Origin of the sequence: Symbiopectobacterium purcellii (assembly GCF_052050035.1) — a bacterium.
Lineage (GTDB): Bacteria > Pseudomonadota > Gammaproteobacteria > Enterobacterales > Enterobacteriaceae > Symbiopectobacterium > Symbiopectobacterium purcellii_A.
In genome coordinates this window covers 3,878,890-4,331,194 of the sequence record NZ_CP189882.1, presented here as the reverse complement: position 1 = coordinate 4,331,194, position 452,305 = coordinate 3,878,890, and the positions used below count along the sequence as shown (strand labels likewise).

Below are 452,305 nucleotides of genomic sequence, written 5' to 3'. Positions count from 1 at the left end.
GGATTTATCGATCTTTCGCTGACGCGTGGTCGATGCTTTTGACTCTATTTGATTAATCCAACGCGATACAGAGGCAGGGCCAATCCGAAATTGCTTCGCTGTTTCTCGGATACTCAACCCTTCGTTTTTCCGTGTAGATATCACTTTACGTCTAAAATCAATTGAATAGCTCATTTAAATAATGTAATCAAAATTAAGTCGTTTAGCTATACTGTTGCGGTCGCGCGGAATATCGAGCTCGAGCGCCCCATTTTGGCTACGTACGCTCTTGGATGTCTTGCCATTGCGGGAGTTGCCTGAATTATTACCAGCCGGGTCATGCTTAGCATACCCAAGGTGTATCTCCATCTCAGCTTGAAGAACCCGTTCCGCCAGTCTTTTAGTCAGCTCCTTTAGTAGGCCTGATTCACCCAGAAGCTCCTGAGGGGAGTGGCAATCCTGAAGCAGTTGGTCAATAAGTTCGTTGCTGATAGGCATTTTTTGTCCTCTGAAGGTTTTCCTCAAAATGCCATTTACACAGATCTTTTTACACTCTCGCATAAGCTGAATTATCTGGTGCTGGCGGAGGGGATTGAAGATGAGGAAACGCTCAACTATTTAGGGCAGTACAATTGCGATCAAGGCCAGGGCTATTACTTCTCTCGCCCGTTGGTGGCCGACAATTTTGCACAGTGGTTAGCGTTACATGATGCCAGCATAAAATCGTAATCCGCCGTCGTTTTAGCACCTACGACGTGTATCTATCTCCCAGCACCCGCCGTGCTTGCCACTGCGTATCACTTACATATAGCCAAGCGACATTATTTTGATAACAGCCAGCTATGCTTCTTTGCCGCATATCAGGGCATAGGATGTAATCATTTTTAAGTCGGTTGGCTATAATCCCCTCTGTCCTCAAACAGCGGACAAAAAAAAGCGGGCGTACTGTTTCCTGTTCCGCCCACCTGCCTTTGTACTGCACGGCTTCGCTGCCTTTTACAACACAATATGTTCCATAGCTTGCAGTACCCGTTTATCCGAAATGGGATACGGTGTGCCCAAATGCTGGGCAAAATAGCTGACGCGTAGCTCTTCAATCATCCAGCGGATATTTTTCACGGCGTCATCATCGCGCTGCGCTTCAGGCACTTTGTGCCACCACTGCTGCCAGGTTTGCTGCACCTGATCCACCTTCAGCATTTGCGCCCTGTCGCGGTGAACATCCTGGGCCAATTTTTCCAACCGACGCTCAATCGCCTGTAAGTAGCGCAACACATCGGGTAAACGCTGCCAGCCGATATCCGTGACAAAATCGCGATACACTAAGCCACTCAATTGTGCTTTGATATCGCTTAACGCCAACGCCATCGCCATATCGACCCGACCCTTGAGACGTTTATTGATGGCGAAAACCATGGTCAGGATCTGCTCGACCTGCCTGGCGATATCGACAACGGTGTCACTGAGATCCGCGCGCACCTTTTCATGCAACTGCAAGAACGCGGCTTCCTCCCACACCATGCCCCCCGCTTGTGCCACCAATTTATCAACGCCACAGGCAATACAATCATCGATCAGATCCAGCACTTTGCCGTAGGGGTTGAAATAAAGCCCCAGTTTGGCTTTATTCGGCAGCTCTTCATGCAGGGATTTGATGGGGGATGGGATATTGAGCAATAACAAGCGACGCAGGCCGTGGCGCATCGCGTGCTGTTGCTGTTCCGGCGTATCAAATACCCGGATAGCGACGCTCTCTTTCTCATCCACCAATGCAGGATAAGCCTTCACCGAATAACCGCCGCGCCTCTGCTCATAGCGTTCCGGCAGGGTACCAAAGCTCCAAATATGCAGTCCCTGCTGCTCCAGCCCATCATCGGCAACGGCAGATAAGGTCTGCTGCACTTTCTCTTTAAGCTGGGTTTTCAATGCCGCCAGATCTCTGCCTTCACGCAATGTATGATTTTTCTCATCGATCACGCGAAACGTCATTTTCAGATGATCGGGCACCTGTTCCCATTGCCACTCTTCGCGCGGCACAGTCACACCGGTCATCAAACGCAATTCACGTTCCAGCGATTCCAGCAGTCCCCGCGCTAACGGCGTGGCACGTACGAGAAAGGCTTGTGCGTAGTTCGGTGCTGGCACAAAATTGCGTCGCAACGGCTTAGGCAACGATTTGATTAAGGCAATGATCAGGTCTTCACGCAGGCCGGAAATTTGCCATTCAAATCCGTCTTCATGCACCTGATTGAGAATAGGCAGCGGAATGTGTACGGTGACCCCATCCGCATCGGCACCGGGCTCAAACTGGTAGGATAAACGCAGTTTGATCGCCCCCTGATACCAGAAGTTGGGGTAATCCAACGCACTGACCTTCTCCGCGCCATCTTTAATCAACATGCTCTTTTCAAAGTTGAGCAGATCAGCATCTTCGCGGCTGGCGGCTTTCCACCAGTTATCAAAATGGCGGGCAGAGATAATCTCATGAGGGATGCGCTGATCGTAAAACGCAAACAGCGTGTCGTCATCGACCAGAATATCGCGACGTCGCGATTTGTGCTCAAGATCTTCCACTTCCGCCAGCAGTTTGAGGTTAGAGCGAAAGAAAGCATGACGCGTTTGCCAATCCCCGTCCACCAGCGCATGGCGGATAAACAGTTCACGCGCCAACACCCGATCAATCTGGCTGTAGTTGACCTTACGCGCCGCCACAATCGGCAAGCCGAACAGCGTGACTTTCTCTTGCGCCATCACCACGCCCTGCGCTTTTTCCCAGTGCGGCTGGCTGTAACTGCGCTTAATCAGGTGTTGTGCAACCGGCTCAATCCACTCCGGTTCCAGGCGGGCCGCCATGCGTCCCCACAAGCGACTGGTTTCCACCAGTTCCGCTACCATTACCCATTTAGGCGGCTTCTTAAACAGCGCAGATCCGGGGAACAGCGCAAAGCGTGCATTACGCGCACCAGTAAACTCCTGCTTTTCGACATCTTTTTGACCGATATGGGAAAGCATGCCGGTCAACAGGGCACAGTGTACGCTGAGATAGTCTGCCGGTTCGCTGTTAACCGGTATACCCAGGGTTTTCACCACCTGGCGCAGTTGGGTGTAAATATCCTGCCACTCGCGCACGCGCAGGTAGCTCAAGAAGTCACTGCGGCACTGTTTACGGAATTGGCTGGAAGAGAGCGCCTGTTGCTGCTCACGCAGGTAGTTCCACAGGTTGACCAGCGTGAGGAAATCGGAGGATTTATCGACAAAGCGCCGGTGTTTTTCATCGGACGCCTGCTTTTTGTCCAGTGGACGTTCACGTGGGTCCTGAATCGACAGTGCCGCGGTTATCACCATCACTTCACGCACGCAGCGGGTTTTACTGGCTTCCAGCACCATACGCGCCAGACGCGGATCGATGGGCAATTGCGCCAACTGCTGCCCCGATGGCGTCAACCGATAATGGCCGTTCTCAGCGGTAGCGATCGCCCCGAGCTCTTCCAGCAGACGCACACCGTCCTGAATGTTACGGTTGTCCGGTGCTTCGACAAATGGAAACGCAGCAATATCGCCCAGCCCGAGTGATGTCATCTGCAAAATGACCGAGGCCAGATTGGTACGCAAAATTTCCGGGTCGGTAAATTCAGGACGCGACAAAAAATCGGGTTCCGAATAGAGCCGAATACAAACCCCGGCGGCCACGCGACCGCAGCGACCTTTACGCTGATTGGCTGACGCCTGAGAAATAGCCTCGATCGGCAAGCGCTGCACCTTGGTACGGTAGCTGTAGCGACTGATACGCGCCGTGCCGGGATCAATCACATAACGGATACCCGGCACCGTGAGTGAAGTTTCTGCCACGTTGGTGGCCAGCACAATGCGCCGCCCGGCGTGAGATTGGAAAACACGGTTTTGTTCCTGATTGGATAAGCGCGCATATAGCGGCACCACCTCAGTGTGCGGCAAGTCCAGCTTGTTGAGCGCATCTGCGGTATCACGAATCTCCCGCTCGCCGCTCATAAATACCAGAATATCCCCCGGCCCTTCGCGGCTCAGCTCATCGACGGCATCGAAAATCGCCTGTAGCTGATCGCGATCGCTGTCATCCGCCTCCTCAACCACCGGGCGATAACGCACTTCCACCGGATAGGTACGTCCTGACACTTCCACAATCGGTGCATTGCCAAAATGGCGCGAAAAGCGCTCAGGATTAATGGTTGCTGACGTGATAATCACCTTGAGATCGGGGCGTTTTGGCAACAGTTGGCGCAGGTAGCACAGTATGAAATCGATATTCAGGCTGCGTTCGTGAGCTTCATCGATAATAATGGTGTCATACTGCATCAATAACCGATCTTGCTGAATCTCCGCCAGCAAGATACCGTCGGTCATCAGCTTGACCAGTGAAGTTTCCCCCACCTGATCGTTAAAGCGCACTTTATAGCCGACACAGCCGCCCAGCGGCGTGTCCAATTCGGCCGCGATGCGATCGGCCACGGCACGCGCAGCCAAACGACGCGGTTGGGTATGACCAATCATGCCTCTGACACCGCGTCCCAGTTCCAGACAAATCTTCGACAACTGGGTGGTTTTGCCTGAGCCGGTTTCGCCGGCAACGATCACCACCTGGTGATCGCGCACCGCGCGCAAAATCTCGTCACGCTTCTGACTTACCGGCAGCGCGGGCGGATAACTGATGGCCGGACAACTGGCCCGACGCAGCACAACGCGCGTTTGCGCCGCCGCGATCTCTACAGCGAGTTCCTGCGCAATAGCGGCTTGCGCCTGTGGGTTACGCACTTTCGCCGCCCCCTGTAAACGGCGTTGCAGACGCAACCTGTCGCGCAACATGAGCTCATCCAACTGAGATGACAATGCTGTTAGGGGTGATGTCACAATCCTGTTCCTCAAACGTATATCGCGCAAGCGCTACGCAGGCTGCCTCTGCGCCTGCGTTTTATCTTTCGGCTGGCATGTTATCACATGCCAGCGCAGCTGTTATCACCGCGCCTTTTTTCTTTTGTTCAATAAAATCGAACAATGCCCTCGAAATATTGCACTTTCAACCTGTTGGTACACTGCATAAGATGCTAGTCATCCGGGGGCAATGACAAGACGTACCCCATCCAAACGAGAAAAGGAATGACACAATGAGTAAAGTAGTGGTTCTGAAATCCAGCATTCTGGCAGGGTATTCCCAGTCAAACCAACTGGCGGATCACTTCGTCGCTGAATGGCAAGCCGCGCACCCGAACGATACTCTGACCGTGCGTGACCTTGCCGCCAACCCGATTCCGGTGCTGGATGGTGAACTGGTGGGTGCACGCTTCATTCCCACTCGAAACGCAACAAAACGGTAGAGGCTTATGCCACCAGTAAGTGCGTTAAAAATACCTCATTGGGGGAACGATAGCCCAGCGATTTTCTGCCCCTTGTATTGAGTATGTGTTCGAGTTCGGCAATCTTACGATGACTGACCTGACTGAAGTCTGTTCCCTTTGGGTAAAAACGTCGTATCAGCCCGTTGGTGTGCTCATTCAAGCCCCTCTCCCAGGAATGATAAGGATGGGCAAAGTAGACCTGCGCCCCTGTGATTTGAGTAATTTGCTCGTGCAGAGCGAATTCAGGGCCGTTATCAGCTGTTAGGGTCTTAAACTTGCAAAAGGTATTAGCTTCAATGTCCCTGAAAGCAGCAACCACAGTCTCCGCACGCTTATTAGGCAGTTTGCGAATGATGACGGTTTTCAATGCTTTATCTACGATGGTTAACAAGAATGACTTCTGGTCTTTGCCAAAAATAGTGTCAATTTCGAAGTGGCCAGGCTCCTGTTTAAGCTCGGCTTGAGCTGGGCGATACTCAATACCAACACGGTTGGGAATAGGGCCTGATTTGAGGTTTTCGGCATTGTACCTGTAACGTTTTCCCCGATGAGGAAGTTGCTGATATAGCTCCCCGCCAGCCTGTCTCTCCTGCAGGATATAGCGATATAGCCAAGCGACTTAATTTTGATTACACCATATGGACTGAGAACAAACTCTCTGTATCGCAACCCATCTCTCTTTTTTTGCTTTTTGCTTGTGCCCATTTATGCTCAATTGGGTTAAGATCTGGCGAATATGTAGGCAAATACTCCACCATATACCCTGCATCGATGATGACTTGTTGAATATTATGTTTTTTGTGAAAAGTGGCATTGTCCATCATGATTACACTGTTTTTAGGGAGTACTGGGATAAGGACTTGTGTGACCCAGGCATAGAAAACATCGCTGTTAATATTGATATCAAATAATCCGATAGCAAACAGCGTTGTGCCTAATAAAGCGCCGATAACATTTGTTCTTCCCCTAGCTCCCCAGTTCTTCAGGCCAAAACACCGTTGACCTTTTGGGGAATAGCCGTGAGTCCGTGGGGCATCGTGTGAAAAACCACTTTCATCAATAAAAACAATAGGTTTACCTTCTTTTTCATACTGTTGTTTTTTTTGTTGAAATCCCTGCCGGGCGTTTTCGTCGGCTTTCGGATGACGTAGAGTTTTTTTTATAGGTCAATCCCAGCTTTTTAAGCGCTTGCCAAATGGCCTTCTGACAAACGCCAAAACGCTCTGCACGTTCTTTTTGGTAAGCATCTGGATATTGTTCAACATCTTTTATCAACTCGGATTTATCGATCTTTCGCTGACGCGTGGTCGATGCTTTTGACTCTATTTGATTAATCCAACGCGATACAGAGGCAGGGCCAATCCGAAATTGCTTCGCTGTTTCTCGGATACTCAACCCTTCGTTTTTCCGTGTAGATATCACTTTACGTCTAAAATCAATTGAATAGCTCATTTAAATAATGTAATCAAAATTAAGTCGTTTAGCTATATAGCGTATTCTTGCTGACAGATATACCGAATTCCAGGTGCAAACGGCCACTGATAATTTCAGGTGAAGAGTGAGTGGAAAGCGCCTGCCTGATGAAGTTCTGAATGTGTGGCTCCAACGGGTAAAAAGCATTAAGCGTGTTGCTTAATAGTGAAATAAGGGTGTTTCGGTGATTGAAGTAAATTTTACGCTGTTCTGAGATGGAAATTCCAAAGACCGGCGCTAAGGAGTAAGAAGGTATCATCAATAAAGGGTCTACGATTCCGTAAAATTTGGGTCATGCAACCGAGGCGCTTGATACCCGCGATGGCGTGTTCAACGAGTCTGTAAAGAATTTTGTGTAAATGGCTCCATTGCTTAACCGGAGATTCGTTCTCCATACATCAACATGAATTGGCTCATAGCAGGTTTCCAGTCTCTGATTGGCAAGGTCCATTTAGCAGAGATATTATGCAAGGCTAGATAGAGTAATTTTATCACCGAGTCATCCGTTGGAAATATTCGTCGCGTTTTCGTTATCTTGCGCAATGAAGCATTTAACGACTCTATTGCGTTGGTGGTGTAGATAACCTTGCGGATCTCCGGCGGAAAGTCAAAAATGACGATGAGACGTTCCCAATTATTTCTCCACGACGGGCTGATCGTCGGGAACTGCTCATCCCATTTGGCCGCGAAGGCATCCAGGGCCTCTTCAGCGCCCTCTAGCGTTGCGGAACTATAGATGGTGCGCAGGTCAGCAGCAACCGCCTTACGCTCTTTCCAGCCGACGTAGCGCAGCGAGTTCCGCACCTGATGCACAATGCAGAGCTGTACCCGCGTATGCGGGTAAACAGCTTCAATGGCATCAGGAAAGCCTTTCAGGCCATCGCAGCAGGCGACGAAGATGTCCTTTAGCCCACGATTTTTCAGTTCTGTCATCACAGATAACCAGAACTTGGCCCCCTCAGTTTTGGCTATCCATAGCCCCAGCAGCTCTTTTTCGCCCTGGCCGTTGACGCCGAGGGCCAGATAAACAGACTTGTTGGCCACGGCTCCGCCGTCCTGGCTTTTGACAACAATACAGTCAAGGTAAACAATGGGATAAAGCGCATCCAGCGGCCGTTGCTGCCAGCGCTTAACGTCATCCATCACAGCATTGGTCACTTGAGAAATGAAGCCAGCGGAAACATCGACCCCGTAGACTTCTTTAAAGTGTGCCTGAATATCACGGGTTGATAACCCTCTGGAATAGAGAGAAATAATGCGGTCATCGAAGCCGTTAAGCTGTTTTTCGTTCTTACCGATCAGTGTCGGCTCGAAGGTACTGTTGCGGTCGCGCGGAATATCGAGCTCGAGCGCCCCATTTTGGCTACGTACGCTCTTGGATGTCTTGCCATTGCGGGAGTTGCCTGAATTATTACCAGCCGGGTCATGCTTAGCATACCCAAGGTGTATCTCCATCTCAGCTTCAAGAACCCGTTCCGCCAGTCTTTTAGTCAGCTCCTTGAGTAGGCCTGATTCACCCAGAAGCTCCTGAGGGGAGTGGCAATCCTGAAGCAGTTGGTCAATAAGTTCGTTGCTGATAGGCATTTTTTGTCCTCTGAAGGTTTTCCTCAAAATGCCATTTACACAGATCTTTTTACACTCTCTGTTCAACTGTAATACGGATGCCCGAGATTATTTTATTTTCTTGTTTTTGTTCAGGCGATAAAGGTCTTTTTCGAGTTCCTTTTTTTGGGATTTGTGTATTAGGATGCTGTTTATCTATACCTTGAAAACCGGTATCTGCCCAGATGGTTACCTCAGGAGGAATATGGCGAATTATATCGACTTTATCGAGTAAGCGTTTATCGTGACGGCGCCCATTTTTGCTCATGGGGATAAATCCAATTTGCCTTGTTTCGTCAGTAATAATAAGCCCTTTTCGAGTGGTCTGTCTTTTCTTTCCCGAATACATTTTTTTTCGCCGACGCAGATTCTTAGGCTTTTGGACAGGTCGCTCTGTCCCATCAATAAAGACGTCTTTAACTCCAGGAAAGGCGCGAAAAAATTCCTCAGCAGAGCGAATTTGACGAGCGGGCAAAACACATTCTCGCCCCAAGGTCATCTCTAAAACCGGCAATAATATTTTTACCCAGCGACATACCCGTGTTCTATCTAAACCAAAAAGAAGTCCTTGCAAATCATAGGTCGGATAACATTTTAAATACAATAAAATAAAAAGCAGTTTATCTAATGGGGTTGGGATAAATCCTTTCTGCCCTGCACCCATCTGCCGCTCGTGATCTTTTCGATTCTTTTTCCGATAAATCAAATAACAAGCTGAAAATTCAGCGGCTAAATTTTTCAATTCTTCGACTGATAATCCAATGATTGCTTTACATAAACGATTATCTCGTAACAACCGCTCTTTGTTGATCATTTCAAACCTTTATTCTCTAAGTTAAACCTCTTTTTATTCTCAATAGCCTGACAAAAAATGCAAGTCTCTATTCAGCAACTAGTTTATTGTTTGGCAGAGGCTTATGACGGCGTTCCCGGGCCAGAGTGTCCGCCCTTCTACAGCAGTAGACACCATTGAAAGTAGGGTCGGTATTGCGTCTGAGTTCCCTGCTGATGGTCGAGCGAGGCAGAGCAAGCTCTCTGGCGATGGTAGCTTGGTTGACACCTTCACCACGCCGCTTTTCGATGTAGAACCGTTCTTTCTGAGTCAGATGTTTTCCCTGCATGCAACAGGCTCTCCAGTATGGCCAGAACGGTGATTTTATCCGACTCTGGCAAGTGGGTCACTTTGTTGCGTTTCGAGTGGTAATGGGGCTACTGCGTCCTTCCGATGCGCCGCTGACACCGCGCCAACAAGAAGCACTGGCACTGTCTGATACCCTGATTGCCGAATTGCAGGCGCATGACGTGGTGGTACTGGCTGCACCGAGGTACAACTTCAACATACCAACCCAATTGAAGAACTATTTTGACCTAGTTGCCCGTGCCGGCGTGACGTTCCGCTACACCGAACAGGGTCCGCAAGGCCTGGTGAAAGGCAAGCGCGCTATCGTACTGACCAGCCGTGGCGGCATTCACAAAGGCACTCCGTCTGACCTGTTGGAACCGTACCTGCGTCTGTTCTTGTGCTTTATCGGTATTACCAACGTGGAATTTGTGTTCGCAGAAGGCTACGGCTACGGCCCAGACGTTGCTCAGAAAGCGACCTAAACGGCAAAAGCACAGCTCTCTTCACTGGCGGTTGCATAACCCCAGCGAGCCGCTCCCTGGTGGCGTATACGCCATCAGGACCCAGATTCATCATTACTACCCTGTCTCAATATTGTGTGTTTGGTTAGCCACTGCGCGTCTTTCGACGCGCTTTTTTTTGCTTTCAGTGCCCCTGCGCCGCTGTTGCCGCAGGCGTAGTGACAACCGTCTGCTCTCGGGTTGTGGTTTCCACCCGACTTTCGCCTTCACTCACCGCGTCCGCCGCCGTGTTATTACCGGATTCCAGCAGCCGCGTCGCGTCCTTATCGGCACGAATGGTGATGTCGTGCTCCACCCTGACGTTCATGTTGATAGTGATCGGTGTGGTAGGCGCGGCCACCTCAATGCGCGGCACACAGCCTGCCAGCAGCACCGTCAGTAGGCTTGCCGCTACGTAAGGGGCGCTGGCGGAAGGACGCCGCGGGTGCTCACTGCCTAACTTCCTGACGTTATTCTTGTTCATTGGCTCGTTGCTCTAGTGTGTCCTGCACGGTGCCGCCAAAGCGCAGGCTTTGCCAAAGCTGGCTCAGATCCTGCCAGTGGCGGTAGTTAAGTATGACCGGTTTTTGCATGCTGCGCGTCGAGTTCTTGCCTTCGATATGCGCCAAAAGCGTCATTTCACCTTGTGGCGTCATATCCACAGAGGCATAAGCACGGCTGATTTCCAGATAGCGCAGCCAGTTCACTACGGCACCTTGCGCCATGTTACGTTGCGCCAGTTCATCAGCCAATTGTTGATCAAGACGCAGCGTGAGTGACTTGTCGTTACGCAACTGCCCACGCGTGATCATCTTGTTCGGATTGGTGAAATCCAACGGCAGCACGCCGCTCATTTTTCCTGAAAGGGCAAACTGCTTTATCTTTAGCGCAGTCACCAGCTCACTCAGGTCGACCCCTTCGACGGTAAACAATACCGGATCGCGCAACGGCCAGCGCAGCGCAGATAGACTGACTCGCCCCCCCAGTCCCCCCATCTCCGCCTGGGATAAAATCAGAGGGTGATCCTCACCGAAAGGATAAGCGCCTTGCAATGCAAGATGGATATCCTGCATGGTGAAGACGCTGACCAGTTTGTCGATATGCAGTGTGACGGGGTGCCTGACACCGAATTCCCATCGGTGCTGCGCAAAACGATACGGTAAAACAAAATTGACGCCGCGCACTTCCCCATCCGGCAACCAGGCGCTGCCATTTTTCACCACCCAGTGCCCACCGGCACTGAAGCCCTGCTGGCGAGCGGCTGAAAAGGCCACCTGCGCATAAAATTCCCCCGAACGGACGTTGACGTTCAGTTTCGGTGATAACAGTGGCTGAAACACGGTTAACGGCTGCGCCGCCCACCACCCCATACCGCGCAGACGCTCACCGTCCCAGCGGCCACGCAGCGCTACCGGGCCGATCGCTTCGGCATTAAGATCGCCCTGCCATTGAAAGTTCGATGGGCTGCGGCCCTCAACGCTAAACAGCAGCTGTGAAGGAGGAAGGTATCCACCTTCCCCCAGGTCAACCCGCTGCGAGGTCAGGCGCAATGCGCCGGCAAAATGCGCCTCCCCCACTTTACGCTGCCACTGCAAGGGTGCGGTCAGGGTTAAGCGCGGTTGGTGCGCCAGCACGCGGCCATAGCGCAACTGATCCAACCCGCTGGAGAGTTGCTCAACCGTGATAAGTGAATCTTCCCAGCGTCCTTGCCCGGCAACATCCCACTGGCTTCCGAGCGGCGGCAGCCGCCCTTCTCCCCAATAGCGCCACTGCCAGCGGCCATTGTCCGGCCAGAAATCTTGCGCCTGTCCATCGAGGTGCAGTGCGATGCGCCCCCAGTAGCGATCCTGCGCGCGCACGATTGCCTGTAACCGGCCATTTACGCCGTTGGCATTCAGTCGCAGGCCAGCCAGCGGCCAGCGCGCTTCCTCCAGCACCGTCTGCGCCGAGGGCCGTCCCCAGGCACGCAGTAGCGATCCCGGTAGCAGCGCCAGGGTGGGATTGATAACAGAACCGCGGATCTCGCCGGGAGTGGTAGCACTCAACGAGATATCGGCCAGATTAGCCTGCCCGGTAAGTTGGAAGCGTAAAGCGCTGTCAATCAGTCCCAGTCGGCCAGGTCCCAGCACCAACACCGCGTTTGCCCGGCCGTTATGCCCTTGCGTCAGCATATTCAGACGCGCATCAATGCGCGTTTGCTGCCAGCCATCGCGCCAGTCATGCAGCGTCATTGAGACATTACCGGACAAGGGCTGCGCGGCGTAAGGCCAACGCCAGACGCCGTTTTCAATATCGATACGATCTGGGCTCATTTTCCACGGCAGCGACACCAGCGGCGCGCTGTCATGTTGCGCCTCTAAACGCAGAACGCCGTGCGTTCCCTGCCAGTTAAGCGCCAACGTCAGCGGATCGGGGATACTGCTGCTTTCCATTCGCCCTTGCAACGCGCCACGCAACGGCGGATGCGACACGCTCTCCGCCAGATCGGCCTCACCTCGCAGCACCAGACGAGAAGCGACATCGGGTGCAGAGAACGTCGCACTCTCCAGCGTAAAATGCGCATCTTCCACTTTTGCCGTCAGTGATAACAGTTCACTTTGGTAGCGCAGGGATTGCTGCTGGCGGTCAATCACCAGATGTACCTGCCCGGCATAGCTGTCCCACGGCAAAACCGCCAGGCGGCCGATGTTGATGTCGGCAGCGAACAGGCGCGCTTGCCACTGTGCCAGTAACGCGGGCTCGGCGTCTGCGGCGTCAGTGGAGGACGCGGGCAGGCAGGCGGTGTCTAGTGTAAAGCGGTCAATGTCCACGCGCCAGCGCTGCTGCGCGCGCATAAGCTGGATGTTATCAACATCCAGTAGCACACAGTCCCCCATCGTAATGCGTACGCCCGCCGTACTCACGCCCTGGTGCCAGACAGGGCGCGATTTCAACGTAAAGGAGGCACCTTCAGGCAATACGCTTCTCGCCGCAGCGGTCAGCCACTGAGGTGAGGTATACCAAATTACCAACGCAAGCAGCATCGCGCTCCCTGCGGCAAACAGACACTTTCTCATTACTCATCCGATCGGCAGCAGTTTGTTTCGCCTGTGCAGAACTGTGCACACTTCTTTATTACTAACATTCATTAACCTATTCAGTCATGCTTTGCACCATTCAGCTCACATATTACTTACGAATTAGTGATAAAATGTTTACTTACGCACAAAAGCTGCAATGCTTTAGCACCAAAATAATCGCAGGCTTAAGGCACCTTGATAACCCTAGAAGTGCCAAGGCCACGGGCTACGGCATGCAGGTTACGTTATGCGTTTCTTGTTTTAACCACGCTGTACCCGGAATTTGTATTTAAAGGACTACGTCATGCGCAAAAATCTTCCTATCCTCTCGCAGCGCTATCCATTGGACGCTGAGACACGGCTTATGTCTGTGACCACACCCGGCAGCTTTATTACCTGCGCTAATAAGATTTTATCCAGGTAAGCGGCTACCACGCCGAGGAACTGATGGGGGAGCCTCATAATATTATCCGACACCCGCATATGCCGCCATCCGCGTTCGCGGATATGTGGAACACCCTAAAGAAGGGCAAAATCTGGACGGGCATCGTCAAAAATCGTCGAAAAAATGGCGAATTCTACTGGGTAAAGTCGAGTACCACACCATTAAAAAAGGGCGATCGGCTTACGGGCTATATGTCTGTACGGATTGCCGCCACCCAAGAGGAAATTGCCCAGGCTGAAGCCCTCTATGACCGGGTCAACCGCGGTAAACTGACACGCCAAACCTTTTTTCAAGGTCTGCTAGTCTATCGTGGCCTGTGGGGATGGTTAAACCTGACAAAAACCTTACCCTTACGCTGGCGTATCCGTATCTGCTTTCTGCTGTGTAGCCTGTTGCCCCTATCGCTGGCCGGCGCAGCCCTTCACGCAACCCCCTCAGCGCCCTTATGGCTGGGGCTGCTTGCCGCCAGTTCCATCGCGGGCTGCGAATTACTGGTTCGTCAGGTAGCCGCGCCCCTCGCGCACATTTTGCAGCAGGCGATGCGCGCCGCCGCCCTCTGGCCAACGTTTCGGCCCTTCTGCAGGAATAGACCCCGTTGAAAGCGGCGTCGGTATTGCGTCTGAGTTCCCTGCTGATGGTAGAACGAGGAAGCTCCAGTTCCCGGGCGATGGTGGCCTGGTTAACCCCATCACCACGCCGCTTTTCGATGTAGAACCGTTCTTTGTGAGTCAGATGTTTTCCCTGCATGCAACGGGATCTCCAGTAGGGCCAGAACGGTGATTTTATCCGACTCTGGCCAGTGGGTCACTTTGTTGCGTTTCGAGTGGGAATGGGGCGGTCTAGTTATCGGCGTACTGTTCGGCTTTGCGCTGCATCTGGTGTATGGCGGCAACAATCCGGTCATCAAGACTTCCGTTGCCTGGTTTAACATCGTGGGTAACGGTTACGTTCGACTGTTACAAATGATTGTTATGCAGTTGGTTTTCGTTTCAATTTTGAATTCGGTTGCCAAGCTGCACATCATCATTAGGAAAAATCAGCGTACTAACACTGGGTACCCTGCTGTTAACCACCCTGATCGCAGCGCTGATCGGCGCTAATCCCACGTCAATTATCAGTACGGTAATCTTCGCCGCGCTGCTCGAAGCGTGTTGCTTAATAGTGAAATAAGGGTGTTTCGGTGATTGAAGTAAATTTTACGCTGTTCTGAGATGGAAATTCCAAAGACCGGCGCTAAGGAGTAAGAAGGTATCATCAATAAAGGGTCTACGATTCCGTAAAATTTGGGTCATGCAACCGAGGCGCTTGATACCCGCGATGGCGTGTTCAACTGTAATACGGATGCCCGAGATTATTTTATTTTCTTGTTTTTGTTCAGGCGATAAAGGTCTTTTTCGAGTTCCTTTTTTTGGGATTTGTGTATTAGGATGCTGTTTATCTATACCTTGAAAACCGGTATCTGCCCAGATGGTTACCTCAGGAGGAATATGGCGAATTATATCGACTTTATCGAGTAAGCGTTTATCGTGACGGCGCCCATTTTTGCTCATGGGGATAAATCCAATTTGCCTTGTTTCGTCAGTCATAATAAGCCCTTTTCGAGTGGTCTGTCTTTTCTTTCCCGAATACATTTTTTTTCGCCGACGCAGATTCTTAGGCTTTTGGACAGGTCGCTCTGTCCCATCAATAAAGACGTCTTTAACTCCAGGAAAGGCGCGAAAAAATTCCTCAGCAGAGCGAATTTGACGAGCGGGCAAAACACATTCTCGCCCCAAGGTCATCTCTAAAACCGGCAATAATATTTTTACCCAGCGACATACCCGTTTTCTATCTAAACCAAAAAGAAGTCCTTGCAAATCATAGGTCGGATAACATTTTAAATACAATAAAATAAAAAGCAGTTTATCTAATGGGGTTGGGATAAATCCTTTCTGCCCTCCACCCATCTGCCGCTCGTAATCTTTTCGATTCTTTTGCCGATAAATCAAATAACAAGCTGAAAATTCAGCGGCTAAATTTTTCAATTCTTCGACTGATAATCCAATGATTGCTTTACATAAACGATTATCTCGTAACAACCGCTCTTTGTTGATCATTTCAAACCTTTATTCTCTAAGTTAAACCTCTTTTTATTCTCAATAGCCTGACAAAAAATGCAAGTCTCTATTCAGCAACTAGTTTTCGGTATTGCGGCACTGCAACTTCATCGCGATGATGCGGCCAAGGGTGAACGCGTCTTGGCGGCGATCGATACGCTGCAATCCTGGGTGATGAAGTTGGTTCGCCTGGTGATGAAACTGACGCCCTACGGTGTGTTGGCGCTGATGACCAAGATGGTCGCAACGTCGAATTTGCAGGATATCATCAAGCTGGGTAGCTTTGTCGTCGCCTCTTACCTTGGCCTTGGCATCATGTTTGTGGTTCATGGTGTGCTGTTAGCCTCAACGGGTATCAACCCACTGCGTTTCTTTCGAAAAATTGCCCCAGTGCTGAGATTTGCTTTTACCAGTCGTTCGAGCGCAGCCACCATTCCGCTCAGCATAGAGGCGCAAACGCGCCGCATCGGCGTGCCGGAATCTATCGCCAGCTTTGCCGCGTCCTTTGGCACCACCATTGGGCAAAACGGCTGTGCCGGGCTCTATCCCGCTATGCTCGCAGTCATGGTCGCGCCTACCGTCGGTATCAATCCGCTGGACCCGGTGTGGATTGCCACGCTAGTGGGTATTGTGACCATCAGTTCTGCCGGCGTCGCAGGCGTAGGCGGCGGTGCGACGTTCGCTGCACTGTTCGTTCTGCACGCCATGGGATTGCCGGTAACGCTGGTCGCACTGCTGATCTCTATCGAGCCGTTGATTGATATGGGACGTACAGCGCTCAATGTGAGCGGTTCAATGACGGCAGGCACGGTAACCAGCCAGTTACTGCAACAAACCGACAAGGCCCGTTTTGCGGCCGACGATGAGTCCGTGTTGAACGCATCCCACACCTGATAGCCAGGTGAATGCATTGCGGCATAAAAAAACCGGCAGGTCTACCCTGCCGGTTTTTGTTTATGCAGACGGTTATATACGCAAAATACCATTACCGTTGGGGATTGGTGTCATAGGCCTCGCAGCTTTGGAAACCTTTGTTCAACACCTGTCCACGGTCGTTAAAACTCACGAAATAGTTCTGCGCCGTCCCATCACGGTTTTTCAACAGGTAGTTAAAGCAGGTGCCTCTGGCGTTTTTCAACCGTACTTCTGACGCAGGCGTGCCGGCAATTTGAAGCACTTGCTGTTTGGTCTGTCCGGCCTTGACCTCTTTAACCACCGGCTCGGTAAAGCTACTTTCTGCACGATTGTAGGCTGAACACCCAGAGAGAAGGAGAGCCCCCGCAGCATCAAGACATACCAGTAGTTGATTATTTTTCATGTTATTACCTCATTCATTAATGGGTCACTGACAAGGCTAGATGGCTCGCTGCAATTTTTCAAATCAGTATTCGACCACATTTTATCGTCTCGCTGCCCCTTATTGCGCCAATATAGCCAAGCGACATTATTTTGATAACAGCCAGCTATGCTTCTTTGCCGCATATCAGGGCATAGGATGTAATCATTTTTAAGTCGGTTGGCTATAAAACGAAAAATACGCGCGCACTGCTTGTCCTTTTTCTTCACGACGATTAGCTTTACACTCTAACCATCAAGCTAATTATTTCGCAGTATCAACAGGTTCAGGAAGGGGGCCACCATGTCATTGCAGCAAGAGATCATCCAGGCACTGGGTGTTAAGCCTACTGTCGATCCTGATGCCGAGATTCGCATCAGCGTTGATTTTTTAAAGAATTATCTTAAGGCTAATCCCTTCATTCGTTCGTTAGTACTGGGGATCAGCGGCGGACAAGATTCCACACTGACCGGTAAACTGTGCCAGACGGCCATCAATGAGTTACGCAGCGAAACCGGCGATACGCGTTATCAGTTTATCGCTGTGCGCTTGCCGTATGGCATTCAGGCGGATGAGGCCGATTGCCAGGATGCCATCGCCTTCATCCAACCGGACAACGTTTTGACGGTGAACATCAAGCCCGCCGTCGAAGCCAGTGAAGCCACCCTGGCTGCCATCGGCGTGACTCTGTCCGATTTTGTCAAAGGCAATGAAAAGGCGCGTGAACGCATGAAAGCGCAATACAGCATTGCGGGCATGAACGCGGGTCTGGTGGTCGGCACCGACCATGCGGCAGAAGCCGTCACGGGGTTCTTTACCAAATACGGCGACGGCGGCACGGATATCAATCCTATTTTTCGTTTAAATAAACGGCAAGGAAAAGCGCTACTGAAGGTACTTGGCTGTCCGCAGCACCTGTACACCAAAGCCCCGACAGCCGATCTGGAAGAGAACCGCCCTTCTTTGCCTGATGAAACCGCTCTTGGCGTCACCTATAACGAAATTGATGACTATCTGGAAGGAAAAACGCTCGACGCCGATCGCGCCGCTATTATCGAAAACTGGTATAAAAAGACCGAACATAAACGCCGTCCTCCGGTTACTGTATTTGACGATTTCTGGCACTGATAGGCGGGCAGTAGACGCTGCACGGATGCCGGAAACGGCATCCGTTTGCTTTTGGAACAATGATAATCAACATGGATATGACCCCACACGCGCCACGCTGGCAGGCCTGTTAGCCATTCTGCTCTGGAGTACTTCTCTCGGCCTGTTACGCAGTTTAACCGAAGCCCTCGGCCCTGTCGGAGGGGCGGCGATGATATACAGCACCTGTACACTCTGTCTGGTGCTGTTCTCTGGATTCCCGTCTCTGCGCGGTTTTTCCAAAGGCTATTTGTTTGGCGGCGGATTGCTTTTCGTCTGTTACGAAATCTTCCTGTCACTCTCCATCGGCTTTGCCGCGAATCGCGTTCAGGCAATGGAAATGGGCATGATCAATTACCTTTGGCCAAGCCTCACGCTCTTGTTTGCGGTTTTTATCAATCAACAAAAAAGCAGCCTTGGGCTATGGATTGGCGTCGCGCTCGCGCTGGCCGGTATCGTCTGGATGATGAAGGGCGAAAGCCACTGGTCGCCATTAGTGATGTGGCAAAACATTCTGACTAACCCGTTGGCCTACGGCCTGGCCTTTGCAGCAGCCATTTCCTGGGCGCTGTATTGCAATATCACCAAGCGGCTTGCTAGGGTGAAAAGTGGCAATACCCTGTTCTTTCTTGCGGTCAGCGTTGTGCTGTGGATTCAATACGCCGTCTCAGCCAGACCGTCGATGGCGTTTTCACTCACTACCGGACTGGAATTGCTGTTTATGGGGGCATCGACAGCGGTCGCCTACTCTGCCTGAAATACCGGCATTCAGCGCGGCAATATGACATTGCTCGCGACGGCGTCTTATTTTACGCCCGTGTTCTCAACGCTGCTCGCCGCCCTCTGGCTGCATACCGTGCCTGATTTGGCCTTTTGGCAGGGTGTCGCCATGATTACGCTGGGTTCATTGGTCTGTTGGTGGGCAACGCGCGAGACACAAAAACAGTAGGGTTTTATCGCACTCCCTTATAGTGCGTTTCACATTTATTTAACTCATTTCATCGTATTGTATGTTATAGCCAAGCGACTTAATTTTGATTACACCATATGGACTGAGAACAAACTCTCTGTATCGCAACCCATCTCTCTTTTTTTGCTTTTTGCTTGTGCCCATTTATGCTCAATTGGGTTAAGATCTGGCGAATATGTAGGCAAATACTCCACCATATACCCTGCATCGATGATGACTTGTTGAATATTATGTTTTTTGTGAAAAGTGGCATTGTCCATCATGATTACACTGTTTTTAGGGAGTACTGGGATAAGGACTTGTGTGACCCAGGCATAGAAAACATCGCTGTTAATATTGATATCAAATAATCCGATAGCAAACAGCGTTGTGCCTAATAAAGCGCCGATAACATTTGTTCTTCCCCTAGCTCCCCAGTTCTTCAGGCCAAAACACCGTTGACCTTTTGGGGAATAGCCGTGAGTCCGTGGGGCATCGTGTGAAAAACCACTTTCATCAATAAAAACAATAGGTTTACCTTCTTTTTCATACTGTTGTTTTTTTTGTTGAAATCCCTGCCGGGCGTTTTCGTCGGCTTTCGGATGACGTAGAGTTTTTTTTTATAGGTCAATCCCAGCTTTTTAAGCGCTTGCCAAATGGCCTTCTGACAAACGCCAAAACGCTCTGCACGTTCTTTTTGGTAAGCATCTGGATATTGTTCAACATCTTTTATCAACTCGGATTTATCGATCTTTCGCTGACGCGTGGTCGATGCTTTTGACTCTATTTGATTAATCCAACGCGATACAGAGGCAGGGCCAATCCGAAAGTGCTTCGCTGTTTCTCGGATACTCAACCCTTCGTTTTTCCGTGTAGATATCACTTTACGTCTAAAATCAATTGAATAGCTCATTTAAATAATGTAATCAAAATTAAGTCGTTTAGCTATAACTTTAATGCACGCATTGAAGAGAGCATTGGCGGTATCCGCGTGGTTAAGGCGTTTGCCAATGAGTTTCATGAAAAGGCGCTATTCGCGCAGGACAACGAAAACTATCGCACCATCAAACTGCAAGCCTACCGCATCATGACCGCTAGCCTGAAGCTGAGCTACCTTAGCACGCGCTTAATACAACTGATCATCATGTTGGCGGGCATATGGTATGTGATTCAAGGAGAACTCTCTTACGGTGGCTTTATTGGTTTCCTGCTGCTGATTGAAGTGTTCTTCCGTCCGGTGGCCAGAGCCTCTCGCCTTTTTCCTACCTACTCCCTTTTTTCCCCGCTTTTTTGACATTCATGGTGTCTTACCCAATAAAATGCATTTAAAATACATGAATAAAGATGACGGGATGAGAGACCAACTGTTGCACGACAACCGATGGGAAAATATCGTCTGGCCCCATTCCCAGTCGAAACGCAACAAAACGGTAGGGCATTATGCCGCCTGTAAGTGCGTTAAAAATACCTCATTTGGAGAACGATAACCCAGCGATTTTCGGCCTCGCGTATTGAGCAGGTGTTCGAGTGCTGCAACCTTGCGATGGGTGACATAATTGAAGTCCGTTCCCTTCGGGTAAAAACGCCGTATCAGCCCGTTGGTATGCTCATTCAACCCGCGTTCCCAGGAATGATATGGCCGGGCAAAGTAGACCGGTGCCCCCGTGACTTTTGTAATTTCCCCGTGCTGGGAAAATTCAGAACCGTTGTCAGCAGTCAGGGTTTTAAACTCGCAGAAGGTATTGGCAACGATGTCCCTGAAGGCCGCTACCACTGTCTCTGCTCGCTTGTTGGGCAGTTTGCGAATGATGACCAGCTTGACGGCTTTATCGACCACCGTCAGCAGGAATGATTTCTGATCTTTGCCAAAGATGGTGTCAATCTCGAAATGCCCGGGTTCCTGCTTGAGGTCAGCAACGGCCGGCCGCTGCTCAATGCCAACACGGTTGGGAATAGGACCGCGTTTGTTCTCATCGGTCTGATAGTTATACCGTTTACCCCGATGAGGGAGCTGCTGATACAGCTCACCGCCGGCCCGGCGCTCCTGCTGGATATAGCGATAGAGCGAGTTCTTGCTGACGGACAGGCCAAATTCCAGGACCAGGCGCCCACTAATGACCTCAGGTGAGGTGTGGGTAGACAGCGCCGTTCTGATAAAGTCCTGAATGTGCGGTTCAAGCTGGTTAATCACGCTGTCCGGCCGAGTTTTCTGCCGCCGCCCTCTGGCCAACGTTTCGGCCCTTCTGCAGGAATAGACCCCGTTGAAAGCGGCGTCGGTATTGCGTCTGAGTTCCCTGCTGATGGTAGAACGAGGAAGCTCCAGTTCCCGGGCGATGGTGGCCTGGTTAACCCCATCACCACGCCGTTTTTCGATGTAGAACCGCTCTTTGTGAGTCAGATGTTTTCCCTGCATGCAACGGGATCTCCAGTAGGGCCAGAACGGTGATTTTATCCGGGTCTGGCCAGTGGGTCACTTTGTTGCATTTCGACTGGGAATGGGGCCTGCGAGAACTGCGCACCATTCTGCTGATGATAGATCTGTATGAAAAGCACCATACCGCAGACGAGGGGGACGGCGAACGCTATCAGCAACTTTCTGCCTATGCCACTAATCGCCTTGAGCGCTGTCAGTTTGGCGAAGAGAAGCCAGCCTGCAAACATTGTCCGATCCACTGCTATCAACCGGCCAGACGCGAGCAGATTCGCGCCATTATGCGTTGGTCGGGACCGCGCATGTTATTGCACCACCCTATTCTGGAGATACGTCATTTAATCGATGATCATCGCACCGTACCGGCACATACGCCACGGCAGGAAACCGCGGCGCGGGTACGACAACCGCAGACCGCCTGCACCCATCACGGCATAAAAAAAGGCCGCTAACGCGGCCTTTTTGTGAATTGCATGTAAGAACTACTCTTTGGGAGAGGCGTTCTCGACTCTGCTTTTGAGCTTTTGCCCTGGACGGAAGGTGACAACCCGTCGCGCCGTAATCGGAATATCTTCACCCGTTTTAGGGTTACGTCCCGGACGTTGGTTCTTGTCGCGCAGATCGAAATTACCAAACCCCGATAACTTTACCTGCTCACCATTTTCCAGAGCGCGGCGAACTTCTTCAAAAAAAAGTTCGACGAGTTCTTTGGAATCCCGTTTACTCAGCCCAAGCTTTTCAAACAGGTATTCTGACATTTCAGCTTTAGTAAGCGCCATAGGTTCAATCCCTCAAGGATGCTTGGAATCGCTGTTTTAGTGCCTCTACGCATTGTGATACGGTAGCGGCAATATCCTCTTCTGCCAGTGTACGAGAGGTATCTTGCAATACCAGACTGATCGCCAGGCTCTTATACCCTTCTTCCACGCCCTTGCCTCGGTACACGTCAAACAAGTTTACGCCAACTAACTGATTTGCGCCAACTTTCTTACATTCTGACAAAACTTCGCCAGCCGAAACGTTTTCTGCTACCACAACCGCAATGTCACGACGGTTCGACGGGTAGCGAGAAATTTCGCTCGCATCAGGAACCACGCGGTCTGCGACCTTGTTCCAGCTCAATTCGAACACCACAGTACGGCCATTCAGATCCAGTTTACGTTCCAGCTCTGGATGGATTACACCAATGAAACCAACCGATTCCCCTGCCAGATAAATCGCTGCACTCTGGCCAGGATGCAACGCCGGGTGTGATTCTGCTTTGAACTCAATTTCCGAAAGTTTACCTGTCAGTGACAGCAGCGCTTCCAAATCGCCTTTGAGATCATAGAAGTCAACCGTCTGACGCGCCAGACCCCAATGCTCATCATAGCGATTCCCAGTAATCACGCCAGCTAACATAAGGTCCTGACGAATACCGAGTTTATCCTGACTATCAGGAACGAATCTTAAACCGCTTTCAAAGAGGCGCAGGCGACTCTGCTGGCGGTTTTGGTTATAAACCACCGCACCGAGCAAGCCGCTCCACAGTGACAGGCGCATTGCTGACATTTCAATGGAAATCGGGCTTGGCAGAATCAATGATTCTTCACCTGGGTGAATCAGCGATTGCACTTTAGGATCGACAAAGCTGTAAGTAATCGCTTCCTGATAGCCGCGGTCAACCAGCAGCGTTTTCACGCGCTTAAGCGAAAGCGCCGATTCACGGTGCGATGTCATGGTCAGCGGTGTATGGGTTGGAATATTGGGAATATTGTTGTAACCGTAAACACGGGCAACCTCTTCCACCAAGTCTTCTTCAATCTCCATGTCAAAACGCCAGCTCGGTGCTACGGCAGTCCAGCCTGCATCAGTACGTGCCACGCTGCAACCAAGGCGAGTCAGGATATCGCTCACCTGCTCATCGGGAACGACATGCCCAATCAACCGGTCCAGTTTTTCTCTGCGCAGCGTAATCGTAGCACGGGTGGGCAAATGTGTTTCAGAGGTCACATCAATCACCGGCCCGGCATCACCGCCGCAAATACTTAGCAGCAGTTTGGTCGCACGCTCCATCGCGTTGTACTGCAACGCAGGATCGACACCGCGCTCATAACGGTGCGAGGCATCGGTATGCAAGCCGTGACGGCGGGCACGGCCGGTGATCGCCAGCGGATGGAAATAGGCACATTCAAGCAGCACGTTACGGGTTTCACCGTTAACGCCAGAGTGTTCACCGCCGAAAATACCGCCCATTGCCAGTGCTTTACTGTGATCGGCAATCACCAGGGTATCAGCATTCAAGGTTGCTTCATTGCCATCCAGCAGCGTCAGGGTTTCGCCTTCCTGCGCCAGACGCACCACGATACCGCCGTCCAGACGATCTCGGTCGAAAGCGTGCATCGGCTGCCCCAACTCCAGCAGCACGTAGTTGGTCACATCCACCACGGCATCGATGGAGCGGATACCGCAACGACGCAGCTTCTCGCGCATCCACAGCGGCGTTGCCGCTTTCACATCAATCACCTTCACCACGCGTCCCAAATAGCGAGGACAAGCGTTTGACGCTTCTACACGGATCGGGAAGGTATCGGACACCGTTGCTGCGACCGGCGTAATGTCCGGTGCCGTCAACGGCAGTTGATTTAGCACTGCAACATCACGGGCCACGCCAATGATACTCAAGCAGTCGGCGCGGTTAGGCGTCACGCTGATTTCGATGGCATTATCATCCAACCCCAGATAAGCGCGGATGTCAGTACCGATCGGCGCGTCGTGCGGCAATTCGATAATGCCGCTGTGGTCTTCAGATATGCCCAGTTCGGAGAACGAGCACAGCAACCCTTCCGAGGGTTCACCACGCAGCTTGGCGGCCTTGATTTTGAAATCGCCCGGCAACACAGCACCAATAGTTGCAACAGCAACGCGCAGCCCTTGACGGCAGTTCGGGGCACCACACACGATATCCAGCAGACGTTCACCGCCCACGTTAATTTTGGTGACGCGCAGCTTATCGGCATTAGGATGCTGACCGCATTCAACGACTTCGCCTACCACCACACCATGAAACGCCCCTGCAACTGCCTCAACGCAATCCACTTCCAGGCCGGCCATGGTAATCTGTTCTGACAGTTCGTCACTGCTGATCGCCGGGTTAACCCACTCGCGCAGCCAATGTTCACTGAATTTCATAATACTGTACCCGCCTTACTTAAACTGTTTGAGGAAGCGAAGATCGTTTTCGAAGAATGCGCGCAAATCGGTTACGCCATAGCGCAACATGGTCAGACGCTCCATCCCCATACCAAACGCGAAACCGGAGTACACATCTGGATCGATACCCACGTTACGCAATACATTAGGGTGCACCATGCCGCAGCCCAGCACTTCAAGCCATTTCCCGTTTTTACCCATCACATCCACTTCTGCGGACGGTTCAGTAAACGGGAAATAGGACGGGCGGAAACGTACCTGCAAATCCTCTTCGAAGAAGTTACGCAGGAAATCATGCAGAGTGCCTTTCAGGTTGGTAAAGCTGATGTTTTTATCCACAATCAGCCCTTCCATTTGATGGAACATCGGCGTATGCGTTTGGTCGTAATCGTTACGATAGACACGGCCTGGTGCGATAATGCGAATCGGCGGCTGCTGTTTTTCCATGGTGCGAATTTGCACCCCAGAGGTTTGGGTACGCAGTAAACGCGTTGCATCAAACCAGAAAGTGTCATGATCGGCACGCGCGGGGTGGTGCCCCGGGATATTCAGCGCATCGAAGTTATAATAGGCATCTTCGATTTCCGGCCCGGTGGCTACCGAGAAACCCAATTCACCAAAAAAGGTTTCGATACGATCGATGGTGCGCGTGACCGGATGCAAACCACCGTTTTCCATGGTGCGACCCGGCAGGGAAACATCGAGGGTTTCTTCGGCTAGACGGGCGTTCAGCACCGCCGACTCCAACGTTTGTTTGCGGACGTTCAGCGCTTCTTGCACATCCTGCTTCGCCTGGTTGATGACCGCACCTGCCGCAGGGCGTTCGTCTGCGGGCAAATCGCGTAGCGTTGTCATTTGCAGGGTTAAATGCCCTTTTTTGCCCAGGTATTCGACACGCACATTATCCAGCGTCACAATATCCTGAGCCGCGCCTATGGCTGTTCTGGCATTCGCTACCAGCTCTGCGAGATGTGGCATTGCATTCCTCTTCTTCTGCCTGTATGGCCAGTTATCATGATTAGAACCAAACGCAAACAAAAAAGCCTCCCGGGGGGAGGCTTCAAGCGCTATTTTTCGTTTCTTTTCTTACGCGCAAAGCCTCCTGGGATCAGGTGCTAAAGTAAAAAAAGAAACGGAAAATAGCAGTATTCATACTTGCGTTACCTTAATGTCAATACGCTTGCGCGTCACCAGTGTCGATGTTTATCGCCAATAACCTCGCGGCGGACACGTTTACAGTAAAAAGGTTACTACCAACAGCGCGGTCTTATTGGAAATCGGTGCAGATAAAAAGTCAATCACAACAGTTATGGATATCGTTCAATGCGACATAAAGGACACACTGACCGCTCCTTAAACGAAAAGAGGGAGCAAATCTCCCTCTTTCCACTGGCTTACGCCAGGGCTGCTTTCGCTTTTTCAACCAGTGCAGTGAATGCCACTTTGTCGAATACGGCGATATCAGCCAGGATCTTACGGTCGATTTCAACAGAGGCTTTTTTCAGGCCATTGATGAATTTGCTGTAAGAGAAGCCATTTTGGCGGGCTGCTGCATTTATACGTGCAATCCACAGCTGGCGGAATTGACGTTTACGTTGACGACGGTCGCGGTAAGCGTACTGACCAGCTTTGATTACTGCCTGGAAGGCAACACGATAAACGCGCGAACGGGCACCGTAGTAACCTTTCGCTTGTTTCAGAATTTTCTTGTGACGTGCACGAGCAACCACACCACGTTTTACGCGAGCCATATGCTCTCTCCTAAAGTCTTATTCTTGATTCAAAAAGGTTACTTATGCGTACGGCAGACATGCGATCACGAGGCCCAGATCTCCTTTGGAGACCATACCTTTCGGACGCAGATGACGTTTACGTTTAGTCGCTTTTTTGGTCAGAATATGACGCAGGTTAGCATGCTTACGCTTAAAACCACCTTTGGCGGTCTTTTTAAAGCGTTTAGCGGCGCCACGTACTGTTTTGATTTTTGGCATGTTAATTTCCACTCCGCATTGTTGATATAACGAATCAGCTAAGGCGAACACCGCACGGGCTCTATTACTTGAATGCCTTACTGTTTCTTCTTCGGTGCGAGCACCATGATCATCTGGCGGCCTTCGATCTTCGTAGGGAAGGATTCGACCACTGCCAGTTCACTCAGATCGTCACGAACGCGGTTAAGCACTTCGATACCAATCTGTTGGTGCGCCATTTCACGTCCGCGAAAACGCAGGGTGATTTTGGCCTTGTCACCGTCTTCCAGAAAGCGAATCAGGTTGCGTAGTTTGACCTGATAGTCGCCATCATCGGTACCAGGACGGAATTTAATTTCCTTAACCTGGATAACTTTTTGTTTCTTCTTCTGTTCCTTGGTGGCCTTACTCTTCTCGTAGAGGAACTTGCCGTAATTCATGATTCGGCAAACCGGCGGCTCGGCGTTAGGACTGATTTCAACTAAATCAACACCTGCTTCTTCGGCTTTCTCTAACGCTTCATTCAGACTGACAATGCCAATCTGCTCGCCATCGACGCCTGTTAGACGTACCTCTTGCGCGCAAATTTCTCTATTGATGCGATTAGGACGCGCCGGTTGAACTCGTTTTCCGCCTTTTATACCTTATTCCTCCAACTGATGAAGACTACGGCTGCGAATTTCTTGTTGCAGCTGCTTGATCACTTCGTTAACGTCGATGCTTCCCAAATCTTTGCCGCGACGGGTGCGAACGGCCACTTTGCCAGCTTCCACCTCTTTATCACCGCAAACAAGCATATATGGAACACGTCGTAAAGTGTGCTCGCGGATTTTAAAGCCTATTTTCTCATTTCTCAAGTCCGCTTTTACACGAATACCTGCATCTTGCAGTTTTCGTGTCAATTCACTGACATATTCGGACTGTCCATCGGTGATATTCATAACCACAGCTTGCACCGGTGCCAACCAGGTTGGGAAGAATCCGGCGAACTCCTCGGTAAGAATACCGATGAAGCGCTCCATGGAACCCAATATGGCGCGGTGAATCATCACAGGCACCTGACGCTCGTTGCTTTCGCCCACATAAGAGGCGTTTAAACGGCCTGGCAGTGAAAAGTCGAGCTGCACCGTACCACATTGCCAGGCGCGATCCAAACAATCGTGCAAAGTAAATTCAATTTTCGGACCATAGAACGCCCCTTCACCCGGCTGATAATCAAAAGGAATCCCGTTCTCTGTCAGCGCAGCGGCCAAATCGTGCTCAGCGCGATCCCACATCTCATCGCTGCCGATGCGTTTTTCAGGGCGCGTGGAAAGCTTGACGACGATTTTTTCAAAGCCGAAGGTGCTGTACATGTCGTACACCATCTTGATACAGCTATTCACTTCTGCACGAACCTGCTCTTCGGTACAGAAGATATGGGCATCGTCCTGAGTAAACCCGCGCACACGCATCAACCCGTGCAGGGAGCCTGACGGTTCGTTGCGGTGGCAACTGCCGAATTCGGCCATACGCAGCGGCAAATCGCGATAAGATTTTAAGCCCTGATTGAATATTTGCACATGCCCCGGGCAGTTCATCGGCTTGATGCAATATTCCCGGTTCTCTGAGGAAGTGGTGAACATGGCTTCTTTGTAGTTTTCCCAGTGCCCGGTTTTTTCCCACAGCACACGGTCCATCATAAAGGGCCCTTTCACTTCCTGATACTGGTACTCTTTGAGCTTCATGCGCACAAATGCTTCCAGTTCCCGGAATACGGTCCAGCCATCGTTGTGCCAGAACACCATGCCTGGCGCTTCTTCCTGCATATGATACAGGTCGAGCTGCTTGCCGATTTTGCGGTGATCGCGCTTGGAGGCTTCTTCCAGACGTTGCAAATAGGCGCCCAACTGTTTTTTATCCGCCCAAGCCGTACCGTAGATACGCTGCAACATTTTGTTTTTGCTGTCACCGCGCCAGTAGGCACCCGAGGTTTTCTGCAATTTGAAATGATGGCAGAAACGCATATTGGGTACATGCGGGCCACGACACATGTCGATGTATTCTTCGTGATGATACAGACCAGGACGATCGTCGTGGCTGATGTTTTCATCCAGAATGGCGACCTTATAGGTCTCGCCACGCGCGGCGAAAACATCACGCGCTTCCTGCCAACTGACCTTTTTCTTGATAACGTCGTAATCTTTGTCGGCCAGTTCGTGCATGCGCTTTTCAAGCAGATCGATATCTTCCTGCGTCAGCGTACGATCTAAATCAACGTCATAGTAAAAACCATTATCGATTACCGGACCGATCGCCATTTTGGTATCAGGCCACAGTTGCTTGATGGCGTGCCCCAACAGATGCGCACAAGAGTGGCGCAAAATCTCCAGCCCCTCTTGATCCTTGGCGGTAATAATCGCCAATTGTGCATCAGAATCGATCAGATCGCTGGCATCAACCAGTTCACCGTTAACGCGGCCCGCGATACAGGCTTTCGCAAGACCCGGACCAATATCCAGTGCCACATCAAAAGGAGAAACGGCACGATCGTATTGACTCTGACTTCCATCAGGAAGCGTAATAACAGGCATTCTAGTTCCTTTATTCGCAGTGCTGACCCACACGAAAGATCACATACGAAACAATATTATTTAAGTTTACCAGCGGGTTATGAAGTAATGTTCGCTTCACTCTGCAAACTGTGTAGACCAAGATGTACAACAATCAAAATGTACCTACCCCAGCCCGCTGATAAGTCCGTATATATAGTACACGTCATCAGGTACGTGTTAAAGGAACAAGTAAAGGGCCATCCTTGGCTCGTCACAACCTGGCACAGTACGAAACGCCAGCGCCACCCTTCAACAAGCGCAATTAGGTGATGCGGACATTGGTTGATGGGATCATATAGTCATCCTTGTCATCAACTCCTAGAGTGGCAACTCATACCATGATCGTGCTTCCCAGCTTACTGGCAATGCCACCGTGGGCGTATTAGCTGAAAGATCTGTTATGTAGAAAGAAATCGTTGTTGCTGTCGCGTTAACTCGGCGCACAAAATATTCACCTGATGACCCAAAAATTGCACCACGAACGACTGGCGGCGTTCCTCCTACTAACCCATGGTTTATCGTTGCACCGCTAAGAACGTTATCAAGCCCAAATGAATATGTCTTAAAGCCCTGGATGTTACGCAGGGAGCCGTGCGCCCAATTACGGGTGATGAAGTTAGCTGTGTCTGGGCTTGCATAATCGAGTTTACCGTCATGGATATCTACGCTACAGCGGCTTTGTTGAATAATTTAAGATACTGATTTATATAAGCATTATAAAATTTCAACGACTAATTTTTCCTCTCGGAATGCTTTTTATTGTGCTAACTATTTGATTTGTCGTTCTAACAAAATACATTCTCTGTAAATGCATTCTAACTAAAGAAGATGTAAATCAAACGGTTAAATTATTCAACAAAGCCCGCTACAGCCAGAAACTAGGTTTATGTGTTTGTTAGTTACCCCCCATGTCAGGGTAGTTGTCGCCTCTGAGTGAAAAAAATCTAGGGGGCTGGAGAAGCTGTTCATGGGAAGCTATTCGCCAGAACGTAAAGCGGCTGTGATCGCCAGAATGTTGCCGCCGCATAGTCAGTCTATTTACCAGATATCCCGCCTGGAAGGCATTCCCGCCAATACGCTTTATGGCTGGCGGTCTCAGGCTGGAATTCCGACTCAGTCGGCAGCCAGTGAGAGTAAACTCCACCTGGAGTGGTCTCAGGATGCGCGCTTCGCCGTTATCGTTGAAACCGCGCCGCTTTCTGCTCATGCTGTGGCTGAATACTGTCGCCGTAAAGGCCTCTATCCTGAACAGATTCAGCAGTGGAAGGACGAGTTTATGCAGCCAGGTCAGCGTGCAGAAAGAGCCTTAATAAAGAAACAGCAAAAAGAAATTCAGCAGCTTAATCGTGAAATAGCCCGCAAGGACAAAGCCCTCGCCGAAGCGGCGGCACTGCTCATCCTGGAAAAAAAGCTCAAGGCGTTCTTCGACGAAGAACGCGAGGTCGAATGACGCGCACAGCCGACAGGTTACGGCTGATGAAGATGCTGGAGGAGGCTGCCACTGCCGGCGTCCGGCAAAGCGATGCCTGCAGGTCTGTAGGTATTAGCGAGCGGACGTTCCAGCGCTGGCGGCTAAGTCCTGACGACCGGCGACCGACGGCATCACGGCCGATGCCGAAAAACAGGCTCAGTGCTGAAGAGGAACAGCAGGTGCTGGCCATCTGCCATGAGCCACGATTCGCCAGTCTGTCGCCGGCGCAAATCGTACCGGCACTAGCCGATGAGGGGCGTTACGTTGCCAGTGAATCGACGTTTTACCGGGTGTTGCGCCGTGCCGGAGAGGTCAGTCATCGCGGGCGTCAGCAGGCCCCGCAAAGTAAGCCGCTGTCGACATGGAAGGCGATCGCGCCGAACCAGGTGTGGTCGTGGGACATCACCTGGCTGAAGTCGCTGACGGCGGGTCACTGGTTCTACCTGTATCTCATAGAAGATGTGTTCAGTCGCAAAATAGTGGGTTATGAGGTGTACCCGGTCGAAAGCGGCGAGTATGCAGCAGAACTGCTGAAGCGAACGGTGCTGAGCGAGCGCTGCTGGCAGGAGCCGCTGGTACTGCATGCGGATAACGGTGCACCGATGAAGTCACAGGTGCTGCAGGTGAAGCTTGCGGAGCTGAAGGGCTTTGTTGAATAAATCAGAATTAGCCGACAGGATGACTCCCTCTGCTACACCTGTTATCCTATCCTGACGCTGTGTGGCATACCCAACAACGTCATACGCTTCAGCGCTTTGACCATCGCTATGGCTTCACCTACTTGAGCCTCATAGTCACGCAGGCTCAGATGGCCACCCAGCAAAGTTTTTATGCGGAACATCGCTGTTTCTGCCACTGAACGCCGGTGATAACCCACTTTCTTTTTCCACATATCATTACTCCCGCTCAGACGCTGATTCGCCACCGCATGGTTACGTTCATGGTACTTGTCCGGCCAGTATTTGGCTCCGCTTCGCGGCGGGATAAGGGGCCTGATTTTCTTTCTTAGCAACGCATCGTGGCAGTAACGGGCGTCATAAGCACCGTCTGCTGACACTTCCCTGATTTTTCGGTGGGTTTGGTTAATCAGGCCCGGCAGTGCCTGCGCATCTGTCGTTCCGCTGAGCGATAAGTCGGCACAGATAATCTCATGCGTCGCACTGTCTGCTGCCAGATGAAGCTTGCGCCACACTCTTCGTCTGTCAGCCCCATGCTGCCTGACTTTCCATTCACCTTCGCCAAAGACCTTCAGACCGGTACTGTCGATGACCAGATGCGAGATTTCACCACGCGTTGGCGTTTTTATGCTGATACTGACGGTTTTTGCCCGCCTACTGACCAGAGAGTAGTCCGGGCAGCGCAGTGGCAGGCTCATCAGTGTAAAAACCGAGTCGACAAAGCCCTGTAATGCCCGGAGCGACAGGTTAAACACGCGCTTTATCATCAAAACCGTGGTAACAGCCATATCGGTGTAGTAAAGCGGCCGACCACGACCTTCAGGCGAAGAACTGTCAGTCCATGCAGCGATGGCCGACTCATCAAGCCAGACCGTCAGGGAGCCGCGTTGTCTGAGTGCTTTGTTGTAGGTGGGCCAGTTGGTGATTTTAAACTTTTGCTTTGCCATGGGGAGCTGCTATCGGGAGCGATGATAGTGCTTTGATCCGGCGATCCCCTGAAAGTTCGATTTATTCAACAAAGCCGAGCTGAAGATAACCCCGTCACACAGTCGGCCGCGGGTAAGCAACGACAACGCCCACGTGTAATCGCTGTTCAGGATGCTGAAATACGTGCCTGCATGGTCTGAAAAAGGCTTTGCAACGCTGGAAGATGCGCGAGCCTGGGTGGAAACCTTCGTCGGCTGGTATAGCCAAGCGACTTAATTTTGATTACACCATATGGACTGAGAACAAACTCTCTGTATCGCAACCCATCTCTCTTTTTTTGCTTTTTGCTTGTGCCCATTTATGCTCAATTGGGTTAAGATCTGGCGAATATGTAGGCAAATACTCCACCATATACCCTGCATCGATGATGACTTGTTGAATATTATGTTTTTTGTGAAAAGTGGCATTGTCCATCATGATTACACTGTTTTTAGGGAGTACTGGGATAAGGACTTGTGTGACCCAGGCATAGAAAACATCGCTGTTAATATTGATATCAAATAATCCGATAGCAAACAGCGTTGTGCCTAATAAAGCGCCGATAACATTTGTTCTTCCCCTAGCTCCCCAGTTCTTCAGGCCAAAACACCGTTGACCTTTTGGGGAATAGCCGTGAGTCCGTGGGGCATCGTGTGAAAAACCACTTTCATCAATAAAAACAATAGGTTTACCTTCTTTTTCATACTGTTGTTTTTTTTGTTGAAATCCCTGCCGGGCGTTTTCGTCGGCTTTCGGATGACGTAGCGTTTTTTTTATAGGTCAATCCCAGCTTTTTAAGCGCTTGCCAAATGGCCTTCTGACAAACGCCAAAACGCTCTGCACGTTCTTTTTGGTAAGCATCTGGATATTGTTCAACATCTTTTATCAACTCGGATTTATCGATCTTTCGCTGACGCGTGGTCGATGCTTTTGACTCTATTTGATTAATCCAACGCGATACAGAGGCAGGGCCAATCCGAAATTGCTTCGCTGTTTCTCGGATACTCAACCCTTCGTTTTTCCGTGTAGATATCACTTTACGTCTAAAATCAATTGAATAGCTCATTTAAATAATGTAATCAAAATTAAGTCGTTTAGCTATAGAACGAGGAAGCTCCAGTTCCCAGGCGATGGTGGCCTGGTTAACCCCATCACCACGCCGTTTTTCGATGTAGAACCGCTCTTTGTGAGTCAGATGTTTTCCCTGCATGCAACGGGATCTCCAGTAGGGCCAGAACGGTGATTTTATCCGGGTCTGGCCAGTGGGTCACTTTGTTGCATTTCGACTGGGAATGGGGCGTGTAAAAGATTTACTTTACCGCCAATAAGGTCTTTACGATCGTAAAAAACGCAATATTATGGTAAGGGTGCCATCAAGGCATCAAGCTTACTTAGCCTCAACTCCCTTTAGTAGTTGGGGCTTTTTGCTATTGACAGCGACTGATTGCTCAATAAAACTATTTCGTCGCACATCTCGCTTGTTGTTCAGTCCGTATCAGTTTTGTGCAGGTGTTAGATATGGCCCCGGTTAATTGCCGCTGCCTCTTGCGTGCTCCATTTTTTATTTCAGCATTTGATAATAATGAGGATTGTCTGAACACTGTCCATATCCACACTCTAAAAATGTAGATAGTAAATTTGCCACAATGAGAAAAGTAAACATAAATTTTAATATTTTACTATTTATTGATGTGGTATAACTACATTCATTTTTATAAATAAACAATATCATTGCTGTGGATATTATTACTATAACACTTGCAAGTATTGACCATGTATAGAAATGAAGAGAAAAGAATGCTGAACCATATCCATTATCTCCTGGTAAAATATGAAGAAGAAACTGTCTGGTAGCTATCACACCTGTGATAACGGCACTAATTAAGATGAAACTATAGTGTTTTAATTTTATTCCAAAAGATAGATTGAAAAAAAATCCACAACCAATCATGATAAAACCCATTCGCTGAAGCAAGCATAGTGGACATGGCAGCTCATGAAGATTGAACTGGTAAAAAAAAGCAATTAAAAGAATTATATTTACACCACATAAACCTAGTATATTAAATAATACTGAAATGTTTTCTACAGACTTTTCGTTAAACATATGATGTATCTCAGATTAAAATGAAAGGTTAAGTGGGTTAGTAATATGATGATTTAATAGCAAAGAAACTACGATGAGTAGCAATATCCATAAAGCATAACCTAACCTCTTTTTGCCTTTGATAGCGCTGATTGCTATCCCTAATGCGTTGATAAACAGAAAAAACATATGAACTCGACCTACATTCAATCATGATACATATGATTATAAGTTATAGATTTTAATTTGCAACCACACCAATGACGCTGCCGCTCCGGCGTGGCTTTTTTTATTTACCCTTTCAATTACACACAGCGCCGATCCCCACGAGGGAGGTAGAGGCATGAGAATGGACAAATATTCAAGCGGAACTGCCATTGGCTGGGGTTCGTTTACTGCGATGCTGGGCGCTATGTCGCTCAACGACTGGGCTTTGCTGGTTGGTATCATCTGTAGTGGCTGAATAATCAGGACACTAAACTTACATCCAAAACGTGGCTTTGTTGAATAAATCAGAATTAGCCGACAGGATGACTCCCTCTGCTACACCTGTTATCCGATCCTGACGCTGTGTGGCATACCCAACAACGTCATACGATTCAGCGCTTTGACCATCGCCATGGCTTCACCCACCTGAGCATCGTAGTCACGCAGGCTCAGGTGGCCACCCAGCAAAGTTTTTATGCGGAACATCGCTGTTTCTGCCACTGAACGCCGGTGATAACCCACTTTCTTTTTCCACATATCATTACTCCCGCTCAGACGCTGATTCGCCACCGCATGGTTACGTTCATAGTACTTGTCCGGCCAGTATTTCGCTCCGCTTCGCGGCGGGATAAGGGGCCTGATTTTCTTTCTCAGCAACGCATCGTGGCAGTAACGGGCGTCATAAGCACCGTCTGCTGACACTTCCCTGATTTTTCGGTGGGTTTGGTTAATCAGGCCCGGCAGTGCCTGCGCATCTGTCGTTCCGCTGAGCGATAAGTCGGCACAGATAATCTCATGCGTCGCACTGTCTGCTGCCAGATGAAGCTTGCGCCACACTCTTCGTCTGTCAGCCCCATGCTGCCTGACTTTCCATTCACCTTCGCCAAAGACCTTCAGACCGGTACTGTCGATGACCAGATGCGAGATTTCACCACGCGTTGGCGTTTTTATGCTGATACTGACGGTTTTTGCCCGCCGACTGACCAGAGAGTAGTCCGGGCAGCGCAGTGGCAGGCTCATCAGTGTTAAAAACCGAGTCGACAAAGCCCTGTAATGCCCGGAGCGACAGGTTAAACACGCGCTTTATCATCAAAACCGTGGTAACAGCCATATCGGTGTAGTAAAGCGGCCGACCACGACCTTCAGGCGAAGCACTGTCAGTCCATGCAGCGATGGCGGACTCATCAAGCCAGACCGTCAGGGAGCCGCGTTGTCTGAGTGCTTTGTTGTAGGTGGGCCAGTTGGTGATTTTAAACTTTTGCTTTGCCATGGGGAGCTGCTATCGGGAGCGATGATAGTGCTCTGATCCGGCGATCCCCTGAAAGTTCGATTTATTCAACAAAGCCCCAAAACGGAGGTGTTTAGTGAACCATAAACGACAATTTACCCCTGAGTTTAAAAAAGAAGCCGTTGCCCTGGTAACAGAGCAGGGCTATACGATAGCCAGGGCAACAGCATCGCTGGGCATAAGCAACAAAACCCTGCATACATGGGTCTCGCTGGCACGCGAGCAGAGCAACGGCGTACTCAGCGATGATGAACGTGCAGAGTTAAAACGGTTACAAAAGGAAAACAAAGAGTTACGTACAGAGAAGGAGATACTAAAAAAGGCGAGTGCCTTCTTCGCGAAACATATGTCGTGAGATACCGGTTCATTCTCGACAATGCCACTGACTTCAGCGTTCGTACACTCTGTCGGGTCATGCGTGTGACGGCCTCTGCCTGGTATGCATGGCGAAAAAAGCCCGCCGAACCGCTGCAAAAAGACGTGGAGGTCCGGGTCAGGTTGAAGGCGCTGTGTAGTGGTCAACTAAATTTGGCCACCCTACCTGACTGTTGATGGAACAGCCGTTCTGATTCATTTGGTGTTAACCCACCGTTATACCAGTGAGGTCTGACATCGCTATAATAATGGGTTATGTAGCGAATAATGGATGATTGAGCAGTACTAAAGCTTTGGTAGCCAGTCGTTGGCACCCATTCAGTCTTCAGACTACGGAAGAATCGCTCCATCGGACTATTATCCCAACAATTTCCTCTGCGACTCATACTTTGGGTCATCTGATAACGCCACAATGCCTGCCTATACTGACGACTGGTGTAATGGCTTCCTTGGTCACTATGAAACATGACTTGTTTGGGATGCCCACGCAGTTCCCAAGCCATTTCTAGTGCTTTGGCTGTTAATTCTGAATCTGGCGAAAACGACATTGCCCAACCCACGGGTTTTCGGGCAAATAAAGGCTTTGTTGAATAATTTAACCGTTTGATTTACATCTTCTTTAGTTAGAATGCATTTACAGAGAATGTATTTTGTTAGAACGACAAATCAAATAGTTAGCACAATAAAAAGCATTCCGAGAGGAAAAATTAGTCGTTGAAATTTTATAATGCTTATATAAATCAGTATCTTAAATTATTCAACAAAGCCGCAAATAAATCTAATACCACCGCCAGATACGCCCATCGGGCGCCTGTCCAAATATAGGTTACACCGCCGCACCAAACCTGGTCAGGCTTGGTAACAGCGAACTGCCTATTGAGCAGATTTGGAATATCAATACGTTCATTTCCACCGCGGTTGTATTGATGTTTTCTTGTTTGGCAACTAACGAGGGTTAATTCTTTCATCAACTTACCCGCTAACCACCGCCCAAGTTTCACGTCGTGTGTATTGGTAACCATCGTGGCGATAGTCCTTGCGCCCGCAGACCCGCCACTAACGTTCCACGCTTCGCTGACCAGGCTACGTTTTATCGTCCGCTCAATATCTGGCTCCTTAGGTCGACACCAATAGCGATAACTGCTTCGGTGAACATTAAAAATACGACACAACGCTTTCACTGGATAAAGCGCTCTTAGCTTTTCAACTACCGAGAATTTTTCAGTGAGTCGGACATTAAGAGCGCAGTAGCCTTTTTTAAGATGGCATTCTCCATTTCCAGTCGGTGGATTTTTTTCTTCATTTCTCTGAACTCAATTTGTTCAGGTTTTAATGGCAGACCAGGCGATGTTTTCCCTTGACGTTCTAAACGAAGGGCTCTTACCCACCGGCTAATCGCTGAAAGACTGACGTTCATGGCTTTCGCGGCTTCCTGGTCGGTATAATTTTGGTCAAGGACTAATTTGGCGGTTTCACATTTAAATTCAGCAGTAATTATTTTACTCATTTTGGCACCTATAAAAATTATGAGGTAAGCATATCACCTCTACTTAGGTGGTCAAATTCAGTATGCCACTACAAGGCCCTATTCCCAACCGTGTTGGTATTGAGTATCGCCCAGCTCAAGCCGAGCTTAAACAGGAGCCTGGCCACTTCGAAATTGACACTATTTTTGGCAAAGACCAGAAGTCACTCTTGTTAACCATCGTAGATAAAGCATTGAAAACCGTCATCATTCGCAAACTGCCTAATAAGCGTGCGGAGACTGTGGTTGCTGCTTTCAGGGACATTGAAGCTAATACCTTTTGCAAGTTTAAGACCCTAACAGCTGATAACGGCCCTGAATTCGCTCTGCACGAGCAAATTACTCAAATCACAGGGGCGCAGGTCTACTTTGCCCATCCTTATCATTCCTGGGAGAGGGGCTTGAATGAGCACACCAACGGGCTGATACGACGTTTTTACCCAAAGGGAACAGACTTCAGTCAGGTCAGTCATCGTAAGATTGCCGAACTCGAACACATACTCAATACAAGGGGCAGAAAATCGCTGGGCTATCGTTCCCCCAATGAGGTATTTTTAACGCACTTACTGGTGGCATAAGCCTCTACCGTTTTGTTGCGTTTCGAGTGGGAATGGGCGTGACTTAACTATATTTCCGCCGAACTGCACAAAACATTTACCCCCATTTTTCGCCCAGGTACACCGGAAACCTATAAGGAACTGCTACAGGAATACCTTCAGGTTCGTTTCCGCTATATCAATATTGTGCTCAGTGAACAAAACTATCTGGTGGGAAATCGTTTTTCCGTCGCGGATGCCTATCTGTTTACCGTGATGCGGTGGGCACAGTCGTTAAAGCTCGATATAGCCAACCGACTTAAAAATGATTACATCCTATGCCCTGATATGTGGCAAAGAATCATAGCTGGCTGTTATCAAAATAATGTCGTTTGGCTATATGTTCCGCTATCCGGCCCTGGCGGCTTATCTCGACCATATTGCAGAACGCCCGGCGGTATTGACGGCATTGAAAGTTGAACGATTGAAAGGGTAAGAGAGAGTGCGGCACCCAAGGGTGCCGCCTAACGCGCCATTAACCGAGGCGTTCTGCCTGAAAATGATGACGCGGGTTGGCAATGCCATCTTGTGCCGCCACCAATTGCAGTTCGTACTCGTCCATATCTTTGGTCACCAACATCACTTCATAGACCGCTGCCGTGGTATGTTCCAGCGCCTTATCTAACGCCACGCCTTTGAGCAGGTTCACCAGTAACAGGCCGCTGGTCAAATCCCCTACACCAACGGGCTGACGTTCGAATTCCACCAGCGGACGGCGGATATGCCAGGCGTCAGTAGGTGTAACCAGCAACATTTCAAAACTGTCAGCACGGCGTGCTGCGCGGCTGAGGTGTTTAACTAACACGATTTTCGGTCCGCGTTCACAGAGCTGACGCGCTGCGGCAACGACCTCATACACATTGTGCACCGTCACGCCAGCCAGCAACTCCAGTTCCGGCAGGTTCGGCGCAATCACATCGGCTGCGAGCAGCGACTGGTTACAATTGAAGCCCGAAACGCCGGGTGCAACAAAACAGCCTTTCTCGGGCGTGCCCATCACCGGATCGCAAAAATAGATCGCCTGCGGATTCGCCGCTTTGACCTGACGGACGATATCCAGAATGCTGGCACCCTGCTCGGGGGAACCGATATAGCCACTCAGCACCGCATCACAGCGCGCCAGTCTGTCAATATTGGCAATGCCCTGCACAATAAACTAGTTGCTGAATAGAGACTTGCATTTTTTGTCAGGCTATTGAGAATAAAAAGAGGTTTAACTTAGAGAATAAAGGTTTGAAATGATCAACAAAGAGCGGTTGTTACGAGATAATCGTTTATGTAAAGCAATCATTGGATTATCAGTCGAAGAATTGAAAAATTTAGCCGCTGAATTTTCAGCTTGTTATTTGATTTATCGGAAAAAGAATCGAAAAGATCACGAGCGGCAGATGGGTGGAGGGCACAAAGGATTTATCCCAACCCCATTAGATAAACTGCTTTTTATTTTATTGTATTTAAAATGTTATCCGACCTATGATTTGCAAGGACTTCTTTTTGGTTTAGATAGAACACGGGTATGTCGCTGGGTAAAAATATTATTGCCGGTTTTAGAGATGACCTTGGGGCGAGAATGTGTTTTGCCCGCTCGTCAAATTCGCTCTGCTGAGGAATTTTTTCGCGCCTTTCCTGGAGTTAAAGACGTCTTTATTGATGGGACAGAGCGACCTGTCCAAAAGCCTAAGAATCTGCGTCGGCGAAAAAAAATGTATTCGGGAAAGAAAAGACAGACCACTCGAAAAGGGCTTATTATGACTGACGAAACAAGGCAAATTGGATTTATCCCCATGAGCAAAAATGGGCGCCGTCACGATAAACGCTTACTCGATAAAGTCGATATAATTCGCCATATTCCTCCTGAGGTAACCATCTGGGCAGATACCGGTTTTCAAGGTATAGATAAACAGCATCCTAATACACAAATCCCAAAAAAAGGAACTCGAAAAAGACCTTTATCGCCTGAACAAAAACAAGAAAATAAAATAATCTCGGGCATCCGTATTACAGTTGAAGACGCCATCGCGGGTATCAAGCGCCTCGGTTGCATGACCCAAATTTTACGGAATCGTAGACCCTTTATTGATGATACCTTCTTACTCCTTAGCGCCGGTCTTTGGAATTTCCATCTCAGAACAGCGTAAAATTTACTTCAATCACCGAAACACCCTTATTTCACTATTAAGCAACACGCTTAATGTCGTTCAAATAGCTGGCGTCCATCACACTGCCGGTCCACTGACCATACTGCGTATGATTGGAGAATTGCACCGTATTAAGCGGCCAAACGTTTGCGCTCATACGCCGCATCGGAAATTCTGCGGCACTGTTCCCTGCATGTCCAAAAACCACATGGGACTGAATAGAAAGAATGTTTTTCATTTATCAACAACCTGACCTTGCTTATCACTGACCTCGGAGTATTACCAAGAATAAAGGGAGCCTTCGCTCCCTTGTGCATGCTGTTTTCTTATGCCGTCCAACAAATCAGGCAGTAGTGCTTTTTACCACGGCGTAGCAGCGTATAACGGTCAAACAGACGATCGCTATCCGCGAAAACATATTCAGGGTTAGCCTGTTTTTCGCCGTTAATGGTCACCGCATTTGAGGCGATCATGGTACGCGCCTGACCACGCGAAGGGACCAGTTCAGCCGTGACCAATGCCTGCTGCAAGTCAGCGTCGCGCCCCAGTTCAATAACCGGCATGCCGTCCTGCGCCAACTGGGCAAAGTCATTTTCTGTCAGCGCATTCAGTGCACCAGAGAACAGGCTCTGCGTAATGCGCTGCGCCGCTTTCAGGCCCTCTTCACCATGCACCATCCGCGTGACGTATTCTGCCAGCACATACTGGGCGCGCGGTGCCTTGCCGCTGTTTTTGTCCTCTTCTTCCAGCGCCGTGATCTCTTCGATACTGAGGAAGGTAAAGAACTTCAGGAAACGATAGACATCCGCATCGGCGGTATTGATCCAGAATTGGTAGAATTTGTACGGGCTGGTTTTCTTGGCATCCAACCAGACCGCGCCGCCTTCAGTTTTACCAAATTTGGTGCCATCTGATTTGGTGATCAACGGAACGGTCAGACCAAACACCGTATTCTGATGCAAGCGACGGGTTAGATCGATTCCGGAGGTAATATTGCCCCATTGGTCAGAGCCGCCGATCTGTAACGCAACGCCATATTTCTCGTTCAACGCCGCGAAATCATACCCTTGCAACAGGTTGTACGAAAACTCGGTAAAAGAGATACCGACATCATCACGGTTCAGACGCTGTTTCACCGCTTCGCGGTTAATCATCTGGTTAACGGAGAAATGCTTACCGATATCGCGCAGGAAAGTCAGCACGTTCATGCCGCCAAACCAGTCATAGTTGTTCGCCATGACAGCGCTATTTTCCCCACAGTAAAAATCCAGGAACGGCGACACCTGATTGCTGATCTTTTCTACCCACTCGCCCACGGTTTCGCTGGTATTGAGTTTACGCTCTGTGGCTTTAAAACTCGGATCGCCGATAAGGCCGGTAGCCCCACCGACCAATGCCACAGGTTTATGCCCCGCAAGCTGGAAGTGGCGCAGGCACAGCAGAGGCACCAGATGCCCCAAGTGCAAGCTGTCAGCGGTCGGATCGAAACCGCAATACAGAGCAATTGGCCCTTGCGCCAACTGCTCTGCTAACGCGTTTTCGTCCGTTAACTGAGCAACCAGGCCCCGCTCTTGCAATTGTTGAATCAGGTTACCACTCGCCATCAATAGCTCCATTTTCGTAAAAGAAACGATGTTTGAAAAACTGTATTCCAAGGGAAATAACGTAACTTCATAGAATAAAGCGCCCCCGAGGGGAGCGCCAGTATTTAAAGGGGATATTTGCTACAATTCGCAGCACTTAAGGTGCCAGACGATCAATTTGCCAGTTATCGCCATCTAGCTGATAGATAAAGCGGTCATGCAGGCGATGCGCCCCGCCCTGCCAGAATTCGACAGTATCAATGACCACGCGGTATCCGCCCCAAAAACTCGGTAACGGCACCTCACCTTTCATGAATGTTTGTTTCAGCTCTAAAAACTTGCTTTCCAGCACGCCACGGGCCGATATGCGGCTCGACTGTTGTGAAACCCAAGCGCCTATCTGACTCTCTTTTGGTCGGCTGTGGAAATATTTCAGCACCTCGATGGTGGATAAGCGTTCAGCATGCCCCGTCACAATCACCTGACGATCCAGGCTGTGCCAAGGAAACAGCAAACTGATACGCGAATTCAGCGCCAAATGCTGTGCCTTGCGACTGCCCAGGTTGGTGTAAAACACCATCCCTTGCTCATCGACGTGTTTGAGCAACACGATGCGCTGGTAGGGCTGGCCCTGTTCATCAACGGTGGCAACGCACATCGCAGTAGGATCGGACAGGCGCGCATCGCACGCCTGTTTGAGCCACTTGTCGAACAGATCTAGGGGGTTGGCGGTCAATTCATTGCGGCGTAAACCGCCGCGGGTATATTCGCGTCTGACGTCCGCAATTTCATCTTCGGTCGGAAATGCGGCGGAGGGAGGTGAAGTGTTGTCCTGTGTCATAACATCCTGCTGTGGTGTATCGGGACGAAAATCATCATTCCATTCTGCGCCCACAGCGGGAAAATCTCAACGTAACACCTTGCGTCAAGGTGCATTCTGTAGGAGGCAATCATCCGCAATGATGTGTCCGCTGCGCTCAATAAAGGCGCGATCCCCTTTGCTCCAGAACGTATACCGGTTATTGCTGTATTTAGTGCCTGAGGCAGAAACAACCTGCGGAAGTTGCAAACGTTCACCATCCAGCAAGAAATGCACTTCCGCTGGCTGGATATCTTGTTTCAGCGTTACGGTGAGCGGCAGGGTGCCACATTGATAATGCAGCGTTGTTACCGGTGTCTGCCGGTTAAAACCGCTACAACCGGACAGCATCATAAGCCCTAACAGCACGCCAACGCGGCCCGATAGCATTAATTTCATTATTATTTTCCCGTTATTACCTGTCTGAAGGTTATCGCCACGTGACCACGACGCAGCCAGTCGAGTCACAGATAACAGCAGTGTAACAACGGGGTCTACAACGACCTCTAAGCAAAATCTGATTAGTCGTTCAGAACGGGGAAAATGGCCCCCAATATCGTCGCTTTGCTGGCACCGGTCACTGACGGCAAGTTCCCGGGCAGGCCCGACAAGGTGCGCGCAGCAAGCCAGGCAAAAGCCAGCGCTTCCATATCATCGCCGTTCACGCCGCACTCATCGGTGGTGTTGACCTCAATACCGAGCATTAATGCGGACAGACGCGCCATCAGCAGGGGATTACGCGCCCCACCGCCGCACACCAGCACACGTTCACAGCCTCCCGTCAACAGCACCTGATCGGCAATGCTGACGGCGGTTAGCTCCCCCAACGTAGCCTGTACATCCTGAGGAGACAGGGAGCCATACCCCACAAGCTGCTTTTCCAGCCAGCCTAGATTAAAGTATTCGCGCCCGGTGCTTTTAGGTGCAGGTAACGCGAAATAGGGATCGGCCAGCATGCGGCGCAGCAAGGGGATATTTACGCGCCCGGTTGCCGCCCACTGCGCGTCTTTATCATAGTGTTGTCCCTGACGACGCCAGATCCAGGCATCGAGCAACATATTGCCGGGTCCGGTATCATAGCCGCGTACCGGACAGTCAGGAGCCAGCAGAGAGATGTTGGCAATCCCCCCAATATTGAGCACGACGCGGCGTTCATCAGGATGCATCAGCAACGCATAGTGAAACCCCGGCACCAGCGGCGCACCTTGCCCGCCAAGCGCAATGTCACGTCGGCGAAAATCGCCCACCGTAGTGATGCCCGTCAACGCTGCGATTTGGTTATTATCGCCGATTTGCAGCGTACAAGGCGCATCACCGAGCGGTTCGTGCCACACCGTCTGTCCATGACAGCCTATCGCCATGATGTCGCTGGCATCGAGTTCGGTCTGCTTCAACAACATTCGCACCGCTTCGGCAAACAACTTGCCGAGACGTGTATCCAACTGACCTAATGTAGACAGCGTTACCGCCTGACCCTGGCATACGTCCAGAATGGCTTGCTTCAATGCCAGTGGCATTGGATGACAATAGCTCGCCTGCTGCGCGACCGTGTGCTCATCAATCGCTGCCAGGACCACATCGACACCATCCAGACTGGTGCCCGACATCACTCCGATGTATCTGCCTGATTTCATAACGGTGAATTTCCCATCCCGCGCTGTACACGCACACAAAATCCCGGCTTTGTTGAATAATTTAACCGTTTGATTTACATCTTCTTTAGGTAGAATGGATGTACAGAGACTGTATTTTGTTAGAACGACAAATCAAGTAGTTAGCACAATAAAAAGCATTACGGCTGGAAAACTTAGTTGTTGAAGTGTTATAATAATTATGTAAATCAGCATGTTAAATTATTCAACAAAGCCCAAAATCCCCATAAACCAAGCTGCACTTGTTTACAAAATAACATGGCGAGCGGGCAAACGGCTCAGGTATTCTTCATTCTACGGCGGATTCGACGTCCTATACTTTGAATGCGCGTTTATTTTGAGGAAAAAAAGGCCGTTTTTTGCTATAAAATGAACATATGCGCCAATAGGATGAGAGAGAATAGTGGCAGCAAGGAACTTTAGCCATTTTTCATTATCAATATAATCCTATTATATCAGGGTGAGTTGTGCGCAACGGCCATTCGACGTTTCGCAGTAACCGTTTGATAAGCATTACCACGTCGGCTTTCAGTAACAGAAAGCTGACACATTGCGATTACAGGAGTCTTATATATGATGAAGCGTTTACTTGTGATTACTTTAGCCGGTATGACATTGGCGGGCTGCGCCAACACCAGTTCGCTTTCCGGTGACGTTTATCGCGCCTCTGAAGCCAAACAGGTTCGTACTGTAACTTATGGCACCATCGTTTCATTACGACCTGTACAGATTCAGGCTGGCGATGAGAATGGCACCATGGGCGCTATTGGTGGCGCAGTGCTGGGTGGGTTCTTGGGTAACACCATCGGAGGTGGATCGGGTCGCTCACTGGCAACCGCAGCAGGCGCGGTGGCGGGTGGCGTAGCGGGTCAAAGTGCACAAGGTGCGATGAACCGAGTTCAAGGCGTTGAGTTGGAAATTCGCCGCGACGATGGTACCACTATCATGGTTGTACAGCGCCAGGGCGATACCGGTTTCAGCGTTGGCCAACGTGTTGCCATGTCCAGCAACGGCCAAAACGTGACAGTTGCACCACGATAAACACCCCCTGTTTTCTGTTATCACCACCAGCACGGTGGTGATAACCTAGATTATTGCTTAGATCAATAATGTCACTTCACATGAAAAGTTCATTCTGACAACGAGCGGCCTCAATTGTACAGGCAATAATTGCACTGACTCAAAACACGTCGGGCAAAACACATTTTTAACGAAAAATAGCACATTGTCTAAGAAAGAGGCCAAAAGGTATATCCCCTGCCCAGGCTAAAACCCCATCAGTTTTTTCAGTAAAAAAAACATCCACACGACATCAATAATTCACCAGAAATAGGGTTCAGGTAAAGGATCGAAGCGTGATACCATGTTTGAATGCAGCGCAGTATTCAATTCGGCTTGATGGACATTTATTCTACCCAAGCATTATTCTGTCTGATGATGCTTCAATGACGACTTTCATGGCTCTCATGTAAGGCGAGAATATTTTTCTCCAGGCGCGCAATAAGGCCCGTCAGGGCACTGACTTCCTGCCCCGATATACCCAGCAATATCTCACCACGCGTTTGGCTTATCACATCGTCCACCGCTTGAATGATTGGCTCTGCCGCATCGGTCAACGCGATGCGCTTTGCGCGCCGATCGTGCGCACAAATACTTCGAGTAATCAACCCTTTCTCTTCTAACTGATCCAAGGTTCTTACCAGCGATGGCTGTTCGATGCCAATGGCTTTTGCCAGTTGAATCTGCGACTGTCCAGGAGGCAGTTGGTATATATTATGCAGTGTAACCCAATGGGTTTGGGTTAATTCCAGTGGTTTCAGACGAAAATCAATTAATGATCGCCACACCCGAACCAATCTGGCCAAATCAGAACCTAACGGCAATTCCATAACACCTCCTTATTATTAGTGAACTAAGTTATATCCCTGGATTGCAATCAACTCTGATTTTAAAAAAAATGAAAAAGGTGCTCTGCTTAATGATTTATCGATAAATAGCGATAGCCACGTTGCTGTTATACCAAATATATTCACCTTGAGGAAATTCTCTCAACAGGTGCAGTGGAAAAGATTGTTCTCTCTACATTATGCAACATAAGTTATTAGAGCCCACAGCACACTACTCATCGTTGAATAATGAGTGCTGCTGCCACTCGCTATTCAGTGTAGCCTTTTCCGAACGAACCATCCGTTTCTCGCGCTGCCTGCAAAGCCTTAGCACGTCCTGTTTTTGCGTATCGCTCATTTCCCCACAGGAGAAACGCTCACTGCGACTGCGAAAGCAACCCAGACAATAAACGCGCGCATCCGTTTGGCACACGCCACGACAAGGGTTGGGAACAGCAAAAATCTCAAGTTGTTCAGGCACTGCACCTCCGCTACCCATCACGTTCATTGAAGCGTTACAGGGCAACAATGGCAAGCTTTAGGTGTAGAGCGGCGCTGGTTGTAAACGATACTCAGTATTATATATTGTAGCGCCGAAGATTTCTCTAGCGACACTATTTATTTGGCTTGTTATTAATATACCGCAAAGCTATGGCATAAATGTGATTGCCGTCTACTGCGACACGGCTTTGTTGAATAATTTAAGATACTGATTTATATAAGCATTATAAAATTTCAACGACTAATTTTTCCTCTCGGAATGCTTTTTATTGTGCTAACTATTTGATTTGTCGTTCTAACAAAATACATTCTCTGTAAATGCATTCTAACTAAAGAAGATGTAAATCAAACGGTTAAATTATTCAACAAAGCCCTGCGACACCTTAAGTATGCCTTCTACATCAAGGGTTTGGACTCAACCTCGTTACAACGGTATACTTTGTAACGAGCCTTTGCGCTGTCGCTCCGGTGATGGCGGTCAACCACAGTAGTCAATCGAGGATATTATGCGCTTACTTCATACCATGTTGCGTGTTGGGGACTTACAACGCTCAATCGATTTTTACACCAAGGTACTGGGGATGCGTTTGCTGCGAACCAGTGAAAACACCGAATACAAATACACGCTCGCCTTCGTCGGTTATACCGAAGAGAGCGAAGGGGCCGTCATTGAACTGACGTACAACTGGGGCGTTGATAAATACGATTTGGGTAATGCTTACGGGCACATCGCACTGGCGGTTGAAGATGTTGCCGCAACCTGCGAGCGTATTCGTCAGGCAGGCGAAAAAGTGACGCGCGAAGCTGGCCCGGTTAAGGGCGGCACCACGATCATTGCCTTTATCGAAGATCCCGATGGTTACAAGATTGAGCTGATTGAAAAAGCGCAATCAGGAAACTGGCTCGACAACTGATTGTCAGATGCTGAGTCTGTAAAGAATTTCGTGTAAATGGCTCCATCGCTTAACCGGAAATCGGCTTTGTTGAATAAATCGAACTTTCAGGGGATCGCCGGATCAAAGCACTATCATCGCTCCCGATAGCAGCTCCCCATGGCAAAGCAAAAGTTTAAAATCACCAACTGGCCCACCTACAAAAAAGCACTCAGACAACGCGGCTCCCTGACGGTCTGGCTTGATGAGTCGGCCATCGCTGCATGGACTGACAGTTCTTCGCCTGAAGGTCGTGGTCGGCCGCTTTACTACACCGATATGGCTGTTACCACGGTTTTGATGATAAAGCGCGTGTTTAACCTGTCGCTCCGGGCATTACAGGGCTTTGTCGACTCGGTTTTTACACTGATGAGCCTGCCACTGCGCTGCCCGGACTACTCTCTGGTCAGTCGGCGGGCAAAAACCGTCAGTATCAGCATAAAAACGCCAACGCGTGGTGAAATCTCGCATCTGGTCATCGACAGTACCGGTCCGAAGGTCTTTGGCGAAGGTGAATGGAAAGTCAGGCAGCATGGGGCTGACAGACGAAGAGTGTGGCGCAAGCTTCATCTGGCAGCAGACAGTGCGACGCATGAGATTATCTGTGCCGACTTATCGCTCAGCGGAACGACAGATGCGCAGGCACTGCCGGGCCTGATTAACCAAACCCACCGAAAAATCAGGGAAGTGTCAGCAGACGGTGCTTATGACGCCCGTTACTGCCACGATGCGTTGCTAAGAAAGAAAATCAGGCCCCTTATCCCGCCGCGAAGCGGAGCCAAATACTGGCCGGACAAGTACCATGAACGTAACCATGCGGTGGCGAATCAGCGTCTGAGCGGGAGTAATGATATGTGGAAAAAGAAAGTGGGTTATCACCGGCGTTCAGTGGCAGAAACAGCGATGTTCCGCATAAAAACTTTGCTGGGTGGCCATCTGAGCCTGCGTGACTATGAGGCTCAAGTAGGTGAAGCCATAGCGATGGTCAAAGCGCTGAACCGTATGACGTTGTTGGGTATGCCACACAGCGTCAGGATAGGATAACAGGTGTAGCAGAGGGAGTCATCCTGTCGGCTAATTCTGATTTATTCAACAAAGCCCCGGAAATCCGATCTCCATGCATCAACATGAATTGGCTCATAGCCGGTTTCCAGTCTCTGATTGGTAGGGTCCATTTAGCCGAGATATTATGCAAGGCTAGATAGAATAATTTTAGCACCGAGTCATCCGTTGGAAATATTCGTCGCGTTTTCGTTATCTTGCGCAATGAAGCATTTAACGACTCTATCGCGTTGGTGGTGTAGATAACCTTGCGAATCTCCGGCGGAAAATCAAAAATGACGATGAGACGTTCCCAATTATTTCTCCACGATGGGCTGATCGTCGGGAACTGCTCATCCCATTTGTCCGCGAAGGCATCCAGGGCCTCTTCAGCGCCCTCTAGCGTTGCGGAACTATAGATAGTGCGGAGGTCAGCAGCAACGGCTTTAAGCTCTTTCCAGCCGACGTAGCGCAGCGAGTTCCGCACCTGATGCACGATGCAGAGCTGTACCCGCGTATGCGGGTAAACAGCTTCAATGGCATCAGGAAAGCCCTTCAGGCCATCGCAGCAGGCGATGAAGATGTCCTGTAGCCCACGATTTTTCAGTTCTGTCATTACAGATAACCAGAACTTGGCCCCCTCGGTTTTGGCTATCCATAGCCCCAGCAGCTCTTTTTCGCCCTGGCCGTTGATGCCTAGAGCCAAGTAAACAGACTTGTTGGTCACGGCTCCGCCGTCCTGGCTTTTGACCACAATACAGTCAAGGTAAACAATGGGATAAAGCGCATCCAGCGGCCGTTGCTGCCAGCGCTTAACGTCATCCATCATAGCATTGGTCACTTGAGAAATGAAGCCAGCGGAAACATCGACCCCGTAGACTTCTTTAAAGTGAGCCTGAATATCACGGGTTGATAGCCCTCTGGAATAGAGAGAAATAATGCGGTCATCGAAGCCGTTATAGCTAAACGACTTAATTTTGATTACATTATTTAAATGAGCTATTCAATTGATTTTAGACGTAAAGTGATATCTACACGGAAAAACGAAGGGTTGAGTATCCGAGAAACAGCGAAGCAATTTCGGATTGGCCCTGCCTCTGTATCGCGTTGGATTAATCAAATAGAGTCAAAAGCATCGACCACGCGTCAGCGAAAGATCGATAAATCCGAGTTGATAAAAGATGTTGAACAATATCCAGATGCTTACCAAAAAGAACGTGCAGAGCGTTTTGGCGTTTGTCAGAAGGCCATTTGGCAAGCGCTTAAAAAGCTGGGATTGACCTATAAAAAAAACTCTACGTCATCCGAAAGCCGACGAAAACTCCCGGCAGGGATTTCAACAAAAAAAACAACAGTATGAAAAAGAAGGTAAACCTATTGTTTTTATTGATGAAAGTGGTTTTTCACACGATACCCCACGGACTCACGGCTATTCCCCAAAAGGTCAACGGTGTTTTGGCCTGAAGAACTGGGGAGCTAGGGGAAGAACAAATGTTATCGGCGCTTTATTAGGCACAACGCTGTTTGCTATCGGATTATTTGATATCAATATTAACAGCGATGTTTTCTATGCCTGGGTCACACAAGTCCTTATCCCAGTACTCCCTAAAAACAGTGTAATCATGATGGACAATGCCACTTTTCACAAAAAACATAATATTCAACAAGTCATCATCGATGCAGGGTATATGGTGGAGTATTTGCCTACATATTCGCCAGATCTTAACCCAATTGAGCATAAATGGGCACAAGCAAAAAGCAAAAAAAGAGAGATGGGTTGCGATACAGAGAGTTTGTTCTCAGTCCATATGGTGTAATCAAAATTAAGTCGCTTGGCTATAAGCTGCTTTTCGTGCTTACCGATCAGTGTCGGCTCGAAGGTACTGTTGCGGTCGCGCGGAATATCGAGCTCGAGCGCCCCATTTTGGCTACGTACGCTCTTGGATGTCTTTGTAGTGGCATACTGAATTTGGCCACCTAAGTAGAGGTGATATGCTTACCTCATAATTTTTATAGGTGCCAAAATGAGTAAAATAATTACTGCTGAATTTAAATGTGAAACCGCCAAATTAGTCCTTGACCAAAATTATACCTACCAGGAAGCCGCGAAAGCCATGAACGTCAGTCTTTCAGCGATTAGCCGGTGGGTAAGAGCCCTTCGTTTAGAACGTCAAGGGAAAACATCGCCTTGTCTGCCATTAACACCTGAACAAATTGAGTTCAGAGAAATGAAGAAAAAAATCCACCGACTGGAAATGGAGAATGCCATCTTAAAAAAGACTACTGCGCTCTTAATGTCCGACTCACTGAAAAATTCTCGGTAGTTGAAAAGCTAAGAGCGCTTTATCCAGTGAAAGCGTTGTGTCGTATTTTTAATGTTCACCGAAGCAGTTATCGCTATTGGTGTCGACCTAAGGAGCCAGATATTGAGCGGACGATAAAACGTAGCCTGGCCAGCGAAGCGTGGAACGTTAGTGGCGGGTCTGCGGGCGCAAGGACTATCGCCACGATGGTTACCAATACACACGACGTGAAACTTGGGCGGTGGTTAGCGGGTAAGTTGATGAAAGAATTAACCCTCGTTAGTTGCCAAACAAGAAAACATCAATACAACCGCGGTGGAAATGAACGTATTGATATTACAAATCTGCTCAATAGGCAGTTCGCTGTTACCAAGCCTGACCAGGTTTGGTGCGGCGATGTAACCTATATTTGGACAGGCGACCGATGGGCGTATCTGGCGGTGGTATTAGATTTATTTGCCCGAAAACCCGTGGGTTGGGCAATGTCGTTTTCGCCAGATTCAGAATTAACAGCCAAAGCACTACAAATGGCTTGGGAACTGCGTGGGCATCCCAAACAAGTCATGTTTCATAGTGACCAAGGAAGCCATTACACCAGTCGTCAGTATAGGCAGGCATTGTGGCGTTATCAGATGACCCAAAGTATGAGTCGCAGAGGAAATTGTTGGGATAATAGTCCGATGGAGCGATTCTTCCGTAGTCTGAAGACTGAATGGGTGCCAACGACTGGCTACCAAAGCTTTAGTACTGCTCAATCATCCATTATTCGCTACATAACCCATTATTATAGCGATGTCAGACCTCACTGGTATAACGGTGGGTTAACACCAAATGAATCAGAACGGCTGTTCCATCAACAGTCAGGTAGGGTGGCCAAATTTAGTTGACCACTACACTTGCCATTGCGTGAGTTGCCTGAATGATTACCAGCCGGGTCATGCTTAGCATACCCAAGGTGCATCTCCATCTCAGCTTCAAGAACCCGTTCCGCCAGTCTTTTAGTCAGCACCTTGAGTAGGCCTGATTCACCCAGCAGATCCTGAGGGGAGTGACAATCTTGAAGCAGTTGGTCAATAAGTTCGTTGCTGATAGGCATTTTGTTATCCTTTGAAGGTTTTCCTCAAAATGCCATTTACACAGATTATTTTACAGTCTCGGGTCATGCTTAGCATACCCAAGGTGTATCTCCATCTCAGCTTGAAGAACCCGTTCCGCCAGTCTTTTAGTCAGCTCCTTGAGTAGGCCTGATTCACCCAGAAGCTCCTGAGGGGAGTGGCAATCCTGAAGCAGTTGGTCAATAAGTTCGTTGCTGATAGGCATTTTTTGTCCTCTGAAGGTTTTCCTCAAAATGCCATTTACACAGATCTTTTTACACTCTCACGATGCTCTGCGGCGGCTTCTGTCCGCCGCTTTTTTGCTTTCTCTCTTCCCCTTCTCTCTTATATGTCGTTCATTTCATTGCGCTCACATTCCTTTCAAGGCGTTCAAGACATCAGGTTTACTGCATTGGTGGCAGGAATTTGCCATAATGCGCGCTGCATTTAGTAAATGATTAAAGAGAACATGGCTGATAAAAATAACCTGAACGCACTGAGTGGCCGTTTCCGCGGGTTTTACCCGGTTGTTATTGATGTTGAAACCGCAGGGTTCAACGCGCAAACTGACGCACTGCTGGAAATTGCCGCCATCACGATGAAAATGGATGAGAACGGTTGGTTACAGCCCGATGAAACGTTGCATTTTCACGTTGCGCCATTCGAAGGCGCGCTGCTTGATCCCGCTGCGCTGGCGTTTACCGGCATTGATCCTCACAACCCGTTGCGTGGTGCCGTCTCTGAATACGAAGCTCTGCATGAAATATTCAAAATGGTGCGTAAAGGCATTAAAGACAAAGGTTGCAATCGCGGGATTATCGTCGCCCACAACGCCAACTTTGATCACGGTTTTCTGATGGCGGCGGCAGAACGCTGCGGACTCAAGCGCAACCCGTTCCACCCCTTTGCCACCTTTGACACCGCCGCACTGAGCGGATTAGTGCTGGGACAAACCGTATTGGCAAAGGCCTGCATGACCGCTGGCATCGCCTTCGACTCCGCGCAGGCACACTCAGCGCTTTATGATACCCAGCAAACCACGGCGCTATTTTGCGAACTGGTGAATCGGTGGAAGCGACTGGGCGGTTGGCCATTGCCCCTGGAAGATCAAACAGTCTGAATTCTCTGAATGGGGTCATCAACAAATTTGATACCCAAAAAAAGGGCACCACGGTGCTGGGTCCCCTCTTTTACCTCAGATACCGGCGAAGTACGCGCCAACAGGCGCAATTTACTGCGCGCTGTCTCCCTCCTGCGGTTCACGGTATTTGTCTGCGGTTTCTTTGATCAGTTGCTGCAATTCACCACGTTGATACATTTCAATGATGATGTCGCATCCGCCAACCAGCTCACCGTCAACCCACAGTTGGGGAAAGGTCGGCCAGTTAGCATATTTCGGCAGCTCAGCACGAATATCCGGGTTTTGCAAAATGTCCACATAGGCGAAGCGCTCACCGCACGCCGACAGTGCCTGTACGGCCTGGGCGGAAAAACCGCAGCTCGGCAACTTCGGTGAGCCTTTCATGTACAACAAAATCGGGTTTTCTGTAATCTGGCGCTGAATTTTTTCAATCGTTGTCGTCGTCATGCTTTTTGCTTCCTCAAACGGTGTTTCTGCGAGCCATCACGCTACCCCATTCCTGTCGGAGGGATCGCTTGGCAGCATTATGTAACGGAGTATTATCGCACCATTGTCGCGTATGCGCTTTGTAATCCAAGTGATTGCAAAGCGCATTTACCGTTGCGTCATTGTAGCGAGAGCGGTGATGACAAAAAAACGCCATTTTTTGTAGGGTTTTTCCTACCACCGTTCCCCCTCAGTCCCCTAGGTGAAATATGCCGCAATAAATGATGATATTTACAGCGGGAAAACAATTATTAACGTTTTCTCATGATTCTGTTAAGCGAAAAGGTGATTTCCTGCTTTTTTCTCATGGCGTTTTCGTGAATACTATTCGAATTGAGCGAGTTAAGTATTGTATTCGGTCTCTTTTATCATGCGCGTATTTATTACTCTGATCTTTGTTTTCTTCAGCCATCTGTTTGTTAATGTTGCCCAGGCAGCTCCGCATACCAATGCGGAGAAGCAAGCCTGCGCCAGCACGGATGACAAACACCTGAAAAAAAGCCAGACCACCAAAACCGCTAAAAAGCCACAAACCCCACCGGAACCACCGAAGAAAAAGACAACGCAGGAAAAAGCTAAAGCACAGCCTGAAAAAAAGATCGTTGAGAAAAAAACCAAAATAGCGCAAAGCACGAAACCGACCAAAACGACCACCACTAAAAAAAGTTCTGCTGACGTCGACATCAAGAGCACCGCGTCAAAAACCACGTCGTCCCGCTACCACAGTGCAACGCCCGCAAAACTGGTAAAGGGGTTAAAAAAAGGGACTGATGCCACTGACAAGAAAACGGCGGCAATAAAACCAGGCGCCAAAAAAGCGGGCAAAGAGTTAGTACTCAGTGAAGCGCATAAGCGCCGTTATCAGCATGCAAAAATGACGGCGATGAACAAGCTGATGAGTCAGATCGGTAAACCTTATCAATGGGGTGGCAACTCCCCCTACACCGGTTTCGACTGTAGCGGCCTGGTCTATTATGCCTACAAGGATGTGGTGAAAATCCCTATCCCGCGCACCGCCAATGAAATGTATCACTTGCGCGATGCAGCCCCCATCAATAAGGGTGAACTGGAGATTGGCGATCTGGTGTTCTTTCGCATCAACGGTCGCGGCACCGCCGATCATGTCGGAGTTTATCTCGGCAATGGCAAGTTTATTCAGTCACCGCGAACCGGTGCCGATATCAAGATCAGTAAGTTGAGTGAAGACTACTGGCAGGAACACTATATTGGTGCACGTCGCGTGGTAACACCACAAACGATTCGGTGATCGCCAAATCGGCATGCTAGCGATAAAAAGTGTATTAGTCGCGACTTGATCTGACACATGACCTTGAAAGGTTGAGAGTTACCGGTTTTGATATGGGTGTCTAATCCTTAAACAAAACGCGAGGTAACTCTCATGCTTCATACTAACAATCACATCATCAAACACAAAGCCGGCCTGCTCAATCTCGCCGAAGAACTTGGTAACGTATCAAAAGCCTGCAAGATCATGGGCGTGTCGCGCGACACGTTTTACCGTTATCAGGAACTGGCTGCTGAAGGTGGCATCGATGCACTGGTTAACCAGAACCGCCGGGTTCCCAACCTGAAGAACCGCGACGACGAAGCCACTGAACGCGCGGTTGTTGAATATGCCGTTGAGTTCCCGGCCCACGGGCAGCACTGGACCAGTAATGAGCTGCGTAAAAAAGGCGTATTTATCTCCGGCAGCGGCGTGCGGTCCATCTGGCAACGGCACGATCTGGAGAACTTCCGTAAACGCCTGAAGGCGCTTGAGGAAAAAGTTGCCAGAGAAGGCATCGTGCTTACCGATGTCCAAATCGCAGCGCTGGAGAAAAAGGCGCATGATGATGAGGCCAGCGGCGAAATCGAGACGGCTCATCCGGTTATCTCGGGTCGTAGGACACCTTCTACGTTGGCAATCTGAAAGCGGTGGGCCGTATCTACCAGCAGACGTTCGTGGATACGTACTCGAAAGTGGCACACTGCAAGCTTTATACGAGTAAAACGCCGATCACTGCCGCCGACCTGCTAAATGATCGCGTACTGCCGTTCTACGAGGCTCAGGGACTGCCGATGCTGAGAATACTGACCGACAGGGGAACGGAGTACTGTGGTAAGGTGGAGCAGCATGATTACCAGCTGTATAGCCAAGCGACTTAATTTTGATTACACCATATGGACTGAGAACAAACTCTCTGTATCGCAACCCATCTCTCTTTTTTTGCTTTTTGCTTGTGCCCATTTATGCTCAATTGGGTTAAGATCTGGCGAATATGTAGGCAAATACTCCACCATATACCCTGCATCGATGATGACTTGTTGAATATTATGTTTTTTGTGAAAAGTGGCATTGTCCATCATGATTACACTGTTTTTAGGGAGTACTGGGATAAGGACTTGTGTGACCCAGGCATAGAAAACATCGCTGTTAATATTGATATCAAATAATCCGATAGCAAACAGCGTTGTGCCTAATAAAGCGCCGATAACATTTGTTCTTCCCCTAGCTCCCCAGTTCTTCAGGCCAAAACACCGTTGACCTTTTGGGGAATAGCCGTGAGTCCGTGGGGCATCGTGTGAAAAACCACTTTCATCAATAAAAACAATAGGTTTACCTTCTTTTTCATACTGTTGTTTTTTTTGTTGAAATCCCTGCCGGGCGTTTTCGTCGGCTTTCGGATGACGTAGAGTTTTTTTTATAGGTCAATCCCAGCTTTTTAAGCGCTTGCCAAATGGCCTTCTGACAAACGCCAAAACGCTCTGCACGTTCTTTTTGGTAAGCATCTGGATATTGTTCAACATCTTTTATCAACTCGGATTTATCGATCTTTCGCTGACGCGTGGTCGATGCTTTTGACTCTATTTGATTAATCCAACGCGATACAGAGGCAGGGCCAATCCGAAATTGCTTCGCTGTTTCTCGGATACTCAACCCTTCGTTTTTCCGTGTGGATATCACTTTACGTCTAAAATCAATTGAATAGCTCATTTAAATAATGTAATCAAAATTAAGTCGTTTAGCTATATCTGGCCATCAACAATATCGACCATACAAAAAACGAAGGCGATGTCTCCGCAGACGAACGGCATCTGCGAGCGCTTCCATAAAACGATTTTGCAGGATTTTTATCAGGTTACGTTCCGCAAGAAGTTATATGGGGACCTGGAGAGCCTGCAGGCAGATCTGGATAACTGGTTGTGGCATTACAATAATGAGCGAACTCATCAGGGAAAAATGTGCTGCGGGCGAACGCCAATGGCCACGTTACTTGATGGAAAACGGGTCTGGGCAGAAAAGGATCTGAACCGGATGTAATCTGACAGACACCTGTATAAATAACCGGTAACTGTCAGATCAGGTCTGAGCTAGTACAAATAAAGACCAGGTGATGCCTATGCAGCCTGGCCTTTATTTTAATCGCGATCAGTTCAACACGGCAACAAAGCTAAATACCATGATCATGACTAACGCCCCAACCGTGGTCATTAATGACATTTTCAAATCAGTATTCATTCTATCTCCTTGAAACACAGAAACGCGTAAACGTTGCCGCCGCACCGGATGCTTCGTTGTTTCCTGCACACCAATACCACAGCACAATAGGGAAAATCTCCGATCCCGGCTGCACTAATTAAATCAATTAACCCTTTCACTTTCGCGGTAAATCAGCCAAAATTCGCAGTTTACCGTGCGCTGCGTCGGTGTCCGAACACGTCATCTTCGATGGGATCAACACGTCCCCTTTAGGTACAAAGTACGTCGGCAGTCTCCTTCTGATATCCTGTTTATACCATCGGAAAGAGAACATTACGCAAAAGCAAACGATTAACAAACTATATACTGCCGTAACAAGTAGGTTCAGGAGTCATGTTTAGATGGCAACGATCAAAGATGTGGCAAAGCGTGCTGGCGTTTCAACAACAACCGTCTCTCACGTCATCAACAAAACACGTTTCGTCGCCGAAGAGACCAAAACGGCCGTGCGGGAAGCCATCAAGGAATTAAACTACTCCCAGAGCGCAGTGGCTCGGAGCTTAAAGGTCAATCACACAAAATCCATCGGATTGCTCGCCACTTCGAGTGAAGCGCCCTACTTTGCGGAAATTATCGAAGCGGTTGAAAACAGTTGTTATGCCAAAGGCTACACCCTGATTCTGTGTAACTCGCATAATAACCTGGATAAACAGCGTGCTTATCTTTCCATGCTGGCGCAAAAACGGGTCGATGGCCTGTTGGTGATGTGTGCGGAATACCCGCCTGAACTGTTGAGCATGTTGTCCGATTACCGCAGCATTCCCATGGTGGTCATGGATGGGGGTCAGGCACACAGTGATTTTACGGACACCATTATAGATAACGCCTTCGAAGGGGGATATCTGGCTGGGCGTTATCTGATTGAGCGCGGGCACCGCGACATTGGTGCCATTCCCGGTATTCAGGAACGCAACACGGGCAGCGGGCGTTATCTGGGTTTTCTCAAAGCCTTGCAGGAAGCGGATATCACCGTTCGCGATGAATGGATTGTTCAGGGGGATTTCGAGCCGGAATCCGGTTACAAAGCCATGCACCAGATTTTGGCGCAAAAACAGCGCCCGACCGCTATTTTCTGCGGCGGCGACATCATGGCCATGGGTGCTATCTGCGCGGCTGATGAATTGGGGCTACGCGTACCGCAAGACATTTCCGTGATTGGCTATGATAATGTTCGCCATGCACGTTATTTCACCCCAGCATTAACCACGATCCACCAGCCAAAAGAGCGTTTGGGCCAATCGGCTTTTACCATGCTGCTCGATCGCATCACCAGCAAGCGCGAAGAGGCGCAGATGATTGAGGTTCACCCAACGCTTATCGAGCGTCGTTCAGTGGGTGAAGGCCCTTTCCGCGACTACCGCCGTTGATGCTTAAGACGGTTTTCTTATATACCCTAAATATAGCCAACCGACTTAAAAATGATTACATCCTATGCCCTGATATGCGGCAAAGAAGCATAGCTGGCTGTTATCAAAATAATGTCGCTTGGCTATAAGAATCCATCCCAATAGGATTTTATTCCAGACAATGATGCCGCAGGTAAAATGCAGCATCGCCTCATAATTTTCGACTTTCTTCTCCCAGCGAGTCAGAACCCGACGAAAGCGGTGCGTGTCAAGGTAGTTGTCGCCCCAGTTGATTCATACGGCCTGTTTTTCCCGTTCCGGATTTAGCCACACTTCGTCCTGCCGCTCCCAGTTTCTTGTTGGCCCTGACCAACGATGCGGGTTCTGCATTTTTGCTGCCTCATACACCGATTTTCGCTTTACCAGCAACTGGCTGTCTTCGCCTCTGTGCCGCTGGCCCGGCGTGACATACCGGATACCGCTATGGCGATGTTCCTCGTTGTACCAGCCGACGAAGGTTTCCACCCAGGCTCGCGCATCTTCCAGCGTTGCAAAGCCTTTTTCAGACCATGCAGGCACGTATTTCAGCATCCTGAACAGCGATTCCACGTGGGCGTTGTCGTTGCTTACCCGCGGCCGACTGTGTGACGGGGTTATCTTCAGCTCCGCAAGCTTCACCTGCAGCACCTGTGACTTCATCGGTGCACCGTTATCCGCATGCAGTACCAGCGGCTCCTGCCAGCAGCGCTCGCTCAGCACCGTTCGCTTCAGCAGTTCTGCTGCATACTCGCCGCTTTCGACCGGGTACACCTCATAACCCACTATTTTGCGACTGAACACATCTTCTATGAGATACAGGTAGAACCAGTGACCCGCCGTCAGCGACTTCAGCCAGGTGATGTCCCACGACCACACCTGGTTCGGCGCGATCGCCTTCCATGTCGACAGCGGCTTACTTTGCGGGGCCTGCTGACGCCCGCGATGACTGACCTCTCCGGCACGGCGCAACACCCGGTAAAACGTCGATTCACTGGCAACGTAACGCCCCTCATCGGCTAGTGCCGGTACGATTTGCGCCGGCGACAGACTGGCGAATCGTGGCTCATGGCAGATGGCCAGCACCTGCTGTTCCTCTTCAGCACTGAGCCTGTTTTTCGGCATCGGCCGTGATGCCGTCGGTCGCCGGTCGTCAGGACTTAGCCGCCAGCGCTGGAACGTCCGCTCGCTAATACCTACAGACCTGCAGGCATCGCTTTGCCGGACGCCGGCAGTGGCGGCCTCCTCCAGCATCTTCATCAGCCGTAACCTGTCGGCTGTGCGCGTCATTCGACCTCGCGTTCTTCGTCGAAGAACGCCTTGAGCTTTTTTTCCAGGATGAGCAGTGCCGCCGCTTCGGCGAGGGCTTTGTCCTTGCGGGCTATTTCACGATTAAGCTGCTGAATTTCTTTTTGCTGTTTCTTTATTAAGGCTCTTTCTGCACGCTGACCTGGCTGCATAAACTCGTCCTTCCACTGCTGAATCTGTTCAGGATAGAGGCCTTTACGGCGACAGTATTCAGCCACAGCATGAGCAGAAAGCGGCGCGGTTTCAACGATAACGGCGAAGCGCGCATCCTGAGACCACTCCAGGTGGAGTTTACTCTCACTGGCTGCCGACTGAGTCGGAATTCCAGCCTGAGACCGCCAGCCATAAAGCGTATTGGCGGGAATGCCTTCCAGGCGGGATATCTGGTAAATAGTCTGACTATGCGGCGGCAACATTCTGGCGATCACAGCCGCTTTACGTTCTGGCGAATAGCTTCCCATGAACAGCTTCTCCAGCCCCCTAGATTTTTTCACTCAGAGGCGACAACTACCCTGACATGGGGGGAAAGCGATTCATCCAGCTGTGCGTTCTCTCCACTACCCAGCGGTGAGCTTTAAAATCCGTGTTTTTGATGGCTTCCGACTCCTCTTTCCTTGACTGGATATGAGGTTCGTAACGACGACTTTTCAGACAGGCTTCCTGCCATCCGGCTTCATAGCCTTTGTCCAGACAGAGGCGGAGCTTTCTGCCGGGTCTGCCCGTCTGAAGGGCGTCGAGAGTATCAGCAACCAGCTTTATGTCGTGGGTATTTGCCCCTGAGACAACCAGAGAGAGGGGAAGCCCGTTCGCATCGGTCATCAGGCTACGCTTTACACCCTGTTTCCCCCGGTCTGTGGGATTCCGTCCTGTTTTTTTGAGCCTGTCAGCGGTGACTTCGTCATACAACCATCCATCGACAGCAATGACCAGTCGATAGCATCCAGCTGCTCGCAGGCCAGCAACCCGTTCTGCCAGAACCGTTCAAAAACTCCTGCATCCCGCCACTCCTGGAAGCGGCGGTGAGCGGAGATTGACGAGCATATCCCGGTGGCATTCAGGGCATTCCACTGGCAACCCGTTCTGAGCACAAAGAGAATGGCGTTCATTGCGGCACGATTATCAACCCGCCTGCGATGCGTACCCAGCGGATGGTGGGTTTTATGTTCCGGGAGCAACGGAACCATTTTCCCCCAGAGTTCATCGCTGATCTGCCACTTATTGCTTGCCATACTTCCTTCAGAAATTGCCATTACTTATTAGCTGACAATTCCTTTTGGGATAGATTCTAAAGTAAGTGATTCGGGTGAGCGAGTGCAGACAACGCACCTGCAACTTGAAGTATGACGTGTATAGCACGTTGATTTGTAAATTCTTCATGACTGCATCAATCAATTTTGACTTGTCCTCTGGTTGAAGCAGTCATACACTGTTTTTCATTCGGACAATATCCCTATTCTTATCCTTATTATAACGAACGCACGAGGCTTTGTTGAATAAATCAGAATTAGCCGACAGGATGACTCCCTCTGCTACACCTGTTATCCTATCCTGACGCTGTGTGGCATACCCAACAACGTCATACGGTTCAGCGCTTTGACCATCGCTATGGCTTCACCTACTTGAGCCTCATAGTCACGCAGGCTCAGATGGCCACCCAGCAAAGTTTTTATGCGGAACATCGCTGTTTCTGCCACTGAACGCCGGTGATAACCCACTTTCTTTTTCCACATATCATTACTCCCGCTCAGACGCTGATTCGCCACCGCATGGTTACGTTCATGGTACTTGTCCGGCCAGTATTTGGCTCCGCTTCGCGGCGGGATAAGGGGCCTGATTTTCTTTCTTAGCAACGCATCGTGGCAGTAACGGGCGTCATAAGCACCGTCTGCTGACACTTCCCTGATTTTTCGGTGGGTTTGGTTAATCAGGCCCGGCAGTGCCTGCGCATCTGTCGTTCCGCTGAGCGATAAGTCGGCACAGATAATCTCATGCGTCGCACTGTTTGCTGCCAGATGAAGCTTGCGCCACACTCTTCGTCTGTCAGCCCCATGCTGCCTGACTTTCCATTCACCTTCGCCAAAGACCTTCAGACCGGTACTGTCGATGACCAGATGCGAGATTTCACCACGCGTTGGCGTTTTTATGCTGATACTGACGGTTTTTGCCCGCCGACTGACCAGAGAGTAGTCCGGGCAGCGCAGTGGCAGGCTCATCAGTGTAAAAACCGAGTCGACAAAGCCCTGTAATGCCCGGAGCGACAGGTTAAACACGCGCTTTATCATCAAAACCGTGGTAACAGCCATATCGGTGTAGTAAAGCGGCCGACCACGACCTTCAGGCGAAGAACTGTCAGTCCATGCAGCGATGGCCGACTCATCAAGCCAGACCGTCAGGGAGCCGCGTTGTCTGAGTGCTTTGTTGTAGGTGGGCCAGTTGGTGATTTTAAACTTTTGCTTTGCCATGGGGAGCTGCTATAGCCAACCGACTTAAAAATGATTACATCCTATGCCCTGATATGCGGCAAAGAAGCATAGCTGGCTGTTATCAAAATAATGTCGCTTGGCTATATCGGGAGCGATGATAGTGCTCTGATCCGGCGATCCCCTGAAAGTTCGATTTATTCAACAAAGCCAACGCACGACTGCGTATCAGGATATGTGCCCCCTACGTGTTACCACGTACCGGCGTTGACACTTCATTCCCTCTGGATATCCCAGAGAGTAGACGATGGATGTTATGCCCGCTGCCACTGTGCAACGGGCAAGCATAAACGGCTGCGCACGAATGCAACCGCTTACAATTTGAACAACGGGTAACTTGCCCGTGATTCGAACACGCTGTGTACAAATCGCAGCGTTCGGGTTGATGAGAGACTGTCTATGCTGTTCCTTGCAGCGCTGTCTGGCAAGGTTGGGAGAAGTTATGAGTTCATCATATGTAGAGGAACTGGCAGAACATAACACGTCCTGGTTCCGGATCGTACACGCGTTATTAGCTATCGCCGATATTAAAATCAATGGCTCACGCCCGTTTGATATTCGGATAAGTAACCCCGATTTCTACAAACGCGTTCTGCGAGAAGGCTCACTGGGGCTCGGGGAAAGCTATATGGACGGTTGGTGGGAGTGCGATCGTTTAGACTGCTTTTTTCGGCGTATCTTACGTGCAGGGCTTGAGAAAAAAGCCCCCCATCACCTCAAAGACATTTTGCATATTGTCGCTGCACGCTTAATTAACCTGCAATCCCGCAAGCGGGCCTGGATCGTCGGCGAGGAGCATTACGATCTGGGCAACGATCTGTTTAGCCTGATGCTCGACACGCATATGCAATATTCCTGCGGCTACTGGAAAGAGGCCACGACCCTTGAGCAGGCGCAACAGGCCAAACTGCGCATGATTTGCGAAAAGCTTCAGCTTCAGCCAGGCATGACACTGTTGGATATTGGCTGTGGCTGGGGCGGGCTTGCCGCTTATGCGGCACGCCATCATGGCGTATCGGTTTACGGCGTGACCATCTCGCGTGAGCAGCAAAAATTGGCTCAGGCCCGCTGTAGCGATCTCAATGTCACCATTGAATTGCAGGATTATCGCGACCTTAACCGACATTTCGATCGCATCGTGTCTGTCGGCATGTTTGAGCACGTAGGGCCGAAAAATTACGATACGTACTTTCGCGTTGTCAGCAAAAATCTCAAACCCGAAGGGTTGTTTCTGCTGCATACCATTGGGGCAAATAAAACCGATTCACAGGTTGACCCCTGGATTAACAAATATATCTTCCCCAACGGCTGCCTGCCCTCCGTACGCCACATTGCCGCACGCAGTGAACCCTATCTGGTGATGGAAGATTGGCATAATTTTGGGGCCGATTACGATAAAACCTTGATGGCCTGGCACGATCGTTTTGTAGCTAATTGGCCACAGTTAGCGAACCGTTACTCACCGCGTTTTAATCGTATGTTCCGTTACTACTTGAATGCCTGCGCCGGAGCGTTTCGCGCGCGGAACATTCAACTGTGGCAGGTGTTGTTTAGCCCCCAAGGGATTGAAGGCGGCGTGCGTGTAGCGCGCTGATTTCAGTCGGCGTAACGCCGTACAGCCAAGGGTGTACGGCATTTTTTATCGCTTTTTCAACTTAGTCGTCAGGCACTCTGCGCGGCATTTGCCGTTGCGACCTCTTGTGCCTGGCGCTGTGCCATCACACGTTCAACCGTGTCGATCACCGCCTGAGTTTGTGGATCGATTTCAATATTGATCCGATTTCCCAATCGCTTCTGACCGAGTGTGGTGCGTTGCAGGGTTTCGGGAATCAAATGCACGCAGAAACGGCTGCGTGTCACTTCGCCCACCGTAAGGCTGATACCATCAATCCCGATAAACCCTTTGTGCAGCACATATTTCATCTGCGATTCATCGGCCAGTCGGAACCAAATTTGGTGGTTATTTTCCGAGGTGAGAATTTTAACCACTTCGGCCGTGCACATAATGTGCCCGGACATAACATGTCCGCCGATCTCATCGCCGTATTTTGTGGCACGCTCAATATTCACCAGATCGCCCGGCGTAATATCGCCCAGGTTGGTCAGGCGCAGCGTCTCTTTCATTAAATCAAAACTGACCCGATCGCCATCAATCGCCGTCACTGTCAGGCAACAACCGTTATTGGCAATCGAGGCACCTGTCACCAGGTCGGTCAGTAATTCGGGAGGAAGTTTTACCACATGCGTGCGGAAGTTCGTTTTTTCATCGATGGACACCACCGGCGCGGTGCCTTGAACAATACCGGTAAACATACGCTTGCCTCATAATAAATCAGTGAAATAGCTGAATGCTACGGTGCCAGCCTCTCCCCCCTACGCTACGGTGGCTCGCTGAGAGGGAATAAAGCCTGACAAATCATTTTGCAGTTTGCCTCATAACGACTGGAAATCCAAACGTATTCCCGCCTTTGACACCTGACAAATCCGATAAGGCAACAGACCCTATCTAGTGACACAATATCTTACGAAGAAGTTGGTTTACTTATGCCAAGCCGCTACACTAGGCTGTGTCCCTTAATTACGTAACCGGGCGTAAAACAAGCGGATGCAGCCCAGTTTCACCATTGCTAGATAGTTTCTTGCCGTTTTTTCATAACGTGTGGCAATCCGTCTATATTCCTTTAAACGGCCAAAACATCTTTCTACAACGTAGCGACGGCTATAAGCATCACGATAAAGTTGTGAACGTCCATCTGAAGCCAGTTTTTTATTTGATTTTCGGGGAATAACCGCTCTTATCCCTTTTCTTTTCAACTCGTTACGGAGTGCATTGCCAGAGTAAGCTTTGTCAGACAGTACCGCATGACCACGACGCTTCATGCTACCGTTCTGCCGTTGCACGCCAATGCCGTCCAGGAGTCGTAACGCGAACAGGCTTTCGTGAGCCTGCCCAGCACTCAGTACGATATTTAGCGGGATGCCGCTTCCGTCAGTCGCCATGTGGATTTTGGTGCCATAACCACCTCGTGAGCGACCCAGGCTGTTATCGTTGGTAATATCGGGATGTTTTTTTGAGCGCCAGCCGCACATTTGAGCGCACGGATATTGCTGCCATCCAGCGCAGTGGCTGACCAGTCAACAAGTCCATGAGCATCAAGAAATGAAAGTAACCTATTAAAAATAATGTTAATAACTCCAGACTTTGACCATCTATTGAAACGGTTATAAACGGTTTTCCATGGGCCGTAACGTTCAGGTAAATCACGCCATGGGGCACCTGAACACAGTATCCAGAACATGCCGTTGAGGATTTTGCGATGTTCTGCCCATGGCCGGCCTGACTGCGGAGATGTCAAAACGGTTGGTAACAAGGGCTCAATGATTGCCCATGCCCAATTCCCACTCGAAACGCAACAAAGTGACCCACTTGCCAGAGTCGGATAAAATCACCGTTCTGGCCATACTGGAGAGCCTGTTGCATGCAGGGAAAACATCTGACTCACAAAGAACGGTTCTACATCGAAAAGCGGCGTGGTGAAGGTGTCAACCAAGCTACCATCGCCAGAGAGCTTGCTCTGCCTCGCTCGACCATCAGCAGGGAACTCAGACGCAATACCGACCCTACTTTCAATGGTGTCTACTGCTGTAGAAGGGCGGACACTCTGGCCCGGGGACGCCGTCATAAGCCTTTGCCAAACAATGCTTTTTACCCGTTGGAGCCACACATTCAGAACTTCATCAGGCAGGCGCTTTCCACTCACTCTTCACCTGAAATCATCAGTGGCCGTTTGCACCTGGAATTCGGTATACCTGTCAGCAAGAATACGCTATATCGCTATATCCTGCAGGAGAGACAGGCTGGCGGGGAGCTATATCAGCAACTTCCTCATCGGGGAAAACGTTACAGGTACAATGCCGAAAACCTCAAATCAGGCCCTATTCCCAACCGTGTTGGTATTGAGTATCGCCCAGCTCAAGCCGAGCTTAAACAGGAGCCTGGCCACTTCGAAATTGACACTATTTTTGGCAAAGACCAGAAGTCATTCTTGTTAACCATCGTAGATAAAGCATTGAAAAACGTCATCATTCGCAAACTGCCTAATAAGCGTGCGGAGACTGTGGTTGCTGCTTTCAGGGACATTGAAGCTAATACCTTTTGCAAGTTTAAGACCCTAACAGCTGATAACGGCCCTGAATTCGCTCTGCACGAGCAAATTACTCAAATCACAGGGGCGCAGGTCTACTTTGCCCATCCTTATCATTCCTGGGAGAGGGGCTTGAATGAGCACACCAACGGGCTGATACGACGTTTTTACCCAAAGGGAACAGACTTCAGTCAGGTCAGTCATCGTAAGATTGCCGAACTCGAACACATACTCAATACAAGGGGCAGAAAATCGCTGGGCTATCGTTCCCCCAATGAGGTATTTTTAACGCACTTACTGGTGGCATAAGCCTCTACCGTTTTGTTGCGTTTCGAGTGGGGATGGGCATGCTTCATCAGAAAGATCGTAGCGAGCCATAATCCAAAGTGTCTTAGAAACAGATGGATACTATAGCTCAAGCAATTAAGGGACACAGCCTAGAACAACGTTCTGTCATCGATTGATTTTCCATCTCAGATGGATGGCTTCAAAAGCCATTTATGCTCGTTATAGCCAAGCGACTTAATTTTGATTACACCATATGGACTGAGAACAAACTCTCTGTATCGCAACCCATCTCTCTTTTTTTGCTTTTTGCTTGTGCCCATTTATGCTCAATTGGGTTAAGATCTGGCGAATATGTAGGCAAATACTCCACCATATACCCTGCATCGATGATGACTTGTTGAATATTATGTTTTTTGTGAAAAGTGGCATTGTCCATCATGATTACACTGTTTTTAGGGAGTACTGGGATAAGGACTTGTGTGACCCAGGCATAGAAAACATCGCTGTTAATATTGATATCAAATAATCCGATAGCAAACAGCGTTGTGCCTAATAAAGCGCCGATAACATTTGTTCTTCCCCTAGCTCCCCAGTTCTTCAGGCCAAAACACCGTTGACCTTTTGGGGAATAGCCGTGAGTCCGTGGGGCATCGTGTGAAAAACCACTTTCATCAATAAAAACAATAGGTTTACCTTCTTTTTCATACTGTTGTTTTTTTTGTTGAAATCCCTGCCGGGCGTTTTCGTCGGCTTTCGGATGACGTAGAGTTTTTTTTATAGGTCAATCCCAGCTTTTTAAGCGCTTGCCAAATGGCCTTCTGACAAACGCCAAAACGCTCTGCACGTTCTTTTTGGTAAGCATCTGGATATTGTTCAACATCTTTTATCAACTCGGATTTATCGATCTTTCGCTGACGCGTGGTCGATGCTTTTGACTCTATTTGATTAATCCAACGCGATACAGAGGCAGGGCCAATCCGAAATTGCTTCGCTGTTTCTCGGATACTCAACCCTTCGTTTTTCCGTGTAGATATCACTTTACGTCTAAAATCCATTGAATAGCTCATTTAAATAATGTAATCAAAATTAAGTCGTTTAGCTATATCTCGCTTGCGGTTGTTTACTTTCATTCATCCCAACCCCCTGCTGGAAAAGTAACGCGCTACCTCGCCGAGCTGTCGTATATAGCCAACCGACTTAAAAATGATTACAGCCGATGCCCTGATATGTGGCAAAGAAGCATAGCTGGCTGTTATCAAAATAATGTCGCTTAGCTATAACAGAACGCGAGTTTTTCGTTTTAACAATTCAAGGAAGGTGTTTGCGTGCAGAAATATTTGTCAGAGGCGCGGAGCCTGTTAACGCTCGCGGTTCCTGTCATTATTGCGCAGGTTTCCCAAACGTCCATGGGTGTCGTTGACACCATTATTGCGGGTGCCTATAGCGCCACCGATATGGCGGCGGTTGCAGTCGGTACTTCCGTGTGGTTGCCGGTCATCCTGTTTGGACATGGTTTATTGATGGCACTCACGCCAGTGGTGGCCCAGCTCAACGGTTCTGGTCGACGCCCTCGTATCGCCCATCAGGTTCAGCAGGCGTTTATTTTGGCTGCGATCGTTGCGGTTATCACCATGGTGGTGCTGTATAACGGCAAACACGTTATTGCCATGATGCACACCGACTCACCGTAACTGGCGAATGTTGCCATCGGCTATCTGCACGTGATGTTACTGGGGGTCCCGGGCTATTTGTTCTATCAGGTGCTGCGCTGTCAATGTTAAGGGCTGTCCAAAACCAAGCCAGGCATGGTGATTGGTTTTATTGGAGTGCTGATCAATATTCCCCTGAACTATATCTTTACCTACGGCAAATTTGGCATGCCAGAACTGGGTGGCGTGGAATGCGGTGTCGCGACTGCCTCTACCTACTGGATAATGATGTTGATGATGGCGTTTTACAGTATGCGTGCTCACTGGCTGCACGACATAAAATGGCAGCGCTTGCAGATTGATTTCTCCGCCATGCGGCGTCTGTTTTCACTCGGTTTACCCATTGCACTCGCCCTGCTGTTCGAAGTGTCGCTGTTTGCCATCGTCGCCCTGCTGATCCTGCCACTCGGTGTGATTGACGTTGCCGGGCACCAGATAGCACTGAATTTCAGTTCACTGATGTTTGTGCTGCCCTTGTCTATCGGCATTGCGTCGACGATCCGCGTTGGTCACCGGCTGGGAGAAGGCTCGGTGGAAGATGCGCGTGTCGCGTCCTACACCGGCGTGATGCTGGCCTGTTGTACCGCCATTTTCACGGCACTGCTGCGTGAACAGATCGCCTTGTTATATAACAAAAACCCGGAAGTGGTCGCTATGGCAGCACAGTTGATGCTTTTGGCCGCGATTTATCAGATCTCAGACGCTGTGCAGGCTATCGGCAACGGCGTATTACGTGGCTATAAAGACACGCGTTCCATTTTCTACATCACCTTCGTCTCCTACTGGATACTCGGTTTACCCAGCGGTTATCTGCTGGCAATGACCGATTATTGGGTGCCACGCATGGGTCCTGCCGGTTTCTGGTGTGGCTTTATCATCGGGCTCACTGCTGCCGCGATCATGATGGTGCTACGTATCCGTTACTTACAACGTCAACCCCCTGGCGATATTCTGGCGCGCGCGGCGCGCTAACGCTGATATCACCCAGCGCAAGGGGCTGCACGCCGCCTGCACTGGGTGAAAAAAACGCAAAGTGAACACAAGCGCAGCAGTCGTGCACTTCGACCGCATAAATGTTATATTTGCGTCTTGCCAGCACCACGTTCACTCGCTACTATGCGCCGCGCACGGCAGTACAGGGCATCGTCCGCTGCTTTAGCAACCAGCCTCAAAAAATGCGTTCTTAGCTCAGTTGGTTAGAGCACCACCTTGACATGGTGGGGGTCGATGGTTCGAGTCCATTAGAACGCACCACTTCTTGTTCCTCAGTGTTCCCTCCATGACACTGTTTTAAATTTCCCGATAACCCATTTCTAAAAAAAACACCTAACATTTATTAGCAAGAGGAAACCCAAAGAAGTGGTCTGCGCCGGAATTGTGCTTTACACTGCGCGCTGCAAAAATAAGGTGATAAACGATTAGGTAGGCGGTAATGGCGATGAACGGAACGATCACAACCTGGTTTAAAGATAAAGGTTTTGGGTTTATCAAAGATGAAAACGGTGATAACCGTTATTTTCATGTTATTAAGGTTGCCAATCCAGACCTGCTTAAAAAAGGCGCGGCCGTCAGTTTCGAAACCACCACAAATAACAAGGGTCTATCGGCTTATGCCGTGAAAGTCGAACCAGAAAGCAAATACATTTATATCGCAGGCGAACGTATCAAGCTTACCGCCATTAAATCCTTTCTGGTATTTAGCGAAGAAGTGTCGGCTGATACCCGTATTGACAAAGAAAATACCGTGCTTTCTGTGGGAGCGCTGATGGGAAATATCAGGCCGAAATCAGCTGCTAAACCCAGTGACGTTCGCACGATGAAAAAATTGGCGTTCACCACCTTTCAGGGGTCGACGTTAATTTTCACTGAAGATGAGATAGACATTGATGCCACGGTGAAACTGCTCAAGGTGTGACGTCATTTCGCTGTCGTATTCACTGCGCCCCTGATGGCGTCTTCCAAATTCAAACGCCGTAGCGTTCGGGCTTTGCGCCCGGTTACAGCCTTGGCGATTACAGGTATAATTCCACAAATTTTTCTACGGGTTTCGAAACGACGATGACAAAACTCACCTTACAAGAGCAGATGCTGAAAGCGGGATTAGTGACCAGCAAAAAAATGGCCAAAGTTGAAAGAACGGCCAAAAAATCACGCGTTCAGGCGCGTGAATCCAGAGCCGCGGTAGAGGAAAACAAAAAAAATCAGCTTGAACGCGATAAACAACTCAGCGAACAGCAGAAACAGGCTGTGTTATCTAAAGAGTATAAAGCACAGGTGAAGCAACTGATTGAAATGAACAAAATCGACATTTCAAAAGGTGATATTAGCTTTAATTTCACAGATAACAATGTAATCAAAAAAGTGGTTGTCGATAAACTTACACAAACTCAACTGATTAATGGTCGTCTCGCCATCGCACGTCTCGTTATTGATAGCAAGGGCGAGAGCCAATACGCGATTATCCCCGCGAGCGTGGCCGAAAAAATTGCTCAGCGGGATGCAGGCAGTATCGTTTTACACAGTGCGCTGAGTCAGGAAGCACTAGATGAAGAAGATCCCTATGCTGACTTTAAAGTGCCCGATGATTTAATGTGGTAATTGACGCGGTATGCGGTAGTCATTCGCAGAATTTGGTCACCAGGCCGTACTGACAAACACCTTACCACACGGGACGACGTATGAACAATGAAATACCCCTTAAATATTATGATATTGTGGATGAGTACTCGACGGAAGCCGCTGAGTTAGTGGGCGAGTCTGAGCGTGACGCGCTGGCACACTATTTCCAATTACTGCTCACTCGCTTAATGAATAATGAAGAGATCAGTGAGCAGGCCCAGCAGGAGATGGCGCGTGAAGCCCATATCAACGAGCAGCGCATTGATGAGATAGCGACGTTCTTGAATCAATGGGGCAATGAGTAGTTTTACACTCTCTGATGAACGGTATAGTGGCATAAACCAGCATATTGACGCAAGGATAACCCATGCGCTATAGTCCATCTGCACCTGCAAATTCATGTGCCCGGATTAGCCTCCTTTTAGCTTCTCCGCCTTGCTTTCCTGAAACAAAGAGTCGCTCAGCTGATTCAGAATATTGTCGTCCATCCTAGCCTACCACAGGTCATCTTTTGTCAGGTGAGCGTTGCCCAGTTCAGCTTTTCTCAGGTCAGCTTTGCTCAGATCAGCCCGAATCAGGTCAGCATTGCTCAGGTTAGCTTCACTTAAGTCAGCTCCCATCAGGTAAGCTTTACTCAGGTTAACGTTGACCAGATTAGCGTTGGCCAGGTTAGGCTGTGTCCCTTAATTACGTAACCGGGCGTAAAACAAGCGGATGCAGCCCAGTTTCACCATTGCTAGATAGTTTCTTGCCGTTTTTTCATAACGTGTGGCAATCCGTCTATATTCCTTTAAACGGCCAAAACATCTTTCTACAACGTTGCGACGGCGATAAGCATCACGATAAAGTTGTGAGCGTCCATCTGAAGCCAGTTTTTCATTTGATTTTCGGGGAATAACCGCTCTTATCCCTTTTCTTTTCAACTCGTTACGGAGTGCATTGCCAGAGTAGGCTTTGTCAGCCAGTACCGCATGACCACGCCGCTTTTCGATGTAGAACCGTTCTTTCTGAGTCAGATGTTTTCCCTGCATGCAACAGGCTCTCCAGTATGGCCAGAACGGTGATTTTATCCGACTCTGGCAAGTGGGTCACTTTGTTGCGTTTCGAGTGGGAATGGGGCTGCGGAATAGCTGGCTTCTTGGCTTGCTCTTCCAGCTCACGCCAGCGCTTGGCAACTTTATGGCGAAGCTCAATGCTGTACCCCATGACAAGCGTCATTGTTAGGTCTTGGTCAAGCAAAAACTCCTGATAGGTGCGTCCTTTGCTGTCTTTGTAATCGGCGGAAAAGTCCGCCGATTGAATATTGAGCGCCTCGAACATTTTGCGGCAATCAGCAAGAACGTCTTTATGTTGTTTTCCGGTTATAGCCAAGCGACATTATTTTGATAACAGCCAGCTATGCTTCTTTGCCGCATATCAGGGCATAGGATGTAATCATTTTTAAGTCGGTTGGCTATAGCTCTGCAATTTCACGGCTGGACATGGTTAATGTTTGTGCAATGGTTAAATTTTGCATACAGATATACCTCGTTGGTTAAAACGATAATGGAACCCCGGCGCGATCCCGGGGCGGAATGACTGGGTTAGTGGCGTTGCAGGAACTGGCTAACGTTCGCCTGTTGCCATTTTTCGAGCGCATGGGTCATGACGCCGTAATGCTGCTGTGTGCTCTCTTCTAGCATCCGCTGCATCTCGCCCAGTACGATATAGCCAAGCGACTTAATTTTGATTACACCATATGGACTGAGAACAAACTCTCTGTATCGCAACCCATCTCTCTTTTTTTGCTTTTTGCTTGTGCCCATTTATGCTCAATTGGGTTAAGATCTGGCGAATATGTAGGCAAATACTCCACCATATACCCTGCATCGATGATGACTTGTTGAATATTATGTTTTTTGTGAAAAGTGGCATTGTCCATCATGATTACACTGTTTTTAGGGAGTACTGGGATAAGGACTTGTGTGACCCAGGCATAGAAAACATCGCTGTTAATATTGATATCAAATAATCCGATAGCAAACAGCGTTGTGCCTAATAAAGCGCCGATAACATTTGTTCTTCCCCTAGCTCCCCAGTTCTTCAGGCCAAAACACCGTTGACCTTTTGGGGAATAGCCGTGAGTCCGTGGGGCATCGTGTGAAAAACCACTTTCATCAATAAAAACAATAGGTTTACCTTCTTTTTCATACTGTTGTTTTTTTTGTTGAAATCCCTGCCGGGCGTTTTCGTCGGCTTTCGGATGACGTAGAGTTTTTTTTATAGGTCAATCCCAGCTTTTTAAGCGCTTGCCAAATGGCCTTCTGACAAACGCCAAAACGCTCTGCACGTTCTTTTTGGTAAGCATCTGGATATTGTTCAACATCTTTTATCAACTCGGATTTATCGATCTTTCGCTGACGCGTGGTCGATGCTTTTGACTCTATTTGATTAATCCAACGCGATACAGAGGCAGGGCCAATCCGAAATTGCTTCGCTGTTTCTCGGATACTCAACCCTTCGTTTTTCCGTGTAGATATCACTTTACGTCTAAAATCAATTGAATAGCTCATTTAAATAATGTAATCAAAATTAAGTCGTTTAGCTATAGCTTCATCTTCACGATGACGCAGAACACGGCGTATCGTCTGCTTCTCAGCGTCGAAGATGGCACCCTTGAGCGTGTTGGTAATGCTGTAGATACGACGGTATTCTTCGGCCAGCAGGGGGAGTTGCCGGATTTCAAAGTGCTGAGGGGAGGGCACGCCCGTTACGCGGCGCAGAGCGTGCCATATGGCGTTGCTCCATTCCCGGTCGAAGTGAAAACCATTTGCCATGCTCCAGATCAAATGGGTCAGGCAACGGGTATCATCATCGTTGAACAGTTCGGCGGCTTGGGGTTTGTACTGTGGGATACTGGTTTCTTTGTCGAGGATATCCAGCACCCATTTGCGGAACTCTTTGGCTATCGGCGTGTTGGCGAACATCGCAATCAGGTGAGCGCCGCGCAGGGAGAAGATGCGAGTGTTTTGCATGTCGCCATTGGCGTCAGGCAACTTAACTACCGCACTCATCTGAGTTGTAAATTCGTCTTTGTTTCTGTTAAAAATTTTGGTTACTGCTGTTTTGGGGTTCGCGTATTTCAAGGCTAACCCAATTTGGGTTGACCTCAGCCAGGTAGATTGCTCACGGTGAATAATTTCAAGCTGAGCGTTATTGAATGAAATATGGTTCTTCATTGCTAGACTCCTTGTGTGTATTAGGAGCCGTCACGCCGGTGGTATACGGTTGGTGGGCTTTGTTGAATAATTTAACCGTTTGATTTACATCTTCTTTAGTTAGAATGCATTTACAGAGAATGTATTTTGTTAGAACGACAAATCAAATAGTTAGCACAATAAAAAGCATTCCGAGAGGAAAAATTAGTCGTTGAAATTTTATAATGCTTATATAAATCAGTATCTTAAATTATTCAACAAAGCCCTTTGCCATGGGAACCCGATGCTAAAACGACTGTAGTGATCATAGCCGCCAATCTACTAAAAGTTCGATTTATTCAACAAAGCCTGTGTACAGAGTCAATTATATTTTTATTTCTTTATTCACTGTTGTTTTCTCATTATTGATGGAAATGCCCAAAATATTCCCTGAAGCAATATCACATACAGACTCACCTTTATGGAATTTATTCGTACTCTCCAATACTACGTAAAGATTTTTCTCCGTAAGCTTGGTTGCAACTACTCTCATATGATAGTTTGGAAGTAGAAGAACTTCAGCCTGTTTAAGTTGCGTATAATCGGCAATGTTTTTACCTGTTGTAACATCGTAAATTGAATAAATCACTGTACCTTTTCCACCACGAAACGTCTTAGCAAAAGTAGAGTTGGAAGATGTAGATATGAAACCTTTATCTGTTACAAGTTGGCCTGGAGTGAGTTTTTCTGCTAAGGAGGAAAGATTATCTACCGCCAGTGAACGATAAACTTCGCCAGTGAAAGAACTCAATTTATTCAGACCAATCATGATATTTTCTCCATGCTCCTTAATAAATGAAGTCAACTGTTCACCGCTCCTTAGAGCCGCATTAATATATTGAAAGCCGATACTTGTATACCACTGAATACTTTCTATTTCATTTTTGTTCAGGCCTGCCTTATTTCTTATGGAATTTCCGTCAATCTTTGCCTTGTTCAATTCGTCTTCTATTATTTTTTCATGGGTTATTGGTTTCTGCAATTCATTTAATAATTGAAGTGCCCTTGGTTTATCAGCAAGCAGTTTAGAACCATCAGGCATTTTTTGGATGTTAAAATCTACTTTTTGTGTTGTGGTTACTCCTTCAATGATCTTGTATAATTGTAGTTTAGCTTGTGCTTCATCAGATATTGGATTCGTCTCATTAATGTGTTTAGAACAGAGTTTGTGAAGGCTTCTAATTGCTCTATTTCGGCCGGAATTGGGATGTGTCTTTATATATTCCTCTGTTTTTTGATAAAGTTTTAATTCAGCTTCCAGCGTGTTCGAATCTGAGGTTTTTTGGGTTTCTAATAGATGTGAAATAATGCTTTTATAGCTGTCACCTCTTTTTTTACAAAAAACATATGCATCTTTAGTAAATTTATTAATGAAATGCTCTGGTACATTTCTAATGTGTTTAATTTTGGAGTGTAGGTTATCATTATTGCAAGCTTTATTATCAGTTTTTGAAATATTTTCTTGCGCAAATATGTGTGAATTTATTTTAATTGGCATTACAACCTCATCTACATGTCAAAATATCTACCGATGGACGGATATCTACCGATGGGCGGTAGTATACTAGCTCAGTACCTGAGCTGATAGTTGCCAGTTATTTATACAGGTGTATACCCGATTAACTTGAAGTCGCATTTTTCAGCTTCTGGAAGTTGTCATTAATCCTTCGCGATAAGCCCCTCGCCAGTCCCGGTAATATATTGCGGAAAAAGTGGTGTATTTCCTGCCGAAACGCCTTTGCTGAAGCCAAGTAGCGGTTGTTTCTCACCTTTTTATTCATCACTTTCCACAGCCTTTCTATTCGGGTTCAGATTCGGGCTGTAAGGCGGCAGAAAGTGGAGAGCTATATTCATCACATATGCCCAATCTTTTACCGGCTCCGCACGGTTATAACCCGCTCCGTCAAGGATAATATTCACCTTCTGCCTTATCGGGGCTTTGTTGAATAAATCATAGTTAGCCGCCGGGATGGCTCCCGCTGGAACCCTTGTTATGCGCTCCGAACACTGTTCGGCATACCCAACAATGTCATCCTGTTTAGCACTTTGACCATCGCCAGCGCTTAATCCACCTGCGCGTCATAGTCCCGCTCATATGCTGATTCCCCACCGCATGATTACCTTCATGGTACTTGTCCGGCCAGTATTGCGCCCCGCTTCGCGGCGGGATAAGGGGCCTGATTTTCTTTCTCAGCAAGGCATCGTGGAATTTTCAATGGGCTTTGTTGAATAATTTAAGATACTGATTTATATAAGCATTATAAAATTTCAACGACTAATTTTTCCTCTCGGAATGCTTTTTATTGTGCTAACTATTTGATTTGTCGTTCTAACAAAATACATTCTCTGTAAATGCATTCTAACTAAAGAAGATGTAAATCAAACGGTTAAATTATTCAACAAAGCCTTTTCAATGACAACTAATTTAGACATAACCATTTATCCATAATTAAACGGATGGGGTTATCAGAGGGCTAACGGGTAAAATTTTGCAGATTGGCGGTCAGATCGCTTACACTTGGCTTAACACAGGAGGATCCGCTATGGGCCAGGTTGCCTTTGATACATTGCAGGCGTCAGAAGAGCTTCAAACCGCCGGGCTTACCAGTGAGCAAGCCAAGGCGATTTCGCTCGTCGTTCGTAAATCTCATGAGGTGGAGGATGTGGCTACCAAGCGTGACCTTGAGGACGTGCGTAAAGAGATGCAAGCCCGCTTCGAAAAGACCGACGCGCAGATAGCCGATGTCCGTAAGGATATGACTGCTGGTTTCGATAAAATTAACGATAAATTTGAGAAGCTTGGCATGCAGATGACCATCCGGCTTGGTCTAATGGTCGCCGCTGCCGTGAGCATCATTGCTGCCATTCTCAAAATGTGACGGTGCACTATATCCCTTTGGTCAGGCGGAACGTGATTGCACGGTCACCTGTTGACAGGGGGTGATGTCCCTATCTCGGATTAGTTGTATTAGTCGCGACTTGATCTGACACATGACCTTGAAAGGTTGAGAGTTACCGGTTTTGATATGGGTGTTCGATCCTTAAACAAAACGCGAGGTAACTCTCATGCTTCATACTAACAATCCCATCATCAAACACAAAGCCGGCCTGCTCAATCTCGCCGAAGAAATTGGTAACGTATCAAAAGCCTGCAAGATCATGGGCGTGTCACGCGACACGTTTTACCGTTATCAGGAACTGGCTGCTGAAGGCGGCATCGATGCGCTGGTTAACCAGAACCGCCGGGTTCCCAACCTGAAGAACCGCGCCGACGAAGCCACTGAACGCGCGGTTGTTGAATATGCCGTTGACTTCCCGGCCCACGGGCAGCACCGGACCAGTAATGAGCTGCGTAAAAAAGGCGTGTTTATCTCCGGCAGCGGCGTGCGATCCATCTGGCAACGACACAACCTGGAGAACTTCCGTAAACGCCTGAAGGCGCTTGAGGAAAAGGTCGCCAGAGAAGGCATCGTGCTTACCGATGCCCAAATCGCAGCGCTGGAGAAAAAAGCGCATGATGATGAGGCCAGCGGCGAAATCGAGACTGCTCACCCGGGTTATCTCGGGTCGCAGGACACCTTCTACGTTGGCAATCTGAAAGCGGTGGGCCGTATCTACCAGCAGACGTTCGTGGATACGTACTCGAAAGTGGCACACTGCAAGCTGTATACGATAAAACGCCGATCTGCTCAATGATCGTGTACTGCCGTTCTACGAGTCCCAGGGACTGCCAATGCTGAGAATACTGACCGACAGGGGAACGGAGTACTGTGGTAAGGTGGAGCAGCATGATTACCAGCTGTATCTGGCCATCAACGATATCGACCATACAAAAACGAAGGCAATGTCTCCGCAGACGAACGGCATCTGCGAGCGCTTCCATAAAACGATTTTGCAGGATTTTTATCAGGTTACGTTCCGCAAGAAGTTATATGGGGACCTGGAGAGCCTGCAGGCAGATCTGGACAACTGGTTGTGGCATTACAATAATGAGCGAACTCATCAGGGAAAAATGTGAGTCTGTAAAGAATTTCGTGTAAATGGCTCCATCGCTTACCCCCCATGTCAGGGTAGTTGTCGCCTCTGAGTGAAAAAAATCTAGGGGGCTGGAGAAGCTGTTCATGGGAAGCTATTCGCCAGAACGTAAAGCGGCTGTGATCGCCAGAATGTTGCCGCCGCATAGTCAGTCTATTTACCAGATATCCCGCCTGGAAGGCATTCCCGCCAATACGCTTTATGGCTGGCGGTCTCAGGCTGGAATTCCGACTCAGTCGGCAGCCAGTGAGAGTAAACTCCACCTGGAGTGGTCTCAGGATGCGCGCTTCGCCGTTATCGTTGAAACCGCGCCGCTTTCTGCTCATGCTGTGGCTGAATACTGTCGCCGTAAAGGCCTCTATCCTGAACAGATTCAGCAGTGGAAGGACGAGTTTATGCAGCCAGGTCAGCGTGCAGAAAGAGCCTTAATAAAGAAACAGCAAAAAGAAATTCAGCAGCTTAATCGTGAAATAGCCCGCAAGGACAAAGCCCTCGCCGAAGCGGCGGCACTGCTCATCCTGGAAAAAAAGCTCAAGGCGTTCTTCGACGAAGAACGCGAGGTCGAATGACGCGCACAGCCGACAGGTTACGGCTGATGAAGATGCTGGAGGAGGCTGCCACTGCCGGCGTCCGGCAAAGCGATGCCTGCAGGTCTGTAGGTATTAGCGAGCGGACGTTCCAGCGCTGGCGGCTAAGTCCTGACGACCGGCGACCGACGGCATCACGGCCGATGCCGAAAAACAGGCTCAGTGCTGAAGAGGAACAGCAGGTGCTGGCCATCTGCCATGAGCCACGATTCGCCAGTCTGTCGCCGGCGCAAATCGTACCGGCACTAGCCGATGAGGGGCGTTACGTTGCCAGTGAATCGACGTTTTACCGGGTGTTGCGCCGTGCCGGAGAGGTCAGTCATCGCGGGCGTCAGCAGGCCCCGCAAAGTAAGCCGCTGTCGACATGGAAGGCGATCGCGCCGAACCAGGTGTGGTCGTGGGACATCACCTGGCTGAAGTCGCTGACGGCGGGTCACTGGTTCTACCTGTATCTCATAGAAGATGTGTTCAGTCGCAAAATAGTGGGTTATGAGGTGTACCCGGTCGAAAGCGGCGAGTATGCAGCAGAACTGCTGAAGCGAACGGTGCTGAGCGAGCGCTGCTGGCAGGAGCCGCTGGTACTGCATGCTGATAACGGTGCACCGATGAAGTCACAGGTGCTGCAGGTGAAGCTTGCGGAGCTGAAGATAACCCCGTCACACAGTCGGCCGCGGGTAAGCAACGACAACGCCCACGTGGAATCGCTGTTCAGGATGCTGAAATACGTGCCTGCATGGTCTGAAAAAGGCTTTGCAACGCTGGAAGATGCGCGAGCCTGGGTGGAAACCTTCGTCGGCTGGTACAACGAGGAACATCGCCATAGCGGTATCCGGTATGTCACGCCGGGCCAGCGGCACAGAGGCGAAGACAGCCAGTTGCTGGTAAAGCGAAAATCGGTGTATGAGGCAGCAAAAATGCAGAACCCGCATCGTTGGTCAGGGCCAACAAGAAACTGGGAGCGGCAGGACGAAGTGTGGCTAAATCCGGAACGGGAAAAACAGGCCGTATGAATCAACTGGGGCGACAACTACCTTGACACGCACCGCTTAACCGGAAATCCGATCTCCATACATCAACATGAATTGGCTCATAGCCGGTTTCCAGTCTCTGATTGGTAGGGTCCATTTAGCCGAGATATTATGCAAGGCTAGATAGAATAATTTTAGCACCGAGTCATCCGTTGGAAATATTCGTCGCGTTTTCGTTATCTTCAGGCGTTTACAGAAGTTCTCCAGATCGTGCCGTTGCCAGATGGACCGCACGCCGCTGCCGGAGATAAATACGCCTTTTTTACGCAGCTCATTACTGGTCCGGTGCTGCCCGTGGGCCGGGAACTCAACAGCATATTCAACAACCGCGCGTTCAGTGGCTTCGTCGGCCCGGTTCTTCAGGTTGGGAACCCGGCGGTTCTGGTTAACCAGTGCATCGATGCCACCTTCAGCAGCCAGTTCCTGATAACGGTAAAACGTGTAGCGCGACACGCCCATGATCTTGCAGGCTTTTGATACGTTACCAAGTTCTTCGGCCAGATTGAGCAGGCCGGCTTTGTGTTTGATGATGTGATTGTTAGTATGAAGCATGAGAGTTACCTCGCGTTTTGTTTAAGGATTAGACACCCATATCAAAACCGGTAACTCTCAACCTTTCAAGGTCATGTGTCAGATCAAGTCGCGACTAATACACTTTAGCACTGCTCAATCATCCATTATTCGCTACATAACCCATTATTATAGCGATGTCAGACCTCACTGGTATAACGGTGGGTTAACGCCAAATGAATCAGAACGGCTGTTCCATCAACAGTCAGGTAGGGTGGCCAAATTTAGTTGACCACTACACAGCCCGTTGGTGTGCTCATTCAAGCCCCTCTCCCAGGAATGATAAGGATGGGCAAAGTAGACCTGCGCCCCTGTGATTTGAGTAATTTGCTCGTGCAGAGCGAATTCAGGGCCGTTATCAGCTGTTAGGGTCTTAAACTTGCAAAAGGTATTAGCTTCAATGTCCCTGAAAGCAGCAACCACAGTCTCCGCACGCTTATTAGGCAGTTTGCGAATGATGACGGTTTTCAATGCTTTATCTACGATGTTTAACAAGAATGACTTCTGGTCTTTGCCAAAAATAGTGTCAATTTCGAAGTGGCCAGGCTCCTGTTTAAGCTCGGCTTGAGCTGGGCGATACTCAATACCAACACGGTTGGGAATAGGGCCTGATTTGAGGTTTTCGGCATTGTACCTGTAACGTTTTCCCCGATGAGGAAGTTGCTGATATAGCTAAACGACTTAATTTTGATTACATTATTTAAATGAGCTATTCAATTGATTTTAGACGTAAAGTGATATCTACACGGAAAAACGAAGGGTTGAGTATCCGAGAAACAGCGAAGCAATTTCGGATTGGCGCTGCCTCTGTATCGCGTTGGATTAATCAAATAGAGTCAAAAGCATCGACCACGCGTCAGCGAAAGATCGATAAATCCGAGTTGATAAAAGATGTTGAACAATATCCAGATGCTTACCAAAAAGAACGTGCAGAGCGTTTTGGCGTTTGTCAGAAGGCCATTTGGCAAGCGCTTAAAAAGCTGGGATTGACCTATAAAAAAAACTCTACGTCATCCGAAAGCCGACGAAAACGCCCGGCAGGGATTTCAACAAAAAAAAACAACAGTATGAAAAAGAAGGTAAACCTATTGTTTTTATTGATGAAAGTGGTTTTTCACACGATACCCCACGGACTCACGGCTATTCCCCAAAAGGTCAACGGTGTTTTGGCCTGAAGAACTGGGGAGCTAGGGGAAGAACAAATGTTATCGGCGCTTTATTAGGCACAACGCTGTTTGCTATCGGATTATTTGATATCAATATTAACAGCGATGTTTTCTATGCCTGGGTCACACAAGTCCTTATCCCAGTACTCCCTAAAAACAGTGTAATCATGATGGACAATGCCACTTTTCACAAAAAACATAATATTCAACAAGTCATCATCGATGCAGGGTATATGGTGGAGTATTTGCCTACATATTCGCCAGATCTTAACCCAATTGAGCATAAATGGGCACAAGCAAAAAGCAAAAAAAGAGAGATGGGTTGCGATACAGAGAGTTTGTTCTCAGTCCATATGGTGTAATCAAAATTAAGTCGCTTGGCTATAGCTTGGTTGAACCTTCACCACGCCGCTTTTCGATGTAGAACCGTTCTTTCTGAGTCAGATGTTTTCCCTGCATGCAACAGGCTCTCCAGTATGGCCAGAACGGTGATTTTATCCGACTCTGGCAAGTGGGTCACTTTGTTGCGTTTCGAGTGGGAATGGGGCATGCCCCGTGTACTGCGCCCCCCTGTCCGTATGCACCACCAGGCCCGGCGGGGGAGTTCGCAGGTTATATGCCTTCATCAGGGCCCCGCAGACCAGCGACGAGGTCATCCGTCTGTCCACCTGCCAGCCCACTATCTGCCGGGAGTACAAATCCATAATAGCCGCCAGATACAGCCAGCCTTCACCGGTCTTCAGATACGTGATGTCACTCGCCCACACCTGATTTGTCCCCGGCGGGTTAAAATTCTAGTTCAGCAGGTTTGGGGCCACCTCTGCACCCGGGCGGGGTTTTGTCGTGACCTTATAAGTCCGGCGCTGTCGGCAGACCAGCCCCTCTTCCTGCATGAGTTTCCTCACGCGAGAGTGTAAAAAGATCTGTGTAAATGGCATTTTGAGGAAAACCTTCAGAGGACAAAAAATGCCTATCAGCAACGAACTTATTGACCAACTGCTTCAGGATTGCCACTCCCCTCAGGAGCTTCTGGGTGAATCAGGCCTACTCAAGGAACTGACTAAAAGACTGGCGGAACGGGTTCTTGAAGCTGAGATGGAGATACACCTTGGGTATGCTAAGCATGACCCGGCTGGTAATAATTCAGGCAACTCCCGCAATGGCAAGACATCCAAGAGCGTACGTAGCCAAAATGGGGCGCTCGAGCTCGATATTCCGCGCGACCGCAACAGTACCTTCGAGCCGACACTGATCGGTAAGCACGAAAAGCAGCTTAACGGCTTCGATGACCGCATTATTTCTCTCTATTCCAGAGGGCTATCAACCCGTGATATTCAGGCTCACTTTAAAGAAGTCTACGGGGTCGATGTTTCCGCTGGCTTCATTTCTCAAGTGACCAATGCCGTGATGGATGACGTTAAGCGCTGGCAGCAACGGCCGCTGGATGCGTTTTATCCCATTAAACTAGTTGCTGAATAGAGACTTGCATTTTTTGTCAGGCTATTGAGAATAAAAAGAGGTTTAACTTAGAGAATAAAGGTTTGAAATGATCAACAAAGAGCGGTTGTTACGAGATAATCGTTTATGTAAAGCAATCATTGGATTATCAGTCGAAGAATTGAAAAATTTAGCCGCTGAATTTTCAGCTTGTTATTTGATTTATCGGAAAAAGAATCGAAAAGATCACGAGCGGCAGATGGGTGCAGGGCAGAAAGGATTTATCCCAACCCCATTAGATAAACTGCTTTTTATTTTATTGTATTTAAAATGTTATCCGACCTATGATTTGCAAGGACTTCTTTTTGGTTTAGATAGAACACGGGTATGTCGCTGGGTAAAAATATTATTGCCGGTTTTAGAGATGACCTTGGGGCGAGAATGTGTTTTGCCCGCTCGTCAAATTCGCTCTGCTGAGGAATTTTTTCGCGCCTTTCCTGGAGTTAAAGACGTCTTTATTGATGGGACAGAGCGACCTGTCCAAAAGCCTAAGAATCTGCGTCGGCGAAAAAAAATGTATTCGGGAAAGAAAAGACAGACCACTCGAAAAGGGCTTATTATGACTGACGAAACAAGGCAAATTGGATTTATCCCCATGAGCAAAAATGGGCGCCGTCACGATAAACGCTTACTCGATAAAGTCGATATAATTCGCCATATTCCTCCTGAGGTAACCATCTGGGCAGATACCGGTTTTCAAGGTATAGATAAACAGCATCCTAATACACAAATCCCAAAAAAAGGAACTCGAAAAAGACCTTTATCGCCTGAACAAAAACAAGAAAATAAAATAATCTCGGGCATCCGTATTACAGTTGAACACGCCATCGCGGGTATCAAGCGCCTCGGTTGCATGACCCAAATTTTACGGAATCGTAGACCCTTTATTGATGATACCTTCTTACTCCTTAGCGCCGGTCTTTGGAATTTCCATCTCAGAACAGCATAAAATTTACTTCAATCACCGAAACACCCTTATTTCACTATTAAGCAACACGCTTATTGTTTACCTTGACTGTATTGTGGTCAAAAGCCAGGACGGCGGAGCCGTGGCCAACAAGTCTGTTTACTTGGCTCTAGGCATCAACGGCCAGGGCGAAAAAGAGCTGCTGGGGCTATGGATAGCCAAAACCGAGGGGGCCAAGTTCTGGTTATCTGTAATGACAGAACTGAAAAATCGTGGGCTACAGGACATCTTCATCGCCTGCTGCGATGGCCTGAAGGGCTTTCCTGATGCCATTGAAGCTGTTTACCCGCATACGCGGGTACAGCTCTGCATCGTGCATCAGGTGCGGAACTCGCTGCGCTACGTCGGCTGGAAAGAACGTAAAGCCGTTGCTGCTGACCTCCGCGCTATCTATAGTTCCGCAACGCTAGAGGGCGCTGAAGAGGCCCTGGATGCCTTCGCGGCCAAATGGGATGAGCAGTTCCCGACGATCAGCCCATCGTGGAGAAATAATTGGGAACGTCTCATCGTCATTTTTGATTTTCCGCCGGAGATTCGCAAGGTTATCTACACCACCAACGCGATAGAGTCGTTAAATGCTTCATTGCGCAAGATAACGAAAACGCGACGAATATTTCCAACGGATGACTCGGTGCTAAAATTATTCTATCTAGCCTTGCATAATATCTCGGCTAAATGGACCCTACCAATCAGAGACTGGAAACCGGCTATGAGCCAATTCATGTTGATGTATGGAGATCGGATTTCCGGTTAAGCGATGGAGCCATTTACACGAAATTCTTTACAGACTCCATTCTGGCATTAATTACTGCGTGCCCGGAATTCAATGAGCGTGCAATCCCGGCCCGCGTGAAGATCTGCCTCGGCATTGTCATTACCCTCCTGGTCGCCCCCTATTTGCCGGTGAATACCACACCGATATTTTCCGCAGGTGGCGTCTGGATCATTCTGCAACAGTTACTTATCGGTGGGCTTTGTTGAATAATTTAACCGTTTGATTTACATCTTCTTTAGTTAGAATGCATTTACAGAGAATGTATTTTGTTAGAACGACAAATCAAATAGTTAGCACAATAAAAAGCATTCCGAGAGGAAAAATTAGTCGTTGAAATTTTATAATGCTTATATAAATCAGTATCTTAAATTATTCAACAAAGCCTTATCGGTGCTGCGCTTGGGTTCAACATGCAATTGGCTTTTGCTGCCGTGCGGTTATCGGGCGAGCTCATTGGTATGCAAATGGGGCTGGCATTTGCCACCTTTTTTGACCCCACCGGTGGGCCAAACATGCAGGTGCTTGCTCGTTTTCTCAATATCATGGCTATGTTGCTTTTTATGGCCTTCAACGGCCATTTATGGATGATATCGTTGATTGCCGACAGCTTTTATACATTGCCAATTGGCACCGCGCCGCTCAATGGTGATGGTTTTTTGGGGCTAGCTCGGGCAGGAAGCATGATATTTATCAACGGTATGATGCTGGCTCTGCCGTTGATTACCTTACTGCTGGCACTCAACATCTCGCTCGGTTTGTTAAACCGCGTTGCGCCTCATCTCACCGTGTTCGTGATTGGTTTTCCACTCGCTTTGTTGAATAATTTAACCGTTTGATTTACATCTTCTTTAGTTAGAATGCATTTACAGAGAATGTATTTTGTTAGAACGACAAATCAAATAGTTAGCACAATAAAAAGCATTCCGAGAGGAAAAATTAGTCGTTGAAATTTTATAATGCTTATATAAATCAGTATCTTAAATTATAGCCAAGCGACTTAATTTTGATTACACCATATGGACTGAGAACAAACTCTCTGTATCGCAACCCATCTCTCTTTTTTTGCTTTTTGCTTGTGCCCATTTATGCTCAATTGGGTTAAGATCTGGCGAATATGTAGGCAAATACTCCACCATATACCCTGCATCGATGATGACTTGTTGAATATTATGTTTTTTGTGAAAAGTGGCATTGTCCATCATGATTACACTGTTTTTAGGGAGTACTGGGATAAGGACTTGTGTGACCCAGGCATAGAAAACATCGCTGTTAATATTGATATCAAATAATCCGATAGCAAACAGCGTTGTGCCTAATAAAGCGCCGATAACATTTGTTCTTCCCCTAGCTCCCCAGTTCTTCAGGCCAAAACACCGTTGACCTTTTGGGGAATAGCCGTGAGTCCGTGGGGTATCGTGTGAAAAACCACTTTCATCAATAAAAACAATAGGTTTACCTTCTTTTTCATACTGTTGTTTTTTTTGTTGAAATCCCTGCCGGGCGTTTTCGTCGGCTTTCGGATGACGTAGAGTTTTTTTTATAGGTCAATCCCAGCTTTTTAAGCGCTTGCCAAATGGCCTTCTGACAAACGCCAAAACGCTCTGCACGTTCTTTTTGTTAAGCATCTGGATATTGTTCAACATCTTTTATCAACTCGGATTTATCGATCTTTCGCTGACGCGTGGTCGATGCTTTTGACTCTATTTGATTAATCCAACGCGATACAGAGGCAGGGCCAATCCGAAATTGCTTCGCTGTTTCTCGGATACTCAACCCTTCGTTTTTCCGTGTAGATATCACTTTACGTCTAAAATCAATTGAATAGCTCATTTAAATAATGTAATCAAAATTAAGTCGTTTAGCTATACCAGCCGACGAAGGTTTCCACCCAGGCTCGCGCATCTTCCAGCGTTGCAAAGCCTTTTTCAGACCATGCAGGCACGTATTTCAGCATCCTGAACAGCGATTACACGTGGGCGTTGTCGTTGCTTACCCGCGGCCGACTGTGTGACGGGGTTATCTTCAGCTCCGCAAGCTTCACCTGCAGCACCTGTGACTTCATCGGTGCACCGTTATCCGCATGCAGTACCAGCGGCTCCTGCCAGCAGCGCTCGCTCAGCACCGCTCGCTTCAGCAGTTCTGCTGCATACTCGCCGCTTTCGACCGGGTACACCTCATAAGCCACTAAGCGTGTTGCTTAATAGTGAAATAAGGGTGTTTCGGTGATTGAAGTAAATTTTACGCTGTTCTGAGATGGAAATTCCAAAGACCGGCGCTAAGGAGTAAGAAGGTATAGCCAAGCGACTTAATTTTGATTACACCATATGGACTGAGAACAAACTCTCTGTATCGCAACCCATCTCTCTTTTTTTGCTTTTTGCTTGTGCCCATTTATGCTCAATTGGGTTAAGATCTGGCGAATATGTAGGCAAATACTCCACCATATACCCTGCATCGATGATGACTTGTTGAATATTATGTTTTTTGTGAAAAGTGGCATTGTCCATCATGATTACACTGTTTTTAGGGAGTACTGGGATAAGGACTTGTGTGACCCAGGCATAGAAAACATCGCTGTTAATATTGATATCAAATAATCCGATAGCAAACAGCGTTGTGCCTAATAAAGCGCCGATAACATTTGTTCTTCCCCGGCTTTGTTGAATAATTTAAGATACTGATTTATATAAGCATTATAAAATTTCAACGACTAATTTTTCCTCTCGGAATGCTTTTTATTGTGCTAACTATTTGATTTGTCGTTCTAACAAAATACATTCTCTGTAAATGCATTCTAACTAAAGAAGATGTAAATCAAACGGTTAAATTATTCAACAAAGCCATACAGAGGCAGGGCCAATCCGAAATTGCTTCGCTGTTTCTCGGATACTCAACCCTTCGTTTTTCCGTGTAGATATCACTTTACGTCTAAAATCAATTGAATAGCTCATTTAAATAATGTAATCAAAATTAAGTCGTTTAGCTATATCATCAATAAAGGGTCTACGATTCCGTAAAATTTGGGTCATGCAACCGAGGCGCTTGATACCCGCGATGGCGTGTTCAACTGTAATACGGATGCCCGAGATTATTTTATTTTCTTGTTTTTGTTCAGGCGATAAAGGTCTTTTTCGAGTTCCTTTTTTTGGGATTTGTGTGGCTTTGTTGAATAATTTAACCGTTTGATTTACATCTTCTTTAGTTAGAATGCATTTACAGAGAATGTATTTACAGAGAATGTATTTTGTTAGAACGACAAATCAAATAGTTAGCACAATAAAAGGCATTCCGAGAGGAAAAATTAGTCGTTGAAATTTTATAATGCTTATATAAATCAGTATCTTAAATTATTCAACAAAGCCAATAAAAAGCATTCCGAGAGGAAAAATCAGTCGTTGAAATTTTATAATGCTTATATAAATCAGTATCTTAAATTATTCAACAAAGCCGATTTGTGTATTAGGATGCTGTTTATCTATACCTTGAAAACCGGTATCTGCCTAGATGGTTACCTCAGGAGGAATATGGCGAATTATATCGACTTTATCGAGTAAGCGTTTATCGTGACGGCGCCCATTTTTGCTCATGGGGATAAATCCAATTTGCCTTGTTTCGTCAGTCATAATAAGCCCTTTTCGAGTGGTCTGTCTTTTCTTTCCCGAATACATTTTTTTTCGCCGACGCAGATTCTTAGGCTTTTGGACAGGTCGCTCTGTCCCATCAATAAAGACGTCTTTAACTCCAGGAAAGGCGCGAAAAAATTCCTCAGCAGAGCGAATTTGACGAGCGGGCAAAACACATTCTCGCCCCAAGGTCATCTCTAAAACCGGCAATAATATTTTTACCCAGCGACATACCCGTGTTCTATCTAAACCAAAAAGAAGTCCTTGCAAATCATAGGTCGGATAACATTTTAAATACAATAAAATAAAAAGCAGTTTATCTAATGGGGTTGGGATAAATCCTTTCTGCCCTGCACCCATCTGCCGCTCGTGATCTTTTCGATTCTTTTTCCGATAAATCAAATAACAAGCTGAAAATTCAGCGGCTAAACTTTTCAATTCTTCGACTGATAATCCAATGATTGCTTTACATAAACGATTATCTCGTAACAACCGCTCTTTGTTGATCATTTCAAACCTTTATTCTCTAAGTTAAACCTCTTTTTATTCTCAATAGCCTGACAAAAAATGCAAGTCTCTATTCAGCAACTAGTTTACTATTTTGCGACTGAACACATCTTCTATGAGATACAGGTAGAACTAGTGACCCGCCGTCAGCGACTTCAGCCAGGTGATGTCCCACGACCACACCTGGTTCGGCGCGATCGCCTTCCATGTCGACAGCGGCTTACTTTGCGGGGCCTGCTGACGCCCGCGATGACTGACCTCTCCGGCACGGCGCAACACCCGGTAAAACGTCGATTCACTGGCAACGTAGCGCCCCTCATCGGCTAGTGCCGGTACGATTTGCGCCGGCGACAGACTGGCTAATCGTGGCTCATGGCAGATGGCCAGCACCTGCTGTTCCTCTTCAGCACTGAGCCTGTTTTTCGGCATCGGCCGTGATGCCGTCGGTCGCCGGTCGTCAGGACTTAGCCGCCAGCGCTGGAACGTCCGCTCGCTAATACCTACAGACCTGCAGGCATCGCTTTGCCGGACGCCGGCAGTGGCAGCCTCCTCCAGCATCTTCATCAGCCGTAACCTGTCGGCTGTGCGCGTCATTCGACCTCGCGTTCTTCGTCGAAGAACGCCTTGAGCTTTTTTTCCAGGATGAGCAGTGCCGCCGCTTCGGCGAGGGCTTTGTCCTTGCGGGCTATTTCACGATTAAGCTGCTGAATTTCTTTTTGCTGTTTCTTTATTAAGGCTCTTTTTGCACGCTGACCTGGCTGCATAAACTCGTCCTTCCACTGCTGAATCTGTTCAGGATAGAGGCCTTTACGGCGACAGTATTCAGCCACAGCATGAGCAGAAAGCGGCGCGGTTTCAACGATAACGGCGAAGCGCGCATCCTGAGACCACTCCAGGTGGAGTTTACTCTCACTGGCTGCCGACTGAGTCGGAATTCCAGCCTGAGACCGCCAGCCATAAAGCGTATTGGCGGGAATGCCTTCCAGGCGGGATATCTGGTAAATAGACTGACTATGCGGCGGCAACATTCTGGCGATCACAGCCGCTTTACGTTCTGGCGAATAGCTTCCCATGAACAGCTTCTCCAGCCCCCTAGATTTTTTTCACTCAGAGGCGACAACTACCCTGACATGGGGGAATATTGCTGCCATCCAGCGCAGTGGCTGACCAGTCAACAAGTCCATGAGCATCAAGAAATGAAAGTAACCTATTAAAAATAATGTTAATAACTCCAGACTTTGACCATCTATTGAAACGGTTATAAACGATTTTCCATGGGCCGTAACGTTCAGGTAAATCACGCCATGGGCACCTGAACACAGTATCCAGAACATGCCGTTGACGATTTTGCGATGTTCTGCCCATGGCCGGCCTGCCTGCGGAGATGTCAAAACGGTTGGTAACAAGGGGGCTTTGTTGAATAATTTAACCGTTTGATTTACATCTTCTTTAGGTAGAATGCATGTACAGAGACTGTATTTTGTTAGAACGACAAATCAAGTAGTTAGCACAATAAAAAGCATTACGGCTGGAAAACTTAGTTGTTGAAGTGTTATAATAATTATGTAAATCAGCATGTTAAATTATTCAACAAAGCCTAACAAGGGCTCAATGATTGCCCATGCTTCATCAGAAAGATCGTAGCGAGCCATAATCCAAAGTGTCTTAGAAACAGATGGATACTATAGCTCAAGCAATTAAGGGACACAGCCTAACCCGGCAAGCTTATCTGCAAGCAGCAGGACGCTCTGTTTAGTCGATGCGGCGTAGGCTCGGACTGATGCACCAAGGCCCATTAGTCCCGTCCCGCTTCCGTATGAAAGCCTGCTGTAGAGCGTGCTCATTCGTGTCATAGCCTCACCCGCGAAGTGGGCACTGTGTGTGATTTCAGGGAATAAAAAAAGCCACGCCGGAGCGTAGCCTTGAGATGAAATATATACTTAACGTACTTCAAAATGCTCGGCAAGGCCACCAGATAGGCTTACTGCACCTGCCTTCTGCTGAATGTGCGGATGCATCTTGAAGTAAGTTGAGTATATAATCCAAATTCAAAAAAGAGGATTTAGCATGCCACGCGTATACTCATCGGCTAATTTTTATATAACAGTGTTAGACAAAAAATTCGGAAAAGATAATACGCTAAACGATCTTACAGATAAGGGTCTTCACGTAAAAGGCTACGTGAGCAACCTTTTGAAGGTAACAAATACAAGTTATAACCAAAAATTTGGAGAAAAACTCCTACCGCGATTGTTAGATAACCGTATTAGCAAGTTTGAATTTGAAGAAATGCGAAAACTGCAAAAGGATATACCAAGTTTTCAAGAAGTCAATTCGGAAGACCCCAACCGAAGTTGAGGCTTCATGTTCTGCGCGCTTTTGCCGCAGTATGGGCAAATTATATGTAGCTCAGGTGCTCACGTCAAGAATTTAACTGATCGTTTGATCAGTTATTTAACGTCAAGAGTTAATGGCGTTGTAGAAACTGCTGGATATCCGCTTGTTGCCATCGTGCTAAGGTATTCGTCAGCAACAGATTGTGCGATTGATGCCCCATTCCCACTCGAAACGCAACAAAACGGTAGAGGCTTATGCCACCAGTAAGTGCGTTAAAAATACCTCATTGGGAGAACGATAGCCCAGCGATTTTCTGCCCCTTGTATTGAGTATGTGTTCGAGTTCGGCAATCTTACGATGACTGACCTGACTGAAGTCTGTTCCCTTTGGGTAAAAACGTCGTATCAGCCCGTTGGTGTGCTCATTCAAGCCCCTCTCCCAGGAATGATAAGGATGGGCAAAGTAGACCTGCGCCCCTGTGATTTGAGTAATTTGCTCGTGCAGAGCGAATTCAGGGCCGTTATCAGCTGTTAGGGTCTTAAACTTGCAAAAGGTATTAGCTTCAATGTGCCTGAAAGCAGCAACCACAGTCTCCGCACGCTTATTAGGCAGTTTGCGAATGATGACGGTTTTCAATGCTTTATCTACGATGGTTAACAAGAATGACTTCTGGTCTTTGCCAAAAATAGTGTCAATTTCGAAGTGGCCAGGCTCCTGTTTAAGCTCGGCTTGAGCTGGGCGATACTCAATACCAACACGGTTGGGAATAGGGCCTGATTTGAGGTTTTCGGCATTGTACCTGTAACGTTTTCCCCGATGAGGAAGTTGCTGATATAGCTCCCCGCCAGCCTGTCTCTCCTGCAGGATATAGCGATATAGCGTATTCTTGCTGACAGATATACCGAATTCCAGGTGCAAACCGCCACTGATGATTTCAGGTGAAGAGTGAGTGGAAAGCGCCTGCCTGATGAAGTTCTGAATGTGTGGCTCCAACGGGTAAAAAGCATTGTTTGGCAGAGGCTTATGACGGCGTTCCCGGGCCAGAGTGTCCGCCCTTCTACAGCAGTAGACACCATTGAAAGTAGGGTCGGTATTGCGTCTGAGTTCCCTGCTGATGGTCGAGCGAGGCAGAGCACGCTCTCTGGCGATGGTAGCTTGGTTGACACCTTCACCACGCCGCTTTTCGATGTAGAACCGTTCTTTCTGAGTCAGAGGTTTTCCCTGCATGCAACAGGCTCTCCAGTATGGCCAGAACGGTGATTTTATCCGACTCTGGCAAGTGGGTCACTTTGTTGCGTTTCGAGTGGGAATGGGGCCCGGGCCGGCGGTGAGCTGTATCAGCAGCTCCCTCATCGGGGTAAACGGTATAACTATCAGACCGATGAGAACAAACGCGGTCCTATTCCCAACCGTGTTGGCATTGAGCAGCGGCCGGCCGTTGCTGACCTCAAGCAGGAACCCGGGCATTTCGAGATTGACACCATCTTTGGCAAAGATCAGAAATCATTCCTGCTGACGGTGGTCGATAAAGCCGTCAAGCTGGTCATCATTCGCAAACTGCCCAACAAGCGAGCAGAGACAGTGGTAGCGGCCTTCAGGGACATCGTTGCCAATACCTTCTGCGAGTTTAAAACCCTGACTGCTGACAACGGTTCTGAATTTTCCCAGCACGGGGAAATTACAAAAGTCACGGGGGCACCGGTCTACTTTGCCCGGCCATATCATTCCTGGGAACGCGGGTTGAATGAGCATACCAACGGCCTGATACGGCGTTTTTACCCGAAGGGAACGGACTTCAATTATGTCACCCATCGCAAGGTTGCAGCACTCGAACACCTGCTCAATACGCGAGGCCGAAAATCGCTGGGTTATCGTTCTCCAAATGAGGTATTTTTAACGCACTTACAGGCGGCATAATGCCCTACCGTTTTGTTGCGTTTCGACTGGGAATGGGGCAACAGCCTCTCGCAGAGCAATCCACCACGCGCTATATGCGTTAGCGTCTGCTCAGCAATTTGCAAACATCACCGTCGCTGGCCACGCTGGCACAGGAGCTGCACCTGCGCCGGGAAACGCTGGTACGACATTTCCGTGAAGATACCGGCATCACGCCCATGGCTTTCCTTAACAATGCGCGTATTGAATATGCCAAGATGCTGATTAAGCAAGGTGTACCGCTGGCCGACGCCGGATACCAAAGTGGCTTTAGCGATCAAAGCCATTTTCACAAAATCTTTGTGCTGCACACAGCGGCCACACCGGGGCAATATCAGCAAGCGAATGAATCGTCGTCTGCCACGATCACTATTTGACAATAATTAGCCTGACAAGCTCACTAGACTTGGCCTCGTTTATTCCGTTGAGGTCACTGTTATGGTTATTGATGCCCTATTTCCTGCTCATTTCCCCGCGCTAGCCTTAGCGCATTTTGTCGCACTGCTCAGTCCCGGCCCCGATTTCTTCTTGCTGGCGGCGGCTTTGTTGAATAAATCAGAATTAGCCGACAGGATGACTCCCTCTGCTACACCTGTTATCCGATCCTGACGCTGTGTGGCATACCCAACAACGTCATACGATTCAGCGCTTTGACCATCGCTATGGCTTCACCTACTTGAGCCTCATAGTCACGCAGGCTCAGATGGCCACCCAGCAAAGTTTTTATGCGGAACATCGCTGTTTCTGCCACTGAACGCCGGTGATAACCCACTTTCTTTTTCCACATATCATTACTCCCGCTCAGACGCTGATTCGCCACCGCATGGTTACGTTCATGGTATAGCCAAGCGACTTAATTTTGATTACACCATATGGACTGAGAACAAACTCTCTGTATCGCAACCCATCTCTCTTTTTTTGCTTTTTGCTTGTGCCCATTTATGCTCAATTGGGTTAAGATCTGGCGAATATGTAGGCAAATACTCCACCATATACCCTGCATCGATGATGACTTGTTGAATATTATGTTTTTTGTGAAAAGTGGCATTGTCCATCATGATTACACTGTTTTTAGGGAGTACTGGGATAAGGACTTGTGTGACCCAGGCATAGAAAACATCGCTGTTAATATTGATATCAAATAATCCGATAGCAAACAGCGTTGTGCCTAATAAAGCGCCGATAACATTTGTTCTTCCCCTAGCTCCCCAGTTCTTCAGGCCAAAACACCGTTGACCTTTTGGGGAATAGCCGTGAGTCCGTGGGGCATCGTGTGAAAAACCACTTTCATCAATAAAAACAATAGGTTTACCTTCTTTTTCATACTGTTGTTTTTTTTGTTGAAATCCCTGCCGGGCGTTTTCGTCGGCTTTCGGATGACGTAGAGTTTTTTTTATAGGTCAATCCCAGCTTTTTAAGCGCTTGCCAAATGGCCTTCTGACAAACGCCAAAACGCTCTGCACGTTCTTTTTGGTAAGCATCTGGATATTGTTCAACATCTTTTATCAACTCGGATTTATCGATCTTTCGCTGACGCGTGGTCGATGCTTTTGACTCTATTTGATTAATCCAACGCGATACAGAGGCAGGGCCAATCCGAAATTGCTTCGCTGTTTCTCGGATACTCAACCCTTCGTTTTTCCGTGTGGATATCACTTTACGTCTAAAATCAATTGAATAGCTCATTTAAATAATGTAATCAAAATTAAGTCGTTTAGCTATACTTGTCCGGCCAGTATTTGGCTCCGCTTCGCGGCGGGATAAGGGGCCTGATTTTCTTTCTTAGCAACGCATCGTGGCAGTAACGGGCGTCATAAGCACCGTCTGCTGACACTTCCCTGATTTTTCGGTGGGTTTGGTTAATCAGGCCCGGCAGTGCCTGCGCATCTGTCGTTCCGCTGAGCGATAAGTCGGCACAGATAATCTCATGCGTCGCACTGTCTGCTGCCAGATGAAGCTTGCGCCACACTCTTCGTCTGTCAGCCCCATGCTGCCTGACTTTCCATTCACCTTCGCCAAAGACCTTCAGACCGGTACTGTCGATGACCAGATGCGAGATTTCACCACGCGTTGGCGTTTTTATGCTGATATAGCTAAACGACTTAATTTTGATTACATTATTTAAATGAGCTATTCAATTGATTTTAGACGTAAAGTGATATCTACACGGAAAAACGAAGGGTTGAGTATCCGAGAAACAGCGAAGCAATTTCGGATTGGCCCTGCCTCTGTATCGCGTTGGATTAATCAAATAGAGTCAAAAGCATCGACCACGCGTCAGCGAAAGATCGATAAATCCGAGTTGATAAAAGATGTTGAACAATATCCAGATGCTTACCAAAAAGAACGTGCAGAGCGTTTTGGCGTTTGTCAGAAGGCCATTTGGCAAGCGCTTAAAAAGCTGGGATTGACCTATAAAAAAAACTCTACGTCATCCGAAAGCCGACGAAAACGCCCGGCAGGGATTTCAACAAAAAAAACAACAGTATGAAAAAGAAGGTAAACCTATTGTTTTTATTGATGAAAGTGGTTTTTCACACGATGCCCCACGGACTCACGGCTATTCCCCAAAAGGTCAACGGTGTTTTGGCCTGAAGAACTGGGGAGCTAGGGGAAGAACAAATGTTATCGGCGCTTTATTAGGCACAACGCTGTTTGCTATCGGATTATTTGATATCAATATTAACAGCGATGTTTTCTATGCCTGGGTCACACAAGTCCTTATCCCAGTACTCCCTAAAAACAGTGTAATCATGATGGACAATGCCACTTTTCACAAAAAACATGATATTCAACAAGTCATCATCGATGCAGGGTATATGGTGGAGTATTTGCCTACATATTCGCCAGATCTTAACCCAATTGAGGGCTTTGTTGAATAATTTAACCGTTTGATTTACATCTTCTTTAGTTAGAATGCATTTACAGAGAATGTATTTTGTTAGAACGACAAATCAAATAGTTAGCACAATAAAAAGCATTCCGAGAGGAAAAATTAGTCGTTGAAATTTTATAATGCTTATATAAATCAGTATCTTAAATTATTCAACAAAGCCCCAATTGAGCATAAATGGGCACAAGCAAAAAGCAAAAAAAGAGAGATGGGTTGCGATACAGAGAGTTTGTTCTCAGTCCATATGGTGCAATCAAAATTAAGTCGCTTGGCTATACTGACGGTTTTTGCCCGCCGACTGACCAGAGAGTAGTCCGGGCAGCGCAGTGGCAGGCTCATCAGTGTAAAAACCGAGTCGACAAAGCCCTGTAATGCCCGGAGCGACAGGTTAAACACGCGCTTTATCATCAAAACCGTGGTAACAGCCATATCGGTGTAGTAAAGCGGCCGACCACGACCTTCAGGCGAAGAACTGTCAGTCCATGCAGCGATGGCCGACTCATCAAGCCAGACCGTCAGGGAGCCGCGTTGTCTGAGTGCTTTGTTGTAGGTGGGCCAGTTGGTGATTTTAAACTTTTGCTTTGCCATGGGGAGCTGCTATAGCCAACCGACTTAAAAATGATTACATCCTATGCCCTGATATGCGGCAAAGAAGCATAGCTGGCTGTTATCAAAATAATGTCGCTTGGCTATATCGGGAGCGATGATAGTGCTCTGATCCGGCGATCCCCTGAAAGTTCGATTTATTCAACAAAGCCGCTGGCGGCCTTCGCGCTGCGCCACCGCCTGCGCGGCAGTATCGGGATTGGTGTTGGCATCGCGCTGGGCAACGACGGCTATATCCTGCTGGCCATGATGGGCGGTGCAGCTATTCAGCAAATGCCACCGCTTTTTATTCTGCTGCAACTCGCCGGGGCGCTGTATAGCCAACCGACTTAAAAATGATTACAGCCGATGCCCTGATATATGGCAAAGAAGCATAGCTGGCTGTTATCAAAATAATGTCGCTTAGCTATATCTGCTGTGGATCGGTTCACAGCTCGTGCGCAGTTCGGCACGAACCACCGCACTGACGGCCACGGATACGCAGCGCCTGCCCTCACTGTCACATCAGTTATAGCCAACCGACTTAAAAATGATTACATCCTATGCCCTGATATGCGGCAAAGAAGCATAGCTGGCTGTTATCAAAATAATGTCGCTTGGCTATACTACTCGGGCTGGGGTACTCGTTGCTTAACCCAAAAAATATGCTGTTTTATATCAGCCTGATGGCGGCTTTGTTGAATAATTTAACATGCTGATTTACATAATTATTATAACACTTCAACAACTAAGTTTTCCAGCCGTAATGCTTTTTATTGTGCTAACTACTTGATTTGTCGTTCTAACAAAATACAGTCTCTGTACATGCATTCTACCTAAAGAAGATGTAAATCAAACGGTTAAATTATTCAACAAAGCCCCTGATGGCCAGTATTCTTGGCCCATCCGTCACGCTGACACAGCAAGCCGTCAGCGGCGTATGGATGTTCAGCGTGGTATTACTGTGGGATATCGCATTAGCCGCAACGATAGGACAACAACGGATACAGCAGACGTTGCAACGCTACCTTTATCTGATTGAACGCGGCGCAAGGGCTATTTTGATGCTGTTTGGTGGTTATCTGTTGCTGGGTTTATGGCTGGGTTGACACCGTAAATCGCGCAGGCCGCTTGTTTCATAAGTGATAGGCTTTATAACTTATGGCGATTAACAAAAGGATAACTTTATGAATTTCGGCAAAATCGCCATGATCGGCGTGTTCTCATTGATGACGTTAGGCGGGATCAGCGGTCTGATGCTGGTTGGCTATATCATTCTGGTTCACGGCGGTTGAAACCGTCACGCCAATCATGCGAAGACGATCCCCGGCAAGCGCCGAGGATCGTGAGTGCACTACGGGTATCAGAGCAGCGAAAATCTCTGCTGTTTCACTCGTTGCGAATCCAGACCAATAAATACCTCAAATTTGCCCGGTTCGACAACCTGCTGCATTTGCGCATTGTAGAACTTCAGATCATCTTCCGTGATGGTAAAGCTGATAACACGGCTTTCGCCCGGTTGCAGCATCACCTTCTCGTAACCGCGCAGTTCCTTGACCGGACGGCTGATAGACGCGACGACATCGTGCAAGTAGAGCTGCACCACGGTTTCGCCTGCGCGCTTACCGGTGTTGGTGACCGTTACGCTCGCGTTCACGCTGCCGTTACGTTTCATCAGCGGACTGGACATGCTCACATCCGACACGCTGAAAGTGGTGTAACTCAAGCCGTAGCCAAACGGATAGAGCGGACCATTCGCTTCGTCGTAGTAATGCGACGTGTACTTGCCGGGATTTTCCGGCGTATACGGACGACCGGAAGGTAAATGGTTGTAATAAATCGGAATTTGCCCAACAGAACGCGGGAAGGACATCGGCAACTTACCTGACGGATTATAGTCACCGAACAGGACATCGGCGATCGCATTGCCCCCTTCCGTACCGCTAAACCAGGTTTCCAACAGCGCGTCCGCTTGCTGATCTTCACGCACCAGCGCCAGCGGTCGACCGTTCATCAGCACCAGCACCAACGGCTTGCCGGTGTCTTTGAGTGCGGCGATAAGATCGCGCTGACTCTGGGGTAAATCAATGTTGGAACGGCTGGAAGCTTCGTGCGCCATACCGGCCGCTTCACCGACGACCGCAACCACTACATCAGATTTTTTCGCCACCGCCACCGCTTCATCAATCATCGCTTGCGGTGAACGCGGGTCAACCTGCACCGCATCTTCATATTGATTCAGGAAATCGATAATGCCTTTGTGATTACTGACATTAGCGCCTTTAGCGTAGAAAACCGTCGCCTCATTACCCACTGCCGTACGAATACCGCGATACACGGTTACCGTTTGGCGCGCTAAGCCAGCCGCAGACCAACTGCCCATCGTATCGAGCTTGCTGTCCGCCAACGGCCCCACCACCGCAATCACGCCCGATTTTTTCAGCGGCAGAATGTTGAGGCGGTTTTTCAGCAATACCAGACTGCGTTTGGCAACGTCACGCGCCTCGGCGCGATGTAAACGGCTTTCCGCATTGGTATCCACCGGATCGCTGCTGGCAGCACCCAGCATACGGTAAGGATCGGCAAACAGTCCCATGTCATACTTCACGTTCAGCACCTGGCGGCAAGCTTCATCCAGCTCTTGCGCCGTGATAGCGCCGCTTTTCACCAACTCAGGCAGGTACTTGACAAAGTATTCATCGCTCATGCTCATCGCGATGCCGGATTTCATAGCAATACGCGATGCGTCAAGAGGGTCGCTCGCCACACCGTGTTTCATCAGCTCTTTAATTGCACCGTGATCGGTGATGGTAATCCCCTGGAATTTCCACTGATCGCGCAGTAAATCTTTCAACAACCAGCGATTGGCGGTTGCAGGCACGCCATTAATCGAGTTCAGGGCAACCATTACCCCGCCACTGCCTGCGTCAATTGCCGCTTTGTAGGGTGGCAAATAATCCTGAAACATACGCTGAGGACTCATGTCCACCGTGTTGTAGTCGCGTCCGCCTTCCACCGCACCATAAAGGGCAAAGTGTTTGACGCTGGTCATCAGTGAATGCCTGTCGGTCGGGGCCTCGCCCTGAAATGCTTTCACTACCACGCGGGCAATCTGGCTGGTCAGCCAGGTGTCTTCACCAAAGCCTTCCGATACCCGTCCCCAACGCGGATCGCGGGTGATATCCACCATCGGCGCCCAGGTCATGTTCAGTCCGTCTTCGGTGGCTTCATAGGCGGAGACACGAGCGCTTTTGGCGATGTTGTTCATGTCCCAGGAAGAGGCTAGCCCCAGTGCAATCGGGAAAATGGTTCGATGACCGTGCACCACATCGTAGGCAAAAAACAGAGGAATTTTCAGGCGACTCAGTTCCATCACCTGATCTTGCATCGCTCTGATGTCCTGACGCGTTACCGTGTTGAAAATCGCGCCCACCTGCCCGTCCCTGATCATCTCGCGGATCACGTGTTTCGGGTTATCGGTACCCACACTGATCAGGCGTAATTGCCCAATTTTTTCGTCAGTGGTCATTTTACGCAGCAGATCGGAGACAAAGGCATCACGCTGCGCCTGATGTGCAGCATTACTTTGTGCCGCAACAGGCGCAGTATTGTTCAGTTGCGCTCCGGCCGGCGCGCAGGCCAGGCCAATCGCAATCGTCAAAGAGGTAAGCCATTTCATTCGTTATTCTAGCCCAAGCATGCCGCACTCCACGTCATCGGGGAGCGCCTGTGAGGTTTGAAAATGACGTCGGTAACGTCGTCAAAATATCCAGCGCGTAATCATAATGTATTTGTTCTGATTGTCTTTAGTAAAAACTGAAAGAATTACGCAATCCTGCGCCATCTCTCATCTGCCGCGTGTCATTAGGCGCATTTCATGATACTCCTACTGCTATCTCCCACCGCTCAACTGCCTGGAGCATCACTAACGATGAATCAATTGCATATCGCCAATAAAAACTATTCGTCCTGGTCACTGCGCCCTTGGGTATTGATGGCAGCACTGGATATTCCTTTTACCGAACAGTTGACCCCCTTTAGCACCGGTGCGGTACAAACCGCCTTAAAAGCCTTTTCTCCGACGGCTAAAGTGCCCTGTCTGGCCGATGATCAGCACGTGGTGTGGGATTCACTGGCGATCGTTGAATACCTGGCTGAACGCCACCGCGGCGTGTGGCCCGAAGAGAGTAAAGCGCGCACCTGGGCTCGCTGTGCGTCAGCGGAAATGCATTCGGGTTTTACCGCATTGCGCAACCAGTGTTCAATGAGCTGTGGGGTACGTGTTGCGTTACCGGAGATATCAGCGGCATTGCGCGATGAGTTGGCTCGTCTCGATGTACTCTGGACGGAATGTCTTACTCGTTTTGGTGGGCCGTTTCTGGCAGGAAATACTTTCAGCGCCGTGGATGCTTTTTTCGCACCTGTGGTGTTTCGCATTCAAACCTATTGCCGGTTTCACCCGCAGTAAACAGCTATAGCCAACCGACTTAAAAATGATTACATCCTATGCCCTGATATGCGGCAAAGAAGCATAGCTGGCTGTTATCAAAATAATGTCGCTTGGCTATACTGCCAGCATCTGTTAGGGCAACCGGCCATGCAGAACTGGTACACCAGCGCGTTGGCTGAAACCTGGCGCGAGCCGGCACACGAAGATGAAGTCACCGATAACGGTAAGCGGGTTGTCGTAGCGGATTTTCGCGCCTGACGGCGAGGAGCCAACCCCCGACGGAGGGAAAGTTCGTCGGGGGTTACTACAAAGCGGCAGCGTTAAAACGCGTTATTCAATATCTGTTGTAACCCGAGCCACTTGACCCGGTGCACGTGAGGCGAGCGCTTTTTGCTTTTTATAGCTCAACGCGTCATCCGGTACTGCGGTTACCTGCCCGGTTTCCATCCAGCGACGCAGACGGTTGGCGTCCGCAAAATGGGTGTATTTACCGAATGCGTCCAGTACGACCAGCGCTACCGGTTTCTGGTTGATCACGGTACGCATGACCAGACAATGTCCCGCCTGATTCGTAAACCCGGTTTTGGTCAACTGAATGTCCCAGTCATTTTTGTAGACCAGATGATTGGTATTGCGAAACGGCAGGCTATAGCCCGGATTGGTGAAGGTGGCAGTTTTCTCCTGCGTGGTGCTCAGTTGGCTCAGCAGCGGATATTGCTTGCTGGCAATCAGTAATTTGACCAGATCGCGCGCGGTAGAGACGTTGTTAATCGACAGCCCCGTCGGTTCCACATAGCGGGTGTGCGTCATGCCCAGCGCTTTGGCCTTGGCGTTCATCGCGGCGATAAACGCCTGATAGCCTCCCGGATAGTGGTTTGCCAGACTGGCAGCAGCGCGGTTTTCGGAGGACATCAAGGCCAATAACAGCATGTCGCGGCGGCTGATCTGACTGTTCAAACGAACGCGCGAATAAACCCCATTCATTTCCGGTGTGTGGCTGATATCGACCGAGATAACTTCATCCAACGGCAAATTCGCATCCAGCACCACCAGCGCCGTCATCAGTTTGGTGACAGAGGCGATAGGCACCACAACATCCGGATTGGCGGAATAAAGCACCTTATTATCACGCAGATCGACCACCATCGCGCTACCTGATGCGATCTCCTGATGTGTACTGGCAATGGCGGGAGCAGCCGTTTTCGCCAAGACGGAGGGGGTGAATGTCATCTGTGTGGACAGCAACAGCAATGCAAGCAGAGAAAACTTATGTTTTTTAATCATTATTCAACGTCTTAAATAAATAACGGTTACGGTATTGGTAACAACCCGGGCATTATAAGTTAGCGCTCGCCGCTACGCACTGCGCAGCAGAAAAAGCTTTTGTGACAAAGTTTAACAGCGATTATTCTTCCAGCTACAGCGCTGAACGCAAGAACACACAAAAACGCCTGTGAACTCAGTCACAGGCGCTGCGTTGAGTGATGCTTAATGACCGGCTTTAATTTCTTTCACCGCTTCATCAGCACCGATACGGCCAAAGGTCACGATATCTGCCAGTGAGTTCCCCCCTAGGCGATTAGCGCCGTGCACCCCACCCGCCGCTTCACCGGCTGCAAACAAGTTCGGGATCACCTTGCCTTGGTTATCGACCACCTGCGCTTTGGTGTTGATGGCGATACCACCCATGGTGTGGTGGATACCCGGCGTCACTTCAATGGCGTAATACTTTCCGCTATCCAAGGTTTGCTTAAAGCTTTCACGGCCAAACTCGGTGTCTTTTTTCGCTTTCGCATAGCCCGTATAAGCGGCGAGCGTGGCAGACAGTTGTTTGGGATCCATCTTAATGGCAGTGGCAAGTGCCTCAACAGAATCACCTTCAAACACCAGTTTCTGTTTAAAATAGGTATCAATGGTTTTGTTCTGTTTTACCAGCGCGTCATTAAATATCACGTAAGCATGCGCATTGGGTTGTTTTAAAATATTTTGCGAAACCACATCGCGCGTTAGCAACTCATTAATAAAACGTTTCCCTTGTTCATTGACTAAAATAGCACCATCACCGCGAACCCCCTCCGTGATTAGAATGCCTTTTCCGGGGACGGTGGTTGGGTGAATCTGTATAGCCAAGCGACATTATTTTGATAACAGCCAGCTATGCTTCTTTGCCGCATATCAGGGCATAGGATGTAATCATTTTTAAGTCGGTTGGCTATATATATTCCATATCCACCAGCTTGGCGTTATAGCCAAGCGACTTAATTTTGATTACACCATATGGACTGAGAACAAACTCTCTGTATCGCAACCCATCTCTCTTTTTTTGCTTTTTGCTTGTGCCCATTTATGCTCAATTGGGTTAAGATCTGGCGAATATGTAGGCAAATACTCCACCATATACCCTGCATCGATGATGACTTGTTGAATATTATGTTTTTTGTGAAAAGTGGCATTGTCCATCATGATTACACTGTTTTTAGGGAGTACTGGGATAAGGACTTGTGTGACCCAGGCATAGAAAACATCGCTGTTAATATTGATATCAAATAATCCGATAGCAAACAGCGTTGTGCCTAATAAAGCGCCGATAACATTTGTTCTTCCCCTAGCTCCCCAGTTCTTCAGGCCAAAACACCGTTGACCTTTTGGGGAATAGCCGTGAGTCCGTGGGGCATCGTGTGAAAAACCACTTTCATCAATAAAAACAATAGGTTTACCTTCTTTTTCATACTGTTGTTTTTTTTGTTGAAATCCCTGCCGGGCGTTTTCGTCGGCTTTCGGATGACGTAGAGTTTTTTTTATAGGTCAATCCCAGCTTTTTAAGCGCTTGCCAAATGGCCTTCTGACAAACGCCAAAACGCTCTGCACGTTCTTTTTGGTAAGCATCTGGATATTGTTCAACATCTTTTATCAACTCGGATTTATCGATCTTTCGCTGACGCGTGGTCGATGCTTTTGACTCTATTTGATTAATCCAACGCGATACAGAGGCAGGGCCAATCCGAAATTGCTTCGCTGTTTCTCGGATACTCAACCCTTCGTTTTTCCGTGTAGATATCACTTTACGTCTAAAATCAATTGAATAGCTCATTTAAATAATGTAATCAAAATTAAGTCGTTTAGCTATAATACTTTCCGCCATTTTAACCCCTTCACCTAACGAGCATGGCGCATTCGTCGTTTTAAAACCGACCAGTTTGGGATCGTAGTGTTTAATCATGTCAAAGTTGGCACCAAATCCGCCAGCAGTGATCATTACCTTCTTGGCATCAATGGGGCTTTGTTGAATAATTTAACCGTTTGATTTACATCTTCTTTAGTTAGAATGCATTTACAGAGAATGTATTTTGTTAGAACGACAAATCAAATAGTTAGCACAATAAAAAGCATTCCGAGAGGAAAAATTAGTCGTTGAAATTTTATAATGCTTATATAAATCAGTATCTTAAATTATTCAACAAAGCCGTTGTGCGCTTCAATGGCAGCGGACATGCCCGCCCCACCGGCACCAATGATAACCAGATCGGTAGATTCCCGGTTTTCACTTTGCGCCATTGAAGAAAAAGCAAGTGCCAGCGCACTGAATAACAGCACCTTTCTTTTCATGATATATTCCTTTATTCAATAATATTGTCACAACATATTCACAGCGCATTACACCATCATGGCTTTTAATCATGGTATACGACGTGCAATAACGCTGATTTTTGAAATACTACGCCCTTAGCAGAGTAATTACTTTAACTCGATCATGAAATGATAATTCCCTAATACTTCCCGCAACCACCAAATTACACGCCTACATAATCAAACCAGCTTGTTATCAATATTCGAGCATGACATCAACATAATTAAAACAGTCAACGATAATATTTATTAAAATGAGAGAATAGCGACATTGAAATGAGCGATAAACCGAAGAATACCGATTGGTATATAATAAAGAGCAATAAATAGCGGGGGCAACAATAACGCCGAGAGTGTAAAAAGATCTGTGTAAATGGCATTTTGAGGAAAACCTTCAGAGGACAAAAAATGCCTATCAGCAACGAACTTATTGACCAACTGCTTCAGGATTGGGCTTTGTTGAATAATTTAAGATACTGATTTATATAAGCATTATAAAATTTCAACGACTAATTTTTCCTCTCGGAATGCTTTTTATTGTGCTAACTATTTGATTTGTCGTTCTAACAAAATACATTCTCTGTAAATGCATTCTAACTAAAGAAGATGTAAATCAAACGGTTAAATTATTCAACAAAGCCTCAGGATTGCCACTCCCCTCAGGAGCTTCTGGGTGAATCAGGCCTACTCAAGGAGCTGACTAAAAGACTGGCGGAACGGGTTCTTCAAGCTGAGATGGAGATACACCTTGGGTATGCTAAGCATGACCCGGCTGGTAATAATTCAGGCAACTCCGGCAATGGCAAGACATCCAAGAGCGTACGTAGCCAAAATGGGGCGCTCGAGCTCGATATTCCGCGCGACCGCAACAGTACCTTCGAGCCGACACTGATCGGTAAGCACGAAAAGCAGCTTAACGGCTTCGATGACCGCATTATAGCCAACCGACTTAAAAATGATTACATCCTATGCCCTGATATGCGGCAAAGAAGCATAGCTGGCTGTTATCAAAATAATGTCGCTTGGCTATATAGCTAAACGACTTAATTTTGATTACATTATTTAAATGAGCTATTCAATTGATTTTAGACGTAAAGTGATATCTACACGGAAAAACGAAGGGTTGAGTATCCGAGAAACAGCGAAGCAATTTCGGATTGGCCCTGCCTCTGTATCGCGTTGGATTAATCAAATAGAGTCAAAAGCATCGACCACGCGTCAGCGAAAGATCGATAAATCCGAGTTGATAAAAGATGTTGAACAATATCCAGATGCTTACCAAAAAGAACGTGCAGAGCGTTTTGGCGTTTGTCAGAAGGCCATTTGGCAAGCGCTTAAAAAGCTGGGATTGACCTATAAAAAAACTCTACGTCATCCGAAAGCCGACGAAAACGCCCGGCAGGGATTTCAACAAAAAAAACAACAGTATGAAAAAGAAGGTAAACCTATTGTTTTTATTGATGAAAGTGGTTTTTCACACGATACCCCACGGACTCACGGCTATTCCCCAAAAGGTCAACGGTGTTTTGGCCTGAAGAACTGGGGAGCTAGGGGAAGAACAAATGTTATCGGCGCTTTATTAGGCACAACGCTGTTTGCTATCGGATTATTTGATATCAATATTAACAGCGATGTTTTCTATGCCTGGGTCACACAAGTCCTTATCCCAGTACTCCCTAAAAACAGTGTAATCATGATGGACAATGCCACTTTTCACAAAAAACATAATATTCAACAAGTCATCATCGATGCAGGGTATATGGTGGAGTATTTGCCTACATATTCGCCAGATCTTAACCCAATTGAGCATAAATGGGCACAAGCAAAAAGCAAAAAGCAAAAAGCAAAAAAAGAGAGATGGGTTGCGATACAGAGAGTTTGTTCTCAGTCCATATGGTGTAATCAAAATTAAGTCGCTTGGCTATATTTCTCTCTATTCCAGAGGGCTATCAACCCGTGATATTCAGGCTCACTTTAAAGAAGTCTACGGGGTCGATGTTTCCGCTGGCTTCATTTCTCAAGTGACCAATGCCGTGATGGATGACGTTAAGCGCTGGCAGCAACGGCCGCTGGATGCGTTTTATCCCATTGTTTACCTTGACTGTATTGTGGTCAAAAGCCAGGACGGCGGAGCCGTGACCAACAAGTCTGTTTACTTGGCTCTAGGCATCAACGGCCAGGGCGAAAAAGAGCTGCTGGGGCTATGGATAGCCAAAACCGAGGGGGCCAAGTTCTGGTTATCTGTAATAAGCGTGTTGCTTAATAGTGAAATAAGGGTGTTTCGGTGATTGAAGTAAATTTTACGCTGTTCTGAGATGGAAATTCCAAAGACCGGCGCTAAGGAGTAAGAAGGTATCATCAATAAAGGGTCTACGATTCCGTAAAATTTGGGTCATGCAACCGAGGCGCTTGATACCCGCGATGGCGTGTTCAACTGTAATACGGATGCCCGAGATTATTTTATTTTCTTGTTTTTGTTCAGGCGATAAAGGTCTTTTTCGAGTTCCTTTTTTTGGGATTTGTGTATTAGGATGCTGTTTATCTATACCTTGAAAACCGGTATCTGCCCAAATGGTTACCTCAGGAGGAATATGGCGAATTATATCGACTTTATCGAGTAAGCGTTTATCGTGACGGCGCCCATTTTTGCTCATGGGGATAAATACAATTTGCCTTGTTTCGTCAGTCATAATAAGCCCTTTTCGAGTGGTCTGTCTTTTCTTTCCCGAATGGCTTTGTTGAATAATTTAAGATACTGATTTATATAAGCATTATAAAATTTCAACGACTAATTTTTCCTCTCGGAATGCTTTTTATTGTGCTAACTATTTGATTTGTCGTTCTAACAAAATACAGTCTCTGTAAATGCATTCTAACTAAAGAAGATGTAAATCAAACGGTTAAATTATTCAACAAGGCCTTCCCGAATACATTTTTTTCGCTGACGCAGATTCTTAGACTTTTGGACAGGTCGCTCTGTCCCATCAATAAAGACGTCTTTAACTCCAGGAAAGGCGCGAAAAAATTCCTCAGCAGAGCGAATTTGACGAGCGGGCAAAACACATTCTCGCCCCAAGGTCATCTCTAAAACCGGCAATAATATTTTTACCCAGCGACATACCCGTGTTCTATCTAAACCGGCTTTGTTGAATAATTTAACCGTTTGATTTACATCTTCTTTAGTTAGAATGCATTTACAGAGAATGTATTTTGTTAGAACGACAAATCAAATAGTTAGCACAATAAAAAGCATTCCGAGAGGAAAAATTAGTCGTTGAAATTTTATAATGCTTATATAAATCAGTATCTTAAATTATTCAACAAAGCCATCTAAACCAAAAAGAAGTCCTTGCAAATCATAGGTCGGATAACATTTTAAAGGCTTTGTTGAATAATTTAACCGTTTGATTTACATCTTCTTTAGGTAGAATGCATGTACAGAGACTGTATTTTGTTAGAACGACAAATCAAGTAGTTAGCACAATAAAAAGCATTACGTCTGGAAAACTTAGTTGTTGAAGTGTTATAATAATTATGTAAATCAGCATGTTAAATTATTCAACAAAGCCCATTTTAAATACAATAAAATAAAAAGCAGTTTATCTAATGGGGTTGGGATAAATCCTTTCTGCCCTGCACCCATCTGCCGCTCGTGATCTTTTCGATTCTTTTTCCGATAAATCAAATAACAAGCTGAAAATTCAGCGGCTAAATTTTTCAATTCTTCGACTGATAATCCAATGATTGCTTTACATAAACGATTATCTCGTAACAACCGCTCTTTGTTGATCATTTCAAACCTTTATTCTCTAAGTTAAACCTCTTTTTATTCTCAATAGCCTGACAAAAAATGCAAGTCTCTATTCAGCAACTAGTTTAATGACAGAACTGAAAAATCGTGGGCTACAGGACATCTTCATCGCCTGCTGCGATGGCCTGAAGGGCTTTCCTGATGCCATTGAAGCTGTTTACCCGCATACGCGGGTACAGCTCTGCATCGTGCATCAGGTGCTGAACTCGCTGCGCTACGTCGGCTGGAAAGAGCGTAAAGCCGTTGCTGCTGACCTCCGCACTATCTATAGTTCCGCAACGCTAGAGGGCGCTGAAGAGGCCCTGGATGCCTTCGCGGACAAATGGGATGAGCAGTTCCCGACGATCAGCCCATCGTGGAGAAATAATTGGGAACGTCTCATCGTCATTTTTGATTTTCCGCCGGAGATTCGCAAGGTTATCTACACCACCAACGCGATAGAGTCGTTAAATGCTTCATTGCGCAAGATAACGAAAACGCGACGAATATTTCCAACGGATGACTCGGTGCTAAAATTATTCTATCTAGCCTTGCATAATATCTCGGCTAAATGGACCCTACCAATCAGAGACTGGAAACCGGCTATGAGCCAATTCATGTTGATGTATGGAGATCGGATTTCCGGTTAAGCGATGGAGCCATTTACACGAAATTCTTTACAGACTCATAACGCCTGCGACATTGGCCACAGGCGTCTGACTGATTAGGATTTAGCTTGTGCCAGCGCTTGTTTCGCGGCTTCCAATACACCAGTACTGGACATGGTGGCACCCGTTACCGCATCAATACCGTCTGCCGTTTGTTTTTCCACAATTTCCGGCACGATATTATCAATAACACCGAGCATCAGCGCTTCTGTGTCCTCGTGTTTTACCACTTCCACATTGGCAATTTTGCCATCGCTGATTTTCACCGAAACTTCGATCTCCCCTTCTTTACCCTGCGCTTTGCAGGTGTAAGTACCGTCTTTATACGTTTGGGCAGCCTGAACGCCGGCTGAGGCAACAAACAACAAGGCAGCAGCAGCCACCAACGATGGAACGATTTTTTTCATAATTTTCTCGCTTTCTCTGGTTTTGTGATAATAGCAACGCCGCTGCTCACGAAGCGGCGTCCCCTGAACAATACGACTTATTTACCTGCTTTGATTTCTTTCACAGCTTCATCGGCACCGATGCGACCAAAGGTAACAATATCTGCCAGTGAGTTACCGCCCAGGCGGTTAGCACCGTGGACACACCCCCCACTTCACCCGCCGCAAACAGGTTCGGGATAACTTTCCCGTCTTTGTTCACCACTTGTGCTTTGGTGTTGATAGCAATACCCCCCATGGTGTGGTGGATGCCCGACGTTACTTCAATGGCGTAATATTTACCGGTATCCAGCGCCTGTTTAAAGCTGTCACGCCCGAATTCGCTATCTTTGTTGGCTTTTGCGTAGCCAGTGTACGTTTTCACGGTTAACGGTAACTGTTTGGCATCTACCTTGATGGCGTTAGCCAAGGCTTCCGGTGTATCACCTTCAGCCACCAGTTTTTGCTTGAAGTAGCTGTTGATGGTCTTGTTTTGTTTTACCAAATCATCGTTGAAGATCAAATACGCGTGAGCACCCGGTTGTTTCAGAATACTTTGAGAAACCACGTCGCGCGTCTGCAATTCATTGATAAAACGTTTGCCCTCTTCATTGATCAAAATCGCACCGTCACCGCGTACGGCTTCAGTGATCAGAATCCCTTTACCCGGCACGGTACTGGGGTGAATCTGGATATATTCCATATCCACCAGCTTGGCATTGATTTTCTCCGCCATATTAACCCCTTCGCCCAGTGAACCCGGTGCATTGGTGGTTTTGAAGTTGGCGAGTTTCGGGTCGTATAGCCAAGCGACATTATTTTGATAACAGCCAGCTATGCTTCTTTGCCGCATATCAGGGCATAGGATGTAATCATTTTTAAGTCGGTTGGCTATACTGCTTGATCATGTCAAAGTTGGCACCAAAGCCACCTGAGGTGATCATGACTTTTTTGGGATTGAGCGCAAATTCTTTGCCATCTTTGCCTTTCGCTTTAATGCCGGTTACTTCGCCCTTGTCATTTTGTACAATTTCAGTGGCGGACGTATTGGTGCGCAGATCGATGTTCAGAGCTTTCACTTTTTTGATCAACGCAGTCGCAATGAAGCTACCGGCCGGTTCGCCGCCAGCAGGTCTGTGGGTACGATCCACGCTGGCACCGCCAGTACGGGTTAAGTCGGCCAACTCAGCGCCGTTATCCTTCAAGAATTGTACCGAGTCTTTTGCACGTTCAGACAGGGTACGTACCAGATCCGGGTTGTTGATGTTACGGCCACCTTTCATGGTGTCTTGGAAGAACAACTCAGGGCTATCCTGAATGCCCTTGGCTTTTTGATAAGGAGTGCCCGCAGCGTTCAATCCCGCCTCGGCGCGTGCCGTGTTACCACCGGCAAACGGCATTTTTTCCAGCAGGATAACTTTTGCACCCTGGTTGTGTGCCTCAATGGCCGCAGACATGCCTGCGCCCCCCGCACCGATGATCACCAGATCGGTGGACTCGGGCGTCTCACTTTGCGCCATGGAAGAAAAAGCGAGTGCCAGCGCACTGAATAACAGCACCTTTTTTTTCATAATTCGGTTCCTTTATTCTGTTATTTTGCAGGATGAAGCAAACACGATTGTTTTTTTAATTACAAAAGCCGGTAATATAATATTTACTGCCTGCCACGTTTATCACCGATATCTCAAAAATCAATTCGCCCCAGAACATCCTTATACAAAGCGTTAAAGTTTTCACAACATAATTCACACCGCGCGGCCCCATTATGGATTTTAATCATGGTGCACGACGTGCAACGACGGTGCTTATTCAGATACCACACTGATATAGCTAAACGACTTAATTTTGATTACATTATTTAAATGAGCTATTCAATTAATTTTAGACGTAAAGTGATATCTACACGGAAAAACGAAGGGTTGAGTGGCTTTGTTGAATAATTTAACGTTTTGATTTACAACTTCTTTAGGTGGGATGCATGTACAGAAAAGCTTTGTTGAATAATTTAACATGCTGATTTACATAATTATTATAACACTTCAACAACTAAATTTTATAATACCCATTTAAATCAGTATTTTAAATTATTCAATAAAGCCGGGTTGAGTATCCGAGAAACAGCGAAGCAATTTCGGATTGGCCCTGCCTCTGTATCGCGTTGGATTAATCAAATAGAGTCAAAAGCATCGACCACGCGTCAGCGAAAGATCGATAAATCCGAGTTGATAAAAGATGTTGAACAATATCCAGATGCTTACCAAAAAGAACGTGCAGAGCGTTTTGGCGTTTGTCAGAAGGCCATTTGGCAAGCGCTTAAAAAGCTGGGATTGACCTATAAAAAAAACTCTACGTCATCCGAAAGCCGACGAAAACGCCCGGCAGGGATTTCAACAAAAAAAACAACAGTATGAAAAAGAAGGTAAACCTATTGTTTTTATTGATGAAAGTGGTTTTTCACACGATGCCCCACGGACTCACGGCTATTCCCCAAAAGGTCAACGGTGTTTTGGCCTGAAGAACTGGGGAGCTAGGGGAAGAACAAATGTTATCGGCGCTTTATTAGGCACAACGCTGTTTGCTATCGGATTATTTGATATCAATATTAACAGCGATGTTTTCTATGCCTGGGTCACACAAGTCCTTATCCCAGTACTCCCTAAAAACAGTGTAATCATGATGGACAATGCCACTTTTCACAAAAAACATAATATTCAACAAGTCATCATCGATGCAGGGTATATGGTGGAGTATTTGCCTACATATTCGCCAGATCTTAACCCAATTGAGCATAAATGGGCACAAGCAAAAAGCAAAAAAAGAGAGATGGGTTGCGATACAGAGAGTTTGTTCTCAGTCCATATGGTGTAATCAAAATTAAGTCGCTTGGCTATAATGCCCGGAGCGACAGGTTAAACACGCGCTTTATCATCAAAACCGTGGTAACAGCCATATCGGTGTAGTAAAGCGGCCGACCACGACCTTCAGGCGAAGCACTGTCAATCCATGCAGCGATGGCGGACTCATCAAGCCAGACCGTCAGGGAGCCGCGTTGTCTGAGTGCTTTGTTGTAGGTGGGCCAGTTGGTGATTTTAAACTTTTGCTTTGCCATGGGGAGCTGCTATCGGGAGCGATGATAGTGCTCTGATCCGGCGATCCCCTGAAAGTTCGATTTATTCAACAAAGCCCTTTATCGAGTAAGCGTTTATCGTGACGGCGCCCATTTTTGCTCATGGGAGAGTGTAAAAAGATCTGTGTAAATGGCATTTTGAGGAAAACCTTCAGAGGACAAAAAATGCCTATCAGCAACGAACTTATTGACCAACTGCTTCAGGATTGCCACTCCCCTCAGGAGCTTCCGGGTGAATCAGGCCTACTCAAGGAGCTGACTAAAAGACTGGCGGAACGGGTTCTTCAAGCTGAGATGGAGATACACCTTGGGTATGCTAAGCATGCCCCGGCTGGTAATCATTCAGGCAACTCCCGCAATGGCAAGACATCCAAGAGCGTACATAGCCAAAATGGGGCGCTCGAGCTCGATATTCCGCGCGACCGCAACAGTACCTTCGAGCCGACACTGATCGGTAAGCACGAAAAGCAGCTTAACGGCTTCGATGACCGCATTATTTCTCTCTATTCCAGAGGGCTATCAACCCGTGATATTCAGGCTCACTTTAAAGAAGTCTACGGGGTCGATGTTTCCGCTGGCTTCATTTGTCAAGTGACCAATGCCGTGATGGATGACGTTAAGCGCTGGCAGCAACGGCCGCTGGATGCGTTTTATCCCATTGTTTACCTTGACTGTATTGTGGTCAAAAGCCAGGACGGCGGAGCCGTGACCAACAAGTCTGTTTACTTGGCTCTAGGCATCAACGGCCAGGGCGAAAAAGAGCTGCTGGGGCTATGGATAGCTAAAACCGAGGGGGCCAAGTTCTGGTTATCTGTAATGACAGAACTGAAAAATCGTGGGCTACAGGACATCTTCATCGCCTGCTGCGATGGCCTGAAGGGCTTTCCTGATGCCATTGAAGCTGTTTACCCGCATACGCGGGTACAGCTCTGCATCGTGCATCAGGTGCGGAACTCGCTGCGCTACGTCGGCTGGAAAGAGCGTAAAGCCGTTGCTGCTGACCTCCGCACTATCTATAGTTCCGCAACGCTAGAGGGCGCTGAAGAGGCCATGGATGCCTTCGCGGCCAAATGGGATGAGCAGTTCCCGACGATCAGCCCATCGTGGAGAAATAATTGGGAACGTCTCATCGTCATTTTTGATTTTCCGCCGGAGATCCGCAAGGTTATCTACACCACCAACGCGATAGAGTCGTTATAGCCAACCGACTTAAAAATGATTACATCCTATGCCCTGATATAGCCAAGCGACATTATTTTGATAACAGCCAGCTATGCTTCTTTGCCGCATATCAGGGCATAGGATGTAATCATTTTTAAGTCGGTTGGCTATAGTGTCAATTTCGAAGTGGCCAGGCTCTTGTTTAAGCTCGGCTTGAGCTGGGCGATACTCAATACCAACACGGTTGGGAATAGGGCCTGATTTGAGGTTTTCGGCATTGTACCTGTAACGTTTTCCCTGATGAGGAAGTTGCTGATATAGCTAAACGACTTAATTTTGATTACATTATTTAAATGAGCTATTCAATTGATTTTAGACGTAAAGTGATATAGCCAACCGACTTAAAAATGATTACATCCTATGCCCTGATATGCGGCAAAGAAGCATAGCTGGCTGTTATCAAAATAATGTCGCTTGGCTATATGTGGCAAAGAAGCATAGCTGTCTGTTATCAAAATAATGTCGCTTAGCTATAAATGCTTCATTGCGCAAGATAACGAAAACGCGACGAATATTTCCAACGGATGACTCGGTGCTAAAATTATTCTATCTAGCCTTGCATAATATCTCGGCTAAATGGACCCTACCAATCAGAGACTGGAAACCGGCTATGAGCCAATTCATGTTGATGTATGGAGATCGGATTTCCGGTTAAGCGATGGAGCCATTTACACGAAATTCTTTACAGACTCTGTTTTACGCCCGGTTACGTAATTAAGGGACACAGCCTAGTCCGGTGTAGCCAGCGACCAGCTGTGTCATCAACTGGTGCATGGGCGCGATAATGCGTTCGTGCATCAGCGGATAGGCATCGGTTGGTGACAACTGTTCGCGCGACATAAAGCGGCTGAAGTGCAACGTTTCCGGGCTGGTCATCAGCCGGGTAAAGTTCAGCACCAGTTTTTGCAGATACGCCATGTAGCGCTCTGGTGTGCCAGCGGGCTGTTGCAGGTACTCGGTAATTTCTGTGCGCAAAGGGAGATAGATTTGTGCGACTTCATCGGCAATCGCGCTTGCCACCGCACGATATAACCCCTCTTTGGAGTGAAAATGGTAGGTGATGGCGGCGATGTTCTGTCCGGCACGGCGGGCAATGTCGCGCGTGGTGGCGGCTTGCAGGCCAAACTCGCCAAAAACTTCAAGGGCTGCCTGTAACAGTCGTTGCTTGGTTTGGTCGCCTCGGGTAGGCGACGATGCCTGAAATAACATGGCACACCCCCTTTTTTAATCAATCGTATGATTAAATTTAGCCTAATCTGGTTTTTTATAAGTGATTAACGTCACATCCCTGCGCGTGCGCACGGATATATTCAAGCGCCGGGAGGCGAATAATTCAGAATAGTAGCTATCAGGATGGCATATCAGGAAGGTGAAATCTCTGTTACACTAGCGGCCTTATGCACCGTAGTTTGTGCCCGTTCATTGTGGTTGTTGCTCACGTCGCTATCCCTTGGTTGATGGTGGCTCAGCAAACCCGCCTGATGTTCCCCCTGGAAACTGCACCGTCTTTGGCTCGGTCAGGGTTGATCTGGAGTTGTTTTCTCTATGTCTTTTTCATCTCTCGGCCTGAGCGCCGATATTCTCCGTGCTGTTGAAGAACAGGGCTATCGTGAACCTACGCCGGTACAACGCCAGGCGATTCCCGTGGTGCTGTCGGGTCAGGACTTGATGGCCAGCGCGCAAACCGGTACCGGTAAAACGGCTGGTTTTACCCTGCCGTTGCTGCAACTGTTGAGCGCCAAGCACAGTGAGGTCAAAGGCCGTCGCCCGTTACGCGCATTGATCCTGACACCAACCCGTGAGCTGGCCGCTCAGATTGGTGAAAACGTGCAGGCGTACAGCAAATACCTGCGTTTACGTTCGCTGATGGTGTTCGGCGGTGTCAGCATCAATCCGCAGATGATGAAACTGCGCGGTGGCGTCGACATTCTGGTGGCAACGCCGGGACGTCTGTTGGATTTGGAACACCAGAATGCGGTTGACCTTTCCCATATCGAAATACTGGTGCTGGATGAAGCGGATCGCATGCTGGACATGGGCTTTATTCACGACATTCGCCGTGTATTAGCTAAATTGCCCGCCAAACGCCAAAACCTGCTGTTTTCTGCCACCTTCTCGGATGAGATCAAAGCGCTGGCCAATACGCTGCTGACGCGCCCTGCGTCGGTCGAAGTGGTGCGCCGCAATACGCCATCGGAACTGGTGACCCAGAACGTGCACTTTGTCGATAAGAAACGCAAGCGCGAACTGCTCTCCTTGCTGATCGGCAAAGAGAACTGGCAGCAGGTGCTGGTGTTTACGCGCACCAAGCACGGTGCTAACCATCTGGCGGAGCTATTGGGCAAAGACGGTATTACCGCCGCGGCTATTCATGGTAACAAGAGCCAGGGCGCCCGTACTCGTGCGTTGGCGAATTTCAAGGAAGGATCGATTCGTGTGCTGGTGGCAACGGATATCGCTGCGCGCGGTCTGGATATCGACCAACTGCCGCACGTGGTGAACTATGAGCTTCCGAACGTGCCGGAAGACTACGTGCACCGCATCGGGCGTACCGGTCGCGCGGAATCTACCGGTGAAGCGTTGTCGCTGGTGTGTGTCGATGAACATAAGCTGCTGCGCGATATCGAACGATTGCTAAAACGTGAAATTCCGCGCATTGCCGTGCCGGGCTTTGAGCCCGATCCGAATATCAAGGCAGAGCCGATTCAAAATGGGCGCCAAAACACGCGCGGTGCGCCGCGTGGCGGCGATCGTTCCGGCAGTGAGCGCCACAGTACGGCCCCGCGCCGCCAGCGCAGTGGCGAAGGTTCGCCTTCTGGAGAGCAACGTCGTGGCGGCCAGGGGAAACCGGCCGCATCGCGCTCGCAGGGGAATGCGATGCGTCGCCCGACGCGCGCCAGAAGCGAGTAATTAAGCTGTTCGCAGGGGAGCTGTCGCTCTCCTGCGTTAGTGTGCTTCCTTTGTTTCATGCCTTTGCGCCAACCTTTTGCCCGTGTGGTCTTCTCGCTTCTCACAGTCTTCCCATTCACGTTGTGTAGTGGTCAACTAAATTTGGCCACCCTACCTGACTGTTGATGGAACAGCCGTTCTGATTCATTTGGTGTTAACCCACCGTTATACCAGTGAGGTCTGACATCGCTATAATAATGGGTTATGTAGCGAATAATAAGCGTGTTGCTTAATAGTGAAATAAGGGTGTTTCGGTGATTGAAGTAAATTTTACGCTGTTCTGAGATGGAAATTCCAAAGACCGGCGCTAAGGAGTAAGAAGGTATCATCAACAAAGCCCGTTGAAATTTTATAATGCTTATATAAATCAGTATTTTAAATTATTTAACAAAGCCCAATAAAGGGTCTACGATTCCGTAAAATTTGGGTCATGCAACCGAGGCGCTTGATACCCGCGATGGCGTGTTCAACTGTAATACGGATGCCCGAGATTATTTTATTTTCTTGTTTTTGTTCAGGCGATAAAGGTCTTTTTCGAGTTCCTTTTTTTGGGATTTGTGTATTAGGATGCTGTTTATCTATACCTTGAAAACCGGTATCTGCCCAGATGGTTACCTCAGGAGGAATATGGCGAATTATATCGACTTTATCGAGTAAGCGTTTATCGTGACGGCGCCCATTTTTGCTCATGGGGATAAATCCAATTTGCCTTGTTTCGTCAGTCATAATAAGCCCTTTTCGAGTGGTCTGTCTTTTCTTTCCCGAATACATTTTTTTTCGCCGACGCAGATTCTTAGGCTTTTGGACAGGTCGCTGGCTTTGTTGAATAAATCGAACTTTCAGGGGATCGCCGGATCAAAGCACTATCATCGCTCCCGATAGCAGCTCCCCATGGCAAAGCAAAAGTTTAAAATCACCAACTGGCCCACCTACAACAAAGCACTCAGACAACGCGACTCCCTGACGGTCTGGCTTGATGAGTCGGCCATCGCTGCATGGACTGACAGTTCTTCGCCTGAAGTTCGTGGTCGGCCGCTTTACTACACCGATATGGCTGTTACCACGGTTTTGATGATAAAGCGCGTGTTTAACCTGTCGCTCCGGGCATTACAGGGCTTTGTCGACTCGGTTTTTACACTGATGAGCCTGCCACTGCGCTGCCCGGACTACTCTCTGGTCAGTCGGCGGGCAAAAACCGTCAGTATCAGCATAAAAACGCCAACGCGTGGTGAAATCTCGCATCTGGTCATCGACAGTACCGGTCTGAAGGTCTTTGGCGAAGGTGAATGGAAAGTCAGGCAGCATGGGGCTGACAGACGAAGAGTGTGGCGCAAGCTTCATCTGGCAGCAGACAGTGCGACGCATGAGATTATCTGTGCCGACTTATCGCTCAGCGGAACGCCCCATTCCCAGTCGAAACGCAACAAAACGGTAGGGCATTATGCCGCCTGTAAGTGCGTTAAAAATACCTCATTTGGAGAACGATAACCCAGCGATTTTCTGCCTCGCGTATTGAGCAGGTGTTCGAGTGCTGCAACCTTGCGATGGGTGACATAATTGAAGTCCGTTCCCTTCGGGTAAAAACGCCGTATCAGCCCGTTGGTATGCTCATTCAACCCGCGTTCCCAGGAATGATATGGCCGGGCAAAGTAGACCGGTGCCCCCGTGACTTTTGTAATTTCCCCGTGCTGGGAAAATTCAGAACCGTTGTCAGCAGTCAGGGTTTTAAACTCGCAGAAGGTATTGGCAACGATGTCCCTGAAGGCCGCTACCACTGTCTCTGCTCGCTTGTTGGGCAGTTTGCGAATGATGACCAGCTTGACGGCTTTATCGACCACCGTCAGCAGGAATGATTTCTGATCTTTGCCAAAGATGGTGTCAATCTCGAAATGCCCGGGTTCCTGCTTGAGGTCAGCAACGGCCGGCCGCTGCTCAATGCCAACACGGTTGGGAATAGGACCGCGTTTGTTCTCATCGGTCTGATAGTTATACCGTTTACCCCGATGAGGGAGCTGCTGATACAGCTCACCGCCGGCCCGGCGCTCCTGCAGGATATAGCGATAGAGCGAGTTCTTGCTGACGGACAGGCCAAATTCCAGGACCAGGCGCCCACTGATGACCTCAGGTGAGGTGTGGGTAGACAGCGCCGTTCTGATAAAGTCCTGAATGTGCGGTTCAAGCTGGTTAATCACGCTGTCCGGCCGTGTTTTCTGCCGCCGCCCTCTGGCCAACGTTTCGGCCCTTCTGCAGGAATAGACCCCGTTGAAAGCGGCGTCGGTATTGCGTCTGAGTTCCCTGCTGATGGTAGAACGAGGAAGCTCCAGTTCCCGGGCGATGGTGGCCTGGTTAACCCCATCACCACGCCGCTTTTCGATGTAGAACCGTTCTTTGTGAGTCAGATGTTTTCCCTGCATGCAACGGGATCTCCAGTAGGGCCAGAACGGTGATTTTATCCGACTCTGGCCAGTGGGTCACTTTGTTGCGTTTCGAGTGGGAATGGGGCAACGACAGATGCGCAGGCACTGCCGGGCCTGATTAACCAAACCCACCGGAAAATCAGGGAAGTGTCAGCAGACGGTGCTTATGACGCCCGTTACTGCCACGATGCGTTGCTGAGAAAGAAAATCAGGCCCCTTATCCCGCCGCGAAGCGGAGCCAAATACTGGCCGGACAAGTACCATGAACGTAACCATACGGTGGCGAATCAGCGTCTGAGCGGGAGTAATGATATGTGGAAAAAGAAAGTGGGTTATCACCGGCGTTCAGTGGCAGAAACAGCGATGTTCCGCATAAAAACTTTGCTGGGTGGCCATCTGAGCCTGCGTGACTATGAGGCTCAAGTAGGTGAAGCCATAGCGATGGTCAAATCGCTGAACCGTATGACGTTGTTGGGTATGCCACACAGCGTCAGGATCGGATAACAGGTGTAGCAGAGGGAGTCATCCTGTCGGCTAATTCTGATTTATTCAACAAAGCCCAGGTCGCTCTGTCCCATCAATAAAGACGTCTTTAACTCCAGGAAAGGCGCGAAAAAATTCCTCAGCAGAGCGAATTTGACGAGCGGGCAAAACACATTCTCGCCCCAAGGTCATCTCTAAAACCGGCAATAATATTTTTACCCAGCGACATACCCGTGTTCTATCTAAACCAAAAAGAAGTCCTTGCAAATCATAGGTCGGATAACATTTTAAATACAATAAAATAAAAAGCAGTTTATCTAATGGGGTTGGGATAAATCCTTTCTGGAGACTGTAAAATAATCTGTGTAAATGGCATTTTGAGGAAAACCTTCAAAGGATAACAAAATGCCTATCAGCAACGAACTTATTGACCAACTGCGGCTTTGTTGAATAATTTAAGATACTGATTTATATAAGCATTATAAAATTTCAACGACTAATTTTTCCTCTCGGAATGCTTTTTATTGTGCTAACTATTTGATTTGTCGTTCTAACAAAATACATTCTCTGTAAATGCATTCTAACTAAAGAAGATGTAAATCAAACGGTTAAATTATTCAACAAAGCCACCAACTGCTTCAAGATTGTCACTCCCCTCAGGATCTGCTGGGTGAATCAGGCCTACTCAAGGTGCTGACTAAAAGACTGGCGGAACGGGTTCTTGAAGCTGAGATGGAGATGCACCTTGGGTATGCTAAGCATGACCCGGCAGGTAATCATTCAGGCAACTCCCGCAATGCCAAGACATCCAAGAGCGTACGTAGCCAAAATGGGGAGATCGAGCTCGATATTCCGCGCGACCGCAACAGTACCTTCGAGCCGACACTGATCGGTAAGAACGAAAAACAGCTTAACGGCTTCGATGACCGCATTATTTCTCTCTATTCCAGAGGGTTATCAACCCGTGATATTCAGGCACACTTTAAAGAAGTCTACGGGGTCGATGTTTCCGCTGGCTTCATTTCTCAAGTGACCAATGCTGTGATGGATGAAGTTAAGCGCTGGCAGCAACGGCCGCTGGATGCGCTTTATCCCATTGTTTACCTTGACTGTATTGTTGTCAAAAGCCAGGACGGCGGAGCCGTGGCCAACAAGTCTGTTTATCTGGCCCTCGGCGTCAACGGCCAGGGCGAAAAAGAGCTGCTGGGGCTATGGATAGCCAAAACTGAGGGGGCCAAGTTCTGGTTATCTGTGATGACAGAACTGAAAAATCGTGGGCTAAAGGACATCTTCGTCGCCTGCTGCGATGGCCTGAAAGGCTTTCCTGATGCCATTGAAGCTGTTTACCCGCATACGCGGGTACAGCTCTGCATTGTGCATCAGGTACGGAACTCGCTGCGCTACGTCGGCTGGAAAGAGCGTAAGGCCGTTGCTGCTGACCTGCGCACTATAGCCAAGCGACATTATTTTGATAACAGCCAGCTATGCTTCTTTGCCGCATATCAGGGCATAGGATGTAATCATTTTTAAGTCGGTTGGCTATATCTATAGTTCCGCAACGCTAGAGGGCGCTGAAGAGGCCCTGGATGCCTTCGCGGCCAAATGGGATGAGCAGTTCCCGACGTTCAGCCCGTCGTGGGCTTTGTTGAATAATTTAACCGTTTGATTTACATCTTCTTTAGTTAGAATGCATTTACAGAGAATGTATTTTGTTAGAACGACAAATCAAATAGTTAGCACAATAAAAAGCATTCCGAGAGGAAAAATTAGTCGTTGAAATTTTATAATGCTTATATAAATCAGTATCTTAAATCATTCAACAAAGCCCCCGTCGTGGAGAAATAATTGGGAACGTCTCATCGTCATTTTTGACTTTCCGCCGGAGATCCGCAAGGTTATCTACACCACCAACGCGATAGAGTCGTTAAATGCTTCATTGCGCAAGATAACGAAAACGCGACGAATATTTCCAACGGATGACTCGGTGATAAAATTACTCTATCTAGCCTTGCATAATATCTCTGCTAAATGGACCTTGCCAATCAGAGACTGGAAACCTGCTATGAGCCAATTCATGTTGATGTATGGAGAACGAATCTCCGGTTAAGCAATGGAGCCATTTACACAAAATTCTTTACAGACTCGTGTATGGGTATGTCGCTGGGTAAAAATATTATTGCCGGTTTTAGAGATGACCTTGGGGCGAGAATGTGTTTTGCCCGCTCGTCAAATTCGCTCTGCTGAGGAATTTTTTCGCGCCTTTCCTGGAGTTAAAGACGTCTTTATTGATGGGACAGAGCGACCTGTCCAAAAGCCTAAGAATCTGCGTCGGCGAAAAAAAATGTATTCGGGAAAGAAAAGACAGACCACTCGAAAAGGGCTTATTATGACTGACGAAACAAGGCAAATTGGATTTATCCCCATGAGCAAAAATGGGCGCCGTCACGATAAACGCTTACTCGATAAAGTCGATATAATTCGCCATATTCCTCCTGAGGTAACCATCTGGGCAGATACCGGTTTTCAAGGTATAGATAAACAGCATCCTAATACACAAATCCCAAAAAAAGGAACTCGAAAAAGACCTTTATCGCCTGAACAAAAACAAGAAAATAAAATAATCTCGGGCATCCGTATTACAGTTGAACACGCCATCGCGGGTATCAAGCGCCTCGGTTGCATGACCCAAATTTTACGGACTCGTAGACCCTTTATTGATGATACCTTCTTACTCCTTAGCGCCGGTCTTTGGAATTTCCATCTCAGAACAGCGTAAAATTTACTTCAATCACCGAAACACCCTTATTTCACTATTAAGCAACACGCTTTTTGTCCGTTACACGCAGTTCGACAGCTTCGCGCACGTTAACCAGTTGCTGGAGCAGTGGCTTGCCGAGGTCGCGGACCAGCGCGAGCTGCGCCAGTTCCGGCAAACGCCGGCGACCCGCTTCGATGAAGAAAAAGGGCACCTGCAGGCGTTGCCGGCAACGGACTTCGATACCAGCTACTTCGACATCCGTCATGTGGCCTGGGACGGCTATATCAAGGTGCGGGGTAATCGTTACTCCGTGCCGGAGGCCTGGTGTGGCCGCCCGGTCTCAATCCGGATCACGCTGGATGATGAGCTGAGGATCTACGGCAATGAGCAGCTTGTGGCCACTCATCGCCTGAACAACCGTGGTACCGGGTGGCAGACCGTTCCGGAGCACCATGCACCGCTGTGGCAACAGGTGAGCATGGTATAGCCAACCGACTTAAAAATGATTACATCCTATGCCCTGATATGCGGCAAAGAAGCATAGCTGGCTGTTATCAAAATAATGTCGCTTGGCTATAGAACACCGTCCGCTGAGTGCTTATGAGGAGCTGCTGTGATGCATGAACTGGAGACGCTGCTGGGCCGTCTGAAAATGGAGCATCTGGGGTACCAGGTAGAAAGCCTGCTGGAGCAGGCGGCGAAGGAAGAACTCAACTACCGCGAGTTCCTGTGCCGAGCGCTGCAACAGGAATGGAGCGGGCGCCATCAACGCGGTATGGAGTCCCGGCTGAAGCAAGCCCGGCTCCCCTGGGTGAAAACGCTGGAGCAGTTCGACTTCAGCTTCTAGCCGGGCATCGACCTTAAGGTGGTGAGAGAGCTTGCCGGCCTGGCGTTCGTAGAACGAAGCGAAAACGTGATCCTGCTGGGTCCACCGGGCGTGGGCAAAACGCATCTGGCGGTGGCGCTGGGCGTGAAAGCGGCGGATGCAGGGCATCGGGTGCTGTTCATGCCGCTGGACAGGCTGATAGCGACGCTGATGAAGGCGCGACAGGAAAACCGTCTGGAGCGCCAGCTGCAGCAGCTGAGTTATGCGCGCGTGCTGATCCTCGATGAAATCGGCTACCTGCCGATGAACAGTGAGGAGGCAAGCCTGTTCTTCAGGCTGCTGAATCGGCGTTACGAGAAGGCCAGCATCATCCTGACGTCGAACAAGGGGTTCGCGGACTGGGGAGAGATGTTCGGCGACAACGTGCTGGCAACGGCGATCCTGGACAGGTTGCTGCATCACTCAACGGCGCTGAATATCAAGGGGGAGAGCTACCGGCTAAGAGAGAAACGTAAGGCAGGCGTACTGAGCAAGAATCGTGCGCCAGAAAACAACGAGGCATCGCTGGAGAAAAGCGGTCAACCTGGTTGATGAATAGCGGACATTAAAAATGGTGAAAAACGGTCAAAGATCGTGGCGTTGACACCGTTGACCTTGGGGGTTTTGGCGTGGCGTCCAGCCGCGACATTACCCCCATGCGCCAGGCAATAAGGGCGTCCAGCCCGCATGAACTGGCGCATGCCGTTTTGTGCTGGGAAGTCTACTTCCCAGCTCATGGCCGCAATGCGGCCACCTCTTTTGCCTCACGAGATCGCCTCATAACGTCGACTCATGCCAGTGGGCGAAGGTATTCCCCCATGCAATGAGACGATAAAGCCGAAGGAGAGAACAGTCCAATACAATGCGAAGGAGGATGCATGCTTATTTACGATTACAGTGAACGACGGGCGCGTAATCACGAAAAGATCCGGATCCTGCTCAATTTTTTGAAACAAGACACCTACAGTAGTTTTAAAAACCTGATGCTGCTTTTTGATTTTAAAAATCACAAACCGCTTTATCTGCTGCTGGCGAAAGCCATTAGCATGGGATTGGTCCAAAAGCATGAAATAAACACCCGAATGGTGAAAATCTCTCTGTGGGGGATCACCAATGACGGATTAGCCGTTGTTATCACACCCCATGAAGATGGCTTTCCTGCACGGTTTTAGCCCTCTAAAGTCACTGGCTGGACGCTGGCGCAGCACCTTGATAATCAGCTAGCACGACTCATTCTGGAGAAGAAAGGCGCTTATGGGTGGATTAGCGGCACCTGTTCAACATTCCGTAGTCGATATCAGGCATATCATCGCCCGGCTGGGGTGATAACGTTACCATACGGGACGGTTATCGCCGTTGAGACTGAGCGCCATCTGAAAACCAAGGCCCGTTATCAGGCAATTATCACCCAGCATTTGATAACGCGTACTCAAAAACTTTGGATGTACGTCTTCTACATCGTGCCCGATCCGCAGATAAAGCGAGCTATTGAGCGGATGTTCAATAGCGTGAAATACGCCATCGTCAACCATCAGCGTATCCCGCTGGAAGCGAAGCATCGGGATGTTTTTCGGGTTTGTACGGTTGAGGAACTTAAACGGTTGGCGTTAAATTTTGACTAATTGCTGAACGACCACGCTGAGTATATACTCAAAGCATGCACACAAGAGGAGCACTATTATGAAACACCGCGTTAGCGTTACCGTAGACAAAGACAATTATCAGGTTCTGAGTGCTGCCGGAATCAATATCTCTGGACTGGTGAATGATGTCATTGGCAAAGAAGCCCGTCGCATCAAGGCAGAGAAGTGGAAGAAAGAAAACCGCGAAGGAATGGAGGAAGTCGCCCGATTTATCGCACAGAATGGCTCTTTTGCGGATGAAAACAGGAACTGGTGATCATGCAATTTATTGTTTATCAATATAAACGCGCTAGCCACTACACAATGTTTGTTGATGTACAAAGCGATATTGTCGAGACACCAAAACGGCGTATGGCTATCCCGCTTATCGAAGCGCATCACCTGTCTGAGAAAGTGAATAATACGTTGTTCCCACTGATCCGCGTCGACGGCGAAGATTATCGTCTGATGACCACTGAACTATCGAGCGTTCCCGTTGAGGTGACTGGTGAAGAGATCGCGGATCTTGGAGAGTATGCCGATAAGATTAAGGATGCTATTAATCTTATGTTTTGGGGGATTTGAGGGGTATTAAAGCATTGGGATTGAATCCCACACTAGCTGAGTCTGTAAAGAATTTCGTGTAAATGGCTCCATCGCTTAACCGGAAATCCGATCTCCATACATCAACATGAATTGGCTCATAGCCGGTTTCCAGTCTCTGATTGGTAGGGTCCATTTAGCCGAGATATTATGCAAGGCTAGATAGAATAATTTTAGCACCGAGTCATCCGTTGGAAATATTCGTCGCGTTTTCGTTATCTTGCGCAATGAAGCATTTAACGACTCTATCGCGTTGGTGGTGTAGATAACCTTGCGAATCTCCGGCGGAAAATCAAAAATGACGATGAGACGTTCCCAATTATTTCTCCACGATGGGATGATCGTCGGGAACTGCTCATCCCATTTGGCCGCGAAGGCATCCAGGGCCTCTTCAGCGCCCTCTAGCGTTGCGGAACTATAGATAGTGCGGAGGTCAGCAGCAACGGCTTTACGCTCTTTCCAGCCGACGTAGCGCAGCGAGTTCCGCACCTGATGCACGATGCAGAGCTGTACCCGCGTATGCGGGTAAACAGCTTCAATGGCATCAGGAAAGCCCTTCAGGCCATCGCAGCAGGCGATGAAGATGTCCTGTAGCCCACGATTTTTCAGTTCTGTCATTACAGATAACCAGAACTTGGCCCCCTCGGTTTTGGCTATCCATAGCCCCAGCAGCTCTTTTTCGCCCTGGCCGTTGATGCCTAGAGCCAAGTAAACAGACTTGTTGGTCACGGCTCCGCCGTCCTGGCTTTTGACCACAATACAGTCAAGGTAAACAATGGGATAAAACGCATCCAGCGGCCGTTGCTGCCAGCGCTTAACGTCATCCATCACGGCATTGGTCACTTGAGAAATGAAGCCAGCGGAAACATCGACCCCGTAGACTTCTTTAAAGTGAGCCTGAATATCACGGGTTGATAGCCCTCTGGAATAGAGAGAAATAATGCGGTCATCAAAGCCGTTAAGCTGCTTTTCGTGCTTACCGATCAGTGTCGGCTCGAAGGTACTGTTGCGGTCGCGCGGAATATCGAGCTCGAGCGCCCCATTTTGGCTACGTACGCTCTTGGATGTCTTGCCATTGCGGGAGTTGCCTGAATTATTACCAGCCGGGTCATGCTGTATTAGTCGCGACTTGATCTGACACATGACCTTGAAAGGTTGAGAGTCACCGGTTTTGATATGGGTGTCTAATCCTTAAACAAAACGCGAGGTAACTCTCATGCTTCATACTAACAATCACATCATCAAACACAAAGCCGGCCTGCTCAATCTCGCCGAAGAACTTGGTAACGTATCAAAAGCCTGCAAGATCATGGGCGTGTCGCGCGACACGTTTTACCGTTATCAGGAACTGGCTGCTGAAGGTGGCATCGATGCACTGGTTAACCAGAACCGCCGGGTTCCCAACCTGAAGAACCGCGCCGACGAAGCCACTGAACGCGCGGTTGTTGAATATGCCGTTGAGTTCCCGGCCCACGGGCAGCACCGGACCAGTAATGAGCTGCGTAAAAAAGGCGTATTTATCTCCGGCAGCGGCGTGCGGTCCATCTGGCAACGGCACGATCTGGAGAACTTCCGTAAACGCCTGAAGGCGCTTGAGAAAAAAGTTGCCAGAGAAGGCATCGTGCTTACCGATGTCCAAATCGCAGCGCTGGAGAAAAAGGCGCATGATGATGAGGCCAGCGGCGAAATCGAGACGGCTCATCCGGGTTATCTCGGGTCGCAGGACACCTTCTACGTTGGCAATCTGAAAGCGGTGGGCCGTATCTACCAGCAGACGTTTGTAGTGGTCAACTAAATTTGGCCACCCTACCTGACTGTTGATGGAACAGCCGTTCTGATTCATTTGGTGTTAACCCACCGTTATACCAGTGAGGTCTGACATCGCTATAATAATGGGTTATGTAGCGAATAATGGATGATTGAGCAGTACTAAAGCTTTGGTAGCCAGTCGTTGGCACCCATTCAGTCTTCAGACTACGGAAGAATCGCTCCATCGGACTATTATCCCAACAATTTCCTCTGCGACTCATACTTTGGGTCATCTGATAACGCCACAATGCCTGCCTATACTGACGACTGGTGTAATGGCTTCCTTGGTCACTATGAAACATGACTTGTTTGGGATGCCCACGCAGTTCCCAAGCCATTTGTAGTGCTTTGGCTGTTAATTCTGAATCTGGCGAAAACGACATTGCCCAACCCACGGGTTTTCGGGCAAATAAATCTAATACCACCGCCAGATACGCCCATCGGTCGCCTGTCCAAATATAGGTTACATCGCCGCACCAAACCTGGTCAGGCTTGGTAACAGCGAACTGCCTATTGAGCAGATTTGGAATATCAATACGTTCATTTCCACCGCGGTTGTATAGCCAAGCGACATTATTTTGATAACAGCCAGCTATGCTTCTTTGCCGCATATCAGGGCATAGGATGTAATCATTTTTAAGTCGGTTGGCTATATTGATGTTTTCTTGTTTGGCAACTAACGAGGGTTAATTCTTTCATCAACTTACCCGCTAACCACCGCCCAAGTTTCACGTCGTGTGTATTGGTATAGCCAACCGACTTAAAAATGATTACATCCTATGCCCTGATATGCGGCAAAGAAGCATAGCTGGCTGTTATCAAAATAATGTCGCTTTGCTATAACCATCGTGGCGATAGTCCTTGCGCCCGCAGACCCGCCACTAACGTTCCACGCTTCGCTGACCAGGCTACGTTTTATCGTCCGCTCAATATCTGGCTCCTTAGGTCGACACCAATAGCGATAACTGCTTCGGTGAACGGCTTTGTTGAATAATTTAAGATACTGATTTATATAAGCATTATAAAATTTCAACGAGGCTTTGTTGAATAATTTAACCGTTTGATTTACATCTTCTTTAGTTAGAATGCATTTACAGAGAATGTATTTTGTTAGAACGACAAATCAAATAGTTAGCACAATAAAAAGCATTCCGAGAGGAAAAATTAGTCGTTGAAATTTTATAATGCTTATATAAATCAGTATCTTAAATTATTCAACAAAGCCTTTCAACGACTAATTTTTCCTCTCGGAATGCTTTTTATTGTGCTAACTATTTGATTTGTCGTTCTAACAAAATACATTCTCTGTAAATGCATTCTAACTAAAGAAGATGTAAATCAAACGGTTAAATTATTCAACAAAGCCTCGGTGAACATTAAAAATACGACACAACGCTTTCACTGGATAAAGCGCTCTTAGCTTTTCAACTACCGAGAATTTTTCAGTGAGTCGGACATTAAGAGCGCAGTAGCCTTTTTTAAGATGGCATTCTCCATTTCCAGTCGGTGGATTTTTTTCTTCATTTCTCTGAACTCAATTTGTTCAGGTGTTAATGGCAGACCAGGCGATGTTTTCCCTTGACGTTCTAAACGAAGGGCTCTTACCCACCGGCTAATCGCTGAAAGACTGACGTTCATGGCTTTCGCGGCTTCCTGGTAGGTATAATTTTGGTCAAGGACTAATTTGGCGGTTTCACATTTAAATTCAGCAGTAATTATTTTACTCATTTTGGCACCTATAAAAATTATGAGGTAAGCATATCACCTCTACTTAGGTGGCCAAATTCAGTATGCCACTACAATGAGGCAGCAAAAATGCAGAACCCGCATCGTTGGTCAGGGCCAACAAGAAACTGGGAGCGGCAGGACGAAGTGTGGCTAAATCCGGAACGGGAAAAACAGGCCGTATGAATCAACTGGGGCGACAACTACCTTTACACGCACCGTTACCGCCGTCAACCAACTCTGACTTGAGTTTCGGTAGCCATCCGCTGACGAGATCAGGTTGGCGATCGCTCTCTGAGGTTATCCCGAAAAACACATTTCCACCGGTGATGTGCAGCAGTGTGCGCTGTTGATACCACCTTCCATTCCATTTCGAAAGCACCGCCAACGCGCAGCCCCATTCCCAGTCGAAACGCAACAAAACGGTAGGGCATTATTCCGCCTGTAAGTGCGTTAAAAATACCTCATTTGGAGAACGATAACCCAGCGATTTTCGGCCTCGCGTATTGAGCAGGTGTTCGAGTGCTGCAACCTTGCGATGGGTGACATAATTGAAGTCCGTTCCCTTCGGGTAAAAACGCCGTATCAGCCCGTTGGTATGCTCATTCAACCCGCGTTCCCAGGAATGATATGGCCGGGCAAAGTAGACCGGTGCCCCCGTGACTTTTGTAATTTCCCCGTGCTGGGAAAATTCAGAACCGTTGTCAGCAGTCAGGGTTTTAAACTCGCAGAAGGTATTGGCAACGATGTCCCTGAAGGCCGCTACCACTGTCTCTGCTCGCTTGTTGGGCAGTTTGCGAATGATGACCAGCTTGACGGCTTTATCGACCACCGTCAGCAGGAATGATTTCTGATCTTTGCCAAAGATGGTGTCAATCTCGAAATGCCCGGGTTCCTGCTTGAGGTCAGCAACGGCCGGCCGCTGCTCAATGCCAACACGGTTGGGAATAGGACCGCGTTTGTTCTCATCGGTCTGATAGTTATACCGTTTACCCCGATGAGGGAGCTGCTGATACAGCTCACCGCCGGCCCGGCGCTCCTGCTGGATATAGCGATAGAGCGAGTTCTTGCTGACGGACAGGCCAAATTCCAGGACCAGGCGCCCACTGATGACCTCAGGTGAGGTGTGGGTAGACAGCGCCGTTATGATAAAGTCCTGAATGTGCGGTTCAAGCTGGTGCCCCATTCCCATCGCAAAAGCACCACGGCGGTGACAGGTTTTAATGAGCAAACGGGAATAGGCATTGAGGAACGGCTTATCCATGGTGACGGATTGCCGGTCAGGCAATACGCGATCGGGATGATTTTTCAATGTCTTGATATAGCTGAAGATGTAATCCCAACGGCCGCAATTCAGCCCAACAATGTGGTCACGCAGCGCATGCAGAATCTCATCCATCTGGAACACCGCTGGCAGTGTTTCAATCAATACCGTGGCCTTGATGGTGCCGCGCGGCACATTAAAGCGATCTTCGGTATAGCTGAACACCTCACTCCACCAGGCCGCTTCGCGCCAGGATTGCAGTTTGGGCAGATAAAAATAGGGACCGCTGCCCTTTGCCAGCAAGGCTTGATAGTTATGGTAAAAATAGAGCGCAAAATCGAACAACCCACCGGGAATCGCTTCTCCTTGCCAGGTCACATGTTTTTCCGGCAGGTGCAAACCGCGCACTCGACAAATCAGCACGGCAGGATTCGGTTTAAGCTGGTAGATCTTGCCTTCATCATTGACGTACGAGATGGTGCCCCGCACCGCATCGCGCAAATTGAGCTGACCGTCGATCACCTTGTCGCATGAAGGAGACAGCGAATCTTCAAAATCCGCCATAAACACTTTCACGTTAGCGTTCAGGGCGTTGATGATCATCTTCCGTTCAACAGGCGCAGTGATCTCGACTCGGCGATCTTGTAAATCCGAAGGGATACCACGAATGGTCCAGTCAGAATTTCGAATGGAAGTTGTTTCCGAAATAAAATCAGGCAATTCACCTGCGCCAATCTTCTGCTGTTGTAGCTGTCTTTCCAGCAACAACCCATTTCTTGGTAACAAGAAACGGTTGACCAACGCTGCCAGAAAATCGGTGGCCTCTTCTGTCAGAACACTCTGCTCTGCCATCAAAACGTTCACTGAATACCAACTCTCTGCTTATTGTCCGCTGTGTCATCTCTCGGGTTCCTTTTCTCAGTGCCACGCTACCTGTTATAGCCAAGCGACTTAATTTTGATTACACCATATGGACTGAGAACAAACTCTCTGTATCGCAACCCATCTCTCTTTTTTTGCTTTTTGCTTGTGCCCATTTATGCTCAATTGGGTTAAGATCTGGCGAATATGTAGGCAAATACTCCACCATATACCCTGCATCGATGATGACTTGTTGAATATTATGTTTTTTGTGAAAAGTGGCATTGTCCATCATGATTACACTGTTTTTAGGGAGTACTGGGATAAGGACTTGTGTGACCCAGGCATAGAAAACATCGCTGTTAATATTGATATCAAATAATCCGATAGCAAACAGCGTTGTGCCTAATAAAGCGCCGATAACATTTGTTCTTCCCCTAGCTCCCCAGTTCTTCAGGCCAAAACACCGTTGACCTTTTGGGGAATAGCCGTGAGTCCGTGGGGTATCGTGTGAAAAACCACTTTCATCAATAAAAACAATAGGTTTACCTTCTTTTTCATACTGTTGTTTTTTTTGTTGAAATCCCTGCCGGGCGTTTTCGTCGGCTTTCGGATGACGTAGAGTTTTTTTTATAGGTCAATCCCAGCTTTTTAAGCGCTTGCCAAATGGCCTTCTGACAAACGCCAAAACGCTCTGCACGTTCTTTTTGGTAAGCATCTGGATATTGTTCAACATCTTTTATCAACTCGGATTTATCGATCTTTCGCTGACGCGTGGTCGATGCTTTTGACTCTATTTGATTAATCCAACGCGATACAGAGGCAGGGCCAATCCGAAATTGCTTCGCTGTTTCTCGGATACTCAACCCTTCGTTTTTCCGTGTAGATATCACTTTACGTCTAAAATCAATTGAATAGCTCATTTAAATAATGTAATCAAAATTAAGTCGTTTAGCTATAACAGAGAGGGGTTATCAAGGGGCGAAATTTTCAACCAACAGAATTAAGCGTAATCCAATTACTCAAAAAATAAAAAACGATTTCCATTTTCATAAAAAAGAATTTATCTTTATGATTTAAATGAATAAAAATATAAAAAAATCAGGGAAATTATTTTCAATAAAAGCAAGAGGACATAAAAAAGGGTACCATTAGGCACCCTGAGTAAAACGGCAGGAGGTTCTAGTCCAGAGTTGGATTCATACGACGCAGATCGAACGGCGTAATTTGATAAACACAGTAGTTAAGCCAGTTAGCAAACAACAAATGCCCGTGGCTGCGCCAACTCGCTTTTGGCGCATTCTCTGGATTGTCATCAGGGAAGTAGTTCAACGGCACGATCGGATTCAAGCCCGCATCGCGGTCACGAAAGAATTCGCTGGCAAGGGTATACGCATCATATTCAGGGTGCCCGGTGACGAACACTTGACGCTTATCTTTGCTGGCAAACAGATAGGCACCGGCCTCATCAGACTCAACCAGAATATCCAGATCGGCATACTCACGAATAATATCTGTGGGGAAATCAGCGTAGCGCGAATGGGGAGCCAGGAAGGTTTCATCAAAACCACGGGTAAGCAACGCATGCTGCTGCACCGTGTGATGCGTATATACGCCAGAAAGCTTCTTGCTGCGCGTCATCTTAGGGATGCCATACAGCAGATTTAATCCAGCCTGTACCGCCCAACAGACAAACAGCGTAGATGTTACATGATCTTTTGCCCAATCGATCACTTTTGCAATCTGTGGCCAGTAAACCACATCGAAGAAATCGACCAGCCCCAGCGGCGCACCCGTGACAATCAGACCATCGAAGTTCTCGTTCTCAATATCCTCGAAGTTACAGTAGAAGTTATTGAGATGTTCTGTAGGGGTGTTCTTGGATTCACGGCTATCGATGCGCAGCAGTTGGATATCTACCTGCAACGGCGAGTTGGAGAGTAGACGCAGGAACTGATTTTCCGTCTCAATCTTCTTTGGCATGAGGTTCAATACCAATACCTTTAACGGACGAATTTCCTGAGTACTGGCACGAGAAGTGGTCATGACGAACACATTCTCATTGCGCAAAAAACTTACCGCGGGTAACTCATCAGGGATCCGAATTGGCATGGCACTACACCTCACTGCAACCGTTTATACGTTTATACGTTTAGACATCCAGATGCATGAAGATAAACAGTTTTCCCATACTTGTACAGCGCACAGGCCGAAGTTGAATAATCTTCATCCTGCGCACTGTGCAGCGCGGTTTACATCTGTACTTCTTTCCTTTTTCGGTGCAACAGCAGAGAAACAAACATTGCCATCAGGCACATAGCAGAGACATACCAGAAGAACGTCGTTTCAACCCCGGCTGATTTCAACGACAGTGCGACATACTCAGCAGAACCGCCAAACAGCGCGTTGCCTATCGCATAGGAAAGCCCTACGCCCAGCGCCCGTATCTCAGGAGGGAACATCTCTGCTTTCAGCACACCGCTGATCGAGGTGTAAAAGCTGATGATCATTAACGCCATCACGATAATGCCAAAGGCGGCGTATGGGCTTGTCACATTTTGCAAGGCGCTAAGAATTGGAACGGTAAACAACGCCGCCATCGATCCAAAAATGATCATCATGGTGCGCCGCCCGATTTTATCTGACAACGCACCAAACATCGGTTGCAGCAGCATGAATATCACCAGAGCCGCGGTCATCACACCGCTTGCGGTTTTTGCATCCATACCCGCCGTATTCATCAGGTACTTCTGCATGTAGGTGGTGTAGGTATAAAAGCTCAACGAACCTGCGGCGGTAAAACCCAGCACAATCATAAAAGCACGCCGGTTATGCCACAAACCAGAAAGCGTTCCCGCATCTTTACGCTGACGCGTGCTGGTGCTCGAGGTTTCATGCAGTGAACGCCGCAGGTATAAGGCCACAATCGCCAGCAGGCCACCCAATGCAAAGGGAATACGCCATCCCCAGGCTTTCAGTTCTTCAGTGCTGAGCCACTGTTGCAGGATAACCAACACCAACAGCGCCAATAACTGCCCACCGATCAAGGTGACATATTGAAAGGAGGCATAGAAACCGCGCTTACCCTCAACGGCGACTTCACTCATATAGGTTGCGCTGGTGCCATACTCGCCGCCAACAGAAAGCCCCTGAAACAAACGGGCCAGCAGCAACAAAGCCGGTGCCCAATGGCCAATCACGCTATAAGTCGGCAAACAGGCGATAACGAATGAGCCACAGCACATCATACAAACAGAGATAAGCATCGAGGTGCGGCGACCGTGCTTATCAGCAATATAGCCAAACAGCCAACCACCGATCGGACGCATCAGAAACCCGACGGCAAATACGCCAGCGGTTTGCAGGAGTTGCGTCGTGGTATCACCACTGGGGAAAAACGCAGAGGCAAAATAGAGTGCGCAGAACGAATAGACATAAAAATCGAACCACTCCACCAGGTTACCGGATGAGGCTCCCACAATGGCGAAAATCCGCTTGCGTGTTGCATGGGGGTCTAGGTGTTGCTGCGCAAGCGGTGGTGTTACATCTGCCATAGTAAAAATCCCTATAAGAGTTATAAATGCGTGCAGCGGTATGCTCATGCATACGGCACAAGTAAATTGTTATAATTTGGTAAAACGCAGTGAAAACAACGTGCAAAAACGTGTGGCGGAAACGAGTTATTCTCGATGTTGTCACAAACAGAGGGTAAGAGAAAGGTTATTACATTAATAAAACGGGATATAAAGCGTGTCTGAATGCTCCTTTTTTCCGCAAAATCACGGGAAAAATGAATATTAGCTGTATTAGTCGCGACTTGATCTGACACATGACCTTGAAAGGTTGAGAGTTACCGGTTTTGATATGGGTGTCTAATCCTTAAACAAAACGCGAGGTAACTCTCATGCTTCATACTAACAATCCCATCATCGCCCCATTCCCACTCGAAACGCAACAAAGTGACCCACTTGCCAGAGTAGGATAAAATCACCGTTCTGGCCATACTGGAGAGCCTGTTGCATGCAGGGAAAACATCTGACTCACAAAGAACGGTTCTACATCGAAAAGCGGCGTGGTGAAGGTGTCAACCAAGCTACCATCGCCAGAGAGCTTGCTCTGCCTCGCTCGACCATCAGCAGGGAACTCAGACGCAATACCGACCCTACTTTCAATGGTGTCTACTGCTGTAGAAGGGCGGACACTCTGGTCCGGGAACGCCGTCATAAGCCTCTGCCAAACAATGCTTTTTACCCGTTGGAGCCACACATTCAGAACTTCATCAGGCAGGCGCTTTCCACTCACTCTTCACCTGAAATCATCAGTGGCCGTTTGCACCTGGAATTCGGTATATCTGTCAGCAAGAATACGCTATATCGCTATATCCTGCAGGAGAGACAGGCTGGCGGGGAGCTATATCAGCAACTTCCTCATCGGGGAAAACGTTACAGGTACAATGCCGAAAACCTCAAATCAGGCCCTATTCCCAACCGTGTTGGTATTGAGTATCGCCCAGCTCAAGCCGAGCTTAAACAGGAGCCTGGCCACTTCGAAATTGACACTATTTTTGGCAAAGACCAGAAGTCATTCTTGTTAAGAATCGTAGATAAAGCATTGAAAAAATTCATTATTCGCAAACTGCCTAATAAGCGTGCGGAGACTGTGGTTGCTGCTTTCAGGGACATTGAAGCTAATACCTTTTGCAAGTTTAAGACCCTAACAGCTGATAACGGCCCTGAATTCGCCCTGCACGAGCAAATTACTCAAATCACAGGGGCGCAGGTCTACTTTGCCCGCCCTTATCATTCCTGGGAGAGGGGCTTGAATGAGCACACCAACGGGCTGATACGACGTTTTTACCCAAAGGGAACAGACTTCAGTCAGGTCAGTCATCGTAAGATTGCCGAACTCGAACACATACTCAATACAAGGGGCAGAAAATCGCTGGGCTATCGTTCCCCCAATGAGGTATTTTTAACGCACTTACTGGTGGCATAAGCCTCTACCGTTTTGTTGCGTTTCGAGTGGGAATGGGGCATCAAACACAAAGCCGGCCTGCTCAATCTCGCCGAAGAACTTGGTACGTATCAAAAGCCTGCAAGATCATGGGCGTGTCGCGCGACACGTTTTACCGTTATAGCCAAGCGACTTAATTTTGATTACACCATATGGACTGAGAACAAACTCTCTGTATCGCAACCCATCTCTCTTTTTTTGCTTTTTGCTTGTGCCCATTTATGCTCAATTGGGTTAAGATCTGGCGAATATGTAGGCAAATACTCCACCATATACCCTGCATCGATGATGACTTGTTGAATATTATGTTTTTTGTGAAAAGTGGCATTGTCCATCATGATTACACTGTTTTTAGGGAGTACTGGGATAAGGACTTGTGTGACCCAGGCATAGAAAACATCGCTGTTAATATTGATATCAAATAATCCGATAGCAAACAGCGTTGTGCCTAATAAAGCGCCGATATAGCCAAGCGACTTAATTTTGATTACACCATATGGACTGAGAACAAACTCTCTGTATCGCAACCCATCTCTCTTTTTTTGCTTTTTGCTTTTTGCTTGTGCCCATTTATGCTCAATTGGGTTAAGATCTGGCGAATATGTAGGCAAATACTCCACCATATACCCTGCATCGATGATGACTTGTTGAATATTATGTTTTTTGTGAAAAGTGGCATTGTCCATCATGATTACACTGTTTTTAGGGAGTACTGGGATAAGGACTTGTGTGACCCAGGCATAGAAAACATCGCTGTTAATATTGATATCAAATAATCCGATAGCAAACAGCGTTGTGCCTAATAAAGCGCCGATAACATTTGTTCTTCCCCTAGCTCCCCAGTTCTTCAGGCCAAAACACCGTTGACCTTTTGGGGAATAGCCGTGAGTCCGTGGGGCATCGTGTGAAAAACCACTTTCATAAATAAAAACAATAGGTTTACCTTCTTTTTCATACTGTTGTTTTTTTTGTTGAAATCCCTGCCGGGCGTTTTCGTCGGCTTTCGGATGACGTATAGCCAAGCGACTTAATTTTGATTACACCATATGGACTGAGAACAAACTCTCTGTATCGCAACCCATCTCTCTTTTTTTGCTTTTTGCTTTTTGCTTGTGCCCATTTATGCTCAATTGGGTTAAGATCTGGCGAATATGTAGGCAAATATAGCCAAGCGACATTATTTTGATAACAGCCAGCTATGCTTCTTTGCCGCATATCAGGGCATAGGATGTAATCATTTTTAAGTCGGTTGGCTATAGAGTTTTTTTTATAGGTCAATCCCAGCTTTTTAAGCGCTTGCCAAATGGCCTTCTGACAAACGCCAAAACGCTCTGCACGTTCTTTTTGGTAAGCATCTGGATATTGTTCAACATCTTTTATCAACTCGGATTTATCGATCTTTCGCTGACGCGTGGTCGATGCTTTTGACTCTATTTGATTAATCCAACGCGATACAGAGGCAGGGCCAATCCGAAATTGCTTCGCTGTTTCTCGGATACTCAACCCTTCGTTTTTCCGTGTAGATATCACTTTACGTCTAAAATCAATTGAATAGCTCATTTAAATAATGTAATCAAAATTAAGTCGTTTAGCTATATCAGGAACTGGCTGCTGAAGGTGGCATCGATGCACTGGTTAACCAGAACCGCCGGGTTCCCAACCTGAAGAACCGCGCCGACGAAGCCACTGAACGCGCGGTTGTTGAATATGCCGTTGAGTTCCCGGCCCACGGGCAGCACCGGACCAGTAATGAGCTGCGTAAAAAAGGCGTATTTATCTCCGGCAGCGGCGTGCGGTCCATCTGGCAACGGCACGATCTGGAGAACTTCCGTAAACGCCTGAAGGCGCCTGAGGAAAAAGTTGCCAGAGAAGGCATCGTGCTTACCGATGTCCAAATCGCAGCGCTGGAGAAAAAGGCGCATGATGATGAGGCCAGCGGCGAAATCGAGACGGCTCATCCGGGTTATCTCGGGTCGCAGGACACCTTCTACGTTGGCAATCTGAAAGCGGTGGGCCGTATCTACCAGCAGACGTTCGTGGATACGTACTCGAAAGTGGCACACTGCAAGCTTTATACGAGTAAAACGCCGATCACTGCCGCCGACCTGCTAAATGATCGCGTACTGCCGTTCTACGAGGCTCAGGGACTGCCGATGCTGAGAATACTGACCGACAGGAGAACGGAGTACTGTGGTAAGGTGGAGCAGCATGATTACCAGCTGTATCTGGCCATCAACGATATCGACCATACAAAAACGAAGGCGATGTCTCCGCAGACGAACGGCATCTGCGAGCGCTTCCATAAAACGATTTTGCAGGATTTTTATCAGGTTACGTTCCGCAAGAAGTTATATGGGGACCTGGAGAGCCTGCAGGCAGATCTGGACAACTGGTTGTGGCATTACAATAATGAGCGAACTCATCAGGGAAAAATGTGCTGCGGGCGAACGCCAATGGCCACGTTACTTGATGGAAAACGGGTCTGGGCAGAAAAGGATCTGAACCGGATGTAATCTGACAGACACCTGTATAAATAACCGGTAACTGTCAGATCAGGTCTGAGCTAGTACATATTAGCGCACAGCAAAAAGGGCTGTCCTTTCGCTATTTCTCATCATCAGACACCGTCTGATAATCGATATAAAAACCTGGCAGTTCCCTACTCTCACATTGGGAAGCCCCACACTACCATCGGCGCTACGGCGTTTCACTTCTGAGTTCGGCATGGGGTCAGGTGGGACCACCGCGCTATCGCCGCCAGGCATATTCTGTTTCATCTCACCCGCCCTTTCGAGCCAGCAAGACCAATCTGTCAACAAGCTGAACTTCACGAGTTCTGATTCTCTACACCAACACCAAAACATCTTCGGCGTTGTAAGGTTAAGCCTCACAGGTCATTAGTACTGGTTAGCTCAATGCATCGCTGCACTTACACACCCAGCCTATCTACGTCGTCGTCTTCAACGGCCTTTCAGCGTCCTCTAGGGACAAGGGAGAACTCATCTCGGGGCAAGTTTCGTGCTTAGATGCTTTCAGCACTTATCTCTTCCGCACGTAGCTACCGGGCAATGCCATTGGCATGACAACCCGAACACCAGTGGTGCGTTCACTCCGGTCCTCTCGTACTAGGAGCAACCCCCCTCAATTCTCCAACGCCCACGGCAGATAGGGACCGAACTGTCTCACGACGTTCTAAACCCAGCTCGCGTACCACTTTAAATGGCGAACAGCCATACCCTTGGGACCTACTTCAGCCCCAGGATGTGATGAGCCGACATCGAGGTGCCAAACACCGCCGTCGATATGAACTCTTGGGCGGTATCAGCCTGTTATCCCCGGAGTACCTTTTATCCGTTGAGCGATGGCCCTTCCATTCAGAACCACCGGATCACTAAGACCTACTTTCGTACCTGCTCGAGCCGTCACTCTCGCAGTCAAGCTAGCTTATGCCTTTGCACTAACCTCCTGATGTCCGACCAGGATTAGCTAACCTTCGTGCTCCTCCGTTACTCTTTGGGAGGAGACCGCCCCAGTCAAACTACCCACCAGACACTGTCCCCAGCCCAGATTATGGGCCCAGGTTAGAACATCAAACATTAAAGGGTGGTATTTCAAGGTTGGCTCCATGCAGACTGGCGTCCACACTTCAAAGCCTCCCACCTATCCTACACATCAAGGCTCAAGGTTCAGTGTCAAGCTATAGTAAAGGTTCACGGGGTCTTTCCGTCTTGCCGCGGGTACACTGCATCTTCACAGCGAGTTCAATTTCACTGAGTCTCGGGTGGAGACAGCCTGGCCATCATTACGCCATTCGTGCAGGTCGGAACTTACCCGACAAGGAATTTCGCTACCTTAGGACCGTTATAGTTACGGCCGCCGTTTACTGGGGCTTCGATCAAGAGCTTCTCCTTACGGATAACCCCATCAATTAACCTTCCAGCACCGGGCAGGCGTCACACCGTATACGTCCACTTTCGTGTTTGCACAGTGCTGTGTTTTTATTAAACAGTTGCAGCCAGCTGGTATCTGCGACTGCGCAAAGCTCGGAGAGCAAGTCTCTTCACCTCGCACAGCGTGCCTTCTCCCGAAGTTACGGCACCATTTTGCCTAGTTCCTTCACCCGAGTTCTCTCAAGCGCCTTGGTATTCTCTACCTGACCACCTGTGTCGGTTTGGGGTACGATTCAATGTTACCTGATGCTTAGAGGCTTTTCCTGGAAGCTGGGCATCTGTCACTTCAGTACCGTAGTACCTCGTCATCACGCCTCAGTGTTAATAGCGACCCGGATTTACCAAAGTCACCCACCTACACGCTTAAACCGGGACAACCGTCGCCCGGATGACATAGCCTTCTCCGTCCCCCCTTCGCAGTAACACCAAGTACAGGAATATTAACCTGTTTCCCATCGACTACGCCTTTCGGCCTCGCCTTAGGGGTCGACTCACCCTGCCCCGATTAACGTTGGACAGGAACCCTTGGTCTTCCGGCGAGCGGGCTTTTCACCCGCTTTATCGTTACTTATGTCAGCATTCGCACTTCTGATACCTCCAGCAAACCTCACAGTTCACCTTCAACGGCTTACAGAACGCTCCCCTACCCAACAACGCCTAAGCGTCGCTGCCGCAGCTTCGGTGCATGGTTTAGCCCCGTTACATCTTCCGCGCAGGCCGACTCGACCAGTGAGCTATTACGCTTTCTTTAAATGATGGCTGCTTCTAAGCCAACATCCTGGCTGTCTATGCCTTCCCACATCGTTTCCCACTTAACCATGACTTTGGGACCTTAGCTGGCGGTCTGGGTTGTTTCCCTCTTCACGACGAACGTTAGCACCCGCCGTGTGTCTCCCGTGATAACATTCTTCGGTATTTGTAGTTTGCATCGGGTTGGTAAGTCGGGATGACCCCCTAGCCGAAACAGTGCTCTACCCCCGAAGATGAATTCACGAGGCGCTACCTAAATAGCTTTCGGGGAGAACCAGCTATCTCCCGGTTTGATTGGCCTTTCACCCCCAGCCACAAGTCATCCGCTAATTTTTCAACATTAGTCGGTTCGGTCCTCCAGTTAGTGTTACCCAACCTTCAACCTGCCCATGGCTAGATCACCGGGTTTCGGGTCTATACCCTGCAACTTAACGCCCAGTTAAGACTCGGTTTCCCTACGGCTCCCCTATACGGTTAACCTTGCTACAGAATATAAGTCGCTGACCCATTATACAAAAGGTACGCAGTCACACCCATAAAGAGTGCTCCCACTGCTTGTACGTACACGGTTTCAGGTTCTATTTCACTCCCCTCGCCGGGGTTCTTTTCGCCTTTCCCTCACGGTACTGGTTCACTATCGGTCAGTCAGGAGTATTTAGCCTTGGAGGATGGGCCCCCCATATTCAGACAGGATGTCACGTGTCCCGCCCTACTCATCGAGCTCACAACCTGTGCATCTTCGTGTACGGGACTATCACCCTTTACTGTGCGACTTTCCAGACGCTTCCACTGACACACAAGCTGATTCAGACTCTGGGCTTTTCCCCGTTCGCTCGCCGCTACTGGGGGAATCTCGGTTGATTTCTTTTCCTCGGGGTACTGAGATGTTTCAGTTCCCCCGGTTCGCCTCATGCCACTATGTATTCATGACATGATAGTGCAACGAATTGCACTGGGTTTCCCCATTCGGGTATCGTCGGTTGTAACGCTTCATATCAGCTTACCGACGCTTTTCGCAGATTAGCACGCCCTTCATCGCCTCTGACTGCCTAGACATCCACCGTGTACGCTTATTCACTTAACCTCACAACCCGAAAATGTTTCGGGTGTGAAAGCTTGAGAGAATCACAATATTGGTAGTGAGCCAATATTGCTCGTTTTAATTTTCAGCTTGTTCCAGATTGTTAAAGAGCAAAATACTTCGCAGCATACTGTCAAACAGTACACTCTGAAGTATTGGGTATCGAGACGGTAAATGGTGGAGCTATGCGGGATCGAACCGCAGACCTCCTGCGTGCAAAGCAGGCGCTCTCCCAGCTGAGCTATAGCCCCATCGAATGTTAGACCTTTGCCAAATCGTTTTTGAGCAAGGCGTGGAATGACGACGCATACACCAGTATGCAAGTTGTTTCACAACGCAGCACAAGAACGATTTTGGTAGGCCTGAGTGGACTTGAGCCACCGACCTCACCCTTATCAGGGGTGCGCTCTAACCACCTGAGCTACAAGCCTATAAGGTCTTCTAACCGCTCGATTTCTTTCATCAGACAATCTGTGTGAACACTTCACAGAATCAGTATCATTAGGTAAGGAGGTGATCCAACCGCAGGTTCCCCTACGGTTACCTTGTTACGACTTCACCCCAGTCATGAATCACAAAGTGGTAAGCGCCCTCCCGAAGGTTAAGCTACCTACTTCTTTTGCAACCCACTCCCATGGTGTGACGGGCGGTGTGTACAAGGCCCGGGAACGTATTCACCGTAGCATTCTGATCTACGATTACTAGCGATTCCGACTTCATGGAGTCGAGTTGCAGACTCCAATCCGGACTACGACGTACTTTATGAGGTCCGCTTGCTCTCGCGAGGTCGCTTCTCTTTGTATACGCCATTGTAGCACGTGTGTAGCCCTACTCGTAAGGGCCATGATGACTTGACGTCATCCCCATCTTCCTCCAGTTTATCACTGGCAGTCTCCTTTGAGTTCCCGACCGAATCGCTGGCAACAAAGGATAAGGGTTGCGCTCGTTGCGGGACTTAACCCAACATTTCACAACACGAGCTGACGACAGCCATGCAGCACCTGTCTCAGAGTTCCCGAAGGCACCAAGGCATCTCTGCCAAGTTCTCTGGATGTCAAGAGTAGGTAAGGTTCTTCGCGTTGCATCGAATTAAACCACATGCTCCACCGCTTGTGCGGGCCCCCGTCAATTCATTTGAGTTTTAACCTTGCGGCCGTACTCCCCAGGCGGTCGATTTAACGCGTTAGCTCCGGAAGCCACGCCTCAAGGGCACAACCTCCAAATCGACATCGTTTACAGCGTGGACTACCAGGGTATCTAATCCTGTTTGCTCCCCACGCTTTCGCACCTGAGCGTCAGTCTTCGTCCAGGGGGCCGCCTTCGCCACCGGTATTCCTCCAGATCTCTACGCATTTCACCGCTACACCTGGAATTCTACCCCCCTCTACGAGACTCTAGCTTGCCAGTTTTGAATGCAGTTCCCAGGTTAAGCCCGGGGATTTCACATCCAACTTAACAAACCGCCTGCGTGCGCTTTACGCCCAGTCATTCCGATTAACGCTTGCACCCTCCGTATTACCGCGGCTGCTGGCACGGAGTTAGCCGGTGCTTCTTCTGCGAGTAACGTCAATTAGCAAGGTTATTAACCTTACTGCCTTCCTCCTCGCTGAAAGTGCTTTACAACCCGAAGGCCTTCTTCACACACGCGGCATGGCTGCATCAGGCTTGCGCCCATTGTGCAATATTCCCCACTGCTGCCTCCCGTAGGAGTCTGGACCGTGTCTCAGTTCCAGTGTGGCTGGTCATCCTCTCAGACCAGCTAGGGATCGTCGCCTAGGTGAGCCATTACCCCACCTACTAGCTAATCCCATCTGGGCACATCTGATGGCGTGAGGCCCGAAGGTCCCCCACTTTGGTCTTGCGACGTTACGCGGTATTAGCTACCGTTTCCAGTAGTTATCCCCCTCCATCAGGCAGTTTCCCAGACATTACTCACCCGTCCGCCGCTCGTCACCCAAAGAGCAAGCTCTACTGTGCTACCGCTCGACTTGCATGTGTTAGGCCTGCCGCCAGCGTTCAATCTGAGCCATGATCAAACTCTTCAATTTAAAGTTTGATTTGCTTCTGCAAGAGAAGCGATGCTCAAAGAATTATTACTGTTAGTTCGTAATGAATTAACTGTTGTTCACTCTGCAAGACTTTTATTTTTTAAGCCCGTAGGCTTTACGATAAAGTCCTGTGAGTGCCCACACAGATTGTCTGATTAATTGTTAAAGAGCGTTGCCACATCTACCGTGGCGCGGGAGGCGCATATTACGCTGCACCGCTGAAAAGTCAACGTTAATTTTTCAATTTCGCGTTCGGCTTTCCTGTTTTACTTCTTACTGTTACCACAACTGCGTGTCGCTGTTGCCGTGTCAGTGGAGGCGCAGTATAGACACTTCTCGCGCCCTGACAAGGGCTAATTTCAATTTTATTTCTGAGTGTCTACTATTCAGCCAAAAAGCCATTAAAACGGCAGTTTTTCCAACGATTCAAAGCCGAAACGCTGCAAAACAGGCCACAGGGTCGCTACTTTAGGCGTGATAGTCATGCAATAAGCCAGATTCTTTTCCGAGCTCAGAACCGGTGGCTGCTCCAGGTTAGCGAGATGCCATGCAGTTCTTCTGGCGATTGCCGCCCCGGAATCCACCAGCCGCGTGCCGTTTGGTAACACCAACTGCAACTCTTCAGCCAAAAGCGGGAAGTGCGTACAGCCAAGCACCACAGTATCCGGAGGCTCAGGCAATTTCAGCCAAGGGTGCAAAATTTGCTGCAACGCCAACAACGATACGTTATCCCCTTGCAACTTAGCCTCCGCAAGTTCCACCAACTCGGCCGACCCCAGCAGTAATATCTGGCAGTCTGTGGCAAAACGGGCAATCAGTTCGTGCGTGTAGGAGCGTTGCACCGTGGCGCGCGTCGCCAGAACACCGACGATACCGTTGCGTGTCAGCTTTGCGGCAGTCTTCACCGCTGGCACAACGCCGATTACCGGGAAGGTAAAACGCTCGCGCAATGCGGGCAGTGAAATGGTGCTTGCGGTGTTGCAGGCAATAACCACGGCGGCCAGTTGGTGGCGCTGTTGTACCGCAGAAACGATTTGAACCACACGCTCAACGATAAAGTCTTGCGGCTTCTCACCGTAGGGGAACGCTTCATTATCGAAGGCGTAGATATAATGAAGATCCGGCAGCAACTGCCGAATCTCGTTATACACAGATAACCCCCCCACGCCGGAGTCAAACACCAAAACCGTGGGGCGGGCGGGCAGGTTAGAAGGTGTAGCTTCCGTTGAGATAGTACTCTCTTCCTGCCGTTTGATAGCCATATGCTGTCTCGTACTCTTTATCAAACAGGTTGGCGATTCTACCACGAACTGTAAGATGAGAGGTGACAGGATATGATACAGCGAGGTCCCAGAGACTTACGCCGCCAATTTTGATGGTTTGGTAAGTCTTGTAGTCAGTATCGTAACGCTGACCGAGATACTGGTAACTCAATGACCAATCAAGATCAGCAACAGCCCAATCCAACTGATATAGCCAACCGACTTAAAAATGATTACATCCTATGCCCTGATATGCGGCAAAGAAGCATAGCTGGCTGTTATCAAAATAATGTCGCTTGGCTATACTTAACCTGTTGTTTAGCGAGACGTAATAGCACTTTATTTGTTTGGGTATTACGTGGGTCGAGGTAATCAAATGACACTTTATGAGCCAGAGGGCTTTGTTGAATAATTTAAGATACTGATTTATATAAGCATTATAAAATTTCAACGACTAATTTTTCCTCTCGGAATGCTTTTTATTGTGCTAACTATTTGATTTGTCGTTCTAACAAAATACATTCTCTGTAAATGCATTCTAACTAAAGAAGATGTAAATCAAACGGTTAAATTATTCAACAAAGCCGAGCCAGAGGGCCCGTTTCGAAGGATGCCGTTGCTTCTACACCTTTAATTCGAGCTTCTTGGATGTTGCTATAGTGGAGCGTTGAGTCAGTGTAAATCAGGTTATCAATATCATTACGTGTATTAGTCGCGACTTGATCTGACACATGACCTTGAAAGGTTGAGAGTTACCGGTTTTGATATGGGTGTCTAATCCTTAAACAAAACGCGAGGTAACTCTCATGCTTCATACTAACAATCACATCATCAAACACAAAGCCGGCCTGCTCAATCTCGCCGAAGAACTTGGTAACGTATCAAAAGCCTGCAAGATCATGGGCGTGTCGCGCGACACGTTTTACCGTTATCAGGAACTGGCTGCTGAAGGTGGCATCGATGCACTGGTTAACCAGAACCGCCGGGTTCCCAACCTGAAGAACTGTAGTGATTGAATAATCAGGACACTAAACTTACATCCAAAACGGAGGTGTTTAGTGAACCATAAACGACAATTTACCCCTGAGTTTAAAAAGGAAGCCGTTGCCCTGGTATAGCCAACCGACTTAAAAATGATTACATCCTATGCCCTGATATGCGGCAAAGAATCATAGCTGGCTGTTATCAAAATAATGTCGTTTGGCTATAACAGAGCAGGGCTATACTATAGCCAGGGCAGCAGCATCGCTGGGCATAAGCAACAAAACCCTGTATACATGGGTCTCGCTGGCACGCGAGCAGAGCAACGGCGTACTCAGCGATGATGAACGTGCAGAGTTAAAACGGTTACAAAAGGAAAACAAAGAGTTACGTACAGAGAAGGAGATACTAAAAAAGGCGAGTGCCTTCTTCGCGAAACATATGTCGTGAGATACCGGTTCATTCTCGACAATGCCACTGACTTCAGCGTTCGTACACTCTGTCGGGTCATGCGTGTGACGGCCTCTGCCTGGTATGCATGGCGAAAAAAGCCCGCCGAACCGCTGCAAAAAGACGTGGAGGTCCGGGTCAGGTTAAAGGCGCTGTTCGCCGCCAGCAGGCAGGGAGCAGGAAGCCGGACGCTGGTCAAAAGGCTTCGTGGAAAAGGCATCATAATCAGCCGCTGGCGGGTGAGGAAAATCATGCAGGAGCCCCATTCCCACTCGAAACGCAACAAAGTGACCCACTGGCCAGAGTCGGATAAAATCACCGTTCTGGCCCTACTGGAGATCCCGTTGCATGCAGGGAAAACATCTGACTCACAAAGAACGGTTCTACATCGAAAAGCGGCGTGGTGATGGGGTTAACCAGGCCACCATCGCCCGGGAACTGGAGCTTCCTCGTTCTACCATCAGCAGGGAACTCAGACGCAATACCGACGCCGCTTTCAACGGGGTCTATTCCTGCAGAAGGGCCGAAACGTTGGCCAGAGGGCGGCGGCAGAAAACACGGCCGGACAGCGTGATTAACCAGCTTGAACCGCACATTCAGGACTTTATCAGAACGGCGCTGTCTACCCACACCTCACCTGAGGTCATCAGTGGGCGCCTGGTCCTGGAATTTGGCCTGTCCGTCAGCAAGAACTCGCTCTATCGCTATATCCAGCAGGAGCGCCGGGCCGGCGGTGAGCTGTATCAGCAGCTCCCTCATCGGGGTAAACGGTATAACTATCAGACCGATGAGAACAAACGCGGTCCTATTCCCAACCGTGTTGGCATTGAGCAGCGGCCGGCCGTTGCTGACCTCAAGCAGGAACCCGGGCATTTCGAGATTGACACCATCTTTGGCAAAGATCAGAAATCATTCCTGCTGACGGTGGTCGATAAAGCCGTCAAGCTGGTCATCATTCGCAAACTGCCCAACAAGCGAGCAGAGACAGTGGTAGCGGCCTTCAGGGACATCGTTGCCAATACCTTCTGCGAGTTTAAAACCCTGACTGCTGACAACGGTTCTGAATTTTCCCAGCACGGGGAAATTACAAAAGTCACGGGGGCACCGGTCTACTTTGCCCGGCCATATCATTCCTGGGAACGCGGGTTGAATGAGCATACCAACGGGCTGATACGGCGTTTTTACCCGAAGGGAACGGACTTCAATTATGTCACCCATCGCAAGGTTGCAGCACTCGAACACCTGCTCAATACGCGAGGCCGAAAATCGCTGGGTTATCGTTCTCCAAATTAGGTATTTTTAACGCACTTACAGGCGGCATAATGCCCTACCGTTTTGTTGCGTTTCGACTGGGAATGGGGCGGAAGAGGGGCTGGTCTGCCGACAGCGCCGGACTTATAAGGTCACGACAAAACCCCGCCCGGGTGCAGAGGTGGCCCCAAACCTGCTGAACCAGAATTTTAACCCGCCGGGGCCAAATCAGGTGTGGGCGAGTGACATCACGTATCTGAAGACCGGTGAAGGCTTGCTGTATCTGGCGGCTATTATGGATTTGTACTCCCGGCAGATAGTGGGCTGGCAGGTGGACAGACGGATGACCTCATCGCTGGTCTGCGGGGCCCTGATGAAGGCATATAACCTGCGAACTCCCCCGCCGGGCCTGGTGGTGCATACGGACAGGGGGGCGCAGTACACGGGACAACGCTTTCAGGCGCTGCTGAGCAGCTACAGGCTGAGGAGCAGCTACAGGCTGAGGAGCAGCTACAGGCTGAGGAGCAGCTACAGGCTGAGGAGCAGCTACAGGCTGAGGAGCAGCTACAGGCTGAGGAGCAGCTACAGGCTGAGGAGCAGCTACAGGCTGAGGAGCAGTATGGGAGACGTGGGTGCCTGCTGGGATAATGCGGTGATGGAGCGCTTCTGGGGCAGTCTGAAACATGAATGGTTGCTGCTGGTACCCCAGCCAACACGGGCTTACATGGAGCAGGATGTGGCGACGTATATCCGCTACTACAACCTACACAGGCATCATGCCGCTAACGGGGATCTGTCTCCGGTGCGTTATGAACAAATGGCTGAGAAAAAAGTGTCCTGATTTACTTGACCAGTGCAAACCGCGCCGACGAAGCCACTGAACGCGCGGTTGTTGAATATGCCGTTGAGTTCCCGGCCCACGGGCAGCACCGGACCAGTAATGAGCTGCGTAAAAAAGGCGTATTTATCTCCGCCAGCGGCGTGCGGTCCATCTGGCAACGGCACGATCTGGAGAACTTCCGTAAACGCCTGAAGGCGCTTGAGGAAAAAGTTGCCAGAGAAGGCATCGTGCTTACCGATGTCCAAATCGCAGCGCTGGAGAAAAAGGCGCATGATGATGAGGCCAGCGGCGAAATCGAGACGGCTCATCCGGGTTATCTCGGGTCGCAGGACACCTTCTACGTTGGCAATCTGAAAGCGGTGGGCCGTATCTACCAGCAGACGTTCGTGGATACGTACTCGAAAGTGGCACACTGCAAGCTTTATACGAGTAAAACGCCGATCACTGCCGCCGACCTGCTAAATGATCGCGTACTGCCGTTCTACGAGGCTCAGGGACTGCCGATGCTGAGAATACTGACCGACAGGGGAACGGAGTACTGTGGTAAGGTGGGGCAGCATGATTACCAGCTGTATCTGGCCATCAACGATATCGACCATACAAAAACGAAGGCGATGTCTCCGCAAACGAACGGCATCTGCGAGCGCTTCCATAAAACGATTTTGCAGGATTTTTATCAGGTTACGTTCCGCAAGAAGTTATATGGGGACCTGGAGAGCCTGCAGGCAGATCTGGACAACTGGTTGTGGCATTACAATAATGAGCGAACTCATCAGGGAAAAATGTGCTGCGGGCGAACGCCAATGGCCACGTTACTTGATGGAAAACGGGTCTGGGCAGAAAAGGATCTGAACCGGATGTAATCTGACAGACACCTGTATAAATAACCGGTAACTGTCAGATCAGGTCTGAGCTAGTACATATAGCTAAACGACTTAATTTTGATTACATTATTTAAATGAGCTATTCAATTGATTTTAGACGTAAAGTGATATCTACACGGAAAAACGAAGGGTTGAGTATCCGAGAAACAGCGAAGCAATTTCGGATTGGCCCTGCCTCTGTATCGCGTTGGATTAATCAAATAGAGTCAAAAGCATCGACCACGCGTCAGCGAAAGATCGATAAATCCGAGTTGATAAAAGATGTTGAACAATATCCAGATGCTTACCAAAAAGAACGTGCAGAGCGTTTTGGCGTTTGTCAGAAGGCCATTTGGCAAGCGCTTAAAAAGCTGGGATTGACCTATAAAAAAACTCTACGTCATCCGAAAGCCGACGAAAACGCCCGGCAGGGATTTCAACAAAAAAAACAACAGTATGAAAAAGAAGGTAAACCTATTGTTTTTATTGATGAAAGTGGTTTTTCACACGATGCCCCACGGACTCACGGCTATTCCCCAAAAGGTCAACGTTGTTTTGGCCTGAAGAACTGGGGAGCTAGGGGAAGAACAAATGTTATCGGCGCTTTATTAGGCACAACGCTGTTTGCTATCGGATTATTTGATATCAATATTAACAGCGATGTTTTCTATGCCTGGGTCACACAAGTCCTTATCCCAGTACTCCCTAAAAACAGTGTAATCATGATGGACAATGCCACTTTTCACAAAAAACATAATATTCAACAAGTCATCATCGATGCAGGGTATATGGTGGAGTATTTGCCTACATATTCGCCAGATCTTAACCCAATTGAGCATAAATGGGCACAAGCAAAAAGCAAAAAGCAAAAAAAGAGAGATGGGTTGCGATACAGAGAGTTTGTTCTCAGTCCATATGGTGTAATCAAAATTAAGTCGCTTGGCTATACCAGACTGATTCAAACGTATACCGTCGATTAAAATCAGAGCATGGTTAGAATTGGTGCCACGAATAAACATAGAACTCATTTGCCCCAACCCACCATTCTGCCCAATATCCACCCCCGGCAAACGGCGCATCACGTCAGTCAAGCTCTTCGCCTGCCAGCGGTCAATATCTTCGCGAGTCACCACTGTTGTAGGCGCCAACACCGTATTAACCGGCTGTTGAAAACGGTTAGCGGTAACCACCATGGTGTTGTTGTCAGTTTGCTGTGCCCAGCCAGAAAAAGCCGTGACAGAGAGCGCCGCCAGCAGCGATAATTTTTTATAAGACATGTAGTTAGCATCCAAATCACATTGCGGATGCCGCATTACCACAATCGATAGCTCGCGACGATCGTGAACATTGCGACGTAAACCGGCAGGTCTTCGGGCTCGAGTGACATTGCTGTTGCAATCAGAAACGACGACTTCCCACCCGCAGGCAGTGTCTGCATTTAATGCTGTCGTTTCCCTTCCCCTTACCGCTGCGCGTCAGCTCCAGATTTTCACTAAACTAGTTGCTGAATAGAGACTTGCATTTTTTGTCAGGCTATTGAGAATAAAAAGAGGTTTAACTTAGAGAATAAAGGTTTGAAATGATCAACAAAGAGCGGTTGTTACGAGATAATCGTTTATGTAAAGCAATCATTGGATTATCAGTCGAAGAATTGAAAAATTTAGCCGCTGAATTTTCAGCTTGTTATTTGATTTATCGGAAAAAGAATCGAAAAGATCACGAGCGGCAGATGGGTGCAGGGCAGAAAGGATTTATCCCAACCCCATTAGATAAACTGCTTTTTATTTTATTGTATTTAAAATGTTATCCGACCTATGATTTGCAAGGACTTCTTTTTGGTTTAGATAGAACACGGGTATGTCGCTGGGTAAAAATATTATTGCCGGTTTTAGAGATGACCTTTGGGCGAGAATGTGTTTTGCCCGCTCGTCAAATTCGCTCTGCTGAGGAATTTTTTCGCGCCTTTCCTGGAGTTAAAGACGTCTTTATTGATGGGACAGAGCGACCTGTCCAAAAGCCTAAGAATCTGCGTCGGCGAAAAAAAATGTATTCGGGAAAGAAAAGACAGACCACTCGAAAAGGGCTTATTATGACTGACGAAACAAGGCAAATTGGATTTATAGCCAACCGACTTAAAAATGATTACATCCTATGCCCTGATATGCGGCAAAGAAGCATAGCTGGCTGTTATCAAAATAATGTCGCTTGGCTATATCCCCATGAGCAAAAATGGGCGCCGTCACGATAAACGCTTACTCGATAAAGTCGATATAATTCGCCATATTCCTCCTGAGGTAACCATCTGGGCAGATACCGGTTTTCAAGGTATAGATAAACAGCATCCTAATACACAAATCCCAAAAAAAGGAACTCGAAAAAGACCTTTATCGCCTGAACAAAAACAAGAAAATAAAATAATCTCGGGCATCCGTATTACAGTTGAACACGCCATCGCGGGTATCAAGCGCCTCGGTTGCATGACCCAAATTTGAGTCTGTAAAGAATTTTGTGTAAATGGCTCCATTGCTTAACCGGAGATTCGTTCTCCATACATCAACATGAATTGGCTCATAGCAGGTTTCCAGTCTCTGATTGGCAAGGTCCATTTAGCAGAGATATTATGCAAGGCTAGATAGAGTAATTTTATCACCGAGTCATCCGTTGGAAATATTCGTCGCGTTTTCGTTATCTTGCGCAATGAAGCATTTAACGACTCTATCGCGTTGGTGGTGTAGATAACCTTGCGGATCTCCGGCGGAAAGTCAAAAATGACGATGAGACGTTCCCAATTATAGCCAACCGACTTAAAAATGATTACATCCTATGCCCTGATATGCGGCAAAGAAGCATAGCTGGCTGTTATCAAAATAATGTCGCTTGGCTATATTTCTACACGACGGGCTGATCGTCGGGAACTGCTCATCCCATTTGGCCGCGAAGGCATCCAGGGCCTCTTCAGCGCCCTCTAGCGTTGCGGAACTATAGATGGTGCGCAGGTCAGCAGCAACGGCCTTACGCTCTTTCCAGCCGACGTAGCGCAGCGAGTTCCGCACCTGATGCACAATGCAGAGCTGTACCCGCGTATGCGGGTAAACAGCTTCAATGGCATCAGGAAAGCCTTTCAGGCCATCGCAGCAGGCGACGAAGATGTCCTTTAGCCCACGATTTTTCAGTTCTGTCATCACAGATAACCAGAACTTGGCCCCCTCAGTTTTGGCTATCCATAGCCCCAGCAGCTATTTTTCGCCCTGGCCGTTGACGCCGAGGGCCAGATAAACAGACTTGTTGGCCACGGCTCCGCCGTCCTGGCTTTTGACAACAATACAGTCAAGGTAAACAATGGGATAAAGCGCATCCAGCGGCCGTTGCTGCCAGCGCTTAACGTCATCCATGGCTTTGTTGAATAATTTAAGATACTGATTTATATAAGCATTATAAAATTTCAACGACTAATTTTTCCTCTCGGAATGCTTTTTATTGTGCTAACTATTTGATTTGTCGTTCTAACAAAATACATTCTCTGTAAATGCATTCTAACTAAAGAAGATGTAAATCAAACGGTTAAATTATTCAACAAAGCCGTCATCCATCACAGCATTGGTCACTTGAGAAATGAAGCCAGCGGAAACATCGACCCCGTAGACTTCTTTAAAGTGTGCCTGAATATCACGGGTTGATAACCCTCTGGAATATAGAAAGCGTGTTGCTTAATAGTGAAATAAGGGTGTTTCGGTGATTGAAGTAAATTTTACGCTGTTCTGAGATGGAAATTCCAAAGACCGGCGCTAAGGAGTAAGAAGGTATCATCAATAAAGGGTCTACGATTCCGTAAAATTTGGGTCATGCAACCGAGGCGCTTGATACCCGCGATGGCGTGTTCAACTGTAATACGGATGCCCGAGATTATTTTATTTTCTTGTTTTTGTTCAGGCGATAAAGGTCTTTTTCGAGTTCCTTTTTTTAGGATTTGTGTATTAGGATGCTGTTTATCTATACCTTGAAAACCGGTATCTGCCCAGATGGTTATAGCTAAACGACTTAATTTTGATTACATTATTTAAATGAGCTATTCAATTGATTTTAGACGTAAAGTGATATCTACACGGAAAAACGAAGGGTTGAGTATCCGAGAAACAGCGAAGCAATTTCGGATTGGCCCTGCCTCTGTATCGCGTTGGATTAATCAAATAGAGTCAAAAGCAGGCTTTGTTGAATAATTTAACATGCTGATTTACATAATTATTATAACACTTCAACAACTAAGTTTTCCAGCCGTAATGCTTTTTATTGTGCTAACTACTTGATTTGTCGTTCTAACAAAATACAGTCTCTGTACATGCATTCTACCTAAAGAAGATGTAAATCAAACGGTTAAATTATTCAACAAAGCCTCAAAAGCATCGACCACGCGTCAGCGAAAGATCGATAAATCCGAGTTGATAAAAGATGTTGAACAATATCCAGATGCTTACCAAAAAGAACGTGCAGAGCGTTTTGGCGTTTGTCAGAAGGCCATTTGGCAAGCGCTTAAAAAGCTGGGATTGACCTATAAAAAAAAACGCTACGTCATCCGAAAGCCGACGAAAACGCCCGGCAGGGATTTCAACAAAAAAAACAACAGTATGAAAAAGAAGGTAAACCTATTGTTTTTATTGATGAAAGTGGTTTTTCACACGATACCCCACGGACTCACGGCTATTCCCCAAAAGGTCAACGGTGTTTTGGCCTGAAGAACTGGGGAGCTAGGGGAAGAACAAATGTTATCGGCGCTTTATTAGGCACAACGCTGTTTGCTATCGGATTATTTGATATCAATATTAACAGCGATGTTTTCTATGCCTGGGTCACACAAGTCCTTATCCCAGTACTCCCTAAAAACAGTGTAATCATGATGGACAATGCCACTTTTCACAAAAAACATAATATTCAACAAGTCATCATCGATGCAGGGTATATGGTGGAGTATTTGCCTACATATTCGCCAGATCTTAACCCAATTGAGCATAAATGGGCACAAGCAAAAAGCAAAAAAAGAGAGATGGGTTGCGATACAGAGAGTTTGTTCTCAGTCCATATGGTGTAATCAAAATTAAGTCGCTTGGCTATACCTCAGGAGGAATATGGCGAATTATATCGACTTTATCGAGTAAGCGTTTATCGTGACGGCGCCCATTTTTGCTCATGGGGATAAATCCAATTTGCCTTGTTTCGTCAGTCATAATAAGCCCTTTTCGAGTGGTCTGTCTTTTCTTTCCCGAATACATTTTTTTTCGCCGACGCAGATTCTTAGGCTTTTGGACAGGTCGCTCTGTCCCATCAATAAAGACGTCTTTAACTCCAGGAAAGGCGCAAAAAAATTCCTCAGCAGAGCGAATTTGACGAGCGGGCAAAACACACTCTCGCCCCAAGGTCATCTCTAAAACCGGCAATAATATTTTTACCCAGCGACATACCCGTGTTCTATCTAAACCAAAAAGAAGTCCTTGCAAATCATAGGTCGGATAACATTTTAAATACAATAAAATAAAAAGCAGTTTATCTAATGGGGTTGGGATAAATCCTTTCTGCCCTGCACCCATCTGCCGCTCGTGATCTTTTCGATTCTTTTTCCGATAAATCAAATAACAAGCTGAAAATTCAGCGGCTAAATTTTTCAATTCTTCGACTGATAATCGGCTTTGTTGAATAAATCAGAATTAGCCGACAGGATGACTCCCTCTGCTACACCTGTTATCCTATCCTGACGCTGTGTGGCATACCCAACAACGTCATACGGTTCAGCGCTTTGACCATCGCTATGGCTTCACCTACTTGAGCCTCATAGTCACGCAGGCTCAGATGGCCACCCAGCAAAGTTTTTATGCGGAACATCGCTGTTTCTGCCACTGAACGCCGGTGATAACCCACTTTCTTTTTCCACATATCATTACTCCCGCTCAGACGCTGATTCGCCACCGCATGGTTACGTTCATGGTACTTGTCCGGCCAGTATTTGGCTCCGCTTCGCGGCGGGATAAGGGGCCTGATTTTCTTTCTTAGCAACGCATCGTGGCAGTAACGGGCGTCATAAGCACCGTCTGCTGACACTTCCCTGATTTTTCGGTGGGTTTGGTTAATCAGGCACGGCAGTGCCTGCGCATCTGTCGTTCCGCTGAGCGATAAGTCGGCACAGATAATCTCATGCGTCGCACTGTCTGCTGCCAGATGAAGCTTGCGCCACACTCTTCGTCTGTCAGCCCCATGCTGCCTGACTTTCCATTCACCTTCGCCAAAGACCTTCAGACCGGTACTGTCGATGACCAGATGCGAGATTTCACCACGCGTTGGCGTTTTTATGCTGATACTGACGGTTTGTGCCCGCCGACTGACCAGAGAGTAGTCCGGGCAGCGCAGTGGCAGGTTCATCAGTGTAAAAACCGAGTCGACAAAGCCCTGTAATGCCCGGAGCGACAGGTTAAACACGCGCTTTATCATCAAAACCGTGGTAACAGCCATATCGGTGTAGTAAAGCGGCCGACCACGACCTTCAGGCGAAGAACTGTCAGTCCATGCAGCGATGGCCGACTCATCAAGCCAGACCGTCAGGGAGCCGCGTTGTCTGAGTGCTTTGTTGTAGGTGGGCCAGTTGGTGATTTTAAACTTTTGCTTTGCCATGGGGAGCTGCTATCGGGAGCGATGATAGTGCTTTGATCCGGCGATCCCCTGAAAGTTCGATTTATTCAACAAAGCCCTGATAATCCAATGATTGCTTTACATAAACGATTATCTCGTAACAACCGCTCTTTGTTGATCATTTCAAACCTTTATTCTCTAAGTTAAACCTCTTTTTATTCTCAATAGCATGACAAAAAATGCAAGTCTCTATTCAGCAACTAGTTTAGAGAAATAATGCGGTCATCGAAGCCGTTAAGCTGTTTTTCGTTCTTACCGATCAGTGTCGGCTCGAAGGTACTGTTGCGGTCGCGCGGAATATCGAGCTCGATCTCCCCATTTTGGCTACGTACGCTCTTGGATGTCTTGCCATTGCGGGAGTTGCCTGAATGATTACCTGCCGGGTCATGCTTAGCATACCCAAGGTGCATCTCCATCTCAGCTTCAAGAACCCGTTCCGCCAGTCTTTTAGTCAGCACCTTGAGTAGGCCTGATTCACCCAGCAGATCCTGAGGGGAGTGACAATCTTGAAGCAGTTGGTCAATAAGTTCGTTGCTGATAGGCATTTTGTTATCCTTTGAAGGTTTTCCTCAAAATGCAATTTACACAGATTATTTTACAGTCTCAAATTTTACGGAATCGTAGACTCTTTATTGATGATACCTTCTTACTCCTTAGCGCCGGTCTTTGGAATTTCCATCTCAGAACAGCGTAAAATTTACTTCAATCACCGAAACACCCTTATTTCACTATTAAGCAACACGCTTACTGGATTCCCTTTTAACTCACACTGCTTCAGCACACAGTGCAATACCGGCACGCTATGCTACGATAGCCGCTTACGGATATCTAGACTTCCGCGATGCGAGATTATTATCGCAGCAACAACGCTGGACATCCCTTCGATATGCCCTACAATGCCGGCCAGTAAACTTCTTTTCATCGTTTTGAAGCCGAGAACACCATGACGCCAGAGAACCTGCCCATCGAACAGTATGACGACCTGCTTGCGGAAAAGACGGAACGTCTACGGCAGATGATGGTGCCCTTTACTGCGCCAGAGCCAGAGGTGTTCCGTTCCCCTGAGAGTCATTACCGCATGCGGGCCGAATTTCGCATGTGGCACGAAGGTGACGATCTCTACCACATCATGTTCGATCAGCAGACCAAACAGCGGGTCAGGGTCGATCAATTCCCTGTGGCCAGTGCGTTGATTAATCGACTCATGCCCATTCTGATCGATGCACTACGCAACGATGTGATACTGCGTCACAAGCTGTTTCAGATTGACTATCTGTCGACGATGAGCGGTGAAGTCGTGGTGACATTTATCTACCACAAAGCGTTAGATGACGCGTGGCAACAACAGGCGCGCGCGCTGCGCGATACACTGCGCGCTCAGGGGTTCGCTCTGCAACTGATTGGCCGGGCAACAAAAACTAAAATCTGTCTCGACAGAGATTATGTGGATGAACGCCTACCCGTCGCCGGGCGTGAGATTATCTACCGTCAGGTGGCAAACAGCTTTACCCAGCCCAATGCCGCCATCAATATCCAAATGCTGGAGTGGGCGCTGAAGGCTACTGCAGGCTCAAAAGGCGATCTGCTCGAGCTTTATTGCGGTAATGGCAACTTCTCATTGGCCTTGGCACGTAATTTCAATCGTGTATTAGCCACCGAAATCGCCAAACCGTCCGTCGCCGCGGCACAATTCAACATCGCCGCGAACCAGATTGATAACGTGCAGATTATTCGCATGTCGGCAGAAGAATTCACCCAAGCGCTACAGGGTCAGCGTGAATTTACCCGTTTGCAGGGTATCGATTTGTCCGAATATCAGTGCGACACCATTTTTGTCGATCCACCCCGTAGCGGCCTGGACGACCAAACGCTGTCCATGGTGCAGGGTTACTCGCACATCCTCTACATCTCCTGCAACCCGGAAACCCTGTGCAACAACCTGACCCAACTCACGACGACGCACCGTATCACTCGTCTGGCGCTGTTCGATCAGTTTCCCTATACCCATCATATTGAATGCGGCGTGCTGTTAGAGAAGAAGGCGTAACCGTTTTCTTCATCGCGAAAACGTGACCATCAGGATGCAGGCGCGTTGTCTACCGGGAGGCGCTTTTTAAGCCGCAAGCCAATCCAGAACACCAACACGACACACAGTAACGAAGGCAGGAAGTTGGAGCCAATCTGTGGGTATTCAACGCGAACCAATGCGCTATACAGCAGCAGCCCCAGTAAAAAGCAGGCGGCGGCCAGCAGCGGTATGCCTTCAGGCATCTCAATATTGAGGTAACGCTGGTGCAGGCAGTAAACCGAAAGCACCAGCGCAACCAGCGGAAAGACGGAAAAGGGCACGATTGAACTGAACAAGGAGGCAAATGAACCATTGACCGATAAACCTGCGATCAATGCCAAAACCAGGGTGCCTTTTTATTGATGAGGGTATTTTGTCATGATGTCTCCCGTAGTTTTATAGCCAAGCGACTTAATTTTGATTACACCATATGGACTGAGAACAAACTCTCTGTATCGCAACCCATCTCTCTTTTTTTGCTTTTTGCTTGTGCCCATTTATGCTCAATTGGGTTAAGATCTGGCGAATATGTAGGCAAATACTCCACCATATACCCTGCATCGATGATGACTTGTTGAATATTATGTTTTTTGTGAAAAGTGGCATTGTCCATCATGATTACACTGTTTTTAGGGAGTACTGGGATAAGGACTTGTGTGACCCAGGCATAGAAAACATCGCTGTTAATATTGATATCAAATAATCCGATAGCAAACAGCGTTGTGCCTAATAAAGCGCCGATAACATTTGTTCTTCCCCTAGCTCCCCAGTTCTTCAGGCCAAAACACCGTTGACCTTTTGGGGAATAGCCGTGAGTCCGTGGGGTATCGTGTGAAAAACCACTTTCATCAATAAAAACAATAGGTTTACCTTCTTTTTCATACTGTTGTTTTTTTTGTTGAAATCCCTGCCGGGCGTTTTCGTCGGCTTTCGGATGACGTAGCGTTTTTTTTTATAGGTCAATCCCAGCTTTTTAAGCGCTTGCCAAATGGCCTTCTGACAAACGCCAAAACGCTCTGCACGTTCTTTTTGGTAAGCATCTGGATATTGTTCAACATCTTTTATCAACTCGGATTTATCGATCTTTCGCTGACGCGTGGTCGATGCTTTTGACTCTATTTGATTAATCCAACGCGATACAGAGGCAGGGCCAATCCGAAATTGCTTCGCTGTTTCTCGGATACTCAACCCTTCGTTTTTCCGTGTAGATATCACTTTACGTCTAAAATCAATTGAATAGCTCATTTAAATAATGTAATCAAAATTAAGTCGTTTAGCTATAAACACTCAAGTGTTTTAAACACTCAGGAACACGATGAGACGCCTACCGCATACCGCCTTAACAGAGGGAAACGTCACCTCAGGCTCGCTGCTACACGTCAGAAGTATTCACTTCCTTCTCATGTTACTTTCTGTACCAGTAGTAAGCCCCTTTGGCAATCAGGCGTAATTGCAGCACCAGACGTTCTTCCAATTGCCGCCGTTGTTCAAGCCCAACGTCCAACGCCTCTGCGCCAGCGCTAAACACAATCGTGACCATCGCTTCAGACTGGGCCTCCGCAAATTCACGCGGGATATGATTTTCCACTTCAAGATAGTCCGCCAGTTCCGCAATAAAATGCTGGATTTCACGGGCAACAGCAGCACGAAACGCGGCGGAGGTGCCCGAACGTTCACGCAGCAACAGGCGGAACGCATTGGGGTTATTGCCAATGAACTCCATAAAGGTGGCGACCGATGTACGAATAACGCTACCGCTTTTGGCAATGCGTTGGCGTGCCTGTCGCATCAGTTGACGCAACATCAGGCCGCTTTCATCGACCATGCTCAAACCCAATTCATCGACATCGCGGAAGTGGCGATAAAAAGAGGTGGGAGCGATGCCCGCCTCACGCGCGACCTCACGCAAGCTCAGGCTGGCGAAACTCCGTTCGGCGCTGAGTTGACTGAAAGCAGCTTCGATTAAGGAACGGCGAGTGCGTTCTTTTTGTTGTGCTCTGACACCCATATTTTGTGTTCCGACACACATATTCAGCTGACACCATCCGCGTTCCTCTCCAGAAAAGCACTATAGCAAACTTTACTTGCGACATACTGAGACAAAGTTTGCCATATTGAAAATGAGACAGACGATTGTCATACCAGCAACAGGGATAAATTGGGTTATGAACGCGGCAGTGTTACAATAGCGTTATCGGCTTGTATAAAAACAGGATTACCCTACCATGACACAGCAAGCACAGATTCAGCAACCGTTTGATTATGATGCCATCATCATTGGTTCCGGCCCAGGCGGCGAAGGGGCCGCGATGGGGCTGGTCAAGCAAGGTGCCAGAGTGGCCGTCATCGAGCGATATAACAACGTCGGCGGCGGATGCACGCACTGGGGAACCATCCCCTCCAAAGCTTTGCGCCATGCTGTCAGCCGCATCATCGAATTTAACCAGAACCCGCTGTATAGCGATAATGCACGCCCTATTCGCTCCTCGTTCTCCGATATCCTACGCCACGCCGACAGCGTCATCGGCCAGCAAACCCGTATGCGCCAGGGTTTTTACGAACGTAACCATTGCGAAATATTTTCAGGTGAAGCGCATTTCATCGATGAACACACGGTTGCCGTGCAGTATCCCGATAATATGCAAGATACGCTCACCGCCGCCCACATTATCATTGCCACGGGCTCGCGCCCCTACCACCCGGCAAATGTAGACTTTGCACATCCCCGTATTTACGACAGCGATTCCATTCTGGAACTGGATCACGAACCCCAGCACGTGATCATTTATGGCGCAGGCGTGATTGGCTGCGAATATGCCTCAATCTTTCGTGGTCTGAGCGTAAAAGTGGATCTGATCAACACCCGCGATCGCCTGCTGGCGTTTCTCGATCAGGAAATGTCTGACGCCTTGTCCTACCATTTTTGGAACAATGGCGTAGTAATTCGTCATAACGAAGAGTTCGAATCGATCGAGGGTACCGCTGACGGCGTCATTGTTCATCTTAAATCCGGTAAAAAGATGAAGGCCGACTGCTTGCTGTACGCCAATGGGCGCACCGGCAACACGGAGATGTTAGGGCTGGAAAAAATCGGTTTGGTGCACGATGGGCGCGGCCAGTTGAAAGTCAACAGCATGTACCAAACCGCGCTGGCACACATTTACGCGGTGGGCGACGTTATCGGCTATCCCAGCCTGGCTTCAGCGGCCTACGATCAGGGACGATTGGCGGCGCAAGCCATCGTCAAAGGCGATGCCAGTGCACACCTTATCGAAGATATCCCGACAGGGATCTATACCATTCCGGAAATCAGCTCCGTAGGAAAAACCGAGCAGGAGCTTACGGCAATGAAAGTGCCTTATGAGGTTGGGCGCGCGCAGTTCAAGCATCTGGCGCGGGCGCAAATCGTTGGCATGAACGTGGGGAGCCTGAAGATTCTTTTCCACCGAGAAACCAGGCAAATTCTCGGTATTCACTGCTTTGGCGAGCGTGCGGCAGAAATCATTCACATCGGCCAGGCCATCATGGAGCAAAAAGGCGAAGGGAATACTATCGAATATTTCGTTAATACAACCTTTAATTACCCAACGATGGCCGAAGCTTACCGGGTGGCTGCACTTAATGGATTAAACCGCCTGTTTTAATGCGCTGTCCAAATAGTGCTGCATATGTTCCCGCACAGCGTCCGCCAATTGTTCATAGCGACCGCGCAGTGGCGATCCCGGGCGGTACACCAGCGCGACAGTTCGCTTCGGCTCCGGCTTGTAGCACGGTAAATAACAAACACCATCACGCTGGCGCTCATGAGGCACCGCCAGCGAAGGCAACAAGGTGATCCCACTGCCGGCGGCGACCATGTTGCGCAGCGTTTCCAGGCTGGTGGCACGAAAATGCGTATCTTCATCTGCCCCGGCCTGGAAGCAGAACCCCAATGCCTGATCGCGCAGGCAATGCCCGTCTTCCAGCATCAGCAGTTTTTCACCGGCCAGATCGGACATGGCAACACGCTCACGGTTTGCCCACGGATGATCATGATAAATCGCCAGCTTCATGGGTTCATCAAACAGTGGGACTTCGATAAATGCTTCCGATTCCTTGACCATCGCGAGAATGGCGCAGTCCAGCTTGCCGCTATCCAGATGTGCCAGTAGCTGATGCGTCTGAGCTTCGTGCAGGTACATTTCCAGCTTAGGGAACGTGCGGTGCAGCATGGGAATGATATTCGGCAGCAGATAAGGACCAACGGTGGGGATCAGCCCAATATGCAGCGGGCCAGACATGGTCTCTCCCTGTTGGCTCGCCATCTCTTTAAGCACTTTGACTTCGCGCAGCACGGTTCTTGCCTGTTCGACCAGTAGCAAGCCAGCCTGAGTAAACAACACTTTTCTGCTGGTGCGTTCCAATAACATCACGCCCAGTTCATCTTCCAGTTTACGAATTTGACCGCTGAGCGTCGGTTGGCTGACATGGCAAGAGTCCGCTGCACGCCGAAAATGACGGTGTTCAGCTAACGCCACCAGATACTCTAGATCCCGAATGTTCATTTATCATTATCCTTAACACGATAGCCAAAAACGATAGGTGGGATACCAATCAATGGTAACACCTATCAACAAAGAAAACGTTTGTTTCCCGACAACAACGGTATCTTATCGGTTAAAAAATATAACCAGCGACGGCGTTAAGAAAATGAAATTTGTTTCACTATTGAAATTTTATAAGACCTTCAATGCTGGATAGTCATAAGATGCCAAATATTAAAAACACACAAAGCCGACACACTTTACCGAGGTAGTGGTAATAACATAGCGCATCAATAATGACATAATTATTTTACCCTGCAACATATCAATGAAGCTTGAATAAAAAGTGGAATCGGGCCAGCGAGTGACCCACATCAGTAGCGAAATTTAGTGCTCCCTCAGCGTCAATCGGGTTAAAGTCCGGAAAAGACCGCAAACTGAGAAAGAATACTAGGCTGTGTCCCTTAATTGCTTGAGCTATAGTATCCATCTGTTTCTAAGACACTTTGGATTATGGCTCGCTACGATCTTTCTGATGAAGCATGGGCAATCATTGAGCGCTTGTTACCAACCGTTTTGACATCTCCGCAGGCAGGCCGGCCATGGGCAGAACATCGCAAAATCGTCAACGGCATGTTCTGGATACTGTGTTCAGGTGCCCCATGGCGTGATTTACCTGAACGTTACGGCCCATGGAAAACCGTTTATAACCGTTTCAATAGATGGTCAAAGTCTGGAGTTATTAACATTATTTTTAATAGGTTACTTTCATTTCTTGATGCTCATGGACTTGTTGACTGGTCAGCCATTGCGCTGGATGGCAGAATATCCGTGCGCTCAAATGTGCGGCTGGCGCTCAAAAAAACATCCCGATATTACCAACGATAACAGCCTGGGTCGCTCACGAGGTGGTTATGGCACCAAAATCCACATGGCGGCTGACGGAAGCGGCATCCCGCTAAATATCGTACTGAGTGCTGGGCAGGCTCACGAAAGCCTGTTCGCGTTACGACTCCTGGACGGCATTGGCGTGCAACGGCAGAACGGTAGCATGAAGCGTCGTGGTCATGCGGTACTGGCTGACAAAGCCTACTCTGGCAATGCACTCCGTAACAAGTTGAAAAGAAAAGGGATAAGAGCGGTTATTCCCCGAAAATCAAATGAAAAACTGGCTTCAGATGGACGCTCACAACTTTATCGTGATGCTTATCGCCGTCGCAACGTTGTAGAAAGATGTTTTGGCCGTTTAAAGGAATATAGACGGATTGCCACACGTTATGAAAAAACGGCAAGAAACTATCTAGCAATGGTGAAACTGGGCTGCATCCGCTTGTTTTACGCCCGGTTACGTAATTAAGGGACACAGCCTAATGAAAATATACCAGCAAGGGAGATGTCACTACTCACGTTTACCGGCAGATAAACATGTCAGCAACGGTGATATCAATGATATCATCATAAGGTTATGGCGCGTTAAATCAATGCCTGATAATCCCCCAGCATTGCGCACTAAGCGAAAACAAGAACTGGAATCCATATTAAAAGATACGCGGAGATGTTTAGAGATTATTATCAATAATCCTCAAAAACATAACTTCAGTAAAATTCCTCGTCTGGACAAACTAGAGGAAAAAACCTATGGCTATATTCTTAATGAGCGAGCCAAAGACTACGATACAGAATCGGATTCTGAGATGTCAGCCTATGAATCAGAGCCGGAGCCCGATCGCAGGGAGCACCCGACAACCAGCAAAGCAATAGGGGGAAAAAAAGGAAAAGAAAAACGCACTAAATGACAGTGGTAACGGTTACGCACTGCCATGATATACCCATCATACTTCAAGCTGCAGGCGCGTTGGCTGCACGCATTCACCCGAATCACTTACCTGAGTAAGCTCATCGGGATTCATTCGCTTGCCGCCTTCCTACAACTCGAATTGTTTAGGGTATAGCTTTTGATCAGTTAACGGCAGGTCTTACACCCAGTGTATGGCAAATCGCATAACTCAACTCCGCACGGTTGAGCGTATAGAAGTGGAAATCTTTCACACCCTCACGGCTGAGGATTTTCACCATGTCCATGGCGATGGCTGCCCCCACCATTTTGCGGGTGTCAGCATCGTTATCCAGCCCATCAAACATTGCCGTCATCCAGTTCGGCACGCGCACGTTCGTCATGGTGGCGAAGCGTTGTAACTGTTTGAAGTTGGAAACCGGCAGAATGCCCGGCACAATCTCCACATCAATGCCCGTGGCAACGCAACGATCGCGAAAACGTAAATAGCTTTCGACATCGAAAAAGAACTGTGTGATGGCACGATTGGCCCCCGCATCAATCTTTTTCTTCAGGTTAATCAGATCGGCCTGCGCGCTTTTGGCCTCTGGGTGAACTTCCGGATAAGCCGCGACCGAGATATCAAAATCACCGACGCTTTTCAGCAGGCTCACCAAATCGGCGGCATACATGTCCGGTTTGCCCCCTTGCGGCGGTAAATCCCCACGCAGCGCTACAATATGGCGAATACCGCTCTGCCAGTAATCCTGTGCTATTTCAATCAGTTGCTCGCGATAAGCATCAATACAAGTCAGGTGCGGCGCAGCTTCCAGCCCGGTACGCTCTTTGATCGTCTTGATAATGCTGTGAGTGCGGTCACGTTCGCCAGAGTTTGCACCGTAGGTAACAGAAACAAACTTGGGTTTCAGGTTGCTCAGGCGGTCAATTGAGTTCCACAGCGTTTCTTCCATTTCACTGGTTTTCGGCGGGAAAAATTCAAAGGAAACATTGATTTGCCCTTGGAGCTCCGCCAGGCGGCGATTCAGCGCTTCCCGCTGGTTTGCGTGAAAAAAACTCATACCCTTGCCACCCTTGTCGTCACGTTACCGTCATAATTTATCGAACATCTATACGTTTAGACGTCTATATAGAAAATGACGAAATCTCAACCAAGAGTCAACGAATTTCGTTTAAAAGCTGTTGATGATTATTCAAGGTAAATGAATTTTTTTCATCATACTGTCCCACCCCGTGTTACAGGGCGGGAATGTCGTTGAAATGTACCGTATGCCCCTGCGCCGTTACCCAGAAAATAGCGTACTGCGGCGTTTCCTGGCTGATGTCAAAACCGGGGACAAAACGCAGTGCAGACTGGTGGTTGGTACCGCGCACCGTAGTAAAGGTGATACCGCGCCAGTTACCGCTGGCAGGACGGTGCACATGAAGCGTGTTGCTTAATAGTGAAATAAGGGTGTTTCGGTGATTGAAGTAAATTTTACGCTGTTCTGAGATGGAAATTCCAAAGACCGGCGCTAAGGAGTAAGAAGGTATCATCAATAAAGGGTCTACGATTCCGTAAAATTTGGGTCATGCAACCGAGGCGCTTGATACCCGCGATGGCGTGTTCAACTGTAATACGGATGCCCGAGATTATTTTATTTTCTTGTTTTTGTTCAGGCGATAAGAGACTGTAAAATAATCTGTGTAAATGGCATTTTGAGGAAAACCTTCAAAGGATAACAAAATGCCTATCAGCAACGAACTTATTGACCAACTGCTTCAAGATTGTCACTCCCCTCAGGATCTGCTGGGTGAATCAGGCCTACTCAAGGTGCTGACTAAAAGACTGGCGGAACGGGTTCTTGAAGCTGAGATGGAGATGCACCTTGGGTATGCTAAGCATGACCCGGCTGGTAATCATTCAGGCAACTCACGCAATGGCAAGACATCCAAGAGCGTACGTAGCCAAAATGGGGAGATCGAGCTCGATATTCCGCGCGACCGCAACAGTACCTTCGAGCCGACACTGATCGGTAAGCACGAAAAACAGCTTAACGGCTTCGATGACCGCATTATTTCTCTCTATTCCAGAGGGTTATCAACCCGTGATATTCAGGCACACTTTAAAGAAGTCTACGGGGTCGATGTTTCCGCTGGCTTCATTTCTCAAGTGACCAATGCTGTGATGGATGAAGTTAAGCGCTGGCAGCAACGGCCGCTGGATGCGCTTTATCCCATTGTTTACCTTGACTGTATTGTTGTCAAAAGCCAGGACGGCGGAGCCGTGGCCAACAAGTCTGTTTATCTGGCCCTCGGCGTCAACGGCCAGGGCGAAAAAGAGCTGCTGGGGCTATGGATAGCCAAAACTGAGGGGGCCAAGTTCTGGTTATCTGTGATGACAGAACTGAAAAATCGTGGGCTAAAGGACATCTTCGTCGCCTGCTGCGATGGCCTGAAAGGCTTTCCTGATGCCATTGAAGCTGTTTACCCGCATACGCGGGTACAGCTCTGCATTGTGCATCAGGTGCGGAACTCGCTGCGCTACGTCGGCTGGAAAGAGCGTAAGGCCGTTGCTGCTGACCTGCGCACCATCTATAGTTCCGCAACGCTAGAGGGCGCTGAAGAGGCCCTGGATGCCTTCGCGGCCAAATGGGATGAACAGTTCCCGACGATCAGCCCGTCGTGGAGAAATAATTGGGAACGTCTCATCGTCATTTTTGACTTTCCGCCGGAGATCCGCAAGGTTATCTACACCACCAACGCGATAGAGTCGTTAAATGCTTCATTGCGCAAGATAACGAAAACGCGACGAATATTTCCAACGGATGACTCGGTGATAAAATTACTCTATCTAGCCTTGCATAATATCTCTGCTAAATGGACCTTGCCAATCAGAGACTGGAAACCTGCTATGAGCCAATTCATGTTGATGTATGGAGAACGAATCTCCGGTTAAGCAATGGAGCCATTTACACAAAATTCTTTACAGACTCTAATACGGATGCCCGAGATTATTTTATTTTCTTGTTTTTGTTCAGGCGATAAAGGTCTTTTTCGAGTTCCTTTTTTTGGGATTTGTGTATTAGGATGCTGTTTATCTATACCTTGAAAACCGGTATCTGTCCAGATGGTTACCTCAGGAGGAATATGGCGAATTATATCGACTTTATAGAGTAAGCGTTTATCGTGACGGCGCCCATTTTTGCTCATGGGGATAAATCCAATTTGCCTTGTTTCGTCAGTCATAATAAGCCCTTTTCGAGTGGTCTGTCTTTTCTTTCCCGAATACATTTTTTTTTCGCCGACGCAGATTCTTAGGCTTTTGGACAGGTCGCTCTGTCCCATCAATAAAGACGTCTTTAACTCCAGGAAAGGCGCGAAAAAATTCCTCAGCAGAGCGAATTTGACGAGCGGGCAAAACACATTCTCGCCTCAAGGTCATCTCTAAAACCGGCAATAATATTTTTACCCAGCGACATACCCGTGTTCTATCTAAACCAAAAAGAAGTCCTTGCAAATCATAGGTCGGATAACATTTTAAATACAATAAAATAAAAAGCAGTTTATCTAATGGGGTTGGGATAAATCCTTTCTGCCCTGCACCCATCTGCCGCTCGTGATCTTTTCGATTCTTTTTCCGATAAATCAAATAACAAGCTGAAAATTCAGCGGCTAAATTTTTCAATTCTTCGACTGATAATCCAATGATTGCTTTACATAAACGATTATCTCGTAACAACCGCTCTTTGTTGATCATTTCAAACCTTTATTCTCTAAGTTAAACCTCTTTTTATTCTCAATAGCCTGACAAAAAATGCAAGTCTCTATTCAGCAACTAGTTTTCTCTATTCCAGAGGGCTATCAACCCGTGATATTCAGGCTCACTTTAAAGAAGTCTACGGGGTCGATGTTTCCGCTGGCTTCATTTCTCAAGTGACCAATGCCGTGATGGATGACGTTAAGCGCTGGCAGCAACGGCCGCTGGATGCGTTTTATCCCATTGTTTACCTTGACTGTATTGTGGTCAAAAGCCAGGACGGCGGAGCCGTGACCAACAAGTCTGTTTACTTGGCTCTAGGCATCAACGGCCAGGGCGAAAAAGAGCTGCTGGGGCTATGGATAGCCAAAACCGAGGGGCCAAGTTCTGGTTATCTGTAATGACAGAACTGAAAAGTCGTGGGCTACAGGACATCTTCATCGCCTGCTGCGATGGCCTGAAGGGCTTTCCTGATACCATTGAAGCTGTTTACCCGCATACGCGGGTACAGCTCTGCATCGTGCATCAGGTGCGGAACTCGCTGCGCTACGTCGGCTGGAAAGAGCGTAAAGCCGTTGCTGCTGACCTCCGCACTATCTATAGTTCCGCAACGCTAGAGGGCGCTGAAGAGGCCCTGGATGCCTTCGCGGACAAATGGGATGAGCAGTTCCCGACGATCAGCCCATCGTGGAGAAATAATTGGGAACGTCTCATCGTCATTTTTGATTTTCCGCCGGAGATCCGCAAGGTTATCTACACCACCAACGCGATAGAGTCGTTAAGGCTTTGTTGAATAATTTAAGATACTGATTTATATAAGCATTATAAAATTTCAACGACTAATTTTTCCTCTCGGAATGCTTTTTATTGTGCTAACTATTTGATTTGTCGTTCTAACAAAATACATTCTCTGTAAATGCATTCTAACTAAAGAAGATGTAAATCAAACGGTTAAATTATTCAACAAAGCCAGTCGTTAAATGCTTCATTGCGCAAGATAACGGCTTTGTTGAATAAATCGAACTTTCAGGGGATCGCCCGGGCTTTGTTGAATAATTTAAGATACTGATTTATATAAGCATTATAAAATTTCAACGACTAATTTTTCCTCTCGGAATGCTTTTTATTGTGCTAACTATTTGATTTGTCGTTCTAACAAAATACATTCTCTGTAAATGCATTCTAACTAAAGAAGATGTAAATCAAACGGTTAAATTATTCAACAAAGCCGATCGCCGGATCAAAGCACTATCATCGCTCCCGATAGCAGCTCCCCATGGCAAAGCAAAAGTTTAAAATCACCAACTGGCCCACCTACAACAAAGCACTCAGACAACGCGGCTCCCTGACGGTCTGGCTTTATGAGTCGGCCATCGCTGCATGGACTGACAGTTCTTCGCCTGAAGGTCGTGGTCGGCCGCTTTACTACACCGATATGGCTGTTACCACGGTTTTGATGATAAAGCGCGTGTTTAACCTGTCTCTCCGGGCATTACAGGGCTTTGTCGACTCGGTTTTTACACTGATGAGCCTGCCACTGCGCTGCCCGGACTACTCTCTGGTCAGTCGGCGGGCAAAAACCGTCAGTATCAGCATAAAAACGCCAACGCGTGGTGAAATCTCGCATCTGGTCATCGACAGTACCGGTCTGAAGGTCTTTGGCGAAGGTGAATGGAAAGTCAGGCAGCATGGGGCTGACAGACGAAGAGTGTGGCGCAAGCTTCATCTGGCAGCAGACAGTGCGACGCATGAGATTATCTGTGCCGACTTATAGCTAAACGACTTAATTTTGATTACATTATTTAAATGAGCTATTCAATTGATTTTAGACGTAAAGTGATATCTACACGGAAAAACGAAGGGTTGAGTATCCGAGAAACAGCGAAGCAATTTCGGATTGGCCCTGCCTCTGTATCGCGTTGGATTAATCAAATAGAGTCAAAAGCATCGACCACGCGTCAGCGAAAGATCGATAAATCCGAGTTGATAAAAGATGTTGAACAATATCCAGATGCTTACAAAAAAGAACGTGCAGAGCGTTTTGGCGTTTGTCAGAAGGCCATTTGGCAAGCGCTTAAAAAGCTGGGATTGAGGCTTTGTTGAATAATTTAACCGTTTGATTTACATCTTCTTTAGTTAGAATGCATTTACAGAGAATGTATTTTGTTAGAACGACAAATCAAATAGTTAGCACAATAAAAAGCATTCCGAGAGGAAAAATTAGTCGTTGAAATTTTATAATGCTTATATAAATCAGTATCTTAAATTATTCAACAAAGCCTGGGATTGACCTATAAAAAAAACTCTACGTCATCCGAAAGCCGACGAAAACGCCCGGCAGGGATTTCAACAAAAAAAACAACAGTATGAAAAAGAAGGTAAACCTATTGTTTTTATTGATGAAAGTGGTTTTTCACACGATGCCCCACGGACTCACGGCTATTCCCCAAAAGGTCAACGGTGTTTTGGCCTGAAGAACTGGGGAGCTAGGGGAAGAACAAATGTTATCGGCGCTTTATTAGGCACAACGCTGTTTGCTATCGGATTATTTGATATCAATATTAACAGCGATGTTTTCTATGCCTGGGTCACACAAGTCCTTATCCCAGTACTCCCTAAAAACAGTGTAATCATGATGGACAATGCCACTTTTCACAAAAAACATAATATTCAACAAGTCATCATCGATGCAGGGTATATGGTGGAGTATTTGCCTACATATTCGCCAGATCTTAACCCAATTGAGCATAAATGGGCACAAGCAAAAAGCAAAAAAAGAGAGATGGGTTGCGATACAGAGAGTTTGTTCTCAGTCCATATGGTGTAATCAAAATTAAGTCGCTTGGCTATATCGCTCAGCGGAACGACAGATGCGCAGGCACTGCCGGGCCTGATTAACCAAACCCACCGAAAAATCAGGGAAGTGTCAGCAGACGGTGCTTATGACGCCCGTTACTGCCACGATGCGTTGCTAAGAAAGAAAATCAGGCCCCTTATCCCGCCGCGAAGCGGAGCCAAATACTGGCCGGACAAGTACCATGAACGTAACCATGCGGTGGCGAATCAGCGTCTGAGCGGGAGTAATGATATGTGGAAAAAGAAAGTGGGTTATCACCGGCGTTCAGTGGCAGAAACAGCGATGTTCCGCATAAAAACTTTGCTGGGTGGCCATCTGAGCCTGCGTGACTATGAGGCTCAAGTAGGTGAAGCCATAGCGATGGTCAAAGCGCTGAACCGTATGACGTTGTTGGGTATGCCACACAGCGTCAGGATAGGATAACAGGTGGGCTTTGTTGAATAATTTAACCGTTTGATTTACATCTTCTTTAGTTAGAATGCATTTACAGAGAATGTATTTTGTTAGAACGACAAATCAAATAGTTAGCACAATAAAAAGCATTCCGAGAGGAAAAATTAGTCGCTGAAATTTTATAATGCTCATATAAATCAGTATCTTAAATTATTCAACAAAGCCTAACAGGTGTAGCAGAGGGAGTCATCCTGTCGGCTAATTCTGATTTATTCAACAAAGCCCAAGATAACGAAAACGCGACGAATATTTCCAACGGATGACTCGGTGCTAAAATTATTCTATCTAGCCTTGCATAATATCTCGGCTAAATGGACCCTACCAATCAGAGACTGGAAAACGGCTATGAGCCAATTCATGTTGATGTGTGGAGATCGGATTTCCGGTTAAGCGATGGAGCCATTTACACGAAATTCTTTACAGACTCGCAAATAGTAAAACTTGCGCGCAAACGCATCCGTCAATTGACTTAGCATAAACACCTTTCCAAATTCGGTAGGCGCGGGCATTTCTCCCCTGCACCCTGGTGACCTCAAGGGTCACGGCCAGAGCACCGTATGATGCAGTCACTGCCACATCACTTAGGCACAAAGGCTAGGAGTCTGATTTAATCAAAGAAGAGTCTAGTGTTACTCACGCGCTACGTCACCCAGTTATTCGTTATATATTTATGTATATAGCGTATATATAAAGGTTTTTTCTCTTACACAGGCTTTCAGCATAGTCGAAAAGGGACGGAAAAAATTGTCGTAAATCATCCTGCCGCAAAGATTTTTGGTTTTTTTCGCCTTTATCTGAGAAATCAGCTACCTTAGCGACGTGAATTCCCCCCTCTTATGCAAAAGGTCTCTATGCGCAATCGCACGTTAGCCGATCTCGACAAGGTTGTCGCGCTGGGTGGCGGGCACGGCCTCGGTCGCGTCATGTCATCACTGTCTTCATTGGGTTCACGACTCACCGGCATTGTGACAACCACCGATAATGGCGGTTCGACGGGAAGGATCCGCCGCGCAGAGGGTGGCATCGCCTGGGGAGACATGCGCAACTGCCTGAATCAACTGATCACTAGCCCCAGTGTGGCCTCCGCCATGTTTGAATACCGTTTCACCGGCAGCGGCGAACTCGCTGGACACAATCTGGGCAACCTGATGCTCAAAGCGCTGGATCATCTGAGCGTGCGGCCGCTGGAAGCCATCAACCTGATTCGTGGGCTGCTGAAAGTGGATGCGGTGCTGATCCCGATGTCTGAACACCCCGTCGATCTGGTCGCTACCGACACCGGCGGAAACCAAATCTACGGTGAAGTGCAAATAGACAATCTGAACGTACTGCCACAGGAACTGCAACTCCACCCGGTGGTCAAGGCGACGCAGGAAGCGATTGATGCTATCGATCAGGCCGATGTGATCCTGATTGGTCCGGGCAGCTTTCTGACCAGTCTGATGCCCCTGCTGTTGCTGGACGATCTGGCGCGTGCCCTACGCCGCACGCCAGCGCAGATGGTCTATATCGGGAATCTGGGCCGAGAGCTCAATCAGGCCGCTGCCCATATGACGCTGGCACAAAAGCTCGCCATGATCGAAAACAAGGTGGGGCGTAAAGTGGTGGATGCGGTTATCGTTAGTCCACACACCTCGGTGCAGGGCATCAACGATCGTCTCATCATGCAACAGGCGTTAAGCGCGGCCGACGTGCCGCACCATCACGATCGCGAACTGCTGCGCCAGGCGCTGGAAATTACCCTGCAACACCTGGGCTAACCGTGCAGCAACCGAGGGCTATTCCCCGCGTAGCCACGGCGTATGGGTAACACCAACTAAAATGGCTTCCGGGCTAAGGAAACGTGTCACCCATTGCCCCCACGGCTCGAGTCGGTTATCTACCAGCAAGGTATACCCCGCCCGTTTAATCGCAGCCGTAGCGGCCGCCATATCAGCAACTTCAAACTCCAACCAGCTTTGCGGCCCGGTGACATCATCCGGCCAGCGGTCAGTGCCGAAGCAGGATTGGCTCGCCTGCGCCAACGGCCACAGCGCAAAATGTTTCACTCCATCGAGCGTATCGGCGACCAGATAATCGCTCGATTCTCCCAGCGGTTTAAGCGGCAAATGTAACGTGTCCAGATAGAGCGATCGACTGGCCACCGCGTCCGCAACGATTGGCCCGAAGCCCGCGATAAACAGTACATCCACATCGGGTAGAGAAAATGTCATGTCGGCTCCTTGCTCCACAGGGAAATCAGGATGCAGCGATAAATCGCTCACGTAAGGCATGAATCTGGTCACGCAATGCTGCAGCCTCTTCAAATTCCAAATTCTGCGCATGCGTAATCATTTGGCCCTCCAATTCACGAATTTTTTGCTCCAGCGCCTTGGGTGTCAGCACCATGTACTCTGCGGCAGGTTCAGCCGCTTTACGGCTACCACGCCCCTTACCCTTAGCCGTCGGCCGACCCAGTTGCAAAATATCGTCGATTTTCTTGTTAAGCCGGGTAGGCACAATCCCGTGCGCCTCGTTGTAGGTTTGCTGCTTCTCGCGTCGCCGCTCCGTTTCCTGAATGGCGCGCTGCATCGAGGGCGTTATCTTGTCCCCATACAGAATGGCTTTACCATTGAGGTTACGTGCGGCACGGCCGATGGTCTGAATCAAGGAGCGTTCCGAACGCAGGAAGCCCTCTTTGTCAGCGTCCAGAATGGCCACCAGCGACACTTCTGGCATGTCCAACCCTTCTCTGAGCAGGTTAATGCCCACCAGCACATCAAATTCGCCCAGTCGCAGATCGCGGATAATCTCAACGCGCTCGACGGTGTCAATGTCCGAGTGCAGGTAACGCACGCGCTCACCGTGTTCTTCAAGGTATTCGGTGAGATCTTCTGCCATGCGTTTAGTTAAAGTGGTGACCAGCACGCGCTCGTTCAGCACAACGCGTTTGCGGATTTCAGACAGCAAATCTTCCACCTGCGTCGCAACCGGACGCACTTCGAGCAGTGGATCGAGCAGCCCCGTTGGGCGTACGACCTGATCGACGACATCGCTGCCGGAATGTTCCAACTCATAATTACCGGGCGTTGCTGAAACATAGATGATTTGCGGCGCGAGCGCTTGAAACTCCTCAAACTTCATCGGCCGGTTGTCCAGCACTGACGGCAGACGAAAACCATATTCGACCAGCGTTTCTTTACGCGCCCGGTCACCGCGATACATGCCGCCCAATTGTGGGATGGTCACGTGGGACTCATCGATCACCAGCAATCCATCGGCAGGCAGGTAGTCAAACAGCGTCGGCGGCGCCTCGCCCGGCCCGCGCCCAGAGAGATAGCGCGAATAGTTTTCGATACCGGAGCAATAACCGAGTTCGTTCATCATCTCCAGGTCGAACTGGGTACGCTGTGTCAAACGCTGTTCTTCCAGCAGTTTATTGTTTTCCAAAAATATTTTTCGACGTTCTGCGAGATCCACTTTGATATCTTCCATCGCCTGAAGAATACGCTCACGCGGCGTGACATAGTGGGTTTTCGGGTAGATGGTATAACGCGGCACCGTTTGTAACTGCTGCCCGGTAAGCGGATCGAACAGCGTCAAACGTTCAACCTCTTCATCGAACAGTTCGACACGCAGTGCAATCTCATCGGATTCTGCCGGAAAAATATCAATCACTTCGCCGCGCACGCGGAAAGTACCACGCGTAAAGGCCTGATCGTTGCGCGAATATTGCAGTTCGGTCAGTCGGCGTAAAATAGAACGTTGATCGATAATCATGCCGGCCGTCAGGTGCAGCATCATTTTCAGATAGAGATCGGGATCGCCCAGTCCGTAGATAGCCGAGACTGACGCAACGACCACGACATCGCGTCGCTCAAGCAGCGCTTTGGTGGCAGACAGGCGCATCTGTTCAATATGCTCGTTAACCGAGGCGTCTTTCTCGATGAAGGTGTCCGAGCTGGGCACATAGGCTTCAGGCTGGTAGTAATCATAGTAAGAAACGAAATACTCAACCGCATTGTCGGGAAAAAACGCTTTCATCTCACCATAGAGTTGCGCCGCCAGCGTTTTGTTGGGTGCCAACACCATGGTAGGACGGTTAAGATCCGCAATTACGTTGGCAATGGTAAAGGTTTTTCCCGAACCGGTTACCCCCAGTAACGTCTGATGCGCCAACCCCGCTTCCAGTCCCTCTTCCAACAGACGGATTGCTTCAGGCTGATCGCCTGAAGGGGTAAACTCGGAGTGCAGTTTAAAGGGTTTGCTCATGAACAACCTACCAGCAAGTGGACCACACGTCGCGCGACCAGGCAACGTACAGTAACGTTCAACAATGGAGTGAGGCGTCAAGCATAGCACTAACCATGCATAGCGCTAACAGCGCATAAGCGCTCACAGCACGCCTCAGAAATTCGTTCACATGCAGTATACTGGATATAAAAACAGCATCCAGTCATTTGTTGGTTAAAATGGTGTGCGGAGTAAACCTGCGGTCAGCGTAGCGGGGTGGAAGAGAGAAATGGGCGCCAAAAGCGCTAACACATCGTTACGCATTTATCCAGTTAAAAATGTGCTATTTATCCCCAGAATGCGTATTTGTCTTAACAAAGTGGTTAGACCTGTGCTGTAAAAACATGCAACCATCAGTCGGTGATAAACCGAGACTTGATTTTAATTAACTCACTGATTTATATCAATTAAACAAAAAAGTAGAGAATCACAGCAACTCAACAAAAACCCGCGCCAATTCTCGCTTGCCACCGTTTTTCTAAACCTAATGCACATGGTTATCCACATAAGTAGTGGATAACTCCCACAACCCCGCACGCCTCCTGCTTTAGTGAAATATCTTATCGTTATGGGGCTGAGGGAAATCAGAATTTTTTTAGCGTTTTTGCAAAGATTTCACTTATGCATGGTTTTTTGACGTTTTGCACAAAAAATCGTCTTGGCGCACAAACTGGCGAGTCGAAGCAAGAGACGCCACCTGAGAACAGAGTGGCAGGCATGGAGAGCATTTTACGAAGAAAGAGTGTTCACAAGGGCCTACCCCAGATAGGCGTAATTGACGCGCCCCGTATTCACCGTGCTCGGAATCCTCGCACACTTGTAGTGGCATACTGAATTTGGCCACCTAAGTAGAGGTGATATGCTTACCGGCTTTGTTGAATAAATCGAACTTTCAGGGGATCGCCGGATCAAAGCACTATCATCGCTCCCGATAGCAGCTCCCCATGGCAAAGCAAAAGTTTAAAATCACCAACTGGCCCACCTACAAAAAAGCACTCAGACAACGCGGCTCCCTGACGGTCTGGCTTGATGAGTCGGCCATCGCTGCATGGACTGACAGTTCTTCGCCTGAAGGTCGTGGTCGGCCGCTTTACTACACCGATATGGCTGTTACCACGGTTTTGATGATAAAGCGCGTGTTTAACCTGTCGCTCCGGGCATTACAGGGCTTTGTCGACTCGGTTTTTACACTGATGAGCCTGCCACTGCGCTGCCCGGACTACTCTCTGGTCAGTCGGCGGGCAAAAACCGTCAGTATCAGCATAAAAACGCCAACGCGTGGTGAAATCTCGCATCTGGTCATCGACAGTACCGGTCCGAAGGTCTTTGGCGAAGGTGAATGGAAAGTCAGGCAGCATGGGGCTGACAGACGAAGAGTGTGGCGCAAGCTTCATCTGGCAGCAGACAGTGCGACGCATGAGATTATCTGTGCCGACTTATCGCTCAGCGGAACGACAGATGCGCAGGCACTGCCGGGCCTGATTAACCAAACCCACCGAAAAATCAGGGAAGTGTCAGCAGACGGTGCTTATGACGCCCGTTACTGCCACGATGCGTTGCTAAGAAAGAAAATCAGGCCCCTTATCCCGCCGCGAAGCGGAGCCAAATACTGGCCGGACAAGTACCATGAACGTAACCATGCGGTGGCGAATCAGCGTCTGAGCGGGAGTAATGATATGTGGAAAAAGAAAGTGGGTTATCACCGGCGTTCAGTGGCAGAAACAGCGATGTTCCGCATAAAAACTTTGCTGGGTGGCCATCTGAGCCTGCGTGACTATGAGGCTCAAGTAGGTGAAGCCATAGCGATGGTCAAAGCGCTGAACCGTATGACGTTGTTGGGTATGCCACACAGCGTCAGGATAGGATAACAGGTGTAGCAGAGGGAGTCATCCTGTCGGCTAATTCTGATTTATTCAACAAAGCCATGCTTACCTCATAATTTTTATAGGTGCCAAAATGAGTAAAATAATTACTGCTGAATTTAAATGTGAAACCGCCAAATTAGTCCTTGACCAAAATTATACCTACCAGGAAGCCGCGAAAGCCATGAACGTCAGTCTTTCAGCGATTAGCCGGTGGGTAAAAGCCCTTCGTTTAGAACGTCAAGGGGCTTTGTTGAATAATTTAACTGTTTGATTTACATCTTCTTTAGTTAGAATGCATTTACAGAGAATGTATTTTGTTAGAACGACAAATCAAATAGTTAGCACAATAAAAAGCATTCCGAGAGGAAAAATTAGTCGTTGAAATTTTATAATGCTTATATAAATCAGTATCTTAAATTATTCAACAAAGCCACGTCAAGGGAAAACATCGCCTTGTCTGCCATTAACACCTGAACAAATTGAGTTCAGAGAAATGAAGAAAAAAATCCACCGACTGGAAATGGAGAATGCCATCTTAAAAGAGTCTGTAAAGAATTTTGTGTAAATGGCTCCATTGCTTAACCGGAGATTCGTTCTCCATACATCAACATGAATTGGCTCATAGCAGGTTTCCAGTCTCTGATTGGCAAGGTCCATTTAGCAGAGATATTATGCAAGGCTAGATAGAGTAATTTTATCACCGAGTCATCCGTTGGAAATATTCGTCGCGTTTTCGTTATCTTGCGCAATGAAGCATTTAACGACTCTATCGCGTTGGTGGTGTAGATAACCTTGCGGATCTCCGGCGGAAAGTCAAAAATGACGATGAGACGTTCCCAATTATTTCTCCACGACGGGCTGATCGTCGGGAACTGTTCATCCCATTTGGCCGCGAAGGCATCCAGGGCCTCTTCAGCGCCCTCTAGCGTTGCGGAACTATAGATGGTGCGCAGGTCAGCAGCAACGGCCTTACGCTCTTTCCAGCCGACGTAGCGCAGCGAGTTCCGCACCTGATGCACAATGCAGAGCTGTACCCGCGTATGCGGGTAAACAGCTTCAATGGCATCAGGAAAGCCTTTCAGGCCATCGCAGCAGGCGACGAAGATGTCCTTTAGCCCACGATTTTTCAGTTCTGTCATCACAGATAACCAGAACTTGGCCCCCTCAGTTTTGGCTATCCATAGCCCCAGCAGCTCTTTTTCGCCCTGGCCGTTGACGCCGAGGGCCAGATAAACAGACTTGTTGGCCACGGCTCCGCCGTCCTGGCTTTTGACAACAATACAGTCAAGGTAAACAATGGGATAAAGCGCATCCAGCGGCCGTTGCTGCCAGCGCTTAACTTCATCCATCACAGCATTGGTCACTTGAGAAATGAAGCCAGCGGAAACATCGACCCCGTAGACTTCTTTAAAGTGTGCCTGAATATCACGGGTTGATAACCCTCTGGAATAGAGAGAAATAATGCGGTCATCGAAGCCGTTAAGCTGTTTTTCGTGCTTACCGATCAGTGTCGGCTCGAAGGTACTGTTGCGGTCGCGCGGAATATCGAGCTCGATCTCCCCATTTTGGCTACGTACGCTCTTGGATGTCTTGCCATTGCGTGAGTTGCCTGAATGATTACCAGCCGGGTCATGCTTAGCATACCCAAGGTGCATCTCCATCTCAGCTTCAAGAACCCGTTCCGCCAGTCTTTTAGTCAGCACCTTGAGTAGGCCTGATTCACCCAGCAGATCCTGAGGGGAGTGACAATCTTGAAGCAGTTGGTCAATAAGTTCGTTGCTGATAGGCATTTTGTTATCCTTTGAAGGTTTTCCTCAAAATGCCATTTACACAGATTATTTTACAGTCTCTCTTAAAAAAGGCTACTGCGCTCTTAATGTCCGACTCACTGAAAAATTCTCGGTAGTTGAAAAGCTAAGAGCGCTTTATCCAGTGAAAGCGTTGTGTCGTATTTTTAATGTTCACCGAAGCAGTTATCGCTATTGGTGTCGACCTAAGGAGCCAGATATTGAGCGAACGATAAAACGTAGCCTGGTCAGCGAAGCGTGGAACGTTATAGCCAAGCGACTTAATTTTGATTACACCATATGGACTGAGAACAAACTCTCTGTATCGCAACCCATCTCTCTTTTTTTGCTTTTTGCTTGTGCCCATTTATGCTCAATTGGGTTAAGATCTGGCGAATATGTAGGCAAATACTCCACCATATACCCTGCATCGATGATGACTTGTTGAATATTATGTTTTTTGTGAAAAGTGGCATTGTCCATCATGATTACACTGTTTTTAGGGAGTACTGGGATAAGGACTTGTGTGACCCAGGCATAGAAAACATCGCTGTTAATATTGATATCAAATAATCCGATAGCAAACAGCGTTGTGCCTAATAAAGCGCCGATAACATTTGTTCTTCCCCTAGCTCGCCAGTTCTTCAGGCCAAAACACCGTTGACCTTTTGGGGAATAGCCGTGAGTCCGTGGGGCATCGTGTGAAAAACCACTTTCATCAATAAAAACAATAGGTTTACCTTCTTTTTCATACTGTTGTTTTTTTTTGTTGAAATCCCTGCCGGGAGTTTTCGTCGGCTTTCGGATGACGTAGAGTTTTTTTTATAGGTCAATCCCAGCTTTTTAAGCGCTTGCCAAATGGCCTTCTGACAAACGCCAAAACGCTCTGCACGTTCTTTTTGGTAAGCATCTGGATATTGTTCAACATCTTTTATCAACTCGGATTTATCGATCTTTCGCTGACGCGTGGTCGATGCTTTTGACTCTATAGCCAAGCGACATTATTTTGATAACAGCCAGCTATGCTTCTTTGCCGCATATCAGGGCATAGGATGTAATCATTTTTAAGTCGGTTGGCTATATTTGATTAATCCAACGCGATACAGAGGCAGGGCCAATCCGAAATTGCTTCGCTGTTTCTCGGATACTCAACCCTTCGTTTTTCCGTGTAGATATCACTTTACGTCTAAAATCAATTGAATAGCTCATTTAAATAATGTAATCAAAATTAAGTCGTTTAGCTATAGTGGCGGGTCTGCGGGCGCAAGGACTATCGCCACGATGGTTACCAATACACACGACGTGAAACTTGGGCGGTGGTTAGCGGGTAAGTTGATGAAAGAATTAACCCTCGTTAGTTGCCAAACAAGAAAACATCAATACAACCGCGGTGGAAATGAACGTATTGATATTCCAAATCTGCTCAATAGGCAGTTCGCTGTTACCAAGCCTGACCAGGTTTGGTGCGGCGATGTATAGCTAAACGACTTAATTTTGATTACATTATTTAAATGAGCTATTCAATTGATTTTAGACGTAAAGTGATATCTACACGGAAAAACGAAGGGTTGAGTATCCGAGAAACAGCGAAGCAATTTCGGATTGGCCCTGCCTCTGTATCGCGTTGGATTAATCAAATAGAGTCAAAAGCATCGACCACGCGTCAGCGAAAGATCGATAAATCCGAGTTGATAAAAGATGTTGAACAATATCCAGATGCTTACCAAAAAGAACGTGCAGAGCGTTTTGGCGTTTGTCAGAAGGCCATTTGGCAAGCGCTTAAAAAGCTGGGATTGACCTATAAAAAAAACTCTACGTCATCCGAAAGCCGACGAAAACTCCCGGCAGGGATTTCAACAAAAAAAAACAACAGTATGAAAAAGAAGGTAAACCTATTGTTTTTATTGATGAAAGTGGTTTTTCACACGATGCCCCACGGACTCACGGCTATTCCCCAAAAGGTCAACGGTGTTTTGGCCTGAAGAACTGGCGAGCTAGGGGAAGAACAAATGTTATCGGCGCTTTATTAGGCACAACGCTGTTTGCTATCGGATTATTTGATATCAATATTAACAGCGATGTTTTCTATGCCTGGGTCACACAAGTCCTTATCCCAGTACTCCCTAAAAACAGTGTAATCATGATGGACAATGCCACTTTTCACAAAAAACATAATATTCAACAAGTCATCATCGATGCAGGGTATATGGTGGAGTATTTGCCTACATATTCGCCAGATCTTAACCCAATTGAGCATAAATGGGCACAAGCAAAAAGCAAAAAAAGAGAGATGGGTTGCGATACAGAGAGTTTGTTCTCAGTCCATATGGTGTAATCAAAATTAAGTCGCTTGGCTATAACCTATATTTGGACAGGCGACCGATGGGCGTATCTGGCGGTGGTATTAGATTTATTTGCCCGAAAACCCGTGGGTTGGGCAATGTCGTTTTCGCCAGATTCAGAATTAACAGCCAAAGCACTACAAATGGCTTGGGAACTGCGTGGGCATCCCAAACAAGTCATGTTTCATAGTGACCAAGGAAGCCATTACACCAGTCGTCAGTATAGGCAGGCATTGTGGCGTTATCAGATGACCCAAAGTATGAGTCGCAGAGGAAATTGTTGGGATAATAGTGGCTTTGTTGAATAATTTAACCGTTTGATTTACATCTTCTTTAGTTAGAATGCATTTACAGAGAATGTATTTTGTTAGAACGACAAATCAAATAGTTAGCACAATAAAAAGCATTCCGAGAGGAAAAATTAGTCGTTGAAATTTTATAATGCTTATATAAATCAGCATCTTAAATTATTCAACAAAGCCGATAATAGTCCGATGGAGCGATTCTTCCGTAGTCTGAAGACTGAATGGGTGCCAACGACTGGCTACCAAAGCTTTAGTACTGCTCAATCATCCATTATTCGCTACATAACCCATTATTATAGCGATGTCACACCTCACTGGTATAAAGGTGGGTTAACACCAAATGAATCAGAACGGCTGTTCCATCAACAGTCAGGTAGGGTAGCCAAAATTAGTTGACCACTACAACTCGGGGTACGCTCCGGTTTCTACGCACTACGCGCGATCGCATCAATGATAGGCTCCCAATATGCTATTGAATAGAATCAGGCAAGTCAGAATGGCTAGGTCAGCGCCATCCTGACTCGATTAAGAAAAAATCCCGCCTGAGTCTGTAAAGAATTTTGTGTAAATGGCTCCATTGCTTAACCGGAGATTCGTTCTCCATACATCAACATGAATTGGCTCATAGCAGGTTTCCAGTCTCTGATTGGCAAGGTCCATTTAGCAGAGATATTATGCAAGGCTAGATAGAGTAATTTTATCACCGAGTCATCCGTTGGAAATATTCGTCGCGTTTTCGTTATCTTGCGCAATGAAGCATTTAACGACTCTATCGCGTTGGTGGTGTAGATAACCTTGCGGATCTCCGGCGGAAAGTCAAAAATGACGATGAGACGTTCCCAATTATTTCTCCACGACGGGCTGATCGTCGGGAACTTCTCATCCCATTTGGCCGCGAAGGCATCCAGGGCCTCTTCAGCGCCCTCTAGCGTTGCGGAACTATAGATGGTGCGCAGGTCAGCAGCAACGGCCTTACGCTCTTTCCAGCCGACGTAGCGCAGCGAGTTCCGCACCTGATGCACAATGCAGAGCTGTACCCGCGTATGCGGGTAAACAGCTTCAATGGCATCAGGAAAGCCTTTCAGGCCATCGCAGCAGGCGACGAAGATGTCCTTTAGCCCACGATTTTTCAGTTCTGTCATCACAGATAACCAGAACTTGGCCCCCTCAGTTTTGGCTATCCATAGCCCCAGCAGCTCTTTTTCGCCCTGGCCGTTGACGCCGAGGGCCAGATAAACAGACTTGTTGGCCACGGCTCCGCCGTCCTGGCTTTTGACAACAATACAGTCAAGGTAAACAATAAGCGTGTTGCTTAATAGTGAAATAAGGGTGTTTCGGTGATTGAAGTAAATTTTACGCTGTTCTGAGATGGAAATTCCAAAGACCGGCGCTAAGGAGTAAGAAGGTATCATCAATAAAGGGTCTACGATTCCGTAAAATTTGGGTCATGCAACCGAGGCGCTTGATACCCGCGATGGCGTGTTCAACTGTAATACGGATGCCCGAGATTATTTTATTTTCTTGTTTTTGTTCAGGCGATAAAGGTCTTTTTCGAGTTCCTTTTTTTGGGATTTGTGTATTAGGATGCTGTTTATCTATACCTTGAAAACCGGTATCTGCCCAGATGGTTACCTCAGGAGGAATATGGCGAATTATATCGACTTTATCGAGTAAGCGTTTATCGTGACGGCGCCCATTTTTGCTCATGGGGATAAATCCAATTTGCCTTGTTTCGTCAGTCATAATAAGCCCTTTTCGAGTGGTCTGTCTTTTCTTTCCCGAATACATTTTTTTTCGCCGACGCAGATTCTTAGGCTTTTGGACAGGTCGCTCTGTCCCATCAATAAAGACGTCTTTAACTCCAGGAAAGGCGCGAAAAAATTCCTCAGCAGAGCGAATTTGACGAGCGGGCAAAACACATTCTCGCCCCAAGGTCATCTCTAAAACCGGCAATAATATTTTTACCCAGCGACATACCCGTTTTCTATCTAAACCAAAAAGAAGTCCTTGCAAATCATAGGTCGGATAACATTTTAAATACAATAAAATAAAAAGCAGTTTATCTAATGGGGTTGGGATAAATCCTTTCTGCCCTCCACCCATCTGCCGCTCGTGATCTTTTCGATTCTTTTGCCGATAAATCAAATAACAAGCTGAAAATTCAGCGGCTAAATTTTTCAATTCTTCGACTGATAATCCAATGATTGCTTTACATAAACGATTATCTCGTAACAACCGCTCTTTGTTGATCATTTCAAACCTTTATTCTCTAAGTTAAACCTCTTTTTATTCTCAATAGCCTGACAAAAAATGCAAGTCTCTATTCAGCAACTAGTTTTATGGGATAAAGCGCATCCAGCGGCCGTTGCTGCCAGCGCTTAACTTCATCCATCACAGCATTGGTCACTTGAGAAATGAAGCCAGCGGAAACATCGACCCCGTAGACTTCTTTAAAGTGTGCCTGAATATCACGGGTTGATAACCCTCTGGAATAGAGAGAAATAATGCGGTCATCGAAGCCGTTAAGCTGTTTTTCGTTCTTACCGATCAGTGTCGGCTCGAAGGTATAGACAACCGACTTAAAAATGATTACATCCTATGCCCTGATATGCGGCAAAGAAGCATAGCTGGCTGTTATCAAAATAATGTCGCTTGGCTATACTGTTGCGGTCGCGCGGAATATCGAGCTCGATCTCCCCATTTTGGCTACGTACGCTCTTGGATGTCTTGCCATTGCGGGAGTTGCCTGAATGATTACCTGCCGGGTCATGCTTAGCATACCCAAGGTGCATCTCCATCTCAGCTTCAAGAACCCGTTCCGCCAGTCTTTTAGTCAGCACCTTGAGTAGGCCTGATTCACCCAGCAGATCCTGAGGGGAGTGACAATCTTGAAGCAGTTGATAAGTTCGTTGCTGATAGGCATTTTGGGCTTTGTTGAATAATTTAACCGTTTGATTTACATCTTCTTTAGTTAGAATGCATTTACAGAGAATGTATTTTGTTAGAACGACAAATCAAATAGTTAGCACAATAAAAAGCATTCCGAGAGGAAAAATTAGTCGTTGAAATTTTATAATGCTTATATAAATCAGTATCTTAAATTATTCAACAAAGCCGGCATTTTGTTATCCTTTGAAGGTTTTCCTCAAAATGCCATTTACACAGATTATTTTACAGTCTCTCCCGCCTTCCCGAAGGATATCGCTCATCTCAGCGGCTTTTTTGAATAATTTAACCGTTTGATTTACATCTTCTTTAGTTAGAATGCATTTACAGAGAATGTATTTTGTTAGAACGACAAATCAAATAGTTAGCACAATAAAAAGCATTCCGAGAGGAAAAATTAGTCGTTGAAATTTTATAATGCTTATATAAATCAGTATCTTAAATTATTCAACAAAGCCCATCTCAGCTTCAATATCTTGTAAGTACATATTTTTCACTATATCACTATCGAGATCGGCAAACCTTGTGTTAGACGCACCAAGCGTTTTAAAATGAGTAGATACATCGCCATCATAATGATGATAATTATAATAATAATTATCACTATCATCAGACTCAACGTCAATTGCATTGTCTTCATCAATGGTGTTTAACGCGTCCGCATCCTGTTTCCACTGCGTTGCAACTATAACTTTAAACCTATCACCAGGAATCTCCCCTGTTACCATATTTTTACCTTTACTGACTGTCACGGTAACCATACCGTTCTCATTATTCTTACCCGGCAGGGTAAAGGTCACTTTATTACCTTGAATGTCATCCAGAGTAATAATCCCTGTTTTTGAACATTCATTCATGGCTTCTGGGGAGTTTATAAGCCGTATAATATTATCATCAATCTGACGATATAACGCCTGATTATCCCTTCGTACACCGCAGTAAAAAAATTAATAATACATTCCAGCAAACCATTAGGAGATAATGCTTTATTCACCTTATCCTGATTTTCTTCACCAGCGGCACATGCTGTAATATTATATAATGTACTTATGCTAGCCATCGTAATTCCCTTATCTGATAAAAAATACTTAACGAATAGGCGCACATTATTGTGCGACGGTTATATATCAGTAAGAAGGTTAATGCCGTATTTTTTTTCAGACAATAACGAATCATACTGGCAGCAATCTAGGCTGTGTCCCTTAATTACGTAACCGGGCGTAAAACAAGCGGATGCAGCCCAGTTTCACCATTGCTAGATAGTTTCTTGCCGTTTTTTCATAACGTGTGGCAATCCGTCTATATTCCTTTAAACGGCCGAAACATCTTTCTACAACGTTGCGACGGCGATAAGCATCACGATAAAGTTGTGAGCGTCCATCTGAAGCCAGTTTTTTATTTGATTTTCGGGGAATAACCGTTTTTATCCCTTTTCTTTTCAACTTGTTACGGAGTGCATTGCCAGAGTAGGCTTTGTCAGCCAGTACCGCATGACCACGACGCTTCATGCTACCGTTCTGCCGTTGCACGCCAATGCCGTCCAGGAGTCGTAACGCGAACAGGGGCTTTGTTGAATAATTTAAGATACTGATTTATATAAGCATTATAAAATTTCAACGACTAATTTTTCCTCTCGGAATGCTTTTTATTGTGCTAACTATTTGATTTGTCGTTCTAACAAAATACATTCTCTGTAAATGCATTCTAACTAAAGAAGATGTAAATCAAACGGTTAAATTATTCAACAAAGCCGCGAACAGGCTTTCGTGAGCCTGCCCAGCACTCAGTACGATATTTAGCGGGATGCCGCTTCCGTCAGTCGCCATGTGGATTTTGGTGCCATAACCACCTCGTGAGCGACTCAGGCTGTTATCGTTGGTAATATCGGGATGTTTTTTTGAGCGCCAGCCTCACATTTGAGCGCACGGATATTGCTGCCATCCAGCGCAGTGGCTGACCAGTCAACAAGTCCATGAGCATCAAGAAATGAAAGTAACTTATTAAAAATAATGTTAATAACTCCAGACTTTGACCATCTATTGAAACGGTTATAAACGGTTTTCCATGGGCCGTAACGTTCAGGTAAATCACGCCATGGGGCACCTGAACACAGTATCAAGAACATGCCGTTGACGATTTTGCGATGTTCTGCCCATGGCCGGCCTGCCTGCGGAGATGTCAAAACTGTTGGTAACAAGGGCTCAATGATTGCCCATGCTTCATCAGAAAGATCGTAGCGAGCCATAATCCAAAGTGTCTTAGAAACAGATGGATACTATAGCTCAAGCAATTAAGGGACACAGCCTAATATCCAGATACGTACCCAAGTCCTGCGTACTGGGCGCACTGACATAGGGTATTTCGCCGAGCAGCGGCGCGCGAAGATGGCGTTGCAGCGTTTCCAGATAATCTTGGTGCCAGCGTCCGGCCGGTTGAATATCGTTAGCAATCCAGCCCGCTAGCGCCAACCCTGACTGTGCAACGGCCTGCGCCGTCAGTAACGCGTGATTGATGCAGCCCAGCTTGATGCCTACCACCAGAATCACTGGCAGTTGCTCATGCTGTACCCAGTCGGCAAACGTCTGCTGTGCGGTCAGTGGCGTGAACCACCCCCCCGCCCCCTCAACCAGCACCCAATCGGCCTTTTCGGTCAAAGCCGCCAGACCGCGCGACATCACCGCGAAATCAATGGGCCGCTGCTCAACCCTGCTCACAATATGCGGTGAGGTTGGTTCAATAAACACCAACGGGTTGACCTCATCGTAAGTGAGCGGCAGGCTGCTGCACGCTTGCAGATGGCAAGCATCTTCATTACGAATGCCCTGCGGGGTCATTGCCGCCCCTGAAGCGACTGGCTTATAACCTGCACAGCGGTAGCCCGCCCGCGCAGCGGCCTGTAGCAATGCGCCGCTGGCGATGGTTTTGCCCACCTCAGTGTCTGTTCCGGTAATAAACCAACGTTTAGTCACGATAAATAATCCCATAAACCAAATGATAACTGAGGGTGAACCCACCCGGCGCCGCAGGATAAACCTGCGCCAGCGCTTGCAACCGCCGCCGGGTAAGCAAACCGCGCGAACGATCGCCATGGAGCCAGGTGGCCCCAATCCCTTTCAACGAGTGCATCACATCGCTCACGGTCGCAAAACGGTAGCTCAGGGTATGCGGGTAGAGCCGATGGCGATAAGGGCGACAGGCATCAGCGATCTGTGCCAACGGTAAAAAATCATTGACGCGTTTGGATCCATCAAGGCTCAGCCAGGCTTGTGCCAGCTCGCCGAGGGAGCCTTCAGCCAACGTAGAAAACACCACCGCGCCACCGGGACGCGTGGCCCGATAACAGGCTGCGATGGCACGCGGCAGATCTTCGCACCATTGCACTGCCAGATTACTGAAACAGAGATCGATGCTGTCATCCGCTAACGGTAAATGTTCAATGTCCCCTTGTATGTAGACATCGGCACTGTTTTCAAAGGCCGCTTGTTGTAGCATGCCAGCTGAAAGATCCAAGGCGACCACCTGCTTACCCAACGCGCGCCAGCGTTGACTGAAATGGCCGGTGCCACAGCCCGCATCCAATATCTGCGACCCGGCAAGCGGTAGCGCCAAGGTCATCAGATACTCACCGCTGGTGCGTTGCAGCTCGGCAAATCGGGTGTAGCGCTGTGCCGCACGACCAAAAGCCTGCGCAATAGCCCGTTTGTTATGCAATTCATCACTCATTGGCACCCCCTTCTTGCTCATGCGCTGCCGTGTGCAAAGCGGAAAGCAGACGAGCTATATCCTCATCCCTATGGCTGGCCGTCAGCGTAATCCGCAGCCGTGCGCTACCGGGCGGCACGGTAGGCGGACGCATCGCACTCACCCAGAATCCCTGTTCACGTAAACACTGTGCTACGCGCAACGCGGCAGCGTTGTCGCCGACGATCAACGGTTGGATGGCACTTTGCGAAGGCATTAAGGTAAAGGGCAAATCCCCGGCCCCGGCGTGAAACTGAGCAATATGGCGGCCTAACCTGTCACGTAGTGCATCGCCCTGCTGAATACAGGACAACGCTGCGCGCAATGCGCAAGCCTGAGCCGGTGGCATGCTGGTGCTATAGATCAGATGGCGGGCAAACTGTAAGAAATAGTCGGCCACCGATTCACTGCACAACAGCGCAGCCCCGCTCGCGCCAAACGCCTTACCGAAGGTCACGACCAGCAGTTCGGGTTGTATCCCCTGCTGCCAGCAACTGCCACGGCCTTGCTCACCGCACACGCCTACCCCGTGCGCATCATCCACCATCAGCCAGGCACCGCGTGCCTGCGTCAACGCATACAGTGCTTCCAGCGGCGCACTGTCACCGTCCATACTGAAAATGCCTTCTGTGACAGCAAGGGTTTCGCCGGAGCAATCCCCTTCCAACAGACGTTGTAGCGCTGCCGGCTGATTGTGCGCAAAGCGCCGCAGGGTGGCCGGTGACTGGGCCGCGGCTTCCAGTAATGACGCATGGCTGAGCTTGTCCGCCAGAATGCGATCTTGCGATTGCATCAGGGCGGCAACTACCGCCTGATTCGCGGCATAGCCGGAGACAAACAGCAGCGCACGCGGGTAACCTAGCCATTGCGCCAGTTCACCCTCCAACGCTGCATGCGCATCGGTATACCCCGTGACATGCCCTGAACCGCCACTCCCCACGCCATAACGCGTTGCACCGGTTTGCCAGGCGTCAATAATGGCCGGATGCTGGCTTAATCCCAGGTAGTCATTGCTGGAGAAATTCAGATAGCGTTGCCCCTGCTGCGTCAACCACCGTCCACCGCCCTGATTTAAAATGCGTGAGCGGTAAGCATCTTGCTCACGGCGCGTTATCAGCGCCGCGTCTATACGTTTTTGCCATCCCATCGGCGTCACACGGCAGCGTTATAGAACTGTTCGGTATCGGCTTCCAGCACCTGCTGCGCCAGTTGCATCTGCTGTTGGTTGTCACCGGCCTCCGTTTCCGTTTGTTGCGGATTGAGACCCAGTTTGCGAAACAGGATCAAATCCTTATCTTCTTTCGGATTGGGGGTGGTCAGCAATTTGCAGCCATAAAAAATGGAGTTGGCACCGGCCATAAAGCACATGGCCTGGGTCTGTTCACTCATCTGTTCGCGACCGGCGGACAGACGCACATGAGAGGTCGGCATCATGATGCGTGCGACAGCGATGGTGCGGATAAAATCGAAAGGTTCAACGTCGTCGTTGTTTTCCAGCGGCGTTCCTTTTACTTTCACCAGCATATTGATCGGTACGCTCTCCGGCGGCGTCGGCAGGTTTGTCAGTTGCACCAGCAATCCGGCGCGATCGCGGACGGTTTCGCCCAACCCGACAATGCCGCCAGAGCAGACTTTGATTCCTGCGTGACGCACTTTATCCAGAGTATCCAACCGCTCTTGATAGGTACGGGTGGTGATGATATTGCCGTAGAACTCCGGTGAGGTGTCCAGGTTATGGTTATAGAAATCCAGCCCGGCGTCAGCCAATCGTTCCGCCTGATCGCCATGCAAAGTGCCTAACGTCATGCAGGTTTCCATTCCCATTTCCTTGACGCCTTTCACCATCTGTTGCAGATAAGGCATATCGCGCTCATGGGGATTTTTCCAAGCTGCACCCATACAAAAACGGGTTGAGCCAGCCGCTTTAGCCTGGCGCGCGGAGTCCAGCACCTGCTCAACCTGCATCAATCGCTCCGCTTCCAGCCCGGTGCGATAACGCGCACTCTGCGGACAATACTTGCAATCTTCCGGGCAGGCACCGGTTTTGATGGAGAGCAGCGTGCTTACCTGCACCTGACGCGGATCGAAGTGCTGGCGATGCACCTGCTGCGCTTCAAACATCAGCTCTAAAAACGGTTTATTAAACAGTTGTTGCGCTTGCTCCAGCGTCCAGCGAATACGTTCTGCCATATGGTTGGCCTCTTTGTTCAACAGGGTGCCATGCCGCCACGGCGACATGAAAATGTGGCGTAAGTGTAAATGACAACGTTATACTGTCAACTAAATGAGTATCTATTTAGTTTACAATACGGTTTATTAATAATGTTGCTTTCAAATGCAGACCTGGAATTTGATCAACGCCATATCTGGCATCCTTACACCTCAATGACACACCCCCTTCCATGTTATCCGGTGGTAGCAGCCCACGGGTATCACCTGCAACTGGACGATGGGCGAGAACTGGTGGATGGCATGTCTTCCTGGTGGGCGGCGATCCACGGCTACAACCACCCGCGTCTCAACCAGGCGTTACAGCAGCAGATAGCCCATATGTCACACGTGATGTTTGGCGGCATTACACATCCTCAAGCCATCGCACTTTGCCAACGGCTCGTCACGATCACCCCTGCGCCGTTGGAGTGCGTGTTTCTGGCAGACTCCGGCTCCGTGGCCGTGGAAGTGGCGCTCAAAATGGCGCTGCAATATTGGCAGGCGCGCGGTGAGCAGCGGGCACGCTTTTTGACCCTGCGCCACGGCTACCACGGTGATACCTTTGGCGCCATGTCGGTGTGTGACCCACACAATGCCATGCACAGCCTCTATCAGGGGTATCTGCCTGAACACCTGTTTGTCGATGCGCCACGTAGCCGTTTTGATGGCGAATGGCATGAGTCTGATATCCAGCCGTTGCGCGATACACTGAATACGCACAGTCACGACATCGCCGCCGTTATCCTTGAACCGGTGGTTCAAGGCGCAGGTGGAATGCGTATCTACCACCCCACCTACCTCAAGCGTGTGCGCGAGTTGTGCGATCAGTACGGTATCTTTCTGATAGCAGATGAAATAGCGACCGGGTTTGGCCGCACGGGCAAGTTGTTTGCCTGTGAACATGCCGATATTGCCCCCGATATTCTCTGTCTGGGTAAAGCGCTGACCGGAGGATACCTGACGCTGTCGGCCACCTTGACCACGCGTAACGTTGCAGACACCATCAGCAACGGCGAGGCCGGTTGTTTCATGCACGGCCCGACCTTTATGGCTAACCCACTGGCCTGTGCCGCCGCCAATGCCAGTCTGGCGTTGCTTGCTAACGGGGAATGGCAGACACAAGTGATGGCGATTGAGCGCCAACTGCGCGCTGAATTAGTGCCATTACTGGATGCCGCGTTGGTGGCGGACGTGCGCGTTCTGGGCGCGATTGGGGTGCTGGAAACCACACGTCCGGTGAACGTGGCGCGCGTGCAGCGCTTTTTTGTAGAGCGCGGTGTCTGGATACGCCCTTTTGGCAAGCTACTATATTTAATGCCGCCCTATATTATTTCGCAACAGGCTTTAACACGCTTGAACAGCGCCCTGCGTGACGCCGTACAGCAGCACGAACTGTTTCAATAACACTCAGTCTCGATAACAATCAGTTTCAATAACAACTGGTTTTACTAACAGCGGGGAAAGTCAGCGGGAAAAACCTGTGATCTGTGGCACACCAAATTGATTAGCGCTATGATAATCGCCTAAGCTTATCAGGAACTTCCCATGCGTAATACGACAATCCTTTGCGGGCAGTATTTACGCGCTTTCGCACTTATTTATCTGTGTCTGTTCGCAGGTAATGCTATATCCGCGTTACTCCCGCTGACTATTCCCGGCAGCATTATCGGTATGCTCATCCTTTTTGCCCTGCTGGCTTCGCAGATCCTTCCTGCGCAATGGGTAAAACCCGGCTGCCATCTAATGATTCGCTATATGGCGCTGCTGTTTGTGCCTATCGGCGTGGGCGTCATGAATTACTATGATCTGCTGAGCAAGCAGTTTGGCCCCATCGTGGTGTCATGTCTTATCAGTACGCTGGTAGTGATGCTGGTCGTTGGCTTTTGCACGCAGTTGATGCAACGTGAACACATTATCACTACGCACGAAACGCCGGATGATGAAGCGAAAAAATGATGTTGTCCAACATCTGGTGGTCATTGCCCCTGACCTTGCTGACCTTCTTTGCGGCGCGTAAGTTGGCCATAAAATGCAAAATGCCACTGCTAAACCCGCTGCTGGTATCAATGGCTATCCTGATTCCAGTATTACTCCTGCTCAATATCCCTTACGAAAACTACTTCGCGGGCAGTAAAGTGGGCTTTGTTGAATAATTTAACCGTTTGATTTACATCTTCTTTAGTTATAGCTAAACGACTTAATTTTGATTACATTATTTAAATGAGCTATTCAATTGATTTTAGACGTAAAGTGATATCTACACGGAAAAACGAAGGGTTGAGTATCCGAGAAACAGCGAAGCAATTTCGGATTGGCCCTGCCTCTGTATCGCGTTGGATTAATCAAATAGAGTCAAAAGCATCGACCACGCGTCAGCGAAAGATCGATAAATCCGAGTTGATAAAAGATGTTGAACAATATCCAGATGCTTACCAAAAAGAACGTGCAGAGCGTTTTGGCGTTTGTCAGAAGGCCATTTGGCAAGCGCTTAAAAAGCTGGGATTGACCTATAAAAAAAACTCTACGTCATCCGAAAGCCGACGAAAACGCCCGGCAGGGATTTCAACAAAAAAAACAACAGTATGAAAAAGAAGGTAAACCTATTGTTTTTATTGATGAAAGTGGTTTTTCACACGATGCCCCACGGACTCACGGCTATTCCCCAAAAGGTCAACGGTGTTTTGGCCTGAAGAACTGGGGAGCTAGGGGAAGAACAAATGTTATCGGCGCTTTATTAGGCACAACGCTGTTTGCTATCGGATTATTTGATATCAATATTAACAGCGATGTTTTCTATGCCTGGGTCACACAAGTCCTTATCCCAGTACTCCCTAAAAACAGTGTAATCATGATGGACAATGCCACTTTTCACAAAAAACATAATATTCAACAAATCATCATCGATGCAGGGTATATGGTGGAGTATTTGGGCTTTGTTGAATAATTTAACCGTTTGATTTACATCTTCTTTAGTTAGAATGCATTTACAGAGAATGTATTTACAGAGAATGTATTTTGTTAGAACGACAAATCAAATAGTTAGCACAATAAAAAGCATTCCGAGAGGAAAAATTAGTCGTTGAAATTTTATAATGCTTATATAAATCAGTATCTTAAATTATTCAACAAAGCCAGTAAAGTGCTGAACGATCTGTTGCAGCCGGCAGTGGTGGCGTTAGCGTTTCCGCTCTATGAACAGCTTCATCAAATTCGTGCGCGTTGGAAATCCATCATCAGCGTCTGCTTTATCGGCAGCATGGCAGCGATTATTTCCGGTACGATCATTGCGCTGTGGTTAGGCGCGACGCCCGAAATTGCTGCATAAGTGCTGCCTAAATCGGTAACCACGCCCATCGCCATGGCGGTCGCAAGCACCATCGGCGGCATTCCCGCCATTAGTGCGGTTTGTGTGATTTTTGTCGGCATTCTCGGTGCAGTGTTCGGGCACACGCTGTTTAATCGCGTGGGCATTCGCACCAAGGCAGCGCGCGGACTCGCCATGGGCACGGCATCACACGCGCTGGGCACGGCCCGTTGCGTCGAGATCGATTTTCAGGAAGGGGCGTTCAGCTCTTTGGCTCTGGTGATTTTCGGCATAATGACCTCGCTGATTGCGCCTTTTATCTTTCCGCTGCTGGTGCAACTGTTCCACTAGCGACAGAGATGATGCAGACGGCGCGATAATCGCAGCGCCGTTGCATTCTGCTCGATAATTTGAGATATATCGCGCAGAATGCATCTTAATTTCAATAGGTTCACGTTCGACGAGATACTGTTCACAATTTATTGATAGGCTACTTTTTACCCTGACAACAAACAATAATGGCAAAAAGAGTACATCGCTATGCACCCACGATATCACGCCCCTTTTGCACAACTTTCTGACACACTGCAACACGTCTTGCTGCCGATACTTGAACGCCCTGACTTTGTCGGGATGCTACTTGCTGACGACGTAACGACCCTGTGTACCCACTGCGATCTGACGCCGGAGACGTTGGCCTACGCCTTGCTCCCTCTTGCGGCAGCATGCGCCATTGCCCCTATTTCGCATTTTCAAGTGGGTGCCGTTGCCCAAGGCGAAAGCGGCAATCTCTACTTTGGTGCCAACATGGAGTTCACCGCCGTGCCGTTGCAACAAACACTGCACGCGGAGCAGAGCGCCATCGCGCATGCCTGGCTGCGCCAGGAACGCGGTTTGACCAGTATCACGGTCAACTACACGCCCTGCGGGCACTGCCGTCAGTTTATGAATGAACTGAACCGGGCAAACACGCTGCACATCCACCTGCCGGGGCGCGAACCTGCACAACTGCACCACTATTTACCCGATGCCTTTGGACCGCAGGATCTGAACATCACCACGCTATTGATGGATCAGGTCAATCACGGGCGCACCCTGCTCTATGCCGATCTGCTGGCGCAGACAGCATTGGACGCAGCCAACCGCAGCCATGCGCCTTACAGCAATGCGTTGAGCGGCGTCGCGCTGGAAACCGAACGCGGCACTGTGTATACCGGGCGCTACGCAGAAAATGCGGCGTTCAACCCCAGCCTGCCGCCGCTTCAGGTGGCGTTGAATCTGATGAATCTGGCCGGTGAAGATATTCACAGCGTGCGACGCGCCGCGCTGGTTGAGCCACGCAATACCACCATCAGTCAGTGGGTGATGTTGCAAATTATTCTGGCTGAAGCTGGGTGTACCGACGTTCAGCAACACTTTATCGACTGATACAGCGCACAAAAATGGTGAGTAAACTGGGGAGCATTGACAAAATGTTGTGACGCAAGTCATGTGTAACTATTTTAATTAACATTTTCTGTACATATTTTTTGGGTAATTTAAGATCCGCGCTGTCATGTCGTATCATTACCTAAATTCGTTTCTGTTACCCGAAGAGTAAGAAAAGTCATGGAATTAGAATACGAAAGCAAACGCGCACTCTACATCCCTTATGCTGGCCCTATCCTGTTGGAATTCCCGTTGCTGAACAAAGGCAGCGCCTTCACCAATGAAGAACGTGCCAACTTCAACCTGCATGGCCTGTTGCCTGAAGCCGTGGAGACCATTGAAGAGCAGGCAGAACGCGCCTGGCGTCAGTATCAGGAATTCAAAAATGATATGGAGAAGCACGTCTACCTGCGTAATATTCAGGATACTAACGAGACGCTGTTTTACCGCCTGCTGGACGCACACCTGACCGAAATGATGCCGATCATCTACACCCCAACGGTCGGTAAGGCGTGCGAACACTTCTCAGATATTTATCGTCGTGCCCGCGGCTTGTTTATCTCCTACCCGAACTGTGAAAACATCGATGACATGTTGCAAAACGCCACCAAGCAGAACGTGAAGGTGATCGTGGTCACCGACGGTGAGCGTATCCTTGGTCTGGGCGATCAGGGCATCGGCGGCATTGGTATTCCTATCGGCAAGCTGGCACTGTACACAGCCTGTGGCGGCATCAGCCCGGCCTATACCCTGCCGGTAGTGCTGGATGTGGGCACCAACAACCCGCAACGCCTGAACGATCCGCTTTATATGGGCTGGCGTCACCCGCGCATTACCGGCGAAGAATACGATGCCTTTGTGGAAGAGTTTATTCAGGCGGTGAAACGCCGCTGGCCGAACGTGTTGCTGCAATTTGAAGACTTTGCGCAAAGCAACGCCACACCGCTGTTAAACCGTTACCGTGATGAAATCTGCTGCTTTAACGACGACATTCAAGGCACCGCCGCCGTGGCGCTGGGCAGCCTGATTGCCGCCAGCCGTGCTGCTGGCACACAACTGCGCGATCAAACGGTCACCTTCCTGGGTGCCGGTTCCGCCGGTTGCGGTATCGCGGAGCAAATTATCGCGCAGATGAAATCTGAAGGTCTGAGCGAAGAAGAAGCGCGTGCTCGCGTATTCATGGTGGATCGCTTCGGCCTGCTAACCGACAAACTGCCGAACCTGCTCGATTTCCAGAGCAAACTGGTGCAGAAGAGCGAACTGCTGAGCGAGTGGGACGTTGCCAGCGATGCGATCTCGCTGCTGGAAGTGGTGCGCAACGCTAAGCCGACCATCCTGATTGGCGTCTCCGGCCAACCGGGTCTGTTCACGGAAGAGATCATTCGCGAAATGCACACCCACTGTGCGCGCCCTACCGTGATGCCACTTTCCAATCCGACCTCCCGCGTGGAAGCGCGTCCGGAAGATATTATCCGCTGGACCGACGGTGCCGCACTGGTCGCAACCGGAAGCCCGTTTGCGCTGGTCAAGCACAAGGACACCCTGTTCCCGATTGCCCAATGTAACAACTCCTATATCTTCCCCGGTATTGGCTTGGGCGTGCTGGCTTGTAGTGCCAAGCGCATTACCGATGGCATGCTGATGGCTGCCAGCCGCGCTTTGGCCGATTGTTCGCCGCTGGCCAACAACGGGGAAGGTGCTTTGCTGCCTGACCTGGAAGATATTCAGGATGTGTCTCGCCGTATCGCGATGGACGTAGCTAAAGCCGCGCAGTTGCAAGGCGTCGCAGAAGTGACCTCCAGCGATACGCTGGCGAAGGCGATTACGCACAACTTCTGGCAACCGCAATACCGCAGCTATAAGCGCACCTCGTTCTAAGCGTTTCAGTTGCCTAAAACACAACGGCCCCGATACCGGGGCCGTTTTTATTTGCGCTGAACTATGGGCGTAATTTGGGATCGAGAGCATCGCGCAAACCATCCCCCAGCACATTAAACGCCAGCACGGTCAGGAAAATCGCCAGACTGGGAAACAACGCCACGTGAGGTGCCATCACCATATCGGCCCTGGCTTCATTGAGCATCGCGCCCCACTCCGGCGTTGGTGGCTGCGCCCCAAGACCAAGAAAAGAGAGGCTAGCCGCCGTAATGATCGACATGCCCACACGCATTGAAAAATAGACCACAATCGACGAAAAGGTACCGGGAAGAATGTGACGTAATAAAATGGTGCTGTCGGAGGCACCAAGGCTACGCGCCGATTCCACATAGGTTTGCTGTTTCAACACCAAGGTGTTACCACGTACCAGACGCGCAAAGGCAGGAATGCTGAAAATCGCCACGGCGACAATCACATTGGCCATACCGCTACCCATCACCGCCACCACGGCAATCGCCAGCAGGATGCCCGGAAAGGCAAATAATACGTCGCAGATGCGCATAATCAGCCGATCCCATCCTCCTTCATAGTAACCGGCCACCAGCCCCAGCAAGGTACCGATAACCATGCCAACTGCCACGGACAAAATACCTGCCGCCAGCGAAATACGCGCGCCAAGCAGAATACGGCTGAAGATATCGCGACCCAGCGCATCGACGCCGAGCCAATGCAGCGAAGAGGGCCCCTCATTCAAACTGTCATAATCGAAATAGTTTTCCGCATCGAACGGAGCCAGATAAGGCGCGAGTAGCGCTACGGCAATAAGTAGCACCACAAACACGCCCGCCATCACGGCGGTGCGCTGCAATAAAAAACGTCGCCAAAACTCACCGAGCGGAGTGCGGATGGTGGTTTCCCGCAGCAGCGGCAGCGTTGCCAGCACGGCCTTACGTCGCCAATGTTTCATCGCGGCTCCTTATCGATAGTGAATTGACGGGTTGATTGCCGCATACAGCACATCCACCAGCAGGTTAATGACAATAAACTCCAGTGAGAACAACAGCACCAGTCCCTGAATCACGGGGTAATCGCGCATCTCCACCGCGTCCACCAACAAGCGCCCTAACCCCGGCCAGTTAAACACTTTTTCCACCACGATAGACCCGCCCAGCAAAAAGCCAAACTGAAGGCCCATCATCGTCACTACCGGGATCAGCGCATTGCGCAGACCATGTTTGGTGATGACCAAAAATTCGCGGACCCCTTTAGCGCGTGCGGTACGCATGTAGTCTTCTTGCAGCACATCGGCAAAGGAGGCGCGCGTGAAACGCGCCATCACGGCGGCAACGGCAGCGCCCAGGGTGATTGAGGGCAAAATACAGTGACGCCAGCTCTCCGCACCGACGGTGGGTAACCAACCCAGCTCAACGGAAAAGACCTGCATCAACAGCATCCCCAACGCAAACGATGGAAATGACAGGCCAGATACCGCAAGCGCCATCCCCAGCCGATCCGGCCAGCGATTGCGCCAGATAGCGGAAATCATACCGATGCTCATGCCGAAGATAACCGCCCACACCATGCTGGTTAAGGTGAGCCACAGCGTCGGCAAAAAACGGATTGCAATCTCATTGGTGACCGGACGTTTAGAGGCCATTGAGGTGCCCAGATCCGCTTGTAACACATGGGTGAAAAAGCGCCAGAATTGCTCGTAGAGCGGTCTATCCAGACCTAAATCCTGCCGGACCATGGCAATCACGGCGGCATCAGCCTCACGCCCTGCCATCAGGCGAGCAGGATCGCCCGGCAGCAGGTGCACAAACATAAACACCACGACCAGCACAATCAGCAAGGTGGGGATCATGCCCAGCAGTCGTTTGAGGAAATAATTTAGCATAACAACATGATTATCCTTCTTGTTTCATTGTATGGCATAGCGTTCGCCGCGCCTTGTTCCTCGCGCGACGGCAACACGAAAACGACCAGGTTCTCAGCCGCGTCTATTACGCGGCCGAGAAAACCCAGCGCCACTTATTGCGCCAAATCAGCCTCATCAAAACTGAATACGGTATCAGGCATCACATAGAACCCACTCAGTTTCTTGCTGTTAGCTGAAACCAGCTGTTCCGTCACCAAAAACGCCCAAGGGGCATCCGCCCAGATTTTGTCCTGCGCGTCTTTATACAGTTTTTCCTTCTGCGCACGATCGGTAGTCTTCAACGCATTCGCCAGATCGGCATCCACCTGCTCGCTGCTGTAAAACGCCGTATTAAACAGCGCCGGTGGCCAAGACGCCGTGGCAAACACCGGCGTCAGCGCCCAATCAGCTTCCCCGGTTGAGGCAGACCAGCCGGTGTAGAACAAACGCACGCCAGTCTCCTTCACGCCCTTACCTTCTACTTCGGCGGCACGCTGCCCGGCATCCATCGCCGTAACCTGCACTTTAATCCCCACTTGCGCCAACTGCTGCTGGGTGAATTGCAGTACTTTCTGCGCCGTACTGTGGTTATGCGATGCCCACAGTGTGGTGGTGAATCCATCCGGGTAGCCCGCTTCTTTCAACAGTTCGCGCGCTTTTGCCGGATCGTAAGGCCACGGTTGATACTGCTGGGCAAAATCGATGCTCTTTGGCAACGGTCCCTGTGACGGCACCGCGTAACCTGAGAATGCCACCTTAATTAACGCCTCTTTGTTGATGGCATAGTTAATCGCCTGCCGCACCTTGATATTGTCAAACGGCTTTTGTGTGACATTGAAGCTGAGATAACGGTGCAAAATAGAAGGCGATGTCACCACCGCCAGTTGATCATTTTTCTCCAGCACCTTGGCCTGCTCAAATGGCACAGGGAACGCAAACTGCGCTTCGCCGGTCTGGAGCAGCGAGGCGCGGGTGTTGTTATCCACGACTGGACGCCAGGTAATACTGTCGAGTTTGGGCAGCCCGGCACGCCAATAACCGGAGAATTTCTCCACTTTCACATAGTCCGTCTGGTTCCAGGTGACAAACTTGTAAGGGCCAGTACCCACCGGATGAAAACCAATGTCCTTACCGTATTGTTGCAATGCGGCAGGTGAAATAATCACCGCAGCAGGGTGTGCCAGGTTGTTGATAAAAGCCGAGAACGGCTGTTTAAGCACGATTTTTACCGTCTGCGGATCCACCACTTCTGTATTGGCAATCACCTTGAACAGGTTATAACGTTTCAGGCGATTTTCCGGATTGCTGGCGCGATCGAGGTTTACCTTCACCGCCTGTGCATTGAAATCGGTGCCGTCATGAAATTTCACACCGGTATGCAGTTTGATGGTATAGGTCAGGTTGTCGTCGCTGACCTGATAGCTTTCGGCCAGCACGTTGACTAACTTCATGTCCTTATCGAAGCCAAACAGCCCCTGATAGAATGATTTCGCCACCGTTTGTGACAGGGTGTCGTTGGCATCATAGGGATCGAGCGTGGTGAAGTTGGATGCCACAGCAATTACAGCATCTTTCGCCGCCCAGGCCGGTGCAGACGCCATCAAGGCTGCCGCCACTGCCAGCGCCCCCGCACGTTTGGCAGTGAGCAGATTAACGCGAGTCAAAAGTGTCATTGTGATCGTATCTCCCTGTATCCTCTGTCAATAAGCACCCGCAATCGTATGGTGAGCCACATAGTGCCGTTCACCCACCTCGATCAGCGGTGCGATCGTTGGTTCATCGCCCAGCGCCCGAACAGGGCTGGGTATATCATCCGCCAGCAGTGCATGCCGGTGATGGCGGCGGCCCGGATCGGCGATCGGTACTGCTGCCATCAGTTTACGGGTATAAGGATGTTGAGGATTCTCAAACACCGCCTGACGCGGGCCGATTTCCACAATCTGCCCCAAATACATCACAGCAACGCGGTGACTGATACGCTCCACCACCGCCATATCGTGAGAAATAAACAGGAACGCGATACCGTATTCCTGCTGCAATTCCATCATCAGGTTGACGATTTGTGCTCTGATCGAGACATCAAGCGCTGAGACCGCCTCATCGGCGATCACCACTTTGGGGTTTAGCGCCAGTGCGCGCGCAATGCATATGCGCTGGCGCTGCCCACCAGAAAACTCATGCGGATAGCGTCCGGCATGCTCTGGCAGCAGCCCCACCCGCTTGAGCAGTTGCGCCACCCGCACTTCAGCGGCCTGTTTATCCATCACCTTGTGGACCAACAGCGGCTCCATGATCGAGAACCCTGCCGTCAGACGAGGGTCCAGCGAGGCATACGGGTCCTGAAAAATCAGTTGAATATTGCGGCGTATCCGGTGCAGCGCCTCGCTGCCCAGACCTTCAATGCGTTCACCGGCAAAGGTGATCGTGCCCCGCTGGCTCGGCACCAGTTGCAACAAGGCGCGCGCGGCCGTCGATTTTCCACAGCCGGACTCCCCGACCAGCGACAGCGTTTCGCCGGGGTAAAGATCGAAACTGATGTGCTCCACCGCATGTACCTGATGGGTAACGCGGTTGAGTATTCCCCGGCGCAGCGGAAATCGCGTGACCAGATCACGCACTTGCAACACGGGTGCCAACGGTTCGGGTAGACTCGCCGGTGTCCGGCTGGCCGGGGCTTGCGGGACCATTGCCTGCACTGAGGCATCGCTGAGATACAGTGAAAACGGTGCCGGTTCGCTACGCCCGCGCATCTCGCCTAGCGTCGGTACTGCCGCCAGCAATGCACGGGTATACAGATGCTGCGGCGTGGCAAATATCTCGCTCACGCCGGCGGTTTCGACACAGTGGCCGTTATTCATCACCAACACGCGATCGGCCACTTCCGCTACCACACCCATATCATGGGTGATGAAAATCACGGCAATCGCCATTTCACGCTGCAATAGCTGAATCAGTTGTAAGATTTGTGCCTGAATAGTGACGTCGAGCGCGGTGGTCGGTTCATCGGCTATCAGCAAGGTGGGTTTGCAGGAGAGAGCCATGGCAATCATGATACGCTGGCGCATACCCCCTGAATGCTGGTGCGGATAACGGCCCAGCACGCTTTTCGCCTCCGGAATTCTTACCAGATCCAGCATGCGCAACGCCTCTGCCTTCGCGTCTCGCGCAGACATGCCCTGATGCAGGCGAATGGACTCAGCAATTTGCTCCCCCACCGGAAACACCGGGTTAAGCGAGGTCATTGGCTCTTGGAATACCATCGCCATGTCCGCACCGCGTAAACGACGCATCTCACGCTGGCTGGCGGTTGTGACATCCAGAATGTGGCCATTACGACGGCGAAACAGAATCTCACCGTGATGAATATCGCCGCCAGCCTGCTCGATCAAACGCATGATCGCTAACGCCGTGACCGATTTACCGGAACCGGATTCACCAACGATCGCCAACGTCTCACCGCGAGCCACCGTTAACGAGAGATCGTGAATCACCGATACCGGCTCCCGCTGCGCGTGAAAACGCACGCCCAGTGACCGCACTGACAGAATCTGCTGTTCGGGCAGAATCAGTGTAGTATCAGTCGCTTCACGCACGGGCGCATGGGATATCATGAACGATGTCTCTCCTTGTTTAACTTGCAGCAGAACCAGTCCGTATGAAAAACGGTTTTAGTTTTATTTAGCACACTGAGGGAGGTTTAGCATAAAACTGCCGTGCAATGAATAAAATATGTCTCTTATAACATTGCGTACAGCACATAATCATTCCGTCTATACCTGTTCAGTATTAAAGCGTGTTACTCCCTGATGACGCACTTTCCTGCCATAACCTTGACGTTGTCACGTTCACCCGCAGAGTGTTCTCTGACTTAATAGCGATCACTTGGCTGGCGTAATCCCAGTGCACTGTATCGCGTTTTGCCCGATCTCCCGACGCAAAGACGTCGGCGAATGGAGTCATCATGGAAGCATTTACTTCAGGTTTACTCGCGCTTGAGCAAGCGCTGCAACGTATGCTGGCGCTGGTTTCACCGCTGGCGCAGACCGAAACCGTCGCGCTTGAGCAGGCTGCGGGCCGCATCACCGCCACCGACATTACCTCCCCTCTCGACGTGCCCGCCTTTGCCAATGCCGCGATGGATGGCTATGCCGTGCGCATGGCAGATCTGGCACAGGGTGATGCACTGCTGCCCGTGGCGGGGAAAGCGTTTGCCGGTAACCCGTTCGTGGGTGACTGGCCCGCAGGAAGTTGTATCCGCATCATGACCGGTGCACCGGTTCCGCCGGGGACAGAGGCGGTTATCATGCAAGAATACGCTGAAGCAGAGGCTAACGGCGTACGCTTCACGCACCCCGCGAAGGCGGGACAAAATATCCGTCTGGCAGGTGAAGACATTCAGCGCGGCGCGCGCGTCCTAGCGGCGGGCTGCGCATTGGGGCCAGCCCGTTTGCCGCTGCTGGCATCGCTGGGTGTGCCTGAGGTCACCGTAATGCGTCGCCTGCGCGTGGCTATATTTTCTACCGGCGATGAGTTACAGCGTATCGGTCAGCCATTACAGGCTGGGCAGATATACGACACCAACCGTTTTGCCGTGCGCCTGATGCTGGAAAAACTGGGCTGCGATATTCTCGATCTCGGCATTATCCGCGACGATCCGGCAGCCCTACGCGACGCGTTTCAACGCGCCGACAGCGAGGCCGATTTGGTCATCAGCAGCGGTGGCGTTTCAGTGGGAGAAGCCGATTACACCAAACAGATTCTGGACGATTTGGGTAACATCCATTTCTGGAAGTTGGCGATAAAGCCCGGCAAGCCGTTCGCCTTCGGCAAACTGCGTCAGGCCTGGTTCTGCAGCCTGCCCGGTAATCCGGTCTCTGCTGCCGTCACCTTCTATCAATTGGTGCAACCGCTCATCGCACAGCTTTCTGGCCACAGCCAGTGGCACTTCCCGCCGCGCCAGCGGGTGAAAGCAGCCTCTGCGTTGAAGAAAACCCCCGGTCGCCTCGATTTTCAACGCGGTATTGTTAGCCGAAATGATCTCGGTGAGTTGGAAGTCAGGGCCACAGGCCATCAGGGCTCGCACATTTTCAGCTCATTAAACTAGTTGCTGAATAGAGACTTGCATTTTTTGTCAGGCTATTGAGAATAAAAAGAGGTTTAACTTAGAGAATAAAGGTTTGAAATGATCAACAAAGAGCGGTTGTTACGAGATAATCGTTTATGTAAAGCAATCATTGGATTATCAGTCGAAGAATTGAAAAATTTAGCCGCTGAATTTTCAGCTTGTTATTTGACTTATCGGAAAAAGAATCGAAAAGATCACGAGCGGCAGATGGGTGCAGGGCAGAAAGGATTTATCCCAACCCCATTAGATAAACTGCTTTTTATTTTATTGTATTTAAAATGTTATCCGACCTATGATTTGCAAGGACTTCTTTTTGGTTTAGATGGCTTTGTTGAATAATTTAACCGTTTGATTTACATCTTCTTTAGGTAGAATGCATGTACAGAGACTGTATTTTGTTAGAACGACAAATCAAGTAGTTAGCACAATAAAAAGCATTACGGCTGGAAAACTTAGTTGTTGAAGTGTTATAATAATTATGTAAATCAGCATGTTAAATTATTCAACAAAGCCGGTTTAGATAGAACACGGGTATGTCGCTGGGTAAAAATATTATTGCCGGTTTTAGAGATGACCTTGGGGCGAGAATGTGTTTTGCCCGCTCGTCAAATTCGCTCTGCTGAGGAATTTTTTCGCGCCTTTCCTGGAGTTAAAGACGTCTTTATTGATGGGACAGAGCGACCTGTCCAAAAGCCTAAGAATCTGCGTCGGCGAAAAAAAATGTATTCGGGAAAGAAAAGACAGACCACTCGAAAAGGGCTTATTATGACTGACGAAACAAGGCAAATTGGATTTATCCCCATGAGCAAAAGTGGGCGCCGTCACCATAAACGCTTACTCGATAAAGTCGATATAATTCGCCATATTCCTCCTGAGGTAACCATCTGGGCAGATACCGGTTTTCAAGGTATAGATAAACAGCATCCTAATACACAAATCCCAAAAAAAGGAACTCGAAAAAGACCTTTATCGCCTGAACAAAAACAAGAAAATAAAATAATCTCGGGCATCCGTATTACAGTTGAACAGAGACTGTAAAATAATCTGTGTAAATGGCATTTTGAGGAAAACCTTCAAAGGATAACAAAATGCCTATCAGCAACGAACTTATTGACCAACTGCTTCAAGATTGTCACTCCCCTCAGGATCTGCTGGGTGAATCAGGCCTACTCAAGGTGCTGACTAAAAGACTGGCGGAACGGGTTCTTGAAGCTGAGATGGAGATGCACCTTGGGTATGCTAAGCATGACCCGGCTGGTAATCATTCAGGCAACTCACGCAATGGCAAGACATCCAAGAGCGTACGTAGCCAAAATGGGGAGATCGAGCTCGATATTCCGCGCGACCGCAACAGTACCTTCGAGCCGACACTGATCGGTAAGCACGAAAAACAGCTTAACGGCTTCGATGACCGCATTATTTCTCTCTATTCCAGAGGGTTATCAACCCGTGATATTCAGGCACACTTTAAAGAAGTCTACGGGGTCGATGTTTCCGCTGGCTTCATTTCTCAAGTGACCAATGCTGTGATGGATGAAGTTAAGCGCTGGCAGCAACGGCCGCTGGATGCGCTTTATCCCATTGTTTACCTTGACTGTATTGTTGTCAAAAGCCAGGACGGCGGAGCCGTGGCCAACAAGTCTGTTTATCTGGCCCTCGGCGTCAACGGCCAGGGCGAAAAAGAGCTGCTGGGGCTATGGATAGCCAAAACTGAGGGGGCCAAGTTCTGGTTATCTGTGATGACAGAACTGAAAAATCGTGGGCTAAAGGACATCTTCGTCGCCTGCTGCGATGGCCTGAAAGGCTTTCCTGATGCCATTGAAGCTGTTTACCCGCATACGCGGGTACAGCTCTGCATTGTGCATCAGGTGCGGAACTCGCTGCGCTACGTCGGCTGGAAAGAGCGTAAGGCCGTTGCTGCTGACCTGCGCACCATCTATAGTTCCGCAACGCTAGAGGGCGCTGAAGAGGCCCTGGATGCCTTCGCGGCCAAATGGGATGAACAGTTCCCGACGATCAGCCCGTCGTGGAGAAATAATTGGGAACGTCTCATCGTCATTTTTGACTTTCCGCCGGAGATCCGCAAGGTTATCTACACCACCAACGCGATAGAGTCGTTAAATGCTTCATTGCGCAAGATAACGAAAACGCGACGAATATTTCCAACGGATGACTCGGTGATAAAATTACTCTATCTAGCCTTGCATAATATCTCTGCTAAATGGACCTTGCCAATCAGAGACTGGAAACCTGCTATGAGCCAATTCATGTTGATGTATGGAGAACGAATCTCCGGTTAAGCAATGGAGCCATTTACACAAAATTCTTTACAGACTCGTTGAACACGCCATCGCGGGTATCAAGCGCCTCGGTTGCATGACCCAAATTTTACGGAATCGTAGACCCTTTATTGATGATACCTTCTTACTCCTTAGCGCCGGTCTTTGGAATTTCCATCTCAGAACAGCGTAAAATTTACTTCAATCACCGAAACACCCTTATTTCACTATTAAGCAACACGCTTATAGTTCCGCAAGGCTTTGTTGAATAAATCGAACTTTCAGGGGATCGCCGGATCAAAGCACTATAGCCAAGCGACTTAATTTTGATTACACCATATGGACTGAGAACAAACTCTCTGTATCGCAACCCATCTCTCTTTTTTTGCTTTTTGCTTGTGCCCATTTATGCTCAATTGGGTTAAGATCTGGCGAATATGTAGGCAAATACTCCACCATATACCCTGCATCGATGATGACTTGTTGAATATTATGTTTTTTGTGAAAAGTGGCATTGTCCATCATGATTACACTGTTTTTAGGGAGTACTGGGATAAGGACTTGTGTGACCCAGGCATAGAAAACATCGCTGTTAATATTGATATCAAATAATCCGATAGCAAACAGCGTTGTGCCTAATAAAGCGCCGATAACATTTGTTCTTCCCCTAGCTCCCCAGTTCTTCAGGCCAAACACGAGTCTGTAAAGAATTTTGTGTAAATGGCTCCATTGCTTAACCGGAGATTCGTTCTCCATACATCAACATGAATTGGCTCATAGCAGGTTTCCAGTCTCTGATTGGCAAGGTCCATTTAGCAGAGATATTATGCAAGGCTAGATAGAGTAATTTTATCACCGAGTCATCCGTTGGAAATATTCGTCGCGTTTTCGTTATCTTGCGCAATGAAGCATTTAACGACTCTATCGCGTTGGTGGTGTAGATAACCTTGCGGATCTCCGGCGGAAAGTCAAAAATGACGATGAGACGTTCCCAATTATTTCTCCACGACGGGCTGATCGTCGGGAACTGTTCATCCCATTTGGCCGCGAAGGCATCCAGGGCCTCTTCAGCGCCCTCTAGCGTTGCGGAACTATAGATGGTGCGCAGGTCAGCAGCAACGGCCTTACGCTCTTTCCAGCCGACGTAGCGCAGCGAGTTCCGCACCTGATGCACAATGCAGAGCTGTACCCGCGTATGCGGGTAAACAGCTTCAATGGCATCAGGAAAGCCTTTCAGGCCATCGCAGCAGGCGACGAAGATGTCCTTTAGCCCACGATTTTTCAGTTCTGTCATCACAGATAACCAGAACTTGGCCCCCTCAGTTTTGGCTATCCATAGCCCCAGCAGCTCTTTTTCGCCCTGGCCGTTGACGCCGAGGGCCAGATAAACAGACTTGTTGGCCACGGCTCCGCCGTCCTGGCTTTTGACAACAATACAGTCAAGGTAAACAATGGGATAAAGCGCATCCAGCGGCCGTTGCTGCCAGCGCTTAACTTCATCCATCACAGCATTGGTCACTTGAGAAATGAAGCCAGCGGAAACATCGACCCCGTAGACTTCTTTAAAGTGTGCCTGAATATCACGGGTTGATAACCCTCTGGAATAGAGAGAAATAATGCGGTCATCGAAGCCGTTAAGCTGTTTTTCGTGCTTACCGATCAGTGTCGGCTCGAAGGTACTGTTGCGGTCGCGCGGAATATCGAGCTCGATCTCCCCATTTTGGCTACGTACGCTCTTGGATGTCTTGCCATTGCGTGAGTTGCCTGAATGATTACCAGCCGGGTCATGCTTAGCATACCCAAGGTGCATCTCCATCTCAGCTTCAAGAACCCGTTCCGCCAGTCTTTTAGTCAGCACCTTGAGTAGGCCTGATTCACCCAGCAGATCCTGAGGGGAGTGACAATCTTGAAGCAGTTGGTCAATAAGTTCGTTGCTGATAGGCATTTTGTTATCCTTTGAAGGTTTTCCTCAAAATGCCATTTACACAGATTATTTTACAGTCTCCAAAACACCGTTGACCTTTTGGGGAATAGCCGTGAGTCCGTGGGGTATCGTGTGAAAAACCACTTTCATCAATAAAAACAATAGGTTTACCTTCTTTTTCATACTGTTGTTTTTTTTGTTGAAATCCCTGCCGGGCGTTTTCGTCGGCTTTCGGATGACGTAGAGTTTTTTTTATAGGTCAATCCCAGCTTTTTAAGCGCTTGCCAAATGGCCTTCTGACAAACGCCAAAACGCTCTGCACGTTCTTTTTGGTAAGCATCTGGATATTGTTCAACATCTTTTATCAACTCGGATTTATCGATCTTTCGCTGACGCGTGGTCGATGCTTTTGACTCTATTTGATTAATCCAACGCGATACAGAGGCAGGGCCAATCCGAAATTGCTTCGCTGTTTCTCGGATACTCAACCCTTCGTTTTTCCGTGTGGATATCACTTTACGTCTAAAATCAATTGAATAGCTCATTTAAATAATGTAATCAAAATTAAGTCGTTTAGCTATAAAAGCGCACGATAAGTGTAGTGGCATACTGAATTTGGCCACCTAAGTAGAGGTGATATGCTTACCTCATAATTTTTATAGGTGCCAAAATGAGTAAAATAATTACTGCTGAATTTAAATGTGAAACCGCCAAATTAGTCCTTGACGGCTTTGTTGAATAATTTAACCGTTTGATTTACATCTTCTTTAGTTAGAATGCATTTACAGAGAATGTATTTTGTTAGAACGACAAATCAAATAGTTAGCACAATAAAAAGCATTCCGAGAGGAAAAATTAGTCGTTGAAATTTTATAATGCTTATATAAATCAGTATCTTAAATTATTCAACAAAGCCGTCCTTGACCAAAATTATACCTACCAGGAAGCCGCGAAAGCCATGAACGTCAGTCTTTCAGCGATTAGCCGGTGGGTAAGAGCCCTTCGTTTAGAACGTCAAGGGAAAACATCGCCTGGTCTGCCATTAACACCTGAACAAATTGAGTTCAGAGAAATGAAGAAAAAAATCCACCGACTGGAAATGGAGAATGCCATCTTAAAAAACGCTACTGCGCTCTTAATGTCCGACTCACTGAAAAATTCTCGGTAGTTGAAAAGCTAAGAGCGCTTTATCCAGTGAAAGCGTTGTGTCGTATTTTTAATGTTCACCGAAGCAGTTATCGCTATTGGTGTCGACCTAAGGAGCCAGATATTGAGCGGACGATAAAACGTAGCCTGGTCAGCGAAGCGTGGAACGTTAGTGGCGGGTCTGCGGGCGCAAGGACTATCTCCACGATGGTTACCAATACACACGACGTGAAACTTGGGCGGTGGTTAGCGGGTAAGTTGATGAAAGAATTAACCCTCGTTAGTTGCCAAACAAGAAAACATCAATACAACAGCGGTGGAAATGAACGTATTGATATTCCAAATCTGCTCAATAGGCAGTTCGCTGTTACCAAGCCTGACCAGGTTTGGTGCGGCGATGTAACCTATATTTGGACAGGCGACCGATGGGCGTATCTGGCGGTGGTATTAGATTTATTTGCCCGAAAACCCGTGGGTTGGGCAATGTCGTTTTCGCCAGATTCAGAATTAACAGCCAAAGCACTACAAATGGCTTGGGAACTGCGTGGGCATCCCAAACAAGTCATGTCTCATAGTGACCAAGGAAGCCATTACACCAGTCGTCAGTATAGGCAGGCATTGTGGCGTTATCAGATGACCCAAAGTATGAGTCGCAGAGGAAATTGTTGGGATAATAGTCCGATGGAGCGATTCTTCCGTAGTCTGAAGACTGAATGGGTGCCAACGACTGGCTACCAAAGCTTTAGTACTGCTCAATCATCCATTATTCGCTACATAACCCATTATTATAGCGATGTCAGACCTCACTGGTATAGCCAAGCGACATTATTTTGATAACAGCCAGCTATGCTTCTTTGCCGCATATCAGGGCATAGGATGTAATCATTTTTAAGTCGGTTGGCTATATCATCGCTCCCGATAGCAGCTCCCCATGGCAAAGCACAAGTTTAAAATCACCAACTGGCCCACCTACAACAAAGCACTCAGACAACGCGGCTCCCTGACGGTCTGGCTTGATGAGTCCGCCATCGCTGCATGGACTGACAGTGCTTCGCCTGAAGGTCGTGGTCGGCCGCTTTACTACACCGATATGGCTGTTACCACGGTTTTGATGATAAAGCGCGTGTTTAACCTGTCGCTCCGGGCATTACAGGGCTTTGTCGACTCGGTTTTTACACTGATGAGCCTGCCACTGCGCTGCCCGGACTACTCTCTGGTCAGTCGGCGGGCAAAAACCGTCAGTATCAGCATAAAAACGCCAACGCGTGGTGAAATCTCGCATCTGGTCATCGACAGTACCGGTCTGAAGGTCTTTAGCGAAGGTGAATGGAAAGTCAGGCAGCATGGGGCTGACAGACGAAGAGTGTGGCGCAAGCTTCATCTGGCAGCAGACAGTGCGACGCATGAGATTATCTGTGCCGACTTATCGCTCAGCGGAACGACAGATGCGCAGGCACTGCCGGGCCTGATTAACCAAACCCACCGAAAAATCAGGGAAGTGTCAGCAGACGGTGCTTATGACGCCCGTTATAGCCAACCGACTTAAAAATGATTACAGCCGATGCCCTGATATGTGGCAAAGAAGCATAGCTGGCTGTTATCAAAATAATGTCGCTTAGCTATACTGCCACGATGCGTTGCTAAGAAAGAAAATCAGGCCCCTTATCCCGCCGCGAAGCGGAGCCAAATACTGGCCGGACAAGTACCATGAACGTAACCATGCGGTGGCGAATCAGCGTCTGAGCGGGAGTAATGATATGTGGAAAAAGAAAGTGGGTTATCACCGGCGTTCAGTGGCAGAAACAGCGATGGGCTTTGTTGAATAATTTAACCGTTTGATTTACATCTTCTTTAGTTAGAATGCATTTACAGAGAATGTATTTTGTTAGAACGACAAATCAAATAGTTAGCACAATAAAAAGCATTCCGAGAGGAAAAATTAGTCGTTGAAATTTTATAATGCTTATATAAATCAGTATCTTAAATTATTCAACAAAGCCACAGCGATGTTCCGCATAAAAACTTTGCTGGGTGGCCATCTGAGCCTGCGTGACTATGAGGCTCAAGTAGGTGAAGCCATAGCGATGGTCAAAGCGCTGAACCGTATGACGTTGTTGGGTATGCCACACAGCGTCAGGATAGGATAACAGGTGTAGCAGAGGGAGTCATCCTGTCGGCTAATTCTGATTTATTCAACAAAGCCTCTCGGAATGCTTTTTATTGTGCTAACTATTTGATTTGTCGTTCTAACAAAATACATTCTCTGTAAATGCATTCTAACTAAAGAAGATGTAAATCAAACGGTTAAATTATTCAACAAAGCCATTCCGAGAGGAAAAATTAGTCGTTGAAATTTTATAATGCTTATATAAATCAGTATCTTAAATTATTCAACAAAGCCGGTTATCTACACCACCAACGCGATAGAGTCGTTAAATGCTTCATTGCGCAAGATAACGAAAACGCGACGAATATTTCCAACGGATGACTCGGTGCTAAAATTATTCTATCTAGCCTTGCATAATATCTCGGCTAAATGGACCCTACCAATCAGAGACTGGAAACCGGCTATGAGCCAATTCATGTTGATGTATGGAGATCGGATTTCCGGTTAAGCGATGGAGCCATTTACACGAAATTCTTTACAGACTCAACGTTTCAACCATTACCTCAAGAACAGCTTTGTTGTGCCGCTTGCCGCCACGTTTCGCCAGGCTGGGCTGATACTGGACGTCCCCGCGGCTAATGCACGCATTGGTGAGTGGTTGATCACCGTTGCCAACACCCGTAAACATGGCACCACCGGTATTCCGCCTGAACAACGCATGCCGCGTGAGCGGGCTGCGTTGTTGCCATTGCCGAAGATATAGCCAACCGACTTAAAAATGATTACATCCTATGCCCTGATATGCGGCAAAGAAGCATAGCTGGCTGTTATCAAAATAATGTCGCTTGGCTATAACACTGGCATTTCCTCCACCGGTACCGGCGAGTTGCTCGCGCCCCATACCCACAGAGAGTCTCCAGCACCCGTTGGCTACGCGTATCAGGCGCTACTGGAGGTAGAAGCATGAACCTCCAGCATGATCGTATCGCAGCGCTCTGCGAGCAGCTTAAGCTCGATAGATTACCGGCTGAGTGGCCCGCCGTTGCTCAGACGACGATCGACAGCAACGGCACTCATGCCGACTTCCTTGAAGCTGCTTTACAGCTTCAGCATGATGGGCTGAACGAACGGCGCCGGCAGACTATTTTGCGTTTATCAGGCCTACCGGTGATCAAGACGCTGGAGCAGTTTGATTTCGCCTTTGCGAGTGGCGTACCTCGCAGTCAGATCCAGGAGTTGGCCGGGCTGGCGTTTATCGAGCGTCAGGAGAACCTGGTCTTGCTGGGTCCGTCCGGGGTAGGTAAAACGCACCTGGCGACAGCACTCGGCTACAGAGCCGCGATGGCCGGAATGAGTATTCGGTTCGTCACAGCCGCAGATCTGATGCTACAGCTGCTCGCATCACATCGTCAGGGGGAGTTAAAAAGCTATCTTAATCGCGTTGTGGGTAAGCCTAAGTTGTTGATCATAGATGAGGTTGGCTACCTTCCCTTCGGTAAAATGGAAGCCAATCTGTTCTTCCTGGTTATCGCTAAACGGTATGAGTCAGGCAGCGTGGTCCTGACCAGCAACCTGCCGTTTACCCAGTGGTCGGGGACATTCGGAGATGATGAAACGCTGACGGCGGCGATGCTGGATCGGCTGCTTCACCATGCGCATATCGCGCAAATCAGCGGTCAAAGCTATCGACTGAAAGATAAGCTGAAAAGCGGTCAGATCCAGAAGAAAACTAAAGCAGCTACGCTCGAGTAATTCAAAGGGGGTGGGTCAGTTTTACTTTGTCAGGGTGGGTCAGAATTCAATCGGTATTGACAGTGGAGGTCCGGGTCAGGTTAAAGGCGCTGTTCGCCGCCAGCAGGCAGGGAGCAGGAAGCCGGACGCTGGTCAAAAGGCTTCGTGGAGAAGGCATCATAATCAGCCGCTGGCGGGTGAGGAAACTCATGCAGGAAGAGGGGCTGGTCTGCCGACAGCGCCGGACTTATAAGGTCACGACAAAACCCCGCCCGGGTGCAGAGGTGGCCCCAAACCTGCTGAACCAGAATTTTAACCCGCCGGGACCAAATCAGGTGTGGGCGAGTGACATCACGTATCTGAAGACCGGTGAAGGCTGGCTGTATCTGGCGGCTATTATGGATTTGTACTCCCGGCAGATAGTGGGCTGGCAGGTGGACAGACGGATGACCTCATCGCTGGTCTGCGGGGCCCTGATGAAGGCATATAACCTGCGAACTCCCCCGCCGGGCCTGGTGGTGCATACGGACAGGGGGGCGCAGTACACGGGACAACGCTTTCAGGCGCTGCTGAGCAGCTACAGGCTGAGGAGCAGTATGGGAGACGTGGGTGCCTGCTGGGATAATGCGATGATGGAGCGCTTCTGGGGCAGTCTGAAACATGAATGGTTGCTGCTGGTACCCCAGCCAACACGGGCTTACATGGAGCAAGATGTGGCGACGTATATCCGCTACTACAACCTAGACAGGCATCATGCCGCTAACGGGGATCTGTCTCCGGTGAGTTATGAACAAATGGCTGAGAAAAAAGTGTCCTGATTTACTTGACCAGTGCAGACCTCACGTGTTGCGCCCTTGGCAAGTTGTACATTTTTTATCATTCGCGAAAAGTTGCGGATGATAAAATCTTCTGAACATTCAAGGGATTCTACTTTTTGTACAACATGATGTGGTTGTTTGCCGAAGTAAGCAGCAACGTCATCGGTGGTGGTAATAGCTTTACCGTCGTGGATAGTAACTTTAGGTGCAGCAAGGCTGGTATGAATGGTCATGATGACCTCCAATAGTGATCTTGATGTTATCACCACCGAGAGGTTCCAATCTCTATTGGTGGTGAACTGAACAGGGTTGGAACTACCGGGATCACCGTCCGGCCAGCCTTACTGCTGCCCCATCCAGCTCACCATGGAAGCGTAGCTAGATTGCGACATAAAAAAACACGCTCGCGGCGTGTCAGTTTGTCGCGGTGAATCTCGGCGGAGTTCCAATTCCGGCACCTGAATTTGCAGATACAGAGTGACTATAGCGCATGGGCTCTCCTTGCGTCAATAACCGCCGTTCAGTGGCAGAAACAGCGATGTTCCGCATCAAAACTCTGTTGGGTGGCCACCTGAGCCTGCGTGACTATGAGGATCAGGTAGGTGAAGCGATGGCGATGGTCAATGCGCTGAACCGGATGACCCTGTTGGGTATGCCGGCCAGCGTCCGTATTGCATAACAGGTGTTCCAGCGGGGACCATCCTATCATCTAATATCTGGTTTATTTAACAAAGCCCGTGGAAACCTCAAATAACGGCAGAATATAACAAAAGCCAACTATTTCCAGTATGCGTTAACTGTGGTATTAAGTTTCATCTGCGCCTCTTTGAGTACTTCCTCCAAATTGAGCATTGTGACCATGTCTTGTCTTTTTTCATTTACCACCGGTGCTGAACTTACCGTAACCTTCTGAGGTTGCGGCATAGTCGGCGGCGTTGGTATCCCACTGCTACGCAGTTCTGCAGGTGCTGTCTGAGTTAATGTGCTTTCGGGTTTAAGTATTGTCTTTTGACTTAACGCGGGTTCTGAGCTTACCGTAACCTTCTGGGGGTTAGGCGGCAAAGGCGGCGGCGTTGGTATCCCACTGCTACGCAGTTCTACGGGCGCAGTCTGAGTTAATGCCCTAGTGGGAACCGGCGGCGCTGGCCGAATGGGAACCAGCGGAATGGTAGACGCTTTCATCGAGGTAGCAGCCGATTGCCCATAAGGCTCTGGAGTCATTATATTTTTAATGTGATTTTTTTGATTATTCATCGATTTTATATCTTTTTTTACCGAGGAAAAATGATCTGCCTTGCATTTTTCAAGAAAATGTTTGATGCAATCAAATTTTCTGTATTGTTTTGATTTAATAATCTCAACTTTTCCATCTTTTTCTTGGATTTTATACTCTCTGTTTTTAATATTAATTTGATTAATATTGCTTGTATCAATGGTATTATTATTTTTTGCGTTAATGAATTTTTTTATAGATGAAAATGTAAGAACACTATTATTTGCTTGAAGAATGTTATTGGTGATGCTGTTCCTATTTGATTTATTTAAATTGCCTTTTTCAATAGTTGCATGATTTCCTTTAATTGGGCTTGCGCCGCTTGATACTGTCATATTCATAGTAAAATAAACCTTACTGATTGGATTGATTTTCGTAAGGAAGTATAATTTCAATTTATTATATTATTTAATATAAAAAAACGGCTTTTTGAACGCCTAGGAATTTCAAAGATCCTGAAACCGCATGAAGGTGATGTCTCTAAGGAAGGTGCGATTTAATAGTGAGTTATGAGAATGTAACACTTTATTTATCATGATATTTTTACGATGCCAGCCATTTCCCGCTATTCCTCCCGTAAATCACAGTTTCTCGACCGCATGAATGTTCTGGTTCCATAAGATGATATTGCAGATATACTGCTCCCGTGTTACCCCTCATCCTGGCGCGGACGCAGACCGGCTTTGTTGAATAAATCGAACTTTCAGGGGATCGCCGGATCAGAGCACTATCATCGCTCCCGATAGCAGCTCCCCATGGCAAAGCAAACGTTTAAAATCACCAACGGGTCCATCTACAACAATGCTTTCAGGCTGCGCGGGTCATTGACAGTCTGGCTTGATGCCCCATTCTCCCTCGAAAGGCAGCTGAGGGGTGAACTCATGCATAAATCACCTCCCCGGAGAGGTGACTCAGTGGTGTTTCGTTCATCATGACGGTAAATCGGCAGGCTGTTGTGGCTCTATTTTTATCTATCATTGTTTCTTTTTTAAGCCAATAGACATAGCGAATAGCTAATGCAGGTACAACCCAAATGCCTGATTCAACGCCGCCATGCATTGTCTTTAATGCGTTATTACCTAACGATTTTGCTATCTTACGAGTACCCTTGCTTTTGAAAAAAGCCGAAGGTCTCTGTGGGCTTTGTTGAATAATTTAACCGTTTGATTTACATCTTCTTTAGTTAGAATGCATTTACAGAGAATGTATTTTGTTAGAACGACAAATCAAATAGTTAGCACAATAAAAAGCATTCCGAGAGGAAAAATTAGTCGTTGAAATTTTATAATGCTTATATAAATCAGTATCTTAAATTATTCAACAAAGCCGTCTCTGTGATTTAGTCGCTCTACCTTGTGCAACGGCTGCGCGATGTAAATCATTCAGGCAGTAACGCCCGAAAGCATCTTGACGGACGACGGTATTTTCAATGACAACTAATTTAGACATAACAATTTCTCCATAATTAAACGGATGTGGTTATCAGAGGGCTAACGGGTAAAATTTTGCAGATTGGCGGTCAGATCGCTTACACTTGGCTTAACACAGGAGGATCCGCTATGGGCCAGGTTGCATTTGATACATTGCAGGCATCAGAAGAGCTTGAGACTGCTGGTATTTCCAGAGAGCAGGCCAAGGCGATCTCGCTCGTCGTACGCAAATCTCATGAGGTGGCGGATGTCGCTAACAAGGCTGATATCGCTGAGGTAAAGCGCGATATAGCCGATGTCCGTAAGGCCCTATCCGCAGAGATAGCCGATGTGCGTAAGGATATGCAATTAGTCCGCAAAGACTTACAGCTTGAGATGGCCGGTATCCGCTCTGAGCAGAAGTTAATTCGCTGGATGCTGAGCGCTGGAGTTTTAGGTATTTTCTCTCTGGTTGTGAAAGCTTTTCTCGTCACGGCCCTCTAATTAATTATGCCACTACGGGTTGTTAGCTCATATGCAGGATCAACTAAAACACGCAGGATCAACTAAAATATACAGTAGAAAGAAAAATGAGCAGGAGCAATGAAAATATGCAGGTGGTGCCCATATCGGGAGGTGTGCAGATCCTGCACAACCCACAATATTGGGGATTAGTCGCTTCTGACAGCACCGTAACGCCCTATGTAATTCTTAAAGCGTTCGTCTTTAGATGGGTCAATTTCTACTTTGAGAGAGTGTAAAAAGATCTGTGTAAATGGCATTTTGAGGAAAACCTTCAGAGGACAAAAAATGCCTATCAGCAACGAACTTATTGACCAACTGCTTCAGGATTGCCACTCCCCTCAGGAGCTTCTGGGTGAATCAGGCCTACTCAAGGAGCTGACTAAAAGACTGGCGGAACGGGTTCTTCAAGCTGAGATGGAGATACACCTTGGGTATGCTAAGCATGGCCCGGCTGGTAATAATTCAGGCAACTCCCGCAATGGCAAGACATCCAAGAGCGTACGTAGCAAAATGGGGCGCTCGAGCTCGATATTCCGCGCGACCGCAACAGTACCTTCGAGCCGACACTGATCGGTAAGCACGAAAAGCAGCTTAACGGCTTCGATGACCGCATTATTTCTCTCTATTCCAGAGGGCTATCAACCCGTGATATTCAGGCTCACTTTAAAGAAGTCTACGGGGTCGATGTTTCCGCTGGCTTCATTTCTCAAGTGACCAATGCCGTGATGGATGACGTTAAGCGCTGGCAGCAACGGCCGCTGGATGCGTTTTATCCCATTGTTTACCTTGACTGTATAGCCAACCGACTTAAAAATGATTACATCCTATGCCCTGATATGCGGCAAAGAAGCATAGCTGGCTGTTATCAAAATAATGTCGCTTGGCTATATTGTGGTCAAAAGCCAGGACGGCGGAGCCGTGACCAACAAGTCTGTTTACTTGGCTCTAGGCATCAACGGCCAGGGCGAAAAAGAGCTGCTGGGGCTATGGATAGCCAAAACCGAGGGGGCCAAGTTCTGGTTATCTGTAATGACAGAACTGAAAAATCGTGGGCTACAGGACATCTTCATCGCCTGCTGCGATGGCCTGAAGGGCTTTCCTGATGCCATTGAAGCTGTTTACCCGCATACGCGGGTACAGCTCTGCATCGTGCATCAGGTGCGAAACTCGCTGCGCTACGTCGGCTGGAAAGAGCGTAAAGCCGTTGCTGCTGACCTCCGCACTATCTATAGTTCCGCAACGCTAGAGGGCGCTGAAGAGGCCCTGGATGCCTTCGCGGCCAAATGGGATGAGCAGTTCCCGACGATCAGCCCGTCGTGGAGAAATAATTGGGAACGTCTCATCGTCATTTTTGACTTTCCGCCGGAGATCCGCAAGGTTATCTACACCACCAACGCAATAGAGTCGTTAAATGCTTCATTGCGCAAGATAACGAAAACGCGACGAATATTTCCAACGGATGACTCGGTGATAAAATTACTCTATCTAGCCCTCTGCTAAATGGACCTTGCCAATCAGAGACTGGAAACCTGCTATGAGCCAATTCATGTTGATGTATGGAGAACGAATCTCCGGTTAAGCAATGGAGCCATTTACACAAAATTCTTTACAGACTCGGAATAAGCTCGATCTCCCCATTTTGGCTACGTACGCTCTTGGATGTCTTGCCATTGCGGGAGTTGCCTGAATTATTACCAGCCGGGTCATGCTTAGCATACCCAAGGTGTATCTCCATCTCAGCTTGAAGAACCCGTTCCGCCAGTCTTTTAGTCAGTTCCTTGAGTAGGCCTGATTCACCCAGAAGCTCCTGAGGGGAGTGGCAATCCTGAAGCAGTTGGTCAATAAGTTCGTTGCTGATAGGCATTTTTTGTCCTCTGAAGGTTTTCCTCAAAATGCCATTTACACAGATCTGTTTACACTCTCTACATAAACGATTATCTCGTAACAACCGCTCTTTGTTGATCATTTAAAACCTTTATTCTCTAAGTTAAACCTCTTTTTATTCTCAATAGCCTGACAAAAAATGCAAGTCTCTATTCAGCAACTAGTTTTTAATGTCCGACTCACTGAAAAATTCTCGGTAGTTGAAAAGCTAAGAGCGCTTTATCCAGTGAAAGCGTTGTGTCGTATTTTTAATGTTCACCGAAGCAGTTATAGCCAAACGACATTATTTTGATAACAGCCAGCTATGATTCTTTGCCGCATATCAGGGCATAGGATGTAATCATTTTTAAGTCGGTTGGCTATATCGCTATTGGTGTCGACCTAAGGAGCCAGATATAGCCAAGCGACTTAATTTTGATTACACCATATGGACTGAGAACAAACTCTCTGTATCGCAACCCATCTCTCTTTTTTTGCTTTTTGCTTGTGCCCATTTATGCTCAATTGGGTTAAGATCTGGCGAATATGTAGGCAAATACTCCACCATATACCCTGCATCGATGATGACTTGTTGAATATTATGTTTTTTGTGAAAAGTGGCATTGTCCATCATGATTACACTGTTTTTAGGGAGTACTGGGATAAGGACTTGTGTGACCCAGGCATAGAAAACATCGCTGTTAATATTGATATCAAATAATCCGATAGCAAACAGCGTTGTGCCTAATAAAGCGCCGATAACATTTGTTCTTCCCCTAGCTCCCCAGTTCTTCAGGCCAAAACACCGTTGACCTTTTGGGGAATAGCCGTGAGTCCGTGGGGCATCGTGTGAAAAACCACTTTCATAAATAAAAACAATAGGTTTACCTTCTTTTTCATACTGTTGTTTTTTTTGTTGAAATCCCTGCAGGGCGTTTTCGTCGGCTTTCGGATGACGTAGAGTTTTTTTTATAGGTCAATCCCAGCTTTTTAAGCGCTTGCCAAATGGCCTTCTGACAAACGCCAAAACGCTCTGCACGTTCTTTTTGGTAAGCATCTGGATATTGTTCAACATCTTTTATCAACTCGGATTTATCGATCTTTCGCTGACGCGTGGTCGATGCTTTTGACTCTATTTGATTAATCCAACGCGATACAGAGGCAGGGCCAATCCGAAATTGCTTCGCTGTTTCTCGGATACTCAACCCTTCGTTTTTCCGTGTAGATATAGCCAACCGACTTAAAAATGATTACATCCTATGCCCTGATATGCGGCAAAGAAGCATAGCTGGCTGTTATCAAAATAATGTCGCTTGGCTATATCACTTTACGTCTAAAATCAATTGAATAGCTCATTTAAATAATGTAATCAAAATTAAGTCGTTTAGCTATATAACGGTGGGTTAACACCAAATGAATCAGAACGGCTGTTCCATCAACAGTCAGGTAGGGTGGCCAAATTTAGTTGACCACTACAAACCATCCATCGACAGCCATGACCAGTCGATAGCATCCAGCTGCTCGCAGGCCAGCAAACCGTTCTGCCAGAACCGTTCAAAAACTCCTGCATCCCGCCACTCCTGGAAGCGGCGGTGAGTGGAGCTTGACGAGCATATCCCGGTGGCATTCAGGGCATTCCACTGGCAACCCGTTCTGAGCACAAAGAGAATGGCGTTCATTGCGGCACGATTATCAACCCGCCTGCGATGCGTACCCAGCGGATGGTGGGTTTTGTATTCCGGGAGCAACGGAACCATTTTCCCCCAGAGTTCATCGCTGATCTGCCACTTATTGCTTGCCATACTTCCTTCAGAAATTGCCATTACTTATTAACTGACAATTCCTTTTGGGATAGGTTCTTAGTGTAGACTGGTCCTTTTTTCAGGAGGAAGAACAGTTCAAATTATTATTTTATTAACACGTTGTTCAATTGCTGATTTAGACGCCAATCCGTTTATGATATTTTCATAAGCATCATCCCTCAAGGATTTACCTTCATTTTTCATTTGCTTAATAAAGTAATGGTTATGATGCTGGGTGTAAATGGCCTTCGCTTTTTCATCACGCCGAATGATTTCTTGCAAATCATTCCAATTAAAAAATTTATCAGAAATACCATTTTGATGTTGTAGCGCCTCTTTGATTTCTTTCCTTTCACCTGCTAACTTTAAAAGATCTCGCACGCTAGATGCTAATATTTTTTCTTTTGTATTGATGGATAGAGATAGATTATAGCTTTCTTTCATAAATTCCAATCTGGATAATAGATTATAATACCCTTGTTGCTTATCTAATTTACCCTCCAAACAACCAATGTTATATTCGCCATCATTAAGCATTCCCTTTATTATTTTTAAATCATCTGACAATAATGAGGTGCGTTGCCGAATAAAATACTTACCCGGTTGTTCTATAAACCTTTTCTGGCTCCGCGTTACTCTATCAAGTAAAACATCAACTCTGGAACCTACTTGCTGATGCAATGCTTCAACCGTTAGTTGAATATTATTTTTATGTGCTTTGTTGATCGTTTTTTGAATCAATGAGAGTAATTTTACTTCTGCCAGGATTTTTTGCTGTTCTAGCATTACATTCGTTGCCGCTTTAACAACCGTGTTGAGAGTATCAATCGTTGTTACAGCGGATTGCGTTGTCTGATTTGTGCCAGTAGGGGTTGTAGTTTGATATTTTATCAAGTTATCAAAATTTAATCTTTTATCCAATACATTTTGAGCATCTCTAGCACCTAAATATTTTCGTTCTTGCACTCTGGTTCTCGTCCGAATATAACAACCATAAATAGTCGCTGGCGCGCCAATTAAAGCAGGAACAAGCCCCAGCGCGCTGCCAACACCAGTGAGTGCACTTAAGGAGCTTAATGCCATCCCAGCCTGGCCAACAGCAGTGACAGCACCATATTCTATTCTTTGCTTATAATTATAATATATTTTCCGGTCAGCTATTTCTTTTAATTGTGCAATATTTTCTTTAATAAACTCGGGTTGATGGTCCTTTACTAATAAAGAACGATTCTTTTTCAGCAGTTTGTCGTAGTTATATCCAGAAACCGTTTGCGAAATTCCATACCCAGTCATCATGACTTGTGCGGGCAAAAGTAGAATATTACTGACCATTTCTGCTAAATCACTCGCTGCTTCTGCTCCGCTGATTCCCTGTGACATGACTAGATCTGCTATTGATTTCGCAGACAATCCAACCATTCCACCTGTCATTAAACTCATTGCTGTAGCTTGTAATGGTGAGAAATTGCGGTCAATTTTTACCATCGGAACTTCTTGTTTCATTCGTTGATATTCTGTAGCGACATAACGTGTTTTGGCAGTAGCATTGTTTTTTTCTTGCAACGATGCCCAAGCCGCACACAGTTGTTGGAAATTCTCAATATTTTCTTTTTCATTGCCACCTTGTAGCCAATTAATCCAAACATCAAAAAAGGGTTCAATCCGTTCTTCAACGAGTTTCTTATTGACATCATCTTCAGCAAAGTTTTGTTGTAATATTTCTAAAACTTCTTGCTTTTTCCCCTTAAGATCCTCCATAAACATAGGATAAATTATTTTATAACTTTCAACTGATTCATCAAAAGCACCTTTCGCACCCACACCGACCAAAGGAATAGCGGGTAGTAAAATGCTTAATGATAATAATGATTGATGAAACTGTGGTAAAACCTGGCCGGTTGCTACGGTAAATTCATCAATGCCATCAATAGAACGCAAATAATTATAAGCTGATACGACTATTTTATTACAATACGTTTTTACTTTACTCAATATGTTTTTTTGTTTATCTACATCACATGACCGTACAAACAGAGAGGGTGTTGGATCATTATTTATACTTTGATTAGAATTACTAATGTTACTGACCTTAGAAGAACAATGGGATTGATTTATATCATTTTTATGCTCTGATATTTTTCCCAAATAGCCTGTGTTGTAAAGAGAATTAGAGAAAGAGGCGATAGAAAGCATATGATGTCCTTTATATTATCATTAGATGATATTGATAATCAATCTCATTTATCTTATCAGTTTTTTTGTCTTGGTGGTAGCTTTTTATTGGTCGTTCTTGGCTTTATCACCTTACTCTGCTGAATATTGTCGCCGTAAAGGCCTTTATCTTGAAGAAATTCAGCAATGAAAGGACGCGTTTAAGCGCCCCGGGCAACGTGAAAGCAACGCACAAGGAAATAAACAAAAACAATTTATTCAATAAGTTATTTGTGATATTCCCGCAAGGTCAAGGCTCTGCAGATCCTGGAATATCTTGATATTCTATTGCTCCCAGCGCCGTATTAACGATGCCGTCAAACAAGAGTAAAAATTAAAGCAAACAGTGATCAGATTCTGGTGGTCTTAACAGGCCCCTCCTCGTTCAGCGTGCTCATTAGCGAGCGCTTGGCAAAGGCTGTCCTGGTTAGAGGCGCCAAATGCAAAAAGCAGATGTCTTCGGCATCTGCTTTATCAAACAACATGCGACACCCATTGCGCCTTATAACAGAGTTATTTTCTCAAAAAAAACAACGCATTGCCTGCCAGAACAGTGCATTTTATTCGCCCTTTTTTCTTTGATCGAAGATCGCTCGAGCATGTCTGATTGTTGCAAGATTTTCTTCAGCCCACACCCACACACCACAAAAGGCAGCCCCCAGACTGAGGCCAAGATCGGTCAACTGGTATTCCACTTTTGGCGGCACGACAGGATAAACCGTACGAATAACTAGGCTGTGTCCCTTAATTGCTTGAGCTATATAGCCAAGCGACTTAATTTTGATTACACCATATGGACTGAGAACAAACTCTCTGTATCGCAACCCATCTCTCTTTTTTTGCTTTTTGCTTGTGCCCATTTATGCTCAATTGGGTTAAGATCTGGCGAATATGTAGGCAAATACTCCACCATATACCCTGCATCGATGATGACTTGTTGAATATTATGTTTTTTGTGAAAAGTGGCATTGTCCATCATGATTACACTGTTTTTAGGGAGTACTGGGATAAGGACTTGTGTGACCCAGGCATAGAAAACATCGCTGTTAATATTGATATCAAATAATCCGATAGCAAACAGCGTTGTGCCTAATAAAGCGCCGATAACATTTGTTCTTCCCCTAGCTCCCCAGTTCTTCAGGCCAAAACACCGTTGACCTTTTGGGGAATAGCCGTGAGTCCGTGGGGCATCGTGTGAAAAACCACTTTCATCAATAAAAACAATAGGTTTACCTTCTTTTTCATACTGTTGTTTTTTTTGTTGAAATCCCTGCCGGGCGTTTTCGTCGGCTTTCGGATGACGTAGAGTTTTTTTTATAGGTCAATCCCAGCTTTTTAAGCGCTTGCCAAATGGCCTTCTGACAAACGCCAAAACGCTCTGCACGTTCTTTTTGGTAAGCATCTGGATATTGTTCAACATCTTTTATCAACTCGGATTTATCGATCTTTCGCTGACGCGTGGTCGATGCTTTTGACTCTATTTGATTAATCCAACGCGATACAGAGGCAGGGCCAATCCGAAATTGCTTCGCTGTTTCTCGGATACTCAACCCTTCGTTTTTCCGTGTAGATATCACTTTACGTCTAAAATCAATTGAATAGCTCATTTAAATAATGTAATCAAAATTAAGTCGTTTAGCTATAGTATCCATCTGTTTCTAAGACACTTTGGATTATGGCTCGCTACGATCTTTCTGATGAAGCATGGGCAATCATTGAGCCCTTGTTACCAACCGTTTTGAAATCTCCGCAGGCAGGCCGGCCATGGGCAGAACATCGCAAAATCGTCAACGGCATGTTCTGGATACTGTGTTCAGGTGCCCCATGGCGTGATTTACCTGAACGTTACGGCCCATGGAAAACCGTTTATAACCGTTTCAATAGATGGTCAAAGTCTGGAGTTATTAACATTATTTTTAATAGGTTACTTTCATTTCTTGATGCTCATGGACTTGTTGACTGGTCAGCCATTGCGCTGGATGGCAGCAATATCCGTGCGCTCAAATGTGCGGCTGGCGCTCAAAAAAACATCCCGATATTACCAACGATAACAGCCTGGGTCGCTCACGAGGTGGTTATGGCACCAAAATCCACATGGCGACTGACGGAAGCGGCATCCCGCTAAATATCGTACTGAGTGCTGGGCAGGCTCACGAAAGCCTGTTCGCGTTACTGTAGTGGTTGAATAATCAGGACACTAAACTTACATCCAAAACGGAGGTGTTTAGTGAACCATAAACGACAATTACCCCTGAGTTTAAAAAGGAAGCCGTTGCCCTGGTAACAGAGCAGGGCTATACGATAGCCAGGGCAGCAGCATCGCTGGGCATAAGCAACAAAACCCTGCATACATGGGTCTCGCTGGCACGCGAGCAGAGCAACGGCGTACTCAGCGATGATGAACGTGCAGAGTTAAAACGGTTACAAAAGGAAAACAAAGAGTTACGTACAGAGAAGGAGATACTAAAAAAGGCGAGTGCCTTCTTCGCGAAACATATAGCCAAGCGACATTATTTTGATAACAGCCAGCTATGCTTCTTTGCCGCATATCAGGGCATAGGATGTAATCATTTTTAAGTCGGTTGGCTATATGTCGTGAGATACCGGTTCATTCTCGACAATGCCACTGACTTTAGCGTTCGTACACTCTGTCGGGTCATGCGTGTGACGGCCTCTGCCTGGTATGCATGGCGAAAAAAGCCCGCCGAACCGCTGCAAAAAGACGTGGAGGTCCGGGTCAGGTTAAAGGCGCTGTTCGCCGCCAGCAGGCAGGGAGCAGGAAGCCGGACGCTGGTCAGAAGGCTTCGTGGAGAAGGCATCATAATCAGCCGCTGACGGGTGAGGAAACTCATGCAGGAAGATGGGCTGGTCTGCCGACAGCGCCGGACTTATAAGGTCACGACAAAACCCCGCTCGGGTGCAGAGGTGGCCCCAAACCTGCTGAACCAGAATTTTAACCCGCCGGGGCCAAATCAGGTGTGGGCGAGTGACATCACGTATCTGAAGACCGGTGAAGGCTTGCTGTATCTGGCGGCTATTATGGATTTGTACTCCCGGCAGATAGTGGGCTGGCAGGTGGACAGACGGATGACCTCATCGCTGGTCTGCGGGGCCCTGATGAAGGCATATAACCTGCGAACTCCCCCGCCGGGCCTGGTGGTGCATACGGACAGGGGGACGCAGTACACGGGACAACGCTTTCAGGCGCTGCTGAGCAGCTACAGGCTGAGGAGCAGTATGGGAGACGTGGGTGCCTGCTGGGATAATGCGGTGATGGAGCGCTTCTGGGGCAGTCTGAAACATGAATGGTTGCTGCTGGTACCCCAGCCAACACGGGCTTACATGAAACTAGTTGCTGAATAGAGACTTGCATTTTTTGTCAGGCTATTGAGAATAAAAAGAGGTTTAACTTAGAGAATAAAGGTTTTAAATGATCAACAAAGAGCGGTTGTTACGAGATAATCGTTTATGTAAAGCAATCATTGGATTATCAGTCGAAGAATTGAAAAATTTAGCCGCTGAATTTTCAGCTTGTTATTTGATTTATCGGAAAAAGAATCGAAAAGATCACGAGCGGCAGATGGGTGCAGGGCAGAAAGGATTTATCCCAACCCCATTAGATAAACTGCTTTTTATTTTATTGTATTTAAAATGTTATCCGACCTATGATTTGCAAGGACTTCTTTTTGGTTTAGATAGAACACGGGTATGTCGCTGGGTGGCTTTGTTGAATAAATGGCTTTGTTGAATAATTTAAAATACTGATTTAAATGGGTATTATAAAATTTTAACGACTGAATTTTACTACCGTAATGCTTTTTATTGTGCTAACTATTTGATTTGTCGTTCTAACAAAATACATTTTCTGTACATGCATCCCACCTAAAGAAGTTGTAAATCAAAACGTTAAATTATTCAACAAAGCCCAGAGAATGTATTTTGTTAGAACGACAAATCAAATAGTTAGCACAATAAAAAGCATTCCGAGAGGAAAAATTAGTCGTTGAAATTTTATAATGCTTATATAAATCAGTATCTTAAATTATTCAACAAAGCCCTGATGAGCCTGCCACTGCGCTGCCCGGACTACTCTCTGGTCAGTCGGCGGGCAAAAACCGTCAGTATCAGCATAAAAACGCCAACGCGTGGTGAAATCTCGCATCTGGTCATCGACAGTACCGGTCTGAAGGTCTTTGGCGAAGGTGAATGGAAAGTCAGGCAGCATGGGGCTGACAGACGAAGAGTGTGGCGCAAGCTTCATCTGGCAGCAGACAGTGCGACGCATGAGATTATCTGTGCCGACTTATCGCTCAGCGGAACGACAGATGCGCAGGCACTGCCGGGCCTGATTAACCAAACCCACCGAAAAATCAGGGAAGTGTCAGCAGACGGTGCTTATGACGCCCGTTACTGCCACGATGCGTTGCTAAGAAAGAAAAGCAGGCCCCTTATCCCGCCGCGAAGCGGAGCCAAATACTGGCCGGACAAGTACCATGAACGTAACCATGCGGTGGCGAATCAGCGTCTGAGCGGGAGTAATGATATGTGGAAAAAGAAAGTGGGTTATCACCGGCGTTCAGTGGCAGAAACAGCGATGTTCCGCATAAAAACTTTGCTGGGTGGCCATCTGAGCCTGCGTGACTATGAGGCTCAAGTAGGTGAAGCCATAGCGATGGTCAAAGCGCTGAACCGTATGACGTTGTTGGGTATGCCACACAGCGTCAGGATAGGATAACAGGTGTAGCAGAGGGAGTCATCCTGTCGGCTAATTCTGATTTATTCAACAAAGCCGATTCCTTTCTGTAAAATGCGGCTGTATGACTTACAGAATCCTTCCGCTTTTTAGCCATAACTGTTCGGTGCTCACTTCGCTGCGCTCCGCCTCAGTCCTGACTAAAAAGCGTTACTGGTTAGTGTTAAGGGAGCTAGGAAAAGGAAACTTAGGAAGCATTTAAAAGTGACATTCCTTCTGGTATGACCTCTTTAGGGTAATTGACGCGATAGCAAGGGTTGTAATTGTCGTCTAATACAACTCAGGCCATTATCTTTGGATAACATGCGCCAGTAGAGGGAGAGCCGTATTGATAAATAACCGGTTCGTCTTATGCGTCTTGCATGGATAAGTCCTTCACGGTATAAGCGTTTAAATAACTTCTCCCGCTCTCTTATCCTGTTAGGTATTTTAGGTTTCATTCGTTCGTTGCTCCTCTCACGATGCAAGGCTGTTTTGATGCTGTGCTAGTATTGGGGTGGGTAAGGGTATTAGCATCATATAGCGCTCCAAATAATGTCTGACGCCCACAAAAAGCCGCTACAAGAGCGGCTATGGCGAGTGTTGCTGCTGGGGTTGGGCGTTTCATGATCCACCTTTTGCTTTAGCAATGGCTGCACGGGCCATGTTGAACTCGACGGTATCTCTGTCTGCAACACGAACCACTGCTTCCAGCGCCTCAAGCAAATCCGGTGCCGACTCAATAAGCGCCATATCAGCTTTTCTCACGATTAAATCAGGATGCCCATCACTTCTGCTCACGGTTGGGCAAATTACGCCACCATCCTTGCCGTCTGGCCCACTCAGGCGGCGAAAACTATTACTCATCCACCATTTCCACGGGCCTTTCGTATACCCACCCATCTTCATCTCCTTCATTCAGGCGTAAAAAAAAACCGCTCGTAGCGGCTGGTTATGGTTAAAATATGTTCAGATATTAAGTTTTGCATGCGTAAACCTCTCACGATGCAAGGCTGACGTGCTTTTGGTGGGTAAAATCGCCATTCCAGTGGAGTTTCATGGGCACTTTGCCACGACGGTATAAGTCATAGATGCGCTCAGCGCCTTTGCGAAGGAGTACCGGCTGTTGCTTAATGAAGTCATCGGCACCATGAACGCTAATCAGATGTTGGTGCTCAGTCAGGTATTTGTCGCGAGAGTAGGATGTTGCACGCCAACGGGTACCGGATTGGCTTTCGTTGTATAGCTAAACGACTTAATTTTGATTACATTATTTAAATGAGCTATTCAATTGATTTTAGACGTAAAGTGATATCTACACGGAAAAACGAAGGGTTGAGTATCCGAGAAACAGCGAAGCAATTTCGGATTGGCCCTGCCTCTGTATCGCGTTGGATTAATCAAATAGAGTCAAAAGCATCGACCACGCGTCAGCGAAAGATCGATAAATCCGAGTTGATAAAAGATGTTGAACAATATCCAGATGCTTACCAAAAAGAACGTGCAGAGCGTTTTGGCGTTTGTCAGAAGGCCATTTGGCAAGCGCTTAAAAAGCTGGGATTGACCTATAAAAAAAACTCTACGTCATCCGAAAGCCGACGAAAACGCCCGGCAGGGATTTCAACAAAAAAAACAACAGTATGAAAAAGAAGGTAAACCTATTGTTTTTATTGATGAAAGTGGTTTTTCACACGATGCCCCACGGACTCACGGCTATTCCCCAAAAGGTCAACGGTGTTTTGGCCTGAAGAACTGGGGAGCTAGGGGAAGAACAAATGTTATCGGCGCTTTATTAGGCACAACGCTGTTTGCTATCGGATTATTTGATATCAATATTAACAGCGATGTTTTCTATGCCTGGGTCACACAAGTCCTTATCCCAGTACTCCCTAAAAACAGTGTAATCATGATGGACAATGCCACTTTTCACAAAAAACATAATATTCAACAAGTCATCATCGATGCAGGGTATATGGTGGAGTATTTGCCTACATATTCGCCAGATCTTAACCCAATTGAGCATAAATGGGCACAAGCAAAAAGCAAAAAAAGAGAGATGGGTTGCGATACAGAGAGTTTGTTCTCAGTCCATATGGTGTAATCAAAATTAAGTCGCTTGGCTATAGAGCCAGTTACGCTCAGCTAACCACTGGTTCACTTTCTGGGTGTTAACACCGTTGAGCATTTTGCAAAACTGGGTAGGGGTCATACCCTCCTTGAACAAGCTCTTGAGGTCGTGGATTTCGGCCTCCTGTTCTTTGTTGACCAGTATCAGTGCAGCTTCACTCTTTTTCGATTCCAGCAGTGCTTCCAGCGCAGAGATGTAGTTTTCCGGCAAGGCAGGTGTAGCCGCCAGTTTTTCGAGGTCATGCCAGCGTTTGATAACGCGCATACGGTGAACAGCGCTATAGCCGGTAAGCAGGCATTCGGTGTGGTCGCGGTCGAGTAGGTACTCAGTCTGCTGGCGATTCATGGAGTCCAGATAGATGTGCGCAAATTTGCTCACATCTCCCTGTAGGTCAAAAATCATTCGTTCAATGTCTCGTTTTACATCTGGATGGCGCTTTTCTGTAAGTTCAGCAATCTCACGGCTGGACATGGTTAATGTTTGTGCAATGGTTAAATTTTGCATGATCAATATCCTCACAAGTTAATGTGATTAATGGAACCCCGGCGCGATACCGGGGCGTGATTGGTGATTAGCTAGCGAGCTTTTTAATCAGATCGTCTTTGTGTATGATGAGATAGTCAGCTCGGCGCGCAATCTCGAACAATGTATCGAGGCTGGCAACATACTCGTTGTCAGCGATGGGCCGGGAGCTGATGACTTTATTATCTTGAAGGGTGAGTAAGATTTCGCTGGTTACGCCACTGACGGCAACTGCTCCATGAAGCCGCTCTTCCATGCGGTTAAACTCCGCAATGTACGCTTCGTTGAACGCTGCTGCCTTTTTTCCCGTGAAGCCCATGACGAGGAAGACGAAGCCGTCTTTGGTCATTTCATAGTATGGCTGAGGCTTGCCGTTCTGCAACTCATTGTTTTTATGGCAAAGCTTAAAATTCAGCTTTGTAAATTCAGAAGAACAATCCAAGAATTCTATCTTCTGGATGACATTTTTATGTAGCTTGCCGAAATAATCAGCAACGTCCAGCGAAGTGGTTACAGCTTTACCATTGTGAATAGTAACTTTAGGTGCAGCAAGGGATGAGTGAAGTGTCATAATGACCTCCGGTGACAATCTAAATTTAACCACCACCAAGAGGTTCGAATCTCTATAACTGGTGGTGAACTGAACAGGGTTCGAACTACCGGGATTGTCATCCGGCCTACCTTTCGGTAGCCCTATCCAGCCCACCATTGAGATGAAGCTGAATTGCGACATAAAAAAACACGCTCGCGGCGTGTCATTCTGTCGCGACAATCCCTACGGGGTTCGAAACCCGGCACCTGAATTTGCAGATGCAGCTTGACTATAGCGCATGGGTTCTCCTTGCGTCAATATGTTGGTTTACACTGCTACACCGTTCATCATGACGCCTAAGAGCCTTGGAAACAGGCTGTCGTAGAAATGGGGCTGTGTCTGGCGCGGATTATTAGGGTCAGTCAGGTTCTTAACAAACTGTAAACATTTCTTCGTTAGCGACTAGAACAGATTCTCTTTGTCGGGATGTGGATTTGTCCCTATATTTCCAGGAGCTTGAAACCAGACTGTCAATGAACCGCGCTGCCTGAGAGCATTTTGTAGACGGACCAGTTGGTGATTTTAAACGTTTGCTTTGCCATGGGAACCCTATGCTGAAACGACTGTAGTGATAAGATCCGCCAATCTCCTAAAAGTTCGATTTATCCAACAAAGCCTATCAACACCCGAAAAGTCAGAGTTTGTCACCTGCAGGATCATTTTATCTGTTGGTTGCCTAAATAATCGACAACACACCTTATGCAAACTTCATCTCACTAATGCGACAGAGCCATTTAAGATACCGTCTGACGGTACGCTCAGAACAACCAACCTGAGTCGCGATATCGACAATGTACGCACCTTGCTTACGCATTTGCTTTATCATGTAAAAGTCCTCTCTGCTCAGCATGTCGATGTCCTTTCTGGTATGAGAACCTGAAGGAAACAACATCTTGGCTGGAGCGGACAATCCAAATGGTGAATTACAGTCTTATATCATTGGCGCTGACAGCGGGAAAGACAGCCATTTGTCTTCACAGGTACACGCAGTTTCCACCGCTGGTGTGTCGGGGATGGTCGAGGGCGCTGGGGTTAAACCGCCTTCGGCCACATGAACAAGGGCGTTCTGTTGATGCCAGCCCTGAAGATTATGGATTTTCACACCGTCAAAGGTCACCTCAAGAGGATGATCGCTATCATAGCCGTTAAGTAACACATTGCCGCCGTTACCGGACACATTTTTCAGCAAAATATCGTGGTACCAGGGAATTAGGTTGCCCTTTTTGCCTTCATAAGCCGTATCCATCGTAATCGGGAATATATTATTGCGTAAACAGACATTCTCATACTTGACGTTTTCAACGATTCCACCACGGCTGGAATCACTTTTAATTCTGATGCCTGATGTTGTTCCATCCAAGGTAAGATCTTTAATTAGAATATAGCTGACGCCGCTGTTGGTTTCACTACCGATAGACATGCCATGACCGGAATAGAAGTGGTTATCCAGAATAGAGATAAAACGTGTTGGCCCATTGTTGCCTGCTTTAATCGCAATATTGTCATCACCGGTGCGGATAAAACTTTTCGCTATTGTCACATCGGTTGCTGCCCCGGGATCGATACCGTCCGTATTACGCGCATCTGCTGGGGTATCGATAACAACTCCCCACACCGTGATCCCTTGTACTTTACTCAGCGCCAGATGAAAGTTAGGCGAGTTGATTAAATGGATGTGATAAAAGATCAGATTTTTGGCGTTATCCACCTGAATAAGACGAGGCACGTTCTGGTAGCCCCCTTCCTTTTGCGCACGTCGCGCCAACTGCCACCAGGTTTCAGTTGTACCTTCCATGATCTGGTTGCCACGCCCATCAATTGTACCTTCGCCGACCAGGCCGCCGCCCTGTACGTTATCAATATGAATAAAGGGCTGACATTGCCCCTTCTGATCGCTGATCGTGCCGCAAATACCATTGCCTTTGTCGTAATCGGTGGGGTTGGCGGAGGCTGCGAGCACGGCACCTTTATCCACCCATAGCCATATGCCGGAACGTATACTCAGTGGGCCGCTTAAAAAGGTATTTTGGTCGTTGGCGGCGATTAATTGAACGGCTTGACCCTCAGGGCAGTTATCGATGGCCAGCTGAATCCGTTGCTGATTGTTTCCGGGCTCGGGATTCAGGGTGGTACAAATTTGCTGCGGGTATGTGGGCTCCTGCACCTGCCGACGATCGGCGGCGTGCACGGTACTCAATAAACATGTGAGGCAAAGCGACAGTAATGTTTTGAGTGTTTTTGCTTGCATCGGTATAGCCTGTGTTGTTTTCTTTCAAACTATAATTAAAACAGAATCGCAGACGCAGTTCTCTCGTTGCCGCTTAAGAAAGTGTCACAAAGTTATACTTCGTGTTATAGCCAACCGACTTAAAAATGATTACATCCTATGCCCTGATATGCGGCAAAGAATCATAGCTGGCTGTTATCAAAATAATGTCGTTTGGCTATACCGCTATCGCCGCCCCTTTTCCGCTGTCGCAGAAGGGCTCTGTTAAATAAATTGGTAGTCACTCAGATTTAGTGTTGTTTTATTCTTTGCCTTTTGGATGAGTTGATGGCAAAGATTGATGTGGTTTGTCCCTGCTATTCTGAAATACAGGGGGTTATCCGAAACTGTCATTCCATTTCAGGTGCGCAGCTTTATCGTTGTAAGGCTTTGTTGAATAATTTAACCGTTTGATTTACATCTTCTTTAGTTAGAATGCATTTACAGAGAATGTATTTTGTTAGAACGACAAATCAAATAGTTAGCACAATAAAAAGCATTCCGAGAGGAAAAATTAGTCGTTGAAATTTTATAATGCTTATATAAATCAGTATCTTAAATTATTCAACAAAGCCTCGTTGTAATCAATGTCTGAAGACCTTCCAGCTCAACTTTCGTTACAAGGGTGCGAAACCTGAAACCCATCAGACCATTGTTGATATGGCAATGAATGGCTCTGGATGCCGAGATACCGCAAGACTCTTACGTATAAGGGCTTTGTTGAATAATTTAACCGTTTGATTTACATCTTCTTTAGTTAGAATGCATGTACAGAGACTGTATTTTGTTAGAACGACAAATCAAGTAGTTAGCACAATAAAAAGCATTACGGCTGGAAAACTTAGTTGTTGAAGTGTTATAATAATTATGTAAATCAGCATGTTAAATTATTCAACAAAGCCACGTATAAGTCTCAATACCGTTCTGCGTCATTTAAAAACTTACACCGGGCCAAGTGGCACAGAGCGTGGAGCCGGGGGCTTTGTTGAATAATTTAACGTTTTGATTTACAACTTCTTTAGGTGGGATGCATGTACAGAAAATGTATTTTGTTAGAGCGATAAATCAAATAGTTAGCACAATAAAAAGCATTACGGTAGTAAAATTTAGTCGTTAAAATTTTATAATACCCATTTAAATCAGTATTTTAAATTATTCAACAAAGCCGGAGCCGGGCACAGAAGTCGTCCAGCTATGGGCTTTGTTGAATAAATAGATTTTATGCTGCCAGCCCAGTGAAACGACTGAACTCATAAAAGTAAAATCATTAAGTTATACCCCATGAGAAAACGGAAAATCTGAGATGACAAGCATTTTCTACCAAAACTGGCATGGAAAAACAGCATGATTACCTATTATTCAACAAAGCCCCAGCTATGCTTCTTTGCCGCATATCAGGGCATAGGATGTAATCATTTTTAAGTCGGTTGGCTATATTTGGCCCGCGAAACGCTTTGACACTACAGCGTCATCCGGTGCAGCGCTTGACCATCGCCATCGCTTCACCCACCTGCGCGTCATAGTCCCGCAGGTTCAGATAGCCACCCAGGAGAGTTTTGATGCGGAACATAGCCGTTTCTGCCACTGAACGGCGGTGATAGTCCACTTTCTTTTTCCACTCGTCATTGCTGCCGCTCATATGCTGATTCCCCACCGCATGATTACCTTCATGGTACTTGTCCGGCCAGTATTGCGCCCCGCTTCGCGGCGGGATAAGGGGCCTGATTTTCTTTCTCAGCAAGGCATCGTGGAATTTTCAATGACAACTAATTTAGACATAACCATTTATCCATAATTAAACGGATGGGGTTATCAGAGGGCTAAGCCCCATTCCCAGTCGAAACGCAACAAAACGGTAGGGCATTATGCCGCCTGTAAGTGCGTTAAAAATACCTAATTTGGAGAACGATAACCCAGCGATTTTCGGCCTCGCGTATTGAGCAGGTGTTCGAGTGCTGCAACCTTGCGATGGGTGACATAATTGAAGTCCGTTCCCTTCGGGTAAAAACGCCGTATCAGCCCGTTGGTATGCTCATTCAACCCGCGTTCCCAGGAATGATATGGCCGGGCAAAGTAGACCGGTGCCCCCGTGACTTTTGTAATTTCCCCGTGCTGGGAAAATTCAGAACCGTTGTCAGCAGTCAGGGTTTTAAACTCGCAGAAGGTATTGGCAACGATGTCCCTGAAGGCCGCTACCACTGTCTCTGCTCGCTTGTTGGGCAGTTTGCGAATGATGACCAGCTTGACGGCTTTATCGACCACCGTCAGCAGGAATGATTTCTGATCTTTGCCAAAGATGGTGTCAATCTCGAAATGCCCGGGTTCCTGCTTGAGGTCAGCAACGGCCGGCCGCTGCTCAATGCCAACACGGTTGGGAATAGGACCGCGTTTGTTCTCATCGGTCTGATAGTTATACCGTTTACCCCGATGAGGGAGCTGCTGATACAGCTCACCGCCGGCCCGGCGCTCCTGCTGGATATAGCGATAGAGCGAGTTCTTGCTGACGGACAGGCCAAATTCCAGGACCAGGCGCCCACTGATGACCTCAGGTGAGGTGTGGGTAGACAGCGCCGTTCTGATAAAGTCCTGAATGTGCGGTTCAAGCTGGTTAATCACGCTGTCCGGCCGTGTTTTCTGCCGCCGCCCTCTGGCCAACGTTTCGGCCCTTCTGCAGGAATAGACCCCGTTGAAAGCGGCGTCGGTATTGCGTCTGAGTTCCCTGCTGATGGTAGAACGAGGAAGCTCCAGTTCCCGGGCGATGGTGGACTGGTTAACCCCATCACCACGCCGCTTTTCGATGTAGAACCGTTCTTTGTGAGTCAGATGTTTTCCCTGCATGCAACGGGATCTCCAGTAGGGCCAGAACGGTGATTTTATCCGACTCTGGCCAGTGGGTCACTTTGTTGCGTTTCGAGTGGGAATGGGGCCTGAGAACAAACTCTCTGTATCGCAACCCATCTCTCTTTTTTTGCTTTTTGCTTGTGCCCATTTATGCTCAATTGGGTTAAGATCTGGCGAATATGTAGGCAAATACTCCACCATATACCCTGCATCGATGATGACTTGTTGAATATTATGTTTTTTGTGAAAAGTGGCATTGTCCATCATGATTACACTGTTTTTAGGGAGTACTGGGATAAGGACTTGTGTGACCCAGGCATAGAAAACATCGCTGTTAATATTGATATCAAATAATCCGATAGCAAACAGCGTTGTGCCTAATAAAGCGCCGATAACATTTGTTCTTCCCCTAGCTCCCCAGTTCTTCAGGCCAAAACACCGTTGACCTTTTGGGGAATAGCCGTGAGTCCGTGGGGCATCGTGTGAAAAACCACTTTCATCAATAAAAACAATAGGTTTACCTTCTTTTTCATACTGTTGTTTTTTTTGTTGAAATCCCTGCCGGGCGTTTTCGTCGGCTTTCGGATGACGTAGAGTTTTTTTTATAGGTCAATCCCAGCTTTTTAAGCGCTTGCCAAATGGCCTTCTGACAAACGCCAAAACGCTCTGCACGTTCTTTTTGGTAAGCATCTGGATATTGTTCAACATCTTTTATCAACTCGGATTTATCGATCTTTCGCTGACGCGTGGTCGATGCTTTTGACTCTATTTGATTAATCCAACGCGATACAGAGGCAGGGCCAATCCGAAATTGCTTCGCTGTTTCTCGGATACTCAACCCTTCGTTTTTCCGTGTAGATATCACTTTACGTCTAAAATCAATTGAATAGCTCATTTAAATAATGTAATCAAAATTAAGTCGTTTAGCTATAATACGGATGCCCGAGATTATTTTATTTTCTTGTTTTTGTTCAGGCGATAAAGGTCTTTTTCGAGTTCCTTTTTTTGGGATTTGTGTATTAGGATGCTGTTTATCTATACCTTGAAAACCGGTATCTGCCCAGATGGTTACCTCAGGAGGAATATGGCGAATTATATCGACTTTATCGAGTAAGCGTTTATCGTGACGGCGCCCATTTTTGCTCATGGGGATAAATCCAATTTGCCTTGTTTCGTCAGTCATAATAAGCCCTTTTCGAGTGGTCTGTCTTTTCTTTCCCGAATACATTTTTTTTCGCCGACGCAGATTCTTAGGCTTTTGGACAGGTCGCTCTGTCCCATCAATAAAGACGTCTTTAACTCCAGGAAAGGCGCGAAAAAATTCCTCAGCAGAGCGAATTTGACGAGCGGGCAAAACACATTCTCGCCCCAAGGTCATCTCTAAAACCGGCAATAATATTTTTACCCAGCGACATACCCGTGTTCTATCTAAACCAAAAAGAAGTCCTTGCAAATCATAGGTCGGATAACATTTTAAATACAATAAAATAGGCTTTGTTGAATAAATCGAACTTTCAGGGGATCGCCGGATCAAAGCACTATCATCGCTTCCGATAGCAGCTCCCCATGGCAAAGCAAAAGTTTAAAATCACCAACTGGCCCACCTACAACAAAGCACTCAGACAACGCGGCTCCCTGACGGTCTGGCTTGATGAGTCCGCCATCGCTGCATGGACTGACAGTGCTTCGCCTGAAGGTCGTGGTCGGCAGCTTTACTACACCGATATGGCTGTTACCACGGTTTTGATGATAAAGCGCGTGTTTAACCTGTCGCTCCGGGCATTACAGGGCTTTGTCGACTCGGTTTTTACACTGATGAGCCTGCCACTGCGCTGCCCGGACTACTCTCTGGTCAGTCGGCGGGCAAAAACCGTCAGTATCAGCATAAAAACGCCAACGCGTGGTGAAATCTCGCATCTGGTCATCGACAGTACCGGTCTGAAGGTCTTTGGCGAAGGTGAATGGAAAGTCAGGCAGCATGGGGCTGACAGACGAAGAGTGTGGCGCAAGCTTCATCTGGCAGCAGACAGTGCGACGCATGAGATTATCTGTGCCGACTTATCGCTCAGCGGAACGACAGATGCGCAGGCACTGCCGGGCCTGATTAACCAAACCCACCGAAAAATCAGGGAAGTGTCAGCAGACGGTGCTTATGACGCCCGTTACTGCCACGATGCGTTGCTAAGAAAGAAAATCAGGCCCCTTATCCCGCCGCGAAGCGGAGCCAAATACTGGCCGGACAAGTACCATGAACGTAACCATGCGGTGGCGAATCAGCGTCTGAGCGGGAGTAATGATATGTGGAAAAAGAAAAAGCGTGTTGCTTAATAGTGAAATAAGGGTGTTTCGGTGATTGAAGTAAATTTTACGCTGTTCTGAGATGGAAATTCCAAAGACCGGCGCTAAGGAGTAAGAAGGTATCATCAATAAAGGGTCTACGATTCCGGAGTCTGTAAAGAATTTTGTGTAAATGGCTCCATTGCTTAACCGGAGATTCGTTCTCCATACATCAACATGAATTGGCTCATAGCAGGTTTCCAGTCTCTGATTGGCAAGGTCCATTTAGCAGAGATATTATGCAAGGCTAGATAGAGTAATTTTATCACCGAGTCATCCGTTGGAAATATTCGTCGCGTTTTCGTTATCTTGCGCAATGAAGCATTTAACGACTCTATCGCGTTGGTGGTGTAGATAACCTTGCGGATCTCCGGCGGAAAGTCAAAAATGACGATGAGACGTTCCCAATTATTTCTCCACGACGGGCTGATCGTCGGGAACTTCTCATCCCATTTGGCCGCGAAGGCATCCAGGGCCTCTTCAGCGCCCTCTAGCGTTGCGGAACTATAGATGGTGCGCAGGTCAGCAGCAACGGCCTTACGCTCTTTCCAGCCGACGTAGCGCAGCGAGTTCCGCACCTGATGCACAATGCAGAGCTGTACCCGCGTATGCGGGTAAACAGCTTCAATGGCATCAGGAAAGCCTTTCAGGCCATCGCAGCAGGCGACGAAGATGTCCTTTAGCCCACGATTTTTCAGTTCTGTCATCACAGATAACCAGAACTTGGCCCCCTCAGTTTTGGCTATCCATAGCCCCAGCAGCTCTTTTTCGCCCTGGCCGTTGACGCCGAGGGCCAGATAAACAGACTTGTTGGCCACGGCTCCGCCGTCCTGGCTTTTGACAACAATACAGTCAAGGTAAACAATGGGATAAAGCGCATCCAGCGGCCGTTGCTGCCAGCGCTTAACTTCATCCATCACAGCATTGGTCACTTGAGAAATGAAGCCAGCGGAAACATCGACCCCGTAGACTTCTTTAAAGTGTGCCTGAATATCACGGGTTGATAACCCTCTGGAATAGAGAGAAATAATGCGGTCATCGAAGCCGTTAATCTGTTTTTCGTGCTTACCGATCAGTGTCGGCTCGAAGGTACTGTTGCGGTCGCGCGGAATATCGAGCTCGATCTCCCCATTTTGGCTACGTACGCTCTTGGATGTCTTGCCATTGCGGGAGTTGCCTGAATGATTACCTGCCGGGTCATGCTTAGCATACCCAAGGTGCATCTCCATCTCAGCTTCAAGAACCCGTTCCGCCAGTCTTTTAGTCAGCACCTTGAGTAGGCCTGATTCACCCAGCAGATCCTGAGGGGAGTGACAATCTTGAAGCAGTTGGTCAATAAGTTCGTTGCTGATAGGCATTTTGTTATCCTTTGAAGGTTTTTCTCAAAATGCCATTTACACAGATTATTTTACAGTCTCCGATTCCGTAAAATTTGGGTCATGCAACCGAGGCGCTTGATACCCGCGATGGCGTGTTCAACTGTAATACGGATGCCCGATATTATTTTATTTTCTTGTTTTTGTTCAGGCGATAAAGGTCTTTTTCGAGTTCCTTTTTTTGGGATTTGTGTATTAGGATGCTGTTTATCTATACCTTGAAAACCGGTATCTGCCCAGATGGTTACCTCAGGAGGAATATGGCGAATTATATCGACTTTATCGAGTAAGCGTTTATCGTGACCGCGCCCATTTTTGCTCATGGGGATAAATCCAATTTGCCTTGTTTCGTCAGTCATAATAAGCCCTTTTCGAGTGGTCTGTCTTTTCTTTCCCGAATACATTTTTTTTCGCCGACGCAGATTCTTAGGCTTTTGGACAGGTCGCTCTGTCCCATCAATAAAGACGTCTTTAACTCCAGGAAAGGCGCGAAAAAATTCCTCAGCAGAGCGAATTTGACGAGCGGGCAAAACACATTCTCGCCCCAAGGTCATCTCTAAAACCGGCAATAATATTTTTACCCAGCGACATACCCGTGTTCTATCTAAACCAAAAAGAAGTCCTTGCAAATCATAGGTCGGATAACATTTTAAAGGCTTTGTTGAATAATTTAACCGTTTGATTTACATCTTCTTTAGTTAGAATGCATTTACAGAGAATGTATTTTGTTAGAACGACAAATCAAATAGTTAGCACAATAAAAAGCATTCCGAGAGGAAAAATTAGTCGTTGAAATTTTATAATGCTTATATAAATCAGTATCTTAAATTATTCAACAAAGCCCATTTTAAATACAATAAAATAAAAAGCAGTTTATCTAATGGGGTTGGGATAAATCCTTTCTGCCCTGCACCCATCTGCCGCTCGTGATCTTTTCGATTCTTTTTCCGATAAATCAAATAACAAGCTGAAAATTCAGCGGCTAAATTTTTCAATTCTTCGACTGATAATCCAATGATTGCTTTACATAAACGATTATCTCGTAACAACCGCTCTTTGTTGATCATTTCAAACCTTTATTCTCTAAGTTAAACCTCTTTTTATTCTCAATAGCCTGACAAAAAATGCAAGTCTCTATTCAGCAACTAGTTTAAAGTGGGTTATCACCGGCGTTCAGTGGCAGAAACAGCGATGTTCCGCATAAAAACTTTGCTGGGTGGCCATCTGAGCCTGCGTGACTATGAGGCTCAAGTAGGTGAAGCCATAGCGATGGTCAAAGCGCTGAACCGTATGACGTTGTTGGGTATGCCACACAGCGTCAGGATAGGATAACAGGTGTAGCAGAGGGAGTCATCCTGTCGGCTAATTCTGATTTATTCAACAAAGCCTCTCGGAATGCTTTTTATTGTGCTAACTATTTGATTTGTCGTTCTAACAAAATACATTCTCTGTAAATGCATTCTAACTAAAGAAGATGTAAATCAAACGGTTAAATTATTCAACAAAGCCATTCCGAGAGGAAAAATTAGTCGTTGAAATTTTATAATGCTTATATAAATCAGTATCTTAAATTATTCAACAAAGCCCCTTGACGTTCTAAACGAAGGGCTCTTACCCACCGGCTAATCGCTGAAAGACTGACGTTAATGGCTTTCGCGGCTTCCTGGTAGGTATAGCCAAGCGACTTAATTTTGATTACACCATATGGACTGAGAACAAACTCTCTGTATCGCAACCCATCTCTCTTTTTTTGCTTTTTGCTTGTGCCCATTTATGCTCAATTGGGTTAAGATCTGGCGAATATGTAGGCAAATACTCCACCATATACCCTGCATCGATGATGACTTGTTGAATATTATGTTTTTTGTGAAAAGTGGCATTGTCCATCATGATTACACTGTTTTTAGGGAGTACTGGGATAAGGACTTGTGTGACCCAGGCATAGAAAACATCGCTGTTAATATTGATATCAAATAATCCGATAGCAAACAGCGTTGTGCCTAATAAAGCGCCGATAACATTTGTTCTTCCCCTAGCTCCCCAGTTCTTCAGGCCAAAACACCGTTGACCTTTTGGGGAATAGCCGTGAGTCCGTGGTGCATCGTGTGAAAAACCACTTTCATCAATAAAAACAATAGGTTTACCTTCTTTTTCATACTGTTGTTTTTTTTGTTGAAATCCCTGCCGGGCGTTTTCGTCGGCTTTCGGATGACGTAGAGTTTTTTTTATAGGTCAATCCCAGCTTTTTAAGCGCTTGCCAAATGGCCTTCTGACAAACGCCAAAACGCTCTGCACGTTCTTTTTGGTAAGCATCTGGATATTGTTCAACATCTTTTATCAACTCGGATTTATCGATCTTTCGCTGACGCGTGGTCGATGCTTTTGACTCTATTTGATTAATCCAACGCGATACAGAGGCAGGGCCAATCCGAAATTGCTTCGCTGTTTCTCGGATACTCAACCCTTCGTTTTTCCGTGTAGATATCACTTTACGTCTAAAATCAATTGAATAGCTCATTTAAATAATGTAATCAAAATTAAGTCGTTTAGCTATATAGCCAAGCGACATTATTTTGATAACAGCCAGCTATGCTTCTTTGCCGCATATCAGGGCATAGGATGTAATCATTTTTAAGTCGGTTGGCTATACTGCCACGATGCGTTGCTAAGAAAGAAAATCAGGCCCCTTATCCCGCCGCGAAGCGGAGCCAAATACTGGCCGGACAAGTACCATGAACGTAACCATGCGGTGGCGAATCAGCGTCTGAGCGGGAGTAATGATATGTGGAAAAAGAAAGTGGGTTATCACCGGCGTTCAGTGGCAGAAACAGCGATGTTCCGCATAAAAACTTTGCTGGGTGGCCATCTGAGCCTGCGTGACTATGAGGCTCAAGTAGGTGAAGCCATAGCGATGGTCAAAGCGCTGAACCGTATGACGTTGTTGGGTATGCCACACAGCGTCAGGATAGGATAACAGGTGTAGCAGAGGGAGTCATCCTGTCGGCTAATTCTGATTTATTCAACAAAGCCGATCAGATCCGCCAATCTCCTAAAAGTTCGATTTATTCAACAAAGCCCCTGTTGTTGTGAAAAGCCGATTCTTAATAGTTATGCTAAGAAGAAACATACAATATCCAATGATATCATTTAACTGCTTCACTTGATATTAGCGCAATAAGGAAAAATATGACTGTAGTAAATTTAAAGCGGCTGGATAATTGTGTGTTAAATTCCCAGCAGATCTCTGCTAGTAATGGAAAAGGAAATAATAATCCGACAGTATTAGCAAAAAACACACATTCCATTTATAATACACCGTGTGCTAATCCACTTAATAAACATGGAAACACCTTTCAGGGGATCCCTAGAAGTAACGCATCAACGCGGCCCGGTTTTATCAGAAGCCTTGGCGATGAGCAGCGTGGCGTAAATAACGTGGTTAAATATCAAGGTAATCCCATTTACAATCCACTTAATAAACATGGAAACACCTTTCAGGGGATCCCTAGAAGTAACGCATCAACGCGGCCCGGTTTTATCAGAAGCCTTGGCGATGAGCAGCGTGGCGTAAATAACGTGGTTAAATATCAAGGTAATCCCATTTACAATCCACTTAATAAACATGGGAATGCATTTCAAGGGTTTTCTGCCAGCATCAAAATAGAGACTGAGGCAGGGAGAGACGTTTCCAAAAGAAACTCTATCGCTATAGGCCTTGATGATCATATTTTTGAAGAAAAAAAATTATTTTCTGTGACCAGTGAAGCAGAAATGCAAGTTGCACCTGTGAATCTTATTTTTGGTAAATTAATAAAAACGCAAAGCGTTCAGATGAGACTAACGAAAGAAAGCAGTATAGAACAGAGTGTAAGACTCCACCCCCCCCATCCGGAGATGACAAACATAATACAAGAGTCTCCTGAAGTTTTAACACATGCTCAGCATAAAAAATTGCAGCAGATAGCTGTTAAGCCTGATGGATATTGTTTTTTCAGATGTGTGCTGCTAAAAAATACCGGTGATATTGTCTGGGCTAATAATGCTTCTGCTAAGGAGGTAAAGAACCAACTTCTTAAGACATACAAAAAGGAAATCGAAGATAGTATAAAGGAAGCAATATCTGAGCTCCCCCCTTCATTTGAAAATGAAGGTTTGAATACGTACTTTAGCCAAAGTGATTTCCCAAATTGCATAATAAACGACTCTTTTAAACCTGACGGCTGTTGTCTTTGGAGTCCAATTGGATTATGTGCGGAGATCGATTCGTATCTCGACTACGAATCTCTTTCCAATAACGATCATGAGCAGCTAGATATATTCACTGATAGTGTATACAACAGGTTAACAACAAATTTGAAAATAAGCTTTGATCCCAAAGATACAAAACCACACGCTGAAATAAGAAATTATCATTACACGTGGTTTGGCTTTGTTGAATAAATCAAAGTTAGCCAACAGGATGCTCCCACCGGAACACCTGTTACCCAATCCGCACGTTGTCCGGCATACCCAACAGCGTCATACGGTTCAGCGCTTTGACCATAGCCATCGCTTCGCCCACCTGTGCGTCATAGTCACGCAGGCTCAGATGGCCACCCAGCAGAGTTTTGATGCGGAACATCGCCGTTTCTGCCACTAAACGGCGATGATAGCCCACTTTCTTCTTCCACTCGGCTTTGTTGAATAATTTAACCGTTTGATTTACATCTTCTTTAGTTAGAATGCATTTACAGAGAATGTATTTTGTTAGAACGACAAATCAAATAGTTAGCACAATAAAAAGCATTCCGAGAGGAAAAATTAGTCGTTGAAATTTTATAATACTTATATAAATCAGTATCTTAAATTATTCAACAAAGCCCTTCCACTCGTCATTGCTGCCGCTTAGATGCTGATTCGCCACCACATGGTTACGTTCATGGTACTTGTCCGGCCAGTATTGAGCCCCGCTTCGCGGCGGGATAAGGTGCCTGATTTTCTTTCTCAGCAACGCATCGTGGCATTTTCAATGAAAACTAATTTAGACATAACGATTTCTCCATAATTAAACGGATGGGGTTATCAGAGGGCTAACGGGTAAAATTTTGCAGATTGGCGGTCAGATCGGTTACACTTGGCTTAACACAGGAGGATCCGCTATGTGCCAAGTCGCATTTGATACATTGCAGGCGTCAGAAGAGCTTCAAACCGCCGGGCTTACCAGTCAGCAGGCCAAGGCGATCTCGCTTGTCGTACGTAAGTCTCACGAAGTGGCGGATGTCGCTACCAAGGCTGATATTGGCGAAGTGAAGCGCGATATCGCTGACGTTCGCAAGGATATTTACGCTCGCTTCGAGAAGAACGAAGCTCAGATGCAGGCTCGCTTCGAGAAGACCGATGCGAAGATAGCTGATGTCCGTAAGGACATGACTGCTGGTTTCGATAAACTTGGCATGCAGATGGCTATCCCGCTTGGGATAATGGTGAGTCTGTAAAGAATTTCGTGTAAATGGCTCCATCGCTTAACCGGAAATCCGATCTCCATACATCAACATGAATTGGCTCATAGCCGGTTTCCAGTCTCTGATTGGTAGGGTCCATTTAGCCGAGATATTATGCAAGGCTTAGATAGAATAATTTTAGCACCGAGTCATCCGTTGGAAATATTCGTCGCGTTTTCGTTATCTTGCGCAATGAAGCATTTAACGACTCTATCGCGTTGGTGGTGTAGATAACCTTGCGAATCTCCGGCGGAAAATCAAAAATGACGATGAGACGTTGCCAATTATTTCTCCACGATGGGCTGATCGTCGGGAACTGCTCATCCCATTTGTCCGCGAAGGCATCCAGGGCCTCTTCAGCGCCCTCTAGCGTTGCGGAACTATAGATAGTGCGGAGGTCAGCAGCAACGGCTTTACGCTCTTTCCAGCCGACGTAGCGCAGCGAGTTCCGAACCTGATGCACGATGCAGAGCTGTACCCGCGTATGCGGGTAAACAGCTTCAATGGCATCAGGAAAGCCCTTCAGGCCATCGCAGCAGGCGATGAAGATGTCCTGTAGCCCACGATTTTTCAGTTCTGTCATTACAGATAACCAGAACTTGGCCCCCTCGGTTTTGGCTATCCATACCCCCAGCAGCTCTTTTTCGCCCTGACCGTTGATGCCTAGAGCCAAGTAAACAGACTTGTTGGTCACGGCTCCGCCGTCCTTGCTTTTGACCACAATACAGTCAAGGTAAACAATGGGATAAAACGCATCCAGCGGCCGTTGCTGCCAGCGCTTAACGTCATCCATCACGGCATTGGTCACTTGAGAAATGAAGCCAGCGGAAACATCGACCCCGTAAACTTCTTTAAAGTGAGCCTGAATATCACGGGTTGATAGCCCTCTGGAATAGAGAGAAATAATGCGGTCATCGAAGCCGTTAAGCTGCTTTTCGTGCTTACCGATCAGTGTCGGCTCGAAGGTACTGTTGCGGTCGCGCGGAATATCGAGCTCGAGCGCCCCATTTTGGCTACGTACGCTCTTGGATGTCTTGCCATTGCGGGAGTTGCCTGAATTATTACCAGCCGGGTCATGCTTAGCATACCCAAGGTGTATCTCCATCTCAGCTTGAAGAACCCGTTCCGCCAGTCTTTTAGTCAGCTCCTTGAGTAGGCCGGATTCACCCAGAAGCTCCTGAGGGGAGTGGCAATCCTGAAGCAGTTGGTCAATAAGTTCGTTGCTGATAGGCATTTTTTGTCCTCTGAAGGTTTTCCTCAAAATGCCATTTACACAGATCTTTTTACACTCTCATGATGTCGCCGCTGCCGTGAGCATCATTGCTGCCATTCTCAAAATGTGACGGTGCACTATATCCCTTGGGTCAGGCGGAACGTGATTGCACGGTCACCTGTTGACAGGGGGTGATGTCCCTATCTCGAATTAGTCGCTTCTGACAGCACCGTAACGCCCTCTGTAATTCTTAAAGCGTTCGTCTTTAGATGGGCTTTGTTGAATAAATCGAACTTTCAGGGGATCGCCGGATCAAAGCACTATCATCGCTCCCGATAGCAGCTCCCCATGGCAAAGCAAAAGTTTAAAATCACCAACTGGCCCACCTACAACAAAGCACTCAGACAACGCGGCTCCCTGACGGTCTGGCTTGATGAGTCGGCCATCGCTGCATGGACTGACAGTTCTTCGCCTGAAGGTCGTGGTCGGCCGCTTTACTACACCGATATGGCTGTTACCACGGTTTTGATGATAAAGCGCGTGTTTAACCTGTCGCTCCGGGCATTACAGGGCTTTGTCGACTCGGTTTTTACACTGATGAACCTGCCACTGCGCTGCCCGGACTACTCTCTGGTCAGTCGGCGGGCACAAACCGTCAGTATCAGCATAAAAACGCCAACGCGTGGTGAAATCTCGCATCTGGTCATCGACAGTACCGGTCTGAAGGTCTTTGGCGAAGGTGAATGGAAAGTCAGGCAGCATGGGGCTGACAGACGAAGAGTGTGGCGCAAGCTTCATCTGGCAGCAGACAGTGCGACGCATGAGATTATCTGTGCCGACTTATCGCTCAGCGGAACGACAGATGCGCAGGCACTGCCGTGCCTGATTAACCAAACCCACCGAAAAATCAGGGAAGTGTCAGCAGACGGTGCTTATGACGCCCGTTACTGCCACGATGCGTTGCTAAGAAAGAAAATCAGGCCCCTTATCCCGCCGCGAAGCGGAGCCAAATACTGGCCGGACAAGTACCATGAACGTAACCATGCGGTGGCGAATCAGCGTCTGAGCGGGAGTAATGATATGTGGAAAAAGAAAGTGGGTTATCACCGGCGTTCAGTGGCAGAAACAGCGATGTTCCGCATAAAAACTTTGCTGGGTGGCCATCTGAGCCTGCGTGACTATGAGGCTCAAGTAGGTGAAGCCATAGCGATGGTCAAAGCGCTGAACCGTATGACGTTGTTGGGTATGCCACACAGCGTCAGGATAGGATAACAGGTGTAGCAGAGGGAGTCATCCTGTCGGCTAATTCTGATTTATTCAACAAAGCCCATCCTAATACACAAATCCCAAAAAAAGGAACTCGAAAAAGACCTTTATCGCCTGAACAAAAACAAGAAAATAAAATAATCTCGGGCATCCGTATTACAGTTGAACACGCCATCGCGGGTATCAAGCGCCTCGGTTGCATGACCCAAATTTTACGGAATCGTAGACCCTTTATTGATGATACCTTCTTACTCCTTAGCGCCGGTCTTTGGAATTTCCATCTCAGAACAGCGTAAAATTTACTTCAATCACCGAAACATCCTTATTTCACTATTAAGCAACACGCTTATTGCGCCCCGCTTCGCGGCGGGATAAGGGGCCTGATTTTCTTTCTCAGCAAGGCATCGTGGAATTTTCAATGACAACTAATTTAGACATAACCATTTATCCATAATTAAACGGATGTGGTTATCAGAGGGCTAACGGGTAAAATTTTGCAGATTGGCGGTCAGATCGCTTACACTTGGCTTAACACAGGAGGATCCGCTATGGGCCAGGTTGCATTTGATACTCAAGAGTTCGTTGAAACGCTGGAAAACGCCGGGTTGCCGAAAGACCAGGCCAAGGCGATATCTCTTGTTGTGCGAAAATCACACGAGGTAGCAGATCTTGCTACAAAGCGCGATCTCGAGGACGTGCGCAAAGACCTGTCCGCTGATATCGCCGAGGTGAAGCGTGAGATAGCCGATGTCCGTAAGGACTTATCCGCAGAGATAGCCGATGTCCGTAAGGACTTATCCGCAGAGATAGCCGATGTCCGTAAGGATATGACTGCTGGTTTCGATAAAATTAACGATAAATTTGAGAAGCTTGGCATGCAGATGACCATCCGGCTTGGTCTAATGGTCGCCGCTGCCGTGAGCATCATTGCTGCCATTCTCAAAATGTGACGGTGCACTATATCCCTTGGGTCAGGCGGAACGTGATTGCACGGTCACCTGTTGACAGGGGGTGATGTCCCTATCTCGGATTAGTCGCTTCTGACAGCACCGTAATGCCCTATGTAATTCTTAAAGCGTTCGTCTTTAGATGGGTCAATTTCTACTTTGGCATAAACTCTATTGGCTTCCGCTGCGATCCGCTTCTCTTCGGCTAATATCACGCGATTTTCCCATGCCACCCGTTTTTCTTCCCAGTTAATTAACCGTGGGTGAGGCTGTGTCGCTACCGATGTAAAACTGGCCAACCTGCCGATAAACTAGTTGCTGAATAGAGACTTGCATTTTTTGTCAGGCTATTGAGAATAAAAAGAGGTTTAACTTAGAGAATAAAGGTTTGAAATGATCAACAAAGAGCGGTTGTTACGAGATAATCGTTTATGTAAAGCAATCATTGGATTATCAGTCGAAGAATGGCTTTGTTGAATAATTTAAGATACTGATTTATATAAGCATTATAAAATTTCAACGACTAATTTTTCCTCTCGGAATGCTTTTTATTGTGCTAACTATTTGATTTGTCGTTCTAACAAAATACATTCTCTGTAAATGCATTCTAACTAAAGAAGATGTAAATCAAACGGTTAAATTATTCAACAAAGCCTCGAAGAATTGAAAAATTTAGCCGCTGAATTTTCAGCTTGTTATTTGATTTATCGGAAAAAGAATCGAAAAGATCACGAGCGGCAGATGGGTGCAGGGCAGAAAGGATTTATCCCAACCCCATTAGATAAACTGCTTTTTATTTTATTGTATTTAAAATGTTATCCGACCTATGATTTGCAAGGACTTCTTTTTGGTTTAGATAGAACACGGGTATGTCGCTGGGTAAAAATATTATTGCCGGTTTTAGAGATGACCTTGGGGCGAGAATGTGTTTTGCCCGCTCGTCAAATTCGCTCTGCTGAGGAATTTTTTCGCGCCTTTCCTGGAGTTAAAGACGTCTTTATTGATGGGACAGAGCGACCTGTCCAAAAGCCTAAGAATCTGCGTCGGCGAAAAAAAATGTATTCGGGAAAGAAAAGACAGACCACTCGAAAAGGGCTTATTATGACTGACGAAACAAGGCAAATTGGATTTATCCCCATGAGCAAAAATGGGCGCCGTCACGATAAACGCTTACTCGATAAAGTCGATATAATTCGCCATATTCCTCCTGAGGTAACCATCTGGGCAGATACCGGTTTTCAAGGTATAGATAAACAGCATCCTAATACACAAATTCCAAAAAAAGGAACTCGAAAAAGACCTTTATCGCCTGAACAAAAACAAGAAAATAAAATAATCTCGGGCATCCGTATTACAGTTGAACACGCCATCGCGGGTATCAAGCGCCTCGGTTGCATGACCCAAATTTTACGGAATCGTAGACCCTTTATTGATGATACCTTCTTACTCCTTAGCGCCGGTCTTTGGAATTTCCATCTCAGAACAGCGTAAAATTTACTTCAATCACCGAAACACCCTTATTTCACTATTAAGCAACACGCTTGATGTACATCTGACCCATCTAGGGTAAAAATGGCAGTTTTAAGGCACTGCCAATGATGACATTGGAGACCAGAGTGGAGATTCACGTTTTACACCGTCAAGGCATGTCCATCCGCGCCATCGCGCGGCAGCTTTCATGCTCCCGCGAGACCGTTCGACGATATAGCCAACCGACTTAAAAATGATTACATCCTATGCCCTGATATGCGGCAAAGAAGCATAGCTGGCTGTTATCAAAATAATGTCGCTTGGCTATATATCCGTAGTCCACTACCGGTGGCTGACATGCGTTACAAGCCGCGTATGCCTAGAACATGCAAGCTTGACCCGTTCAAGCCGTATGTTCTCGAGCGCGTTGCTGCTGCCAGACCACAGTGGATACCGGCCAGTGTGCTGCTGCGCGAGATAGGCCAACGGGGATATGATGGCGGCTATAGCATGCTTACCGCATTTCTACACCCCATGAAGCAGCCCGTTACTGAGGCGGTCACGCGCTTTGAGACCGAACCCGGCGTACAGATGCAGGTTGATTTCACCATCGTCAGGCAGGGCCATAACCCGTTGCTGGCCTTCGTCGCTACGCTGGGCTGGAGCCGGGCGACTTTCGTCAAGTTCTACAGCAACCAGGAGTCCGCCGCCTGGTGTGACGGCATTGAGTCTGCACTTAAGTTCTTTGGCGGAACTCCGCATCAGTTGCTGTTCGACAACGCCAAGGCCATCATTATTGAGCGTGATGTCTACGGGCCCGGCAAGCATCGCTGGAACCCACAGTTGATGCAACTGGCTGAGAAGTATGCCTTTACGCCTAAAGTTTGCCGTCCCTACCGCGCCAAGACTAAGGGCAAGGTCGAACGCTTCAACCATTACCTCAAGAACAGCTTTGTTGTGCCGCTTGCCGCCACGTTTCGCCAGGCTGGGCTGATACTGGACGTCCCCGCGGCTAATGCACGCATTGGTGAGTGGTTGATCACAGTTGCCAACACCCGTAAACATGGCACCACCGGTATTCCGCCTGAACAACGCATGCCGCGTGAGCGGGCTGCGTTGTTGCCATTGCCGAAGATAACACTGGCATTGCCTCCACCGGTACCGGCGAGTTGCTCGCGCCCCATACCCACAGAGAGTCTCCAGCACCCGTTGGCTACGTATCAGGCGCTACTGGAGGTAGAAGCATGAACCTCCAGCATGATCGTATCGCAGCGCTCTGCGAGCAGCTTAAGCTCGATAGATTACCGGCTGAGTGGCCCGCCGTTGCTCAGACGACGATCGACAGCAACGGCACTCATGCCGACTTCCTTGAAGCTGCTTTACAGCTTCAGCATGATGGGCTGAACGAACGGCGCCGGCAGACTATTTTGCGTTTATCAGGCCTACCGGTGATCAAGACGCTGGAGCAGTTTGATTTCGCCTTTGCGAGTGGCGTACCTCGCAGTCAGATCCAGGAGTTGGCCGGGCTGGCGTTTATCGAGCGTCAGGAGAACCTGGTCTTGCTGGGTCCGTCCGGGGTAGGTAAAACGCACCTGGCGACAGCACTCGGCTACAGAGCCGCGATGGTCGGAATGAGTATTCGGTTCGTCACAGCCGCAGACCTGATGCTACAGCTGCTCGCATCACATCGTCAGGGGGAGTTAAAAAGCTATCTTAATCGCGTTGTGGGTGGCTTTGTTGAATAATTTAACCGTTTGATTTACATCTTCTTTAGTTAGAATGCATTTACAGAGAATGTATTTTGTTAGAACGACAAATCAAATAGTTAGCACAATAAAAAGCATTCCGAGAGGAAAAATTAGTCGTTGAAATTTTATAATGCTTATATAAATCAGTATCTTAAATTATTCAACAAAGCCGTTGTGGGTAAGCCTAAGTTGTTGATCATAGATGAGGTTGGCTACCTTCCCTTCGGTAAAATGGAAGCCAATCTGTTCTTCCAGGTTATCGCTAAACGGTATGAGTCAGGCAGCGTGGTCCTGACCAGCAACCTGCCGTTTACCCAGTGGTCGGGGACATTCGGAGATGATGAAACGCTGACGGCGGCGATGCTGGATCGGCTGCTTCACCATGCGCATATCGCGCAAATCAGCGGTCAAAGCTATCGACTGAAAGATAAGCTGAAAAGCGGTCAGATCCAGAAGAAAACGGCTTTGTTGAATAATTTAAGATACTGATTTATATAAGCATTATAAAATTTCAACGACTAATTTTTCCTCTCGGAATGCTTTTTATTGTGCTAACTATTTGATTTGTCGTTCTAACAAAATACATTCTCTGTAAATGCATTCTAACTAAAGAAGATGTAAATCAAACGGTTAAATTATTCAACAAAGCCGAAGAAAACTAAAGCAGCTACGCTCGAGTAATTCAAAGGGGGTGGGTCAGTTTTACTTTGGCAGAGACTGTAAAATAATCTGTGTAAATGGCATTTTGAGGAAAACCTTCAAAGGATAACAAAATGCCTATCAGCAACGAACTTATTGACCAACTGCTTCAAGATTGTCACTCCCCTCAGGATCTGCTGGGTGAATCAGGCCTACTCAAGGTGCTGACTAAAAGACTGGCGGAACGGGTTCTTCAAGCTGAGATGGAGATGCACCTTGGGTATGCTAAGCATGACCCGGCAGGTAATCATTCAGGCAACTCCCGCAATGGCAAGACATCCAAGAGCGTACGTAGCCAAAATGGGGAGATCGAGCTCGATATAGCCAAGCGACATTATTTTGATAACAGCCAGCTATGCTTCTTTGCCGCATATCAGGGCATAGGATGTAATCATTTTTAAGTCGGTTGGCTATACCATGAACGTAACCATGCGGTGGCGAATCAGCGTCTGAGCGGGAGTAATGATATGTGGAAAAAGAAAGTGGGTTATCACCGGCGTTCAGTGGCAGAAACAGCGATGTTCCGCATAAAAACTTTGCTGGGTGGCCATCTGAGCCTGCGTGACTATGAGGCTCAAGTAGGTGAAGCCATAGCGATGGTCAAAGCGCTGAACCGTATGACGTTGTTGGGTATGCCACACAGCGTCAGGATAGGATAACAGGTGTAGCAGAGGGAGTCATACTGTCGGCTAATTCTGATTTATTCAACAAAGCCGTTTTAAGGCACTGCCAATGATGACATTAAGCGTGTTGCTTAATAGTGAAATAAGGGTGTTTCGGTGATTGAAGGGCTTTGTTGAATAATTTAACCGTTTGATTTACATCTTCTTTAGTTAGAATGCATTTACAGAGAATGTATTTTGTTAGAACGACAAATCAAATAGTTAGCACAATAAAAAGCATTCCGAGAGGAAAAATTAGTCGTTGAAATTTTATAATGCTTATATAAATCAGTATCTTAAATTATTCAACAAAGCCTGATTGAAGTAAATTTTACGCTGTTCTGAGATGGAAATTCCAAAGACCGGCGCTAAGGAGTAAGAAGGTATCATCAATAAAGGGTCTACGATTCCGTAAAATTTGGGTCATGCAACCGAGGCGCTTGATACCCGCGATGGCGTGTTCAACTGTAATACGGATGCCCGAGATTATTTTATTTTCTTGTTTTTGTTCAGGCGATAAGAGACTGTAAAATAATCTGTGTAAATGGCATTTTGAGGAAAACCTTCAAAGGATAACAAAATGCCTATCAGCAACGAACTTATTGACCAACTGCTTCAAGATTGTCACTCCCCTCAGGATCTGCTGGGTGAATCAGGCCTACTCAAGGTGCTGACTAAAAGACTGGCGGAACGGGTTCTTGAAGCTGAGATGGAGATGCACCTTGGGTATGCTAAGCATGACCCGGCTGGTAATCATTCAGGCAACTCACGCAATGGCAAGACATCCAAGAGCGTACGTAGCCAAAATGGGGAGATCGAGCTCGATATTCCGCGCGACCGCAACAGTACCTTCGAGCCGACACTGATCGGTAAGCACGAAAAACAGCTTAACGGCTTCGATGACCGCATTATTTCTCTCTATTCCAGAGGGTTATCAACCCGTGATATTCAGGCACACTTTAAAGAAGTCTACGGGGTCGATGTTTCCGCTGGCTTCATTTCTCAAGTGACCAATGCTGTGATGGATGAAGTTAAGCGCTGGCAGCAACGGCCGCTGGATGCGCTTTATCCCATTGTTTACCTTGACTGTATTGTTGTCAAAAGCCAGGACGGCGGAGCCGTGGCCAACAAGTCTGTTTATCTGGCCCTCGGCGTCAACGGCCAGGGCGAAAAAGAGCTGCTGGGGCTATGGATAGCCAAAACTGAGGGGGCCAAGTTCTGGTTATCTGTGATGACAGAACTGAAAAATCGTGGGCTAAAGGACATCTTCGTCGCCTGCTGCGATGGCCTGAAAGGCTTTCCTGATGCCATTGAAGCTGTTTACCCGCATACGCGGGTACAGCTCTGCATTGTGCATCAGGTGCGGAACTCGCTGCGCTACGTCGGCTGGAAAGAGCGTAAGGCCGTTGCTGCTGACCTGCGCACCATCTATAGTTCCGCAACGCTAGAGGGCGCTGAAGAGGCCCTGGATGCCTTCGCGGCCAAATGGGATGAACAGTTCCCGACGATCAGCCCATCGTGGAGAAATAATTGGGAACGTCTCATCGTCATTTTTGACTTTCCGCCGGAGATCCGCAAGGTTATCTACACCACCAACGCGATAGAGTCGTTAAATGCTTCATTGCGCAAGATAACGAAAACGCGACGAATATTTCCAACGGATGACTCGGTGATAAAATTACTCTATCTAGCCTTGCATAATATCTCTGCTAAATGGACCTTGCCAATCAGAGACTGGAAACCTGCTATGAGCCAATTCATGTTGATGTATGGAGAACGAATCTCCGGTTAAGCAATGGAGCCATTTACACAAAATTCTTTACAGACTCGGCGATAAAGGTCTTTTTCGAGTTCCTTTTTTTGGGATTTGTGTATTAGGATGCTGTTTATCTATACCTTGAAAACCGGTATCTGCCCAGATGGTTACCTCAGGAGGAATATGGCGAATTATATCGACTTTATCGAGTAAGCGTTTATCGTGACGGCGCCCATTTTTGCTCATGGGGATAAATCCAATTTGCCTTGTTTCGTCAGTCATAATAAGCCCTTTTCGAGTGGTCTGTCTTTTCTTTCCCGAATACATTTTTTTTCGCCGACGCAGATTCTTAGGCTTTTGGACAGGTCGCTCTGTCCCATCAATAAAGACGTCTTTAACTCCAGGAAAGGCGCGAAAAAATTCCTCAGCAGAGCGAATTTGACGAGCGGGCAAAACACATTCTCGCCCCAAGGTCATCTCTAAAACCGGCAATAATATTTTTACCCAGCGACATACCCGTGTTCTATCTAAACCAAAAAGAAGTCCTTGCAAATCATAGGTCGGATAACATTTTAAATACAATAAAATAAAAAGCAGTTTATCTAATGGGGTTGGGATAAATCCTTTCTGCCCTGCACCCATCTGCCGCTCGTGATCTTTGGCTTTGTTGAATAATTTAACATGCTGATTTACATAATTATTATAACACTTCAACAACTAAGTTTTCCAGCCGTAATGCTTTTTATTGTGCTAACTACTTGATTTGTCGTTCTAACAAAATACAGTCTCTGTACATGCATTCTACCTAAAGAAGATGTAAATCAAACGGTTAAATTATTCAACAAAGCCGTGATCTTTTCGATTCTTTTTCCGATAAATCAAATAACAAGCTGAAAATTCAGCGGCTAAATTTTTCAATTCTTCGACTGATAATCCAATGATTGCTTTACATAAACGATTATCTCGTAACAACCGCTCTTTGTTGATCATTTCAAACCTTTATTCTCTAAGTTAAACCTCTTTTTATTCTCAATAGCCTGACAAAAAATGCAAGTCTCTATTCAGCAACTAGTTTAGTGGATACCGGCCAGTGTGCTGCTGCGCGAGATAGGCCAACGGAGATATGATGGCGGCTATAGCATGCTTACCGCATTTCTACACCCCATGAAGCAGCCCGTTACTGAGGCGGTCACGCGCTTTGAGACCGAACCCGGCGTACAGATGCAGGTTGATTTCACCATCTTCAGGCAGGGCCATAACCCGTTGCTGGCCTTCGTCGCTACGCTGGGCTGGAGTCGGGCGACTTTCGTCAAGTTCTACAGCAACCAGGAGTCCGCAGCCTGGTGTGACGGCATTGAGTCTGCACTTAAGTTCTTTGGCGGAACTCCGCATCAGTTGCTGTTCGACAACGCCAAGGCCATCATTATTGAGCGTGATGTCTACGGGCCCGGCAAGCATCGCTGGAACCCACAGTTGATGCAACTGGCTGAGAAGTATGCCTTTACGCCTAAAGTTTGCCGTCCCTACCGCGCCAAGACTAAGGGCAAGGTCGAACGCTTCAACCATTACCTCAAGAACAGCTTTGTTGTGCCGCTTGCCGCCACGTTTCGCCAGGCTGGGCTGATACTGGACGTCCCCGCGGCTAATGCACGCATTGGTGAGTGGTTGATCACAGTTGCCAACACCCGTAAACATGGCACCACCGGTATTCCGCCTGAACAACGCATGCCGCGTGAGCGGGCTGCGTTGTTGCCATTGCCGAAGATAACACTGGCATTGCCTCCACCGGTACCGGCGAGTTGCTCGCGCCCCATACCCACAGAGAGTCTCCAGCACCCGTTGGCTACGTATCAGGCGCTACTGGAGGTAGAAGCATGAACCTCCAGCATGATCGTATCGCAGCGCTCTGCGAGCAGCTTAAGCTCGATAGATTACCGGCTGAGTGGCCCGCCGTTGCTCAGACGACGATCGACAGCAACGGCACTCATGCCGACTTCCTTGAAGCTGCTTTACAGCTTCAGCATGATGGGCTGAACGAACGGCGCCGGCAGACTATTTTGCGTTTATCAGGCCTACCGGTGATCAAGACGCTGGAGCAGTTTGATTTCGCCTTTGCGAGTGGCGTACCTCGCAGTCAGATCCAGGAGTTGGCCGGGCTGGCGTTTATCGAGCGTCAGGAGAACCTGGTCTTGCTGGGTCCGTCCGGGGTAGGTAAAACGCACCTGGCGACAGGCTTTGTTGAATAATTTAAGATACTGATTTATATAAGCATTATAAAATTTCAACGACTAATTTTTCCTCTCGGAATGCTTTTTATTGTGCTAACTATTTGATTTGTCGTTCTAACAAAATACATTCTCTGTAAATGCATTCTAACTAAAGAAGATGTAAATCAAACGGTTAAATTATTCAACAAAGCCCTGGCGACAGCACTCGGCTACAGAGCCGCGATGGCCGGAATGAGTATTCGGTTCGTCACAGCCGCAGATCTGATGCTACAGCTGCTCGCATCACATCGTCAGGGGGAGTTAAAAAACTATCTTAATCGCGTTGTGGGTAAGCCTAAGTTGTTGATCATAGATGAGGTTGGCTACCTTCCCTTCGGTAAAATGGAAGCCAATCTGTTCTTCCAGGTTATCGCTAAACGGTATGAGTCAGGCAGCGTGGTCCTGACCAGCAACCTGCCGTTTACCCAGTGGTCGGGGACATTCGGAGATGATGAAACGCTGACGGCGGCGATGCTGGATCGGCTGCTTCACCATGCGCATATCGCGCAAATCAGCGGTCAAAGCTATCGACTGAAAGATAAGCTGAAAAGCGGTCAGATCCAGAAGAAAACTAAAGCAGCTACGCTCGAGTAATTCAAAGGGGGTGGGTCAGTTTTACTTTGGCAGGGTGGGTCAGAATTCAATCGGTATTGACACATAAGGACGTTGGTATTCGGAATTGAGCGACTCCACCCAGGTACCAGACAGGCCATCGACATAGGTCACACGCGGCCGCAAATACTCCCGATGGCTAAAAAACGCGTTGGCAATGCCGCGCGTAGATTGGATGCCGAGAATAAACACCGCTTCTGCTTCAGCAAGTTGCTGACTGATGCGCGCGAACGCCTCCATTTGCGCCAAACTATAGACGTCCTGAATGGCATCAACCTCCAGAAGCAGAGAGGGGCTGAGACGATCCGAGAGGGTACGTTGCTGTTGCCAGGCATCCAGCCGGTCGGTAACACCCCAGGGGCGGTAAGGGGCCAGCGCATCGGCGCGCAGACTCGCTTTGACATCTTCCAAATTGCGGTAGCCCAGCTTGCGCAGATAGCGTCCCACGGTAATTCCCGTCGTGCCGGTATAACCGGCGATGCTATCCGCCGATTCAAACGGTATCTGTGCCAGATTATTCAGCAACCAGCCGGCAATGCGCTTACCGCTAGGCGTCTGCTGACTGAACGACGCTTCGATACGTGCGATAAGATCAATGCGCACATTGGAGTCAGGGTTAGCGGGATAGGCGTCATCTTGCTGCATGTTAGTGCCCTGTCATTCGCAGTCATAATGTTATGCGATTAGCACTGCAGTATCTGTGCCAAAAAAAATAACTGGTTGATATTTAAAAAGAAGATGATATTGAGGGATTTTTAAGAACGGTGCAGTGCGCCATCATGGCGCACTGCACGCAGGCAAATGCATAAAAATAGCGCCAGGTAACAAGTGATAAATCGTTAAATTACATAACGTTAGATAAGTGTTTCCTATCGCTGCCAACTACTCACTGCGTTGAATCTGCGCGGCAATGTATTGTGCAACCTGCTGCCAACCTTGTGCCAGCGTTGTCACTAACGCGTCATAGCCATCGTCTTTGAGCGGCAATACCAGATTAAACGGCTGACGCAACAGTCGATCGCCGCGCTGCAAGGTCCACTCCCCTTGCACCACCGCTTTTCCATCGTAGCGGCCGTGGAAGGCTTTCACGGTAACAGCCAGCTCTGAAGGAGCCGCCCCTAAGGGCTGCGAACTTACCGTCCAGCCCGGCAAACCCGCATTCAGGCTACTTTGCAGCGTCTGTTGCAGCTGTTGCTCCAACGGGCTGGCCCACAGGTTATTGCTGGCAATGACATAACGCACATCATTGGTCTGATAAACCAGGCCCGAGGTACTGAGATAATCCGCCAGTGAAACGTGGGAGAGCCACAGCGTGCGAGCTGCAGTCAGATCCGTTTTTCCTGCTGCCGCTACGGAAGGCTGCGGCAGTTGATAATAGGTTTTTGGCACCGTACTGCTGCATGCACTTAACAACAACGCCATTGCCACCAGCCATCCTTTACTCATGGTTTCGCCCTCTTCGGTTGCGGATCTTCACTATCGGGTGCCTGGAAGATCAGTGCATTGCTTTTGTCATTCAGCGTACGCAAGACAGGCTGCAATTCTCTTAACACTTGATCAAGGCGCTGCATGTTCGCCACCAATCGGTTATAGGCGGGCGAGCCCGGCTGCATACCTTGCATACTGCGGTTCAGCTCTTGCAGCGTTTGCTGCATGTCCTGCGGCAGTGCCTGCATCGCTTTGCTGGACGTTATCTGGTTTAACGAGGTGAGCGTTTTTTTCAGCTCACGCAGCGTTGACTGACTTTCTGCCAGCGTCTTGGTCGCTTCGCTCACCATTGGCGTTAACGGCAGGTCGTTGACCTTATCCAGTACCGCCATCAGTTTTTGCTGGATTTGCGACAGACCGCCGCCCATCGTCGGCAGCACCGGATATCCATCCACCACGCGCAACGGTCCGGTATTGTTACCACGCGCTTTCGGGTAAAAATCGAGATCGATAAACAAGGCACCGGTCAGCAGATTGGCCGTTTTCAATGAGGCACGCAGCCCCATGGCCTGTGCGTCTGCGAGCTGTTTCTGGTAATCAAATTGCTTGCCGATGATCTTTTCAAAACGCGCAGGTTCAACGCGGATCAGCACCGGAATGCGATATTCTATGTCCATATCCTGCTTGAAGTTGGTCGTTACCAACGGCGCTTGTGCCACCGTCCCCAGACGAATGCCACGGAATTCCACCGGTGCGCCCACCTGCAACCCACGGATGGATTCATCAAAGAACATCACGTATTCCTTGTACTCGGTGTACAGCGAATCCTGAATGCTGCGCTCATTATCAAACAGCTGATACTGCGAGCGATCCTGAACGCGCTCGCCCAGATCCCAACCCGCCGGCACGTCAAAACTGACGCCGCCGCTGAACAAAGTGGTCAGCGAGCCCATTTCCAACCGCATTCCCTGCGCTGACATATCCAGCGTAACGCCGCTGTCTTTCCAGAAACGGACATTGCTGGTCACCAGACTGTCGTAAGGGGCGGTAATAAACAGTTGATAGCGCATTTGGCGCGCCTTGGTATCGAACTCGCTGGTTTCAACTGAACCGACGCGATAACCACGAAACAGCACCGGATCGCCTGCGTTCAGTTGGCCCGAACGCTCGCTGTCGAGCAAAATACGGATCCCTTTGGCGTTCGGCGGTGCCAGCGGCGGTGAATCCAGCAAGGCAAATTCACTGCGTGCTTCACCGCTCACTCCCGGCTGAAGTTCAATGAACGCCCCGGACAACAGCGTGCCTAATCCGGAGACCCCTTCGCGGCCAATCTGCGGTTTCACCACCCAGAACACAGAATCATGGCGCAGTAACTTGCCCATACCAGAGTGCAAACGAGCCACAATTTCCACCTGGCGCAGGTCTTCACTCAGTACCACGCTCTCCACCACACCGACATCCACACTGCGGCTTTTGATGGTGGTTTTACCGGCCACAATCCCTTCGGCACTTTGCGTCGTTAGCGTGATCTGCGGCCCCAGATGGCTGAAATGGTAAAATAAAATCCAGGCTCCAATCAGCACCGTCACAATGGGCACAATCCACACGGGCGACCAGCGTTTAATCGCTTCTACGTTCGCGACAGAGTAATTATTTTTCGCCAATGGCTGATCCCTCTTGATCATTATCACGCTGGCGATCCCACAACAAACGGGGATCAAACGTCATGGCGGCAAACATGGTCAAAATGACCACCAACGCGAACAACACCGCGCCGATTGCCGGATAAACACTCATTAACTGGCCGATGCGCACCATGGCAGACAGTACCGCAGTGACAAATACATCGATCATTGACCAGCGACCGACAAATTCCACCATTTCATACACCACGTGCAGACGCTCATTGTCCTGACGTCCGTTACCCGCCGCACTCCAGCACAACCACGCCAGCGCCAGCATTTTCAGCGACGGCACCATAATGCTGGCAACAAAGATGACCAGCGCCACCGGATAAGACCCCATCCCCCACAGCAGAATAACCCCCGACATAATGGTGGACGTTTCGCTACTCCCCAACGCCTCGGTTATCATGATAGGCAGCAGGTTAGACGGAATATAGAGCAATACCGAGGTCAACAGCAGCGCCAGCGTCCATTGCAGGCTGTTTTTACGTCGTGCATGGCCGTGGCGATGACACCGTGGGCATTCCCACCGATCGGCGGGCAATATTGCCGTACAGCAGGTGCAAGACCGCAATCCTTGCGCCAAACCCGATCGCCCAGCCTCCGGTGCAAAGAACAGTTGCGGCGCAGGGGCCACATCATTCCACACGCTGCGCCGATCCAGACTTTGATAAGCCAGCAGTTGCAGCAGACAAAACAATACGTAGGGAACAAAACCGGTACCGACGCCAATGTCACCATAAGACATCAGCTTCACGAAACTCACCAGCACGCCAGCAAGAAAGATTTCGGCCATTCCCCAGCTTTTTAACCAGAAGAGCCAGGTACCCATCAGACGTTTGATCCGTGATGGCATTGCGGAGTGCATCGACAGCAGGATAACCATCACCATGGAGAACGCCGGGATCACCTGAACAAATAACATAAACAGGAAGGCGACGCTGGCGTAATTATCGGACACCATCACCTGCGGGATATCAAACAAGCATATCTCACTGGTGATGCCCGCTACGCGCATATAAACAAACGGAAAGGCGTTCGCGAAGACCAGCATCAGCAGGGCACTGAAGGCAAAACCGATCGAGCGCTGACGCGCCTGATTCTGACGGTTGGCCAACGTGGTTTTGCAGCGCGGACACACCGCCCTCTGCCCATGCATCAGGGAGGGTAATTCCACCAGCAAATCGCACTGAGGGCACAACATGTAGTCGTCATGCCTTGCGTTATGATTGCACACGATCTGCCTCCTTTATCCTTCGCCGCGCGGCACCCCTGTCAGGGGCGCCGCCGCCGTTACCTGTAGAAGGCTCGTGTTTGCCACGTCACGGTATAGCGTGCACTGTGGCTACCATCAGAAGGTATCTACCTGTTGGTAGTATACGCAACGTTAGACGTTTCTTTGCGTCTCCAACGCTTCCCAGCGCTCAAAACACACTTCCAACTCTTGCTCCGCTTCTGCCAGTGCGTTGAGAACATTCTGCGTTTCATCGCGCGAACGCGTAAAGAAATCGGCATCGTTCATTTGCGCTTGTAACGCCGCGATGGACTGCTCCAACTGCTCCAGTTTCTCAGGCAGTTGTTCCAGTTCGCGCTGCTGGTTATAACTGAGTTTACCGGTTTGACGTTTAGCGCTGGTTGCGCTCTGGGCTGTCTCTTTGCTCTTTGCGGATTTTTCCGCCGCCGCAGGCTGAGATTTACGCAGCGGCATGGCTTCAGCACGCTGTTGCTGCGCATCATAATAACCGCCTACATAGCGGTTAATACGCCCATCCCCTTCGAAAATCCAGCACTCCGTGACCGAGTTATCGACAAACTGACGGTCGTGACTCACCAGCAGCACAGTACCTTGATAGCTATCGATCAGTTCTTCCAGCAACTCCAGCGTTTCCACATCCAGATCGTTGGTCGGTTCGTCAAGGATCAGCAGGTTGCTGGGTTTAAGGAACAATCGCGCCAGCAGCAGTCGGTTACGTTCACCGCCCGAAAGGGCTTTTACCGGCGTCATTGCCCGTTTAGGGTGGAACAAGAAATCTTGCAGGTAGCCCAGCACATGGCGAGAACGGCCATTCACCATCACTTCCTGTTTGCCTTCGGCCAGGTTATCCATCACGGTACGCTCAGGATCGAGCTCCGCGCGGTGCTGGTCGAAATAGGCCACTTCGAGCTTGGTGCCGCAATGGACGCGGCCGTGCGACGCTTGCAGGGAGCCCAACATCAGTTTCAGCAGCGTGGTTTTGCCGCAGCCGTTTGGCCCCACCAGCGCTATCTTGTCACTACGCAGCACCTGAGCAGAGAATCCCTGCACCAAATTTTTATCACCGATATGATAATCGACGTTTTCCAGCTCAAACACGATCTTGCCGGAACGCGCCGCTTCTTCCACCTGCATTTTGGCTAAGCCCATCACTTCGCGACGCTGTGAACGTTCCTGACGCATCGCCTTGAGCGCACGCACACGGCCTTCGTTACGCGTGCGACGCGCCTTGATACCCTGACGGATCCACACCTCTTCCTGCGCCAGTTTGCGATCGAACTCGGCATTTTGCAGATCTTCCACCCGTAACGCTTCTTCTTTGCCCAGCAGATACTTATCGTAATTGCCAGGCCAGGAGACCAGTTTACCGCGATCGAGATCGACAATACGTGTCGCCATGTTGCGAATAAAGGAACGGTCATGGGAGATGAAAACGATGCTGCCCTGAAACGTTTTGAGGAAACCTTCCAGCCAGTCGATGGTTTCGATATCCAGGTGGTTGGTTGGCTCATCAAGCAGCAACACTTTCGGCCCGCTGACCAATGCGCGGCCTAGCGCAGCCTTGCGTAGCCAGCCACCCGAGAGTGAGGACAATGGCGCATCTGCTGTCAGTCCCAATTGGTCCAACACGTCGTGGATGCGATTTTCCAATTGCCACAGACCTTGGGTTTCCAACGTTTCCTGCAGCACCGCCAACAGATTGAGGTTCTTGTCGCTGGGATCCTGTTCGACCAGGCGCAAAGCTTCGTGATAGCGTTTCAGGTAATCGGCCTGCTCGGCCACGCCTTCCGCCACAAAGTCAAATACGCTACCCGCTACGTCACGCGGCGGGTCCTGCTGCAAGCGGGAAACAATCAGATCTTGTTCATAAACAATACGCCCATCATCCAACCGCACTTCGCGCGCCAGAATTTTCAACAGGGTCGATTTCCCCGAACCGTTACGCCCCACCAGACAGACGCGTTCATTTTCTTCAATGTGCAGTTCGGTGTTATCAAGTAAAGGCGCATCGCTGAACGACAGCCAGGCATCCGAGACGCTAATTAATGACATGACTTACTTTTCCTCGCCCGCGTGTCGCAGCAGCCAGCAGTTGTGGATCTGACTATTGCGGGCAAAATCTAATGAAAGGGTTTTTTCGCTGATCTCCGTGGCGTGAAGCCCAAGGGCTGCAATACCCGCCAGATCCATCTGGAAACCGCGTTTGTTATTGGAAAACAGAATGGTACCGCCGCGACGCAGCATACGTTGCAAATCTTTCATCAGCGCCAGATGGTCGCGTTGCACGTCAAAGGCATCGGCCATGCGCTTCGAGTTTGAGAACGTGGGCGGATCGATGAAAATCAGATCGAACTGCTCGTGCGTTTCCTGCATCCAAGTCACGCAATCTGCCTGAATGAGACGATGATGACGACCCGCCAGGCCATTGCTGCTCAGGTTTTTCTCTGCCCATTCCAGATAGGTACGTGACATATCCACCGTGGTAGTACTGCGCGCTCCGCCCAGCCCCGCGTGGACGCTGGCCGTGCCGGTATAGGCAAACAGGTTCAGGAAGTCTTTTCCTTTACTCATCTCACCCAGCATCTTGCGCGCGATACGGTGATCAAGAAACAGCCCGGTATCCAGATAATCGGTCAGATTCACCCACAGCTTGGCGTTATACTCCTGCATCAGCAGAAAATCGCCCTTCTGCGCCAGTTTTTCATACTGACTTTTGCCCTTTTGCCGCTCGCGGGTTTTTAACACCAAACGGTTGGCGGGCAGTTCTAACACGTGCAACGTCGCGTTGATGATATCAAACACGCGCTGGCGCGCTTTTTGAGGATCGATGGTTTTCGGCGGCGCGTATTCCTGTACCACGACCCAGCTGCCATAGCGATCGATAGCCACATTGTATTCCGGCAGGTCGGCGTCATACAGGCGATAGCATTCTATACCTTGCTGCTTAGCCCATTTTTCCAGTTTACGGCAGTTTTTGCGCAGGCGGTTGGCAAAATCCGGTGCCACTTCAACGCTGACACGCGGCGCAGTGGCTTCACCCACCGAGGCCTCAGGCGCAGCGCTGATACGGTAGTTTTTCTGTACGCAATCCAGCGGTCCATTTTTGGCCTTAAACTGACGTTCAGCGCGCAACGGCAGGCTGGTTAACAGTTCTGGTGACGCACTGAACAGCGACAGCGTCCAGCCACCAAACTCACTTTTCAGCTTACGGCCCAGCATATTGTGCAAGGCAATCAGCGCGGGCTCACTCTCCAAACGTTCACCGTAAGGCGGGTTACTGAGCACCGTGCCTGTCGGCCCTTGCGGCAACGGATTGCGCAGTTGCACCGCGTCCTGTACTGAGAGGGTTATCAATTCGCTGACACCGGCGCGGCGCGCATTGGCGCGCGCCAGCTCAATCACCCGGCTATCGTTATCTGAACCGTAAAAACGGGAGGTGGTGGTTTGCAGGCCTCGTTGGGCTCTCACCTGAGCCTCAGCCACCACGTCACGCCACAGCTCGGCATTATGGTTCAGCCAGGCGCTGAATCCCCAGTGATGACGGCGCAAGCCCGGTGCGCGATCGGCGGCCATCATGGCAGCCTCAATCAGCAGCGTACCAGAACCGCACAACGGATCGATCATTGGCGTACCGGGTTGCCAACCCGAGCGCTGCACAATGGCCGCGGCCAGTTTTTCTTTCAACGGCGCAGCGCCAGTGCCTTCACGGTAGCCGCGCTGGTGCAAGCCTTCACCACTGAGATCCAACGCAATGCTGGCCGTTTCGCGTTGCAGAAACACATTGATGCGAATATCCGGTTGCTGTTTAGCCACATTGGGGCGCTGACCAGTTTTACGCACGAAGCTGTCGACGATGGCATCTTTTACTTTCTGCGCGCCGTACTGTGAATTACGGATTTCGTCGTTAGTGCCGGTAAAGTGGACCACAAAGGCGCTGTCAACCGAGAACACCGAGGTCCAGTCAACCGCCTGAACGCCGAGGTAGAGATCGAGATCGCTGTAGACCTTGCATTCACGGAGCGGCAATAAGATACGTGATGCCAGGCGACTCCACAGCAAGCTGTGATACATCAAACGGTCGTCACCCTGAAAATGCACGCCGCCTTGAACCAGGCTGAATTCCTGCGCACCTAACGCTTCAAGTTCACTTTTAAGCAGTTCTTCCAGACCACGCGCCGTGCTGGCAAACAGAGAATTCATAATACGACGACCACCAAGGTAAAAGTGTAGACCCAGACGACTTCAGGTTGCAGGAAAGCAGTAAGTGGTTCGGGGATCCCACACAGCCAGCGCACGTGCAATTTGAAGTATCACGGGTGTAAAACATAAAATTGAGGCGCATTATAGCTAATCCCAGCGACTTGTCATAAAGTTGCCGCGTTAAATACCTTTGAACAGATAGGCACTCTTGATGATTGGTGTTTCCCAACTGTACGTTCATCCGGTCAAATCCTTGCGCGGCTTGCAACTTTCCCATGCGTTGGCAACGCCCAGAGGTCTGGCGTATGACCGTTCATTTATGGTGACGGAACCCGATGGGAGCTTTATCACTGCGCGCCAGTTTCCCGAAATGGTGCTATTTACACCGGCCTTGCTGCCTGATGGCCTGTTTCTCACCGCGCCTGACGGCGCTCAGGCGTTAGTACGCTATACGGATTTCGCCCACACGCCGCAGCCTACTGAGGTCTGGGGCACACATTTTTCTGCCTGCATCGCGCTGTAGTGGTCAACTAAATTTGGCCACCCTACCTGACTGTTGATGGAACAGCCGTTCTGATTCATTTGGTGTTAACCCACCGTTATACCAGTGAGGTCTGACATCGCTATAATAATGGGTTATGTGGCGAATAATGGATGATTGAGCAGTACTAAAGCTTTGGTAGCCAGTCGTTGGCACCCATTCAGTCTTCAGACTACGGAAGAATCGCTCCATCGGACTATTATCCCAACAATTTCCTCTGCGACTCATACTTTGGGTCATCTGATAACGCCACAATGCCTGCCTATACTGACGACTGGTGTAATGGCTTCCTTGGTCACTATGAAACATGACTTGTTTGGGATGCCCACGCAGTTCCCAAGCCATTTGTAGTGCTTTGGCTGTTAATTCTGAATCTGGCGAAAACGACATTGCCCAACCCACGGGTTTTCGGGCAAATAAATCTAATATAGCTAAACGACTTAATTTTGATTACATTATTTAAATGAGCTATTCAATTGATTTTAGACGTAAAGTGATATCTACACGGAAAAACGAAGGGTTGAGTATCCGAGAAACAGCGAAGCAATTTCGGATTGGCCCTGCCTCTGTATCGCGTTGGATTAATCAAATAGAGTCAAAAGCATCGACCACGCGTCAGCGAAAGATCGATAAATCCGAGTTGATAAAAGATGTTGAACAATATCCAGATGCTTACCAAAAAGAACGTGCAGAGCGTTTTGGCGTTTGTCAGAAGGCCATTTGGCAAGCGCTTAAAAAGCTGGGATTGACCTATAAAAAAAACTCTACGTCATCCGAAAGCCGACGAAAACGCCCGGCAGGGATTTCAACAAAAAAAACAACAGTATGAAAAAGAAGGTAAACCTATTGTTTTTATTGATGAAAGTGGTTTTTCACACGATGCCCCACGGACTCACGGCTATTCCCCAAAAGGTCAACGGTGTTTTGGCCTGAAGAACTGGGGAGCTAGGGGAAGAACAAATGTTATCGGCGCTTTATTAGGCACAACGCTGTTTGCTATCGGATTATTTGATATCAATATTAACAGCGATGTTTTCTATGCCTGGGTCACACAAGTCCTTATCCCAGTACTCCCTAAAAACAGTGTAATCATGATGGACAATGCCACTTTTCACAAAAAACATAATATTCAACAAGTCATCATCGATGCAGGGTATATGGTGGAGTATTTGCCTACATATTCGCCAGATCTTAACCCAATTGAGCATAAATGGGCACAAGCAAAAAGCAAAAAAAGAGAGATGGGTTGCGATACAGAGAGTTTGTTCTCAGTCCATATGGTGTAATCAAAATTAAGTCGCTTGGCTATACCACCGCCAGATACGCCCATCGGTCGCCTGTCCAAATATAGGTTACATCGCCGCACCAAACCTGGTCAGGCTTGGTAACAGCGAACTGCCTATTGAGCAGATTTGGAATATCAATACGTTCATTTCCACCGCGGTTGTATTGATGTTTTCTTGTTTGGCAACTAACGAGGGTTAATTCTTTCATCAACTTACCCGCTAACCACCGCCCAAGTTTCACGTCGTGTGTATTGGTAACCATCGTGGCGATAGTCCTTGCGCCCGCAGACCCGCCACTAACGTTCCACGCTTCGCTGACCAGGCTACGTTTTATCGTCCGCTCAATATCTGGCTCCTTAGGTCGACACCAATAGCGATAACTGCTTCGGTGAACATTAAAAATACGACACAACGCTTTCACTGGATAAAGCGCTCTTAGCTTTTCAACTACCGAGAATTTTTCAGTGAGTCGGACATTAAGAGCGCAGTAGCCTTTTTTAAGATGGCATTCTCCATTTCCAGTCGGTGGATTTTTTTCTTCATTTCTCTGAACTCAATTTGTTCAGGTGTTAATGGCAGACCAGGCGATGTTTTCCCTTGACGTTCTAAACGAAGGGCTCTTACCCACCGGCTAATCGCTGAAAGACTGACGTTCATGGCTTTCGCGGCTTCCTGGTAGGTATAATTTTGGTCAAGGACTAATTTGGCGGTTTCACATTTAAATTCAGCAGTAATTATTTTACTCATTTTGGCACCTATAAAAATTATGAGGTAAGCATATCACCTCTACTTAGGTGGCCAAATTCAGTATGCCACTACAGACCGGCGCTGATGCCTTCGCGGAAGACAGTTGGCAGACGCTGCGCATCGGCGAGGTGACCTTCGACGTTGTCAAACCGTGCAGCCGCTGCGTATTGACCACTGTGAGCACAGAGCGCGGGCGCAAACATCCCGCGGGAGAGCCGCTCGCCACTCTGCAAGCCTTCCGCACGGCGGAAAACGGTGACGTGGATTTTGGTCAGAATATGGTGGCGCGTCAAAGCGGTATCATTCGCGTAGGCGATAGCGTCGAGGTGCTGGCAACCAAGCCCGCGCGTCGCTATAGCCAAGCGACTTAATTTTGATTACACCATATGGACTGAGAACAAACTCTCTGTATCGCAACCCATCTCTCTTTTTTTGCTTTTTGCTTGTGCCCATTTATGCTCAATTGGGTTAAGATCTGGCGAATATGTAGGCAAATACTCCACCATATACCCTGCATCGATGATGAATTGTTGAATATTATGTTTTTTGTGAAAAGTGGCATTGTCCATCATGATTACACTGTTTTTAGGGAGTACTGGGATAAGGACTTGTGTGACCCAGGCATAGAAAACATCGCTGTTAATATTGATATCAAATAATCCGATAGCAAACAGCGTTGTGCCTAATAAAGCGCCGATAACATTTGTTCTTCCCCTAGCTCCCCAGTTCTTCAGGCCAAAACACCGTTGACCTTTTGGGGAATAGCCGTGAGTCCGTGGGGCATCGTGTGAAAAACCACTTTCATCAATAAAAACAATAGGTTTACCTTCTTTTTCATACTGTTGTTTTTTTTGTTGAAATCCCTGCCGGGCGTTTTCGTCGGCTTTCGGATGACGTAGAGTTTTTTTTATAGGTCAATCCCAGCTTTTTAAGCGCTTGCCAAATGGCCTTCTGACAAACGCCAAAACGCTCTGCACGTTCTTTTTGGTAAGCATCTGGATATTGTTCAACATCTTTTATCAACTCGGATTTATCGATCTTTCGCTGACGCGTGGTCGATGCTTTTGACTCTATTTGATTAATCCAACGCGATACAGAGGCAGGGCCAATCCGAAATTGCTTCGCTGTTTCTCGGATACTCAACCCTTCGTTTTTCCGTGTAGATATCACTTTACGTCTAAAATCAATTGAATAGCTCATTTAAATAATGTAATCAAAATTAAGTCGTTTAGCTATATGGTGCAGGAATTCCGGCCGCTACGCTGGAAGCGCCAGTTCAGGCGGAACAAGGCCTTTCCCTGCACTATCAGGGCAAAACGCTGTCAGGGAATAACCAGCAGATTTTGTTAGAGCAGCTAGAACAGCATGGCGTGCGCGTGCCCTATTCTTGCGGGGCGGGCGTGTGCGGTTGTTGCAAAACAACGCTGGTCAGCGGTGAGGTTTCGCCCTTAAAGCAAGGTGCGGTGCGTGAGGATGGTTCTATTCTGGCGTGCAGTTGCGTGCCACAGTTAGACCTGGTGCTAGCCTGACAAGAATCTTTCCCCTACACCACCTTGGCATAGGGGAAGGATGCCGATGGCATTGCCCCTGCCAACGCTCTCTGTTGGGGCAACAGGCGGTCATGCATGATTTTAATCGCTTCACCCAACTGCATGGTTTTGCCGTTGAGCGTCAACACCTCTCGTGCCAACACGCACAGACTGGCCTTTTCACCGCGATCCACCACCATAAGACAGGCAATTTCCTGGTTTTCTGCCAGCATGACCCACACGGCATCGCCCATTTGCGGTGCCTGCTGTTCATGGGGTTGCTGCGCAAAATACCAACTCTTTGGCATCAGGGGTTTTAAATAACGGTGAGCCACCAGCGCATTTAATACCAGCTCTGCCTGCAATTCATGCTGCAATGAAATAGGCTGGCATTTTTCCTGAAAGGTGAAAAATAATGCGGCGTCATCGACACAAAATGATACGGGGGCAAACGCATCTGGTGTTAGCATTTTGGCCGAAAAACGAGATCGAAATACCATGCCGTTGGCTAAATCCAGCATCATACGGTCGTGTTCCGCATCAAAATACCAGCGCCAATTGTCGTCAGGTTTTAACTGGCTTTGTTGAATAATTTAAGATACTGATTTATATAAGCATTATAAAATTTCAACGACTAATTTTTCCTCTCGGAATGCTTTTTATTGTGCTAACTATTTGATTTGTCGTTCTAACAAAATACATTCTCTGTAAATGCATTCTAACTAAAGAAGATGTAAATCAAACGGTTAAATTATTCAACAAAGCCGTTTTAACTTCATATTATCTACCTTCCCCTTGGGCTTTTCATCGACGCCATTGCGTCTACACACCACATACCATTGCCATCCTTGACAAGAAAACGGGTATATCCTTCATACGCTCGGCGAGGGTATTTCAGTAGCGTTTTCTGTAAAAAAGAAGATTAATTGCACAAACGAGTAAAATATAGACTAGCTGGGGGAATAAATAAACCCCCAACGAGAAATGATGTGATGAAAAGATTAAATATGGGTAATGATATCTTTAATCAGACGTGGCCCATGAAAAATAAAGCCGGAATATATCTGTACCAAGGAGGCTCCCGCCGCCATTTTTTCCCGTGCGGCCGTCAGTGAATCGACCCCGCCAACGCCAATAATCGGCAAACGGCCGTTCAATTCTTGCGCCAGACGACGAATAACTTCAGTGCTGCGCTGCTGTAATGGACGCCCGCTTAATCCACCGGTTTGCCCACAATGATTTAACCCCTGAATCAGGTCACGATTCAACGTGGTATTGGTGGCAATCACCCCATCAATGTTATGGCGCACCAAACTGTCAGTAATTTGGATCAATTCTTCTTCAGAAAGATCCGACGCGATCTTCACGGCGATCGGCACATATTTCTGGTACTGCTGATGCAGTGCTTCTTGTTTATTTTTAATCGCCTGCAACAGATCGTCCAACGCTTCGCCGTATTGCAGAGAACGTAATCCCGGCGTATTCGGTGAAGAGATATTGATCGCAATATATCCGGCGTGAGCATAGATCTTGTCCATGCAGATCAAATAGTCATCTTTACCCTGCTCAACGGGCGTGTCTTTATTCTTGCCGATATTAATTCCCAGCACACCGCCAAAACGGGATTTTTTTACGTTCTCGATCAGGTTATCAACGCCGTGGTTATTAAATCCCATGCGGTTAATTAACCCTTCTGCTTCCACAACGCGAAACAGACGCGGCTTATCATTCCCGGGCTGCGGACGCGGTGTTACCGTACCGACTTCAATATGACCAAAGCCCATTGCACCCAGCGCATCAATACAATCGCCATCTTTATCCAGACCGGCGGCTAAACCGAGTGGATTTTTAAAAGAGAGGCCCATGCAGGTAACAGGTTTGGTGTGAACAGATTGGCGAATAAGAAATTCAAACGGTGTATTAGACAGACGACGTAACTGCTGGAAGGTAAATTCGTGAGCCCGTTCTGGATCGAGCTGGAAAAGTGCCTTCTTGATTACGGGATAGAACATAGTGTCTCCTGAGATCCCAAAAGTCATGCATGCAAAAACAACAATAAAGCGGGTGACTTCCTGACGCACGGCGGGAAATGGTAATGAGATCGCGAGGGAAAGTAAAACACTTATCACAGAAAACAGGTTCCCGCTTGACGCGGGAACCTTGAGCACAGATTAGTGTTGCAGCGCCTTACTGATTTTTTCGAACAAATCGCCAGAGAGGTTATCCAGCGTTTTCAATTGCTCCAGTGAGTGGCGCATCAACGCCTGACGTGGTGCATCATAGCGTTTTAATCGAATCAGCGGCTCGATCAACCGAGCCGCTACCTGCGGATTGCGGGTATTGAGATCGCTGAGGATCTCGGTCAGGAAACGGTAGCCCTCTCCGTCTGCGGCATGAAACGCTGCCGGGTTGGCACTGGCAAACGCCCCGACTAACGCCCGCAGGCGATTGGGGTTATTCAAGCTGAAGGAACGATGGTTAAGCAACGTTCGCACCCGAGACAACACGTCGCTTGCCGGACTGCTGGCCTGCAAGGTAAACCATTTGTCCATCACCAGACCATCGGTGTGCCAGCGATCGTCAAATTGCGCCATCAACCTATCGCGCACCGGCAGTTGCGCACTGACTGCACTGGAAAGCGCCGCCAACGCATCCGTCATATTATCCGCCTGCTGATACTGCGCGCTTACCAGCGCATCCGCCTGCGTCGCTTCGCCAAATGCCAGATAATAGAGACAGGTGTTGCGCAGCGCGCGTTTGCCAATATCAGCATGTTCGATACGGTACTCTGCGGTGGCGTTAACGTGATACACCGCGAGCCACTCATCGGCCAACTCGGTAGCTAACGTGCGAACCATCGCCTCGCGCACCGCGGCAATAGCTAGTGGATCGATAATCTCAAACAGCTCTGTCATTTCGTTTTCACTGGGCAGGGTAAGAATTTGCGCCGCCAACATCGGGTCCAGCGCAGGATCCAACAACACCCCACGGAACGCATCGGCCAGATGCAGCGGCAATGAAAGCGGTTGGTGTTGCTGATAGCGCGCCACGTTGAGACGAATATGGTTTGCCAACAGACTTTGCGCCGCATCCCAACGCGAGAAATCATTACGCGCGTGGCGCATCAGGAAGGTCAGTTGCGCATCGCTCCAAGCATAATTGAGTTTAACCGGCGCAGAAAACTCCCTTAATAAAGAAGGGATCGGTTGACTCGGCACATTATCAAACACAAAGGTCTGCTCTGCTTCGGTCAAGTTCAGCACCGAATTGATCGGCTGGCCGGCGTATTGCAACGGAATGACTTTGCCCTGCTGATCGTACAACTCAATATCCAGCGGAATATGCAGCGGACGTTTTTCCTGACCGTCCTCGCCCACCGGCGTTTTTTGGCTAACCGACAGCAGATATTGCTGCGTTGCGGCATTATAGTCATCACGCACCGTCACCACTGGCGTACCCGACTGGCTGTACCACCGGCGGAACTGCGTCAAATCCACCCCCGAGGCATCTTCCATCGCCTGCACAAAATCATCACAGGTGGCCGCACTGCCATCATGGCGTTCAACATAAAGTCGCATGCCCGCCTGAAAGTTATCCTCACCCAGCAGCGTATGCATCATGCGGATCACTTCTGAACCCTTCTCGTAAACCGTCAGGGTATAGAAGTTGTTCATTTCGATCACCTGATCCGGGCGGATCGGGTGCGACATCGGGCTGGCATCTTCGGTAAACTGCGCACCGCGCATCACGCGCACGTTATCGATGCGGTTTACCGGGCACGACCCCAAATCGGAGCTGAACTCTTGATCGCGGAACACCGTCAGCCCTTCTTTTAAACTGAGCTGGAACCAGTCACGGCAAGTAATGCGGTTACCGGTCCAGTTGTGAAAATATTCGTGGCCGATCACCGCTTCAATATTCAGATAATCCTTATCGGTAGCCGTTTCCGCCTTAGCAAGCACGTATTTAGAGTTAAAGACATTGAGCCCCTTATTCTCCATCGCGCCCATATTAAAGAAGTCCACCGCAACGATCATATAGATGTCGAGGTCATACTCCAGGCCGAAACGGGTTTCATCCCACTTCATGGCATTTTGCAGAGAGGTCATCGCCCAGTCCGCGCGATCGAGGTTGCCGCGATCGACATACAACTCCAAGGCCACTTCGCGCCCGGAACGGGTGGTAAAGCTGTCGCTGAGCACATCGAAGTCCCCTGCCACCAGCGCGAACAGATAGCACGGTTTCGGGAACGGATCCTGCCACTCAACCCAGTATCGGCCATCGTCCAGGGTGCCCTGTGCGATGCGATTTCCGTTAGAGAGTAAATAAGGATAGCGAACCGGATCGGCGGTAATGCGCGTGGTAAAGCGCGCCAGTACATCGGGGCGATCCAGATAATAGGTGATGTGACGGAACCCTTCCGCTTCACACTGAGTACAAAGCGCAGCACCGGATTGGTATAACCCCTCCAGCGCGCTGTTGGCGGCAGGATTAATCTCGGTGACAATGCTGAGCGTGAAAGCGGCGGGCAGGTGCGTTAACACCACGCCATCATCCTCAACCTGATAGTGCGGCCAGTCCTGTCCATCCACTGTCAGGCTTAACAGCGTCAGCCCTTCACCGTCCAGTTTTAACGGCGTCCCCGCGTCTCCCTGCCGAACCACTTGGCTCACTGCCGTGACGTGCGTTTTTTGTGCATCCAGAACAAAATCAAGCGCGATATCGCTGATGGTATAGTCAGGTGCAAGGTAATCATGACGGTATTTTACTTGCGGCTGTTGATTCATAGGATGTTTACACCTCACTCTTTGCTTTGACAGTTCAGTTTATGCCTGTTACAACGATGTTGCCATCTTTAAGAGCCTATTGCAGTAGGCGTAATTGGCGTAGCCAGTTTGGTCACGGACAGCGCGCAGAAACCGGAGCGTACACGGAGTACGTGAGGTTTTCGATAACTGCCAAGGCCAAAATGGCAGGTAAAATAGCCCTAATGGGATAGGCGCTAAGTGAATGAGAATAATAACCATGCCAGAGCACGAATGGTCCTCTCTTTTCTGGTCGAATTATGATGTTATCTGGTGATAGCGACAACGCAGCGTGAATCAAGGTATACTCACCGAACGTTGCTGATGATTTTGATAGTGGAAACGCGTCTGACGAGGATGCTATAACGCATTATGACTTTACACCCTTCCCCGATTTTGAACTCATTGCTGGATACGGATGCGTACAAGCTTCATATGCAGCAAGCGGTGTTTCATCATTATTATGATGTGGACGTTACAGCGGAATTCCGCTGCCGCGGCGATGAGCTGTTAGGGAGTTATGCAGAGGCTATCACCGCGCAGATCGCGCTGATGAGCCAACTGTCACTCAGCGACGACGAGTTCGCTTACCTCTCTACGCTGCCTTTTTTTACCGCAGATTATTTACTGTGGCTACGTCATTTCCGCTTTAACCCGCAACAGATTACTGTGAGCAACCATCACGGCAAGCTGGATATTCGCATTCGCGGCCCGTGGCGCGAAGTGATTTTATGGGAAGTCCCCTTGCTCGCGGTGATCAGTGAAGTGGTACACCGCTCGCGTACCCCGGACGTTAGCGCCGTACACGCCGTGGCGCAGTTGCGTCGCACGCTGGCGCAGTTCCGTGAACGCAGTCAGGGTATCGATCTGAGCCATTTCAAACTGATGGATTTCGGCACCCGGCGTCGTTTCTCCCGCGATGTGCAACACGAGATCGTGAGCATGTTGCAGCAAGAGTTCCCCTATCTGATTGGTACCAGCAACTACGATCTGGCGCGCCGTTTAGGGCTGACGCCAGTGGGAACTCAGGCGCACGAATGGTTCCAAGCGCATCAGCAACTCGGTGCGTCATTGGCTAACAGCCAACGTGCCGCCCTGCACGCCTGGCTGTTGGAATACCCCGATCAGCTCGGTATCGCGCTGACGGATTGCATCACCATGGATGCGTTCCTGCGTGATTTCGATCTCGATTTCGCGAACGCTTACCAGGGCCTACGTCATGATTCCGGGGATCCGATCGATTGGGGCGAAAAGGCCATCGCGCATTATCAGCGCTTAGGCATTGACCCTATGAGCAAGACGCTGGTGTTTTCCGATAACCTGCATCTGGAAAAAGCGCTTACGCTCTATCGCCATTTTTCTCAGCGCATCAATCTGGTGTTTGGCATCGGCACGCGTTTGACCTGCAATATTCCGGGCGTTACACCGCTGAATATCGTCATCAAGCTGGTGGAGTGTAACGGTAGCCCGGTGGCGAAACTCTCCGATAGCCCTGGCAAGACAATCTGCCACGACGCCGCGTTTATTTCTGCGCTGCGCAAAGCCTTCGATCTGCCGCGCATCAGAAAAGCCAGCTAGTCTGTTCGACTGCTCAGTATTTAACCCAACGTTACCGGAATGCGCAAAACTTAGCGCATTCCGGTGATTTCTGCTTGTGTCCTGCCAGACGGCAAGTAACATAGCAAATCACCCTTAGGGGTTTACCCGTTAAATATCATTCATCGAGAAGAGAGAATTTTATGAGCGTAGTGCCTGTAGTCGACGTACTGCAAGGCCGTGTCGCCGTTGACAGTGAAGTCACCGTGCGCGGCTGGGTACGTACCCGGAGAGATTCTAAAGCCGGTATCTCCTTTATCGCCGTCTATGACGGTTCCTGCTTTAATCCGTTACAGGCGGTCGTGAATAATAATCTTCCCAATTACCAGAATGACGTTCTGAAATTGACCACTGGTTGCTCTGTGATTGTCACGGGTACCGTGGTTGCGTCACCGGGTGAAGGTCAATCATTCGAAATTCAAGCGACCGCTGTTGAAGTGGTGGGCTGGGTAGACGATCCGGACACCTATCCCATGGCGGCGAAACGGCACAGCATTGAGTACCTGCGTGAAGTCGCGCACCTGCGCCCGCGCACTAATCTGATCGGTGCCGTCGCACGCGTGCGTCATACGCTGGCTCAAGCCATTCACCGCTTCTTCCATGAGAACGGCTATTTTTGGGTCTCCACGCCGCTTATCACCGCGTCGGATACCGAAGGTGCCGGTGAGATGTTCCGCGTTTCCACGCTGGATCTGGAAAACCTGCCGCGTACCGATGCGGGCAAAGTGGATTTCAGTGAAGATTTCTTTGGCAAAGAGGCTTTCCTGACCGTTTCTGGCCAATTAAACGGTGAAACCTACGCTTGTGCGCTCTCCAATGTGTACACCTTTGGCCCCACGTTCCGTGCTGAAAACTCCAACACCAGCCGCCATCTGGCGGAATTCTGGATGATCGAGCCGGAAGTGGCCTTCGCGACCCTTGACGATGCCGCAGCGCTGGCAGAAAGCCTGTTAAAATACGTATTCAAGGCCGTGCTCGAAGAGCGCGCCGATGATATGGCGTTTTTTGCTGAGCGTGTTGATAAAGAAGCAATCAGCCGTCTGGAAAACTTCGTCAGCGCTGATTTTGCCCAGGTGGATTACACCGACGCGATCGAAATCCTGCTGAATTGCGGACATACCTTCGAGAATCCTGTGTTCTGGGGTGTAGATCTGGCTTCCGAGCATGAGCGCTACCTGGCTGAGCAACACTTCAAGGCACCAGTGGTGGTAAAAAACTACCCGAAAGACATCAAAGCTTTCTATATGCGTATGAACGAAGACGGTAAAACTGTCGCAGCCATGGACGTATTGGCACCTGGCATCGGCGAAATCATCGGTGGTTCTCAGCGTGAAGAGCGTCTGGCGCAGTTGGACAGCCGTCTGGAAGAAATGGGGCTGAATAAAGAAGATTACTGGTGGTATCGCGATCTGCGTCGCTACGGCACCATTCCGCACTCCGGTTTTGGGCTCGGATTTGAACGTCTGATCGCCTACGTTACCGGTGTACAAAATGTGCGCGATGTAATCCCTTTCCCACGCACTCCACGTAACGCCAGTTTCTAAATACGCATTAATCATAATTAAAACAAATAACTAGAAAAAAGATCGCGAATAATTCGCGGTCTTTTTTTTCTTTCAGATAAGGCTGACAAATCTCCCTAAAATTTACAATTTTAAACATATTATTTCTTTTTGTTACGCTATTGCGAACTTAGTATCATTTTAAGGGTAGATTAACGGGCGAGTGAATGGAACACTGCGTTCAGACACATGAGGACACCAAACTTCCAGTGATAGTTCCGTAAGAGTTTTATTACTTTTTTCGAGAATTGTTAATGGCAGCGGCGGGTGTCTTAAAACACCAATGAGGGTAATAATGATGAAACGCAATATTCTTGCAGTAGTAATCCCGGCTTTGTTAGCTGCTGGCGCAGTAAACGCAGCAGAAGTGTACAACAAAGACGGCAACAAGCTGGACCTGAACGGTAAAGTAAACGGCCTGCGTTATTTCTCCGATGATAAAGCTGGTGAAGGCGATAAAACTTACGTTCGTCTGGGTTTCAAAGGTGAAACTCAAATCAACAGCGACCTGACTGGTTATGCCCGTTTTGAATATGAATTCAAAGGCAACCGTGCTGAGTCCGCTCAGGGTGGCGATAAAACTCGTTACGCTTTCGTTGGCTTTAAGGTCACTGATTTCGGTTCTCTGGATTACGGTCGTAACCTGGGCATCGCTTACGACGGTATCTCCTACACAGACGTTCTGCCGGAATTCGGTGGGGATCAGGCTTACACCGACAACCTGACTCAGCGTGTTTCTGGTGTAGCAACCTATCGTAACAAAGGTTTCTTTGGTCTGGTTGACGGCCTGAATTTCGGTCTGCAATACCAAGGTAAAAACAGTGAAAGCACTAATGATGGCGACCGTTTTAATGCGGTTAAAGCCCAGAATGGTGATGGCTGGGGTACCTCTCTGGAGTACGTATCTCCAATTGGTGTTGGTGTGATTGCGTCTTACGCAACCTATGACCGTACCGTTCAACAGCGTGGTTATGCTGCTACAGCTGGTGGTGCCGGCCAAAACGCTGAAGCAGCAGCTGTAGGTCTGAAATATGATGCTAACAGTATCTACGTTGCCGCAACCTACGGTGAATACCGTAACCTGACCTTCATCAGTAACGCAGCAGGTTTTGCTGACAAAACTACCGTATTTGAAGCGGTTGCTCAGTACAACTTCGACTTCGGTCTGACTCCGTCTCTGGCCTATGTTGCTGGCAAGGCTAAAGATGACACATCTTTTGTTAAAACCAACGAATACATCACAAAATACGTGAGCGTTGGTGGTACTTACGCGTTCAACAAAAACTTTTCTACCTATGTTGATTACGAAATCAACCTGCTGAAAGACGACAACGCATACGGCGTGAGCTCTGATGACGTTGTTGCTGTTGGCCTGACCTATCAGTTCTAATTTCGTTTTATCGCCGCTGCATTACGCAGTCTGATAACGAAAAAGACAGGGCCTTGTGCCCTGTCTTTTTGTTTTCTGTCCCCTGACTATTAGCGCCATTTATGGCTATCGCTCCTGCCACAATTTTTCCTGTTATTTCACCCGCATTTTGATCGCAAACGGTTGGCAAAGCTTATGGCTAGCGGTAACCTGAAGGTTCTTGCCTAACCTCTGTCATGGAATAGCCATCAATGTTTGAACATATTACTGCCGCTGCCGCTGACCCAATTCTTGGCCTGGCCGATCTGTTTCGCGCTGACTCTCGTCCGCAAAAAATCAATCTGGGTATCGGCGTATACAAAGATGAAACGGGAAAGACACCGGTGCTGGCCAGCGTAAAAAAAGCAGAACAATTTTTACTGGAAAATGAAGCGACCAAAAACTATCTCGGGATCGATGGCCTGCCTGAATTCGCCCTGCGCACGCAGGAACTGCTGTTCGGCAAGCAAAGCGCGATTATCAGTGAAAAGCGTGCACGTAGCGCACAAACGCCGGGTGGTACCGGTGGCCTGCGTATTGCCACAGAGTTTATCGCCAGCCAGACCTCCGCTAAGCGTATTTGGGTAAGTAACCCAAGCTGGCCCAACCATAAAAATGTGTTCCAGGCAGCCGGGTTGGAAGTGTGTGATTATCACTATTACGATGCCGCTAACCACGCGCTGGATTTTGATGGCATGGTAAAAAGCCTCGAAGCCGTTCAGGCGGGCGACGTGGTGTTATTCCACGGCTGTTGCCATAACCCGACAGGTATCGATCCTACGGCGCAGCAGTGGCAAGCGCTGGCTGACCTGTCTGCTCAAAAGGATTGGCTGCCGCTGTTTGATTTTGCCTATCAGGGCTTTGCTCGCGGGCTGGAAGAGGATGCAGAGGGTCTGCGTATTTTCGCAGCTTCTCACCCGGAGCTGTTAGTCTCCAGCTCCTATTCGAAGAACTTTGGCTTATATAACGAACGTGTCGGTGCCTGCACCCTGGTTGCGGACAATGCCGATGTGGCAGACAAAGCGTTCAGCCAGGTGAAATCCATCATCCGTGCCAACTATTCCAACCCGCCGGCACACGGTGCGGCGGTGGTGGCGACCATTCTCGGCAACGAGGCGTTGCTTACCCTGTGGGAACAGGAACTGACAGCGATGCGCGAGCGCATACAACGCATGCGTCATCTTTTCGTCAATACCTTACAGGAAAAAGGCGCGACGCAGGATTTCTCATTTATCATCCAGCAGAACGGTATGTTTTCCTTCAGCGGCCTGACCAAAGAGCAGGTGTTGCGTCTGCGCGATGAGTTTGCGGTCTATGCGGTGAACTCTGGGCGGGTTAACGTGGCGGGTATGACGCCGGAAAACATGGCTCCGCTGTGCGAAGCCATTGTGGCCGTGCTGTAATAGGTTGTCAGGCATCCCCTGCTAGTCGGGGGATGCCAGTGCATTAATCATGCACAAAAGTATTGGTCTTGCGCTCCTGCCCCAGCGTCGACATAGGCCCGTGCCCAGGAATAAAGGTGATATCATCACCGAGTGGGAACAACTTAGTACGAATGGACGTAATCAGTGCCTGATGGTCGCCCTGCGGGAAATCACTGCGCCCGACCCCTCGATTGAAAATCACATCGCCCACCTGCGCTAAACGCGATACCTTGTCGATAAACACCACGTGGCCCGGCGTATGTCCCGGGCAGTGCAGCACGGACAGCTCGGTGTTACCCACCGTCACTGAATCTCCTTCTTGCAGCCAGCGCGTCGGTGTTAACGGCGCGCAGTCTGTCAGGCCAAACATGCGGCTCTGCGCGGGCAACCCCTCGAGCCAAAAGGCATCTGCGGGATGTGGGCCGATAATCGGCACCTGATAGTGATCGGCCAGTTGCTGAGCCGCACCGACATGATCGAGATGTCCATGGGTCAACAGGATTTGCGACACGTTGATGTCGCACTGCGCGACGGCGCGTTTGATTTTTTCCGCTTCGCCGCCGGGGTCAACTATTGCTGCATCGAGGGTTTCTTCACACCATAACAACGTACAGTTTTGGCTGAACGCCGTTACGGGAACAATCTGGTATTTCATAGCACTCCACTTCACGAAAAAGCACCCTTACGTGACCGCCATCATGACATGGTCAGGCCACAGGGTCTATTAGCGTTAAGGGTTACCAGCTCCGCGTCGGCCCGGTATCGATGTGCACGAAATTACTTTTCGGATAGTAACCCACGCCGCCCGCTTTCAGTTTCAGCGCCGCTTTGCGAATAGTGGCCAACTGCACACCTTCGATGTGAAAATCCATCGCCTGACCTTTGGTGTGATAGCTATGTTTGGCTACGCCGCGCGAATGGCTGCGCATTTCATTGTTGGTGTCCACCGAACGATACCCGGAAATCAGCTGCACCGGTTTGTTGGTGCCTAACATCACCTGCAAGCGATAAAGCTGATCGAACAGTAAAGGATCAATGGTTTTGATTTTATTGGCGCGGTAATCACGGAAGAAGTGGTTCAGGCGGGACAGTTCATCTTTGTTGTAACGGCGACCATCGAAAAATTCAGTTTTGAGATATTCGCCGGTATTAAGGTTTGCCAGCGTAAGAATGCGCGGACGCGGGGTTGATAGCGTGGCAAACGCCTGCCCCGGTAGCAGGGCAACGCCCAACGCAGCTCCGCCCAGCGCCAGCCATCTGCGGCGATGATCATCGATGAATTCCATGAAGTGTGCCCCGGCTTAATAGGTAAACATAACGACGACAAAAAGCGCGCCGTTTGGTACCATAACCGTGCAGTGCAGTTGAGTCAACCCCCTTTACGACAGGGTATGCGGAGGATCGCATTGATCCTCCGCTGCAATGTAACCCCTGTGACAGCCCTAACACCCCAGAATATCAGCGGTTACTGGAGCAGTAGCCCTGCCTTACCCAGGATGCCCGCTGCCCGTTTTACCGTATCATCATAATTGTAAATATCTGTGCGGAACTGGGGTTTGCCGTCGTCGGCGACCCAGGCTGTCAGATAGTACAGATTAACAGGAATACGTTGTTTGACCGGCACATAGGTGGTATTCCCTTGCGCCAGCGTGGAGGAAATACGTGCATCGTTCCAACCGGCATCCTGCAACAGCAGCCCTGCCAGCTCAGAGGCTTTGTTCACGCGCACGCAGCCTGAACTGAGTGCGCGAATGTCGCGCTGGAACAGCCCATGATTCGGCGTGTCGTGCAAGTAAATCGCTTCAGAATTAGGCATGTTGAATTTATACCGCCCCAGCGAGTTGTTAGCACCGGGCGCCTGACGAATGCGATACGGGAAACGATCGGCAGACACGACGGACCAGTCAATCATCGTTGGATCGATGGTCTCCGCTTCGGAGTGCCAACCAGAGAGCAGCGTATAGTTGTTCCGCTGCAAGTAGCTGGAATCTTTGATGACCTTGGGAACGATATCCTGACGAATCAGCGTGGTGGGCACATTCCACGGCGGGTTAACAACCACGTTATACAATGAACTGCTCATCAGCGGCGTTTTGCGTTTCGGTTGCCCGACAATCACACGCGAAGAGAGCCGCTGCGTACCGTTTTGATAGTAGTTCAACGAGTAATCAGGAATGTTTACCATGATGCCAGTGCTGACATTATCCGGCACCAAACGCAGGCGCTGAATATTGAGCGCCAGCAGCGCTGCACGGGTTTGCGGTGAAACGTTCAGCCAATCGCGGGTCCGCTCACCAATGACGCCGTCGGCATCTAACCCCTGCCACTGCTGGAAGCGCTTAACCCCCTCAACCAGATCGCCCGTGTAGGTATCTGGTAGCGGTGCAGTCACGTCGGCCGCAGCAGGTTGTTCATTGAACAGGGTGATGGTCTCTGGTGTGGCAAGCATACCGGTACGTTGCAGTATTTCACGCAGCACCGTCAGATCCTGGCTTTGCTGTTCAGGGCTCAAGGTATCGGACAGCGTCAACACCGGCCAAGGGCGCGTGTCCAACAACAGCGTTTTTAGCGCCTGATGCATCTTGGCATATTGTGAATGGCGCGGTGCCAGTGATGCGACGAATCCGGCGCCGTTGCCTGCGACCAGTGCCTGTCGCCATTGCTCCACACGCGCAGGCGCGGGCGGTTGCAACCGGTATGGGACGCTACTGTAGAGCCAGTCGGTGCCGTTACGCTCCACGCCGTCAACAAATTGCAGATAGCCCAGCATGGCATCCGACAACAGCACGTCGCGTGCCATCCCTTTGATACTGGCATCGGTCAACCAGGTCACCCACTGGGTAAACTGTGGTTGAACCCCTGACAGCGCCACTTCCGCCAACTGCTGCTGGAGTTGCACCACGGCGTGCTCATCCGCCCACAGCCGTTGTGCCGGATGCAGTGCGTAAAGTGCGGTGATTTCTGAAAGATAATGCGGTTTAACACCTTTCGCCGCCAGTGCCTGTAACGCCGCCGCGCTGGTTTCATGAGAGACGGAGCCTGCGGTGTGCGCAGAGACGCTCGGCACTGCATGGGGCGTTATCGCCGCCTGCCCGGCCGCCGACAACGCACAGAAAGAAAACAGGCTCAAGGCCCACAGCGCACCAACACGGCACAGTGTGCTCTGCGCTTTTTGCTCACATAACAACATCCATTTATCCCCTGTATTCACTAAACGCGATATAGCCAAGCGACTTAATTTTGATTACACCATATGGACTGAGAACAAACTCTCTGTATCGCAACCCATCTCTCTTTTTTTGCTTTTTGCTTGTGCCCATTTATGCTCAATTGGGTTAATATCTGGCGAATATGTAGGCAAATACTCCACCATATACCCTGCATCGATGATGACTTGTTGAATATTATGTTTTTTGTGAAAAGTGGCATTGTCCATCATGATTACACTGTTTTTAGGGAGTACTGGGATAAGGACTTGTGTGACCCAGGCATAGAAAACATCGCTGTTAATATTGATATCAAATAATCCGATAGCAAACAGCGTTGTGCCTAATAAAGCGCCGATAACATTTGTTCTTCCCCTAGCTCCCCAGTTCTTCAGGCCAAAACACCGTTGACCTTTTGGGGAATAGCCGTGAGTCCGTGGGGCATCGTGTGAAAAACCACTTTCATCAATAAAAACAATAGGTTTACCTTCTTTTTCATACTGCTGTTTTTTTTGTTGAAATCCCTGCCGGGCGTTTTCGTCGGCTTTCGGATGACGTAGAGTTTTTTTTATAGGTCAATCCCAGCTTTTTAAGCGCTTGCCAAATGGCCTTCTGACAAACGCCAAAACGCTCTGCACGTTCTTTTTGGTAAGCATCTGGATATTGTTCAACATCTTTTATCAACTCGGATTTATCGATCTTTCGCTGACGCGTGGTCGATGCTTTTGACTCTATTTGATTAATCCAACGCGATACAGAGGCAGGGCCAATCCGAAATTGCTTCGCTGTTTCTCGGATACTCAACCCTTCGTTTTTCCGTGTAGATATCACTTTACGTCTAAAATCAACTGAATAGCTCATTTAAATAATGTAATCAAAATTAAGTCGTTTAGCTATATCAGCCACGATATTTTTATCGGCAATGAAAGCCTCGAGGTCCAATGGATATGACGCCCTAATTCACGTTATGCAGAAACCTATTGTCATAAAATAGCGCAAAACGTTGAGATGGCCTGCCACTTTAATTATTCGCTCATCATTACCGTTAGTATATAAAGAGACAATGTTTTTTGCGCCAGATCCCGCAGGTTTATTTCACTGGTCCGTCATGTGTGCGGCACCAATCAGGGAAACGAAGAGACAAAAAAAGAGGCCGTTTAACACGGCCTCTGCTCCTTACCTTACAACAATCTTACAACATTAGTGCTACGATGCCTGCACCTGTGGCGTTTCACTCTCACTGCCAAAACCACGCAGCCCGACCACGTGTACATGCTCCTGATTCTGGAACACTTTACGCACCAGCTTGTACGTGGTGCCTTTTTCCGGACTGATATTTTCCGGTGCAGCAATCACCAGTTGCATTTCCAACCGATCGCACAGTTCGAAGAGTGTGGCGATGGATTTCGCATCCAGACGCGCAGCTTCATCGAGGAACAGCAAACGACACGGAATGATATCTTTGCCGCGCAGGCGCTTGGATTCATCTTCCCAACTCTGCACCACCATCACCAGAATCGACATCCCGGTCCCGATCGCTTCCCCGGTGGAAAGCGCGCCGCTCTCTGCACGCAACCAGCCATCGGCCCCGCGATTCACCTCCACTTCCATCTCAAGGTAGTTGCGGTAATCGAGCAACTCCTCACCGATGGTTTGCGGAGTGCGCTGGCCCATGTCCACTTCAGGATTGAGGCGTTGGTAAAGTTTCGCCAGCGCTTCTGAGAAGGTCAACCGGTTGCTGCTGAACAGATCCTGATGCATCTCTTGTTGTTCCGAGAGCACATTGAGCAGCGTGGTGTGCGTTTCGCGCACGTTGACATTCAAGCGCACGCTTTTCACCTGTCCAAACGCGACCGCCTGCAAGCCCTGATTCAACATGCGTATGCGGTTTTGCTCACGCTGAATGGTTTTACGAATAATATTAGCCACGCTCTTGGAACTGATCGCCAGCATTTTTTCACGGGCGGTCAGTTCTTCCGTCAGACGGTTAAGCTCAATCTCCATCTGCTCGATGGCTTCAACCGGGTCATCGGTACGAATAATATCCTGACGAATCCGCTCACGCAGGTGCTGATAAACCGCGATATAAAACTGGACTTTGCGCTCAGGCCGTTTCGGATCTTCCGATGCGCGCAGCACGTCGCGCAGATGTTCGTTATCCGCAACCGCCAATCGCAAGGCACCCAAGGCTTTATCCGACATGGAGCGTAATTCGTCTGCGTCCATATAGGCCAGCTCGCGCCGGTGCAAACGACGTTCCACGCCATTGTCTTTCACCAGGCGCATGACGGCACACCAGCCCGCTTTCGCCGTCACCACCTGTTCGCGCATCTGGTGATAATCACGTTCCACTTTGCGCAATTTTTTCTGCAAGCCATCCATTTCCGCTTCACAGAAAGTAATCTGCTTCTCCAACTGATTACGGCGCGTGCGGTTGGCACTCAAAGCGGCATGTAATTCGTCACGGCGGGTGCGGGCGCGAGCTTCCGCATCCGCATCCGCACGCACGCCGATCTCCTGCAATTCCTGAATAAGCTCTTTGTGCATTTCATTTTTGGCATCATGCGCACTGCGCAACGATGCCTGCACCTGACTGTACTGCGTTAACTGCGCCTGCTGCTGACGCAATTGCTCGCGCGAACGGGTGCGCTCGGTTTCTGCCTGATCCAACCGTTGGCGCAATTTGCCATTCAAATCGGCATTTTCCCTCAGCATGTCCGCTGAGTAGCTATAGCTGAAATGAGGACGACGTTGCACCACTTCCGTTAACGCAAACGCCTGCTGTTTCGCCTGACGCTGCGCGCTCTGCGCCTGGGTGTACTGTGCACGCAGTTGTTCATGCTGCTGCGGATCGCTTTGCAGCACCGCCACCAGCGGCTCCAATTTCACTAACGACGCACCGTGCTGCGTAATAAAATGCGCGGACTCTTCTGCGGCATCCAGTTCATCGCGAATCTCGTCGATCCGATCCTGCAAGGTATCATCACACAGCAGGCTGACGCGCGGGATCAGGCGATTTAGCAATGAAACACACTCTTTGGCCTGATCGTATTGCTGACGCTGCTGCTGGTTTTCTGCGTCAAAATTGCTGATAGCACGGTCCAACTCACCGCGACGTGAACTCAAGGGGCGCAACGCCGCCTCAGGATCGTTATCAAACGCAATGGCCAGATGAGAACCGATAAAACGGCTGAATGCCTGATGCAAGCGCTGCGTCTTCTGCACGTCAAACGACAGGGTGGCATACTGCTCCGCCAGCGCTTCACGTTCGTCACGCAGGCTCTCCAGCCGGCTTTCACGAGCGGCGCGACCAAACAGCGGTACTTCGGGGAAACGTGAATAGCGCCACTGACGATCGGCGATTTTAACCACCACCGCTTTTTGCAACTCTTCTACCGCGAAGACGCTGTCATCGAACGATTGCGGATCCCCTTCAATCAGATAGAGATCTTCCGGGCAGTCATCCAGCCCTTCAAGCTGTTCACGCACCAGAGAGAGATCGGCAACGACGATACCGTGGCGTGACGGTCCGTACAGCGCGGAATAATACGGCGCATCATCGAGCGTCACGTCATCATAAATTTCGGACAGCAATACGCCGCCAAAGCGTTCTGCCAGTGCAGTCATACGGGGATCTTCTGCACCACCCGGCTGACTTAAGCGTTCGATCTGATCGTCGATGTGACGCTTACGCGCTGCCACCTCATCACGCTCTACCGTGATTTCACGCTCACGTTCCAGCAGTTGCTGCAAATGCTCAGTGACTTCCTGACCATCAGCAAAGATTGCGCCGCTCTGTTCACTTAATTGCGTCAGGGCTTCCTGCGCCGCCAGCCACACCGGTGCACGTGCGGTTAATGTCTGGATTTGTTGCTGGACCTGTTCCAGTTCCTGACGCAGCGCCAAACGGCGCTCCCCGGCTTCCGCAACCAGCGCAGAGAGGGTTTCAATCTTCACCTCCAGTTCCTGCTGCAAGCTGTCCAAGTCTTCCGGCTCACAGGACTGACCATAGCGTTTGCCAAACTCTTGCAGCAGGCGTTCCGCTTCCTGCTGTTCGCGCAGACGTTGTTCCAGTTCTGCCAGGCGACCGCGCAAGGGATGCACGCGTTCGGCCTGATAGCGCTGGGAGGTACTGTCGCGCAGCACATCACGCGCCGCTTGCCAGGCCTCACTGCGCGAAACGTTACCTACAATCTTGCAGACTAGCTGATAGGCTTGTTCAAATTGGTTATGTGCCGCATCGGAGACGCTCAGGGTTTGTTCCAGTTGCAGCAACAGCTCGGTCGCTTCCTGCTCGCGCGCGTGGAAGGTCTCCAGCCACTCATCGGCGTTATCCGCCGTTAAATCCGGCAACTGACAGAGCGCACGAGCACGTTCCAAAGCCTGTTGCGCCTGTTGATACTGGATAGCACGGGTTTGCTGCACGTCCAGCGCCTGCTGGTAGTCGGCGAGCTGGCTTTTCAGTTCATCCACTTCTTGCTCGGCAGCCTGTGCGCGCGCGTCGTTCTCTTCGAGCTGCTCGCGCGCTTCTTCTACCACGATGTCCTGTTCTTCCAGACGCGAACGCAGTTCTTCCAAATCGCCGTCGTAACGCTCAATTTTTTCCTGTTGACGCAGCGCCGTTTGCACCAGATTAAGGTGGTCACTGGCGGCCTGGTGATCGGTTTCCAAATCGCTTTCGGCGTCCGTTTGTTCCGACAGTTCGCGCGCTATTTCCACATGGCGATACTGCTCATGCACCAACTGCTTACGGCTGCCAAACAGGTCATGTCGCAGCGCCAGCGCACCATCCAGATGCACCCGTCGCTCATTGGCATGGCGCATATAGTCGGCAGCCACGTAGGAGGTGGCTTCCGAAATCAGGTGTTTGAACAGATCGCGATCCGATTGCGTCACCCGGATGGCTTCCAGCGTCATACGGTTTTCACGCAGTGCCGCTTCCATATCCTGAAACGCCTTGCGCACCCCGCTGTTTTCCGGCAGCAGGTAATCACGCAGCGATCGGGTAATGGCACTGGAGATCCCGCCGTAAAGGGAGGCTTCAATCAGACGGTAGAATTTACTGCGGTCGGAAGCGGAGCGTAGCCGGCGCGGCACCAGGCCCAAATCAAACATCAGCGCATGGTAATCGGTAATAGAGTTGAACTGTTTAAACAGTACCCCCTCCATCTCCTCCACACGCTCTTTCAGTTCTTGCAACGTCAACACCCGAACCTGACGCTCCCCCAATGACTGGGTCAGCACCTGCGTCGGCTGCAACGTGGTGGGCAACCCTTGAATGGCGAAGGGTTTGATATCGACCTTTTTATCACGCCCGGCAACCTGTTGCAGACGCACCCCGACTAACACGCGTTGATGGCGGGAGTTGACGACGTCCAACGTGGCATAACACACGCCAGCGCGCAGCTTACCGTGCAACCCCTTATCGCGTGAGCCACTGGTGGCCCCCGCCTCAGTGGTATTACGGAAATGCAGCAGCGTCAGATCGGGGATCAGCGCGGTGATAAAGGCCGCCATGGTCGTCGATTTCCCAGCGCCGTTACCGCCAGACAGGGTGGTAACCAGTTCGTCCAAATCGAACGTCCGAGCAAAAAAACCGTTCCAGTTGACCAGCGTCAGTGAGCGAAATTTACCGCGTTCAATCATTGTTATTCTTCCTCTCCACGCTCAGCCGCATTGTCTTGCGCACCTTCGCCCTCTTCGACCTCATCATTCAACGACAGGCCGCTGTCTAACGGCAGTGCTTCGCCATCACGGATCATGCGCAACTGTGCTTCGCGCGCATCGTCGCCGCTACGCACGTCGGCACCGAAACGGAAGGCCGCTTCGGTGATACGGAATTCACTGCTGTCATTGCCCATGAAGTAGACCATCCCCAAGCGCCTCAGGCGATTCAAGGAGGCTCTGACCTTCTCCTGCAATTTCTGCCGATCCAGATCCGAGCCGGTTGAACGCTGGTTGACCAACTTCAGCAACTTGTTTTCATCGGCCAGACTCAGCAGCTCTTCATAAAGCTCCTGCTGAGTGAAAATGCCCTCTTGCGCCAGTCGCTCTGGGCTGAGGTAGAGATAGCAGAGAATTTTTCCCACCATCATGTCCAACTCAGACAGCACCGAGCGCGGGATCAGGGTGGTCGATCGCGGTCGCAGATAGAAGAACCCCTCTGGCGCGCGAATCAGTTCCACGTTATAGCGTACGTAGAACTCCTCCAACACGTCCTGAAAATCAATCAGGTAAGCATGGTTCTCCAGCTCTTCCACGCCGATATGCCGCCCCGCACGCAGTTGGCTGTCGAGCGAGGGAAACAGGGTATTGGCTAACGCCGTTGCCAGTTTAGCTGGCATGATTTTATCAATAGTTGTCGATGACATGGGCCTGTACCTTGGCTCCGTAATCATTGATTGACTGCCATAGCGCAGGCAATCCGGTGAAATCTGCTTCGGCCACACCCAGGCGCACCGCCTGGTCGACCACGATTCGTGCCACATCAAAGTGCTGCGCCCGGGGATAGTGGCTTAAGTAATCGCGCACAACGTCCGCCAGGTTGAGCGGGATGCGCTCGGTTTTATATTTTTGCAGTGCAGCTTCTATCAGCGCGGCGATCTGTTCACGCATTTCGCTGAATTCTTCATACTCCAGCTCCGGCGGCAACTCCCCCGTCACCTCATCGCTACGCAGCGCCAACTCTTCATCGCGCATGTCCAGCAGGCGATCTGCGTTGGCGAAAGTCAACGCCCAGGGCTGGTCGAAATAATTTTGCACCGACTGACGCAGGCGCTGAGCGAATACTCGATTTTTATCCATATCAATGGCAGTACGGATAAACTTGTGGACGTGTCGGTCATAGCCAATCCACAGATCGATGGTTTGCTGTCCCCAACTGATGATGCGATCAAGCTTGGCTTGCAGATCGAACACCAGTTTATCAACAAACTCGAGCTCAGGATGCTGCATCGTTGCTTCCTGAATCTGCAACAGGCTGGTTTGCAGTTTATCGCACGCCGCTTCCAACGTGTCCTGCAATTCACGCAGGATGCCGGAGGTTTCAGTCAGCAGATGTTCACAACTGGAGATGGCAGCGCGCCAATCCTGCGTCAACAGCGCCGCGATATCCTCTTTCACGCCCTGCTGCTGCTCGTCCATCACGCGCTGCGAGAGATCGATACTGTCAAAAATTTCCGCCACCGAATATTTAAGCGGCGCGAACACATTGCGGTGCCAGTGGAACTCATCGCCCCCCTCTTCTGCGGCCTCCGCCGCACGCAACAGTTCTTGCGCCACAATGGAGAGCTGCATAGACAGGCGCAACGTCGAAAATTCGCGCTGTCGGATGTAATAGTCGGTGATACCAATGCCGAGCGGCGTCAGCCGGTAGATGGCATTGCCATCGGCCATTTCACTGACAAAGCGATTCACCAAACGCTGGCGCACCAGATCGTTAATGGCGTTATTGGCGCGCATTGCCACGGTTTCATGGGTCTGTTCAAATCCCTTGCTGACGTGACGAAAGGCATCCACCAGTTCCCCTTCGCTCATTTCGCCATCCATTCGCTCGCCGTTCAGCGTGGCGATCGCCAGCAAAAACGCCAGGCGTTCGGTGGGGAGTGACAGGGAAAAATCATTTTTTCGCGCCCAGGCAACCAGTTCCGGCACTGTCTGGGAAAAATCACTCATAGTGCATCCTTTATAGGGCGTTTACGCGCCATGACATGAATATAGCGTCCCAGGCTAACAAAAGGCTCCTGGCGACAATAGCGCTGTTCCAACGCTAACAATTCCTCGAAATTATCGATTTGTTGCTGTTTGTTCTGCAAATAGTCATGAAACACCCGTACACCGGTCTTTCCTTCAATCGTCATCCCCAACGCATCGAGCCAGCCATAAACCTGCTGAGGATCGAGGGGATGATCCGGCGACAGAGAACGTCGTTTGCGCTTTGGCATACCGGCTTGCACATAGGCAAAATTACCCAGCACCACGTTGCGCAGCAAAAGTGCTTGATGATTATAAAACATCAGCGAAAAGGCGCCGTCCGGTGCCAGACAATCAGTTAATGTCTGCAACACGGCCTGCGGTTCAGCTACCCACTCCAGCACCGCATGGAACAAGATTAAATCTGCCGGATGCGCCATATGATCCGCAACATCCTGTGCGGCGCAGTGAACAAAACGCATGTTATCGGCTACGCCCTGTTGCTGAGCAACGCTGCTGGCGCGGTGAATCATCTCATCTGAAACATCGCACAACAAGACCTGATGTCCTAAAGCAGCCAAACGACAGGCCATATGCCCTTCACCACCGCCCGCATCAAGAATTCGCAAATGACGTGCGGGCAACGTTTTAAGCAACGCCTCCAGATCCTGCCACAACACCGCCTGACGCACCTGACCTTTGGTGGTGCCATAGATATTACGGGCAAATTTTTCGGCGATATCGTTAAAATTGCGATCTTGCATTGAGCTGCGTTCCACGTCATCGTTAGGGCGATCGTGCGGCACGGTGTGCCTTCTATACCCGGAGCTCGGGTATAACGCCATAATTCCTTCAACCTGTTATTCTGGCACAGGCGGAACGAGAATAAACCGCCTGACCGCACGATATTTTGCCGGATGCCATTTTTTCACCCAAAGGGAACCTGATTTCATGCTGTTTACCCTAAAAAAAGTCGTTGGTGGGCTGCTGCAACCGCTCCCGTTGCTGCTCGTGCTGATGGGCGTTGGTCTGGCGCTGTTGTGGTTCTCACGCTGGCAACGAGGGGGAAAAGCCGTTATTTCCTGCGCCTGGCTGGCGTTATTTCTGCTGAGTGTGCAACCGATCGCCGATAAGCTGCTGCTGCCGTTGGAAAGCCACTACCCAACCTGGCAGGCAAGCGCAGCACCGGTTCCGTATATCGTGGTGTTGGGCGGAGGTTACACCTACAATCCGGCGTGGGCACCAAGCGCCAATCTAATCGGTAACAGTCTGTCACGGGTGACCGAAGGCGTGCGCCTTTATCATGCCAACCCCGGCGCAAAACTGATTTTTACGGGTGCAGCCGCGCAGGGAAATCCGATGACCAGCTCACAAACCGCGGCATTGGTCGCGGAGAGTCTGGGGATTGTGCGCGAGGATATCATTACGCTGGACACACCGCGCGACACGGAAGAAGAAGCGATGGGCACGGCGGCCCTTATCGGGCAACAGCCTTTTCTGTTAGTGACGTCTGCCAGTCATCTGCCGCGAGCCATGGTGTTCTTCCAGGCGCAAGGGCTGCATCCAATACCGGCACCCGCCAATCAGTTGGCCATTACCAGCCCGCTCAATCCGTGGGAGAAAATATTCCCTTCAGCGTTTTACCTGTCTCACAGCGAACGTGCGTGGTACGAAACGCTGGGCTTACTGTGGCAACGGTTGAAAGGCAGTGAAACGCCGCCAGAAGCGGCATCGCACTGAGAAGACTATTCCAGCCAGGGGGTCAATTCGCGCGTGGCACGATCCAACAGCGCGCGATCCAACTGTCCGGTGTGAAGGTAGCGGGAAACCGCTTCCCAAATCACGTAAAGCCAGCGGCGATAAACAAAATTTTCTGCCAACGGTGCTTTTTGCAGGTAGCGATAGAGCAACGCTTCCGACATGCCCGGTTCGCACAGGCGAAACATGTCATATTCCCTGGGAGCCCATAGCATCATGCCGGGATTGATCATCGCCAGCAACTGATCGCTACGCGGATCTTTGAGCATACTGCGCAGCGATAAATTACCGTGTACCAGCACGCAGCCGTCATCAAAATCATCAAATAAGGCATCAAGACACTGGCGCGAGCGGTACAACACGCTGCGATCGGCCTGAGTCAGTAGCGGTGCACCAACATTCAATAACGTTGACCAGAGCACTTCCAGCCGCTGTTCGTACCAACTGAGCCAGTCGTTATCCTGCGTGCTATCCACGCTGCCAACACAGCCGTGACTGTCGATGCGGTGCCAGAGCAACACGCTTTCAACCACATGGTCCATCAGCGAGGTCCAACGTTCGGGGGTGCGCGTTGGCGCTTCGACCGATACACCGCGCAGGCGCTCAATCAACAGCAGTTCCTTATAGGGGGCTTCCTGGGTGATCACCACACCGTACACCGTCGGCAAGCGCACATCCCCTTCGCGCGCCAGCATGGAAAGTTTGTACGCTTCCTGCTGTGCAATGCCCTGACAGACGTAGCTTTTCGCCAACAGCGGCATGGCATTGCCGTTATTGTCATACAACGCGTATAAATGTGCGTAGGGTTGCTCACTGATGCGTTCGAGCCGGCTTAATTTTTCCCCCAACACCGTGCTTAATTCAGCCTTCAAATGTTCCATACATTGCTAAACCTCGCTCCTGCTTCAGGATCCCGCGTGCCATCATGCGGTGGACCGCCGTCAATTTCTTCAATATAGATCAAATAAAGTGCCATCGGCAGGCGGCATACAGGTTTTGGCGTAAGGTAAGCGGTGATGTCACAAACAAGTGGGGGAATGAGATAAAAAAGTTACTATACCCCTCGTCATCCTCGGCGCAAGACGGGGATCTCTGCGAGAATAAAGGCGTCACTCCCACCGTCATTCCCGCTTTCGCGGGAATGACGGTGGGAGTGACGTCGCGAACGTTACACAATCGCTGCACGCACGCGCTGTAAATCTTCTGGCGTATCCACGCCGATACTGGGCACAGCCTGCGCTACCGCAACATGAATTTTCTCGCCGTACCACAGCACGCGTAACTGTTCGAGCAGTTCGATCTGCTCCAGGCTACTGGGCTGCCAGGTCACATAACGACGGATAAAACCCGCGCGGTAAGCGTAGATACCGATATGACGTAAGAAATGCTCGCCAATCGTCTCCTTGCTTTGGGCAAAACGCTCACGATCCCAGGGAATGGTGGCGCGGGAAAAATAGAGCGCATAGCCTTGCGCATCCATCACCACTTTTACCGCATTGGGGTTAAACGCTTCTTCTGCGGTGGTGATGGGTACTGCGAGCGTCGCCATTCCGGCCTGACACACGGCCAAATTGTCTGCCACCTGACGAATAATCACCGGAGGAATCAAGGGTTCATCCCCTTGTACGTTAACGATGATTTCATCATCCGGAAATTGGTAACGTTCGATAACTTCGGCCAAACGCTCTGTACCAGAATGGTGATCGGGGCTGGTCAGGCACACTTCTCCGCCAGCCAGTTCCACCGCACGTTGAACGTCAGGATGATCCGTCGCGACAATGACGCGGCTGGCACCGGATTCCACAGCGCGCTCCATCACGTGCACCACCATCGGCTTACCATTGATATCCGCCAGCGGCTTTCCCGGTAAGCGCGTTGAGGCATAGCGCGCAGGTATGATCGCAGTAAAACTCATTGTGTTATCTCATCGGCGGGAATTTTGCGCGCTTCGTTTTCCAGCAGGACCGGAATACCCTCACGCACCGGATAGGCCAAAGCATCCGCTTTACAAATCAGTTCCAGCTTCTCTTTATTGTAGTACAGCCGTCCATTACATACCGGACAGGCAACGATCTCGAGTAAACGGTGATCCATGCATCCTCCATTAAAGGTGCTTACAAACAAAATGGGTAGACACGTTACGCGCGCGGTGAAGGCAACAGTGACATTATCTTATCCAGCAATAGCGATGCTTCCGGCTCGGCAAGTTGCGCATCTACCGGCAAGTACCACCAGTTAGCCTGGGCAAAAGCGCGACACTTCACCGCATCTTTTTCCGTCATCAGCAATGGTTGCTGATTATCCTCGGTCAGCGCTTGAATGGCTTCTGGCAAATAAGTTTGGTGATCGGCAAACGTGACTTCGCGCACAACGTTCACACCTTGCGCTCGCAGCGTGGCAAAAAATCGAGGCGGATGGCCGATGCCCGCCATAGCGACACTTCCCGTTAAGGTCACCACCGGGCAGGTTTCCCCCGTGAGGACATTAATCGCGTCACCCGGCTGCAAATGCATGGCAATTTCGCCGGGCTGGGGCTCGCCACCGTTAACGACAATGGCATCCACGCTGCGCAAGCGCGCGGCCCGTTCACGCATCGGCCCGGCGGGCAGCCACCAGCCATTACCAAAACGACGCTCACCGTCCACCACCACGATTTCGATATCCCGCGCCAGCGCGTAGTGCTGTAAACCGTCATCGGTGACAATCATATCAAGCGGCTGACGCGCCAACAGCGCTTCAATGGCGTCGCGCCGGACAGGGGATACCGCTACCGCAGCGCCGGTACGCTGGTAAATCAGTACCGGCTCATCGCCTGCTTGCAAGGTGGACACTGAAGCATCCACCACCAACGGATAGCGCTCCGCCTTGCCACCGTAGCCACGCGACACCACGCCAACGCGATACCCCTGACGTTGCAGTCGTTCCACCAGCCACACCACCAGCGGCGTTTTACCATTACCACCTGCGTTCAGGTTGCCCACGATCGCTACCGGGATAGGCGCGCGCCAGACACATCGCCAGCCAGCACGGTAGCTATAACGGATAATCGCCGTTATCAGACCGTACAACACCGAGAAAGGGATCAGCAGCCAGTAGAGCCGCGATGCGCCAGACCAGAGGCGCGCTATCATTCGCCAAACTGCATTTTATGCAACTGTGCGTATGCGCCATTTTTCGCCAGCAGCTCCGTATGCGGCCCACGTTCGATAATCTGTCCATCCTCGACCACCAGAATCTCATCTGCACTCTCGATGGTAGACAAACGGTGCGCAATCATCAACGCGGTACGATCTTTTTGCAGTTCATCCAGTGCGGCTTGAATCGCGCGTTCAGATTCGGTATCCAGTGCTGACGTGGCTTCATCCAGCACCAGAATCGGACAATCGCGCAGCAATGCGCGAGCAATCGCGATACGCTGACGTTGGCCGCCAGAGAGCAATACGCCGTTTTCACCGATAATCGTATCCAGCCCGTTATCCATTTTGCTGATAAAGTCCATCGCATGGGCCATTTTGGCTGCGCGCTCAATGTCTTCGCGCGAGTAACGATCGCCGCAGGCATACGAGATATTATTCGCAATGGTGTCGTTAAACAGGTGTACGTGTTGCGACACTAACGCGACCTGACGACGCAGCGAGGAGAGCGTATAGTCGCGCAGGTCATGGCCATCCAGTAAGATCTGGCCGGATTGAATATCGTAAAAACGCGTAATCAGGTTCGCGATAGTGGACTTACCGGAACCCGAACGCCCAACCAGCGCCACCGTTTTCCCCGGAGCAATGTGCAGGCTGACATTCTTCAGCGCCAACGTCTCTTTGGTCGGATAGGCAAAACTCACGTTGCGGAATTCCACATCACCTTCAGCCCTTTCCAGCACGCGTGTACCTTCGTCCTTCTCCTGCTCCATATCCAGAATGGCAAACAGCGTTTGGCAGGCTGCCATACCGCGTTGAAACTGTGCATTAACGTTCGTCAGCGATTTAAGCGGACGCATCAGGGCGATCATCGAGGAGAACACCACGGTGATAGTCCCGGCCGTCAGGGTATCCATCACGCTCGGGAAGCTGGCGGCATAGAGCACAAATGCCAGCGCCAGAGACGCAATCAACTGGATAATCGGGTCAGAGATCGCTGACGCAGACACCATTTTCATGCCTTGGGTACGAATGCGGTTACTGACTTTATCGAAACGCGTCACTTCAAAGTCCTGACCGCCGAAAATCAGCAACTCTTTATGGCCTTTCAGCATCTGCTCGGCGCTAGCCGTCACCTGCCCCATGGTGTTCTGAATGTTTTTGCTGATATTACGAAAGCGTTTAGATACCACGCGGATCGCGATAGCCACGATAGGGGCAATAACAATCAGGATAATAGACAGTTGCCAACTGTAGTAAAACATCAGCACAAACAGACCGATAATCGATGCACCTTCACGCACCAGCGTAATCAACGCACTGGATGAGGAAGAAGCCACCTGCTCAGAGTCATAGGTAATGCGCGAGAGCAGCGTTCCGGTTGATTGCTGATCGAAGAAGCCCACGGGCATGCCCATAATGTGGCTGAACAAGCGACGGCGCATATTCATCACCACCTTACCAGATACCCAGGAGACGCAGTAGGTAGACACATAACTTGTTATGCCGCGTACCAGCATCAGGCCCATCACCACCAGTGGCATCCACAGCAGGACGCTGCGATCGGTTTTCCCAAACCCTTGATCCAGCAAAGGCTTCAACAGCGAGAGCATCAGCGTATCACCCGCCGCATTGATGATAAGCGCAATTGCCGCTGCGGCTAAACCCGCCCTAAAGGGAGAAATCATCGGCCACAGGCGACGTAAGGTCTGCCAGGTGGAGAGGTCTTTATCATTCAGCATGTAATAAACCTGAATTATTTATAAATAGCCGCTTATTCTACTCACTATCGCGCTTTACGCCAAACCACTGATGGTACCAAAACGGCGATAGCCGCTCACGATAGGGTAAAACCTGCAAGTGTTCGTTGAAAAAACGCACACTGACTTGTCCTGATTGTGCCGTATCAACCCAATGATGCCCCGCGTTGCGATATAGCCAACCGACTTAAAAATGATTACATCCTATGCCCTGATATGCGGCAAAGAAGCATAGCTGGCTGTTATCAAAATAATGTCGCTTGGCTATAACGTGCGATAACCGCAGCAGATGGCTGACGCCACGGATGAGAGTGTAAAAAGATCTGTGTAAATGGCATTTTGAGGAAAACCTTCAGAGGACAAAAAATGCCTATCAGCAACGAACTTATTGACCAACTGCTTCAGGATTACCACTCCCCTCAGGAGCTTCTGGGTGAATCAGGCCTACTCAAGGAGCTGACTAAAAGACTGGCGGAACGGGTTCTTCAAGCTGAGATGGAGATACACCTTGGGTATGCTAAGCATGACCCGGCTGGTAATAATTCAGGCAACTCCCGCAATGGCAAGACATCCAAGAGCGTACGTAGCCAAAATGGGGCGCTCGAGCTCGATATTCCGCGCGACCGCAACAGTACCTTCGAGCCGACACTGATCGGTAAGCACGAAAAGCAGCTTAACGGCTTCGATGACCGCATTATTTCTCTCTATTCCAGAGGGCTATCAACCCGTGATATTCAGGCTCACTTTAAAGAAGTCTACGGGGTCGATGTTTCCGCTGGCTTCATTTCTCAAGTGACCAATGCCGTGATGGATGACGTTAAGCGCTGGCAGCAACGGCCGCTGGATGCGTTTTATCCCATTGTTTACCTTGACTGTATTGTGGTCAAAAGCAAGGACTGCGGAGCCGTGACCAACAAGTCTGTTTACTTGGCTCTAGGCATCAACGGCCAGGGCGAAAAAGAGCTGCTGGGGCTATGGATAGCCAAAACCGAGGGGGCCAAGTTCTGGTTATCTGTAATGACAGAACTGAAAAATCGTGGGCTACAGGACATCTTCATCGCCTGCTGCGATGGCCTGAAGGGCTTTCCTGATGCCATTGAAGTTGTTTACCCGCATACGCGGGTACAGCTCTGCATCGTGCATCAGGTGCGGAACTCGCTGCGCTACGTCGGCTGGAAAGAGCGTAAAGCCGTTGCTGCTGACCTCCGCACTATCTATAGTTCCGCAACGCTAGAGGGCGCTGAAGAGGCCCTGGATGCCTTCGCGGACAAATGGGATGAGCAGTTCCCGACGATCAGCCCATCGTGGAAAAATAATTGGGAACGTCTCATCGTCATTTTTGATTTTCCGCCGGAGATCCGCAAGGTTATCTACACCACCAACGCGATAGAGTCGTTAAATGCTTCATTGCGCAAGATAACGAAAACGCGACGAATATTTCCAACGGATGACTCGGTGCTAAAATTATTCTATCTAGCCTTGCATAATATCTCGGCTAGATGGACCCTACCAATCAGAGACTGGAAACCGGCTATGAGCCAATTCATGTTGATGTATGGAGATCGGATTTCCGGTTAAGCGATGGAGCCATTTACACGAAATTCTTTACAGACTCCGCTTACGCGTCTTTACCCGGCACGGCGCACTTCATTTCGCCCATCTCTTTCAATTTCTTCGAGAGATCGCGACGCTCTTTTGATAGATCGGCATTCTTGATGATGTATTCATCCACGCGATCTTCATAGTCACCGCGCATGGTGGCAATAATGCCCTGTACGTCTTCGATACTCATGCCCGGTTTCAGGTATTCGCTCAGGTTATCCAGCAGCAGCACGCGTTTCTGGTTATCACGGATTTTCTTCTCGTTGTCGACAATTTCACGCTGCAACTTGTTCTTGCGACGGAAAATTCGTACAAACTCGAGCACATTCTGGAAACAGGGCTTGGTCGCCTTATCCATTGTTATCCCCTTACGTGGATCAGTTAATTTTGAGTTCAACGGTGTGTTGACCGTCACTCCGCTCACGATACAGGGGAGTGACTATGCTCGACAAGTCGGTTTTTCAGTTACGCCGCCTGCCGTCCCATCAAAGACGAAAATCGGTGATATTATCAACGATAATAGACGGCAATGCGTTGATTGCGTACCTGTTCAATCTCCACCTAGGTATCAAAAATGGATTCCAGCACCGAAGAGACGATCACTTCTTCCGGCTTGCCGTTGTAAACAATTTGCCCTTTGCGCATCGCAATAATGTAATCCGAGTAGGCAGACGCAAAGTTGATGTCATGGATGACCAGTACGATAGTTTTTCCAAATTCATCCGCTGCGCGACGAATCTGTTTCATCATCGCCACCGCATGTTTCATGTCGAGGTTGTTCAATGGCTCATCAAGCAGCACGTATTCGGTGTCCTGACACAAGACCATCGCCACATAGGCACGCTGGCGCTGTCCACCAGACAGTTCGTCCAGAAAACGATCTTTAAACTCGGTAAGGTTGAGAAAGGCCAGTGCATCCGCAATACGTTTGCGATCGTCGTCATTCAAACGCCCTTTGGTATAGGGATAGCGACCAAAACCGACCAACTCTTCAACGGTGAGGCGGCTGGTAAAACGGTTTTCCTGACGCAACACAGAGAGGCAGGTCGCCATCTGTTCACCGGGCGTGGTGGCAATATCCATCCCATTGACAGTAACGCGACCGTTATCCGCCGCCAATAAGCGACTTATCACCGACAGCAGCGTGGATTTCCCTGCCCGTTAGGCCCAATGATTGACGTTACGCCACCACGGGAAATCGTGGCGGTAATGTCATTCAGCACCACTTGATCGTAATAGGCCTTGGTTAGATGCTCGATCTCAATCACACGGCAACCTTTTTCAATAACAACAAGATGAACAGTGTCCCACCGATAAACTCAATCACGACGGACAACGCCCCGGCCATGTTCAACAGGTGCTCCAGAATCAGCTGTCCGCCGACCAGGGATATCACCCCAAGCAGAAACGCCGTGGGCAACAAAATGCGATGCTGGCTGGAACCGGCTACCAGATATAGCCAACCGACTTAAAAATGATTACATCCTATGCCCTGATATGCGGCAAAGAAGCATAGCTGGCTGTTATCAAAATAATGTCGCTTGGCTATACGCCAGATTGGCCACCATAAAGCCCAGAAAAGTGAGCGGTCCGACCAGCGCGGTAGAAACCGCCACCAGTACCGACACCAGCAGCAGAATCAATGTGACGCTGCGGTTAAAGTTGATGCCCAGGTTCACCGCGCTATGACGCCCTAACGCCAGCACACCCAGCTCGAAACGCCGCCGCCAGATAACGATGGCGACCATCACCACGATCAGCGCCGTCAACGCGATCAGCTCGGGCACCGCAGGGGTAAAGGTGGCAAACATGCGCCCTTGCAACACGGCAAACTCCTTGGGCGCCAGTAGCCGCTGCATCAGGCTTGAGGCGCTACGAAACAGAGTGCCGCAGATAATGCCGACCAGCAGCACCAGATGCAGGTTGTCGCGCCGCCCCAGAAACAGCCAGCGATAAAGCACCGCAGAGAACATCACCAGCAGCAGCGCTTCACACAGAAACTTGCCGCTAACGCCCACCCAGGGAATGCCCTTGGCCCCAAACACAAAGATGATCAGCGTTTGAATCAGCACAAACAGGTTTTCGAAACCCATAATGGAGGGCGTGAGGATGCGGTTATTGTTCACGGTTTGAAACAGCAGCGTGGAGGTGCTGGCAGCGAATGCCACCAGCAACATGGTGGCCAGCGTCAAACCCCGATGCATCAGAATATATAGCCAAGCGACATTATTTTGATAACAGCCAGCTATGCTTCTTTGCCGCATATCATGGCATAGGATGTAATCATTTTTAAGTCGGTTGGCTATACTGTGAATGTTTCGCGCGTATTAGCCCAAACGGTTATTTGCATCGTACATTGCACGCGTCCGCTGATTTTCGTAGGTAATAACGCCGCTACGCGGTGCCTTCGGGGCTCGAGTCCACTGACTTTCGCGGCGTTCTGGGCTTTGTTGAATAATTTAAGATACTGATTTATATAAGCATTATAAAATTTCAACGACTAATTTTTCCTCTCGGAATGCTTTTTATTGTGCTAACTATTTGATTTGTCGTTCTAACAAAATACATTCTCTGTAAATGCATTCTAACTAAAGAAGATGTAAATCAAACGGTTAAATTATTCAACAAAGCCGGCGTTCTGCCGCTCACCCGGTGGTCTCGTTCCCCTCAGCGTTATTTTTTTACGCGATATAGCCAACCGACTTAAAAATGATTACATCCTATGCCCTGATATGCGGCAAAGAAGCATAGCTGGCTGTTATCAAAATAATGTCGCTTGGCTATACTGCAAATTGCTGCCGAGCTTGATTGTCATAAAAATAACGATCGTCGTCAGTGCCAACGCACTGAGTAACCACAAGCGTTTTGCGGGCGTGGCGATAACGGCCATCAGTCCGGTATTGCTACGGGATAATTTAAGCTCGTCAACTGACATGGCGTTTTTGATTCAACAACAGGATAAGGAACACCACCGCGCCAATGACGCCCAGAATGACACTCACCGGGATCTCAAACGGATAACGTATCACCCGCCCAATCACGTCGCACAGCAACACCAATCCCCCACCCAGCAGACACACCCAGGGAATGGTTTTACGCACATTGTCACCAAGCAGCATACTGATCAGGTTAGGCACGATCAGACCGAGGAAAGGCAGCGTACCGACCACCACCATCACTACCCCGCTGATGATGGCAATGATCGCCAGCCCGAGCAGCATCACTTGCCGGTAGTTGAGACCGACGTTGACGGAAAACTCGCGCCCCATGCCCGTGACAGTAAAGAGATCTGCCGTCCAACAGGCAATCAACGTAAGAATACCCACCAGCCACAACAGTTCGTAACGTCCGCGCAGCACGCCGGAGAAATCGCCTGACTCCCAACCGCTCAGCGACTGCAACAGATCAAAGTGCATCGCCGCGAAGGTGGTTATCGCGCCGATCACTGCGCCCAGCATAATCCCTACCAGCGGCACCACGCCGATTTCAGCACGATACGGCGTAGCAGCAACATAAACAGCACGGTGCCTGCCATGGCAAACAGGCTGGCAACGGTCATTTTTACCAGCAGCGAGGCGGAAGGCATCAACACCATCACCACCAACAACCCCAAGCTGTCGGACTGCGTGGTCCCCGCCAGCGATGGCTCGACAAAGCGATTCTGCGTCAACAGCTGCATGATCAAACCCGCCAACAGGATAAATACGGCCGACAAATAGACAGGTTTCATGGCAAACATAGTGCTGTCTGATTACTTCTTGTCTAACGCTTTATTAACGTCATAAATCAGACGCGAATAGCTCTGTAAGCCACCGGCGATGTAGAGTGACGCGGAATCCAGATACACCACATGCTGGTTCTGCCATGCTTTGGTTTTCGTTACCAGCGGGTTATCCAACACCTGCTGGGCAGGCAAGCCGCCAGTGGTGCCGATAGCTCTGTCGAGGTCTAACACAAACAGCCATTCTGGTTTAATGCTCAGCAACAGTTCAGCGGTAACCACGTTACCATGGCGACCCGGATCCGGAAATTCCGTGGCAGTGGCGAACCCCAGTTCGTCGAACACAAAGCCAAAGCGCGATTTAGGGCCATAGGCAGAAATCTTGCCGCCGTTGACCATCAGCACCATGGCTGTACCGGCTTGCCCCGCTTTTTCACGGGTTTGTGCGACGCGTTGTTTGAAATCGTCGAGTTTAGCCTTGACGTCATCCTGTTTGCCGAAAATCTCACCCAGTTGCTCAATGCGATGGAGAAAACTCGGCATAAATTGCTGCTCATCAACATCCAGAGAAATGGTCGGCGCAATACCGCTGAGCTTTTCATAGGCATCAGGGGCACGACCACCCGCAATAATCAGGTCCGGCTTGGAGCTGCTCAGCGCTTCATAGTTAGGTTCAAACAGGGTGCCGGCATTAAGGTATTCGCTGCCGGTGTATTTGGCCAGGAAAGGAGGAAGATGCGCGCTGCTTTATGGCACGCCGGCGACTGGAATTTGCAATGCATCCAGCGTATCCAGAATAGCAGGGTCAAACACGACAACTTTTTTCGGATGCAGCGGTACCGTTGTTACGCCTTGGGCATGTTCAACGCTAATGGTTGAACTGGCGCTAGAGGACGTCTCTGACTGATCGCACCGTGCTACTACCAGCAAAGAAGCTAACAGCGTCGTTTTAATCGCTCTGGAAAACCGCATCATCGTCTCCTTGTTGATTGCCTTCCTACACTGCACTGCGTGTAGGAAGAAATTTAATTATCATTCGCATTAAAGTGCGAAATTGTAACGAATGATGTGCTAATGCATAGGGATTCCTGCCCATTAGGAATTGATGCACATCAGGAAACCCGCACAGAATCTCATTTCAATGGTATTCTTGGCGCTTATCCGGACGAACGGCACACCCAAGGACAGTCGAGCGACAGAGAATATGGCCGATACCACGCAACCTACGTTTTTCATCCATGAAAACAATACAATTCGCGTAACTAACTGAATTAAAACCACCAGCCAACTAGCGTAAATGCAATGTGTACGCAAATGTGTACCCATGCCATCATTGGCATTCACTCCACTAACCAATTAATGGGGCATGATTGTTGTATGCGCTCAGGATAAACCTGCGAATCTCACTGAACGGCCATGATGTGTGTTTATTTATCATCTATGATGTGCTTTAATCAAAGTTATCAATGCGTTCAATCGGTGTCGTCATGAAAAAAAGATATGAATCTCTTGATGCTTTTAGAGGGATATGCGCTGTTTCAGTTGTTATATTTCACTTACATTTAGTTGGAAGCTTCACTGAATTTAGTTTTTTCAGGGGTGCTGATATTTTAGTGGAATTCTTTTTCTCTTTGAGCGGATTCGTTTTGGCTCATGGTTACGCATACAATGAAAGATTAAATTTCAAGTCATATGTTTCATCTAGATTTTTTAGAATTTTCCCACTGCATATTTTTATGCTTTTTATTTTTTTACTTCTAGAGATGTGCAAACTTTTCGCATGTAAATTTGTTGGATTTAATTTTAATAACCTTCCATTTACTGGAGATAACTCACCGATTGAGATACTCCCAAATATGTTTTTATTGCAGTCATGGAGTTCATATACTAATCACTTAACATTTAATTTCCCGTCATGGAGCATAAGCGTTGAGTTCTATATGTATATAATGCTTTTTTTTACTATTTTTTTATTCGGAAGACTTAAGGAGTTATCATGGATAGCAATATCATCAGCCGCAATGGTGATTCTTGTTTCCGGATCAGGAGCGCTTCAAGAGCCAGTTACAAGAGGGTTGTCATGTTTTTTTGGCGGGGCTTTTGTTTATAGCATTTTTAGGAAAGCATCAATTGATAGAATTAGTGTGTTGTGGTGCTCTTTTCTGGAGGTTTCTCTGGTTATATTGATTTTAATTTCAGTTAGCTATCAAGGTGAGGGTAGGCAGTTTATTTGCACATTAACATTCCTAGCGACAATTGTTGTATACGCCAGTCAAAAAGGAATAGTATCATCAACTCTATGCAATAAATTACTACAGCGACTTGGAGTGCTATCTTACTCCATATACATGACTCACGCTGCAATACTTTTCATTCTAATTACAATTATGATTGTGGCACAGAAATATACAGGAATAGAAATGGCGCCCATAATTGAGGGCAAGAGAGCATTAACAACTGGAACCCCAATTCTCAACAATTTTGTAGCGATTATAATATTAGCTGTGGTGATAGCAATTTCCAATATAACATACAAGAATATTGAAATCAGGTTTAATAAAAAGAAAAGAAATTAATTTAATTAATGCGAATTAATTTTAAAATAATAAAATGGAATGATTTAAGTGAGGGCATGAGCCCTCACATTTACTTACTACAAAGGAAGTTCATACCATGCCCGGCTTTGTTGAATAATTTAACCGTTTGATTTACATCTTCTTTAGTTAGAATGCATTTACAGAGAATGTATTTACAGAGAATGTATTTTGTTAGAACGACAAATCAAATAGTTAGCACAATAAAAAGCATTCCGAGAGGAAAAATTAGTCGTTGAGATTTTATAATACTTATATAAATCAGTATCTTAAATTATTCAACAAAGCCCCTCCTGTGTTAAGCCAAGTGTACGCGATCTGACCGCCAATCTGCAAAATTTTACCCGCCAGCCCTCTGATAACCACATATAGCTAAACGACTTAATTTTGATTACATTATTTAAATGAGCTATTCAATTGATTTTAGACGTAAAGTGATATCTACACGGAAAAACGAAGGGTTGAGTATCCGAGAAACAGCGAAGCAATTTCGGATTGGCCCTGCCTCTGTATCGCGTTGGATTAATCAAATAGAGTCAAAAGCATCGACCACGCGTCAGCGAAAGATCGATAAATCCGAGTTGATAAAAGATGTTGAACAATATCCAGATGCTTACCAAAAAGAACGTGCAGAGCGTTTTGGCGTTTGTCAGAAGGCCATTTGGCAAGCGCTTAAAAAGCTGGGATTGACCTATAAAAAAAACTCTACGTCATCCGAAAGCCGACGAAAACGCCCGGCAGGGATTTCAACAAAAAAAACAACAGTATGAAAAAGAAGGTAAACCTATTGTTTTTATTGATGAAAGTGGTTTTTCACACGATGCCCCACGGACTCACGGCTATTCCCCAAAAGGTCAACGGTGTTTTGGCCTGAAGAACTGGGGAGCTAGGGGAAGAACAAATGTTATCGGCGCTTTATTAGGCACAACGCTGTTTGCTATCGGATTATTTGATATCAATATTAACAGCGATGTTTTCTATGCCTGGGTCACACAAGTCCTTATCCCAGTACTCCCTAAAAACAGTGTAATCATGATGGACAATGCCACTTTTCACAAAAAACATAATATTCAACAAGTCATCATCGATGCAGGGTATATGGTGGAGTATTTGCCTACATATTCGCCAGATCTTAACCCAATTGAGCATAAATGGGCACAAGCAAAAAGCAAAAAAAGAGAGATGGGTTGCGATACAGAGAGTTTGTTCTCAGTCCATATGGTGTAATCAAAATTAAGTCGCTTGGCTATACGTTTCATTATGGAGAAATCGTTATGTCTAAATTGGTTGTCATTGAAAATGCTACGATGCGTTGCTGAGAAAGAAAATAAGGCGCCTTATCCCGCCGAGAAGCGGGGCGCAATACTGGCCTGACAAGTACCATGCCCGTCACCATGCGGTGGCGAATCAGCATCTGAGCGGGAGTAATGACGTCTGGAAAAAGAAAGTAGGTTATCACCGGCGTTCAGTGGCAGAAACAGCGATGTTCCGCATCAAAACTCTGCTGAGTGTTCACCTGAGCCTGCAGGACTATGACGCGCAGGTGGGTGAAGCGATGGCGATGTCAAAGCGCTGAACCGGATGACGCTGTTGGGTATGCCGACCAGCGTCCGGATTGCATAACAGCAGGGCTTTGTTGAATAATTTAACCGTTTGATTTACATCTTCTTTAGGTAGAATGCATGTACAGAGACTGTATTTTGTTAGAACGACAAATCAAGTAGTTAGCACAATAAAAAGCATTACGGCTGGAAAACTTAGTTGTTGAAGTGTTATAATAATTATGTAAATCAGCATGTTAAATTATTCAACAAAGCCTAACAGCAGCCCCGGCTGGAAGCATCCTGTCCGCTAACTCTGATTTATTCAACAAAACCCTTCATTGCTTGAAAAAATCAAACACATTATACTCAATAAACTTCAAGATGCTCGGCAAGGCCACCAGACAGGCTTACTGCACCTGCCTTCTGCTGAATGTGCGGATGCATCTTGGAGTACATTGAGTATAAATGATAACGAGTATAGATAAATGTTTTTATTGGTACCACGTGTAATGACCATTTTCTACTTCAGCGTGTGGGTTTATATTTTTGGCATCAACGCTTATTTGCAAATTTTCTGCTAACATGTAGTATACACCGTCAATGAATTGCTCTAGCTGCTCCTTATCATTCTTAGAAAGAGAATCGTAGTTGAGATACGGATTAATCGCCGCACATAATCCAATTGGACTCCAAAGACAACAACCATCAGATTTAAAAGAGTCGTTTATTATGCAATTTGGAAAATCAATTTGGCGAAAGTACGTTTTCAAATCTTTATTATCAAATGAATTAAATATCCACTCTTTTGATCCATTTATACTATCTTCGATTTTGTCTTTGTATTGGTTAAAGAGTTTGTCCTTTACCTGCTTAGAGGAAGCATTTTTAGCCCAAAAAATATCATCGGTATCTTTTATCAGCACACATCTGAAAAAACAATAGCCATCAGGTTTAACAGTTATCTTCTGCAATTTTTTATGCTGAGCATGTGTTAAAACTTCAGGAGATTCTTGTCCTATTTTTGTCATCTCCGGATGGGAGGGGGGGGCGGGGCTTACACACTTTTCTATACTGCTTTGATTCGTTAGTTTTATCTGAACGCTTTGCGGTTTTACTAATTTTCCATAAATAAGATTCACAGGTGCAACGTGTATTTCTGCTTCACTTATCACAGGAAATAATTTTTTTTCAAAAACATGATCATCAAAGCCTATATCGATAGAGTTTCTTTTTGAAACGTCTCTCACTGCTTCAGAATTTCTTTTCATGCTGGCAGACAATCCTTTAAAGGCATTCCCATGTTTATTAGGTGAATTAGCACACAATATATTATAAATGGAATGTGATTTTCTTGCTAATTTTGGTTCATATTGTGTGACTGCATTGTGGCTAGGTAGTGAAGTCACTGAAGGTGGAGTTTTGTCGTGGAGTACAGCTCCAACCAAAGAAGCAATTCCGACGGAAATAAGTGCAGGATTTGCAGTGGTTACTCCAACAAGCATTGATGCAAATCCAATACCCGTTGCAATGTTTCTAGGATTTTTTTTGATAAATACAATTATCGTGTTGCTTATCTTTTTGATTTTATTTGCTAGTACTGATAGTTTATTTTTTCTTGCGAGTTTGTTTACAGGAATTTTTTTTATTATACTGTGATTTTTACCAATTCTATTAAATCCTAAATTTTCCATTGATGTGTGTCTCCTGCTGTATTTGGTGCCTGAAGCCCAACGGAGCGGCTACGCACGTTAAGAGCGTAACGATACGATTTAATTATGGCTTTGTTGAATAATTTAACATGCTGATTTACATAATTATTATAACACTTCAACAACTAAGTTTTCCAGCCGTAATGCTTTTTATTGTGCTAACTACTTGATTTGTCGTTCTAACAAAACACAGCCTCTGTACATGCATTCTACCTAAAGAAGATGTAAATCAAACGGTTAAATTATTCAACAAAGCCTTTAATTATATAAACTCATAACACCGTCGGGCTGATTTACGATTGACTTTATACCTGGTTTATTAGCACTAAAACTACTAAAAAAAGGCTTTATTGCATAAATCGAACTTTTAGCTGATTGGCGGATCTGAAAGATATATCCGTTTCAATATCAGGTCACCATGGCAAAGCAAACGTTTAAAATCACCAACTGGTCCGCATACAACAATCCTCTCAGGCAGAGTGGTTCATTGACAGTCTGGTTTCAAGCGCCTGCAATTGCTCGGACTAGGCTGTGTCCCTTAATTACGTAACCGGGCGTAAAACAAGCGGATGCAGCCCAGTTTCACCATTGCTAGATAGTTTCTTGCCGTTTTTTCATAACGTGTGGCAATCCGTCTATATTCCTTTAAACGGCCAAAACATCTTTCTACAACGTAGCGACGGCTATAAGCATCACGATAAAGTTGTGAACGTCCATCTGAAGCCAGTTTTTTATTTGATTTTCGGGGAATAACCGCTCTTATCCCTTTTCTTTTCAACTCGTTACGGAGTGCATTGCCAGAGTAAGCTTTGTCAGACAGTACCGCATGACCACGACGCTTCATGCTACCGTTCTGCCGTTGCACGCCAATGCCGTCCAGGAGTCGTAACGCGAACAGGCTTTCGTGAGCCTGCCCAGCACTCAGTACGATATTTAGCGGGATGCCGCTTCCGTCAGTCGCCATGTGGATTTTGGTGCCATAACCACCTCGTGAGCGACCCAGGCTGTTATCGTTGGTAATATCGGGATGTTTTTTTGAGCGCCAGCCGCACATTTGAGCGCACGGATATTGCTGCCATCCAGCGCAGTGGCTGACCAGTCAACAAGTCCATGAGCATCAAGAAATGAAAGTAACTTATTAAAAATAATGTTAATAACTCCAGACTTTGACCATCTATTGAAACGGTTATAAACGGTTTTCCATGGGCCGTAACGTTCAGGTAAATCACGCCATGGGGCACCTGAACACAGTATCAAGAACATGCCGTTGACGATTTTGCGATGTTCTGCCCATGGCCGGCCTGCCTGCGGAGATGTCAAAACGGTTGGTAACAAGGGCTCAATGATTGCCCATGCTTCATCAGAAAGATCGTAGCGAGCCATAATCCAAAGTGTCTTAGAAACAGATGGATACTATAGCTCAAGCAATTAAGGGACACAGCCTAGTTGAGCGGCTTTGTTGAATAATAGGGAATCATGCTGTTTTGACATGCCTGTTTTGGTCAAAGATGCTTGTCACCTTTGCGTGCTCCTCCCAATTCTGACTTTAGCCTACTGATTTTAGATTAGGTGAGTTCAACGGCTGTGTAGGTTCGCAGCATAATTTCTATTTATTCAACAACGCCTCGTTGAGCGCAAGTCACGGCCCCATTCCCACTCGAAACGCAACAAAGTGACCCACTTGCCAGAGTCGGATAAAATCACCGTTCTGGCCATACTGGAGAGCCTGTTGCATGCAGGGAAAACATCTGACTCAGAAAGAACGGTTCTACATCGAAAAGCGGCGTGGTGAAGATGTCAACCAAGCTACCATCGCCAGAGAGCTTGCTCTGCCTCGCTCGACCATCAGCAGGGAACTCAGACGCAATACCGACCCTACTTTCAATAAGCGTGTTGCTTAATAGTGAGATAAGGGTGTTTCGGGCTTTGTTGAATAAATCGAACTTTCAGGGGATCGCCGGATCAAAGCACTATCATCGCTCCCGATAGCAGCTCCCCATGGCAAAGCAAAAGTTTAAAATCACCAACTGGCCCACCTACAACAAAGCACTCAGACAACGCGGCTCCCTGACGGTCTGGCTTGATGAGTCCGCCATCGCTGCATGGACTGACAGTGCTTCGCCTGAAGGTCGTGGTCGGCCGCTTTACTACACCGATATGGCTGTTACCACGGTTTTGATGATAAAGCGCGTGTTTAACCTGTCGCTCCGGGCATTACAGGGCTTTGTCGACTCGGTTTTTACACTGATGAGCCTGCCACTGCGCTGCCCGGACTACTCTCTGGTCAGTCGGCGGGCAAAAACCGTCAGTATCAGCATAAAAACGCCAACGCGTGGTGAAATCTCGCATCTGGTCATCGACAGTACCGGTCTGAAGGTCTTTGGCGAAGGTGAATGGAAAGTCAGGCAGCATGGGGCTGACAGACGAAGAGTGTGGCGCAAGCTTCATCTGGCAGCAGACAGTGCGACGCATGAGATTATCTGTGCCGACTTATCGCTCAGCGGAACGACAGATGCGCAGGCACTGCCGGGCCTGATTAACCAAACCCACCGAAAAATCAGGGAAGTGTCAGCAGACGGTGCTTATGACGCCCGTTACTGCCACGATGCGTTGCTAAGAAAGAAAATCAGGCCCCTTATCCCGCCGCGAAGCGGAGCCAAATACTGGCCGGACAAGTACCATGAACGTAACCATGCGGTGGCGAATCAGCGTCTGAGCGGGAGTAATGATATGTGGAAAAAGAAAGTGGGTTATCACCGGCGTTCAGTGGCAGAAACAGCGATGTTCCGCATAAAAACTTTGCTGGGTGGCCATCTGAGCCTGCGTGACTATGAGGCTCAAGTAGGTGAAGCCATAGCGATGGTCAAAGCGCTGAACCGTATGACGTTGTTGGGTATGCCACACAGCGTCAGGATAGGATAACAGGTGTAGCAGAGGGAGTCATCCTGTCGGCTAATTCTGATTTATTCAACAAAGCCATCTAGCCTTGCATAATATCTCGGCTAAATGGACCCTACCAATCAGAGACTGGAAACCGGCTATGAGCCAATTCATGTTGATGTATGGAGATCGGATTTCCGGTTAAGTGATGGAGCCATTTACACGAAATTCTTTACAGACTCAGTCACAGGGGATCACTTCAACTTCTTAATGTGCCAGAAAATTTTATCAGCATACAGTTCGTATGCTTCTTTTTGCTCTTTCAGCCAATCATGCTTGTTGTACACCGCCAAGCTCATGACCCAGCATCTTCTCAGTGACGTGCGGCGGAACCCCTTCCTCTGAAAGTCTGGTTGATAACGAACGCCTAAAATCGTGAGCTCTCCAGTACCCCAAATCCATGCCTTAACGCAGCCGGATAATGAATCTGTTTGCGGCTGCGATTGTCATTGGCTCAGAAAGTCGTTGGCCGGGGAAAAGGACATCCCCGTAGGCATCCATCAACCTTTCCAGAATTGGTTTTATCTGGTCGAAGATTGGTCGCCTGATAGCGCTTTTTGTCTTGCTTCTCTCACCTGGCACTGTCCATATCAAATCATCCATATCAAACTCTCTTGACACAGACTCCCGCAATTCGGTATTACGACACCCCCATAGTGTAGTGGTTGAATAATCAGGACACTAAACTTACATCCAAAACGGAGGTGTTTAGTGAACCATAAACGACAATTTACCCCTGAGTTTAAAAAGGAAGCCGTTGCCCTGGTAACAGAGCAGGGCTATACGATAGCCAGGGCAGCAGCATCGCTGGGCATAAGCAACAAAACCCTGCATACATGGGTCTCGCTGGCACGCGAGCAGAGCAACGGCGTACTCAGCGATGATGAACGTGCAGAGTTAAAACGGTTACAAAAGGAAAACAAAGAGTTACGTACAGAGAAGGAGATACTAAAAAAGGCGAGTGCCTTCTTCGCGAAACATATGTCGTGAGATACCGGTTCATTCTCGACAATGCCACTGACTTCAGCGTTCGTACACTCTGTCGGGTCATGCGTGTGACGGCCTCTGCCTGGTATGCATGGCGAAAAAAGCCCGCCGAACCGCTGCAAAAAGACGTGGAGGTCCGGGTCAGGTTAAAGGCGCTGTTCGCCGCCAGCAGGCAGGGAGCAGGAAGCCGGACGCTGGTCAAAAGGCTTCGTGGAGAAGGCATCATAATCAGCCGCTGGCGGGTGAGGAAACTCATGCAGGAAGAGGGGCTGGTCTGCCGACAGCGCCGGACTTATAAGGTCACGACAAAACCCCGCCCGGGTGCAGAGGTGGCCCCAAACCTGCTGAACCAGAATTTTAACCCGCCGCGGCCAAATCAGGTGTGGGCGCGTGACATCACGTATCTGAAGACCGGTGAAGGCTGGCTGTATCTGGCGGCTATTATGGATTTGTACTCCCGGCAGATAGTGGGCTGGCAGGTGGACAGACGGATGACCTCATCGCTGGTCTGCGGGGCCCTGATGAAGGCATATAACCTGCGAACTCACCCACCGGGCCTGGTGGTGCATACGGACAGGGGGGCGCAGTACACGGGACAACGTTTTCAGGCGCTGCTGAGCAGCTACAGGCTGAGGAGCAGTATGGGAGACGTGGGTGCCTGCTGGGATAATGCGGTGATGGAGCGCTTCTGGGGCAGTCTGAAACATGAATGGTTGCTGCTGGTACCCCAGCCAACACGGGCTTACATGGAGCAAGATGTGGCGACGTATATCCGCTACTACAACCTAGACAGGCATCATGCCGCTAACGGGGATCTGTCTCCGGTGCGTTATGAACAAATGGCTGAGAAAAAAGTGTCCTGATTTACTTGACCAGTGCATAGCATCGACATTTGATGCAAGAGTTTATTAGGCGTAGTGGCCCTGCTCTGCTCTATTGCCACCCATATCTTTGCCAGTTCCGTGTAAGTGAAAACGCGCTCGCCGCGGTCTGCTCTTGTGCCTATATCTTTCGGGCTGATTTTCATCAGCGACGAACCGTTTATCAGTTGCCTGCGGATACACCAATTTATTGCTGATTTCGTTTGGACAAAGAGGGTTCTGGCTCTCTTGCTGTTTATCCTCTCCTGCTCGGTGAAGTAGTCCATCCACTCACGCACGTTGATTGTATCTATCGGTCTACCGGGGAATTCATCGCGGATAATCCTTACCGCCACAGCCTCATACAGCGCTGCTGTCTTGGGACGCAACTGCGTGTGTACATAATCCTGACGCCAGCGATCAATGCATTCTGATAGAGTAAGTTCTTGCGTGGCTCCGGCCGATGAGAAATGATTACGCGGATCTTCTCCTCTGTCATACATTAGCCTGAGTTCTCCGACGAGTACGCGAGCGTCCTTTAGTGGCATCGCTGGATACTTGCCGATTGTTAGGCGCTGCGGTTGACCGTTCCATCGGTAGCGAAACTGAAAGGCGATGGAGCCTTTTGGTGATATCCTAGCAGATAGGCCATCACCATCAGTTAACTCCGTGCGCGAGTCCTGAGATTTTCCAAGCAGTGACCGTAGTTTTGTGTCGCTAAGAGCCATGATAGTATTGTGTACACGCGGTAAATTGGAATGTGTACCAATTATGTACACAAATGACATCGGACTAGCAAATGCAATTTAATTAATTATAGTACAGCATAAGACAAACAAAGACAGGCACTCACCTTAACACACTGGTTGTAATAGACAAAGTGACGCGCAATAGCGATTAATAAGACAATGAGAGACACATCAATACAGCCAACGTACTTCATCCATGACTATGAAACCTTCGGCAAACATCCTGCCCGCGATCGCCCGGCGCAGTTTGCCGGTGTGCGTACCGATATGGACTTCAATATCATTGGTGAACCGCTGGTGATTTACTGCCAGCCTACCGATGACTACCTGCCAGAACCGGAAGCGGTGCTCATCACCGGCATTACGCCGCAAATCGCGCAAGCCAAAGGGGTTTGCGAAGCAGAGTTCACGCGCCAGATTCATGCAGCCTTCAGCGTGCCGAACACCTGCATTATGGGATACAACAATATTCGCTTCGACGATGAGGTGAGCCGCAATATTTTCTACCGCAATTTCTACGATCCCTATGCGTACAGTTGGCAACACGGAAATTCTCGCTGGGATTTGCTGGATGCGCTGCGTGCTTGCTACGCCTTGCGCCCGGACGGCATTACATGGCCACTCAATGATGATGGCTTGCCCAGCTTTCGTCTGGAACATCTGACGCAAGCCAATGGTGTAGCGCACGAACACGCCCACGATGCCATGTCCGATGTGTATGCCACCATTGCCATGGCGAAGTTGTTTAAGCAAGCCCAGCCGAAACTGTTCCAGTATCTGTTTGCGTTACGCAATAAAAACAAGGTCAGTCAGCTTATCGATATTCCCCAAATGAAACCGCTGGTGCATGTCAGCGGGATGTTTGGCGCGGCGCGAGGCAATACCAGTTGGGTGGTGCCGCTGGCCTGGCACCCGGAAAATCGCAATGCGGTGATCCTGTGCGATCTGGCCGGTGATATCACCCCGCTGCTTGAGTTGGATGCTGATGCGTTACGTGAACGGCTCTATACCCCGCGAGAGCGTCTGGCCCCCGAGCAAAGTCCAGCCCCCGTCAAACTGGTGCACATCAATAAATGCCCGGTGCTGGCCCCCGCCAACACGCTGCGCCCAGAAGATGCAGCACGACTGGGGATCGATCGCCAGCACTGTCTCGATAACCTGGCGGTATTGCGTCAACGCAGCGATCTTCGTGAAAAAGTGGTGGCGCTCTATGCCGATGCGCCGCCCTTCACGCCGGACAGTGACGTGGATATGCGGTTATACGATGGCTTTTTTGGCGATGCCGATCGCGCGGCCATGAACATTATTCAGCAGACGGCGGCAAAGAATCTGCCTGCGCTGGATCTGTCATTTAATGACGATCTCATCGCGCCCTTATTATTCCGTTATCGCGCCAGAAACTTTCCCGGCACGTTGGATGACAGTGAGCAGCAGCGTTGGTTACAGCACCGCAAAGCGGTATTCACCTCCGAGCGTCTCCAAGACTATGTCTCACACTTGCAAGAACTGTATGCTCAGCACGAAGACGACAAGCGCAAAACCGAACTGCTGAAAGCCCTGTTTGTCTATACGCAAACCTTGGTCGGCTGATTTTTACGGCGCGAAGGCATAAAAAAACCGGTTCACATCGTGAACCGGCTTAACGTCGAACAGTGCAGTTGCCCGCTACAGTTTTACAGCAACTCTTCGCTGCATTGCGGCACCGGTTCACGGAAAGTGCGTGTCACAAACGCCAGGTAGATGAGACCAATAGACGCCCAGATCAATCCCAACGTCATGGAACTCTTCTCCAGATTCAGCCATAGCGCACCCACTGCCAACGCGCCTAACAGCGGCAACACCAGATAGTGGAAGGTATCTTTCAGCGTACGGTTACGCACTTCACTCAGATAGAACTGAGAAATCACCGACAGGTTAACAAAGGTAAATGCCACCAGCGCACCAAAGTTAATCAATGCGGTTGCCACTTCCAAATCGAAAGAGACCGAAGAGAGCGCAACCACGCCGACCAGCAGTACGTTCAGCGACGGCGTGCGCCATTGCGGGTGGATATAGCCGAAGAAGCGTTCTGGGAACACACCGTCACGCCCCATGACATACATCAGGCGGGAAACCCCTGCATGCGCGGCCATACCGGAAGCCAGTACGGTAACACAGGAGAACACCAGAATAATTGACTGGAAGAATTTCCCTGCCACGTACAGCATGATTTCCGGCTGAGAGGACTCTGGCGAAGTGAATCGGGCAACGTCTGGGAAATAGAGTTGCAGGAAATAGGACACCACGATAAAGATCACGCCGCCAATCAGTGCGGTAAGAAATATCGCTTTCGGGATCACGCGCCCGGCATCTGGGGTTTCTTCTGATAACGAGCTAATGCCGTCAAAGCCCAAGAATGAGAAATACAGTATGGTCGCGCCGGTGATCATCGGCACAACATGCGCATTTTCAGACCAGAACGGTCGTGTGCTGACCAGCGTACCCGCACCTTCACCTTGTGAAACACCGTGAATCAACAGGCCCAGGAATACCGCCATGATCGCCACCTGCACCACCACGATAATCGAGTTCAGGTTGGCAACAATGTTGATACCGCGCAGGTTGAACATCGTCATCAGAGCAACCAGGCCGGCCACGAAAATCCAGGCCGGCACCCCGGGGAAAATCGCTTCCAGATAGGTTCTCGCCAACAGAATGTTGATCATCGGCATAAACAGATAATCGAGCAACGAAGACCAGCCAACCATAAAACCAACGTGCGGGCTGATCGCCTTTTGCGCGTAAGTGTAGGCTGAGCCTGCGGAAGGAAAACGGCGCAACAGTTTGCCGTAGCTGACAGCAGTAAACAGGATACCAATCAGTGCAAAGCCATAGGCGGTGGCGACATGGCCATCCGTCAAATTGGTCACGATGCCGAAAGTATCATAAATGGTCATTGGCTGCATGTACGCCAGCCCCATCATGACCACCTGCCATAGCTTCAGGGTTTTTCTTAACTGAGCACGTTGCGAAGCCGGAGCGGCACTGTTAACAGACATGATAAGTCTCTCCTATCCCCACAACAGACAACGCTGGACCGACAAAGGCCGGTGCCCTAGAGTCTGTAAAGAATTTCGTGTAAATGGCTCCATCGCTTAACCGGAAATCCGATCTCCATACATCAACATGAATTGGCTCATAGCCGGTTTCCAGTCTCTGATTGGTAGGGTCCATTTAGCCGAGATATTATGCAAGGCTAGATAGAATAATTTTAGCACCGAGTCATCCGTTGGAAATATTCGTCGCGTTTTCGTTATCTTGCGCAATGAAGCATTTAACGACTCTATCGCGTTGGTGGTGTAGATAACCTTGCGGATCTCCGGCGGAAAATCAAAAATGACGATGAGACGTTCCCAATTATTTCTCCACGATGGGCTGATCGTCGGGAACTGCTCATCCCATTTGTCCGCGAAGGCATCCAGGGCCTCTTCAGCGCCCTCTAGCGTTGCGGAACTATAGATAGTGCGGAGGTCAGCAGCAACGGCTTTACGCTCTTTCCAGCCGACGTAGCGCAGCGAGTTCCGCACCTGATGCACGATGCAGAGCTGTACCCGCGTATGCGGGTAAACAACTTCAATGGCATCAGGAAAGCCCTTCAGGCCATCGCAGCAGGCGATGAAGATGTCCTGTAGCCCACGATTTTTCAGTTCTGTCATTACAGATAACCAGAACTTGGCCTCCTCAGTTTTGGCTATCCATAGCCCCAGCAGCTCTTTTTCGCCCTGGCCGTTGATGCCTAGAGCCAAGTAAACAGACTTGTTGGTCACGGCTCCGCCGTCCTGGCTTTTGACCACAATACAGTCAAGGTAAACAATGAGATAAAACGCATCCAGCGGCCGTTGCTGCCAGCGCTTAACGTCATCCATCACGGCATTGGTCACTTGAGAAATGAAGCCAGCGGAAACATCGACCCCGTAGACTTCTTTAAAGTGAGCCTGAATATAGCCAAGCGACATTATTTTGATAACAGCCAGCTATGCTTCTTTGCCGCATATCAGGGCATAGGATGTAATCATTTTTAAGTCGGTTGGCTATATCACGGGTTGATAGCCCTCTGGAATAGAGAGAAATAATGCGGTCATCGAAGCCGTTAAGCTGCTTTTCGTGCTTACCGATCAGTGTCGGCTCGAAGGTACTGTTGCGGTCGCGCGGAATATCGAGCTCGAGCGCCCCATTTTGGCTACGTACGCTCTTGGATGTCTTGCCATTGCGGGAGTTGCCTGAATTATTACCAGCCGGGTCATGCTTAGCATACCCAAGGTGTATCTCCATCTCAGCTTCAAGAACCCGTTCCGCCAGTCTTTTAGTCAGCTCCTTGAGTAGGCCTGATTCACCCAGAAGCTCCTGAGGGGAGTGGCAATCCTGAAGCAGTTGGTCAATAAGTTCGTTGCTGATAGGTATTTTTTGTCCTCTGAAGGTTTTCCTCAAAATGCCATTTACACAGATCTTTTTACACTCTCCTTGAAAGGTCACGGTACGGGCAATACTGGATTTGAATTCTACTTTAGCCCCCGCCGGCTCAGCCACAAACGCAAGATCGCCCGCATACAACGCGCGACTGTTTTCGGTTTCAACACCACCGAGGTCGAAAACAAACAGGTTATCGTCTGGCAACACATCCAGAATCTTGCTGATAAACTGTCCGCGTGCATGGTTGACCATGACAGTGATGTCATTTTTTTGCAAGTCGCGTAACGTCGCGCAGATAGCCAGTTTATTGCGCTTAACAAACTGTTCTTTGGAATTCTGTTCCACCACACCTGTCCCCATAATGAAATGAATGGTCTATGCACATGGGCAGCCAATCGCATGAAAAAAACATCCCATAGGTATCGGCAGCGGATCATTAAACTTTAGCTCAGCCGCAGCGACCCTATCATTGCATCGCGTGCAGGCAATGATACTGAGCCCCATAACGTTACGGTGTGGGAAGGCCTGGCGTCAAGCCCATACCTATCAGGCATTCAGGTCAGCATAGTATTCAGCACCAGAAGCGCCAGTGACACGCTCAAGGCGCCGCCAACTCGGGTAGCGATTTGTGCGAACGGCATTAATACCATCCGCTCTCCTGCGCTTAAAATCTCAACATCCCCTGTTCCTCCCTGTCCACTCTGGCAACAAGAAATAATAGCAACGTCAATAGGATGCATACCGATCTTTTTGCCCACCAGAAAGCCGGTCATCACCAAGGACAGCTCGGTGGAAACAATCACCAGCAGATTCGCCAACGTCAGGGCGTCTTCCAACGCCTGCCAGGATGTCATCGCGACGCCCACCGCAAACAGAATCGGGTAAGTCACCGCCGTCTGGAGGAATTTATACACCACCTGCGAGCCTGCCAGCAGCGACGTTGAAATCCCGTTTATCAACTTCAGCGCGATAGCCAGAAACAGCATGCCAACCGGAGCGGGCAACCCGCAGACACGGTATATTTCCACCCCCACCATGTAGAGCAGCATGGCGAGTAGCGCCCCCGCGGCGATAGAGGCTAATTCAGGCTTTGCGCTGGGCGACACCGACAAGGCAGGCGCGCTGTTGCTGAGGCTCATGCAGTCAGGCATCAATGCCCCCTCTCCGGTCAGATGGGGAAAGCGCTTACCGAGTTGATTCAATATTCCCGCCAGAATTATGGCGGTAAGGCTCCCCAGCATCACGATGGGCAACATATGGCCCAGTGTTTCAGCCTGATCCTGATTCAGCAGCAGCGCGTAACCAATGGAGAGCGGAATGGCTCCTTCGCCAATCCCCCCTCCATAATGGGTAACACCAGAAAGAAAAACAGATATAGCCAAGCGACATTATTTTGATAACAGCCAGCTATGCTTCTTTGCCGCATATCAGGGCATAGGATGTAATCATTTTTAAGTCGGTTGGCTATAGAACGGATCCATCCCCAGCGCGATGCCCACCGCCATCCCCGTTAGCATGCCAACCACCTCACCGCATATCATGGGAATAAAGATGCGTAGGAACCCTTGAATCAAGGTACTGCGTTTCATGCTAAGCGTACTGCCCACAATGATGCAACATATGTAGAGATACAGGATATTGCTGTCATGATAAAAGGTACTGACGGATGCCACCAGCGCCTGTGGTAACCACCCGTAATGCACCAACGCGGAGGGAATAAACGTGGCACAAATGGCAGCGGCGCCCATTTTGCCAACCAGCGGTAAGCGGCGGCCAAATTCGCCACAGGCAAATCCGAAAAATGCCAGGGTCACAACCATCACCACAATATAGCTAAACGACTTAATTTTGATTACATTATTTAAATGAGCTATTCAATTGATTTTAGACGTAAAGTGATATCTACACGGAAAAACGAAGGGTTGAGTATCCGAGAAACAGCGAAGCAATTTCGGATTGGCCCTGCCTCTGTATCGCGTTGGATTAATCAAATAGAGTCAAAAGCATCGACCACGCGTCAGCGAAAGATCGATAAATCCGAGTTGATAAAAGATGTTGAACAATATCCAGATGCTTACCAAAAAGAACGTGCAGAGCGTTTTGGCGTTTGTCAGAAGGCCATTTGGCAAGCGCTTAAAAAGCTGGGATTGACCTATAAAAAAAACTCTACGTCATCCGAAAGCCGACGAAAACGCCCGGCAGGGATTTCAACAAAAAAAACAACAGTATGAAAAAGAAGGTAAACCTATTGTTTTTATTGATGAAAGTGGTTTTTCACACGATGCCCCACGGACTCACGGCTATTCCCCAAAAGGTCAACGGTGTTTTGGCCTGAAGAACTGGGGAGCTAGGGGAAGAACAAATGTTATCGGCGCTTTATTAGGCACAACGCTGTTTGCTATCGGATTATTTGATATCAATATTAACAGCGATGTTTTCTATGCCTGGGTCACACAAGCCCCATTCCCACTCGAAACGCAACAAAACGGTAGAGGCTTATGCCACCAGTAAGTGCGTTAAAAATACCTCATTGGGGGAACGATAGCCCAGCGATTTTCTGCCCCTTGTATTGAGTATGTGTTCGAGTTCGGCAATCTTACGATGACTGACCTGACTGAAGTCTGTTCCCTTTGGGTAAAAACGTCGTATCAGCCCGTTGGTGTGCTCATTCAAGCCCCTCTCCCAGGAATGATAAGGATGGGCAAAGTAGACCTGCGCCCCTGTGATTTGAGTAATTTGCTCGTGCAGAGCGAATTCAGGGCCGTTATCAGCTGTTAGGGTCTTAAACTTGCAAAAGGTATTAGCTTCAATGTCCCTGAAAGCAGCAACCACAGTCTCCGCACGCTTATTAGGCAGTTTGCGAATGATGACGGTTTTCAATGCTTTATCTACGATGGTTAACAAGAATGACTTCTGGTCTTTGCCAAAAATAGTGTCAATTTCAAAGTGGCCAGGCTCCTGTTTAAGCTCGGCTTGAGCTGGGCGATACTCAATACCAACACGGTTGGGAATAGGGCCTGATTTGAGGTTTTCGGCATTGTACCTGTAACGTTTTCCCCGATGAGGAAGTTGCTGATATAGCTCCCCGCCAGCCTGTCTCTCCTGCAGGATATAGCGATATAGCGTATTCTTGCTGACAGATATACCGAATTCCAGGTGCAAACGGCCACTGATAATTTCAGGTGAAGAGTGAGTGGAAAGCGCCTGCCTGATGAAGTTCTGAATGTGTGGCTCCAACGGGTAAAAAGCATTGTTTGGCAGAGGCTTATGACGGCGTTCCCGGGCCAGAGTGTCCGCCCTTCTACAGCAGTAGACACCATTGAAAGTAGGGTCGGTATTGCGTCTGAGTTCCCTGCTGATGGTCGAGCGAGGCAGAGCAAGCTCTCTGGCGATGGTAGCTTGGTTGACACCTTCACCACGCCGCTTTTCGATGTAGAACCGTTCTTTGTGAGTCAGATGTTTTCCCTGCATGCAACAGGCTCTCCAGTATGGCCAGAACGGTGATTTTATCCGACTCTGGCAAGTGGGTCACTTTGTTGCGTTTCGAGTGGGAATGGGGCTTACAGAACTGGACAGCACCACGCAACAAAATGCCACGCTGGTTAGTGCGTCCTCCTCCAGTGCTAACACGCTGGAAGAACAAGCCATTGTGTTGGCGCAATTGATGGCAACCTTCCGGCTTGGTGATTCGGAAACGGCGTCACCGTCGCGGCTGGCACGCACTGCAACCCAGGCTCTGCCAGCAAAAACACCGGTTGCGGACAATGCGCAGGATTGGACGCACTTCTGACGCTGATTGTCGCGGCTAATTAAACACCGCGGCAGTCAACATCACTGTGGTTGAACCACTTACCAGGGCATAGTCATGGGATCGGGGTATTGGTACTCAAAGCCCAGTTCACGACAGATACGCTGCCCGTCAATGATCCGCCCGCCCGGCTCGTTCTCGGTGTTGAAATGGGGTGGCACAACGCCGAGACGATGCGCCTGTTCAGTGTAAAACGCACGCTTACTGGGATGCTGCGGCGCGCAGAGATTATAGCGATGACCGCCCGCAGGAAGTTGTAACAACAGCTCAATCGCCGCAATCACGTCATCACGATGCACCAGGTTCACGCCGACATCCCCATCGGGGAGATCGGTTTTCCCCGATAAAAAGCGTCCGGGGTGCCGATTGGGTCCCACCAGTCCGGCCAGTCGTAGAATGTCCACCGAGGTATTGGGCAAAGCATGCAACCATTGCTCTAACTGCACCAAAACGTACCCCGCTGCCGTTTCGGGATGCAGCGCTGAGGACTCCCGCATCTTCCCTGCGCCTTTTCCATACACCGAGGTCGAACTGGTGAACAGGATGCGCGGAACGCCATGCGCCAACGCACTGTTCACCAATTGTTGAACGGCCAGCAGATAGTTCTCGCCTCCCTGCGCCGTTCGGCTGGCAGGGAGCGTAATCACTAAAGCATCAACATTCAGTACACTGTCGAGATCGTCGGCATCGCACACCAGCTCAGGCGTTAAGTGCAACGCATAGCAGGCAATCCCACTCATGCGCGCCGCTTCAACACCGTCAGCCGTGGTTTTCGTCCCCGTTACCTGGTAACCGAGCGCATTGAGCGCCAATGCTAACGGCATGCCCAGCCACCCTAATCCTACGATTGACACCTTTTTCATCGACATCACTCCCAGTTGTCTGAGGTTACCTTCTATTCTACTCTCGAATTGCCGCCTCGTATCCGACATGAGGACTTTTCGCTTCCTGTGTCCACCGCGCGACGAAGAAAAATGCGTCGTTGCGTAAAAACCTAGCATCGTTCTAACCCGTTCCATTCGGTGGCATATTATCCTATCTAATTCATTAACTACCGACGATAATGTGAGTATTTATCATTACAGTTACAAAATTCGCTAATGCGTTTTCCGTCAATAAACCAAACGCAGGCACGCGCAACAAAAAAAGGTTGCACAACGACAGTGAGATGGTTTAGGTTTATTAGCAATACAATTAGTGCTGTTTATTTAAGAGAATTTTTTATGTTACGCGTTCTGTCAAACCACCATCATCTTGATTAGTCTTTCAGGCAGTTGGTGCTGGAAGACGTTCGGATCTTCCAGTAGTGCAGAACCTAAAGAGAGCCCTCGGAAGATCATCTTCCGAGGGTTTTTTTATGGCCCGATGATGAACAAAAGTGGTGGTCAGCAGCGCATCCATTTTGACAGGTAAAAGAGGTTTCCATGCTGGATAAAACACGTTTACGCATTGCAATGCAAAAATCAGGCAGACTGAGCGATGATTCCCGGGAGTTGCTGGCACGTTGCGGTATTAAAATTAATTTACAGCAGCAGCGTTTAATCGCGTTTGCAGAAAATATGCCTATCGATATCCTGCGGGTACGCGATGACGATATCCCCGGTCTGGTGATGGACGGCGTAGTCGACCTGGGCATCATCGGTGAAAACGTGCTGGAAGAAGAGTTGCTTAACCGCCGAGCACAAGGGGAAGACCCGCGTTATTTCATGCTGCGCCGCCTCGATTTTGGCGCGTGCCGTCTGTCACTGGCCATGCCGCTGGATGAAGAATACACCGGCCCGCAATGCCTTGATAACAAACGCATCGCCACCTCTTACCCGCACCTGTTGAAGAAACACTTCGATAAACAAGGGATCAATTTTAAATCCTGCCTGTTAAACGGTTCAGTGGAAGTCGCGCCGCGCGCCGGATTAGCCGATGCCATTTGCGATCTGGTATCTACCGGCGCCACGTTGGAAGCCAACGGTCTACGCGAAGTAGACGTTATTTACCGCTCCAAAGCCTGTCTGATTCAACGTGACGGCGAGATGCCCGCCGAGAAACAACAGTTGATCGACAAACTGCTGACCCGTATGCAAGGTGTTATCCAGGCGCGTGAATCGAAATACATCATGCTGCACGCTCCCAGCGAGCGCCTTGATGAAGTGATTGCCCTGCTGCCCGGCGCAGAACGCCCGACTATCCTGCCGCTGGCCGGCGACCAAAGCCGCGTTGCCATGCACATGGTCAGTAGCGAAACCTTGTTCTGGGAAACCATGGAACGACTCAAGACGCTGGGTGCCAGTTCCATTCTGGTGCTGCCTATCGAGAAGATGATGGAGTAACTGCCATGACCAGCCGCAATTTCGATACGCTTATTGAGTGGGAACAGTGCGCTGAACAAGAGCGCCAGCAGTTGCTGACCCGCCCGGCCATTTCGGCCTCCGATCGCATAACCCGTAGCGTGAACGAGATTCTCGATCGGGTAAAAGCCGAAGGCGACAGCGCACTGCGCGCTTTCAGTGCCCAGTTTGACAAGGTTGACGTGGGCGCGATTCGCGTTACGCCGGAGCAAATTGCTGCCGCAGCCGCGCGACTGTGCAACGACATCAAACAGGCGATGGCGATTGCCGTCAGCAACATTGAGACCTTCCACAACGCACAGCGTTTACCGCCCGTTGATGTGGAAACCCAACCGGGCGTGCGTTGCCAGCAGGTAACACGCCCTATCGACAGCGTAGGCCTGTATATTCCCGGTGGTTCCGCACCGCTGTTCTCTACGGTACTGATGCTGGCCACGCCAGCGCGCATCGCCGAGTGTCGTCGCGTAATTCTCTGTTCGCCACCGCCGATTGCCGATGAAATTCTGTATGCCGCCCAACTGTGTGGCGTGCAAGAAGTGTTTCAATTGGGCGGTACACAAGCTATCGCCGCCATGGCATTCGGCACCGAGAGCGTCCCCCGCGTTGCCAAGATTTTTGGCCCTGGTAATGCTTATGTGACCGAAGCTAAACGCCAGGTGAGTCAGCGTCTGGATGGCGCAGCCATCGATATGCCTGCGGGGCCTTCCGAAGTGTTGGTGATCGCCGACAGCGGGGCAACCCCCGCGTTTGTGGCCTCCGACCTGTTATCACAGGCAGAGCACGGCCCGGATTCCCAGGTGATTCTGGTCACGCCGGATGCCGCTCTGGCCCGCGCCGTGGCGCAGGCAGTGCAACAGCAGTTAGCCCAGCTACCGCGTGCAGAGATCGCACGTCAGGCGCTGGACAGCAGCCGAGCCATTGTGGCGCGCGATTTGGCGCAATGCATTGATATCAGTAATCAGTACGGGCCGGAGCACTTGATTATTCAAACCCGTGAACCCGAAGCGCTGGTTGCAAAAATCACCAGCGCAGGTTCGGTGTTCCTCGGTGACTGGTCACCGGAATCCGCAGGGGATTACGCCTCTGGCACCAACCACGTACTGCCGACCTATGGTTATACCGCCACTTACTCCAGTCTGGGGCTGGCGGATTTCCAGAAACGCATGACCGTTCAACAGCTAACACCGCAAGGTTTTCTGCGTCTGGCGCCCACCATTGAGGTGTTGGCTCAGGCGGAACAACTGGTTGCCCACAAGAATGCCGTCACGCTACGCGTCGCTGCCCTGAAAGAGAAGGAATCCCAATGAGCATTGAACAACTGGCTCGCGCCAATGTACACACGCTTACGCCCTATCAATCGGCACGCCGTCTGGGTGGCAAAGGTGATGTGTGGCTCAATGCCAACGAATTTTTCCAGGCACCAGAATTCCAACTCACCGCACAGACGCTGAACCGTTATCCTGAATGCCAACCGCCGGTAGTCATCGAACGCTATGCTGCCTATGCAGGCGTCAAGCCAGAGCAGGTGCTGGTCAGTCGCGGCGCAGATGAAGGGATCGAACTGCTGATCCGTGCCTTTTGCGAACCGGGACAAGATGCCGTGCTTTATTGCCCTCCCACCTACGGCATGTATGGCGTCAGCGCGGAAACGCTGGGCGTTGAACGCCGTACGGTGCCCAGCACGGCGAATTGGCAGTTAGACTTGCCTGCTATTGCAAAAAATCTTAATAACGTAAAACTGATTTACGTGTGCAGCCCCAACAACCCGACCGGTAATGTCCTTGACGCAGACGATCTGCGTAAGCTGTTGGCACTGGCTGCATGCAAAGCGCTGGTGGTCGTGGATGAAGCCTATATTGAATTCAACCCCAGCTCCACGGTCGCGGGCTGGTTGGCAGACTATCCGCATCTGGTGGTGCTGCGTACCCTTTCCAAAGCGTTCGCACTGGCAGGATTACGTTGCGGCTTTACGTTAGCGAATGAGCCCGTGATCGCACTGCTGCTGAAGGTCATCGCACCTTATCCGCTGTCAACGCCGGTGGCAGATATCGCAGCGCAAGCGCTGGATGACGCTGGAATCGACACGATGCGTGAACGCGTCGCTGAGATTGCAGAAAACCGCGCCTGGCTGATGGCCGCGCTGGCGCCGTTACCTTGTGTGGAACAGGTGTTTGACAGTGCCAGCAACTACGTATTGGTACGTTTCGCCGCCGCCAGTAATGTGTTCAAAACGCTGTGGGATCAGGGCATTATTTTACGCGATCAGAACAAACAGCCCAGCCTTTCCGGATGCCTGCGCATCACTATCGGCAGCCGTGGCGAATGCCAGCAGGTGGTAGCCGCACTGCGCGCCTTATCCGGCATCAACGAGTAATCACCAGGAGCAGACATGGGACAGAAATTTCTTTTTATTGACCGCGATGGCACGCTGATTGCCGAGCCGCCGCAAGACTTCCAGGTTGATCGGTTAGATAAACTGGCGCTGGAGCCTGCCGTCATCCCTTCCCTGCTGAGTTTGCAGAAAGCCGGTTTCAAGCTGGTGATGATAACCAATCAAGACGGACTCGGCACGCCCAGTTTCCCGCAAGAGACGTTTGATCCGCCGCACCAGTTGATGATGCAGATTTTTACTTCGCAGGGCATTGCGTTTGACGAGGTGCTGATCTGTCGACATTTTCCTGCGGATAACTGCGCATGTCGCAAACCCAAAACCGCGCTGGTGGATGCCTTTTTGCAACAACACCCGATGGACAGCGCCAACAGTTACGTGATTGGCGATCGCGAAACGGACGTGCAGTTGGCACAAAATATGGGTATCACCGGATTACGCTATCAGCGTGATGGCCTTGACTGGCAGACCATCACCGACAAGCTCACCCAGCGTAACCGTCATGCGCTGGTGAACCGCGTGACGCGAGAAACTTCCATTAATGTGGAGGTGTGGCTGGATCAGGAAGGTGGCAGCAAGATCCACACTGGCGTCGGTTTCTTCGATCATATGCTCGACCAGATTGCCACCCACGGTGGGTTCCGCATGAACATCGATGTGAAAGGCGATCTGTATATCGACGATCACCACACGGTGGAAGACACCGGCCTCGCGTTGGGCGAAGCGCTGAACAAAGCGCTAGGCGACAAGCGCGGTATCGGTCGTTTTGGCTTTGTGCTGCCGATGGATGAATGTCTGGCACGCTGCGCGCTGGATATTTCCGGGCGCCCCCATTTGGAATATAAAGCCGAATTTAACTACCAGCGCGTAGGCGATTTAAGCACGGAAATGGTCGAGCACTTCTTCCGCTCACTGTCCTATGCCATGGGGTGCACGCTGCACTTAAGAACCAAAGGCCGTAACGATCACCATCGCGTAGAAAGCCTGTTCAAGGTATTTGGCCGCACGCTGCGCCAGACCATTCGTGTGGAGGGTGATACCCTGCCCAGTTCGAAAGGGGTGTTGTGATGAACGTGGTGATTCTCGATACCGGTTGCGCCAATCTCGCCTCTGTCACCTACACGGTGCGTCGCTTGGGCTATGACCCGGTGGTGAGCCGCGACGCCGAGGTGGTGCTACGCGCCGACAAACTGTTTCTGCCCGGCGTCGGCACGGCACAGGCCGCCATGGACCAACTTACCGCGCGTGATTTAATTCCGCTGATCAAAGCCTGCACCCAACCGGTGCTCGGTATTTGTCTCGGCATGCAACTGCTCGGCGCTGCCAGTGATGAGAATGGCGGGATTGATACGTTGAATATCATTCGGGTGGCGGTAAAAAAAATGCAGGACCGCGGTCTACCGCTACCGCACATGGGCTGGAATCAAGTCACTCCGCAGGCCGGACACCGTCTGTTCCAAGGCATTGATGAAGGTGCTTACTTCTACTTTGTGCACGGCTATGCCATGCCGGTATGTGCCAACACCATCGCACAAGCAGAGTACGGTGAGACCTTTACCGCCGCAGTACAGAAGGACAACTTCTACGGCGTGCAATTTCACCCAGAACGCTCTGGGGCCGCTGGCGCTCAGTTGCTGAAAAACTTTCTGGAGATGTAATCAGCATGATTATCCCCGCACTCGATCTTATCGACGGACAGGTGGTTCGTCTTCATCAGGGTGACTACGGTCAGCAACGCCAGTATGGCAGCGATCCCCTCCCTCGCTTGCAAGCCTATCAGCAACAGGGGGCTGAGGTGCTGCATCTGGTGGATTTGACCGGCGCAAAAGATCCGGCGGCACGCCAGATCCCGCTACTGAAAACCATGTTAGCAGGCGTTAATGTACCGGTACAGGTGGGTGGCGGTATCCGTACCGAGCAAGATGTCGTCGCGCTGCTAGACGCCGGAGCCACCCGCGTCGTCATTGGTTCGACGGCCGTGAAACAACCGGAGTTGGTACAGGCGTGGTTTACCCGTTATGGCGCTGATGCACTGGTGCTGGCGCTGGACGTGCGCATTGATAACGCAGGCGTCAAACAGGTTGCCATCAGTGGCTGGCAGGAAAACTCCGGCACCACGCTGGAGCACGTCATCGAACAATTTCAGCCATTTGGTCTGAAACATGTGCTGTGTACCGACATTTCCCGAGACGGTACGCTGAGCGGTTCCAACGTGGATCTCTATCATGCAGTATGCCAACGCTATCCGCAGATTGCCTTCCAGGCTTCTGGCGGCATTGGCGGGTTGCAGGATATCGCCAATCTGCGCGGCAGCGGTGTGCAAGGCGTGATCGTTGGGCGAGCATTGCTCGAAGAAAAATTCAATGTAACGGAGGCCATCGCATGCTGGCAAAACGGATAATTCCCTGTCTCGACGTGCGTGACGGTCAGGTGGTAAAAGGGGTGCAGTTTCGCAACCACGAAATCATCGGCGATATCGTTCCGTTAGCACAGCGTTATGCTCATGAAGGCGCAGACGAACTGGTCTTTTATGATATCACCGCGTCGTCAGACGGCCGTGTGGTCGATAAAAGCTGGGTCTCCCGTGTGGCAGAAGTGATTGATATCCCCTTCTGCGTGGCCGGTGGCATCAAAAGCATCGAAGATGCCGGACAAATCCTCTCGTTCGGTGCCGATAAAATTTCAATCAACTCCCCGGCGCTGGCCGATCGTACCTTGATCACCCGCCTTGCCGATCGTTATGGCGTGCAGTGCATCGTGGTCGGTATTGATACCTGGTATGACAGCGCTACCGGGCGTTATCATGTGAATCAGTATACCGGTGATGAAAGTCGCACCCGTGTTACCCAGTGGGAAACGCTGGATTGGGTGCAGGAAGTGCAACAGCGTGGTGCCGGTGAAATTGTACTGAACATGATGAATCAGGATGGCGTGCGTAACGGTTACGATCTGGAACAGCTTAAGTTGGTGCGTGAACGCTGTCATGTTCCATTGATCGCCTCTGGCGGGGCCGGTACACCTGAGCACTTTTTGCAAGCCTTCGAGCAGGCTCAGGTGGACGGTGCGCTGGCTGCTTCAGTATTCCATAAGCAAATCATCAATATTGGAGAATTAAAGCAATACCTTAAGCAACAAGGTGTGGAGATCAGAGCGTGTTAAGCCAACAACAGAAGGCCCAACTTGATTGGGAAAAAACCGACGGGATGATCCCCGCCATCGTGCAACATGCGGTATCCGGTGAGGTGTTGATGCTGGGGTACATGAATCAGGCGGCGCTGGACACCACCGAGCAGAGCGGCAAGGTCACCTTTTATTCCCGCACCAAACAGCGGCTGTGGACCAAGGGCGAATCCTCCGGCCATTTCCTTAACGTCGCGAGCATTACGCCTGACTGTGACAATGACAGCCTGCTGGTGCTTGCAGACCCCATCGGTCCGACCTGCCACCAAGGCACCAGCAGCTGTTTTGCCCCGGCGCAGCATGAGTGGTTGTTTTTGCATCAGTTGGAACAATTGTTAGCGAGCCGCAAACAGGCAGACCCGGCCAGCTCTTATACCGCAAAACTGTATGCCAGTGGCACCAAACGCATTGCGCAAAAAGTGGGTGAAGAAGGGTTGGAGACGGCACTGGCCGCCACCGTACACGATACTGAAGAGCTGACTAACGAAGCGGCTGATCTTATGTATCACCTGCTGGTGTTGTTACAGGATCAAGAACTGGATCTGGCCACCATTATTGGCCGCCTCAAGGCTCGTCACGCCAAATAGGGGTATCAGCACAAGGGAAGTTCCGGTCTGGCCCGGAATTTCCCTTTTGTTCACCAGCAACACCCTCTACAGCGATGCGTGCGTCAGCAGCACCGATGACGAAAATGTGGTTCCCGGCAGCGGTTGTACGCGCCGCACTTTAAAGGTATCCATCGCCAAAATCAGCTGTCTTGACTGATCCTCCAGCGAACGGGTTGACATCGTCGCCTCTTCGCCCCATTCCCACTCGAAACGCAACAAAACGGTAGAGGCTTATGCCACCAGTAAGTGCGTTAAAAATACCTCATTGGGGGAACGATAGCCCAGCGATTTTCTGCCCCTTGTATTGAGTATGTGTTCGAGTTCGGCAATCTTACGATGACTGACCTGACTGAAGTCTGTTCCCTTTGGGTAAAAACGTCGTATCAGCCCGTTGGTGTGCTCATTCAAGCCCCTCTCCCAGGAATGATAAGGATGGGCAAAGTAGACCTGCGCCCCTGTGATTTGAGTAATTTGCTCGTGCAGAGCGAATTCAGGGCCGTTATAGCCAAGCGACTTAATTTTGATTACACCATATGGACTGAGAACAAACTCTCTGTATCGCAACCCATCTCTCTTTTTTTGCTTTTTGCTTGTGCCCATTTATGCTCAATTGGGTTAAGATCTAGCGAATATGTAGGCAAATACTCCACCATATACCCTGCATCGATGATGACTTGTTGAATATTATGTTTTTTGTGAAAAGTGGCATTGTCCATCATGATTACACTGTTTTTAGGGAGTACTGGGATAAGGACTTGTGTGACCCAGGCATAGAAAACATCGCTGTTAATATTGATATCAAATAATCCGATAGCAAACAGCGTTGTGCCTAATAAAGCGCCGATAACATTTGTTCTTCCCCTAGCTCCCCAGTTCTTCAGGCCAAAACACCGTTGACCTTTTGGGGAATAGCCGTGAGTCCGTGGGGCATCGTGTGAAAAACCACTTTCATCAATAAAAACAATAGGTTTACCTTCTTTTTCATACTGTTGTTTTTTTTGTTGAAATCCCTGCCGGGCGTTTTCGTCGGCTTTCGGATGACGTAGAGTTTTTTTTATAGGTCAATCCCAGCTTTTTAAGCGCTTGCCAAATGGCCTTCTGACAAACGCCAAAACGCTCTGCACGTTCTTTTTGGTAAGCATCTGGATATTGTTCAACATCTTTTATCAACTCGGATTTATCGATCTTTCGCTGACGCGTGGTCGATGCTTTTGACTCTATTTGATTAATCCAACGCGATACAGAGGCAGGGCCAATGGCTTTGTTGAATAATTTAAGATACTGATTTATATAAGCATTATAAAATTTCAACGACTAATTTTTCCTCTCGGAATGCTTTTTATTGTGCTAACTATTTGATTTGTCGTTCTAACAAAATACATTCTCTGTAAATGCATTCTAACTAAAGAAGATGTAAATCAAACGGTTAAATTATTCAACAAAGCCAGGGCCAATCCGAAATTGCTTCGCTGTTTCTCGGATACTCAACCCTTCGTTTTTCCGTGTAGATATCACTTTACGTCTAAAATCAATTGAATAGCTCATTTAAATAATGTAATCAAAATTAAGTCGTTTAGCTATATCAGCTGTTAGGGTCTTAAACTTGCAAAAGGTATTAGCTTCAATGTCCCTGAAAGCAGCAACCACAGTCTCCGCACGCTTATTAGGCAGTTTGCGAATGATGACGGTTTTCAATGCTTTATCTACGATGGTTAACAAGAATGACTTCTGGTCTTTGCCAAAAATAGTGTCAATTTCGAAGTGGCCAGGCTCCTGTTTAAGCTCGGCTTGAGCTGGGCGATACTCAATACCAACACGGTTGGGAATAGGGCCTGATTTGAGGTTTTCGGCATTAAACTAGTTGCTGAATAGAGACTTGCATTTTTTGTCAGGCTATTGAGAATAAAAAGAGGTTTAACTTAGAGAATAAAGGTTTGAAATGATCAACAAAGAGCGGTTGTTACGAGATAATCGTTTATGTAAAGCAATCATTGGATTATCAGTCGAAGAATTGAAAAATTTAGCCGCTGAATTTTCAGCTTGTTATTTGATTTATCGGAAAAAGAATCGAAAAGATCACGAGCGGCAGATGGGTGCAGGGCAGAAAGGATTTATCCCAACCCCATTAGATAAACTGCTTTTTATTTTATTGTATTTAAAATGTTATCCGACCTATGATTTGCAAGGACTTCTGGCTTTGTTGAATAATTTAACGTTTTGATTTACAACTTCTTTAGGTGGGATGCATGTACAGAAAATGTATTTTGTTAGAGCGATAAATCAAATAGTTAGCACAATAAAAAGCATTACGGTAGTAAAATTTAGTCGTTAGGATTTTATAATACCCATTTAAATCAGTATTTTAAATTATTCAACAAAGCCATAGAACACGGGTATGTCGCTGGGTAAAAATATTATTGCCGGTTTTAGAGATGACCTTGGGGCGAGAGTGTGTTTTGCCCGCTCGTCAAATTCGCTCTGCTGAGGAATTTTTTCGCGCCTTTCCTGGAGTTAAAGACGTCTTTATTGATGGGACAGAGCGACCTGTCCAAAAGCCTAAGAATCTGCGTCGGCGAAAAAAAATGTATTCGGGAAAGAAAAGACAGACCACTCGAAAAGGGCTTATTATGACTGACGAAACAAGGCAAATTGGATTTATCCCCATGAGCAAAAATGGGCGCCGTCACGATAAACGCTTACTCGATAAAGTCGATATAATTCGCCATATTCCTCCTGAGGTAACCATCTGGGCAGATACCGGTTTTCAAGGTATAGATAAACAGCATCCTAATACACAAATCCCAAAAAAAGGAACTCGAAAAAGACCTTTATCGCCTGAACAAAAACAAGAAAATAAAATAATCTCGGGCATCCGTATTACAGTTGAACACGCCATCGCGGGTATCAAGCGCCTCGGTTGCATGACCCAAATTTTACGGAATCGTAGACCCTTTATTGATGATACCTTCTTACTCCTTAGCGCCGGTCTTTGGAATTTCCATCTCAGAACAGCGTAAAATTTACTTCAATCACCGAAACACCCTTATTTTACTATTAAGCAACACGCTTAATGCCATCATTGGCAGTGCCTTAAAACTGCCATTTTTACCCTAGGTGGGTCAGATTTACATCGGCAGGTGGGCCAGTTTTACATCGGTAGCTACATGGTGGAGCAGGATCACCGAAATATCAGGCGCCGGATACGGCCCATGCTGGGATTCAAATCATTTCGGCGAGCGCAGACGATACTGGCCGGCATTGAGTTAATGCACATGATACGCAAGGGTCAATTTCATCATTCAGCCAACAGTGAATTGTCACCGGCAGAGCAATTTTATCTGTTGGCTGCTTAATAAATAGGCAATGCCACTTTTGCTGACTTGTCTACGCTAATGCGACAGAGCCTGAGGATGGTGCATATACTCGGGCATACGTCGTGCAGTGGTCAACTAAATTTGGCCACCCTACCTGACTGTTGATGGAACAGCCGTTCTGATTCATTTGGTGTTAACCCACCGTTATACCAGTGAGGTCTGACATCGCTATAATAATGGGTTATGTAGCGAATAATGGATGATTGAGCAGTACTAAAGCTTTGGTAGCCAGTCGTTGGCACCCATTCAGTCTTCAGACTACGGAAGAATCGCTCCATCGGACTATTATCCCAACAATTTCCTCTGCGACTCATACTTTGGGTCATCTGATAATAAGCGTGTTGCTTAATAGTGAAATAAGGGTGTTTCGGTGATTGAAGTAAATTTTACGCTGTTCTGAGATGGAAATTCCAAAGACCGGCGCTAAGGAGTAAGAAGGTATCATCAATAAAGGGTCTACGATTCCGTAAAATTTGGGTCATGCAACCGAGGCGCTTGATACCCGCGATGGCGTGTTCAACTGTAATACGGATGCCCGAGATTATTTTATTTTCTTGTTTTTGTTCAGGCGATAAAGGTCTTTTTCGAGTTCCTTTTTTTGGGATTTGTGTATTAGGATGCTGTTTATCTATACCTTGAAAACCGGTATCTGCCCAGATGGTTACCTCAGGAGGAATATGGCGAATTATATCGACTTTATCGAGTAAGCGTTTATCGTGACGGCGCCCATTTTTGCTCATGGGGATAAATCCAACTTGCCTTGTTTCGTCAGTCATAATAAGCCCTTTTCGAGTGGTCTGTCTTTTCTTTCCCGAATACATTTTTTTTCGCCGACGCAGATTCTTAGGCTTTTGGACAGGTCGCTCTGTCCCATCAATAAAGACGTCTTTAACTCCAGGAAAGGCGCGAAAAAATTCCTCAGCAGAGCGAATTTGACGAGCGGGCAAAACACATTCTCGCCCCAAGGTCATCTCTAAAACCGGCAATAATATTTTTACCCAGCGACATACCCGTGTTCTATCTAAACCAGGCTTTGTTGAATAATTTAACGTTTTGATTTACAACTTCTTTAGGTGGGATGCATGTACAGAAAATGTATTTTGTTAGAGCGATAAATCAAATAGTTAGCACAATAAAAAGCATTACGGTAGTAAAATTTAGTCGTTAAAATTTTATAATACCCATTTAAATCAGTATTTTAAATTATTCAGAGACTGTAAAATAATCTGTGTAAATGGCATTTTGAGGAAAACCTTCAAAGGATAACAAAATGCCTATCAGCAACGAACTTATTGACCAACTGCTTCAAGATTGTCACTCCCCTCAGGATCTGCTGGGTGAATCAGGCCTACTCAAGGTGCTGACTAAAAGACTGGCGGAACGGGTTCTTGAAGCTGAGATGGAGATGCACCTTGGGTATGCTAAGCATGACCCGGCTGGTAATCATTCAGGCAACTCCCGCAATGGCAAGACATCCAAGAGCGTACGTAGCCAAAATGGGGAGATCGAGCTCGATATTCCGCGCGACCGCAACAGTATAGCCAACCGACTTAAAAATGATTACATCCTATGCCCTGATATGCGGCAAAGAAGCATAGCTGGCTGTTATCAAAATAATGTCGCTTGGCTATATCATCGCTCCCGATAGCAGCTCCCCATGGCAAAGCAAAAGTTTAAAATCACCAACTGGCCCACCTACAACAAAGCACTCAGACAACGCGGCTCCCTGACGGTCTGGCTTCATGAGTCCGCCATCGCTGCATGGACTGACAGTGCTTCGCCTGAAGGTCGTGGTCGGCCGCTTTACTACACCGATATGGCTGTTACCACGGTTTTGATGATAAAGCGCGTGTTTAACCTGTCGCTCCGGGCATTACAGGGCTTTATCGACTCGGTTTTTACACTGATGAGTCTGCCACTGCGCTGCCCGGACTACTCTCTGGTCAGTCGGCGGGCAACAACCGTCAGTATCAGCATAAAAACGCCAACGCGTGGTGAAATCTCGCATCTGGTCATCGACAGTACCGGTCTGAAGGTCTTTGGCGAAGGTGAATGGAAAGTCAGGCAGCATGGGGCTGACAGACGAAGAGTGTGGCGCAAGCTTCATCTGGCAGCAGACAGTGCGACGCATGAGATTATCTGTGCCGACTTATCGCTCAGCGGAACGACAGATGCGCAGGCACTGCCGGGCCTGATTAACCAAACCCACCGAAAAATCAGGGAAGTGTCAGCAGACGGTGCTTATGACGCCCGTTACTGCCACGATGCGTTGCTAAGAAAGAAAATCAGGCCCATTATCCCGCCGCGAAGCGGAGCGAAATACTGGCCGGACAATTACTATGAACGTAACCATGCGGTGGCGAATCAGCGTCTGAGCGGGAGTAATGATATGTGGAAAAAGAAAGTGGGTTATCACCGGCGTTCAGTGGCAGAAACAGCGATGTTCCGCATAAAAACTTTGCTGGGTGGCCACCTGAGCCTGCGTGACTACGATGCTCAGGTGGGTGAAGCCATGGCGATGGTCAAAGCGCTGGAGAGTGTAAAAAGATCTGTGTAAATGGCATTTTGAGGAAAACCTTCAGAGGACAAAAAATGCCTATCAGCAACGAACTTATTGACCAACTGCTTCAGGATTGCCACTCCCCTCAGGAGCTTCTGGGTGAATCAGGCCTACTCAAGGAGCTGACTAAAAGACTGGCGGAACGGGTTCTTGAAGCTGAGATGGAGATATAGCCAACCGACTTAAAAATGATTACATCCTATGCCCTGATATGCGGCAAAGAAGCATAGCTGGCTGTTATCAAAATAATGTCGCTTGGCTATACACCTTGGGTATGCTAAGCATGACCCGGCTGGTAATAATTCAGGCAACTCCCGCAATGGCAAGACATCCAAGAGCGTACGTAGCCAAAATGGGGCGCTCGAGCTCGATATTCCGCGCGACCGCAACAGTACCTTCGAGCCGACACTGATCGGTAAGCACGAAAAGCAGCTTAACGGCTTCGATGACCGCATGGCTTTGTTGAATAATTTAACCGTTTGATTTACATCTTCTTTAGTTAGAATGCATTTACAGAGAATGTATTTTGTTAGAACGACAAATCAAATAGTTAGCACAATAAAAAGCATTCCGAGAGGAAAAATTAGTCGTTGAAATTTTATAATGCTTATATAAATCAGTATCTTAAATTATTCAACAAAGCCTGACCGCATTATTTCTCTCTATTCCAGAGGGCTATCAACCCGTGATATTCAGGCTCACTTTAAAGAAGTCTACGGGGTCGATGTTTCCGCTGGCTTCATTTCTCAAGTGACCAATGCCGTGATGGATGACGTTAAGCGCTGGCAGCAACGGCCGCTGGATGCGTTTTATCCCATTGTTTACCTTGACTGTATTGTGGTCAAAAGCCAGGACGGCGGAGCCGTGACCAACAAGTCTGTTTACTTGGCTCTAGGCATCAACGGCCAGGGCGAAAAAGAGCTGCTGGGGCTATGGATAGCCAAAACTGAGGAGGCCAAGTTCTGGTTATCTGTAATGACAGAACTGAAAAATCGTGGGCTACAGGACATCTTCATCGCCTGCTGCGATGGCCTGAAGGGCTTTCCTGATGCCATTGAAGTTGTTTACCCGCATACGCGGGTACAGCTCTGCATCGTGCATCAGGTGCGGAACTCGCTGCGCTACGTCGGCTGGAAAGAGCGTAAAGCCGTTGCTGCTGACCTCCGCACTATCTATAGTTCCGCAACGCTAGAGGGCGCTGAAGAGGCCATGGATGCCTTCGCGGCCAAATGGGATGAGCAGTTCCCGACGATCAGCCCATCGTGGAGAAATAATTGGGAACGTCTCATCGTCATTTTTGATTTTCCGCCGGAGATCCGCAAGGTTATCTACACCACCAACGCGATAGAGTCGTTAAATGCTTCATTGCGCAAGATAACGAAAACGCGACGAATATTTCCAACGGATGACTCGGTGCTAAAATTATTCTATCTAGCCTTGCATAATATCTCGGCTAAATGGACCCTACCAATCAGAGACTGGAAACCGGCTATGAGCCAATTCATGTTGATGTATGGAGATCGGATTTCCGGTTAAGCGATGGAGCCATTTACACGAAATTCTTTACAGACTCAAGCGCTGAATCGTATGACGTTGTTGGGTATGCCACACAGCGTCAGGATCGGATAACAGGTGTAGCAGAGGGAGTCATCCTGTCGGCTAATTCTGATTTATTCAACAAAGCCGTTTGGCAACTAACGAGGGTTAATTCTTTCATCAACTTACCCGCTAACCACCGCCCAAGTTTCACGTCGTGTGTATTGGTAACCATCGTGGCGATAGTCCTTGTGCCCGCAGACCCGCCACTAACGTTCCACGCTTCGCTGACCAGGCTACGTTTTATCGTCCGCTCAATATCTGGCTCCTTAGGTCGACACCAATAGCGATAACTGCTTCGGTGAACATTAAAAATACGACACAACGCTTTCACTGGATAAAGCGCTCTTAGCTTTTCAACTACCGAGAATTTTTCAGTGAGTCGGACATTAAGAGCGCAGTAGCCTTTTTTAAGATGGCATTCTCCATTTCCAGTCGGTGGATTTTTTTCTTCATTTCTCTGAACTCAATTTGTTCAGGTGTTAATGGCAGACCAGGCGATGTTTTCCCTTGACGTTCTAAACGAAGGGCTCTTACCCACCGGCTAATCGCTGAAAGACTGACGTTCATGGCTTTCGCGGCTTCCTGGTAGGTATAATTTTGGTCAAGGACTAATTTGGCGGTTTCACATTTAAATTCAGCAGTAATTATTTTACTCATTTTGGCACCTATAAAAATTATGAGGTAAGCATATCACCTCTACTTAGGTGGCCAAATTCAGTATGCCACTACAGAATGCAGAGTCATGGATAACCATCATTGAAGCGGCTTTGTTGAATAAATCGAAGGCTTTGTTGAATAAATCGAACTTTCAGGGGATCGCCGGATCAAAGCACTATCATCGCTCCCGATAGCAGCTCCCCATGGCAAAGCAAAAGTTTAAAATCACCAACTGGCCCACCTACAACAAAGCACTCAGACAACGCTGCTCCCTGACGGTCTGGCTTCATGAGTCCGCCATCGCTGCATGGACTGACAGTGCTTCGCCTGAAGGTCGTGGTCGGCCGCTTTACTACACCGATATGGCTGTTATAGCTAAACGACTTAATTTTGATTACATTATTTAAATGAGCTATTCAATTGATTTTAGACGTAAAGTGATATCTACACGGAAAAACGAAGGGTTGAGTATCCGAGAAACAGCGAAGCAATTTCGGATTGGCCCTGCCTCTGTATCGCGTTGGATTAATCAAATAGAGTCAAAAGCATCGACCACGCGTCAGCGAAAGATCGATAAATCCGAGTTGATAAAAGATGTTGAACAATATCCAGATGCTTACCAAAAAGAACGTGCAGAGCGTTTTGGCGTTTGTCAGAAGGCCATTTGGCAAGCGCTTAAAAAGCTGGGATTGACCTATAAAAAAACTCTACGTCATCCGAAAGCCGACGAAAACGCCCGGCAGGGATTTCAACAAAAAAAACAACAGTATGAAAAAGAAGGTAAACCTATTGTTTTTATTGATGAAAGTGGTTTTTCACACGATGCCCCACGGACTCACGGCTATTCCCCAAAAGGTCAACGGTGTTTTGGCCTGAAGAACTGGGGAGCTAGGGGAAGAACAAATGTTATCGGCGCTTTATTAGGCACAACGCTGTTTGCTATCGGATTATTTGATATCAATATTAACAGCGATGTTTTCTATGCCTGGGTCACACAAGTCCTTATCCCAGTACTCCCTAAAAACAGTGTAATCATGATGGACAATGCCACTTTTCACAAAAAACATAATATTCAACAAGTCATCATCGATGCAGGGTATATGGTGGAGTATTTGCCTACATATTCGCCAGATCTTAACCCAATTGAGCATAAATGGGCACAAGCAAAAAGCAAAAAGCAAAAAGCAAAAAAAGAGAGATGGGTTGCGATACAGAGAGTTTGTTCTCAGTCCATATGGTGTAATCAAAATTAAGTCGCTTGGCTATACCACGGTTTTGATGATAAAGCGCGTGTTTAACCTGTCGCTCCGGGCATTACAGGGCTTTGTCGACTCGGTTTTTACACTGATGAGCCTGCCACTGCGCTGCCCGGACTACTCTCTGGTCAGTCGGCGGGCAAAAACCGTCAGTATCAGCATAAAAACGCCAACGCGTGGTGAAATCTCGCATCTGGTCATCGACAGTACCGGTCTGAAGGTCTTTGGCGAAGGTGAATGGAAAGTCAGGCAGCATGGGGCTGACAGACGAAGAGTGTGGCGCAAGCTTCATCTGGCAGCAGACAGTGCGACGCATGAGATTATCTGTGCCGACTTATCGCTCAGCGGAACGACAGATGCGCAGGCACTGCCGGGCCTGATTAACCAAACCCACCGAAAAATCAGGGAAGTGTCAGCAGACGGTGCTTATGACGCCCGTTACTGCCACGATGCGTTGCTAAGAAAGAAAATCAGGCCCCTTATCCCGCCGCGAAGCGGAGCCAAATACTGGCCGGACAAGTACCATGAACGTAACCATGCGGTGGCGAATCAGCGTCTGAGCGGGAGTAATGATATGTGGAAAAAGAAAGTGGGTTATCACCGGCGTTCAGTGGCAGAAACAGCGATGTTCCGCATAAAAACTTTGCTGGGTGGCCATCTGAGCCTGCGTGACTATGAGGCTCAAATAGGTGAAGCCATAGCGATGGTCAAAGCGCTGAACCGTATGACGTTGTTGGGTATGCCACACAGCGTCAGGATAGGATAACAGGTGTAACAGAGGGAGTCATCCTGTCGGCTAATTCTGATTTATTCAACAAAGCCGAGGAACGCCACAACAGGCTGACGCCAAGGGCGTATACGACATTCGTAAATCTGAACTAGAGGAGGCGGCATAAATGGCAATTAACGTAATCGTAGCATCAGGAAATATCGGCAAGGATGCCGAGCAGCGCTGGACTCCTAACGGTAAGTGTATTGCGTCATTCTCCTTACCAGTAAAACAAGGCTACGGAGAGCATGAGAAAACATCATGGGTGCAATGCCGACTGTTTGGGCCCAAAGCTGAAAAGCTGCCTCAATACCTAACAAAAGGAACAAAGGTTACGGTAACTGGTGAGTTTGTTCTGGACGAATGGACGGATCAGCAGGGAAACAAGCGTACAGCACCAGTAATCATCCTCAACGATATCGACTTTGGCGCATCAGGTCAGCAAAGCAATCAGCGCCAGAAAACAAACGGCAATGGACGCCAGCAGCAAACACCGCCGCCTAATAACGAACCGCCGATGAATTTCGACGACGAGCCACCATTCTGATTTAACCCAACCATCACCGCAGCGCTATATCCAACATGGAAGGATTTGTGCTGCCTAAATTTCAGGTGACGTTATGACCTACGAAGAATTAACGCCTGACGAAAAACACTATTACAACCGATTAGACTCGTGGAGAAAGGAGCGATACCTAAATACTATTCCTATAGTCAGGGGAGCAATGGAAGCTGTAGATGCTGGGGATAAAGGATTGTCTCACCCACGGTTAATTAATTGGGAAGAAAAGCGGCTGGCATGGGAAAATCGCGTGATATTAGCCGAAGAGCAGCGGATCGCAGCGGAAGCCAATAGAGTTTATGCCAAAGTAGAAATTGACTCCTCTAAAGACGAACGCTTTAAGAATTACAGAGGGCGTTACGGTGCTGTCAGAAGCGACTAATCCCCAATATTGTGGGTTGTGCAGGATTTGAACATGCGACCGATGGATTAAGAGTCCACAGCTCTACCAACTGAGCTAACAATCCGTAGTGGCATCACATTTTGAGAATGGCAGCAATGATGCTCACGGCAGCGGCGACCATTAGACCAAGCCGGATGGTCATCTGCATGCCAAGTTTATCAAAACCGGCAGTCATATCCTTACGGACATCGGCTATCTGCGCGTCGGTCTTCTCGAAGCGGCCCAGCATCTGAGCTTCGTTCTTCTCGAAGCGAGCAATCATCTCTTTGCGCACGTATTCAAGGTCACGCTTGGTAGCAACATCAGCTACCTCGTGAGATTTACGCACGACGAGCGAGATCGCCTTGGCCTGCTCTCTCGAAATACCAGCCGTTTCAAGCTCTTCTGACGCCTGCAATGTATAGCCAAGCGACATTATTTTGATAACAGCCAGCTATGCTTCTTTGCCGCATATCAGGGCATAGGATGTAATCATTTTTAAGTCGGTTGGCTATATCAAATGCGACTTGGCCCATAGCGGATCCTCCTGTGTTAAGCCAAGTGTAAGCGATCTGACCGCCAATCTGCAAAATTTTACCCGTTAGCCCTCTGATAACCACATCCGTTTAATTATGGAGAAATTGTTATGTCGAAATTAGTTGTCATTGAAAATACCGTCGTCCGTCAAGATGCTTTCGGGCGTTACTGCCTGAATGATTTACATCGCGCAGCCGTTGCACAAGGTAGAGCGACTAAATAACAGAGACCTTCCGCTTTTTTCAAAAGCAAGGGGACTCGTAAGATAGCAAAATCGTTAGGTAATAACGCATTAAAGACAATGCATGGTGGCGTTGAATCAGGCATTTGGGTTGTACCTGCATTAGCTATTCGCTATGTCTATTGGCGGCTTTGTTGAATAAATCAGAATTAGCCGACAGGATGACTCCCTCTGCTACACCTGTTATCCTATCCTGACGCTGTGTGGCATACCCAACAACGTCATACGGTTCAGCGCTTTGACCATCGCTATGGCTTCACCTACTTGAGCCTCATAGTCACGCAGGCTCAGATGGCCACCCAGCAAAGTTTTTATGCGGAACATCGCTGTTTCTGCCACTGAACGCCGGTGATAACCCACTTTCTTTTTCCACATATCATTACTCCCGCTCAGACGCTGATTCGCCACCGCATGGTTACGTTCATGGTACTTGTCCGGCCAGTATTTGGCTCCGCTTCGCGGCGGGATAAGGGGCCTGATTTTCTTTCTTAGCAACGCATCGTGGCAGTAACGGGCGTCATAAGCACCGTCTGCTGACACTTCCCTGATTTTTCGGTGGGTTTGGTTAATCAGGCCCGGCAGTGCCTGCGCATCTGTCGTTCCGCTGAGCGATAAGTCGGCACAGATAATCTCATGCGTCGCACTGTCTGCTGCCAGATGAAGCTTGCGCCACACTCTTCGTCTGTCAGCCCCATGCTGCCTGACTTTCCATTCACCTTCGCCAAAGACCTTCAGACCGGTACTGTCGATGACCAGATGCGAGATTTCACCACGCGTTGGCGTTTTTATGCTGATACTGACGGTTTTTGCCCGCCGACTGACCAGAGAGTAGTCCGGGCAGCGCAGTGGCAGGCTCATCAGTGTAAAAACCGAGTCGACAAAGCCCTGTAATGCCCGGAGCGACAGGTTAAACACGCGCTTTATCATCAAAACCGTGGTAACAGCCATATCGGTGTAGTAAAGCGGCCGACCACGACCTTCAGGCGAAGCACTGTCAGTCCATGCAGCGATGGCGGACTCATCAAGCCAGACCGTCAGGGAGCCGCGTTGTCTGAGTGCTTTGTTGTAGGTGGGCCAGTTGGTGATTTTAAACTTTTGCTTTGCCATGGGGAGCTGCTATCGGGAGCGATGATAGTGCTTTGATCCGGCGATCCCCTGAAAGTTCGATTTATTCAACAAAGCCTCTATTGGCTTAAAAAAGAAACAATGATAGATAAAAATAGAGCCACAACAGCCTGCCGATTTACCGTCATGATGAACGAAACACCACTGAGTCACCTCTCCGGGGAGGTGATTTATGCATGAGTTCACCCCTCAGCTGCCTTTCGAGGGAGAATGGGGCATCAAGCCAGACTGTCAATGAACCGCGCTGCCTGAGAGCATTGTTGTAGACGGACCAGTTGGTGATTTTAAACGTTTGCTTTGCCATGGGAACCCTATGCTGAAATGACTGTAGTGATCAGATCCGCCAGTCACCTAAAAGTTCGATTTATTCAGCAAAGCCTATATTCAGTTGATTACCGGATTGTCTGTTGATTCGTTACACCAATATACTCAACGTACTTCTGAGATGCTCGGCAAGGCCACCAGATAAGCTTACTTCACCTGCCTTCTGCTGAATATGCAGATGCATCTTGAAGTACGTTGAGTATATAAGCTTCTGGTATAATCTAGGGATAAAATAAAAGGGATGCTTGCAATAGGCTATCAGTAAAAAATATCTCTGTGAGTAACGCGGTAATCCCTCGGTCAGTTTTTGGAGTTCGATAATTATGTCAGGAAGCGTCATGAAGATAAAATACTCTCTTGATATCTTTCTGTTGGTATTCCGCAGAGAGTCTGGGGTAATGATATTGCCGTTTGCTATTATGCTTCCAATGTTATTGATGTTTTTTTCTTTTGCAATTGATGGGGCGTATTTCCAGTCAACCCGTGCCCGATTGGCAGATGCGATGAATCAGGGGACATTAGCCATTGCGATAAACGATCGCTGCGATTACGTAGAGGATAAAGAATGTGCTGTTAAGCATGAAAATAAGGAAGCCAATAAAAAACTTCTGAGTCACTATTTGAATTATTATTTTCCCAACATAACTTTTACCGATAACGATCTGGACGTTATTGTCAATCTAAACCGTAACAATGCAAAAGAATTAACATCAATTGATTATAATGCAACAGGGATTGCGAAATTACATCCTATCTTCAAAAAATATAACGTAGTTGGATTTAGCGATGATGTCATCGTCCGTGCAGACAGTTCCGCCGGTACGGTAAGAAAATCGGTGAAAAATCACAATATTCCTACGGATTTCGTTTTTATTGTAGACGTTTCTTCCTCAATGGGCCGGAAGATTCGTGGGTCTTATAATAATAGTCCTAAATACGATATTTTAAAAAAGGCGGTAGTGAATATTTCCCAAACTATTTTTAATAATAACAAGAAAAATACCATTGGCATTGTTCCTTTTAATGTTGGTGTTCCTGTTAAATTGAGTAAAACAAATCTTTTTGGTGGAAAAGAAACAGGCTGTTCTTTTGCCGGGAAGCTCAAAAAACAGTATACGGAGTTCAGAAGTAAAAGTGTTGATTTCAATTTTTGGTATAACAAATATTTAGATGATAAAGTAAATAATATCAAAAAACAGGATGAGCTAATCACCTATTTTTATGAAAAAATCGTTGCAGATGGTTTGCATCTTACCATGCCGCAAATGGTTGATAAAAAATGGTGCACTACATATTCGGAGAAAAATATTCCTTTTTACAGCTGTGATGCTGATTCTCGTGCTAATTTGCGGGCGCATACTGATGAATATAATCTTCATTATGATCATGTTAAAAAATTAAACAAAATAGCAGATGAATATTTGAGTATTGTAAATTCTGAAACTATTGATTTCAATGAAGCTTTGAAGGATAAGAATTTGTTTTCTGACAGGTCGGTCACTACTTATACCTACTTTCCTCATCGTCCTCATCATGAGTATAAGACCATGTTTGATAACATGTGTTATGATTTTAACTATTTTAGATTTTATGGAAAAATAAGAAATACTATCTATTCACATGATCTGAATGATTTTGTTAAGGAAATGAAATATAGACAGTCGCCGCCCTCTTATTTAATTGAATTAACCTCTAATCCTGAAGTTATCTCTCAATTTGAGAAAATGAGTGTTATGGGAGGACAAACTGACACTATCACTGGTTTGCTGCGATCGCTACCTGTGATTGCGAAGGGTCATAATGCTAAAAAGGTCATTATCATGGTTACTGATGGGGATGATAGCCATAAGGGTCCGAAAAGTTTATCCATAAAGCTCCATAAGGATTACAAAATTTGTAAAAGAATAAAAGAGGGTTTATTAACTTATAATAAAATCTATAAGACAAACGAGGTAGATATCTTTTACATTTCATTGAGCTCCACAAAAGGCGATGATAGACATATTAAGTTTTGGAGAGAGTTCTGTGTTGGAGACGATAATGCTTTTGTTGCGAATGATTATCTAAGTCTGGTGAATATACTAACAAAAGTATATAAAAAAGAGAGAATAAACTTTATCGATAAAAGTCGTTTTTAATCGATAGGCTTCGTCCGTATTTGGGAGGGATATGAGAACAATTGTTATTGCGGATATACTCTATTATCGTTATAAAAGGGCTGAGCGAACTTTTTTATAAAAAATTCGACGGCAATCGGCTTTGTTGATGCTTTGTTGAATAAATCGAACTTTCAGGGGATCGCCGGATCAAAGCACTATCATCGCTCCCGATAGCAGCTCCCCATGGCAAAGCAAAAGTTTAAAATCACCAACTGGCCCACCTACAACAAAGCACTCAGACAACGCGGCTCCCTGACGGTCTGGCTTGATGAGTCGGCCATCGCTGCATGGACTGACAGTTCTTCGCCTGAAGGTCGTGGTCGGCCGCTTTACTACACCGATATGGCTGTTACCACGGTTTTGATGATAAAGCGCGTGTTTAACCTGTCGCTCCGGGCATTACAGGGCTTTGTCGACTCGGTTTTTACACTGATGAGCCTGCCACTGCGCTGCACGGACTACTCTCTGGTCAGTCGGCGGGCAAAAAGCCCCATTCCCAGTCGAAACGCAACAAAACGGTAGGGCATTATGCCGCCTGTAAGTGCGTTAAAAATACCTCATTTGGAGAACGATAACCCAGCGATTTTCTGCCTCGCGTATTGAGCAGGTGTTCGAGTGCTGCAACCTTGCGATGGGTGACATAATTGAAGTCCGTTCCCTTCGGGTAAAAACGCCGTATCAGCCCGTTGGTATGCTCATTCAACCCGCGTTCCCAGGAATGATATGGCCGGGCAAAGTAGACCGGTGCCCCCGTGACTTTTGTAATTTCCCCGTGCTGGGAAAATTCAGAACCGTTGTCAGCAGTCAGGGTTTTAAACTCGCAGAAGGTATTGGCAACGATGTCCCTGAAGGCCGCTACCACTGTCTCTGCTCGCTTGTTGGGCAGTTTGCGAATGATGACCAGCTTGACGGCTTTATCGACCACCGTCAGCAGGAATGATTTCTGATCTTTGCCAAAGATGGTGTCAATCTCGAAATGCCCGGGTTCCTGCTTGAGGTCAGCAACGGCCGGCCGCTGCTCAATGCCAACACGGTTGGGAATAGGACCGCGTTTGTTCTCATCGGTCTGATAGTTATACCGTTTACCCCGATGAGGGAGCTGCTGATACAGCTCACCGCCGGCCCGGCGCTCCTGCTGGATATAGCGATAGAGCGAGTTCTTGCTGACGGACAGGCCAAATTCCAGGACCAGGCGCCCACTGATGACCTCAGGTGAGGTGTGGGTAGACAGCGCCGTTCTGATAAAGTCCTGAATGTGCGGTTCAAGCTGGTTAATCACGCTGTCCGGCCGTGTTTTCTGCCGCCGCCCTCTGGCCAACGTTTCGGCCCTTCTGCAGGAATAGACCCCGTTGAAAGCGGCGTCGGTATTGCGTCTGAGTTCCCTGCTGATGGTAGAACGAGGAAGCTCCAGTTCCCGGGCGATGGTGGCCTGGTTAACCCCATCACCACGCCGCTTTTCGATGTAGAACCGTTCTTTGTGAGTCAGATGTTTTCCCTGCATGCAACGGGATCTCCAGTAGGGCCAGAACGGTGATTTTATCCGACTCTGGCCAGTGGGTCACTTTGTTGCGTTTCGAGTGGGAATGGGGCTTTGGCGAAGGTGAATGGAAAGTCAGGCAGCATGGGGCTGACAGACGAAGAGTGTGGCGCAAGCTTCATCTGGCAGCAGACAGTGCGACGCATGAGATTCTCTGTGCCGACTTATCGCTCAGCGGAACGACAGATGCGCAGGCACTGCCGGGCCTGATTAACCAAACCCACCGAAAAATCAGGGAAGTGTCAGCAGACGGTGCTTATGACGCCCGTTATAGCCAAGCGACTTAATTTTGATTACACCATATGGACTGAGAACAAACTCTCTGTATCGCAACCCATCTCTCTTTTTTTGCTTTTTGCTTGTGCCCATTTATGCTCAATTGGGTTAAGATCTGGCGAATATGTAGGCAAATACTCCACCATATACCCTGCATCGATGATGACTTGTTGAATATTATGTTTTTTGTGAAAAGTGGCATTGTCCATCATGATTACACTGTTTTTAGGGAGTACTGGGATAAGGACTTGTGTGACCCAGGCATAGAAAACATCGCTGTTAATATTGATATCAAATAATCCGATAGCAAACAGCGTTGTGCCTAATAAAGCGCCGATAACATTTGTTCTTCCCCTAGCTCCCCAGTTCTTCAGGCCAAAACACCGTTGACCTTTTGGGGAATAGCCGTGAGTCCGTGGGGTATCGTGTGAAAAACCACTTTCATCAATAAAAACAATAGGTTTACCTTCTTTTTCATACTGTTGTTTTTTTTGTTGAAATCCCTGCCGGGCGTTTTCGTCGGCTTTCGGATGACGTAGAGTTTTTTTTATAGGTCAATCCCAGCTTTTTAAGCGCTTGCCAAATGGCCTTCTGACAAACGCCAAAACGCTCTGCACGTTCTTTTTGGTAAGCATCTGGATATTGTTCAACATCTTTTATCAACTCGGATTTATCGATCTTTCGCTGACGCGTGGTCGATGCTTTTGACTCTATTTGATTAATCCAACGCGATACAGAGGCAGGGCCAATCCGAAATTGCTTCGCTGTTTCTCGGATACTCAACCCTTCGTTTTTCCGTGTAGATATCACTTTACGTCTAAAATCAATTGAATAGCTCATTTAAATAATGTAATCAAAATTAAGTCGTTTAGCTATACTGCCACGATGCGTTGCTAAGAAAGAAAATCAGGCCCCTTATCCCGCCGCGAAGCGGAGCCAAATACTGGCCGGACAAGTACCATGAACGTAACCATGCGGTGGCGAATCAGCGTCTGAGCGGGAGTAATGATATGTGGAAAAAGAAAGTGGGTTATCACCGGCGTTCAGTGGCAGAAACAGCGATGTTCCGCATAAAAACTTTGCTGGGTGGCCATCTGAGCCTGCGTGACTATGAGGCTCAAGTAGGTGAAGCCATAGCGATGGTCAAAGCGCTGAACCGTATGACGTTGTTGGGTATGCCACACAGCGTCAGGATAGGATAACAGGTGTAGCAGAGGGAGTCATCCTGTCGGCTAATTCTGATTTATTCAACAAAGCCCTTTGTTGAATAAATCGAACTTTCAGGGGATCGCCGGATCAGAGCACTATCATCGCTCCCGATAGCAGCTCCCCATGGCAAAGCAAAAGTTTAAAATCACCAACTGGCCCACCTACAACAAAGCACTCAGACAACGCGGCTCCCTGACGGTCTGGCTTGATGAGTCCGCCATCGCTGCATGGACTGACAGTGCTTCGCCTGAAGGTCGTGGTCGGCCGCTTTACTACACCGATATGGCTGTTACCACGGTTTTGATGATAAAGCGCGTGTTTAACCTGTCGCTCCGGGCATTACAGGGCTTTGTCGACTCGGTTTTTACACTGATGAGCCTGCCACTGCGCTGCCCGGACTACTCTCTGGTCAGTCGGCGGGCAAAAACCGTCAGTATCAGCATAAAAACGCCAACGCGTGGTGAAATCTCGCATCTGGTCATCGACAGTACCGGTCTGAAGGTCTTTGGCGAAGGTGGATGGAAAGTCAGGCAGCATGGGGCTGACAGACGAAGAGTGTGGCGCAAGCTTCATCTGGCAGCAGACAGTGCGACGCATGAGATTATCTGTGCCGACTTATCGCTCAGCGGAACGACAGATGCGCAGGCACTGCCGGGCCTGATTAACCAAACCCACCGGAAAATCAGGTAAGTGTCAGCAGACGGTGCTTATGACGCCCGTTACTGCCACGATGCGTTGCTGAGAAAGAAAATCAGGCCCCTTATCCCGCCGCGAAGCGGAGCGAAATACTGGCCGGACAAGTACTATGAGGCTTTGTTGAATAATTTAAGATACTGATTTATATAAGCATTATAAAATTTCAACGACTAATTTTTCCTCTCGGAAGGCTTTGTTGAATAATTTAACCGTTTGATTTACATCTTCTTTAGTTAGAATGCATTTACAGAGAATGTATTTTGTTAGAACGACAAATCAAATAGTTAGCACAATAAAAAGCATTCCGAGAGGGCTTTGTTGAATAAATCAGAATTAGCCGACAGGATGACTCCCTCTGCTACACCTGTTATCCTATCCTGACGATGTGTGGCATACCCAACAACGTCATACGGTTCAGCGCTTTGACCATCGCTATGGCTTCACCTACTTGAGCCTCATAGTCACGCAGGCTCAGATGGCCACCCAGCAAAGTTTTTATGCGGAACATCGCTGTTTCTGCCACTGAACGCCGGTGATAACCCACTTTCTTTTTCCACATATCATTACTCCCGCTCAGACGCTGATTCGCCACCGCATGGTTACGTTCATGGTACTTGTCCGGCCAGTATTTGGCTCCGCTTCGCGGCGGGATAAGGGGCCTGATTTTCTTTCTTAGCAACGCATCGTGGCAGTAACGGGCGTCATAAGCACCGTCTGCTGACACTTCCCTGATTTTTCGGTGGGTTTGGTTAATCAGGCCCGGCAGTGCCTGCGCATCTGTCGTTCCGCTGAGCGATAAGTCGGCACAGATAATCTCATGCGTCGCACTGTCTGCTGCCAGATGAAGCTTGCGCCACACTCTTCGTCTGTCAGCCCCATGCTGCCTGACTTTCCATTCACCTTCGCCAAAGACCTTCAGACCGGTACTGTCGATGACCAGATGCGAGATTTCACCACGCGTTGGCGTTTTTATGCTGATACTGACGGTTGTTGCCCGCCGACTGACCAGAGAGTAGTCCGGGCAGCGCAGTGGCAGGCTCATCAGTGTAAAAACCGAGTCGACAAAGCCCTGTAATGCCCGGAGCGACAGGTTAAACACGCGCTTTATCATCAAAACCGTGGTAACAGCCATATCGGTGTAGTAAAGCGGCCAACCACGACCTTCAGGCGAAGAACTGTCAGTCCATGCAGCGATGGCCGACTCATCAAGCCAGACCGTCAGGGAGCCGCGTTGTCTGAGTGCTTTGTTGTAGGTGGGCCAGTTGGTGATTTTAAACTTTTGCTTTGCCATGGGGAGCTGCTATCGGGAGCGATGATAGTGCTTTGATCCGGCGATCCCCTGAAAGTTCGATTTATTCAACAAAGCCCATCCGTATTACAGTTGAACACGCCATCGCGGGTATCAAGCGCCTCGGTTGCATGACCCAAATTTTACGGAATCGTAGACCCTTTATTGATGATACCTTCTTACTCCTTAGCGCCGGTCTTTGGAATTTCCATCTCAGAACAGCGTAAAATTTACTTCAATCACCGAAACACCCTTATTTCACTATTAAGCAACACGCTTATTGAGTGGCCTTGCACGGTCACAAACTTGGCGATATGCCCGTTGTACACCGGATAGCCACCAGCGTTGATTACGATTGGCTGGGCTACGGGTACGTGGCTTCCATCATCGTTTTCGAGATAGACCGTAATCTGGTTGCTGGGAATAGTCAGATCTGTGTCGATGGCTCCAATTTAAATCTTACCGTTGACGTTAGCCTTGAAAGCGCGGGCTAGCGTGAAGTTTTGAGATGGCATGGGCTTTGTTGAATAATTTAACCGTTTGATTTACATCTTCTTTAGTTAGAATGCATTTACAGAGAATGTATTTTGTTAGAACGACAAATCAAATAGTTAGCACAATAAAAAGCATTCCGAGAGGAAAAATTAGTCGTTGAAATTTTATAATGCTTATATAAATCAGTATCTTAAATTATTCAACAAAGCCGATGGCATGCTGATTACAACATTGAGCGTTATTGCCATTGTTATTTCTCCGGGCGTGAGTAGTCCCCACAGAGCGTGTCTGCGGTAATTGTTTAGGAATCAGTGATGTAGTATCACGGCGGTCTTATTGTGGATATAAACAGTTGATCATAAGATGCAGATCCACTTGTTTAGGTGAGGCGTCGAAAATGGGAAGATATGACCCACAATTCAATTTGCGTTTGCCATACGAGTTAAAAGAAAAGGTTACGCAGCGTGCCAAGATGAACGGACGCTCTTTAAATGCTGAATTGATACAGATAGTTCAAGATGCCATGGCTCAGCCATCGCCGATATCAGGCTATCGTGACGAGGCTGAGCGACTGGCTAGCATCCATGCAGAAGAGTTCAAGAAAATTGTTTTTGAAACACTAAAATCCATGTACAAGAATGACTTACATGAACCATTCGGAGATAAATGATCTAGGTCAAATTATCCACAAGCAGTTCACCACACTGAGCCTTGTGTTTTACAGAAATATATGATTTAGCGGTTGCTTACTCGTTCGCTTTCGTTCACACTTGTATTACCTGATAGGTAATCGATTCACGTGCGCAAGAAAAAGGACTCCTGATCACTCTGGAGGACATATGCAAACAGCAACTAAGAACGCAACAATGCCATACATGATCCCGGAAGCAGACTTTGACAGAAAGCTAAGTGTTGTCAGAAACAACATCGAGCACACCCATGCTTTCCTGCAAAAAGGTGTAGTGGACTTCTCACTGCCTGGCTTTGTTGTGCCTTTTGGTTATCGCTTGGTTAAGTCTCGCAACGATGAGCATTACCGTTTAGTTACTGGTGCTCAGGATCCAGAAACTGTCTATGCAGTTAAGCTTGTTTTTCGTCATGACATCATAGATGCGAAAAAAACATGCACGCAGATACTGGTATGGAGAACTATTCAAGCCCAGCACGATAATGCTGTTCGAGGATTGCCACAAGTTTTCTTCCAGTTCTTCCTGGAGAGCTACTCAATAGTCGTATCTGATGAAGAGCAAACCATTGAAGGTCGTCGCTTTTGGGAAAGAATGATATCGTGGGCCATGTCTACTACTGGCTATCACGTATACGTATCAGATGGTACGCAAGAGTCTCGCCCATTGACGTTTATGACTTCTTGGGATGACTTTTATACTACATGGGCTGAATTCTGTTGGGGTAATGACAAAGACTGTCATAGCCACCGTCTATTAGTGATAAGCAAGGATAGACTTCACTAACCAATCAAACTAAACCCGGTACGCCGGGTTTTCTTTTACCCCTACCCACCACTGCTACCCTGACTAAGGAGGTTGGGATGAAGTACGTTATTGCGGCGCACTTCAGTAGTAATATTGATGTATTAGTCGCGACTTGATCTGACACATGACCTTGAAAGGTTGAGAGTTACCGGTTTTGATATGGGTGTCTAATCCTTAAACAAAACGCGAGGTAACTCTCATGCTTCATACTAACAATCACATCATCAAACACAAAGCCGGCCTGCTCAATCTCGCCGAAGAACTTGGTAACGTATCAAAAGCCTGTAAGATCATGGGCGTGTCGCGCGACACGTTTTACCGTTATCAGGAACTGGCTGCTGAAGGTGGCATCGATGCACTGGTTAACCAGAACCGCCGGGTTCCCAACCTGAAGAACCGCGCCGACGAAGCCACTGAACGCGCGGTTGTTGAATATGCCGTTGAGTTCCCGGCCCACGGGCAGCACCGGACCAGTAATGAGCTGCGTAAAAAAGGCGTATTTATCTCCGGCAGCGGCGTGCGGTCCATCTGGCAACGGCACGATCTGGAGAACTTCCGTAAACGCCTGAAGGCGCTTGAGGAAAAAGTTGCCAGAGAAGGCATCGTGCTTACCGATGTCCAAATCGCAGCGCTGGAGAAAAAGACGCATGATGATGAGGCCAGCGGCGAAATCGAGACGGCTCATCCGGGTTATCTCGGGTCGCAGGACACCTTCTACGTTGGCAATCTGAAAGGGGTGGGCCGTATCTACCAGCAGACGTTCGTGGATACGTACTCGAAAGTGGCACACTGCAAGCTTTATACGAGTAAAACGCCGATCACTGCCGCCGACCTGCTATAGCCAAGCGACATTATTTTGATAACAGCCAGCTATGCTTCTTTGCCGCATATCAGGGCATAGGATGTAATCATTTTTAAGTCGGTTGGCTATAAATGATCGCGTACTGTAGTGGCATACTGAATTTGGCCACCTAAGTAGAGGTGATATGCTTACCTCATAATTTTTATAGGTGCCAAAATGAGTAAAATAATTACTGCTGAATTTAAATGTGAAACCGCCAAATTAGTCCTTGTCCAAAATTATACCTACCAGGAAGCCGCGAAAGCCATGAACGTCAGTCTTTCAGCGATTAGCCGGTGGGTAAGAGCCCTTCGTTTAGAACGTCAAGGGAAAACATCGCCTGGTCTGCCATTAACACCTGAACAAATTGAGTTCAGAGAAATGAAGAAAAAAATCCACCGACTGGAAATGGAGAATGCCATCTTAAAAAAGGCTACTGCGCTCTTAATGTCCGACTCACTGAAAAATTCTCGGTAGTTGAAAAGCTAAGAGCGCTTTATCCAGTGAAAGCGTTGTGTCGTATTTTTAATGTTCACCGAAGCAGTTATCGCTATTGGTGTCGACCTAAGGAGCCAGATATTGAGCGAACTATAAAACGTAGCCTGGTCAGCGAAGCTTGGAACGTTAGTGGCGGGTCTGCGGGCGCAAGGACTATCGCCACGATGGTTACCAATACACACGACGTGAAACTTGGGCGGTGGTTAGCGGGTAAGTTGATGAAAGAATTAACCCTCGTTAGTTGCCAAACAAGAAAACATCAATACAACCGCGGTGGAAATGAATGTATTGATATTCCAAATCTGCTCAATAGGCAGTTCGCTGTTACCAAGCCTGACCAGGTTTGGTGCGGCGATGTAACCTATATTTGGACAGGCGACCGATGGGCGTATCTGGCGGTGGTATTAGATTTATTTGCCCGAAAACCCGTGGGTTGGGCAATAAGCGTGTTGCTTAATAGTGAAATAAGGGTGTTTCGGTGATTGAAGTAAATTTTACGCTGTTCTGAGATGGAAATTCCAAAGACCGGCGCTAAGGAGTAAGAAGGTATCATCAATAAAGGGTCTACGATTCCGTAAAATTTGGGTCATGCAACCGAGGCGCTTGATACCCGCGATGGCGTGTTCAACTGTAATACGGATGCCCGAGATTATTTTATTTTCTTGTTTTTGTTCAGGCGATAAAGGTCTTTTTCGAGTTCCTTGAGTCTGTAAAGAATTTTGTGTAAATGGCTCCATTGCTTAACCGGAGATTCGTTCTCCATACATCAACATGAATTGGCTCATAGCAGGTTTCCAGTCTCTGATTGGCAAGGTCCATTTAGCAGAGATATTATGCAAGGCTAGATAGAGTAATTTTATCACCGAGTCATCCGTTGGAAATATTCGTCGCGTTTTCGTTATCTTGCGCAATGAAGCATTTAACGACTCTATCGCGTTGGTGGTGTAGATAACCTTGCGGATCTCCGGCGGAAAGTCAAAAATGACGATGAGACGTTCCCAATTATTTCTCCACGACGGGCTGATCGTCGGGAACTGTTCATCCCATTTGGCCGCGAAGGCATCCAGGGCCTCTTCAGCGCCCTCTAGCGTTGCGGAACTATAGATGGTGCGCAGGTCAGCAGCAACGGCCTTACGCTCTTTCCAGCCGACGTAGCGCAGCGAGTTCCGCACCTGATGCACAATGCAGAGCTGTACCCGCGTATGCGGGTAAACAGCTTCAATGGCATCAGGAAAGCCTTTCAGGCCATCGCAGCAGGCGACGAAGATGTCCTTTAGCCCACGATTTTTCAGTTCTGTCATCACAGATAACCAGAACTTGGCCCCCTCAGTTTTGGCTATCCATAGCCCCAGCAGCTCTTTTTCGCCCTGGCCGTTGACGCCGAGGGCCAGATAAACAGACTTGTTGGCCACGGCTCCGCCGTCCTGGCTTTTGACAACAATACAGTCAAGGTAAACAATGGGATAAAGCGCATCCAGCGGCCGTTGCTGCCAGCGCTTAACTTCATCCATCACAGCATTGGTCACTTGAGAAATGAAGCCAGCGGAAACATCGACCCCGTAGACTTCTTTAAAGTGTGCCTGAATATCACGGGTTGATAACCCTCTGGAATAGAGAGAAATAATGCGGTCATCGAAGCCGTTAAGCTGTTTTTCGTGCTTACCGATCAGTGTCGGCTCGAAGGTACTGTTGCGGTCGCGCGGAATATCGAGCTCGATCTCCCCATTTTGGCTACGTACGCTCTTGGATGTCTTGCCATTGCGTGAGTTGCCTGAATGATTACCAGCCGGGTCATGCTTAGCATACCCAAGGTGCATCTCCATCTCAGCTTCAAGAACCCGTTCCGCCAGTCTTTTAGTCAGCACCTTGAGTAGGCCTGATTCACCCAGCAGATCCTGAGGGGAGTGACAATCTTGAAGCAGTTGGTCAATAAGTTCGTTGCTGATAGGCATTTTGTTATCCTTTGAAGGTTTTCCTCAAAATGCCATTTACACAGATTATTTTACAGTCTCAGTTCCTTTTTTTGGGATTTGTGTATTAGGATGCTGTTTATCTATACCTTGAAAACCGGTATCTGCCCAGATGGTTACCTCAGGAGGAATATGGCGAATTATATCGACTTTATCTAGTAAGCGTTTATCGTGACGGCGCCCATTTTTGCTCATGGGGATAAATCCAATTTGCCTTGTTTCGTCAGTCATAATAAGCCCTTTTCGAGTGGTCTGTCTTTTCTTTCCCGAATACATTTTTTTTCGCCGACGCAGATTCTTAGGCTTTTGGACAGGTCGCTCTGTCCCATCAATAAAGACGTCTTTAACTCCAGGAAAGGCGCGAAAAAATTCCTCAGCAGAGCGAATTTGACGAGCGGGCAAAACACATTCTCGCCCCAAGGTCATCTCTAAAACCGGCAATAATATTTTTACCCAGCGACATACCCGTATTCTATCTAAACCAAAAAGAAGTCCTTGCAAATCATAGGTCGGATAACATTTTAAATACAATAAAATAAAAAGCAGTTTATCTAATGGGGTTGGGATAAATCCTTTCTGCCCTGCACCCATCTGCCGCTCGTGATCTTTTCGATTCTTTTTCCGATAAATCAAATAACAAGCTGAAAATTCAGCGGCTAAATTTTTCAATTCTTCGACTGATAATCCAATGATTGCTTTACATAAACGATTATCTCGTAACAACCGCTCTTTGTTGATCATTTCAAACCTTTATTCTCTAAGTTAAACCTCTTTTTATTCTCAATAGCCTGACAAAAAATGCAAGTCTCTATTCAGCAACTAGTTTAATGTCGTTTTCGCCAGATTCAGAATTAACAGCCAAAGCACTACAAATGGCTTGGGAACTGCGTGGGCATCCCAAACAAGTCATGTTTCATAGTGACCAAGGAAGCCATTACACCAGTCGTCAGTATAGGCAGGCATTGTGGCGTTATCAGATGACCCAAAGTATGAGTCGCAGAGGAAATTGTTGGGATAATAGTCCGATGGAGCGATTCTTCCGTAGTCTGAAGACTGAATGGGTGCCAACGACTGGCTACCAAAGCTTTAGTACTGCTCAATCATCCATTATTCGCTACATAACCCATTATTATAGCGATGTCAGACGGCTTTGTTGAATAATTTAACCGTTTGATTTACATCTTCTTTAGTTAGAATGCATTTACAGAGAATGTATTTTGTTAGAACGACAAATCAAATAGTTAGCACAATAAAAAGCATTCCGAGAGGAAAAATTAGTCGTTGAAATTTTATAATGCTTATATAAATCAGTATCTTAAATTATTCAACAAAGCCATGTCAGACCTCACTGGTATAACGGTGGGTTAACACCAAATGAATCAGAACGGCTGTTCCATCAACAGTCAGGTAGGGTGGCCAAATTTAGTTGACCACTACACTTTTAGCCATAATGATAGACGTTGTAGCAGCATAAACGACCTGAGAGAGACTTATGTACAAAATAACGGCAACTATCAAAAAGCACGGTGGGATGGATGTCAGTGGCTACGGTTCTCTGAGGTGAAACTCACCATGTCAGAATGCGAAAAACTGATCTTTAAGCCTAAGGAGGCAGGTATAGCTAAACGACTTAATTTTGATTACATTATTTAAATGAGCTATTCAATTGATTTTAGACGTAAAGTGATATCTACACGGAAAAACGAAGGGTTGAGTATCCGAGAAACAGCGAAGCAATTTCGGATTGGCCCTGCCTCTGTATCGCGTTGGATTAATCAAATAGAGTCAAAAGCATCGACCACGCGTCAGCGAAAGATCGATAAATCCGAGTTGATAAAAGATGTTGAACAATATCCAGATGCTTACCAAAAAGAACGTGCAGAGCGTTTTGGCGTTTGTCAGAAGGCCATTTGGCAAGCGCTTAAAAAGCTGGGATTGACCTATAAAAAAAACTCTACGTCATCCGAAAGCCGACGAAAACGCCCGGCAGGGATTTCAACAAAAAAAACAACAGTATGAAAAAGAAGGTAAACCTATTGTTTTTATTGATGAAAGTGGTTTTTCACACGATGCCCCACGGACTCACGGCTATTCCCCAAAAGGTCAACGGTGTTTTGGCCTGAAGAACTGGGGAGCTAGGGGAAGAACAAATGTTATCGGCGCTTTATTAGGCACAACGCTGTTTGCTATCGGATTATTTGATATCAATATTAACAGCGATGTTTTCTATGCCTGGGTCACACAAGTCCTTATCCCAGTACTCCCTAAAAACAGTGTAATCATGATGGACAATGCCACTTTTCACAAAAAACATAATATTCAACAAGTCATCATCGATGCAGGGTATATGGTGGAGTATTTGCCTACATATTCGCCGGATCTTAACCCAATTGAGCATAAATGGGCACAAGCAAAAAGCAAAAAAAGAGAGATGGGTTGCGATACAGAGAGTTTGTTCTCAGTCCATATGGTGTAATCAAAATTAAGTCGCTTGGCTATACCGAGCAATGCACCGCCCACCATGGCAAGGGTGAGTGAGCCTAACCCCATGCGGGCAACCGAAGGGAGCGCTGCCAACTGCAGAAAGCCGACGGTCATAAGGGCAATAAAAAGCAGGCCAGGCAGCTTGCGAAAAAGCGGGTGGATAGATTTATCACCTTGAATTATAAAAAGAGATGCCATTGTTATACCTGTTTGAAGTCGAGCTAACCTGGTACACAGCCTATGATGAGTGGCGATAAAAGAGAAATTGACTATATGCTTATAACCTATTGCTATTTCCGATAAGGGCGAACGATGCACATCACGTTGAGACAACTTGAAGTTTTTGCTGAGGTCCTGAAAAGCGGATCGACTACACAAGCGTCCGTTATGCTAGCCCTTTCTCAGTCTGCCGTGAGCGCAGCGTTATCGGATTTAGAAGCGCAACTGGGTGTTCAACTGTTCGATCGCGTCGGTAAGCGCTTGGTGGTGAATGAGCACGGGCGATTGCTTTATCCCAAAGCGTTGGCCATTTTGGAACAGTCGCTGGAGATAGAAAAAATGTTCCAGCAAGACAATGGCGCATTACGCGTGTTCGCCAGCAGCACCATTGGTAATTATCTGTTGCCTGCCATGATAGCGCGCTATCGGCGTGATTATCCCTCGATCCCTTTTGAGCTGCACGTGGGCAACACCCAGGACGTGGTGACGGCGGTGGCGGAATTCAGCGTGGATCTCGGTTTCATCGAGGGGCCTTGTCATCACCCGGATTTAGTGACACAACCCTGGCTGGAGGATGAGCTTGTGGTTTTTTGCGCCCCTGATAATCCCCTCGCGCAGCAGATACTTACCGTCCCTATACTGGCGGAAGCGCCGTGGATCTTGCGTGAACGCGGCTCAGGCACGCGGGAAATTCTGGATCACCAACTCTTGGCACAATTGCCTCACTTCAAACTGGTGATGGAATTGGGGAACTCCGAGGCCATCAAGCATGCGGTGCGTCACGGTATAGGTATCAGTTGTCTGTCGCGTCGGGTGATTGCCGATCAGCTTGCCGCGGGGTCGCTGGTGGCGTTGCAACTGGATCAACCCCACTTGGTGCGTACACTTTATCTGGTGCACCACAGACAAAAACACCTTTCCAATGTGTTGCAACACTTTCTGGAATACTGTCAGCCAGCAAAGTAGGGTTGCCTGCGGCCATTCGACTTTCTTATTGCTAATGATGGCGCGGCAGTTATGAAGCTCTCTTATAACTCGATAATGATAGCGATTCTGTAGAAAACGATTTGCTACAATGCCGCCTCATTTTAGACAGAGCGCAGGATATTATGGCTCAGCAAGAATTACATAGCACATCTCAGGGCGCGCCTACGCTGCGCCGTGAGCTTAAAGCGCGGCATCTCACCATGATTGCAATTGGCGGATCCATCGGCACCGGGCTGTTTGTCGCTTCAGGCGCGACCATTTCGCAGGCCGGACCCGGTGGGGCGCTGCTCTCTTATGCGCTTATCGGGTTGATGGTCTACTTTTTGATGACCAGCCTGGGTGAACTGGCAGCGTTTATGCCTGTTTCAGGATCGTTTTCCACGTACGGTGCCAAATACGTAGAAGAGGGCTTCGGCTTCGCACTCGGATGGAACTACTGGTATAACTGGGCGGTGACGATAGCCGTCGACCTGGTGGCGGCGCAGTTGGTGATGGGCTACTGGTTCCCTGAAGTTTCCGGCTGGATTTGGAGTGCCCTGTTTTTAGTCTTGATGTTTCTGCTTAACTACATCTCGGTAAAAGGGTTTGGTGAGGCAGAGTATTGGTTCTCACTGATCAAAGTGGTCACCGTCGTGGTCTTTATCGCCGTTGGCGTGCTGATGATCGTCGGTATTCTGCGCGGCGCGGAGAACGCAGGCTGGCACAACTGGCAAATTGGCGATGCGCCTTTTTCTGGTGGTTTCTCGGCGATGATTGGCGTGGCGATGATTGTCGGTTTCTCCTTTCAGGGCACTGAACTGATCGGCGTAGCGGCGGGTGAATCAAAAGATCCTGCGCAAAATATTCCACGCGCTATTCGCCAGGTGTTCTGGCGTATATTGCTGTTTTATGTGTTTGCCATCCTGATTATCAGCCTGATTATTCCTTATACCGACCCCAACTTGCTGCGTAATGATGTGAAAGATATTACGGTCAGCCCGTTTACACTGGTGTTCCAGAATGCCGGACTGCTGTCGGCGGCAGCGGTGATGAATGCGGTGATCCTGACGGCAGTGCTCTCTGCGGGTAACTCCGGAATGTATGCTTCCACGCGTATGCTCTTTACCTTGGCGCAGGAAGGCAAAGCGCCTCGGATGTTCGCCAAACTCTCCAAAGGCGGTGTGCCGCGCAATGCGCTGTATGCCACTACCGTTGTGGCGGGGCTCTGTTTCCTGACCTCAATGTTTGGTAACCAAACGGTGTATCTCTGGCTGTTGAATACCTCCGGCATGACCGGTTTTATCGCCTGGCTGGGGATTGCGATTAGCCATTATCGTTTCCGCCGTGGCTATGTGCAGCACGGGTTGGATCTTAACGCGCTGCCGTACCGTTCAGGATTCTTCCCGCTTGGGCCTATCTTCGCATTCGTGCTTTGCCTGCTGATCACTCTGGGGCAAAACTATCAGGCATTTTTGCAGGATAACATCGACTGGTATGGCGTCACCGCAACCTATATTGGCATTCCATTATTTTTGCTGATTTGGTTCGGTTATAAGCTGTCTCGCGGGACGCGTATTGTGAAATATGAAGACATGACCTTTCCTGATTTTCATAAATAACGGTTAAGCATGTGATTCGATTGCGCCATGGGTAATCAGATTACCCATGGCATTTTTTATGAAAATACATTTCTATTGAATAATAGGTTTACAGCGTTAATTCGAAACGCGTAAAAAAATTTCTTCGCTTATGTCGTAATTCAGTATATCCACCGTGCTTTTCTATCATATTGTATAAGCGTGCTGATAAATAGTTTACCAAGGTAATTATCTGGCGCGTATCCATCATAATTTCAGTCAAAAAATGCCTTCCGTTGGTATCATCCATAACAATGAATGTTAATAAATTCAATTTAATTTTCAGTTAATTTGATGTGCGAATTAACATTATCACTGGTCGTTGATAACAATACCCGCTATTCAGGTAAAGTAAAAAAAGTGTCGAATAACAATAAAGCGTGGCAACATGAAAAAAATTAACCTTCAGTGCATAAAAAACAGTATTCATTGTCGTTTTTAATGTTTGTTATTATCATCAAATAAATCACAACACTAACTCTCGGGGCTGACATCATGTTGAAAATTACTTTCCTGGATAAAGGGGCATTGCCTGAAACCATTTTCTGGAAAAAGCATTTTTTTCGCAGACCGCAATGTCAACACGAATGGATCGAATATAGCTATACGCCACCGGAACTGGTGGTGGAGCGTGCGCAAGGGTGTGAGGTGATAATCACCAATAAAGTGGTGCTGACGCGTGAGATTCTGCAAGTGTTGCAGTCGCTAAAACTGATCGCGGTTACTGCAACCGGCGTGAACAATATCGATGTCGTTGCTGCGCAGGAACTGGGGATCGCTGTGCGCAATGTTCCTGCTTATTCGACGCAATCGGTCGCGGAACACGTGATCGCCATGATATTTTCTCTCAAGCATAGTCTGATGGGCTGGTATCGCGATCAGCTCAGCGATCGCTGGGCCGCGCAAAATCAGTTTTGCTATTTCGATCACCCGGTAAAAGATATCGCGGGGTCAACGCTCGGTATCATCGGTTCTGGGACGATAGGGCAAGAGGTCGCTCGGTTGGCCAGTGCGGTGGGCATGAAAGTGCAGTTTGCAGAACGACGCGGTGCGGTGCAATGTCGGCCCGGTTATTTGCCGTTTGAACAAGTGATGCAAACGTCCGATGTTATCTCGCTGCATTGCCCGCTGACTGCGGATACCCAAGGTTTGATCAATGCGCAGACGCTGGCACTGTGTAAGCCGTCGGCGTTTATCATCAATACGGCGCGCGGGGCGTTGGTGGATGAATCGGCACTGTTGTCGGTACTGTTGCAGCATCGCATTGCAGGGGCTGCGTTGGATGGATTGGCACAGGAGCCTCCGTCGTTGGATAACCCGTTAATGAAAGCGGCGAAAACCATGCCAAACCTGTTGATTACCCCGCATATTGCCGCCCCATTCCCACTCGAAACGCAACAAAACGGTAGAGGCTTATGCCACCAGTAAGTGCGTTAAAAATACCTCATTGGGGGAACGATAGCCCAGCGATTTTCTGCCCCTTGTATTGAGTATGTGTTCGAGTTCGGCAATCTTACGATGACTGACCTGACTGAAGTCTGTTCCCTTTGGGTAAAAACGTCGTATCAGCCCGTTGGTGTGCTCATTCAAGCCCCTCTCCCAGGAGTGATAAGGATGGGCAAAGTAGACCTGCGCCCCTGTGATTTGAGTAATTTGCTCGTGCAGAGCGAATTCAGGGCCGTTATCAGCTGTTAGGGTCTTAAACTTGCAAAAGGTATTAGCTTCAATGTCCCTGAAAGCAGCAACCACAGTCTCCGTACGCTTATTAGGCAGTTTGCGAATGATGAATTTTTTCAATGCTTTATCTACGATTCTTAACAAGAATGACTTCTGGTCTTTGCCAAAATAGTGTCAATTTCGAAGTGGCCAGGCTCCTGTTTAAGCTCGGCTTGAGCTGGGCGATACTCAATACCAACACGGTTGGGAATAGGGCCTGATTTGAGGTTTTCGGCATTGTACCTGTAACGTTTTCCCCGATGAGGAAGTTGCTGATATAGCTCCCCGCCAGCCTGTCTCTCCTGCAGGATATAGCGATATAGCGTATTCTTGCTGACAGATATACCGAATTCCAGGTGCAAACGGCCACTGATGATTTCAGGTGAAGAGTGAGTGGAAAGCGCCTGCCTGATGAAGTTTTGAATGTGTGGCTCCAACGGGTAAAAAGCATTAAGCGTGTTGCTTAATAGTGAAATAAGGGTGTTTCGGTGATTGAAGTAAATTTTACGCTGTTCTGAGATGGAAATTCCAAAGACCGGCGCTAAGGAGTAAGAAGGTATCATCAATAAAGGGTCTACGATTCCGTAAAATTTGGGTCATGCAACCGAGGCGCTTGATACCCGCGATGGCGTGTTCAACTGTAATACGGATGCCCGAGATTATTTTATTTTCTTGTTTTTGTTCAGGCGATAAAGGTCTTTTTCGAGTTCCTTTTTTTGGAATTTGTGTATTAGGATGCTGTTTATCTATACCTTGAAAACCGGTATCTGCCCAGATGGTTACCTCAGGAGGAATATGGCGAATTATATCGACTTTATCGAGTAAGCGTTTATCGTGACGGCGCCCATTTTTGCTCATGGGGATAAATCCAATTTGCCTTGTTTCGTCAGTCATAATAAGCCCTTTTCGAGTGGTCTGTCTTTTCTTTCCCGAATACATTTTTTTTCGCCGACGCAGATTCTTAGGCTTTTGGACAGGTCGCTCTGTCCCATCAATAAAGACGTCTTTAACTCCAGGAAAGGCGCGAAAAAATTCCTCAGCAGAGCGAATTTGACGAGCGGGCAAAACACATTCTCGCCCCAAGGTCATCTCTAAAACCGGCAATAATATTTTTACCCAGCGACATACCCGTGTTCTATCTAAACCAAAAAGAAGTCCTTGCAAATCATAGGTCGGATAACATTTTAAATACAATAAAATAAAAAGCAGTTTATCTAATGGGGTTGGGATAAATCCTTTCTGCCCTGCACCCATCTGCCGCTCGTGATCTTTTCGATTCTTTTTCCGATAAATCAAATAACAAGCTGAAAATTCAGCGGCTAAATTTTTCAATTCTTCGACTGATAATCCAATGATTGCTTTACATAAACGATTATCTCGTAACAACCGCTCTTTGTTGATCATTTCAAACCTTTATTCTCTAAGTTAAACCTCTTTTTATTCTCAATAGCCTGACAAAAAATGCAAGTCTCTATTCAGCAACTAGTTTATTGTTTGGCAGAGGCTTATGACGGCGTTCCCGGGCCAGAGTGTCCGCCCTTCTACAGCAGTAGACACCATTGAAAGTAGGGTCGGTATTGCGTCTGAGTTCCCTGCTGATGGTCGAGCGAGGCAGAGCAAGCTCTCTGGCGATGGTAGCTTGGTTGACACCTTCACCACGCCGCTTTTCGATGTAGAACCGTTCTTTCTTAGTCAGATGTCAATACCGATTGAATTCTGACCCACCCTGCCAAAGTAAAACTGACCCACCCCCTTTGAATTACTCGAGCGTAGCTGCTTTAGTTTTCTTCTGGATCTGACCGCTTTTCAGCTTATCTTTCAGTCGATAGCTTTGACCGCTGATTTGCGCGATATGCGCATGGTGAAGCAGCCGATCCAGCATCGCCGCCGTCAGCGTTTCATCATCTCCGAATGTCCCCGACCACTGGGTAAACGGCAGGTTGCTGGTCAGGACCACGCTGCCTGACTCATACCGTTTAGCGATAACCTGGAAGAACAGATTGGCTTCCATTTTACCGAAGGGAAGGTAGCCAACCTCATCTATGATCAACAACTTAGGCTTACCCACAACGCGATTAAGATAGCTTTTTAACTCCCCCTGACGATGTGATGCGAGCAGCTGTAGCATCAGATCTGCGGCTGTGACGAACCGAATACTCATTCCGGCCATCGCGGCTCTGTAGCCGAGTGCTGTCGCCAGGTGCGTTTTACCTACCCCGGACGGACCCAGCAAGACCAGGCTCTCCTGACGCTCGATAAACGCCAGCCCGGCCAACTCCTGGATCTGACTGCGAGATACGCCACTCGCAAAGGCGAAATCAAACTGCTCCAGCGTCTTGATCACCGGTAGGCCTGATAAACGCAAAATAGTCTGCCGGCGCCGTTCGTTCAGCCCATCATGCTGAAGCTGTAAAGCAGCTTCAAGGAAGTCTGCATGAGTGCCGTTGCTGTCGATCGTCGTCTGAGCAACGGCGGGCCACTCAGCCGGTAATCTATCGAGCTTAAGCTGCTCGCAGAGCGCTGCGATACGATCATGCTGGAGGTTCATGCTTCTACCTCCAGTAGCGCCTGATACGTAGCCAACGGGTGCTGGAGACTCTCTGTAGGTATGGGGCGCGAGCAACTCGCCGGTACCGGTGGAGGCAATGCCAGTGTTATCTTCGGCAATGGCAACAACGCAGCCCGCTCACGCGGCATGCGTTGTTCAGGCGGAATACCGGTGGTGCCATGTTTACGGGTGTTGGCAACGGTGATCAACCACTCACCAATGCGTGCATTAGCCGCGGGGACGTCCAGTATCAGCCCAGCCTGGCGAAACGTGGCGGCAAGCGGCACAACAAAGCTGTTCTTGAGGTAATGGTTGAAGCGTTCGACCTTGCCCTTAGTCTTGGCGCGGTAGGGACGGCAAACTTTAGGCGTAAAGGCATACTTCTCAGCCAGTTGCATCAACTGTGGGTTCCAGCGATGCTTGCCGGGCCCGTAGACATCACGCTCAATAATGATGGCCTTGGCGTTGTCGAACAGCAACTGATGCGGAGTTCCGCCAAAGAACTTAAGTGCAGACTCAATGCCGTCACACCAGGCTGCAGACTCCTGGTTGCTGTAGAACTTGACGAAAGTCGCCCGGCTCCAGCCCAGCGTAGCGACGAAGGCCAGCAACGGGTTATGGCCCTGCCTGACGATGGTGAAATCAACCTGCATCTGTACGCCGGGTTCGGTCTCAAAGCGCGTGACCGCCTCAGTAACGGGCTGCTTCATGGGGTGTAGAAATGCGGTAAGCATGCTATAGCCGCCATCATATCCCCGTTGGCCTATCTCGCGCAGCAGCACACTGGCCGGTATCCACTGTGGTCTGGCAGCAGCAACGCGCTCGAGAACATACGGCTTGAACGGGTCAAGCTTGCATGTTCTAGGCATACGCGGCTTGTATAGCCAACCGACTTAAAAATGATTACATCCTGTGCCCTGATATGCGGCAAAGAAGCATAGCTGGCTGTTATCAAAATAATGTCGCTTGGCTATAACGCATGTCAGCCACCGGTAGTGGACTACGGATATATAGCTAAACGACTTAATTTTGATTACATTATTTAAATGAGCTATTCAATTGATTTTAGACGTAAAGTGATATCTACACGGAAAAACGAAGGGTTGAGTATCCGAGAAACAGCGAAGCAATTTCGGATTGGCCCTGCCTCTGTATCGCGTTGGATTAATCAAATAGAGTCAAAAGCATCGACCACGCGTCAGCGAAAGATCGATAAATCCGAGTTGATAAAAGATGTTGAACAATATCCAGATGCTTACCAAAAAGAACGTGCAGAGCGTTTTGGCGTTTGTCAGAAGGCCATTTGGCAAGCGCTTAAAAAGCTGGGATTGACCTATAAAAAAAACTCTACGTCATCCGAAAGCCGACGAAAACGCCCGGCAGGGATTTCAACAAAAAAAACAACAGTATGAAAAAGAAGGTAAACCTATTGTTTTTATTGATGAAAGTGGTTTTTCACACGATGCCCCACGGACTCACGGCTATTCCCCAAAAGGTCAACGGTGTTTTGGCCTGAAGAACTGGGGAGCTAGGGGAAGAACAAATGTTATCGGCGCTTTATTAGGCACAACGCTGTTTGCTATCGGATTATTTGATATCAATATTAACAGCGATGTTTTCTATGCCTGGGTCACACAAGTCCTTATCCCAGTACTCCCTAAAAACAGTGTAATCATGATGGACAATGCCACTTTTCACAAAAAACATAATATTCAACAAGTCATCATCGATGCAGGGTATATGGTGGAGTATTTGCCTACATATTCGCCAGATCTTAACCCAATTGAGCATAAATGGGCACAAGCAAAAAGCAAAAAAAGAGAGATGGGTTGCGATACAGAGAGTTTGTTCTCAGTCCATATGGTGTAATCAAAATTAAGTCGCTTGGCTATAGACGCTGCCGTTCAACAGTTCAATTTCCAGATGTTTTTTTTCTTCATCATAGCCGACAGAAAACAGTTCGCTTGAAGCCACTCGTTTACGTTGCAAATCAAATCCCTCCCAGTGAAATCTCCCTGTTTATACGTCGCCTCTTGTGGCGTCTTGTTTCGCTAAACAGGTCCCTGAAACAGTTTCTTGCATTTCCCAGTCAGTTAACGATTGTGTGATAAAAAAAGCAGATTTAACAATCTGTTGCTGGTTGCAATATCGCAAAAAACGCTATCAGAGCGCCGTGTGATAGGTGATTGTCGGTGCGAGGTAAGCGATCTGGCAGGGAAGGAATGAGGCAGATCGGACGACCGGCCTCATTGGGGGATTGCGCTTAAGCCTTCAGATGGCTTGCATGAAAACGCAAATGATCTTCAATAAAACTGGCGATAAAGTAATAGCTGTGGTCATAACCAGACTGCGTGCGTAACGTCAGCGGCCAACCCTGTTCCTCTGCCTGTTGTGCCAAGCGCGCGGGCTGCAACTGATCGGGTAAAAACTGATCGCTGTCGCCCTGATCGACCAGCAGCGGCAATCGAGCCGTAGTCTGCGCCAGCAGATAGCAGGTGTCATAGGCCCGCCAGGTCGTTTCATCGGTGCCGAGATAAGCGGTAAAGGCTTTACATCCCCACGGAACCTCGCTTGGATTAACGATTGGTGCAAACGCAGAAGCGGACCGATAACGCTTAGGATGGCGCAGCGCCAGCATTAATGCGCCATGACCGCCCATTGAGTGTCCACTGATCGACTGACGGTCGCTGACGTTGAAATGCTCACGCACCAGCGCCGGCAGCTCGATGCTGACGTAATCGTACATGCGATAGTGCGCTGCCCACGGCGCTTGGGTGGCGTTGACGTAAAACCCTGCGCCTTGACCCAGGTCGTAACCGGGATCGTTGGCAACCGTTTCTCCACGCGGGCTGGTATCCGGCATCACCAGCACCAACCCCAGTTCGGCGGCGATACGCTGCGCGCCCGCTTTGGTGGTGAAGTTCTCATCATTGCAAGTCAACCCTGACAGCCAATACAGCACCGGCGGTGGCGTATCGTCTGCGGTTGGCGGCAGATAAATGCTGAACGTCATCGGGCCATTCACGCTGCTTGAGGTATGGCGATAGCGCTGCTGCCAACCGCCAAACAGGCGATGCTCTTCCAGTAATTCCAGCGTCTCATTCATGGGGGCGTGCCTCCTGGTGCGCGGATTAACGATAGTGGATAACAGTACGAATCGATTTGCCTTCATGCATCAAATCGAAGGCTTCGTTAATCTGTTCCAGCGGCATGGTATGAGTAATAAAATCTTTTAGCGGGAATTCACCTTTCAGATAGCGATCGACGATACCGGGCAGTTGACTGCGACCTTTTACACCGCCAAACGCTGAGCCGCGCCATACGCGTCCTGTCACCAATTGGAACGGGCGCGTCGCGATTTCTTCTCCGGCTCCGGCAACGCCGATGATCACGGATTCGCCCCAGCCTTTGTGGCAGCACTCTAGCGCAGAACGCATCACGGTAACGTTGCCGATGCATTCGAAAGAGAAGTCCACGCCGCCATCGGTCAGCTCAACAATCACATCCTGAATCGGTTTGTCGTAATCTTTTGGGTTGATCAGATCGGTTGCCCCCAGTTTGCGGGCCAGATCGAACTTGCTGGTGTTGATATCAATACCGATAATGCGACCAGCCCCAGCCATCTGTGCGCCGATAATCGCCGACAGACCGATACCGCCCAGACCGAACACGGCGACGGTGTCACCGGGCTTCAACTTGGCCGTATTCAGTACGGCACCCATGCCGGTGGTTACACCGCAGCCCAGCAGGCACACTTCTTCCAGCGGCGCTTCTTTATTGATCTTCGTCAGCGAGATTTCGGGCACTACCGTCAGTTCCGCGAAGGTAGAGGTACCCATGTAGTGAAAAATCGGCTTACCCTCTTTAAAGAAACGAGTGGTGCCATCCGGCATCAACCCTTTACCTTGGGTGCTACGAATCGACTGACACAGGTTGGTTTTGCCGGAGCGACAGAACTTACACTCGCCACATTCTGACGTATACAGCGGAATCAAGTGATCGCCGACGGCGACGCTGGTCACGCCCTCGCCAATGGCTTCAACGATACCACCACCTTCGTGACCCAGAATGGCGGGGAATACGCCTTCCGGGCCTTTGCCAGATAGTGTATAGGCATCGGTATGGCACACGCCCGTCGCGACGATACGCACCAGGACTTCGCCTTTCTGTGGCGGCATCAAATCAACGTCTTCAACCGAGAGCGGTTGGTTAGGGCCCCAGGCGACAGCGGCGCGGGTTTTGATCATGTTCATGGTGTGCTATATGAACGCATCCCGTTTGCAAAGCATTCGTGGTGTTGACATTGACGGTAGGTTGCAGCTCTATATTCGACCTTGTTGCAGCCGCTGTTGCGGGCCTCGATGAGATTCGCTGACTCACACCTCATTCTCCTGGCGAGCTTTAAGCTCAACACCCCATTCAGGTTTAGTGAGTCACGGTCTTACCTGTCGTTGTCATCACTACGGCTGCCCTAGCAACCTTTCAGCATTCACCCTTCTATTAAAAGAGTTAATGTTTTGCCAGCATCTGTCGTTCAGAACGGCCTGACGCTGACGTGTTTTTTGTCGTAAGTTCGGCTATGTGCCACCGGTGTCCACACCGTGCGCGCTATCTTGTTAGCCATTCCCACCACCGCAACGCTGGTTGTCCGTCTTTTCAGCAGCTCCGTAACCCACGGGTTCGGCCCTTTCGCCAGCAGCGTCGCAGCCCTGGCTCCGTGGATAAACAGCGTCCGCAGATAAGCATCGCCGCGTTTACTGATGCCCAGAAGCCGCACTTTGCCGCCGGTGCCTGTTTGCTTTGGCACCAAGCCGATGTAGGCTGCGAACTCCCGTCCTGATCGGAAGGCTCCCGCATCTCCCATGATGGTAATTGCTGCGGTGGCAACCAGTGGGCCAACACCTGGAATGTCCATAATCCGCCGACAGGCCTCATTCTGTTTCGCCCAAGTGGCAAGCTGTTTTTCGATAACCTCTATCTGCATATCCAGGTCATTGAGGCGCCGATGCTGGTCTTCAAACTGGTAGTTCAGGAACGGTGGCAGCTTTTCCTTAAGTCGCTCAAGCACCTCTGGCATCGCCTTGTCCAGTGACGCCCGGCCTTTACGCACAGTTTCGCCGAACTCCAACAGCAATCCGTGCAGAGAGTTGATTTGCGCGGTGCGGAACTTCACTAACTGGCGGCGCATTTTGTGCAGCGACAGTACTGCCTGCTGTTCCTCAGTTTTGACGGCAACGGCTTTAGCTGGCTGCTGGACCGTCATCCAGATAGCACGGGCATCCATCACGTCATTTTTATTGCCCATCACGAAGGCCTTGACGAATTTGCCCTGGAGTAGTCTGACCTTATGCCCCAGTTTTTCCAGCTCCCGCGCCCAGTGCTGGGAACCGCCGCAAGCTTCCATGCCAATCAGGCAAGGCTCACGATTGCTGAAGTATTCCAGCAGCGCGTCGCGCTTTATCTGTTTATCGATGACTTCACCGGTATGTTCATTAATGAAATGAACCTGCATCAGATGTTTTGCGATATCGACGCCAACAGGGGTATATTTCATGTCGTGGATCCTCCAGTTATCAGGGAGCTTTATGCATCCCGTGTTGGGCACAATGATGCCGTAAGTCTGCGAGGATCCACACCTTACCTGCCGAACCCTTCGCTGCTCTCAAATGTGTGGGATGCGTTCATCTCATTCTCCTTGCGTCAATGGGATGGTTTATTGTGCTATTTACCACGTGTTCCTGTTTTTCACCTTGACGCAGCGGAAGTCCTCAAGTTTCACCTTATCGCCGAACGACTTATAGCCAAGCGACTTAATTTTGATTACACCATATGGACTGAGAACAAACTCTCTGTATCGCAACCCATCTCTCTTTTTTTGCTTTTTGCTTGTGCCCATTTATGCTCAATTGGGTTAAGATCTGGCGAATATGTAGGCAAATACTCCACCATATACCCTGCATCGATGATGACTTGTTGAATATTATGTTTTTTGTGAAAAGTGGCATTGTCCATCATGATTACACTGTTTTTAGGGAGTACTGGGATAAGGACTTGTGTGACCCAGGCATAGAAAACATCGCTGTTAATATTGATATCAAATAATCCGATAGCAAACAGCGTTGTGCCTAATAAAGCGCCGATAACATTTGTTCTTCCCCTAGCTCCCCAGTTCTTCAGGCCAAAACACCGTTGACCTTTTGGGGAATAGCCGTGAGTCCGTGGGGCATCGTGTGAAAAACCACTTTCATCAATAAAAACAATAGGTTTACCTTCTTTTTCATACTGTTGTTTTTTTTGTTGAAATCCCTGCCGGGCGTTTTCGTCGGCTTTCGGATGACGTAGAGTTTTTTTTATAGGTCAATCCCAGCTTTTTAAGCGCTTGCCAAATGGCCTTCTGACAAACGCCAAAACGCTCTGCACGTTCTTTTTGGTAAGCATCTGGATATTGTTCAACATCTTTTATCAACTCGGATTTATCGATCTTTCGCTGACGCGTGGTCGATGCTTTTGACTCTATTTGATTAATCCAACGCGATACAGAGGCAGGGCCAATCCGAAATTGCTTCGCTGTTTCTCGGATACTCAACCCTTCGTTTTTCCGTGTAGATATCACTTTACGTCTAAAATCAATTGAATAGCTCATTTAAATAATGTAATCAAAATTAAGTCGTTTAGCTATATCTGGGCAAAACTCTGTTTGGCCTTGATGACAAGACAGTATATCTCATCGGTGCAGGCAGCAGCATTTGCGGTGCCGCAGCGGTGCTGGCCACCGCGCCAACGGTCAAGGCGGAGGGCGACAGCGTGGCGATTGCTGTCGCTACCGTTGTCATCTTCGGCACTATCGCCATGTTTCTTTATCCTTGTCTCTACTCACTGGCCGTGACTGGCGACTATTTGCCCATCTCGCCGCAGACTTTCGGCGTTTATATCGGATCCACCGTACATGAAGTGGCCCAGGTTGTGGCGGCAGGCCACAGCCTTTCACCGGAGATCGAAAACACCGCAGTGATTAGCAAGATGTTTCGCGTCATGCTATTGGCGCCGTTTCTCATGCTGTTAGGGGGATTTCTGCAACGTCGCACCAGCAGCACCACAGAAAAAACGCCAATGGCCTTCCCCTGGTTTGCCGTGGGTTTTATCGCAGTGGCCGGGTTTAATTCGCTCCATTGGCTGCCGGATACCTGGTTAACCACCGTCAACCAGATTGATAATCTGCTATTGGCGATGGCCATGGGCGCATTGGGCGTGACAACCCGTTTCAGCGCGGTGCGGCGTGCAGGTAGCAAGCCGCTGTTGCTGGCGCTATTGCTGTTTATCTGGCTGATGGTTGGCGGGGCCGGTATCAACCTTGGTATTACGGCGTTGTTGGCATAAATACGCCTTTGGTACGCCACATGGTTAGCATGTTGTTACGCTTTTTACGCCAAGCGATCACCTTTGGTTAATAACAGTGGCATACTGTGCGCAAGAGCAATAAGGAGAATGAGATGAACGCATCCCACACATTTGAGAGCAGCGAAGGGTTCGGCAGGTAAGGTGTGGATCCTCGCAGACTTCCGGCATCATTGTGCCCAACACGGGATGCATAAAGCTCCCTGATAACTGGAGGATCCACGACATGAAATATACCCCTGTTGGCGTCGATATCGCAAAACATCTGATGCAGGTTCACTTCATTAATGAACATACCGGTGAAGTCATCGATAAACAGATAAAGCGCGACGCGCTGCTGGAATACTTCAGCAATCGGGAGCCTTGCCTGATTGGCATGGAAGCTTGCGGCGGTTCCCAGTACTGGGCGCGGGAGCTGGAAAAACTGGGGCATAAGGTCAGACTACTCCAGGGCAAATTCGTCAAGGCCTTCGTGATGGGCAATAAAAATGACGTGATGGATGCCCGTGCTATCTGGATGGCGGTCCAGCAGCCAGCTAAAGCCGTTGCCGTCAAAACTGAGGAACAGCAGGCAGTACTGTCGCTGCACAAAATGCGCCGCCAGTTAGTGAAGTTCCGCACCGAGCAAATCAACGCGCTGCACGGATTGCTGTTGGAGTTCGGCGAAACTGTGCGTAAAGGCCGGGCGTCACTGGACAAGGCGATGCCAGAGGTGCTTGAGCGACTTAAGGAAAAACTGCCACCGTTCCTGATCTACCAGTTTGAAGACCAGCATCGGCGCCTCAATGACCTGGATATGCAGATAGAGGGTATCGAAAAACAGCTTGCCACTTGGGCGAAACAGAATGAGGTCTGTCGGCGGATTATGGACATTCCAGATGTTGGCCCACTGGTTGCCACCGCAGCAGTTACCATCATGGGAGATGCGGGAGCCTTCCGATCAGGACGGGAGTTCGCAGCCTACATCGGCTTGGTGCCAAAGCAAACAGGCACCGGCGGCAAAGTGAGGCTTCTGGGCATCAGTAAACGCGGCGATGCTTATCTGCGGACGCTGTTTATCCACGGAGCCAGGGCTGCGACGCTGCTGGCGAAAGAGCCGAACCCGTGGGTTACGGAGCTGCTGAAAAGACGGACAACCAGCGTTGCGGTGGTGGGGATGGCTAACAAGATAGCGCGCACGGTGTGGGCCCTGGTGGCACATAGCCGAACTTACGACAAAAAACACGTCAGTGTCAGGCCGTTCTGAACGACAGATACTGGCAAAACATTAACTCTTTTAATAGAAGGGTGAATGCTGAAAGGTTGCTAGGGCAGCCGTAGTGATGACAACGACAGGTAAGACCGTGACTCACTAAACCTGAATGGGGTGTTGAGCTTAAAGCTCGCCAGGAGAATGAGGTGTGAGTCAGCGAATCTCATCGAGGCCCGCAGCAGCGGCTGCAACAAGGCCGAATATAGAGCTGCAACCTACTGTCAATGTCAACACCACGAATGCTTTACAAACGGGATGCGTTCATATAGAACAGCATGAAATATGTAGGCGCACACGTCAGCGCGGCCGGCGGAGTGGATCAGGCAGTTATCAGGGCCCACGAACTCAAGGCAACCGCATTTGCCTTGTTCACCAAAAATCAGCGCCAGTGGCAGTCTGCACCGTTATCCGAAACGGTGATTGCACAGTTCAAGGCTGTCTGCCAACAGTACGGCTACCAGCCGGGGCAGATCCTTACGCACGACAGCTATCTGATCAATCTCGGTCACCCGGACACCGAGGCGTTGGAGAAATCACGCAGCGCCTTTATTGATGAAATGGCGCGTTGCCAACAGTTGGGGCTGTCATTGCTAAACTTTCACCCCGGCAGCCATTTGAAACAGATTGATAAACGTGACTGTCTGGCGCGCATTGCCGAGTCGATCAATATCGCGCTTGATGCCACTCAAGGCGTAACGGCTGTCATCGAAAACACCGCAGGCCAAGGCACCAACCTGGGCTTCCGCTTTGAACATCTGGCGGCCATTATTGACGGCGTCGAGGATAAAACCCGCGTAGGGGTATGCATTGATACCTGCCACGCTTTTGCCGGTGGCTACGATATCCGCACCGACGCCGCCTGTGATGAAACCTTTGCCGCGTTCGATCGCACCGTGGGCTTTGGTTATCTGCGCGGTATGCACCTGAACGATGCCAAAAGTGCCTTTAACAGCCGCGTCGATCGCCACCACAGCCTGGGAGAAGGAAACATCGGGCACGCCCCCTTCCGCTATATCATGCGCGACCCACGTTTTGACGGAATCCCGTTGATTCTGGAGACCGTTAATCCGGATATCTGGGCCGATGAAATCGCCTGGCTAAAAGCACAAGCCGCATAAAAAACGCCAGCCTTACGGCTGGCGTTTTAGCATCGCGTTCAGTATTGGCTTACCACTTACGCCGCTTTCACCAACTGCTCGTAAGGACGTTTCAGCAAAGCATACAGCAGACCCGCCACCGCGGTGCCCGCCAGAATCGCGAACAGGTAGCCCAGTACCGGCGTGATCGCACCTGGGATCAACAGCACAAACAACCCGCCGTGCGGTGCCATCAGGTGTGCGCCCACGGCCATCGACAGCGCCCCAGTAATGGCGCCCCCCAGAATACAGCACGGCAGTACACGCATCGGATCACGCGCCGCGTAAGGGATTGCCCCTTCAGAGATAAAGCACAGGCCGAGCACAAATGCGGCTTTGCCCCCTTCACGCTCGGACGCGCTGAATTTCTTCGCAGCCACCAGCGTCGCAAGGCCCATCGCCAACGGCGGAACCATGCCTCCGGCCATAACCGCCGCCATCGGCGCGTAGATCTGGCTACTGAGCAATGTGGTACCAAACACGTAGGCCACCTTGTTCACCGGACCGCCCATATCGGTACACATCATGCCGCCCAGAATTGCACCCAGAATCACAGCGTTAGCCGTGCCCATGGATTGCAACCAGCTGGTTAAGCCCGTCAGGATTTTCGCTACCGGCGTACCTACCACGTAGATCATGATGAGACCGGTGATGAGCGTCGCCACCAGCGGAATAATCAGGATCGGCTTCAGGGCAGACATACTTTGCGGCAGCTTGACATGGTCACTGAGCGCTTTCGCCAGATAACCCGCCAGGAAGCCCGCGATAATACCGCCCAAGAACCCCGCACCGGTACTCATGGCCAGCATACCGCCAACCATCCCCGGAGCCAGACCGGGACGGTCAGCAATAGAGAATGCAATGTAACCCGCTAACACCGGCACCATCAGCTTAAAGGCTGAACCGCCCCCGATGTTCATCAGGTGTGCTGCCAGCGTACCTTCCTCTTTAAATGCCTCGATGCCAAACAAGAACGATAGCGCGATACACAAGCCCCCTGCCACCACCACCGGCAGCATGAAGGACACGCCCGTCAACAAATGGCGATACGGTCCGGTGCCGCCCTTTTTCTGTCCGGTACTGGCTGGCTGTGCACCACTTTGCGCCGATGACTGGTACACCGTGGCTTCTGCCTGCGCTTTATCCAGTTCCTGCGCCGTTTTCTTCAGCGCAAGTCCGGTTGAGGTGCGGTACATTTTTTTGCCGGCAAACTTCGACAGATCCACTGCAATATCCGCTGCCACGATAACCAGATCGGCCTGCTCAACTTCTTCCGGCGTGATCGCGTTACCGGCGCCAACGGAGCCGCGCGTGTCCACTTTCACCCACCAGCCGCGTTTTTTCGCTTCCTGCGCGATGGCTTCTGCTGCCATAAAGGTGTGTGCCACGCCGGTCGGGCACGCCGTCACCGCTACGATACGCGGTACTGAAGGCGCACTCACCGCCCCCGCAGGAGCCTGATACAACTCAGCCTGTGCTTTCGCCTGCGTCAGGAATTGTTCGGGCTGGCTGGCAGCCAGTTCAACATCACCGACATACACCTTTTTGCCATTGAGCGCGCTGTCAGCAGACAGTGCGCCGCCCAAGACAATCGCCAGTTCGCTTTCATCGATCTTGTCAGTCAGCGTCAGGTCCGCTTTCGCAGCCGCCGCGCCGAGCAGTTTTTTCACCAGGTGGCTTCTGGCAAGCCCCAGTGATTTATCTATTATCAGCAGCGTTTTCATGATCTATCTCTTGCTGTTAGTGATTGAAGGGTTTCAGGTCTACACGCGCCATCATCGCGGCCAACTGAGGTCGATCGGTAATGCCAACATTGCTTTGGCTTACGGCCAGCGCCGCCACGGCGGTTGCCAGTCGTAAGGTGTGTTCACTTGATTCACGCATTAACAGGCCATAAATCAATCCGCCGACCATGGAATCACCGGCACCTACGGTGCTGAAAACATCGCAATCCGGTGGTTTGGCCAACCAGGCACCTGAGGCGTTGACCCACAGAGCACCTTCCGCCCCCAACGAGATCACCACATGAGCGATACCTTGCTCGCGCAGCGCATGGGCAGCGTCTACCACATCTTCCAGCGTAGGCAGCTTACGGCCTGCCCAGATTTCCAGCTCACGACGGTTGGGTTTCACCAACCAGGGCGCGGCTTTCAGCCCAGCGACCAGCGCCTCACGGCTGCTGTCGAAAATAATGCACGGGCATTGGGTACGCAGGCGTGACATCCAATCGGTAAACGCATCCGGATCGACGCCCGCGGGCAAACTGCCACTGACGGCAACCATGTCGAACTGCCATAACCAACTGAGCGAGTCATTGACGAAGCGCAGCCAGTCTTGCTGTGTAACATCGAACCCGGAGAAGTTGAGATCGGTCACTTCACCGGCTTTTTCCGTCAGCTTGACGTTGATACGCGTGCGGCCGGGTACAACCTGAAAACGGTTGGCAATGCCCAGTTCGCTGAACAATTGCTGAAAACCGTCCTGATTGTCTTTGCCCAGAAATCCACCCACCGTGACGTCAATCCCGAGGTCTTTCAGCACTTTGGCAACATTAATACCTTTGCCTGCGGCGTGAAGACCCGCCGTCTGCACCAGGTTGACTTCACCCCGTTCAATTTCGGGGCAATATCCCACCAGGTCATACGCGGGATTCAGGGTAATGGTGGCAACTCGCCTGCTCATGCTGCGCCCTCCCCTAATCCAGAATTAATTGCTTCGCCAATCGCCGCCAATGCCTGTTCAGCATCACTGCCTGCTGCGGTGAAGCGCAGCTTATGGCCCTTTTTAACGCCCAGCGCCACCACCTTCATCAGGCTGCGCCCGTTGGCCGGCTTGCCGGTACCGTCCAGATTGGTCACCGTGATCTCGCTGGTGAACTGCTTGATAACATTCACCAACATGGTCCCCGGACGTGCGTGCAGCCCATGCTCGTTTCGGATGGTGTAATCGGCGGTCAGCACATCGTTTTCTTCCGGTACGTCGCTGGTCAGCAATGCCAGCAGCGTGGCGGCATCGGCATTCAGCAAGCGTTCAGCTTTCTGTGCGATCAGCAGGTTGCTTAAATAATCAATGGGGGCCAGCGCTTGTTCATCTGCGGCGGCAACCGTAATCAGCAGCGCCACCGGTTCGTCATGAGCGGTAAAGGCGGCGACAGGACGGCTTACGGCGACAGCACTCGCCAGATTGCCCTGTGCGTTATCGCTCAACCACACCCCTTGTCCCAGATACAGCGGTTTCTGACTGACGGCTGCGCTGACAAACCCGGCATCGACGGCACCGATCTGCTGCAAACGGCCCGCGTTCAGCGCCTGTAACGTCAGCAGGCTGTCCGTTGCAACGTCCAGCGTAATCAACGAGGTATCAAACCGGAAATCCGCGCCCTGCTGCTCACCCATCAGCAAACTGCGCAACTCTTCTGCTGACGCGGTTTTTGCCATACGCGCTGCCACGTTTTCATCGCTCAACACGTGGGTTAGCTGACGCAATAACGCCAGGTGTTCATCCGAGCGGGCTGCGATGCCCAGCACCACATAGGCAGTTTCCTCTCCCCAGACAATCCCCTGCGGAAATTGAAGCACCTGAACGCCGGTCTTCAGCACCAGATCGCGCGTATCGGTTGTGCCGTGTGGGATAGCAATACCATTCCCTAAATAGGTCGACGTTTGCAGTTCACGCTGCAACATGCCATCGACATACGCCGGGCTGACACACCCGGCAGCAGCCAGTGCAGCTGCCACTTGTTGGATAGCGTCCTGCTTGTCGCTGGCAGCCGCACCCATGTGAATATCTTGCTGTGATAACTGGAACATGACGCTCCTCTCCGCTTCTGTTGAATCGTTTCAGCAAACAAATGAGCATATAATACCACTAGTAGCAAGCAATGCAAAAAAGGATTACTGAAACTTTTCACTGAGTCTGGGCCTAATGTTGCTTTTATGCAAATATTCCACGACTTTCATGTTATGGATTTTTGACATCACGCACATTTTAGCCATTCAGCATTCTGAATTAATAGTAGAAAACCGAACCAGCTGAAGGCCTGCTGAAGCAAAAAATATGAAACATCTTTTCAGAACGCGCAAAACTCGCGTAAAATGCGCACGCTCGCTGTGGTATCACGGCTTGCATTATCTGACTCAAACGGCACTTACTCTCATCTTGCACGTTTTTTGCACGCGCGTATCGCCCATACGTTTTCTGACTCACACACGCACTGCCCTAGATTGTTAACTATGTCTATATTGAACTCCGTATTGCGGCGTCAGCCCGATCTGACATCCTCTGCGTTCCTGGTTATTGCTTTCCTAACCGGTATTGCCGGGGCATTGCAATTGCCGACGTTAAGCCTGTTCCTTTCGACCGAAGTAAAGGTAAACCCGCTGATGGTGGGGCTCTACTATACGGGCAGCGCCGTTATCGGCATTGTGGTGAGCCAAATGCTGGCCACGCACTCCGACAAGCAAGGCGATCGTAAACGGCTGATTCTGCACTGTTGCATACTGGGTGCACTGGGATGCGTGCTGTATGCCTGGAACCGTAATTACTTTATCTTGCTGATTGTCGGCGTCATTCTCTCAAGCTTTGGTTCGACGGCTAACGCACAGCTGTTCGCGCTGGCACGTGAGCACGCCGATCGCACCGGGCGTGAAGCCGCAATGTTCAGTTCGGTGATGCGTGCTCAAATTTCCCTGTCCTGGGTGATTGGTCCGCCAGTGGCCTTTGCCTTGGCGCTGGGTTTTGGTTTCCCGGTGATGTACCTCAGCGCAGCGGTTGTCTTTTTGCTGTGTGGCGTGCTGGTGACTTTTCTGCTCCCTTCAATGCCAAAATCCGCCTTGAAAACGGATACCACGCTGGCGTCACAGCGTCAGAATCGGCACGACACGCTGCTGCTTTTTTTCGCCTGCAGCGCCATGTGGACGTGCAACGGGGTTTACCTGATCACCATGCCTTTATATGTGGTCAACGCGCTGGGACTTTCTGAAAAGCTGGCCGGGATCATGATGGGCACGGCGGCAGGCCTGGAAATTCCGGTCATGTTGATTGCGGGCTATGTGGCAAAACGCGTTGGCAAACGCTTTTTGATGCGCATTGCCGTTGGCGCAGGCCTGCTGTTCTATGTTGGACTGGTGCTGTTTAGCGCAGAGTGGGCGCTGCTAGGCTGTGTCCCTTAATTACGTAACCGGGCGTAAAACAAGCGGATGCAGCCCAGTTTCACCATTGCTAGATAGTTTCTTGCCGTTTTTTCATAACGTGTGGCAGTCCGTCTATATTCCTTTAAACGGCCAAAACATCTTTCTACAACGTTGCGACGGCGATAAGCATCACGATAAAGTTGTGAGCGTCCATCTGAAGCCAGTTTTTCATTTGATTTTCGGGGAATAACCGTTTTTATCCCTCTTCTTTTCAACTTGTTACGGAGTGCATTGCCAGAGTAGGCTTTGTCAGCCAGTACCGCATGACCACGACGCTTCATGCTACCGTTCTGCCGTTGCACGCCAATGCCGTCCAGGAGTCGTAACGCGAACAGGCTTTCGTGAGCCTGCCCAGCACTCAGTACGATATTTAGCGGGATGCCACTTCCTTCAGTCGCCATGTGGATTTTGGTGCCATAACCACCTCGTGAGCGACCCAGGCTGTTATCGTTGGTAATATCGGGATGTTTTTTTGAGCGCCAGCCGCACATTTGAGCGCACGGATATTGCTGCCATCCAGCGCAGTGGCTGACCAGTCAACAAGTCCATGAGCATCAAGAAATGAAAGTAACCTATTAAAAATAATGTTAATAACTCCAGACTTTGACCATCTATTGAAACGGTTATAAACGGTTTTCCATGGGCCGTAACGTTCAGGTAAATCACGCCATGGGGCACCTGAACACAGTATCCAGAACATGCCGTTGACGATTTTGCGATGTTCTGCCCATGGCCGGCCTGCCTGCGGAGATGTCAAAACGGTTGGTAACAAGGGCTCAATGATTGCCCATGTTTCATCAGAAAGATCGTAGCGAGCCATAATCCAAAGTGTCTTAGAAACAGATGGATACTATAGCTCAAGCAATTAAGGGACACAGCCTAGGAAATTTGCTCGATAACGCCAGTTCAATACAGAGATATTCACCATTTTTCCCATTTTTATCCCCATAAGCGTTGGCGATTTCACGTTTTACTGGCAGATCGACGATTTACTTAGCCATAGGTTTTTCGTATCATTAAACTAGTACAATACATTTACCTTGGAGCTGCAATGTCAGCCGACGTTTTCCCGCTTTCCCGTTCTCGCTCTGCCTTTGGCGGTGCCATGATCATTGCAGGCACTGCCGTAGGTGCAGGCATGTTTTCCATCCCTATCGTTACCGCCGGTGTCTGGTTTAGTGGCTCCGTGTTGTTGCTGGTTGCCACCTGGTTTTGCATGTTTGCCTCCGGATTGATGATTCTCGAGACCAACCTGCACTACCCCGCTGGTGCCAGCTTCCACACTATGGTGAAAGATCTGCTCGGGAAACAGTGGAATACCCTGAACGGCCTGTCCGTGACCTTTGTTCTTTATATTCTGACCTATGCCTATATCTCAGCAGGTGGTTCAATCATCACGCACACGCTGGCAGATATTTTTCCCATCGGACACTCCATATCAGGGGGAGTATTCTCCCTGCTGGTCGCCTTTATTGTCTGGCTCTCCACGCGCGCCGTGGATCGACTGAGCACCCTTCTGATTGGCGGCATGGTCATTACTTTTGTGCTGTCAGTGAGCGATCTGCTCACTCAGGTCAACCATCCTCGTCTGCTGATGAGTGCCCCCGCGGATGCCCCCTACTTTCCCTATGCGCTGGGCGCCTTGCCCTACCTGTTGGCCTCTTTTGGCTACCATGGCAATGTGCCTGGTTTGGTGAAGTACTATCATAAAGAGGGTCGCACGGTGGCGCGCAGCCTGTTGTATGGCACGTTACTGTCGCTGGCGATCTATTTACTATGGCAGTATGTGATTCAAGGCAACATTCCGCGTGAAGGGTTTAAAGCCGTGGTCGCCGAAGGCGGCAACATCGGCAATTTGCTTCAGCACATGGGTAGCGCTGCGCAAAGTGCTTATCTGATCCCCTTGCTAAACGCCTTTTTTTATATGGCGCTGGCCAGTTCGTTCCTCGGCGTATCCTTGGGATTGTTTGATTATATTCACGACTCTTTTTCACTGGCAGATACGCCGCGAGGCCGTACACAGGCCGCCAGCATGACCTTTATTCCGCCAACGCTTGCCGCCTTGCTCTATCCGGATGGCTTTCTGCATGCCATCGGCTTTGCAGGACTGGCGGCGACGCTGTGGGCGGTGATCATTCCCGCCTGTATGGTGGTGGCCGCCCGTAAGCGCTTTGCGCCTAATAGCACGACCTATCGCGCACCGGGTGGAATATGGCTGGTGGTTATCGTTCTGGTGTTTGGTGCCATCAACATCGTGGCGCACCTGCTCACGCTATTGGGTGTGCTGCCGGTGTACGCCTGACCGACCTGCTATAAAATAGAACGACAGCGATGAATGCGCGAGCGGATGATAAAATGCCGCTTGCCTGAATTCAGCGGCGCTAGTAACGTGTTGCCACAAAAATGTCTTTTTCTTTATTACAGGGTTTTTTTATGGCAAGAGCGAACGAAATCAAACGTGGCATGGTGATCAATTACGGTGGCAAGCTGCTGTTGGTAAAGGATGTCGATATCCAAAGCCCCAGCGCTCGCGGCGCCAGCACGTTGTACAAAATGCGTTTCTCCGATGTGCGTAACGGCCTGAAGGTTGAAGAACGTTTCAAGGGTGACGACATTCTCGATACAATCACCCTGACACGCCGTTTTGTCACCTTCTCCTATGTGGACGGTGATGAGTACGTCTTTATGGATGATGAAGATTACACGCCGTATATCTTCAAACAAGAGCAAATTGAAAACGAACTGCTGCTTATACCGGAAGGCGGGATGCCAGGCATTCAGGTGCTGACCTGGGATGGACAAATCCTGGCGCTGTAACTGCCGCAAACGGTGGATTTGGAAATTGTCGAGACCGCACCAGGCATCAAAGGGGCTTCCGCCAGCGCCCGCAACAAACCGGCGACCATGAGCACCGGTCTGGTGGTTCAGGTGCCAGAATACCTGAGCGCGGGTGAAAACATTCGTATTCATATCGCTGAGCGTCGCTATATGGGCCGCGCTGACTAAGTCTCTCTCGCGCCGGTCATTGACTGGCGCGCCTCTCCCGCGCATGCGTATTTCCGGAGTCTGATGTGTTGACAAAAGTAAACCTGATCACTGGCTTTCTTGGCAGCGGCAAAACCACCACCATTCGCCATCTGCTGAAACAAAAACCCGAAGATGAAGTGTGGGCAGTACTGGTCAATGAATTTGGTGAAATAGGCATCGACGGCGCGTTGTTGTCTGACAGCGGCGCGGTATTGAAAGAAATCCCCGGCGGTTGCATGTGCTGCGTGAACGGTCTGCCGATGCAGATTGGCCTGAATATGCTGCTGCAACAAAAGAAGCCGCATCGTTTACTGATCGAACCAACCGGTTTGGGACACCCGAAGCAGATTCTTTCGTTGCTCACCGCGGAAAGCTATCAACCCTGGCTCAGTTTGCAGGCCTCTCTTTGCCTGCTTGATGCGCGGCAGTTACAGGACACGCGTTACAGTGAAAACGAAAACTTCCGCGATCAGTTAGCCGCAGCGGACATTATCATTGCCAACAAGCAGGATACCTACCGCGTGGACGACATCGCCGCGCTACAGCGTTGGCAACAGACTGAAGCGGGCGATCGCCTTATCGTGAGCGCCGCCCAGGGCGAAATCGATGTGTCACTGCTCGATGAACCACGCTGCAATACGCGCGAACTTCCTGATGGTGCACATCATCACGCCCATGCTTCCGAGCGCGGATTGGCCGCATTGCGTCTGCCCGGTGGCGAAGCCTGGCGCCGCGCGCTCAATGAAGGACAAGGTTACTTTGCCTGTGGCTGGATTTTTTCATCAGAAACGCAGTTTTCCACCGCAGCACTGTTAGATTGGGTTCGGTTGACGCCGGTCGACCGTATTAAAGGCGTGATGCGTATTCCCGAAGGGACATTGATTATCAATCGGCAGGGATTGGACCTGCATATTGAAACCAAACCGCTTCCCCCACTCGACAGCCGGATTGAGTTAATTCACACCGCGCCGGCACCGTGGAATCAGCTCCAAAGCCATCTATTGAGCTCTCGCTTAAGTTTGCAGGAATACGATTAAAGCGTTTTTTTCTTAATATTTTGAGTTTCTTGCATGTCACAACGTCAGTTTTTTGCCATTCTGCTGCTCAGCGCAGCAGGCGTGGTGCTGTTCTTTTCTTGGTATCTTCCTGCTCATCACGGATTCTGGTTTACCCTCGACAGCGCCATCTTCTTTTACTTTAACCAGCATCTGGCAACCAGTCCGTTGCTGCTCTATACGGTTGCTATCACCAACAACCGCGCTTTCGATGCCTGTGCGCTGCTGGCGATGGGATTGCTTTATCTTTACCATTATAGCTAAACGACTTAATTTTGATTACATTATTTAAATGAGCTATTCAATTGATTTTAGACGTAAAGTGATATCTACACGGAAAAACGAAGGGTTGAGTATCCGAGAAACAGCGAAGCAATTTCGGATTGGCCCTGCCTCTGTATCGCGTTGGATTAATCAAATAGAGTCAAAAGCATCGACCACGCGTCAGCGAAAGATCGATAAATCCGAGTTGATAAAAGATGTTGAACAATATCCAGATGCTTACCAAAAAGAACGTGCAGAGCGTTTTGGCGTTTGTCAGAAGGCCATTTGGCAAGCGCTTAAAAAGCTGGGATTGACCTATAAAAAAAACTCTACGTCATCCGAAAGCCGACGAAAACGCCCGGCAGGGATTTCAACAAAAAAAACAACAGTATGAAAAAGAAGGTAAACCTATTGTTTTTATTGATGAAAGTGGTTTTTCACACGATACCCCACGGACTCACGGCTATTCCCCAAAAGGTCAACGGTGTTTTGGCCTGAAGAACTGGGGAGCTAGGGGAAGAACAAATGTTATCGGCGCTTTATTAGGCACAACGCTGTTTGCTATCGGATTATTTGATATCAATATTAACAGCGATGTTTTCTATGCCTGGGTCACACAAGTCCTTATCCCAGTACTCCCTAAAAACAGTGTAATCATGATGGACAATGCCACTTTTCACAAAAAACATAATATTCAACAAGTCATCATCGATGCAGGGTATATGGTGGAGTATTTGCCTACATATTCGCCAGATCTTAACCCAATTGAGCATAAATGGGCACAAGCAAAAAGCAAAAAAAGAGAGATGGGTTGCGATACAGAGAGTTTGTTCTCAGTCCATATGGTGTAATCAAAATTAAGTCGCTTGGCTATATCGGCGCGGGGATAGCACTGAACGCCAGCGCTTACTGATTATGGGCGTGGTCATGCTGATTACCGCCGTGGTGTTGAATCAGTTAGGCCACTTGCTGCCAGTACAACACGTCAGTCCGACCTATTATTTCAGTAATATCAATCGGGTAGCAGAATTGGCCGGTTGACCTACCAAAGATGCCTCTCGTGACAGCTTCCCTGGCGATCACGGCATGATGCTGATGATTTACGCCGCTTTTATGCTGCGCTATTTTTCGCGCCGCTCATTTTTGAGCTCATAGGCCATCGTGGTAGTTTTTGCCACACCGCGCGTAATGATTGGTGCCCACTGGTTTAGCGACATTGCGGTGGGCTCCCTGTCTTTGGTTTTGGTGGCACTAAGCTGGTGGCTGATCTCACCGGCCAGCGACGCAATGATTAATTTTTTGCATCGTTCATTACCGGCGCGTTACCGGCGCTAGACGCCCTCCTCTTTGACGCAACGCCACCAACCTGCACCGGCATTCTGGCCCCAAGCGCCTGGATGCCGGCCTGTCATTAGTATGTCATCTGTCTGCGTTAGGGTTATCCGCGTTTTTTAGGACAAATCATATCCGCAATTTTACGAATTATTACATCATTAATTCTTATAAAGAATTTCCATAAAAAGGCTCGCAATCGCCGGAGCGTTAGGTTAGTCTCGGTAAAGTTTGAGTTTTACCGAACGCAATTATCCTCGGAATGGAAGAAATTATGTGCGATTCCACACAGTTTCATCCTCAAGTGGTTGGTCCAGGTGAAACTCTGTTTTAGTCTGACTCTCGTGTCGTTTCGGCGTTTATATATGGCGTAGTTGCATACATGACGATGGTGGTCGTTAAGGAAATCAAGGGAACATAACGATAATGGTCAAATCTCAACCGAGCCTGAGATATATCTGGCGGACAATTCCCGCGTTGGCGATGGCACTTGCGCTATCTGCTTGTACAAATACAGGATCTCATCAAGCACAAACTGATCGTTCTGCAATAAATGATAAAGACAGTCTTTTATTGCAGGCCTCTCAGGACGAATTTGAAGCCATGGTGCGTAACCTGGACGTCAAATCCAAACTGATGGATCAATATGCCAGTTGGAAAGGTGTGCGTTAACGTTTAGGCGGTTACAGCCGTAAAGGCATTGATTGTTCTGCCTTTGTACAGCGTACCTTCCGTGAACAGTTTGGCATGGATATGCCGTGTTCGACTTATGAACAGCAGGAAACAGGCACCCAGGTGCAACGTAGCAAACTTCGCCCCGGCGATTTGGTACTGTTACGTGCGGGTTCTACCGGTCGTCACGTTCGCATCTATATCGGTAATAACCAGTTTGTTCATGCCTCCACCCGTGCGGGTGTGATGATTTCCAGCATGGATGAAGTGTACTGGAACAAACGTTATCAAGAAGGCCGTCGCGTCATTAGCAAAAGTGCAACCAGTTAATGGCCTAACCAGTTAGTCACATTTCCATTGATGTGCAAAACGAAACGAAAACAGAGCGCCGCTTAACCCGCGGCGTTTTTTTTGTTATTCACCTTGCATGCACCAACCTCCCCGCTCCATGCTGAATGCCCCATTTGATGAAAAGCTGCTCAACCCTCTGATATAAAGTAGGTTACTCATAACTTTCATGGTAAAAAGGAACGAGCTTGCCTATTGCCCATAGGCGGCAACATCGATTTGACCTATATTCAAATGAAAATCACCGCAACTTTGGTCTGATGCAAGATAATTGCACGGCTTTGCAGGAGAAACACAGCGCAATGCTAAAACGTGTGGCCACTCTGGCTTTGCTCGGTTTGCTTTGTTGGGGAGCCTTTGCCGATACCGTCCAGCAGAACACCTCGTTCGCCTTGTTGGGAGAGCCTAAATACCCCGAGGGATTCACGCATTTTGGTTACGTCAACCCTGACGCACCCAAAGGGGGGAGCATCACGCTCAGCGCGCTGGGAACCTATGATAACTTTAACCGTTTCGCGTTACGCGGCGTGGCGGCTGAGCGTACCGAACGCCTGTACGATACGCTGTTTACCTCATCCGATGATGAACCGGGCAGCTTTTATCCGCTGATTGCACTGTATGCGCGCCATGCTGACGATTTCCGTTGGATGGAAGTGGAACTGAATCCAAAAGCCACGTTTCACGACGGCTCACCGATTTTAGCCTCTGACGTAGCCTTCACCTTCACGATGTTTATGACGCAAGGGGTTCCGCAATTCCGGGTGGTATACAAGGGTGTCACGGTAACCGCTATCGGCCCGCTCACCGTGCGACTGGAAATGCCTGAGCCGGATAAAGAACGGCTGCTAGGGCTGCTAACATTGCCCGTTATGCCTGAGAGTTTCTGGAAAAATCACAGTCTTGCCGATCCGCTGTCCTATCCCCCACCGGCCAGTGGCCCCTACCGCATCACGTCCTACCGCACCGGCCAGTACGTTACCTATAAACGGGTACAAGATTACTGGGGTGCCAATCTGCCGGTGAACCGCGGTTTGAATAATTTCGACCAAATACGTTACGACTACTACCTGGATGACAGTGTCGCGCTGGAAGCGTTTAAGGCAGGCGCTTTCGATCTGCGTGCTGAAGGGTCACCCAAGCACTGGGCAACACAGTATCAGGGCGGTAACTTCGCGCGGGGTTATATCGTCAAGCGCGATCGGGCGAATCAGGCGGCACAGGATACCCGCTGGCTGGTGTTCAATATTGAGCGTCCACTGTTTCAGGATCGCCGCATCCGACAAGCCATTGGGCTTAATTTTGATTTTAACTGGATGAACAAAGCGTTCTATTACAACGCCTATCAGCGCGTCAACAGCCTGTTCCAAAACACAGAATATGCCGCGCAAGGAACTCCCAGCCCAGAGGAATTGAAATGGCTGGAGCCGCTCAGGGACAAAATACCGCCCGAGGTGTTTGGCCCCAGCTTTCAACCGCCAGAAAGTGATGGCAGCGGCTACGATCGCGCCCATTGGCAACAAGCCTTGCAACTGCTTGAGGACGCCGGCTGGGAATTAAAAAACCAGACGTTGGTCAACCGCAAAACCGGGGAGCCTTTTAGTTTCGAGTTATTGCTTCCCAGCGCTGCAAACGTGCAGTACGTACTGCCGTTCCAGCAAAATCTCAAACGATTGGGTATAGACATGAAGCTGCGCCTAATTGACAGCGGGCAGTTTACCAATCGTCTGCGTGCCCGCGATTTTGATATGCTCGCCCGCCTTTACCCAGCAAGAATCTATCCGGATGGCAACCTGAAATTTGGCTGGCATACGAAATACCTCGATTCAACCTATAACACGGCGGGTGTGAGCGATCCGGCCATCGATGCACTTATAGAGCAAATCGATGCGCATCAGGGCAATAAGGCGGAATTGCTGACATTAGGCCGCGCGCTGGATCGGGTGGTGACGTGGAATCAATTTATGATCCCCATGTGGTATTCCAATCACGATCGCTACGCTTACTGGGATAAATTCGCCATGCCAGAAACCCGCCCAACTTATAAGTTAGGGCTGGATAGCTGGTGGTACGATGCACAGCGGGCGCAATCATTGCCGCCCGAACGCCGTTAAGGAGCCATGGTGGGAACCTATTTACTACGCCGACTTTTGCTGGTGATCCCCACGCTGTGGGCCATTATTACCATTAACTTTTTTATTGTGCAGATAGCCCCAGGTGGGCCGGTTGATCAGGCCATTGCCGCCATCGAAATTGGTCAGGGCAGCGGGTTTGGTGCCGGTGGCGGTATGGATGGCGCGATGGCGCGCAGCGGCGGTGGTACACTGACCGTGGAAAATGCCTACCGTGGCGCTCGCGGGCTGGACCCTGAAGTGATTGCCGAAATCACCAAACGCTACGGGTTTGATAAGCCGATTCACGAACGCTATTTCACGCTGCTGTGGAACTATGCCCGATTGGATTTTGGCGATAGCCTGTTTCGTGGCTCCTCGGTGATGGAGCTTATCAAGCAGAGTATGCCCGTTTCTATAACGCTGGGATTATGGAGTACGTTGATCATTTATCTGGTCTCAATCCCACTTGGCATCAAAAAGGCTGTAAGAAGCGGCACACCGTTTGATACCTGGAGCAGCACCCTGATTATTGTCGGCTACGCTATCCCGGCATTCTTGTTTGCCATCCTGCTGATTGTGCTGTTTGCCGGCGGCAGCTATCTTGATTGGTTCCCACTGCGTGGGCTGGTATCGAGTAACTTCGACCCCCTGCCCTGGTACAGCAAAATCACCGATTACCTGTGGCACATCACGCTACCCGTACTGGCAACGGTGATTGGCGGCTTTGCCACGCTAACCATGCTGACCAAAAACTCGTTTTTGGACGAGATTCGCAAACAATACGTTGTCACCGCGCGTGCCAAAGGCCTGGATGAAAACAGCATTCTGTACCGCCATGTCTTCCGCAACGCCATGCTGCTGGTGATTGCCGGGTTCCCGGCGACCTTTATCAGCATGTTTTTCACCGGTTCGCTGCTGATTGAAGTGATGTTCTCACTCAACGGGCTGGGTCTGTTGGGCTATGATGCCACACTGCAACGCGACTACCCGGTGATGTTTGGTACGCTCTATATCTTCACTTTGATTGGTCTGCTGCTGAATATTGTCAGCGATATGACCTATACCCTGGTCGATCCGCGTATTGATTTTGAGGGGCGCCAATGAGTCGAATCAGCCCAATAAATCTGGCGCGCTGGGCCCGTTTCCGTGCCAATCGTCGTGGCTACTGGTCACTGTGGATCTTTCTGGTGTTGTTTACCCTCAGCCTGTTCGCCGAACTGCTGGCCAATGACAAACCGCTGCTGGTGCGCTATGACAACCGTTTTTATGCGCCGTTGCTGGTGAATTACCCTGAAACCACCTTCGGCGGCCAGTTTGCCACCACCACGGATTTTCGCGACCCCTACGTGGCAGCTCGTATCGCACAACACGGCTGGAGTATCTGGCCGCCGATCCGTTATCGCTACGATACCATTAACTATGCCACCACCCAGTCATTCCCCTCCCCGCCCTCTGGACAGAATTGGCTCGGCACCGACAGTCAGGGGAAAGATGTGGTAGCGCAAGTGCTATACGGTTTTCGCATTTCCCTGCTGTTTGGGCTTTCACTAACCCTGTTCTCCAGCCTGATTGGCATTGTGGTCGGCGCAACGCAGGGTTACTACGGTGGCAAGCTCGATTTATGGGGACAGCGCTTTATCGAAGTCTGGTCGGGCATGCCGACCCTGTTCCTGATTATTTTGCTGTCCAGCGTTATCCAACCTGATTTCTGGTGGCTACTGGGCATCACTATCCTGTTTGGCTGGATGAGTCTGGTGAACGTAGTACGCGCCGAATTTCTGCGGACCCGTAATTTCGACTACATCCGTGCGGCGCAGGCCATGGGGGTAAGCGATCGTGTGATCATGATGCGCAGTATGCTGCCTAACGCCATGGTCGCGACGTTAACCTTTCTGCCGTTTATTTTTTGCAGCTCAATCACGACCCTGACATCGCTCGATTTTCTGGGTTTTGGGCTTCCGGTCGGTTCGCCGTCACTGGGGGCACTGCTGCTGGAGGGCAAGAACAACCTTCAGGCTCCCTGGCTCGGCATTACCGTATTTCTGGTGTTGGCAACCCTGTTGTCGTTACTGATTTTTATTGGCGAAGCGGTGCGCGACGCTTTTGATCCCAGCAAGGCACATTGATATGAACCCAACTCCGCTGTTACAGATTCAGGATCTCAGCATCGCGTTTCGCCAGGGTGAGCAGGTGCATCAGGTGGTGGATTCGGTATCCCTCAACGTTGAGCGCGGTGAAACGCTGGCGCTGGTGGGCGAATCCGGCTCGGGCAAGAGCGTCACGGCACTGTCGTTACTGCGCCTGCTACCTTCTCCGCCGGTTATCTATCCTAAAGGCGATATCCTGTTTGACGGCGAATCGCTGCTGCATGCGCCAGAAACACGATTACGCGAACTGCGCGGCAACCGTATAGCGATGATCTTTCAGGAACCGATGGTGTCACTGAACCCGCTGCACAGCATTGAAAAGCAATTGATAGAGGTGTTGACATTGCACCGCGCAATGACACGGGACGTTGCGCGCGGAGAAGTGCTTATCTGTTTGGATCGCGTTGGCATACGGCAGGCGCAAACGCGCCTGAAAGACTTTCCTCATCAACTGTCGGGTGGTGAACGCCAGCGGGTGATGATCGCGATGGCTCTGCTGATGCAGCCAGATTTATTGATTGCCGATGAACCAACCACCGCGCTGGATGTCACCGTGCAGGCACAAATTCTCACCTTGTTACGTGAACTTAAACAGGAGTTTGGCATGAGCCTGCTGTTTATCACGCATAACCTGAATATCGTCAAGCAACTGGCTGACAAGGTGGCTGTGATGCAGGGTGGACGCTGCGTAGAACAAAATCGTTGCCTCGATCTGTTTACCGCGCCGCAGCACAGCTACACCCGGCAACTGTTGGATGCCGAACCCTCCGGTTCCGCCCTGCCTCTGCCTGACGATACGCCGACGCTGCTACGCGTAGAAAATCTCTCGATTTCATTTCCCATCAAACGTGGGCTGTTGCGCCGTACCATAGCAGAAAAAAACGTGGTCAATGGGTTGAATTTCGCCTTACGCCGTGGCGAAAGCCTGGGACTGGTGGGCGAATCCGGTTCAGGGAAAAGTACCACCGGGCTGGCACTGTTACGACTCATCGCCTCACGCGGTAACATCGTGTTTGATGAACATCCGCTGCATCAATTTAATCGCCGCCAAATGTTACCGCTGCGTAGCCAGATCCAGGTGGTGTTCCAGGATCCCAATTCATCGTTGAATCCACGGCGCACCGCGCTGCAAATTATCGAAGAAGGGCTGGAAGTGCACCAGAAGATGAGTACCTCAGATCGCGAACAGCGGGTTATCGAGGTGATGCGCGAAGTCGGGCTTAACCCCGAATTTCGTCACCGCTATCCGTCGGAATTCTCCGGCGGCCAGCGGCAGCGCATTGCTATCGCCAGAGCGCTAATACTGGAACCCGCACTGCTGATCCTTGACGAACCCACGTCGTCACTGGACAGAACCGTCCAGGCGCAGATCCTGACATTATTGAAAACGTTGCAGCAAAAACGCCATCTGGCCTATCTGTTCATTAGCCATGACTTACAGGTGGTGCGCGCGTTGTGCCATCAGGTTATCGTGCTGCGTCAAGGCGAGGTGGTAGAACAGGGGCGTTGTGAACAGGTTTTTTCAGCGCCACAGAGCGCCTATACACAGGAACTGCTGCGCATGGCTACCCTGTAGAGGCACAACACGCCATGTCATGGGGCATAGCGTTTAAAACGGATAGAGCGCGCTCAGGGGCTCTGCGATAGCAACGCCCACATTTTTAAGACAACACAATGCCGTGCTTTCATCATCTCGGTGCAAAAACAGACACGGTTCCCCTTCCCATTCCAACACCGCACAATCAATCTGAATTTCAGCCAGCGACTGGTTCAACTGACGTAAAATAACCCATGCCATTTCGCCGTCGTGGCTTAATAATTTGAAGCCAATCAGGTTGTTGTCCTCATCTCGTCCCCGCAGGGGAATACCGTTCAGCGGAATCGGTTCCACCTTGATACCGGCAAAACCCGATAGCCAACGATAACTTTGCTGCAAACGATGCACTACCGAAAGTTGGAGAGTGTCCACTGTTACTTTCCCTCAGGTATGATGATGGTGAACAAACGCAATGACATTGGCGTCAAAGAAAGAACGTTTACTCTCAGTGCTCTGATAAGACGGCACTGCTGAATGAGCATTTCTACAAGAATCCGCGTTGCAATAGTCATAAGTCACCCTTCTTAGCGAATGGACATGATTGCAATACTGATTAATGCCACGTTGATCACATTTTAAGATTTTTATAGGTTGCCCTATATTTAACGCTTTCCCTGCAATATCTCAACCCCTTTTATTTACATTGTTCACTTTTAAATCATACATTTTACATTTATAGACAACATTCCAAAAAAAGACAATGTGATATCGATAACACTTGACCGTGATTAAAAAGAGAAGATCAAAATAATGGCGTCCGACCTGGGGGTCAGCAAACAGAGGCTTCCGTTCGCCGCATCACTGCGGCAAACGGAAAAGCGAGGTGGAATCAGCGGGCGCGGGCGGAGTAACCATAAAGCAGAAAGGCGGCAACGGAGCAGAGTGACATGGAGGCGATCATTGGCAAGGCGCTGGTAAAACTCACCAGCGACAGCAGGCTTCCGACCAGTGCGCCCATGCCGAAGCGGAGCGTGCCAGCCAGCGAGGATGCAGTGCCTGCCATATGCGGAAAATAATCCAGTATCACGGCCATGGCATTTGACATCACCATCGCGATACAACCGACATAGATAGCGACCCCCAACACCAACGGCAAAAAGCCCAGATCCAACGCGTAGATAGCCACCAGCGCGATACCGACAGCGAACTGTATCAGTAACCCGATGCGAAACATCTGGTTCGCCCCCAAGCGGCGCACCACACGGCTATTGGTGTAGGTGGTCAGGAACAGGAAGACCACGTTCAGGGCAAAGTAATAGCCGAAACGCTGCGGAGACACACCGTAGAGATCGATATAAACAAAAGGGCCGGCGCTTAAAAAAGAGAACATGCCAGAAAACGAAAACCCGCTTGCCACCATGTAGCTAAAAACCTTTTTGTGACGAAACAGCGAGGCGAAATTACCAGCGGTGGTACGAAAATGAAACGGCTGGCGTTTCTCTACCGGCAACGACTCTTTAACAAAACGCATCACTAGCACCGAGGCAATCAGTGACAGCCCGGGCAGCGTCCAGAAAATCGCATGCCAGCTAAACCACAGCAGCAACACACCGCCCAACATCGGTGCCAACAGCGGTGCGACAGTCATGACCAGCATCACAAATGACATCATGCGCGAAAATTCATCTTTGGCGAAGGTGTAACGCATCAGCGCATTAATCACCACCGCAGACGCAGCCGCAGACAAGCCGTGCAGCATGCGAAGCACGGTAAGCTGCTCAATGGTTTGCGCCAGCGCGCAGGCCACGCCAGCCAACATAAAGACCAGCGTCCCCCCGAGTATCACGGGTTTACGTCCCAGGCTGTCCGCCATCGGGCCGTAGAATAACTGACCGATAGCAAACCCCATAATGTAAGCGCTTAACGTCATCTGCACCTGGCCCGGCTCTACTCCGAACTCTTTGGCAATCACCGGCAGCGCCGGCAGCGCCGGCAGGTACATATCGATGGCAAACGGTGTCAGCATCGACAACAAGCCAAGAATAAAAATCAAGCCACGATGTGATGGCGCTTTACCCACTGCATGTCTCCCAGCAACTTGCCCGCAAAATAAAAAAATTCACCGCAGCGGCAGGCCTCCACCACGGTGACGGTTTACATAGCGTGATGGCCGGTTTGGCGGCACATCGTGTTTACCTCAGAGGGATGACAAGCACATGACACATACTGAGTGAGCATGGCGCAAGTCGGCTCAACGCGGCATAACGCTGGCCACTTCCTCTTCCGTCAGTGTGCGATACTCGCCCGGCTCAAGCGTATCATCCAGCGCAATGCCACCAATACGCTCGCGGTGTAACTCAACCACCCGGTTGCCCACGGCGGCAAACATACGTTTAATCTGGTGGTAGCGTCCTTCCCCAATGGTTAACCGGACTTGGTGATCGTCCAGTTTTTCCAGTTGCGCGGGTTTGGTCAGCGATTTTTCGCCGTGCAATCGCACCCCCTGCTCAAACAGGTGTGCGGTATCCTCCGCCAGCGGCAGCTCCAACGTCACCAGGTAGATTTTTTCACAGTGGTGCTTGGGCGACGTGATGCGATGCGACCATTGCCCATCGTCGGTCAGCAATACCAGCCCGGTAGTGTCAATATCCAGTCGCCCGGCGGCATGCAGTTTGTGCGCAACCGGTTCATCGATAAAATAGAGGATGGTCGGGTGATCCGGATCTTCCGTTGAACACACGTACCCCTGCGGTTTGTTAAGCATAAAGTAACGTGGGCCATTCTGCTGCACCAGCGCATTGCCATCGAATGCCACCTGATGGTCAGGTACCAACTTGAATGCACCGCTTTTAACCACTTCACCGTCTACAGTAACGCGCTGCGCACGCAGTTCCCGCGCCACCAATGCGCGGCTGATCCCGAGTTGCTGGGATAAAAATTTGTCCAATCGCATGAGAAAATCAAGTGCCTGTCTGGGTTAAGGAAGGAAAATCATGCCGTAGTATAGCGAGTGATAGCGATTGCTCCTAGGCTGTGTCCCTTAATTGCTTGAGCTATAGTATCCATCTGTTTCTAAGACACTTTGGATTATGGCTCGCTACGATCTTTCTGATGAAGCATGGGCAATCATTGAGCCCTTGTTACCAACCGTTTTGACATCTCCGCAGGCAGGCCGGCCATGGGCAGAACATCGCAAAATCCTCAACGGCATGTTCTGGATACTGTGTTCAGGTGCCCCATGGAGTGATTTACCTGAACGTTACGGCCCATGGAAAACCGTTTATAACCGTTTCAATAGATGGTCAAAGTCTGGAGTTATTAACATTATTTTTAATAAGTTACTTTCATTTCTTGATGCTCATGGACTTGTTGACTGGTCAGCCACTGCGCTGGATGGCAGCAATATCCGTGCGCTCAAATGTGCGGCTGGCGCTCAAAAAAACATCCCGATATTACCAACGATAACAGCCTGGGTCGCTCACGAGGTGGTTATGGCACCAAAATCCACATGGCGACTGACGGAAGCGGCATCCCGCTAAATATCGTACTGAGTGCTGGGCAGGCTCACGAAAGCCTGTTCGCGTTACGACTCCTGGACGGCATTGGCGTGCAACGGCAGAACGGTAGCATGAAGCGTCGTGGTCATGCGGTACTGGCTGACAAAGCCTACTCTGGCAATGCACTCCGTAACGAGTTGAAAAGAAAAGGGATAAGAGCGGTTATTTCCCGAAAATCAAATGAAAAACTGGCTTCAGATGCACGCTCACAACTTTATCGTGATGCTTATCGCCGTCGCAACGTTGTAGAAAGATGTTTTGGCCGTTTAAAGGAATATAGACGGATTGCCACACGTTATAGCTAAACGACTTAATTTTGATTACATTATTTAAATGAGCTATTCAATTGATTTTAGACGTAAAGTGATATCTACACGGAAAAACGAAGGGTTGAGTATCCGAGAAACAGCGAAGCAATTTCGGATTGGCCCTGCCTCTGTATCGCGTTGGATTAATCAAATAGAGTCAAAAGCATCGACCACGCGTCAGCGAAAGATCGATAAATCCGAGTTGATAAAAGATGTTGAACAATATCCAGATGCTTACCAAAAAGAACGTGCAGAGCGTTTTGGCGTTTGTCAGAAGGCCATTTGGCAAGCGCTTAAAAAGCTGGGATTGACCTATAAAAAAAACTCTACGTCATCCGAAAGCCGACGAAAACGCCCGGCAGGGATTTCAACAAAAAAAACAACAGTATGAAAAAGAAGGTAAACCTATTGTTTTTATTGATGAAAGTGGTTTTTTACACGATGCCCCACGGACTCACGGCTATTCCCCAAAAGGTCAACGGTGTTTTGGCCTGAAGAACTGGGGAGCTAGGGGAAGAACAAATGTTATCGGCGCTTTATTAGGCACAACGCTGTTTGCTATCGGATTATTTGATATCAATATTAACAGCGATGTTTTCTATGCCTGGGTCACACAAGTCCTTATCCCAGTACTCCCTAAAAACAGTGTAATCATGATGGACAATGCCACTTTTCACAAAAAACATAATATTCAACAAGTCATCATCGATGCAGGGTATATGGTGGAGTATTTGCCTACATATTCGCCAGATCTTAACCCAATTGAGCATAAATGGGCACAAGCAAAAAGCAAAAAAAGAGAGATGGGTTGCGATACAGAGAGTTTGTTCTCAGTCCATATGGTGTAATCAAAATTAAGTCGCTTGGCTATATTTGATTTGTCGTTCTAACAAAATACATTCTCTGTAAATGCATTCTAACTAAAGAAGATGTAAATCAAACGGTTAAATTATTCAACAAAGCCCGTACTTTCCCCAATTGGGTCGCTGCTTTTTCGACCTCTTTTTGGGCCAATTCACGTAATGTAACCAGCGGTGACTGCGTTTTCATCTGTCCTCCTACTCGCTACGGGGAAAAATGACATTTAAAGCCTGACAAGCGGCTTCATAACCACTGCGTTCAAACATGCCCTGCTGCAAAAAATCCTGAAGCTGTGGGTAGAGGCGAATGGCCTGGTCGAGCGTCGGATCGCTGCCCGGAGCGTAAGCCCCCACGTTTATCAAGTCCCGGTTACGTTGGTAACTGGAGAGTAACTGCTTAAACAGCCGCACGGAGGCGTAGTGCTTTTCATCAATGAGCGCGGTCATGGCTGTCGATGGATGGTTGTATGACGAAGTCACCGCTGGCAGGCTCAAAAAAACAGGACGGAATCCCACAGACCGGGGGAAACAGGGTGTAAAGCGTAGCCTGATGACCGATGCGAACGGGCTTCCCCTCTCTCTGTTTGTCTCAGGGGCAAATACCCACGACATAAAGCTGGTTGCTGATACTCTCGACGCCCTTCAGACGGGCAGACGCGGCAGAAAGCTCCGCCTCTGTCTGGACAAAGGCTATGAGGCCGGATGGCTGGAGGCCTGTCTGAAAAGTCGTCGTTACGAACCTCATATCCAGTCAAGGAAAGAGGAGTCGGAAGCCATCAAAAACACGGATTTTAAAGCTCACCGCTGGGTAGTGGAGAGAACGCACAGCTGGATGAATCGCTTTCGTCGAGTTCTGACTCGCTGGGAGAAGAAAGTCGAAAATTATGAGGCGATGCTGCATTTTACCTGCGGCATCATTGTCTGGAATAAAATCCTATTGGGATGGTTTCTTAATACCTTGTACCGCACCCTTTTCGCCACCGGATTGACCGCCCTCTCCACTGGAGCAATCGCGGAAAATGTAACAAATGAAACGTTTGTTGTTACCGCTACCCAGACAAAACACACCACGCTCAGCGCACCAGCCAGCGTTTCGGTCGTCACCCGTGCCGAACTGGAAAAGATGTCGGTTAACGACGTTTCTGATGCTGTCAGAAAACTGCCCGGTATCAGCATTAATCCTTCAACTACCTACGGCCGCAAAGAGATCAAAATCCGTGGCATGAAATCCGACTATACGCTGTTGCTGCTCAATGGCCGACGCATCAACTCGCGTGAAGCGCTCGCCAGCAACATGGGTAACGATTTCGACCTCTCCACGATCCCCGTCTCCGCGATCGATCGCATTGAAGTCATTCGCGGCCCGATGTCATCCCTGTATGGCGCCGATGCGCTGGGCGGCGTCGTCAACGTGATCCTGCGTCAGCCGGGTGAAACGGCAGCGGGTGAGATAGGTTACGGTTTTGAAGCACCCACGGAAGGCGATGGCGGCGGACATATAGCTAAGCGACATTATTTTGATAACAGCCAGCTATGCTTCTTTGCCACATATCAGGGCATCGGCTGTAATCATTTTTAAGTCGGTTGGCTATAATCTTCTAAGCGGCTATCTCAGCGGCCCGCTGTTGGACAATAAACTGCTCGGCAGCGTGATCGTTGACGGGGGAAAACGTGATGCCTGGCGCACCAATCAATCCGTCAACGGCTTTGTTGAATAATTTAAGATACTGATTTATATAAGCATTATAAAATTTCAACGACTAATTTTTCCTCTCGGAATGCTTTTTATTGTGCTAACTATTTGATTTGTCGTTCTAACAAAATACATTCTCTGTAAATGCATTCTAACTAAAGAAGATGTAAATCAAACGGTTAAATTATTCAACAAAGCCTCCGTCAACCCCAACTCGGATGCACTGGAAGCCCGCGATACGTTCAATAAGCGTGTTGCTTAATAGTGAAATAAGGGTGTTTCGGTGATTGAAGTAAATTTTACGCTGTTCTGAGATGGAAATTCCAAAGACCGGCGCTAAGGAGTAAGAAGGTATCATCAATAAAGGGTCTACGATTCCGTAAAATTTGGGTCATGCAACCGAGGCGCTTGATACCCGCGATGGCGTGTTCAACTGTAATACGGATGCCCGAGATTATTTTATTTTCTTGTTTTTGTTCAGGCGATAAAGGTCTTTTTCGAGTTCCTTTTTTTGGGATTTGTGTATTAGGATGCTGTTTATCTATACCTTGAAAACCGGTATCTGCCCAGATGGTTACCTCAGGAGGAATATGGCGAATTATATCGACTTTATCGAGTAAGCGTTTATCGTGACGGCGCCCATTTTTGCTCATGGGGATAAATCCAATTTGCCTTGTTTCGTCAGTCATAATAAGCCCTTTTCGAGTGGTCTGTCTTTTCTTTCCCGAATACATTTTTTTTCGCCGACGCAGATTCTTAGGCTTTTGGACAGGTCGCTCTGTCCCATCAATAAAGACGTCTTTAACTCCAGGAAAGGCGCGAAAAAATTCCTCAGCAGAGCGAATTTGACGAGCGGGCAAAACACATTCTCGCCCCAAGGTCATCTCTAAAACCGGCAATAATATTTTTACCCAGCGACATACCCGTGTTCTATCTAAACCAAAAAGAAGTCCTTGCAAATCATAGGTCGGATAACATTTTAAATACAATAAAATAAAAAGCAGTTTATCTAATGGGGTTGGGATAAATCCTTTCTGCCCTGCACCCATCTGCCGCTCGTGATCTTTTCGATTCTTTTTCCGATAAATCAAATAACAAGCTGAAAATTCAGCGGCTAAATTTTTCAATTCTTCGACTGATAATCCAATGATTGCTTTACATAAACGATTATCTCGTAACAACCGCTCTTTGTTGATCATTTCAAACCTTTATTCTCTAAGTTAAACCTCTTTTTATTCTCAATAGCCTGACAAAAAATGCAAGTCTCTATTCAGCAACTAGTTTAATGCACTGACCAATCTGACTTGGCTTATCGATGACCGGCAAAGTATTGAATTCGACACCACTTACGCAAAAGACGATCGTGATGTGCTGTGGAATAACTACGGCGCATCGGCATGCAATATTCAAAAAATGGAACGCATTGGCTTTGGCCTGACACATAATGGCAGCTGGGAGTATGTCGATACGCGCTTGCGCTACTACTTCGAAAGCGTCGATTTGATGGATAACTCACAGCTCAACAACGGCAAAGCCTACATTACTCAGGACAATAAAACCCTGGATGGGCAAATCTCCGGCTACTTAGGCGATCACTTGATGACGGCTGGCGGTGAGTATCGGAACACCGAATTACAACACAGCCTGAACTTGCAAAATGGCAACGTGGCGGTAAGCCAGAAAGCGTTTTTCTTGCAGGATGAATTTAAACTCGGGGATCTGGCACTGACGTTTGGCGGTCGTGTCGACTCGCACGAAATTTACGGCACAGAATTTAGCCCACGTGCCTATGCCACCTACAGCCTCAGCGATATAGCTAAACGACTTAATTTTGATTACATTATTTAAATGAGCTATTCAATTGATTTTAGACGTAAAGTGATATCTACACGGAAAAACGAAGGGTTGAGTATCCGAGAAACAGCGAAGCAATTTCGGATTGGCCCTGCCTCTGTATCGCGTTGGATTAATCAAATAGAGTCAAAAGCATCGACCACGCGTCAGCGAAAGATCGATAAATCCGAGTTGATAAAAGATGTTGAACAATATCCAGATGCTTACCAAAAAGAACGTGCAGAGCGTTTTGGCGTTTGTCAGAAGGCCATTTGGCAAGCGCTTAAAAAGCTGGGATTGACCTATAAAAAAAACTCTACGTCATCCGAAAGCCGACGAAAACGCCCGGCAGGGATTTCAACAAAAAAAACAACAGTATGAAAAAGAAGGTAAACCTATTGTTTTTATTGATGAAAGTGGTTTTTCACACGATACCCCACGGACTCACGGCTATTCCCCAAAAGGTCAACGGTGTTTTGGCCTGAAGAACTGGGGAGCTAGGGGAAGAACAAATGTTATCGGCGCTTTATTAGGCACAACGCTGTTTGCTATCGGATTATTTGATATCAATATTAACAGCGATGTTTTCTATGCCTGGGTCACACAAGTCCTTATCCCAGTACTCCCTAAAAACAGTGTAATCATGATGGACAATGCCACTTTTCACAAAAAACATAATATTCAACAAGTCATCATCGATGCAGGGTATATGGTGGAGTATTTGCCTACATATTCGCCAGATCTTAACCCAATTGAGCATAAATGGGCACAAGCAAAAAGCAAAAAAAGAGAGATGGGTTGCGATACAGAGAGTTTGTTCTCAGTCCATATGGTGTAATCAAAATTAAGTCGCTTGGCTATAACTGGGTGGTCAAAGGGGGCGTAAACAAAGCATTCAAAGCACCGACCATCGCGCAATTTAACCCAGGCTATGCCGTTGCCGCCTGTCGAGGAAAATGCCAAACGGTAGGGAACCCTGACCTGAAGGCAGAGACCGCTGTCAGCTATGAGTTGGGCACTGCCTATGAAGCTGAGCATTACGGTGCGGGCCTAACCCTGTTCAATAACGACATCAAGGATATGATTCAGGTTCAAACCTGGGACCGTGTCGCGACACAGCTCACCTATGAAAATGTGGATAAAGCACGCATCCGGGGCATTGAAACCTCCGTATGGGTCGATCTGACTGAAAACCTAAATTGGGCCACCAATTGGACCATCGTCGATGCGGAAGATCGCAGCACCAAAATGCGCCTGAAACAGACGCCAAGTGCTGGACAACCTTGCTACGTCGCTCTCCTATCAATACACGGGTAATCAGTATCTGCTCGACAAGCAGTCGAAGAAAACCCGAGGGTTCAATACCGTCGATCTGGGCGCGACCTATACGCCAATTAAACACGTTGATCTGAAATTGGGTGTCACCAATATCACTAATGAAAAGCGCGATTATGTGGCTACCGCTAATGACTATTTCCTGTCAGGTCGGACAATTTATGGCGGTATCAGCTATAAATTCTAAATGAATGTTATCAACGCGCACAGCATAATTTGTACTAGCTCAGACCTTATCTGACAGTTATCGGTTATTTATACAGGTGTCTGTCAGATTACATCCGGTTCAGATCCTTTTCTGCCCAGACCCGTTTTCCATCAAGTAACGTTGCCATTGGCGTTCGCCCGCAGCACATTTTTCCCTGATGAGTTCGCTCATTATTGTAATGCCACAACCAGTTGTCCAGATCTGCCTGCAGGCTCTCCAGGTCCCCATATAACTTCTTGCGGAACGTAACCTGATAAAAATCCTGCAAAATCGTTTTATGGAAGCGCTCGCAGATGCCGTTCGTCTGCGGAGACATCGCCTTCGTTTTTGTATGGTCGATATCGTTGATGGCCAGATACAGCTGGTAATCATGCTGCTCCACCTTACCACAGTACTCCGTTCCCCTGTCGGTCAGTATTCTCAGCATCGGCAGTACCTGAGCCTCGTAGAACGGCAGTACGCGATCATTTAGCAGGTCGGCGGCAGTGATCGGCGTTTTACTCGTATAAAGCTTGCAGTGTGCCACTTTCGAGTACGTATCCACGAACGTCTGCTGGTAGATACGGCCCACCCCTTTCAGATTGCCAACGTAGAAGGTGTCCTGCGACCCGAGATAAGCCGGATGAGCCGTCTCGATTTCGCCGCTGGCCTCATCATCATGCGCCTTTTTCTCCAGCGCTGCGATTTGGACATCGGTAAGCACGATGCCTTCTCTGGCAACTTTTTCCTCAAGCGCCTTCAGGCGTTTACGGAAGTTCTCCAGATCGTGCCGTTGCCAGATGGACCGCACGCCGCTGCCGGAGATAAATACGCCTTTTTTACGCAGCTCATTACTGGTCCGGTGCTGCCCGTGGGCCGGGAACTCAACGGCATATTCAACAACCGCGCGTTCAGTGGCTTCGTCGGCGCGGTTCTTCAGGTTGGGAACGGCTTTGTTGAATAATTTAACGTTTTGATTTACAAATTCTTTAGGTGGGATGCATGTACAGAAAATGTATTTTGTTAGAGCGATAAATCAAATAGTTAGCACAATAAAAAGCATTACGGTAGTAAAATTTAGTCGTTAAAATTTTATAATACCCATTTAAATCAGTATTTTAAATTATTCAACAAAGCCGTTGGGAACCCGGCGGTTCTGGTTAACCAGTGCATCGATGCCACCTTCAGCAGCCAGTTCCTGATAACGGTAAAACGTGTCGCGCGACACGCCCATGATCTTGCAGGCTTTTGATACGTTACCAAGTTCTTCGGCGAGATTGAGCAGGCCGGCTTTGTGTTTGATGATGGGATTGTTAGTATGAAGCATGAGAGTTACCTTGCGTTTTGTTTAAGGATTAGACACCCATATCAAAACCGGTAACTCTCAACCTTTCAAGGTCATGTGTCAGATCAAGTCGCGACTAATACATTTAAATGTTGGAGCGGGAAACGAGACTCGAACTCGCGGCCCCGACCTTGGCAAGGTCGTGCTCTACCAACTGAGCTATTCCCGCATCATGCTACAAATAGTAGGCATCATGACACTGTAGAAAATCGATAGACATTTTTACTCGGTTAGCATTGGCCACCAACCTGTCTATGGCGAGCATTTTACTGACCTACCCTGACCAGTCAATAAAATTATCCCTTAACGCTCATCAATTGCTGTTTTTTACGACGCAGAGGTCAGTAATCCAGCAAATCACGCCACGCGGCACTCAAATACTGGAACATGGACCAAAAGGTCAACACAGCGGCGATATAGAGCGCAATAATGCCCGCACCTTCGACCATACGCTCAGGGCGCCAGAGAAGTCCAACCAACGCCAGCATTTGCGCCGTTGTTTTCACCTTACCCACCCAAGAAACCGCGACGTGACTACGTTTGCCAATCTCAGCCATCCATTCGCGCAGGGCGGAGATAATGATTTCTCGCGCAATCATCGTGGCGGCTGGCAAGGTTATCCACCACGCATGGTAATGCTCTGCTACCAGCACCAGCGCCACCGCAACCATCACCTTGTCAGCAACAGGATCGAGAAAGGCGCCAAAGCGCGTGGTTTGCTTCAAACGACGCGCCAGAAAACCATCAAACCAGTCAGTCACCGCCGCGACCACAAAAATAAAGGCGCACAGCAGCGGTGCCCAATTAAAAGGGAGATAAAACGCCAGCACAAAGAATGGAATAAGGGCAACGCGAAACAGAGTTAGCAATGTTGGTATGTTCAATTGCATAGGGATTGGCTACTTTGGCTGGTATCGGTTGGTGGATATGTTGCTACATTGTCCCTAGTGTTTCAATGCATGAAAGATTTTTTCTGCCAATGCATGTGAAATTCCTGGCACATTCGCAATATCATCAATGCTGGCATTTAACAGTGGCTGCATTCCTCCCAGGTATTTCAGCAGAATTTGCCGACGTTTTGGGCCCACCCCTTCAATCAGTTCCAGCGAACTGGTGTTTTTTACTTTTGCCCGTTTTTTGCGGTGCCCGGCGATAGCGTGGTCATGCGAGTCATCGCGAATATGTTGAATAACGTGCAACGCTGGCGAATCCGCGGGTAAGGCGAACCCTTCCCCGGTCGCCTCGAAAAACAGCGTTTCCAATCCCGCCTTGCGCTCTGTCCCCTTGGCAACGCCAAGCAGCAGCGGTTTGCGTTTATCCCACGACACATCCAGCTCATCGAACACCGCGAGCGCCTGCCCCAATTGCCCCTTTCCGCCATCGATAACAATCACGTCGGGAATTTTGCTCTCTTCTAACGCTTTACCATAGCGACGTTTCAGAACCTGATTCATGGCCGCGTAGTCATCCCCCGGCGTGATGCCAGTGATATTGTAACGGCGATACTCCGAACGCAGCGGCCCATTGGCATCAAACACCACGCAGGACGCTACCGTCTGCTCCCCCATGGTATGGCTGATATCAAAACACTCCATCCGCCCGATGTTTTCCAGATGAAGTACATCCGCTAATGCCTTTAAGCGCTGGTGGATAGTGGACTGCTGCGAGAGTTTGGTGACCAATGCCGTGGCCGCATTGGTGAGTGCCAGTTTCAAATAGCCGGCGCGATCGCCGCGCGGTTTGGTTTGGATATGAATACGTCGCCCCGCGACCTCAGACAGCGATTCTGCCAATACCTCTTTCTCTGGCAACGCAAAATCCAACAAGATTTCGCTAGGCAGCGTGCGCGACAAACTGCCTTGCAGATAGAATTGCCCGACAAACGTCTGAACCACTTCCGCCAGTTCCGTTCCGGCCGGTATTTTGGGGAAATAGCTGCGGCTTCCCAGCACTTTGCCTTGACGAATAAAGAGCACATGCACACAGGCCATACCGGCATCGAAGGAAACGCCTATCACATCCAGATCTTCGCCATCGCCCGAAACAAATTGCTTTTCGGTGACGCTACGCACCGCTTGAATCTGATCGCGAATACGAGCCGCCTCTTCAAAATCCAACTGGCGGCTAGCGGCTTCCATACGCGCCACCAGTTGATTGAGCACCTGCTGATCTTTGCCTGAGAGAAAAAGCCGCACATATTCTAGCTGCTGACGGTAGCTTTCTTCACTGACCAACCCGGTAACACAGGGGCCAAGGCAGCGCCCAATCTGATACTGGAGACAAGGCCGCGAACGGTTTCGATACACGCTGTTTTCACACTGGCGAATAGGGAAAAGCTTTTGCAGCAGCACCAATGTTTCACGCACGGCATTGCCGTTTGGAAAGGGGCCAAAATACTCCCCTTTGGCGTGCTTTGCACCGCGATGGACGGCTAACCGTGGGTGCGTATCGCCGCTGAGAAAGATCATCGGATACGATTTATCATCACGCAGCAATACGTTATAGCGCGGCTGATAAAGCTTGATATAGTTGTGTTCAAGCAGCAGCGCTTCGGTTTCGGTATGGGTAATGGTGACATCAATCTGGTGAATAGCCTTCACCAGCGCTTCCGTCTTACGGCTGGCAACATTGCTGCGGAAGTAGCTTGCGAGGCGCTTTTTTAGATCTTTTGCTTTCCCGACATAGATGACCGTGTTGCTCTCATCATACATGCGGTATACACCAGGCTGGCTGGTGACGGTTTTCAAAAATGCGGGGGAATCGAAATGTTCACTCACTGCTTAACCTTCGCTCACTGCCTGTTATTCACTGCTCATGGACGGCTCCGCGTTAAACAATCCGTGGCGGATAGCCAAATGAGTCAACTCAACATCACCACTCACATTCAGTTTGCTAAACATGCGGTAACGGTAACTGTTTACGGTTTTCGGACTCAGGCTTAACCGTTCGGAAATTTCCGTGACCTTTTGCCCCTGAGTGATCATCATCATAATTTGTAATTCAGAGACTGTAAAATAATCTGTGTAAATGGCATTTTGAGGAAAACCTTCAAAGGATAACAAAATGCCTATCAGCAACGAACTTATTGACCAACTGCTTCAAGATTAAACTAGTTGCTGAATAGAGATTTGCATTTTTTGTCAGGCTATTGAGAATAAAAAGAGGTTTAACTTAGAGAATAAAGGTTTGAAATGATCAACAAAGAGCGGTTGTTACGAGATAATCGTTTATGTAAAGCAATCATTGGATTATCAGTCGAAGAATTGAAAAATTTAGCCGCTGAATTTTCAGCTTGTTATTTGATTTATCGGAAAAAGAATCGAAAAGATCACGAGCGGCAGATGGGTGCAGGGGGCTTTGTTGAATAATTTAACCGTTTGATTTACATCTTCTTTAGTTAGAATGCATTTACAGAGAATGTATTTTGTTAGAACGACAAATCAAATAGTTAGCACAATAAAAAGCATTCCGAGAGGAAAAATTAGTCGTTGAAATTTTATAATGCTTATATAAATCAGTATCTTAAATTATTCAACAAAGCCGGTGCAGGGCAGAAAGGATTTATCCCAACCCCATTAGATAAACTGCTTTTTATTTTATTGTATTTAAAATGTTATCCGACCTATGATTTGCAAGGACTTCTTTTTGGTTTAGATAGAACACGGGTATGTCGCTGGGTAAAAATATTATTGCCGGTTTTAGAGATGACCTTGGGGCGAGAATGTGTTTTGCCCGCTCGTCAAATTCGCTCTGCTGAGGAATTTTTTCGCGCCTTTCCTGGAGTTAAAGACGTCTTTATTGATGGGACAGAGCGACCTGTCCAAAAGCCTAAGAATCTGCGTCGGCGAAAAAAAATGTATTCGGGAAAGAAAAGACAGACCACTCGAAAAGGGCTTATTATGACTGACGAAACAAGGCAAATTGGATTTATCCCCATGAGCAAAAATGGGCGCCGTCACGATAAACGCTTACTCGATAAAGTCGATATAATTCGCCATATTCCTCCTGAGGTAACCATCTGGGCAGATACCGGTTTTCAAGGTATAGATAAACAGCATCCTAATACACAAATCCCAAAAAAAGGAACTCGAAAAAGACCTTTATCGCCTGAACAAAAACAAGAAAATAAAATAATCTCGGGCATCCGTATTACAGTTGAACACGCCATCGCGGGTATCAAGCGCCTCGGTTGCATGACCCAAATTTTACGGAATCGTAGACCCTTTATTGATGATACCTTCTTACTCCTTAGCGCCGGTCTTTGGAATTTCCATCTCAGAACAGCGTAAAATTTACTTCAATCACCGAAACACCCTTATTTCACTATTAAGCAACACGCTTATTGTCACTCCCCTCAGGATCTGCTGGGTGAATCAGGCCTACTCAAGGTGCTGACTAAAAGACTGGCGGAACGGGTTCTTGAAGCTGAGATGGAGATGCACCTTGGGTATGCTAAGCATAACCCGGCAGGTAATCATTCAGGCAACTCCCGCAATGGCAAGACATCCAAGAGCGTACGTAGCCAAAATGGGGAGATCGAGCTCGATATTCCGCGCGACCCCAACAGTATAGCCAAGCGACATTATTTTGATAACAGCCAGCTATGCTTCTTTGCCGCATATCAGGGCATAGGATGTAATCATTTTTAAGTCGGTTGGCTATACCTTCGAGCCGACACTGATCGGTAAGAACGAAAAACAGCTTAACGGCTTCGATGACCGCATTATTTCTCTCTATTCCAGAGGGTTATCAACCCGTGATATTCAGGCACACTTTAAAGAAGTCTACGGGGTCGATGTTTCCGCTGGCTTCATTTCTCAAGTGACCAATGCTGTGATGGATGAAGTTAAGCGCTGGCAGCAACGGCCGCTGGATGCGCTTTATCCCATTAAACTAGTTGCTGAATAGAGACTTGCATTTTTTGTCAGGCTATTGAGAATAAAAAGAGGTTTAACTTAGAGAATAAAGGTTTGAAATGATCAACAAAGAGCGGTTGTTACGAGATAATCGTTTATGTAAAGCAATCATTGGATTATCAGTCGAAGAATTGAAAAATTTAGCCGCTGAATTTTCAGCTTGTTATTTGATTTATCGGAAAAAGAATCGAAAAGATCACGAGCGGCAGATGGGTGCAGGGCAGAAAGGATTTATCCCAACCCCATTAGATAAACTGCTTTTTATTTTATTGTATTTAAAATGTTATCCGACCTATGATTTGCAAGGACTTCTTTTTGGTTTAGATAGAACACGGGTATGTCGCTGGGTAAAAATATTATTGCCGGTTTTAGAGATGACCTTGGGGCGAGAATGTGTTTTGCCCGCTCGTCAAATTCGCTCTGCTGAGGAATTTTTTCGCGCCTTTCCTGGAGTTAAAGACGTCTTTATTGATGGGACAGAGCGACCTGTCCAAAAGCCTAAGAATCTGCGTCGGCGAAAAAAAATGTATTCGGGAAAGAAAAGACAGACCACTCGAAAAGGGCTTATTATGACTGACGAAACAAGGCAAATTGGATTTATCCCCATGAGCAAAAATGGGCGCCGTCACGATAAACGCTTACTCGATAAAGTCGATATAATTCGCCATATTCCTCCTGAGGTAACCATCTGGGCAGATACCGGTTTTCAAGGTATAGATAAACAGCATCCTAATACACAAATCCCAAAAAAAGGAACTCGAAAAAGACCTTTATCGCCTGAACAAAAACAAGAAAATAAAATAATCTCGGGCATCCGTATTACAGTTGAACACGCCATCGCGGGTATCAAGCGCCTCGGTTGCATGACCCAAATTTTACGGAATCGTAGACCCTTTATTGATGATACCTTCTTACTCCTTAGCGCCGGTCTTTGGAATTTCCATCTCAGAACAGCGTAAAATTTACTTCAATCACCGAAACACCCTTATTTCACTATTAAGCAACACGCTTATTGTTTACCTTGACTGTATTGTTGTCAAAAGCCAGGACGGCGGAGCCGTGGCCAACAAGTCTGTTTATCTGGCCCTCGGCGTCAACGGCCAGGGCGAAAAAGAGCTGCTGGGGCTATGGATAGCCAAAACTGAGGGGGCCAAGTTCTGGTTATCTGTGATGACAGAACTGAAAAATCGTGGGCTAAAGGACATCTTCGTCGCCTGCTGCGATGGCCTGAAAGGCTTTCCTGATGCCATTGAAGCTGTTTACCCGCATACGCGGGTACAGCTCTGCATTGTGCATCAGGTGCGGAACTCGCTGCGCTACGTCGGCTGGAAAGAGCGTAAGGCCGTTGCTGCTGACCTGCGCACCATCTATAGTTCCGCAACGCTAGAGGGCGCTGAAGAGGCCCTGGATGCCTTCGCGGCCAAATGGGATGAGCAGTTCCCGACGATCAGCCCGTCGTGGAGAAATAATTGGGAACGTCTCATCGTCATTTTTGACTTTCCGCCGGAGATCCGCAAGGTTATCTACACCACCAACGCGATAGAGTCGTTAAATGCTTCATTGCGCAAGATAACGAAAACGCGACGAATATTTCCAACGGATGACTCGGTGATAAAATTACTCTATCTAGCCTTGCGTAATATCTCTGCTAAATGGACCTTGCCGCCACATTCCCACTCGAAACGCAACAAAACGGTAGAGGCTTATGCCACCAGTAAGTGCGTTAAAAATACCTCATTGCGGGAACGATAGCCCAGCGATTTTCTGCCCCTTGTATTGAGTATGTGTTCGAGTTCGGCAATCTTACGATGACTGACCTGACTGAAGTCTGTTCCCTTTGGGTAAAAACGTCGTATCAGCCCGTTGGTGTGCTCATTCAAGCCCCTCTCCCAGGAATGATAAGGATGGGCAAAGTAGACCTGCGCCCCTGTGATTTGAGTAATTTGCTCGTACAGAGCGAATTCAGGGCCGTTATCAGCTGTTAGGGTCTTAAACTTGCAAAAGGTATTAGCTTCAATGTCCCTGAAAGCAGCAACCACAGTCTCCGCACGCTTATTAGACAGTTTGCGAATGATGACGGTTTTCAATGCTTTATCTACGATGGTTAACAAGAATGACTTCTGGTCTTTGCCAAAAATAGTGTCAATTTCGAAGTGGCCAGGCTCCTGTTTAAGCTCGGCTTGAGCTGGGCGATACTCAATACCAACACGGTTGGGAATAGGGCCTGATTTGAGGTTTTCGGCATTGTACCTGTAACGTTTTCCCGATTAGGAAGTTGCTGATATAGCTCCCCGCCAGCCTGTCTCTCCTGCAGGATATAGCGATATAGCGTATTCTTGCTGACAGATATACCGAATTCCAGGTGCAAACGGCCACTGATGATTTCAGGTGAAGAGTGAGTGGAAAGCGCCTGCCTGATGAAGTTCTGAATGTGTGGCTCCAACGGGTAAAAAGCATTGTTTGGCAGAGGCTTATGACGGCGTTCCCGGACCAGAGTGTCCGCCCTTCTACAGCAGTAGACACCATTGAAAGTAGGGTCGGTATTGCGTCTGAGTTCCCTGCTGATGGTCGAGCGAGGCAGAGCAAGCTCTCTGGCGATGGTAGCTTGGTTGACACCTTCACCACGCCGCTTTTCGATGTAGAACCGTTCTTTCTGAGTCAGATGTTTTCCCTGCATGCAACAGGCTCTCCAGTAGGGCCAGAACGGTGATTTTATCCGACTCTGGCAAGTGGGTCACTTTGTTGCGTTTCGAGTGGGAATGGGGCCTTGAGTAGGCCTGATTCACCCAGAAGCTCCTGAGGGGAGTGACAATCCTGAAGCAGTTGGTCAATAAGTTCGTTGCTGATAGGCATTTTTTGTCCTCTGAAGGTTTTCCTCAAAATGCCATTTACACAGATCTTTTTACACTCTCGCAAACCCGGGGATTACGCAACTCACTGAATAATGTCTCCTCCGTTGAATCAGGCATTGGTATCCAGTCGCAAGAGCTCGATCAGCTTGATGCCATTGGCGCCGATCGCAAGCTGGCTAATGCACAGGCCAAGAGTGCGTTGGTAGATACCGACTGGGTACCCGCCATTTCATCCTACATCATGCAGCAAGCCTCTTTGCAGGCCGCTTACACCGCTTATCAAGATATGCAGGGAATGTCACTGTTCCAAATTAACAGGTAAAAACAGTGATGCGGCACAGATTTGAATACGCTTAAACCGTGCGTGTTCTTTGGGCATGTCATTTTTTAAATGGCGTGCCATTTTTTGTTTTTATTCTCTCACCTGCCTGAATTCCCATTCTCTGAAAACTGGCCCACTGCTAGGCAGTATGAACGCGGTGTCTGCTTACTATAGCCAACCGACTTAAAAATGATTACATCCTATGCCCTGATATGCGGCAAAGAAGCATAGCTGGCTGTTATCAAAATAATGTCGCTTGGCTATATGAAGAGGCTTGTGTAAGCCTTGTCAATACGTCAGCGAGAAGGTTGAGGATTTCACTGAACAGGTGCTCGGTGAAAGGGGCTAACAGGAAAAGCAACATACCTAGCGTCATGATTCCCACGGTCAATGTCAGTGGAAAAGGCTTTGTTGAATATAGCTAAACGACTTAATTTTGATTACATTATTTAAATGAGCTATTCAATTGATTTTAGACGTAAAGTGATATCTACACGGAAAAACGAAGGGTTGAGTATCCGAGAAACAGCGAAGCAATTTCGGATTGGCCCTGCCTCTGTATCGCGTTGGATTAATCAAATAGAGTCAAAAGCATCGACCACGCGTCAGCGAAAGATCGATAAATCCGAGTTGATAAAAGATGTTGAACAATATCCAGATGCTTACCAAAAAGAACGTGCAGAGCGTTTTGGCGTTTGTCAGAAGGCCATTTGGCAAGCGCTTAAAAAGCTGGGATTGACCTATAAAAAAAACTCTACGTCATCCGAAAGCCGACGAAAACGCCCGGCAGGGATTTCAACAAAAAAAACAACAGTATGAAAAAGAAGGTAAACCTATTGTTTTTATTGATGAAAGTGGTTTTTCACACGATGCCCCACGGACTCACGGCTATTCCCCAAAAGGTCAACGGTGTTTTGGCCTGAAGAACTGGGGAGCTAGGGGAAGAACAAATGTTATCGGCGCTTTATTAGGCACAACGCTGTTTGCTATCGGATTATTTGATATCAATATTAACAGCGATGTTTTCTATGCCTGGGTCACACAAGTCCTTATCCCAGTACTCCCTAAAAACAGTGTAATCATGATGGACAATGCCACTTTTCACAAAAAACATAATATTCAACAAGTCATCATCGATGCAGGGTATATGGTGGAGTATTTGCCTACATATTCGCCAGATCTTAACCCAATTGAGCATAAATGGGCACAAGCAAAAAGCAAAAAAAGAGAGATGGGTTGCGATACAGAGAGTTTGTTCTCAGTCCATATGGTGTAATCAAAATTAAGTCGCTTGGCTATAATTTAAGATACTGATTTATATAAGCATTATAAAATTTCAACGACTAATTTTTCCTCTCGGAATGCTTTTTATTGTGCTAACTATTTGATTTGTCGTTCTAACAAAATACATTCTCTGTAAATGCATTCTAACTAAAGAAGATGTAAATCAAACGGTTAAATTATTCAACAAAGCGAGTGGAAAACCAATCACGAACACGGTGAGATGAGGCGCAACGCGGTTTAACAAACCGAGCGAGATGTTGAGTGCCAGCAGTAAGGTAATCAACGGCAGAGCCAGCATCATACCGTTGATAAATATCATGCTTCCTGCCCGAGCTAGCCCCAAAAAACCATCACCATTGAGCGGCGCGGTGCCAATTGGCAATGTATAAAAGCTGTCGGCAATCAACGATATCATCCATAAATGGCCGTTGAAGGCCATAAAAAGCAACATCGCCATGATATTGAGAAAACGAGCAAGCACCTGCATGTTTGGCCCACCGGTGGGGTCAAAAAAGGTGGCAAATGCCAGCCCCATTTGCATACCAATGAGCTCGCCCGATAACCGCACGGCAGCAAAAGCCAATTGCATGTTGAACCCAAGCGCAGCACCGATAAGTAACTGTTGCAGAATGATCCAGACGCCACCTGCGGAAAATATCGGTGTGGTATTCACCGGCAAATAGGGGGCGACCAGGAGGGTAATGACAATGCCGAGGCAGATCTTCACGCGGGCCGGGATTGCACGCTCATTGAATTCCGGGCACGCAGTAATTAATGCCAGAATGCGTATCAAGGGAAACAGGAACTGATTGACCCAAATCTCCCACTGTATGCTATAGCCAAGCGACTTAATTTTGATTACACCATATGGACTGAGAACAAACTCTCTGTATCGCAACCCATCTCTCTTTTTTTGCTTTTTGCTTGTGCCCATTTATGCTCAATTGGGTTAAGATCTGGCGAATATGTAGGCAAATACTCCACCATATACCCTGCATCGATGATGACTTGTTGAATATTATGTTTTTTGTGAAAAGTGGCATTGTCCATCATGATTACACTGTTTTTAGGGAGTACTGGGATAAGGACTTGTGTGACCCAGGCATAGAAAACATCGCTGTTAATATTGATATCAAATAATCCGATAGCAAACAGCGTTGTGCCTAATAAAGCGCCGATAACATTTGTTCTTCCCCTAGCTCCCCAGTTCTTCAGGCCAAAACACCGTTGACCTTTTGGGGAATAGCCGTGAGTCCGTGGGGCATCGTGTGAAAAACCACTTTCATCAATAAAAACAATAGGTTTACCTTCTTTTTCATACTGTTGTTTTTTTTGTTGAAATCCCTGCCGGGCGTTTTCGTCGGCTTTCGGATGACGTAGAGTTTTTTTTATAGGTCAATCCCAGCTTTTTAAGCGCTTGCCAAATGGCCTTCTGACAAACGCCAAAACGCTCTGCACGTTCTTTTTGGTAAGCATCTGGATATTGTTCAACATCTTTTATCAACTCGGATTTATCGATCTTTCGCTGACGCGTGGTCGATGCTTTTGACTCTATTTGATTAATCCAACGCGATACAGAGGCAGGGCCAATCCGAAATTGCTTCGCTGTTTCTCGGATACTCAACCCTTCGTTTTTCCGTGTAGATATCACTTTACGTCTAAAATCAATTGAATAGCTCATTTAAATAATGTAATCAAAATTAAGTCGTTTAGCTATATCAAGCGTTAGCATGACTAGCCAATGATCGTCGGCAGTTGGCCGAACAACGTGCACATGTAATCCAGCATCAAGCTCAGCATCCAGGGTCCCGCAATTACCAGCGTGAAAAACACCGTCAGAATTTTCGGGATGAAGGAGAGCGTCATTTCGTTGATCTGGGTTGCAGCCTGCAACAGGCTGATGATCAAGCCGCTGAACAGCGCTGATAGGAGAGGTGGGGCTGCGAGCGCCAGTGCGACCTTCATTGCTTCATAGACTAAAGCCATTACGGATTCTGGCGTCATCGGGCGACCTTAGTAGGAATTAACTGTAAAAACTTTGTGCGAGTGAACCGAGCAACAATTGCCATCCGTCAACCAGCACAAATAGCATAAGCTTGAACGGCAACGAAATGGTGGCCGGCGGCACCATCATCATACCGAGGGCCATCAGCACACTGGCAACCACCAGGTCGATAATCAAAAAAGGGATAAAAATGGTAAAGCCAATCTGGAAGGCGGTTTTCAATTCACTGGTAACAAACGCAGGGACCAACACACGCATAGGAACCGCTTCTGGCCCCTGAATTTCGCCCATCTGCGCAGACGTGTAAACAATGCCAAATCGGATTGCCGAGTCTGGCGTAGCATGAATTCGCGTAAAGGTTGAGCACCGCGCTCAATGGCCGTTTGCATGCTGATCTGATCCTGACTGAATGGCACATCATAGGCCTCATCGTAAACCCGGTTTAGCACCGGAGACATGATGAAAAAAGTCAGAAACAGCGTCAAACCCAACAGCACCTGGTTAGGGGGCGCGGTAGGGGGGCCTAATGCGTTACGTAATAAGCCCAGGACAATGATGATGCGTGTAAAACAGGTCATCATCAGCATGGTTGCTGGAATAAACGTCAAAGACGTCAGGAAAACCAGCGTTTGAACCGGTAAAGTCCAACTCTGGCCGCCGTTGGCGAGCGGCTGGCTGATAATTACCGGCAGCTGTGCCCAGACCGCGGGCGTAAAGAGCACCAGAACGGCGGCGAGTGCCGGCAATCCGCGCTTTAGTGCTGATAATGGTGGAACATGAAGACGCACTTTCATTCCGATTTTTCCGGACGTTTGATGACTTTATGTAATAATTGCCGGAAATTGGCCGGTATGGTCATCTCGCCAGCAGGCGCGTTGTCCATTTCTTGAGCGGGTAGGGAATGCAACGGGGTAATCTGCTGTGCCGTTACACCCAGTACCAGCCAGGTATCCTCAATTTCGACCACCACAACGCGTTCGCGTTGTCCGACCTGGCAGCTTGAAACCACCTTGACCAGCTTATTTTGTCTGACGGGGGGGGTTAACCCCAGCTTACGTACCACCCAGGCAATCGCCAGAATGAGCACCAAAACGCCCACCAATACGGTGCCTACCTGGGTAAGCAACGAACTGGCGGGAAAGGGAGCGGTGGCAACCTGCGTCGTGGCATGAGAGGCAGGTGCCGACGGCGCAGGAGTAAGAGGTTGGGTATCGGCCATTAGCGACTCAAACGACGCATCCGCTCGGAAGGCGTAATAATATCGGTAATACGTACCCCGTATTTATCCGATACCACCACCACTTCACCCTGAGCAATCAGATAACCGTTGATCAGAATATCCAAGAGCTCACCCGCCAATCCATCTAACGCCACCACGGAACCTTGCGTTAAACGCAGCAGTTCTTTGATCGTCATTTTGGTGCGGCCGAGTTGAACGGTCAGTTTTACCGGGATATCGAGGATCAGGTCAATATCCTGCAAGCTGCCGAGTGCATCGGTAGGGTCCAGGCTCTTGAAGATATTGTCCGTTGCGCTTGGTTTTTCTGCGGCTTGTTGCTCGTTAAACGCATCAGCCCACAGATCGTCCACGAATTCCTTGTCGTCGGACGGTTGCTTGGTGTCACTCATTGGGCTGTTCCTCATTATTTAGAGAATTCAAAATAGGGTTAATCTAATGTTCGACGCGTAACGCATATTGCCCATTCAGCGTACCGTATTGAATGGTCAGTACCGGAACGCCATCAACGTGTGCAATGATGCGATCGGGTTTATCAATAGGCAGGACATCACCCGGCTGAAGTTTTAATACTTTGGAAAGCCGCAGCGGTATGTCAACAAAATTGGCCACTAACTCCAACTCAGAATGTTGCACTTGCGTGGCCAACGTTTCGCGCCAATTCTTATCTTCCTGGCGGGAGTTTTCCAAGGGGGGATTGGTCAGCACTTCGCGCAAGGGTTCAATCATCGAGAAGGGGATGCAGATGCTGAATTCACCCAATAGGGTACCGATTTCGACATGAAAAGGCGTAGTAACCACAATATCGTTCGGTGATGTCGTGATGTTGGTAAATTTTACCTGCATCTCAGAACACACATACTCAATGTCGAGTTTGTAGATTGCATTCCAGGCTTCGCCATAGGCATCAAGCGCCAAACGCAACATACGTTTTACGATACGCTGCTCGGTATTGGTGAACTCACGACCTTCTACTTTGGTGGGAAAGCGTCCATCCCCGCCGAACAGGTTGTCTACCGCAATGAATACCATGCTTGGCGAAAACACGAACAGAGCCGTGCCACGCAAGGGTTTCAGGTGGATCAGGTTAAGGTTCGACGGCACCGGCAAGTTGCGTGCAAATTCATGGTAAGGCTGTGTTTTAATTGCACCAACGGTGATGTCCGGGCTACGTCGTAGCAGGTTGAACAACCCGATACGGAATTGACGTGCAAAGCGTTCATTGATGATCTCCAACGCTTGCATACGTTCACGGACAACACGTCGTTGCGTGTTGGGATCATAAGGCTTGACGTCGCCGTCCGATTTCGCGGAGGCGTTGGCACTGCTGGCGTCATCACTACTTCCGCCATTGAGCAATGCGTCAATTTCTGCTTGAGAGAGAATGCTATCGCACATAAGGATTACCGCAAAATAAAGGCAGTGAATAACACGTCAGTAACGACCTGATTCGGCTGTCCGGGGACAAGTGGGGGGCTTAGCACCTGCTTTATTAGCACCTGCTTTATTTGTTCAATCAGCTTCTGCTTACCCTGCTCATTTGCCAAGGAGATGGCATCCTGACGCGACAACAGCAATAATAAGCGGCTATGCACCTCAGGGAGGTAATTCGTCAAACGTGCTCTGGTTTCTTCGTCTGACAGACGCAAGGTGAAACCGACATAAAGTACCCGGTCCGGGTTATTGTCTGCATTGACCAAATTGACAGTAAACGTGTCCAACGGCATAAACACTGGCGCTGGGGGCGGTGGAGCCACTTGCTGCTCAGCGGAAGAGGACTTGTGGTACAAGATCCACCATGCTACGCCCGCAGCTCCTGTTGCCGCCAGCGCAATGATAATAAGCAGTATCACCCAGATAGATCGCTTACGCCGTGAACCAGCTTGCATGTCAGACATGGTCAAAGAGAATTCCTGTTATTAATCAATATCTAATACCAATATCGTGCGGCACTAAATGAATATATGATGTTAATGATTATCCGGTCTATTCGTCTATTCAATACAAGGAACAAACCAGAAAAATCGCGCTAACTTGTTCGTTTACCTAATGTTTATGCAAAAATATCTACGCCGCTCACTGGTCTTGTGCGGACTGCGCTTGACATATCAATCTCGTTTGCTTCGTCGCCATAGGGCACGGAGGACGCAAATTGCTGCCGATAAGATGCGTTGTTATCACCGGTATAGTTGTTATTACCCGCCATGTGCTGTTGGGCCTGTTGCCAACCGCTATTATCACTCGCTACGCTGCTTTGACCGAGGTTGATACCGCTTTCTGCCATCGCTGAACGCAGGTGAGGCAACGCCGCCTCAAGGGCACTACGCACCTGGCTGTTTGCCGATGCTAAATGGATTTGAGCCTGATTATCATCCAGTCGCAGCGAAATATGCAACGTACCCAACTCTTCAGGGTGCAACCGTAATTGTACGCTTTGCTGTCCGTTACGGCTGAGCATGATAATTTGCTGACCCAAGGAGTCTTGCCACTGCGTTGTGCCCAATTGTGCATTTAACTGCGCGCTGGCGCTGGGTTGCGCAATGTTGTTCGCCATTGACGTCTGCGCATTAGGTGCCAGACTCACCGGAGCCGTGTGTGCAGTCAACGGTAATGGGCTGCCATTGCTATCCTGTTTGGCAACATCGGCGAGGGAGTGGTTCACAACTGCCGATTTATCCTGAACGGCACTGCTGTCATCCAACTGCGCCTGAGCACGAGACTGATCGTTTGATGCTGTACGGCTGTTCTTGGCGTTGGTTATTGCCGTTGCCAGCGTATCATTTGCGCTGGTTAACGCATCGCGCGGGGCGAGTGTACCGAACAAGGCTGTGGACGCGGTTGCACCCTCAGATGTGTTCTGCTGTGCAGCCTGACTCAGGCCCGGTAATGACAGCGACTGTGCTGCCTGGAGCAAAGACGACATCTCACTGCTTGATGGCGCCGTAGCCGGTGTTACCACTGGCGATAGCATCGCCATCAGCGCTTGCAGCGCTTGAGTATCGGTTGAAGACGTGTCGTCGCTACCCTTTTCCAGGGCAGTGTCTTTGCCTTTAGCAAAAGACTTGCGTAATGACGTCACCAGTTCTGACAACGTTTTGTCATCCAGATTGTCTTGCCCATTAACGGCTTTAAGCAGCGTGTTCAGATCCTGCTGGCTAAGATCAATATCTTGTCCAGACAACGCATCCAACAGCTTTTGCTTACTGTCTTTCCCGCTCAGCGCCGAAGTGTTGTCAGTCGGCACTGCGGTAGTGGCTGCTTTTTTCGGCAGGTGTAGCGATAACAGTTGAACGAAATCCTGAGGCAACTGATCCGTTGCAAGTAACCCCGAAGCCGATCCTGCGGTGTCACTGGCGCCAGTGCTTGCTGTTGTGGTAACGATTGGCAGCATCATAAATCTGTTTTCCTAAGAGAGGCCCGTTGGGCAAATTCATCCATCCGTTTTTGATCGAGGCGGTTCTCGTGCGCGAGCTGCCTGATATCTTCTCTTTCTTGTAGCGTCTCAAACGCATTGAGGCGCTTCTGCTTTTCCTGCCAGGCTTTCATCGCCAGACCCAGGCGCGAATTCCAGTGTTGCAGTTGTTTCTGATGCTGATCAATAGCAACGTCCAGCGTTTGAATAAACTGCTGGAAATTCTGCCAACTGGTGTTGGCCATGCCCTCAGACATCGTCACTTGTAACCTTCCGCGATAATCTTCCTGATAGTTTAACAGCATATTCAGTTGTTGTTCAGCTTGTTGGTAGGCTTTACGTACTTTCGGCTTTGTTGAATAATTTAAGATACTGATTTATATAAGCATTATAAAATTTCAACGACTAATTTTTCCTCTCGGAATGCTTTTTATTGTGCTAACTATAGCTAAACGACTTAATTTTGATTACATTATTTAAATGAGCTATTCAATTGATTTTAGACGTAAAGTGATATCTACACGGAAAAACGAAGGGTTGAGTATCCGAGAAACAGCGAAGCAATTTCGGATTGGCCCTGCCTCTGTATCGCGTTGGATTAATCAAATAGAGTCAAAAGCATCGACCACGCGTCAGCGAAAGATCGATAAATCCGAGTTGATAAAAGATGTTGAACAATATCCAGATGCTTACCAAAAAGAACGTGCAGAGCGTTTTGGCGTTTGTCAGAAGGCCATTTGGCAAGCGCTTAAAAAGCTGGGATTGACCTATAAAAAAAACTCTACGTCATCCGAAAGCCGACGAAAACGCCCGGCAGGGATTTCAACAAAAAAAACAACAGTATGAAAAAGAAGGTAAACCTATTGTTTTTATTGATGAAAGTGGTTTTTCACACGATGCCCCACGGACTCACGGCTATTCCCCAAAAGGTCAACGGTGTTTTGGCCTGAAGAACTGGGGAGCTAGGGGAAGAACAAATGTTATCGGCGCTTTATTAGGCACAACGCTGTTTGCTATCGGATTATTTGATATCAATATTAACAGCGATGTTTTCTATGCCTGGGTCACACAAGTCCTTATCCCAGTACTCCCTAAAAACAGTGTAATCATGATGGACAATGCCACTTTTCACAAAAAACATAATATTCAACAAGTCATCATCGATGCAGGGTATATGGTGGAGTATTTGCCTACATATTCGCCAGATCTTAACCCAATTGAGCATAAATGGGCACAAGCAAAAAGCAAAAAAAGAGAGATGGGTTGCGATACAGAGAGTTTGTTCTCAGTCCATATGGTGTAATCAAAATTAAGTCGCTTGGCTATATGAAAAAACGGCAAGAAACTATCTAGCAATGGTGAAACTGGGCTGCATCCGCTTGTTTTACGCCCGGTTACGTAATTAAGGGACACAGCCTAGAATGTCCGACGTTTTCCCCCCGAGGCGGTAATGGATACGCACAAAATGTGCGATTGCGTTTCATTAACCATAGACGAGGGTTCGCCTTCGGCGCATAAAAATATAGAATAAATGCATCTTTTATTTTCAGGGTTATTACAGGAGCACACGATGTCATCTATTCACGGCTATGAAGTACTGCATATGATGTTGGATTCTGCTGAATCCTACACCACGGAAGGGCTGATTGCCGCCATTGAGGCGCGTTTCGGTACCGATGCTCGCTTTCACACCTGCTCCGCTGCCGACATGAGCGCGGCCATGTTGGTGGATTTTCTGGCAAACAAAGGCAAGTTTATCCCGCAGGATGCCGGGTTTAACACAGCAGCCAGCAAGATCTGCCAACACTAAGCCATGGCGTTCACCCTACGCCCCTATCAACAGGAGGCCGTTTCCGCCACGCTGGCCTATTTTCGGCAACATCAACACCCTGCGCTGATCGTACTGCCCACTGGCGCAGGAAAAAGTCTGGTGATTGCCGAACTGGCGCGGTTAGCGCGAGGGCGAGTGTTGGTGCTGGCGCATGTCAAAGAGTTGGTTGAACAGAATCACGCCAAATATTGCGCCTGGGGATTGAATGCCGACATTTTTGCTGCCGGGCTTAACCAGCGCCGCAGCGAAAGCAAAGTGGTGTTTGGCAGCGTGCAATCCGTGGCGCGTAATCTGCCCGCCTTTACCCAGTTCTCGCTACTGATTATCGATGAATGCCATCGCATCAGCGATGACGACGACAGCCAATATCAGCAAATCATTACGCACCTGCGCGCGCAAAATCCTGCGTTGCGCCTGCTCGGCCTTACCGCAACCCCCTATCGCCTGGGCAAAGGCTGGATTTATCAGTATCACTATCACGGCATGATACGCGGTGATGATCAATGCCTGTTTCATGACTGTATCTATGAACTACCGCTGCGTTACATGATCAAACACGGCTTTCTGGTACCGCCGCAGCGCCTGGATATGCCGGTGGTGCAGTATGATTTCAGCCGTCTGAACATACACCCTCACGGCCTATTCAGCGAAGCGGATCTCAACCGCGAATTACGACGACAGCAGCGCGTCACGCCCCAGATTGTTAATCAGATAGTCAGCAACGGCACCGAACGTAAAGGTGTGATGATCTTTGCGGCAACCGTGGAGCATGCCCGAGAAATTCACGATCTGTTACCTCAGGGAAAAGCCGCTTTTGTCAGCGGAGAAACCCCTGCCGCAGAGCGTGATGCGTTGATAGCAGCCTTTAAGCAGCAACAGTTGCACTATCTGGTTAATGTGGCGGTGTTGACGACGGGCTTTGATGCGCCGCACGTCGACGTCATTGCTATCCTGCGCCCAACGGAATCCGTCAGCCTGTATCAGCAGATCGTCGGACGCGGCCTGCGCCTGTCACCGGGAAAAACGGATTGCCTGATTTTGGATTATGCCGGGAATCCCCACGATTTGTATATGCCGGAAGTCGGCAGCCATAAACCACACAGCGGTAGCCAGCCGGTACAGGTGCTTTGCCCACAGTGCGGTTTCGCCAACCTGTTTTGGGGAAAAACCACGGCGGAGGGTGATATCCTCGAACACTATGGCCGCCGCTGCCAAGGCTATGAAGAAGACGAAAGCGGTGTACGTGTACAGTGTGACTACCGGTTTCGCTTTAAAGTATGCCCCGAATGTGGCGCCGAAAACGACATTGCCGCGCGTCGTTGCCACCAATGCGATCACATTATGGTCGATCCTGACGACATGCTCAAAGCCGCACTCAAGTTGAAATATGCCCTGGTGTTACGCTGTAGTGGCATGCAGATGACGACCGGACAGGATGAGAAAGGCGAGTGGCTAAAGATCACTTATGTTGATGAAGAAGGAGCGGACGTCAGCGAACGTTTTCGCCTGCATACGCCTGCCCAGCGCCACGTATAGCCAACCGACTTAAAAATGATTACATCCTATGCCCTGATATGCGGCAAAGAAGCATAGCTGGCTGTTATCAAAATAATGTCGCTTGGCTATATTTACTCAACAGTTTTTACGGGTACACCAGCGTGCGCCAGGACTGACGCTGACATGGCAATCCGCACAGGATATCTTGCGCCAACAAACCGCCCTGCGTGCGCCAGACTTTGTCGTAGCGCGACGCCAAGGCAAACAGCGGCAGGGCTTTTGGCAAGTGAGGGAAAAACTGTTTGATTATGAAGGCCGTTTTCGCCGGGCCAATGAATTGCGCTAGCGGTCCCAACACAGTTTCATTTGCCGCCACGCGGATATTACGTTAGAATGCAGCCCGCTTTTGTCATGCAAAAGCCACTCTGTTCCATTGTGAATAACACATTCCATTGCGAATAACCTAACCTGTTGCTGGGTCGCCTGTAGCAGGTGTATTTTCTAAAGTAGAGAAAATCATGATCACGATTAATGTTGAAGTACGTAAAGAGCAGGGTAAGGGTGCGAGCCGCCGCCTGCGCGCAGCCAGCAAATTCCCAGCCATCATCTACGGTGGTGCGGAAGCGCCGGTATCTATCGCCCTGGATCACGACAGCGTTAAAAACCTGGAAGCTAAAGAAGGTTTTTACGGTGAAGTTCTGACCCTGGTTGTTGATGGTAAAGAAGAAAAAGTGAAAGTTCAGGCTGTTCAGCGTCACGCTTACAAGCCGAAACTGACTCACATCGACTTCGTTCGCGCTTAATCGTTTGGGGAACCCTGTGGGACGCCGCGTGTTTTCCTAGGAATCAAGAATGTCGATAAGAAAAACGCCGCTTATGCGGCGTTTTGAGTCTGTAAAGAATTTTGTGTAAATGGCTCCATTGCTTAACCGGAGATTCGTTCTCCATACATCAACATGAATTGGCTCATAGCAGGTTTCCAGTCTCTGATTGGCAAGGTCCATTTAGCAGAGATATTATGCAAGGCTAGATAGAGTAATTTTATCACCGAGTCATCCGTTGGAAATATTCGTCGCGTTTTCGTTATCTTGCGCAATGAAGCATTTAACGACTCTATCGCGTTGGTGGTGTAGATAACCTTGCGGATCTCCGGCGGAAAGTCAAAAATGACGATGAGACGTTCCCAATTATTTCTCCACGACGGGCTGATCGTCGGGAACTGCTCATCTCATTTGGCCGCGAAGGCATCCAGGGCCTCTTCAGCGCCCTCTAGCGTTGCGGAACTATAGATGGTGCGCAGGTCAGCAGCAACGGCCTTACGCTCTTTTCAGCCGACGTAGCGCAGCGAGTTCCGCACCTGATGCACAATGCAGAGCTGTACCCGCGTATGCGGGTAAACAGCTTCAATGGCATCAGGAAAGCCTTTCAGGCCATCGCAGCAGGCGACGAAGATGTCCTTTAGCCCACGATTTTTCAGTTCTGTCATCACAGATAACCAGAACTTGGCCCCCTCAGTTTTGGCTATCCATAGCCCCAGCAGCTCTTTTTCGCCCTGGCCGTTGACGCCGAGGGCCAGATAAACAGACTTGTTGGCCACGGCTCCGCCGTCCTGGCTTTTGACAACAATACAGTCAAGGTAAACAATGGGATAAAGCGCATCCAGCGGCCGTTGCTGCCAGCGCTTAACTTCATCCATCACAGCATTGGTCACTTGAGAAATGAAGCCAGCGGAAACATCGACCCCGTAGACTTCTTTAAAGTGTGCCTGAATATCACGGGTTGATAACCCTCTGGAATAGAGAGAAATAATGCGGTCATCGAAGCCGTTAAGCTGTTTTTCGTTCTTACCGATCAGTGTCGGCTCGAAGGTACTGTTGCGGTCGCGCGGAATATCGAGCTCGATCTCCCCATTTTGGCTACGTACGCTCTTGGATGTCTTGCCATTGCGGGAGTTGCCTGAATGATTACCTGCCGGGTCATGCTTAGCATACCCAAGGTGCATCTCCATCTCAGCTTCAAGAACCCGTTCCGCCAGTCTTTTAGTCAGCACCTTGAGTAGGCCTGATTCACCCAGCAGATCCTGAGGGGAGTGACAATCTTGAAGCAGTTGGTCAATAAGTTCGTTGCTGATAGGCATTTTGTTATCCTTTAAAGGTTTTCCTCAAAATGCCATTTACACAGATTATTTTACAGTCTCGGCGTTTTTCGTTTTCTGGTCGCTTATTTATCACCGCTGCTCAAACGGCGCTGTAGCTGATCGCGCAAATTCGGCGGCGTCCCTTTGATGATAAGTGTGTCAGTCGTCGGATCCCAGAAGATACGCTCGCCCAGCAGCAAGGCATCAAAATTGATCGTTAAACCACCGCCACTGCCAGCAAACTTGGTGAGTTGGCGCAGTGTGCTACGATCCGCAGGGAAGCTCTCTTCCAATTCATAGTCCTGCTCTTGCGAAAAAGCATGGAAGGTTTTCTCTCCCAGCGCCGGCAGTTCCTGCGACAACGCCGCAACCTCTATCTCTTCCCCAGCCTGCAACTGCTCATTGCAATAGCTGTACACCTGCTGACGGTATTGCTGACGCTCGTTTTTATCAAACTGCGCCTCAGCACAATAATCGTCCACCGCTTGCAACAGGCCGCGATTCTGCGCCTTGGTATCAAGCCCTGCGCTGGCGCCGAGGAAATCCATAAAGAAATCCGCGACCTTGCGCCCTACCCGCCCTTTCAGGAAGGTCAGATAGCGTTGAGATTCCGGATTGGTCTCCCACTCCGTGAGATCGATACGCGCCACGATATCCGCATGGGGGATATCCAGATAGTGCGTGCTGCTGATATCCAGCTGTTCATTGACGCGCATGCTGCTGCAACTGTTCAGCACCGCCACCAGCAGATACTCAACCGCCAGATAGCGGTATTGGCAAAACAGCACGATGCCGCCCTCCGCAAAGGGATACTTCGCCAGTTCATCACGCAACCGAGCGGTGGCCGCGCGACTAAACCCGAGGAAATCCTCCTCCCCTTTACGGCAGCCACGCAGTGCCTGGGCCAGTTCGCTCTGTTCCTCGAACACGCCGTAGGCCTTGTTTTTCGCACTGTAGACGCGGTGCAGCTCAGCCATCATCTCGTCAACGGCGGGGGTGGCATCTAATAACGAATCCCGTAACACCAACTCCAACATTTGCTCATCGCGTTTGACAAGCTGATGCAAGGCAATCTGGTCGATATCCAGACTCATGATAAACTCTCCTTTTGGCAAGGAGCGTATTCAAACACCAACGCAGGTCCCCTACAAGAAAAAGCCTGCACCCACCAACGGTTGACGCTAAAATGATAAAATTGCGGAAAACGTCAGGTCGTTACGTTAAGATATTCCCCTTTATCAGCTTGAGAATCGCCCTTTTATGGCACAATTATCCCGTTACAGAGACGAACTCGTCGAACAAGTGCTTTCCGAATTGGTAAGCTTATTGGAAAAACACCATGCCCCCACTGACCTCTCCTTGATGGTTTTGGGCAACATGGTTACCAACCTTATCAACACCAGCGTAGCACCGGGGCAGCGTCAGGTATTGGCTCGTTCTTTTGCTGATGCGTTGCAGGCATCTATCACCACCCATAACGCGCAATAACACCGACCAGAGGCTATGGTAAGCAACCGTCGCAACTATCGCGAAAAAGTTTCCCAGATGATCAGTTGGGGGCATTGGTTCGCGCTATTTAATATCCTGTTGAGTCTGGGGGTGGGAAGCCGCTATCTGTTCGTGGCGGATTGGCCCTCGTCGTTACTTGGCCGTAACTATGCCCTTGTCAGTTGGCTGGGGCATTTTAGTTTTATCGTTTTTGCCGTCTACCTGCTGATTGTCTTTCCGTTGACGTTCGTGGTGATGTCGCAGCGTTTGCTACGTTTTCTTTCTGTGGCGTTGGCGACCGCAGGGCTGACGCTGCTGTTGCTGGATATGGAGGTGTTTAGCCGTTTCCACCTGCACTTGAATCTCACTGTCTGGGAACTGGTGATCAATCCAGAGCAAAGTGACCTGGCCCGTGACTGGCAACTGATGTTTATCGGCATCCCCGTGATTTTCATGGTTGAGATGCTGTTTGGCACCTGGTGCTGGCAAAAACTGCGTAGCCTGAACCGTCACCGTATTGGCATGCCGGTCGCCGCGGTGTTTATCAGTGCGTTTTTCGCCTCGCATATGATGTATATCTGGGCCGATGCCAACTTCTATCGCCCTATCACCATGCAGCGCGCGACATTGCCGTTATCCTATCCGATGACAGCACGACGATTTCTGGAAAAACACGGCCTGCTGGATGCACAAGCGTATGAGAGCCGCATTGCGCTACAGGGCAATCCTGAGGCGATTACGCTAGAGTATCCGCTGAACACTATTCAGTTCCGCGATGCTGGCAGCGGCTACAATCTGTTGATTGTGGTGGCAGACCAACTGCCGCTCACCCGAATGCCCCAGTTGATGCGTTTTGCTGAAGAGAACGTGCACTTCAGCAACCATTTCAATGTGAGCCAGAATGCCCAAAGCAGTCTGTTTAACCTGTTTTACGGTATCTCGACTACCTATATGGATGGTGTATTGAGTGCACGCACGCCATCAGCATTGGTGAGTTCCCTGAACCAACAGGGCTATCAATTTGGCCTGTTCTCAAGCAATGGCTTCGATAACCCGCTTTATAGTCAGGCACTGCTGTCAGATTTTTCGCTGTCAGTACCGGTAATTCAACCTGATGTTGATACCGTGCAACAGTGGCAGACGTGGCTGAAAACCGCTACGCAACCCACATCGCCATGGTTCTCTTATATTGAGCTGGGCACCACTGGTCCTCGTGCACTGACGGATGCTAAGGCTACCGATCAAAGCATCAGTGCAATACTTAATACGTTGCAAAGCCAAGGCAAACTGGATAATACCGTCGTGGTTATTACGGCAAAATCCAGCGAACAGGAGAAAGGCAGTCGCTACCGTCGCTCACAGTGGCAGATCCCGTTGGTGGTGCATTGGCCAGGAACACCGGCGCAAACCATCAGTAAAATGACGGATCAAAAAGACGTTATGGTCACGCTTATGCAGCGTTTACTGCATGTCAAAACGTCCGCCACAGACTATGCGCAAGGCGAAGACCTGTTTTCAGCCCAGCGACGTAATAACTGGCTGGTGAACGGCAACCGCGGGGCATTGATGATCACCACGCCGCAGCAGATCATCCAATTGGAAGCCAATGGCAGCTACGATGCCTACAACAGCGACGGCGAAAAATTGCGTGATGAAAAACCGAGTTTACCGCTGCTGTTACAGGTACTTACCAGCGAAAGGCGATTTATTGCCAACTAACGGCCTAAATCTAAAGCGATCGCGCCAGCTGGCTATTGCAATCGCTTCAGGAGACGGTAATATAGCGCCCCATAACGTCGGCACGTAGCGCAGCCTGGTAGCGCACTGTCATGGGGTGTCAGGGGTCGGAGGTTCAAATCCTCTCGTGCCGACCAAATAATCCCAAGAGAACCAACCTTTTACGGTTGGTTTTTTTATGCCTGGAATTTGGCGATGGTAAAATGATGGTAAAACTCTAACGGGATTCACTTCATTTTATCGGCTAAAATCTGCGGATAGATGATCATAATGGACATGACACCTCCCATGAAAATAACAGAATTCAACGGAACAAGAATCTGCGTGCTGGCAGACAATGACAAGGGCTTTGTTGAATAAATCAGAGTGAGCCGACAGAACGGCTCCCGCGGCTACACCGGTTATGCGATCCTGACGCTGTCGGGCATACCCAACAATGTCATCCGGTTTAGCGCTTTGACCATCGTCATTGCTTCACCCACCTGCGCGTCATAGTCCCGCAGGCTCAGATGGCCTCCCAGCAAGGTTTTGATGCTGTACATCGCCATTTCCGCTACCGAGCGGCGGTGGTAGCCCACTTTCTTTTTCCAGGCGTCATTGCTCCCGCTCAGATGCTGATTCGCCACTGCGTGGTTACGCTCATGGTATTTGGCCGGCCAGTATTGCGCCCCACTTCGTGGCGGGATAAGTGGCCTGATCTTTTTCCTCAGCAACGCATCATGGCAGTAGCCTGTGTCATAAGCGCCGTCTGCCGAGGCTTCCTTGATTTTCCTGTGGGTCTGGTTAATCAATCCCGGTAGTGCCTGCGCATCTGTCGTACCGCTGAGCGATAAATCGGCACAAATAATCTCGTGCGTCACACTGTCTGCGGCCAGATGAAGCTTGCGCCACACCATGCGTTTGTCAGCCCCATGCTGCCTGACTTTCCACTCGCCTTCGCCGAAGACTTTCAGGCCGGTACTGTCGATGACCAGATGCAAGATTTCACCTCGGGTCGGCGTCTTTATGCTGATGTTTACGGTCTTTGACCGCCTGCTGAGCAGAGAGTAATCCGGGCTGCGCAGCGGCAGAGACATCATCTTAAAAATCGAGTCAACGAAGCCCTGTAACGCCCGTAAAGAAAGGTTGAATACGCGCTTCATCATCAGAACCGTGGCGATCGCCATATGAGTGTAGTGAAGTGGCCGGCCACGCCCCTAAGGTGGCGAGCCGTCAGTCCATGCAGCAATGGCCAACTCATCAAGCCAGACCGTCAACGAACCGCGCTGCCTGAGAGCTTTGTTGTAGGCTGACCAGTTGGTGATTTTAAACTTTTGCTTTGCCATGGGGAACCGATGCTGAAACGACTGTAGCGTTCAGAACCACCGATCACTTAAAAGTTCGATTTATTCAACAAAGCCAATGACAAGCTGACACAGTGCCCAGAATGCTCTTACGCAGTAATTGAAGATTCAGGCTTCTATGTGTCTCTGTTCGTTATAGGTAATGAGGCATGGACCATTCACCACAACCTACTTCCTACACTTGAAGATGCGCTCGACCTCATAGCCGAGCGGAGTGGGCTTTTCGTTTAGCTTGCTACAGTGTTGCAATAAACATTACTGTGCATCACCTTCGGTTTAACCTCCGCGCATTCTGGCATCTGCACACGCACCGATATGAACGTGTCACGCGGTATATCGATAGGGTCGCCGTTCGCGTAGCCCTCTATCTCATTGCGAGCGAACGCTGGCGCGTCAGGGTGTGGGCGGTGATAGGTGCGAATAACTATCGAGCCATCCGGGTTTATCTGCTCACTTCCATCATCACCACCGTAGTCCACCCACAGGCGCGGTAACTTGTTGCGGCACATCGGCACATCGATACCGCCCTCATCACCGCCCCAGGCGCGATCGGCATTCAGGCCCAAACAGCCGGAAATGCGGTACACACCTTCACTCAGACGTTCGGTGGTGATGCCCTCAGCTTCGCTGGTCAACTCGCTGGTACCATCGGCGAACAGCTTCACAACCGGGCTTGCTGTTTTCCAGAAGCCGTTGGAGTCGGCTACGGCGTTATTGCCAGTAACAAGCACGTTGCCGGACGCAGCGCTCGGGAACGTTACAACGGTTTGTCCTGTTGCTGATCCAGTGCCGTCCCGTCTTATTATTTTAAGTTGTCCGTTCTCAGCGGAAATAAGAACCCTGCGCCCAACTGTTGCCTGTGCGACCGTAGTCGATTCAAGGTATATCGCAGGGTATTGCCTAAGAATAAAGAAATCGTTAGTTAAGGTTTTTAGCCCGGATATTGTCTGTGCGCTGTCGAGCGTAGCCAACTCATGCCACGCACCAACGGCGTTGTTCTCGATTGTTCTAAAACGGTACGATGGCGTGCTATTTCTCACATCGATCCAAACTTGAGCGCCATAGGTGCTGCTTGGATTGCCGAACAGATTTTGTAAATAGCCGCTATTAGGAACATCAGACTGTTCAGCTGACCGGGCATACCAAACGCCATTTGCTCGGTGATCAGATGCAAGGGTTGCGCCGGGCAACACTTGCGATGTGTTACTGCCAATACCACCAGCTAACCCGGCAACCAACACCTGACCAGCAGTAGCCAATGACGCTGTCTGCTTAGCAAGATTTTTGTCGGTCCAAAAGTTATGGATCACCGTAGCCGTTCCGGCTTCGTTACCTACAGTTGCCCTAATACCAAAAGACGGCGCTCCCACAACGGCTTCATGACCAAAAGACATTGAAGCCCACAAATCGCCCGTTTTTAGAAGAACGGACGGCGCATATCTGAGGCCATAAGAAACACGGCTTGTGTCATTACGGTATATGCGACTCCCTGTGTCGGAAGCCCTAAGCCACGCAATCATTGCCGCATCATCACGGTTGAAAGCCTGCCCTTTCGCCCCCCAACCCCAAGCCCCGTTTATCAATAGCGAGCCTGCGGTAGCATCAAACTGGCCAGTCTGCTTAACCCCTGTTACCTTCCCATTCAGCGCATCATCCCATGCCTTTTGCGAGCGAACGGTGACAGTCTGGCCGTCGGGCGTAGTTAAGGTAACGTTTCCCGCTCCGGTTAATATCTGCTGCCAGCCTGATAGTTGCTGCTGGTAATAGGCCAGCGTTGATGCAAACTCATGGGCAAACTGTTCAACCGAAACAGCCGGTGAGGTGGGAATAGCATAAGCTTTGCCTGTTCCCGTTGTGCCATTGAACGCCGATACCAGCGTTAATTGTGTATCGGATTGCACGGACTCAATTTCATAAATCTGAACAGTGCCAGCAGCAGGCAACAATAACATCCGCCCTGCTGATACACCGTTTAATGGATGAGTGAATTGGGTTCCTGTGCCCGTAATCATTTTGCTGCCATTAGTGGCAGTTAGCGTTCCGGTTTTATACCAAGACATATTTTCACCACACACAAAAAAACCGCAGAATGCGGTTTATGGTTTTCGATAGCATTGGTTGATATAGCCAACCGACTTAAAAATGATTACAGCCGATGCCCTGATATGTGGCAAAGAAGCATAGCTGGCTGTTATCAAAATAATGTCGCTTAGCTATATACCAACATGATAGATATTTTTACTTTCTAAAGATCACCGGTTGTAACTAGCAACTACAAATATTAGATAGCACCCGTTGTGTGCCATGCTTTCATACGTTTACCCTGCTTTATTGCCAATTCATTATCGGCGTAATCGAACTTGATTGCCGAAAAGCAGCAACGTCGAATTTGAACACAACCTTGTGAACCATCGTTCCACCACTCGATGGGCTTCTATGCATCTTTATTGAAACGACAGAAAATCCCTCACCGGCTGGGATAGTGAGAATTATTTTTCGAGGACGGATATAGGGTGCTAATTCGGCGCGACCCCACATATTTATGACTAAATCATCATCAATATATAATCCACCGTACCCCCCAGCGCCGGTTTGTCCGTTGAAAAACCAAATTTCATTAGTTTCCCTGTATATGGGAGGATTGAAAGCGCGGGTCCTCTCGTCGGTCGAGCCAATCATAATGATTGTTTTATCAAATAATTCTCTTTTTATTTTAAATAATTGATAGCTATAATCGCCACCATCTAAACCAATAATGCCGGTATATTCTCCGGCAAAGCTGTAGGTGTAATCATAAACATCACCAACAATTTTTCCAGCATAGACAGTCCCGTAGAAACTACCGTCATGAAATTCAGCATCCCCGTTCTTAGATATCTTCCATCCACGCACATCTTTAGCATAATTATTTGATTGTAGGTCGCCTCTAAACAACATGTCGTTGAACTCAGCAGTACCGTCTTTATTGATCATCCACCCTGAAACACCAGCAGAATAGTTTTTTGACTTGATGAGATCGCCAATCATCAGGTCAGTGATTGTGCCCTTACCGATAATCGCAGAATTAATAATTATCTGATCCCCCTGCGTGGTGAATATGAGTTGTGGATCCCCCCCGGCAGCATTCATGATCGAGAATCGGTCTTGCAGGAATATAGTATTCGACTGCATACCCTGGTCCGTGTCCTCAATGCTATGCGTCATACCCGCAACATATTGCCGCCCATTCGCATCAACTTTAATGCGCAGCGTGCGATAGGCCGACAACTTCGCATCTGTGCCATTCACAATGCTGCTGATATCGCTGATTTCCGTTGTGACACCGTTAACCGTGGATGTAAGTTGAGTGAGCTGCGTAGCTTGCGCTGTAAGCTGCCCGTCAATGTTGGTGACAGAGGTTTGCAGCCCCTGCGCCGCCGTCGCATTCGCTGTAAGGCCAGTAGCAGGATCGTTCATCTGACTGTTGAGATCGGTCAGCTGCTGCGATGTGGTTTCGTTTTGCGTTGCCACGGTCTGCTGCAACTGCGTCAGGTTACTGTTCGTCGTGCCGATACTTGACTGCATTTCCAGCATCGCAATCGTTCTGGCCTCCACCTCATTGGCGATTGTAGCACGCGTTTCGGTGATTTCTGCCGCTCTGTCGCCGTTCTGCGCGCGCCAGCGTCGCGTTTCAGCATCGTTCGCCAGGCTGTTACGGATAATCGCTTTGGCCTGTTCAATGCTGTTCAGCATGCCGTCCGATATTTGCAGGGTATTGTTCTCGACCTCACCAACCAGAGATTTCCATGCATCGGTTTCAGTGATTTCACCCACAATCACATCTGTAATATCGCTTACGTCTGTGCTGGATCCCCCGCGTATCCAGTTCGTCCACGGTCCCTGATTGCCTGACTTGTCAACAATACGGGCACGGTAAAAGAACGCCTGACCGACACTGAGCCCCATTTGCTGATAGGTGCGAGTGGGGTAAGCCACATCGGCCAGCAGCAACGCAGTCTGCCCGTCGCTCGTAGGGGAATACTGAATCTCCGTTTTCAGGGTATCGTCTGTATCAGCAGGAAAACTCCAGTTAAGCTGAATGCCGAAAACGAGTGGCACTGTGATGAAACTCGCCAGCGCAGGCGGGTTGCCCTCTTTGCCGTTAAGCCGGGTCTCCTGCGCGTTAGCCCACATGCTGGAGATTTCAGCCGCATTAATAGCCCGGACGCGAGCCTGATATTGCCCGGCGTAAATGCCTGGTACTTCAAAACCCAACGCAGAAGTACGCGCTGCATTTATCCAGTTGCCATTATCACGTCGCCATTGCGCCTCATAAGCGATTGCGCTTTCAGCCCGATCCCACGTTACCCGAAGTGTCGTAACGTTTATGCCCTGATCGACAGTGTTGTAACTGCCAATCTCGACACTTTCGGGGGCAGGTTGTACTGAAGGCGGAATAACGCTGATCGGACGCGATTCAATGCGTGCGCCGTTATCAATATTGTCCCATTTGTCCGGGTCATACTCGACGCCGGTGATATCAAATGACAGACCACCATCAGCCTCGGCCACACCAACAATGCGGTACAGTTGCAAAGCCAAATCAGTGGCATCTATCGGCTTTGTTGAATAATTTAACCGTTTGATTTACATCTTCTTTAGTTAGAATGCATTTACAGAGAATGTATTTTGTTAGAACGACAAATCAAATAGTTAGCACAATAAAAAGCATTCCGAGAGAAAAAATTAGTCGTTGAAATTTTATAATGCTTATATAAATCAGTATCTTAAATTATTCAACAAAGCCCATCTATCGCCCATACAGATTCTGCGATCGGCGTTTCGCTGTAGTCTGTTGTGACCGTAATGATGTTGTCGTTTACCGCTTCAATGGTGCGCCCTTCCGCTTTCCCACTCGGCAGGTTAACAATCAGGCGCTCACCAATGGCCGCAGACGATACGCGATCAAGTGTGATGTTACGCCCGTCAACCGCACTGATGCGACCCCCCAGGGGACGCCCTGCCAGTAACGAATCAGCTACCCCAACAATTGAGCCAGGCACCGGAATATCGCCATCCAGCCCCATTGTGTACGCAATGGCCCTGTCCGCATCATTGGTGTGCAAAATCCATTTACCACGGCGGATCGCCTCCGTCTGACGAATACAACCAATCGCCGTCACTTCGGCCTGTTTAATCCCGTAACGTTTAACCAACTTGTTATCATTGACGGCTTCAACGGCATCCTGATAGCTGTTGGCAGGATCGGACCATGACACCATGGCCTGGCTATAATGTGTTTTCTCGCTGGCGTTGCTGTAGGTGAATTTCCCGTCTTTCACGTTGGCGCGCGTCACGATGTAATCAATATCGCGCGGCATATCGGCGATCACATTCATCTGGTTGTTGCCCCAGAACGTGGCACCGCGAAAGATTGCAGCCAGATCATTAAGCACGGTCCAGGCTTCTTCCTGCGACTGGATATACACATCGCATAAAAAACGTGGTTCAGTGCCATTACCGCCCCGGCCATCCGGTACTAACTGATCGCAATACTGTGCAATCTGATACAGCGACCATTTTGAAACGGAGAGGTTTTCAGCCTTGATGCGGTTGCCAAGGCCAAAGCGATCGCTGATCTGGATGTCGTAATACACCCAGGCAGGGTTATTGGTGAATGCCCATTTAAAGGTGCCGTTCCATGCCCCGCTGTAAGTTCGGGCTACCGGATCATAATTTGAGGGGACGCGGATAATGCGCCCATCGGGCTCACAGGAAATGACCGGGATATTCTGGAACTGTTTCGCATCAAACTGAATAAACAGCAGCGCGGTTTCCGGGTAACGCAATTTCGCATCAATGATTTCCGTAACGGCATCAATAACCATTTTATCGGCAATGCGGTTGCTCGTTGAATTCGGCGTAATGCGACGCACACGGATTTGCCAGCCGGTTGTTGCATCAGGTAAGTCAATACGGTGGCTACGCTCATATTTCGTCGTAGTCTTACCGTCGACCGCTGTTTTCAGCAGTTCCTGATAGCTGCCGCCATCCGTGGCCACATCAATCGCATACTCAATGCGATAACCACCAACATCGCCGTTATCCTGTTGTTGCTGGAGTGCAGACCACGAAAAGCGTAGACGTACCGCTGAAAGCTGAGTATTGGTGAGTGACCGCACCCAGGCTGTCTGACTGGTTAATTCTGTGCTGACGGTAATTTCATTCTCAACGCCAGGGAAGCCGGGTATATAGGATTGATCGGGCGTGCCGGAACGAAACTCCCACGTCACGCCTGAAAAGTTAGCGTTACCGTTCGCATCTGTGATCGGTGTACCGTCCAGAAAAACACGGGTACCATCCAGCCCACCGCTAAATTCCCCCTCCCCCAACGCCAGCAGAATTTTTGCGTAGGACGTAGACTGAATAGAATCAGGTGACTCAACCGGTGTGCGGGCATTACCGCCGCCACCTTTACGACCACGAATCGTCATGAATGCTCCAAAAACAAAAAAACCGCTAAGCGCGGCTTAAACGTGTGAAGGGATAATGATTACTGCTGATCTTCTGCGTAAATACCCGCAGAGATAATCGCGCCACCGATTCGGCGACGGCCATAGAGGATCGGCACCGGATCCCCCTGAGCAATGGAGTTAACCGGCCCACCGAAAGCGTATGAGGGTTTGTTGTCGGGAGATTCACGCATAGCAATCCCGCCCTGAACGGGCGTTAGCATCTGCACCACTCCGCCAAGCATCATCGATGCCCCCATCATTCCCATACCGAACGCTAGTTTGGGCCAGAGAAACCCAATTCCATACGCAGGGCCAAGAATAAGAGAACTGGCTAGTAATACGGCCCCAAAAATCGTTTGAAACATTCCCGCCTTCTTGCTCCCGATAATGACGGGAGCAATACGGATTTCATGACTGACATTAAAATCCAGCTCATCACGCGTAAGATTTCGCTTACCGTCAAATACCGCATAGGTCAGCCCCCGCGCTTTACTCGTCAGTAGAAACTTCTCAAAGCCGGGGATGACTATGCTTAGCGCCTTGATAGCCTCCTGACGGCTTTCAACCGCCAGACGGTGCACGCGCCCAAACGTTGCACCCAGGACGCCATAGAGACGGATGTTTTTTAGGGGTTGGTACTCAATGGCTACCGACATTAACACCTCCTGTATAGCGCAAGCGGGTTATGGTTCTGTCAAACCAGTAACCGCCATAGGGGATTTTTTGGCTCAACTGGTTATACATATGATGGAGCATTTCACCGTTTCCAACATAAACCCCTGCGTGGTTTGGCTCGCTGGCGCGTACTTGCATAATGATCACGTCACCGGGTTGTAGTTCACCACTGACAGCAGTAAATCCCGCCTCGGCGTAATGTTTCATGTAAAGGTTTTCGCTACGGTTCCACCATCCATCGGCGCGTTCAAAATTGGGCAGCGTTATGCCTCGTTCCAACAGATATAGCCAAGCGACATTATTTTGATAACAGCCAGCTATGCTTCTTTGCCGCATATCAGGGCATAGGATGTAATCATTTTTAAGTCGGTTGGCTATATCGAATGCAGGGCGCACAAAAGGATGCGCAGGCATATTCACTGTACCCATTTCAACAAAGCGCCAGTAAAAGACATTGCGTGGGTTTTTCGCCTTCATAGTATTATCGCTGTTACCCGTTCGGGGATTAACACCGCGAATATGTACGCCAGATGATATTTCCCCTTTTCGCCGTGATTTCTGAGTAACCACCACAACGTTTTTGCGCATTTTCCCAGTGCGAACCGGGGCGCGGGCAATAACCTCCTCTTTCAGCACTTCGGCACCGGCGCGAGTAGCATCACGCAGTACCTTGTTGTTTTCGGCCCGACTCAGTTTTTCCAAATCCCTTGCAATATCGTCCAGGCCGGAAAAATCAAGACCAAAATCAATCACGTTTCACCCCCAGCTTGCACAATATTTCCAGTCGGGTGCACTTACCGTCTGGGATGGGTGGCCCGATAACGTCCAGTGTTAAGCCTTTAAACGGCCCGTTCAGGCACAGTAACCGTGACGCCGCCGATACATCACGGCGGTGACGCATCCACACACGAATTGTCGCCTCAGCAGATACCGCCCCTGAAGCCACCAGCTCACGTCCGCTTATAGGTGCGACCTCGGCCCACACAGTAGCAGCATCAAACCACGTCTTGATGAGTTGCCCGCTGGCATCGCGTGTTGTGGTGAAGTTCTGGATGGTGACGCGGTGGCGCATTTTTCCGATGTTCATAGCGGAATAAACCTGTAAGGTTGCAGTATTGAGAAAAATCCCGCTGGCAGGCTCTGCGCCTCACGATTTTCATACCAAAACCCAACCGCAAGCATCAGCGCCAGTTTAATATCCGACGAGATCACCAGCCCCTCACTTTCGTTTTCAGGCACCGCAGCATCATATAACTTACGGTTAATATAATTCTCGGCCCTTCCCTTTGCCGCCAAACAGTAAAGCGTAAGCATCTGGTCTTCGGTAGCGTCATCGCTGTCTATTCGGCACTGATTGCGCAATTCATCAATCGTTGGGACCATAGAAAGCACTCCGCCCGCAACCCGTTACCAGATTGCGGTCATGAAAAAACCGCCTAAGCGGTAAACGTTGTCAGTACAGTGATTGTGCCTTATGCGGGCTTGCCCACCAGCGCCTTAATAGCCGCGACATCTTCCAGTACGCAGTCAAAGCGATGGAACGCGAGGAATGCAGTCTGGTCGTACTCAGCGTAGCGTTCAACCAGGCGCTTAAGCGTCATGTACGTGATTCGGCGGATGATGAAGCGGTTAAAATCTCCCAGGAATGCGAACTTTTTACCCGCTGCAATGCTGCCGATAGCCTGATCGATAACGTATGGAATGTTCAGAATCGTAGCGGGAGAACCGCCGACGATATCAGGAAGCCATAGCGGGCGCTTCTGATCATCAACCATCTCTTCGATGATTTGGAGTGTTGAATCGTTGAACGCCCAGCGGTATTTAGGTCCACCTCGATACGCGGGGTCAATGGCGTGCTTGAGGCTATTCATCTCTTTCCATGTAAATGCAGCAGCGGCAGCGGTATTAACCGTCCCCGTCACGGACGTTACAAGTCCTTTCGGTTGAACCGGAGCACCAGCGCCCGTCCCTTGTACCAGATATTTGGCCTCACCGCGCCCAATGCGCTGCCCGATGCGCCCAGCTAAATAGGCTTCAATATCAACACCGCTATCTTGCAGTAATTCATTAGAGACGCGAATGATTTTGGATGACAGTTTTTTTGCACCCAAGATCGCTGTACCAAAGCTCACATCTTCTTCCGATGCCTCGGTATTTTCACCCAGCAATTCGCCTTCTTCAGAAGTGCCGTCAGACGTTGACCAGGTGATGTCCTGACCATTAGATGTGTTGAGAATCTGCGCTACGCTGGCAATGCCGCCGTAAGCCTTCATTGAATCGACAATCTTATTCAGCATCTGCGTTGGGACGGTGTAGCCACCCTTTGCATCTGGCGTAGTGCCCTGAGCGCGCAATTCTTTCAATGCCTGGCGTTCTTCACTGGTTAATTCGGCAAAACCATTACGCAGGAAGCGATCGAACGCAGCAACGCGTTTTTCTTGAGCTTGCGCAGCCGGATCGCCATTATTTTGCTGGCGCTGTTCCTGCTCGTTGTCATTAACATACAACTGATCTTGACGGCGCAACTCGTCTTCACGAGCAATCTGCGCATCCAGACCGTCCAGTTCAGACTTGGCTTTATTCCACTCAGTACGCTGCTCATCAGTCCATGTGTTTTCACCGATTTTGTCATGCAGGGCGCGCATATCGGTGGCGATGGTGTTACGTTTTTGCTTCAGTTCATGATATTTCATGTCTTTCCTCACGCATTTATCAAATTAAGGAGACGCTCACGCGCCATTTTTTCATTGATAGCTTTCTGTATTGCGCCGCTATCACGCGCCTCCTGCCATGCCGCCATAGAACGCAGCGCGGAATCGGCCTCTTGATACGCCGGGTACGTCACCGGGCTGACATCGAATAGTCGGGAAACCTTGGTGATTTCACGAAGAACAATCCCCTCTTCGTCTTCGTACCAGTGCTCCCCGTCACGAGCGACACGGAAAGCAAAGGAGGACTGGCTGATATCGCCGCGAGCCATGGGTGACAAAACCAGATCGCGGATCGTCTGCGTATCGGGCGCGGTAATGTCATAGCGCAACCCTTTATCATCAACAGCCACAAACAGTGTTCCTGCTGTTGAGCGACCAAGAATAAAATTGGCATCGTGGTTGAACAGCGCTCGCACATCGTCGTTCAGCACATCGTCAAACGCCCCCGGCTTGATGATTTCCCGAAAACCCCATAGCGGTTCGGATCGGGAATTGAAAACAGAGCCGTAACCGATAATGTATGCTGGTCCGTCCCCCGTCTGTTCGGTGCGAACTTCGCCGCTATAGCAACGCAATTCACGATCATTCATTGGTGTTATCCCCATCATCATTTTTCGTGGTTTTAAAATCGCTGGCAGGGTTGGCTGCATTAACGTTCACCAGCATTTCGTCCAGCCCATCCACAGGGTTCATGTCTTCAAAGGCGCGGGCTTCGTTACGACTCATCCAGCCATCAGTGATAGCAAAGTGATAGAACTGCGCACGCTCTTGCGGAGTACCGCGAAGCAGGCCAGTGAGGTTAAAACGGGTGTAATATCCGGCAGCTCTCTCGGAACGCGTAAACAAACGTCTGTTTAGCTCCTGCTCCCAGTTCGTCACCCAGGGCAGCATGGTGTAACGCACAAACTGGATGGCTTGCTGGGTGATGTTGGAAAATGTCGCCTTTTCCAGATCGTTAATCATGTGTGCGGGTACGTTATATATCCCGGCGATCATCGAGCGATTGAGCTTCAGCATGTCGATGATCTGGGCATCGACCGGAGAAATGGTCAGCGCTTTATAGTCAAGGTCAGCAGGCAGCAGCATAGTTTTATTTTCCTGGCTGCGCAGCATGGCAGTGGCCTTCTGCCACTGGTCTTTCAGCCACCCCCAGCTGTCTTTATTCAGTGGCCCTTTAACCGACACGATCCCGGCAGGGCGGGCATTTCCACTGAAGAAATTTTCGGTATATTTCTGCCCACTCATGCCCATGCCGATGGTTTCAGCATGCTGTAGTACAGGGCTGACGCCCATCTTCTGATCGTTGCCCAGCGCCCGAATATGCACCATATCTTCCGGACTAATAGCAAATGAACCTTCGTCGTTATAAACACCGTAGGTGTAGCGCCCGCCAGTATTCAGCAGCGTGGTTTCCCACGGCATGCACGCTTCAAGCTGGATAACTTCGCCCCTGCGATTGCGCTTTATGTGGGTATAGCCATTTCCCCAACCGAGGATATGGCGCTGTTTCAGCTCGCGCCATTTGTAGCTGGTCTGCCAGTCGTTCGGCTCATCATGTACCAGGTGAAAAACAGGATGATCTCGCGCTGGCTCCACCTTGTTATTTGATTTGCGCATCACATGCAGGGGCATCTGCGCAATGTTTGATGAGATGACGTAGATACAGGCATAAACCGCAGCCAGTTTCATGGCCGTTTCGGGACTCACAAAAACGTCACGGCCAAAAATATTGTCTGTTTCTGCTGCATCACCGGTGATCGGTGTCGCAGGACTCTCCAGCGGTTCGTTGCGAAACAAGGCATCAAGCAGCATTTCTCCCCCTTGCAGCCAGCAGCGCAAAAATAAGCAACAGGACACCAGTCAGCATCAATGCCACGGACACCCCAAATTGCAAATACACGCCAGCGGTGAGCGAACCGAAACCGGCTAGCCCGATAACATCAGTAATCAGTGATTTCATAGCATCAACAGGTCTTCATCAGGATCGAGCGTTGAAAGGAAGTCGATTTCATTACCACCATTGACCAGTAGCCGACTCATCGCAGTAAACAATGCGGCGGGACCGTCAATTTTGGCTTCGGGTGTCGATTTGTTGGGGAAAATGTTGTCATGTTTATCCGGCTTAACGGTCACGTTCGACATCATCCAGTTCATGACCGGGTGATTGCTGTGGTGAAAACGTTCACCGTAAACCAGCGCTTCAACCTCTTTCATCGCTTCAGAGAAATTTTTGACCGTTTGAGGGACTTCCACCATCGCTACACCATCATCACGCATCGCAATGCTGAATTGCAGGGCGCTCCACGGGTCAAAACCTGTCTCTCTCAGGTTTTCTCCATTAATCCATTCCAGAAGGTCGGCTTTGATTTGTGCATGGTCAATAACGTCGCCGTCAGTCAGCGCTAACTTGCTGAGATCTGCCCACTTGCGATACATCTGCGCCATTTGTGCAGAGCATCGCTCCAACCGCCCTTCGGGTAACCAGAACTTAAAATCAGCATGCACATGGCCATTGTTTGCCCGCCAGAGTTTGACGGCGGCACAAATATCGATTTTATGCGCCAGATCGACCCCCACCCACATCGGGTAGGTCTTCAGTTCGTGTTGTGGGGCAAGGTATTCACACTTCTCCCACTTAATCATGTCCATCCAGGCAGACTCAGCGGTCACCCAGATATTCATGTGCTTGGTGAAAAAGTTAACGCGGGCTGAAACCTGCTCTTTGGCTTTTTTAGCCAGCCGCCGCAGGTCATCCCAGCGCTTGCAGATGCCAAGTCCGGGATTGGCTTTCTGCCAGACGGTCTCATCAAAGGGATCGTCGTCTTTATCCAGGGTGTAGATAATGGCAAAAAACGTATCGTCCTTTACTGCACCCTCGACCGCGCTGTTATAGCCGTGCAACACCTTGATGGCGTAATCACGCAGTTCGTAACAGATACCTTCTTTATTGAACCCCGCCGTGGTGATGCCAAACAGTAATGATTGCAGGCGAGCGCCGGTTGCCGTCTCCAGAACGTCCCACACGTCGCGGGTTTTGTGCGCGTGCAACTCATCGACAATGCCACAATGAATATTGAGTCCGTCGAGGTTGTTGGCATCCGATGAGAGCGGCTCAAACTTTGACGCTGTTTGTTCCTGGTAAATGGCAAGTTTGTTGAATTCAAACAACCTGCCGAGCGTCGCCTTGGCCTTTTTGACCATGTTTTTCGCATCTTCAAACACAATGCGGGCCTGATCGCGCGTGGTGGCCGCTGAATAGACCTCGGCACCCCCTTCGCTGTCAGCGCCAGTCATATACAGGCCAATACCGGAGGACAGCGTTGATTTGGCGTTTTTGCGCGCCACCTCGTTATAGGCAGTGCGGAAGCGGCGTACCATCACCGGGCGTCCGCTGCCATCGTTGCGTAACACGACCTCCCCGGTCTGCTCATCCATCAGCGGTATAACAAAGCCGAAGATATTGATCAGAATAAACACATGCCAGTCCATCAATTCGATGGGCTGTCCAGCCAGATTGCCCTTAACGTGTGGTACGAACTTATAAAAATTGAGGATGTGTTGTGCGCGTGGCTCGCTGAAATAAATGTTACGGGCTTCGCCATGCTTTAAGTCATCAAGAAAACGCTGGCATGCCAGGCGCACGTACTCGCAGGCAATAATATCCCCCGCCACGACACGTTCAGCGTAGCGAATACCATCAGCAACGTTTGCCATTAATCCCTCGCGTTAAGAAATTCAGCAAGAGGATCACTCTCGCCCGGATCACCCACATTTACTTTTGATCGGCTGGATGGCGTCATGCCAAATTCCTGAAGCCAACCTCGGACTTCTTTTCTGGCTTCTCGGCTCTCACCAAAAAAATCGCTCGGCTTAACCCTGACATCACCAGTAGTGGTGGTGATTTCTTTTGTCGCGCCCTCGCGCTCCAGCGTTTCTTTAATAAGTCGATAGTCAACGTAGGCGTCGACCAACATTTCAAGCGCCTTTCCATCAAGCGCTGTGAGTACGCCGATCCCTGCTAATTGATCGCCCAATCGCTTAAACCAGTACTTACCTTGCTTGGTAAAATGCTTCGGCGTTGGGGGGACCCCTTTTGTCGGTTGCGGCTCATTTTTGTTGATCGGGCGTTTTGATGGGTTACCCCTCACCAAACGTAGATGGGTCGGGGTTTTCGGTGGTCCAGACATAATCGAAAACTCCTATTAATCATCGTATGGGGAACCCCAAAAAAAAGTTTCTAACCTGCGGCGATGTGAAGAAAGGCTAGGCGGCGGTACTGGAGCGACAGGGCTGTAGAGATTTCCCCTCCCCCTCCCCTTGATGAGAATCGCTATCATTTGAAGCGTTCACGCCCTGTTTTCGAGTGATGGCAGGACCAGCAAAGTGATTCAAGATTGCTATCATCATCGGTACCCCCATGCGCCTTAGCGTTGATGTGGTCAACCGTCTTAGCCTCTACTGCACGGCCATTGCGTAGGCATTCTTGACACAGATGATTGTCACGCTTCAGGATGCGAGCACGAATGATATCCCACGGGCGACCATAACCACGCTCATGCCTGCTCTTGCCTTGTTGGTGTTGCTGCCAACCTTCATGCCTATGCTTCTCGCAGTAGCCTGAGCGATCAGTTGTTGTGCCTGGGCAACCACGCTTACGGCAGGCACGAGGTATTAGCGCTGGCATGAGAGACCTCATAAAGAAAAGCCCGGCAGATGCCAGGCGCTAATGGACAGATACAACAAAAGCTATTCGCTCTTTATTCGTTTTACCTTTTCTCTTTTTCGCCACACACCACGGAAACCCGCCTGTTATTTTTTTGGCGGGTTTTTCTTTTAGTAACAGTGACTTTGGTGATTATTTAGCCCTCAATACGCACCGCCAGTTCTATAATCAATGGCATAGGCCCGATAAATTTCAGGGATTTATGCCGGTGCCGGGTGGGGGTAACCGGATGCACCACCTCAAACGCCTGACCTTGGGTTAACTGTCTGTTTTTGGGGGTAAAGGATAGGGTGGTTCCCACATGACCCAAATCACAGTCGAAGGTGCCGCCCAGCAGATGCACCCGCATCATGGCATTGGGTAAGCGGTTTCCATGATATTGATAACTGGCGCGTAGAATTTCCCCGCTTATCTCCGGGGTTACTGTCATGTGCCAGCTTCCGTTCTGCTCATGGGCAGAAGGGTGTCCGTGCAAATCCCAGCGTAAGGTACGCATGTCTTTCGGCCATTCGTCTCGATAGACAAACGAAACAAAATAATTATATTTTTCAGACTGAATCTGATGCTTAAAATAGGGTTGTAGTATATTTATCCAATGCGATTCAACGTCAAACGTGCCATTATTGACATTGTCTTCAATCGGCAAGCCTAACTGTTCAATCACAGAGCCATCGTCACGTAAGTCACGCGAATATTCTTTAGCAACTAAATTTTCTGTTGATTTATCAAACCATTCTAAATTTAATTTTAATCCCATACCCCACCTCACAGATATTTTTTAATGTTGCGCCCCGGTACTGCGGGTTTGCTTTGCTGACCGGTTTTAGGGTCAAAGCTGCCAATATGCTCGCCATCACTGGCCCGATAACCTTCCAGTTCGCCGTGTTGGTAGTCCCATTCGTAAATAGTACGACCCTTATCATCAATCCAACGGCTTCTTTTTCCTGAACCACCCTGTTTAGGTGTCTTTGGATTTTTCTGAATAAGACCCGAAAATCCAGTGATTTCTTCTGTTTCAGGATGCGGATGATAATCATGCCCGGCGGGTTTTGCGCCTTTTCGGGGCTTGTTGAACATCACATAGACCGGCTCCATCCCCGCATCGTCGGGATAGACCAGTATAATATCCCGGTTGACTGAATCAAAGGCGTCAGGAAAGGGGGTGATGGGCACCGCAGGGGGATGGCTTTCGCCGCCGGTATGCACGGTGACGGGCACGTCAGCGATTGGCGTTATCAACGGTCCCAATGAGGGAATATCGGCCATTACCGGTGGTGTTGTCACCAGTTTTCCACCCGGTACCTCGACAACGTCATGGACATACAGTCCGGTACTGACATCGTATTTTGCTTTCACCACCTTGACAGGCTGTACGGTAGGATGTCTGACCACCTTGATGTCAATCGCTTTTTCAGCGGTTAATACACCGCGTACCGGCATGTTTACTGTACCCGAGGTATCTGCTGCCTGCGCCAGGGCTGTTTTATCCGGTAAATTCATCACCTGAGCGGGGAGCGCCAGTGAAAAGAAATTTTCAGGGGTTCTGCCCGGCACCTTGTCACTGCCGATACCGACCTTTGGCGAATAAAAAGCTGAAGCGACCAAAAATCCCATTGGTGTCGCTGCGGCGATTTCCGCGCCTGCGCTGGCTAATGCACTGATAGCCGTGCGCAATCCGGCCAGCAAAGCCGCGGTAGAGATGTCGGTGAGGGCAATGCTGCCCACGCCGGCGACCGAGAAAACCGGGACAGGGTGGGCCAGTGCCTCAGGCGTTATCATCGCCCCGGACAGGGAAAGTGTCTTTACCTGACTCAACAAGGCGTGAGCCTGCTGATAACGCGCCCGTTGAGCCGCTATCTCGGCGTTATTCGGGCCTTGATGTCGATGTCGGTCTCCACGCTCGCCACCATTGCCACCGCCACGGTGAGTATGACTGCTAGAGCGGCGATCACTGCCGGAATAGTGGCTTATTGAGCCACGATTATCGGTTGTGGTGGCGGTACCGTCACCATGATGCGTGGTATGGCCCCCGAGATTATGGCTATCATAGCCACCGGGACTGCGTTTTTTTCTCGTGGTTTTTTCTTCTTCGTCAGCCATCAGATAACGCTCCTTATATTGATGCTGTATATTTGTACAGAAAACCTGTTCTGACACGACGTCAACGCCAGGTTTTCGGTGTTTTTAGATGCGCTATTGGTGCGCGGGAATATTGCGGACACAAAAAGGCCCGGATTAACCGAGCCTCATGTTTCGCAGCATTGCCGCGTCTCTCGACGTTGCGCCGCCACTTGCTGTCATCACAGCCATTAAGAATTGATCGCCTGCCTTTGCAGTTGAACAAATCTGTATCTACTCGTCGGGTAAATTCTTTCTCTCCACCTCAATCTGCCGAATGCCTGCCAATTGGCTATTCGCCTGGTCAATCGCAGTCAGCAGCGGATCAATCCAGTAAACAGCCTGCGCGTATGTCAATCGGCAGGCGGTGGCAATGGCGCTAACACTGGTTGTGTCAGGTTTGCCGGTATCGCCGTGCATTGCGCTGGCACGTAAATGGTACGTATAGTCGAGCAACCGGCCAGCAACATCATCAGGTACGCACCGGCCGCTAACCGGGTCTTTCCTGACCACCGTCCGAATAATGATTTGTCGCTCATCTGATTTGGCCTTGATGTTGGTAGCGCATTGGCTGGCTTGCTGGGATATCTGGTTGAAGCGGTTAAATTCGAAAGCCTGCTTAGCGATGACTGACGATTGGCCCGCCGTTTCTTGCGTCAGCCTTTCTGTTTTGCCTTGTTCGGTGCTGTATAGCCAACCGACTTAAAAATGATTACATCCTATGCCCTGATATGCGGCAAAGAAGCATAGCTGGCTGTTATCAAAATAATGTCGCTTGGCTATATTTGCCGTGGTAGTAGTAGACGCCGAAAGACAATGCAGCAATAAGGGCAGCGAGAGCGGCGTAGAAATATAGCCTCATGCGCCCAATCCCCAGCACGAAAGCTCTGACTCCTGGTCACGCCGTTCTATCTGCCCGTAACAGTTGTTTGAGCGGATACGGCAATCTTTCCCACCGTCCCAAATCCAACGCTTTATCTCTTTACAGGCACCGATAAGGTCACCAGCATTCAATTTGCGGTAGAACGTTGAAGGAAAGCAGTTACCGGGTCCAATGTTCCACGGACAGAAGGAAGCGATGCCGACTTTCTGAATCTCAGTGAGCGGCACGTTAACGTTGCTGTCCACCCAATCGAGCGCCTTCCTCTGCTCAATGGCGTCAATCTTTGCGCACTGCTCAGCGGTCAGCTTCATCCCCTTCACTACCGGCTTGCCGTCGACCCGTGTCACACCACCGCAAATCGTCCAAATGCCGCCGCCGTCAATATAAGCGTTTATGCGCATACCCTCTTTTTCAGACTGGAAGTGCGCCATCATCACCGGGGCTAACGCGCCGGCAGCGATTAGCGCCAGCA

423 protein-coding genes, 6 tRNA genes, 3 rRNA genes, 177 pseudogenes, 2 riboswitches and 2 other annotated features (2 of these 613 running past the window's edge) are annotated in these 452,305 nt (G+C 48.7%); of the genes and pseudogenes, 277 read left to right on the top strand and 332 right to left on the bottom strand.

What is annotated here, in order from left to right:
• Together ACQGXV_RS29575 and ACQGXV_RS29570 are read right to left on the bottom strand one after the other, a co-directional pair.
• Nucleotides 1–174, bottom strand: the 5' portion of a protein-coding gene (locus ACQGXV_RS29575) for an IS630 transposase-related protein (protein WP_440862584.1). 192 nt of this gene lie to the left of the window's left edge; the window shows 174 of its 366 coding nt (coding positions 1–174); the start codon lies at nt 172–174; the stop codon falls past the left edge of the window.
• 39 nt (nt 175–213) lie between these two features.
• Nucleotides 214–477, bottom strand: a pseudogene (locus ACQGXV_RS29570) (transposase); the annotation flags it as partial.
• Nucleotides 478–480: 3 nt separating this feature from the next.
• On the opposite strand from ACQGXV_RS29570, the gene ACQGXV_RS29565 reads away from it, so the two are divergent.
• A complete protein-coding gene (locus tag ACQGXV_RS29565; RefSeq protein WP_440864034.1) occupies nt 481–708 on the top strand; it encodes an EAL domain-containing protein in 228 nt (75 codons plus the stop codon).
• Nucleotides 709–727: 19 nt separating this feature from the next.
• Here the strand turns inward: ACQGXV_RS29565 and ACQGXV_RS29560 are convergent, their stop codons facing one another.
• Together ACQGXV_RS29560 and hrpA are read right to left on the bottom strand one after the other, a co-directional pair.
• Nucleotides 728–961 carry a hypothetical protein gene (locus ACQGXV_RS29560; protein WP_440864033.1) on the bottom strand — a complete coding sequence of 78 codons (234 nt, stop codon included), beginning with the start codon at nt 959–961 and terminating at the stop codon, nt 728–730.
• A gap of 14 nt (nt 962–975) precedes the next feature.
• The gene (hrpA, locus tag ACQGXV_RS29555; RefSeq protein WP_440864032.1) at nt 976–4,863 is read right to left on the bottom strand and encodes an ATP-dependent RNA helicase HrpA; all 3,888 of its coding nucleotides are present in this window, start codon (nt 4,861–4,863) and stop codon (nt 976–978) included.
• Nucleotides 4,864–5,117: 254 nt separating this feature from the next.
• Between hrpA and ACQGXV_RS29550 the strand changes: the two are divergent.
• A pseudogene (locus tag ACQGXV_RS29550) lies at nt 5,118–5,291 on the top strand (NAD(P)H-dependent oxidoreductase); the annotation flags it as partial.
• A 40-nt stretch (nt 5,292–5,331) separates the two neighbouring features.
• On the opposite strand, the pseudogene ACQGXV_RS29545 reads toward ACQGXV_RS29550, so the two are convergent.
• The 8 genes and pseudogenes from ACQGXV_RS29545 to ACQGXV_RS29510 all read right to left on the bottom strand — a co-directional run.
• A pseudogene (locus ACQGXV_RS29545) lies at nt 5,332–5,952 on the bottom strand (IS30 family transposase); the annotation flags it as partial.
• Nucleotides 5,953–5,977: 25 nt separating this feature from the next.
• Nucleotides 5,978–6,511, bottom strand: a complete 534-nt coding sequence (locus ACQGXV_RS29540) for an IS630 family transposase (protein WP_440862665.1) — start codon at nt 6,509–6,511, stop codon at nt 5,978–5,980.
• A complete protein-coding gene (locus ACQGXV_RS29535) occupies nt 6,435–6,800 on the bottom strand; it encodes an IS630 transposase-related protein (RefSeq protein WP_440862584.1) in 366 nt (121 codons plus the stop codon). The genes ACQGXV_RS29540 and ACQGXV_RS29535 overlap by 77 nt, the downstream gene beginning before the upstream one ends.
• 28 nt (nt 6,801–6,828) lie before the next feature.
• Complete coding sequence (locus ACQGXV_RS29530) at nt 6,829–7,083, bottom strand: hypothetical protein (protein ID WP_440864031.1); 255 nt, start codon at nt 7,081–7,083, stop codon at nt 6,829–6,831.
• Entirely contained in the window at nt 7,022–7,216 is a 195-nt protein-coding gene (locus tag ACQGXV_RS29525) for a hypothetical protein (protein ID WP_440863855.1), read from the bottom strand. Before ACQGXV_RS29525 ends, ACQGXV_RS29530 begins: the two co-directional genes overlap by 62 nt.
• Nucleotides 7,194–8,405, bottom strand: a complete 1,212-nt coding sequence (locus ACQGXV_RS29520) for an IS256 family transposase (RefSeq protein ID WP_440864030.1) — start codon at nt 8,403–8,405, stop codon at nt 7,194–7,196. Before ACQGXV_RS29520 ends, ACQGXV_RS29525 begins: the two co-directional genes overlap by 23 nt.
• Before the next feature lie 49 nt (nt 8,406–8,454).
• Nucleotides 8,455–9,237, bottom strand: a complete 783-nt coding sequence (locus ACQGXV_RS29515) for a transposase family protein (RefSeq protein ID WP_440864029.1) — start codon at nt 9,235–9,237, stop codon at nt 8,455–8,457.
• 67 nt (nt 9,238–9,304) lie between these two features.
• A complete protein-coding gene (locus ACQGXV_RS29510) occupies nt 9,305–9,544 on the bottom strand; it encodes a helix-turn-helix domain-containing protein (protein ID WP_440863000.1) in 240 nt (79 codons plus the stop codon).
• A gap of 79 nt (nt 9,545–9,623) precedes the next feature.
• Here ACQGXV_RS29510 and ACQGXV_RS29505 point away from each other — a divergent pair.
• Nucleotides 9,624–10,028 (top strand): annotated as a pseudogene (locus tag ACQGXV_RS29505) (NAD(P)H-dependent oxidoreductase); the annotation flags it as partial.
• Nucleotides 10,029–10,191: 163 nt separating this feature from the next.
• Here ACQGXV_RS29505 and ACQGXV_RS29500 read toward each other — a convergent pair.
• Both ACQGXV_RS29500 and ACQGXV_RS29495 read right to left on the bottom strand, forming a co-directional pair.
• Complete coding sequence (locus ACQGXV_RS29500; protein WP_440864028.1) at nt 10,192–10,530, bottom strand: YnbE family lipoprotein; 339 nt, start codon at nt 10,528–10,530, stop codon at nt 10,192–10,194.
• Nucleotides 10,517–13,069: a YdbH family protein gene (locus tag ACQGXV_RS29495; RefSeq protein ID WP_440864027.1), complete on the bottom strand. Its 2,553-nt coding sequence runs from the start codon at nt 13,067–13,069 to the stop codon at nt 10,517–10,519. Before ACQGXV_RS29495 ends, ACQGXV_RS29500 begins: the two co-directional genes overlap by 14 nt.
• 483 nt (nt 13,070–13,552) lie before the next feature.
• Here ACQGXV_RS29495 and ACQGXV_RS29490 point away from each other — a divergent pair.
• Nucleotides 13,553–13,708 (top strand): annotated as a pseudogene (locus tag ACQGXV_RS29490) (PAS domain-containing protein); the annotation flags it as partial.
• 97 nt (nt 13,709–13,805) lie between these two features.
• Here ACQGXV_RS29490 and ACQGXV_RS29485 read toward each other — a convergent pair.
• Nucleotides 13,806–14,297 carry a helix-turn-helix domain-containing protein gene (locus tag ACQGXV_RS29485; RefSeq protein ID WP_440864026.1) on the bottom strand — a complete coding sequence of 164 codons (492 nt, stop codon included), beginning with the start codon at nt 14,295–14,297 and terminating at the stop codon, nt 13,806–13,808.
• Nucleotides 14,298–14,386: 89 nt separating this feature from the next.
• Between ACQGXV_RS29485 and ACQGXV_RS29480 the strand changes: the two are divergent.
• A pseudogene (locus tag ACQGXV_RS29480) lies at nt 14,387–14,663 on the top strand (cation:dicarboxylate symporter family transporter); the annotation flags it as partial.
• Between the two features lie 83 nt (nt 14,664–14,746).
• Here the strand turns inward: ACQGXV_RS29480 and ACQGXV_RS29475 are convergent.
• On the bottom strand, nt 14,747–15,646 hold the full coding sequence (locus tag ACQGXV_RS29475; RefSeq protein ID WP_440864025.1) for a transposase family protein: 900 nt from the start codon (nt 15,644–15,646) through the stop codon (nt 14,747–14,749).
• Nucleotides 15,647–15,703: 57 nt separating this feature from the next.
• Between ACQGXV_RS29475 and ACQGXV_RS29470 the strand changes: the two genes are divergently transcribed.
• The gene (locus ACQGXV_RS29470) at nt 15,704–16,540 is read left to right on the top strand and encodes a cation:dicarboxylate symporter family transporter (RefSeq protein ID WP_440864024.1); all 837 of its coding nucleotides are present in this window, start codon (nt 15,704–15,706) and stop codon (nt 16,538–16,540) included.
• 91 nt (nt 16,541–16,631) lie between these two features.
• On the opposite strand, the gene osmE is transcribed toward ACQGXV_RS29470, so the two are convergent.
• The gene (gene osmE, locus ACQGXV_RS29465) at nt 16,632–16,964 is read right to left on the bottom strand and encodes an osmotically-inducible lipoprotein OsmE (protein ID WP_440864023.1); all 333 of its coding nucleotides are present in this window, start codon (nt 16,962–16,964) and stop codon (nt 16,632–16,634) included.
• A gap of 40 nt (nt 16,965–17,004) precedes the next feature.
• Between osmE and ACQGXV_RS29460 the strand changes: the two genes are divergently transcribed.
• From ACQGXV_RS29460 to yddG, 3 genes and pseudogenes are all read left to right on the top strand, one after another.
• Complete coding sequence (locus tag ACQGXV_RS29460; protein WP_440864022.1) at nt 17,005–17,157, top strand: hypothetical protein; 153 nt, start codon at nt 17,005–17,007, stop codon at nt 17,155–17,157.
• Between the two features lie 128 nt (nt 17,158–17,285).
• Complete coding sequence (nadE, locus tag ACQGXV_RS29455; RefSeq protein ID WP_440864021.1) at nt 17,286–18,110, top strand: ammonia-dependent NAD(+) synthetase; 825 nt, start codon at nt 17,286–17,288, stop codon at nt 18,108–18,110.
• Between the two features lie 25 nt (nt 18,111–18,135).
• A pseudogene (gene yddG, locus ACQGXV_RS29450) lies at nt 18,136–19,077 on the top strand (aromatic amino acid DMT transporter YddG).
• Nucleotides 19,078–19,166: 89 nt separating this feature from the next.
• On the opposite strand, the pseudogene ACQGXV_RS29445 reads toward yddG, so the two are convergent.
• Both ACQGXV_RS29445 and ACQGXV_RS29440 read right to left on the bottom strand, forming a co-directional pair.
• A pseudogene (locus ACQGXV_RS29445) lies at nt 19,167–19,634 on the bottom strand (IS630 family transposase); the annotation flags it as partial.
• Entirely contained in the window at nt 19,520–19,990 is a 471-nt protein-coding gene (locus ACQGXV_RS29440) for an IS630 transposase-related protein (RefSeq protein ID WP_440864020.1), read from the bottom strand. The pseudogene ACQGXV_RS29445 and the gene ACQGXV_RS29440, both read right to left, overlap by 115 nt.
• 36 nt (nt 19,991–20,026) lie before the next feature.
• Between ACQGXV_RS29440 and ACQGXV_RS29435 the strand changes: the two are divergent.
• Nucleotides 20,027–20,347: pseudogene (locus ACQGXV_RS29435) on the top strand (ABC transporter transmembrane domain-containing protein); the annotation flags it as partial.
• Between the two features lie 168 nt (nt 20,348–20,515).
• On the opposite strand, the gene ACQGXV_RS29430 reads toward ACQGXV_RS29435, so the two are convergent.
• On the bottom strand, nt 20,516–21,490 hold the full coding sequence (locus ACQGXV_RS29430) for an IS30 family transposase (RefSeq protein ID WP_440862690.1): 975 nt from the start codon (nt 21,488–21,490) through the stop codon (nt 20,516–20,518).
• A 62-nt stretch (nt 21,491–21,552) separates the two neighbouring features.
• Between ACQGXV_RS29430 and ACQGXV_RS29425 the strand changes: the two genes are divergently transcribed.
• Nucleotides 21,553–21,960: a nitrous oxide-stimulated promoter family protein gene (locus ACQGXV_RS29425; RefSeq protein WP_440864019.1), complete on the top strand. Its 408-nt coding sequence runs from the start codon at nt 21,553–21,555 to the stop codon at nt 21,958–21,960.
• Between the two features lie 30 nt (nt 21,961–21,990).
• Here the strand turns inward: ACQGXV_RS29425 and ihfA are convergent, their stop codons facing one another.
• The 8 genes from ihfA to thrS form a co-directional block, all read right to left on the bottom strand.
• Nucleotides 21,991–22,287, bottom strand: a complete 297-nt coding sequence (gene ihfA / locus ACQGXV_RS29420) for an integration host factor subunit alpha (RefSeq protein ID WP_440864018.1) — start codon at nt 22,285–22,287, stop codon at nt 21,991–21,993.
• 4 nt (nt 22,288–22,291) lie between these two features.
• Nucleotides 22,292–24,679 (bottom strand): phenylalanine--tRNA ligase subunit beta, encoded by a 2,388-nt coding sequence (gene pheT, locus ACQGXV_RS29415; RefSeq protein WP_440864017.1) that lies wholly within the window; start codon nt 24,677–24,679, stop codon nt 22,292–22,294.
• Between the two features lie 15 nt (nt 24,680–24,694).
• Nucleotides 24,695–25,678: a phenylalanine--tRNA ligase subunit alpha gene (pheS, locus tag ACQGXV_RS29410; RefSeq protein WP_440864016.1), complete on the bottom strand. Its 984-nt coding sequence runs from the start codon at nt 25,676–25,678 to the stop codon at nt 24,695–24,697.
• Nucleotides 25,679–25,733: 55 nt separating this feature from the next.
• Nucleotides 25,734–25,858 (bottom strand) — a sequence feature (Phe leader region).
• Nucleotides 25,809–25,853, bottom strand: a complete 45-nt coding sequence (gene pheM / locus ACQGXV_RS29405; protein WP_152473150.1) for a pheST operon leader peptide PheM — start codon at nt 25,851–25,853, stop codon at nt 25,809–25,811. It overlaps the preceding feature by 45 nt.
• A 236-nt stretch (nt 25,859–26,094) precedes the next feature.
• Complete coding sequence (rplT, locus tag ACQGXV_RS29400; protein WP_440864015.1) at nt 26,095–26,451, bottom strand: 50S ribosomal protein L20; 357 nt, start codon at nt 26,449–26,451, stop codon at nt 26,095–26,097.
• 42 nt (nt 26,452–26,493) lie between these two features.
• Complete coding sequence (rpmI, locus tag ACQGXV_RS29395; protein ID WP_222160781.1) at nt 26,494–26,691, bottom strand: 50S ribosomal protein L35; 198 nt, start codon at nt 26,689–26,691, stop codon at nt 26,494–26,496.
• 77 nt (nt 26,692–26,768) lie between these two features.
• Nucleotides 26,769–27,311, bottom strand: coding sequence for a translation initiation factor IF-3 (gene infC / locus ACQGXV_RS29390; RefSeq protein ID WP_440867685.1), 543 nt, complete (start codon nt 27,309–27,311; stop codon nt 26,769–26,771).
• Between the two features lie 3 nt (nt 27,312–27,314).
• Complete coding sequence (gene thrS, locus ACQGXV_RS29385; RefSeq protein ID WP_440864014.1) at nt 27,315–29,243, bottom strand: threonine--tRNA ligase; 1,929 nt, start codon at nt 29,241–29,243, stop codon at nt 27,315–27,317.
• A 988-nt stretch (nt 29,244–30,231) separates the two neighbouring features.
• On the opposite strand from thrS, the gene ACQGXV_RS29380 reads away from it, so the two are divergent.
• Together ACQGXV_RS29380 and ACQGXV_RS29375 are read left to right on the top strand one after the other, a co-directional pair.
• Complete coding sequence (locus ACQGXV_RS29380) at nt 30,232–30,714, top strand: transposase (RefSeq protein WP_440863617.1); 483 nt, start codon at nt 30,232–30,234, stop codon at nt 30,712–30,714.
• Entirely contained in the window at nt 30,711–31,394 is a 684-nt protein-coding gene (locus tag ACQGXV_RS29375) for a DDE-type integrase/transposase/recombinase (protein WP_440864013.1), read from the top strand. Before ACQGXV_RS29380 ends, ACQGXV_RS29375 begins: the two co-directional genes overlap by 4 nt.
• Nucleotides 31,395–31,435: 41 nt before the next feature.
• Here the strand turns inward: ACQGXV_RS29375 and ACQGXV_RS29370 are convergent, their stop codons facing one another.
• On the bottom strand, nt 31,436–32,359 hold the full coding sequence (locus ACQGXV_RS29370) for an IS5 family transposase (protein ID WP_440864012.1): 924 nt from the start codon (nt 32,357–32,359) through the stop codon (nt 31,436–31,438).
• A gap of 76 nt (nt 32,360–32,435) precedes the next feature.
• Between ACQGXV_RS29370 and ACQGXV_RS29365 the strand changes: the two are divergent.
• Nucleotides 32,436–32,603, top strand: a pseudogene (locus tag ACQGXV_RS29365) (integrase core domain-containing protein); the annotation flags it as partial.
• An 18-nt stretch (nt 32,604–32,621) separates the two neighbouring features.
• Here ACQGXV_RS29365 and ACQGXV_RS29360 read toward each other — a convergent pair.
• The 5 genes from ACQGXV_RS29360 to ACQGXV_RS29340 form a co-directional block, all read right to left on the bottom strand.
• Entirely contained in the window at nt 32,622–33,155 is a 534-nt protein-coding gene (locus ACQGXV_RS29360; RefSeq protein ID WP_440862665.1) for an IS630 family transposase, read from the bottom strand.
• On the bottom strand, nt 33,079–33,444 hold the full coding sequence (locus ACQGXV_RS29355) for an IS630 transposase-related protein (RefSeq protein ID WP_440863104.1): 366 nt from the start codon (nt 33,442–33,444) through the stop codon (nt 33,079–33,081). The genes ACQGXV_RS29360 and ACQGXV_RS29355 overlap by 77 nt, the downstream gene beginning before the upstream one ends.
• A complete protein-coding gene (locus tag ACQGXV_RS29350; protein WP_440864011.1) occupies nt 33,445–33,588 on the bottom strand; it encodes a hypothetical protein in 144 nt (47 codons plus the stop codon).
• Between the two features lie 351 nt (nt 33,589–33,939).
• A complete protein-coding gene (locus tag ACQGXV_RS29345) occupies nt 33,940–34,485 on the bottom strand; it encodes a disulfide bond formation protein B (protein ID WP_440864010.1) in 546 nt (181 codons plus the stop codon).
• Nucleotides 34,486–34,500: 15 nt separating this feature from the next.
• On the bottom strand, nt 34,501–34,653 hold the full coding sequence (locus ACQGXV_RS29340) for a DUF5993 family protein (RefSeq protein ID WP_440864009.1): 153 nt from the start codon (nt 34,651–34,653) through the stop codon (nt 34,501–34,503).
• A 160-nt stretch (nt 34,654–34,813) separates the two neighbouring features.
• Between ACQGXV_RS29340 and ACQGXV_RS29335 the strand changes: the two genes are divergently transcribed.
• Nucleotides 34,814–34,927, top strand: coding sequence for an HP1 family phage holin (locus tag ACQGXV_RS29335; RefSeq protein WP_440864008.1), 114 nt, complete (start codon nt 34,814–34,816; stop codon nt 34,925–34,927).
• An 89-nt stretch (nt 34,928–35,016) separates the two neighbouring features.
• Here ACQGXV_RS29335 and ACQGXV_RS29330 read toward each other — a convergent pair.
• Nucleotides 35,017–35,941: pseudogene (locus ACQGXV_RS29330) on the bottom strand (IS5 family transposase).
• 94 nt (nt 35,942–36,035) lie between these two features.
• Here ACQGXV_RS29330 and ACQGXV_RS29325 point away from each other — a divergent pair.
• A complete protein-coding gene (locus tag ACQGXV_RS29325) occupies nt 36,036–36,314 on the top strand; it encodes a transposase (RefSeq protein WP_440864007.1) in 279 nt (92 codons plus the stop codon).
• A gap of 163 nt (nt 36,315–36,477) precedes the next feature.
• Here the strand turns inward: ACQGXV_RS29325 and ACQGXV_RS29320 are convergent.
• Both ACQGXV_RS29320 and ACQGXV_RS29315 read right to left on the bottom strand, forming a co-directional pair.
• A pseudogene (locus ACQGXV_RS29320) lies at nt 36,478–36,912 on the bottom strand (IS3 family transposase); the annotation flags it as partial.
• A gap of 198 nt (nt 36,913–37,110) precedes the next feature.
• A pseudogene (locus tag ACQGXV_RS29315) lies at nt 37,111–37,841 on the bottom strand (IS3 family transposase); the annotation flags it as partial.
• A gap of 62 nt (nt 37,842–37,903) precedes the next feature.
• Between ACQGXV_RS29315 and ACQGXV_RS29310 the strand changes: the two are divergent.
• Both ACQGXV_RS29310 and ACQGXV_RS29305 read left to right on the top strand, forming a co-directional pair.
• Nucleotides 37,904–38,437: an IS30 family transposase gene (locus ACQGXV_RS29310; protein ID WP_440864006.1), complete on the top strand. Its 534-nt coding sequence runs from the start codon at nt 37,904–37,906 to the stop codon at nt 38,435–38,437.
• Between the two features lie 42 nt (nt 38,438–38,479).
• Nucleotides 38,480–38,891, top strand: a pseudogene (locus ACQGXV_RS29305) (glutathione binding-like protein); the annotation flags it as partial.
• Nucleotides 38,892–38,930: 39 nt separating this feature from the next.
• Here ACQGXV_RS29305 and pdxY read toward each other — a convergent pair.
• Nucleotides 38,931–39,608: pseudogene (gene pdxY / locus ACQGXV_RS29300) on the bottom strand (pyridoxal kinase PdxY); the annotation flags it as partial.
• Nucleotides 39,609–39,693: 85 nt separating this feature from the next.
• Between pdxY and ACQGXV_RS29295 the strand changes: the two are divergent.
• Nucleotides 39,694–40,593 carry a transposase family protein gene (locus ACQGXV_RS29295; protein WP_440864005.1) on the top strand — a complete coding sequence of 300 codons (900 nt, stop codon included), beginning with the start codon at nt 39,694–39,696 and terminating at the stop codon, nt 40,591–40,593.
• Between the two features lie 52 nt (nt 40,594–40,645).
• Here the strand turns inward: ACQGXV_RS29295 and ACQGXV_RS29290 are convergent.
• The 5 genes and pseudogenes from ACQGXV_RS29290 to anmK all read right to left on the bottom strand — a co-directional run.
• Nucleotides 40,646–40,831, bottom strand: a pseudogene (locus tag ACQGXV_RS29290) (pyridoxal kinase); the annotation flags it as partial.
• A gap of 88 nt (nt 40,832–40,919) precedes the next feature.
• Nucleotides 40,920–42,197 carry a tyrosine--tRNA ligase gene (tyrS, locus tag ACQGXV_RS29285; protein ID WP_440867684.1) on the bottom strand — a complete coding sequence of 426 codons (1,278 nt, stop codon included), beginning with the start codon at nt 42,195–42,197 and terminating at the stop codon, nt 40,920–40,922.
• Between the two features lie 136 nt (nt 42,198–42,333).
• Nucleotides 42,334–43,017 carry a pyridoxamine 5'-phosphate oxidase gene (pdxH, locus tag ACQGXV_RS29280; protein WP_440864004.1) on the bottom strand — a complete coding sequence of 228 codons (684 nt, stop codon included), beginning with the start codon at nt 43,015–43,017 and terminating at the stop codon, nt 42,334–42,336.
• 84 nt (nt 43,018–43,101) lie between these two features.
• Nucleotides 43,102–43,434: an MliC family protein gene (locus tag ACQGXV_RS29275; protein ID WP_440864003.1), complete on the bottom strand. Its 333-nt coding sequence runs from the start codon at nt 43,432–43,434 to the stop codon at nt 43,102–43,104.
• Between the two features lie 122 nt (nt 43,435–43,556).
• On the bottom strand, nt 43,557–44,669 hold the full coding sequence (gene anmK / locus ACQGXV_RS29270) for an anhydro-N-acetylmuramic acid kinase (protein WP_440864002.1): 1,113 nt from the start codon (nt 44,667–44,669) through the stop codon (nt 43,557–43,559).
• 591 nt (nt 44,670–45,260) lie between these two features.
• On the opposite strand from anmK, the gene ACQGXV_RS29265 reads away from it, so the two are divergent.
• A complete protein-coding gene (locus ACQGXV_RS29265; protein WP_440864001.1) occupies nt 45,261–45,728 on the top strand; it encodes a glycine zipper 2TM domain-containing protein in 468 nt (155 codons plus the stop codon).
• Between the two features lie 401 nt (nt 45,729–46,129).
• Here the strand turns inward: ACQGXV_RS29265 and slyA are convergent, their stop codons facing one another.
• Nucleotides 46,130–46,576, bottom strand: a complete 447-nt coding sequence (gene slyA / locus ACQGXV_RS29260) for a transcriptional regulator SlyA (RefSeq protein ID WP_440864000.1) — start codon at nt 46,574–46,576, stop codon at nt 46,130–46,132.
• A 229-nt stretch (nt 46,577–46,805) separates the two neighbouring features.
• The gene (locus ACQGXV_RS29255; RefSeq protein WP_440863999.1) at nt 46,806–47,054 is read right to left on the bottom strand and encodes a DUF1289 domain-containing protein; all 249 of its coding nucleotides are present in this window, start codon (nt 47,052–47,054) and stop codon (nt 46,806–46,808) included.
• Nucleotides 47,055–47,580: 526 nt separating this feature from the next.
• Between ACQGXV_RS29255 and gloA the strand changes: the two genes are divergently transcribed.
• Nucleotides 47,581–47,988, top strand: coding sequence for a lactoylglutathione lyase (gloA, locus tag ACQGXV_RS29250; RefSeq protein ID WP_440863998.1), 408 nt, complete (start codon nt 47,581–47,583; stop codon nt 47,986–47,988).
• A gap of 138 nt (nt 47,989–48,126) precedes the next feature.
• On the top strand, nt 48,127–49,050 hold the full coding sequence (locus ACQGXV_RS29245; RefSeq protein ID WP_440863877.1) for an IS5 family transposase: 924 nt from the start codon (nt 48,127–48,129) through the stop codon (nt 49,048–49,050).
• Nucleotides 49,051–49,108: 58 nt separating this feature from the next.
• Here the strand turns inward: ACQGXV_RS29245 and ACQGXV_RS29240 are convergent.
• A pseudogene (locus ACQGXV_RS29240) lies at nt 49,109–50,005 on the bottom strand (IS256 family transposase); the annotation flags it as partial.
• A gap of 36 nt (nt 50,006–50,041) precedes the next feature.
• Between ACQGXV_RS29240 and ACQGXV_RS29235 the strand changes: the two are divergent.
• Complete coding sequence (locus ACQGXV_RS29235) at nt 50,042–50,407, top strand: IS630 transposase-related protein (RefSeq protein ID WP_440863997.1); 366 nt, start codon at nt 50,042–50,044, stop codon at nt 50,405–50,407.
• Nucleotides 50,331–50,864 (top strand): IS630 family transposase, encoded by a 534-nt coding sequence (locus tag ACQGXV_RS29230; RefSeq protein WP_440867683.1) that lies wholly within the window; start codon nt 50,331–50,333, stop codon nt 50,862–50,864. Before ACQGXV_RS29235 ends, ACQGXV_RS29230 begins: the two co-directional genes overlap by 77 nt.
• 23 nt (nt 50,865–50,887) lie before the next feature.
• Here the strand turns inward: ACQGXV_RS29230 and ACQGXV_RS29225 are convergent.
• Nucleotides 50,888–50,998: pseudogene (locus ACQGXV_RS29225) on the bottom strand (transposase); the annotation flags it as partial.
• Between the two features lie 73 nt (nt 50,999–51,071).
• Between ACQGXV_RS29225 and ACQGXV_RS29220 the strand changes: the two are divergent.
• Nucleotides 51,072–52,237, top strand: a protein-coding gene (locus tag ACQGXV_RS29220; protein ID WP_440863996.1) for an IS3 family transposase whose coding sequence is annotated in 2 segments (ribosomal slippage) — nt 51,072–51,327 and nt 51,327–52,237 — 1,167 coding nt in all. Because the reading frame shifts where the segments join, the coding sequence is not laid out codon by codon here.
• A gap of 8 nt (nt 52,238–52,245) precedes the next feature.
• Here ACQGXV_RS29220 and ACQGXV_RS29215 read toward each other — a convergent pair.
• Both ACQGXV_RS29215 and ACQGXV_RS29210 read right to left on the bottom strand, forming a co-directional pair.
• Nucleotides 52,246–52,446, bottom strand: a pseudogene (locus ACQGXV_RS29215) (transposase); the annotation flags it as partial.
• A 62-nt stretch (nt 52,447–52,508) separates the two neighbouring features.
• A pseudogene (locus tag ACQGXV_RS29210) lies at nt 52,509–52,670 on the bottom strand (IS256 family transposase); the annotation flags it as partial.
• A gap of 243 nt (nt 52,671–52,913) precedes the next feature.
• Here ACQGXV_RS29210 and rnt point away from each other — a divergent pair.
• Nucleotides 52,914–53,564 carry a ribonuclease T gene (gene rnt, locus ACQGXV_RS29205; protein WP_440867682.1) on the top strand — a complete coding sequence of 217 codons (651 nt, stop codon included), beginning with the start codon at nt 52,914–52,916 and terminating at the stop codon, nt 53,562–53,564.
• Between the two features lie 111 nt (nt 53,565–53,675).
• Here the strand turns inward: rnt and ACQGXV_RS29200 are convergent, their stop codons facing one another.
• A complete protein-coding gene (locus tag ACQGXV_RS29200) occupies nt 53,676–54,032 on the bottom strand; it encodes a Grx4 family monothiol glutaredoxin (RefSeq protein WP_440863995.1) in 357 nt (118 codons plus the stop codon).
• A gap of 409 nt (nt 54,033–54,441) precedes the next feature.
• On the opposite strand from ACQGXV_RS29200, the gene ACQGXV_RS29195 reads away from it, so the two are divergent.
• Both ACQGXV_RS29195 and ACQGXV_RS29190 read left to right on the top strand, forming a co-directional pair.
• Nucleotides 54,442–55,338 carry an NlpC/P60 family protein gene (locus ACQGXV_RS29195; RefSeq protein WP_440867680.1) on the top strand — a complete coding sequence of 299 codons (897 nt, stop codon included), beginning with the start codon at nt 54,442–54,444 and terminating at the stop codon, nt 55,336–55,338.
• A 132-nt stretch (nt 55,339–55,470) separates the two neighbouring features.
• Nucleotides 55,471–56,222, top strand: a pseudogene (locus tag ACQGXV_RS29190) (helix-turn-helix domain-containing protein); the annotation flags it as partial.
• 21 nt (nt 56,223–56,243) lie between these two features.
• Here ACQGXV_RS29190 and ACQGXV_RS29185 read toward each other — a convergent pair.
• Complete coding sequence (locus ACQGXV_RS29185; RefSeq protein ID WP_440862665.1) at nt 56,244–56,777, bottom strand: IS630 family transposase; 534 nt, start codon at nt 56,775–56,777, stop codon at nt 56,244–56,246.
• Nucleotides 56,701–57,066 (bottom strand): IS630 transposase-related protein, encoded by a 366-nt coding sequence (locus ACQGXV_RS29180; RefSeq protein ID WP_440862584.1) that lies wholly within the window; start codon nt 57,064–57,066, stop codon nt 56,701–56,703. Before ACQGXV_RS29180 ends, ACQGXV_RS29185 begins: the two co-directional genes overlap by 77 nt.
• A gap of 32 nt (nt 57,067–57,098) precedes the next feature.
• Here ACQGXV_RS29180 and ACQGXV_RS29175 point away from each other — a divergent pair.
• Nucleotides 57,099–57,393 (top strand): annotated as a pseudogene (locus tag ACQGXV_RS29175) (integrase core domain-containing protein); the annotation flags it as partial.
• A 108-nt stretch (nt 57,394–57,501) separates the two neighbouring features.
• Here the strand turns inward: ACQGXV_RS29175 and cydH are convergent.
• Nucleotides 57,502–57,660, bottom strand: a complete 159-nt coding sequence (cydH, locus tag ACQGXV_RS29170; protein ID WP_440863994.1) for a cytochrome bd-I oxidase subunit CydH — start codon at nt 57,658–57,660, stop codon at nt 57,502–57,504.
• Between the two features lie 293 nt (nt 57,661–57,953).
• Between cydH and purR the strand changes: the two genes are divergently transcribed.
• Nucleotides 57,954–58,979: an HTH-type transcriptional repressor PurR gene (purR, locus tag ACQGXV_RS29165; protein WP_440863993.1), complete on the top strand. Its 1,026-nt coding sequence runs from the start codon at nt 57,954–57,956 to the stop codon at nt 58,977–58,979.
• Nucleotides 58,979–59,107: a hypothetical protein gene (locus ACQGXV_RS29160; RefSeq protein WP_440863992.1), complete on the top strand. Its 129-nt coding sequence runs from the start codon at nt 58,979–58,981 to the stop codon at nt 59,105–59,107. The genes purR and ACQGXV_RS29160 overlap by 1 nt, the downstream gene beginning before the upstream one ends.
• Before the next feature lie 7 nt (nt 59,108–59,114).
• Here the strand turns inward: ACQGXV_RS29160 and ACQGXV_RS29155 are convergent.
• The 4 genes and pseudogenes from ACQGXV_RS29155 to ACQGXV_RS29140 form a co-directional block, all read right to left on the bottom strand.
• Nucleotides 59,115–59,222 (bottom strand): annotated as a pseudogene (locus ACQGXV_RS29155) (IS5/IS1182 family transposase); the annotation flags it as partial.
• A 30-nt stretch (nt 59,223–59,252) separates the two neighbouring features.
• Nucleotides 59,253–60,763, bottom strand: a protein-coding gene (locus ACQGXV_RS29150) for an IS3 family transposase (protein WP_440863991.1) whose coding sequence is annotated in 2 segments (ribosomal slippage) — nt 59,253–60,313 and nt 60,313–60,763 — 1,512 coding nt in all. Because the reading frame shifts where the segments join, the coding sequence is not laid out codon by codon here.
• 64 nt (nt 60,764–60,827) lie between these two features.
• A pseudogene (locus ACQGXV_RS29145) lies at nt 60,828–61,531 on the bottom strand (IS5 family transposase); the annotation flags it as partial.
• Nucleotides 61,532–61,840: 309 nt separating this feature from the next.
• The gene (locus ACQGXV_RS29140; RefSeq protein WP_440863990.1) at nt 61,841–62,764 is read right to left on the bottom strand and encodes an IS5 family transposase; all 924 of its coding nucleotides are present in this window, start codon (nt 62,762–62,764) and stop codon (nt 61,841–61,843) included.
• On the opposite strand from ACQGXV_RS29140, the gene ACQGXV_RS29135 reads away from it, so the two are divergent.
• Together ACQGXV_RS29135 and cfa are read left to right on the top strand one after the other, a co-directional pair.
• Nucleotides 62,758–62,883 carry a hypothetical protein gene (locus ACQGXV_RS29135; protein WP_440863967.1) on the top strand — a complete coding sequence of 42 codons (126 nt, stop codon included), beginning with the start codon at nt 62,758–62,760 and terminating at the stop codon, nt 62,881–62,883. The two genes, ACQGXV_RS29140 and ACQGXV_RS29135, sit on opposite strands and share 7 nt — an antisense overlap.
• 341 nt (nt 62,884–63,224) lie before the next feature.
• Nucleotides 63,225–64,376 (top strand): cyclopropane fatty acyl phospholipid synthase, encoded by a 1,152-nt coding sequence (cfa, locus tag ACQGXV_RS29130; RefSeq protein WP_440863989.1) that lies wholly within the window; start codon nt 63,225–63,227, stop codon nt 64,374–64,376.
• Between the two features lie 68 nt (nt 64,377–64,444).
• Here cfa and ACQGXV_RS29125 read toward each other — a convergent pair whose 3' ends face one another.
• Nucleotides 64,445–65,095, bottom strand: coding sequence for a riboflavin synthase subunit alpha (locus tag ACQGXV_RS29125; RefSeq protein WP_440863988.1), 651 nt, complete (start codon nt 65,093–65,095; stop codon nt 64,445–64,447).
• Nucleotides 65,096–65,356: 261 nt separating this feature from the next.
• Nucleotides 65,357–66,216 (bottom strand): IS5 family transposase gene (locus ACQGXV_RS29120; RefSeq protein WP_440867678.1). Its coding sequence is split into 2 segments (ribosomal slippage): nt 65,357–65,856 and nt 65,856–66,216, totalling 861 coding nucleotides; the frame shifts between segments, so codons are not numbered across the junction.
• Nucleotides 66,217–66,261: 45 nt separating this feature from the next.
• On the opposite strand from ACQGXV_RS29120, the gene ACQGXV_RS29115 reads away from it, so the two are divergent.
• Nucleotides 66,262–67,236 carry an IS30 family transposase gene (locus tag ACQGXV_RS29115; RefSeq protein ID WP_440863987.1) on the top strand — a complete coding sequence of 325 codons (975 nt, stop codon included), beginning with the start codon at nt 66,262–66,264 and terminating at the stop codon, nt 67,234–67,236.
• 223 nt (nt 67,237–67,459) lie between these two features.
• On the opposite strand, the gene ACQGXV_RS29110 is transcribed toward ACQGXV_RS29115, so the two are convergent.
• On the bottom strand, nt 67,460–67,993 hold the full coding sequence (locus tag ACQGXV_RS29110) for an IS630 family transposase (RefSeq protein WP_440862665.1): 534 nt from the start codon (nt 67,991–67,993) through the stop codon (nt 67,460–67,462).
• Nucleotides 67,917–68,282, bottom strand: coding sequence for an IS630 transposase-related protein (locus ACQGXV_RS29105; protein ID WP_440863986.1), 366 nt, complete (start codon nt 68,280–68,282; stop codon nt 67,917–67,919). Before ACQGXV_RS29105 ends, ACQGXV_RS29110 begins: the two co-directional genes overlap by 77 nt.
• Before the next feature lie 258 nt (nt 68,283–68,540).
• Between ACQGXV_RS29105 and ACQGXV_RS29100 the strand changes: the two are divergent.
• From ACQGXV_RS29100 to ACQGXV_RS29080, 5 genes and pseudogenes are all read left to right on the top strand, one after another.
• Nucleotides 68,541–69,896, top strand: a pseudogene (locus ACQGXV_RS29100) (MATE family efflux transporter).
• Between the two features lie 205 nt (nt 69,897–70,101).
• Nucleotides 70,102–70,178: transfer RNA gene (locus tag ACQGXV_RS29095), tRNA-Val, on the top strand.
• A gap of 178 nt (nt 70,179–70,356) precedes the next feature.
• Nucleotides 70,357–70,839, top strand: coding sequence for a cold-shock protein (locus ACQGXV_RS29090; RefSeq protein WP_440863985.1), 483 nt, complete (start codon nt 70,357–70,359; stop codon nt 70,837–70,839).
• A 143-nt stretch (nt 70,840–70,982) separates the two neighbouring features.
• On the top strand, nt 70,983–71,522 hold the full coding sequence (locus ACQGXV_RS29085) for a DUF2058 domain-containing protein (protein ID WP_440863984.1): 540 nt from the start codon (nt 70,983–70,985) through the stop codon (nt 71,520–71,522).
• A gap of 80 nt (nt 71,523–71,602) precedes the next feature.
• Nucleotides 71,603–71,848: a DUF2543 family protein gene (locus tag ACQGXV_RS29080; RefSeq protein ID WP_440863983.1), complete on the top strand. Its 246-nt coding sequence runs from the start codon at nt 71,603–71,605 to the stop codon at nt 71,846–71,848.
• A 189-nt stretch (nt 71,849–72,037) separates the two neighbouring features.
• Here the strand turns inward: ACQGXV_RS29080 and ACQGXV_RS29075 are convergent, their stop codons facing one another.
• From ACQGXV_RS29075 to ACQGXV_RS29030, 10 genes and pseudogenes are all read right to left on the bottom strand, one after another.
• Nucleotides 72,038–72,211: a pentapeptide repeat-containing protein gene (locus ACQGXV_RS29075; protein WP_440867677.1), complete on the bottom strand. Its 174-nt coding sequence runs from the start codon at nt 72,209–72,211 to the stop codon at nt 72,038–72,040.
• Nucleotides 72,212–72,226: 15 nt separating this feature from the next.
• Nucleotides 72,227–72,529, bottom strand: a pseudogene (locus tag ACQGXV_RS29070) (transposase); the annotation flags it as partial.
• Nucleotides 72,501–72,863, bottom strand: a complete 363-nt coding sequence (locus ACQGXV_RS29065; protein ID WP_440867675.1) for a hypothetical protein — start codon at nt 72,861–72,863, stop codon at nt 72,501–72,503. The pseudogene ACQGXV_RS29070 and the gene ACQGXV_RS29065, both read right to left, overlap by 29 nt.
• Before the next feature lie 263 nt (nt 72,864–73,126).
• On the bottom strand, nt 73,127–73,312 hold the full coding sequence (locus tag ACQGXV_RS29060) for a hypothetical protein (RefSeq protein ID WP_440863982.1): 186 nt from the start codon (nt 73,310–73,312) through the stop codon (nt 73,127–73,129).
• On the bottom strand, nt 73,273–73,806 hold the full coding sequence (locus ACQGXV_RS29055; RefSeq protein ID WP_440862665.1) for an IS630 family transposase: 534 nt from the start codon (nt 73,804–73,806) through the stop codon (nt 73,273–73,275). The genes ACQGXV_RS29060 and ACQGXV_RS29055 overlap by 40 nt, the downstream gene beginning before the upstream one ends.
• Nucleotides 73,730–74,095 carry an IS630 transposase-related protein gene (locus tag ACQGXV_RS29050; RefSeq protein WP_440862584.1) on the bottom strand — a complete coding sequence of 122 codons (366 nt, stop codon included), beginning with the start codon at nt 74,093–74,095 and terminating at the stop codon, nt 73,730–73,732. The genes ACQGXV_RS29055 and ACQGXV_RS29050 overlap by 77 nt, the downstream gene beginning before the upstream one ends.
• Complete coding sequence (locus tag ACQGXV_RS29045) at nt 74,096–74,761, bottom strand: BRO-N domain-containing protein (RefSeq protein ID WP_440863981.1); 666 nt, start codon at nt 74,759–74,761, stop codon at nt 74,096–74,098.
• 343 nt (nt 74,762–75,104) lie between these two features.
• Nucleotides 75,105–76,277, bottom strand: a complete 1,173-nt coding sequence (locus ACQGXV_RS29040) for a membrane-targeted effector domain-containing toxin (RefSeq protein WP_440863980.1) — start codon at nt 76,275–76,277, stop codon at nt 75,105–75,107.
• Between the two features lie 121 nt (nt 76,278–76,398).
• Nucleotides 76,399–76,705: pseudogene (locus ACQGXV_RS29035) on the bottom strand (transposase); the annotation flags it as partial.
• A 65-nt stretch (nt 76,706–76,770) separates the two neighbouring features.
• Nucleotides 76,771–76,985 (bottom strand): annotated as a pseudogene (locus ACQGXV_RS29030) (IS5/IS1182 family transposase); the annotation flags it as partial.
• Between the two features lie 337 nt (nt 76,986–77,322).
• Here ACQGXV_RS29030 and ACQGXV_RS29025 point away from each other — a divergent pair.
• The 3 genes and pseudogenes from ACQGXV_RS29025 to ACQGXV_RS29015 all read left to right on the top strand — a co-directional run bounded on the left by ACQGXV_RS29025 (nt 77,323) and on the right by ACQGXV_RS29015 (nt 80,411).
• Entirely contained in the window at nt 77,323–77,658 is a 336-nt protein-coding gene (locus ACQGXV_RS29025) for a DUF1640 domain-containing protein (protein ID WP_440863979.1), read from the top strand.
• Between the two features lie 187 nt (nt 77,659–77,845).
• Nucleotides 77,846–78,794: pseudogene (locus ACQGXV_RS29020) on the top strand (IS481 family transposase); the annotation flags it as partial.
• A gap of 106 nt (nt 78,795–78,900) precedes the next feature.
• A protein-coding gene (locus tag ACQGXV_RS29015; protein WP_440863978.1) for an IS3 family transposase occupies nt 78,901–80,411 on the top strand; the annotation gives its coding sequence in 2 pieces (ribosomal slippage) (nt 78,901–79,351 and nt 79,351–80,411; 1,512 coding nt in all).
• 36 nt (nt 80,412–80,447) lie between these two features.
• Here the strand turns inward: ACQGXV_RS29015 and ACQGXV_RS29010 are convergent.
• Both ACQGXV_RS29010 and ACQGXV_RS29005 read right to left on the bottom strand, forming a co-directional pair.
• A pseudogene (locus ACQGXV_RS29010) lies at nt 80,448–80,612 on the bottom strand (IS256 family transposase); the annotation flags it as partial.
• Nucleotides 80,595–80,981: pseudogene (locus tag ACQGXV_RS29005) on the bottom strand (helix-turn-helix domain-containing protein); the annotation flags it as partial. The pseudogenes ACQGXV_RS29010 and ACQGXV_RS29005, both read right to left, overlap by 18 nt.
• A 103-nt stretch (nt 80,982–81,084) precedes the next feature.
• Here ACQGXV_RS29005 and ACQGXV_RS29000 point away from each other — a divergent pair.
• A pseudogene (locus ACQGXV_RS29000) lies at nt 81,085–81,231 on the top strand (IS3 family transposase); the annotation flags it as partial.
• Here the strand turns inward: ACQGXV_RS29000 and ACQGXV_RS28995 are convergent.
• Nucleotides 81,198–81,659 (bottom strand): annotated as a pseudogene (locus ACQGXV_RS28995) (IS30 family transposase); the annotation flags it as partial. The pseudogenes ACQGXV_RS29000 and ACQGXV_RS28995 overlap by 34 nt on opposite strands.
• A 44-nt stretch (nt 81,660–81,703) precedes the next feature.
• Between ACQGXV_RS28995 and ACQGXV_RS28990 the strand changes: the two are divergent.
• Nucleotides 81,704–82,174 (top strand): IS630 transposase-related protein, encoded by a 471-nt coding sequence (locus ACQGXV_RS28990; RefSeq protein WP_440863977.1) that lies wholly within the window; start codon nt 81,704–81,706, stop codon nt 82,172–82,174.
• Complete coding sequence (locus ACQGXV_RS28985; protein ID WP_440867673.1) at nt 82,087–82,527, top strand: IS630 family transposase; 441 nt, start codon at nt 82,087–82,089, stop codon at nt 82,525–82,527. The genes ACQGXV_RS28990 and ACQGXV_RS28985 overlap by 88 nt, the downstream gene beginning before the upstream one ends.
• A gap of 192 nt (nt 82,528–82,719) precedes the next feature.
• On the opposite strand, the pseudogene ACQGXV_RS28980 reads toward ACQGXV_RS28985, so the two are convergent.
• Nucleotides 82,720–83,070, bottom strand: a pseudogene (locus tag ACQGXV_RS28980) (DDE-type integrase/transposase/recombinase); the annotation flags it as partial.
• Between the two features lie 61 nt (nt 83,071–83,131).
• Here ACQGXV_RS28980 and ACQGXV_RS28975 point away from each other — a divergent pair.
• The 5 genes and pseudogenes from ACQGXV_RS28975 to ACQGXV_RS28955 form a co-directional block, all read left to right on the top strand.
• A pseudogene (locus tag ACQGXV_RS28975) lies at nt 83,132–83,626 on the top strand (transposase); the annotation flags it as partial.
• Between the two features lie 85 nt (nt 83,627–83,711).
• The gene (locus ACQGXV_RS28970; protein WP_440862939.1) at nt 83,712–84,611 is read left to right on the top strand and encodes a transposase family protein; all 900 of its coding nucleotides are present in this window, start codon (nt 83,712–83,714) and stop codon (nt 84,609–84,611) included.
• On the top strand, nt 84,553–85,383 hold the full coding sequence (locus ACQGXV_RS28965) for an IS256 family transposase (RefSeq protein WP_440867672.1): 831 nt from the start codon (nt 84,553–84,555) through the stop codon (nt 85,381–85,383). The genes ACQGXV_RS28970 and ACQGXV_RS28965 overlap by 59 nt, the downstream gene beginning before the upstream one ends.
• A complete protein-coding gene (locus tag ACQGXV_RS28960; RefSeq protein WP_440863976.1) occupies nt 85,305–85,610 on the top strand; it encodes a flagellar biosynthetic protein FliR in 306 nt (101 codons plus the stop codon). The genes ACQGXV_RS28965 and ACQGXV_RS28960 overlap by 79 nt, the downstream gene beginning before the upstream one ends.
• Nucleotides 85,611–85,775: 165 nt before the next feature.
• A pseudogene (locus tag ACQGXV_RS28955) lies at nt 85,776–86,219 on the top strand (flagellar biosynthetic protein FliR); the annotation flags it as partial.
• A 192-nt stretch (nt 86,220–86,411) separates the two neighbouring features.
• Here the strand turns inward: ACQGXV_RS28955 and ACQGXV_RS28950 are convergent.
• From ACQGXV_RS28950 to ACQGXV_RS28910, 9 genes and pseudogenes are all read right to left on the bottom strand, one after another.
• The gene (locus ACQGXV_RS28950) at nt 86,412–86,945 is read right to left on the bottom strand and encodes an IS630 family transposase (RefSeq protein ID WP_440867179.1); all 534 of its coding nucleotides are present in this window, start codon (nt 86,943–86,945) and stop codon (nt 86,412–86,414) included.
• A gap of 76 nt (nt 86,946–87,021) precedes the next feature.
• On the bottom strand, nt 87,022–87,234 hold the full coding sequence (locus tag ACQGXV_RS28945; RefSeq protein WP_440863975.1) for an IS630 transposase-related protein: 213 nt from the start codon (nt 87,232–87,234) through the stop codon (nt 87,022–87,024).
• A 31-nt stretch (nt 87,235–87,265) separates the two neighbouring features.
• Nucleotides 87,266–87,595 (bottom strand): annotated as a pseudogene (locus tag ACQGXV_RS28940) (IS3 family transposase); the annotation flags it as partial.
• A gap of 124 nt (nt 87,596–87,719) precedes the next feature.
• Complete coding sequence (locus tag ACQGXV_RS28935; RefSeq protein ID WP_440867671.1) at nt 87,720–88,070, bottom strand: transposase; 351 nt, start codon at nt 88,068–88,070, stop codon at nt 87,720–87,722.
• A 285-nt stretch (nt 88,071–88,355) separates the two neighbouring features.
• Entirely contained in the window at nt 88,356–88,556 is a 201-nt protein-coding gene (locus ACQGXV_RS28930) for a transposase family protein (protein ID WP_440867670.1), read from the bottom strand.
• Nucleotides 88,557–88,904: 348 nt separating this feature from the next.
• The gene (locus ACQGXV_RS28925) at nt 88,905–89,537 is read right to left on the bottom strand and encodes a transposase family protein (RefSeq protein WP_440863974.1); all 633 of its coding nucleotides are present in this window, start codon (nt 89,535–89,537) and stop codon (nt 88,905–88,907) included.
• A gap of 129 nt (nt 89,538–89,666) precedes the next feature.
• Nucleotides 89,667–90,128, bottom strand: coding sequence for a helix-turn-helix domain-containing protein (locus ACQGXV_RS28920; RefSeq protein WP_440863973.1), 462 nt, complete (start codon nt 90,126–90,128; stop codon nt 89,667–89,669).
• Nucleotides 90,125–90,607, bottom strand: a complete 483-nt coding sequence (locus tag ACQGXV_RS28915) for a transposase (RefSeq protein ID WP_440863972.1) — start codon at nt 90,605–90,607, stop codon at nt 90,125–90,127. The genes ACQGXV_RS28920 and ACQGXV_RS28915 overlap by 4 nt, the downstream gene beginning before the upstream one ends.
• 64 nt (nt 90,608–90,671) lie before the next feature.
• Nucleotides 90,672–90,940: pseudogene (locus ACQGXV_RS28910) on the bottom strand (transposase); the annotation flags it as partial.
• A 661-nt stretch (nt 90,941–91,601) separates the two neighbouring features.
• On the opposite strand from ACQGXV_RS28910, the gene ACQGXV_RS28905 reads away from it, so the two are divergent.
• Nucleotides 91,602–91,892, top strand: a complete 291-nt coding sequence (locus tag ACQGXV_RS28905; RefSeq protein WP_440863970.1) for a hypothetical protein — start codon at nt 91,602–91,604, stop codon at nt 91,890–91,892.
• A gap of 231 nt (nt 91,893–92,123) precedes the next feature.
• Here the strand turns inward: ACQGXV_RS28905 and ACQGXV_RS28900 are convergent, their stop codons facing one another.
• On the bottom strand, nt 92,124–93,098 hold the full coding sequence (locus ACQGXV_RS28900) for an IS30 family transposase (protein ID WP_440863968.1): 975 nt from the start codon (nt 93,096–93,098) through the stop codon (nt 92,124–92,126).
• Nucleotides 93,099–93,143: 45 nt separating this feature from the next.
• On the opposite strand from ACQGXV_RS28900, the gene ACQGXV_RS28895 reads away from it, so the two are divergent.
• The 3 genes and pseudogenes from ACQGXV_RS28895 to ACQGXV_RS28885 form a co-directional block, all read left to right on the top strand.
• Nucleotides 93,144–93,788 carry an IS30 family transposase gene (locus tag ACQGXV_RS28895; RefSeq protein ID WP_440867669.1) on the top strand — a complete coding sequence of 215 codons (645 nt, stop codon included), beginning with the start codon at nt 93,144–93,146 and terminating at the stop codon, nt 93,786–93,788.
• A gap of 83 nt (nt 93,789–93,871) precedes the next feature.
• Nucleotides 93,872–94,183 (top strand): annotated as a pseudogene (locus ACQGXV_RS28890) (helix-turn-helix transcriptional regulator); the annotation flags it as partial.
• A gap of 61 nt (nt 94,184–94,244) precedes the next feature.
• Nucleotides 94,245–94,346, top strand: a pseudogene (locus tag ACQGXV_RS28885) (LysE family translocator); the annotation flags it as partial.
• A gap of 55 nt (nt 94,347–94,401) precedes the next feature.
• Here the strand turns inward: ACQGXV_RS28885 and ACQGXV_RS28880 are convergent.
• The 4 genes and pseudogenes from ACQGXV_RS28880 to ACQGXV_RS28865 form a co-directional block, all read right to left on the bottom strand.
• Nucleotides 94,402–94,647 (bottom strand): annotated as a pseudogene (locus tag ACQGXV_RS28880) (IS5/IS1182 family transposase); the annotation flags it as partial.
• 22 nt (nt 94,648–94,669) lie between these two features.
• On the bottom strand, nt 94,670–95,203 hold the full coding sequence (locus ACQGXV_RS28875; RefSeq protein ID WP_440862665.1) for an IS630 family transposase: 534 nt from the start codon (nt 95,201–95,203) through the stop codon (nt 94,670–94,672).
• Nucleotides 95,127–95,492, bottom strand: coding sequence for an IS630 transposase-related protein (locus ACQGXV_RS28870; protein WP_440862584.1), 366 nt, complete (start codon nt 95,490–95,492; stop codon nt 95,127–95,129). Before ACQGXV_RS28870 ends, ACQGXV_RS28875 begins: the two co-directional genes overlap by 77 nt.
• 34 nt (nt 95,493–95,526) lie before the next feature.
• Nucleotides 95,527–95,895: pseudogene (locus tag ACQGXV_RS28865) on the bottom strand (IS5 family transposase); the annotation flags it as partial.
• A 36-nt stretch (nt 95,896–95,931) separates the two neighbouring features.
• On the opposite strand from ACQGXV_RS28865, the gene ACQGXV_RS28860 reads away from it, so the two are divergent.
• Both ACQGXV_RS28860 and ACQGXV_RS28855 read left to right on the top strand, forming a co-directional pair.
• Nucleotides 95,932–96,297 (top strand): IS630 transposase-related protein, encoded by a 366-nt coding sequence (locus ACQGXV_RS28860; RefSeq protein WP_440862584.1) that lies wholly within the window; start codon nt 95,932–95,934, stop codon nt 96,295–96,297.
• Nucleotides 96,221–96,688 (top strand): IS630 family transposase, encoded by a 468-nt coding sequence (locus tag ACQGXV_RS28855; protein WP_440867668.1) that lies wholly within the window; start codon nt 96,221–96,223, stop codon nt 96,686–96,688. Before ACQGXV_RS28860 ends, ACQGXV_RS28855 begins: the two co-directional genes overlap by 77 nt.
• A 281-nt stretch (nt 96,689–96,969) precedes the next feature.
• Here the strand turns inward: ACQGXV_RS28855 and ACQGXV_RS28850 are convergent.
• A pseudogene (locus ACQGXV_RS28850) lies at nt 96,970–97,287 on the bottom strand (transposase); the annotation flags it as partial.
• On the opposite strand from ACQGXV_RS28850, the gene ACQGXV_RS28845 reads away from it, so the two are divergent.
• The 4 genes from ACQGXV_RS28845 to ACQGXV_RS28830 all read left to right on the top strand — a co-directional run bounded on the left by ACQGXV_RS28845 (nt 97,281) and on the right by ACQGXV_RS28830 (nt 98,579).
• Nucleotides 97,281–97,406 (top strand): hypothetical protein, encoded by a 126-nt coding sequence (locus ACQGXV_RS28845; RefSeq protein WP_440863967.1) that lies wholly within the window; start codon nt 97,281–97,283, stop codon nt 97,404–97,406. The pseudogene ACQGXV_RS28850 and the gene ACQGXV_RS28845 sit on opposite strands and share 7 nt — an antisense overlap.
• Nucleotides 97,378–97,638 carry a hypothetical protein gene (locus ACQGXV_RS28840; RefSeq protein WP_440863965.1) on the top strand — a complete coding sequence of 87 codons (261 nt, stop codon included), beginning with the start codon at nt 97,378–97,380 and terminating at the stop codon, nt 97,636–97,638. The genes ACQGXV_RS28845 and ACQGXV_RS28840 overlap by 29 nt, the downstream gene beginning before the upstream one ends.
• Nucleotides 97,639–98,168: 530 nt before the next feature.
• The gene (locus tag ACQGXV_RS28835) at nt 98,169–98,393 is read left to right on the top strand and encodes a hypothetical protein (protein ID WP_440863963.1); all 225 of its coding nucleotides are present in this window, start codon (nt 98,169–98,171) and stop codon (nt 98,391–98,393) included.
• A gap of 78 nt (nt 98,394–98,471) precedes the next feature.
• The gene (locus ACQGXV_RS28830; protein WP_440863961.1) at nt 98,472–98,579 is read left to right on the top strand and encodes a protein YohO; all 108 of its coding nucleotides are present in this window, start codon (nt 98,472–98,474) and stop codon (nt 98,577–98,579) included.
• A gap of 68 nt (nt 98,580–98,647) precedes the next feature.
• On the opposite strand, the gene bglX is transcribed toward ACQGXV_RS28830, so the two are convergent.
• Entirely contained in the window at nt 98,648–100,963 is a 2,316-nt protein-coding gene (gene bglX / locus ACQGXV_RS28825; RefSeq protein WP_440863959.1) for a beta-glucosidase BglX, read from the bottom strand.
• A gap of 252 nt (nt 100,964–101,215) precedes the next feature.
• On the opposite strand from bglX, the pseudogene ACQGXV_RS28820 reads away from it, so the two are divergent.
• Nucleotides 101,216–101,992, top strand: a pseudogene (locus tag ACQGXV_RS28820) (glutathione S-transferase family protein).
• Between the two features lie 72 nt (nt 101,993–102,064).
• Here ACQGXV_RS28820 and pbpG read toward each other — a convergent pair.
• From pbpG to ACQGXV_RS28790, 6 genes are all read right to left on the bottom strand, one after another.
• On the bottom strand, nt 102,065–103,018 hold the full coding sequence (pbpG, locus tag ACQGXV_RS28815) for a D-alanyl-D-alanine endopeptidase (RefSeq protein WP_440863957.1): 954 nt from the start codon (nt 103,016–103,018) through the stop codon (nt 102,065–102,067).
• Between the two features lie 204 nt (nt 103,019–103,222).
• Entirely contained in the window at nt 103,223–103,864 is a 642-nt protein-coding gene (locus ACQGXV_RS28810) for an FAD-dependent oxidoreductase (protein ID WP_440863955.1), read from the bottom strand.
• Between the two features lie 138 nt (nt 103,865–104,002).
• Entirely contained in the window at nt 104,003–104,536 is a 534-nt protein-coding gene (locus ACQGXV_RS28805) for an IS630 family transposase (protein ID WP_440862665.1), read from the bottom strand.
• The gene (locus tag ACQGXV_RS28800; RefSeq protein WP_440862584.1) at nt 104,460–104,825 is read right to left on the bottom strand and encodes an IS630 transposase-related protein; all 366 of its coding nucleotides are present in this window, start codon (nt 104,823–104,825) and stop codon (nt 104,460–104,462) included. Before ACQGXV_RS28800 ends, ACQGXV_RS28805 begins: the two co-directional genes overlap by 77 nt.
• Nucleotides 104,826–104,990 (bottom strand): hypothetical protein, encoded by a 165-nt coding sequence (locus ACQGXV_RS28795; protein ID WP_440863953.1) that lies wholly within the window; start codon nt 104,988–104,990, stop codon nt 104,826–104,828.
• A gap of 194 nt (nt 104,991–105,184) precedes the next feature.
• Nucleotides 105,185–105,340 (bottom strand): FAD-binding protein, encoded by a 156-nt coding sequence (locus ACQGXV_RS28790; RefSeq protein WP_440863951.1) that lies wholly within the window; start codon nt 105,338–105,340, stop codon nt 105,185–105,187.
• A 633-nt stretch (nt 105,341–105,973) separates the two neighbouring features.
• Between ACQGXV_RS28790 and ACQGXV_RS28785 the strand changes: the two are divergent.
• From ACQGXV_RS28785 to ACQGXV_RS28775, 3 genes and pseudogenes are all read left to right on the top strand, one after another.
• Nucleotides 105,974–106,303, top strand: a pseudogene (locus ACQGXV_RS28785) (transposase); the annotation flags it as partial.
• Between the two features lie 124 nt (nt 106,304–106,427).
• Nucleotides 106,428–107,273, top strand: a complete 846-nt coding sequence (locus ACQGXV_RS28780) for an IS630 family transposase (RefSeq protein ID WP_440863949.1) — start codon at nt 106,428–106,430, stop codon at nt 107,271–107,273.
• Nucleotides 107,274–107,286: 13 nt separating this feature from the next.
• Nucleotides 107,287–107,625, top strand: a pseudogene (locus ACQGXV_RS28775) (transposase); the annotation flags it as partial.
• Between the two features lie 36 nt (nt 107,626–107,661).
• Here the strand turns inward: ACQGXV_RS28775 and ACQGXV_RS28770 are convergent.
• From ACQGXV_RS28770 to ACQGXV_RS28760, 3 genes are all read right to left on the bottom strand, one after another.
• Nucleotides 107,662–108,105 (bottom strand): transposase family protein, encoded by a 444-nt coding sequence (locus ACQGXV_RS28770; RefSeq protein ID WP_440867667.1) that lies wholly within the window; start codon nt 108,103–108,105, stop codon nt 107,662–107,664.
• 161 nt (nt 108,106–108,266) lie between these two features.
• Entirely contained in the window at nt 108,267–108,458 is a 192-nt protein-coding gene (locus ACQGXV_RS28765; protein ID WP_440863947.1) for a hypothetical protein, read from the bottom strand.
• A 444-nt stretch (nt 108,459–108,902) separates the two neighbouring features.
• Nucleotides 108,903–109,154, bottom strand: coding sequence for a hypothetical protein (locus ACQGXV_RS28760; protein WP_440863945.1), 252 nt, complete (start codon nt 109,152–109,154; stop codon nt 108,903–108,905).
• Between the two features lie 35 nt (nt 109,155–109,189).
• Here ACQGXV_RS28760 and ACQGXV_RS28755 point away from each other — a divergent pair, with 35 nt between their 5' ends.
• Nucleotides 109,190–109,801, top strand: coding sequence for an IS256 family transposase (locus tag ACQGXV_RS28755; RefSeq protein ID WP_440867666.1), 612 nt, complete (start codon nt 109,190–109,192; stop codon nt 109,799–109,801).
• Between the two features lie 74 nt (nt 109,802–109,875).
• Here the strand turns inward: ACQGXV_RS28755 and ACQGXV_RS28750 are convergent, their stop codons facing one another.
• The 3 genes from ACQGXV_RS28750 to ACQGXV_RS28740 all read right to left on the bottom strand — a co-directional run bounded on the left by ACQGXV_RS28750 (nt 109,876) and on the right by ACQGXV_RS28740 (nt 111,815).
• Nucleotides 109,876–110,226 (bottom strand): FMN-binding protein, encoded by a 351-nt coding sequence (locus ACQGXV_RS28750; protein WP_440863943.1) that lies wholly within the window; start codon nt 110,224–110,226, stop codon nt 109,876–109,878.
• A gap of 100 nt (nt 110,227–110,326) precedes the next feature.
• Nucleotides 110,327–111,097: an FAD-dependent oxidoreductase gene (locus ACQGXV_RS28745; RefSeq protein ID WP_440863941.1), complete on the bottom strand. Its 771-nt coding sequence runs from the start codon at nt 111,095–111,097 to the stop codon at nt 110,327–110,329.
• 25 nt (nt 111,098–111,122) lie between these two features.
• On the bottom strand, nt 111,123–111,815 hold the full coding sequence (locus tag ACQGXV_RS28740) for an FAD-dependent oxidoreductase (protein ID WP_440863939.1): 693 nt from the start codon (nt 111,813–111,815) through the stop codon (nt 111,123–111,125).
• A gap of 495 nt (nt 111,816–112,310) precedes the next feature.
• Between ACQGXV_RS28740 and ACQGXV_RS28735 the strand changes: the two are divergent.
• Nucleotides 112,311–112,655 (top strand): annotated as a pseudogene (locus tag ACQGXV_RS28735) (IS630 transposase-related protein); the annotation flags it as partial.
• Nucleotides 112,579–113,112 carry an IS630 family transposase gene (locus ACQGXV_RS28730; protein WP_440862665.1) on the top strand — a complete coding sequence of 178 codons (534 nt, stop codon included), beginning with the start codon at nt 112,579–112,581 and terminating at the stop codon, nt 113,110–113,112. The pseudogene ACQGXV_RS28735 and the gene ACQGXV_RS28730, both read left to right, overlap by 77 nt.
• Before the next feature lie 22 nt (nt 113,113–113,134).
• Here ACQGXV_RS28730 and ACQGXV_RS28725 read toward each other — a convergent pair.
• Nucleotides 113,135–113,353, bottom strand: a pseudogene (locus tag ACQGXV_RS28725) (transposase); the annotation flags it as partial.
• A gap of 183 nt (nt 113,354–113,536) precedes the next feature.
• Here ACQGXV_RS28725 and ACQGXV_RS28720 point away from each other — a divergent pair.
• Together ACQGXV_RS28720 and ACQGXV_RS28715 are read left to right on the top strand one after the other, a co-directional pair.
• A pseudogene (locus ACQGXV_RS28720) lies at nt 113,537–114,568 on the top strand (IS256 family transposase); the annotation flags it as partial.
• A gap of 493 nt (nt 114,569–115,061) precedes the next feature.
• Nucleotides 115,062–115,247 (top strand): annotated as a pseudogene (locus ACQGXV_RS28715) (IS256 family transposase); the annotation flags it as partial.
• Nucleotides 115,248–115,306: 59 nt separating this feature from the next.
• Here ACQGXV_RS28715 and cecR read toward each other — a convergent pair.
• Entirely contained in the window at nt 115,307–115,801 is a 495-nt protein-coding gene (cecR, locus tag ACQGXV_RS28710; RefSeq protein ID WP_440863937.1) for a transcriptional regulator CecR, read from the bottom strand.
• A gap of 336 nt (nt 115,802–116,137) precedes the next feature.
• Between cecR and rhlE the strand changes: the two genes are divergently transcribed.
• Nucleotides 116,138–117,502, top strand: coding sequence for an ATP-dependent RNA helicase RhlE (gene rhlE / locus ACQGXV_RS28705; RefSeq protein WP_440863935.1), 1,365 nt, complete (start codon nt 116,138–116,140; stop codon nt 117,500–117,502).
• Nucleotides 117,503–117,633: 131 nt separating this feature from the next.
• Here the strand turns inward: rhlE and ACQGXV_RS28700 are convergent.
• Both ACQGXV_RS28700 and ACQGXV_RS28695 read right to left on the bottom strand, forming a co-directional pair.
• Nucleotides 117,634–117,759, bottom strand: a pseudogene (locus ACQGXV_RS28700) (IS3 family transposase); the annotation flags it as partial.
• 166 nt (nt 117,760–117,925) lie between these two features.
• Nucleotides 117,926–118,369: a transposase family protein gene (locus tag ACQGXV_RS28695; protein WP_440867665.1), complete on the bottom strand. Its 444-nt coding sequence runs from the start codon at nt 118,367–118,369 to the stop codon at nt 117,926–117,928.
• Nucleotides 118,370–118,432: 63 nt separating this feature from the next.
• On the opposite strand from ACQGXV_RS28695, the pseudogene ACQGXV_RS28690 reads away from it, so the two are divergent.
• A pseudogene (locus ACQGXV_RS28690) lies at nt 118,433–118,957 on the top strand (IS5 family transposase); the annotation flags it as partial.
• Between the two features lie 23 nt (nt 118,958–118,980).
• Here ACQGXV_RS28690 and ACQGXV_RS28685 read toward each other — a convergent pair.
• Nucleotides 118,981–119,955 (bottom strand): IS30 family transposase, encoded by a 975-nt coding sequence (locus ACQGXV_RS28685; RefSeq protein WP_440863132.1) that lies wholly within the window; start codon nt 119,953–119,955, stop codon nt 118,981–118,983.
• Between the two features lie 45 nt (nt 119,956–120,000).
• Here ACQGXV_RS28685 and ACQGXV_RS28680 point away from each other — a divergent pair, with 45 nt between their 5' ends.
• The gene (locus ACQGXV_RS28680; RefSeq protein ID WP_440867664.1) at nt 120,001–120,462 is read left to right on the top strand and encodes a transposase; all 462 of its coding nucleotides are present in this window, start codon (nt 120,001–120,003) and stop codon (nt 120,460–120,462) included.
• A gap of 45 nt (nt 120,463–120,507) precedes the next feature.
• Here the strand turns inward: ACQGXV_RS28680 and ACQGXV_RS28675 are convergent, their stop codons facing one another.
• Nucleotides 120,508–120,753: a helix-turn-helix domain-containing protein gene (locus ACQGXV_RS28675; RefSeq protein ID WP_440867663.1), complete on the bottom strand. Its 246-nt coding sequence runs from the start codon at nt 120,751–120,753 to the stop codon at nt 120,508–120,510.
• A gap of 300 nt (nt 120,754–121,053) precedes the next feature.
• On the opposite strand from ACQGXV_RS28675, the pseudogene ACQGXV_RS28670 reads away from it, so the two are divergent.
• From ACQGXV_RS28670 to istB (ACQGXV_RS28650), 5 genes and pseudogenes are all read left to right on the top strand, one after another.
• A pseudogene (locus ACQGXV_RS28670) lies at nt 121,054–122,080 on the top strand (IS256 family transposase); the annotation flags it as partial.
• Between the two features lie 189 nt (nt 122,081–122,269).
• Nucleotides 122,270–122,548, top strand: a pseudogene (locus ACQGXV_RS28665) (transposase); the annotation flags it as partial.
• A gap of 3 nt (nt 122,549–122,551) precedes the next feature.
• Nucleotides 122,552–123,217 carry a transposase family protein gene (locus ACQGXV_RS28660; protein WP_440863933.1) on the top strand — a complete coding sequence of 222 codons (666 nt, stop codon included), beginning with the start codon at nt 122,552–122,554 and terminating at the stop codon, nt 123,215–123,217.
• Between the two features lie 46 nt (nt 123,218–123,263).
• Nucleotides 123,264–123,686 (top strand): annotated as a pseudogene (locus ACQGXV_RS28655) (Mu transposase domain-containing protein); the annotation flags it as partial.
• A 129-nt stretch (nt 123,687–123,815) separates the two neighbouring features.
• A pseudogene (gene istB / locus ACQGXV_RS28650) lies at nt 123,816–124,616 on the top strand (IS21-like element helper ATPase IstB).
• On the opposite strand, the gene ACQGXV_RS28645 reads toward istB (ACQGXV_RS28650), so the two are convergent.
• Nucleotides 124,604–124,801: a hypothetical protein gene (locus ACQGXV_RS28645; protein WP_440863931.1), complete on the bottom strand. Its 198-nt coding sequence runs from the start codon at nt 124,799–124,801 to the stop codon at nt 124,604–124,606. The pseudogene istB (ACQGXV_RS28650) and the gene ACQGXV_RS28645 overlap by 13 nt on opposite strands.
• 141 nt (nt 124,802–124,942) lie before the next feature.
• Here ACQGXV_RS28645 and mobC point away from each other — a divergent pair.
• The 3 genes and pseudogenes from mobC to ccdB all read left to right on the top strand — a co-directional run bounded on the left by mobC (nt 124,943) and on the right by ccdB (nt 126,271).
• Nucleotides 124,943–125,686: pseudogene (mobC, locus tag ACQGXV_RS28640) on the top strand (MobC family replication-relaxation protein).
• A 58-nt stretch (nt 125,687–125,744) separates the two neighbouring features.
• Nucleotides 125,745–125,963, top strand: a complete 219-nt coding sequence (gene ccdA / locus ACQGXV_RS28635; protein ID WP_440863929.1) for a type II toxin-antitoxin system antitoxin CcdA — start codon at nt 125,745–125,747, stop codon at nt 125,961–125,963.
• A 2-nt stretch (nt 125,964–125,965) separates the two neighbouring features.
• Nucleotides 125,966–126,271: a type II toxin-antitoxin system toxin CcdB gene (gene ccdB, locus ACQGXV_RS28630; RefSeq protein ID WP_440867662.1), complete on the top strand. Its 306-nt coding sequence runs from the start codon at nt 125,966–125,968 to the stop codon at nt 126,269–126,271.
• 75 nt (nt 126,272–126,346) lie between these two features.
• Here ccdB and ACQGXV_RS28625 read toward each other — a convergent pair.
• A pseudogene (locus ACQGXV_RS28625) lies at nt 126,347–127,405 on the bottom strand (IS256 family transposase); the annotation flags it as partial.
• A gap of 100 nt (nt 127,406–127,505) precedes the next feature.
• Here ACQGXV_RS28625 and ACQGXV_RS28620 point away from each other — a divergent pair.
• Nucleotides 127,506–128,072, top strand: a pseudogene (locus ACQGXV_RS28620) (helix-turn-helix domain-containing protein); the annotation flags it as partial.
• Nucleotides 128,073–128,076: 4 nt separating this feature from the next.
• Here the strand turns inward: ACQGXV_RS28620 and ACQGXV_RS28615 are convergent.
• The 8 genes and pseudogenes from ACQGXV_RS28615 to ACQGXV_RS28580 all read right to left on the bottom strand — a co-directional run.
• A pseudogene (locus ACQGXV_RS28615) lies at nt 128,077–128,827 on the bottom strand (IS3 family transposase); the annotation flags it as partial.
• 637 nt (nt 128,828–129,464) lie between these two features.
• Nucleotides 129,465–129,826, bottom strand: a pseudogene (locus ACQGXV_RS28610) (transposase); the annotation flags it as partial.
• 430 nt (nt 129,827–130,256) lie between these two features.
• Nucleotides 130,257–130,988: pseudogene (locus ACQGXV_RS28605) on the bottom strand (IS30 family transposase); the annotation flags it as partial.
• Nucleotides 130,989–131,009: 21 nt separating this feature from the next.
• Nucleotides 131,010–131,988 (bottom strand): annotated as a pseudogene (locus ACQGXV_RS28600) (malate synthase); the annotation flags it as partial.
• 60 nt (nt 131,989–132,048) lie between these two features.
• A complete protein-coding gene (locus ACQGXV_RS28595; protein ID WP_440867179.1) occupies nt 132,049–132,582 on the bottom strand; it encodes an IS630 family transposase in 534 nt (177 codons plus the stop codon).
• Nucleotides 132,506–132,871, bottom strand: coding sequence for an IS630 transposase-related protein (locus tag ACQGXV_RS28590; RefSeq protein ID WP_440862584.1), 366 nt, complete (start codon nt 132,869–132,871; stop codon nt 132,506–132,508). Before ACQGXV_RS28590 ends, ACQGXV_RS28595 begins: the two co-directional genes overlap by 77 nt.
• A 259-nt stretch (nt 132,872–133,130) precedes the next feature.
• The gene (gene metA, locus ACQGXV_RS28585; RefSeq protein WP_440863927.1) at nt 133,131–134,060 is read right to left on the bottom strand and encodes a homoserine O-succinyltransferase MetA; all 930 of its coding nucleotides are present in this window, start codon (nt 134,058–134,060) and stop codon (nt 133,131–133,133) included.
• 140 nt (nt 134,061–134,200) lie between these two features.
• A complete protein-coding gene (locus tag ACQGXV_RS28580) occupies nt 134,201–135,502 on the bottom strand; it encodes an MFS family transporter (protein WP_440867661.1) in 1,302 nt (433 codons plus the stop codon).
• Between the two features lie 466 nt (nt 135,503–135,968).
• Here ACQGXV_RS28580 and ACQGXV_RS28575 point away from each other — a divergent pair, with 466 nt between their 5' ends.
• Nucleotides 135,969–136,943 (top strand): IS30 family transposase, encoded by a 975-nt coding sequence (locus tag ACQGXV_RS28575; RefSeq protein WP_440863925.1) that lies wholly within the window; start codon nt 135,969–135,971, stop codon nt 136,941–136,943.
• A 15-nt stretch (nt 136,944–136,958) separates the two neighbouring features.
• Nucleotides 136,959–137,089: pseudogene (locus ACQGXV_RS28570) on the top strand (helix-turn-helix domain-containing protein); the annotation flags it as partial.
• 15 nt (nt 137,090–137,104) lie between these two features.
• On the opposite strand, the gene ACQGXV_RS28565 reads toward ACQGXV_RS28570, so the two are convergent.
• Nucleotides 137,105–137,983 carry an IS630 family transposase gene (locus ACQGXV_RS28565; protein WP_440863923.1) on the bottom strand — a complete coding sequence of 293 codons (879 nt, stop codon included), beginning with the start codon at nt 137,981–137,983 and terminating at the stop codon, nt 137,105–137,107.
• Nucleotides 137,913–138,521 carry an IS630 transposase-related protein gene (locus ACQGXV_RS28560; RefSeq protein WP_440863921.1) on the bottom strand — a complete coding sequence of 203 codons (609 nt, stop codon included), beginning with the start codon at nt 138,519–138,521 and terminating at the stop codon, nt 137,913–137,915. The genes ACQGXV_RS28565 and ACQGXV_RS28560 overlap by 71 nt, the downstream gene beginning before the upstream one ends.
• A 35-nt stretch (nt 138,522–138,556) precedes the next feature.
• On the opposite strand from ACQGXV_RS28560, the pseudogene ACQGXV_RS28555 reads away from it, so the two are divergent.
• A pseudogene (locus tag ACQGXV_RS28555) lies at nt 138,557–139,474 on the top strand (IS481 family transposase); the annotation flags it as partial.
• A 133-nt stretch (nt 139,475–139,607) separates the two neighbouring features.
• On the opposite strand, the gene rrf reads toward ACQGXV_RS28555, so the two are convergent.
• The 7 genes and pseudogenes from rrf to ACQGXV_RS28520 all read right to left on the bottom strand — a co-directional run.
• Nucleotides 139,608–139,723, bottom strand: a 5S ribosomal RNA gene (gene rrf / locus ACQGXV_RS28550).
• Nucleotides 139,724–139,837: 114 nt separating this feature from the next.
• Nucleotides 139,838–142,745, bottom strand: a 23S ribosomal RNA gene (locus ACQGXV_RS28545).
• Nucleotides 142,746–142,917: 172 nt separating this feature from the next.
• Nucleotides 142,918–142,993: transfer RNA gene (locus ACQGXV_RS28540), tRNA-Ala, on the bottom strand.
• A gap of 103 nt (nt 142,994–143,096) precedes the next feature.
• Nucleotides 143,097–143,173, bottom strand: a tRNA-Ile gene (locus ACQGXV_RS28535).
• 75 nt (nt 143,174–143,248) lie between these two features.
• Nucleotides 143,249–144,790: ribosomal RNA gene (locus ACQGXV_RS28530) — 16S ribosomal RNA — on the bottom strand.
• The 16S, 23S and 5S rRNA genes sit together here with 2 tRNA genes alongside, the layout of an rRNA operon.
• Nucleotides 144,791–145,191: 401 nt before the next feature.
• A complete protein-coding gene (gene murI, locus ACQGXV_RS28525) occupies nt 145,192–146,052 on the bottom strand; it encodes a glutamate racemase (RefSeq protein WP_440863919.1) in 861 nt (286 codons plus the stop codon).
• Nucleotides 145,997–146,450, bottom strand: a pseudogene (locus ACQGXV_RS28520) (TonB-dependent receptor domain-containing protein); the annotation flags it as partial. The gene murI and the pseudogene ACQGXV_RS28520, both read right to left, overlap by 56 nt.
• Nucleotides 146,451–146,858: 408 nt before the next feature.
• Between ACQGXV_RS28520 and ACQGXV_RS28515 the strand changes: the two are divergent.
• The 8 genes and pseudogenes from ACQGXV_RS28515 to ACQGXV_RS28480 form a co-directional block, all read left to right on the top strand.
• Nucleotides 146,859–147,065, top strand: a pseudogene (locus tag ACQGXV_RS28515) (helix-turn-helix domain-containing protein); the annotation flags it as partial.
• Between the two features lie 187 nt (nt 147,066–147,252).
• Nucleotides 147,253–147,483: a transposase gene (locus ACQGXV_RS28510; protein WP_440863917.1), complete on the top strand. Its 231-nt coding sequence runs from the start codon at nt 147,253–147,255 to the stop codon at nt 147,481–147,483.
• A 59-nt stretch (nt 147,484–147,542) separates the two neighbouring features.
• On the top strand, nt 147,543–147,890 hold the full coding sequence (locus tag ACQGXV_RS28505) for a hypothetical protein (RefSeq protein WP_440863915.1): 348 nt from the start codon (nt 147,543–147,545) through the stop codon (nt 147,888–147,890).
• The gene (locus tag ACQGXV_RS28500; protein WP_440863913.1) at nt 147,832–148,776 is read left to right on the top strand and encodes an IS30 family transposase; all 945 of its coding nucleotides are present in this window, start codon (nt 147,832–147,834) and stop codon (nt 148,774–148,776) included. Before ACQGXV_RS28505 ends, ACQGXV_RS28500 begins: the two co-directional genes overlap by 59 nt.
• Nucleotides 148,777–148,855: 79 nt before the next feature.
• A pseudogene (locus tag ACQGXV_RS28495) lies at nt 148,856–149,218 on the top strand (DDE-type integrase/transposase/recombinase); the annotation flags it as partial.
• 102 nt (nt 149,219–149,320) lie between these two features.
• Nucleotides 149,321–149,575 (top strand): annotated as a pseudogene (locus ACQGXV_RS28490) (integrase core domain-containing protein); the annotation flags it as partial.
• Between the two features lie 17 nt (nt 149,576–149,592).
• Nucleotides 149,593–150,438: pseudogene (locus tag ACQGXV_RS28485) on the top strand (IS481 family transposase); the annotation flags it as partial.
• A gap of 95 nt (nt 150,439–150,533) precedes the next feature.
• Nucleotides 150,534–151,418: an IS630 family transposase gene (locus ACQGXV_RS28480; RefSeq protein ID WP_440863911.1), complete on the top strand. Its 885-nt coding sequence runs from the start codon at nt 150,534–150,536 to the stop codon at nt 151,416–151,418.
• Here the strand turns inward: ACQGXV_RS28480 and ACQGXV_RS28475 are convergent.
• Nucleotides 151,403–151,715: pseudogene (locus ACQGXV_RS28475) on the bottom strand (TonB-dependent receptor plug domain-containing protein); the annotation flags it as partial. The gene ACQGXV_RS28480 and the pseudogene ACQGXV_RS28475 sit on opposite strands and share 16 nt — an antisense overlap.
• Nucleotides 151,716–151,805: 90 nt before the next feature.
• A riboswitch (cobalamin riboswitch) is annotated at nt 151,806–151,935 on the bottom strand.
• Nucleotides 151,936–152,017: 82 nt separating this feature from the next.
• On the opposite strand from ACQGXV_RS28475, the gene ACQGXV_RS28470 reads away from it, so the two are divergent.
• Together ACQGXV_RS28470 and ACQGXV_RS28465 are read left to right on the top strand one after the other, a co-directional pair.
• Nucleotides 152,018–152,686, top strand: a complete 669-nt coding sequence (locus ACQGXV_RS28470) for a transposase family protein (RefSeq protein ID WP_440863909.1) — start codon at nt 152,018–152,020, stop codon at nt 152,684–152,686.
• The gene (locus ACQGXV_RS28465; protein ID WP_440863907.1) at nt 152,637–152,930 is read left to right on the top strand and encodes a transposase family protein; all 294 of its coding nucleotides are present in this window, start codon (nt 152,637–152,639) and stop codon (nt 152,928–152,930) included. Before ACQGXV_RS28470 ends, ACQGXV_RS28465 begins: the two co-directional genes overlap by 50 nt.
• A 35-nt stretch (nt 152,931–152,965) precedes the next feature.
• Here ACQGXV_RS28465 and ACQGXV_RS28460 read toward each other — a convergent pair.
• The 3 genes and pseudogenes from ACQGXV_RS28460 to ACQGXV_RS28450 all read right to left on the bottom strand — a co-directional run.
• A pseudogene (locus tag ACQGXV_RS28460) lies at nt 152,966–153,830 on the bottom strand (IS256 family transposase); the annotation flags it as partial.
• 198 nt (nt 153,831–154,028) lie between these two features.
• A pseudogene (locus ACQGXV_RS28455) lies at nt 154,029–154,133 on the bottom strand (transposase); the annotation flags it as partial.
• A gap of 53 nt (nt 154,134–154,186) precedes the next feature.
• Nucleotides 154,187–154,459 carry a transposase family protein gene (locus ACQGXV_RS28450; protein ID WP_440867660.1) on the bottom strand — a complete coding sequence of 91 codons (273 nt, stop codon included), beginning with the start codon at nt 154,457–154,459 and terminating at the stop codon, nt 154,187–154,189.
• Between the two features lie 40 nt (nt 154,460–154,499).
• On the opposite strand from ACQGXV_RS28450, the gene ACQGXV_RS28445 reads away from it, so the two are divergent.
• From ACQGXV_RS28445 to ACQGXV_RS28435, 3 genes and pseudogenes are all read left to right on the top strand, one after another.
• Complete coding sequence (locus tag ACQGXV_RS28445; protein WP_440863905.1) at nt 154,500–154,655, top strand: helix-turn-helix domain-containing protein; 156 nt, start codon at nt 154,500–154,502, stop codon at nt 154,653–154,655.
• Nucleotides 154,656–154,778: 123 nt separating this feature from the next.
• Complete coding sequence (locus tag ACQGXV_RS28440; protein WP_440867659.1) at nt 154,779–155,168, top strand: IS630 transposase-related protein; 390 nt, start codon at nt 154,779–154,781, stop codon at nt 155,166–155,168.
• A pseudogene (locus ACQGXV_RS28435) lies at nt 155,054–155,521 on the top strand (IS630 family transposase); the annotation flags it as partial. The gene ACQGXV_RS28440 and the pseudogene ACQGXV_RS28435, both read left to right, overlap by 115 nt.
• Before the next feature lie 19 nt (nt 155,522–155,540).
• On the opposite strand, the gene ACQGXV_RS28430 reads toward ACQGXV_RS28435, so the two are convergent.
• The 3 genes and pseudogenes from ACQGXV_RS28430 to ACQGXV_RS28420 form a co-directional block, all read right to left on the bottom strand.
• The gene (locus ACQGXV_RS28430) at nt 155,541–156,095 is read right to left on the bottom strand and encodes a transposase family protein (RefSeq protein ID WP_440863903.1); all 555 of its coding nucleotides are present in this window, start codon (nt 156,093–156,095) and stop codon (nt 155,541–155,543) included.
• 73 nt (nt 156,096–156,168) lie between these two features.
• Nucleotides 156,169–157,092: an IS5 family transposase gene (locus tag ACQGXV_RS28425; protein ID WP_440863818.1), complete on the bottom strand. Its 924-nt coding sequence runs from the start codon at nt 157,090–157,092 to the stop codon at nt 156,169–156,171.
• Between the two features lie 224 nt (nt 157,093–157,316).
• A pseudogene (locus ACQGXV_RS28420) lies at nt 157,317–157,655 on the bottom strand (transposase); the annotation flags it as partial.
• 398 nt (nt 157,656–158,053) lie between these two features.
• Between ACQGXV_RS28420 and trmA the strand changes: the two are divergent.
• Nucleotides 158,054–159,157, top strand: coding sequence for a tRNA (uridine(54)-C5)-methyltransferase TrmA (gene trmA / locus ACQGXV_RS28415; protein ID WP_440863901.1), 1,104 nt, complete (start codon nt 158,054–158,056; stop codon nt 159,155–159,157).
• Nucleotides 159,158–159,186: 29 nt separating this feature from the next.
• On the opposite strand, the gene ACQGXV_RS28410 is transcribed toward trmA, so the two are convergent.
• The 4 genes and pseudogenes from ACQGXV_RS28410 to fabR form a co-directional block, all read right to left on the bottom strand.
• Nucleotides 159,187–159,525, bottom strand: a complete 339-nt coding sequence (locus ACQGXV_RS28410; RefSeq protein ID WP_440867658.1) for a YijD family membrane protein — start codon at nt 159,523–159,525, stop codon at nt 159,187–159,189.
• Nucleotides 159,526–159,599: 74 nt separating this feature from the next.
• Nucleotides 159,600–160,067: pseudogene (locus ACQGXV_RS28405) on the bottom strand (IS630 family transposase); the annotation flags it as partial.
• On the bottom strand, nt 159,953–160,423 hold the full coding sequence (locus ACQGXV_RS28400; protein WP_440863899.1) for an IS630 transposase-related protein: 471 nt from the start codon (nt 160,421–160,423) through the stop codon (nt 159,953–159,955). The pseudogene ACQGXV_RS28405 and the gene ACQGXV_RS28400, both read right to left, overlap by 115 nt.
• A 160-nt stretch (nt 160,424–160,583) precedes the next feature.
• Complete coding sequence (gene fabR, locus ACQGXV_RS28395) at nt 160,584–161,186, bottom strand: HTH-type transcriptional repressor FabR (protein WP_440863897.1); 603 nt, start codon at nt 161,184–161,186, stop codon at nt 160,584–160,586.
• 217 nt (nt 161,187–161,403) lie between these two features.
• Between fabR and sthA the strand changes: the two genes are divergently transcribed.
• Complete coding sequence (sthA, locus tag ACQGXV_RS28390; RefSeq protein WP_440863895.1) at nt 161,404–162,822, top strand: Si-specific NAD(P)(+) transhydrogenase; 1,419 nt, start codon at nt 161,404–161,406, stop codon at nt 162,820–162,822.
• On the opposite strand, the gene oxyR is transcribed toward sthA, so the two are convergent.
• Nucleotides 162,805–163,722, bottom strand: a complete 918-nt coding sequence (oxyR, locus tag ACQGXV_RS28385) for a DNA-binding transcriptional regulator OxyR (RefSeq protein WP_440863893.1) — start codon at nt 163,720–163,722, stop codon at nt 162,805–162,807. The genes sthA and oxyR overlap by 18 nt on opposite strands.
• Nucleotides 163,723–164,214: 492 nt before the next feature.
• On the opposite strand from oxyR, the pseudogene ACQGXV_RS28380 reads away from it, so the two are divergent.
• Both ACQGXV_RS28380 and ACQGXV_RS28375 read left to right on the top strand, forming a co-directional pair.
• A pseudogene (locus ACQGXV_RS28380) lies at nt 164,215–165,058 on the top strand (IS5 family transposase).
• 13 nt (nt 165,059–165,071) lie between these two features.
• Complete coding sequence (locus ACQGXV_RS28375) at nt 165,072–165,497, top strand: hypothetical protein (protein WP_440863891.1); 426 nt, start codon at nt 165,072–165,074, stop codon at nt 165,495–165,497.
• Nucleotides 165,498–165,660: 163 nt separating this feature from the next.
• Here the strand turns inward: ACQGXV_RS28375 and metF are convergent, their stop codons facing one another.
• The 3 genes and pseudogenes from metF to ACQGXV_RS28360 form a co-directional block, all read right to left on the bottom strand.
• Nucleotides 165,661–166,554, bottom strand: a complete 894-nt coding sequence (metF, locus tag ACQGXV_RS28370; RefSeq protein WP_440863889.1) for a methylenetetrahydrofolate reductase — start codon at nt 166,552–166,554, stop codon at nt 165,661–165,663.
• A gap of 175 nt (nt 166,555–166,729) precedes the next feature.
• Nucleotides 166,730–166,915: a hypothetical protein gene (locus tag ACQGXV_RS28365; RefSeq protein ID WP_440863887.1), complete on the bottom strand. Its 186-nt coding sequence runs from the start codon at nt 166,913–166,915 to the stop codon at nt 166,730–166,732.
• Between the two features lie 55 nt (nt 166,916–166,970).
• Nucleotides 166,971–167,147 (bottom strand): annotated as a pseudogene (locus ACQGXV_RS28360) (hypothetical protein); the annotation flags it as partial.
• A gap of 72 nt (nt 167,148–167,219) precedes the next feature.
• On the opposite strand from ACQGXV_RS28360, the gene ACQGXV_RS28355 reads away from it, so the two are divergent.
• The gene (locus tag ACQGXV_RS28355) at nt 167,220–168,431 is read left to right on the top strand and encodes an IS256 family transposase (protein ID WP_440862551.1); all 1,212 of its coding nucleotides are present in this window, start codon (nt 167,220–167,222) and stop codon (nt 168,429–168,431) included.
• Here ACQGXV_RS28355 and ACQGXV_RS28350 read toward each other — a convergent pair.
• Both ACQGXV_RS28350 and ACQGXV_RS28345 read right to left on the bottom strand, forming a co-directional pair.
• Entirely contained in the window at nt 168,428–168,766 is a 339-nt protein-coding gene (locus ACQGXV_RS28350; protein WP_440863885.1) for a transposase family protein, read from the bottom strand. The genes ACQGXV_RS28355 and ACQGXV_RS28350 overlap by 4 nt on opposite strands.
• Entirely contained in the window at nt 168,714–169,232 is a 519-nt protein-coding gene (locus ACQGXV_RS28345) for a helix-turn-helix domain-containing protein (protein WP_440863883.1), read from the bottom strand. Before ACQGXV_RS28345 ends, ACQGXV_RS28350 begins: the two co-directional genes overlap by 53 nt.
• An 86-nt stretch (nt 169,233–169,318) precedes the next feature.
• On the opposite strand from ACQGXV_RS28345, the pseudogene ACQGXV_RS28340 reads away from it, so the two are divergent.
• The 7 genes and pseudogenes from ACQGXV_RS28340 to yvcK form a co-directional block, all read left to right on the top strand.
• A pseudogene (locus ACQGXV_RS28340) lies at nt 169,319–170,013 on the top strand (IS256 family transposase); the annotation flags it as partial.
• Between the two features lie 495 nt (nt 170,014–170,508).
• Nucleotides 170,509–171,003: pseudogene (locus tag ACQGXV_RS28335) on the top strand (IS5 family transposase); the annotation flags it as partial.
• A 35-nt stretch (nt 171,004–171,038) separates the two neighbouring features.
• The gene (locus ACQGXV_RS28330; RefSeq protein ID WP_440863881.1) at nt 171,039–171,335 is read left to right on the top strand and encodes an IS630 transposase-related protein; all 297 of its coding nucleotides are present in this window, start codon (nt 171,039–171,041) and stop codon (nt 171,333–171,335) included.
• A 190-nt stretch (nt 171,336–171,525) separates the two neighbouring features.
• Nucleotides 171,526–172,059 carry an IS630 family transposase gene (locus ACQGXV_RS28325; protein ID WP_440862665.1) on the top strand — a complete coding sequence of 178 codons (534 nt, stop codon included), beginning with the start codon at nt 171,526–171,528 and terminating at the stop codon, nt 172,057–172,059.
• Nucleotides 172,060–172,080: 21 nt separating this feature from the next.
• Nucleotides 172,081–172,512: pseudogene (locus tag ACQGXV_RS28320) on the top strand (IS5 family transposase); the annotation flags it as partial.
• 255 nt (nt 172,513–172,767) lie between these two features.
• Nucleotides 172,768–172,932: pseudogene (locus ACQGXV_RS28315) on the top strand (IS256 family transposase); the annotation flags it as partial.
• 73 nt (nt 172,933–173,005) lie between these two features.
• Nucleotides 173,006–173,155: riboswitch (molybdenum cofactor riboswitch) on the bottom strand.
• A 238-nt stretch (nt 173,156–173,393) separates the two neighbouring features.
• A complete protein-coding gene (gene yvcK, locus ACQGXV_RS28310) occupies nt 173,394–174,302 on the top strand; it encodes a uridine diphosphate-N-acetylglucosamine-binding protein YvcK (protein WP_440867657.1) in 909 nt (302 codons plus the stop codon).
• Between the two features lie 18 nt (nt 174,303–174,320).
• Here yvcK and ACQGXV_RS28305 read toward each other — a convergent pair whose 3' ends face one another.
• Nucleotides 174,321–174,755 carry a glyoxalase gene (locus ACQGXV_RS28305; protein ID WP_440867656.1) on the bottom strand — a complete coding sequence of 145 codons (435 nt, stop codon included), beginning with the start codon at nt 174,753–174,755 and terminating at the stop codon, nt 174,321–174,323.
• Nucleotides 174,756–174,780: 25 nt separating this feature from the next.
• Nucleotides 174,781–176,793: an excinuclease ABC subunit UvrB gene (gene uvrB, locus ACQGXV_RS28300; protein ID WP_440863879.1), complete on the bottom strand. Its 2,013-nt coding sequence runs from the start codon at nt 176,791–176,793 to the stop codon at nt 174,781–174,783.
• A 965-nt stretch (nt 176,794–177,758) separates the two neighbouring features.
• Here uvrB and ACQGXV_RS28295 point away from each other — a divergent pair.
• Both ACQGXV_RS28295 and ACQGXV_RS28290 read left to right on the top strand, forming a co-directional pair.
• Nucleotides 177,759–178,682, top strand: a complete 924-nt coding sequence (locus ACQGXV_RS28295) for an IS5 family transposase (protein WP_440863877.1) — start codon at nt 177,759–177,761, stop codon at nt 178,680–178,682.
• 88 nt (nt 178,683–178,770) lie between these two features.
• Nucleotides 178,771–178,923 (top strand): annotated as a pseudogene (locus ACQGXV_RS28290) (transposase); the annotation flags it as partial.
• 334 nt (nt 178,924–179,257) lie between these two features.
• On the opposite strand, the gene ACQGXV_RS28285 reads toward ACQGXV_RS28290, so the two are convergent.
• On the bottom strand, nt 179,258–180,469 hold the full coding sequence (locus ACQGXV_RS28285) for an IS256 family transposase (protein WP_440862551.1): 1,212 nt from the start codon (nt 180,467–180,469) through the stop codon (nt 179,258–179,260).
• A gap of 61 nt (nt 180,470–180,530) precedes the next feature.
• On the opposite strand from ACQGXV_RS28285, the pseudogene ACQGXV_RS28280 reads away from it, so the two are divergent.
• A pseudogene (locus ACQGXV_RS28280) lies at nt 180,531–180,722 on the top strand (IS3 family transposase); the annotation flags it as partial.
• A gap of 35 nt (nt 180,723–180,757) precedes the next feature.
• Here the strand turns inward: ACQGXV_RS28280 and ACQGXV_RS28275 are convergent.
• The 3 genes from ACQGXV_RS28275 to ACQGXV_RS28265 form a co-directional block, all read right to left on the bottom strand.
• The gene (locus tag ACQGXV_RS28275) at nt 180,758–181,189 is read right to left on the bottom strand and encodes an IS630 family transposase (RefSeq protein WP_440867655.1); all 432 of its coding nucleotides are present in this window, start codon (nt 181,187–181,189) and stop codon (nt 180,758–180,760) included.
• Nucleotides 181,111–181,461 (bottom strand): IS630 transposase-related protein, encoded by a 351-nt coding sequence (locus ACQGXV_RS28270; protein ID WP_440863876.1) that lies wholly within the window; start codon nt 181,459–181,461, stop codon nt 181,111–181,113. The genes ACQGXV_RS28275 and ACQGXV_RS28270 overlap by 79 nt, the downstream gene beginning before the upstream one ends.
• Nucleotides 181,462–181,543: 82 nt before the next feature.
• Entirely contained in the window at nt 181,544–181,675 is a 132-nt protein-coding gene (locus ACQGXV_RS28265) for a helix-turn-helix domain-containing protein (protein WP_440863424.1), read from the bottom strand.
• 36 nt (nt 181,676–181,711) lie between these two features.
• On the opposite strand from ACQGXV_RS28265, the pseudogene ACQGXV_RS28260 reads away from it, so the two are divergent.
• From ACQGXV_RS28260 to ACQGXV_RS28240, 5 genes and pseudogenes are all read left to right on the top strand, one after another.
• A pseudogene (locus tag ACQGXV_RS28260) lies at nt 181,712–181,942 on the top strand (IS3 family transposase); the annotation flags it as partial.
• Between the two features lie 35 nt (nt 181,943–181,977).
• Nucleotides 181,978–182,448, top strand: a complete 471-nt coding sequence (locus ACQGXV_RS28255; RefSeq protein ID WP_440863875.1) for an IS630 transposase-related protein — start codon at nt 181,978–181,980, stop codon at nt 182,446–182,448.
• Nucleotides 182,361–182,801 (top strand): IS630 family transposase, encoded by a 441-nt coding sequence (locus ACQGXV_RS28250; RefSeq protein WP_440867654.1) that lies wholly within the window; start codon nt 182,361–182,363, stop codon nt 182,799–182,801. The genes ACQGXV_RS28255 and ACQGXV_RS28250 overlap by 88 nt, the downstream gene beginning before the upstream one ends.
• 21 nt (nt 182,802–182,822) lie before the next feature.
• A pseudogene (locus tag ACQGXV_RS28245) lies at nt 182,823–183,101 on the top strand (DDE-type integrase/transposase/recombinase); the annotation flags it as partial.
• A gap of 135 nt (nt 183,102–183,236) precedes the next feature.
• Nucleotides 183,237–183,509: an integrase core domain-containing protein gene (locus ACQGXV_RS28240; RefSeq protein ID WP_440863874.1), complete on the top strand. Its 273-nt coding sequence runs from the start codon at nt 183,237–183,239 to the stop codon at nt 183,507–183,509.
• 185 nt (nt 183,510–183,694) lie between these two features.
• On the opposite strand, the gene ACQGXV_RS28235 is transcribed toward ACQGXV_RS28240, so the two are convergent.
• The 3 genes and pseudogenes from ACQGXV_RS28235 to ACQGXV_RS28225 all read right to left on the bottom strand — a co-directional run.
• On the bottom strand, nt 183,695–184,525 hold the full coding sequence (locus ACQGXV_RS28235) for an IS256 family transposase (protein ID WP_440867653.1): 831 nt from the start codon (nt 184,523–184,525) through the stop codon (nt 183,695–183,697).
• Complete coding sequence (locus ACQGXV_RS28230) at nt 184,467–185,366, bottom strand: transposase family protein (protein WP_440863873.1); 900 nt, start codon at nt 185,364–185,366, stop codon at nt 184,467–184,469. The genes ACQGXV_RS28235 and ACQGXV_RS28230 overlap by 59 nt, the downstream gene beginning before the upstream one ends.
• Before the next feature lie 85 nt (nt 185,367–185,451).
• Nucleotides 185,452–186,036, bottom strand: a pseudogene (locus tag ACQGXV_RS28225) (transposase); the annotation flags it as partial.
• 139 nt (nt 186,037–186,175) lie between these two features.
• On the opposite strand from ACQGXV_RS28225, the gene ACQGXV_RS28220 reads away from it, so the two are divergent.
• Nucleotides 186,176–186,343 carry a hypothetical protein gene (locus tag ACQGXV_RS28220; protein ID WP_440863872.1) on the top strand — a complete coding sequence of 56 codons (168 nt, stop codon included), beginning with the start codon at nt 186,176–186,178 and terminating at the stop codon, nt 186,341–186,343.
• A 159-nt stretch (nt 186,344–186,502) separates the two neighbouring features.
• On the opposite strand, the gene ACQGXV_RS28215 is transcribed toward ACQGXV_RS28220, so the two are convergent.
• The 8 genes and pseudogenes from ACQGXV_RS28215 to bioB all read right to left on the bottom strand — a co-directional run bounded on the left by ACQGXV_RS28215 (nt 186,503) and on the right by bioB (nt 191,990).
• Nucleotides 186,503–186,946, bottom strand: a complete 444-nt coding sequence (locus ACQGXV_RS28215; RefSeq protein ID WP_440867652.1) for a hypothetical protein — start codon at nt 186,944–186,946, stop codon at nt 186,503–186,505.
• Nucleotides 186,931–187,119 (bottom strand): hypothetical protein, encoded by a 189-nt coding sequence (locus ACQGXV_RS28210; protein ID WP_440863871.1) that lies wholly within the window; start codon nt 187,117–187,119, stop codon nt 186,931–186,933. The genes ACQGXV_RS28215 and ACQGXV_RS28210 overlap by 16 nt, the downstream gene beginning before the upstream one ends.
• 142 nt (nt 187,120–187,261) lie before the next feature.
• A pseudogene (locus tag ACQGXV_RS28205) lies at nt 187,262–187,609 on the bottom strand (IS5 family transposase); the annotation flags it as partial.
• 198 nt (nt 187,610–187,807) lie between these two features.
• Nucleotides 187,808–188,304 (bottom strand): annotated as a pseudogene (locus tag ACQGXV_RS28200) (IS5 family transposase); the annotation flags it as partial.
• Nucleotides 188,305–188,341: 37 nt separating this feature from the next.
• On the bottom strand, nt 188,342–189,028 hold the full coding sequence (gene bioD / locus ACQGXV_RS28195) for a dethiobiotin synthase (RefSeq protein WP_440867651.1): 687 nt from the start codon (nt 189,026–189,028) through the stop codon (nt 188,342–188,344).
• Complete coding sequence (bioC, locus tag ACQGXV_RS28190) at nt 189,021–189,782, bottom strand: malonyl-ACP O-methyltransferase BioC (protein WP_440863870.1); 762 nt, start codon at nt 189,780–189,782, stop codon at nt 189,021–189,023. Before bioC ends, bioD begins: the two co-directional genes overlap by 8 nt.
• Nucleotides 189,775–190,947 carry an 8-amino-7-oxononanoate synthase gene (gene bioF, locus ACQGXV_RS28185; protein WP_440867650.1) on the bottom strand — a complete coding sequence of 391 codons (1,173 nt, stop codon included), beginning with the start codon at nt 190,945–190,947 and terminating at the stop codon, nt 189,775–189,777. The genes bioC and bioF overlap by 8 nt, the downstream gene beginning before the upstream one ends.
• A gap of 5 nt (nt 190,948–190,952) precedes the next feature.
• Nucleotides 190,953–191,990, bottom strand: a complete 1,038-nt coding sequence (gene bioB, locus ACQGXV_RS28180; protein WP_440867649.1) for a biotin synthase BioB — start codon at nt 191,988–191,990, stop codon at nt 190,953–190,955.
• Nucleotides 191,991–192,122: 132 nt separating this feature from the next.
• Here bioB and bioA point away from each other — a divergent pair, with 132 nt between their 5' ends.
• From bioA to ACQGXV_RS28140, 8 genes and pseudogenes are all read left to right on the top strand, one after another.
• Nucleotides 192,123–193,415, top strand: coding sequence for an adenosylmethionine--8-amino-7-oxononanoate transaminase (gene bioA / locus ACQGXV_RS28175; protein WP_440863869.1), 1,293 nt, complete (start codon nt 192,123–192,125; stop codon nt 193,413–193,415).
• A 141-nt stretch (nt 193,416–193,556) separates the two neighbouring features.
• Entirely contained in the window at nt 193,557–193,967 is a 411-nt protein-coding gene (locus ACQGXV_RS28170) for a CidA/LrgA family protein (RefSeq protein WP_440863867.1), read from the top strand.
• Nucleotides 193,967–194,149 (top strand): annotated as a pseudogene (locus ACQGXV_RS28165) (LrgB family protein); the annotation flags it as partial. The gene ACQGXV_RS28170 and the pseudogene ACQGXV_RS28165, both read left to right, overlap by 1 nt.
• A gap of 82 nt (nt 194,150–194,231) precedes the next feature.
• Nucleotides 194,232–194,597: an IS630 transposase-related protein gene (locus ACQGXV_RS28160; protein WP_440862584.1), complete on the top strand. Its 366-nt coding sequence runs from the start codon at nt 194,232–194,234 to the stop codon at nt 194,595–194,597.
• Nucleotides 194,521–194,955, top strand: a complete 435-nt coding sequence (locus tag ACQGXV_RS28155) for a transposase (protein WP_440867583.1) — start codon at nt 194,521–194,523, stop codon at nt 194,953–194,955. The genes ACQGXV_RS28160 and ACQGXV_RS28155 overlap by 77 nt, the downstream gene beginning before the upstream one ends.
• Nucleotides 194,956–195,090: 135 nt before the next feature.
• Nucleotides 195,091–195,666: pseudogene (locus ACQGXV_RS28150) on the top strand (CidB/LrgB family autolysis modulator).
• 189 nt (nt 195,667–195,855) lie between these two features.
• A complete protein-coding gene (gene cdd, locus ACQGXV_RS28145) occupies nt 195,856–196,743 on the top strand; it encodes a cytidine deaminase (protein ID WP_440863866.1) in 888 nt (295 codons plus the stop codon).
• 180 nt (nt 196,744–196,923) lie between these two features.
• A complete protein-coding gene (locus ACQGXV_RS28140; protein ID WP_440863865.1) occupies nt 196,924–198,621 on the top strand; it encodes an NAD-dependent malic enzyme in 1,698 nt (565 codons plus the stop codon).
• A 61-nt stretch (nt 198,622–198,682) separates the two neighbouring features.
• Here the strand turns inward: ACQGXV_RS28140 and gsiD are convergent, their stop codons facing one another.
• From gsiD to ACQGXV_RS28120, 4 genes are all read right to left on the bottom strand, one after another.
• On the bottom strand, nt 198,683–199,588 hold the full coding sequence (gene gsiD, locus ACQGXV_RS28135) for a glutathione ABC transporter permease GsiD (RefSeq protein ID WP_440863863.1): 906 nt from the start codon (nt 199,586–199,588) through the stop codon (nt 198,683–198,685).
• Between the two features lie 9 nt (nt 199,589–199,597).
• Nucleotides 199,598–200,518 (bottom strand): glutathione ABC transporter permease GsiC, encoded by a 921-nt coding sequence (gene gsiC / locus ACQGXV_RS28130; protein WP_440863861.1) that lies wholly within the window; start codon nt 200,516–200,518, stop codon nt 199,598–199,600.
• Nucleotides 200,519–200,652: 134 nt separating this feature from the next.
• Entirely contained in the window at nt 200,653–202,212 is a 1,560-nt protein-coding gene (gene gsiB, locus ACQGXV_RS28125; protein WP_440863860.1) for a glutathione ABC transporter substrate-binding protein GsiB, read from the bottom strand.
• Nucleotides 202,213–202,239: 27 nt separating this feature from the next.
• Complete coding sequence (locus ACQGXV_RS28120) at nt 202,240–204,150, bottom strand: dipeptide ABC transporter ATP-binding protein (protein WP_440863859.1); 1,911 nt, start codon at nt 204,148–204,150, stop codon at nt 202,240–202,242.
• Between the two features lie 350 nt (nt 204,151–204,500).
• Between ACQGXV_RS28120 and moeA the strand changes: the two are divergent.
• The 5 genes and pseudogenes from moeA to ACQGXV_RS28095 form a co-directional block, all read left to right on the top strand.
• Nucleotides 204,501–205,640: pseudogene (gene moeA, locus ACQGXV_RS28115) on the top strand (molybdopterin molybdotransferase MoeA); the annotation flags it as partial.
• Nucleotides 205,641–205,721: 81 nt separating this feature from the next.
• Entirely contained in the window at nt 205,722–206,003 is a 282-nt protein-coding gene (locus ACQGXV_RS28110) for a hypothetical protein (RefSeq protein WP_440863858.1), read from the top strand.
• A 120-nt stretch (nt 206,004–206,123) separates the two neighbouring features.
• On the top strand, nt 206,124–206,702 hold the full coding sequence (locus ACQGXV_RS28105; RefSeq protein WP_440863856.1) for a transposase family protein: 579 nt from the start codon (nt 206,124–206,126) through the stop codon (nt 206,700–206,702).
• Between the two features lie 50 nt (nt 206,703–206,752).
• Complete coding sequence (locus ACQGXV_RS28100) at nt 206,753–207,964, top strand: IS256 family transposase (protein WP_440862551.1); 1,212 nt, start codon at nt 206,753–206,755, stop codon at nt 207,962–207,964.
• On the top strand, nt 207,942–208,136 hold the full coding sequence (locus ACQGXV_RS28095) for a hypothetical protein (RefSeq protein WP_440863855.1): 195 nt from the start codon (nt 207,942–207,944) through the stop codon (nt 208,134–208,136). Before ACQGXV_RS28100 ends, ACQGXV_RS28095 begins: the two co-directional genes overlap by 23 nt.
• Nucleotides 208,137–208,273: 137 nt before the next feature.
• Here the strand turns inward: ACQGXV_RS28095 and ACQGXV_RS28090 are convergent, their stop codons facing one another.
• The 3 genes from ACQGXV_RS28090 to ACQGXV_RS28080 form a co-directional block, all read right to left on the bottom strand.
• Entirely contained in the window at nt 208,274–208,699 is a 426-nt protein-coding gene (locus tag ACQGXV_RS28090) for a transposase (protein WP_440863854.1), read from the bottom strand.
• Nucleotides 208,677–209,888, bottom strand: a complete 1,212-nt coding sequence (locus ACQGXV_RS28085) for an IS256 family transposase (protein ID WP_440862551.1) — start codon at nt 209,886–209,888, stop codon at nt 208,677–208,679. The genes ACQGXV_RS28090 and ACQGXV_RS28085 overlap by 23 nt, the downstream gene beginning before the upstream one ends.
• 158 nt (nt 209,889–210,046) lie before the next feature.
• Nucleotides 210,047–210,412, bottom strand: a complete 366-nt coding sequence (locus ACQGXV_RS28080; RefSeq protein ID WP_440862584.1) for an IS630 transposase-related protein — start codon at nt 210,410–210,412, stop codon at nt 210,047–210,049.
• A gap of 338 nt (nt 210,413–210,750) precedes the next feature.
• Here ACQGXV_RS28080 and ACQGXV_RS28075 point away from each other — a divergent pair.
• Nucleotides 210,751–211,847, top strand: a protein-coding gene (locus ACQGXV_RS28075) for an IS3 family transposase (protein ID WP_440867648.1) whose coding sequence is annotated in 2 segments (ribosomal slippage) — nt 210,751–210,991 and nt 210,991–211,847 — 1,098 coding nt in all. Because the reading frame shifts where the segments join, the coding sequence is not laid out codon by codon here.
• Here ACQGXV_RS28075 and ACQGXV_RS28070 read toward each other — a convergent pair.
• A complete protein-coding gene (locus tag ACQGXV_RS28070) occupies nt 211,817–211,951 on the bottom strand; it encodes a hypothetical protein (protein ID WP_440863852.1) in 135 nt (44 codons plus the stop codon). The genes ACQGXV_RS28075 and ACQGXV_RS28070 overlap by 31 nt on opposite strands.
• On the opposite strand from ACQGXV_RS28070, the pseudogene ACQGXV_RS28065 reads away from it, so the two are divergent.
• The 4 genes and pseudogenes from ACQGXV_RS28065 (at nt 211,945) to ACQGXV_RS28050 (ending at nt 213,883) form a co-directional block, all read left to right on the top strand.
• A pseudogene (locus tag ACQGXV_RS28065) lies at nt 211,945–212,839 on the top strand (IS5 family transposase). The gene ACQGXV_RS28070 and the pseudogene ACQGXV_RS28065 sit on opposite strands and share 7 nt — an antisense overlap.
• Nucleotides 212,840–212,959: 120 nt before the next feature.
• Complete coding sequence (locus ACQGXV_RS28060; protein ID WP_440863850.1) at nt 212,960–213,160, top strand: hypothetical protein; 201 nt, start codon at nt 212,960–212,962, stop codon at nt 213,158–213,160.
• A gap of 249 nt (nt 213,161–213,409) precedes the next feature.
• Nucleotides 213,410–213,628 (top strand): annotated as a pseudogene (locus ACQGXV_RS28055) (transposase); the annotation flags it as partial.
• 72 nt (nt 213,629–213,700) lie between these two features.
• A complete protein-coding gene (locus ACQGXV_RS28050) occupies nt 213,701–213,883 on the top strand; it encodes a hypothetical protein (protein WP_440863849.1) in 183 nt (60 codons plus the stop codon).
• Nucleotides 213,884–213,892: 9 nt separating this feature from the next.
• Here the strand turns inward: ACQGXV_RS28050 and ACQGXV_RS28045 are convergent, their stop codons facing one another.
• On the bottom strand, nt 213,893–214,021 hold the full coding sequence (locus ACQGXV_RS28045; RefSeq protein WP_440863847.1) for a hypothetical protein: 129 nt from the start codon (nt 214,019–214,021) through the stop codon (nt 213,893–213,895).
• 62 nt (nt 214,022–214,083) lie between these two features.
• On the opposite strand from ACQGXV_RS28045, the gene istB (ACQGXV_RS28040) reads away from it, so the two are divergent.
• Together istB (ACQGXV_RS28040) and ACQGXV_RS28035 are read left to right on the top strand one after the other, a co-directional pair.
• Complete coding sequence (gene istB, locus ACQGXV_RS28040; RefSeq protein ID WP_440863846.1) at nt 214,084–214,872, top strand: IS21-like element helper ATPase IstB; 789 nt, start codon at nt 214,084–214,086, stop codon at nt 214,870–214,872.
• Nucleotides 214,873–214,934: 62 nt separating this feature from the next.
• Complete coding sequence (locus ACQGXV_RS28035; RefSeq protein ID WP_440867647.1) at nt 214,935–215,669, top strand: IS3 family transposase; 735 nt, start codon at nt 214,935–214,937, stop codon at nt 215,667–215,669.
• On the opposite strand, the gene ACQGXV_RS28030 is transcribed toward ACQGXV_RS28035, so the two are convergent.
• On the bottom strand, nt 215,636–215,902 hold the full coding sequence (locus tag ACQGXV_RS28030) for a hypothetical protein (RefSeq protein ID WP_440863845.1): 267 nt from the start codon (nt 215,900–215,902) through the stop codon (nt 215,636–215,638). The two genes, ACQGXV_RS28035 and ACQGXV_RS28030, sit on opposite strands and share 34 nt — an antisense overlap.
• Before the next feature lie 278 nt (nt 215,903–216,180).
• Between ACQGXV_RS28030 and ACQGXV_RS28025 the strand changes: the two are divergent.
• Nucleotides 216,181–216,348, top strand: a pseudogene (locus tag ACQGXV_RS28025) (IS5/IS1182 family transposase); the annotation flags it as partial.
• 98 nt (nt 216,349–216,446) lie between these two features.
• Here the strand turns inward: ACQGXV_RS28025 and ACQGXV_RS28020 are convergent.
• Nucleotides 216,447–217,337, bottom strand: coding sequence for a hypothetical protein (locus tag ACQGXV_RS28020; protein ID WP_440863844.1), 891 nt, complete (start codon nt 217,335–217,337; stop codon nt 216,447–216,449).
• Nucleotides 217,338–217,490: 153 nt separating this feature from the next.
• On the opposite strand from ACQGXV_RS28020, the pseudogene ACQGXV_RS28015 reads away from it, so the two are divergent.
• The 3 genes and pseudogenes from ACQGXV_RS28015 to ACQGXV_RS28005 form a co-directional block, all read left to right on the top strand.
• Nucleotides 217,491–217,622 (top strand): annotated as a pseudogene (locus tag ACQGXV_RS28015) (IS5/IS1182 family transposase); the annotation flags it as partial.
• 879 nt (nt 217,623–218,501) lie between these two features.
• Nucleotides 218,502–218,855: a hypothetical protein gene (locus ACQGXV_RS28010; RefSeq protein ID WP_440863843.1), complete on the top strand. Its 354-nt coding sequence runs from the start codon at nt 218,502–218,504 to the stop codon at nt 218,853–218,855.
• Between the two features lie 306 nt (nt 218,856–219,161).
• Nucleotides 219,162–220,455, top strand: a pseudogene (locus ACQGXV_RS28005) (IS256 family transposase).
• Nucleotides 220,456–220,497: 42 nt separating this feature from the next.
• On the opposite strand, the pseudogene ACQGXV_RS28000 reads toward ACQGXV_RS28005, so the two are convergent.
• The 8 genes and pseudogenes from ACQGXV_RS28000 to ACQGXV_RS27965 form a co-directional block, all read right to left on the bottom strand.
• A pseudogene (locus ACQGXV_RS28000) lies at nt 220,498–220,740 on the bottom strand (transposase); the annotation flags it as partial.
• A 438-nt stretch (nt 220,741–221,178) separates the two neighbouring features.
• Nucleotides 221,179–221,670, bottom strand: a complete 492-nt coding sequence (locus ACQGXV_RS27995; protein WP_440867646.1) for an IS630 family transposase — start codon at nt 221,668–221,670, stop codon at nt 221,179–221,181.
• A complete protein-coding gene (locus ACQGXV_RS27990) occupies nt 221,636–221,974 on the bottom strand; it encodes an IS630 transposase-related protein (RefSeq protein WP_440862928.1) in 339 nt (112 codons plus the stop codon). Before ACQGXV_RS27990 ends, ACQGXV_RS27995 begins: the two co-directional genes overlap by 35 nt.
• Before the next feature lie 243 nt (nt 221,975–222,217).
• Nucleotides 222,218–222,541, bottom strand: a pseudogene (locus ACQGXV_RS27985) (transposase); the annotation flags it as partial.
• 96 nt (nt 222,542–222,637) lie between these two features.
• Entirely contained in the window at nt 222,638–224,734 is a 2,097-nt protein-coding gene (locus ACQGXV_RS27980; protein ID WP_440863842.1) for a hypothetical protein, read from the bottom strand.
• Nucleotides 224,735–225,312: 578 nt separating this feature from the next.
• Nucleotides 225,313–225,576 (bottom strand): winged helix-turn-helix transcriptional regulator, encoded by a 264-nt coding sequence (locus tag ACQGXV_RS27975; RefSeq protein ID WP_440863840.1) that lies wholly within the window; start codon nt 225,574–225,576, stop codon nt 225,313–225,315.
• Complete coding sequence (locus ACQGXV_RS27970; RefSeq protein WP_440862665.1) at nt 225,537–226,070, bottom strand: IS630 family transposase; 534 nt, start codon at nt 226,068–226,070, stop codon at nt 225,537–225,539. Before ACQGXV_RS27970 ends, ACQGXV_RS27975 begins: the two co-directional genes overlap by 40 nt.
• Complete coding sequence (locus ACQGXV_RS27965) at nt 225,994–226,359, bottom strand: IS630 transposase-related protein (RefSeq protein ID WP_440862584.1); 366 nt, start codon at nt 226,357–226,359, stop codon at nt 225,994–225,996. Before ACQGXV_RS27965 ends, ACQGXV_RS27970 begins: the two co-directional genes overlap by 77 nt.
• A gap of 68 nt (nt 226,360–226,427) precedes the next feature.
• Here ACQGXV_RS27965 and ACQGXV_RS27960 point away from each other — a divergent pair.
• The 6 genes and pseudogenes from ACQGXV_RS27960 to ACQGXV_RS27935 all read left to right on the top strand — a co-directional run.
• Nucleotides 226,428–226,921: pseudogene (locus tag ACQGXV_RS27960) on the top strand (IS5 family transposase); the annotation flags it as partial.
• A 75-nt stretch (nt 226,922–226,996) separates the two neighbouring features.
• The gene (locus ACQGXV_RS27955; RefSeq protein WP_440867645.1) at nt 226,997–227,329 is read left to right on the top strand and encodes a transposase; all 333 of its coding nucleotides are present in this window, start codon (nt 226,997–226,999) and stop codon (nt 227,327–227,329) included.
• 81 nt (nt 227,330–227,410) lie between these two features.
• A complete protein-coding gene (locus ACQGXV_RS27950; protein ID WP_440863838.1) occupies nt 227,411–227,587 on the top strand; it encodes a hypothetical protein in 177 nt (58 codons plus the stop codon).
• 3 nt (nt 227,588–227,590) lie between these two features.
• Nucleotides 227,591–228,115, top strand: coding sequence for an IS3 family transposase (locus tag ACQGXV_RS27945; protein WP_440863837.1), 525 nt, complete (start codon nt 227,591–227,593; stop codon nt 228,113–228,115).
• 67 nt (nt 228,116–228,182) lie between these two features.
• Nucleotides 228,183–228,500 (top strand): helix-turn-helix domain-containing protein, encoded by a 318-nt coding sequence (locus ACQGXV_RS27940; protein ID WP_440863835.1) that lies wholly within the window; start codon nt 228,183–228,185, stop codon nt 228,498–228,500.
• Nucleotides 228,501–228,809: 309 nt separating this feature from the next.
• Nucleotides 228,810–229,487: pseudogene (locus ACQGXV_RS27935) on the top strand (IS5 family transposase); the annotation flags it as partial.
• A gap of 248 nt (nt 229,488–229,735) precedes the next feature.
• On the opposite strand, the gene ACQGXV_RS27930 reads toward ACQGXV_RS27935, so the two are convergent.
• Nucleotides 229,736–229,945: a ParE family toxin-like protein gene (locus tag ACQGXV_RS27930; RefSeq protein ID WP_440863833.1), complete on the bottom strand. Its 210-nt coding sequence runs from the start codon at nt 229,943–229,945 to the stop codon at nt 229,736–229,738.
• A 163-nt stretch (nt 229,946–230,108) separates the two neighbouring features.
• Complete coding sequence (locus ACQGXV_RS27925; RefSeq protein WP_440863831.1) at nt 230,109–230,387, bottom strand: hypothetical protein; 279 nt, start codon at nt 230,385–230,387, stop codon at nt 230,109–230,111.
• Between the two features lie 375 nt (nt 230,388–230,762).
• Here ACQGXV_RS27925 and ACQGXV_RS27920 point away from each other — a divergent pair, with 375 nt between their 5' ends.
• Both ACQGXV_RS27920 and ACQGXV_RS27915 read left to right on the top strand, forming a co-directional pair.
• Nucleotides 230,763–231,128, top strand: a complete 366-nt coding sequence (locus tag ACQGXV_RS27920) for an IS630 transposase-related protein (RefSeq protein ID WP_440862584.1) — start codon at nt 230,763–230,765, stop codon at nt 231,126–231,128.
• Nucleotides 231,052–231,585, top strand: a complete 534-nt coding sequence (locus ACQGXV_RS27915; RefSeq protein WP_440862665.1) for an IS630 family transposase — start codon at nt 231,052–231,054, stop codon at nt 231,583–231,585. Before ACQGXV_RS27920 ends, ACQGXV_RS27915 begins: the two co-directional genes overlap by 77 nt.
• Nucleotides 231,586–231,591: 6 nt before the next feature.
• Here the strand turns inward: ACQGXV_RS27915 and ACQGXV_RS27910 are convergent, their stop codons facing one another.
• The 4 genes and pseudogenes from ACQGXV_RS27910 to ACQGXV_RS27895 all read right to left on the bottom strand — a co-directional run bounded on the left by ACQGXV_RS27910 (nt 231,592) and on the right by ACQGXV_RS27895 (nt 234,974).
• Nucleotides 231,592–232,116 (bottom strand): Rha family transcriptional regulator, encoded by a 525-nt coding sequence (locus ACQGXV_RS27910; RefSeq protein WP_440863829.1) that lies wholly within the window; start codon nt 232,114–232,116, stop codon nt 231,592–231,594.
• Between the two features lie 67 nt (nt 232,117–232,183).
• Nucleotides 232,184–232,867 (bottom strand): Rha family transcriptional regulator, encoded by a 684-nt coding sequence (locus tag ACQGXV_RS27905; RefSeq protein ID WP_440863828.1) that lies wholly within the window; start codon nt 232,865–232,867, stop codon nt 232,184–232,186.
• 589 nt (nt 232,868–233,456) lie between these two features.
• Nucleotides 233,457–233,576 (bottom strand): annotated as a pseudogene (locus tag ACQGXV_RS27900) (helix-turn-helix domain-containing protein); the annotation flags it as partial.
• An 81-nt stretch (nt 233,577–233,657) separates the two neighbouring features.
• On the bottom strand, nt 233,658–234,974 hold the full coding sequence (locus ACQGXV_RS27895; RefSeq protein ID WP_440863827.1) for a glycoside hydrolase family 28 protein: 1,317 nt from the start codon (nt 234,972–234,974) through the stop codon (nt 233,658–233,660).
• A 594-nt stretch (nt 234,975–235,568) separates the two neighbouring features.
• On the opposite strand from ACQGXV_RS27895, the pseudogene ACQGXV_RS27890 reads away from it, so the two are divergent.
• Together ACQGXV_RS27890 and ACQGXV_RS27885 are read left to right on the top strand one after the other, a co-directional pair.
• Nucleotides 235,569–235,703: pseudogene (locus ACQGXV_RS27890) on the top strand (IS1-like element transposase); the annotation flags it as partial.
• Between the two features lie 195 nt (nt 235,704–235,898).
• Nucleotides 235,899–235,974, top strand: a pseudogene (locus tag ACQGXV_RS27885) (IS1 family transposase); the annotation flags it as partial.
• A gap of 478 nt (nt 235,975–236,452) precedes the next feature.
• On the opposite strand, the pseudogene ACQGXV_RS27880 reads toward ACQGXV_RS27885, so the two are convergent.
• From ACQGXV_RS27880 to ACQGXV_RS27860, 5 genes and pseudogenes are all read right to left on the bottom strand, one after another.
• Nucleotides 236,453–236,742, bottom strand: a pseudogene (locus ACQGXV_RS27880) (IS5/IS1182 family transposase); the annotation flags it as partial.
• Between the two features lie 143 nt (nt 236,743–236,885).
• A complete protein-coding gene (locus tag ACQGXV_RS27875) occupies nt 236,886–237,830 on the bottom strand; it encodes an IS30 family transposase (protein WP_440863826.1) in 945 nt (314 codons plus the stop codon).
• 57 nt (nt 237,831–237,887) lie between these two features.
• Nucleotides 237,888–238,439 (bottom strand): IS630 family transposase, encoded by a 552-nt coding sequence (locus tag ACQGXV_RS27870; RefSeq protein ID WP_440867644.1) that lies wholly within the window; start codon nt 238,437–238,439, stop codon nt 237,888–237,890.
• Entirely contained in the window at nt 238,363–238,728 is a 366-nt protein-coding gene (locus ACQGXV_RS27865) for an IS630 transposase-related protein (RefSeq protein ID WP_440862584.1), read from the bottom strand. Before ACQGXV_RS27865 ends, ACQGXV_RS27870 begins: the two co-directional genes overlap by 77 nt.
• Nucleotides 238,729–239,316: a transposase family protein gene (locus tag ACQGXV_RS27860; protein WP_440863825.1), complete on the bottom strand. Its 588-nt coding sequence runs from the start codon at nt 239,314–239,316 to the stop codon at nt 238,729–238,731.
• Nucleotides 239,317–239,399: 83 nt separating this feature from the next.
• Here ACQGXV_RS27860 and ACQGXV_RS27855 point away from each other — a divergent pair.
• A pseudogene (locus ACQGXV_RS27855) lies at nt 239,400–240,146 on the top strand (IS5 family transposase); the annotation flags it as partial.
• Between the two features lie 52 nt (nt 240,147–240,198).
• On the opposite strand, the gene ACQGXV_RS27850 reads toward ACQGXV_RS27855, so the two are convergent.
• From ACQGXV_RS27850 to ACQGXV_RS27835, 4 genes are all read right to left on the bottom strand, one after another.
• Nucleotides 240,199–240,339, bottom strand: a complete 141-nt coding sequence (locus ACQGXV_RS27850; RefSeq protein WP_440863824.1) for a hypothetical protein — start codon at nt 240,337–240,339, stop codon at nt 240,199–240,201.
• Nucleotides 240,317–241,528, bottom strand: a complete 1,212-nt coding sequence (locus tag ACQGXV_RS27845) for an IS256 family transposase (RefSeq protein WP_440863823.1) — start codon at nt 241,526–241,528, stop codon at nt 240,317–240,319. Before ACQGXV_RS27845 ends, ACQGXV_RS27850 begins: the two co-directional genes overlap by 23 nt.
• A gap of 50 nt (nt 241,529–241,578) precedes the next feature.
• A complete protein-coding gene (locus tag ACQGXV_RS27840; RefSeq protein ID WP_440863822.1) occupies nt 241,579–242,175 on the bottom strand; it encodes a transposase family protein in 597 nt (198 codons plus the stop codon).
• A 186-nt stretch (nt 242,176–242,361) separates the two neighbouring features.
• On the bottom strand, nt 242,362–242,613 hold the full coding sequence (locus tag ACQGXV_RS27835; RefSeq protein WP_440863665.1) for a hypothetical protein: 252 nt from the start codon (nt 242,611–242,613) through the stop codon (nt 242,362–242,364).
• Between the two features lie 85 nt (nt 242,614–242,698).
• Here ACQGXV_RS27835 and ACQGXV_RS27830 point away from each other — a divergent pair.
• Nucleotides 242,699–242,878, top strand: a pseudogene (locus ACQGXV_RS27830) (IS5/IS1182 family transposase); the annotation flags it as partial.
• 226 nt (nt 242,879–243,104) lie between these two features.
• On the opposite strand, the gene ACQGXV_RS27825 reads toward ACQGXV_RS27830, so the two are convergent.
• The 3 genes from ACQGXV_RS27825 to ACQGXV_RS27815 are packed head-to-tail and all read right to left on the bottom strand — an operon-like array spanning nt 243,105 to nt 244,064.
• Entirely contained in the window at nt 243,105–243,317 is a 213-nt protein-coding gene (locus tag ACQGXV_RS27825) for a helix-turn-helix domain-containing protein (protein WP_440863821.1), read from the bottom strand.
• On the bottom strand, nt 243,242–243,775 hold the full coding sequence (locus ACQGXV_RS27820) for an IS630 family transposase (protein ID WP_440862665.1): 534 nt from the start codon (nt 243,773–243,775) through the stop codon (nt 243,242–243,244). Before ACQGXV_RS27820 ends, ACQGXV_RS27825 begins: the two co-directional genes overlap by 76 nt.
• Entirely contained in the window at nt 243,699–244,064 is a 366-nt protein-coding gene (locus ACQGXV_RS27815; protein ID WP_440862584.1) for an IS630 transposase-related protein, read from the bottom strand. The genes ACQGXV_RS27820 and ACQGXV_RS27815 overlap by 77 nt, the downstream gene beginning before the upstream one ends.
• A gap of 129 nt (nt 244,065–244,193) precedes the next feature.
• Here ACQGXV_RS27815 and ACQGXV_RS27810 point away from each other — a divergent pair.
• Together ACQGXV_RS27810 and ACQGXV_RS27805 are read left to right on the top strand one after the other, a co-directional pair.
• Nucleotides 244,194–244,520: pseudogene (locus ACQGXV_RS27810) on the top strand (transposase); the annotation flags it as partial.
• A 212-nt stretch (nt 244,521–244,732) separates the two neighbouring features.
• A complete protein-coding gene (locus tag ACQGXV_RS27805) occupies nt 244,733–245,986 on the top strand; it encodes a hypothetical protein (protein WP_440863820.1) in 1,254 nt (417 codons plus the stop codon).
• A gap of 40 nt (nt 245,987–246,026) precedes the next feature.
• Here the strand turns inward: ACQGXV_RS27805 and ACQGXV_RS27800 are convergent.
• A pseudogene (locus ACQGXV_RS27800) lies at nt 246,027–246,218 on the bottom strand (IS5/IS1182 family transposase); the annotation flags it as partial.
• A gap of 198 nt (nt 246,219–246,416) precedes the next feature.
• A pseudogene (locus ACQGXV_RS27795) lies at nt 246,417–246,548 on the bottom strand (IS5/IS1182 family transposase); the annotation flags it as partial.
• A 136-nt stretch (nt 246,549–246,684) separates the two neighbouring features.
• Here ACQGXV_RS27795 and ACQGXV_RS27790 point away from each other — a divergent pair.
• The gene (locus ACQGXV_RS27790; RefSeq protein ID WP_440863819.1) at nt 246,685–247,020 is read left to right on the top strand and encodes a DUF1640 domain-containing protein; all 336 of its coding nucleotides are present in this window, start codon (nt 246,685–246,687) and stop codon (nt 247,018–247,020) included.
• A 27-nt stretch (nt 247,021–247,047) separates the two neighbouring features.
• Here the strand turns inward: ACQGXV_RS27790 and ACQGXV_RS27785 are convergent.
• Nucleotides 247,048–248,260: pseudogene (locus ACQGXV_RS27785) on the bottom strand (IS256 family transposase).
• Between the two features lie 327 nt (nt 248,261–248,587).
• Between ACQGXV_RS27785 and ACQGXV_RS27780 the strand changes: the two are divergent.
• The 3 genes from ACQGXV_RS27780 to ACQGXV_RS27770 all read left to right on the top strand — a co-directional run bounded on the left by ACQGXV_RS27780 (nt 248,588) and on the right by ACQGXV_RS27770 (nt 250,455).
• A complete protein-coding gene (locus tag ACQGXV_RS27780; protein WP_440863818.1) occupies nt 248,588–249,511 on the top strand; it encodes an IS5 family transposase in 924 nt (307 codons plus the stop codon).
• Complete coding sequence (locus ACQGXV_RS27775; RefSeq protein WP_440867643.1) at nt 249,508–249,801, top strand: transposase family protein; 294 nt, start codon at nt 249,508–249,510, stop codon at nt 249,799–249,801. The genes ACQGXV_RS27780 and ACQGXV_RS27775 overlap by 4 nt, the downstream gene beginning before the upstream one ends.
• A gap of 252 nt (nt 249,802–250,053) precedes the next feature.
• Complete coding sequence (locus ACQGXV_RS27770) at nt 250,054–250,455, top strand: coiled-coil domain-containing protein (protein WP_440863817.1); 402 nt, start codon at nt 250,054–250,056, stop codon at nt 250,453–250,455.
• An 80-nt stretch (nt 250,456–250,535) separates the two neighbouring features.
• Here ACQGXV_RS27770 and ACQGXV_RS27765 read toward each other — a convergent pair whose 3' ends face one another.
• On the bottom strand, nt 250,536–250,685 hold the full coding sequence (locus ACQGXV_RS27765; RefSeq protein ID WP_440863816.1) for a hypothetical protein: 150 nt from the start codon (nt 250,683–250,685) through the stop codon (nt 250,536–250,538).
• A gap of 430 nt (nt 250,686–251,115) precedes the next feature.
• Between ACQGXV_RS27765 and ACQGXV_RS27760 the strand changes: the two genes are divergently transcribed.
• From ACQGXV_RS27760 to ACQGXV_RS27735, 6 genes and pseudogenes are all read left to right on the top strand, one after another.
• Nucleotides 251,116–251,943, top strand: a complete 828-nt coding sequence (locus ACQGXV_RS27760; RefSeq protein ID WP_440863815.1) for a transposase family protein — start codon at nt 251,116–251,118, stop codon at nt 251,941–251,943.
• 104 nt (nt 251,944–252,047) lie between these two features.
• Nucleotides 252,048–253,170 (top strand): annotated as a pseudogene (istA, locus tag ACQGXV_RS27755) (IS21 family transposase).
• Nucleotides 253,167–253,655 (top strand): annotated as a pseudogene (locus ACQGXV_RS27750) (ATP-binding protein); the annotation flags it as partial. The pseudogenes istA (ACQGXV_RS27755) and ACQGXV_RS27750, both read left to right, overlap by 4 nt.
• A 198-nt stretch (nt 253,656–253,853) precedes the next feature.
• Nucleotides 253,854–254,159: pseudogene (locus tag ACQGXV_RS27745) on the top strand (ATP-binding protein); the annotation flags it as partial.
• A 284-nt stretch (nt 254,160–254,443) separates the two neighbouring features.
• A pseudogene (locus ACQGXV_RS27740) lies at nt 254,444–254,689 on the top strand (transposase); the annotation flags it as partial.
• 93 nt (nt 254,690–254,782) lie between these two features.
• A pseudogene (locus tag ACQGXV_RS27735) lies at nt 254,783–255,028 on the top strand (IS5/IS1182 family transposase); the annotation flags it as partial.
• Between the two features lie 334 nt (nt 255,029–255,362).
• Here the strand turns inward: ACQGXV_RS27735 and ACQGXV_RS27730 are convergent.
• Nucleotides 255,363–255,539: pseudogene (locus ACQGXV_RS27730) on the bottom strand (hypothetical protein); the annotation flags it as partial.
• A 72-nt stretch (nt 255,540–255,611) separates the two neighbouring features.
• Here ACQGXV_RS27730 and ACQGXV_RS27725 point away from each other — a divergent pair.
• Nucleotides 255,612–256,823 (top strand): IS256 family transposase, encoded by a 1,212-nt coding sequence (locus ACQGXV_RS27725; protein WP_440862551.1) that lies wholly within the window; start codon nt 255,612–255,614, stop codon nt 256,821–256,823.
• Between the two features lie 27 nt (nt 256,824–256,850).
• On the opposite strand, the gene ACQGXV_RS27720 is transcribed toward ACQGXV_RS27725, so the two are convergent.
• Complete coding sequence (locus tag ACQGXV_RS27720) at nt 256,851–257,501, bottom strand: transposase family protein (RefSeq protein ID WP_440863814.1); 651 nt, start codon at nt 257,499–257,501, stop codon at nt 256,851–256,853.
• Between the two features lie 120 nt (nt 257,502–257,621).
• Nucleotides 257,622–257,777, bottom strand: coding sequence for a hypothetical protein (locus tag ACQGXV_RS27715; RefSeq protein WP_440863813.1), 156 nt, complete (start codon nt 257,775–257,777; stop codon nt 257,622–257,624).
• An 87-nt stretch (nt 257,778–257,864) separates the two neighbouring features.
• Here ACQGXV_RS27715 and istA (ACQGXV_RS27710) point away from each other — a divergent pair.
• The 3 genes and pseudogenes from istA (ACQGXV_RS27710) to ACQGXV_RS27700 all read left to right on the top strand — a co-directional run.
• Nucleotides 257,865–258,665 (top strand): annotated as a pseudogene (istA, locus tag ACQGXV_RS27710) (IS21 family transposase); the annotation flags it as partial.
• On the top strand, nt 258,662–259,033 hold the full coding sequence (locus tag ACQGXV_RS27705; RefSeq protein WP_440863812.1) for an ATP-binding protein: 372 nt from the start codon (nt 258,662–258,664) through the stop codon (nt 259,031–259,033). The pseudogene istA (ACQGXV_RS27710) and the gene ACQGXV_RS27705, both read left to right, overlap by 4 nt.
• Before the next feature lie 174 nt (nt 259,034–259,207).
• A pseudogene (locus tag ACQGXV_RS27700) lies at nt 259,208–259,648 on the top strand (ATP-binding protein); the annotation flags it as partial.
• A 60-nt stretch (nt 259,649–259,708) separates the two neighbouring features.
• Here the strand turns inward: ACQGXV_RS27700 and ACQGXV_RS27695 are convergent.
• The 6 genes and pseudogenes from ACQGXV_RS27695 to rlmKL form a co-directional block, all read right to left on the bottom strand.
• Nucleotides 259,709–260,311 (bottom strand): annotated as a pseudogene (locus tag ACQGXV_RS27695) (MurR/RpiR family transcriptional regulator); the annotation flags it as partial.
• Between the two features lie 237 nt (nt 260,312–260,548).
• Nucleotides 260,549–261,112 (bottom strand): membrane integrity-associated transporter subunit PqiC, encoded by a 564-nt coding sequence (pqiC, locus tag ACQGXV_RS27690; RefSeq protein ID WP_440863811.1) that lies wholly within the window; start codon nt 261,110–261,112, stop codon nt 260,549–260,551.
• Entirely contained in the window at nt 261,109–262,758 is a 1,650-nt protein-coding gene (gene pqiB / locus ACQGXV_RS27685) for an intermembrane transport protein PqiB (protein WP_440863810.1), read from the bottom strand. Before pqiB ends, pqiC begins: the two co-directional genes overlap by 4 nt.
• Entirely contained in the window at nt 262,745–263,983 is a 1,239-nt protein-coding gene (gene pqiA, locus ACQGXV_RS27680; RefSeq protein ID WP_440867642.1) for a membrane integrity-associated transporter subunit PqiA, read from the bottom strand. The genes pqiB and pqiA overlap by 14 nt, the downstream gene beginning before the upstream one ends.
• A gap of 183 nt (nt 263,984–264,166) precedes the next feature.
• Nucleotides 264,167–266,086 (bottom strand): ABC transporter ATP-binding protein, encoded by a 1,920-nt coding sequence (locus ACQGXV_RS27675; protein WP_440863809.1) that lies wholly within the window; start codon nt 266,084–266,086, stop codon nt 264,167–264,169.
• A gap of 3 nt (nt 266,087–266,089) precedes the next feature.
• The gene (rlmKL, locus tag ACQGXV_RS27670; RefSeq protein ID WP_440863808.1) at nt 266,090–268,234 is read right to left on the bottom strand and encodes a bifunctional 23S rRNA (guanine(2069)-N(7))-methyltransferase RlmK/23S rRNA (guanine(2445)-N(2))-methyltransferase RlmL; all 2,145 of its coding nucleotides are present in this window, start codon (nt 268,232–268,234) and stop codon (nt 266,090–266,092) included.
• Between the two features lie 211 nt (nt 268,235–268,445).
• Here rlmKL and ACQGXV_RS27665 point away from each other — a divergent pair.
• A pseudogene (locus tag ACQGXV_RS27665) lies at nt 268,446–268,751 on the top strand (MOSC domain-containing protein); the annotation flags it as partial.
• 9 nt (nt 268,752–268,760) lie between these two features.
• Here the strand turns inward: ACQGXV_RS27665 and ACQGXV_RS27660 are convergent.
• Nucleotides 268,761–269,204, bottom strand: a pseudogene (locus ACQGXV_RS27660) (IS3 family transposase); the annotation flags it as partial.
• Between the two features lie 34 nt (nt 269,205–269,238).
• Here ACQGXV_RS27660 and ACQGXV_RS27655 point away from each other — a divergent pair.
• Nucleotides 269,239–269,604, top strand: coding sequence for an IS630 transposase-related protein (locus tag ACQGXV_RS27655; protein WP_440862584.1), 366 nt, complete (start codon nt 269,239–269,241; stop codon nt 269,602–269,604).
• A complete protein-coding gene (locus tag ACQGXV_RS27650) occupies nt 269,528–270,061 on the top strand; it encodes an IS630 family transposase (RefSeq protein WP_440862665.1) in 534 nt (177 codons plus the stop codon). The genes ACQGXV_RS27655 and ACQGXV_RS27650 overlap by 77 nt, the downstream gene beginning before the upstream one ends.
• Before the next feature lie 22 nt (nt 270,062–270,083).
• Here ACQGXV_RS27650 and ACQGXV_RS27645 read toward each other — a convergent pair.
• Nucleotides 270,084–270,808, bottom strand: a pseudogene (locus tag ACQGXV_RS27645) (IS3 family transposase); the annotation flags it as partial.
• Between the two features lie 74 nt (nt 270,809–270,882).
• Between ACQGXV_RS27645 and ACQGXV_RS27640 the strand changes: the two are divergent.
• Nucleotides 270,883–271,164: pseudogene (locus tag ACQGXV_RS27640) on the top strand (MOSC domain-containing protein); the annotation flags it as partial.
• A gap of 21 nt (nt 271,165–271,185) precedes the next feature.
• Here the strand turns inward: ACQGXV_RS27640 and ACQGXV_RS27635 are convergent.
• A complete protein-coding gene (locus ACQGXV_RS27635) occupies nt 271,186–271,719 on the bottom strand; it encodes an IS630 family transposase (protein ID WP_440867641.1) in 534 nt (177 codons plus the stop codon).
• The gene (locus tag ACQGXV_RS27630) at nt 271,643–272,008 is read right to left on the bottom strand and encodes an IS630 transposase-related protein (protein WP_440862584.1); all 366 of its coding nucleotides are present in this window, start codon (nt 272,006–272,008) and stop codon (nt 271,643–271,645) included. The genes ACQGXV_RS27635 and ACQGXV_RS27630 overlap by 77 nt, the downstream gene beginning before the upstream one ends.
• 92 nt (nt 272,009–272,100) lie before the next feature.
• Between ACQGXV_RS27630 and ACQGXV_RS27625 the strand changes: the two are divergent.
• Nucleotides 272,101–272,337, top strand: a pseudogene (locus ACQGXV_RS27625) (2Fe-2S iron-sulfur cluster-binding protein); the annotation flags it as partial.
• Nucleotides 272,338–272,351: 14 nt separating this feature from the next.
• Here the strand turns inward: ACQGXV_RS27625 and ACQGXV_RS27620 are convergent.
• The 3 genes from ACQGXV_RS27620 to pepN all read right to left on the bottom strand — a co-directional run bounded on the left by ACQGXV_RS27620 (nt 272,352) and on the right by pepN (nt 277,124).
• Nucleotides 272,352–272,927 carry a cell division protein ZapC gene (locus ACQGXV_RS27620; protein WP_440867640.1) on the bottom strand — a complete coding sequence of 192 codons (576 nt, stop codon included), beginning with the start codon at nt 272,925–272,927 and terminating at the stop codon, nt 272,352–272,354.
• A gap of 411 nt (nt 272,928–273,338) precedes the next feature.
• Nucleotides 273,339–274,349, bottom strand: a complete 1,011-nt coding sequence (pyrD, locus tag ACQGXV_RS27615; protein ID WP_440867639.1) for a quinone-dependent dihydroorotate dehydrogenase — start codon at nt 274,347–274,349, stop codon at nt 273,339–273,341.
• 159 nt (nt 274,350–274,508) lie between these two features.
• Complete coding sequence (pepN, locus tag ACQGXV_RS27610) at nt 274,509–277,124, bottom strand: aminopeptidase N (protein ID WP_440863807.1); 2,616 nt, start codon at nt 277,122–277,124, stop codon at nt 274,509–274,511.
• 390 nt (nt 277,125–277,514) lie between these two features.
• Here pepN and pncB point away from each other — a divergent pair, with 390 nt between their 5' ends.
• From pncB to ACQGXV_RS27590, 4 genes are all read left to right on the top strand, one after another.
• Entirely contained in the window at nt 277,515–278,720 is a 1,206-nt protein-coding gene (gene pncB / locus ACQGXV_RS27605) for a nicotinate phosphoribosyltransferase (protein WP_440863806.1), read from the top strand.
• A 161-nt stretch (nt 278,721–278,881) separates the two neighbouring features.
• Nucleotides 278,882–280,282, top strand: coding sequence for an asparagine--tRNA ligase (gene asnS / locus ACQGXV_RS27600; protein WP_440863805.1), 1,401 nt, complete (start codon nt 278,882–278,884; stop codon nt 280,280–280,282).
• 313 nt (nt 280,283–280,595) lie between these two features.
• Nucleotides 280,596–281,690 carry a porin gene (locus ACQGXV_RS27595; RefSeq protein WP_440863804.1) on the top strand — a complete coding sequence of 365 codons (1,095 nt, stop codon included), beginning with the start codon at nt 280,596–280,598 and terminating at the stop codon, nt 281,688–281,690.
• A 230-nt stretch (nt 281,691–281,920) separates the two neighbouring features.
• On the top strand, nt 281,921–283,111 hold the full coding sequence (locus ACQGXV_RS27590) for an amino acid aminotransferase (RefSeq protein ID WP_440863803.1): 1,191 nt from the start codon (nt 281,921–281,923) through the stop codon (nt 283,109–283,111).
• A gap of 43 nt (nt 283,112–283,154) precedes the next feature.
• Here the strand turns inward: ACQGXV_RS27590 and ACQGXV_RS27585 are convergent, their stop codons facing one another.
• The 9 genes from ACQGXV_RS27585 to cmoM all read right to left on the bottom strand — a co-directional run bounded on the left by ACQGXV_RS27585 (nt 283,155) and on the right by cmoM (nt 294,794).
• Nucleotides 283,155–283,787, bottom strand: a complete 633-nt coding sequence (locus tag ACQGXV_RS27585; RefSeq protein ID WP_440863802.1) for an MBL fold metallo-hydrolase — start codon at nt 283,785–283,787, stop codon at nt 283,155–283,157.
• A gap of 82 nt (nt 283,788–283,869) precedes the next feature.
• Nucleotides 283,870–284,418, bottom strand: coding sequence for a DUF882 domain-containing protein (locus ACQGXV_RS27580; RefSeq protein ID WP_440863801.1), 549 nt, complete (start codon nt 284,416–284,418; stop codon nt 283,870–283,872).
• A gap of 179 nt (nt 284,419–284,597) precedes the next feature.
• Complete coding sequence (gene ldtD, locus ACQGXV_RS27575) at nt 284,598–286,322, bottom strand: L,D-transpeptidase (RefSeq protein WP_440867638.1); 1,725 nt, start codon at nt 286,320–286,322, stop codon at nt 284,598–284,600.
• 54 nt (nt 286,323–286,376) lie between these two features.
• Entirely contained in the window at nt 286,377–286,910 is a 534-nt protein-coding gene (locus tag ACQGXV_RS27570; protein WP_440867371.1) for an IS630 family transposase, read from the bottom strand.
• Nucleotides 286,834–287,199, bottom strand: a complete 366-nt coding sequence (locus ACQGXV_RS27565; protein WP_440863800.1) for an IS630 transposase-related protein — start codon at nt 287,197–287,199, stop codon at nt 286,834–286,836. The genes ACQGXV_RS27570 and ACQGXV_RS27565 overlap by 77 nt, the downstream gene beginning before the upstream one ends.
• Before the next feature lie 345 nt (nt 287,200–287,544).
• Complete coding sequence (gene mukB, locus ACQGXV_RS27560; RefSeq protein WP_440863799.1) at nt 287,545–291,984, bottom strand: chromosome partition protein MukB; 4,440 nt, start codon at nt 291,982–291,984, stop codon at nt 287,545–287,547.
• 2 nt (nt 291,985–291,986) lie between these two features.
• On the bottom strand, nt 291,987–292,709 hold the full coding sequence (gene mukE, locus ACQGXV_RS27555; protein ID WP_440863798.1) for a chromosome partition protein MukE: 723 nt from the start codon (nt 292,707–292,709) through the stop codon (nt 291,987–291,989).
• Entirely contained in the window at nt 292,690–294,012 is a 1,323-nt protein-coding gene (mukF, locus tag ACQGXV_RS27550) for a chromosome partition protein MukF (protein ID WP_440863797.1), read from the bottom strand. Before mukF ends, mukE begins: the two co-directional genes overlap by 20 nt.
• Nucleotides 294,009–294,794: a tRNA uridine 5-oxyacetic acid(34) methyltransferase CmoM gene (gene cmoM, locus ACQGXV_RS27545; RefSeq protein WP_440863796.1), complete on the bottom strand. Its 786-nt coding sequence runs from the start codon at nt 294,792–294,794 to the stop codon at nt 294,009–294,011. The genes mukF and cmoM overlap by 4 nt, the downstream gene beginning before the upstream one ends.
• 187 nt (nt 294,795–294,981) lie before the next feature.
• Between cmoM and elyC the strand changes: the two genes are divergently transcribed.
• Entirely contained in the window at nt 294,982–295,770 is a 789-nt protein-coding gene (gene elyC, locus ACQGXV_RS27540) for an envelope biogenesis factor ElyC (protein ID WP_440863795.1), read from the top strand.
• Nucleotides 295,771–295,775: 5 nt separating this feature from the next.
• Here the strand turns inward: elyC and ACQGXV_RS27535 are convergent, their stop codons facing one another.
• The 5 genes from ACQGXV_RS27535 to msbA form a co-directional block, all read right to left on the bottom strand.
• Entirely contained in the window at nt 295,776–296,669 is an 894-nt protein-coding gene (locus tag ACQGXV_RS27535) for a YcbJ family phosphotransferase (RefSeq protein ID WP_440863794.1), read from the bottom strand.
• A 287-nt stretch (nt 296,670–296,956) separates the two neighbouring features.
• Nucleotides 296,957–297,703 (bottom strand): 3-deoxy-manno-octulosonate cytidylyltransferase, encoded by a 747-nt coding sequence (gene kdsB / locus ACQGXV_RS27530; RefSeq protein WP_440863793.1) that lies wholly within the window; start codon nt 297,701–297,703, stop codon nt 296,957–296,959.
• A complete protein-coding gene (locus ACQGXV_RS27525) occupies nt 297,700–297,882 on the bottom strand; it encodes a Trm112 family protein (RefSeq protein WP_222157225.1) in 183 nt (60 codons plus the stop codon). Before ACQGXV_RS27525 ends, kdsB begins: the two co-directional genes overlap by 4 nt.
• Before the next feature lie 44 nt (nt 297,883–297,926).
• Entirely contained in the window at nt 297,927–298,919 is a 993-nt protein-coding gene (lpxK, locus tag ACQGXV_RS27520; RefSeq protein WP_440863792.1) for a tetraacyldisaccharide 4'-kinase, read from the bottom strand.
• Nucleotides 298,916–300,664, bottom strand: a complete 1,749-nt coding sequence (gene msbA, locus ACQGXV_RS27515) for a lipid A ABC transporter ATP-binding protein/permease MsbA (RefSeq protein ID WP_440863791.1) — start codon at nt 300,662–300,664, stop codon at nt 298,916–298,918. Before msbA ends, lpxK begins: the two co-directional genes overlap by 4 nt.
• 156 nt (nt 300,665–300,820) lie before the next feature.
• On the opposite strand from msbA, the gene ACQGXV_RS27510 reads away from it, so the two are divergent.
• Both ACQGXV_RS27510 and ACQGXV_RS27505 read left to right on the top strand, forming a co-directional pair.
• On the top strand, nt 300,821–300,952 hold the full coding sequence (locus ACQGXV_RS27510) for a hypothetical protein (protein ID WP_440863790.1): 132 nt from the start codon (nt 300,821–300,823) through the stop codon (nt 300,950–300,952).
• Between the two features lie 96 nt (nt 300,953–301,048).
• Nucleotides 301,049–302,260: an IS256 family transposase gene (locus ACQGXV_RS27505; RefSeq protein WP_440863789.1), complete on the top strand. Its 1,212-nt coding sequence runs from the start codon at nt 301,049–301,051 to the stop codon at nt 302,258–302,260.
• 40 nt (nt 302,261–302,300) lie between these two features.
• Here ACQGXV_RS27505 and tmaR read toward each other — a convergent pair whose 3' ends face one another.
• From tmaR to ACQGXV_RS27475, 6 genes and pseudogenes are all read right to left on the bottom strand, one after another.
• Complete coding sequence (tmaR, locus tag ACQGXV_RS27500) at nt 302,301–302,642, bottom strand: PTS system regulator TmaR (RefSeq protein WP_440863788.1); 342 nt, start codon at nt 302,640–302,642, stop codon at nt 302,301–302,303.
• Between the two features lie 203 nt (nt 302,643–302,845).
• A pseudogene (locus ACQGXV_RS27495) lies at nt 302,846–303,552 on the bottom strand (iron ABC transporter ATP-binding protein).
• Nucleotides 303,549–304,548: pseudogene (locus ACQGXV_RS27490) on the bottom strand (iron chelate uptake ABC transporter family permease subunit). The pseudogenes ACQGXV_RS27495 and ACQGXV_RS27490 overlap by 4 nt, the downstream one beginning before the upstream one ends.
• A 497-nt stretch (nt 304,549–305,045) precedes the next feature.
• Nucleotides 305,046–305,219 (bottom strand): hypothetical protein, encoded by a 174-nt coding sequence (locus ACQGXV_RS27485; RefSeq protein ID WP_440863787.1) that lies wholly within the window; start codon nt 305,217–305,219, stop codon nt 305,046–305,048.
• Nucleotides 305,209–305,978, bottom strand: a pseudogene (locus ACQGXV_RS27480) (ABC transporter permease); the annotation flags it as partial. The gene ACQGXV_RS27485 and the pseudogene ACQGXV_RS27480, both read right to left, overlap by 11 nt.
• 57 nt (nt 305,979–306,035) lie before the next feature.
• Nucleotides 306,036–306,977 (bottom strand): annotated as a pseudogene (locus ACQGXV_RS27475) (siderophore ABC transporter substrate-binding protein).
• Nucleotides 306,978–307,471: 494 nt separating this feature from the next.
• On the opposite strand from ACQGXV_RS27475, the gene ACQGXV_RS27470 reads away from it, so the two are divergent.
• The 4 genes and pseudogenes from ACQGXV_RS27470 to ACQGXV_RS27455 all read left to right on the top strand — a co-directional run.
• Nucleotides 307,472–308,581, top strand: coding sequence for an acyltransferase family protein (locus tag ACQGXV_RS27470; RefSeq protein WP_440863786.1), 1,110 nt, complete (start codon nt 307,472–307,474; stop codon nt 308,579–308,581).
• A 422-nt stretch (nt 308,582–309,003) separates the two neighbouring features.
• Nucleotides 309,004–309,369 (top strand): IS630 transposase-related protein, encoded by a 366-nt coding sequence (locus tag ACQGXV_RS27465; RefSeq protein WP_440862584.1) that lies wholly within the window; start codon nt 309,004–309,006, stop codon nt 309,367–309,369.
• Nucleotides 309,293–309,826, top strand: coding sequence for an IS630 family transposase (locus ACQGXV_RS27460; RefSeq protein ID WP_440862665.1), 534 nt, complete (start codon nt 309,293–309,295; stop codon nt 309,824–309,826). The genes ACQGXV_RS27465 and ACQGXV_RS27460 overlap by 77 nt, the downstream gene beginning before the upstream one ends.
• A gap of 73 nt (nt 309,827–309,899) precedes the next feature.
• Nucleotides 309,900–310,222, top strand: a pseudogene (locus ACQGXV_RS27455) (IS5/IS1182 family transposase); the annotation flags it as partial.
• A gap of 412 nt (nt 310,223–310,634) precedes the next feature.
• Here the strand turns inward: ACQGXV_RS27455 and ACQGXV_RS27450 are convergent.
• Both ACQGXV_RS27450 and ACQGXV_RS27445 read right to left on the bottom strand, forming a co-directional pair.
• Nucleotides 310,635–311,834, bottom strand: coding sequence for a hypothetical protein (locus tag ACQGXV_RS27450; protein ID WP_440863785.1), 1,200 nt, complete (start codon nt 311,832–311,834; stop codon nt 310,635–310,637).
• Between the two features lie 556 nt (nt 311,835–312,390).
• Nucleotides 312,391–313,235 (bottom strand): IS5 family transposase gene (locus tag ACQGXV_RS27445; protein ID WP_440863784.1). Its coding sequence is split into 2 segments (ribosomal slippage): nt 312,391–312,893 and nt 312,893–313,235, totalling 846 coding nucleotides; the frame shifts between segments, so codons are not numbered across the junction.
• A gap of 350 nt (nt 313,236–313,585) precedes the next feature.
• Here ACQGXV_RS27445 and ACQGXV_RS27440 point away from each other — a divergent pair.
• Together ACQGXV_RS27440 and ACQGXV_RS27435 are read left to right on the top strand one after the other, a co-directional pair.
• On the top strand, nt 313,586–313,753 hold the full coding sequence (locus ACQGXV_RS27440) for a helix-turn-helix domain-containing protein (RefSeq protein ID WP_440863783.1): 168 nt from the start codon (nt 313,586–313,588) through the stop codon (nt 313,751–313,753).
• A gap of 97 nt (nt 313,754–313,850) precedes the next feature.
• Nucleotides 313,851–314,774 (top strand): IS5 family transposase, encoded by a 924-nt coding sequence (locus ACQGXV_RS27435; RefSeq protein WP_440863224.1) that lies wholly within the window; start codon nt 313,851–313,853, stop codon nt 314,772–314,774.
• Nucleotides 314,775–314,986: 212 nt separating this feature from the next.
• On the opposite strand, the pseudogene ACQGXV_RS27430 reads toward ACQGXV_RS27435, so the two are convergent.
• Nucleotides 314,987–315,449 (bottom strand): annotated as a pseudogene (locus ACQGXV_RS27430) (site-specific integrase); the annotation flags it as partial.
• A 54-nt stretch (nt 315,450–315,503) separates the two neighbouring features.
• On the opposite strand from ACQGXV_RS27430, the gene ACQGXV_RS27425 reads away from it, so the two are divergent.
• Nucleotides 315,504–316,642, top strand: a protein-coding gene (locus tag ACQGXV_RS27425; RefSeq protein ID WP_440863782.1) for an IS3 family transposase whose coding sequence is annotated in 2 segments (ribosomal slippage) — nt 315,504–315,741 and nt 315,741–316,642 — 1,140 coding nt in all. Because the reading frame shifts where the segments join, the coding sequence is not laid out codon by codon here.
• Here ACQGXV_RS27425 and ACQGXV_RS27420 read toward each other — a convergent pair.
• Entirely contained in the window at nt 316,609–317,367 is a 759-nt protein-coding gene (locus ACQGXV_RS27420; RefSeq protein WP_440863781.1) for an Arm DNA-binding domain-containing protein, read from the bottom strand. The two genes, ACQGXV_RS27425 and ACQGXV_RS27420, sit on opposite strands and share 34 nt — an antisense overlap.
• A gap of 180 nt (nt 317,368–317,547) precedes the next feature.
• Here ACQGXV_RS27420 and sbcB point away from each other — a divergent pair, with 180 nt between their 5' ends.
• The gene (gene sbcB, locus ACQGXV_RS27415) at nt 317,548–318,978 is read left to right on the top strand and encodes an exodeoxyribonuclease I (protein ID WP_440863780.1); all 1,431 of its coding nucleotides are present in this window, start codon (nt 317,548–317,550) and stop codon (nt 318,976–318,978) included.
• Between the two features lie 83 nt (nt 318,979–319,061).
• Here sbcB and ACQGXV_RS27410 read toward each other — a convergent pair whose 3' ends face one another.
• The 4 genes and pseudogenes from ACQGXV_RS27410 to ACQGXV_RS27395 form a co-directional block, all read right to left on the bottom strand.
• On the bottom strand, nt 319,062–320,426 hold the full coding sequence (locus ACQGXV_RS27410; RefSeq protein ID WP_440863779.1) for an APC family permease: 1,365 nt from the start codon (nt 320,424–320,426) through the stop codon (nt 319,062–319,064).
• A 96-nt stretch (nt 320,427–320,522) separates the two neighbouring features.
• A pseudogene (locus ACQGXV_RS27405) lies at nt 320,523–321,828 on the bottom strand (IS256 family transposase).
• A gap of 63 nt (nt 321,829–321,891) precedes the next feature.
• Nucleotides 321,892–322,197 (bottom strand): annotated as a pseudogene (locus ACQGXV_RS27400) (flagellar brake protein); the annotation flags it as partial.
• 194 nt (nt 322,198–322,391) lie between these two features.
• Nucleotides 322,392–323,660, bottom strand: a pseudogene (locus tag ACQGXV_RS27395) (2-hydroxycarboxylate transporter family protein).
• Between the two features lie 42 nt (nt 323,661–323,702).
• Here ACQGXV_RS27395 and ACQGXV_RS27390 point away from each other — a divergent pair.
• Together ACQGXV_RS27390 and ACQGXV_RS27385 are read left to right on the top strand one after the other, a co-directional pair.
• The gene (locus ACQGXV_RS27390; protein ID WP_440862584.1) at nt 323,703–324,068 is read left to right on the top strand and encodes an IS630 transposase-related protein; all 366 of its coding nucleotides are present in this window, start codon (nt 323,703–323,705) and stop codon (nt 324,066–324,068) included.
• Nucleotides 323,992–324,348 carry a transposase gene (locus ACQGXV_RS27385; protein WP_440867637.1) on the top strand — a complete coding sequence of 119 codons (357 nt, stop codon included), beginning with the start codon at nt 323,992–323,994 and terminating at the stop codon, nt 324,346–324,348. The genes ACQGXV_RS27390 and ACQGXV_RS27385 overlap by 77 nt, the downstream gene beginning before the upstream one ends.
• Here ACQGXV_RS27385 and ACQGXV_RS27380 read toward each other — a convergent pair.
• On the bottom strand, nt 324,334–325,308 hold the full coding sequence (locus tag ACQGXV_RS27380; RefSeq protein ID WP_440863778.1) for an IS30 family transposase: 975 nt from the start codon (nt 325,306–325,308) through the stop codon (nt 324,334–324,336). The genes ACQGXV_RS27385 and ACQGXV_RS27380 overlap by 15 nt on opposite strands.
• On the opposite strand from ACQGXV_RS27380, the gene ACQGXV_RS27375 reads away from it, so the two are divergent.
• Complete coding sequence (locus ACQGXV_RS27375; RefSeq protein WP_440863777.1) at nt 325,307–325,627, top strand: hypothetical protein; 321 nt, start codon at nt 325,307–325,309, stop codon at nt 325,625–325,627. The genes ACQGXV_RS27380 and ACQGXV_RS27375 overlap by 2 nt on opposite strands.
• Nucleotides 325,628–325,686: 59 nt before the next feature.
• On the opposite strand, the gene ACQGXV_RS27370 is transcribed toward ACQGXV_RS27375, so the two are convergent.
• A complete protein-coding gene (locus tag ACQGXV_RS27370; RefSeq protein ID WP_440863776.1) occupies nt 325,687–326,508 on the bottom strand; it encodes an SDR family oxidoreductase in 822 nt (273 codons plus the stop codon).
• Between the two features lie 375 nt (nt 326,509–326,883).
• Nucleotides 326,884–327,004 (top strand) — a sequence feature (His leader region).
• Between the two features lie 65 nt (nt 327,005–327,069).
• Between ACQGXV_RS27370 and hisG the strand changes: the two genes are divergently transcribed.
• Genes hisG through hisIE form a run of 8 tightly spaced genes read left to right on the top strand, consistent with a single transcriptional unit; the run spans nt 327,070 to nt 334,143 of the window.
• Nucleotides 327,070–327,969, top strand: coding sequence for an ATP phosphoribosyltransferase (gene hisG, locus ACQGXV_RS27365; RefSeq protein WP_440863775.1), 900 nt, complete (start codon nt 327,070–327,072; stop codon nt 327,967–327,969).
• A 5-nt stretch (nt 327,970–327,974) separates the two neighbouring features.
• The gene (gene hisD, locus ACQGXV_RS27360; RefSeq protein WP_440863774.1) at nt 327,975–329,294 is read left to right on the top strand and encodes a histidinol dehydrogenase; all 1,320 of its coding nucleotides are present in this window, start codon (nt 327,975–327,977) and stop codon (nt 329,292–329,294) included.
• The gene (hisC, locus tag ACQGXV_RS27355) at nt 329,291–330,361 is read left to right on the top strand and encodes a histidinol-phosphate transaminase (RefSeq protein WP_440863773.1); all 1,071 of its coding nucleotides are present in this window, start codon (nt 329,291–329,293) and stop codon (nt 330,359–330,361) included. Before hisD ends, hisC begins: the two co-directional genes overlap by 4 nt.
• A 15-nt stretch (nt 330,362–330,376) precedes the next feature.
• Nucleotides 330,377–331,444 carry a bifunctional histidinol-phosphatase/imidazoleglycerol-phosphate dehydratase HisB gene (hisB, locus tag ACQGXV_RS27350; RefSeq protein ID WP_440863772.1) on the top strand — a complete coding sequence of 356 codons (1,068 nt, stop codon included), beginning with the start codon at nt 330,377–330,379 and terminating at the stop codon, nt 331,442–331,444.
• Entirely contained in the window at nt 331,444–332,034 is a 591-nt protein-coding gene (gene hisH / locus ACQGXV_RS27345) for an imidazole glycerol phosphate synthase subunit HisH (RefSeq protein ID WP_440867636.1), read from the top strand. The genes hisB and hisH overlap by 1 nt, the downstream gene beginning before the upstream one ends.
• A 5-nt stretch (nt 332,035–332,039) precedes the next feature.
• Complete coding sequence (gene hisA, locus ACQGXV_RS27340; RefSeq protein WP_440863771.1) at nt 332,040–332,777, top strand: 1-(5-phosphoribosyl)-5-[(5-phosphoribosylamino)methylideneamino]imidazole-4-carboxamide isomerase; 738 nt, start codon at nt 332,040–332,042, stop codon at nt 332,775–332,777.
• On the top strand, nt 332,759–333,535 hold the full coding sequence (gene hisF / locus ACQGXV_RS27335; RefSeq protein ID WP_440863770.1) for an imidazole glycerol phosphate synthase subunit HisF: 777 nt from the start codon (nt 332,759–332,761) through the stop codon (nt 333,533–333,535). Before hisA ends, hisF begins: the two co-directional genes overlap by 19 nt.
• Complete coding sequence (hisIE, locus tag ACQGXV_RS27330; RefSeq protein ID WP_440863769.1) at nt 333,529–334,143, top strand: bifunctional phosphoribosyl-AMP cyclohydrolase/phosphoribosyl-ATP diphosphatase HisIE; 615 nt, start codon at nt 333,529–333,531, stop codon at nt 334,141–334,143. Before hisF ends, hisIE begins: the two co-directional genes overlap by 7 nt.
• A 66-nt stretch (nt 334,144–334,209) precedes the next feature.
• Here the strand turns inward: hisIE and ACQGXV_RS27325 are convergent, their stop codons facing one another.
• From ACQGXV_RS27325 to ACQGXV_RS27305, 5 genes are all read right to left on the bottom strand, one after another.
• Complete coding sequence (locus ACQGXV_RS27325) at nt 334,210–334,344, bottom strand: hypothetical protein (protein WP_440863768.1); 135 nt, start codon at nt 334,342–334,344, stop codon at nt 334,210–334,212.
• Between the two features lie 51 nt (nt 334,345–334,395).
• The gene (locus tag ACQGXV_RS27320) at nt 334,396–334,728 is read right to left on the bottom strand and encodes an IS30 family transposase (protein ID WP_440863767.1); all 333 of its coding nucleotides are present in this window, start codon (nt 334,726–334,728) and stop codon (nt 334,396–334,398) included.
• Nucleotides 334,689–335,222, bottom strand: a complete 534-nt coding sequence (locus ACQGXV_RS27315; protein ID WP_440867635.1) for an IS630 family transposase — start codon at nt 335,220–335,222, stop codon at nt 334,689–334,691. The genes ACQGXV_RS27320 and ACQGXV_RS27315 overlap by 40 nt, the downstream gene beginning before the upstream one ends.
• Nucleotides 335,146–335,475 carry an IS630 transposase-related protein gene (locus ACQGXV_RS27310; RefSeq protein ID WP_440863766.1) on the bottom strand — a complete coding sequence of 110 codons (330 nt, stop codon included), beginning with the start codon at nt 335,473–335,475 and terminating at the stop codon, nt 335,146–335,148. Before ACQGXV_RS27310 ends, ACQGXV_RS27315 begins: the two co-directional genes overlap by 77 nt.
• Nucleotides 335,476–335,709: 234 nt before the next feature.
• Entirely contained in the window at nt 335,710–335,883 is a 174-nt protein-coding gene (locus tag ACQGXV_RS27305; RefSeq protein WP_440863765.1) for a hypothetical protein, read from the bottom strand.
• 220 nt (nt 335,884–336,103) lie between these two features.
• Here ACQGXV_RS27305 and ACQGXV_RS27300 point away from each other — a divergent pair, with 220 nt between their 5' ends.
• From ACQGXV_RS27300 to ACQGXV_RS27290, 3 genes and pseudogenes are all read left to right on the top strand, one after another.
• A complete protein-coding gene (locus ACQGXV_RS27300; RefSeq protein WP_440863764.1) occupies nt 336,104–336,385 on the top strand; it encodes a hypothetical protein in 282 nt (93 codons plus the stop codon).
• Between the two features lie 196 nt (nt 336,386–336,581).
• On the top strand, nt 336,582–337,181 hold the full coding sequence (locus ACQGXV_RS27295; protein ID WP_440863763.1) for a transposase family protein: 600 nt from the start codon (nt 336,582–336,584) through the stop codon (nt 337,179–337,181).
• 147 nt (nt 337,182–337,328) lie between these two features.
• A pseudogene (locus ACQGXV_RS27290) lies at nt 337,329–337,517 on the top strand (DDE-type integrase/transposase/recombinase); the annotation flags it as partial.
• 92 nt (nt 337,518–337,609) lie between these two features.
• Here ACQGXV_RS27290 and ACQGXV_RS27285 read toward each other — a convergent pair.
• A pseudogene (locus ACQGXV_RS27285) lies at nt 337,610–337,870 on the bottom strand (integrase core domain-containing protein); the annotation flags it as partial.
• A gap of 54 nt (nt 337,871–337,924) precedes the next feature.
• A complete protein-coding gene (locus ACQGXV_RS27280; RefSeq protein WP_440863762.1) occupies nt 337,925–338,524 on the bottom strand; it encodes a transposase family protein in 600 nt (199 codons plus the stop codon).
• A 284-nt stretch (nt 338,525–338,808) separates the two neighbouring features.
• Here ACQGXV_RS27280 and ACQGXV_RS27275 point away from each other — a divergent pair.
• The 5 genes and pseudogenes from ACQGXV_RS27275 to ACQGXV_RS27255 all read left to right on the top strand — a co-directional run.
• Nucleotides 338,809–339,072: pseudogene (locus ACQGXV_RS27275) on the top strand (transposase); the annotation flags it as partial.
• 123 nt (nt 339,073–339,195) lie between these two features.
• Nucleotides 339,196–340,095, top strand: coding sequence for an IS5 family transposase (locus tag ACQGXV_RS27270; protein WP_440863761.1), 900 nt, complete (start codon nt 339,196–339,198; stop codon nt 340,093–340,095).
• A gap of 35 nt (nt 340,096–340,130) precedes the next feature.
• On the top strand, nt 340,131–340,271 hold the full coding sequence (locus tag ACQGXV_RS27265; protein ID WP_440863760.1) for a hypothetical protein: 141 nt from the start codon (nt 340,131–340,133) through the stop codon (nt 340,269–340,271).
• Nucleotides 340,272–340,353: 82 nt separating this feature from the next.
• A complete protein-coding gene (locus ACQGXV_RS27260) occupies nt 340,354–340,581 on the top strand; it encodes a transposase (RefSeq protein WP_440863759.1) in 228 nt (75 codons plus the stop codon).
• 162 nt (nt 340,582–340,743) lie between these two features.
• Nucleotides 340,744–341,634 (top strand): annotated as a pseudogene (locus tag ACQGXV_RS27255) (IS256 family transposase); the annotation flags it as partial.
• A gap of 151 nt (nt 341,635–341,785) precedes the next feature.
• On the opposite strand, the pseudogene ACQGXV_RS27250 reads toward ACQGXV_RS27255, so the two are convergent.
• Nucleotides 341,786–342,354: pseudogene (locus tag ACQGXV_RS27250) on the bottom strand (transposase); the annotation flags it as partial.
• A 203-nt stretch (nt 342,355–342,557) separates the two neighbouring features.
• On the opposite strand from ACQGXV_RS27250, the pseudogene ACQGXV_RS27245 reads away from it, so the two are divergent.
• From ACQGXV_RS27245 to ACQGXV_RS27225, 5 genes and pseudogenes are all read left to right on the top strand, one after another.
• Nucleotides 342,558–342,725, top strand: a pseudogene (locus ACQGXV_RS27245) (transposase); the annotation flags it as partial.
• A gap of 36 nt (nt 342,726–342,761) precedes the next feature.
• Nucleotides 342,762–343,607: an IS630 family transposase gene (locus ACQGXV_RS27240; RefSeq protein WP_440863758.1), complete on the top strand. Its 846-nt coding sequence runs from the start codon at nt 342,762–342,764 to the stop codon at nt 343,605–343,607.
• 4 nt (nt 343,608–343,611) lie between these two features.
• Nucleotides 343,612–344,376: pseudogene (locus ACQGXV_RS27235) on the top strand (IS5 family transposase); the annotation flags it as partial.
• A 130-nt stretch (nt 344,377–344,506) separates the two neighbouring features.
• Nucleotides 344,507–344,926 carry a single-stranded DNA-binding protein gene (locus ACQGXV_RS27230; RefSeq protein WP_440863757.1) on the top strand — a complete coding sequence of 140 codons (420 nt, stop codon included), beginning with the start codon at nt 344,507–344,509 and terminating at the stop codon, nt 344,924–344,926.
• A gap of 73 nt (nt 344,927–344,999) precedes the next feature.
• Nucleotides 345,000–345,323: a hypothetical protein gene (locus ACQGXV_RS27225; protein WP_440863756.1), complete on the top strand. Its 324-nt coding sequence runs from the start codon at nt 345,000–345,002 to the stop codon at nt 345,321–345,323.
• A gap of 12 nt (nt 345,324–345,335) precedes the next feature.
• Here ACQGXV_RS27225 and ACQGXV_RS27220 read toward each other — a convergent pair.
• From ACQGXV_RS27220 to ACQGXV_RS27205, 4 genes are all read right to left on the bottom strand, one after another.
• Nucleotides 345,336–345,408, bottom strand: a tRNA-Lys gene (locus ACQGXV_RS27220).
• Nucleotides 345,409–345,417: 9 nt separating this feature from the next.
• On the bottom strand, nt 345,418–345,759 hold the full coding sequence (locus ACQGXV_RS27215) for a DUF1640 domain-containing protein (RefSeq protein WP_440863755.1): 342 nt from the start codon (nt 345,757–345,759) through the stop codon (nt 345,418–345,420).
• Nucleotides 345,719–345,859, bottom strand: a complete 141-nt coding sequence (locus ACQGXV_RS27210) for a hypothetical protein (protein ID WP_440863754.1) — start codon at nt 345,857–345,859, stop codon at nt 345,719–345,721. Before ACQGXV_RS27210 ends, ACQGXV_RS27215 begins: the two co-directional genes overlap by 41 nt.
• Nucleotides 345,860–346,284: 425 nt before the next feature.
• Nucleotides 346,285–347,208: an IS5 family transposase gene (locus ACQGXV_RS27205; RefSeq protein WP_440863224.1), complete on the bottom strand. Its 924-nt coding sequence runs from the start codon at nt 347,206–347,208 to the stop codon at nt 346,285–346,287.
• Between the two features lie 680 nt (nt 347,209–347,888).
• Between ACQGXV_RS27205 and ACQGXV_RS27200 the strand changes: the two genes are divergently transcribed.
• Both ACQGXV_RS27200 and ACQGXV_RS27195 read left to right on the top strand, forming a co-directional pair.
• Nucleotides 347,889–349,688 (top strand): pilus assembly protein, encoded by a 1,800-nt coding sequence (locus ACQGXV_RS27200; RefSeq protein WP_440863753.1) that lies wholly within the window; start codon nt 347,889–347,891, stop codon nt 349,686–349,688.
• Between the two features lie 204 nt (nt 349,689–349,892).
• Nucleotides 349,893–350,198 (top strand): annotated as a pseudogene (locus tag ACQGXV_RS27195) (transposase); the annotation flags it as partial.
• Nucleotides 350,199–350,235: 37 nt separating this feature from the next.
• Here ACQGXV_RS27195 and ACQGXV_RS27190 read toward each other — a convergent pair.
• Nucleotides 350,236–351,210 (bottom strand): IS30 family transposase, encoded by a 975-nt coding sequence (locus ACQGXV_RS27190; RefSeq protein ID WP_440862690.1) that lies wholly within the window; start codon nt 351,208–351,210, stop codon nt 350,236–350,238.
• Nucleotides 351,211–351,299: 89 nt separating this feature from the next.
• On the opposite strand from ACQGXV_RS27190, the pseudogene ACQGXV_RS27185 reads away from it, so the two are divergent.
• A pseudogene (locus ACQGXV_RS27185) lies at nt 351,300–351,518 on the top strand (transposase); the annotation flags it as partial.
• A gap of 21 nt (nt 351,519–351,539) precedes the next feature.
• On the opposite strand, the gene ACQGXV_RS27180 reads toward ACQGXV_RS27185, so the two are convergent.
• Together ACQGXV_RS27180 and ACQGXV_RS27175 are read right to left on the bottom strand one after the other, a co-directional pair.
• A complete protein-coding gene (locus ACQGXV_RS27180; RefSeq protein WP_440867179.1) occupies nt 351,540–352,073 on the bottom strand; it encodes an IS630 family transposase in 534 nt (177 codons plus the stop codon).
• A complete protein-coding gene (locus ACQGXV_RS27175) occupies nt 351,997–352,362 on the bottom strand; it encodes an IS630 transposase-related protein (protein WP_440862584.1) in 366 nt (121 codons plus the stop codon). Before ACQGXV_RS27175 ends, ACQGXV_RS27180 begins: the two co-directional genes overlap by 77 nt.
• A gap of 35 nt (nt 352,363–352,397) precedes the next feature.
• Here ACQGXV_RS27175 and ACQGXV_RS27170 point away from each other — a divergent pair.
• Both ACQGXV_RS27170 and ACQGXV_RS27165 read left to right on the top strand, forming a co-directional pair.
• Nucleotides 352,398–352,724: pseudogene (locus ACQGXV_RS27170) on the top strand (transposase); the annotation flags it as partial.
• Between the two features lie 130 nt (nt 352,725–352,854).
• Nucleotides 352,855–353,541 (top strand): annotated as a pseudogene (locus tag ACQGXV_RS27165) (IS5 family transposase); the annotation flags it as partial.
• Nucleotides 353,542–353,794: 253 nt separating this feature from the next.
• Here the strand turns inward: ACQGXV_RS27165 and ACQGXV_RS27160 are convergent.
• Nucleotides 353,795–354,718: an IS5 family transposase gene (locus tag ACQGXV_RS27160; protein WP_440863752.1), complete on the bottom strand. Its 924-nt coding sequence runs from the start codon at nt 354,716–354,718 to the stop codon at nt 353,795–353,797.
• Nucleotides 354,719–354,750: 32 nt separating this feature from the next.
• Between ACQGXV_RS27160 and ACQGXV_RS27155 the strand changes: the two genes are divergently transcribed.
• Entirely contained in the window at nt 354,751–354,942 is a 192-nt protein-coding gene (locus tag ACQGXV_RS27155; protein ID WP_440863751.1) for a hypothetical protein, read from the top strand.
• Between the two features lie 45 nt (nt 354,943–354,987).
• Here ACQGXV_RS27155 and ACQGXV_RS27150 read toward each other — a convergent pair.
• Nucleotides 354,988–355,230: pseudogene (locus ACQGXV_RS27150) on the bottom strand (phage tailspike protein); the annotation flags it as partial.
• Nucleotides 355,231–355,607: 377 nt separating this feature from the next.
• Between ACQGXV_RS27150 and ACQGXV_RS27145 the strand changes: the two are divergent.
• From ACQGXV_RS27145 to ACQGXV_RS27130, 4 genes and pseudogenes are all read left to right on the top strand, one after another.
• Nucleotides 355,608–355,880 (top strand): Arc family DNA-binding protein, encoded by a 273-nt coding sequence (locus tag ACQGXV_RS27145; RefSeq protein ID WP_440863750.1) that lies wholly within the window; start codon nt 355,608–355,610, stop codon nt 355,878–355,880.
• 169 nt (nt 355,881–356,049) lie between these two features.
• Nucleotides 356,050–356,682, top strand: coding sequence for a hypothetical protein (locus ACQGXV_RS27140; protein WP_440863749.1), 633 nt, complete (start codon nt 356,050–356,052; stop codon nt 356,680–356,682).
• A 220-nt stretch (nt 356,683–356,902) separates the two neighbouring features.
• A pseudogene (locus tag ACQGXV_RS27135) lies at nt 356,903–357,541 on the top strand (helix-turn-helix domain-containing protein); the annotation flags it as partial.
• 180 nt (nt 357,542–357,721) lie between these two features.
• Nucleotides 357,722–358,509 (top strand): annotated as a pseudogene (locus ACQGXV_RS27130) (IS3 family transposase); the annotation flags it as partial.
• 27 nt (nt 358,510–358,536) lie between these two features.
• On the opposite strand, the gene ACQGXV_RS27125 reads toward ACQGXV_RS27130, so the two are convergent.
• The 3 genes from ACQGXV_RS27125 to ACQGXV_RS27115 are packed head-to-tail and all read right to left on the bottom strand — an operon-like array spanning nt 358,537 to nt 360,753.
• Nucleotides 358,537–358,779: a transposase family protein gene (locus tag ACQGXV_RS27125; protein WP_440863748.1), complete on the bottom strand. Its 243-nt coding sequence runs from the start codon at nt 358,777–358,779 to the stop codon at nt 358,537–358,539.
• A gap of 3 nt (nt 358,780–358,782) precedes the next feature.
• Nucleotides 358,783–359,994: an IS256 family transposase gene (locus ACQGXV_RS27120; protein WP_440862551.1), complete on the bottom strand. Its 1,212-nt coding sequence runs from the start codon at nt 359,992–359,994 to the stop codon at nt 358,783–358,785.
• 45 nt (nt 359,995–360,039) lie between these two features.
• Nucleotides 360,040–360,753, bottom strand: a complete 714-nt coding sequence (locus ACQGXV_RS27115) for a transposase family protein (protein ID WP_440863747.1) — start codon at nt 360,751–360,753, stop codon at nt 360,040–360,042.
• Between the two features lie 86 nt (nt 360,754–360,839).
• Here ACQGXV_RS27115 and ACQGXV_RS27110 point away from each other — a divergent pair.
• The 7 genes and pseudogenes from ACQGXV_RS27110 to ACQGXV_RS27080 all read left to right on the top strand — a co-directional run.
• A pseudogene (locus ACQGXV_RS27110) lies at nt 360,840–361,157 on the top strand (DDE-type integrase/transposase/recombinase); the annotation flags it as partial.
• Nucleotides 361,158–361,386: 229 nt separating this feature from the next.
• Nucleotides 361,387–361,665 carry a DUF1187 family protein gene (locus ACQGXV_RS27105; protein ID WP_440863746.1) on the top strand — a complete coding sequence of 93 codons (279 nt, stop codon included), beginning with the start codon at nt 361,387–361,389 and terminating at the stop codon, nt 361,663–361,665.
• Nucleotides 361,666–362,031, top strand: a complete 366-nt coding sequence (locus ACQGXV_RS27100) for an IS630 transposase-related protein (protein WP_440862584.1) — start codon at nt 361,666–361,668, stop codon at nt 362,029–362,031.
• A complete protein-coding gene (locus tag ACQGXV_RS27095; protein WP_440862665.1) occupies nt 361,955–362,488 on the top strand; it encodes an IS630 family transposase in 534 nt (177 codons plus the stop codon). The genes ACQGXV_RS27100 and ACQGXV_RS27095 overlap by 77 nt, the downstream gene beginning before the upstream one ends.
• Nucleotides 362,489–362,808: 320 nt before the next feature.
• Complete coding sequence (yieE, locus tag ACQGXV_RS27090) at nt 362,809–363,681, top strand: DNA-binding transcriptional regulator YeiE (protein ID WP_440863745.1); 873 nt, start codon at nt 362,809–362,811, stop codon at nt 363,679–363,681.
• A 143-nt stretch (nt 363,682–363,824) separates the two neighbouring features.
• Nucleotides 363,825–365,300: an amino acid permease gene (locus tag ACQGXV_RS27085; RefSeq protein ID WP_440863744.1), complete on the top strand. Its 1,476-nt coding sequence runs from the start codon at nt 363,825–363,827 to the stop codon at nt 365,298–365,300.
• A 513-nt stretch (nt 365,301–365,813) separates the two neighbouring features.
• On the top strand, nt 365,814–366,746 hold the full coding sequence (locus ACQGXV_RS27080) for an NAD(P)-dependent oxidoreductase (RefSeq protein WP_440863743.1): 933 nt from the start codon (nt 365,814–365,816) through the stop codon (nt 366,744–366,746).
• Here ACQGXV_RS27080 and ACQGXV_RS27075 read toward each other — a convergent pair.
• From ACQGXV_RS27075 to istA (ACQGXV_RS27055), 5 genes and pseudogenes are all read right to left on the bottom strand, one after another.
• Nucleotides 366,732–367,597 (bottom strand): annotated as a pseudogene (locus ACQGXV_RS27075) (IS30 family transposase). The gene ACQGXV_RS27080 and the pseudogene ACQGXV_RS27075 overlap by 15 nt on opposite strands.
• The gene (locus tag ACQGXV_RS27070) at nt 367,539–368,438 is read right to left on the bottom strand and encodes a transposase family protein (RefSeq protein ID WP_440862939.1); all 900 of its coding nucleotides are present in this window, start codon (nt 368,436–368,438) and stop codon (nt 367,539–367,541) included. Before ACQGXV_RS27070 ends, ACQGXV_RS27075 begins: the two are co-directional and overlap by 59 nt.
• A gap of 67 nt (nt 368,439–368,505) precedes the next feature.
• Nucleotides 368,506–368,730, bottom strand: a complete 225-nt coding sequence (locus ACQGXV_RS27065) for a helix-turn-helix domain-containing protein (protein WP_440867634.1) — start codon at nt 368,728–368,730, stop codon at nt 368,506–368,508.
• A 63-nt stretch (nt 368,731–368,793) separates the two neighbouring features.
• Nucleotides 368,794–369,582, bottom strand: a complete 789-nt coding sequence (gene istB / locus ACQGXV_RS27060) for an IS21-like element helper ATPase IstB (protein ID WP_440863742.1) — start codon at nt 369,580–369,582, stop codon at nt 368,794–368,796.
• A pseudogene (gene istA / locus ACQGXV_RS27055) lies at nt 369,579–370,463 on the bottom strand (IS21 family transposase); the annotation flags it as partial. The gene istB (ACQGXV_RS27060) and the pseudogene istA (ACQGXV_RS27055), both read right to left, overlap by 4 nt.
• A gap of 165 nt (nt 370,464–370,628) precedes the next feature.
• Here istA (ACQGXV_RS27055) and ACQGXV_RS27050 point away from each other — a divergent pair.
• Both ACQGXV_RS27050 and ACQGXV_RS27045 read left to right on the top strand, forming a co-directional pair.
• On the top strand, nt 370,629–370,994 hold the full coding sequence (locus ACQGXV_RS27050; RefSeq protein WP_440862584.1) for an IS630 transposase-related protein: 366 nt from the start codon (nt 370,629–370,631) through the stop codon (nt 370,992–370,994).
• Nucleotides 370,918–371,451: an IS630 family transposase gene (locus ACQGXV_RS27045; RefSeq protein WP_440862665.1), complete on the top strand. Its 534-nt coding sequence runs from the start codon at nt 370,918–370,920 to the stop codon at nt 371,449–371,451. The genes ACQGXV_RS27050 and ACQGXV_RS27045 overlap by 77 nt, the downstream gene beginning before the upstream one ends.
• Nucleotides 371,452–371,472: 21 nt before the next feature.
• Here ACQGXV_RS27045 and ACQGXV_RS27040 read toward each other — a convergent pair.
• From ACQGXV_RS27040 to ACQGXV_RS27015, 6 genes and pseudogenes are all read right to left on the bottom strand, one after another.
• Nucleotides 371,473–371,571, bottom strand: a pseudogene (locus tag ACQGXV_RS27040) (KTSC domain-containing protein); the annotation flags it as partial.
• Between the two features lie 274 nt (nt 371,572–371,845).
• Nucleotides 371,846–372,688 carry an S-formylglutathione hydrolase gene (fghA, locus tag ACQGXV_RS27035; RefSeq protein ID WP_440863741.1) on the bottom strand — a complete coding sequence of 281 codons (843 nt, stop codon included), beginning with the start codon at nt 372,686–372,688 and terminating at the stop codon, nt 371,846–371,848.
• Between the two features lie 25 nt (nt 372,689–372,713).
• Nucleotides 372,714–373,835, bottom strand: coding sequence for an S-(hydroxymethyl)glutathione dehydrogenase/class III alcohol dehydrogenase (locus tag ACQGXV_RS27030; protein ID WP_440863740.1), 1,122 nt, complete (start codon nt 373,833–373,835; stop codon nt 372,714–372,716).
• Nucleotides 373,836–374,116: 281 nt separating this feature from the next.
• Nucleotides 374,117–375,136 (bottom strand): IS110 family transposase, encoded by a 1,020-nt coding sequence (locus ACQGXV_RS27025; RefSeq protein WP_440863739.1) that lies wholly within the window; start codon nt 375,134–375,136, stop codon nt 374,117–374,119.
• 266 nt (nt 375,137–375,402) lie between these two features.
• Complete coding sequence (locus ACQGXV_RS27020) at nt 375,403–375,936, bottom strand: IS630 family transposase (protein ID WP_440862665.1); 534 nt, start codon at nt 375,934–375,936, stop codon at nt 375,403–375,405.
• On the bottom strand, nt 375,860–376,225 hold the full coding sequence (locus ACQGXV_RS27015; protein ID WP_440862584.1) for an IS630 transposase-related protein: 366 nt from the start codon (nt 376,223–376,225) through the stop codon (nt 375,860–375,862). The genes ACQGXV_RS27020 and ACQGXV_RS27015 overlap by 77 nt, the downstream gene beginning before the upstream one ends.
• A gap of 35 nt (nt 376,226–376,260) precedes the next feature.
• On the opposite strand from ACQGXV_RS27015, the pseudogene ACQGXV_RS27010 reads away from it, so the two are divergent.
• The 3 genes and pseudogenes from ACQGXV_RS27010 to nfo all read left to right on the top strand — a co-directional run.
• Nucleotides 376,261–376,959, top strand: a pseudogene (locus ACQGXV_RS27010) (YeiH family protein); the annotation flags it as partial.
• 244 nt (nt 376,960–377,203) lie between these two features.
• The gene (locus tag ACQGXV_RS27005; protein ID WP_440863738.1) at nt 377,204–378,223 is read left to right on the top strand and encodes an IS110 family transposase; all 1,020 of its coding nucleotides are present in this window, start codon (nt 377,204–377,206) and stop codon (nt 378,221–378,223) included.
• A 281-nt stretch (nt 378,224–378,504) separates the two neighbouring features.
• Nucleotides 378,505–379,347: a deoxyribonuclease IV gene (gene nfo / locus ACQGXV_RS27000; RefSeq protein ID WP_440863737.1), complete on the top strand. Its 843-nt coding sequence runs from the start codon at nt 378,505–378,507 to the stop codon at nt 379,345–379,347.
• Nucleotides 379,348–379,403: 56 nt separating this feature from the next.
• On the opposite strand, the gene fruA is transcribed toward nfo, so the two are convergent.
• Genes fruA through fruB form a run of 3 tightly spaced genes read right to left on the bottom strand, consistent with a single transcriptional unit; the run spans nt 379,404 to nt 383,174 of the window.
• The gene (gene fruA, locus ACQGXV_RS26995) at nt 379,404–381,089 is read right to left on the bottom strand and encodes a PTS fructose transporter subunit IIBC (protein ID WP_440863736.1); all 1,686 of its coding nucleotides are present in this window, start codon (nt 381,087–381,089) and stop codon (nt 379,404–379,406) included.
• 16 nt (nt 381,090–381,105) lie between these two features.
• The gene (fruK, locus tag ACQGXV_RS26990) at nt 381,106–382,047 is read right to left on the bottom strand and encodes a 1-phosphofructokinase (protein WP_440863735.1); all 942 of its coding nucleotides are present in this window, start codon (nt 382,045–382,047) and stop codon (nt 381,106–381,108) included.
• Nucleotides 382,044–383,174 (bottom strand): fused PTS fructose transporter subunit IIA/HPr protein, encoded by a 1,131-nt coding sequence (fruB, locus tag ACQGXV_RS26985; protein WP_440863734.1) that lies wholly within the window; start codon nt 383,172–383,174, stop codon nt 382,044–382,046. The genes fruK and fruB overlap by 4 nt, the downstream gene beginning before the upstream one ends.
• Before the next feature lie 423 nt (nt 383,175–383,597).
• Between fruB and ACQGXV_RS26980 the strand changes: the two are divergent.
• A pseudogene (locus tag ACQGXV_RS26980) lies at nt 383,598–384,521 on the top strand (MFS transporter); the annotation flags it as partial.
• Nucleotides 384,522–384,532: 11 nt separating this feature from the next.
• Here ACQGXV_RS26980 and ACQGXV_RS26975 read toward each other — a convergent pair.
• Nucleotides 384,533–385,377 (bottom strand): IS5 family transposase gene (locus ACQGXV_RS26975; protein ID WP_440863733.1). Its coding sequence is split into 2 segments (ribosomal slippage): nt 384,533–385,032 and nt 385,032–385,377, totalling 846 coding nucleotides; the frame shifts between segments, so codons are not numbered across the junction.
• Nucleotides 385,378–385,608: 231 nt separating this feature from the next.
• On the opposite strand from ACQGXV_RS26975, the gene ACQGXV_RS26970 reads away from it, so the two are divergent.
• The 12 genes and pseudogenes from ACQGXV_RS26970 (at nt 385,609) to yejF (ending at nt 397,089) form a co-directional block, all read left to right on the top strand.
• Nucleotides 385,609–386,859: an aromatic amino acid transporter gene (locus tag ACQGXV_RS26970; protein ID WP_440863732.1), complete on the top strand. Its 1,251-nt coding sequence runs from the start codon at nt 385,609–385,611 to the stop codon at nt 386,857–386,859.
• 131 nt (nt 386,860–386,990) lie between these two features.
• Nucleotides 386,991–387,563, top strand: a pseudogene (gene yeiP, locus ACQGXV_RS26965) (elongation factor P-like protein YeiP).
• A 65-nt stretch (nt 387,564–387,628) separates the two neighbouring features.
• Nucleotides 387,629–388,621 (top strand): CobW family GTP-binding protein, encoded by a 993-nt coding sequence (locus tag ACQGXV_RS26960; protein ID WP_440863731.1) that lies wholly within the window; start codon nt 387,629–387,631, stop codon nt 388,619–388,621.
• 33 nt (nt 388,622–388,654) lie between these two features.
• Nucleotides 388,655–388,897, top strand: a pseudogene (locus ACQGXV_RS26955) (hypothetical protein); the annotation flags it as partial.
• A 34-nt stretch (nt 388,898–388,931) separates the two neighbouring features.
• Nucleotides 388,932–389,297 carry an IS630 transposase-related protein gene (locus ACQGXV_RS26950; RefSeq protein ID WP_440862584.1) on the top strand — a complete coding sequence of 122 codons (366 nt, stop codon included), beginning with the start codon at nt 388,932–388,934 and terminating at the stop codon, nt 389,295–389,297.
• On the top strand, nt 389,221–389,754 hold the full coding sequence (locus tag ACQGXV_RS26945) for an IS630 family transposase (RefSeq protein ID WP_440867179.1): 534 nt from the start codon (nt 389,221–389,223) through the stop codon (nt 389,752–389,754). Before ACQGXV_RS26950 ends, ACQGXV_RS26945 begins: the two co-directional genes overlap by 77 nt.
• Before the next feature lie 37 nt (nt 389,755–389,791).
• Nucleotides 389,792–390,238 (top strand): annotated as a pseudogene (locus ACQGXV_RS26940) (phosphatase PAP2 family protein); the annotation flags it as partial.
• A gap of 423 nt (nt 390,239–390,661) precedes the next feature.
• Nucleotides 390,662–391,237 (top strand): annotated as a pseudogene (gene mepS, locus ACQGXV_RS26935) (bifunctional murein DD-endopeptidase/murein LD-carboxypeptidase).
• A gap of 320 nt (nt 391,238–391,557) precedes the next feature.
• Nucleotides 391,558–393,366 (top strand): extracellular solute-binding protein, encoded by a 1,809-nt coding sequence (locus ACQGXV_RS26930; RefSeq protein ID WP_440867633.1) that lies wholly within the window; start codon nt 391,558–391,560, stop codon nt 393,364–393,366.
• A gap of 9 nt (nt 393,367–393,375) precedes the next feature.
• Nucleotides 393,376–394,470, top strand: a complete 1,095-nt coding sequence (locus tag ACQGXV_RS26925; RefSeq protein ID WP_440867632.1) for a microcin C ABC transporter permease YejB — start codon at nt 393,376–393,378, stop codon at nt 394,468–394,470.
• Nucleotides 394,467–395,492, top strand: a complete 1,026-nt coding sequence (locus ACQGXV_RS26920; RefSeq protein ID WP_440863730.1) for an ABC transporter permease — start codon at nt 394,467–394,469, stop codon at nt 395,490–395,492. The genes ACQGXV_RS26925 and ACQGXV_RS26920 overlap by 4 nt, the downstream gene beginning before the upstream one ends.
• 1 nt (nt 395,493) lies before the next feature.
• A complete protein-coding gene (gene yejF, locus ACQGXV_RS26915) occupies nt 395,494–397,089 on the top strand; it encodes a microcin C ABC transporter ATP-binding protein YejF (protein WP_440863729.1) in 1,596 nt (531 codons plus the stop codon).
• Between the two features lie 33 nt (nt 397,090–397,122).
• Here yejF and ACQGXV_RS26910 read toward each other — a convergent pair whose 3' ends face one another.
• The 3 genes from ACQGXV_RS26910 to rsuA form a co-directional block, all read right to left on the bottom strand.
• On the bottom strand, nt 397,123–397,482 hold the full coding sequence (locus ACQGXV_RS26910; protein ID WP_440863728.1) for a YejG family protein: 360 nt from the start codon (nt 397,480–397,482) through the stop codon (nt 397,123–397,125).
• A gap of 457 nt (nt 397,483–397,939) precedes the next feature.
• Nucleotides 397,940–399,130 carry a Bcr/CflA family multidrug efflux MFS transporter gene (locus ACQGXV_RS26905; RefSeq protein ID WP_440863727.1) on the bottom strand — a complete coding sequence of 397 codons (1,191 nt, stop codon included), beginning with the start codon at nt 399,128–399,130 and terminating at the stop codon, nt 397,940–397,942.
• Nucleotides 399,131–399,301: 171 nt separating this feature from the next.
• Nucleotides 399,302–400,003, bottom strand: coding sequence for a 16S rRNA pseudouridine(516) synthase RsuA (rsuA, locus tag ACQGXV_RS26900; RefSeq protein ID WP_440863726.1), 702 nt, complete (start codon nt 400,001–400,003; stop codon nt 399,302–399,304).
• Between the two features lie 136 nt (nt 400,004–400,139).
• Here rsuA and ACQGXV_RS26895 point away from each other — a divergent pair.
• The 3 genes and pseudogenes from ACQGXV_RS26895 to ACQGXV_RS26885 form a co-directional block, all read left to right on the top strand.
• A pseudogene (locus tag ACQGXV_RS26895) lies at nt 400,140–400,906 on the top strand (IS5 family transposase); the annotation flags it as partial.
• A 34-nt stretch (nt 400,907–400,940) separates the two neighbouring features.
• Nucleotides 400,941–401,306: an IS630 transposase-related protein gene (locus tag ACQGXV_RS26890; protein WP_440862584.1), complete on the top strand. Its 366-nt coding sequence runs from the start codon at nt 400,941–400,943 to the stop codon at nt 401,304–401,306.
• Nucleotides 401,230–401,763: an IS630 family transposase gene (locus tag ACQGXV_RS26885; protein ID WP_440867631.1), complete on the top strand. Its 534-nt coding sequence runs from the start codon at nt 401,230–401,232 to the stop codon at nt 401,761–401,763. The genes ACQGXV_RS26890 and ACQGXV_RS26885 overlap by 77 nt, the downstream gene beginning before the upstream one ends.
• A 100-nt stretch (nt 401,764–401,863) precedes the next feature.
• On the opposite strand, the pseudogene fliJ (ACQGXV_RS26880) reads toward ACQGXV_RS26885, so the two are convergent.
• A pseudogene (fliJ, locus tag ACQGXV_RS26880) lies at nt 401,864–401,965 on the bottom strand (flagellar export protein FliJ); the annotation flags it as partial.
• 8 nt (nt 401,966–401,973) lie between these two features.
• Nucleotides 401,974–402,231, bottom strand: a pseudogene (gene fliI, locus ACQGXV_RS26875) (flagellum-specific ATP synthase FliI); the annotation flags it as partial.
• On the opposite strand from fliI, the pseudogene ACQGXV_RS26870 reads away from it, so the two are divergent.
• Nucleotides 402,219–402,718: pseudogene (locus ACQGXV_RS26870) on the top strand (IS5 family transposase); the annotation flags it as partial. The pseudogenes fliI and ACQGXV_RS26870 sit on opposite strands and share 13 nt — an antisense overlap.
• Nucleotides 402,692–403,478, top strand: a pseudogene (locus tag ACQGXV_RS26865) (TonB-dependent receptor plug domain-containing protein); the annotation flags it as partial. The pseudogenes ACQGXV_RS26870 and ACQGXV_RS26865, both read left to right, overlap by 27 nt.
• 289 nt (nt 403,479–403,767) lie before the next feature.
• Here the strand turns inward: ACQGXV_RS26865 and ACQGXV_RS26860 are convergent.
• On the bottom strand, nt 403,768–404,667 hold the full coding sequence (locus ACQGXV_RS26860) for a transposase family protein (RefSeq protein ID WP_440862939.1): 900 nt from the start codon (nt 404,665–404,667) through the stop codon (nt 403,768–403,770).
• A 169-nt stretch (nt 404,668–404,836) separates the two neighbouring features.
• Between ACQGXV_RS26860 and ACQGXV_RS26855 the strand changes: the two genes are divergently transcribed.
• The 5 genes from ACQGXV_RS26855 to ACQGXV_RS26835 are packed head-to-tail and all read left to right on the top strand — an operon-like array spanning nt 404,837 to nt 406,823.
• Nucleotides 404,837–405,316, top strand: coding sequence for a TonB-dependent receptor domain-containing protein (locus tag ACQGXV_RS26855; protein WP_440863725.1), 480 nt, complete (start codon nt 404,837–404,839; stop codon nt 405,314–405,316).
• Nucleotides 405,317–405,682 (top strand): IS630 transposase-related protein, encoded by a 366-nt coding sequence (locus ACQGXV_RS26850; RefSeq protein WP_440862584.1) that lies wholly within the window; start codon nt 405,317–405,319, stop codon nt 405,680–405,682.
• Nucleotides 405,606–406,139, top strand: coding sequence for an IS630 family transposase (locus tag ACQGXV_RS26845; RefSeq protein WP_440867179.1), 534 nt, complete (start codon nt 405,606–405,608; stop codon nt 406,137–406,139). The genes ACQGXV_RS26850 and ACQGXV_RS26845 overlap by 77 nt, the downstream gene beginning before the upstream one ends.
• Nucleotides 406,100–406,618: a TonB-dependent receptor domain-containing protein gene (locus tag ACQGXV_RS26840; RefSeq protein ID WP_440863724.1), complete on the top strand. Its 519-nt coding sequence runs from the start codon at nt 406,100–406,102 to the stop codon at nt 406,616–406,618. The genes ACQGXV_RS26845 and ACQGXV_RS26840 overlap by 40 nt, the downstream gene beginning before the upstream one ends.
• Complete coding sequence (locus ACQGXV_RS26835) at nt 406,572–406,823, top strand: hypothetical protein (protein WP_440863723.1); 252 nt, start codon at nt 406,572–406,574, stop codon at nt 406,821–406,823. The genes ACQGXV_RS26840 and ACQGXV_RS26835 overlap by 47 nt, the downstream gene beginning before the upstream one ends.
• Nucleotides 406,824–406,911: 88 nt before the next feature.
• On the opposite strand, the pseudogene ACQGXV_RS26830 reads toward ACQGXV_RS26835, so the two are convergent.
• The 5 genes and pseudogenes from ACQGXV_RS26830 to ACQGXV_RS26810 all read right to left on the bottom strand — a co-directional run.
• Nucleotides 406,912–408,150: pseudogene (locus tag ACQGXV_RS26830) on the bottom strand (IS481 family transposase).
• 111 nt (nt 408,151–408,261) lie between these two features.
• Nucleotides 408,262–408,337, bottom strand: a tRNA-Gly gene (locus tag ACQGXV_RS26825).
• A 172-nt stretch (nt 408,338–408,509) separates the two neighbouring features.
• Nucleotides 408,510–409,058 carry a CDP-diacylglycerol--glycerol-3-phosphate 3-phosphatidyltransferase gene (gene pgsA / locus ACQGXV_RS26820; RefSeq protein ID WP_440863722.1) on the bottom strand — a complete coding sequence of 183 codons (549 nt, stop codon included), beginning with the start codon at nt 409,056–409,058 and terminating at the stop codon, nt 408,510–408,512.
• Nucleotides 409,059–409,112: 54 nt separating this feature from the next.
• Nucleotides 409,113–410,945 (bottom strand): excinuclease ABC subunit UvrC, encoded by a 1,833-nt coding sequence (gene uvrC, locus ACQGXV_RS26815; RefSeq protein WP_440863721.1) that lies wholly within the window; start codon nt 410,943–410,945, stop codon nt 409,113–409,115.
• Nucleotides 410,946–410,969: 24 nt separating this feature from the next.
• A pseudogene (locus tag ACQGXV_RS26810) lies at nt 410,970–411,170 on the bottom strand (LuxR C-terminal-related transcriptional regulator); the annotation flags it as partial.
• A 189-nt stretch (nt 411,171–411,359) separates the two neighbouring features.
• Between ACQGXV_RS26810 and ACQGXV_RS26805 the strand changes: the two are divergent.
• From ACQGXV_RS26805 to ACQGXV_RS26785, 5 genes and pseudogenes are all read left to right on the top strand, one after another.
• Nucleotides 411,360–411,536: a hypothetical protein gene (locus tag ACQGXV_RS26805; protein WP_440863720.1), complete on the top strand. Its 177-nt coding sequence runs from the start codon at nt 411,360–411,362 to the stop codon at nt 411,534–411,536.
• Between the two features lie 120 nt (nt 411,537–411,656).
• Nucleotides 411,657–412,457 (top strand): transposase family protein, encoded by an 801-nt coding sequence (locus ACQGXV_RS26800; RefSeq protein WP_440863719.1) that lies wholly within the window; start codon nt 411,657–411,659, stop codon nt 412,455–412,457.
• 36 nt (nt 412,458–412,493) lie between these two features.
• Nucleotides 412,494–413,058 (top strand): annotated as a pseudogene (locus tag ACQGXV_RS26795) (transposase); the annotation flags it as partial.
• Between the two features lie 85 nt (nt 413,059–413,143).
• Complete coding sequence (locus ACQGXV_RS26790; protein WP_440862939.1) at nt 413,144–414,043, top strand: transposase family protein; 900 nt, start codon at nt 413,144–413,146, stop codon at nt 414,041–414,043.
• Nucleotides 413,985–414,749: pseudogene (locus tag ACQGXV_RS26785) on the top strand (IS256 family transposase); the annotation flags it as partial. The gene ACQGXV_RS26790 and the pseudogene ACQGXV_RS26785, both read left to right, overlap by 59 nt.
• Nucleotides 414,750–414,787: 38 nt before the next feature.
• On the opposite strand, the gene ACQGXV_RS26780 reads toward ACQGXV_RS26785, so the two are convergent.
• The 3 genes from ACQGXV_RS26780 to ACQGXV_RS26770 are packed head-to-tail and all read right to left on the bottom strand — an operon-like array spanning nt 414,788 to nt 415,937.
• Nucleotides 414,788–415,303, bottom strand: a complete 516-nt coding sequence (locus ACQGXV_RS26780) for an IS30 family transposase (protein WP_440867630.1) — start codon at nt 415,301–415,303, stop codon at nt 414,788–414,790.
• Nucleotides 415,189–415,761 (bottom strand): transposase, encoded by a 573-nt coding sequence (locus ACQGXV_RS26775; protein WP_440863718.1) that lies wholly within the window; start codon nt 415,759–415,761, stop codon nt 415,189–415,191. The genes ACQGXV_RS26780 and ACQGXV_RS26775 overlap by 115 nt, the downstream gene beginning before the upstream one ends.
• 35 nt (nt 415,762–415,796) lie before the next feature.
• Nucleotides 415,797–415,937 (bottom strand): hypothetical protein, encoded by a 141-nt coding sequence (locus ACQGXV_RS26770; RefSeq protein WP_440867843.1) that lies wholly within the window; start codon nt 415,935–415,937, stop codon nt 415,797–415,799.
• 66 nt (nt 415,938–416,003) lie between these two features.
• Between ACQGXV_RS26770 and flgL the strand changes: the two are divergent.
• Nucleotides 416,004–416,258 (top strand): annotated as a pseudogene (gene flgL / locus ACQGXV_RS26765) (flagellar hook-associated protein FlgL); the annotation flags it as partial.
• A 241-nt stretch (nt 416,259–416,499) separates the two neighbouring features.
• On the opposite strand, the pseudogene ACQGXV_RS26760 reads toward flgL, so the two are convergent.
• A pseudogene (locus tag ACQGXV_RS26760) lies at nt 416,500–416,661 on the bottom strand (hypothetical protein); the annotation flags it as partial.
• A gap of 50 nt (nt 416,662–416,711) precedes the next feature.
• On the opposite strand from ACQGXV_RS26760, the gene ACQGXV_RS26755 reads away from it, so the two are divergent.
• On the top strand, nt 416,712–417,077 hold the full coding sequence (locus tag ACQGXV_RS26755) for an IS630 transposase-related protein (RefSeq protein ID WP_440862584.1): 366 nt from the start codon (nt 416,712–416,714) through the stop codon (nt 417,075–417,077).
• Complete coding sequence (locus tag ACQGXV_RS26750) at nt 417,001–417,534, top strand: IS630 family transposase (protein WP_440862665.1); 534 nt, start codon at nt 417,001–417,003, stop codon at nt 417,532–417,534. The genes ACQGXV_RS26755 and ACQGXV_RS26750 overlap by 77 nt, the downstream gene beginning before the upstream one ends.
• Nucleotides 417,535–417,705: 171 nt before the next feature.
• Here ACQGXV_RS26750 and fliR read toward each other — a convergent pair whose 3' ends face one another.
• From fliR to fliJ (ACQGXV_RS26695), 11 genes and pseudogenes are all read right to left on the bottom strand, one after another.
• The gene (gene fliR, locus ACQGXV_RS26745) at nt 417,706–418,395 is read right to left on the bottom strand and encodes a flagellar biosynthetic protein FliR (protein WP_440867629.1); all 690 of its coding nucleotides are present in this window, start codon (nt 418,393–418,395) and stop codon (nt 417,706–417,708) included.
• 5 nt (nt 418,396–418,400) lie between these two features.
• Nucleotides 418,401–418,934: an IS630 family transposase gene (locus ACQGXV_RS26740; protein ID WP_440862665.1), complete on the bottom strand. Its 534-nt coding sequence runs from the start codon at nt 418,932–418,934 to the stop codon at nt 418,401–418,403.
• Nucleotides 418,858–419,223, bottom strand: coding sequence for an IS630 transposase-related protein (locus tag ACQGXV_RS26735; protein ID WP_440862584.1), 366 nt, complete (start codon nt 419,221–419,223; stop codon nt 418,858–418,860). The genes ACQGXV_RS26740 and ACQGXV_RS26735 overlap by 77 nt, the downstream gene beginning before the upstream one ends.
• A 53-nt stretch (nt 419,224–419,276) precedes the next feature.
• Nucleotides 419,277–419,546 carry a flagellar biosynthesis protein FliQ gene (gene fliQ, locus ACQGXV_RS26730; RefSeq protein ID WP_440863717.1) on the bottom strand — a complete coding sequence of 90 codons (270 nt, stop codon included), beginning with the start codon at nt 419,544–419,546 and terminating at the stop codon, nt 419,277–419,279.
• A gap of 19 nt (nt 419,547–419,565) precedes the next feature.
• Nucleotides 419,566–420,341, bottom strand: a pseudogene (gene fliP, locus ACQGXV_RS26725) (flagellar type III secretion system pore protein FliP).
• Nucleotides 420,338–420,766, bottom strand: a complete 429-nt coding sequence (gene fliO, locus ACQGXV_RS26720) for a flagellar biosynthetic protein FliO (RefSeq protein WP_440863716.1) — start codon at nt 420,764–420,766, stop codon at nt 420,338–420,340. The pseudogene fliP and the gene fliO overlap by 4 nt, the downstream one beginning before the upstream one ends.
• Complete coding sequence (gene fliN, locus ACQGXV_RS26715) at nt 420,766–421,176, bottom strand: flagellar motor switch protein FliN (protein WP_440863715.1); 411 nt, start codon at nt 421,174–421,176, stop codon at nt 420,766–420,768. The genes fliO and fliN overlap by 1 nt, the downstream gene beginning before the upstream one ends.
• 43 nt (nt 421,177–421,219) lie before the next feature.
• A complete protein-coding gene (fliM, locus tag ACQGXV_RS26710) occupies nt 421,220–422,182 on the bottom strand; it encodes a flagellar motor switch protein FliM (RefSeq protein ID WP_440863714.1) in 963 nt (320 codons plus the stop codon).
• A gap of 5 nt (nt 422,183–422,187) precedes the next feature.
• The gene (gene fliL, locus ACQGXV_RS26705; protein ID WP_440863713.1) at nt 422,188–422,682 is read right to left on the bottom strand and encodes a flagellar basal body-associated protein FliL; all 495 of its coding nucleotides are present in this window, start codon (nt 422,680–422,682) and stop codon (nt 422,188–422,190) included.
• Between the two features lie 155 nt (nt 422,683–422,837).
• A complete protein-coding gene (locus ACQGXV_RS26700) occupies nt 422,838–424,178 on the bottom strand; it encodes a flagellar hook-length control protein FliK (RefSeq protein ID WP_440863712.1) in 1,341 nt (446 codons plus the stop codon).
• Nucleotides 424,175–424,573 (bottom strand): flagellar export protein FliJ, encoded by a 399-nt coding sequence (fliJ, locus tag ACQGXV_RS26695; RefSeq protein WP_440867628.1) that lies wholly within the window; start codon nt 424,571–424,573, stop codon nt 424,175–424,177. The genes ACQGXV_RS26700 and fliJ (ACQGXV_RS26695) overlap by 4 nt, the downstream gene beginning before the upstream one ends.
• A gap of 103 nt (nt 424,574–424,676) precedes the next feature.
• On the opposite strand from fliJ (ACQGXV_RS26695), the gene ACQGXV_RS26690 reads away from it, so the two are divergent.
• The 7 genes and pseudogenes from ACQGXV_RS26690 to rplY all read left to right on the top strand — a co-directional run bounded on the left by ACQGXV_RS26690 (nt 424,677) and on the right by rplY (nt 428,327).
• Nucleotides 424,677–425,042, top strand: a complete 366-nt coding sequence (locus ACQGXV_RS26690; protein WP_440862584.1) for an IS630 transposase-related protein — start codon at nt 424,677–424,679, stop codon at nt 425,040–425,042.
• Nucleotides 424,966–425,499, top strand: a complete 534-nt coding sequence (locus tag ACQGXV_RS26685) for an IS630 family transposase (RefSeq protein ID WP_440862665.1) — start codon at nt 424,966–424,968, stop codon at nt 425,497–425,499. The genes ACQGXV_RS26690 and ACQGXV_RS26685 overlap by 77 nt, the downstream gene beginning before the upstream one ends.
• Nucleotides 425,500–425,509: 10 nt before the next feature.
• Nucleotides 425,510–425,602 (top strand): annotated as a pseudogene (locus tag ACQGXV_RS26680) (IS5 family transposase); the annotation flags it as partial.
• Between the two features lie 164 nt (nt 425,603–425,766).
• Nucleotides 425,767–426,006, top strand: a complete 240-nt coding sequence (locus ACQGXV_RS26675; protein ID WP_440863711.1) for a YecH family metal-binding protein — start codon at nt 425,767–425,769, stop codon at nt 426,004–426,006.
• Nucleotides 426,007–426,009: 3 nt separating this feature from the next.
• A pseudogene (locus ACQGXV_RS26670) lies at nt 426,010–427,554 on the top strand (DEAD/DEAH box helicase); the annotation flags it as partial.
• Nucleotides 427,555–427,654: 100 nt separating this feature from the next.
• Nucleotides 427,655–427,870 (top strand): annotated as a pseudogene (locus ACQGXV_RS26665) (ATP-dependent helicase); the annotation flags it as partial.
• Between the two features lie 172 nt (nt 427,871–428,042).
• Nucleotides 428,043–428,327 (top strand): 50S ribosomal protein L25, encoded by a 285-nt coding sequence (rplY, locus tag ACQGXV_RS26660; protein ID WP_222160321.1) that lies wholly within the window; start codon nt 428,043–428,045, stop codon nt 428,325–428,327.
• 122 nt (nt 428,328–428,449) lie between these two features.
• Here rplY and ACQGXV_RS26655 read toward each other — a convergent pair.
• Nucleotides 428,450–429,661, bottom strand: a pseudogene (locus ACQGXV_RS26655) (IS256 family transposase).
• 83 nt (nt 429,662–429,744) lie between these two features.
• The gene (gene yejK / locus ACQGXV_RS26650; RefSeq protein WP_440863710.1) at nt 429,745–430,755 is read right to left on the bottom strand and encodes a nucleoid-associated protein YejK; all 1,011 of its coding nucleotides are present in this window, start codon (nt 430,753–430,755) and stop codon (nt 429,745–429,747) included.
• Between the two features lie 166 nt (nt 430,756–430,921).
• On the opposite strand from yejK, the gene ACQGXV_RS26645 reads away from it, so the two are divergent.
• From ACQGXV_RS26645 to ACQGXV_RS26635, 3 genes are all read left to right on the top strand, one after another.
• Nucleotides 430,922–431,149: a YejL family protein gene (locus ACQGXV_RS26645; protein WP_440863709.1), complete on the top strand. Its 228-nt coding sequence runs from the start codon at nt 430,922–430,924 to the stop codon at nt 431,147–431,149.
• Nucleotides 431,150–431,164: 15 nt separating this feature from the next.
• On the top strand, nt 431,165–432,868 hold the full coding sequence (yejM, locus tag ACQGXV_RS26640) for an LPS biosynthesis-modulating metalloenzyme YejM (RefSeq protein WP_440863708.1): 1,704 nt from the start codon (nt 431,165–431,167) through the stop codon (nt 432,866–432,868).
• Between the two features lie 78 nt (nt 432,869–432,946).
• A tRNA-Pro gene (locus ACQGXV_RS26635) sits at nt 432,947–433,023 on the top strand.
• 264 nt (nt 433,024–433,287) lie between these two features.
• Here ACQGXV_RS26635 and ACQGXV_RS26630 read toward each other — a convergent pair.
• From ACQGXV_RS26630 to ACQGXV_RS26535, 20 genes and pseudogenes are all read right to left on the bottom strand, one after another.
• Nucleotides 433,288–434,211 (bottom strand): annotated as a pseudogene (locus tag ACQGXV_RS26630) (IS5 family transposase).
• A gap of 245 nt (nt 434,212–434,456) precedes the next feature.
• On the bottom strand, nt 434,457–436,241 hold the full coding sequence (locus ACQGXV_RS26625) for a hypothetical protein (protein WP_440863707.1): 1,785 nt from the start codon (nt 436,239–436,241) through the stop codon (nt 434,457–434,459).
• Nucleotides 436,242–436,557: 316 nt separating this feature from the next.
• Nucleotides 436,558–438,810, bottom strand: a complete 2,253-nt coding sequence (locus tag ACQGXV_RS26620; protein WP_440863706.1) for a phage tail tip fiber protein — start codon at nt 438,808–438,810, stop codon at nt 436,558–436,560.
• A 206-nt stretch (nt 438,811–439,016) separates the two neighbouring features.
• Nucleotides 439,017–440,702: pseudogene (locus tag ACQGXV_RS26615) on the bottom strand (host specificity protein J); the annotation flags it as partial.
• Nucleotides 440,703–440,761: 59 nt separating this feature from the next.
• Nucleotides 440,762–441,379, bottom strand: a complete 618-nt coding sequence (locus ACQGXV_RS26610; RefSeq protein WP_440863211.1) for a tail assembly protein — start codon at nt 441,377–441,379, stop codon at nt 440,762–440,764.
• A complete protein-coding gene (locus tag ACQGXV_RS26605; protein WP_440863705.1) occupies nt 441,363–442,151 on the bottom strand; it encodes an HK97-gp10 family putative phage morphogenesis protein in 789 nt (262 codons plus the stop codon). The genes ACQGXV_RS26610 and ACQGXV_RS26605 overlap by 17 nt, the downstream gene beginning before the upstream one ends.
• Entirely contained in the window at nt 442,144–442,485 is a 342-nt protein-coding gene (locus tag ACQGXV_RS26600) for a phage head closure protein (RefSeq protein WP_440863200.1), read from the bottom strand. The genes ACQGXV_RS26605 and ACQGXV_RS26600 overlap by 8 nt, the downstream gene beginning before the upstream one ends.
• On the bottom strand, nt 442,482–442,781 hold the full coding sequence (locus ACQGXV_RS26595; RefSeq protein WP_440863199.1) for a head-tail connector protein: 300 nt from the start codon (nt 442,779–442,781) through the stop codon (nt 442,482–442,484). The genes ACQGXV_RS26600 and ACQGXV_RS26595 overlap by 4 nt, the downstream gene beginning before the upstream one ends.
• Nucleotides 442,782–442,870: 89 nt before the next feature.
• Nucleotides 442,871–444,091 carry a phage major capsid protein gene (locus ACQGXV_RS26590; RefSeq protein WP_440863198.1) on the bottom strand — a complete coding sequence of 407 codons (1,221 nt, stop codon included), beginning with the start codon at nt 444,089–444,091 and terminating at the stop codon, nt 442,871–442,873.
• A gap of 8 nt (nt 444,092–444,099) precedes the next feature.
• Nucleotides 444,100–444,699, bottom strand: coding sequence for an HK97 family phage prohead protease (locus ACQGXV_RS26585; protein WP_440867358.1), 600 nt, complete (start codon nt 444,697–444,699; stop codon nt 444,100–444,102).
• Complete coding sequence (locus ACQGXV_RS26580) at nt 444,692–445,921, bottom strand: phage portal protein (protein ID WP_440863197.1); 1,230 nt, start codon at nt 445,919–445,921, stop codon at nt 444,692–444,694. The genes ACQGXV_RS26585 and ACQGXV_RS26580 overlap by 8 nt, the downstream gene beginning before the upstream one ends.
• A complete protein-coding gene (locus ACQGXV_RS26575; RefSeq protein WP_440863196.1) occupies nt 445,911–446,069 on the bottom strand; it encodes a hypothetical protein in 159 nt (52 codons plus the stop codon). Before ACQGXV_RS26575 ends, ACQGXV_RS26580 begins: the two co-directional genes overlap by 11 nt.
• On the bottom strand, nt 446,066–447,823 hold the full coding sequence (locus tag ACQGXV_RS26570) for a terminase large subunit (RefSeq protein WP_440863195.1): 1,758 nt from the start codon (nt 447,821–447,823) through the stop codon (nt 446,066–446,068). The genes ACQGXV_RS26575 and ACQGXV_RS26570 overlap by 4 nt, the downstream gene beginning before the upstream one ends.
• Nucleotides 447,823–448,296, bottom strand: a complete 474-nt coding sequence (locus ACQGXV_RS26565; RefSeq protein ID WP_440863194.1) for a phage terminase small subunit P27 family — start codon at nt 448,294–448,296, stop codon at nt 447,823–447,825. Before ACQGXV_RS26565 ends, ACQGXV_RS26570 begins: the two co-directional genes overlap by 1 nt.
• Before the next feature lie 146 nt (nt 448,297–448,442).
• Nucleotides 448,443–448,793, bottom strand: a complete 351-nt coding sequence (locus ACQGXV_RS26560; RefSeq protein WP_440863704.1) for an HNH endonuclease — start codon at nt 448,791–448,793, stop codon at nt 448,443–448,445.
• Between the two features lie 550 nt (nt 448,794–449,343).
• Nucleotides 449,344–449,589, bottom strand: a pseudogene (locus ACQGXV_RS26555) (colicin E3-like toxin immunity protein); the annotation flags it as partial.
• An 8-nt stretch (nt 449,590–449,597) separates the two neighbouring features.
• Entirely contained in the window at nt 449,598–450,932 is a 1,335-nt protein-coding gene (locus ACQGXV_RS26550; RefSeq protein ID WP_440863703.1) for a colicin E3/pyocin S6 family cytotoxin, read from the bottom strand.
• Nucleotides 450,933–451,184: 252 nt separating this feature from the next.
• Nucleotides 451,185–451,406 (bottom strand): hypothetical protein, encoded by a 222-nt coding sequence (locus tag ACQGXV_RS26545; RefSeq protein WP_440863702.1) that lies wholly within the window; start codon nt 451,404–451,406, stop codon nt 451,185–451,187.
• A 246-nt stretch (nt 451,407–451,652) separates the two neighbouring features.
• Nucleotides 451,653–451,775: a hypothetical protein gene (locus tag ACQGXV_RS26540; protein ID WP_440863701.1), complete on the bottom strand. Its 123-nt coding sequence runs from the start codon at nt 451,773–451,775 to the stop codon at nt 451,653–451,655.
• Nucleotides 451,776–451,808: 33 nt separating this feature from the next.
• On the bottom strand, nt 451,809–452,305 hold the 3' portion of the coding sequence (locus ACQGXV_RS26535) for a lysozyme (RefSeq protein ID WP_440867627.1). The gene runs 31 nt beyond the window's last position; only the last 497 of its 528 coding nucleotides appear in the window; its start codon lies beyond the right edge, outside the window; its stop codon occupies nt 451,809–451,811.

Bases quoted from the DNA above. Each gene is read 5' to 3' on its own strand.
- ACQGXV_RS28500 (WP_440863913.1), top strand. From the start codon at position 147,832: ATGCAGGGAAAACATCTGACTCACAAAGAACGGTTCTACATCGAAAAG.
- ACQGXV_RS28080 (WP_440862584.1), bottom strand. From the start codon at position 210,412: ATGAGCTATTCAATTGATTTTAGACGTAAAGTGATATCCACACGGAAA.
- ACQGXV_RS27240 (WP_440863758.1), top strand. From the start codon at position 342,762: ATGAGCTATTCAATTGATTTTAGACGTAAAGTGATATCTACACGGAAA.
- istB (WP_440863742.1), bottom strand. From the start codon at position 369,582: ATGAACCTCCAGCATGATCGTATCGCAGCGCTCTGCGAGCAGCTTAAG.
- ACQGXV_RS29085 (WP_440863984.1), top strand. From the start codon at position 70,983: ATGACAAAACTCACCTTACAAGAGCAGATGCTGAAAGCGGGATTAGTG.
- ACQGXV_RS28110 (WP_440863858.1), top strand. From the start codon at position 205,722: ATGATCAACAAAGAGCGGTTGTTACGAGATAATCGTTTATGTAAAGCA.
- ACQGXV_RS29495 (WP_440864027.1), bottom strand. From the start codon at position 13,069: ATGCTGCTTGCGTTGGTAATTTGGTATACCTCACCTCAGTGGCTGACC.
- ACQGXV_RS27050 (WP_440862584.1), top strand. From the start codon at position 370,629: ATGAGCTATTCAATTGATTTTAGACGTAAAGTGATATCTACACGGAAA.
- ACQGXV_RS28305 (WP_440867656.1), bottom strand. From the start codon at position 174,755: ATGACATTTTCTCTACCCGATGTGGATGTACTGTTTATCGCGGGCTTC.
- ACQGXV_RS28945 (WP_440863975.1), bottom strand. From the start codon at position 87,234: ATGAGCTATTCAATTGATTTTAGACGTAAAGTGATATCTACACGGAAA.
- yejK (WP_440863710.1), bottom strand. From the start codon at position 430,755: ATGAGTCTGGATATCGACCAGATTGCCTTGCATCAGCTTGTCAAACGC.
- ACQGXV_RS28960 (WP_440863976.1), top strand. From the start codon at position 85,305: ATGGACCCTACCAATCAGAGACTGGAAACCGGCTATGAGCCAATTCAT.
- fabR (WP_440863897.1), bottom strand. From the start codon at position 161,186: ATGGGTGTCAGAGCACAACAAAAAGAACGCACTCGCCGTTCCTTAATC.
- ACQGXV_RS28235 (WP_440867653.1), bottom strand. From the start codon at position 184,525: ATGATACCTTCTTACTCCTTAGCGCCGGTCTTTGGAATTTCCATCTCA.
- ACQGXV_RS29195 (WP_440867680.1), top strand. From the start codon at position 54,442: ATGCGCGTATTTATTACTCTGATCTTTGTTTTCTTCAGCCATCTGTTT.
- ACQGXV_RS29430 (WP_440862690.1), bottom strand. From the start codon at position 21,490: ATGCAGGGAAAACATCTGACTCACAAAGAGCGGTTCTACATCGAAAAA.
- ACQGXV_RS27105 (WP_440863746.1), top strand. From the start codon at position 361,387: ATGAATCAGAACGGCTGTTCCATCAACAGTCAGGTAGGGTGGCCAAAT.
- ACQGXV_RS27950 (WP_440863838.1), top strand. From the start codon at position 227,411: ATGCGTGTGACGGCCTCTGCCTGGTATGCATGGCGAAAAAAGCCCGCC.
- ACQGXV_RS27655 (WP_440862584.1), top strand. From the start codon at position 269,239: ATGAGCTATTCAATTGATTTTAGACGTAAAGTGATATCTACACGGAAA.
- gsiC (WP_440863861.1), bottom strand. From the start codon at position 200,518: ATGCTAAATTATTTCCTCAAACGACTGCTGGGCATGATCCCCACCTTG.
- bioF (WP_440867650.1), bottom strand. From the start codon at position 190,947: ATGGGATGGCAAAAACGTATAGACGCGGCGCTGATAACGCGCCGTGAG.
- ACQGXV_RS27780 (WP_440863818.1), top strand. From the start codon at position 248,588: ATGGCAAAGCAAAAGTTTAAAATCACCAACTGGCCCACCTACAACAAA.
- ACQGXV_RS29345 (WP_440864010.1), bottom strand. From the start codon at position 34,485: ATGTTTAACGAAAAGTCTGTAGAAAACATTTCAGTATTATTTAATATA.
- cecR (WP_440863937.1), bottom strand. From the start codon at position 115,801: ATGTTATTTCAGGCATCGTCGCCTACCCGAGGCGACCAAACCAAGCAA.
- ACQGXV_RS29475 (WP_440864025.1), bottom strand. From the start codon at position 15,646: ATGATCAACAAAGAGCGGTTGTTACGAGATAATCGTTTATGTAAAGCA.
- ACQGXV_RS27380 (WP_440863778.1), bottom strand. From the start codon at position 325,308: ATGCAGGGAAAACATCTGACTCACAAAGAACGGTTCTACATCGAAAAG.
- pheS (WP_440864016.1), bottom strand. From the start codon at position 25,678: ATGCCACATCTCGCAGAGCTGGTAGCGAATGCCAGAACAGCCATAGGC.
- ACQGXV_RS27465 (WP_440862584.1), top strand. From the start codon at position 309,004: ATGAGCTATTCAATTGATTTTAGACGTAAAGTGATATCTACACGGAAA.
- mukB (WP_440863799.1), bottom strand. From the start codon at position 291,984: ATGATTGAACGCGGTAAATTTCGCTCACTGACGCTGGTCAACTGGAAC.
- mukE (WP_440863798.1), bottom strand. From the start codon at position 292,709: ATGTCATCGACAACTATTGATAAAATCATGCCAGCTAAACTGGCAACG.
- ACQGXV_RS26600 (WP_440863200.1), bottom strand. From the start codon at position 442,485: ATGAACATCGGAAAAATGCGCCACCGCGTCACCATCCAGAACTTCACC.
- ACQGXV_RS28740 (WP_440863939.1), bottom strand. From the start codon at position 111,815: ATGAAAAAAAAGGTGCTGTTATTCAGTGCGCTGGCACTCGCTTTTTCT.
- ACQGXV_RS27875 (WP_440863826.1), bottom strand. From the start codon at position 237,830: ATGCAGGGAAAACATCTGACTCACAAAGAACGGTTCTACATCGAAAAG.
- ACQGXV_RS27300 (WP_440863764.1), top strand. From the start codon at position 336,104: ATGATCAACAAAGAGCGGTTGTTACGAGATAATCGTTTATGTAAAGCA.
- ACQGXV_RS26755 (WP_440862584.1), top strand. From the start codon at position 416,712: ATGAGCTATTCAATTGATTTTAGACGTAAAGTGATATCTACACGGAAA.
- ACQGXV_RS29125 (WP_440863988.1), bottom strand. From the start codon at position 65,095: ATGTTTACCGGTATTGTTCAAGGCACCGCGCCGGTGGTGTCCATCGAT.
- ACQGXV_RS27825 (WP_440863821.1), bottom strand. From the start codon at position 243,317: ATGGGCACAAGCAAAAAGCAAAAAAAGAGAGATGGGTTGCGATACAGA.
- pbpG (WP_440863957.1), bottom strand. From the start codon at position 103,018: ATGATTAAAAAACATAAGTTTTCTCTGCTTGCATTGCTGTTGCTGTCC.
- ACQGXV_RS26770 (WP_440867843.1), bottom strand. From the start codon at position 415,937: ATGCCTATCAGCAACGAACTTATTGACCAACTGCTTCAGGATTGTCAC.
- ACQGXV_RS27175 (WP_440862584.1), bottom strand. From the start codon at position 352,362: ATGAGCTATTCAATTGATTTTAGACGTAAAGTGATATCTACACGGAAA.
- ACQGXV_RS27850 (WP_440863824.1), bottom strand. From the start codon at position 240,339: ATGGAGAACGAATCTCCGGTTAAGCAATGGAGCCATTTACACAAAATT.
- ACQGXV_RS29380 (WP_440863617.1), top strand. From the start codon at position 30,232: ATGGGAAGCTATTCGCCAGAACGTAAAGCGGCTGTGATCGCCAGAATG.
- ACQGXV_RS28090 (WP_440863854.1), bottom strand. From the start codon at position 208,699: ATGGAGAACGAATCTCCGGTTAAGCAATGGAGCCATTTACACAAAATT.
- rhlE (WP_440863935.1), top strand. From the start codon at position 116,138: ATGTCTTTTTCATCTCTCGGCCTGAGCGCCGATATTCTCCGTGCTGTT.
- fghA (WP_440863741.1), bottom strand. From the start codon at position 372,688: ATGAATGAGACGCTGGAATTACTGGAAGAGCATCGCCTGTTTGGCGGT.
- ACQGXV_RS28505 (WP_440863915.1), top strand. From the start codon at position 147,543: ATGCGTGTGACGGCCTCTGCCTGGTATGCATGGCGAAAAAAGCCCGCC.
- ACQGXV_RS29265 (WP_440864001.1), top strand. From the start codon at position 45,261: ATGATGAAGCGTTTACTTGTGATTACTTTAGCCGGTATGACATTGGCG.
- ACQGXV_RS27565 (WP_440863800.1), bottom strand. From the start codon at position 287,199: ATGAGCTATTCAGTTGATTTTAGACGTAAAGTGATATCTACACGGAAA.
- kdsB (WP_440863793.1), bottom strand. From the start codon at position 297,703: ATGAGTTTTACTGCGATCATACCTGCGCGCTATGCCTCAACGCGCTTA.
- ACQGXV_RS27845 (WP_440863823.1), bottom strand. From the start codon at position 241,528: ATGCCTATCAGCAACGAACTTATTGACCAACTGCTTCAAGATTGTCAC.
- gsiB (WP_440863860.1), bottom strand. From the start codon at position 202,212: ATGACACTTTTGACTCGCGTTAATCTGCTCACTGCCAAACGTGCGGGG.
- istB (WP_440863846.1), top strand. From the start codon at position 214,084: ATGAACCTCCAGCATGATCGTATCGCAGCGCTCTGCGAGCAGCTTAAG.
- ACQGXV_RS28835 (WP_440863963.1), top strand. From the start codon at position 98,169: ATGGCCAGTATTCTTGGCCCATCCGTCACGCTGACACAGCAAGCCGTC.
- ACQGXV_RS27440 (WP_440863783.1), top strand. From the start codon at position 313,586: ATGCAGGGAAAACATCTGACTCAGAAAGAACGGTTCTACATCGAAAAG.
- ACQGXV_RS29485 (WP_440864026.1), bottom strand. From the start codon at position 14,297: ATGCAGGGAAAACATCTGACTCACAAAGAACGGTTCTACATCGAAAAG.
- ACQGXV_RS27630 (WP_440862584.1), bottom strand. From the start codon at position 272,008: ATGAGCTATTCAATTGATTTTAGACGTAAAGTGATATCTACACGGAAA.
- ACQGXV_RS29065 (WP_440867675.1), bottom strand. From the start codon at position 72,863: ATGTTCGAGGCGCTCAATATTCAATCGGCGGACTTTTCCGCCGATTAC.
- ACQGXV_RS28685 (WP_440863132.1), bottom strand. From the start codon at position 119,955: ATGCAGGGAAAACATCTGACTCACAAAGAACGGTTCTACATCGAAAAG.
- ACQGXV_RS27585 (WP_440863802.1), bottom strand. From the start codon at position 283,787: ATGAAATACCAGATTGTTCCCGTAACGGCGTTCAGCCAAAACTGTACG.
- ACQGXV_RS28970 (WP_440862939.1), top strand. From the start codon at position 83,712: ATGATCAACAAAGAGCGGTTGTTACGAGATAATCGTTTATGTAAAGCA.
- ACQGXV_RS28645 (WP_440863931.1), bottom strand. From the start codon at position 124,801: ATGAGCTGGGAAGTAGACTTCCCAGCACAAAACGGCATGCGCCAGTTC.
- ACQGXV_RS29310 (WP_440864006.1), top strand. From the start codon at position 37,904: ATGCCACTACAAGGCCCTATTCCCAACCGTGTTGGTATTGAGTATCGC.
- ACQGXV_RS29515 (WP_440864029.1), bottom strand. From the start codon at position 9,237: ATGATCAACAAAGAGCGGTTGTTACGAGATAATCGTTTATGTAAAGCA.
- ACQGXV_RS26930 (WP_440867633.1), top strand. From the start codon at position 391,558: ATGCTAAAACGTGTGGCCACTCTGGCTTTGCTCGGTTTGCTTTGTTGG.
- ACQGXV_RS29200 (WP_440863995.1), bottom strand. From the start codon at position 54,032: ATGACGACGACAACGATTGAAAAAATTCAGCGCCAGATTACAGAAAAC.
- pepN (WP_440863807.1), bottom strand. From the start codon at position 277,124: ATGAATCAACAGCCGCAAGTAAAATACCGTCATGATTACCTTGCACCT.
- hisF (WP_440863770.1), top strand. From the start codon at position 332,759: ATGCTGGCAAAACGGATAATTCCCTGTCTCGACGTGCGTGACGGTCAG.
- oxyR (WP_440863893.1), bottom strand. From the start codon at position 163,722: ATGAACATTCGGGATCTAGAGTATCTGGTGGCGTTAGCTGAACACCGT.
- elyC (WP_440863795.1), top strand. From the start codon at position 294,982: ATGCTGTTTACCCTAAAAAAAGTCGTTGGTGGGCTGCTGCAACCGCTC.
- ACQGXV_RS29460 (WP_440864022.1), top strand. From the start codon at position 17,005: ATGGCTCGCTGCAATTTTTCAAATCAGTATTCGACCACATTTTATCGT.
- ACQGXV_RS27100 (WP_440862584.1), top strand. From the start codon at position 361,666: ATGAGCTATTCAATTGATTTTAGACGTAAAGTGATATCTACACGGAAA.
- ACQGXV_RS29295 (WP_440864005.1), top strand. From the start codon at position 39,694: ATGATCAACAAAGAGCGGTTGTTACGAGATAATCGTTTATGTAAAGCA.
- ACQGXV_RS29245 (WP_440863877.1), top strand. From the start codon at position 48,127: ATGGCAAAGCAAAAGTTTAAAATCACCAACTGGCCCACCTACAAAAAA.
- ACQGXV_RS27375 (WP_440863777.1), top strand. From the start codon at position 325,307: ATGCAACAGGCTCTCCAGTATGGCCAGAACGGTGATTTTATCCGACTC.
- ACQGXV_RS28830 (WP_440863961.1), top strand. From the start codon at position 98,472: ATGAATTTCGGCAAAATCGCCATGATCGGCGTGTTCTCATTGATGACG.
- ACQGXV_RS28095 (WP_440863855.1), top strand. From the start codon at position 207,942: ATGGAGAACGAATCTCCGGTTAAGCAATGGAGCCATTTACACAAAATT.
- ACQGXV_RS26575 (WP_440863196.1), bottom strand. From the start codon at position 446,069: ATGAAATCACTGATTACTGATGTTATCGGGCTAGCCGGTTTCGGTTCG.
- ACQGXV_RS27895 (WP_440863827.1), bottom strand. From the start codon at position 234,974: ATGCAAGCAAAAACACTCAAAACATTACTGTCGCTTTGCCTCACATGT.
- ACQGXV_RS28470 (WP_440863909.1), top strand. From the start codon at position 152,018: ATGATCAACAAAGAGCGGTTGTTACGAGATAATCGTTTATGTAAAGCA.
- sthA (WP_440863895.1), top strand. From the start codon at position 161,404: ATGACACAGCAAGCACAGATTCAGCAACCGTTTGATTATGATGCCATC.
- nfo (WP_440863737.1), top strand. From the start codon at position 378,505: ATGAAATATGTAGGCGCACACGTCAGCGCGGCCGGCGGAGTGGATCAG.
- ACQGXV_RS26570 (WP_440863195.1), bottom strand. From the start codon at position 447,823: ATGGCAAACGTTGCTGATGGTATTCGCTACGCTGAACGTGTCGTGGCG.
- ACQGXV_RS29235 (WP_440863997.1), top strand. From the start codon at position 50,042: ATGAGCTATTCAATTGATTTTAGACGTAAAGTGATATCTACACGGAAA.
- ACQGXV_RS26560 (WP_440863704.1), bottom strand. From the start codon at position 448,793: ATGCCAGCGCTAATACCTCGTGCCTGCCGTAAGCGTGGTTGCCCAGGC.
- ACQGXV_RS26625 (WP_440863707.1), bottom strand. From the start codon at position 436,241: ATGATTACGGGCACAGGAACCCAATTCACTCATCCATTAAACGGTGTA.
- ACQGXV_RS27390 (WP_440862584.1), top strand. From the start codon at position 323,703: ATGAGCTATTCAATTGATTTTAGACGTAAAGTGATATCTACACGGAAA.
- ACQGXV_RS27675 (WP_440863809.1), bottom strand. From the start codon at position 266,086: ATGTCATTAATTAGCGTCTCGGATGCCTGGCTGTCGTTCAGCGATGCG.
- pncB (WP_440863806.1), top strand. From the start codon at position 277,515: ATGACTTTACACCCTTCCCCGATTTTGAACTCATTGCTGGATACGGAT.
- ACQGXV_RS27705 (WP_440863812.1), top strand. From the start codon at position 258,662: ATGAACCTCCAGCATGATCGTATCGCAGCGCTCTGCGAGCAGCTTAAG.
- ACQGXV_RS26775 (WP_440863718.1), bottom strand. From the start codon at position 415,761: ATGCAGGGAAAACATCTGACTCAGAAAGAACGGTTCTACATCGAAAAG.
- ACQGXV_RS28870 (WP_440862584.1), bottom strand. From the start codon at position 95,492: ATGAGCTATTCAATTGATTTTAGACGTAAAGTGATATCCACACGGAAA.
- ihfA (WP_440864018.1), bottom strand. From the start codon at position 22,287: ATGGCGCTTACTAAAGCTGAAATGTCAGAATACCTGTTTGAAAAGCTT.
- ACQGXV_RS28425 (WP_440863818.1), bottom strand. From the start codon at position 157,092: ATGGCAAAGCAAAAGTTTAAAATCACCAACTGGCCCACCTACAACAAA.
- ACQGXV_RS26890 (WP_440862584.1), top strand. From the start codon at position 400,941: ATGAGCTATTCAATTGATTTTAGACGTAAAGTGATATCTACACGGAAA.
- ACQGXV_RS28140 (WP_440863865.1), top strand. From the start codon at position 196,924: ATGGAATTAGAATACGAAAGCAAACGCGCACTCTACATCCCTTATGCT.
- ACQGXV_RS27715 (WP_440863813.1), bottom strand. From the start codon at position 257,777: ATGATCAACAAAGAGCGGTTGTTACGAGATAATCGTTTATGTAAAGCA.
- ACQGXV_RS27580 (WP_440863801.1), bottom strand. From the start codon at position 284,418: ATGGAATTCATCGATGATCATCGCCGCAGATGGCTGGCGCTGGGCGGA.
- ACQGXV_RS28860 (WP_440862584.1), top strand. From the start codon at position 95,932: ATGAGCTATTCAATTGATTTTAGACGTAAAGTGATATCTACACGGAAA.
- ACQGXV_RS27835 (WP_440863665.1), bottom strand. From the start codon at position 242,613: ATGATCAACAAAGAGCGGTTGTTACGAGATAATCGTTTATGTAAAGCA.
- ACQGXV_RS27085 (WP_440863744.1), top strand. From the start codon at position 363,825: ATGGCTCAGCAAGAATTACATAGCACATCTCAGGGCGCGCCTACGCTG.
- fliM (WP_440863714.1), bottom strand. From the start codon at position 422,182: ATGTGCGATAGCATTCTCTCTCAAGCAGAAATTGACGCATTGCTCAAT.
- bioB (WP_440867649.1), bottom strand. From the start codon at position 191,990: ATGGCAGAACGTATTCGCTGGACGCTGGAGCAAGCGCAACAACTGTTT.
- ccdA (WP_440863929.1), top strand. From the start codon at position 125,745: ATGAAACACCGCGTTAGCGTTACCGTAGACAAAGACAATTATCAGGTT.
- ACQGXV_RS28010 (WP_440863843.1), top strand. From the start codon at position 218,502: ATGGGCCAGGTTGCATTTGATACATTGCAGGCATCAGAAGAGCTTGAG.
- ACQGXV_RS29500 (WP_440864028.1), bottom strand. From the start codon at position 10,530: ATGAACAAGAATAACGTCAGGAAGTTAGGCAGTGAGCACCCGCGGCGT.
- ACQGXV_RS28580 (WP_440867661.1), bottom strand. From the start codon at position 135,502: ATGGCAGATGTAACACCACCGCTTGCGCAGCAACACCTAGACCCCCAT.
- purR (WP_440863993.1), top strand. From the start codon at position 57,954: ATGGCAACGATCAAAGATGTGGCAAAGCGTGCTGGCGTTTCAACAACA.
- ACQGXV_RS29520 (WP_440864030.1), bottom strand. From the start codon at position 8,405: ATGCCTATCAGCAACGAACTTATTGACCAACTGCTTCAGGATTGCCAC.
- ACQGXV_RS29105 (WP_440863986.1), bottom strand. From the start codon at position 68,282: ATGAGCTATTCAATGGATTTTAGACGTAAAGTGATATCTACACGGAAA.
- ACQGXV_RS27980 (WP_440863842.1), bottom strand. From the start codon at position 224,734: ATGCTTTCTATCGCCTCTTTCTCTAATTCTCTTTACAACACAGGCTAT.
- yvcK (WP_440867657.1), top strand. From the start codon at position 173,394: ATGCGCAATCGCACGTTAGCCGATCTCGACAAGGTTGTCGCGCTGGGT.
- ACQGXV_RS27770 (WP_440863817.1), top strand. From the start codon at position 250,054: ATGGGCCAGGTTGCATTTGATACTCAAGAGTTCGTTGAAACGCTGGAA.
- ACQGXV_RS29080 (WP_440863983.1), top strand. From the start codon at position 71,603: ATGAACAATGAAATACCCCTTAAATATTATGATATTGTGGATGAGTAC.
- ACQGXV_RS28575 (WP_440863925.1), top strand. From the start codon at position 135,969: ATGCAGGGAAAACATCTGACTCACAAAGAACGGTTCTACATCGAAAAG.
- ACQGXV_RS26580 (WP_440863197.1), bottom strand. From the start codon at position 445,921: ATGCTGCTTGATGCCTTGTTTCGCAACGAACCGCTGGAGAGTCCTGCG.
- ACQGXV_RS28120 (WP_440863859.1), bottom strand. From the start codon at position 204,150: ATGATATCCCATGCGCCCGTGCGTGAAGCGACTGATACTACACTGATT.
- ACQGXV_RS26860 (WP_440862939.1), bottom strand. From the start codon at position 404,667: ATGATCAACAAAGAGCGGTTGTTACGAGATAATCGTTTATGTAAAGCA.
- ACQGXV_RS26595 (WP_440863199.1), bottom strand. From the start codon at position 442,781: ATGGTCCCAACGATTGATGAATTGCGCAATCAGTGCCGAATAGACAGC.
- ACQGXV_RS29045 (WP_440863981.1), bottom strand. From the start codon at position 74,761: ATGAAGAACCATATTTCATTCAATAACGCTCAGCTTGAAATTATTCAC.
- fliO (WP_440863716.1), bottom strand. From the start codon at position 420,766: ATGGCCGATACCCAACCTCTTACTCCTGCGCCGTCGGCACCTGCCTCT.
- thrS (WP_440864014.1), bottom strand. From the start codon at position 29,243: ATGCCTGTTATTACGCTTCCTGATGGAAGTCAGAGTCAATACGATCGT.
- ACQGXV_RS27505 (WP_440863789.1), top strand. From the start codon at position 301,049: ATGCCTATCAGCAACGAACTTATTGACCAACTGCTTCAGGATTACCAC.
- hisA (WP_440863771.1), top strand. From the start codon at position 332,040: ATGATTATCCCCGCACTCGATCTTATCGACGGACAGGTGGTTCGTCTT.
- anmK (WP_440864002.1), bottom strand. From the start codon at position 44,669: ATGAAATCAGGCAGATACATCGGAGTGATGTCGGGCACCAGTCTGGAT.
- ACQGXV_RS29375 (WP_440864013.1), top strand. From the start codon at position 30,711: ATGACGCGCACAGCCGACAGGTTACGGCTGATGAAGATGCTGGAGGAG.
- ACQGXV_RS27160 (WP_440863752.1), bottom strand. From the start codon at position 354,718: ATGGCAAAGCAAAAGTTTAAAATCACCAACTGGCCCACCTACAACAAA.
- ACQGXV_RS28030 (WP_440863845.1), bottom strand. From the start codon at position 215,902: ATGACCATTCATACCAGCCTTGCTGCACCTAAAGTTACTATCCACGAC.
- ACQGXV_RS27940 (WP_440863835.1), top strand. From the start codon at position 228,183: ATGATCAACAAAGAGCGGTTGTTACGAGATAATCGTTTATGTAAAGCA.
- ACQGXV_RS28285 (WP_440862551.1), bottom strand. From the start codon at position 180,469: ATGCCTATCAGCAACGAACTTATTGACCAACTGCTTCAAGATTGTCAC.
- ACQGXV_RS26585 (WP_440867358.1), bottom strand. From the start codon at position 444,699: ATGAATGATCGTGAATTGCGTTGCTATAGCGGCGAAGTTCGCACCGAA.
- ACQGXV_RS27485 (WP_440863787.1), bottom strand. From the start codon at position 305,219: ATGTCAGTTGACGAGCTTAAATTATCCCGTAGCAATACCGGACTGATG.
- yejF (WP_440863729.1), top strand. From the start codon at position 395,494: ATGAACCCAACTCCGCTGTTACAGATTCAGGATCTCAGCATCGCGTTT.
- ACQGXV_RS28375 (WP_440863891.1), top strand. From the start codon at position 165,072: ATGAAAATATACCAGCAAGGGAGATGTCACTACTCACGTTTACCGGCA.
- cmoM (WP_440863796.1), bottom strand. From the start codon at position 294,794: ATGCAAGATCGCAATTTTAACGATATCGCCGAAAAATTTGCCCGTAAT.
- rpmI (WP_222160781.1), bottom strand. From the start codon at position 26,691: ATGCCAAAAATCAAAACAGTACGTGGCGCCGCTAAACGCTTTAAAAAG.
- pqiA (WP_440867642.1), bottom strand. From the start codon at position 263,983: ATGTTGTGCCCTCAGTGCGATTTGCTGGTGGAATTACCCTCCCTGATG.
- hisC (WP_440863773.1), top strand. From the start codon at position 329,291: ATGAGCATTGAACAACTGGCTCGCGCCAATGTACACACGCTTACGCCC.
- ACQGXV_RS29050 (WP_440862584.1), bottom strand. From the start codon at position 74,095: ATGAGCTATTCAATTGATTTTAGACGTAAAGTGATATCTACACGGAAA.
- gloA (WP_440863998.1), top strand. From the start codon at position 47,581: ATGCGCTTACTTCATACCATGTTGCGTGTTGGGGACTTACAACGCTCA.
- ACQGXV_RS27125 (WP_440863748.1), bottom strand. From the start codon at position 358,779: ATGGAGCCATTTACACAAAATTCTTTACAGACTCAAGGAACTCGAAAA.
- ACQGXV_RS27920 (WP_440862584.1), top strand. From the start codon at position 230,763: ATGAGCTATTCAATTGATTTTAGACGTAAAGTGATATCTACACGGAAA.
- pyrD (WP_440867639.1), bottom strand. From the start codon at position 274,349: ATGTTCTATCCCGTAATCAAGAAGGCACTTTTCCAGCTCGATCCAGAA.
- rsuA (WP_440863726.1), bottom strand. From the start codon at position 400,003: ATGCGATTGGACAAATTTTTATCCCAGCAACTCGGGATCAGCCGCGCA.
- ACQGXV_RS28170 (WP_440863867.1), top strand. From the start codon at position 193,557: ATGCGTAATACGACAATCCTTTGCGGGCAGTATTTACGCGCTTTCGCA.
- ACQGXV_RS27865 (WP_440862584.1), bottom strand. From the start codon at position 238,728: ATGAGCTATTCAATTGATTTTAGACGTAAAGTGATATCTACACGGAAA.
- rnt (WP_440867682.1), top strand. From the start codon at position 52,914: ATGGCTGATAAAAATAACCTGAACGCACTGAGTGGCCGTTTCCGCGGG.
- ACQGXV_RS27470 (WP_440863786.1), top strand. From the start codon at position 307,472: ATGCGTTCAATCGGTGTCGTCATGAAAAAAAGATATGAATCTCTTGAT.
- ACQGXV_RS29470 (WP_440864024.1), top strand. From the start codon at position 15,704: ATGCAAGTCTCTATTCAGCAACTAGTTTTCGGTATTGCGGCACTGCAA.
- ldtD (WP_440867638.1), bottom strand. From the start codon at position 286,322: ATGTTGTTATGTGAGCAAAAAGCGCAGAGCACACTGTGCCGTGTTGGT.
- ACQGXV_RS28255 (WP_440863875.1), top strand. From the start codon at position 181,978: ATGAGCTATTCAATTGATTTTAGACGTAAAGTGATATCTACACGGAAA.
- ACQGXV_RS26970 (WP_440863732.1), top strand. From the start codon at position 385,609: ATGTCAGCCGACGTTTTCCCGCTTTCCCGTTCTCGCTCTGCCTTTGGC.
- ACQGXV_RS27590 (WP_440863803.1), top strand. From the start codon at position 281,921: ATGTTTGAACATATTACTGCCGCTGCCGCTGACCCAATTCTTGGCCTG.
- rplT (WP_440864015.1), bottom strand. From the start codon at position 26,451: ATGGCTCGCGTAAAACGTGGTGTGGTTGCTCGTGCACGTCACAAGAAA.
- ACQGXV_RS28905 (WP_440863970.1), top strand. From the start codon at position 91,602: ATGCCACGCGTATACTCATCGGCTAATTTTTATATAACAGTGTTAGAC.
- ACQGXV_RS28560 (WP_440863921.1), bottom strand. From the start codon at position 138,521: ATGAGCTATTCAATTGATTTTAGACGTAAAGTGATATCTACACGGAAA.
- ACQGXV_RS26790 (WP_440862939.1), top strand. From the start codon at position 413,144: ATGATCAACAAAGAGCGGTTGTTACGAGATAATCGTTTATGTAAAGCA.
- tmaR (WP_440863788.1), bottom strand. From the start codon at position 302,642: ATGGATAAGGCGACCAAGCCCTGTTTCCAGAATGTGCTCGAGTTTGTA.
- hisD (WP_440863774.1), top strand. From the start codon at position 327,975: ATGACCAGCCGCAATTTCGATACGCTTATTGAGTGGGAACAGTGCGCT.
- ACQGXV_RS27725 (WP_440862551.1), top strand. From the start codon at position 255,612: ATGCCTATCAGCAACGAACTTATTGACCAACTGCTTCAAGATTGTCAC.
- fliL (WP_440863713.1), bottom strand. From the start codon at position 422,682: ATGTCTGACATGCAAGCTGGTTCACGGCGTAAGCGATCTATCTGGGTG.
- ACQGXV_RS27030 (WP_440863740.1), bottom strand. From the start codon at position 373,835: ATGAACATGATCAAAACCCGCGCCGCTGTCGCCTGGGGCCCTAACCAA.
- ACQGXV_RS27525 (WP_222157225.1), bottom strand. From the start codon at position 297,882: ATGGATCACCGTTTACTCGAGATCGTTGCCTGTCCGGTATGTAATGGA.
- ACQGXV_RS27230 (WP_440863757.1), top strand. From the start codon at position 344,507: ATGGCAATTAACGTAATCGTAGCATCAGGAAATATCGGCAAGGATGCC.
- ACQGXV_RS27925 (WP_440863831.1), bottom strand. From the start codon at position 230,387: ATGGGTGGGTATACGAAAGGCCCGTGGAAATGGTGGATGAGTAATAGT.
- slyA (WP_440864000.1), bottom strand. From the start codon at position 46,576: ATGGAATTGCCGTTAGGTTCTGATTTGGCCAGATTGGTTCGGGTGTGG.
- ACQGXV_RS28900 (WP_440863968.1), bottom strand. From the start codon at position 93,098: ATGCAGGGAAAACCTCTGACTCAGAAAGAACGGTTCTACATCGAAAAG.
- ACQGXV_RS26610 (WP_440863211.1), bottom strand. From the start codon at position 441,379: ATGTCGGTAGCCATTGAGTACCAACCCCTAAAAAACATCCGTCTCTAT.
- fruA (WP_440863736.1), bottom strand. From the start codon at position 381,089: ATGAAAACGCTGCTGATAATAGATAAATCACTGGGGCTTGCCAGAAGC.
- ACQGXV_RS29340 (WP_440864009.1), bottom strand. From the start codon at position 34,653: ATGTTTTTTCTGTTTATCAACGCATTAGGGATAGCAATCAGCGCTATC.
- cfa (WP_440863989.1), top strand. From the start codon at position 63,225: ATGAGTTCATCATATGTAGAGGAACTGGCAGAACATAACACGTCCTGG.
- ACQGXV_RS27325 (WP_440863768.1), bottom strand. From the start codon at position 334,344: ATGTCAACCCGTTCGCTGGAGGATCAGTCAAGACAGCTGATTTTGGCG.
- ACQGXV_RS29510 (WP_440863000.1), bottom strand. From the start codon at position 9,544: ATGCAGGGAAAACATCTGACTCAGAAAGAACGGTTCTACATCGAAAAG.
- ACQGXV_RS27450 (WP_440863785.1), bottom strand. From the start codon at position 311,834: ATGGAAAATTTAGGATTTAATAGAATTGGTAAAAATCACAGTATAATA.
- uvrB (WP_440863879.1), bottom strand. From the start codon at position 176,793: ATGAGCAAACCCTTTAAACTGCACTCCGAGTTTACCCCTTCAGGCGAT.
- ACQGXV_RS28840 (WP_440863965.1), top strand. From the start codon at position 97,378: ATGTCGCTTGGCTATATCGGGAGCGATGATAGTGCTCTGATCCGGCGA.
- trmA (WP_440863901.1), top strand. From the start codon at position 158,054: ATGACGCCAGAGAACCTGCCCATCGAACAGTATGACGACCTGCTTGCG.
- ACQGXV_RS28800 (WP_440862584.1), bottom strand. From the start codon at position 104,825: ATGAGCTATTCAATTGATTTTAGACGTAAAGTGATATCTACACGGAAA.
- ACQGXV_RS27215 (WP_440863755.1), bottom strand. From the start codon at position 345,759: ATGTCGCTTGGCTATACATTGCAGGCGTCAGAAGAGCTTGAAACGGCT.
- hisH (WP_440867636.1), top strand. From the start codon at position 331,444: ATGAACGTGGTGATTCTCGATACCGGTTGCGCCAATCTCGCCTCTGTC.
- ACQGXV_RS28230 (WP_440863873.1), bottom strand. From the start codon at position 185,366: ATGATCAACAAAGAGCGGTTGTTACGAGATAATCGTTTATGTAAAGCA.
- ACQGXV_RS26550 (WP_440863703.1), bottom strand. From the start codon at position 450,932: ATGGCTGACGAAGAAGAAAAAACCACGAGAAAAAAACGCAGTCCCGGT.
- pdxH (WP_440864004.1), bottom strand. From the start codon at position 43,017: ATGACACAGGACAACACTTCACCTCCCTCCGCCGCATTTCCGACCGAA.
- ACQGXV_RS28925 (WP_440863974.1), bottom strand. From the start codon at position 89,537: ATGATCAACAAAGAGCGGTTGTTACGAGATAATCGTTTATGTAAAGCA.
- mukF (WP_440863797.1), bottom strand. From the start codon at position 294,012: ATGAGTGATTTTTCCCAGACAGTGCCGGAACTGGTTGCCTGGGCGCGA.
- ACQGXV_RS28750 (WP_440863943.1), bottom strand. From the start codon at position 110,226: ATGAAAAAAATCGTTCCATCGTTGGTGGCTGCTGCTGCCTTGTTGTTT.
- ACQGXV_RS29535 (WP_440862584.1), bottom strand. From the start codon at position 6,800: ATGAGCTATTCAATTGATTTTAGACGTAAAGTGATATCTACACGGAAA.
- ACQGXV_RS27265 (WP_440863760.1), top strand. From the start codon at position 340,131: ATGCCTATCAGCAACGAACTTATTGACCAACTGCTTCAGGATTGCCAC.
- ACQGXV_RS28965 (WP_440867672.1), top strand. From the start codon at position 84,553: ATGATACCTTCTTACTCCTTAGCGCCGGTCTTTGGAATTTCCATCTCA.
- pqiC (WP_440863811.1), bottom strand. From the start codon at position 261,112: ATGAGTAAAGGATGGCTGGTGGCAATGGCGTTGTTGTTAAGTGCATGC.
- ACQGXV_RS27595 (WP_440863804.1), top strand. From the start codon at position 280,596: ATGATGAAACGCAATATTCTTGCAGTAGTAATCCCGGCTTTGTTAGCT.
- ACQGXV_RS28160 (WP_440862584.1), top strand. From the start codon at position 194,232: ATGAGCTATTCAATTGATTTTAGACGTAAAGTGATATCTACACGGAAA.
- pheT (WP_440864017.1), bottom strand. From the start codon at position 24,679: ATGAAATTCAGTGAACATTGGCTGCGCGAGTGGGTTAACCCGGCGATC.
- ACQGXV_RS26805 (WP_440863720.1), top strand. From the start codon at position 411,360: ATGATCAACAAAGAGCGGTTGTTACGAGATAATCGTTTATGTAAAGCA.
- ACQGXV_RS27205 (WP_440863224.1), bottom strand. From the start codon at position 347,208: ATGGCAAAGCAAAAGTTTAAAATCACCAACTGGCCCACCTACAACAAA.
- ACQGXV_RS26690 (WP_440862584.1), top strand. From the start codon at position 424,677: ATGAGCTATTCAATTGATTTTAGACGTAAAGTGATATCTACACGGAAA.
- ACQGXV_RS28085 (WP_440862551.1), bottom strand. From the start codon at position 209,888: ATGCCTATCAGCAACGAACTTATTGACCAACTGCTTCAAGATTGTCAC.
- ACQGXV_RS29370 (WP_440864012.1), bottom strand. From the start codon at position 32,359: ATGGCAAAGCAAAAGTTTAAAATCACCAACTGGCCCACCTACAACAAA.
- ACQGXV_RS27015 (WP_440862584.1), bottom strand. From the start codon at position 376,225: ATGAGCTATTCAATTGATTTTAGACGTAAAGTGATATCTACACGGAAA.
- ACQGXV_RS28465 (WP_440863907.1), top strand. From the start codon at position 152,637: ATGTCGCTTGGCTATATCCCCATGAGCAAAAATGGGCGCCGTCACGAT.
- cdd (WP_440863866.1), top strand. From the start codon at position 195,856: ATGCACCCACGATATCACGCCCCTTTTGCACAACTTTCTGACACACTG.
- ACQGXV_RS29275 (WP_440864003.1), bottom strand. From the start codon at position 43,434: ATGAAATTAATGCTATCGGGCCGCGTTGGCGTGCTGTTAGGGCTTATG.
- ACQGXV_RS28480 (WP_440863911.1), top strand. From the start codon at position 150,534: ATGAGCTATTCAATTGATTTTAGACGTAAAGTGATATCTACACGGAAA.
- ACQGXV_RS26565 (WP_440863194.1), bottom strand. From the start codon at position 448,296: ATGTCTGGACCACCGAAAACCCCGACCCATCTACGTTTGGTGAGGGGT.
- ACQGXV_RS27145 (WP_440863750.1), top strand. From the start codon at position 355,608: ATGGGAAGATATGACCCACAATTCAATTTGCGTTTGCCATACGAGTTA.
- ACQGXV_RS27535 (WP_440863794.1), bottom strand. From the start codon at position 296,669: ATGGAACATTTGAAGGCTGAATTAAGCACGGTGTTGGGGGAAAAATTA.
- ACQGXV_RS27435 (WP_440863224.1), top strand. From the start codon at position 313,851: ATGGCAAAGCAAAAGTTTAAAATCACCAACTGGCCCACCTACAACAAA.
- ACQGXV_RS26735 (WP_440862584.1), bottom strand. From the start codon at position 419,223: ATGAGCTATTCAATTGATTTTAGACGTAAAGTGATATCTACACGGAAA.
- ACQGXV_RS27965 (WP_440862584.1), bottom strand. From the start codon at position 226,359: ATGAGCTATTCAATTGATTTTAGACGTAAAGTGATATCTACACGGAAA.
- ACQGXV_RS27115 (WP_440863747.1), bottom strand. From the start codon at position 360,753: ATGATCAACAAAGAGCGGTTGTTACGAGATAATCGTTTATGTAAAGCA.
- ACQGXV_RS28045 (WP_440863847.1), bottom strand. From the start codon at position 214,021: ATGGGGCGCGAGCAACTCGCCGGTACCGGTGGAGGAAATGCCAGTGTT.
- ACQGXV_RS28295 (WP_440863877.1), top strand. From the start codon at position 177,759: ATGGCAAAGCAAAAGTTTAAAATCACCAACTGGCCCACCTACAAAAAA.
- yieE (WP_440863745.1), top strand. From the start codon at position 362,809: ATGCACATCACGTTGAGACAACTTGAAGTTTTTGCTGAGGTCCTGAAA.
- ACQGXV_RS26590 (WP_440863198.1), bottom strand. From the start codon at position 444,091: ATGAAATATCATGAACTGAAGCAAAAACGTAACACCATCGCCACCGAT.
- ACQGXV_RS27790 (WP_440863819.1), top strand. From the start codon at position 246,685: ATGTGCCAAGTCGCATTTGATACATTGCAGGCGTCAGAAGAGCTTCAA.
- ACQGXV_RS27805 (WP_440863820.1), top strand. From the start codon at position 244,733: ATGACTGTAGTAAATTTAAAGCGGCTGGATAATTGTGTGTTAAATTCC.
- ACQGXV_RS28345 (WP_440863883.1), bottom strand. From the start codon at position 169,232: ATGATCAACAAAGAGCGGTTGTTACGAGATAATCGTTTATGTAAAGCA.
- sbcB (WP_440863780.1), top strand. From the start codon at position 317,548: ATGAGAGACACATCAATACAGCCAACGTACTTCATCCATGACTATGAA.
- lpxK (WP_440863792.1), bottom strand. From the start codon at position 298,919: ATGATAGCGCGCCTCTGGTCTGGCGCATCGCGGCTCTACTGGCTGCTG.
- pgsA (WP_440863722.1), bottom strand. From the start codon at position 409,058: ATGCAATTGAACATACCAACATTGCTAACTCTGTTTCGCGTTGCCCTT.
- ACQGXV_RS26675 (WP_440863711.1), top strand. From the start codon at position 425,767: ATGTCATCTATTCACGGCTATGAAGTACTGCATATGATGTTGGATTCT.
- ACQGXV_RS28790 (WP_440863951.1), bottom strand. From the start codon at position 105,340: ATGAAAAGAAAGGTGCTGTTATTCAGTGCGCTGGCACTTGCTTTTTCT.
- ACQGXV_RS27420 (WP_440863781.1), bottom strand. From the start codon at position 317,367: ATGGCTCTTAGCGACACAAAACTACGGTCACTGCTTGGAAAATCTCAG.
- fliN (WP_440863715.1), bottom strand. From the start codon at position 421,176: ATGAGTGACACCAAGCAACCGTCCGACGACAAGGAATTCGTGGACGAT.
- hisB (WP_440863772.1), top strand. From the start codon at position 330,377: ATGGGACAGAAATTTCTTTTTATTGACCGCGATGGCACGCTGATTGCC.
- ACQGXV_RS28745 (WP_440863941.1), bottom strand. From the start codon at position 111,097: ATGCGGCAAAGAAGCATAGCTGGCTGTTATCAAAATAATGTCGCTTGG.
- ACQGXV_RS27270 (WP_440863761.1), top strand. From the start codon at position 339,196: ATGGCAAAGCAAAAGTTTAAAATCACCAACTGGCCCACCTACAACAAA.
- ACQGXV_RS27120 (WP_440862551.1), bottom strand. From the start codon at position 359,994: ATGCCTATCAGCAACGAACTTATTGACCAACTGCTTCAAGATTGTCAC.
- ACQGXV_RS27080 (WP_440863743.1), top strand. From the start codon at position 365,814: ATGTTGAAAATTACTTTCCTGGATAAAGGGGCATTGCCTGAAACCATT.
- ACQGXV_RS28445 (WP_440863905.1), top strand. From the start codon at position 154,500: ATGAGCTATTCAATTGATTTTAGACGTAAAGTGATATCTACACGGAAA.
- ACQGXV_RS26700 (WP_440863712.1), bottom strand. From the start codon at position 424,178: ATGATGCTGCCAATCGTTACCACAACAGCAAGCACTGGCGCCAGTGAC.
- ACQGXV_RS27225 (WP_440863756.1), top strand. From the start codon at position 345,000: ATGACCTACGAAGAATTAACGCCTGACGAAAAACACTATTACAACCGA.
- ACQGXV_RS27370 (WP_440863776.1), bottom strand. From the start codon at position 326,508: ATGAAAAAGGTGTCAATCGTAGGATTAGGGTGGCTGGGCATGCCGTTA.
- ACQGXV_RS29335 (WP_440864008.1), top strand. From the start codon at position 34,814: ATGGACAAATATTCAAGCGGAACTGCCATTGGCTGGGGTTCGTTTACT.
- ACQGXV_RS28330 (WP_440863881.1), top strand. From the start codon at position 171,039: ATGAGCTATTCAATTGATTTTAGACGTAAAGTGATATCTACACGGAAA.
- ACQGXV_RS28350 (WP_440863885.1), bottom strand. From the start codon at position 168,766: ATGTATTCGGGAAAGAAAAGACAGACCACTCGAAAAGGGCTTATTATG.
- rplY (WP_222160321.1), top strand. From the start codon at position 428,043: ATGATCACGATTAATGTTGAAGTACGTAAAGAGCAGGGTAAGGGTGCG.
- osmE (WP_440864023.1), bottom strand. From the start codon at position 16,964: ATGAAAAATAATCAACTACTGGTATGTCTTGATGCTGCGGGGGCTCTC.
- ACQGXV_RS29115 (WP_440863987.1), top strand. From the start codon at position 66,262: ATGCAGGGAAAACATCTGACTCACAAAGAACGGTTCTACATCGAAAAG.
- gsiD (WP_440863863.1), bottom strand. From the start codon at position 199,588: ATGAAACATTGGCGACGTAAGGCCGTGCTGGCAACGCTGCCGCTGCTG.
- ACQGXV_RS28660 (WP_440863933.1), top strand. From the start codon at position 122,552: ATGGAGCCATTTACACAAAATTCTTTACAGACTCGTGTATGGGTATGT.
- ACQGXV_RS28100 (WP_440862551.1), top strand. From the start codon at position 206,753: ATGCCTATCAGCAACGAACTTATTGACCAACTGCTTCAAGATTGTCAC.
- ACQGXV_RS29440 (WP_440864020.1), bottom strand. From the start codon at position 19,990: ATGAGCTATTCAATTGATTTTAGACGTAAAGTGATATCTACACGGAAA.
- ACQGXV_RS27025 (WP_440863739.1), bottom strand. From the start codon at position 375,136: ATGAAATATACCCCTGTTGGCGTCGATATCGCAAAACATCTGATGCAG.
- ACQGXV_RS27070 (WP_440862939.1), bottom strand. From the start codon at position 368,438: ATGATCAACAAAGAGCGGTTGTTACGAGATAATCGTTTATGTAAAGCA.
- ACQGXV_RS29180 (WP_440862584.1), bottom strand. From the start codon at position 57,066: ATGAGCTATTCAATTGATTTTAGACGTAAAGTGATATCCACACGGAAA.
- hisG (WP_440863775.1), top strand. From the start codon at position 327,070: ATGCTGGATAAAACACGTTTACGCATTGCAATGCAAAAATCAGGCAGA.
- ACQGXV_RS28355 (WP_440862551.1), top strand. From the start codon at position 167,220: ATGCCTATCAGCAACGAACTTATTGACCAACTGCTTCAAGATTGTCAC.
- ACQGXV_RS29040 (WP_440863980.1), bottom strand. From the start codon at position 76,277: ATGCCAATTAAAATAAATTCACACATATTTGCGCAAGAAAATATTTCA.
- fruK (WP_440863735.1), bottom strand. From the start codon at position 382,047: ATGAGCAGGCGAGTTGCCACCATTACCCTGAATCCCGCGTATGACCTG.
- ACQGXV_RS28210 (WP_440863871.1), bottom strand. From the start codon at position 187,119: ATGGCTAGCATAAGTACATTATATAATATTACAGCATGTGCCGCTGGT.
- ACQGXV_RS27815 (WP_440862584.1), bottom strand. From the start codon at position 244,064: ATGAGCTATTCAATTGATTTTAGACGTAAAGTGATATCTACACGGAAA.
- metA (WP_440863927.1), bottom strand. From the start codon at position 134,060: ATGCCAATTCGGATCCCTGATGAGTTACCCGCGGTAAGTTTTTTGCGC.
- murI (WP_440863919.1), bottom strand. From the start codon at position 146,052: ATGGCTATCAAACGGCAGGAAGAGAGTACTATCTCAACGGAAGCTACA.
- ACQGXV_RS27140 (WP_440863749.1), top strand. From the start codon at position 356,050: ATGCAAACAGCAACTAAGAACGCAACAATGCCATACATGATCCCGGAA.
- msbA (WP_440863791.1), bottom strand. From the start codon at position 300,664: ATGCTGAATGATAAAGACCTCTCCACCTGGCAGACCTTACGTCGCCTG.
- ACQGXV_RS28780 (WP_440863949.1), top strand. From the start codon at position 106,428: ATGAGCTATTCAATTGATTTTAGACGTAAAGTGATATCTACACGGAAA.
- ACQGXV_RS27200 (WP_440863753.1), top strand. From the start codon at position 347,889: ATGAAGATAAAATACTCTCTTGATATCTTTCTGTTGGTATTCCGCAGA.
- bioA (WP_440863869.1), top strand. From the start codon at position 192,123: ATGTTGCTTTCAAATGCAGACCTGGAATTTGATCAACGCCATATCTGG.
- bglX (WP_440863959.1), bottom strand. From the start codon at position 100,963: ATGAAATGGCTTACCTCTTTGACGATTGCGATTGGCCTGGCCTGCGCG.
- ACQGXV_RS29140 (WP_440863990.1), bottom strand. From the start codon at position 62,764: ATGGCAAAGCAAAAGTTTAAAATCACCAACTGGCCCACCTACAACAAA.
- ACQGXV_RS27210 (WP_440863754.1), bottom strand. From the start codon at position 345,859: ATGGGCCAAGTCGCATTTGATATAGCCAACCGACTTAAAAATGATTAC.
- yejM (WP_440863708.1), top strand. From the start codon at position 431,165: ATGGTAAGCAACCGTCGCAACTATCGCGAAAAAGTTTCCCAGATGATC.
- fruB (WP_440863734.1), bottom strand. From the start codon at position 383,174: ATGTTCCAGTTATCACAGCAAGATATTCACATGGGTGCGGCTGCCAGC.
- ACQGXV_RS29525 (WP_440863855.1), bottom strand. From the start codon at position 7,216: ATGGAGAACGAATCTCCGGTTAAGCAATGGAGCCATTTACACAAAATT.
- ACQGXV_RS29025 (WP_440863979.1), top strand. From the start codon at position 77,323: ATGGGCCAGGTTGCCTTTGATACATTGCAGGCGTCAGAAGAGCTTCAA.
- bioC (WP_440863870.1), bottom strand. From the start codon at position 189,782: ATGAGTGATGAATTGCATAACAAACGGGCTATTGCGCAGGCTTTTGGT.
- ACQGXV_RS28795 (WP_440863953.1), bottom strand. From the start codon at position 104,990: ATGATCACTGCTGGCGGATTTGGTGCCAACTTTGACATGATTAAACAC.
- ACQGXV_RS28590 (WP_440862584.1), bottom strand. From the start codon at position 132,871: ATGAGCTATTCAATTGATTTTAGACGTAAAGTGATATCTACACGGAAA.
- asnS (WP_440863805.1), top strand. From the start codon at position 278,882: ATGAGCGTAGTGCCTGTAGTCGACGTACTGCAAGGCCGTGTCGCCGTT.
- ACQGXV_RS29350 (WP_440864011.1), bottom strand. From the start codon at position 33,588: ATGCAGGGAAAACATCTGACTCACAAAGAGCGGTTCTACATCGAAAAA.
- ACQGXV_RS28920 (WP_440863973.1), bottom strand. From the start codon at position 90,128: ATGACGCGCACAGCCGACAGGTTACGGCTGATGAAGATGCTGGAGGAG.
- ACQGXV_RS28760 (WP_440863945.1), bottom strand. From the start codon at position 109,154: ATGATCAACAAAGAGCGGTTGTTACGAGATAATCGTTTATGTAAAGCA.
- ACQGXV_RS28915 (WP_440863972.1), bottom strand. From the start codon at position 90,607: ATGGGAAGCTATTCGCCAGAACGTAAAGCGGCTGTGATCGCCAGAATG.
- ACQGXV_RS27190 (WP_440862690.1), bottom strand. From the start codon at position 351,210: ATGCAGGGAAAACATCTGACTCACAAAGAACGGTTCTACATCGAAAAG.
- ACQGXV_RS28400 (WP_440863899.1), bottom strand. From the start codon at position 160,423: ATGAGCTATTCAATTGATTTTAGACGTAAAGTGATATCTACACGGAAA.
- ACQGXV_RS29090 (WP_440863985.1), top strand. From the start codon at position 70,357: ATGGCGATGAACGGAACGATCACAACCTGGTTTAAAGATAAAGGTTTT.
- ACQGXV_RS26920 (WP_440863730.1), top strand. From the start codon at position 394,467: ATGAGTCGAATCAGCCCAATAAATCTGGCGCGCTGGGCCCGTTTCCGT.
- ACQGXV_RS27005 (WP_440863738.1), top strand. From the start codon at position 377,204: ATGAAATATACCCCTGTTGGCGTCGATATCGCAAAACATCTGATGCAG.
- ACQGXV_RS26645 (WP_440863709.1), top strand. From the start codon at position 430,922: ATGGCACAATTATCCCGTTACAGAGACGAACTCGTCGAACAAGTGCTT.
- ACQGXV_RS27910 (WP_440863829.1), bottom strand. From the start codon at position 232,116: ATGCAAAATTTAACCATTGCACAAACATTAACCATGTCCAGCCGTGAG.
- fliQ (WP_440863717.1), bottom strand. From the start codon at position 419,546: ATGACGCCAGAATCCGTAATGGCTTTAGTCTATGAAGCAATGAAGGTC.
- ACQGXV_RS28265 (WP_440863424.1), bottom strand. From the start codon at position 181,675: ATGAGCTATTCAATTGATTTTAGACGTAAAGTGATATCTACACGGAAA.
- ACQGXV_RS29355 (WP_440863104.1), bottom strand. From the start codon at position 33,444: ATGAGCTATTCAATTGATTTTAGACGTAAAGTGATATCTACACGGAAA.
- ACQGXV_RS26950 (WP_440862584.1), top strand. From the start codon at position 388,932: ATGAGCTATTCAATTGATTTTAGACGTAAAGTGATATCTACACGGAAA.
- ACQGXV_RS26850 (WP_440862584.1), top strand. From the start codon at position 405,317: ATGAGCTATTCAATTGATTTTAGACGTAAAGTGATATCTACACGGAAA.
- nadE (WP_440864021.1), top strand. From the start codon at position 17,286: ATGTCATTGCAGCAAGAGATCATCCAGGCACTGGGTGTTAAGCCTACT.
- ACQGXV_RS27930 (WP_440863833.1), bottom strand. From the start codon at position 229,945: ATGAAACCTAAAATACCTAACAGGATAAGAGAGCGGGAGAAGTTATTT.
- tyrS (WP_440867684.1), bottom strand. From the start codon at position 42,197: ATGGCGAGTGGTAACCTGATTCAACAATTGCAAGAGCGGGGCCTGGTT.
- ccdB (WP_440867662.1), top strand. From the start codon at position 125,966: ATGCAATTTATTGTTTATCAATATAAACGCGCTAGCCACTACACAATG.
- ACQGXV_RS27905 (WP_440863828.1), bottom strand. From the start codon at position 232,867: ATGTCGCAATTCAGCTTCATCTCAATGGTGGGCTGGATAGGGCTACCG.
- metF (WP_440863889.1), bottom strand. From the start codon at position 166,554: ATGAGTTTTTTTCACGCAAACCAGCGGGAAGCGCTGAATCGCCGCCTG.
- ACQGXV_RS28990 (WP_440863977.1), top strand. From the start codon at position 81,704: ATGAGCTATTCAATTGATTTTAGACGTAAAGTGATATCTACACGGAAA.
- ACQGXV_RS27410 (WP_440863779.1), bottom strand. From the start codon at position 320,426: ATGTCTGTTAACAGTGCCGCTCCGGCTTCGCAACGTGCTCAGTTAAGA.
- rlmKL (WP_440863808.1), bottom strand. From the start codon at position 268,234: ATGAATTCTCTGTTTGCCAGCACGGCGCGTGGTCTGGAAGAACTGCTT.
- ACQGXV_RS29160 (WP_440863992.1), top strand. From the start codon at position 58,979: ATGCTTAAGACGGTTTTCTTATATACCCTAAATATAGCCAACCGACTT.